Below are 457276 nucleotides of genomic sequence, written 5' to 3'. Positions count from 1 at the left end.
TCGTGGTGCTGGATGTGCGCGATGAGACCCTCAGCCCCCTGTACAGCTCCAGCCACCGGGTGCTGGTCCATATTCCGGGCGATCCCGCGACCCCATGGAGCGCGTTTCCCAACCTGCGCTACTTTGCCAATGACCTGGGCAAGCGCTTGCGGCTGCCCGGGTATCAGCGTTTCTTCAGCCGCTTCGTGTTGCGCCGCGATGCGCAGTCGTTCTTTTCTGCTGTGGCTTCGGGCTACCAGGGTGTGTCGGACCTGGCGAACATTGCGTTGGAAGAGCACATGCATCCTTGGGAGATCAGCGACCAGGCCACCGCCAGTACCTTGGAGGGCTCGCTGTTCATTGCGCTGGGTCGTGCGCGCATCGCGCAGGTCAAGGCCGATGCGGCGATGATCGCCGTGCCCTCGGCTGCTGTGGATGAACAGGTCCGGCGTGAGCATGATCAGCGCTTGTCCGCAGAGGGCTGGGCTTTGCTCAGCATAGCGGGGCTTTTCGTGCCGGCCCTGGGCGCGGTGTTGCTCGCGGTGAGCGCATGGCAACTGCTGGGTGAGGTCTACCACGGTGTCGAGGCCTGGCACGAGGGGGACAGCAGCGAGGCACTCGATCACCTGCTCAACGTCGCCGGCGATGTCGCCATGATTGCGGCTACGGCGGCAGGTGCGCAGCTGGCGCGAGCGGCCTGGAGCCGTTCGGCACTCGTCGATAGCCTATTGCCGGTGCGGCTGGAGGACGGCAGCACGCGGCTGTGGAAAGAAGACCTCACACCCTTTCGCAGTGCGCCGCCTGCGGGGGCCGTGCGTGACGACCTGGGTGTATACCGGGCAGGTGAAGGCTGCTGGGTTGAAATGGATGGCCAGCACTATCGCGTTGCGCAGGGCAGCGATCAGCGCTGGCGCCTGCAGGGTGACGACAAGCATGCGCCGGTGCTCAGACACAATGGCGCGGGTAGCTGGCGGCTGTGGTGGGAGCAACCGCTGGAGTGGGATGACCCTTGGCGCTCTTTCCGGCGCCTGGGCCATGACTTTGCCGAGCTGGATGACGACCAGATCGATGAGATCCTGCTCGCCCACGACATACAGGCTCAGCATCTGCGAGCGGTACATGTCGAGGGGCGCGTGGCCCATGGCGAATGGCAGGACAGTGTCGTTCGGTATCGGCTGGACCTGCGCATCCGTCGAGTGGTCAGGCAATTGCGCGGCGGGGTCATGCCCACCGAAGAGGCCGTGCTTGATCAGGCGCGGTTACTGCCCGGCGCCGCTGGTGCTTCGGACCAGGCATTGGCGGAGTTGATCTGGTCCGAACGAAGGCGTCTTTTCGAGCAGCTGTATGCGTTGGAGCAGCCACCGGGGGACGCAGGCGTCCAGCGTCTGTGTCGGCAGTTCGCTTCATTGCACGGTCGAGCGGCTGCGCAACTGATGCGCGAAGCCAGTGTTGTGGATCGCCAGCGCTTGCTGGATGACGGCCGGGTTGCGGTGGACCTTGCTTCAAAGGCGGGCGCTGCGGTGTGGCGTATCAGAGTGGCCCGAGTGTTCGAAGGGTTGTATCTGGACGCTAGCCAGAATGCCGACCTTGCCCGTGTTGCGCTGCAGGTGCTCGACACCCTGCCGGGTGCTTCGCGCAACGTGGCCTGGCGCTTGTGCGAGGGCTCTGCGAACGGCCCGGTGCTGCTGTCGATAGACCGCACACAGGCCGTTCGCACTCTGACACTGGTTCACACCGATGGGGACTTCCTACTGCTCGATGGGGCAACCGAGGCGGTGCTCGGGGAAGGGGAGTTGTTCGAGGTCCTGAGCAGTGCGATGGATGGCCCTCAGCGGGAGGCCCTGGGATTGGGCGAGCCCCTGGCCCACAACCTGCGTGTGACCCTGGCGCGCGCGACCGCGGCCCGTCGGGCGGACGTCCAGACGATGCTCGGCAGGCGGGCCTCCGCAGGCTGGTTCCGCGCGCCGCAACGTCTGGCGGATGGCCGGGTCGGTTACCCGTTGAGCGGTCGCGGAGGAGGACGGGGGCGAGACCGGCCGTTGTTCGCCAGGGTGCGTAACCTCTACCCGAACCTGAGCGACAACGATGTACGAGCCTGGCTGGTGACGCTTGGCAACAGCGGCGGGAACTTTCACACCGAGCTGAGTCGGCTTGAGGATGAGTTGGCAGTGCTGGAGACGGACCTGCAATTGTGGACCAATCAGCCCATGAGCCTGAGCGCCCGTGGCGAAAGAGTCTACATGCGTGACGCCTTGCTTGCGGCCTGGCGGCGCACGCTGCCCAGGGTGTACGACCAGAACGGGCGCGTGATCGGCCAACGCCTGAACCTGTGGACCGTGTCGCTGCAGTCGCTCCCGGAGCTTTCGCAACAGGTTCGCTTCGATCAGGTGGTGTCATTGTCGTTGCGCGGCATTGGCCTGACCGAGATTTCCAGCACATTCATGCGGGCGTTCAGTCGCCTGGAAGTCCTCGAGTTACCCAACAACAGGCTTACCCGCCTGCCGCCCCGGTTACGTCACCTGTCGCGACTGCGTGAGCTGGACCTGACCGGCAATCAGATCATGCTGGACGATCGCCAGGCGACCACGCTGCTGCAGCTGACGCACCTGAGGCTGCTGGATTTGTCGTACAACCCATTGGGGCGTAGTTTTTCCGTGGCGGGCATGCCGCATCTGAACTCCCTGCAGTTGGCGCATACCGGAATCAGCGAGTTGCCCGAGGGCTTGCTGAGTCGAGGCTCTTTGGTGGTCGCTGACCTGCGTCACAACGCAATTGTCGAACTTCCCGATCACTTCTTCAGTGCCCCCAGGTGGTACGCCCGCGCGGTGCTGTTGAGCGAGAACCCGCTGAGCGCCACGTCGACCCAGCGACTGCGCAGCTTCATGATTCGTCATCAACTGATAATTGAAGAGGAGCTGGAAGCCGAAAATGTCAGTGATCAAGCGGAGGAGGGTGCTGCTGCGTTCGACAGTGCCCGCAATACCTGGCAACGGGTGATCGAATCAGGCGCCACCGCACAGTTCGACGAGTACTGGAATGGGCTGGCCGAGGCGCCGGGCAGCGCCGACTTCATGGACTTGTTGCGCCGCCTGCTGGAGACACTGGATTTTCGCAACCATGGCGCGGATCTCGGGCGGCGAGTGACCAGCATGATGCTTGCGATGCGCGAGCATGCCGAGTTGCGCGAGGAACTGTTCACCCAGGCGATGTTGCCCAGGACCTGCCAGGACAGTGTCATCGGTAACTTCAGCCGACTGGAAGTGCGCATGCTGGTCTGGAAGGCGCTGGTCGACGCCAAGGCGGGTGCCCAAGATGCGGCATTGGTTCGCCTGGGCCGGCAGCTGTGGCGCCTGGATGAAATCGAACGGATTGCCGTCGATGACATTGCCGCTCGTGTGGTCGCGGGGCGTGATCCCGATGAAGTCGAGGTGGAACTGGCCTACCGTGTCATGCTGCGCGATGACTTCGATCTGCCTGCACAACCGGCAGACATCGCCTATCAGCAGACTGCCGGCTTGACTCCCGAGCGTCTGGCAGCCGCCCGCCAGCGGCTGCGCGAGGGGGAAACCGAGCAGGCCATGGTCGAGTCGTTGTTCATGCGTGAATTCTGGACCGAGCATCTCAAGAACAGCCATCAAGCGGAGTTCGACGCCATCAAGAAGCCGTTCTTCGAGCGTATCGAGGTGGTTCAGGAGATGGCTGGCGATGATTCATCAGGCGCTCGATCCTATGACGACACCTTGCAAGCCCTGCGTGACGAGGTGCAGCGGCTGCAGGCGCAGTCCGGCCAACTGAGCCTTCAAGCCGACGGCCTGAGCGGGGACGCCCTGGAGGACCATCAGCAGCGGCAGGCCGATATCGACCGGCAACTGCGCGAGCAGCGTGCCAGCCTTGAGATGCGCTTGGTCGATAGCGAATTCGCCGAGCGCATGCGCGCGCTTGGCACAGGCATGGATTCACAGACCTTTCGCCAGACGATGGACCTGCTGTCGACCGAGCACGATGCGGCGGTGCAGGCACGGATCATAGAACTGACCCGAGCCGCACTGGCGCAGAACCCATCCCAGCTGGAACCGGGTGCTTCCGAGCCGCAGCCTGGACCAAGCCGTGGCAGCGGCATGGGCTGAGCGGCGAAGGGGGCCGGCGTTCATTGTTGGGCTATGCTCTGCAGTGGGTGCCGGCCATTTCCGTACCTCCTGAGCGAAGGCCTGGACACCGGAAGTTACCTTTGCACAGCGCATGGTCCACCGCAGGTGGTTTAGGCTCCGTTTCGGATCTTTCTCTATGATCTGTAGTCATTGATATATCGAGAGAACAAGGAGATACACATGCTCGTCCGGTCACTGACCCTCGCCACCCTGCTTGCCGTCGCCGCCCCGCTGTTGGCGGCAGACAGCGATGCGCCCCTGGCCAAGGAGCTGGGCAAGGCACGGCCACTGGTCGTGATCGCCCCCAGCAGCGCCGACCCGACCTTGCGCGGGCTGGAAGAGGCCATGAAAGATCCAGCTACCCAGGCCGGGTTCAAGGAGCGCAACCTGGTGCTGTTCAGCGTTGCCCAGATGATGGGCAAACGCGAAGACAAGAACCTTGAGCAGCAGACCACCATGGCGCTGATCCGCGAGCTCAAGCTTGGCGCGAGCAAAGGCACCAAGGTGATCCTGATCGGCAAGGATGGCGAGCGGCACATGCTCAAGGATGATGAAAGCGGTGAGAAGATCGACCCGCAGGCGATTTTCAAGGCGGTTGACGAACTGCCCGCCGCTGAGAAAGCCATCGCGACACCCGAGCCGGTAGCCGCCGCCCCGGCCGCAGAGCCCAAAGCGAAAGAAACTGACAAGGCCACCAAACCGGCCAAGCCGGCAGCACCGCCCAAGCCACTGGACGACTGAACCCCCCGCGCCGGTCTTTGCAGACCGGCGTTTTTGTATCGCACTGTATCACCGGGCCCCGGTGACCGATTGCCATACAAATTCCGCCATTGCCCGATACACCAAGGACACACCATTGCGGCGAAATGAGCTGACCTTTCGACCGATGTGGAGCCTTGCCATGACCGCTATCTGCAATCTTCTCCCGCCGTTCTGCCGTTTCATTCGACAAATCTGACCTCTCGCCGGTTAGCGCGCGGGGCAAGCCATCTTCCATCGTTCAACGGAAGGCGGCTTGCCCCGCAGTCGTTTCCGGCCCCTGCGGAGACTTCTCTCATGCATTCCCAACCCTTGCTCACCGGCCTTGGTTTGCGACGCGGCCTGCTTGCCGAACTGCTGAAACTGGAGCCAGGCACCGTGGACTTTCTCGAGTGCGCCCCGGAAAACTGGATCAATGTCGGCGGCGCCTTTGGCCATGGCCTGGCGCAGCTCGCCGAACGTTTCGCAATCGCTTGCCATGGCCTGTCACTGTCGCTGGGCGGCCCCGAGGCGCTGGACCTGAAGCTGCTCGATAGCACCCGCCGTTTCATGGACCGATACCGGGTGAAGCTGTACAGCGAACACCTGAGTTATTGCAGCGATGATGGCCATCTCTACGACCTGATGCCTATTCCTTTCACCGACGAAGCTGTCCGCCATGTCTCTGCGCGTATCCGCCAGGCCCAGGATTGTCTGGGCCGGCGTATCGCGGTGGAAAACATCAGCTACTACGCCGCGCCTTACCAGGCGATGAGCGAGTTGTCGTTCATCTGCGCCGTGCTCGAGGAAGCCGACTGTGACCTGCTGCTGGACGTCAACAACGTCTTCGTCAATGCCTGCAACCATCGATACGACGCATTGGCCTTTCTCGAAGGGCTGCCGCGCGAACGGGTGGTTGGCATGCATGTGGCGGGGCACTACGACGAGGCGCCGGACTTGAAGGTCGATACCCACGGCGCTGCGGTGAAGGAAGACGTATGGACGCTGTTCTCGATCGCTTGCCAGCGTTTCGGCAACCAGCCGACAGTGCTGGAGCGCGATTTCAACTACCCGCCCATGGCCGAGCTGCTGGCCGAGACTGCACGCATCCGGGCGCTGCAGCAGGCTGCCGGAGGGTTGCGCCATGACTGAGCTGCGCGAGCAACAATTCACCCTGGCCCGTCACCTGCGCGACCCGCTGCGCCATCCGGCGCCACCCGGTATCGAGGCGCGGCGGTTGAGGGTCTACCGCGAGCTGTTCTACGGTGCCATCGAGGGCTTGCTGGCCGGCAGTTTCCCGGTGATGCGCAGGACCTTGGGCGATCAGGTCTGGCATGCCCGGGTGCGCGACTTCTACGCCAACTATCGCAGCCAGACCCCGTTGTTCACCGAAATCGCCGAGTGCTTCATCGATTACCTGCAGGGTGTCGAGCTGGATGCACCCTGGCAACTGGAACTGGCGCATTACGAGTGGATCGAGGCGTACCTGAGCCTCACTGATGCGCAGGACCCGGCACACGATCCAGACGGCGATCTGCTCGACGGCGAGCCGCTGCTCTCCTGTGTGGCCCAGGTGCTGGCTTACCAGTGGCCGGTGGAGCAAATCGGCCCGGGTTACCAGCCTGAACAGGCGCCAGAGATGCCGTCCCTGCTGCTGGTACACCGCGATGCAGGATTCAAGGTGCACTTTTCCCGCCTGGCGCCACTGGCGTGGCAGCTGTTGAACGCCTCGGGCAGCGGGCGTGAGCGCTTGCTGGCGCTGGGGGGCGAGGCGTCGCTCGAGGGTGGGAGAGCAATGCTCGAAGGGTTGCGCGCCCAGGGTGTGATCATTGGAACCCGGGCGCCCTGACGGGGCGCCTCAACAGGTGCCCGTATCAATCGTGCGGGCCCATCCACGGGTGTTTCCACTTCGCGAAAAACACAAAGCCCACACCTGGTAACAGGCGTGGGCTTTGTGTTCTGCAGACCCTTGGTCAGCCGTGCTGCCAGCGGCGAGTCAGCCAATAATCCAGGCTCAGACGACCCGATCCCTTGAGTATCAGGGGCAGCAACGCCACCAGGTAGATCAGCGGAAGCTTGAAGTTGCCGAAGCCGCGGTCGGTAATGGTATAGCCCTGGGCCAGCTCAGTCAGTGATGACCAATGTGCCGGCCAGTGCACGGAGGCGATCGCGACGACCGTCACCACGGCCAACACGACCGAGGCCAGGCGTGTACCGAAGCCCAGCAGCAGGAGCAACGGACAGATCAGCTCGGCCCACATCGACACCTGCCAGTTGAACTCAGCGGGCAGCATGTTGAACGGGAAGGGGAAGTTGGCCTGCAAGTCGACGAACCAGTTGTTGCCGTTGAACTTTTCAAGGCCCGACTCGAAGAACTCCCAGGCCAGGAACAGCCGCAGGGGCAGGTCCGCGCTCCAGTTGCCGGTGTTATCGATGCGTGCAAGGGTGCGATTGATCAGTGTTGTCATGGTGCAGGTCTCGCTTCAGCAGGAAAGGGCGGGTTTGGCGCGGCGCAGGTGTTGAGCGCGCTTTGCGGTGAGCTTGAGGACGATGGCGGCGAACATCAGGGCGAATGCCAGCGGGTACCAGCCGCCCATCGGGATGCGCTTGTAGAACGACAGGCAGAACACCCCGGCCAGCACCCAGGTGCCGGTGCTGTGCAGGCCTCGCCACAGGCGACCGCCTAGCAGGCGCATGGCGCCTTTGAACGATGTAAGGGTCAGCAGCAGGATGAACAGGTAGCCGACACTGCCAGGAATGTTGGCCACTGCGGTGCGGCCGGCCCAGAACAGTTCCGGGAAGCGTTGCGCATAGAGGTAGATCAGCACGCCATGAACCGTGTGGGAGAAGGCGAAGGCCAACCCGAGGAAGCGTCGCTCACGCAGCACCTGGCGGCTGAAGGCACCAGGCAACAGGGTCACCAGCGAGGAGGCCAGAAACGTCAGCAGGAACATCGCGAAGGAGCTTCGCGCGGTGGCGCGGATGGCGGTGCGCAGGGCATCGGCAGAGCCGACGGGGTGCATCCACAGTGCCAGCCCGGTCATCAGCAGGGTCAGGCCGGCAAGGGCAGCGAACAGCTTCCAGCCGGAGGGTAACGCGAGGTTTTTCATGAGCAGCTCCCAGGTCGTCGACGGCGAATGCCGTCGCGTTGTTGTGGCTGGGAGTGTGTTGGAAAGGGGTATCTGCAGTGTGTCGGCGAGGCGCGGGTTGTGTATCGGCGTGTACCGTTGGGCGGGTGTGCTACAGAACCGTACAAGACCCGAGGGTAGGAGGGGAGACCCCTCCTACAGACAGGGTTATTTCTACAGGTGCGAGGGTGGCAATTCTATCTGGGCGCACAGCCCACCACTTTCACGATTGCTCAGGCTCAGTCGCCCACCCATGGCCTGGGTCAGTTGATGGGCAATTGCCAGCCCTAGCCCGGTCCCACCGGTACTGCGATTGCGTGAACCTTCGACCCGATAGAAGGGTTTGAGCACCTCGCCCAACTCCTGCTCGGGAATCCCCGGACCTTCGTCGAGCACCCGGATCAGGGTGTCGCCGGTACTCCGGTGGCTGACTTCCAGGCGCGCAGAGCCGGCGAACTTCAAGGCGTTGTCCAGCAGGTTGACCAGGACTCGGCGCAGGGCATGGGGGCGGGTGTGCAGCACCGTGTCGGTGTCGCCGCAGCGTACGACCTGCGCACCGCTGTCCTGGTAATCGAATACCAGGCTGTCGAGAAACGCGTCGAGATTGACCTTGCATGGCTGTTCGGTGCTGCTGTCCATGCTGCGGGCGTAGGCTACCCCCTCGCGCACCAGATGCTCCATGGCGCTCAGGTCGCTCCACAGTTTGTCCTTCTCCAGTCCGTCGTCCATCACTTCCACGCGCAGCTTCATACGCGTGATCGGTGTCTGCAGGTCATGGGAGATGGCGGCCAACAATTGCATGCGCTCCTTGAGATAAGCGGCGATGCGTGCCTGCAGGGCGTTGAAGGCGACGGCCGCGTACTTCACCTCGCGCGGGCCGCTCTCATCCAGCTGTGGCCCCGGCTTGTCGGGGTCGAGGTGGTCGACGGCCTGGGCCAGGCGCGTCAGCGGGCCGATCGCCAGGCGTACCGCAAGCCAGGTGCACAGCAGCAGGATCGCCAGCTGGAACAACAGCACCACCGGTAGCCAGGTGGCCAGTGGCACCGGCGCCGGGGTGACGTCGATGGTCAGTGGTGCGCCGTCGGCGAACTTGAGGTGCGCCTGGAAGTGCGGGTTCGGCCCGGGGATATCCTGGAAGGTCAGGTGATAGTCCTTGCCGATCGCCTTGACGATCGACTCTGCCGCCATGGGCGGGTCGGCGCTGGGCATGCTCTGGCCGACAAGGCCTTGGTCGAGGCGGTAGCGGTAGTTGTGACGCTCCAGGCGCGCAAGCCACCCAGCACGTTCGGCGGCGGGCAGGCGGTCGAGGATGGCCACCGAGGTGGCGACGTCCATTTCCAGGTTGCTCAGCATCATCGAGCGGCTGCTGACATAGCGCTCGTAGAACTGAAGGCCGAACGAGGAGCCGTAGGCCAGCACCAGCCCCGTCAGGAAGATCAGCGCCAGGCGCGAAGCGAGGGTGCCCGGCCACTTCATGTCGGCGACTCGATCAGCGAGACCGGCAGCGAGAACACATAGCCCTCGCTGCGCACGGTCTTGATGCAGGTCGGCTCGCGCGCGTCGTCGCCCAGGCGCTGGCGCAACCGGCTGACCAGCAAGTCGATGGACCGGTCGAAGATGTCGGCTTCGCGGCCCTGGGTGAGGTTGAGCAGTTGCTCGCGGCTGAGCACCCGCTGCGGATGGTCGAGGAATACCCGTAAAAGGCGGTACTCGGCGCCGCTCAAGGCCACGAGGGTGCCTTCGTCGTCGAGCAGGTGACGGGCGGTGGTGTCCAGGCGCCATTGGCCGAAAGCGATCAGCCGGCTGCTTTCGCTGATGGTGAGGTTGGGCGGCAGCATGCGCGTGCGGCGCAGCACTGCATTGATCCGCGCCAGCAGCTCGCGGGCGGAGAACGGTTTGGTCAGATAGTCGTCGGCGCCCATTTCCAGGCCGATGATGCGGTCGGTTTCGTCGTTGCGTGCAGTGAGCATCAAGACTGGCGTGTTGCGGTGCTTGCCAGCGCGCAATTCGCGGCACAGCAACAGGCCGTCGTCGCCGGGCATCATGATGTCGAGCACGACCAGGTCGACGGAGTTGCCCTCGAGAAAGCTGCGCATCTGCCGACCGTCAGCGACGATGCTCGTGCGCAGACCGTTCTTCTTCAGGTAGTTGCCGACCAGCTCGCGAATTTCGCGGTCGTCGTCGACGATCAGGATGTGATCGACGTGTTCCATCATGGTGGTCCTGTAATGAATGCGATGGGCACAGTGTAACGAGGCTCGGCTCGCTTGCCTGCGGGTGTTTGTATTGCAGTGTATCTGTCGGCGACACAGATACAGAACGAAGCAGCACGCGCGTTTCTCGACACATGGCCGATACCTGGCGGGCTTCAAATGGCTCTCGACCGGGGAGTGAACTGCTCCCCACCTAAAGCCCCGCAGGAGATTCACCATGAACTTCAAGACCCTTGCCAGTGCCAGCCTGTTCGCCGTACTCAGCTTCGGCGCCATCGCCGCCCAGGCCAGCACCCAACCGATGCCCGACAGCCAGGCCATGCAGTACCGCTACGGTGATCACCTGGACGTCAAGCGCGTACTGTCGGTGAAGAACGATCGCAGCAACGCCTGTGGCGTGGTCAATACCCGCATGGATTACCTGGACTCGCAGGGTCAGGCACAGAGCGTCGAGTACCGTACCTACGCCACCGGCGGTTGCCATGACAACTGATCGTAGCCAGGCCGAGCCAGGCCGCCCCTGGCGACGTCGCTGGCTCAAGGTGGGCGGTGTGATCCTGGCGCTCGCAGGCCTGGGCCTGGCCGGGCACCTGCTGGCGCGCGACGACCTGGGGCCGATGCCTTCGCTGGCAGGTGCCCAGGCGTGGATCAACTCGCCGCCGCTGGATGCGCCTGCGCTCAAGGGCAAGGTCGTGCTGGTGGACTTCTGGACCTGGGACTGCATCAACTGCAAGCGCAGCATGCCGTACGTCAACCAGTGGGCCAAGCGCTATGCCGACCAGGGGCTGGTGGTGGTGGGCGTGCATACGCCGGAGTACGACTACGAGCATGATGTGGGCAATCTCAGGCAGAAGGTACGCTCGCTCGACATCGGTTATCCGGTGGCGGTCGACAACGACTACCGGATCTGGAATGCCTGGGGCAACCAGTTCTGGCCGGCGCATTACTTCGTCGATCGCAAGGGGCAGGTGCGCCATGTGCATTTCGGTGAAGGGGACTACGCTGGCCAGGAACAGGTGATCCGCGAGCTGCTGGCCGAGCCGTCGACGTAGGCGCCGGCTAGCGCCGCTGCAGCGAGCCACTCAGCGCAAACTGGCAAAGTGTTCCTGCATCCGTATCGGGTCGGCCTTGCGACCGCTGAACAGCTCGAATGCCTTGACCGCCTGGAACACGGCCATGGTGCCGCCGTCGAGTGTCTGGCAGCCCAGCGCCCGGGCGTGGCGCAACAGCTCGGTTTCGAGTGGGAAGTAGATGATCTCGGCCACCCACAAGCGCCTGTGCAGCAGTTCGACCGGCAACGGCGTACCCGGCAGCTTGGCCATGCCCACCGGCGTGGTATTGACCAGCCCGTCGGCTGTCGCCAGGGCGTGGGCCAGGTTTGCGCCCAACTGCGCGCGGCCGGCCCCGAAGCGTGCGCTGAGGTTGTCCACCAGCGCTTGCCCGCGTGCGCGGTCTACCTCGAACAGCACCAGGCTCTCGACTTCCTCGGCCAGCAACGCATGAGCCACCGCGGCCCCTGCGCCGCCAGCGCCCATTTGCACCACCTGGCGCCGAGCAACGCCGGGCAGGCCTCGGCGCAGGCCTTCGGCGAAACCCAGGCAGTCGGTGTTGTGGCCGATGCGCCTGCCGTCCTTGAACACCACGGTGTTGACGGCGCCGATGCCGCGCGCCTCGTCCGAGAGCTCATCGAGCAGCGGCAGGATCGCCTGCTTGAACGGGAAGGTGATGTTCAACCCGGTAAAACCGGTGTGCTGCGCCGCGTCGAGCAAGCGGGGCAGGGCGCTGTCGTCCACACCCAGCTGGTCGGCATCGATCAGCCGGTACAGGTAGCGCAAGGCCTGGGCGTCGCCTTCGTGCTCGTGCAGCGCGGGTGTGCGCGAGGCCTGGATGCCGCGCCCGATCAGGCCAGCGAGGATGCTGTGCGGCGTCATGCTGCGACCTCCTGCAGCAGTTGCTGGAAGTGGGCAAGCGCTGCGCGGTAGCCCTGGCTGCCCAAGCCGCAGATCACCCCCACGGCCACCGCCGATACGAACGAGAGGTGCCGGAACGGCTCGCGCTTGTAGACGTTGGACAGGTGCACCTCGATCACCGGCAGTTCACAGGCGACGAGCGCGTCACGGATGGCAACCGAGGTGTGGGTCCAGGCGCCGGGATTGATCAGGATGCCGGCGCAGCGGCCACGGGCGCCATGTATCCAGTCGATCAGTTCACCTTCGTGGTTGGTCTGGCGAAACTCGGTTTCCAGGCCCAGCTCACGGGCGCTGGCAGCGCACAGATTGGCAAGGTCGGCGAGGGTTTCCCGGCCGTAGTGATCAGGTTCGCGGGCGCCCAGCAGGTTGAGGTTGGGGCCGTTGAGTACGAGGATTGGGCATGGCATGGCGCAGCATCGCTTTTATTGTTGGTTGCAACAATTTTTGTACTATCCGGTTAGTTTTGTAAATCAGCTGCCGCCGCTCGGTATGAAAATCGGGGGCGATAATCGCCCACCGTTCCGGCTGGATTACAGAATCGTAATCTTCACGCCACCGCCACGATAACCGCCGCGTCCTAGAGTCCCTCGCCAGCAATCGCCAGCCGTCGAGGACCCCAGACCGTGCCGTTCAAACCCTCCCGCTTCCTCGCCCTGATTTGCCTGCTGTCGGCCAGTGCTGTCGCCCAGGCAGGACAGGGCCTGACCCTGAACCAGGCGCTCGATGCGGCGTTTGCCGATAATCCGGACCTGGCTGCCGTGCGCCAGGAGCTGGGCATTGCCGAAGGCGAACGGCGCCAGGCGGGTCTGATACCCAACCCGGAGCTTTCCTGGGAGCGTGAAGACACTCGCCGCGATACCAGCACCACCACGGTCATGCTCAGCCAGGCGCTCGAGTTGGGTGGCAAGCGTGGCGCGCGTGTCGAGGTGGCCAAGGCCGGGCAGGATATCGCCCGATTGGAGCTCGAGCGCCAGGGCAATGGCCTGCGTGCCGATGTGACCCAGGCTTTCCATGCTGCACTGCGGGCGCAGACTGCGGTGGAGCTGGCCGAGCAGTCCAAGGCCTTGACCGAACGGGGCCTGCGGGTGGTAAAGGCGCGGGTTGCGGCGGGCCAGTCATCGCCGGTCGAGGCCACTCGCGCCGACGTGCAGTTGGCCCAGGCTCTGGCGCAACTGCGCCGTGCCGAAGCGGATCGCACGGTGGCCTGGCAGGCGCTGTCGCGCTTGATTGGCAGCGCCGATGTGGCGTTCACGCAGCTTGATGGCAACGGCTTGTTGCCTGGCCCGGCGCCACAGGCCGAGGTCTTGCTGGGCAAGGTCGAGCAGACTGTCGAGTGGCGCCTTGCGGCCGCGCAGATCGAGCGTGGAGAAGCCGCGCTGGGTTCGGAAAAGGCCCAGCGGATCCCCAACCTCACGGTCAGCCTGGGCAGCCAGTACAGCCGCGAGGACCGTGAACGGGTCAACGTGGTCGGGCTGTCCATGCCGCTGCCGCTGTTCGACCGAAACCAGGGCAACGTGCTGGCGGCCTCGCGTCGCGCCGACCAGGCCCGCGACCTGCGCAACGCAGTGGAACTGCGCCTGCGCAGCGATACCCGCAGCGCACTGAGCCAGTGGGCCATGGCCATGGCCGAGGTCAACGCCTACGACCGCACCATCCTGCCCTCGGCACGCCAGGCAGTAGATACCGCTACGCGTGGCTTCGAGCGCGGCAAGTTCGCGTTCCTCGACGTTCTGGACGCCCAGCGCACGCTGATCGAGGCCCGCGCGCAGTACCTCGACGCCCTGGCGTCGGCAAGCGATGCCCGGGCACAGATCGAGCGGATCTATGGCCAGCTGGATACCGGGCGCTGAGGCGCGGATCGAGCGTTCTACCTTCTTCATTTGCAGCAGGAGCCCCCATGAACACCACACGCAAGTTCGCCATCCTTGCCACCCTGGTCGCCGTGATCGGCGTCGGTGGGCTGGCCTGGACCGGCAATCTCGCCCCCGCAAAGACCAGCGAATCAGGCCATGACGAGCATGGCGATGACGGCCACGACCACGGCAGCGCGCCTGCTGCGTCCGGCGAGGAAGGTCACGATGAAGAGGGCGAGCTGCATCTTTCTGCAGCGCAGATCGAGGCGGCCGGGGTCCAGTTGGTGACCGCCGGCCCGCGTGCCCTGGGTACGGCGATCAGTTTTCCTGGCGAGATTCGTTTCGATGAGGACCGTACCGCCCACGTGGTGCCGCGTGTTCCGGGTGTGGTCGAGTCGGTCCAGGCCGACCTCGGCCAGCCGGTCAAACGTGGCCAGGTGTTGGCGGTGATCGCCAGCCAACAGATCTCCGAGCTGCGCAGCGAGCAGCAGGCGGCGCAGCGGCGGGTCGAGCTGGCGCGGCTGACCTTCGAGCGTGAAAAGCAGTTGTGGCAGGAGCGCATCAGCGCCGAGCAGGATTACCTGCAGGCTCGCCAGGTTTTGCAGGAAGCTGAGATCGCCTTGGCCAATGCCGGGCAGAAGGTTGCGGCCGTGGCCCCGGCGGGGGTGGGTAATCGCTACGAGCTGCGTGCACCGTTCGATGCGGTGGTGGTGGAAAAACACCTGACCGTCGCCGAAGTGGTGAGTGAGGCCAGCAATGCCTTCACCCTGTCCGATTTGAACCGAGTCTGGGCCACGTTCGCCGTGACCCCGCGCGATCTGGACAAGGTCACCAGCGGCCGCGCCGTGACCGTGAGTTCGCCGGACCTCGATGCGCAAGTCGAGGGCACCATCAACTATGTCGGCAACCTGCTCGGCGAGCAGAACCGCGCTGCCACTGCCCGCGCCACGCTGGCCAACCCCAATGGGGCCTGGCGCCCCGGGTTGTTCGTCAATATCGCGGTGACCGTCGAGCAAGCAGAGGCGGCCGTGGTGGTCCCCCAGATTGCACTGCAGACCCTCGAAGAGCGCAGCGTGGTGTTCGCTCGCACCCCTGATGGCTTCCAGGCGCTGCCAGTCAAGACCGGCCGCCGCGATGGCGGCTTCGTCGAAATCACCGAAGGCCTGGCCCGCGGCACCCAGGTGGCGGCGGCAGGCAGCTTTGTCCTCAAGTCCGAGCTGGGCAAGGGCTCGGCCGAGCACAGTCACTGATCCGGGAAACCCTCATGTTCGAACGCCTGATTCAATTTGCCATCGAGCAACGCCTGGTGGTGATGCTCGCCGTGGTGCTGATGGCTGCGGTGGGCATCCACAGCTACCAGAAGCTGCCGATTGACGCGGTGCCCGATATCACCAACGTGCAGGTGCAGATCAATACCGCTGCACCAGGCTATTCGCCGCTGGAAACCGAGCAGCGCATCACCTACGCCATCGAAACGGCCATGGCCGGCCTGCCCGGGCTCAAGCAGACCCGTTCGCTGTCGCGTTCGGGTTTGTCGCAGGTGACCGTGATCTTCGATGACGCCACCGATATCTTCTTCGCCCGGCAGCTGGTCAACGAGCGCCTGCAAGTCGCCCGCGAGCAGTTGCCCGAGGGCATCGAAGCGGGCATGGGGCCCATCTCGACGGGCCTGGGGGAGATCTTCCTGTGGACGGTCGAGGCCCGGGACGGTGCACTCAAGGAGGACGGTACGCCCTACACCGCCACCGACCTGCGGGTGATCCAGGACTGGATCATCAAACCTCAACTGCGCAATGTGCCGGGGGTGGCCGAAGTCAACAGCATCGGTGGCCACGCCAAGCAGTACCTGATTGCACCGGATCCCAAGCGCCTGGCGGCCTACAAGCTCACGCTCGATGACCTGATCGCGGCGTTGCAGGGCAACAATGCCAACGTCGGCGCGGGTGCCATCGAGCGCAACGGCGAGCAGTTGCTGGTGCGTGCGCCGGGGCAGGTGGCGTCGATCGAGGACATTGCCAACATCGTCATCTCCAGTGCCGATGGTGCGCCGATTCGTGTCAGCCATGTGGCCCAGGTCGGCCTGGGCGAAGAACTGCGCTCGGGAGCGGCGACCGAAAATGGTCGCGAGGTGGTGTTGGGCACGGTGTTCATGCTGATTGGCGAGAACAGTCGCACGGTGTCCCAGGCCGTCGCGGCGAAGCTTGCCGAGATCAACCGCAGCCTGCCCGAGGGCGTGGTGGCGGTCACGGTGTACGACCGCACCAACCTGGTGGAAAAAGCCATCGCCACGGTGAAGAAGAACCTGGTCGAAGGCGCTATCCTGGTGGTCGCCGTGCTGTTCCTGTTCCTGGGCAACATCCGTGCAGCGTTGATCACGGCCATGGTCATTCCGCTGTCGATGCTGTTCACCTTCACCGGTATGTTCGCCAACAAGGTCAGCGCCAATCTGATGAGCCTGGGGGCGCTGGACTTCGGCATCATCGTCGACGGTGCGGTGGTGATCGTCGAGAACGCCATCCGTCGACTGGCCCATGCCCAGCACAAGCACGGGCGCATGCTGACCCGTGCCGAGCGGTTCCATGAAGTGTTTGCGGCTGCCCGCGAGGCACGCCGGCCCCTGATCTACGGGCAGTTGATCATCATGGTGGTGTACCTGCCGATCTTTGCCCTGACCGGTGTCGAAGGCAAGATGTTCCACCCCATGGCGTTCACCGTGGTCATGGCCTTGCTGGGGGCGATGATTCTTTCGGTGACCTTCGTGCCGGCAGCGATTGCGCTGTTCGTCACAGGCAAGGTCAAGGAGGAAGAGGGTGTGCTGATGCGCACGGCTCGCCAGCGTTACGCCCCGGTGCTCGCCTGGGTACTGCGTCGACGCGAGCTGGCCTTCGCCGCTGCCGCAAGCGTGGTCCTGCTGTCGGGTGTATTGGCCAGTCGCATGGGCAGTGAGTTCATTCCCAGCCTCAGCGAGGGCGACTTCGCTCTGCAATCGCTGCGCGTGCCGGGCACCAGCCTGAGCCAATCGGTGGACATGCAGCAACGCCTGGAACGGGCGATCATCGCCCAGGTACCCGAGGTCGAGCGGGTGTTCGCCCGCACCGGGACCGCCGAGATCGCCTCGGACCCGATGCCGCCGAACATCTCCGATGCCTACGTGATGCTCAAACCGCGTGAGCAGTGGCGTGATCCAGGCAAACCGCGCGACGCGTTGATTGCCGAGGTGCAGCAGGCTGCCGCCAGTGTGCCGGGCAGCAACCATGAACTGTCGCAACCCATCCAGCTGCGCTTCAACGAGCTGATTTCCGGGGTGCGCAGCGATGTGGCGGTGAAGGTCTTCGGCGACGACATGGACGTGCTCAACGCCACGGCGGCGAAAATTGCCACCACCTTGCAGCAGGTGCCGGGGGCATCGGAGGTGAAGGTCGAGCAGACCACCGGGCTGCCGGTACTGACCATCGATATCGACCGCGACAAGGCGGCACGCCACGGTCTGAACGTTGCCCAGGTGCAGGATGCGGTGGCCATCGCTGTCGGCGGGCGCAAGGCGGGGACGCTGTACGAAGGGGACCGGCGCTTCGACATGGTGGTGCGCCTGTCCGAGGCGCTGCGCACAGACGTCGACGGCCTGGCGAACCTGCTGATACCGGTGCCGGCCAGTGCTGGCGCCACTCAGATCGGCTTTATCCCGTTGTCGCAGGTGGCAAGCCTCAACCTGCAATTGGGGCCGAACCAGGTCAGCCGCGAGGATGGCAAGCGCGTGGTGGTGGTCAGTGCCAACGTGCGTGGCCGTGACCTGGGTTCGTTCGTCGAACAGGCCGAGCAGACCCTGATCGACCAGGTGCAGGTCCCGCCTGGGTACTGGACGCGCTGGGGTGGGCAGTTCGAGCAGTTGCAGTCGGCTGCCGAGCGGCTGCGGGTGGTGGTGCCGGTTTCACTGCTGCTGGTGATGGCGTTGCTGCTGATGATGTTCAACAACCTGCGTGACGGCTTGCTGGTGTTCACAGGCATTCCGTTTGCCCTGACCGGAGGGGTGCTGGCCCTGTGGCTGCGGGATATTCCATTGTCGATTTCGGCAGGGGTCGGGTTCATCGCGCTGTCGGGGGTGGCGGTGCTCAACGGCCTGGTGATGATCGCCTTCATTCGCAGCCTGCGAGAAGAGGGACGATCGCTGCGGGTGGCGGTCGAGGAGGGCGCGTTGACCCGTCTGCGGCCGGTACTGATGACCGCGCTGGTGGCGTCGCTGGGGTTCATCCCGATGGCGCTGGCCACCGGCACGGGCGCTGAGGTACAGCGGCCGCTGGCGACAGTGGTGATCGGTGGGATCCTGTCGTCGACGGCCTTGACCTTGCTGGTGTTGCCCGCACTCTATCGCTGGGCGTACCGGCGGGAGGAAGATTGAGATGGCTACCAGCCGGCTCCGGTGATGTCAGACCGAGGCTGGCTGGCTTCCCAGCGATTCCTCATGCAGGGAGATGCGTGAAGTCTCCGGTAGCGCCAGCCCGCCAACCAGCGCCACCAGGGCGATAACCACCAGGTAGAAGGCCGGCGCAAGGCTGCTGCCGGTCTGGCCGATAAGCCAGGTCGCCACCAGCGGCGCGGTGCCGCCGAAAAGTGTATAGGCGACGTTGTAGGTGATGGCCGAGGCGGTGTAGCGGGTGCGGGTCGGGAAGCTCTCCGACAGCAAGGCCGCGGTGACCACCCCGCTGGACAAAGCGCCTACCGCCAGCAGGATCACCCCCAGCAACGCGCCCGCCATCGAGCCGGAGCTTGCCAGCCAGTAAGCCGGGAACACGCAGACCATCACCCAGAGGCATGTGAAGCCAATGGTCCGGCGGCGTCCGATCCAGTCGGAAAAGGCACCTGCCAGCGGGCAGCCAGCCGCTGCGAACAGCAGCGCCACGGTGGTGACCAGTAGCGACTGGGCGCGGCTGAGGTTGCCGACCAGTTGCAGGTAGGTGGCGAAGTAGGTGGTGAACATGTAGAACGACAACGCCGTCAGTGAGATGAACGCGCCCAGGTTGCGGATCGCCCGGCCATGGTGGCGCAGCGTTTCCTTGAGTGGCGAATGTTCGTGCTCGCGGCCCTCGGCGATGGCTTCGCGGAAGGCCGGTGTTTCCTCCATGCGCCAGCGCAGGTAGAGCCCGACCAGACCCAGCGGCGCGGCGATCAGGAAGGGCACGCGCCAGCCCCAGGTGTTCATGGCGTCCGGCGTCAGGCTGGCTTCAAGGGCATAGGCGATGACCGCCGCGCAGGCGAATGCCGAGAAGGTCGAGACCGGCACGAAGCTACCGTAGAACGCACGTTTTTCCCGAGGCGCATGCTCCATCAGGTAAGCGCAGGCCCCGGCGTATTCGCCACCGGCGGAAAAACCTTGCAGGCAGCGCGCCAGGGTCAGCAGTACGGGCGCGGCGATGCCGATGCTGGCGTAGGTTGGCAGCAGCCCGATGAGCGTGGTGGAGCCCGCCATGAGCAGGATGGTCAACGACAGGATGCGCTTGCGTCCCAGGCGATCGCCCAGTGCGCCGAACACGATGCCGCCCAGCGGACGCAGGGCGAAGGCCACGGCGAAGACGGCGAAGGTCTTGAGCAGGGCGACGCTGGCGTCCTGGCTGGCGAAGAACTGGCTGGCGATCAGCGTGGCGAGAAAACCGTATACCGCGAAATCGAACCACTCGACGAAGTTGCCGATGGCCGAGGCGGCAATCACCCGACGCAGGGTGGCGGGGGATACCTCATGGGATACAGACATGCGAATGCTCTCCGGTTGTCATAGGCAGCCTGGCGGGGTTGGACACGGTCGAGCCGTGTCGTCTTGTTGTCAGGGCCAGTAGAGCGGAGGGCGGGGGGCGGTGCATCCTTGAGGGCGACACCGGGATATCTGTTTCAACCGGTAATCTGTCGCGAACCAGCGCACGGCAGTACTCGCTCAGACGGCGAATACCACCCCGGTACGCGAGGCAGCATTGCGGATATGCTCCTGCATCGCTCGCTGCGCCCCGGCTTGCGACCTGCGCTCGAGGGCCTTGAGGATCTTGCGATGTTCCTGCCAGGTCTCCATGGCCCGCTCAGGGCGAATGAACGGCAGCTTCTGGCTCTCCAGGAAAATTTCCTGGCTGGTGGTGATCACCTGCAGCATCGCCTGGTTGCCGCAGGCCTGCAGCAGCAACTGATGGAACTCGAAATCAAGCCGCGCCGCCTGCTCGAAGCGTCCGTTGCGCAGCTCCTGGCGCATGGCCTCGACGTTGGCCTGGAGCCTGTCGATGTGATCGGCGGTCAGTGCCAGCGCAGCCTGCCCGGCGGCGAAACCCTCCAGCGCATAGCGCAGTTGGAAGGTATCAGCCGCCGATACCTGTTCGGCATAGGGCCATGAGAACCCGCTGGGTGTCGGGCTCTGCACGAAGACGCCTTTGCCCGGCTGCACGCTCACCAGCCCCAGGGCACTGAGCGACGACAGCGCCTCGCGCAGTGAGGCGCGGCTGACGCCAAGCCGTTCGGCCAGATCGCGTTGCGAGGGCAGGGCATCACCCGGCTGGTAACCGCCTTCATCGATAAGCTTGCGGATGGCCTGCAGGGCCAGTTCCGGGACGGCGCGGGGGAGGGTGTCGAGCATGCTGTTCAGACCAGTCAGAGGGCAATGACGCTGACGTTTTACGGTGAACCGACCGTGCTGGCAAGCGTTGCGCCAACCTGGCGCAGCCCCTCAAGGCCCTGCACGAAAGCAGGGCGCATTGCGGGGCAGAGGACGACCATGCGCTGCAACTGTTCAGACCAGTAAGACCTTGCAGTCACGGGCCTGGCAGCGTTTCGCAACGGGGTGGGGCGCAGACTGGCATGCCCCCTGCAATGGCCAGGTCAGTCCCATCACCCGAGTTCCTGCGAGGCCTACCCATGACGTTCCGCTCCCTGCTCCTGGCAACCCTGTTCTGTGGCACCTCCTTGGCCCTGCCGTTGGCTCAGGCCGACGCGCTGGCCGATATCAGTGCCCGTGGCGTGCTCAAGGTGGCCGTGCCCCAGGACTTCCCGCCGTTCGGTTCGGTCGGCCCGGACATGAAGCCCCGTGGCCTGGATATCGATACCGCGCAACTGCTGGCTGACAAGCTCGGTGTGAAGCTGGCCCTGACCCCGGTCAACAGCACCAACCGTATCCCGTTCCTCACCACCGGCAAGGTCGACCTGGTGATCTCGAGCCTGGGCAAGAACCCTGAGCGTGAGGCAGTGATCGACTTCTCGCAGCCCTACGCGCCGTTCTACCTGGCCGTGTTCGGCCCAGCCGAGGCGAAGATCGATGACATTGGCGCGGTCGCCGGCAAGACCATCAGCGTCACCCGCGGCTCGATCGAAGACATGGCCCTGACCGCCGTGGCGCCCAAGGATGCGGTGATCAAGCGCTTCGAAGACAACAACTCGACCATCGCCGCCTACCTTTCCGGGCAGGTCCAGTTGATTGCCAGCGGCAGCGTGGTGATGTCGGCCATCGCCGAGAAGAACCCGGCCAAGGTGCCGGTGGTGAAGGTCAAGCTGAAGGACTCGCCGGTCTACGTAGGAGTGGCCAAGAACGAGGCGGCGCTGCTGGAGAAGGTCAACAGCAGCCTGGCCGCGGCGAAGGCCGACGGTAGCCTGAACCGCAATGCCGAGAAATGGCTCAAGCAACCTCTCCCTGCCGATCTTTGAGCGGCAGCGGATACCTCTAGCCATGGCTTATCAATTCGACTTCGCCCCCGTGCTCGCCCAGGGTGACCTGCTGCTCAAGGGGGCCCTGTTCACCCTGCAGCTGACCGCCATCGGCACCGTGCTCGGCCTTGCCATCGGCGTGATCGGCGCCGGTGTGCGGGCCTGGCGCCTGCGCCCGTTCGACCTGCTGTTCGGCCTGTACGTGGAACTGATCCGCAACACGCCGTTCATCGTGCAGCTGTTCTTCATCTTCTTCGGCCTGCCCGCGCTGGGCGTGCGCCTGAGCGAATGGGAGGCGGCAGTGCTGGCGATGGTGATCAACCTGGGGGCCTATTCCACCGAGATCATTCGCGCCGGCATCCAGGCGATTCCCAGGGGGCAACTGGAAGCCGCAGCGGCCCTGGCCATGAGCCGGTTCGAGGCGTTCCGCCACGTGGTCCTGCGGCCTGCGCTGGCCAAGGTCTGGCCGGCGCTGACCAGCCAGATCGTGATCGTCATGCTCGGCTCCGCAGTCTGCTCGCAGATTGCCACCGAGGAACTGTCGTTCGCCGCCAACTTCATCCAGTCGCGCAACTTCCGTGCGTTCGAGACCTACCTGCTGACCACCGTCCTGTACCTGCTGATGGCCATCCTCGTGCGCCAGTTGCTGAGCTGGATCGGGCAGCGCCTGCTGATGGGGAAACGCTGAATGGACTTCACCTTCTGGGACATCCTGCGCAACTTGCTGACGGGCCTTCAATGGACACTGGCCTTGTCGCTGGTGGCATTCGCCTGTGGCGGCCTGGCCGGGTTGCTGGTACTGATCGGGCGCATTTCCGAGCGGGCACTGCCAAGGCGCCTGGCCCGTGGCTACATCGAGCTGTTTCAGGGCACACCGCTATTGATGCAGTTGTTCATGGTGTTCTTTGGCATTGCGCTGTTTGGCATCGACGTCTCGGCATGGATGGCGGCGGCGATCTCCCTGACCTTGTTCACCAGTGCGTTTCTCGCCGAGATCTGGCGGGGTTGCGTGGAGTCGATTCCACGTGGCCAGTGGGAGGCCTCCGGCAGCCTGGCGCTCAGCCGTATGGAGCAGTTGCGCCACGTCATCCTGCCCCAGGCACTGCGCATCGCCATCGCGCCGACCGTGGGCTTTTCGGTGCAGGTGGTCAAGGGCACGGCGGTCACCTCGATCATCGGCTTCACCGAACTGACCAAGACCGGCGGCATGATCGCCAACGCCACCTTCGAACCCTTCATGGTCTATGGCCTGGTCGCGCTGGGCTATTTCATCCTCTGTTATCCGCTCTCGCTGAGCGCCCGTTATCTGGAAAGGAGGCTGCATGCCCCTGCTTAGAGTGTCCGCGCTGCACAAGTACTACGGCGACAATCACGTGCTCAAGGGCGTCGACCTGAGCATCGAAGAGGGCGAAGTGGTCGCGATCATCGGCCGCAGTGGCTCGGGCAAGAGTACCTTCCTGCGCACGCTGAACGGCCTTGAGTCGATCAGCGACGGGGTGATCGAGGTGGACGGTGAATACCTCGACGCCAGCCGTGCCGACTTGCGCGCCTTGCGGCAGAAGGTCGGGATGGTGTTCCAGCAGTTCAATCTGTTCCCGCACCTGACCGTGGGCGAGAACGTGATGCTGGCGCCGCAAGTGGTGAAGAACACCGGCAAGGCGCAGGCGCGTGAGTTGGCCGAGCGCATGCTGGCCAGGGTGGGGCTGGCGGAGAAATTCGACGCCTACCCGGATCGCCTCTCGGGCGGGCAGCAGCAGCGGGTGGCGATCGCCCGCGCGCTGGCGATGTCGCCCAAGGTCTTGCTGTGCGACGAGATCACCTCGGCGTTGGATCCGGAGCTGGTCAACGAGGTGTTGGCAGTGGTGCGCCAGTTGGCCAGCGAAGGCATGACCTTGATCATGGTCACCCACGAAATGCGCTTCGCCCGTGAGGTGGGCGACAAGCTAGTGTTCATGCATCAGGGCAAGGTGCATGAGGTGGGCGATCCCGGCGAGCTGTTCGCCGCTCCGCGTACCGCGGAGCTGGCGAACTTCATTGGCATGACGGTACCGACCTGAATGCCTCGGGACCAGACACAGCCTAATCACGGCCGACTTTCCAGGGCGCGTACTGGAGCAGCCCGTTACCGGCGAAATTGCCATGCGCGTCTGGCGCGAACCCTGGCATCTGCCCCAGGTCGAGGTTCAGGCACTGCCGGTTGAGCCGTGCCTGGAGGGCTCCGTCCATGCGAAACGCGTCCTTGCGCACCGGGTGCGGAGCAAGCTCAACCAGGCAGCCTGTTACCCGGCCTGCCGCATCTGCCTGGTAGCGGATCAGGGCCAGACCTACGCTGTCGACTGGTTCATCGCGCATCAGCGTCCGCCACAGAAACTGATTATCGGCATGCTGCTGGCGTCGTTGCTGCTCAAGTTCCGACACATAGGGCGGCCTGAGCAGGACCAACGGCGCGACCAGTTGCGCCTCTCCCTTGTCACCCTGCATCCCGGCGGGCACTTTGGGATAGACAGTTTTCCAGCACTGGCTCTGGACGGTACTGGCCAAGAGTTTGCGGTCGGTGGCGGTCATGTCTTGAGGGAACTGCATGGCCAGGCTCGTCTTGGCGCGATGGGTGCTGCAGGCGATCGGGCGGCCGTCGCGATCCAGGGTGACTTTCAGGTTGAGCACTCCAGCCATCTGGCCGCCGGTGGCAGCCAGCATGTCGTGGTGCAGCATGCCCATGGTCTGCTCGATGAAGGCCTGGCGAGCTTTGGGGTCGACAGGTGGCGCAGCGTCGGCCTTGGGCCCGCTCTGGCAGCCACCGAGCAGCAGGATAGTGGCAAGGCCGAGCAATGCAAGGGACAAGCGTGGATCTGGCACGAACACATCCTTGATAGCAGGACGGAACCGTCATGGTCCGTTTTGGAGGGGCAGCATATCGAACGGACGAGCTGAGGCAAAATTCAGGGCTGGCGAAGATTTTTCAGGGTGTTGCGGGCCCTTCCGAGCCCGCAGCCACGAGAATCATGGCACAACCATCAAGCTTTTGGGCTTTCAACGATCCTGCAAGTCGTGCAGCAGATCCTTCAGCACGCCACGACCCTGCTCATCCAGCCCGAACACTGGCCGCCGCGGCTCGCCCACTGGCAGGATCAGCTCAACCATGAAGTGGGGGAGCCGAACGCACTGTTCGCCGCTCCGCGCACGGCAGAGCTGGCGAACTTCATCGGGATGACGGCGTCGGTATGAAGCAAGTCCGGGACAGGCGAGGAACGATCAGTTCTGATCTTGTGCCCGGTATGTCGCGAACGCACCACCGCTTGGGGCTGCCAGATTGAGGCGGATCACGGGCTTCCACAGGCCGTTGGCAGTGGTCAGCAAGTCCTGTTGCATGCCCTTGGCCTGCTCAATGGCTGGTTTGGCGGTATTGTCATCCTTGTACTGATAGAAGAACGCCTCAAGCGGCAGCAGGTCAGGAATGTTTTGCGGCCAGGTCCCCACGATCAGCTCGTTATGGTGAAGTTGCTGCTGGGCATTGAGCATGGACTTGCGCGATACCGACGCGAGATTGAATTCAGTTAGGTTGATGGCAAGGCTGCATTGATGTTTGTTGCGCTCGTTGAAGTAGGCACCGTTGTCGGCTACCGAATGGAAGTGACGCTGAAGTTGTTCCAGGTTTGTAATATTCTGCGGTGCGCATTTGTCGCTGATCGCGCCATATTGACTATGAATGCCACAGCCATTCGCACCTCGATTCCAACTTGCGGCATCGGTGGGGTACATGCACAGCGGTGTGATCGGATACATGCGCGGTTGCTTGACGGCGTCGAGCTCGTTGAAGATCAGCCCTTGGTTCAGCGTGTTCCATGCAAGCGTCGTGATACCCAGATCCGTTCTCAGGTACGAGAACGACACTGCGCCGCTGTCTACGGATTTCTGGCTTGGATTCCATGCTCGGAAGTTGGGGGAGAATGTCGTGGTGCGCAGGATCACGCCGGCGCAGTAGAGTGGCGCCTTGAATTCGCAATCGTTTAGTGTGTTGGCATAACGCAGGTTCAGGCCATTGGCAGTTGCTATGCCTTGCTGATCGCGGCTGAGCGGTTTGAAAACTTGCTTGTCAGTGGCGCCAAGGTCCAGCCCTACGATGGGGACCAGGCGGAAGGTTTCCTTGTAGAAGGCATCGCGCAAGTTGAGGGAATTTTCGAAGGCTCCGCTTTTGGCGGTGTTGTAGAAAAACGCCTCGATCGGCAGCTGTTTTGAGTAATTTTCGTCCCATGTGGGAATCAGCAGTTCGTTGCCATAGGCCTTGGCAATGTCACTGTGAGACGCCCGCACCTTCAGGCTGGTGATCAGTTGTTCCGGTACCTGGACACTCAGAGAGCACTGTTTGCTGCGATCCAACCCGCCGCCTTTGAAATCGGCAGCCCAACCGTCTGGGTCGGTCGCGGGTGTGGCCTTGATCATGCAGGAACTTTCGTCCTTGTGTTGCCAGATCTCGGTTTTGGTCGGGCCGCACCCATGCAGCCATCGACCCGCGGCGGCCCCTTGGGTGCCAGCCATGAACGGGTAGATACAACGCGGCGTCTGCAGCGCATAGCCAGCAGCACGCGCGGTGCTGTTATCCATGAATATGAAACCGCTGGACAAGTCGTTGCTGTTGCTGGTGCCGTCGGCACGCAACCAGGAAAAAGTCACCGAACCGAGTGCTTTGGCCGCAGGGCTGTGAGTCCAGAAGCTGAAGTTGGGGTTGAAGGTGGAGCGGCGCAGGATGATACCGCTGCAGTGCAAGGCCGAAGCACCGTCATCGCAGTGCTCCACTACATTGTTGTAGCGCAGGTTGAGCCGGTCGATCAGCGATGGTTGCTCGGCGATCTGCAGCGTGGACTGGTCCAGGATCGTGGCGGGCGCCGCCTGGCTGGGTCCTTGCTCGCCCTGCTGTTCATTAGGGGGGGCGGCGGCGAAGGAGGGCAGTTGGCCAAATACGCCAAAAATGGCACAGCAATATACAAAGACTCGAGCCTTGCCTGGCATGTCGCGCCCCTTCATCTTGTTGGATGTTGGGCGGAATTTAAGCTCGGCTTTCTCGCCCCTACAACTGGCAAATTTGTCAGTTGTAGGGGGGAGTCACACCTATCAATCGTATGGCGTGCAGTGATCTCCAGGCCTTCAATGGCTGCGCAGGTCGTGCAGCAGGCGCTCCAAGGTGTCGCGAGTTTGCTCATCGAGCCCGAACACCGGTCGACGTGGTTCACCCACCGGCAGCCCGGTCATGGCCAATCCGGCCTTGATGGTCGCTGGCAAGCCGCCTTTGAGAATGAAGTCCAGCAATGGCAATTGGTGGTAGAACAACGCCTGTGCTTGCTTGAGGTCGGCGTCGAGTACCGCCTGGTACAGCTGCAGGTTCAGTTGTGGAATGAGATTGGCCGCTGCAGTGCACCAGCCTTTTGCTCCGGCCACGAAAGCCTCCAGCGCCAGCGGATTGCAGCCGTTGTAGAACGGCACCTGGCCTTCTCCGAGCAGCTGCAGCCTGTGCATGCGCTGGATGTCGCCAGTACTCTCCTTGACCATGGTGACGTTGTCCACCTCGCGGACAATGCGCAGGATCAGTTCCACCGGCATATCAGTGCCGCTGGTGGCGGGGTTGTTGTAGAGCATGATCGGCAGGTCGACCGCAGCGCCGATGCTGCGGTAGTGCGTGAGGATCTCGGCTGCACTGAGCTTCCAGTAGGCTGAAGGCAGCACCATCACCGCATCGGCACCGTGCTGCTGGGCGAAGCGGGCGCGGCGGATCGCGCCAGCGGTGGTCAGGTCGGAGACGCTGACGATGCTGGGCACGCGCTTGGCAATGCGTTCGAGGCTGTATTGAGCGACTTGATGCCATTCACTGTCGCTCAGGTAGGCGCCTTCACCGGTGCTGCCCAGCGGGGCGATCGCGTGTACGCCGCTGTCGATGAGGCGATCGATGGACTGGCCCAGGGCAGGCAGGTCGAGCTGTTCGCCGTCCTGGCTGAACGGAGTGATGGTGTAGCCGATGATACCGTGGAATTCTGTGGTCATGATGGATGGCTCCGCAAGCAAGGCATTCAGGGGTCAGTCAAGGCAGTTGGCGTGTTTGCGCAGGCTCTGCCGGGCGAAGTAGTTGAACGAGGCGCCGTGGCGCTTGGGGCGGTCGATCCAGTCGTGGGCTTCACGACCAAGCTGCGGGTCGATGGATTTGATGCTGCCGGCGGACATCGCCAGCAACTGAAGGCGCGCGGCGCGTTCGATCAATTGGGCATAGACGCAAGCCTGCTCGATACTGGTGCCGGTGGACAGCTGGCCGTGGTGCGAAAGCAGGATGGCGCGCTTGTCACCCAGGGCCTGGCTGATGATCTCGCCTTCTTCGTTGCCCACCGGTACGCCAGGCCAGGCGCCGAGGAACGCGCAATCGTCGTACAGCGGGCACAGGTCCATGTGTGAGACCTGCAGCGGCACCTCCAGCATCGACAGGGCGGCAACGTGGGTGGGGTGGGTGTGGATGATGCAGTTCACATCTGGCCGGGCGCGGTACACCCAGCTGTGAAAGCGGTTGGCGGGGTTGGGCATGCCTTGGCCTTCGAGCACCTCCAGGTCTTCGTTGACCAGCAGCAGGTTGCTGGCACTGATCTCGTCGAAGCCCAGGCCCAGTTGCTGGGTGTAGAACGTGCCGGGTTGCGGGCCACGGGCGCTGATCTGCCCGGCCAGGCCTGAATCATGGCCATGGTCGAAGAGAATTCGACAGGCCAGGGCCAGCTTTTCGCGTACAGTCCACGTATTATCGGCGAGTGAGCCTTGCATCTGTGCCAGCGCTTTGTGCACCAGTTGCTCTTTGCCGAGTGTCAGGGTGTTGGCCATGGGGATATCCTCTGTGGCGTGCTGATGATGCCAGTGCTTGCCCGCCCCGCTGCTTTGATCGGGAGAGGGGCGGTCAATCACATGACACAAAACAATCTACATGACACAAAGTGTCATTAGCAAGGCCGTTCACACGGGAAAACCGCGCCGCATGTCTATCCGCTTGAAACTGCTGAGAAAGAAACTGGGCATTACCCTGGAGGTGCTGGCTGAGAAATCCGGCATGACCAAGAGCTACCTGTCGAAGGTCGAGCGTGGGTTGAACACCCCTTCGATCGCGGCGGCGTTGAAGCTGGCCAGGGCATTGAACGTCAATGTCGAAGAATTGTTTGCCGAAGATCACAACCTCCAGGCGCGCTACAGCCTGGTGCGCAGCGGTGAGCGCCAGGCCCTGGTGGGTGATGGTGCTGGCCCGGGTTATACGGTGCTGACGTCACAGATCGGGCAGCGCAGCCTGTTACCCTTTCTTGTTCAGCCACCCCGCGATTTCAGTGATCCCACGTTCAAGGAGCACCAGGGCGAGGAATTTCTGTTCGTCCATGCGGGCCAGGTCGAGGTCGATTTCATGTCTGAGCGGGTGTTGCTGGAGCAGGGCGATGCCCTGCATTTCAACGCGCAGACACCGCATCGGCTGCGCTCGGTCGGTGAATGCCAGGCGCAGTTGCTGGTCGTGGTACAAGGCGGTGAGGCGTGAGGCGCGGACGATGATCGAGGTGTCGCGGTTCTGGCGCGATCCAGCGCTGCCCTTCGTCGAGGCGCGGCGGGTGGGAGATGGGCGCCAGGTCTGCTATGGCCCGCATTCGCATGAAGGTTTTTCCGTGGGTGTGGTGACGGGCGGGCGCAGCAGCTATCTGTCCGGCGATACCTGGCGCGAGCTTGCGGCCGGCGCTACGGTGCTGATGAACCCCGGTGTGGTACATGCGTGCAATCCGATCGAGGGTGAGGTCTGGTCGTACCTGATGTTGTACGTCGACCTGCCCTGGCTTGAGGCGCAGGGCTTCGTCCTGCCCCAGGCAACCTACAGCGAGTCGCCAGCGCTCTATGCGCGTCTGTTGCAGCTCTTCGCCGGGCTGTTCGATGGCGATACCGACGTCAGTGAAACGATGCTGAAGGCGTTCTTCAAGGCACTGCCGGGATACCTAGAGGCAGCGCCCGGCGTGCATTCGCAGGCACATCCGCGTCTGGAGACGGCAGCGGCCTTCATTCGTGCCCATCGCCTCGACCCTTTGAGCCTTGACGATATCTGCGCCGCCGCGGGATTGTCGCGGGCGTATCTGATTCGCGCGTTCCGTCGACGCTTTGGCTTGACGCCCCATGGGTATCTGGTCGACCAGCGGGTACAGCACGCCCGGGCGCAATTGCGTCGCGGACGCGGGATCGCCGAGGTGGCGCTGGAGGCGGGCTTTGCCGATCAGGCGCATCTGCAGCGGGCTTTCAAGCAGCATCTGGCCGCCACGCCAGGGCATTACCGCAGCGGCGGTTGAGCGCGTTAGCCCAGTACCAGGTACACCGCGCTGGCGACCAGCAGTACCGCCAACCCGCGATTGAACAGACGCATGCGACGTGGGTTACCCAGGTACTGACTGATCACGCTGCCAGCCCACGCCCAGCTGGCCACTGAGACGAAGCAGATGGGTGCATACAGCCAGGTGAACAGCCACAGCAGTTGCTGGTCGCCGCCGGTATAGGCGCCGATTCCGGCCACTGAAGCCAGCCAGGCCTTGGGGTTGAGCCACTGCATCACAGCACCGTGCCAGAACGAGGGCGCCTGCGTCTGATGGCTGGCGTTCAGCTGGCCGTTGTCGCTGGACAGCTTCCAGGCCATGTACAACAGGAACAGCACCCCACCCCAATGCAGCAGGCGGCTTAACACTGGCCAGCGCAGCAGCACTTCATGCAGCCCCAGGCCGATCAGTACCAGCAGCAGGCAGAACCCCAGGCTGGCGCCGGCAGCATGGCCCAGGCTGGCACGCAGCCCATGACGTGCACCACTGCCGAGGGCGACTATATTCACAGGGCCAGGAGAAATCGAGGCCGCCAAGGCGAAGGCGGCCATGGACAGTGACAGGCTCATGAAAGGCTTCCTTGATGTCGAATGAGGTCACGCATCCTGGCTCACCTTTGAGGCCCTGGTATTGAACGAAAGTGCTCAAACGGAGCTGTTACAGCTTTTGTAATAGTTTCACACTGTCAGGAAAACCTGCTTCGATTGTAGGATCACCTTCCCAAATTTCTATCAAGGTATTTATGAGCACCTTCGCGGAGCCCCCCAGTCTTCGGCCGTCCTGGCCATCCTTTCCGCGTCTTCGTGACGTTTCTCCCGAGAGTACCCGCTAATGGAATGGCTAGCTGACCCCACGGCCTGGCTAGGCCTGTTGACGCTTATCGTCCTCGAGCTGGTGCTGGGTATCGACAACCTGGTGTTCATCGCAATCCTCGCCGACAAGTTGCCGCCGCATCAGCGCGACCGTGCCCGGGTGATCGGGTTGACCTTGGCACTGCTGATGCGCCTGGGCTTGTTGGCCTCCATCTCGTGGATGGTGACCCTGACCGCGCCGTTGTTCGAGGTCTGGGGCAAGAGCTTCTCTGGCCGTGACCTGATCATGCTGTTCGGTGGTGTGTTCCTGTTGTTCAAGGCCACCATGGAGTTGCACGAGCGCCTGGAAGGGCATGTGGCCCAGAGCACCGGCGCTGTGCGTCACGCTGCCTTCTGGCCCATCGTCGCGCAGATCGTCGTACTCGATGCGGTGTTCTCGCTGGATGCGGTGATCACGGCCGTTGGCATGGTCGAGCAGCTCTCGGTGATGATGATCGCAGTGATCTTCTCCATCGGTATCATGATCGTTGCCAGCAAGCCGCTGACCCGTTTCGTCAACGCCCACCCGACGGTGATCATGCTGTGCCTGGGCTTCCTGATGATGATCGGTTTCAGCCTGACTGCCGAAGGCCTGGGCTTCCATATCCCTAAAGGCTATCTGTATGCGGCTATCGGTTTCTCGATCCTGATCGAGCTGTTCAACCAGGTGGCACGGGCCCGCCGCAAACGCAGCCTGCAGCAGCACAAGCCGCTGCGCGAGCGCACCGCGCATGCTGTACTGCGCTTGCTGGGTGGGCGACGCATCGAGGCCGATGAAGTGGGCGAGGAGATCGCCGACCTGGTCGAAGGGGGGGAAGAGCAGGTGCTGTTCGACCGCCGCGAGCGGGTGATGATCAGCGGTGTGCTGAACCTGGCCGAGCGACCGATACGCACCGTGATGACCGTCCGTGCCGAGGTGGATGCCATTGATCTGGCGCTGTCGGATGAAGCCATTACGCAGGTCTTGGTCAACTCGCCATACTCGCGACTGCCGTTGATTCGTGACGGTCGTATCGACGAGCCACTGGGCTTTGTGCACAAGAAGGAGTTGCTCAAGGAATTGCTCTCGGGCAATCAGCCAGACCTTGAAAGCATGGTGCGTACACCGCTGAACCTGCTGGAGAGTTTCAGTATTCTCAACGCGCTGGAGCAGATGCGTGGTCAGTCCACCCACATTGCCTTCGTGGTCAACGAATTTGGTGACTTCACCGGCGTACTGACCATGACCGACATCCTCGAGTCCATTGCTGGCGAATTACCAGACGCCAGTGAGGTGGAAGGACCGGGGATCGTCGAGGAGTCGGGCGGTTTCGTGGTCAGTGGTGCCCTGAACCTGAGCCAGGTTCAGGCGCGTACCGGCTTCGTCGCCCGCGCCACCGAGGATTACCAGACCCTGGCGGGCTTGGTGATGAGCCTGCTGGATCGCCTGCCGGTGGTAGGCGATCAACTGGCCTGGAACGGCTGGACCATGACGGTGGTGGCGGTGGAGGAGAGGCGGGTGCGCCAGGTGCGTCTTACACCGACCGACGACGCTGACGCAGCAGGTGCTTGATGCCTTCGAGCACCAGCACCAGCACCGCAGCCCAGATCGGCAGGTAGGTCAGCCACTGGTCAGGCGCGATGCTCTCGCCCAGTAGCAGGGCTACGCCGACCAGCAGCACCGGTTCGACGTAGCTGAGCAGGCCGAACAGACCGAACGGCAGCAGGCGACTGGCGAGCACGTAGACGATCAGCGCCGAAGCGCTGATCGCTCCCAGCAGCGGGATCAGGGCGTACAGGCCTGGATGTGCAGCCAGGTCGGCACTCGACAGCGGGCCTTGGATCACGAAGTACAAGGCCCATGGCAGCAACAGGCACATGTCGCACCACAAGCCGCCCAGGTGGTCGGTGCGGCAGCGTCGGCGCAGCACGAAATAGATCGGATAGCCGATCACAACCACCAGCGTCTCCCAGGCGAAACTGCCATGCTGGTACAGCTCGTGACCAACGCCAAGCGCGGCGCAGCCTACCGCCAGCTTCTGCAAGCGTGACAGGCGCTCGCCATAGGCCACTCTGCCGGTCAGGACCATGGCCAGCGGCAGCAGGAAATACCCCATCGACACCTCAAGGCTACGCCCGTGCAGCGGCGCCCAGAGGAACAGCCATAGCTGGACACCCAGCAGCCATGACGTGCCGACCATGCCCAGTAACAGGCGAGGGGTCTGGCGAACGCGCGCCAGCAGCTCGCCGACATGCTTCCAGTCCTTGCTGAGCAGCATGAACAGGGTGAGGCACGGGAGGGTCAGCAGGGTGCGCCAGCCGAAGATCTCCTCGCCGTCGAGCGGTGCGAGCATGGAGGTATAGAAGTACATCACGGCGAACAGACAGGATGCCATGACAGACGAGATGATGCCTTTTGACACGAAAGCCTCGGTTGCAGAAAGTAAACGGACGAATCAGCCGGGCATGATCTCAGGGGGGACGCCCTGGGGCAACCGCAAGCTGGCAGGCTGTGCAGCGAGCGCCTGAAGGAATTCTTCCAGTGGCATTGGCCGGGCGTAAAGGTAGCCTTGCTGGAAATCCACCTGTTGTCGCGCAAGGTAATCACGCTGAATGTCGGTTTCCACGCCCTCGGCGACAATGCCCAGCCCCAGCTTGGTCGACAGGTCGATGATGGTGTCGAGGATGTGCTGTGACAGTGCATCGCTGCCGATCATGGCGACGAAACTCTGGTCGATCTTCAGGTAATCGATCTTGAACTGCCGCAGGTAGTTGAGGCTGGACTGGCCGGTGCCGAAGTCGTCCAGGGCAATCATCACGCCCATCTGGTGAAGCTTTTCGAACAGCTCCAGGGTGATCGGCGTCGCTTCGATCAGTTTGCGTTCGGTCAACTCCAGGGTCAGGATCACTCGGCCAGGTGGAAAGTGCTGGAGAAAGGTGCGGCAATCGTCAAGCAGTCCCAGGTCGCGGCAGTGGTCGGCGGTGATGTTGATGCCGATGTGGAAGCCGTCCTCCATCAGCGCCGAATAGGGCGCCAGGCCTTGGGCGGTAAGCAGCATCAGAGCACGGGTCATGGGCACGATCTGCCCACTGTGCTCGGCGTAGGGGATGAACAGGTCGGGGCGCACCAATCCCTCGTGCGGGTGTTGCCAGCGCATCAGTATCTCGGCGCCGGCCCAGCGGTAGTCACCCTTGCGCACCACCGGCTGAAAGTATGGGATGAACTCGTTCGCCTCCAGCGCCCGGTTCAACTCGGCCCTTGACGACGAGGCACGTCGCAGTTGCCAACGACAGGCCAGACCGATCAACGCGCCAATGACCAATAGAAGGCCCAGCAGCGCCGGGTACTGGCTGCGCAGCACTTCCATCGGTTTGTCCGGACCATAGCCACCGTGGACGCTGAACGGGTAGCGTGCCGAGTATTGAGAGACGTGTGCGCTGGCGGCTGTCGGAGGGGTGCCGGTATGCACGAGGCCGTCGGCACCCAACCAGTGCCTGCCGATCTGAACCCCTAGCGTTTCGTCATCGGCAATCAAGCGCAGGGCCGTGAGCAGGTGGTCGCCATCGACCGTGGCGATGGCTCCGCGGCCCTCCTGACCGGTGCGATACACCAATAGGGGATGGCCGGGCGTGATCGAATTGCCATCCATCAGCCACAGCTGACCTTCGGTGTAGTCGAGGGGGTTGACCGGTTCGTCGTAATCGCCCAACAGCGAGGAGCAATACAGGGTGTCGTGGTCAAACAGGTTGGTGGAGCGTACGAACGCATTGCGCGTCACTTGCTCGCGCAAAGCCAGTGTGACTTCGCTACACGGGCGTCCGGCCAGAGGCAACAGCACTTGCGCCGCCTTGGAGACACCATCCAGGATACGCTCCACATGGTTGACGACCTGCTGGACGGTGGCCTGGCTGTTGTCTCGCAGATCGCGTTCGATCTGCCAGTGCATGATCGCCAGGCCGCACAGGATTGGCAGTGTGCCGACCGCCCAGGGCAGCAGGCGGCGCCAGCTCCAGCGAGCAGTGCGTTTAACCGTAAGAGGCATGCGGGTCTAGACTTGTATGACTGGTGGTTGCACAAGGATAGCTCGGACCTTCGGCGGAGTACCGAACTAATGCGCGACAAAGGAAATTACGCACTGTAGAATCAGTTTACGAATACAAGAATAAGGTCTTTCCCTTCTGGAAAGCCGACCCAGCCGAGACCAGGTCCATATGGCATATCACGGGTTCAAGCTTCTCTATGGCGATTTCCTCTCCCGCAGCGTGAGGGGTATTCCCTGCTCACCACCTCATCTGTCCGACATCCCAAGCGTTTGACACCGTTTTTTTTGCTGTAGATGAGGACACGAACATGGCTGATATCTTCGACAACCCGATGGGCCTGATGGGCTTTGAGTTCATCGAGTTCGCTTCGCCCACTCCTGGCGTGCTGGAACCGGTATTCCAGGCATTGGGCTTCACAAAGGTGGCCACTCACCGCTCCAAGGATGTCCACCTCTATCGCCAGGGTGGCATCAACCTGATCCTGAACAACGAGCCCAAGAGCATCGCTTCCTACTTTGCTGCCGAGCATGGTCCGTCCGTTTGCGGTATGGCATTCCGCGTGCGCAATGCGCATGAAGCCTATGCCCGCGCGCTGGAGTTGGGGGCTCAGCCGGTCGAAATCGAAACGGGCCCGATGGAGCTGCGGCTGCCAGCGATCAAGGGCATCGGCGGTGCGCCGCTGTACCTGATCGATCGTTTCGAGGAAGGCAGCTCGATCTATGACATCGACTTCAACTTTATCGAAGGCGTTGACCGCAATCCGGCAGGCGCGGGGCTGAAGATCATCGATCACCTCACGCACAACGTCTACCGTGGGCGAATGAGCTATTGGGCAGGCTTTTACGAGAAGTTGTTCAATTTCCGCGAGATCCGCTATTTCGACATCAAGGGCGAGTACACCGGGCTGACCTCGCGCGCCATGACTGCGCCGGACGGCATGATCCGTATTCCGCTGAACGAGGAATCGTCCAAGGGCTCGGGCCAGATCGAAGAGTTCCTGATGCAGTTCAATGGAGAAGGTATTCAGCACGTGGCCTTCCTGACCGACGACCTGCTCAAGACCTGGGATGCTCTCAAGGCCATCGGCACGCGTTTCATGACCCCGCCGCCACAGACCTACTACGAGATGCTCGAAGAGCGCCTGCCGGGGCATGGCGAGCCCGTCGATCAGCTACAGGCTCGGGGTATTCTGCTCGATGGTGCGTCCGCGCCTGGCGACAAACGCCTGTTGCTGCAGATCTTCTCGGAAACCCTGCTGGGGCCGGTATTCTTCGAGTTCATCCAGCGCAAGGGCGATGATGGCTTTGGCGAAGGTAATTTCAAGGCGCTGTTCGAGTCCATTGAGCGCGATCAGGTTCGGCGCGGCGTGCTTAACGTCGACTAGCCTTGTGAACAGGGTGTTACCGGTCAGTGACCGGCAACACCCCTTTGACAGGGTATCGTTTACGCAAGAGGCTCCAAAGTACGAGCACCGAGGTGAACAGGCCGATAAGTACGAGGGAGGGCATGATATTTGTCCTGATATAGTGTGACTCGCGAGCCGTAAAACCATCAGGATAACCCGCTCTGACGAGGTAACCGTACTTTTCCGATACGCCGCTCTGCGAGAACTCCGACAGCGAGGGGCGTACTTCGTTACGGCTGTCACCTTTGGCCGAGATGTAAAGGTCGCCAAACTCAAGTTCCAACACGACCCCGTCCTTGAAGCCGCGCAGTTCGTTGCGTAGCTCGAGCCCGTAGGTGCTGGCGATAACTGAATGGTTATCGGCGACCAAGCGGTACTCCACGAGAATACCGTTGGGGATGGTCGGTGAATTCATGTTGAGTTTCAGGTATTCGCCCTTTGCGAAGTGAGGCGTGTACAAAGGCTTTGTGCCCAGGCTACTGCAAAATCCGATGTCGTTGCGGGTCAACACCAACGAGTGAATCCGCGGGTTACGCCTGGCCTGGTTCTCCAGTTCTTGTTGAACTTCACTGCATGGCTGGGTACTCAGCGGCTGCGCCTGCAGTGCCGCGCTATGTAGGCTATCGAGTACACGATCGATAGCGAACACGGCTTCTTCGATGGAGACCTTCGATTTTTTCTCAAGCTGTCTGTGCATTTGGTAGTCCATGACCACCAATCCCGAGATCACGGGGGTTGTGCCGATCAATACGGAGAGCATGAGATTGGTCACGCGGTGGTTCAGATACCTGGAAATGCTCATTGACTTCTCCCTATCGTTTCGATGAATGAAGAAGCTTGCTCTTGTGTATCCAGTGACGCTGTAAGTCATGTCGTGAATGGGGGGAGACAAACCACCCCTTGCCTGTGCGATTGATTACGGTTGATGGAGTCGCTAGATCATTTGCTCCTTGACCCGTGCCTTGAAAAAGCCTGCTGGCCGATAAAGGTGCAGGCTGATCAGTGCAATCGTGTTCGGGCTGTTCTCTATAGCAATGTGCTAGCCTTCAGGTATTTCATGATCTTCAGGAGTTGCCATGGATTCGGAAACCCTGCCAGCCAACGTGCTCATGCCACTTGGTGCCTTTGCCGGGAGCATTGTTCTTGGCTGCCGATGAACAGGCGCGAAAGGGCGCCACACAAGTCATACATCTGGTTTCGCCGTCACCCTCGGTCGAGGTGCGCGCTGAACATATTCTCCACTTCGATTGGGGCAGCACTCCGCTGGGCCCATTGTCGCAGTGGCCTCCCTCGCTACGTATCGCGGTGGATATCATGCTTTTGTCGCCCTTTCCCTGCGCACTGGCCTGGGGCAAGGAACTGACTCTGATTCCCAGCCAGAGCTACCTGGCGTTGCTGGCTGACGACCAGCGCCAGGTAGGGGAACGTTTTGATCAGCTGTGGCATGTTGAATGGGAGCGAATGGGCCCACGGGTCTTCCAGGCGCTGGAGGGGAGGGCCAGTTTTGTCGACGAGTCGCCCATCCAGGTGCGTTATCGTGAGAGCGGTGAACATGCCTGGTTCGCGTTCGGTTACGCCCCCGTGCGCGATGAGGAAGGTACGGTTGCCGGGTTTTTGCACACCGCGATCGATACCACTGCCAGCTTGGAGCAAATCCGCCAGTGGCGTGAACTGGCGCAGAGCTTCGAGCAACAGGTCGGGTGTCATCTACCCAACAGTGATCCTCTCTGGCGCCTGTCACGGGATGCGATGATCATCGTCAGCCGCGATCTCGAACTGCTGGCCGCGAACGACGCATGGCATCGGGTGCTGGGATGGGAACAGCAGTCACTGAACGCGATTGCGCTCGTCGATCTTGTGCATCCCGCTGATCGTGCGGAGGTCCGCCTGGCGATCAATGATCTGCTGCTGGGCAAGGTGATCGAACAGGTGGAGTCGCGGCTCAGGCACAAGGATGGGTACTACCGTTGGATGAGTTGGAGTGCGCGGCCCGAGGGCGACGTGCTGATTGCAGTAGGGCGGGATATTACCGAGGAGCGCACCACGATCTTGCGCGAGGCCCAAAGCCTGCTGCGTGATAGGCAGCGAATGGAAACCGTTGGCCAATTGGCGGGCGGCATGGCGCATGAGATGAACAATCTATTGGCGGGCATTGGCGGTAGCCTCGAGTTGCTCCAGCGTCGCTTGGGCCAGGGACGCTTGGAGCGCATCGATGAGTACGTCCATGTGGCGCGCGAGTCGGTACAGCGTGCGATGGCGCTGACCCATCGGTTGCTGGCATTTTCCAGCAGCCAACCATTGCGACCGCGACTACTCGATGTGAACGGCCTGTTGCAAGATCTTGAGCCATTGATCCATCAGGCTCTCGGGCCAGAATTCGCATTGAACTGGCAACTGGACGTAGCGCCCTGGCCAGTGCAGGTCGATCCTGGGCAGTTGGAGGTTGCGATTCTCAACCTGTGCAGCAATGCCCAGGATGCGGTGGTTGAAAGGGGTTGCTTGACTATTCGGACGGCCAACGAACGATTTGAGAATGGGGTGGAGCACGATGAGAGCATCCCTGCCGGGGATTATGTCGCCATTCACGTCCAGGATGATGGGCAGGGCATGCCCGCAGACGCGGTGAGCCGTGCTTTCGAGCCGTTCTTCACCACCAAGCCCAAAGGTCGTGGCGCCGGGCTTGGGCTGCCGATGATCTACGGATTTGCTCGCCAGTCCGGGGGTTATGTGTGGATCGAGTCGACGCCAGGGAAGGGTACTCAGGTCACACTCCTGTTCCCGCGCCACCCAGGCGAGTTGCCTGTAGTCAATGAAGAGGGAGAGGTGCCTGCGTTGAAGCAGGGCAGGACTGAGCGAATACTGTTGGTCGACGACGAGGGGAATTTACGGTCATTGATGAAGGAGGTGCTGGTAGAGCATGGTTTTGACGTCATCGAAGCCAGTGATTCCGGTATGGCGCTGGAGCACTATCGTGAGAGTGGTGTATTCGATCTGGTGATCACCGATATCGGTTTGCCAGGTGGTATGAGCGGACGCCAGGTGGGCAAGACGATTCGCCAGGCCAAACCCCTTCAGAAAATCCTGTTCATTACCGGATACACCGCGCAGCCTCTCGAACGCAGCCTTCTCGACCAGCCAGGCACCGCACTCATGCTCAAGCCGTTCTCGCTGGAAAGCCTCGCGGTCCAGGTTCAGCGGATGCTCGAGCCCTGACGGCGATCATGCTTCGCCGAGCATCTGTGCCACGCGCTGGCTCAGCTGGTTCAGCTCGAAGGGTTTGCAGATCAGTTGCATGCCAGGGGCGAGGAAGCCTTCGCGGGACATGGCCGTTTCCGCGTAACCGGTAATGAACAGGACAGGCAGGTTCGGTCGTAGTGTGCGAGCAATCTCGGCCAGCTGTCGACCATTCATGCCTGGCAGTCCGACATCGCTGATAAGCAGTGCGATGGGCTGGGGGGAACGCAGAAGGTGCAGCGCCTGCGTAGCGTTGCAGGCGCTTTGGCAGGGGAAGCCGTCATCACACAGAGCCTGGCAGAGCAGCTCGCGCACTTCGCGATCGTCCTCGACGATCAACACCTCGCGGCAGTTCCCTGCCGTCGGCGTACTTGCAGCCCCCAAGGCCTGCGGCGGGATGCCCAGGCAGCGCGGCAGGTAGAGATCCACCCGCGTGCCCCGGCCAATCTGGCTGTCCACCGTGACATGGCCGTGGGACTGTTTGCTGAACCCATAGACCATCGACAAGCCCAGGCCTATGCCCTGGCCCACGGGCTTGGTACTGAAAAAGGGTTCGAAGGCATGTTCCAGGGTGCCTTGCGACATGCCCTGGCCAGTGTCGCTGATGGTCAGTTGCAGGTAGTCGCCGCTGCTCAAGCCAGCATCTTGGAACTGTGCAGCGTCGATGTGCTGGTTGCTGGCTTCGATAGACAGCCGCCCCCCGCTGGGCATGGCTTCCCGGGCGTTGAGCAGCAGGTTGTTCAACGATTCGCGTAACTGCTTGTCGTCTGCCTCGACTGGCCAGAGTTCATCCGACACGCGCAAGGACAGTTTCACCGAACTGCCCAATATAGCCTGCAACCGCGCAGGCTGGAGCAGGGCATGCAGGTCCACCGCCTGGCTCTGCAGCGATTGACGGGAAGAAAAGGCCAGCAGCCTGTGAGTCAGCGTCGCCCCGCGGGCTACGGCGTCTTGCCCCATGCGCAGGACTTTGTCGAGCCCTTCGGTGCGTCCTTGCTGCAGACGCCTGTCGATCAATTCGAAGCTACCGCCGATGCTGGTCAGCAGATTGTTGAAGTCATGGGCAACGCCGCCGGCCAACTGGCCAATAGCTTCCATCTTGCGAGTCTGGTGTCGGACCTGGTCGCCAGTCTGTAGGCTTTCCAGGCGCTGGTGCAGCGCGCTCAACGCGTTGCGCGCCATGTACTGTCGACGCCGAGCGCGCAGAGCTTGGTTCGTAGCGCCCAAAAGTTGCTGTTCGTCGAACGGGTAACTCAGGTACGACAGATTACCCAACCCTTGCAACATCGACACATTAACGGTCGTCGCATGGGTGTTGAGCAGCAATACCGGCAGGTCGGACCATTCGGGTTGACCCTCGATGAACAGGTGCAGGGGTGACTGCGGGTTGTCGGACAAAGCCTGCGAGTCGACGATTACCACGGCAACACCCTCTGCCAGCCATAGGCCAAAGCGCTGCTTGTCGCTTGTACACAGGCATGCGATACCGCTGCCAGACAACAGGTTGGCGACGGTCGCTGCAACCTGCTCGGGTGCGAGGATCAGGGTGCGTTCGTCCAACGACAACGAACCGGACAAGACGAATCTCCCAGGGCAGTGGCCTGGCCGGAAATGGCCGTGCGTTCAGCGTCCTACTACCCACTGGACCACCAGCGTTCCGCCGAGGTTCAAACCGGTTCTACAAACCTTGTTGCAAATAGGGATCGTCTGGGTTCTGTCGCTCAAGTTCGGCGAGCAAGACTTGTACATTCTGTATCTGCCCGGTTTCCTTCCAGTAGCGAATCAGCAGTACCCGAGCTCGACGATTGGCGGGCTGGCGGTCGAGCAGGGTTTCCAGCTGTTTTTGTGCTGCTTCGACCTGTTCAAGGTCATGCAGGGTGACGGCCAACGTGTAGCGGTAGTCGGCATTGTCCGGCTCGAGTTCCACGGCTCGGGAAAAAGCCAGCAAGGCGTATTCCTGTTGATCATGGCGGGTGAGCCACAGGCCCAGTTCATATTGCAGAAACGCAGAGTCCGGGCGCAGCGCCAGGGCTTTGCCCAGCACCTCGCGGGAGGCGTCGTGCTGGCCTTGGCGCTCCAGCAGGCGTACCCGCGTTGCAAGCGCTTGCAGATCCTGCGGTGCCAGAGCAAGGCTGCGCTGAAGCGCCGCTTCGGCCTGTGGGTAATCCTGTTCGTGAAGGTACAGCCGCGCCAGGTGGACTTGTGCCTCGGCATCGTCGGGTCGCTGTTCGAGTGCTTGTTGGTATTGCTCCAAGGCCGCCTGCAGCGGTCGGAAATACAGGCCGATGGCATCGGGGTCCAGGCCCAGCAATGCATCCACCACGGCGAACCGTACGTTCTGGTCGTCATCCTCGAGCAAAGGGCCGAGGACCAGACTGCGTTGGGCTGGTGGCAGCAGGCGCCGGATGCTGGTGATCGCCGCACGGCGTACAAGGGGATCACCGTGGTCGAGGTCCTGCTGGGCCAGTTTCAGCGCCTGGGGGGAGGGGTAGTGAGGGAGTTCGGCGTAGAGCGCAGCGCGCCGGATCGGCGGCAGGTCCTTGCGTTGCAACTGTTGGTAGAGCACCCGGGCTGCCCCCGGAAGACCTTCGTGCGCCTGGCGCAGTGCCTTGGCATAGCTCTGCGGCGGCAGGCTGGAGGGCACCGGTTTCGGCGCGCGCCACAAATAACCGATCACCCCTGGGATCGCCAGGATGAGCAGCAGTGCGATCAGGTAGCGGCTACGTTTGGGCATTAGTGGTACCGGGGTCAGGAAGGGCTGAGCTTGGGGCAGCCGGCGGCTAAATGCAACGGGGCCGGGCAAGCCTTCGGATTGGAAGGTGCAGGGAAGGATTGTCCTGCATATGAGACAAATAAAGCTATTTTGTCCGCCTAATGCATCATTGTGTTCATCGGTAGAATACTTGCCAGCCAAGAGAGGAGATATCTCGTGAAAAAGATTCTGGGTATTCACCGTAGTCCTCACGCCCATTGGGTTGGGGATGGTTTCCCCGTGCGCAGTCTGTTCACTTACGATCAACTGGCACGCCATATCAGCCCGTTCCTGATGCTGGACTACGCTGGCCCTCACACGTTCCCGCCGACCAACGCCCGTCGCGGAGTCGGCCAGCACCCGCATCGCGGCTTCGACACCGTGACCATTGTCTACCAGGGAGAACTCCAACACCGAGACTCCACCGGCGCCGGCGGCTTGATCGGCCCTGGCGACGTGCAGTGGATGACCGCAGCCAATGGCATCATCCATGAAGAATTCCATTCGCCGGCCTTTGCCCGCAGCGGTGGCGTGCTTGAGATGGTGCAGCTGTGGGTCAACTTGCCTGCCCGCGACAAACTGACTCCGGCGGGTTACCAGACGCTACTGGATGCTGAGATTCCCCGAGTAGCGCTAGGCGAGGGTATCGGCAGCCTGCGGGTGATCGCAGGCGATTACCGTGGACACCGGGGACCTGCCCGGACGTTCACGTCCATGGATGTGTGGGACGTGCGTTTGCAGGCTGGGGCAACGCTGCATTTGCCGATTGCGCTGGGGCGTAATGCCGCGCTGGTTGCACTGCGCGGGTCGATACGGGTTAACGACCAGCAGGACGTCAGCCCGGCCAGCCTGGTGTTGCTGGAGCGCAATGGCGAACATGCCAGCGTGACTGCACTGGAAGACGCCACCTTGTTGTTGCTCAGTGGCGAACCGATCGATGAGCCGATCGTTGGTTATGGCCCGTTCGTGATGAACTCCCAGGCTCAAATCGCCGAAGCATTCGACGACTTCCACGCAGGGCGTTTTGGGCAGATGGTGAAATCCTGAACGCACGTCATGAGGGGTATCTGGCGCTGCCACAAGCCAATTTCAGCCAGAGGCGCGCCAGCTCACCTCGCTGATGCCATAGCGCTCGGCCATGGGTCTACTGACTTTCTTGATCTTTTCTCGGCCATAGCGGCCGATTTTGCCGACGCCGGCATCGCAACTTGCCCAATGCCAGGCCTCGGCATTATCCATACGTTCGGCGCGAATGATGAACGACTTGTGCTCGCCGTGCAGCGCATAGTCGATCACGAACAGTTTTGCATCAATCATCGCTACCCGATTCCTCAGCGCAACGCGCAACACGACGGTCCATGGCTTGATGCTGTGAAATCGAGCCAGACGGTAAAGTTTGCAAAATCTTCGTTGCACACGACGAACGGTACTTTTGCTGCCGTTTGTCGCATCGCCCAGGCAACCAATCGAACGAGCCATCGCGCCATGGTTCCACTCACTAGAGTGGATAAGGCTTTTGCGCGTTGGACATTGCCAGGATGAATGGGCTGCCGGCGGGGACATGAGCACTATCAATTGGCGCTACACCTGCACAACGTGTAGTCCCATCAAAGGCAATCCATTGAAGAGAGGGTCATGACATGTCGTTGATCGGCGTTTCGATGCTGGAGATGCGTCAGTTGATCGAGCAGGCCTGTCTGCCCGATCGGTGCGAGGTGAGTAGCCCCGATGGCGTCAGCCTGACCATTCGCCTGGGACGGGGTGAGAGCCTGGAGGATGGCTACACTCTGACAGGCATACCGCTCGATAGCCTTAACAGTTGTCGTGACCTGGTCGGTTTGGTCGGGCAGTTGCGTGGCGCGCAACGAGTGGGGCATGCACCTGACCTCAAGGTGACTACCCAGAAGGCTCTTATATAGCCTGATCCCGGGCGGCCGATCGCTTCACTGCAGCTCAAGCAGCAGATTCAAACCGCCGTCGCCGCATTTGCCGCAGTCGCGCACTACCCCACGATAACGGCGTCCCTGCCAGACGAATGCAACACTATGAGCACGTTCAACCTTGTCCGGAAGTGGCGGGTGAATGTGCAAACGCAGCGCAGGGTACCCTTGCAAATTAAGCGCGGCCAGTTGGGCATGGCATTCGACACTCTGCGCCACTGGGCCGAACAGTGTGTCGCGAACATAGTCGAGCTGCAGGCAGGAGCTGGGCGCGCGGCCGGGCATCTTCATGGCTGTTGCCAGAACGGCCGGTGATGCCGGTGATCGTGCGTACTCAAGGGCAATGACATGGCTAAGTCTCCGAAGGACGTAGGCATGTTGAGGGCGCCAGCCGGACTATGTTCCATTGGAATTTTCTACCAACGTCGAGGTTCATCATCCGACTGCTGGCGCCAGGCTGACAGACGCCGCTCCAGCCTGGCGAGCAGGGCATCGAAGAGCAGGGCGCAGCAGGTGAGAACGATGATGCCCGCCAGCACGGTGTTGACGTCGAAGGTGGCCTCGGCTTGCAGGATGAGGTAGCCAATTCCGCGTGTCGATCCCAGGTATTCACCGACCACGACCCCGACGAATGCCAGGCCGATGACGGTGTTCAGGCTGGAAAACACCCAACCCAGGGCGGCAGGCAGATAGACGATACGAATGAGTTGCCAGCGGTTGGCGCCAAGCAATCTTACGTTGGCCAACAGCGCAGGACTTACCTCGCGCACGCCCTGGTAGACGTTGAAGAAGACCGCAAAGAATACCAATGTGATGCCCAGCGCGACCTTCGAGGCGATGCCCAGCCCCAGCCACATCACCAACAAGGGCGCCAGCACCACCCTGGGGACCGCATTGGCAGCCTTGATGAACGGCGACAATACCCGCGCCAGCGTGGGCGTGAGCCCTAACCAGAGACCGAGTGCCAGGCCTGAGGTGAGCCCTAGCAAAAAGGCCAGGAGCGTTTCGGTCAGTGTGACCAGCAAGTGAGGGTAGAGCGTGCCGGGAAAGTTCAGCGTAGTCAGCAGATGATCTTGCCAATACAGCTCCAGCGAACCGTTGCCCGTGCTCAGCCAGCGCCAGAGTTGCTGCAAGACTGCGTGTGGGTGACCGACAAAGAACGCCAGCTCTTCGTCGGCAGCCAGCCATGACCAGAAGGAGAACAGTGCGAGCAGGAGGGCGGCGCGTAGTAGCCAGAGGATGGTCCACGACATGTCAGTCTCGGGCGATTGTAGTGGCGGGAGGCAGGTGCCCCAGGGTGTGCCATAGACGCTGGTACAGAGCTGCGGACTCGGGATTCTTGCGTAGTGACATCGTGTCGCGTGGGCGTGGCAGGGGTATTCGAATGTCTTCGATGCACCGGGATGCAGGTCCGGCGTTGAAAACCAGTACGCGGTCGGCGAGGGTGATGGCTTCGTCGAGATCGTGGGTGACGAACAAGACCGACTTGCGTTGTTCGTCCCACAATTCGAGCAGCAATTGCTGCATCGCTTGACGCGTTTGGGCATCCAGCGCGGCGAAGGGCTCATCCATGAGCAGCAGCGAAGTGTCGTGGATCAGCGCCTGGGCAAGGGCGACACGTTTGCGCATGCCGCCAGACAATTGGTGAGGGTAGCGATCGGGAACGTCGGTCAGCCCGACTCGCCTCAACCAACACGCGGCGTGTTGGTTGGCGTGTTGCTTGTTCACACCACGCAGTTGCAGGGGAAGGCTCACATTGTCGAGCGCTGTGCGCCACGGCAACAGCGCATCGTGTTGAAACATGTAGGAAGCGTGGTGGTTCAACCCGACCAAGGGCTTGCCATGGCAGCGGATCTGCCCGCTGTAGGCCGGTTTGAGGCCTGCGGCGAGGTCGAGCAGGGTCGACTTGCCGCAACCGGTAGGGCCCAATACGCAGACGAATTCACCTTCACGTACAGTCAGGTCGACCCGTGCCAATGCCAGCAAGTGATCGTGACGCGCTTCCACGTCGAGCATTTCCAGAGCGAGTGTGGAGGTCATGGTTGCGTGGCTTGGTCAACGAACTGATTGGTCCATGTCGCCTGGAGGTTGATCTGGCGTTGGGCCATGACCGGGTCGAAACTCTGCAGCGCCTGCAAAGCGTTGCGTGCCCCCTCTGCAGGGAAGCGACCGTTCACGCTGAGGGATGGTTGGATGTTGCGAAACGCCTGGCGATAAAGCTCTGCATCACCCATCAGGTAGGGTGTCGGCACTAGGTCGGCGACTTCCGCATCCGTGGCGTCGTGCAGCCAGGTCAGCGCCTTGAGCATGGCATTGGTCAGGGCCTGAACGGTCTGTGGGTTGTTCTGGATATAGGTGCTTTTGGCATAGAGGGTGTTAGCCGGCATGGGGCCGCCGAACAGCGCCGCGGTGCCGGCGGGGGTGCGCGCATCTGCGATCAGGCGTATCGCCTGTTGTTGCTCCAGCAGGCTGATCAAGGGTTCGGCGTTGACCAGCGCATCGATCTTGCCGCTCAGCATCGCCTGTACTGCTGTCGCACCAGTGCCGACGGTGGCAAAGGCAACGTCCTCGGTGCTGAGCCCTCCTTGTGCCAGCACGCGGTTGGCGAGCATCTGGGTCGAGGAGCCGGGCGCGCTGATGCCGATGGTCTTGCCTCGCAAGTCTGCGATCGAGCTGTAGTTCGCCAGGGTTCTGGTGGAGATGCCCATGGCGAGCTGCGGGCTCTCGCTTGCCAGCACGAAGGCCTGAAGTGCCTGGCCGCGAGCCTGCAGACGCAAGGTGTGCTCGTAGGCGCCACTGACTACCTGCACGGCATCGGCCACCAGCGCCTGTGCCGCTTTGCCGCCACCAGTGAAGTCGATGACCTTCACATCGAGACCTTCATCGCGGAAATAGCCCTGTTCCAGTGCGACGGTCAGCGGCAGGTTGTAGATGACGGCCTGGCCACCGACGCCGAGGTGGACAGGGGTCAGATCAGGGGGTTGCTCTTTGGCCGTGGCAGGGGCTGCAACCAGCAGCATGAAGCAACTGAGAACAAATGCGCGCATGGCACCTCCTTGTTGGAAAGGTCCACAGGGTAGGGCATCAAGGATGGGTGAGGGGCGCAGACGCTCCGAAGTGCGTGTAGGAACGCTCCTAAACCGCTTTGGCCAGGAGCGTCAGGGTTGGCGCTCGGCCACCGCTCTGAGTGTTTTCAGCGTGACCATTGGCGCATCGACCACAAAACGATTGGCCAGCCAGCCCGGTACATCACCGGCAGGATCGGCCTGCAGCCGATAGGTGACCTCGGTATCACGTTCGGCCAGCGGGTGCATGATCCACTCACCTTGCAATTGGCGCACGCGAATGAAGCCGGGGGCCTCCGGCACCTTGTCCGGGTCAGCGCCGAGCCTGCGGATCAGTGAGCCGTCGTCGAGCCGCTCGGTACGTACGCGCAGGACCATGTCCCGGGGTTGCGCCGGCCAGGGCAGCTCGGTGGTGAGGTAGACCCAGGTGCTGTCGCCATCCACTTCCAGCAGGCGCATCTGTGCGCAGGCGTACAACCACTTGCAGGCGACACGCAGGTTTTCCTGAAGATCGCTCAGGGTGCGGACACTGGCCTTGATCCGGACAACGCCGCGAAATTGCTGGTAGGGCGAACCCTGGACGTCGCCAAGATAAATGTCGATGCCGCTTTCCTGGTGCGTGAGGCGCCAGTTGTCGGCAGACAACGCAAGCGTCGGCAGGACAAGTGCGCAGAGCATGGCGAGGCGAATTCGGGTCAGGAGCTGCGGCATGTTCAGGCTCCACGCAGAGGGTCACCCTAGTATGCGCGGGAACAGGCAGAACGATCATGAAGATGATGTTGCGCCGATCAGGGCCGTGGCCGACCCCGATCGGTTGATGCGGGTGGGCGCCTCAGCGCTGCGGATTGAGCGTCAGGTGCACGTGACGGTTCACGTCCTTGTACAGCAGGTAGCTGAACGGCCCTGGACCACCCGAGTAGCAGGCTTGTGGGCAGAACGCACGCAGCCACATGAAGTCACCGGCTTCCACTTCCACCCAGTCCTGGTTGAGGCGATATACCGCCTTGCCTTCGAGCACGTACAAGCCGTGTTCCATGACGTGGGTTTCAGCAAACGGAATCACGCCGCCTGGCTGGAAGGTCACAATGTTGACGTGCATGTCGTGACGCATGTCGGCCATGTCGACGAAGCGAGTGGTGACCCAGCGCCCTTCGGTGCCCGGCATCTCGATGACCGTGGCGTTATCGCGGTGCGTGACGAACGATTCGGGAACCGCCAGGCCTTCGACTTTCTGGTAGTGCTTGCGTAGCCAGTGGAAGGTGACGTTAGCCTTGCTGTTATTGCGCAGGCTCCACTCGGCCCCTGGTGCGAGGAAGGCGTAGCCACCGGGCACCAAGGTGTGGTGCTTGCCTTCGACGGTGATGTCGATCTCGCCTTCGACGACGAACACTACGGCTTCGGCATTCGGGTCCAGCTCAGGGCGTTCGCTGCCGCCTTCAGGGGCGACTTCGACGATGTACTGCGAGAAGGTTTCGGCAAAACCAGTCAGTGGGCGGGCGATGACCCACATGCGCATCTTGTCCCAGAACGGCAAGTGGCTGGTGACGATGTCACGCATCACGCCCTTGGGAATGACGGCATAGGCCTCGGTGAACATGGCACGGTCAGTCAGCAGCTCGGTTTGAGCCGGGTGCCCACCGTGGGGGGCGAAGTAGGAGTGATTCGACATGGACAGTCTCGACTTGTTGTTCTCTCCCCGTGCCGTGAACCGCACCGTCCGGTGCGGCGCAGGGGATGCACGGACAGCATAGGGGCGAGGCCCTGGCATCCACAAATTAAATGTTGGAATACCCGGTATTTGCCGACTGAATGCTCAGCGGTCGTACGGTCAGCGATTGCTGGTCAGCCGCTGCTGGGCCGCCGCGCAACCGTTGATCTCCACCGCCTTCTGCAGAAAAACCTGACGCCGTTGCGGGTCGAGCTCGCCGAGCAGGCGGTAGACCTCCGCCTGGTAGTCGCGCTGACGCCCCCATTGCAGTTCCAGGCCTTGCGGGCGACTGCGGTTGCAAGCCAGTCGAGTGGCCGGTTGCGGATAGTAGGCGGCGTAAAGGGTCGCCATGCTCGGAATGGCTTCCAGCGCCTCGCGGTAGGCGGGAGTATGGTTGTAGGACGGGCACCAGTTAGCAATTGCTGTCGCTGGCGGGGCGAAGCCCTGGCGCAGGCTGGCTTCGAGCAAGGGGCAGGCAGCGTCGGCAATTTTCCCGGCAGGCAGGTAAGTCATGTAATACAGCGCCAGGCGGTACTGCGCTACGGGATGGCCCAAGGCAACCGACTTTTCCAGTAGCGCTACCGCCGTTGGCAATGTGCGGGCCATGGCCTGGCCCTGGCGGCTGAGCTCCGGATCATTGGTCTCGGCTGTGCGCAGTGGGCTGGGGCTGTCATCCTCGGTGTCGGCCTGCTCGAGCAATGGCAATGCCTGGCGGTAGAGAAGATCGGCATGGGGATCGATGCGAACGTCGAGCGCCTGGGCGGCAAGCGGCGTCAGCGCTGCGAACAAGCCCGAAAGGAAGACGGCTGGACTCACGAGTGGGCCTCGCAGGCTGGCGCCCAAGTGGGACGAACCAGAAGCGTTTGGGCAGCAGGGGTGTTCATGACGAATTCGCGTTTGCCTCGGGCGACCGGGAGCGGTGAAGGGCTATTCTAGCCATCCCGAGGTGCTGTCGAAAGAGGCTTTGTCGACTGTCAGACGAGCTTGAAAGGCGTGACCTTGCGGTTGGCGTACTTTTCCTGGGCCAACCCCAGCTTCGCGGTGATTACCTTGGCCAGGGCATTGTTGCCCAGGTCGTTGAAATGCAGGCGATCGATGAACAGATGTTCGTTGAACACCGGTGAGCTGCTGAGCATACCGTTCATGTCATAGCAGGGTACGCTCTGCGCCTGGCTCTTGATGCGCCGGAAGAAGGTTGAATGCAGTTCGCTGTCGTAGACACCCTCCAGCAGCCGGTCGAAGTTGCCCGGCTGACGGTCCAGCGCCGAGAGCATGGCCTGCTCGCCGACGGGCAACTGCTCGCGGCACCAGGGCAGCAGTGGCTGCAGGATGAACGTCAGGGAGGTGTGGCTGTCGGCCAGTAATCGCTCCCATTGGCACAGGGTACGGCCGATGCAATCGGCGGCGCGAAGCAGGCGCTTTTCCGGCGCTGACAGCGGCCAGGCCCAGGGCGCTGGCGCCGAACGACGGGGCGCCAGGCTTTGCCCCAGACGCTGCCAGAACGAGGCCCGTCCGGGTTTGGCCAGTTGCACGCCCTCGTTGAAGCTGTTGAGAAAACGCTGGTATGGCCGGGCCGCTTCAGGTTCCTGGTCACCTGAAAGAATTTCGCCAAGCCCTTCCTGGGCCAAGGTGTTGAGGCCGCTGAGCACCACGACATGGCCGATCTGGCCAAGGCGATGTTGGTGGCTGAGGAACATCAGCAGCTCCTGGGTGGCGTTCAGGCCGCAGCCGGCCAGGTTCAACCAGATCTCGCCAGTGAGCATCGACAGGTAGGAGGCCACGGTGTGTTCATCGGAGCTGGCGCCGATACCCAGCGCAGTAGAGCCGCCCACCAGCAGGTTGATGCGCGCCGCGCCGCCGCGCTCGGCCAGTGAAAAGCGCTTGCCGGCGCAGTGGCTGTAGCGCAGGCCCAAGGCATCGGTATTGATGGTGTCGGAGCGGTAGCCGCGCTCGTGCACGTAAAGGGTATGCGGCGCGCGGCGTCCGCCGAGCAGCAGGAAGCGCTGGTAGTCTTCTCGCAGGGGAATGGCGCTGCCCACGTCCGGGGTGATGTCGATCGGTGTCATGGGCGCTCCTGGGAGTCGGGCGGGCTCAGGCGGCCAGCTCCTTGAGGTTGTAGAGCAGGCCGCCCGCGGCGATCAGCAGCAGGGCGACGCCAGAGGCCAGGCTGATCAGGCGGTTGCTGCGCTGCGAAGCGATCTTGCCGATGGCGAAGATGTAGAGGCTCAGCACCGCGAAGTCGATGGCGATCCACAGCAGCGACAGCACCACCATGCTCTTCTCGAAGGATTCAGTGACCTGGATGAACTGCGGGAAGAAGGCGATGAAGAAGATGATGTCCTTGGGGTTGGAAATGCCCACCATGAAACCTTGCAGCAGGCCGCCTCGGCCGGCGCTACGCGGCGTTTCGACGGTTTCGGCGGTGTGCTTCGGCGGTTGCGGCTGCAGTGCTTCGCGCAGCGTGCCCACGGCGATGTAGCCGATGAACAGGCAGCCCAGCAGGCTCATGCTGCTGAGCCAGGCTTTGTCGATGGCGGCGCTGGTCATGATGATCCAGGCGGCAGCACCAATCAGCACCAGTGACGCCCAGTTGGTGCCGACGGCGGTGAACAGGGCCTTGCGCGAACCGGAGGCGGCAGCGGTGTTGACGATCAGCGCCACTACCGGGCCTGGCGTGGCGATCAGCAGCAGGACGGTGAGGGCGTAGGTAGCAGTCAGTGCGGTATTCACATTCAGTTCTCGATCTGGTTTTCAGGCGTTGCAGCGGCATGGAAGGGGCAGCGCGACGGTTTGAGCGAGCCGGCTTCCTGGAGTTGGTACTGCTTCCATTCGAAGTTGTCGTCCTGGCCGAAGAACCCCAGGCTGTCGGGGATGACCCCGTCGTTGTACTGCGCAACCCGCTCACGTATCCGAGCGCGGATGCGCTGACCACTTTCGGTGCCTGCACTGGCCACCTCGTCGAAGCTTTCCCGTGGGTTGATGACGAAGGCGATGCTGTTGCCCAGGTTGCGGCTTTTCATCTGGCGATGGGCGGGAAAGCTCATGTTGATGAACAGTGGCATGCCGGCAAAGCAGAACGACCACTGAGTGTCATGCGGGTCGCGTGGCACATCCTGTGGCCAAGGCTGAGGATCGCGGGCGTGGACTTGCTGGAGGATCTTCCAGGCCAGGGCCTGCTGTTCGGCCAGCGTTGCGTCGGTGGTCGTTTCCAGAAACACCAGCAGCGGGTTGCCGATGCGCTGCTTGAGCGGGATCGGCGCGATGGTACTGACGTAGTCGGCGAGACCGCGGGCGATATCATTGGCCGGATCATCGGCGCGGGCGAAAATGATGTGGCAGGTGGCGGCAGCGACTGCCTTGCGTCCGAAGAGGCAGGGAAAGCCGGGGTTGCCGAGGATTTCCTTGAAGTGCTCTATGGTCTTGTACGTCCAATGCTGCCTGTTCCGAACATGTTCATCGGCCAGCTCTAGCGCATCCAGGCGATAGCAGTTTCCATAACCCGTAAACATGGTTTCCCCAGGAAGTTTCTATAAGGTGGTTTTTCTGCCTTATCGCGGCGTGTTGGTTAGCTGTAATTGTTATTTAACGGCATTTTCGAAGAACCTCCCAAGGTTGTAAAACGCCTGGAACTATGACCTACTATTAGTTTCACTCATGCTTTGGACGGCGACGATGTCAGAACGGATTCCAGCCCTGCACGCCTTGCGTGCCTTCGAAGTGGCTTCTCGTTACGGCTCTTTCACCCGCGCAGCGGAAGAACTGGCCCTGACCCAAGGGGCGGTAAGCCACCACATCAAGACCCTCGAAGCCATGTTCGGTTGCGACCTGTTCGAGCGCCGTGGCCCCAAGCTGCGCTTGACCGAGCACGGTCGGTTGCTGGCCCAGGAGCTCAAGGTCGGCTTCAAGATCATCGAGAATGCTTGCGCATTGTTGCGCCAGGACCGTTACGGCCTGCGCCTGAAAGCCGCCTCCACGCTCACCGTGCGCTGGCTGCTCAAGGCACTGGACGGTTTCAAGAAGATCGACGACAGCTGCAGCGTGCAACTGTCGAGCGTGTGGATGGACATCGACACGGTGGATTTCTATTCCGAGCCCTACGATTGCGCCATCCTGCTGGGCAGCGGCAATTTCCCTGCCGATGTGGAGAGCTTGAAGCTGTTCGATGAATGGCTGATTCCGGTCTGCCACCCCGACTACCTCAAGGATCCTGAGCCAGACCTGTCGGTGCTACGCGACTGTGAATTCCTGCATCCCTCGTCCGACCGCCGTGATTGGCGGCGCTGGTTGGCGCGGGTCGATGCCCTGGACATCAGCATCGATCAAGGGCAGGTGTTCGACACCCTTGACCAAGGGATTTCCGCGGCCCAGCAGGGGCTGGGCATTTCGGTGGTCGATCTGGCACTGGCCAGTGCCGACCTGGCCGCAGGCCGCCTGATCACACCCTTCAAGCAGGCCGTGGCGACTGGCGATGGCTATTACATGACCTGGCTCAAGGCCAGCCCCAAGGCCCGGCAGATGAGCAAGCTGCGCGACTACCTGCTTGGCCAGGTGCCACCGCTGGCGCTCAAGGACATCAACTACCTGTACGGTTGAATACCGTAAAAGCACTTCGCCCAGGCCTGTCACGACAGGCCTGGGCGAATGCGTCTGCAAGATCAGAAACCGAAGCTGCTCAGCCCCGGATGGTCATCCGGACGACGCCCCAGCGGCCAACGGAACTGGCGTTCTTCTTCCGTGATCGGCATCTCATTGATGCTGGCGTGACGGTTCTGCATCAAACCATCGGCGGCGAACTCCCAGTTCTCGTTGCCATAAGCGCGGTACCACTGGCCGCTGTCATCGCGGTACTCATAGGCATAGCGCACGGCGATGCGGTTTTCGGTGAAGGCCCAGAGCTCCTTGATCAGGCGGTATTCGTGCTCACGATTCCACTTGCGGGTCAGGAAGGCCTGTGCCTCGTCGCGGTTGGTGGCGAAGTCGACCCGGTTACGCCAGCGAGTGTCGAGGGTGTAGGCGAGGGCAACCTTGGCCGCATCGCGGCTGTTCCAGCCATCCTCGGCCAAGCGGACTTTCTCGATAGCGGTTTCGCGGGTGAACGGGGGCAATGGTGGGCGGGACATCGCGGGACTCCTCATGTGCAGGCCCGGAAGAAGTGGCCTGATGGATGAAGCGTAGGCTCAAGCGTGTTCGCTGGGAATCAGTGCAGGCGGCAGTTCATAATTGCGGCAAGTGGAATAATGCATGGACCAGCCTCAGGGTTCGACTTCGTCCACATAGGCCTCAAAGAACCAGTCCGGGATCTCCTCGGTGCGATACTCCAGCTGCGTGCCATCGGTGATCTCTGCGAGCCATAGCGCGCTCTGCTGCGAGTTGTCGAATACATAGGCCCGGTTGCTGGCGGCGATGGCCTCCGGTAACAGGTCGAGCGAACGTCCATAGCGACTGCGCACCAGGTCCGGCCTGACCGGATGCCCGCCCTGGCGGACACGGATGGCCACCCGGTCAATGTTGATTTCCGGGTTCTCCGTCGAGACGAAGTAGAGGTAGGTGCGGTAGCCACTGGCTTGTGCCTGGCGCATGAACTCGATCTTGCTGCCATGGGACATGACGGTCTCGAAGGTGAAGCTGGCCCTGGCTTCGAGCAGGCGCTGGCGGATGAAGTCGGCGATGACCGAGGCGAAGTAGGCATCCATGCGTACCGCACGGTAGTCGATCCGCTGCGCCTCGAGCCCCAGTCGCCCGACCTGCCCGGCAAGTCGCTTGCTGATGATCAAGGGGTGCTCGAGGTGGAACGCCAGCAAGTCAGGCAGCGTGGCCTGGATGCCGAAGAGGGAGAGGTCGATGAAGCCGCTGGCCTTGGCCTGGGTTTCCAGCTCGTCGGCATTGACGAACAGGCGGGTCAGTGCGGCGGGCAGGCTGGCCTTGATGGTGCTCTTGCCGGAGCCGTTCGGACCGGCAAAGACCCGCAGCCTAGGCACGCTCACCGGCGCTGCTGTCATCGACCTTGCGAACGGTGACAACCTCGCCGAGCTTGACCCTGCGCCGTGGGCCGGCCTTGGCCAGGACGGTCCGGGCGCCATCCGCGCTGACCCTGACCAGTTCGCCGTCGTCAGTGGTCAGCACCCCCTGCTGGCTCATCTGCAGGGCGCGCTGATAGGCGCTGAGTGTCGCCTCACGGGCATGCTCGGGCACGGTCTGCTCAAGAGCGTCGAGCTCAGGTTCGGAGACTTTCCTGGCTTTTGCGGTCATCGTGATGTACCTCCGGTCAGCCACGAAGGGGCTGTGTGCATGAGGAGCATCATAGCGCTGGCCGCGCAGGAAAACATCAGCAGGTGGCATGGCGAAGGTCCTGAAGAGGGGCCATTCGATACTGGCAGAAGACGCGGTTCAGCGTTTCCCCATTACCTGTAGTCCCCCTCCGAAGAGCCCTGTACCGCGCTTACAGCGCTTCGCTGATGGTGCTGTTCGCCACCTTGTTGCGTCCACCCAGCCATACCAGCAGCAGCGCGGCCGCCGACAGCAAACCGCCGGCCATCGGCACCGCGGCGTAGCCCAGGTCCAGGCTGATCACCGCGCCGCCCAGTGCGGCACCGACCGCATTGCCAAGGTTGAATGCACCCACGTTGATCGACGAGGCCAGGCCTGGGGCCTCGGCCGCCGCGATCATCACCCGCATCTGCAGCGGCGGCACCACGGCGAAGGTGAATACTCCCCAGACCAGCAGGGCCAGCGCAGCACCGACATGGCTACCCAGCACCAACGGCATCAGCAGCATGATCACCGCCAGGGTACCGAGGAAGATCCGTGCCGCGCCGTCCAGCGACCAGTCGGCCAGACGACCTCCAAGGCTGTTGCCGAGGGTGAAACCGACACCGATCAGTACCAGGCCCAGTGTGACGAACGCATTGGAGGCACCGGTCAATTCCGCAAGCACCGGGGCCACATAGGTGTACAGCGTGAACATGGCGCCTGCGCCGAGCACCGTGGTGGCCATCGCCAGCAGCACGCTTGGGCGGGCGATCACCGCCAGTTCCTTGCGCACATGCGGCACGCTGCCACGCTCGCCTTTGGGCAGGGCGTACCACAAGGCACTGATGGCGATCAGACCGAGCACGGCGGTGCCGGCGAAGGCCATGCGCCAGCCGATCTGCTGGCCGATCCAGGTGGCGGCCGGCACGCCGCCGATATTGGCGATGGTCAAGCCCATGAACATGGTGGCAATGGCACTGGCCTGCTTGTCCTTGGGCACCACGCTGGCCGCGACTACCGCGCCCAGGCCGAAGAATGCGCCGTGGTTGAGGCTGGTGATCAGGCGCGAGGCCAGCAGGGTGTAGTAGTCCGGCGACAGCGCCGACAGCAGGTTGCCGACGGTGAAGATGCTCATCAGCATCATCAGTGCAGCACGCTTGCCGAAGCGGCTGAACAGCAGGGTCATGATCGGTGCGCCGACCATCACGCCGATGGCGTAGGCGGTGACCAGCATGCCGGCAGTGGGGATGCTGGCGTTGACACCTTCGGCAATGACCGGCAGCAGGCCCATGGGGGCGAATTCGGTGGTGCCGATGCCGAAGGCGCCGATGGCCAGGGCAAACAGGACCCGTTTAGGGGAAAGCGCGCTCATCGGAAACTCCGGGTTATGGCGACTTCAGGAATGTCGGGTGTGGCGTCGACCGCAGTCGACGCCCAAGTGCGACGAGGCATCAGTCCCAGGCCGGCGCCAGGCCGTCCGGGCTGACTTCGCGGCCATTACGCTCCAGGTCTGCGATCTGCGCCATGTCCTCTTCGTCCAGGTGCAGGTCACGGGCAAGCAGGTTGCTGGCCAGGTTCTCGCGCTTGGTGGAGGAGGGGATGACGGCATAGCCCAGTTGCAGCGCCCACGCCAGGGCGACCTGGGCCACCGTGGCCTTGTGCTTGGCAGCGATCTTGGCCAGTACCGGGTCCTTGAGCACCTTGCCGTAGGCCAGGGTCATGTACGACGTGACGGCGATGCCCTGTTCCTTGAGGAAAGCAGTGAGCTTGCGGTTCTGCAGGTAGGGGCTGAGCTCGATCTGGTTGGTGGCGATCTCGCCCTTGCCAACCACATCGATGGCCTGGCGGGTCAGCTCGATGTTGAAGTTGGAGATGCCGATCTGGCGGGTCAGGCCGAGCTTCTTGGCTTCGGCCAGGGCGCCCATGAATTCGCGCAGCTCGACACCGTTGCCTGGGGCGGGCCAGTGGATCAGGGTCAGGTCGACATGATCGGTGCGCAGCTTGGCCAGGCTCTCGCGCAGGCTGGGGATCAGCTTGTCGGCAGCATAGCTGTCGGTCCAGATCTTGGTGGTGATGAACAGCTCCTCACGAGGCACACCGCTTTCGGCGATGGCCTGGCCGACGTCGGCCTCGTTCTTGTAGATCTGCGCAGTGTCGATGACCCGGTAGCCCAGCTCCAGCGCGGACTTGACCGAGTCGATGACGGCTTGGCCGGTGAGGCGGAAGGTGCCGAGGCCGAAGGATGGAATGCTCATGGATCTGCTCCTGCTATGGGGGAATTCGGGATCGATCGGGAGGCGCTGGCGCCTGGACACATCGACCATTCGAGTGGGGAGCAGTTTGAAGGTTGCAGCGGGGTTGATTAAGAGGGGCGGGGGGCAAGGTCTTTTGACTTGGAGTCATGAATGGCGGGTGATTGATTCGTGTGGTGGGCGTTTCGATCGCGCCAGAATGGATCGGGCCTGACTGGCAGGCCCGAGGGTGCAGAGGTTACAGCGTCCACCTCATGGTGACGGTGAAGTTGCGTGGATCGCCGAAGATGTTGGCCCCGGCCGGGTTGCTGATGTTCTGGTAGTAACGCTTGTCGAACACGTTGTTCAGGTTGCCTTGCACGGTGAAGTGCTTGTTGATCCGGTAGGCGGTCATCAGGTCGGTCACGCTGTAGCCGCCCTGTTGCACACCGAAGCTGGTATAGGCCCGGCTCTGGGTACGGAAGCCGCCACCGATGCTCCACTGGTTCAGGTCACCCGGCAATTGGTACACGGTGTTGACCTTGAACAGGTTGTAAGGGGTGTCGCTGTCGAAGCGGTCGCCCTTCTGTTGAGTACCGGTTTCCTTGGCGTACTTGGCGGCGGCATAGGTGTAGCCGACCGACGCCTGCCAGCCCTCGGCGAGCATGCCTTGCACTTCCAGCTCGACGCCCTTGGTTTCGACTTCGCCCGCCGCCTCGTAGCAGCCGTCGGAGAGGTCCGGGCAGGACGACTGTGGCAGGGCCTTGGCGAGGTTTTCCTGGTTCAACTGGAAGTAGGCCAGGCTCACGTTCAGGGCGCCGCCGAAGTATTCGCCCTTGATCCCGGTCTCGTAGTTGGTGCCGGTGACCGGATCGAGGATGGAACCGGTGGCCGAGCGGGATTCCTGTGGCTTGAAGATACGCGTCCAGCTGGCGTACACCGAGTAGGTGTCGTTCAGGTCGTAGACCACGCCGGCATAGGGCGTGAACTCGCGGGTGGCCTTGGAGCTGCCGCCAAAGGCGAAGTCGCCGGACTGGGTCTGCTGTTCGTATTCATACCAGTCCAGACGCGAGCCGAGGGTCAGCTTGAGGTCGTCCTGGATGTTGAAGCGAACGGTGGCGTAGGTGCTGGACTGCTCGACCTTGCCCTTGCGCGACCAGTTGAAGTCGATCTCGGGCTTGGGCACCGAGCCGAAATCGAACGACAGCGGATCGACCGGGTAATCGAAGGTGCCCAGTGGGCCGCCGCCAGGGCCGTCGTCGGTGCGGTCGTGGCGGTAGCTGCCACCGAGCACCAGTTCGTGGGTGCGACCGAACAGGCTGAACGGGCCACTGACATAGCCATCGACGCTCTTCTGGGTGTGCTCGTAGGTGTAGCGGCCTACGTTGAGCTGCAGGGTGTCGGCCGCCTGGTCGAGGCGATAGAAACTGGTGCCGAGCATGTCCATCTCACCGCGCAGCCAGGTGGTGTTCAGGCGCAGCTTCCAGTCATTGTCGAAGTGGTGCTCGATCTCGGCGAAGACGCTCTTGTTCTTCTTGTCCCAGTAGGTCCAGGACGGGCTCATGCGGTGTGAGCGGGAGATCGGCAGGAAGTTGCCGTTGGCGTAGGTCGGCAGCCCGGACCAATCGGCGCCAGGGTTGTCCTCGCGGTTGTAGTAGCCGCCCAGGGTGAGGGTGGTGTCCTCGGTCAGGTCGAATTCGGTGATGCCGTACATCAACTGGCGTTTGTTGCTGTAGTCGTCGACGAAGCTGTCCTTGTCCTGCAGCGCGACGACGGCGCGACCCCGTACGCTGCCGCTGTCGTTGAGCTTGCTGCTGGCGTCGAGTTCGGTACGAAAGTTGTTCCACGAGCCTGCGCTGGTGGTGATCGACATCTGCGGCTCGATGGTTGGTCGCTTGCGGATCAGGTTCAACGTCCCCGAGGGGTTGCCGGCACCGACCATCAGGCCGGAGGCGCCGCGCACCACTTCCACGCGATCGAACATCGACAGCATCGAGGTGCCGAGGGTGTCGGTATCGTAGGCCACTGGCAGGCCGTCGATCATGATGTTGTCGACCGAGGTGCCGCGCGAATAGAAGGTCGGACGTTCACCGCCGGTCTTGCGCAGGGTGAGGCCAGGGGTGTACAGCGAGACGTCTTCGAGGGTTTGCATGTTCTGGTCGTTCATGCGTTGGCGGGTCAGCACCGTGACCGACTGCGGCGTGTGGCGCAGCGACGTCGGCAACTTGGTCGCCGTGCTCATCGAGCCTGTGGTGTACGAGCCTGTGCCTTCGGTGGTCTCGCCCAGCACGCCAGCGTTGACGTTGGTCGCCCCCAGTTCCACCGCGCCGCCTTCCCTACGGCCGCTGATGGTCACTGTGGTGCCGTTGATGCTGTAGCCAAGGCCCGTGCCGCCGAGCAATTGGCGCAACGCGGCATCGGGCTCCAGCGAACCCTTGACTGCGGTGCTGCGCAGGCCGCTGATCTGGTCGGGAGAGTACAGCAGTTGCCACTGGCTCTGCTGCCCGAACGCAATCAACGCGCTACCAAGCGCCTGCTGGGGAATGTTGAAGGCCACTTGCTGGGCCTGGGCAACCATCGGCGCTGCCAGCATCATGCCGACAGCGGTGGCGGGCAAGCCGGACGCCATGAGGCGCCGGACAAGCATGGCCTTTGACAACGGGCGAAGGTTAGGGAAGACGTGCATTGGCAGACTCTATGATTATGTTGTAGATAATGATTTGCATTACATCTAGTGAGACGCACACACACAGCAGAACCGGAAAAATCCGGTTCTGTTTTTTTCAGGCGGGTGTCAGCTCCTCGACGACCTTGCCGGCTTCCAGCCTCACGAGCTGATCGGCCATGTCGAAGTAGCGGTCATCGTGGGAGATCACGATGATGGTCTTGCCCAGGCGCTTGAGGTCCGGGAGCAGCTCGGTATAGAAGATGCGGCGGAAGGTCGGATCCTGGTCGGCGGCCCATTCGTCGAAGACCAGCACCGGGCGTTGTTCGATCCAGGCATTGACCAGCGCCAGGCGCTTGCGTTGCCCGGTGGACAGGTCGGTGGTGCTGAACTGGCCGTCACTGACCTTGACCTTGTGGGCGATTTCCAGGCGCTCCAGGTACTGGTTGGCATCCTCGGGAATCGCCTGGTCGCCCTGAACCAGGTCGTCGAACAGGTAGTAGTCGGCGAAGACCGTAGTGAACAGCTGGCGGTAATCGTCCCGCGATTCGGCATCCACGGCCTTGCCATTGACCTTGATCTGGCCCTGCTGAGGGGCATAGAGCCCCAGCAGCAGCTTGATCAGAGTGGTCTTGCCGCAGCCGTTCTCGCCGACGATGAACACGATGTCGCCTTGGGCAATCTTCAGGTTGACCGGCCCGAGGGTGAAGGGGCGGGCACCGCCGACCGCCGGGAAGGCAAAGCCGACATCGCTCAGTTCCAGGCTGTGCACCTGTGGTGCGGCTTGACCGGAGTCGGCCAGCAACAGGTGAGGCTCCGGGGTGGCGAAACGCTCCGACAGCTCGGCAATACGCTGGAAGGCAATGCGCGCCCGGCCAATGATCGGCAGGGTGCTGATCAGGTGCTCCAGCGGCCCTTTCATGTACAGCAGCACCAGCACGAAGCCGCTCATGACGCTGGCATCGGCACTGGGCCAGAGCGATTGCAGTACCAGGGCCAGGCCGATGACCACGAAGAACAGCATCGAGCCCAGGCTCTTGGCGACCACGAAGGTGTTGATCGAGCGTGTCTGCAGATCGCGGATCCGTTCGGCCGTGTCGCTGATGCCATGCTGGAACATGCGCTGGCGGCGCGGGCGGTGGATACGCAGCTCCTTGGCACCGGCGGCAATTGCACTGTAGTGCTTCTGCAACTGGTCTTCGGCATCGCGCGCCGCCATGAACCCACGAATACCGCGGGACTGCGCCACCGACTGGATGGCGATGCCAATGGCCAGCGCAGCCAGCATCATCAGGAACATCGGCCAGGACAGCATCGCGAGGTAGCCCAGGCAGCCCAGGGTGACGGTCAGCGAAATCGCCAGTGGCGCGAAGGCGAAAGCGAAGTCGCTGATGGTGTCCACATCATGGGTCAGGACCGGGATCAGGCGGTGACTGCGAAAACGCTCGATCTGTTCGATCGGTGCCGCCAGCACCTTCTCGCCCAGCTCCTTGCGCAGCTTGGCGATGATGTGCTGGCCGACCTGGTTGGTGCCGATGTCGGAGAGGATGCTGCTGACCAACGCCAGGGCGCACAGCCCGACGAAGCCCAGCACCAGCCCCTGGCTCAGCCCGCCTTCGGTGTGCAGCCCGGTGTTGATGGTGGCCAACAGGGCGGTGACGCTCAGGCCACCGACCATGCCCAGGGCAATCGACAGGGCGACCACCGGCCAGAAGGGCCGCAGCAGCGTCAGCAGCTCACGCACGGCCCCACGGGGTTGTTTGCTCATCGGAAGGTTCCTGTCTTCAGGCGCTGGTCATGCGCAGCGCGGCCGGGGCGTTGCTGGCGTGCTTGCCCAGGTGCTGGTAAAGCGACTGACCGATTTCTGCGGCACGTGCCGGCAGCACCGACAGCAGGGTGTCGCTGAGCCCGTGCGAGGCTTCGCAGAAACCTTGCAGGTAGACGCTGGCGCCGAACTCGGGGCTGGCCAGGGCGCGGTAGTTGCGGTCGACCTCGAAGTCTTTCAGGTGCTGCTGCAGCGGAGCCAGCAGGTCGCGGTGGGAGCGACGCTCGTAGCCGGTGGCGAGGATCACCGCGTCGTAGCGGTGGGTCTGGCGAACGTCGGTGGCCAGGTCGCGCAGGGTCAGCTCGATACCTTCGGCGGTGTCGACCACCGTTTCGATGGTGCGCCGGCACAGCACGGCATGGCGATACTGGTGGGCGACCTTCTGGCGGTACAGGATGCCGTAGATGCGTTCGAGCAGGTCGACGTCGACCACCGAGTAGTTGGTGTTGTGGTACTCGCCGATCAGTTTCTCGCGTTCGGCGTGCGGCTGGTTGAACACCAGGTCGGTGTACTCGGGGGCGAAGATTTCATTGACGAACGGGCTGTCGTCGGCAGGCTTGAGTGCCGAGGCGCGCAGGATCATGTCGACCTTGACCGACGGGTAGCTGTCATTGAGGTCGATGAATGCCTCGGCAGCGCTCTGGCCCGACCCGATCACGGCGATGCGCATGGGCTTGCCGCTGTTGCACGGCAGCTGCTGCAGGGCGCTCAGGTATTGGGAGTGGTGGAACACGCGCGGGTCGTTCTTGAACGGGCGGAAAGCATCGGGAACCTTGGGCGTGCCGCCGCTGCCGACCACCACCGAGCGGGCCCGGCGCTGGTGCTCCTGGCCGTGCTGGTCGCGCGAGACCAGGCGCAGGTGATCGACCCGGCCATCACGCAGTTCCGGTTCGATGCGCAGCACTTCCTCGCCATACACCGCCTGGGTGGCGAAATGTTCGGCGGCCCAGCGCAGGTAGTCGTTGTACTCCAGGCGGCAAGGGTAGAAGGTGCCCAGGTTGATGAAGTCGGCCAGGCGCTGCTTCTGGTGCAGGTAATTGACGAAGCTGTAGGGGCTGGTGGGGTTGCGCAGCGAGACCAGGTCCTTGAGGAAGGAGATCTGCAGCTCGCTCTGGGTAGCCAGGGTATTGCCGTGCCAGCGGTAGTCGCTCTGCTTGTCGATGAACAGCGCGTCGAGGGCGTGGCCGTTGGTTTCGGCGAGCTCTTCCAGGGCAATGGCCAGTGCCAGGTTGGAAGGGCCGAAGCCGACGCCGATGAGGTCGTGGATTTTGTCGGGCGAAGAGGTCTGGCTCATGGTTGCGGTTCCTTGGATGGTCGAGTGGGGGCGCCGCGTGGGGCGCCCCGAGTCCTGCGCAAGTACACCGATAGGAACGAGCCGAGGGTGGGAGAATTTACCGCCGCGTAGCGCCTCAGAGCTCGCGGACTACCCGAAAACCGAGCCAGTCGCCACGGTCGTCGCGAACCGTGGTGTTGCGGTTGCCCGAACGCGAGAAGATCGGCGCTTCACCCCAGTCGTTGCCACGGATGGAGATTTGCGTGCAGCCCGCCTCGGTGCGCGCGCTGCCGTCGGCGGGGGCGCCGACATAGCTGTCGTGGTAGCAGTCGGCGACCCATTCGTAGACATTGCCGTGCATGTCGTAGACGCCGAAGGCGTTGGCCGGGAAGCTGCCGACCGGCGAGCTGAAGCTGTAGCCATCCTTGGGGCCGTAGACGTTGGCGTTCTTGCTGATCTCGAGGTTGGCGTCCGGCTCGAACGGGAACATGCCAGTGCTGCCGCCGCGTGCGGCGTATTCGCGCTGGGCTTCGCTGACCATGGCGTAGTGCCTGCCGGTCTTCTTCGACAGCCAGGCCACATAGCGCTCGATGTCGTCGTAGCTCATGCACACCGCCGGCTGGCGAGGGCCTTGCGGGTAGCTGGGCTTGCTATTGGTGCAGCGCCGTCCGGGGCGGTCGTCGCCGTCGGCGATGACGACGCCGGTGGCCTTCTGGTAGTCGGCCCATTCACCGGCGGTGATCTGGAAGCGGCTGATGGCGAACGGCTTGGCGAAGGTCACAGGGTGCTGCGGACCTTCGTCGTCCTGGCGGCCCATCTCGTCGGGCGGGGTGCCCATGGTGAAGGTGCCGGCGGGCAGCACGACCATTTCCGGGCAGGTCCTGGCGCAGTCGCGAAACACTGTGCCGGGCTTGTCCGACGGCTGCGCGGCCAGGGCCGGCAGGCTGCAGGCGGCCAGCACGGCGGCCAGGGTGAGGCGGTGCAGAGGTGTGCTCATGGGAGATGCCTTGTTCAAAGTTGCTGGGTAATCAGGTGCATGACCCGGTCGATCTGCTGTTCGTCGTTGAGCAAACCTGGCGCCAGGCGGATGACGGGGCCAACGTCGCGCTCCACGGCATCGCACATGACCTTGCCCGCGATCAGCTTGGCGGCGAAGGCATCCGGGTCCTTGCCGGGCACGCGGAAGAAGGTGAAGCCTGCCGAGAACTGCGCGCTGCGCGGCGTCACCAGTTCGATGCGGCGGTCTTCGAGCAGGCGCTCCTTGAGCAGGGCATTGAGCTGGTGGATGCGCGCCTGCACATCGGCCTTGCCCAGTTGCAGGTGCAGCTTGAACGCCTCGCCCAGTGACCAGCGGTGTTCGAAGGCGTGGTAGCCGCCGGGGGTCATGATGGTGGCGAAGTCTTCATCGCGGGAGAAGGTCGCCACGCTGGGCGTGAGGTGATCCATGCCGGTCGAGGCGGCGCAGATGATGCCGGTGCCGCGCGGGCCGAACATCCACTTATGGGTGCCGGCGATGAAGTAGTCGCAGTTGAAGTCGGCGAAGCGCTGGTTCTCCACGCCGAAGCCGTGCACGCCGTCGACCACATACAGGATGCGCTCGGCTTCACTGCGGTCGCGGTTGTGGCGGCGCACCAGTTCGCCGATCTCGCCGACCGGCAGCTTGACGCCGCTGCTCGAGTGCACCCAGGTCATGCCCAGCACGCGGGTCTCGGGGCGGATATTGCGCTCCACGGTGGTCAGCACCTGGTCAGTGGACACTTCCCATGGGTTGTCGAACAGGCGGATCTTGCGCACCTGCGTACCCTCGCGCTGGGTGCGGAAGGCCAGGGTCTTGTGGGTGGAGTAATGCTCGTGCTCGGTGGTCAGGATCTCCTGCTTCGCGCCGACCTGCAGGCCGCCATAGATCATGGCCAGGCCTTCGGTGGTGCTGCCGGTCAGGGCGATCTGCCGCGGACCGACCTCCAGATAGCGTGCGGCCCAGTCACGCACTTCGTCCTCGCGCTGCCATTCGTACTGGCTTTCCCAGTCCATCAGGGCGGCGGGGTTGCGGTCGAGGTCGGCGCGGTGGCGGTCGATCGCTTCCTGCACCGGCCGCGGGTGGGCGGTGACCAGGAAGTTGGCGAAGTGGGCGATGTCCGGGTCCAGCGGGAACAGCGTGCGCAGGTTGCGCCATTTGTCCGTGCCGGTGAGCGTTGCTGGCGACGAGGTTGCAGCCAGGGCGCCAGGCAGCAGCGGCAGGCTCGCGGCGACCAGGCCGGCCTGCTTGAGAAAGGTACGACGGTTGCTCATGCGGGCAGGCCTTGATCAGTGGTGGGTGGACGCGACAGGTTGACCGGCTTTTTGCACCTGGTCCCAGACCCGCAGGAAGTTGCCGGCCCAGAGCTTGGCGATATCGGTTTCGCTGTAGCCACGGCTGAGCAGCTCGGCGGTGACGTTGCGAATCTCGCTGACATCCTTCCAGCCATCGAGGCCGCCGCCGTCGTTGAAGTCCGAGCTGAGGCCGACGTGGTCGATACCCACCTTCTTCACCGTGTAGTCGATGGCGTCCGCGTACTGCTTGAGGGTCGCCTTGGGTTCTTCTTCAAGAATTCCGTACAGGCTGCTGGCGTACTCGCCGAAACGTGATTCAGGCCAGATGGCGATCACCGCATCGCCCGGCATCAGGGCATTGGCCAGGCCCTGCAGGGGTTGCAGGTCGAAGCGCGCACGCAGCGCCTCGAGTTTTTCCAGCACCGGCTTGCCCAGGGGCTTGAGGTATTGGCCGAAGCCCACCACCTGGATCACGCCGCCGCTGTCCTTGATCAGCTGCATTTCCTTGTCGGAGAGGTTGCGCGGAATGTCCACCAGCGCCCGCGGCGCCGAATGCGAGGCCACGATCGGCGCGCGGCTCAGGCGCACGACGTCTTCCAGTGCCAGGGTCGACATCTGCGAGACATCGATGATCACGCCCAGGTCGTTGAGGCGCTTGACCGCCTGTTCACCCAAGGGCGACAGGCCGCCCAGGGCGTCGGCGGTGTCGTTGAAGAACGGCAGCGGGCGCGAGGAGTCGGCCCAGTCGTTGTTGCCGGTGTAGCTGAAGCCGAACATGCGCATGCCGCGTGCTGCCCACAGGTCGAGCTGCGACAGGTCATGGCCCAGCGGGTAAGCGTTGAGCATGCTGATGAAGATGGCGAACTTGCCTTCGCCGTTCAGGCGCCGGAAGTCGTCGGGGTTATAGGCGATACCGACCTGGTTGGGGAAGTCGCGGACCATGCCGCTGATGATCTTGTAGCGCACTTCCTGCTGCTGGCGCGCCTCGTCGACGAAGCCTGGGGTAGGGCGGTGCGGGGCGTTCGGGCCGTTCCAGATTTCCGGCCAACCGAAGATTGTGAGGGCCGCACCGGAAAGACGACCGCGGTTGGCCTTGACCAGGTCGAACTGCCCCGGGCCGTCCTTGTCGATCTCGTTGCCGGTGCTGCCCAGGTCCAGCGGCACCGTGATGTGGCTGTCGAACGAGAGCATGTGCTCATGCAGGGCGTTGGCCTGTTCGACGATCTTGTGCGGATAGCCAGCATCCTGGCGTTGCCAGTAGAAATAGCCGGCGGCACTGCCCAGGGCGGCCACCAGGGCCAGAGGCAGGCCTATATACAGGGCTTTGCGGGAACGGGTCTTGGTCATTGCCATCTCGTTGCAGGGCTGATCGCAACCGCCTGGCGGGCGAAGGAGCCGCCGGGCAGGGTTCGGGTATCAGGTGGACGAATGGCATAGGGCGAGATTTACGTGCAGCAGCGGCTTTGCCCGCGAAAAGCGCGCCTGGGTGGGTGGCACAGGCCATGACGCGCTTAGATCGACAGGCGCACCATCCGGTTGTCCAACGGCTGCTCCGGTGCGCGGCGCTTGTTCACCACCAGCTCACCGATGGCGATCAGCCGCGTGCGCGTGACGTTGCGCGACAGCCCCAGCAACTGCGCGGTATGCACCTGGTTGTAATGGCAGAAGTGATAGGCCGAGCGCAGCAAGGCATTCTCCACCTTCTCGTACAGGTCTCCCGGCTGCTCCTCGTACAGCCGGCTGAACGCCTGCTGCAGCAGTTCATCGATGCCGCCGTCCTTGCTGGCAGAGGCCGGCGAAGGCAGATCGTCCTGACGTTCCAGGCGCAGGTTCGACAGGCGCAAGTCGCGGGCATGGATCAAGCCGTCGCCGCAGGTCAGCAGACTGTGATGAATCACGTTCTCCAGCTCGCGGATGTTGCCCGGCCAGCTGTAGGCCACAAGCTTGGCCTGGGCGTCGGCTGCCAGTTCCACCGGGCCGTAGCCCAGGCGCTCGCTGTAGCTGCGGATGAAGTGGCGCGCCAGCGGCAGGATATCGCCCGGCCGCTCGCGCAGCGGGTGCAGCGAGAGGGTGACGACGTTCAGGCGGTAGTACAGGTCTTCGCGAAAGTGCCCGGCGTTGATGGCCTTTTCAAGTTGCACGTTGGTGGCGGCCAGCACGCGCACATTGATCGGGATGCTCTTGCGTGACCCCAGGCGTACCACTTCGCGTTCCTGCAGCACACGCAGCAGCTTGACCTGGATGGGCAGCGGCAGGTCGCCGATTTCATCGAGGAACAACGTGCCGCCGTTCGCCTCCTCGAACCAGCCGGCCTTGGACGCAAGGGCGCCGGTGAAGGCGCCTTTCTCATGGCCGAACAGTTCGGCCTCGACCAGCGACTCGGAAAACGCGCCGCAGTTGACCGCAACGAACGGGCCGTCGCGGCGGGCACTGAGGTTGTGGATGTGGCGTGCGACCAACTCCTTGCCCGTGCCGGTCTCGCCAATGATCAGGACGCTGGCCTCGCTGGGAGCGACCTGTTGCAGGTGGGCGAGCAGCGCCTGCGACCTGGGGTCTTCGAAGACCTGTGCGGTCGCCCTGATCGAGGTAGCCAATGACGGTGAAGGGGGGAGGGTCAGCAATTGCATGGACGTGCCTTTAGGAATAGAAGGACGGGGCAGGGCGTTTGTCGTTCAGCGCCCACTCGCCCAGTTCATGGATGCGATAGTCCACCGGGTCGTGCAGGGTCTGGGTCCTGAGGTTGCGCCAGTGCCGGTCGAAGCGCAGTGAGGCATGGGTGGCGCGGGCGCCGGTGACTTCGAACAGACGGTTGCAGATGTCCAGCCCATGGCGCGTTGCGGCAACCTTGGCGGTGCCGATGGCCAGGGCCAGGTCGCCACGCGCCTCGGCGCTCAGGTCGTGCTCAAGGGCCCAGGCCGCATCGAGCTGGTCGCAGGCGCGGCGGATCAGCAGGCGCACGCTTTCCAGGCCGACCCAGAACTCACCATAGTGGCGCAGCACATAGGGGTCTTCGCGGCTCTCACTGGCGCTGGAACGGAACCAGGGGCGACTTTCCTTCAGCGTGTACTGGCGCGCTTCGTCGAAGGCGCCTTCGGCGATACCCAGGAACAGGTTGGCGAAGTGCAGTTGCGCGATCAGCGGACGCAAGGCGGCGAACGGCGTGCTCAGCGGGCCGGGATCGAGCAGCAGTTCGTTGTGCTCGACCCGCACCCGTTCGAAGGTGGCGCTGCCGCTGTCGGTCTGGCGTTGACCGATGTTGTCCCAGTCACCGTGCAGGCTGATGCCGGTACGACCACTGGGGATTGCGGCGATCAGCAATTTGCCGCCGGCGCGTTCGTCCACCGCCGAGGCGATGAGCATTTCCGAGTCGCTGGCGCCGGAGCAGAAGCTCTTCTTGCCGGAAAACTCGCACCACCCCTCGAAGTGCTTGACCTGGGTGCGCGTGTCCAGCGGGTTGAGGGCATTGCCCCAGAACCAATGCTTGCGCGCAGTCTGTTCGAACCAGGGTTGCCATTGGTCAGGGCGTGAGAACAGGCGCACGGTGGCCAGCATCAGGTGGTGGAAACCGAACACGTGAGCAATGGAGCTGTCGACCCGGGCGAACTCACGCACCACATCGAAGGTTTCACGCCAGGTCGCCCCTTGGCCACCGAAGGCCGTGGGGATGGCCAGTGACAGCAGGCCGCTGTCGCGCAGGGCATCACGCTCGGCCTTGGGGGTGCCGCCGCGTTCGTCGCGTTCGACAGCGGTGAGGGCGAATTGGGCGGCCAGGTCGTGGGCAATGGCCAGTGCCGGGCGCGTGGTGGGTGTCACGGGTGCATTCATGGTGGTCACTCAGGCACTCTTGCGCAGCTGATGGTGAGGGGCGAACAGCGGTACGGCACGTTCGGCGGCCAGACCGATGCGCGCAGCCAGAGCATCACTGGAAACGCGATAGTCCTGCAGCTCGGCCTGGCTGGCATAGACGCCGATGGGCAGGGTCAGTGCCTGCAGGAAACTGAACAACGGGCGCAACTGATGATCCAGCACCAGCGCATGGCGCTCGCTGCCGCCGGTGGCTGCCAGCAATACCGGGGTGTCCACCAGGGCGTCCTGGCCGATGAGGTCGAACAGGTGCTTGAAGTGCCCCGGGAAGCTGCCCCGGTAGACCGGAGTGGTCACCACCAGCAGGTCCGCCTGTTCGATGTGCTGCAGTTGCTGCTCGACGGTGTCGGGCAGTTCGCTACGCCACAGTGCAGCACCCAGTGGGCGGGCAATATCGCCCAGCTCGATGAGGTGCGGCCGGATGTGCAGATGCTGGCCAAGTTCGGCGAGGATGGCTTCGGTCAATGCCAGGGTGCGCGAAGGGCGGGAAGTACCACCGGAGAGGGCAACGACGTTCAAGGGGGTGCTCATGGCGAGTCTCCTGTTCGGGTGAGCGGGGGACTTTGCTTGAGCAATCGTCGTGCCGAAGTTTCGATTCCTTTTGAATCAACGGGTTGCCGCGATTTCTGCGACAACGGCCGTGTTGCCAGCGCAGCGGGGTGTTGATCAGGTGTTGCGCTGCAAACAGTTGGCCGGTGTTGGCTGCTGTACAGTTCGAAACGTTATAGAGGAAGTTTCAAACGCGTAAAAGAAATAAGAATTCATATTCTTATTCCTGTTTTGGCAGTCCGTGCTTTGTCCCCCCTTACCCTGTCACCCCTCGCACCCCCGATCCTTTAGCGTGGCGCCATTTCCGACTGGCAAAAGCAGGATGCTTACCCATGCGCTTCAGCGAACTGATGGCTGTGCTCTCCACCCGTGCGATCCGACTTCAGCGTGACGATCAGGACCTCGTCGTCCATGGTGACGACGATGCCCTGGAGGACGCCCTGTGGGACGCATTGGCCGCACACAAGCCGGCGTTGCTGGAGATGCTCGCCCGGCAGAACGACGACTGGCTGAGCCCGGCGTTCAAGATTACCCCGCAGATGCTGCCGCTGGTGAACCTGGACCAGCAGGCCATCGACCGCATTGTCGCCAGCATTCCCGGCGGCGCTGCCAACGTACAGGACATCTATCCCCTGGCGCCGCTGCAGGAGGGCATGCTCTACCACCACCTGTCCGCCGATGCGGGCGACCCCTATCTCTTGCAGGCACAACTGCGCTTTGCCGACCAGGCACACCTGGATGCCTTCGCCGATGCGCTGGACTGGGTGATCCAGCGCCACGACATCCTGCGCACCTCGATGTACTGGGAGCGCCTGGACGAGCCGGTGCAAGTGGTCTGGCGCGAAGCACCGCTGGTGCGCGAAGCACTGCAACTGCCTGGCCAGGACGAGCCGCTGGCGCAGTTGCGCCGGTTGCACGACACCCGCCACTATCGCCTCGACCTGCGCCAGGCACCGCTGCTGCGTCTGGTGCATGCCCGGGGCACAGGCGAGGAGGTCGTCGCCCTGTTGCTGTTCCACCACACGGTGATGGACCACACCGCACTCGACATCGTGCGCCGCGAGATCGGCGCCTGGCTGGCTGGCAATGCCGAGCAGGTTGGGCCGGCGGTGCCGTTTCGCAACCTTCTTGCGCAGGCGCGCCAGGCGCTGGACGTGCCGGCGCATGAAGCGTTCTTCACCGCGATGCTGGCCGATATCGACGAACCTACCCTGGCCTTCGGCGTGGCCGACGTCGAGGATCAGGCCGTGGAGGAAGCCCGCCTGACCCTCGAGCGCGGGCTGAGCCTGCGCCTGCGCGCCCAGGCACGCCGCTTGGGTGTGAGCCCTGCGGCCATCACTCACCTGGGCCTGGCCCGGGTCCTGGGCCAGTTGTCCGGGCGCGAGGCGGTGGTGTTCGGCACCGTGCTGCTCGGGCGCATGGAGGCCGGCGAGGGCGGCGAACAGGCGCTGGGCATGTTCATCAACACCTTGCCGCTGCGCATTGACGTTGGCGAGCACAGCGTGCGCCAAGGGCTGCAGGCGACTCACACGCGCTTGACCGGCGTGCTCGGCCATGAACAGGCGCCGCTGGCACTGGCCCAGCGCTGCAGTGCGGTGGCGGCGCCTGCGCCGCTGTTCAACACCGTCCTCAACTATCGCCATAGCGATGCCGCCGACGCTGCCAAAGTCATCGACATCGCCCCTGGTATCCAGGTGCTGGGCGCCGAAGAACGCACCAACTACCCGCTGACGATCAATATCGACGACCTTGGCGAAGACCTGCGCATCACCGCCCTGGTCGCTGGCGGGCTAGGCGCCCAGCGTATCGCGGGTTACCTGGCGCGGGCGCTCGAGCAGATCGTCGAGGCCCTGGACAGCGATCCAGACGCGCCGCTGAACGGCATCGATATCCTGCCCGCCGACGAGCGCGAGCAACTGATCCATGGCCAGAACCGCCCCTTGCTCGAATTCGCCCTGACGCCGTTGCTGCACCAGCGTTTCGAGGCCCACGCCCAGGCGCGTCCGCAGGATACGGCGCTGATCTTCGAGCAGCAGAGCCTGAGCTACGGCGAGCTCAACCAGCGTGCCAACCAGCTCGCTCACCGCCTGATCGCACTGGGCATCGGCCCGGATGACCGCGTGGCGATCTGCGTCGAGCGTGGCCTGGGCATGCTGGTCGGCCTGTTGGGCGTGCTCAAGGCCGGTGCGGGCTATGTGCCGATCGACCCGGCCTATCCTGCCGAGCGTATTGCCTTCACCCTGAGCGACAGTGCCCCGCGGGCCATCCTCACCCAGGCGGACAGCCTGGCGCTGTTGGGTGAGGTGACGGCGCCGGTGATCGACCTGGACGACCCGTCGCTGCAGCTACAACCCACCGGCAACCCGATGCTCGCCGGGCTGCTGCCCTCGCACCTGGCCTATGTGATCTACACCTCCGGCTCCACCGGCCTGCCCAAGGGCGTGATGGTCGAGCATGGCAATGTCTCGCGCCTGTTCTCGGCGACCCACGACTGGTTCGCCTTCAACCGCCAGGACACCTGGGCGCTGTTCCACTCCTTCGCCTTCGATTTCTCGGTCTGGGAAATCTGGGGCGCGCTGGCCTTCGGTGGCCAGTTGCTGATCGTGCCGCAACGCATCAGTCGCTCGCCGGACGAGTGCTACGCCTTGCTTTGCCGCACCGGCGTCAGCGTCCTCAACCAGACTCCCAGCGCCTTCCGCCAACTGATCGCGGCGCAGGAACGCAGCGAACTGCAGCATTCCCTGCGCCAGGTGATCTTCGGCGGTGAGGCGTTGGAGCCCGGGCTGCTCAAGCCCTGGTATGCACGCATCGGCAATGCCGGCACGCGCCTGGTGAACATGTACGGCATTACCGAAACTACCGTGCACGTCACCTACCGCCCGCTGCAGGCGGCCGATGCGCAACTGGTGGGGGTAAGCCCCATCGGTTCGCGTATTCCCGACTTGCAACTGTATGTGCTCGACCCCCGCCGTCAGCCTGTGCCGACCGGTGTCACCGGCGAGCTGTACGTGGGAGGTGCCGGTGTCGCTCGCGGCTATCTGAATCGCGAGGCGCTCAGTGCCGAGCGCTTTATCGCCGACCCGTTCAACCCTGGCGGGCGTCTGTACAAGACCGGCGACCTGGCGCGCTGGGCCGCCGATGGCAGCCTGGATTACCTGGGCCGCAACGACGACCAGGTGAAGATCCGCGGTTTTCGCATCGAGCTGGGCGAGATCGAGGCACGCCTGGCGGCCTGTGAAGGTGTGCGCGAGGCCGTGGTCATGGCGCGTCGCGACAGCGCCGGCGAGCAGCGCCTGGTCGCCTACTGGCTGGCCGCGGCAGGCGCCGAGCCCGATGCGGCGGCACTGCGTGACAGCCTGCTGTGCCACTTGGCCGAGTACATGGTACCGGCGGCCTTCGTGCGCCTGGAGAGCTTCCCGCTGACCGCCAATGGCAAGCTCGACCGCAAGGCCTTGCCCGAGCCCGATGGGGAGGCCTTTGCCCGTCGCGCCTTCGAAGCGCCGCACGGCGAGGTGGAGCAACGCATCGCGGCCATCTGGCAACAGTTGCTCGGCCTTGAGCAGGTCGGTCGGCACGACAACTTCTTCGAGCTGGGCGGCCACTCGCTGCTGGCGGTCAAGCTGGTGGAGCGCATGCGCCAGCAGGAACTGGCGGCCGATGTGCGCGTGCTGTTCGGCCAACCAACCTTGTCGGCACTGGCGGCTGCGGTGAGCGCCGATCTACCGGCGCAGGTGCCGATCAATCGCATTCCGGCGAACTGCCTGCGCATCGAACCGCAGATGCTGCCACTGGCCAACCTCAGCCAGGACGAGATCGACGCATTGACCGCCGGTATCCCGGGCGGTACTGCCAATGTCCAGGACATCTACGGCCTGGCACCACTGCAGCAGGGCATTCTCTACCACCACCTGGCCAGTTCCGGGGCCGACCCTTACGTGCTGCGGGCACGCTTCGCCTTTGCCGGTGAAGTGGAGCTGCAAGGCTTCGTCAAGGCGCTGGATGCGGTGATCGACCGCCACGATATCCTGCGCACCAGCCTGCACTGGGAGGGGCTGCAGGAAGCGGTGCAGGTGGTGCATCGCCACGCGCAGCTGCGCGTGGCAGAGCACGCCGACCTGCAGCGCCTGAACCTCACGTGCGCGCCGTTGCTGCAACTGGTGCGCCATGCCCAGGGTGAGCGCCTGGAGGCGACCTTGTTGCTGCACCATATCCTGCTCGACCATACCGCCGTCGAACGGCTGGTGGCCGAGGTGGGTGCTGCACTGCAGGGCCAGCCAGTGCACATCGACAGCGTGCCGTACCGCAACTATGTGGCGCGTGCGCGGCTCGATGCAGATCCTGCGGCCGATGAAGCGATGTTCCGCGAGATGCTGGCAGATATCGACGAGCCGACCGAGGTCTTCGGCCTGCGCGATGTGCAGGGCAATGGCGTGGAGGTGATCGACAGCCACCAGGCGCTGGACGGCACACTGGCAGGGCGCCTGCGCGTGCAGGCCCGCGCGCTGGGGGTGAGCGTCGCCAGCCTGGTGCACCAGGCCTGGGGGCAGGTATTGGCGCAACTGAGCGGGCGCAGCGAGGTGGTGTTCGGTACTGTGCTGCTGGGACGCCTGCAGGGTGGCGCCGGGGCAGATCGGGCGCTGGGCATGTTCATCAACACCTTGCCGCTGCGGGTCAGTGTCGATGCCGTTGGCGCCGCCGAGGGTGTGCGTCGTACCCATCAGCGCCTGGCACGCCTGCTCGGTCACGAGCAGGCATCGCTGGCGCAGGCCCAGCGTTGCAGCGGTGTGCCGGCGTCCCAGGCGCTGTTCACCAGTTTGCTCAACTTCCGCCACAGCAGCGCCAAAGGCGCAGGGGACGGCCTGGGTTGGTCGGGTATCGAACTGTTGGCCTCGCGTGAGCGCAGCAACTATCCGCTGGTGGTCAACGTCGACGATCTGGGGCAGGGCCTGGAACTGACCGTGCAGGCTGTGCCGCAGGTCGATGGCGCTCAGGTGTGCGCCATGCTCGGCAGCGCCCTGGCGAACTTGGCCGATGCCCTGGAGACTGTCCCGGAAACACCCCTGCACGCGGTGTCCTGCCTGTCGCCCGAGGCGCGCGAGCAGGTGCTGCACGGATTCAACGCCACCGGCCGCGCCTACCCACGCGAACACGCGGTGCAGACCTTGTTCGAGGCGCACGCCGCCCAGACCCCGGATGCGGTTGCCGTGGTGCACGGTCAGCGCCACTGGCGTTACGGCGAGCTCGATCAGCACGCCAACCGGCTGGCTCGTCACCTGCTGGAACTGGGCGTGCGCCCGGGGCACCGTGTGGCGCTGCTGCTGCCGCGCTCCTTCGACCTGCTGGCCAGCCAGTTGGCCGTGATCAAGTGCGGTGCGGTCTATGTGCCAATGGATGCCAATGCGCCCGCCGAGCGTCAGGCGTTCATGCTCGAAGACAGCCGCGCCATGCTGTTGCTGACCCAGGCCGATCAGCCGCAGGTCGGCGCAACGCGCCGGGTAGAGCTGGATACGCTGGAGCTCGCAGCCTATCCCGCCCATGGCCTGGACATTGCCGTGGATGCGCGGGCTGCGGCCTACATCATGTACACCTCCGGCTCTACCGGCCTGCCTAAGGGTGTGCTGGTGGCCCATCGCTCGATCGTGCGGCTGGTCATCAACAACGGCTTCGCCGACCTGCAAGGCGATGACCGCGTAGCCTTTGCTTCCAACCCGGCATTCGACGCCAGCACCCTGGAGGTCTGGGCGCCGTTGCTCAACGGCGGGCGCGTGGTGGTGATCGATCAACATCAGGTGCTGTCGCACGAGGCCCTGGGCCAGGCATTGCTGGAGCATCAAGTCACGGTGCTGTGGCTGACCGCCGGGTTGTTCCATCAGTACGCCGCGCACCTGCTGCCGGTGTTCCGCTCGCTGCGCTACCTGATGGTCGGAGGGGATGTGCTCGACCCCCAGGTGATCGCCCATGTACTGCGCGAAGGCGCTCCGGCGCACTTGCTCAACGGTTATGGCCCGACCGAAGCCACGACCTTCAGTACCACCCATGAAATCCTCGCAGTGGGCGAGGGGGCGATCCCGATTGGCCGGCCGATCGGCAACAGCCTTTGCTATGTGCTCGATGCCCGGCGCCAGCCAGTGCCGATCGGTGCCGTCGGTGAGCTGTATATCGGCGGAGATGGGGTGGCCCTGGGCTACCTGAACCAGCCGGCCTTGACCGCCGAACGCTTCTTCGAAGACCCGTTCAGCGAGACGCCGGGGGCACGCCTGTACCGCAGCGGCGACCTGGTCAGTTGGCAGGCTGATGGCACCTTGCGTTACCTGGGCCGTAACGACCAACAGGTCAAGCTGCGCGGCTTCCGTATCGAGCTGGGTGAGATCGAAGCGCGTCTCGCAGCGTGCGCCGGGGTACAGGAAGCCGTGGTACTGGTGCGTGAAGAAGCCCCGGGCGACAAGCGCCTGGTGGCCTGGTTCAGCACTGAAGGCCGCGTCCCGCCGATCACCGAGCTGCATGCGCAGTTGCAAGGCCAGTTGCCCGACTACATGCTGCCGTCGGCCTATGTCCATGTTGGCCAGTGGCCGTTGACCGCCAACGGCAAGCTCGATCGCCAGGCGTTGCCGCAACCAAGTCAGGCCGCGGTGGTGAGTCGTGCCTTCGCCGCGCCTGAGGGCGAGGTGGAGATCGCGCTGGCGGCGATCTGGGCCGATGTGCTCAAGGTCGAGCGTGTTGGCCGGCACGATCACTTCTTCGAGCTGGGTGGCCATTCGCTGCTGGCCGTCAGCCTGATCGAGCGCATGCGCAAGGTCGGCCTGGCCGCCGATGTGCGCGTGCTGTTCGCCCAGCCGACCCTCGCCGCACTGGCCGCTGCGGTGGGCAGCGGGCGCGAGGTGCGGGTGCCGGATAACCGCGTACCGGCCGGCGCCTCGCAGATCACCCCCGAGATGCTCAGCTTGGTCGAGCTGGACCAGGCCACCATCGAGCGCATCGTCGCCACGGTACCGGGCGGGGCTGCCAATGTGCAGGAAATCTACCCCCTTGCCCCGTTGCAGGAAGGCATTCTCTACCACCACCTGAGTGCCGGCCGGGGCGATCCCTACCTGCTGCAGTCACGCCTGGCCTTCGACACCCTCGAGCGCTTGCAGACCTGGGCTGATGCCTTGCAGCAGGTCATTGACCGGCACGACATCCTGCGCACCTCGCTGATCTGGGAGGGCCTGGCGCAGCCGGTGCAGGTGGTGTGGCGCCAGGCGAAGCTGGCCGTGGTGCCGGTCGAGCTGGAGGGCGAAGGCGAGGTCATTGACCAATTGCAGGCGCGCTTCGACGCCCGTCAGCATCGGATCGACCTGTCCCAGGCACCGTTGATGCGCCTGGTCTACAGCCAGGACCTGCGCAACGGCCAGGTCGTGGCAATCCTGTTGTTCCACCATCTGGCCCTCGACCACACTGCGATGGACGTGGTTGGCGCCGAAATGCACACCCTGCTGTTCGGCGATGTAGCCAAGCTGAATGCGCCGGTGCCGTACCGCAACTACGTGGCCCAGGCGCGCCTGGGCAGCGATGCGGCGGGCGCCGAGGCGTTCTTCCGCGACATGCTCGGTGATATCGACGAGCCGACCCTGCCATTTGCCCAGCAGGATGTGCAGGGCGAAGGGCACGGCATCGCCGAGGCGCACCAGGCCCTCGATGGCGCGCTCGCCCGACGCCTGCGCGACCAGGCGCGTACCCTGGGCGTGAGCGCCGCGAGCCTGATGCACCTGGCCTGGGCGCGCCTGCTCGGCGTGCTGGCCAATCGCAGCGAGGTGGTCTTCGGCACGGTGCTGATGGGCCGCCTGCAAGGCGGCGAGGGTGCCGACCGGGCACTGGGCGTGTTCATCAACACCTTGCCGCTGCGGGTCGACACCCAGGTGGCGGTGGCCGAAGCGGTGCGTGCCACCCATGCCCGTTTGTCTGCATTGCTGGGCCATGAGCATGCGTCGCTGGCCATGGCCCAGCGTTGCAGTGGCGTACCGGCCGGGCAACCGCTGTTCAGCGCCTTGCTCAACTACCGCCACAGCGCTGCCGATGCGCCACGCGATGGCGAGGGTATCTGGCAGGGCGTTCGCCTTCTGGGCGGCGAGGAGCGCAGCAACTATCCGCTGACCTTGAGCGTCGATGACCTGGGCGAGGGATTCACCCTGAGCGTGCTGGCTGTCGCGGACATCGGCGCCGAGCGTGTCGCGCAGTGGATGGCCAACAGCATCGCGCGACTGGTCGAGGCGCTGGAGCAGGCGCCGGGCACGCGGCTGGATGACCTGTCGGTGCTGGGCGCCGATGAACGTCGCCGCCTGTTGGTCGATTTCAACCCTCCTGCCCGTGATTATCCGCAGGGCCAGACCGTGCATGCGCTGGTCGAGGCCTGCGCGGCCCGCTCACCACAGGCTCAAGCGGTGGTGCAGGGCGACGAAAGGCTCAGCTATGGCGAGCTCAATCGTGCCGCCAACCGCCTGGCCCACCACCTGATCGGCCTGGGCGTGCGGCCTGGCGCCCGGGTTGCCTTGTGCCTGCCGCGCACGCCGCAGCGCCTGGTGGCACTGCTGGCGGTGCTCAAGGCGGGCGCCGCCTATGTGCCGGTCGACCCCGGCTACCCGGCCGAGCGTATTGCCTATCTGCTCGAGGACAGCGCCCCGGCACTGGTGCTCGCCGACACGCACCAGCACAGCTTGCCGCCGCACGTCGCACGCCTGGACCTGGACCAGGGCGCCTGGCAGTCCGCTGCCGAGCATGACCCGCAGGTGCCGGGCCTGGACGCCGATGCGCTTGCCTATGTGGTCTACACCTCCGGCTCTACCGGCCAGCCCAAGGGTGTGATGGTCGAGCACCGTACCCTGGCCAACCTGGTGCACTGGCACTGCGAGGCCTTTGCCCTGCGCGCCGGTAGCCACACCTCCAGCGTGGCCGGCTTCGGTTTCGACGCCATGGCCTGGGAAGTCTGGCCGGCCTTGTGCGCCGGCGCCGTGGTGCACCTGCCGCCCGCAACACTTGCCAACGAACAGGTCGATGCCTTGCTCGACTGGTGGTTGCAGCAACCGCTGCAGGTCAGCTTCCTGCCAACCCCGGTAGCCGAGCAGGCCCTGCGCCGCGAGCGTCAGCACGCCAGCCTGCGGACGCTGCTGATCGGCGGTGACCGTCTGCGCCAGTTCGAGCGTGATCCAGGCTTTGCCGTGATCAATAACTACGGCCCGACCGAAACGACCGTGGTCGCCACCTCGGGTCAGGTGCAGGTCGGTGGCGCACTGCACATCGGCAGCGCCATCGCCAATACCCAGGTCTATGTGCTCGATGAACGCCGCCAGCCAGTGCCGGTCGGCGCGGCGGGCGAGCTGTACATCGGTGGCGATGGGGTTGCCCGCGGCTACCTGAACCGACCCGAACTGACCGAGCAGCGTTTCGTCGCCGATCCATTCAGCGCGCGGGCTGAGGCGCGGATGTACCGCAGTGGCGACCTGGTGCGCTGGAACGCCGATGGCACCCTCGACTACCTCGGGCGTAACGACGATCAGGTAAAGATACGTGGTGTGCGCGTAGAACTTGGCGAGATCGAAGCGGCCGTGGCCGCCCAGCCTGGCGTACGTGACGCCGTGGTACTGGTGCGCGGCGAGCGGCTGCTGGCCTGGTACACCGCGAACGCACCGGTCGATGGCCTGCGCCAGGCCTTGCAGGCCAGCCTGCCGAGCCACCTGGTGCCGTTGGCGTTCATCCGCCTGCAGGCCTTGCCGCTGACCCGTCACGGCAAGCTCGACCGCAGGGCGCTGCCAGACCCGGATCCGGCCGATCTGCCGGTGGCGGCCTATGTAGCACCGCAGGGCGAGACCGAGCAGGTCATGGCGCAGGTCTGGGCCGAGCTGCTGGGCCTGGAGCGGGTAGGGCGATATGACAACTTCTTTGAACTGGGTGGACATTCGCTGCTCGCGGTCAGCCTGATCGAGCGCCTGCGCCAGCAAGGCCTGGAGGCCGATGTGCGCTTGCTGTTCAGCCAACCGAGCGTGGCGGCGCTGGCCGCAGCGCTTGGCCAGGGCCGTCAGGTACAGGTGCCGGCCAATCGCATTGCACCCGGCTGTACCCGTATCACCCCCGACCTGCTCAGCCTGATCGAACTGGACCAGGCCGCCATCGACCGTGTGGTGGCAAGCGTACCCGGCGGCGCGGCCAATGTGCAGGACATCTACCCCCTCGCGCCGCTGCAGGAAGGCATTCTCTACCATCACCTGAGCGCCGCCGGAGCCGACCCGTACCTGCTGCAATCGCAGCTGGTATTCGACAGCCCGGCGCGACTGCAGGCGTTTGCCGGCGCGCTGGAAAGCGTCATCGCCCGTCACGATATCCTGCGCACCGCAGTGCTGTGGGAAGGGCTGGCGCAGCCGTTGCAGGTGGTCTGGCGCCATGCCCAACTGCCGGTGATCGACATCGCCAACGAGCCTGCGCAGCGGTTCGACACCCTGGCGCTGAATCAGGCGCCGCTGGTGCGCCTGCTCTATCGCCGTGCAGGGGAGCGCATCGAGGCGACCTTGCAGTTCCATCACCTGGTGCTCGACCACACGGCGCTTGAGGTGGTGCGCGCAGAGATGCTCGGTTATCTCCACGGGCTGCCCGCGCCGAGCGAGCCGGCCGTGCCGTACCGCAACTACGTGGCCCAGGCGCGCCTCGGTGTCAGCGAGGCCGAGCACGAGGCCTTCTTCCGTGAACAACTGGCCGATATCGACGAGCCAACCCTGCCGTTCGGCCTGCGTGACACACAGGGTGACGTGCGCCGTATCGAGCAGGCCCAGGTGCATCTGGACCCTGACCTGAACCAGCGCCTGCGCAGCCAGGCACGCCAGCTCGGCGTGAGCACTGCCAGCCTGCTGCACCTGGCGTGGGCACGTCTGCTGGGCAGTGCCAGTGGTCGCGACAACGTGGTGTTCGGCACGGTGCTGCTGGGACGCATGCAAGGTGGTGCAGGCAGCGGGCACGGCCTGGGCATGTTCATCAACACCTTGCCACTGCGCGTTGACCTGGCGGGGCTCGGCGTACGTGAAGGCGTGCGTGCCACCCACGCACGGCTGAGCGCGCTGCTGACCCACGAGCATGCCTCGCTGGCCCTGGCCCAGCGTTGCAGTGGCGTGGTCGCACCCATGCCGCTGTTCAGCGCCATGCTCAACTACCGGCACAGCGCCGGCGCTGCGCAGACCGAAATCCAGCGTCAGGCCTGGCAGGGTATCGAGACACTGGCCAGCGAAGAACGCACCAACTACCCCTTGAGCCTGAACGTGGATGACCTGGGCGATGGCCTGCGCCTGACCGTGCAGGTACTGCCTGCGGTAGGGGCCGAGCGGGTCTGCGGGCAACTGCAGCAGGTGCTGACGGGCCTGGTGGATGCCCTCGAGCGTCAGCCCGACCTGGCGCTGAACCAACTGCCGGTGCTGGAGCACGAAGAGCGCCAGCGCCTGCTGGTTGGCTTCAACGACACGGCCGTAGGCTACGACCTGGAGCAGACGGTGCACGGGATGATCGAAGCCCAGGTCGAGCGCACGCCTGACCGCATCGCTCTGATCGCCGAGCAACACCAACTGAGCTACCGCACGTTGAACGCCGAGGCCAACCGTCTGGCCCATCACTTGATTGCACTCGGGGTGCAGCCGGACGATCGCGTGGCGATCTGCGTCGAGCGCAGCCCGGCGATGGTCATCGGCTTGCTGGCGATCCTCAAGGCGGGCGGCGCCTACGTGCCGGTCGATCCGGATTATCCGGCCGATCGTATCCGTCATATGCTCACCGACAGCGCGCCAGTGGCGGTGCTGGGGCATGCGGCGACTCGTGAGATGCTGGCGGCGTTCGAGGTGCCGCAGGTCGATCTGGATGTGCCGGTGTGGCAAGCGCTTTCCAGCGACAACCCCCAGGTTGCGGGCCTTACGCCGCAACACCTGGCCTACGTGATCTACACCTCCGGCTCCACCGGCCTGCCCAAAGGCGTGATGAACGAGCACGCCGGGGTGGTCAACCGCCTGCTCTGGACCCAGGACGCCTATGGCCTGGGCGCTGATGACGTAGTGCTGCAGAAAACCCCGTTCAGCTTCGACGTGTCGGTGTGGGAGTTCTTCTGGCCGCTGCAGACCGGCGCACAACTGGTGATGGCGTGCCCGGGCGGCCATCGCGATCCGCAGTACCTGGCCGACGTCATCGCCGAGCGTGGCATCACGACCCTGCACTTCGTGCCGTCGATGCTCGATGTCTTCCTCGCCCACGGCGACTTGCAGGCCGCACGCCTCAAGCGCGTGCTGTGCAGCGGTGAAGCGTTGCCCGGCAGCCTGGTGCGGCGCTTCAAGGCGCAGTTGCCGGGCGTCGAGTTGCACAACCTGTACGGCCCGACCGAAGCGGCAGTTGACGTCAGTGCCTGGCACTGCGCCGAGCCACTGGAGCAGACCCCGGACAACACCCCGATCGGCAAACCGATCGCCAACACCACGCTGTACGTGCTCGACGCCCAGGGCCAGCCAGTGCCGCAGGGCGTTGCCGGCGAGCTATATATCGGCGGCGTACAGGTTGCCCGTGGTTATCTGAACCGCGAGCAACTGAGTGCCGAGCGCTTCATCAAAGACCCGTTCAGCACCCGCCCTGGCGCACGCCTGTACCGCACCGGGGACCTGGCCCGGCACCTGGCCGACGGCACCCTGGAGTACCTGGGGCGCAACGACGACCAGGTGAAGATCCGCGGCCTGCGCATCGAACTGGGCGAAATCCAGTCCTGCCTGACCCGCATTGCAGGGATCAAGGAGGCGGTAGTGCTGGCGGTGGATCAGCGCCTGGTCGCCTATTACACCGGTGCCGTGCAGCCCGTCGAGGGCATGCGCCAGCAGCTGTCGGCGCAACTGCCGGAATTCATGGTTCCGGCGCTGTTCATGCACCTGGACGCCTTGCCGCTGAGCCCCAACGGCAAGCTCGACCGCAAAGCGCTGCCGACTGCCGCCGTGGCCGATGCGCGTCCCTACGAGGCCCCACAGGGCGACACCGAGCAGTTGCTGGCCGCGCTCTGGGGTGAGCTGCTGGGCGTGGAGCGGGTAGGGCGGCATGACAACTTCTTCGAACTGGGCGGCCACTCGCTGCTGGCGGTGACCCTGACCGCCCGCCTGCGCCAGGAGGGCCTGGAGGCCGATGTGCGCGCGCTGTTCGAACAACCGACCTTGGCAGGCTATGCCGCCATCACAGACAGAATGGAGATCGTCCTGTGAGCATCAACGACCTACTGGCGACATTGTCAGCCAACGATATCCAGCTGGCGCTCAAGGATGGCCAGCTGGTGGTCCAGGGCAACCGCCAGGCGCTGACCGATGCGAGCCTGGTGGCGCGCCTGCGTGAGCACAAACCGGCGCTGATCGCGCTGCTCGAGCGCGGTGAGTACGTGGCCAGGGCCGGCAATATCGGCGCCCCGGCCAACGCCATCCCGGCCGACTGCACGCGGATCACCCCGGCACTGCTCAACCTGGTCGAGCTCGACCAGGCGGCCATCGATGCGCTGGTCGGGCAGATTCCCGGCGGCCATGCCAACGTGCAGGACATCTACCCGCTGGCGCCCCTGCAGCAGGGCATTCTCTATCATCACGCCAGCGCAGAGGGCAGCGACCCTTACGTGATGCAGTCGCGCTTCGCCTTTGCCAGCCAGGCCCATCTGCAGGCGTTCGTCGAGGCGCTGCAGGCGGTGATCGACCGCCACGATATCCTGCGCACCTCGGTGCACTGGCAGGGGCTCGAGGCGCCGCTGCAGGTGGTCTGGCGCGAGGCCCGGCTGCAGGTGTCCCGCGGCCTGCCCCTGGACGAGCGTATCGACCTCGGCCAGGCACCGCTGATCCGCCTGCACTGCGAGCCTGCGGCCAGCGACGGTCGCGTGCAGGCCACGCTGCAGTTCCACCATATCGCCATGGACCACAGCGCCCTCGAGGTGGTGCGTCACGAAATGCAGGCCGTGTTGCGCGGCGATGGCCACCTGTTGGGCGCGGCAGTACCGTTTCGCAATTACGTCGGCCAGGCCCTGCTGGGCGTCAGCCAGGCGCAGCACGAGGCGTTTTTCCGCGAGCAACTGGGGGATATCGTCGAGCCGACGCTGGCCTACGGCCTGCAGGACGTGCAGGGTGACGGCAGCGCGCCGCACGAAGAAAGCCTGAGCCTGGCGCCGGCCCTGTGCGACGGCCTGCGCAGCCAGGCACGGGCGCTGGGCGTGAGCCTGGCAAGCCTGTTCCACCTGGCCTGGGCGCGGGTGCTGGGTGGCCTGACCGGGCGCGAGCAGGTGGTGTTCGGCACGGTTTTGATGGGCCGCCTGATGGGCGCGGAGGCCAACGACCGTGCACTGGGCATTTTCATCAATACCTTGCCACTGCGGGTGGACCTGGCTGGCCTGGACCTGATCACGGCAGTCAAGGCCACTCACCAGCGCCTGACCACCCTGATGCGCCACGAGCACGCGCCGCTGGCCCTGGCCCAGCGTTGCAGCGGCGTGGCCGCGCCGACGCCATTGTTCAACGCCTTGCTCAACTACCGGCACAGTGCGCCGGTTGCCGATGGCCAGGCCCGTGCGGCGTGGGAGGGCATCGACGTACTGACCAGCGAAGAGCGCACCAACTATCCGCTGACCCTGAGTGTCGACGACCTGGGCGATGCCCTGCGCCTGACCTTGCTGGCAGCGGCCGAGGTGCCGAAACAGCGGGTCTGCGCCTATCTCGAGAAAACCCTCGAAAGCCTGGTACAGGCCCTGGCACAGAACCCAGGGCTGAATGTCGATCGGCTCGCCATGCTGCCCGCTGTCGAGCGCGTTCGAGTGCTCGAGACCTTCAATGACCGCCCGGGTGACACCGAAACCGTGCTCACGGTGCACCAGCGCATCCAGCTCCAGGCCCGCCAGCAGCCCGATGCCGTAGCCGCCACCTGCGCAGGCATCGCGCTGAGCTACGGTGAGCTGGAACTGCGTGCCAATGCACTGGCTCAACGCCTGGTCATGCTCGGTGTGCAGCCTGAAGACCGCGTGGCGATTCTGGCCCGGCGAGGTCTGGACACCCTGGTCGGCCTGGTGGCGATCCTCAAGGCCGGCGCGGGTTACGTGCCGATCGACCCCGCGCATCCCGACGAGCGTATCGCCTACCTGCTCGATGACAGCGCCCCGAGGGTGGTGCTGACCCAGCACGATCTGCGCGCACGCCTGGGCCAATGCCCGGCACCGGTGGTCGAACTCGACCGCGCGGACTGGCCGTCGAGCGAGCACGCCCCGCAGGTCAATGGCCTGGCTGTTAGCAACCTTGCCTACGTGATCTACACCTCCGGTTCCACCGGTCTGCCCAAGGGCGTGATGGTCGAACATCGGACCCTCAACAACCTGATCGACTGGCATTGCCGCGCCTTCGACCTGTGCCAGGGGCGCCACACCTCGAGCCTGGCCGGCTTCGGCTTCGATGCCATGGCCTGGGAAGTCTGGCCGGCCCTGTGCGCCGGCGCGACCCTGCATATCGCGCCGCCAAGCGAACAGGGCGAGGACATCGACGCCTTGCTCGCCTGGTGGCGCGGCTGCCCGCTGGATGTCAGTTTCCTGCCGACGCCGGTGGCCGAATACGCCTTCAGCCACCAGATCGATCACCCGACCCTGCGCACCCTGCTGATCGGTGGTGACCGCCTGCGGCAGTTCACCCGTCACCCCGGATTTGCCGTGATCAACAATTACGGGCCCACCGAAGCCACGGTGGTCGCAAGCTCCGGGGCGATGGTGCCTGGCGGCGTGCTGCACATCGGCGCACCGGTCGATAACGCCCGGCTCTACGTGCTCGATGCGCACCACCAGCCGGTGGCGCAGGGGGTGGCCGGTGAGCTGTACATTGGTGGCGCCGGGGTTGCCCGGGGTTACCTGAACCGCGCGCAGATGACGGCCGAGCGTTTTCTCGATGACCCGTTCAGCGCGCAACCGGGCGCCCGCATGTACCGTACTGGCGACCTGGTGCGCTGGCTGGATGACGGCACCGTGGACTACCTCGGGCGCAACGACGACCAGGTGAAGATCCGTGGCGTGCGCATCGAGCTGGGTGAGATCGAAAGCCGCCTGGCAGCCCTGCCAGGCATCAATGAAGCCGTGGTGCTGGCCCGCGAGGACCAGCCGGGGCAGCCGCGGCTGGTGGCCTACTTCACTGGCCAGGACAGCGTCGAGGTGGCCGCGCCTGCACAACTGCGTACACAGCTGCAGGCGCACTTGCCCGATTACATGGTGCCGGTGGCCTTCGTGCGGCTCGAGTCGCTGCCGCTGACGGCCAACGGCAAGCTCGATCGCAGGGCGCTGCCGGCACCCACCCGCGCCGACCTGTTCGAGCGTCGCTTCGAGGCGCCCCAGGGCGAGCTGGAGCAGACCCTGGCGCAGATCTGGCAGGGGTTGCTGCAGGTCGAGCGGGTCGGGCGGCATGACCACTTCTTCGAGCTGGGCGGTCACTCGTTGCTGGCCATGCGCCTGGTTGCCCAGGTTCGTCAGCGACTCGGTGTGGAGCTCACGCTGGGGACACTGTTCGCCCAGGCCGAGCTGGCGGCGATGGCCGAGGTAGTGGCGGGGGCTGCGCGCAGTGAGCTGCCGCCGGTGCTGGCGGTGGCACGCGAGCAGGCGCTGCCGTTGTCGTTCGCCCAGCAGCGCCTGTGGTTCCTGGCACAGATGAACGGAGCCAGCCAGGCCTACAACATTCCCCTGGCACTGGAGCTGTGCGGCGAGCTGGATGCCGACGCCTTGGCGCAGGCCCTGGTGGCACTGGTCGAGCGTCACGAGGCGCTGCGCAGCGAGTTCTTCGAGGTCGATGGCGAGCCGCGGGTGCGGCTGTCGGCGCAGCGCCTGGTGGTGCAGCGCGAGCAGGTGCCGGGGGCCGATGAACAGCGCCTGCGTGCGCTGGTGCGTGAAGAAGCTGCACGGCCGTTCGCGCTCGGCGAGGCATTGCCGCTTCGCGCTCGCCTGCTGCAGGTGGCGCCACAGCACCATGTACTGCTGCTGACGCTGCACCATATCGTCGCCGATGGCTGGTCGATGGGCGTGCTGACCCGTGAACTGAGCGCGCTGTACCAGGCACTGCGTGAAGGCCGCGAGGCACGGCTTGCGCCGTTGCCGATCCAGTATGGCGATTACGCGATGTGGCAGCACCGTTGGCTGCAGGGCGAGGCGCTGCAGCGCCAAGGCGAGTTCTGGCGCAACAACCTGGCCGGTGCACCTGCGCTGCTGAGCCTGCCGACCGACCGACCGCGTCCGGTGCGCCAGGATTACGCAGGCGACAGCGTGCGTATACGCCTCGACGCCCGACTGGCAGACGATCTCAAGGCCCTGTGCAAGCGCCACCAGGTCACGCCGTTCATGCTGTTCATGGGCGCCTGGTCGGTGCTGCTGGCTCGTTTGTCGGGGCAGGGCGAGGTGGTGATCGGTACGCCGGTGGCCGGGCGTCGGCAGGCTGAGGTCGAAGGGGTGATCGGGCTGTTCGTGAACTCCCTGGCCATCCGCCTGGACCTGGCCGATGCGCCGGATGTCGGCACCTTGCTGGCGCGGGTCAAGGCCCAGGTACTGGCCGCACAGGAGCATCAGGACCTGCCGTTCGAGCAGGTGGTGGACCTGATCAAACCATCGCGCAGCCTGGCCCACACGCCGCTGTACCAGGTGTCGCTGGAGTGGGAGGGCGGTCATGATTTCGCCGCCGGGCTGGACGGCTTGAGCCTGCGCAACCTCGGCCAAGGGCAGGGCTTTGCCAAGTTCGACCTGAGCCTGAGCCTGGGCGAGACCGCAGATGGCTTCGGCGGCGCATTGAACTATGCCACCGCGTTGTTCGACCGGGCCACGGTAGAGCGCTACTGCGGGTATCTGGAGCAACTGCTGTGGGCCATGGCCGGCAGCGACGGCGCGGTGCTGGCAAGCGTTGCCCTGCCGGATGCGCAGGAGCGTCGTCGACTGTTGGTCGACTACAACGACACCGCCGTAGGCTACGACCTGGAGCAGACGGTGCACGGGATGATCGAGGCCCAGGTCGAACGCACGCCCGAGCGCATCGCCCTGCGTGCCGAAACCGGACAGTTGACCTATCGTGCACTGAACGCCGAGGCCAACCGTCTGGCCCATCACCTGATTGCACTCGGGGTGCAGCCGGACGATCGCGTGGCGATCTGCGTAGAGCGCAGCGCTTCGATGGTCATCGGCTTGCTGGCGATCCTCAAGGCGGGCGGCGCCTATGTGCCGGTCGACCCGGATTACCCGGCCGATCGTATCCGCCATATGCTCACCGACAGCGCGCCGGTGGCGGTGTTGGGGCATGCGGCCACTCGCGAGATGCTGGCGGCGTTCGACGTGCCGCAGGTCGATCTGGATGAGCCGGTGTGGCAAGCGCTTTCCAGCGACAACCCCCAGGTTGCGGGCCTTACCCCGCAACATCTGGCCTACGTGATCTACACCTCCGGCTCCACCGGCCTGCCCAAAGGCGTGATGAACGAGCACGCCGGGGTGGTCAATCGCCTGCTCTGGACCCAGGACGCCTATGGCCTGGGCGCTGATGACGTAGTGCTGCAGAAAACCCCGTTCAGCTTCGACGTGTCGGTATGGGAGTTCTTCTGGCCTTTGCAGACCGGTGCACAACTGATGATGGCCCGCCCAGGCGGGCACCGTGACCCGGGCTACCTGCGCCAGGTGATCGCAGCCGAATCGGTAACGACCCTGCATTTCGTCCCTTCGATGCTCGATGTGTTCCTCGCCTATGGTGATGCCGAGCCTGCAGCGCTACGCCGGGTGCTGTGCAGCGGCGAAGCGTTGCCCGGCAGCCTGGTGCGGCGCTTCAAGGCGCAGTTGCCCAGCGTCGAGCTGCACAACTTGTATGGCCCGACCGAAGCTGCAGTTGACGTCAGTGCCTGGCACTGCGCCGAGCCACTGGAACAGACCCCGGACAACACCCCGATCGGCAAACCGATCGCCAACACTACGCTGTACGTGCTCGACGCCCAGGGCCAGCCAGTGCCGCAGGGCGTTGCCGGCGAGCTGTACATCGGCGGCGTGCAGGTTGCTCGTGGCTATCTGAACCGCGAGCAGCTGAGTGCCGAGCGCTTCATCGAAGATCCGTTCAGCACCCGTCCCGGCGCACGCCTGTACCGCACCGGGGATCTGGCCCGGCACCTGGCCGACGGCACCCTGGAGTACCTGGGGCGCAACGACGACCAGGTGAAGATCCGCGGCCTGCGCATCGAACTGGGCGAGATCCAGGCCTGCCTGACCCGCATAGAAGGCATCAAGGAGGCCGCTGTGCTGGCCCTGGACTTGCCGCCCGCCGGCAAGCGCCTGGTGGCGTACTACACCGGAGCTGTGCACACGGCAGACACATTGAAGGGGCAGTTGCTGGCTCAACTACCTGAGTTCATGGTGCCTGCACAGTTCGTGCATCTGCCTGCACTGCCGCTGAGCCCCAACGGCAAGCTGGACCGCAAGGCCCTGCCGATTCCCGCCGTCGAAGCCTTGCAAGGCCAGGCCTACCAGGGCCCCGAAGGTGATAACGAGCGCCTGCTGGCCGAGTTGTGGGGCGAGTTGCTGGGTGTGGAGCGGGTAGGGCGTCACGACAACTTCTTCGAATTGGGTGGCCATTCGCTGCTGGCCGTGACCCTGGTCGCTCGCCTGCGCGCCCGCGGGTTGGCCTTGGATATCCAGGGGCTGTTCACCGAGCCGAACCTGGCGGCCCTGGCCGCGACGGTCGAGACCCTCGACCAGGTGCAGGTGCCTGCCAACCGCATCACCGCCGACTGCCCGCACATCACGCCTGAGCTGCTGCCGCTGGTGACGCTGACGCAAGAGGCGATCGATCATATCGTCGGCCAGGTGGCTGGCGGTACCGCCAATGTCCAGGACATCTATCCGCTCGGGCCGCTGCAGGCGGGCATGCTCTATCACCATCTGGCCAGTGAAGGTGAGGCGGCCTACGTGCTGGAGGTGCGTTTCCTGCTCGCCGATCGGGGTCGTTTGCAGGCGCTGCACCGCGCCTTGGACCAGGTGATCGCGCGCAACGATATCCTGCGTAGCGCCTTCCACTGGGACGGCCTGGCTGAGCCTGTGCAGGTGGTCTGGCGCCGTGCTCCGCTGGATGTCGTGCAGGAGGGGGATGCCATCGAGCCTCGCCGCTTCGACCTGGCCCGCGCACCGCTGTTGCGCCTGGTACATCGTACCGAGCCGAGCACCGGCCGAATCAGCGCCACGCTGCTGTTCCACCATCTGGTCATGGATCACGTGGCGCTCGAGGTGTTGCGCAGCGAACTGCAAGCCTGCCTGCTAGAGCAGGCCCATGCCTTGCCAGGGGCGGTGCCTTACCGCAACTACATCGCCCAACTGCAGCGCGGGGCGGGCGAGGCGGCCCATGAAGCCTTCTTCCGCGAGCAACTGGCCGACATCGACGAACCGACCCTGCCTTACGGCGGTTATGCAACGCCACACCAGGATGCCGTGGCGCAGCACCATCAGCGCCTCGACCATGCGCTGAACCTGCGGATCCGCGAACAGGCGCGACGCCATAACGTCAGCGCTGCCAGCCTGATGCACCTGGCCTGGGCCCAGGTGCTCGGGCAACTGAGCGGGCGCGACAGCGTGGTATTCGGCACCGTGCTGCTCGGTCGGCTGCAGGGTGGCGAGGGCGCCGAGCGCGCCTTGGGCGTCTACATCAATACCTTGCCACTGCGCCTGGACCTTGCCGGACAGCCCGTGTTGGCAGCCTTGCTGCAAGCCCACCAACGCCTGACCGGCCTGCTGGCCCATGAGCACGCTCGCCTGGCGCTAGCCCAGCGCTGCAGTGGCTTGCCTACGGGGGCTGCGCTGTTCAATGCATTGCTCAACTATCGCCATGGCTCGCTGGCCGGGCAGGGCGAGGCGGCGCGCCAGGCCTGGGAGGGCATCGAGCTGGTCGAGGCGCACGAGCGCAGCAATTACCCGCTGGCGTTGAGCGTCGATGACCTGGGCCTGGCGTTCGAGCTGACCGCGCAAACCGCACAGGGCATCGACGCCCGGCGGATCTGCAGCTACGTGGAGCATGCCCTGCACCTGCTGCTGCAGGCGCTTGAGACCGGCGCCTGCGAAGGGCTCGAGCGCCTGAGCGTGGTGCCGCTGGCCGAGGCTCGGCAGTTGCACGAGGCCTTCAACGCGACCACCCGCGACTACCCGCGCGACTTGCCAGTGCATCGCCTGTTCGAACAACAGGTAGCACGGCATCCATTGTCCATCGCCGCCCGTGACGGGGCGCACAGCCTGACCTACGGCGAGCTCAACGAGCAGGCCAACCGCCTGGCTCATTACCTGATCGAGCAAGGCGTGGCGCCGGGCGATCATGTGGCGATCCTGCTGCCGCGTTCGTTGGCACTGCTCCAGGCTCAGCTGGCCGTCGCCAAATGCGGTGCGGCCTACGTGCCGCTGGACATCCATGCGCCGGCCGAGCGACAGGGCTTCATGGTGCAGGACTGCCAGGCCGTAGCGCTGATCTGCGACAGCTCGGCGACCCTGAGCTACCGCGCGCGCCGCATCGACCTCGATCGCCTGGACCTGAACCGTCAGCCCGGTCATAACCCAGGGCTGGCCCAGGGTGGGGATACGGTCGCCTACGTGATGTACACCTCCGGCTCCACCGGCACGCCCAAGGGCGTGCGCGTGCCCCATCGTGGCATCGCTCGCCTGGTGTTCAACGATGGCTACGCCGACTTCAGCGCCCAGGACCGTATCGCTTTCGCCTCCAACCCCGCGTTCGACGCCAGCACCATGGATGTCTGGGGTGCGCTGCTCAATGGCGGCCAGGTGTTGGTGATCGACCATGACACCTTGCTCGACCCTGTGCGTCTGGGCGTGGCCCTGCGTGAGGGGGGCGCGACAGTGCTGTTCGTCACCACGGCGTTGTTCAACCAGTACGTGCAGATGATCCCTGACGTGCTGGCAGGGTTGCGCGTGCTGCTATGCGGTGGCGAGCGAGCCGATCCGGCGGCGTTCCGCAGCTTGCTGGCGCAGGCACCGGACTTGCGCCTGGTGCACTGCTATGGGCCGACCGAAACCACCACCTATGCCACCGCCGGGCAGGTTCGCCATGTGCCGGCCGACGCCGAGCTGGTGCCGATCGGGGGACCGGTCGGCAGTACCCAGGTGCATGTGCTGGACGCGCACCTGCGCCCGCTGCCGCTGGGGGCGGTAGGTGAGTTGTACATCGGTGGCGACGGCGTGGCGCTGGGCTACCTCAATCGCCCGGAACTCACCGCCGAGCGCTTTATCGACGACCCGTTCAGCCCGCAGCCTGGCGCACGCCTGTACCGTACCGGCGATCTGGGCCGCTGGCGCGACGACGGCCAGCTGGAGTGCCTGGGGCGCAACGACGACCAGGTGAAGATCCGCGGTTTCCGTATCGAGCTGGGCGAAGTCGAGCAGCACCTGGCGCTGTGCCCGGGCATTGGCGAAGTGGTGGTCATGGCGCTGACCCTGACGCAGGGGCCGGCTCGGCTGGTGGCCTGGTTCACCCGCACAGACCCGACCCTCGATGCCGTCGCTGTGCGGGGTTGGCTACAGGGACGGTTGCCACCGTACATGGTGCCGTCGGCCTGCATCGTGCTCGATGCGCTGCCGCTGACCAACAATGGCAAGATCGACCGCAAGGCGCTGCCGCGTCCGGCGATGCAGGACCTTGCCGAGAGCCGTTACGAGGCACCAGCCACCGCGCTGGAACAACAGCTCGCGGCGCTCTGGGCGCAGGTGCTGGAGATCGGGCAGGTGGGGCGGCATGACAGCTTTTTCGCCCTGGGCGGTCATTCGCTATTGGCCATTCGCCTGGTGGGCCTGTTGCGCGAACAGGGGCTGCAGGTCTCGCTCGCCGAGCTGTTCCAGCATGCCAGCGTGGCGGCATTGGCCGAGCATCTGCAGGCGGCGACACCGCAAACGGACCTGGTGTGCGTGCGCGCGGAGGGCGACGCACCGGCACTGTTCCTGATCCACGAGTTCAGCGGCATGGACTTCTACTTCCCGGTACTGGGCCAGCAACTGGAGGGTGACTTCCCGATCTATGGCGTGCCGGGCCTGGCCCTGGGCGAGGCGCAGCCGGACACCCTGGAGGCCCTGGCCCGGGCGCAACTGGAGCGCATCCGCCGGGTTCAGCCTCACGGGCCTTACCGGCTTGCCGGCTGGTCGTTCGGCGGCTTGCTGGCCTATGAGATCGCCGCGCAACTGCTGGGGGCGGACGAGCAGGTGGAGTTCCTGGGCTTGATCGACACCTGGCAGCCGCGTCTGGTCGACCAGGGCAAGGCACGCTGGCAAGGCGCGCGCCTGTTGCAACAGCAACTGCTGCTGCACTGTGCCGGACACTGGCAGGGGCTCGGCGCGGCAGGCGCGCAGCAACTGGCCAGGGTCAATGCCCTGGACGATGGCCAGGCCGACTTCACCACCTTGCTCGCGGCCTGCCGTGAACAGGGCTTGCTGTATGCGGAACTTGCCGCTGCAAGCGATGAGGAGCTGAAGCTGTTCTTCGAACGCGAAATTGCCCACGGCCATGCCATGGCCCATTACCGTCCCGAACCGCTGGGCATCGCCATCCACTTGTTGCGCGCCGAACAAGGCGCGCAGCGTCACGGTGATCAGCTATTGCTTGGTTGGGAGCGCACGGTGCCGGCCGGTCTGGTGCAGTGCATCGAGGTGCCGGGCGATCACCTGAGCATGATGCAGGCGCCGCACGTGCAGGTGCTGGGCCGCGCGCTCGGCACGGCGCTGCAGGCGGCCCGCGCGGGTATCGGCGAGAAACCGCAGGCGGCGTATCAGCCGCTGGTGGCGATCCAGAGCGGGCAAGGCGGTCATGCGCCGCTGTTCTGCGTGCCGGGGGCCGGCGATAGCGTGACCAGCTTCATCGGCCTGGCCGAGGCCCTGGGCACCGACTGGCCGGTGTACGGCCTGCAATCGCGTGGCCTGGATGGCACCGCCACACCACACAGCAGCATCGACGCCGCGGCGGCTTGCCATGTCCAGGCCATCGAAGCGCTGTACCCGCAGGGGCCGTTGAACCTGGTCGGGCATTCCTTTGGCGGCTGGGTGGCGCATGCCATGGCGGTGCGTTTGCAGGCACAGGGGCGGGAGGTGCGCTCACTGACCTTGATCGACAGCGAGTCACCCGGTGGCAACAGCGTCTGCGGTCGGCCCTACACCGCAGGAGCAGCGTTGGATCGGCTGATCGAATCGTTGCAGCTGGCCAGTGGGCGCTCGCTGGAAATCGACCGCCAGGCCTTTGCCGCACTGGACGATGAGCAGCAGCTGGAGCGCTTGCACCAGGCCATGGTTCGCGGCGGGCTGATGCCGGCGCGTTCGTCTGTCAGGGCGTTGCACGGAATCACCCGCACCTTCTCCAGCGCGCTGCGTACGCCGTACCCGGCGCAGGCCGGCTACAGCGGCCCGGCCAGCCTGGTACTGGTGGCCGACGCGACCCTGGATGCGGCCGGCAACCAGCGCGAACAGGCGGCGATGCTTGCCGGTTGGCAGCGCCTGCTGCCGCAACTGGCGGTGTGGCATGGGCCTGGCAACCACTTCAGCATCCTCAAGGTCCCGGATGTGTTCAGCCTTGCGGCCTGGTGGCACGACGGGCAGGCGCTGCAGCGGGTCACTCATTGATTTGGCGCGAACCTTGTGGGTGCGGGCTGGGCCCGCGAGTGCAGCACCGCAGTATCTGGCACCGGCTTGACTGGTGATTGCGAGGCCAGCCCGCCCCACAAGGGGCGGCGTGGCACGCAGGCCTTTGGAACGGATGAACGAGCATTTATGGACAAGAGCAGATTTCGCAAGATAAGCCTGGGCTGTGCCCTGGCACTGGTGGCCGGGATCACGTTGTACGCAGTACAGGCCCCGGCCACGCCGCCACGCTATATCACTGCCACGGTCGAGCGTGGTGACATCGAGAACGCGGTGCTGGCCACCGGCGTGCTCGAGGGTATCCGCCAGGTCGATGTCGGTGCCCAGGTTTCCGGCCAGTTGCGCTCGCTGAAGGTCAAGCTGGGCGACAAGGTGACCAAGGGCCAGTGGCTCGCCGAGATCGATCCACTGGTGCTGCGCAACACGCTGCGCCAGGCCCAGGTCGATGAAGAAAAGCTGCAGGCCGAGCGGCGCTCGACCCTGGCCCGGGTCAATCAGACCCGCCGGGTCTACGAGCGCTACAGTGCGTTGCAGGACGACGAGTCGATCTCGCGCCAGGACTTCGAGAACGCCGAGTCCGAGTACCAAGTGCAGCAGGCGACCCTGCACTCGCTGGACGCGCAGATCAAGAGCGCCCAGGTGCAGATCGACACGGCCAAGGTCAACCTCGACTACACGCGCATCAGTGCACCCATCGACGGCGATGTGGTGGGTATCGTCACCCAGGAAGGGCAAACCGTGATCGCCCAGCAACTGGCGCCGGTGATCCTCAAGCTCGCCGACCTGGATACCATGACGGTCAAGGCGCAGGTCTCCGAAGCCGACGTGATCCATATCAGCCCCGGCCAGCAGGTGTACTTCACCATCCTGGGCGAAGACAAACGCTACTACGCGACCTTGCGCGGCACGGAGCCTGCGCCGCAGAACTACCTGGAGAGCACCGACAAGAGCGGCGCTGCTGCGCCAAAGCAGAACACCGCGGTGTTCTACAACGCCTTGTTCGAGGTGCCCAACCCAGACCACCGCCTGCGCATTTCCATGACCGCTCAGGTACGCATCGTGCTGGCCACCGCCGAGGCGGTGCTCAGTGTGCCGGTGGCGGCGCTCGGGCCGCGCAGTGGCGACGGCAGCTTCCCGGTGCGGGTAGTCGACGCCAAGGGCTTTGCCCAGGTGCGCCAGGTGCAGGCCGGGATCAACAACAATGTCAGGGTCGAGATCAGGCAGGGGCTGGACGAGGGCGATCGGGTAGTGATCGGTGAGCCCATCGGCGATGCGGCGGGGGCATGAGCATGAACATGAACGTCGAACTGGCCTCGCAGCGCACCACCGCCGTCGAAGCCGGCCAGCCGCTGCTGCGCCTGGAGGGCGTGAGCCGCAGTTTCATGGCGGGAGACCGCGAGTTTCTCGCCCTGCGCCATATCGATCTGGAAATCGACGCGGGCGAGTTGGTGGCGATCATTGGCGCGTCGGGTTCGGGCAAGTCGACGCTGATGAACATCCTTGGCTGCCTGGACCACGCCAGCGCCGGTTCCTATCAGGTGGGCGGCCAGGAAACCCGCGACATGGACGATGAGGCGCTGGCAGCGCTGCGCCGTGACCATTTCGGCTTCATCTTCCAGCGCTATCACCTGCTGCCACACCTGGACGCCCTGCGCAATGTCGAGATCCCGGCGGTGTATGCGGGCACGCCCCAGGCCCAGCGCCACGAGCGGGCCCAGGAACTGCTCAAGCGCCTCGGCCTGGCCGGGCACCTGACGCATCGCCCCAGCCAACTGTCGGGCGGCCAGCAGCAGCGGGTGAGTATCTGCCGGGCCTTGATGAACGGCGGCGAGGTGATCCTCGCGGACGAGCCTACCGGCGCCCTCGACACGGCCAGCGGCAAGGAAGTGATGGCCATCCTGCTGGAGCTGCACGCCGCCGGGCACACCGTGATCCTGGTGACCCACGATCCCAAGGTCGCAGCCCATGCCGAGCGCATCATCGAGGTCAGCGACGGGCAGATCGTCAGCGATCAGCGCAACATGCCGCAGGCCGCGCCCGACGCAGCGATCCCCGAGCCGCAACGCAAGGCCCGGCCGCCACGGCGCCTGGTGGCCAGCCTGGGGTTGTTCCGTGAAGCGTTCAACATGGCCTGGATCGCGTTGATCTCGCACCGCATGCGCACATTGTTGACCATGCTCGGCATCGTCATCGGCATCACCTCGGTGGTGTCGATCTCGGCGATCGGCGAGGGCGCCAAAGGCTATGTGCTCAAGGATATTCAGGCGATCGGCAGCAACACCATCGACATCTATTCGGGCAGCAACTTCGGTGACAGCCGGGCCAAGGCCATCGAAACCCTGGTGCTGGCCGACGTCACTGCGCTCAACCAACTGTATTACGTCGACAGTGCAACGCCGGTGATCGGCCGCAGCATGCTGGTGCGCTACCGCAACCTGGACCTGGACGTACAGCTCAATGGCGTCAGCGAACGCTACTTCCAGGTACGCAACATCAACCTGGCCGCCGGCATCGCCTTCAGCGAAAGCGATGCCCGGCGCCAGGCGCAAGTGGTGGTGATCGACCACAACACGCGGTTGCGGCTGTTCGGCGAGGGGGTAGACCCGCTCGGGCAGGTGATCCTGATCGGCAATCTGCCGTGCACGGTGATCGGCGTGACCACCGAGAACAAGAACCTGTTCGCTGCCAGCAACGCGCTGAACGTCTGGGTGCCCTACGAAACCGCTGCCGGGCGCCTGCTGGGGCAGCGCCACCTGGACAGCATCAGCGTGCGGATCAAGGACGGCATGCCAAGCAAGCGGGTGGAGGAGGAGGTCAACACCTTGATGCTGCAGCGCCATGGCACCAAGGACTTCTTCACCAACAACCTCGACAGCATCATGCAGACGGTGCAGAAGACTAGTCGTTCGCTGACCCTGCTGCTGTCGTTGATTGCGGTGATTTCATTGGTGGTGGGGGGTATCGGGGTGATGAACATCATGCTGGTGTCGGTCACCGAACGTACCCGTGAGATCGGCATCCGCATGGCCGTCGGTGCCCGGCAGTCGGACATTCGCCAGCAGTTCCTGGTGGAGGCGGTGATGGTCTGCCTGTTCGGCGGGCTGGTGGGGATCGCGTTGTCGTACGGGATCGGCTATCTGTTCACACTGTTCGTCAAACAGTGGGAGATGGTGTTCTCGCCGGCCTCGATTGCCACCGCGTTCGCCTGTTCGACGTTGATCGGCATCGTGTTCGGCTTCGTGCCCGCACGAAACGCCGCGCGACTGGACCCGATCGAAGCCTTGGCGCGTGATTGAACTGAACGGCAGTCGCTGACGCGAGGGGGGCGTCAGCGACACGATCAATGCAGGACCTAACCGAGAACTTTGAACATAAAAGGCTTCTGGCTATCAAACCATCTGGCTACCCCACGGATTTCACTGCCGTTCAAAAACATATGTCTGAATTGCACCGCATTATGATGCACGAACCTGCCGGCGTCGCCAAACGACAGGTCCGCGTTGCCAGCCCCATCGAATCGATAGATCATGGCTGCAAAGGGCGCAGGGGACCTACCGAAAATCATGCTACTGGTGAAGCCGACGAGGATACGGCTCTTCGCATCGACGGCGATATGTGGCGAGGAAATAATCACCGAGTCTTTTACCACCTCGCTTTTACGCTGGAATGTACTGTCACGTTGTCCTGTCAAGAGATACGCCTCCAACGTCAACAGTGACTCAGCGTTCTCTACCAGCTCCGTAGAGGCAATCAGGATTCGACCTCGATGCACGTGCATGCAGCTGTTTTGATAATTAAGACCCGGTATTTCAACGTAGCCCGATTTGTTAAATGCCGTGTCAAGCATCCCCGTGTCAGTGAACTTCGTCAGGTAGCCTTGTTGTTCTCTGTAGGCCAACATAATAAACCCACCGTCCTTGAGGAAATGGACATCTGCCGGCTCCCATGTCGTGCTTCCAAGGGGCTCTAGTCGGTGAGCCGAGAGCAACTTTCCGGTGACTTCATCAAATTTTGAAATCCAACTTTCGAACGGCGGTTCTCTAAATTCGTGATAGCTGCTGGATACTGACCACATAGCGCCGTTAATGAGCTGGGCCTCTCCACTGGTCACTTGGTAGAGTCGTTTTGCTGGCGCCTCGGCATGGTCGGCGTCGAACGCTTCAAACTTGGGCGTCGTGTTGAGATTGGCGCTTTTCTCGCCCAAGTCTGCGGGTGTAATTGTCGCAATGCCATTTCACCGAACTCTGGCTGCGGTTTCAGACTCGGTAGGAAACAACCAACGGCCGAAGTGTATATGATGGGGTCGGCTTCATCTTCGGACGGCCAGAATACATTCGGCAAGTAACAGGCTACACGATCGAGCTGGCTGTATTTGATGCGGAAAGAAAGGGCTCGGTCCGGCAAAGTTTCATAGGGCAGGATGACCTGTTCCCGATGGATCAGTGCGCCGTGTTTGTCGAAGCTGACCAGGTAGTACTCTTCATCGTCGTAAGCCCGGACAACATGCACGCTCCGGCCATCTTGCAGGTCTGCGGAGTCGAAGATTTCGAATTCACGCCGATCACTGAATATCTTCAGATCTAGGACGCCCCCATCTCCGAAATCCGGGTCCAGTTGCCCTGCGTTACCAATATCTTCTGTCTTTTTCATGAGACTTACTCTCCTGGGGTGGTAAGCGGTAGGAACTATTTACCGTACTGGTAAGAATCTGCGGTACGCAGGTTGCTGCAGAAGCCGGTCAGCCGTGCAGCTTGAGTACCCTTTCCAGGAAGTACGCGCCGCTGGTAGGGAACAGCGTCAGGATGTGTATGCCGTGCTCACTGGCAAACACCTTGTTCGCCGTCCTGAAGTCAGGGCCGCCGTCAAAGAGGCCCTGGTTGCCGAAGGCGCTGTCGAGCTCTCCGGACCGTGTCAGGCGATACACATGCAAACGACCGACGTTGATGGCGGTCAGCAGGGCGCCACCGAGCACAATGCGATCCTGATCATCAATGTGAAGCTCGCCCAGGGCCAGGCCATGGCCATCGCTGCCGAGCATCAGGGGCTGGCCGCTATTGAAGTTCGTGTCGTTCGTCCCGGACTCGGTCAGCACGAACACTGTCGTGGCCTGTTGGAGCTGGAATTCCACGCCCCGGGAAACAGCGATCTGACCATTCCTTGCGAACATGCCGAGGCGCATGCTTGCTTGAACGGCGAACAGGTCCCGCTGGCCCTGGTCATCATTGAAGCGTTCATCGGCGATGGCGTGCCGGTCGTAACGCCTCACGATGACTCGCTGGCTGGCGTTTTCTGCCAGCACCAGGAAACTACCGTCGGCGAAGAAGTGCGCACGCAAGACCCGCAACGAAAAACCAGCCTTGTCGGTCAGTGGCAACATGCCGAGATCACGCGCCTCGCCGAGCTCAGGTGCCAGCTTGCCAGTCAGGGGGTTGAAGACCGCCAACCAGCTTTGAGTGTGCTCGTCGTTCCCGTCGCCGAGGGTGTAGGGGAAGATGGCTCGCAACAAGCCGTTCGCTAATACCAGTGGGCGCTCCTCGGACGACAGAAGCGCTTTCGTCGAGTGCTTCACTTGATGCTTCTTGGTGTCGCCTACGTCACCCTTCTGCCAACCTTCGCCCGGGTCTGGTAAAGCATGACCGTTTTCGCCAAAGGACGTTACCGGTTGGAAGCTTTCATCAAAACGGCTGATACCGACGAAGTTCAGATACCGTTCGAAGTCGGCATCGAAATAGGTGGGCACGCCAACGGCGAAGTAGGTCTGCTGGCCATCGATCGTGGCGCCGACAAGCCCTTTGAAGTCCAGTGCCTCATCGGGCAGATTCGCAGCGTCTACGACCACATGGCCGGTGCTTTCGTCCCACTGGCCATCGGCGTTGAGCCGGGTGAGCAATCCTGGGCTGGAGTCTGCGGGGTTACGGCCGAATACCACCAGCCGCCCTTTGGCGTCGAGGGTTGATGGCCCGACTTGGAGAGAGGCCACGTCCGGGTTATAGGGAGGTTCGGCCGGAATATTGGCCACTCCTTGCGTGCCGTAGGCATGGTCAGGCGTGCCGGAAGATTGCACGGACATGGTGGTGAGCTCCATCGTGTCAGGATGGCGTCGAAACTAGCGCAGTCGATGTGCTGCTCCAACTGGCAAAAATGATAGGCGGCACTGCGCCACATCGACTGCGGGGGTTGAATGCCCCGGTAGCGGGGCGCTCAGGGGTGTATCGAGGAATGGGCGCCATACATCCAGCGCATCAACGAATGCCGCCCGCTGATCCCCAGCTTGATCGCCGCGCGACGCAGGTAGCTTTCCACCGTATTGACCTTCAATTGCAGCAATTCGGCCTGCTGCGGTGCGGTGTGACCAGCCAGCAGGCCCAGGCAGACCTGCATTTCCCGTTCTGAAAGGGCAAGGCCGGTCTGGCTCAGGCGCTCGCGGAAACGCTCCTGCAGGCTGTCGCTCGGTCGCTCGCTGATGCTGGCCTGCAAGGCATCCAGGTGCTTTTGCAGCATGGGCAGCAACAGCGGCGAGATGTCCTGCAGGCAGTCGCGCTCGCGCGGCGAGAAACTTGCGCGATCAGCGCGCAGGACGTGCAGTTCGTAGTGATAATCGGCAGTGCGGCGCACCAGATGCAGACGGGCCGGGTCCAGAAGCTCGTCGCAGGCGGGTTCTCTGGCGCTGAACACGGTTTCACTGAGCAGGGTGGTGCTGCCGTGCAAACCGGGTGAGGCCAGGCGCACCTGGCGGATATGCGTGGCATCAATGCTCAGGTGGGTCTGGATCAGGTCATGCAGCAGGCGCGGGAATTGGCGGCTGCCGGTGCTGGCAATGACTTTGCCGATCTGCGGAAAGAGCAGGTGCGAATTCATCGTATCGTCCATGAGTAGCGGTCATCCGAAAGTCGCGATATGGCTTTTAGCCAGTATTTGGGCGCGACTGCTTGCTATCCTAGTACAACGATTCAGCTACCGCTTGATGAAATGGTCATAACCCCATGCCCGAAAGTGAGGTGCCTGTGCGCCTGCGACGCCGTGCTGGGGTATCATGGCCGCCTTTTCCCTACGAGGCCGGTCCCATGTCCCTGAACGCTGAGCAGATCGCAGAGTTTCGTGCTTTTGCCGAGCAATTGGCCGACGCCGCTGCGCTGGCGATCCAGCCGTATTTTCGCGCGAGCCTGGAGGTCGAGGACAAGGGCGGGCGCCTCTACGATCCGGTGACCGTGGCGGACAAAGCCGCAGAAGACGCCATGCGTGCGTTGATCCAGGCGCGATATCCGACGCATGGCATCCTGGGCGAGGAGCAGGGCGTGGCGAAAGGCAGCAGCCCGTTGACCTGGGTGCTGGACCCGATCGATGGCACCCGGGCCTTCATTACCGGCCTGCCGCTGTGGGGCACGCTGATTGCCCTGAATGATGGCCAGCAGCCAGTGGTGGGGGTGATGAACCAACCCTTTACCGGCGAGCGTTTCGTCGGTACGCCCGAGGGCGCCTGGCGTAGCGGTGCGCCGCTGAAGACCCGCACCTGTGGGTCGCTCGAGGCGGCCACGCTGATGTGTACCACACCGGACATGTTCGACACCCCGGCGCGCAAGGCGGCCTTCGAGCACGTGGCCGGGCGGGCGCGGCTGATGCGTTATGGCGGCGACTGCTACGCCTATTGCATGCTGGCGTCGGGGTTTGTCGATGTGATCGTCGAGGCGAGCCTGCAGCCCTACGACGTGCAGGCACTGATGCCGATCATCGAAGGAGCGGGCGGTGTGATCACCGCGTGGGATGGCAGCTCGGCGCAGAACGGTGGCTGCATCGTGGCCTGCGGCGACCCAGCGCTTCATGCCCAGGTGGTGGAGATGTTGCGCGCAGCGATGTAAAGCTCAGTCGCGGTAGAACACCTGCACCAGGTGATAACCGAACTTGGTCTTGATCGGCCCATGCACCACGCGCAGGGCCTTCTTGAAGATCACCTGGTCGATGGCCCCGACCAACTGGCCAGGACGCACCTCGCCCAGGTCACCACCGCGCTTGCCTGACGGGCAGGTCGAGAACTTCTTCGCCAGCACGTCGAACGCCTCGCCCTTGGCCAGGCGTTGCTTGAGTTGTTCGGCCTCATCGGCGGTCTTGACCAGGATATGGCGCGCTTGTGCTTTCATGTGACACCTGTGCTTCGGGCAAAAAAGGGCGCCATTATGCCTGATCCCGCAGCTCGGCGCGGTCACGGAAATGCGCCAGCGCCTCGGGGTTGGCCAGGGCATCGGTGTTCTTTACCGCCAGCCCGTGCACCACGTTGCGCACCGCCAGCTCCACCAGTTTGCCGCTGACGGTGCGTGGGATGTCTGGCACCTGGGCAATCACCGCTGGCACATGGCGCGGCGTGGTGTATTGGCGTATCACCTGGCGGATACGCTGGCACAGGTCGTCGTCCAGTTGCAGCCCCTCGCGCAGACGCACGAACAGCACCACACGCACGTCGCCTTGCCAGTCCTGGCCGATGGCGATGCTCTCGACCACCTCCTCGACCTTCTCCACCTGACGATAGATCTCTGCCGTACCGATGCGCACGCCGCCGGGGTTGAGCACTGCGTCGGAGCGCCCGTGGATCACCAGGCCGCCGCTGGCGGTCTCTTCGGCGTAGTCACCCTGCGCCCATACGCCAGGAAACAGGCTGAAGTAAGCCTCGTGATAGCGGCTGCCGTCGTTGTCGCCCCAGAACCCCAACGGCATCGACGGGAAATGACGGGTGCAGACCAGCTCACCTTTCTCACCCACCACCGCCTCGCGTCGTTCGTTCCACACCTGCACGGCCATGCCCAGGCCCCGGCATTGCATCTCCCCACGCCGTATTGGCAAGGTCGGGTTACCCAGCACGAAGCATGAAACGATGTCGGTACCGCCGGACATCGACACCAGGCGCACATCACGCTTGATCTGGTAGTAGACGTAGTCGTAGCTGTGCGGCGACAGCGGCGAACCGGTGGAAAGCAACAGGCGCAGGCTGTCGAGACGATGGCTGCGCATCGGCACCAGGCCTTGCTGTTCCAGGGTGGCCAGGTACTTGGCGCTGGTGCCGAATACCTGGATGCCTTCGGCGTCGATCAGGTCGAGCAGGCGTTCGGGGCCCGGGTGCAGCGGCGAGCCGTCGTACAGCACCAGGGTGGCACCGACCGCCAGGCCGCTGGCCAACCAGTTCCACATCATCCAGCCACAGGTGGTGTAGTAGAACATCACGTCATCGGCCTTCAGATCGTTGTGCAGGCCATGTTCTTTCAGATGCTGCAGCAGTACGCCTCCTGCACCGTGGACGATGCACTTGGGTACGCCTGTGGTGCCGCTGGAGTAGAGGATGTACAGCGGGTGGTCGAAAGGCAGGGCGGTGAACTCAGGTTCGCCGCCGGCCTGATAGACGTCCTGCCAGAGGCTGACCTCGAGGCCGACGAACTCATCGGTGCGCGTCTGCTCGCGGGTGTAGGGCACGACCAGCAGGTGCTCCAGCGCCGGCAACTGGGCGCAGACCTGGTTGATCTTCTCCACCTGGTCGATCACCTTGCCGGCATAGTGATAACCGGCACAAGCGATCAGCAGTTTGGGCGCGATCTGGCCAAAACGATCGATGATGCCGTGCAGCCCGAACTCGGGGGAGGCGTTGGACCAGACCGCCCCCAGGCTGGCGCTGGCAAGCATGGCCACCAGCGTTTGCCAGGTGTTGGGCATGATCGCGGCGATACGATCGCCTGGCTGGATGCCGAGGGCCTTGAAGGCGCGTTGCAGGCCGGCGACCTCGGCGGCCAGTTGACGGTGGCTGAGTACCTCGCGTGTGCCGTCCTCACGCACGGCGATCAGCGCCGGATGCGTGTCGCGCCGGCGCAACAAGTGTTCTGCATAGTTGAGCGTGCCACCTGCGAACCAGCGCGCGTCCGGCATCTGCGCGCCTTCGCTGAGCACCTGCGAGGGCAGACTGTGCCAGCGCACTTCGAAGAACGCGCAGAGGCTCTGCCAGAACGCTTCGCGCTGCTCGATGCTCCAGCGGTGCAGGTCTGCATAGTTGGCGAGCTGCAGCCCAAGGTCCTGGTTCACCTGGCGGCGGAAGTGGTCCATTCGGCTGGCCTGGACCTGCGCGAGGCTGGGGCGCCACAGTACGTCGCTCATGCGAACCTCCTCGGTCGGTGGGGCATCGACACGGCCTGCCAGGCGCCGTCTTGAAGGTACATTCAAGACGGTCCCTGATTGAACTCTAGACGTTACTGCGCCAACCAGCCGCCATCCACGTTCCAGGCGGCGCCACGTACCTGGCTGCCGGCCTCGCTGCACAGGAACAGCGCCAGCTCGCCCAGGTGCTCGGGGGTGACGAAGGCCAGCGAGGGCTGTTTCTCGGCCAGCAGGTCATGCTGGGCCTGCCGAGGGTCGCCGCCTGCCGCTGCGCGGTCGTCGATCTGCTTCTGCACCAGCGGGGTCAGCACCCAGCCGGGGCAGATGGCATTGCAGGTCACGTTGCTGGTCGCGGTTTCCAGCGCCACCACCTTGGTCAAGCCGATCACTCCGTGTTTTGCCGCCACGTAGGCGGCTTTGCCGGTGGAGCCCACCAGGCCGTGCACCGAGGCAATGTTGATGATGCGCCCCCAGCCGCGTTCGCGCATGCCCGGCAGGGCCAGGCGGGTGCCGTGGAACACGGCCGAGAGGTTCAAGGCGATGATCTTGTCCCAGCTCTGCACCGGGAAGGCTTCCACCGGCGCGACGTGCTGGATGCCGGCGTTGTTGACGAGGATGTCGACGCCGCCGAACTCGCGCTCGGCCAGGGCGAACAGGGCCTCGATCTGCGTCACCTCGGACAGGTCGGCTGGATGGTGGGCGACCTTCACGCTGTGGCGGGCGATCTCGGCGAGCGCCGGTTGTGGATCGCCAAAGCCGTTGAGCAGGATGTTGGCACCCGCCCGGGCCAGTACCTGGGCGATGCCCAGGCCGATACCGCTGGTGGATCCGGTGATGAGTGCCGTCTTGCCGTCTAGAGTCATGTGCCGCTCCTTACACGATGCCGATAGCGTTGAAACGATCAGTGTGTCTTTCAGTCGAGGGCCGAATCAGCGCCGCGGGTCGAACGCCTCCCGCAGCGCATCGCCGATGAATACCAGCAGCGACAGGATCACCGCCAGCGCGAAGAATGCGGTGAAGCCCAGCCAGGGGGCTTGCAGGTGCTGCTTGCCCTGGGTCACCAGCTCACCCAGCGACGCGGTGCCGGCCGGCATGCCGAAGCCGAGGAAGTCCAGCGCTGTCAGGGTGGTGATGGCACCGGTCAGCATGAACGGAATGTAGGTCAGTGTGGCGTTCATGGCATTGGGCAGGATATGCCGCAGCATCACCTGGGTGTCAGGCAGGCCCAGTGCACGGGCGGCCTTGACGTACTCCAGGTTGCGCCCGCGCAGGAACTCGGCGCGCACCACATCGACCAGGGTCAGCCAGGAGAACAGCGCCATGATCCCCAGCAACCACCAGAAATTCGGTTCGACGAAGCCGGACAGGATGATCAGCAGATACAGCACCGGCAACCCCGACCAAACCTCCAGCAGGCGCTGGCCGAGCAGGTCGACCCAGCCGCCGTGGTAGCCCTGCAGCGCGCCGGCGGCGACGCCGATCAGCACGCTGACCAGGGTCAGGGCGAAGGCGAACAGCAAGGAAATACGTGTGCCATACAGCACCCGCGCGAGCACGTCGCGGCCCTGATCGTCGGTGCCCAGCCAATTGCTCGCGCTGGGCGGGCTGGGGGTGGGCACCTGCAGGTCGTAGTTGGGCGTGTCGGCACTGAAGGGGATGGGGGCAAACAGCATCCAGCCGCCATGGCCTTCGATCAATTGGCGCACATAGGCGCTGCGGTAGTCGGGCTGGAAAGGCAGCTCACCGCCAAACTGCTGCTCGGTGTAGCGCTTGAGTGCGGGGGTGTACAGCTCGCCCTTGTACGACAGCAGCAGCGGCTTGTCGTTGGCCACCAGCTCTGCACCCAGGCTCAGCAGCAGGAGGGCGGCGAACAGCCACAGCGAAACCCAGCCCAGGCGGTTATGGCGAAAACGCTGCAGGCGGCGCCGGGCGACAGGCGAGAGCATCAGTGCGCCCTCGTGTCGAAGTCGATGCGCGGGTCGAGCAAGGTGTACGACAGGTCGCCGACCAGACGAATCAGCAAGCCTGCCAGGGTGAAGATGAACAGGGTGCCGAACACCACCGGGTAGTCCCGTGAGACGGCCGCCTCGTAGCTCATGCGCCCGAGGCCGTCGAGCGAGAAGATCACTTCGATCAGCAACGAACCAGCGAAGAACACCGTGATCAACGCCTGCGGCACCCCGGCCACCACCAGCAGCATGGCATTGCGCAGCACATGGCCGTACAGCACCCGGCGTTGGCTCAAGCCCTTGGCCCGGGCGGTGACCACATACTGGCGCGAGATCTCGTCGAGGAAGGCGTTCTTGGTCAGCAGGGTGAGGGTGGCGAACCCACCGATCACCAAGGCCCCGACCGGCAGCACCAGGTGCCAGAAATAATCGGCGACCTTGCCCAGCAGGCTCAGCTGGTCGAAGTCTTCCGAGACCAGCCCGCGCACCGGGAACCAGTTCAACGACGTGCCGCCGGCGAACAGTACGATCAGCAGCAGGGCGAAGAGGAACGAGGGCAGTGCGTAGCCAACCACGATCAGCGCGCTGCTCCAGGCATCGAAGCGGCTGCCGTGGCGCACAGCCTTGCGGATGCCCAACGGGATCGAGACCAGGTAGGTGATCAGCGTCGCCCAGAAGCCCAGTGACAGGGTGACGGGCAACTTGTCGAGAATCAGGTCGGTGACCTTGGCGCCACGGAAGAAACTCTGGCCAAAATCGAGCCGGGCATACTGGCCGAGCATCAGCCACAGGCGCTCCGGGGCGCTCTTGTCGAAGCCGTACTGGCGCTTGATCTCTTCGATCAGCTTGGGGTCGAGCCCGCGACTGGCGCGAGACTCGCCCTGCATCACCTCGACCCGCGCGCCGGGGGCGCCGCCGCCAATGCCTTGCAGGCGCGCCACGGCCTGCTCCACAGGGCCGCCGGGGGCCGCCTGGACGATGGCGAAGTTGACCAGCAGGATCGCCAGCAAGGTCGGAATGATCAGCAGCAGGCGCCGCAGGATATAGGCGGTCATGGGGCAACCTTCGTACGTTCAGCCATCTGCTGATTGGTCAGCGCCGTGGGGCTGAGCTCCCACCAGGTATCCAGGCCTTCGTCGTAGGCGGCCTGCACCTTGGGCAGGCCGAAGCGGTTCCACCAGACGGTCGAGCTGCCGGGCGGGTAATAGTTTGGAATCCAGTAGTAGTTCCACTGCAGCACCCGGTCCAGGGCGTGGGCGTGGCGCAGCATGTCGGCCTGGGTCGAGGCGCGTACCAGGCCATCGAGCAGGTGGTCGACCGCCGGGTCCTTGAGCACCATGAGGTTGTTCGAACCAGGGTCGTTGGCGGCGGCGGAACCAAAGTAGTTGTATTGCTCCGAGCCGGGTGACAGCGTCACCGGGTAGCCGGTCACGACCATGTCGTAGTCGCGCGCCATCAGCCGGTTGATGTATTGCGCCGAGTCGACGTTGCGGATATTCAGCTCGATGCCGATTTGCGCCAGGTTGCGCTTCCATGGCAAGAGCAGGCGCTCGAGGCCCGATTGCCCGTTGAGGAAGGTGAAGCTCAGCGCGGTGCCATCGGCGTTTACCAGCCGATCGCCTTCAGGGCGCCAGCCAGCAGCCTGGAGCAGTTCCAGTGCCTGCAACTGCTGTTTGCGGACGATGCCCGTGCCATCGGTCACCGGTGCCGTGAACACTTGGCTGAAGACCTCGTCGGGGATCTGGCCGCGTAGCGGTTCGAGCAGTTTGAGTTCCTCGGCGTCGGGCAGCTCGCGTGCTGCGAGCGGGGTGTTGGAGTACAGGCTTTGCTGGCGGATGTACAGGTTGCGCATCATCTGCCGGTTGCTCCACTCGAAGTCCCAGAGCATGGCCAGCGCCTGGCGTACACGGCGGTCGCGAAACACCGGCTTGTCGAGGTTGAACACGAAACCCTGGGCGTTCTGGGGCTTGGCAGGGCCCAGGTGGGCGCGCTGCAGGCGGCCGTCGTCGAGCTGGGCGCCGTTGTAGCCCAGGGTGTAGGCGGTGGCGGAGAACTCGCGGTTGTAATCGTAGCCGCCGCCCTTGAGTACCTGGCGGGCCACCTCGGTGTCGCCGAAGTACTCGACGCGCAAGCGCTGGAAGTTGAAGCGCCCGCGGTTGACTGGCAGGTCCTTGGCCCACCAGTCGGAGTCGCGCTCGAAGGTGATGCTGCGGCCGTTGTCGATCCGGCTGATGCGGTAGGGGCCACTGCCTACCGGTTTCTCGAACCCGGCGCCATTGGCAAAGTCGCGTGCCTGCCAGTCGTGTTCCGGCAGTACCGGCAGGCTTGCCAGGTCCAGCGGCAGGGTGCGGCCATGGGGTTGCTTGAAGTCGAAGCGAACGCTGCGCGGGCCTTCCACGGTGACCCCGGCAACCTCGGCGAACTGCGTGCGGTATTTGAGGCTGCCCTTGCTCATCAGCAGCTCGAAGGTGAAACGCACATCCTTGGCGCGCACTGGTGTGCCGTCGGCAAAGGTGGCACGCGGGTCGATTTCGAAACGCAACCAGGCGTCGTCCGGACCACGCTCCATCCGGCGGGCGATCAAGCCATAGACCGTGTACGGCTCATCGAACGAGCGGACTGCCAGCGGTGCATACAGCCAGCCATCGACCTCGCTGACGCCGGTGCCCTTGTCGATATACGGCAGGATATGGTCGAACTGACCAATCTCGATGGCCGAGCGCCGCAAGCTGCCGCCCTTGGGGGCGTGCGGGTCGACGTAGTCGAAGTGCGAGAAGTTGGCGGGGTAGCGCGGCGCTTCACCGTAGACGGTGAGGGCGTGGGAGGGCGCGGCCTGGGTGGTCAATGCCAGGCATGACAGCAAGCATCCGACCAACAGACGACTCAGCCCCCGGCAAGAGCGGGCTTGCCCCGCGATCGGGAGCTGCGAGACGCAGGAGGTGACGGTACTGGCCCTGTCGCGGGACAAACCCGCTCCTACAAGGGCGCTGCAGGGGCGGGCGGACAAGACCGAATCAGTCCTGGCGGCTGGTCACTTCCAGCAGGTGGTAGCCGAACTGGGTCTTGACCGGGCCCTGCACGGTGTTGACTGGCGCGCTGAACACCACGGTGTCGAATTCCTTGACCATCTGGCCTGGACCGAAGGAGCCCAGGTCACCGCCCTGGCGGCTGGACGGGCAGGTGGAGTTGGCCTTGGCGATTTCGCCGAAGTCGGCACCGGCTTCGATCTGAGCCTTGAGTTCGTTGCACTTCTCTTCGCTGCTGACGAGGATGTGGCGGGCGGTGGCACGTGCCATGGGAACTGCTCCTTGATGTGAAACGGCAAGCCTAGCGCAATTGGCGGCGAAATGTCTCGCAAGGCTTGCCGTTAGCCTCCTACAACTGATCTGCCGCCCGGCGCAGCAAGGCGTCGGTCGAATCCCAGCCCAGGCAACCATCGGTGATCGACACGCCGTATTTCAACGCGCCCTTGCCCAGCGCCTGGCAGCCGTCGAACAGGTGCCCCTCGAGCATCACGCCGACGATCGAGGTGTCACCGGCCAGGCGCTGGCTCAGCACATCCTCGAATACCGCGGGCTGACACGCCGGATCCTTGCCGCTGTTGGCGTGGCTGCAATCGACCATGATCCGCGCCGCAAGCCCGGCCTTGGCCAGCCCCTGGCGGGCCAGGGCGATGCTGTCGGCATCGTAGTTCGGGCCCTTGTGGCCGCCGCGCAGCACCAGGTGGGTATCCGGGTTGCCGAAGGTCTCGATGATCGCCGGGTAGCCTTGCGCATCCATGCCGAAGTGGCGGTGCGGCGCCGCGGCGCTGCGCATGGCGTCGGTAGCGATGGCAACCCCACCGTCGGTGCCGTTCTTGAAGCCGACCGGCAGTTCCAGGCCGCTGACCATCTCGCGGTGAATCTGTGATTCAGTCGTACGCGCACCGATGGCCGCCCAGCTCAGCAGGTCATCGAAATAGCCCGCTGCCATCGGTTGGAGCAGTTCGGTGGCGATCGGCAAGCCGCGTTCGAGCATGCCCAGCATCAGGCCTCGGGACAGGGCGATACCGGCATGCATGTCGTCGCTGCCGTCCAGGTGCGGGTCGTAGGCCAGGCCTTTCCAGCCGACGGTGGTGCGCGGTTTTTCCACGTAGGCCCGCATCACCAGCAGCAGCTTGTCATCGACTTCGCGGCTCAGGGCCGCCAGGCGGTCGGCGTACTCCAGGGCCGAGCGTGGGTCGTGGATCGAGCAGGGGCCGACGATCACCAGCAGCCGTGTGTCGCGGCCTTCGAGAATGGCGCGCACGGCCTGGCGATGGGCGTGGACTTGCTGGGCGAGTTCGCTGGAAAGCGGCATCTGCTGCTTGAGCAGGTGGGGGCTGGGCAGGCGCTGGCTGACGGAGGCGTTGGCAGCGGCAGGTTGGGTCAGGGGCAGAGCGAGATTCGAAGCTTGCATGGCGTTGTTTCCCTGGGCGGACGGCGGGTGCTTCCCGCGCGGTCGGCCCTATCGAGGTGTTCGACAGGTATTCGGATGATTACTGTGTGCAGCGTTGCCACCAGTGATGGACCGTACGGAGGCGGCAGGCTGGCCCGAACGGGATTGGCTAAATCGCCAGGCGTAGGTGTCTGCGTAGGGGTAGCTGGTGTAGTTCATGAATCTGTCCTCGGAACGAATGAATGTTTTTCAGGGCCTGGAAACGCAAAACCCCCGGTCGGGGAGCCGACCGGGGGTTTGAGTATTCTCATGTTCGGCGGCCCCTCGAAGGTGGGCGCCGTGTGGGTATCGGCGCCTAGTGGCTAAACCAATACCCAAAATAGGAGCAGGCGACGGTACGACCGGCAACGGCCAGCACAGGGCGCGAGGTGCGACCGGTGGTGTTGGCGTGATTGCAGGTATGTTTCGACATGTTGCTCTCCAGTGAATGGGGTCGAGCTTACTGCACCTGTAACGCTGTGTTCAATGGATAAATGCTATCGCGATGATAATCCGGGGCAGCGACGCGGCCCCGGCGGGGTGCGATCACAGCGGGTAGTGCTTGAGTTCGCGCGCGATCAGCATCCGCTGAATCTCGCTCGAGCCCTCGTAGATCTGTGTGATGCGCGCATCGCGGTAGTACTTCTCCACCGGATAGTCCTCAAGATACCCATAGCCGCCATGCACCTGGATGGCCATGGAGCACACCCGTTCGGCCATTTCCGAGGCGAACAGCTTGGCCTGCGAGGCTTCCGACAGGCATGGCTTGCCGGCCGTGCGCAGGCGCGCGGCGTGGAGGATCAGCAGGCGTGCGGCGTTGACCTGCACCTGCATGTCGGCCAGCAGGTTGGCGATGCTCTGGTGCTCGTTGATCGGTTTGCCGAACTGGATACGCTCGCGCGAATAGGTCAGCGCGGCCTCGAACGCGGCACGGGCAATGCCCAGGGCCTGGGCGGCGATGCCGATGCGTCCGCCTTCGAGGTTGGACAGGGCAATGGCCAGGCCCTTGCCGCGCTCACCCAGCAGATTGGCGGCCGGGATGCGGCAGTTGTCGAGGGTGACTGCGCAGGTGTCAGAGGCGCGGATGCCCATCTTGTGTTCGCTGCGATCGACCTTGAAGCCTGGGTTGTCGGTCTCTACCAGGAACGCCGACAGGCCCTTCTTGCCCAGCTCCGGATCGGTGACGGCAAAGACGATGGCCAGCCCCGCACGGCGGGCGTTGCTGACGAACTGCTTGGCGCCGCTGATGACCCAGTGGCCGTCCACCAGCTCGGCGCGTGTGCGCAGGTTATGGGCTTCGGAGCCGGCCTGCGGCTCGGTCAGGCAGAAGCAGCCAATCACTTCGCCACTGGCCAGGCGCGGCAGCCATTGCTGCTGTTGCTCAGCGCTGCCATAAGCCAGCAGAGGGCCGCAGCCGACCGAGTTGTGGATGCTCATCATCGCACCGGTCGCGCCGTCGCCAGCCGAGATTTCTTCTACTGCCAGGGCATAGGCGACATAGTCGGTGTAGCTGCCGCCGAAGGTGTCGGGCACGACCATGCCCAGCAGGCCCAGTTCGCCCATGGCGCGGACCACGTCATCGTCGATCCAGCCAGCCTTCTCCCAGGCCTGGGCATGGGGCGCGATCTCGCCACGGGCAAAGTCCCGGGCCATGTCGCGGATCATGATCTGTTCTTCGCTCAGTTCCAGGTCTTGCATGCTGTGTACTCCCGGGCTCACAGGCCTTCGAAGAATTGATCGACCCGCTGGCGCGACAGCGCGGCGAGTGTGGGCGGGTTCCAGCGGGGCTGCTTGTCCTTGTCGACGATCAGCGCACGCACGCCCTCGATGATATCGCCATGGGCGAACCACTGGCGGTCCAGGTGCAGTTCCATGGCGAAGCATTCTTCCAGGCTCAGGCGGCGACCGCGACGCAACATCTCCAGGGTAACCGCCATCGCCAGCGGTGAGCGGGTTTCCAGCTGATCGGCGGTGGCCAGTGCCCAGGGGCGGCTGTCGCCGATGCTCACGGCGCGCAGTTGCTCGATGATGCTGGCCAGGTCGGGCAGGGCGAAGAAGTGATCGATGGCCGGGCGCAGTTTGGCCAGTGGCGCGTCGTCCAGCCTCTGGGAGCCAAGTTTGGCAAGCAGACCTTGCAGATCCTTGAGTGGCTGGTCGCCGAAGTTCAGATGGTTCAGGCCTTCGTCCAGCGCGGCCAGCTTTGCGCTGTCCACGTACCAGTCCGCCAGCCCGCAGTACAGGGCATCGGCGGCCTGGATCTGCGCGCCGCTGACACCCAGGTAGATGCCCAGCTCGCCGGGGATGCGCGACAGGAAGTAGCTGCCGCCGACATCGGGGAAGTAGCCGATACCGACTTCGGGCATCCCTAGACGACTGCGTTCGGTGACGATGCGCAGGTCCGCGCCCTGGGCCAGGCCCATGCCGCCACCGAGGGTGAAGCCGTCCATCAGTACCAGGATGGGTTTGCGGTAATGATGGATGCACAGGTCGAGGGCATATTCCTCGACGAAGAAGCGTTCATGCAGGTCGCTGCCGGACTTGAAGCTGTCGTGCAGCGAGCGGATGTCGCCCCCTGCGCAGAAGCCCTTGGGGCCTTCGCCGCGCAGCACAACGGCCTTGACTTGCGGATCCTGCGCCCAGGCGTCGAGGTGATGCTGCAGGCTGCGCACCATGTCGAGGGTCAGGGCGTTGAGGCCGGAGGGACGGTTGAGTGTCAGGTGGCCGATGTGATTGCGGGTGTCGGCCAGAACATGATCCGTGGCCGTTGGTCGAGCGTGCGCGGTCATCGCGGTCTCCCTGCTTTGTTATTGATTTTCCAAGGTAAGTCTGGAAGTACGCTGGAGGATCAACGGATCCTGCCATGCGTATTTGCCTGACACAATTGGTAAATCTGCAGGGGAGGGGTGCATTTTTGTGGCAGATGATCAGGCATCTGCTGTGTGGGTGCTGCCCTTTTCGCGGGCAAGCCCGCTCCTACAAGGAGCGGGCTTGCCCGCGAAAAGAGCGACGCGCACTCGCCTCAGTTACGATCCAGCCACACCGTCTGCACGTTGCAGAACTCGCGCACCCCAAAGTGCGACAGCTCACGCCCGAAACCGCTCTTCTTGACGCCGCCGAACGCTACGCGGGGGTCGGAGGCGCAGTAGCCGTTGATGAACACACCGCCGGTGTCCAGCGCCGAGGTCATATGCTCTGCCTTTGCCAGGTCGGCGGTATAGATCGTCGCCGCCAGGCCGAACTCGCTGTCGTTGGCCAGTTCGACCGCGTGTTCGGCGTCACGGGCGCTGATGATCGCCGCCACCGGGCCGAACAGCTCCTGCTTGAAGGCAGTCATGTCGCGGGTCACGTTGGCGAACACGGTCGGCTCGTAGAAGTTGGCGCTGCCTTCGACTTTCTTGCCGCCCAGCAGCAACGTGGCGCCTTCGGCGAGGGTCGCCTGGACCTGGCCATCGAGCTCGTCGCGCAGGTCGAAGCGGGCCATCGGGCCGATGTACGTGTCGTCCTGCAGTGGGTTGCCGATTTTCAGGGCGCGGGTCGCTTCCACGAACTTCTGCGTGAAGGCCTCGACGATGCTGTCTTCCACGATGAAGCGTTTGGCCGCAGCGCAGACCTGGCCGGTGTTCTGGTAGCGGCCGATCACTGCAGCCTTGACGGCGGCATCGAGGTCGGCATCGGCCAGCACGATGAACGGATCGGAACCGCCCAGTTCGAGCACGCACTTCTTCAGCGCCGCGCCCGCTTGGGCACCGATGGCCATGCCGGCACGCACGCTGCCGGTGAGGGTAATGGCGGCGATGCGCGGGTCATTGATCGCGCGGGTGACGCCATCCGGAGTGACGTTGACCACCTCGAACACGCCTTGCGGCAGGCCAGCCTGCTTGAACAGCTCGGCCAGCAGGTAGGCGCTGCCCATCACGTTCGGCGCGTGCTTGAGCACATAGGTGTTGCCGGCCAGCAGGGCAGGGACGGCGCCACGCAGCACTTGCCAGATCGGGAAGTTCCACGGCATCACCGCGAGGATAGGGCCGAGCGGGCGGTATTCGATACGTGCTTTTTCGATCTGGGTGGCCTCGGGGGCGAGCATGGCCGGGCCGTGTTCGGCGTACCACTGGCACAGGCCGATGCACTTGGTCACTTCGCCACGGGCCTGGGCGATCGGCTTGCCGATTTCGCGGGTGATCATCACCGCGAAGGCCTCGTGGTTGGCCTGCAGTGCGTTGGCCAGAGCGATCAGGTATTCGCTGCGCTGACCCAGCGACACCTGGCGCCACTGGGCGTAGCCGGCCTTGGCGCGTTGCAGGGCTGCGTCCAGTGCGGCATCGGTGTCGTAGGGGTAGGCGCCAATCTGTTCGCCGCTGTACGGGTCGACGGAAATGGCATGGGTCAGGCTGCTGATCTCGCTCATGGCGGGTCCTCTTGTTGTCTTGGCGGTGTCGTATTCGACTGAAGGCCAGACTAGTGGCGTGCGCCTTTAATGAAAACTGAATAATAATGAGCGAAACATTCACGAATGGAGAAAGACTGTGGACCTCGTGCAACTGGAGATGTTCAAGGCCGTGGCCGAACACGGCAGCATCAGCGCTGCCGCCCAACACATCCATCGGGTGCCATCGAACCTGACCACCCGTATCAAGCAGCTCGAAGAAGACCTGGGGGTGGAGCTGTTCATCCGCGAAAAGAGCCGCCTGCGCCTGTCTCCGGCGGGCTGGAACTTTCTGGAGTACACCCGGCGCATCCTGGAGCTGGTGCAGGAGGCGCGCTCGACCGTGGCCGGCGAAGACCCGCAGGGCACCTTTGCCCTCGGCTCGCTGGAGAGCACCGCGGCGGTGCGCATTCCTACGGTGCTGGCGGCCTATAACCAGCGTTATCCGAAGGTCGACCTGGACCTCTCCACTGGCCCGTCGGGGACCATGCTCGAAGGGGTGCTGTCCGGGCGGCTGGTGGCAGCCTTCGTCGATGGCCCGGTGCTGCATCCGACACTTGAGGGCATGCCGGTGTTCGAGGAGGAGATGATGGTCATCGCACCCCTGAACCACGCCCCGGTCAGTCGCGCCCAGGATGTCAACGGCGAAAGCATCTACGCCTTCCGTGCCAACTGCTCGTACCGGCATCATTTCGAGAGCTGGTTCGTCAAGGACAAGGCCGTCCCGGGCAAGATCCACGAGATGGAGTCGTACCACGGCATGCTCGCCTGTGTCAGCGCTGGTGCAGGCCTGGCACTGATGCCCCGCAGCATGCTCGACAGCATGCCCGGCGCCAGTACGGTCAGCGCCTGGCCGTTGTCCGAGGACTTTCGTTACCTCAAGACCTGGCTGGTGTGGCGTCGCGGTACGGTGTCACGCAGCCTGACCATGTTCATCCGCCTGCTGGAGGAGCAGGCCGGCTGAGGGGGTCAAGGCGAAAAAACCGATACCTTGCTAACTTTTTTCCTATTCGATAGTGGCAAATGACTTTCATCTTTCATCGCGGCTGACGATAATCAGAAAAGTATTACTACTTGTGACCCCAGGTGGGATGGCCTGGGGCGCAAGCGAAGAACGAGAGGCCAAGCCTCCACTTGCTGCAGGCACGACCCACCAGGGCACCTGCCCGTGAAGACCTTCTGGAGTAGTCATTGATGAAAACCCGTCTTGCCACCTCGCTGGCCGCCGCAGTACTGGCTCTGGCCGGTGCCAACCTGGCCCAGGCCGCGCAAATCTCCGGTGCCGTGGGCGCCACCAGCCAGGGCGACATGACCTATCGCATCGGCCTGTCGTTCGACTGGGACAAGAAGTGGCTGCAGAGCAGCACCGGTCACCTGACCGGTTACTGGGATGGCGCCTACACCTACTGGGAGGGTGGCGACTACAGCGGCGCCCACTCCCTGTCGTTCAGCCCGGTATTCGTCTATGAGTTCGGCGATTCGGGCTATGTCCCGTTCATCGAGGCCGGTATCGGCCTGGCCGCCTTCTCCAAGACCGACGTCGGTGATCAGAAGCTGGGCTCGTCGGTCAACTTCGAAGACCGCATCGGCTTCGGCCTGAAGCTGCCGGGTCAGCAGAAGATCGGTATTCGCGCCACGCATTACTCCAACGCCGGCATCAAGCAGCCGAACGACGGCATCGAGTCGTACGCGCTGTTCTACAGCGCCGGCTTCTAAGCGCTGCCTGTGCACCGTCGGTATCGGTCCGACGGTGCATCACGCCGCGCCATGCGAGCCCTGGCTACCAGGTCAGGGCCGGCGAGCAGTACGCAGTTATCGTTCAACTCAGGCCTTGCGTCGCAGCAAGAGGATGAAGAACAGCCCGCCGATGGCTGCCGTGGCGATGCCGATCGGCAGATCCTGCGGGGCGATCAGCGTGCGTGCGCCAACATCGACCCAGATCATGAACAGCGCCCCGAGCAAGGCACAGGCCGGCAGCAGCCGGCGATGTTCGGCACCCACCAGGCGGCGAGCGACGTGGGGCAGCATCAGGCCGACGAAACCGATGGCGCCCGACAGCGACACCAGCACACCGGTCAGCAACGCCGTGCCGACGAACACCTTGGCCCGCACGCGCCGGGTGTCGAAGCCCAGGCTGACCGCGGTCTGCTCGCCACTCATCAGCGCGTTCAGCGCCCGCGCCAGGCTCATCAACAGCACGAAGCCCGCCAGCACGCAAACGGTCGGCAGCCACAACAGCGACCACTGTGCCAGGCCCAGGCCACCAAGCATCCAGAACATCACCGAGGCGGCAGCATGCGGGTCGCCGGTGTAGAGCAAGAGGTTGGCGGCGGCCATCACCACGAACGACACCGCCACCCCGGCCAGCAGCAGGCGATCGCTTTCCAGGCGCCCACCACGACTGGCCACGCCGAGCACCAGCAGCATGCTGCCCAACGCGCCGATGAACGCGGCCAGGGGCAGGCTGAAGGCCCCGGCGAACGGGCCGAGAAACAGCACCACCAGCACTGCGCCGAACACCGCCCCGGAGCTGACGCCCAGCAGGTGTGGATCAGCCAGGGGGTTGCGGGTCACTGCCTGCAAAGCGCCGCCGACCAGTGCCAACCCTGCACCGACCAGCGCCCCCAGCAGCACGCGCGGCGCGCGGATCTGCCAGATGATCTGCGCGTGGCCGCGGCTCCAGTCGCCGCTTTGCCCCAGCCCCACCTGCTGCAAAACAATGCCGACGACTTTGCCCAGTTCAACCTGTGCCGAACCGAACCCCAGTGACACCAGGCACGACAGCAGCAAGGCCAGCAGCAGCGAAACGATCAGCAGGCGATAGCCCGCAGGGCTGCGAATCGGCATCAGCGGCGGGCCTCGGCGAACTGCTGCGGATGCAAGGCCGTGGCCAGGGTCTCGATGGCCTGGGCGTTCTCCACCGACGGTGTCACCTCCAGGTACGACAGCACCACGAAACGCTGCTTGCGGATCGCCTCGACACTGCCCAGTGCCGGGTGCTGTAGAAGGAAGTCGCGTTTCTGCTGCCAGCTGGTGGGCCCGTAGTCGACGATGACGATCACCTGCGGATCGCGTTCCACCACGCTTTCCCAGTTCACCTGGGTCCAGCTGGCGGCGACATCGCTCATGACGTTATCGCCCCCCGCAGCGCTGATCAGCGCCTGGGGCATCCCCAGGCGCCCGGAGGTGGTGGGGCGGTCTTCGCCACTGTCGTAGAGGAATACGCGCGGCCGTTGCTTGACCTCGGCCATCTGCGCTGCGACGCGCTCGACGCGTTGGCGCAACTGGTTGACCAGCGCGGTAGCGCGCTCGCGCACATCGAAGATGCGGCCGAGGTTGTCCAGGTCGCGGTAGAGGTCGTCGAGGCTGGCCTGGCGTTGCGGCATGATCCAGGAACACGACTCGCTCAGTTCGTAGACCGGGATATCGAAGGGCGCGAGGGTCTGTGGGGTGACCGGCCCGCCGATTCGCATGCCGTAGCTCCAGCCGGCGAGGAAGAAGTCGGCGTTGGCATCGAGCAGGTTTTCCACCGACACGTAGCGCGGCGCCAGCTCTGGCAGCCCTTCGAGTGCTTCGCGCAGGCTTGGGTCGAGGGTTTTCCAGCCGCTGATACCGCTGTAGCCGGCCATGTGGTCGCGCAGGCCGAGCGCGAGGAGCATGCCGGTGAGATTGATATCGTGGCTGACGGCATGCTGCGGCGCATGGGTGAAGGTGACGTCGCGTTCGCAACTGCGCACGGTCAGTGGATAGTTGTCGGCCTCGGCGGCCAGCGGCAGGGCGGCCAGCAGGGCCAGGCTGGTGAGCAGCGATTTCATGCGGGGCTGATCCAGGTAATGCGTGGATGGGAGGCCAGCGGGTGACGGTCGACCAGGGCCTGCACGCCGAACACCTCCGCCAGGCACTGCTCGGTGAGCACCTGCCCTGGCGTGCCGTGGGCGACGATGCGCCCGGCATCGATCACGTACAGCCGATCGCAGAAGGCGGCGGCCAGGTTCAGATCGTGAAAGCTGGCCAGCAGGCTCAGGCCGGTGTTGCGCAATTGCTGAAGTAGCGCCAGCTGGAAGCGTGGGTCGAGGTGATTGGTCGGCTCGTCGAGGATCAGCAGCCGAGGTTGCTGGACCAGTGCCCGGGCCAGCAGCACGCGCTGTTTTTCACCGCCCGACAGGCAGGTAAAGGCATCGAAGGCGCGCGGCAGCAGGTCGAGCCTGGCCAGGGTATCGTCGATCAGACTCGCGTCGCCATCACCGTCGAACCAGCCCAGGTGCGGGGTACGGCCCATGGCAACGACGTCACGCACACTCAAGCCGAAGTCTTCGGGGAACTCCTGCAGCATCACCGCGATGCGCTGGGCGACCCAGCGTGGGCTGCGCTGCCAGATATCCTCGCCATCGAGGTGCACCTGCCCGGCGATGGGGCGATTGAAACGGTAGGCGCAGCGCAGCAGGCTGGTCTTGCCACTGCCGTTGGGGCCGATCAGGCCGACGAATTCACCGGCGCCGATCTGCAGGTCGATGCCCTCCAGCAGCGGCTGTCCACCGCTGTGCGGTGACCAGTGCAGGCCTTGGATATGCAGGGTAGGGCATGACATGGATGAACCAACCGTCGCAGGGTGAGTGATACCCGAACGGTGGAGGTGCGCGCAGCTGTCGCGGGCGCGCGGCTGCCGCGAGAACCGGCCTGCGCCCGCCCACCGCGGGAGTTGCCAACTGCTGTGACAGGCCGGTCTCCGGGCTTGCGAGGGGCATGAGGCATTCACCTTCCCATGCCGTTGGCACAGTGGTGTATCGAATGCTTCGCTCGCTTACCGTTGCGGGGGCAGCGCCGGACTGCTCGCAGGGGCGAGGCACCGGCTTCCCGTTTAATCCCCGGCTCGGCGGCAGGGGACACCTGAAACAAGGGGCGCATCTGAGCATTTATGGGGTGGGGAGTCAACCGGCCCTGTCGCGGGGCACGCCCGCGCCAGGGCCGACACGTTCAGGCCGGCAATGATCAGCTGCGCTTGAGCACCAGCGTCAGGATGTCGTAACTGGCCACCAGTTCACCGAGCTGGTTGGTCACCTCCACATCCCAGGCCACCACCCCTTGCGGCTGCCCCAACGGGCTGGTCTTGCCCTGGTCGATCTTGCGCTTGCAGGTCAGGCGCGCCTGGATCGTGTCACCGATCCCCACCGGGTTGATGAAGCGCAGGGTGTCCAGCCCGTAGTTGGCCAGTACCGGCCCTTCGCCTGGCGATACGAACAGCCCGGCCGCCGCTGACAGCACGAAGTAGCCATGGGCGATGCGCTTGCCGAACTGCGACTGCTTGGCGGCGATCTCGTCGAAGTGCATGTAGAAGTGGTCGCCCGACAGGCAGCCGAAGTTCACCAGGTCCGCTTCGGTGACGGTACGTCGGTGAGTCAGCAGCGATTCGCCGATGCGCAGTTCATCGAAGTAGCGACGGAACGGGTGCACCTCGGTCTCGATCACTTCGGCGCCGCGCACGTGCTCGCCGGTCACCGCCGCCAGCATGCTTGGCGAGCCCTGGATCGCGGCACGCTGCAGGTAGTGCTTGACCGCCCGCAGGCCGCCGAGCTCTTCGCCGCCCCCCGCACGCCCGGGGCCGCCGTGCTTGAGCTGTGGCAGCGGCGAGCCGTGCCCGGTGGACTCCGGCGCGGCTTCGCGATCGAGCACCAGCAGGCGGCCGTGCCAGGCGGCGGCCGCGGGAATGGCCTTGGCGGCGATGGCGCGGTCGCGGGTCACCAGGGTCGCCACCAGGCTGCCCTTGCCACGCGCGGCCAGGACCAGGGCTTCGTCCAGGTCCTCGTAGGCCATCAAAGTGCTGACCGGGCCGAACGCCTCGATATCGTGTGCGCCGCCTTCGGCGTGTGGGTCGCGTGCGTGCAGCAGGGTCGGGGCAAAGAACGCACCTTCGGTTACACCTTCGCCCACCGGCGAGAAGCCGTCGTCGGCGCCGAACAGCTGGTCGCAGCTTTGCAGCAGGCTGCGCACGCGCTCACCGACGTCACGCTGCTGGTCATGGGAGGCCAGCGCGCCCATGCGCACGCCTTCGACCGACGGATCGCCCACCACCACCTTGGCCAGGCGCTCGCGCAGGCGGCTGGCGACGGCATCCAGGTGCCTGGCCGGCACGATGGCGCGGCGAATGGCGGTGCATTTCTGGCCCGCCTTGGTGGTCATCTCGCGTACCACTTCCTTGACGTACAGGTCGAACTCCTCGTCGTCGGGGGTCACATCCGGCCCGAGGATGGCGCAGTTCAGCGAGTCGGCCTCAGCGGTGAAGGGCACCGAGTTGCGCACCAGGTTCGGTGTCATGCGCAGCTTGGCAGCGGTGTCGGCGGAGCCGGTGAAGGTCACCAGGTCCTGGCCTTGCAGGCGCTCGAGCAAATCGCCGGTGCTGCCGATCACCAGTTGCAGGCTGCCGGGCGGCAGCAGGCCGGATTCGTCGATCAGGCGCACTACCGCTTCGGTCAGGTAGCTGGTAGAGGTCGCGGGCTTGACGATGCACGGCATGCCGGCGAGGAAGGTCGGTGCGAACTTCTCCAGCATGCCCCAGATCGGGAAGTTGAAAGCGTTGATGTGCACCGCCACGCCTGCCCGTGGCACCAGGATATGGCTGCCGGCAAAGCGCCCTTGCTTGCCCAGTGGGATGGCCGGGCCTTCGTGCAGCAGGTTGCCCGAGGGCAACTCGCGGGTGCCGATGCCGGAGTAGGAAAACAGCGTGGCGTTGCCGCCTTCGATGTCGATCCAGCTGTCGGCACGGGTCGCGCCGCTGTGGTGGGAGAGGGCGTAGAGCTGCTCCTTGCGCTCGGCCAGGTACAGCGCCAGGGCCTTCAGGCGGGCGGCGCGCTGTTGAAAGTCCAGGGCCATGAGCCCGGCGAGGCCCTGGCGGCGGCCGAAATCCAGCGCTTCGGCGAAGTCCGGGCGTTCCTCATGGCTATAGGCGAGGACCTGCCCATCGAGGGCGCTGCGCAGGGCCTGGGCGCCGTGCTGGCCGATCCAGCGACCGGCGATGAAGCTCTGCAGGGTGTGGGCTTCAGACATGCTGTTCTCCTTTGAGGGGCGCGGTTACCACAGCGCCAGGGTGTAGCCGATGATCAGGCGGTTCTCGTCCACGGCGTTGGTCAGGCCATTGCCGGAACGGAAGGTGACGTTGCGCCAGCGCAGGCTGACGTCCTTGAACGGGCCGCTCTGGATGACATAGGTGATGTCGGTGTCGCGCTCGCGTTCGCGGCCATTGCTGAGGGTCGCGGTTTTGGCGTGGCGACCGTCGGTGTAGCGGGTCATGAAGCTCAGGCCCGGAATGCCCATCGCGACGAAGTCGTAGTCGTAGCGCACTTGCCAGGAGTCGAGACCTGCGCGGGTGAAGGTGTTGTAGGTGACCAGGTTGACGGTGTAGGGGTCGCCACCGTTGAGAAACGGAAACGCGCTGTCGCCGGACATCTGCTGCCAGGTGGCGCTGAACTTGTGGGCTTTCACGCCCAGGGTGAACATGGCGTTGAAGTTGCGGTTGTCGATGCTGCCTGCGCGTTCGGCGCCGTCGCCGCGGCTGTCGAAGTAGCGCAAGTCGCTGCGCAGGCTCATCCCTTCGCCCAGCGGCTGGGTGTGCAACAGACCCAGGTATTGCTGGCGATAGATCTCGTCGAGCTTGGCGTAGTAGTAGCTGACGCTGGTCTGCGGGGTGATCGCGTAACTGCCGCCGCCGAAGTCGAAGTGGTCGCTGCTGGCCGCGCCGTAGCCGATGTCGTCGCGTCCGGATGAGTCGCGCAGGTTGGCCTTGGTCAGACGTCCGGCGTTGACGGTCAGGCCCTTGAGCTCCTGGCTGGTCAGCAGGCCACCCTGGAAGGTCGATGACAGCAGGCGTGTGTCGTTGTACACCACCACGGGCAGAATCGGCTGTAGGGTGCCCAGGCGCAGGGTGCTCTTCGATACGCGCAGCTTGCCGGTCAGCCCCAGCTCGCTGTAGTCGTCCACCGGTTCCAGGCTGTGCGGGCCGAACGGCAGCAGGCCGGTGTTGCGCCGGTCGCGGCTGGAGTCGAGCTTGATCCCCAGTTGCCCCATGGCGTCCACGCCCAGGCCTATGGGGCCTTCGCTGAAGCCCGATTCGAAGCGCGCGGTGAAACCCTGGGCCCATTCCTCGGCCTTGGATTGCGGCGCATTGGACTGGCGGAAGTCGCGATTGAGGTAGTGGTTGCGCAGCTCGACGCGGGCGTGGCTGTCAGCGATGAAATCCGCCATGGCCGGCAAGGGCAGGGCGAGGGTGGCCAGCCAGGCGGCCGACTTGAGACGAGTGTGGTTCATTGTTGTTATATCCGACATTCGAGGTTCAAGGGTTCAGTGCTTGCTGGCGCCGGCAGCGCCGATCCCAGTCATGGAACGAATGAACTGGCCAAGGTAGCGACCACGCTCTTCGCTGGCCCGTTGCGAGCTGTCGGTGACCGAGAAGGCCCAGGCACCGAGAAAGGCCAGGCTCATGGAGAAGAGTGCCGGGTTGCTGTAGGGGAACAGCGCGCGCTCGTTGTGCAGCACGTTGACCCACACCGCCGGGCCCAGCACCACCAGCACGATGGCCGAGACCAGCCCGGCCATGCTGCCGGCTACCGCGCCGCGGGTGGTCAGGCCTTTCCAGAACATCGAGAGCAGCAGCACCGGGAAGTTGACCGAGGCGGCAATCGCCAGCACCAGACCCGAGAGGAAGGCGATGTTCTGCGATTCGAACAGCAACCCCAACAGCACCGCGAGCAGGCCGATCAGCAGGGTGGCGATGCGCGACATGCGCATTTCTTCCTGCTCGCTGGCCTGGCCCTTGCGCACGACGCAGGCATAGAGGTCGTGGGAGATCGCCGAGGCACCGGACAGCGCCAGGCCTGCGACCACGGCAAGAATCGTGGCGAAGGCCACTGCCGAGATGAAGCCCAGGAACAGGTTGCCCCCCACGGCCTGGGCCAGGTGCACGGCGACCATGTTGCCGCCGCCGATGATCGCGCCGCTGGCGTCGCGGTAGGCCGGCTCGGTCCCCACCATGACGATGGCGCCGAAACCGATGACGATCAGCAGCAGGTAGAAGTAGCCGATAAAACCCGTGGCGTAGAACACGCTCTTGCGGGCTTCCTTGGCGTCACTGACGGTGAAGAACCGCATGAGAATGTGCGGCAGCCCGGCGGTGCCGAACATCATGCCCAGCCCCAGCGAAATGGCGTCGATGGGATTGGACAGCAGTGCGCCGGGGGCCATGATCGCCTGGCCCTTGGCATGCACTGCCACGGCGCTGGCGAACATCGCCTCGGTGCTGAAGCCGAAATGCTTGAGCACCATGAACGCCATGAAGGTGGTGCCCGACAACAGCATCACCGCCTTGATGATCTGCACCCAGGTGGTGGCGAGCATGCCGCCGAAGGTCACGTACAGCACCATCAGTACGCCCACCAGGGTGACGGCGTAGAGGTAGCTGATGCCGAACAGCAACTCGATCAGCTTGCCGGCGCCGACCATCTGCGCCACCAGGTACAACAGCGCGACGGTCAGCGTGCCGAACGCGGCGCTCAGGCGTACCGGGGCCTGGGCCAGGCGGTAGGAAACCACGTCGGCGAAGGTGTACTTGCCCAGGTTGCGCAGGCGCTCGGCGATCAGGAACAGGATGATCGGCCAGCCAGCGAGTACGCCCAGGGCATAGAGCAGGCCGTCGTAGCCGTTCATGAACATCATCGCCGAGATGCCGAGGAAGGACGCGGCGCTGATCATGTCCCCGGCGATCGCCAGGCCATTCTGCATCCCAGTGAGGCCACCGCCTGCGGTGTAGAAGTCACTGGTCGAGCGGGTGCGGGCCGCGGCCCAGCGGGTCACCAGCAGGGTGAAGCAGACGAACACCATGAACATCGAGATGGCAGTCCAGTTCATTGCGCGCACTCCTGGCGAACCTTGTCGTTGAGTGGATCGATGACGCTGTTGGCGCGGTGCATGTAGATGCCGGTCAGGGCGAACGACAGCAGCACCATCAGCACACCCACCAGCATGCCGACGCTGGTGACGCCGCCATTGAGCGACTGGCCGAGCAGGCCGGGGGCGAAGGCCACCAGCAGCACGAAGCCGTAGTAGGCGGCAAGCATGGTCAGGGTGAGGCTGCCGTTGAGACGGCGCTTGCGGCGGATCAGTTGCTGGAAGTCGGGGTGCTTGCTGATGGAGTCGATGTGCTCGGGTGTCATGGGAAGCGGTCCTCTGTCTTGTAATTGTTTTTTCAGGTCACGCAGGGTGTTGCAGGGTTGCTGGCGGCCTCATCGCGGGACGAGCCCGCTCCCACAGGTACAGCGGTGACCATCGGTCTTGTGGGAGCAACGGTCTTGCTCAAAATTTGAAGTCCAGCCCAGTTCCTGCGGGAGCAGGCTTGTCCCTTTAAAGTCCAGCCCAGTCCCTGTTGGGGGCAGGCTTGTCCCTTTAAAGTCCAGCCCAGTCCCTGTTGGGGGCAGGCTTGTCCCTTTAAAGTCCAGCCCAATCCCTGTGGGAGCGGGCTTGTCCCGCGATGAGGGCGCCGCGGTCTCAAAGTTGATCGAAATCCAGCACCACGCGGTCGCTCAGCGGATACGTCTGGCACGACAGCACATACCCCGCCGCCACCTCGTAATCCTCCAGCGCATGGTTGCTGTCCATTTCCACCTCGCCCTCGATCACCCGGCACTTGCAGGTCGAGCACACGCCGGCCTTGCACGAATAGGGCAGCTCGGCGCCAATGGCGTTGCCGGCATCGAGAATGTTCTGACTGTTGCGCGGCAGGTCGAAGGCCAGGGCACGGCCATCGCTGATCACGGTGATATGGCTCAGCGCCGAGTCCAGTTGGTGCGCCGCCTCGCGGGCTTCGCGCCTAGCCTCGTTGCCAGCGGCGGCAAACAGTTCGAAATGGATGCGTTCGCGCGGCACGCCGTTGTCTTCGAGGCTGGCCCGCACGGTTTCGGTCATCGCCTGCGGCCCGCAGATAAAGGCGGCATCGAGGGCTTGCACGTCGAGCCAGCGAGAGAACAACTGGCCGCACTTGTCAGCATCGATTCGGCCGTTGTACAGGTCGACATCCTGCTGTTCGCGGCTGAACACGAAAATCAGGTTCAGGCGGTCCAGGTAACGGTTCTTCAGGTCTTCCAGGCGATCGCGAAACAGTGCGCTGTTGCTGGCGCGGTTGCCGTACAACAGGGTGAAGCGGCTGTTGGGCTCGCAGGCCAGGGTGGTGGCGATGATCGACAGGATCGGGGTGATACCGCTGCCGGCGGCGACCCCCAGGTAATGGCCATGGCGTTCGGCCTGCAGTGGAACGAAGAAGCTGCCGCTGGGCGGCATCACGTCCAGTTGCTGGCCGACCGCGAGCACATCGTTGGCGAATGCCGAGAAACGCCCGCCCGGCACGCGCTTGACCGCTACGCGCAGCTCGCCGTCCTGCACGGCACTGCAAATCGAGTAGGAGCGGCGCACTTCCTCATCGTCGAGAAAGGTGCGCATCACCAGGTACTGGCCCTGGGTGAAGCGGAACGCGTCCTGCAGATGGGCTGGCACGTCGAAGGCGATCGACACGGCGTCGCGTGTCTCGTGACGCACTTGCTTGATGGTCAGGCTGTGAAACTGGCTCATGGTCGTCTCCACGGCTCAAATGCATTTGAAATAGTCGAACGGCTCCAGGCACTTGCGGCAGCGATAAAGCGCCTTGCAGGCCGTGGAACCGAACTGGCTGAGCAGTTCGGTGTGGGCGCTGCCGCATTGCGGACAGCACACCTGGGGGGCTTCGCCGAGCAGGCTGCGCTTGCTGGCACTGCCCTGTGGCGGGGCGATGCCATAGACACGCAAGCGTTCGCGGCCCTGATCGCTGATCCAGTCGGTGCTCCAGGCCGGGGTCAGGCGGCGTTCCAGCGCTGGCTGGGCAAAACCGGCCTGTTCCAGGGCCTGGCGGATATCGCCCTCGATCACCTCGGTGGCCGGGCAGCCGGAGTAGGTAGGGGTCACCACCAGGTGCAGATGGCCGGCGCGCCAGTCCAGGTCGCGCACGATTCCCAGGTCGACCACGCTGACCACCGGCACTTCCGGGTCCATGACCTGCTCCAGCACCGCCCAGGCCCGCGCCAGGTCGCCCTCGCGCAGGCTGCGGGCGCCCCGGTCGCCAGCGATCAGCTCACCAGATCGCATCGGGGTAGGCCCGTGGCAGGAACTGCATCTCGGCCAGCAGCAGGCCCAGGTGTTCGGTGTGCAAGCCCTTGCGACCGCTCAGGTAGAAGTGACTGGCGGGCGTGGGTTGCGGGAGCTCGACCGAGGCGAAGATGGCGCTGACCTGGGCGAGCCAGGCTTGCCCAACTTGCCCCGGGTCGGCGGCAATACCCGCGGCGGCCAGGCGCGTCTCGCTTTCATTGCCCTGGCTCAGCTCCACGGTGAAGCGCCACAGTGCCGGGATTGCCGCGAGCATGCGGCGACGGCTTTCGTCGGTGCCGCCGCCCAGACGCTGCACCCACTCACCGGAGCGGCGCAGGTGGTAGGTGACCTCCTTGAGCGCTTTGGCCGCGATGCCGGCAATGCGCGGATCGCTGGAGGCGCACAGGCCTTCGAGCATCGCCAGGTGCCAGGCGTCGTAGAGGAATTGCTTGGCCATGGTCACGGCAAAGTCGCCGTTGGGTTGCTCGACCAACAGCAGGTTGTGGAAGGCGCGTTCGTCGCGGCGAAACGCCAGGGCGTCGGCATCGCGACCGTCGTCGAGCAGTTCGGCGGCGTACTCCAGCCAGTTGCGCGCCTGGCCGATCAGGTCGAGGCCGACATTCATCAGGGCCAGCTCTTCTTCCAGTGCCGGGGCGTGGCCACACCATTGGCACAGGCGCTGGCCCTGGATCAGGGCGCTGTCGCCGAGCAGCAAGAGGTAGGGGATCAGATCGTCGTTGTGCATGGCGGGCCTCACATGTGTCCGACTTCGTCAGGCAGCTCATAGAAGCTGGCATGGCGGTAGACCTTGTCGTCCGAAGGGGCGAACAGCGGGTCTTTTTCATCAGGCGAGGAGGCGGTGATCAGCGCCGAAGGCACCACCCACAGGCTCACGCCTTCGCTGCGCCGGGTGTACAGCTCACGGGCGTTCTCGATGGCCATGGCCGCGTCGGCGGCATGCACGCTGCCCACGTGCTTGTGGTTCAGGCCGTGCTTGCTGCGCACGAATACTTCGTAGAGGGTCCAGACAGACATGTTCGATCTCCGCATCGGTCGCCGCTTCAGGCGGCGTTCTTGTTCTGTTGCTTGCGCGCATAGGCCACGGCGGCCTCGCGTACCCAGGCCCCGTCTTCGATGGCCTGGCGACGGGTGGCGACCCGCTCCTGGTTGCAGGGGCCGTTGCCCTTGATCACTTCGTAGAATTCGTCCCACTGGATTTCACCGAAGTCGTAGTGACCGCGCTCGGCGTTCCACTTCAGTTCCGGGTCCGGGGCGGTGCAACCGAGCAGCTCGAGCTGCGGCACGGTCTGGTCGATGAAGCGCTGGCGCAGTTCGTCGTTGGTCTGGCGCTTGATCTTCCAGGCCATCGACTGGGCGCTGTTGGGGGAGTGTTCGTCACTGGGGCCGAACATCATCAGCGAGGGCCACCACAGGCGATTGATTGCGTCCTGGACCATGTCCTTCTGCGCCTGGGTGCCGTGGCGCATCATGGTCAGCAGCAGCTCGTAGCCCTGGCGCTGATGAAAACTCTCTTCCTTGCAGATACGGATCATCGCGCGCGAATAGGGGCCGTAGGAGGTGCGTTGCAGTACCACCTGGTTGACGATCGCCGCGCCGTCGACCAGCCAGCCCACCGCGCCCATGTCGGCCCAGCTCAGGGTCGGGTAGTTGAAGATGCTTGAGTACTTGGCCTTGCCGCTGTGCAGCTTGGCGATCTCTTCGTCGCGGTCGGCGCCGAGGGTTTCCATGGCGCTGTACAGGTACAGGCCATGGCCGGCTTCGTCCTGGATCTTGGCCATCAACTGCAGCTTGCGCTTGAGGCTCGGCGCGCGGGTGACCCAGTTGCCCTCGGGAAGCATGCCGACGATTTCCGAATGGGCGTGCTGGGAGATCTGGCGGATGAGGGTTTGGCGGTAGGCCTCGGGCATCCAGTTTTTCGGTTCGATCTTGATCTCGGCGTCGATCTTCTCCTGGAAGTGGCGCTCTTCGGGCGACATCTCTTCCAGTGACTTGACACGTTTGACGCCGGTTTCGACTAGCTGTGCGTACATGTTCGGGCTCCCGCCTCAGGGGTGGTTGGGGCATGGAGTCTTTTATAAGCGATACGTGATCCAACATCAAACACAAAATCATGTATCAGATAAAATTGTGTATCACATTACGCCTCATCGTGGGGCTGTGGGAGCGGGCTCGTCCCGCGATAGGGCCGGCAAATCCGGCGCAAAAAAAAAGCCCCGGACCAGGCCGGGGCCGAAAAAGGCAGCCGAATCGAAAGTCAGCTGGCCAACCGTTTGTCGTAGACGTGGCAAGCCTTGCCCTCTGAGCGCTTCAGCGTTCCGCAGGGCTGCAGGCGAATCTGCGTGCTGATGCCGATGTAGGTCTTGATCTGCTTGCTCAGCTCACCCACAAGCGCCTTGCGCGTAGCGTCGTCCAGGTACTGGCTGTCGGCGCGCAACTCCACGTGCACTTCCACGCTGTCGAGATTGCCATTGCGATACAGATGGATCTCGTAAAGCTCGGAAAGCTGTTTTATTTTCAGTACCTGCTCTTCGATCTGCGTAGGGAACACGTTGACCCCGCGGATGATCAGCATGTCGTCGCTACGGCCGGTGATCTTGCCAATGCGCCGCATCGGCCGTGCCGTGCCGGGCAGCAGACGGGTCAGGTCGCGGGTGCGGTAGCGCACCATCGGCAGCGCCTCCTTGCTCAGCGAGGTGAACACCAGCTCGCCCAGTTGCCCGTCCGGCAGGACCTCGCCGGACACCGGGTCGATGATCTCGGGGTAGAAATGGTCTTCCCAGATGGTCGGGCCGTCCTTGGTCTCGATGCACTCCATGGCCACGCCTGGCCCCATGATTTCCGACAGGCCATAGATGTCCAGGGCGTTGATGCCCAGGCGTTGCTCGATGGAGCGGCGCAGCTCGTCGGTCCAGGGCTCGGCACCGAAGATGCCCAGGCGCAGCTTGAGGTCGTTGGGGTCGATGCCCTGGCGCTCGATCTCATCGGCCAGGTTGAGCATGTACGAGGGCGTGACCATGATGATGTCGGGCTGGAAGTCGCGGATCAGTTGCACCTGCTTCTCGGTCTGACCGCCTGACATGGGGATCACCGTGCAGCCCAGGCGCTCGGCGCCATAGTGAGCGCCCAGGCCACCGGTGAACAGGCCGTAGCCATAGGAAACATGCACCTTGTCGCCCTTGCGTCCGCCTGCGGCGCGGATCGAGCGGGCGACCACGTTGGCCCAGGTGTCGATGTCGTTCTGGGTATACCCGACCACCGTTGGCTTGCCCGTGGTGCCGCTGGAGGCGTGCAGGCGTACCACTTCTTCCTGGGGGACGGCAAACATGCCGTAGGGGTAGTTGTCGCGCAGGTCGCTCTTGCCGGTGAAGGGGAAGCGCGACAGGTCCTCGAGCGACTTCAGGTCGTCCGGGTGGGCGCCGCAGGCGTCGAAGCGCTGACGGTACAGTGCCACCTTGTCGTAGGCGTGGCGCAGGCTCCAGCGCAGACGTTCGAGCTGGTGCTGGCGCAGCGCATCGACACTGGCAGTTTCCATGGGGTCAAGCAGGGCGCGTTCGGCATCGTGGTACATGTTCATGGCTTCACTCGAGTTGTTCTTGTACGCCGGCCCGTCGAGGGGCCGTGAGTGTCATGGTGGGCAGCATACTGCCCGTTGCAGCGTGGGTCGCGGTCCGTTGGTCGAAGTGCCTCAAAGGCGTTCGATCACCATGGCGATGCCCTGGCCGACGCCGATGCACATGGTGCACAGCGCGTAGCGGCCGCCGGTCAGTTCCAGCTCATGCAGCGCGGTGGTGACCAGCCGCGCGCCGCTCATGCCCAGCGGATGCCCCAGGGCGATGGCGCCACCGTTGGGGTTGACCCGTGGATCGTCGTCGGCAACACCCAGCTCGCGCAGCACTGCCAGCCCTTGGGCCGCGAAAGCTTCGTTGAGCTCGATCACGGCCATGTCGGCCAGGGCAAGACCGGTCAGCTCCAGCACCTTGCGCGTCGCAGGCACCGGGCCGATGCCCATGATGCGCGGCGCGACACCTGCTGCGGCCATGCCGACGATTCGCCCGCGGGCCTTCAGGCCGTGGCGGCGGGCTGCGCTGCTGCTGGCCAGCAACAGTGCGCACGCACCGTCGTTGACCCCCGACGCGTTGCCGGCAGTGACGCTGCCACCTTCGCGAAACGGCGTGCCAAGGCGCGCCAGCTGCTCCAGGGTGGTGTCGCCGCGCGGGTGTTCGTCTTGCTCGACCAGCTTGGGCGGGCCCTTGCGCTGGGCGATCTCGACCGGGACGATTTCCCGCGCCAGGCGGCCATTGGTCTGGGCGGCGGCGGCCTTGTGCTGGCTGCGCAAGGCAAAGGCATCCTGGTCGGCGCGCGAGATGCCGAACTGCTCGGCGACGTTCTCGGCGGTCTCGGGCATCGAGTCGATGCCGTATTGGGCTTTCATCAGGGGATTGACGAAGCGCCAGCCGATGGTGGTGTCGAACAGTTCCGCACTGCGGCCGAAGGCCTGTTCGGCCTTGCCCATGACGAAGGGCGCGCGGGACATGGATTCGACGCCGCCGGCCAGCATCAGCCCGGCCTCGCCACAGCGCAGGGCGCGGGCGGCGTTGCCGATGGCGTCCAGGCCGGAGCCGCACAGGCGGTTGAGGGTGGTGCCCGGCACCTCGACAGGTAGCCCGGCCAGCAGCGTGGCCATATGCGCAACGTTGCGATTGTCTTCGCCGGCCTGGTTGGCGCAGCCGAGGATCACATCGTCGATGGCGTGCCAGTCCAGTGTCGGGTGGCGGGCGATCAAGGCTTTGATCGGGATCGCCGCCAGGTCGTCGGCACGCACGCTGCTCAGGGCGCCGCCGTAGCGGCCGATGGGCGTGCGCACGGCGTCGATGATCAGGGCGTCGTTGAGGGTCGGTTCAGTCATCTTGCGTCTCCTGCGTCAGCACGCTGCCGCGCAACTTGTAGGACTTGCCATGGAACAGCGCCACCAGCTCGCCACGCTGGTTTTCCAGGCGCACGTCGTAGAGGCCGGTGCGGCTCTTGCGCACCAGCTCGTGGGCGGTGGCGGTCAACTGGTCGCCGAGCAGCGCCGGGGCCACATAATCGATGCTGCAGCCCAGGGCCACAGTGGCCTCGTCGTGGCTGTTGCAGGCAAAGGCGAACGCCGAATCGGCCAGGGCGAAGAGAAAGCCGCCGTGGCAGGTGCCGTGGCCCTGGATCATGTCGGCGCGTACGGTCATGCGCACGGCAGCGCTGCCGGGGCCGGCCTCGAGCAGTTCGATGCCCATGCCTTGAGTGGCCCGGTCACGGGCGTACACGGCGTCGGCACAGGCGCGGGCCAGCACTTCGGGCGTGCGAGGTGTGTCAGTCATGCAGGCGGCCTCCTTCGGCATGGGTGCGGCGCAGCAGCAGGGAAGGGCGATAGCGTTCTTCGCCGTAGGCCTGCTGCAGGTGTTCGAGGGTGCGCAACGTGTGGGCAAGGCCGATGCGTTCGGCCCAGGCCAGAGGCCCCAACGGATAATTGACCCCGGCGCACATGGCCAGGTCGATGTCGGCCGCCGAGGCGACACCTTGCAGCACGGCATCGGCGGCTTCGTTGGCGAGCATGGCCACCGTGCGCAGCACGGCCAGGCCCGGCAGGTCGGCCAGGGCGCTGACGTTGAAACCGGCACGCTGGAGCAGCGCGACAACCTGATCGCGGGCTTCGATCGTGGTGTTCCTGGCCCAGGTAATCGCGATGCGTGTCGCGCTGCTGTAATCCAGGGCAAGGTCGATCAGGACCAGGTTCTGCAGGCCGTCGTCGCGGGCGCGCTGGCTGGCCAGGCGACCGTCGGACAGGGCCAGGGTGGCATCGCCAATGCGCAACAGGCCCTGGCCGGCGCGTCGGGTCAGTTCGACACCGCTGGCGCTCAGGCGCTGCAGCAGCGGCTGCATGACACCGAGGTCGCCCTCGACCACGCAGCGTGTAACTTCGGCAGAGCTGCGCAATTCGGCAGGCTGCGGGCGTTCGGCGCCTTCGCGGTAGTCATAGAAACCTTGGCCGCTCTTGCGCCCCAGGCGCCCGGCGGCCACCAGTTCCTTTTGTACCTGCGAGGGCTGGAAGCGCAAATCCCCGTAATAGGCGTCGAACACCGAACAGGTGACGGCGTAGTTGACGTCATGGCCGATCAGGTCGGTGAGTTCGAACGCGCCCATGCGGAACCCGCCAGCCTCGCGCAACAGCGCGTCGAGGCTGGCGCAATCGGCGGCACCTTCCTGCAGCAGGCGCAGGCTCTCGGCATAGAACGGACGGGCCACGCGGTTGACGATGAAACCGGGGGTGGAGCGTGCATGCACGGGCTGCTTGCCCCAGGCCTTGGCGGTGTCGTACAGCGTATCGGCCACCGCCGGTTCGGTCGCAAGCCCCGACACGACCTCGACCAACGCCATCAAGGGGGCAGGATTGAAGAAATGCATGCCGATCACGCGCTCGGGTCGGGCCAGCCCCGCTGCCAGGCGGGTAATCGACAACGACGACGTATTGCTGGCGAGGATACAGGTTTCAGCGCAGAGGGCTTCAAGCTGGCGCAGCAGTTGCTGCTTGATATCGAGGTCTTCCACGATCGCCTCGATCACCAGCGCCGCATCGGCCAGGGCCTCGAGCGACTCGGCAGGCTGCAGGCGGGCTATGGTCGACTCGCGCTCGCAGGCGTTCAGCTTGCCTTTGTCCACCAGGCGCGCCAATTGCCGAGCAATGCCGTCGATGGCCTGCGCTGCGGCGCCCGGGCGATTGTCATAAAGCCGGACCGCATGCCCGGTCTGGGCTGCAACCTGGGCAATGCCGGCCCCCATGGCGCCAGCGCCGATCACCGCAACCTGAGCTTCAATGTGCAGGGCACTCATCTCAGCACCCCTTGAACACGGGCGTACGCTTTTCCATGAAGGCGCTGACGCCTTCGCGGTAGTCGTCGCTGCGCCCGGCCAGGCGTTGCAGGTCGCGCTCGAGCGTCAGTTGCTGGTCGAAACTGTTGTCGAAGCTTGCGTTGAGGCTGCGCTTGATCAGCGCCAGGCCGTAGGTGGGCTGAGCGGCCAGGTGCCGGGCCAGGCGCAGTGCTTCGTCGCGCAACTCGGTGTCGTCGACCACGCGGTGAATCAGCCCCCATTGCTCGGCCTGTTCGGCGCTCAGGCGCTCGCCCAGCATCACCAGGGCCTTCGCGCGGGCCATGCCGACCAGGCGCGGCAGCAGCCAGGTGCCGCCAGAGTCCGGGATCAGCCCGATGCGGCAGAACGCCTGGATGAAGCTGGCCGAGCGCGCGGCCAGCACCAGGTCGCAAGCCAGGGGAATATTGGCGCCGGCGCCGGCAGCCACGCCGTTGACCGCACAGATCACCGGCATCGGCAAGTCGCGCAGGCTACGGATCAGCGGGTTGTAGAACTGCTCGATCGACAGGCCCAGGTCGGGCCGCTCGGCACCGGGCGCGACGTTGCGGTCGGACAGGTCCTGGCCGGCGCAGAAACCGCGGCCTTCGCCGGTCAGCAGCAGGACCCGCGCCTGTTCGCTCTGGCGTACCTGCTTGAGAGCCTCGCGCACCTCCTGGTGCATGGCGGTATTGAAGCTGTTGAGTTGCTCGGGGCGGTTGAGCGAGAGGAGGGCGATGCCGTCCTCGATGGAAAACAGGATGTGCTGGAAGCTCATGGCAAGCGCGCTCCGTCAGTCGGTGGAATCGGGTGGGTCAGCGGCCGATGAAGCTGGCCGGGCGTTTTTCCTGGAAAGCGCGGATGCCCTCGGCGCGGTCGGCCGTGCCGGCCAGCAGGGTGAAGGCATGTCGCTCGAAGCGCAGGCCGCTGGCGAGGTCGGTATCCTGGGCCTTGAGTAGCGCCTCTTTGGCCAGGCGCACGGCCAGGGGCGCCTTTTGCGCGATGCTGCAAGCGACCTGCAGGGCGCGTTCAACGGTCAATTCGGGCTGGGTCATTTCGCTGATCAGCCCGGCTTGCAGGGCATGGCGGGCATCGAGGGTTTCGCCGGTAAGCACCAGCTGCATCGCCAGTGGCTTGCCGACTGCGCGAAGCAGGCGCTGGGTGCCACCGGCGCCGGGAATGATGCCGAGGTTGATCTCTGGCTGGCCGAAGCGTGCGTCGGACCCGGCGATAACGATATCGGCGCACATCACCAGCTCGCAGCCGCCGCCGAGGGCGAAACCGTTGACGGCGGCGATCAGAGGCTTGGGAAAAGCGGCGATGCGCTGCCAGTGGGCGACACGGGGATCGTTGAGGATGCCAACCAGGTCGCGCTCGGCCATCTCGTTGATGTCCGCGCCTGCAGCAAAGGCCTTGCGATTGCCGGTGATGACCACCGCACGGGTGTGCTCGTCATGGGCGGCAGCGTCGAGTTCGTCGGCGAGCTCTGCCAGCAGCTCGGTATTCAGGGCGTTGAGGGCTTGCGGGCGGTGCAGGGTGATCAGGCGGACACCGTCCGCCTGGGCCTGCACAACGAGGTTGCTTGGCATGGTGGTACCTCAGGCTGCACGTTTGGCGCCGGTCAGGGCCGGCCAGTTCTTGGAGTCGGTTGCAGTGGTGGCGCAAGTATAGGCGAAAAGCGATACGAAATATCAACATCAAAATTAACATGATGTATCTAAATCTTGACTGCTGATCGCCGGGATCGCTGAAACCCCTTGTGCGCATAGGTTCCGAGCAACCAGTTGATGAGAGGGACGATTCAAGAAAGCGATACAGCAATTTCGAAATTGACTGATCTATTTGAAGTGATACATGATCCTTGGCCTTCATGAATCACATTGAGTCGCTCCCATGCCCTGCTATCGCCTCGACGGCCTGACCCCAGTGGTCCATCCCACCGCCTACGTCCACCCCAGTGCCGTCCTGATCGGCGATGTGATCGTCGGCCCCGGCTGTTATGTCGGGCCTCTCGCGGCGTTGCGGGGCGACTTTGGGCGCATCGTCCTGGAGGAGGGCGCCAATCTGCAGGACACCTGCGTGATGCATGGCTTTCCGGGCGGCGACACGGTCATCGAGCGCAACGGTCATGTTGGGCATGGCGCGGTGCTGCACGGGTGCCGAGTAGGGGCGGATGCGCTTGTGGGCATGAATGCGGTGGTGATGGATGGTGCGCATATCGCGCCACGCTGCATCGTGGCGGCCACGGCATTCGTCAAGGCGGGGTTCACCTGCGAGGCGCAGAGCCTGGTGGTGGGCTCGCCGGCCCAGGCCAAGCGTACGCTGAGCGATGAGGAAGTCGCCTGGAAGCAGCGCGGCACGCAGGAGTACCAGGCGCTCGCCAGACGCTGCATGGCGTCGATGGTGGAGTGTTCACCGCTGAGTGCGGTCGAGCCCGCACGCCCGCGCATGGGCGATACCGGCCTGCGGCCGAAGACGGGGCATGGCGCATGAGCATTGCCGTGTCGCGCCATGGCCAGGCGGGGCGGGGTAAAGGTATAGTCGGGGCTTTCTCCGCGCCCAGTTCCCCCATGAGCAGCCTCGCACCCCTGAATCACCTGATCACCCGCTTCCAGGAGCAGACGCCAATCCGCGCCAGCTCGCTGATCATCACGCTGTATGGCGATGCCGTCGAGCCCCACGGTGGCACGGTGTGGCTGGGTAGCCTGATCGGTTTGCTGGAGCCCTTCGGCATTAACGAGCGACTGATTCGCACGTCGATCTTCCGCCTGACAAAAGAAGGCTGGCTGACCGCTGAAAAGGTTGGTCGCCGTAGCTACTACAGCCTGACCGGCACCGGCCGACGGCGTTTCGAGAAGGCATTCAAACGGGTCTACAGTGCCAGCCTGCCAGCCTGGGACGGCGCCTGGACGCTGGTGCTGCTCTCGCAGTTGGACGTAGCCAAGCGCAAGTCGGTACGTGAAGAGCTGGAGTGGCAAGGATTCGGAGCCATCGCCCCTAACGTGATGGGTTGCCCGCGTGCTGATCGTTCGGATCTGGCGGCGACCCTTCGCGAGCTGGAGGCCGAGGAAGACAGTATCGTCTTCGAGACCCATGCCCAGGAAATTCTCGCCTCCAAGGCCATGCGCGCGCAGGTCAGGGAGAGCTGGGGGATCGACGAGCTGGGCCATCATTACAGCGAGTTCATTCGCCTGTTCCGTCCGCTGTGGCAGGCACTGCGCGAACAGGAAACGCTGGAGGCGCAGGATTGCTTCCTGGCGCGCACCTTGCTGATCCACGAATACCGGCGTTTGCTGTTGCGCGATCCGCAGTTGCCCGATGAACTGCTGCCCGGTGACTGGGAGGGCCGTGCAGCGCGCCAGTTGTGCCGCAACCTCTATCGCCTGGTGTCGCCCAAGGCTGAAGCCTGGCTCAATGACATGCTGGAGACGGCGGACGGACCGCTGCCGGATGCCAGCGAGAGTTTCTACCGTCGATTTGGTGGTTTGAGCTGAAGCATACGTGGTACGTATCACGGTATTTTATGGCGACTGAGGTCGACCATACTTCTATGGCCACCCCTGAAAGCTGAAGCGCCCTGCAGGGCGCGCCAGCCAAAGAGTCGTGCTCAACTCCGCTCGACCAACCCCGCCAATACCGTCTGCAGATCGGTGCGCGCCTGGCGCGGCGTCCCTTCAAAGTCGATCCAGCCCGCATTGAAGCCATCGAGCATTTGCATGCGCGGTACCGGATTCTCCATCCCTTGCTCAAGGAATAGTGCCTCCCAGCTATCGCGCGGAACTGCTTGCGCCTTCACTTCACGCCCGAGCACCTGGCCAAGCGTGGCAGCGAGCTGCAGCGGGGAGATCGCTTGAGGGCCGGTCACCTCCACCACCCGCACGCCCTCCCAAGGCTCCTGCAGCAACTGCGCTGCAACGCGCCCGACATCGGCCGTGGCGACCATGTGCACCGGCTTGTCCAGCGGTTGCAGGAAGCTGTACAGGACGCCATGTTCCCGAGCAGGGGCAATGTCCCACAGGCTGTTCTCCATGAACCAGGCAGCGCGCAGAAACGTTATCGGCATGGGCAGCTGCCCCAGCACATGTTCCATTTCACCCAGCTGCGATAGCAGGTTAGGGTGGCTGGCCTGCGCGCCAACGGTGGAGAGGCACACTACGCGTTCCGGTTGGCTGGCCAGTAGTGCTGCGTGCAGGTTGGCGAGTATCGCGCGGGTTTCGGGGAAATCAGGGCGAGGGTCGAAGTTCGGCGGCAGCAGCACGAACACAGCGGTGGCGCCTTGGAACGCACGAGTCAGGGCGACACGGTCCTGCATGTCGGCTACCGCGACGCTGCACCCCTGGGCCTGCCAGGTTTCGCCCTTGGCGGCATCGCGCACCACAGCGCGCACCTCCTTGCCTGCGGCCAGCAGGTTGCGCGCCAGGGCGCTGGCGACTTGGCCGGTGATGCCAGTGATAACGTACATGGTATGTAACTCCTGAGTGGGAGGCGGCACAGCGCCGCGTTCGGGAGCCAGTCTGTGGTGCGTCGATTGATTAATCGATAACATGAAGCTCATTTCAATAATGACTGATTGGCATCAATATGAGTTTCGATGAGCGCAGCCTCGGTGGCATGAGTGTGTTCGTCGCCATCGTCGACAGTGGCAGCTTTGCCGCTGCAGGCGAGGTGATGGACATGTCCCAGCCGGGTGTCAGCCGGGCGTTGGCGCGCCTGGAGAAACGCCTGGGAATTCGCCTGTTTGACCGCACCACACGCTCGGTCACTCTGACCGACGAGGGGCGCCGCCTGTACGAACAGGTGGTGCCGTTGCTGGCAGCGCTGGACGAGGCGGCCAGCTCGGTGACCGAGGGGGCAAGGGTGGTCAGGGGGCGGCTGCGGGTCAATGTCGATCCGTTTTTCGCTCGCCTGATACTTGGGCCGCGCCTGGGCGGGTTTCTCGAGGCGCACCCACAACTGAACCTGGAACTGATCACTCGCGATCGCCTGGGCGACATGGTCGCCGAAGGTTTCGATCTGGCCGTGCGTTTCGGCGAGCCCCGTACGTCCAGCCTGGTGGCGCGCAAGCTGCTGGACACTCGCATCCTCACCGTGGCTGCACCGGCCTACCTCAAGCGTTTTGGCCGCCCGGCACAGCCGCAGGCCCTCAGCGAACATCGCTGCATCCAGTTCCGCGATCCGCAGAGTGGTCAGCCTTTTGCCTGGGAGTTTCACCGCGGTGCCGAGCGCCTGACCGTGGACACGCGCGGGCAATTGCTGGTCAACGATGTGGGCAGTCTGCACAGCACCTGCCTTGCCGGCTACGGAGTTGCGCAGGTGATGGCTTTGGGTAGCGAGCTGCTACTGGCCGAGGGCCGCCTGGTCGAGCTGTTCGACGACTGGCCGGACGAGCGTTTTCCGCTGTATGCACTGTACCCTTCGCGGCATCACCCGCCGGCCAAGGTGCGCGCATTTCTCGACTTCGTCCTGGAGTTGCTCAATGCACCTCAGGTGTGAGGGCAGGGCGTAGCTAAGTGCGCGTGAGCTTGTCGGCTTGCGTGCTGTCGGCGAGGGATCTGGGGGCGGACATAATGCGTGGTAATCATAACTCAACTAAATAACTATTTAGCGTAGCTATAATTTAGATGCCTATTAATCAGACAGGCGACGCCCAAGCCAAACCGTCTGGCCACCGCATTCCGCGTCCTCTGCGATGTGCTCCAGCAGCTCAAAGTCGTGGTTGGCAAGCAGTGCAGTGTATTCCTGAGGGTCGAGGCTCGCATGGTACAGCGTTTCACCCTCGAACACGCCCAAGGCTTCGCCATGAGAAGGCCCACTGGTGAACATCAGCAGCGCTCCAGGTGCGGCATGACGCTGAAATATCGGGAACATCTTGCGCTGATCGTCGGGCTTGAGATGAAAAAAGCTGTTCCAGGCGAGGATGGCCGCGAACTGGCGATCGAGCGCCAATGTGCGCATGTCCGCGTGAATCCATTCCTGCGTTGGAAATTGCGCGCTGCACAGTGCGAGCATCTGCTCAGACGAATCTACACCGATGACAGACGCGCCGGCGTCGATCAGATAACGTGCCACGGGTTGGCCGGAGCCGCAGCCCAGATCCAGAACGGTCGCAGACGGCGGTAGCAATGAACGGAAGCGTTCGATCCATTTGCGGTCGATGAAATGGTTGACGCGCAGATCGTTCCACGTAGCAGCATGGCGGTCGTAGAGACTGATGATCTGATCTGCGGATGGATGGTGAGACATGAACTGGAGCATCCTTGATCGGCTTTGAAGGGTGAAGGCTCATGAGGGGGTTGCTGAGCGTCGAATGTACCTTGGGTGTGGCTCGTATGGGAAATACAGGAATACGCATAATGTATATTATGTTAAATTTAGTATTGTGAGAGTTGACCTCGATCAGTGTCCAATCCCACATACCTCCGGTCAAATCCCCACACCCCTGTAAAGGTTAACCATTAGGGGTAATCCATCGGAAATTTGAGTGGAATTTCAAGCAGATCAAACCGCTAGCGGTTTTGTAGCTACTCATCCATGACGAGCCGCTAGGCCTCCTGCCGCTATTAACTGGATTTATACGAGTCATCCAGAGTTTCAGACGACACATTATTTTGTGGGTGGCGTGCTTTATGGCTTGGCAATTAAATGGAGGACTTCTGCAATCATAAATGATAATTAAGTGGAAGAATGGCGTAAGCGCGAGCAAGATTGACCTTTAAGTGGCGTGAGCTACGCTAAAGTTTTTAATTAGCGGCGCAGATTGAAATGACTGAAGAATCTCTTACACCTCACCCACTGTTCGGCGCAATATCAAATTTTGAAGACTTTCAGCCAAGCAACTCCAATGCAGAGTCCGACCTGATTAGGTCGCGCTTGAATTTGTTGAACGGTCAGCTAAACGCGATCTCAATTCTAGAGTCAGTTTGCCGATTCCTGTGGGGGATCCGTGACTTTTCTAACTCTAGAATTGATACGTACAAATATATCCTCGAAAAATTATTGTTATGGTGTTTTTACGTGCGCAAAAAAGATCTCGCGGAATTGGTCGATGCCGACGTTGTGGACTTCCAATTCTTTTGCCTATCTCCGCCTGAGGGCTGGATTAGGGATGCACGCCGCACGAAAAGATTTGAGCATTTCTCGGGCTGTGTTAGCTTTAACAAGTCTTGGCGGCCGTTTGTTGCAAGCTGGAAAGTAACGCGCATAGCCTTAAGGAAGGTATTAGTCAAGATTATCAGAGATCTCTTGCCGAACGTTACTGTTCGTTCCCTGTTGCCGAGTGAGGATGCGCCTGCAAAGAATGGTGAGCTTGCTTCGGCGGACAACATAATTGAAGCTGCTGAAGAATATTTAAATTATTTATACTGCATGCGATCGCCACGTGGGTCTCACGAGATAAAGCTTTTTTTGTTTGCATGCGCGTCATACCTTAAGCTTGACGTCAGAGCGTTCAATGAAATTCGGGGTCAACTATTTTTGAATAAATTACGCCCCACGCCCGATGGTGGCTTCTTTTGGTCTGTCGATATGCCGCAAGGCCAAATTAATTACATTCTCCCTGATGGGTTCCGAAAATTTTATGAGCGTTACATTAATACTATTCATTACAATGAAGAAGAGCTGCGCGCTAATGATACGCTTGCTTTTCAGCGCACCACACGAAGCTCTGTAATTAGCAATACAACGATAGCTTGTTGGATTCGAGAAATTCCTGCTCACCCCACTATCAAAATTCCACCTAACAAAATCCTAAAGCTGCTCTCAGCTAATTCTAAAGTAAAGTCAGAAATTCATGACGATCTAATTCTTATCGCGAGCAAGCTATGTGGAAAGAGGAAATACGCAAAATTCATTGCACGTCTAGATGGATTAAATATCAGTTCGTTCCTGTCAAAAGAAACCGCTGAAGGATCACTTGAGAGCGAATGCAGTCCTTTCCCTTTACTTTGGTGGACTGAGTCGAATGGCGAGCCTTATATAAGCTTTAACTATTTGATGGTGCGCAAGGTACTCGCTTGTTTCAGCCCCCACTTAACTAAGGGGTATATCGAGTCGCTGCGAGTATTACTTTGGTCTGCCTATAATGGCCCTGATGAAGGGCGGCTCAGCGATCATACTAAGGCATACGAAATTTTAATACTATGGACGCTGCTTGTTCGTAGAAAGCCTTTGAATATGCTAGCGGATGAAGATGCTGTAAGTTTCTTTTGGTTCTGCTGCTATCCACCTGCATCCTGGGTAGCCAGGCGCACGCGTTACGGCCAGAGAGGGTGCGACCCAGACCATTCAAATTACAATCAAAATTGGCGACCATTTCGACCTGCTCAATACTGTCCAAGGGGGCGTGGTGCAAGGATAATTACACGATGCAGCAATATTTTATGCAGGGCAATTAAACATAACTTTCAAGGTGCGAATGTTTTCGCTGGAGTATTGTCTAGACTTTTGAAATCTAGCCTTTTTCCTAATTAGCCTTTTGCTAGACAGTTGGCTGCAGGCCCATCTTCATCTAAGATTCGTCCCCGTTCAATTCACCCAAGGGGTGAGGTGCACAATGAATTTTCTGTTTCGTATCCGGGATTTCTGCTTTCCAGATCGCAGATCAGAGGCTGAGAAAAGGCGTGAGTGTGAATTTATCGAGGCGGTCAATCAGCTCAAAACCTTGAGGGTCACAGACGGCGGGAGGATGTCAATTGACCCTGAGGAGATCCGTGAGCAGGTTCTACAGAGCCGTGAAGCTGCGAAGCATCTAGTGGATCCGGCACACCGGAAGCGCTCAAAAACGGGGGCTGGGGACTGACAGCCTGTCTAGCACCCTCCCCTAATCACTCTTTCTAGCGTGCCCCTTAGGGGACGGCTGTTGTGAACCAAGCCACCGCAAAGCGGCTGTCTTGGCCCTTCGGGCTGCCATCCTCACGCCTTTGGCCGCAGGCCTGCGCGCTCCGCTTGCGGGGAGACATTATTGTCTTGTTGCGCTTTATCTCCATATCAACGAAAAATGAACGAGCATCCATCAAAGATGCACTGCCGGCTTAGCGGCTAGCAAAGATGTACTGTATATGGTACGCGAAGTTACTTCCCGTTCCGTATAAAGAACATTTCTTTGTTTTTGACTGTTTTGTAATGATCTCTATCCAGGCCAAGTTCTGCTCGCGTTGAATTTCGCCCAGCAATGTTTGTGTTATCTTGCCAAGCCTAAATTCGCGCCTTTACTTAAATGCCCCACGGTGTGCGCGCTGCTCGAAACTACACTTTGTTGAGATCTAATGGCCTCTAATCACTCAATATTCCAGATTTTCAACGGCGCCGACGACTCCAGCTGCATCCGCATGCCGCAAAACCAGCTTGATTCAACGCTCTACATGCACCAGGTACACACACTGGCGTCCAACCTCGAAAAATTTTTGGCCGACCCTGCCAAGGCACGCGCCCAATACCCATGGGCGACTCGATTCGCCATGGGTCATCCCCTAGCCCCCTGGCAGCGACCGGCTGTGTGGACGGATGAGCAGAAAGTCAGGTTCATCACCTCGATTTGGATGGGTGCAGACCTTGGTTCGTACTTGGTCAATGACTGGTATGCGTATGCCGATCGCACTGGAGCGTTTGCGATCAATAGTGAGGTGCTGCTGGACGGCCAACAACGCCTTACCGCACTCGAAGGTTACCTGCTTGGGGAGTTTGGCGTGCCTGATGCGTTAGGCCGGATTAGGTTCTGGTCTGAGTTGGGCAATGCAGAGCGCCGGCGATTCCTCAACATGCCCTTTGCCCAGGCCCGGGTGCACTCGGATGATGAAACGGCGCTCAGGCAGGCCTACGATCTTAGGGCGTTTGGTGGCACGCCTCACACCGAAGACCAGCGGGCATCTGCATAACTGGTCTCAGCTACACAGAGGGCTCCGGCTAGGTGCCCTCCTTCTTATCTCCAACGCCAGCTGGTTCCCGCGCGGCCAGAGATCATCAGCCACTCCGACAGGTCTAACCTAAAGCTGCCTCTTGGGACGCTGTGCCAACGAATCGACTTTCCGTTGACCTCCCACGTCCTGTGCTTCAGGCCGAAAGCTGCGCGTGCAAGCCCGAGATACAGCAGCTCTACTTGTGTCAGAGATAGTTGGTGACGCGATGCCCCCAGCTCGAGTTCAAATTCATCCCGCTGGCTGACCTTGATGAAGACCACGTTCTTTGGAAAATCAGGGTCTTCACCCTCACCCTCGTAAAGCCAACCCATCGCAAGAAACTTCACGTCTCTGAAATCGGCTGAGCTCACTTCACTCACACCGAATTTTTTGATTGAGGCACAGGTGTGGGGGTTACTGATTCAACCTGATACTCTGCCCAAGGGGTGACGGCGTCCGCTCCTGAACGCAAAGCGGCTTCGTAAAGGCCTGATGCAAGCGCGTCTGCTTGTACTGCGGATAGATCGTAGCTCTCGCCCTCGATCGTCAAGGAAATACGGTTCCCATCTGATGTGTGTACCACTGGCAGCGATGAGTCGTTGCACGATTCAATCGGTTGGGCAGGGTCGATTTTTGAATGTGATGCGGTGGTTTGGTCAGTCATGCTACCAGTCTCGATTTAGAGGTCTTCACTACAACAACGGTACAAAATCGCGAAAACTTTAGCCGGGCTGGCAACTTTTTTGATTGGATGGAGCGATTCAAGTGATCAGGGTTCCCAGACCGGCAGAGTCGACTTGCCCGGCTTGTCGATCACGATTGCAAGGCTCTGCTTTGCGCGTGTTGCAGCGACATAAAATGCGGCTGCAGAGGTGGCTTCGAGGCAGGCTCCCTTCTGAATGAAAGCCGTGATTGGCCCTGTGGGTACGACTAGCACACGCTCGAATGTCGCGCCCTTGGAGACCTTGAAGTTCATATAGTCGAGGGCAAACTCCTTGCCGGATGCTGCCATGGCACGAAGGCATTGCGGTCGGTACTGTTGAACGTATTGGTCAACGTGCTTCGAGTGCACCAGGAATACACCGTCATGGTCTGAGACCTCGTGGTTTTCTGAGGTGGTGCTCGGAAATTCCCAGGACGCATCAAAAATGGTGTCAGAGAACGTTGCAATCTCCGTCCGACAGCGATAAGTGACTGTCGCGTAATTGATGCTCAACAGCCCTCCTTGCTCGCGCTCCTGGAACCATTCAAGAGCGCCAGCGTAACCATACTGCTTATTCTTCTGGCCCCTCGGGTTGGTCGACAGAACGGCCTGGCGAACATCACCGACCATGCGAACGTCGATTCGAGATTGCAGCAGATCATGGATGATCTCCCAGTCGTAACCACTCAGATCCTGAACCTCGTCGATCAGAATCTCGTCATAGAGATGCTCCAGGCGGCGAAGCAACGCAGGTGTTGCAGCCATTAGCTCGCGCGCCAGGCGGCCGAGCTCGCAGCCGTAGATCTGGTTGCTTCCGTCCATGAATCTTTGTTTGCCCTTGGCGAACCTGAAGGGGCGCCCTTCGAAATTGAAACCCCCTACCCGTTCACCGGGAAATTTCACCGGCAGGAACGGCTTCGCAAAGTGGCGAAGTAAAAACGTGTACCAACCCAACACCTCAATGTTGTGGAGATCACCAGCCTGTGCTCGAAGCCGATGGGAAAGCTCTTGCTGATTTGTCTGGGTAAACGTGGCGACAAGGACGCGGCGATCACTCGGCAGACCTTTGCAGTGATCTACGAGGCCTTGGGTTTTTCTCCCGCCGGCGACCGCCAGGGTCAGATGGTTAGGCATTGTGAATGAACTCCGCCGCGGCCTTCATATAGGGAGGTGGGCTGAGGGCTTCGTCAGACTCGGCGATTCGAATCGCCCCCTCCGTTTTCTCACGTGTCATCCACGTCGCCAGGTTAGCTGCATCGGTGATGCCGAGGGTCTTGCGCAGTTGCGGTTCGCCATTGGCAGTAATAAGTTGAGGCTCAAGAGTCGCGCCGTCGGCTACCTCCCCAATGAAGAGATCTCTGCGCTTCGCTTCCAGCCACTGCTCAACTGGTTTACGGAGCTCAGTCGGGTCAATGCCATCGTTGTCGCGCATGACGGCTACCGGCTTGTTGATCGCAGCGCAAAGCTCAAGGCACCGCGCTAGTGCAAGGCCACGCATGCTGATGACATCAATGCCATGGGCCATTGGTCGAGCGCCAAAACAGTCTTCGTAGACACGTTCAAAAATGATCTCGTCAGATGGCCCCTCTACCAGGACGACCTTTTTCGCTAGCACGAGGCGGAGGGTGTCGTAGCCCGGAAGCTTTTGGAAGTAGCTAACCGTTGTCGGATCGAGCTCCGTGATCTTGGCCGCGCTGTTGCGGTGGAGTAGTAGCAGCGCATTGAGGCCGAGCCGGTTCAAAACGTAGGTGCTGTGGGTAGAGATGAAGAGCTGCTGCTCCTCCGTGGCCAGGTCTTCAATACGGTCGAGCAGTGTCGTTAGGCTGGTGTGTGAGAGGTGGTTCTCCGGCTCCTCGATCATCACGATTTTCACGCTTGAGGAATGCCGTTTCATCGCGAGGGAGATCTTGATTGCGGCTTGCTGCCCCTGGCCAGCCATCGCGAACGGAAGGCCGTCGACGTGAGGAGTGACCACGCTATCCCAGGATGTACGGGACGTTTGATCCATTGCTAGCGCCATAGGCTCTGACTGCAGTGCAGCGCCAAGACCCCCGAGGCGCTTGTTCACCGGCGCCAGCGCTCCTTCAGTCATGGAAGCTTTGACGCCTCGATAGTCCAGCGAGATTTGCGCCTTCTCGGCTGACTCCAGGTGATCGCTCAGGATTTGTCGAAGGTGGTAATCAACCCCAGCAGCGGATTTGACCGTCCGAGAATCGATCGTGGCTACCGAGAGTGCCCGCGGTCGCCGAGTGAGTTCGTTGTCAGCAAACGACCGCCATTCGTAGGTGTAATACTCAACGGGCAGCAAGGGTGAAGGATCCTTGAGCCACTGATCCAGCTCATCCTGGTATTCCTCGTTCGGGAAAATGGAGAGGAATACCCCCGGACACACGTTGGTCGGCACGTCCTCATTCACCGCACCGACTAGCACCTGCAAATCGGCTACATCTTGCAGATAAAGCTCAATCAGGATCTCCGGAAGCTTAGGTGTCTTCCCTGCTTTCCGGAGGGCCAGAAACTCAGCCACCATTGCAGTGTTGAACCAGTGTGGGTTCAGCTCTTCGAGTATCCCACGTCCACCTATTCGGCCGTTAAGCGCCAGCGAGATGGCCTCCATCAATGTGGACTTCCCTGCGTCATTGTCACCGACGAGGATGTTCACGCCCGGGTTGGGTTTAAGCTCAAAATCTTTGTAGATGCGGTACCCACGGATGCGGATTTTTGTGATCACAGTCGACGTTCCTTGGCGAAGTGCTTTTGTATGGCGCTTTGATAGCCGTGTGGCCTGATGCTATAAGCGAAGCGCTAACGTTGTCGACTCCGTCACGTTCCTTACGTCCCTCACCACTCCTTCCGGCACTCCACGCACAGGATCTGCGTATGACTACTCCTTACTACCCAAGCCGCAAAGCGTTCATAGAGTCCTTGGGGGCGACGTGTAACAACTGGACTTGGAGCTGGTCGTTTGTGAATCACCAAGAGCGCAAGATCATTTTCGGCGCATGGGATATCCATGTAACTGGCGGTCGTTCACTTCTCCTCAGCGAGGACTGGGAAATCGAGAATGGGCGTCGCAACCATGGCTACTCGCAGAGCGTCGAGCATCTCAGGTTGGTTGGAGAGGAAGGATACGAACTCTATACGTTCAAGATTACACACTCGGATGAGCGCCAGGATGAGGACGGTGCTGGCCCTGCAAAGATCAAAGATTTTGAGCGCTCCATCACGCGTAAATGGCTATTGAAGCAGGATGGCGACTGGTTTGCGTACGACGAGCTGCCCATGCCTGCACTACCTGAAGAGGTCAGTCAGCCCGAGCTGTACCTCGAGGGCGCTGTCCGAGAGGTAACGGTTAATGCCTATGAGCGTAGCGCTCAAGCTCGGGCAGCATGTATTGATCACTACAAAGCGGTTTGCTTTGCGTGCAAATTTGACTTCGGACTGGCTTATGGCGAGGTTGCTGAAGGGCTCATCCATGTCCACCACATCGTTCCTCTGAGTACGATCGGCGCAGAGTACAAGCTCGATCCAATAAAAGACTTGATCCCGCTGTGCCCAAATTGCCATGCGGTGGTGCATCGTGGATCGGAGGTTATGAGCATTGCGAAGCTTAAAGAGCATCTGGCTGAAGCAAAGAGGCGCTCCACCCCAGGGGCCTGACCTCATCGTTTGTAACGCGGTTTTTGGAATGTAACGTGGCCGATGTTACATTCCAGAAACTACGTTACAACCCCCTAACCTCGGGCTTCTGCACGAGAATCAGCCCCCTCTGCTTGGCAAGCCTATTCGTCAGCCATCGCTGCGAGTTGACGCTCCGCTTCGACTGAATCAGCCACTGTTACTCCCTTGCCGTGGCCGCTCTCTTAGTGACTTCTCGGAGCCGGCCCCCCAAGTGCACCTAGCTGATAGTCTGTCACCGCTTGGAACTGTTGCTCGGCAATCATCCGTAAACGCTCCAACTCCACACCAGTGACGCCGCCGGATTGAGCCTCGTGGTACCGCTTCAAGGCTTCGACGGCCTCGGTGTACATCGGGTCATCCGGCATCAAGACCTTGCTGAGATCCTTCGGCTTCATCTTCACTTCACTCACGTTGGGATAGGCAGACTGGAGTCGATGACGACAACCTGATGGTTTTCGAAGCCAGGGTCATCGGCCTCCCCCGGGAACCAGCTTAGAGACTCGTAACCCATGATTCGCCCTTCGCGCACGACGTCCGGGTAACACGCAATGGCGTCTTCCAATGCTGAGCAGTCAGATCGCGGAATCAAAACTGGTAGGTCAGGGTCGTACTTGCGGAGCTCTTCGATCAACTCGCCCACATTCACATTCTTGTCCTCAAGTAGCGGCCCAGTGGAGGCCGATGGCGACGTCATTCAATGTATACGCATGGACGCTCTCATTTTCCAGCCGTGGTAGGCTGGAAGCTGAATTCGTAGCCTCCTATCGAGATAGCCATCCGACGAGACTGAAGCATGACGCTCAAAGCCTCCTTCGCCAGCGTGCTTCGTGCGCTGCGTAGCAAGCGCAACATCACCCAGAGAGATTTCGCTGACACTACCAGCCGTACCTACCTTTCTAAGCTTGAGCTAGGCAAGTCGAGCATCACCTTGGACAAGCTCGATCAGGTCAGTCGGCGCCTGGAGCTCAGCCCGCTTACCCTCCTCACCCTGACACTCAGCGAAGATACTGGTAAGCCCCCTTCTGAGCTGATCTCCAAGCTGCAGTTAGAAATCGCAGATCTGCAGCGGGAAGATGGCTTGCCCGGCCTTCGAGTTATCCCAGAGATGGGCCACCAAGTGCGTCGCTTGCCCCGAAGAGCCAAGAGAGGTCATGAGTCGAACTTCATGCAGGCGGAGCTCGCCTTCGTGGATTGACCGTCCGTATCACGTGTACGTAGCGGTAGGCCAAGCATCGCCTTACCGTCATCACAAGATCAGGGTGAGAGCTGATGAACAGTAAAACGGCCATTTTCGATGCGTTCGGCACGGTTGTGCGGATAGGCCACAGAACGAACCCATACCGCCAACTGCTGCGGGAAGGAATCAAGCAGGGTCGTCGCCCTCAACCTGGCGATGCGCATCTCATCATGACGCTGAACCTGGATCTGCGCAGTGTCGCCGAGCATCTGGGCATCTATCCCTCACAGTCACGAATGGACGAGATCGAGACCGATCTGCAAGCTGAGCTCGACTCCATCGAGGCATACCCTGACGCGAACAACGCAGTCGCCATGCTCCAGGAGCGTGGTGTTGCTCTCGGGATCTGCAGCAACCTCGCCAAACCCTATGGCGCGGCGGTAAAGCGGCTTTTTCCGAGCATGGACGCCTATGCATTCAGCTTCGAGATCGGCGCCGCCAACCCGATCCTCGAATCTACGAGGCGCTGCTGGAGATGATTGATACCAGGCCGGGGCGATCTGCCGGAGCATCTGCACCTGGGGTGTGGATGGTAGGTGACTCAATCCGATGTGATCGAGACGGTGCCCGAGCAGTTGGCGTTGAGGGGCACTACCTAGATCGCTCGGGTGCTGCGCCCATCCAGAATCTTGAGCAGTTTGCAAAGCTCGTACTTGAGCGACTACTGCAATGATCGCGTCAGTGCTGGGTTTCACCCAACGTACCAGCTGTATGAAGCTGATAATCAATGACGGTTTGGTAAAGGTGATCAGCTTCTAGCCTCAGTCGCTCGACTTCAGCAGTGGGCCTACCTTCAGCCTGTGCTGCGTGATAGGCACGGATTGCTTGGAGAGCTTGCTGCAAAAGCGACTCGCCAGCCTCGGCCATTCCCAAGATTGTACGCTTCATCTGGTTTACCTCAGCACCTCTCTAGGCCAGATAAGCACGAGCCGAAAGTCCTTAATCTGCTGGGCCTCCATGACTTCATGCGTCTACACGAGAAAAGCGCTGTGCGTCGAGAGCTGGCACTGCCGAAAATCCGCCACTTTTCTTAAAACTCATATTGTGTACAAAATTCTTCATCGCGTCTGACGGATCAATAGCCTCAAGGTTCAGGCCATCGACTGTGGCCCGAGAGAACGCGACGCTGAGAATTGATTGATCCTCCATATGCCCTGTCGAACTGTTGAGCACGTTATCCATCGCTGTCACGATCACCAGGTCGTCCGGGAGGATGGCCAACAACTCTCTTCCTACACGCAAAGCGCAGCTACAGACGTAATCCTGATGGAGCTCATTGAAACGTCCAGCTGGCATCGCTTTGGTTGAGAGCTTGCCGCTCTTGAGCAGAGACTTGATTTCGGAGGGGATGACGTGTGAACCGTGGATGGCCAGCTTCGCTTCCAGAACTCCGCCCTCATGGACGATCATCTGGATAGATGAGCCTAGGTGGGAGATTTCCTCCAAAGACTCGAAAGCCTCAATAGCATCAAGCTTCGCTTGGCGGTCACCATCGAGGATACGTAGAGCAATATCACGCTCCTCAGCCCAATCGTCGTGTGCAGTCTTCCATCCATCAAACTCTGCCTGAAACAGTCTTTCGTCTTCGGCAGCGGCAACGCCGATTCTCACCAAAAGCGCTTCGCGCTGGCGACGCTCAAGCTTGAAAAGCCGTGCCCAGAAATTAGGGCGATAGGTAGCAGATGCATGATGTGCGGCTTGCTCGAGCGCTCCGGTCTTCAAGGGTTGCCTGGGCTCTGGCGTTGAGAGGATCTTCTTCCATTGCACCGGCTCAGCGCATTCTTTGTGCATGGAAAGCAGGAGATCGATGTGATTTTCATAGACCTCTACCTCGTACGCTGCTTGCTCCAGAGCCTCCATCTTGTCGAACTCTTTTTGCCTCTTCTCGAGCTCACGCTGCCGACGATGAGCGTTGCGCTCAGCGCGTCTGGCTGATGCCTGCAGCGATCTTACAGTCCCTTTCCAACCCATCACGATGCTCCATACCGAATGCGTGATGGCACATTAGCATATGGCATTGAACCGTCGGCACGTTGGACGGGCACAAAATTAAGACACTCAAAGGGATCCAGAATACTTGCGAACACCAGCGAAGCGCTTTATGTTGTGTCCTGCACAAAGAATAAACACCATATGATGTGTTTAAGCCTTTCTGCGTGGCTCACGATTTACTGAAAACCTCTTGTATCTCACATTGCTGGATGAAGGAGATTCCGTATGACAGATCGTCGCCCTCTCAACCCCAACGTGAACGTTCCAAAGCCTGGCGGTGGTGAACAACCACGGTCACGCAACAAGGACGGTCAAGTCCGCGATAAACGGAGTGATGCTGGTAAACCGCGCGGCAAATGACGGCTTGCAGGTCAGCAGCGTACGATCTCGCTGCTGACCTGTTCTGCCTCTACAAATTAGCCTTGGTGTATGCACAGAAGCAGCGCAATTCGAAGCATCAGTGCTACACCCTGACTCGAAAAGGGGCGCTGGTAATGCGCCCCTTTCGAGTATCACTCAGCAATCCGCTTTATCGCTTTTTCGATACGCTGACGGCCCGCGTGGGCAAGCTTACCGACCCCGGCTTCCTTGGCCACCGCGTAAACCAGCCCCTCTCCTACGTGACCATGTTTGGTCATTTCATCTACCAAGGCACGTAGTTCAGGCAAGCAGATTTCAGCGAGTGGGCGAATGGCATCGTCATCACCCGGCCTACGGAAGACAACGTTCATATCCGAGTCGAGATGAGTCGGCCAGAAGAATGTTCCTGCCTGTTCCTCTTCATGGGATCGGAATCGTGCCCGCGCTATTTGATCGACGCGGTCACGAATGCGCGAGCCCGTTCTAACCCAGCCATGAGCACGCGCTATACGCCGTGCAAGCGCCATATCGAGCACAGGCCCCTCCTCTGCTACCACATGGGCAATCATCTGCTCCAAGGTAGCTGTGTAGCCCGCTTCGAAGAATCGGTCTGGATCAACCGCTTCCACAGCCTCAGCAGGGTCTGCTTCCTTGTAAACCAGGTGCTCCACTGGCACATAAGGAATCACGGTATCTTCTGCTGCTTGAGCCGCGGCTGCTCTCGCGTACTTCAACTCTGGCATTGCGCCAGACGGATCATTGGCTTCGGCAACTGAAGTCGAAGCTACAACAGCCACCTGATCCACCACCTCAATGACTTCAGCCATAGCAGCATCGACTTTCAGGCGCTCCGCCTCATGCGCAGCATCAATGACGGCTTGCTTGGCTCTCGACTCAGCGAGTAGCTCCGTCAATTGCTGATGAACCTTTTCTGCAGTCCCTACGGCATCAACCCACCAGTCGGTCGACCAGATCCGCACGATCTCCCAGCCAAGTCCCCGCAATACAAATTCCCGCAGCTTGTCGCGATCACGCGCAGTCGCACTTCGGTGGTAGGTAGCACCATCGCATTCGACGCCGGCGAGGAAACGTCCTGGAGCATCAGGGTGCACAACACCCAAGTCTATTCGGAAGGAAGAGACACCAATCTGGGTATGAACCTGCCAGCCCTTCTTGGCCAAAGCAGCTGCGACCGCCTCTTCGAACGGGCTGTCGAATCCACCTACGCTGCCAAAGTTAGCCTCTGCCAACGCCTGCGGCCCACGCTCGGCGAACTCGAGGAAGTGTTTCAGGTCGCGCACCCCGACGGCTTGCGTCCGAGCAAGGTCAATGTGCTCTGGGCGCAGGGTCGAGAACAGCACCAATTCTTGGCGAGCACGCGTGATTGCAACGTTGAGTCGGCGTTCGCCACCTGGACGGTTCATCGGGCCGAAGTTCATTGACATCGCGCCAGCAGCGTCTTTCCCGTAGGTGGTCGAGAAGTAGATGATGTCTCGCTCATCGCCCTGGACACTCTCCAGGTTCTTCACGAACACAGGCTCGAGCTCAGACTCAGCGAAATACGAGTCGAGCGACGGATCCTTCCGGCATGCCTCATCGAGCATGTCCATGATGAGCTTCTGCTGCTCACCGTTGAACGTGACCACTCCCACGGTACGACGGCTCTCACGGAAGGCCGGCGACTGAAGGCGAGCGACAAGGTCAGCAACTAGGGCTCTTGCTTCGATGAGGTTGGTACGTGAGCCGCCCTTGTCGTAGACACCTGCCACTGGGCACAGTCGGACAGCCTTATCAGCCGTGAACGGCGATGGGAAGGTCACCAGCTTCGAGCCGTAGTAACGCTGGTTCGAGAAGGCAATCAAGCTCTCATGGCGGCTACGGTAGTGCCAGTTCAGGTTTCGCATCGGTAGGTTCGCGCTGATGCATTCATCCAGGATGCTCTCGAGATCAGCTTCGACATCCTCATCATCAGCCGTAGACTCAGCACGGTCGAAGAACGAGGTCGGCGGGAGCTGTTTCGGGTCGCCCACCATTACAACCTGCTTCCCTCGCGCCATCGCACCAATCGCATCCCAGACTGGGATCTGAGAGGCCTCATCGAAAATGACGAGGTCAAACGGGGTCGAAGCCGGCGGCAGATACTGAGCGATCGAAAGCGGGCTCATCAGCAAACAAGGTGTCAGCTTCGTCAGCGCTTCGGGTGCTCGGGTCATCAGCTCCCGTAATGGAATGTGCTTAGTCTTCTTGCCCATTTCATGACGCAGCAGGCCCCACTCAGAAGAGCGACTCACGCTGTCCTGGCTTGGCAGATCGGCGCACAACCGCGCCCGGAGCCAGTCCTTCGTCAGCTCGGTAAACTTGTCATCCAGCGCGCGGAAGTCGCGAATGCGTTGTTCGTGCTCGACGCTAACGAACGTCCGAATGACCTCCTCGTTGTCGACAGTGGTATTCAGCCACCAGCGAGCGTAATTCACCTCAAGGACGCGACGGACTTTCCCGGAGATGATTGCTCCACTTTCCATGGCCTGAACAATCGGCGAGAGGCCAACAGCAAATGCCTCATCGCGCACCTTTCTCCAGGAGCACCAAGCCTTGAGTCTCGCCTCAGAAGAAACCACGGTCTCGCAGTTTTTCTTGAGGTCATTCAATGGCAGGTGAGCGGTCTCATCAGTACCTGATTCGGTGAAGTGGCCTATCGACGTCAGGTGCGATGAACGCTCCTCCAGCAGCCCAAGCTTTTCACGCAGGGCAGCGCCAGCAAGTGCGATGGCACCTTCCGGCTCCAGCAGCGCGTTGCCATCGCCCAACAGTGTTTGCAGAGGTGCCTTGTAAGAAGCAATCTGCTCCGGGTTCAGCGCGAGCTTCGCGACAGCAGTCGCTATTTTCCCCTGGAATACCACGGCCTGACGAGCTATCTCCAGCTTGGTCTTCAGCTCGCTCCAGACAGGTACCAACTCTCGCAGGTCAGCCAGATCGGCCAAATCACGCTCAACCGCTGCCCGCTGCCTCAGCAGATCGAAGTCACCCTTTAGCAATGAACCGCAACGGCCCTCTCCCACTTCGGGGTGATCATCAACGAGGCGGCCGCGGTCTTCGATATCTCGACGCTCAGACTGGAAACGCAGTGCTGCGGTAAGGTGATCAATGTTAGTGCCCTGACCGCACCAAAGCTGTTGAGTGCTCGAGCCAAGGTCGGACAACGCGGCCATATCGCTATCAAGGCGAGTCAGTGTGCGAAGCCGTCGGAGCTCTTCCTTCAGTGCGTCTCCCAGCTGGCCCTGCTCGACCAACTGGAACCCCTCATCGATCCAGGCCGAGTCAGCTTGCTGAAGCCGAATGGCCTCTTGAAGCTTGATCGACGTCGAGAGCTGGTCAGCGTCGGACTTTGAACCTTGCCAAACGGCAACGCACTCGTGCCCAGGCTCGAGCTCATCAATAGCGCGGCGCAGGGCGCGGATCTCTGCCCAGGTGGCCAGATCTTTACCGTGATCGGCTTCGCCCGCAGTGGTTTGAGACGGAGTCAACAAACCTGCGATACGACGCTTTCCGAACCAGGATTTTGGCCAGAACGCTTCCTCAGCTTCTTTCCACTCACGCAGCAACAGATTGATGTCGAGCGACTCAATCGTATCGCCATAGGTCGCACTGAGCTGCTGCTTGAGCTCCACGATTTGGCCAAGCAGTGCCTCCGCCTGAGCAAGCACATCGGTGACACTCTCCGGCCAGGCTGGGCTGAGCTCACCGAAGGTAGTACGACGTTGCTGTAGTAACTCGATACCCTGCTTTGCATCTGCGATTACTCGTGAGGGCCAGATCGCGGATAGCTTGGCGTTGATCTGTCGATGCTGTTCAACCCACGCACAACCATCGCTCAACCTCTGGGAAATCGAACGAGCATCAGGACGCAGAGCGAATCGCCAATCTTGTCCGGCAGCCGCAGGGAGTGCCTGGGAAAGGACTGACAGCCCCTCCAGTGCAGTCGGGGTGTAATCCGTATGTGGGAGCCCGGCTAGCTCTACGAATCGATCTGCAGCACGCTGCACATCCAGCACGGCAGGCAGCACATCTCGAGCAGCCTGCACGAACTGTTGTTGCCAATGCGGTGACCACTCCGCCTGGCCTACAGCGGACAAAGCATTGCCAGCAAGCTGGCTGTACCCAACCGCCTGAGCATTCACTTCGAGGCGATCACCCAACTCACGCAGTTCAAGCATGGCTTTCTGGTCGTGTATGTCAGGTGAAGCCCAACCAACAGGCGCAACAGCTTCATCGCCACCCGAGGTGACTGTGCCAATCGCATCGTAGATGGTGTAACCGTTCCGATGGCGTCGGTGCAGGCGCTCGACGTAAATATTCAGGCTATCGCGCAGCGTGGCAAGGCGCTGCGCCTCAACCTCCCATGCCGCGGAATCCACTTGCCCCTTGGCTTCCCAGGCAGATTGCAGCTGGGCAAGGACGTCGGTCTTTCGAGCCTTGCTTGAGTGAAGCTCAAGACAGAACTCACCCAGGCCAATCTCACGCAGTCGGCGGTACACGACATCCAGCGCCGCGATTTTCTCCGAGACAAACAGCACGCGACGCCCTTGGGCAATCGACTGAGCGATCATGTTGGAGATCGTCTGGCTTTTGCCGGTACCAGGTGGGCCGATCAGCACGAAGTCTTTGCCCTTCGCTGCTGCCATCACTGCCGCAAGCTGAGACGAGTCAGAAGGAAGCGGGCAGAAAACATCGGTCGGGCCGTAATCACGATCCAGCGACTGCGCTTCTGGGAACGGGGTATCCGAAACGAACGAATCGCGCGGTGTATCAAGGAGATGCTGAACCACTGGGCTCTGCCGCAGGTGCTCGGCGTTCTCAGCCAAATCCTTCCACATGAGATACTTGGCAAAAGAGAACATCGACAGCACGACATCCTCGCTCAGCTCCCAGCCTGGGATGTCCTTGATGGCATGGCCAACTTTGTTCCAGATGCCGGCGATATCTAGACCTGAATCGTCCCGGGGCAGCTCGTGCTCCAAAGAACCCAATCCCAATTCGAAGTCTTGCCGGAGCATCTCAATCAGCGTCGGGTTGAAGCGAGGCTCATCGTCGTGGAGCACCATGGTGAACCCGGATCGAGCGCTCTTGCGCTCCAGCGTGACGGGAACCAGCACCAGAGGCGCCTTGTACTTTTGGCCTGCCCTGTCTTCACGCGTCCAGCTCAAGAAACCGATAGCCAGGAAGAGTGTGTTCGAACCACCTTCCTGCAAGGCTGTGCGAGCCCCGCGGTAAAGCTCAGTGAGTCGCACATCCATCTCATTGGATGTCAGAGCGACGAACACCTCCCGACGCTTAAGGGCATCTTCTGCATGGCGGCGACGAACATCTTCATGTTCACGCTGCTCATACAGAGCGCGCTCTCGTGGATCAGCACCATCCATGAGGTCTGGACGGGTGAGCAACTTCAGCGACTGACCACTGGCCAGTACGTCCTCAAGCGCTCCCGGGTCTGGGGACTCAAGCTTCAGTGCCCGTTTGCCCGTCTTGAAGTTCAGGAGGTTGTTTCGAAGCGAGAGATCCAGGAGCTTACGCTGCCAACGGCCAAGGCGATCGGCTGGGTCGAGCTTCGAAAGATCTTCGACGACCACCTCGTGTCTCTCGTCTGGGATACCCGCTCCGTCTTCGACCAGGAGGGCTGGAACATCGTCCGATATCTCATCAGCAATCCGCGCGATCTGAGTCTCTGCACTTGCTAGCGGCTTGATCCTCTGGAGTCGAGCCCGGCGAATGTCGAGCAGCATTTCAAACTCGCTATCCGCGTCTTCGGCAATCTGTTTTTCACCTCTCTCTACTGCGTAGGAGAAAGTTGGAACGAGATTCTGCGTACTGAGCGTAGTTTCGAATAGAACCAGCTCCCGCAGCTTCACCCGTTTGCGCACTGCCGTCACATCATCGACAAGGGCAGTGGTGAACTCTTCAGGCTTCATCCACAGGCCCGCGAAGGCGTGTCCACGGGTGAATACGATTACCGGATTGAGGCCGATTTGCTCCAAGGCGGCGCAGAACAGCAGGGTCAGATCCATACAGGTAGCCAAGCCGGTATCTGCAATCTGGCTGGGGCTACGCACCTTTTGACCTGACTGTTCGAAGCTTGCCGGCGGCAATGCATAGTCGAGCTTCATCCGTGCAACGGCGCTCCAGACTGCAGACGCCAATTGCCAAGCTCGCTTGGCGCCACCCTCATATCCGTCCAGTGACGAGGACAGTTCACTTTGACGAAGCAATTCAGCCGTCTGCTTCAGCAGGCGCTCGACAGCCGGATCATTCGGCTGAACGAAGGCGGCCGTCATGTCCGGAATATGCCGCAAACCACCCCACTGATTTCGGGGCAGAAGGTCTACGACCTGCTCGAAACGGGCAATCTCCTTCCTGCCGCCCTCTGCTTCTTTGTCATCGGCCTTGAGCACGAAAGAAAAAGTCGATAGCTCTGCTTCGGTCAGGCGGCTAAGTAACGGGCCGTCCAGCACCAAATCAAGCCCTGGAATGATTCGGAAGCTGTCTGCCGCAACCTCATCAATCCACCAGACCTTGGCCTTGAACACTTCAGGTTCCGAGGTCAACGTCAGGGTCGCATTGACGAAGCAGTCTTCTGTCTCGTTCGAGATGCGAAGCTCGCGAATCACGGGAATGGCGTTCTGGAAGTCAGCAAGGTTTAGCTTCGCCACCAAGGTGGCCAGGATCTTCACTTCTTTAGGAGGGGTTTCGTCTTGGTGCGTGAGGGGCTGAACGATGTCGTCCATGCGCAACCTTCCTTGTCGTTATGCCCAAGGGAGTGCCGGAATTGGCCGGCCAGAGGGCCCCTCTTGAGCTAATGGCGGGATGATAGCGCTTCCAGTAACAGTCGTAATGAGCCTTTGGTCGCGCCTAGACGATCGCTAACCATTGAAAGGTTTCAGCAATAAACAAAATGGCCTATCAGTGTGCCGTAGCGCTTACCTGAAGCTGATATCTCGCCTTGCTCAACTCTGCCTCAGCCTGGCGAAGCTCGTTCTTGATACTTGTCCACATCAACACCAACGTGGCGATCTTCTCGCGGGAGGCCGTCAGCTCTTCCCCCATCAGCGCCAGCTCGCTCTCGAGCAACAGGCACTGCTGCTCAAGCAGCTCCTCTCGGGAAAAAAAGGCAAATCGGTCGTCGGCGGCTTGTTCTGGGTTCGTCATAACGGTCGTCGCTTCTGAGGATACAAATGTTCTCCTGGCGAGCTTAGCCGTATATACTGTATGTATCAACAGTGTATCGGTGCAGGGTCGACCTCTGCGCCCGCGCTCCCACTGGCGAAGCAGCCGGTTTCGAATCTGTGGACGCGGGTGGATGCAGGTTGTCAGTTCAAGCGGAGGATCCGTACATGTCACTAAAGTCATCATTCGCCATTGTCCTTCGCGCGCTTCGCAGCAAGCGAAACATCTCGCAGCGAGATTTCGGTGATACGAGCCGGACATTCCTTTCCAAGCTGGAGGGGGCTCGAGCAAGCATCACGTTGGACAAGCTCGAGCAGGTGAGTCAACGCCTGGAGTTGAGTCCATTGACCATACTGACCCTCACCCTGAGCGAGCAGACCGGCAGTTCTCCAGTGGATCTCATTAACAGCCTGCGCTGCGAAATCGAGCACCTGCAAGGTCATGGCGGTGTACCTGGACTGGGCGTTGCTTCCCATGGGCACTTACGCTCTAGACTTCAGCCTTCCCTCGCTGCCAGGGCGAAGCAAGATGAGATCCGCTCCCCTGCCCTATAGCTGCGCGACAGTTCGTCTGTGCGGTGGATTACTCTGATGATTCAGGGCAAACGATCAGAGCAATCAGCTCCGGAACCAACGCGCGCGCATCCTGCTCGTACCCTTCCCTCCACCGGTGCGACCAATCTTGAGGGGATCCTTCCTGCTCCCACTCGGCCAAGGCAAGGGCATTGAGGATCTCCATCTCAAACCAGAGGGCCTGCCACCCTTCACCATCTGTTACCAAGGCGGGGTGTTGCCAGACGAACTCAGTCTGCTCCACGAAGCGCGACCAACTCATCAGATCTCGAGGTGCTTCCTGGGCCAGTACCCTTAGCGCCGAAACTGTCAGCACGAGTTTCCCCAGACAAAACGAACACACTACTCTGCATTCTGCCAGAGAGAGCTCTCTTTTCACGATCTCTCCCTTTCGCATGGCAATCCCATACGATGCCATGCCAGCATGGCGCAACCCAAGCAACGTAAGCCAAGGAAGGATAGTCAATGAAGAACGTCAGGCTGATACGCCACGGCGAGAGCGCCGCCAACGCTGGCGAGCCAACTAGGGATCACGCAAGCATTCCTTTGACGGCAAAAGGCCTGGAGCAAGCCCGCAACGTCGCGCATTCGATCACCAGCGCCCCAGGACTCATTCTCGCCTCACCGTTCCTTCGCGCCCAAGCAACCGCGCTGCACACCACGGCACTCTATCCCGATGCTGCTTTTGAAACTTGGCCGGTTCACGAATTCACCTACCTGGCGCCAGCACGCTGTGTAGATACGACGCTTGCACAGCGGCGGGGCTGGGTCGATTCCTACTGGCAGAGATCAGATCCTGCCTTTTCTGATGGTGAAGGTGCTGAGTCCTTCATCGACCTAGTGACCAGGGTTCGGGCATTTCTTAAGCGACTGGCAGAGCAGTCGGCCACTGACATCGTTGTGTTTTCGCATGGGCAGGTCATGAACACCGTGCGCTGGCTCCTAGAGAAAAGGCCCCAGGTAATCGACGGTGAAGCAATGCTGGATTGGCGTGAGTACGAGATAGCGAACCATATCCCGAATTGTCAGGGGTTCTCGCTCAGCAGGCATACGGACGGAAGGGGCTGGGCTCTCGGTCATTGAAAACCTCAACAACGAACGTCAGCATTTTGCTGACCTTATCTTCACGCGCTTTTCACATGCGATCCCCGAGACTCCAGCTATCCCTACGTGTGATAGACCTTGCCCGCCTAGCAGCGGGCTTTCTTTTGTCTGCAATCCCAAGCGGCTGGCTGTGTTGTCATAATCATCGCGCCGCATCACTTTGATTTGATGATGGCTCCTCGACTATCAAGTCACTCTCAAAAGCTACAACTCTCAGCGCAGCCCAAAGCCCATTCGCGCCAGCTTACCCAAAAACTCCTCGCGCCCATGCAGGCTCGAAACGTTACTTAGTCTGCTGACTACCTGTTCTGACCAGCTACCAGCCTTCATCCCCTCCCGATCATAGAAGGCACCAAGGCGCTCATCATATACAGTAATGACATTCTGCTCGCCCACAGCTGAGTAGACCTCATGGTAGAGCACTGCCTCCTGAGGCAGTCGCGGTTTTACCTTGGCAGGTCGTTCAGTGGATGGGTAGCCAACGCACAGTCCAGACACACAAAAGCGCATCCTGCATCCTGCGATTATTAGGGTGCACAGTCGTCCGTCACCCTATGACCGTGCTCCTTAGAGGGGCGTTGGCTCTGGCACTGTCTCCGGCTTGAATGGAAGTCGCCCAGAACTGCAGTACGGAGGAAGACTGCCACCATCCAACATAATGTTTGCATCAACCCTTAAGACCTTGATCGAGGTTACGATTGAGGATAGAGCGTCTGCTGCGGCTTTCCCCATAGGAGTGGACTCAGCACCGACTGAAGCAAGAGTGCCTGCTGGCGTCAAGCCGACCGAGAATTTTGATGTCTCCAGCAAGCCAGGATCATAGGTAATCAGACTTGGGAAACTGGAGGGTGACAATTTCGTCTCCACCATCTCAACTGCAGTGCAGCGTTCCTGGCCTATGCCGCCGGCGTGCCGAACGATCTTACCGTCTTTGTCGAGGATACGGTCGTACCAATAGCTATCTTGAGTCTCAACGAGACGATAGTAGATCACTCCCGAGCAGACTTTTTTTCCGCTTTTTGCCAGCTCTTCCTGCTGGTTTTTGGAGAGTTCTGAGATTGGATAACACGCCAATGGTAGGTCAGGTCTATTGACGATGTGGCCTGAGCATCCAGACAAACTGAATACGCAAATTGTTAGAGCTAAAGCTCGAAAGGTCATCGCAATGCTCCAAAGGATGATAGTGTCGGCGCAATCGACAATGCTGGCACAACGATGCTGTATTGCCAGCTTTTGAGAGGTGCGGGGTTTCAAATTGATCAGCCCCAAGAGCGCCTGATGATAATCACTTACGCGATTTCAGATTGCCATCTTCTGCGCTATAACCTTGGTACGTGCCTAAGCTACGAAGGGATTCGAGATGCGGATAATCTTGATGTGCGCTGGTTTTGTGGTGGCCCTACCCACCTGGGGAACCGAAATCTCCTGGTCGGTGCAGAACGGCTTCCCGGTATTCAAGGACGCCAAGGCTTTCCAAGAGTTGAAGAGGAACTGGCCCGCCGACGCAACAGCAGCTCAGTTCATAGCCAGCCGCAATGCACAGTGGCTGAGGGAAAACCTCCCGAAGACTAATGAGACCCTCTGGAACCCCGCCACGGGGCTCTACAACAAGCAGGCTCTCTTCAGTAAGCAGCATGTCATTGTGGCGGTAGCTTCAGGTACACCAGAAGGATCCACCTGCCGCTGGTACCTGAAGAAGGTACTGCAAAGCCCACCTCAATCGTGCAACTCTCCGAAAGAAATCACAGTCAGCAATGACAATGAGCACATTCCGCTACGTGTCGAAGTTAGTGAGGGTGAGCCTGCTGTTGTCGATGTGTTCGTGAAGACTTACAACATCCTGGCGCTGGGTGATTCGTTCGCAAGTGGAGAGGGCAACCCTGACCGTGCAGCAGTTGGTACTGGACGGCCTACGGATGACCTTAAGAAAGGCCGCAACATCCTCAGCGAAAAGCGCATGGCTGATGGCCTATTCTCCAAGGGAGCAGATTGGTGGGATACCACCTGTCACCGCTCTCTGCTTTCATGGCAGTCGATGTATGCATTGAAGCTAGCCGTGTCCGATCCACATCTGGTGGTGCGCTTTGCGTCCTTCAGTTGCTCGGGTGCTGAGACCTATGACGGCTTCTTCCGAGCGCAGCTCAAACCGCCTGTAAAAGACATTTCTAATCGCGTCGCGAGATGGAGGGAGCGCGACGGAGGGAATTACCTGGAGCTGACACCTGTTCACGCTGGCGACAAGCCTCAACAGGCTCGTACCGATACGGTCATGCTCAACAAGTCGCAGCTTAATGCGGCCATCCACCTGCTATGCCCGGAGAATCCGTACCAAAAGGGTGAGAAGGACTACGGGCGTGAGGTGACCACTCTCATAGGGCGTAAGTATTTTGGCAAAGTGAAGTATGACGGCTGCCGGAAGGACTTGATCGCTGTGGATGAAGTCTTGATGTCCTTCGGTGGTAACGACGAAGGCTTCAGTGGTGTGGTCAAGTGGGGGCTAGTTCCCCAAGGCATCTACGCTACTAGCCTCTCAGACTCGAAAAACCCCTTGCTCGCCGCCGTTGGCAAGGGCTTAAACATGAACAAGCAGTTCGGCATGAAAGCTATGAGAACCATCCTCGGGGTGATCAACCCCGACGATGCTGCGAAAGCATCCAACGCGTATCTGGGGAGGATTTATGATGATCTAAACGAGTCGCTGACTGAAAACCTTCATATCCCACCCCAGAAGGTGAAAATTCTACTTTATCCTAACCCACTCAAAACGCCGTTTCAGCCCTACTGCGGAGCTAGGCTAAACATGGGCAATGTCGCCATGACGGAAAAAGTCGTGTACTCCATTGGTGGCGCCTTCCCGAAAAACGCCAAGGCATTCATGTTCCTCATCAACGAGGCCAACGCTAAGAAAATCGAGAGGGTGTTCATCGACAAGCTGCGTGATGACCAAGAAAAAGCCATCAAACGCACCAAATGGGTAACGGTTGATTCCCAGGCGGCATTCGAAGGTCGTTCTCTTTGCGCAGTTTCGCCTGATTGTTCTGCAGGTGGCATGTGTGCTGAGTCTGAGCTTTTCGCATGGACTAAGGGTGGCGAGATGAAGGATGACCATCCATCCATGGCACCTATCACTAGCTTCGCTCGATGGGAGCCCTACGCCAGTGATAGGACTCGAGGCATTCGTACCGGAAACGACGCTTTTATGACCTTGGCGCGCTTTAGTTCGAGCGGAGATTTGATGGATGACTGGTTCCGTGGCGCCGTGCACCCAGACGCCAAGGCACACGCATCGATTGCTGACCTCATGGCCCTTCCAACTGTGGGGATTCGCGAAACAAAGTGATTAAGACGTGGGAAGGTTCGGCGGACGAATACGGATACTGCTTCTTGGAAAGTCCGAAGCGGCGGAGCGGAGACAAGCGCGCTCATCCTTGATGGTGATGCCGATCTTATGTGTTTTCTAAGGGGGCATTCCGCCACCTTAGAATTCGCAAGATATGCAGCTCCCTCCGTGCTCACTTATCCACCCCTGAGCAATGCATTGACGCTCAACGTCAATGCTTCGAGAGCGAAGGGTTTGGTCAGGATTGCTGTGTTGGGCTCTAGTTGGGCGTTGTCCAGGACATGCGGTTGCGCGTACCCAGTCATGAACAGGATCGGAAGACTAGGCCTAGTGCATCGTCCGGTATCGGCCATCTGCCTGCCATCGATTCCCCCGGGAAGGCCAATATCTGTGACAAGCAGATCGATGCGGGTGTCTGAACGTAGTAACTGAAGGCCGGCAAGGCTATCAGCGGCCTCAATGACAATGTATCCGCAGCTACCCAGGGCCTCACTCACAAACATGCGGACGGACGGCTCGTCATCTACGACCAGTACCGTCTCGCCTGACGAAGCCATTGCCGATTCAGTCAGTGGTTCGGAGAAAGCAACAGCGTCGATTTCGGCTTCGTGAGTGGGTAGTTGAAGGTACACCTGGGCACCACACCCCTCCTCCGATTTGATCCTGACCTGTCCTCCTGATTGTTTGGCGAATCCATAGATCATGGACAGACCAAGTCCGGTGCCTGCCCCGACAGGTTTTGTCGTGAAGAACGGTTCAAATGCTCGAGTAAGCGTCTCAGGAGACATGCCGACACCGTCGTCGGAAACACTGATAGTGAAGTAGATTCCGGGGGCTAGCTCCGGATCCAGCTCTGCCCCTATCGCCAGCTCCTCGTTATACGTCTTGATTGAGATAGAACCTCCGCCTTCCAGAGCGTCACGAGCATTGATGCACAGGTTCAGCAGCGAGTTCTCCACCTGGGCCGGATCGACCAGGCAGATGCTCGATTTCGCATTAAGCTCTACCTTGAGTTGAACTGTTGGCCCCACCGTCCGACTAATCAGCTCCTCCATATCCCTAATGAGAGTGTTCACATTGATGTGAACAGGCATCAAGGTCTGGCGACGAGAGAAAGCCAGGAGTCGGTGAGTCAAGGATGCAGCTCTTTGGGCCGCCCCGTGGGCCACCGTAAGGTAACGGTCAACATCGGAGACACGTCCCTGCTTCAACCGAAGCTTGATCAGATCCAGGCTTCCGGTGATGCCTGCCAGCAGATTGTTGAAGTCGTGAGCGATACCCCCGGTCAACTGCCCGACCGCTTCCATCTTCTGCGATTGACGGAGAGCTGCCTGGGCTGCTTCTCGCTCGGCTACGGCTTCTTCAATCCTCGCTTCTAAGGTGCGATTGAGCTCTAGAAGCTCCGACTCGGCATTTTTTCGCGCTGTAACATCAATGGATGAGCCGATGAGTCCCATGACGTCGCCCGCTTCATCGCAAAGAGGTGCTTTGATCGAAAGCCAGTAGGTCGCTGTGCCATCTGGCATGTCGACACGCTCTTCGATCTGAATAGCGTTCCCGCCATGCATGATGCGCTGATCGGTTTCCATTATCTGGCGAGCCTGAGCCTTGTCTTCCAGAACCTCCAGGTCAGTTTTGCCTAAATAGATCTCTGGCGGCTTGCCGATTAGTTGGGTGGCCCCGTCATTTGCAACGAGCAGCCGTCCCTCTAGGTCTTTGGCGTAGACAACACCTGGTACGGCAGCTGTGAATGTCCGAAGCAAGGCTGACATCCTGTCACGCTCAGCCTCCGCCGACCGGCGTGATTCAATGTCCATGAGAATCCCAGGGAAGCGAACAGCCCGCCCCTCTTCATTGAGCTCGGCTCGTCCATTGGCCTCAATCCACCTGAAGCTGCCATCGTGCTGGCGTACCCGGTATTCGCACCGGTAAGCGCCCCCGCGCTTCATCGCCTCCTGGATGTCGGCGGAGACGCGATCACGGTCACCAGGGTGAATTGACGAGAATGCTTCCTCGATCGGGATGCCTGCTAAGCACCTCTCCGTCGGCAGCCCGAATGAACGTGAAAAACGCTCATCGGCGGTGACCCGGTTTTCCGGAATGTCCCACACCCAGGTTCCGATGATGGCGCCAGCATCGAGCGCTAATTGCAGGCGCTCTGAAGCGGTCGTCGGAAACGCATGTTCATGATTGGGTGATGCCGGAGCATCAAAGGTACCTGGAGTACCAGGGCCTTCGCGATCCATAAATTACCTCTTCTCCTACGCGCATGAGCGACTAGCCACTGGATGCCTTACTAGAGGTTGATGACGAGCTTGGGCAGACTCTTGGCCTGACCCTGGTTTCCCTGCAAATTCCTCAGTGCCCAGTCAAATCAACGCCCTCCATAGTGATCCCTTTTGGGAACATTAACCCATAAAAATGCCCTTAATGTTCCCATATGGGATCATTACGCGAGGCGTTGCTGAAGGGGCCGTTTTTCTCGACGAATGAGCTCCAGCAGGGGAAAATAAGTGGGTTATCGACTTCTGGCAATTGCACCGGAGACTTACCCTGCCCCATGAATTCTAAGGTTCTCCAGCTACCCAAAAATCTCCACGGTCGTGACTTTGTAGTCGGAGACATCCACTTCAAAACCACAGACCTCCACCGCGGGCTGCACGCATTGGGCTTCGATAAAGCTAAGGATCGGCTGATCGCTGTGGGCGATCTGATTGATCGCGGGCCTGGTGTATTGGATGGGCTGAAGCTGCTCGGCGAGCCCTGGTTCTTCAGCGTCCAAGGCAACCACGAGCGAATGCTGATCGACGCTTATGAGGCTAATCCCAACGCTCGCTATTCTGCGCATGGCGCGGGCTGGTGGATGACGATTGCTGATGAGTCCAAAGCGATGATCATTGGGAAGCTCCGGAGCTTGCCGATCGCCATTGAGGTTCAGTCGGATCGGGGTGTTGTGGGGGTCGTGCATGCTGATGTGCCGAAGGGCATGGCCTGGTCGATCTTTCTGGAACAACTCAACAATTCCGCGATGGAGGAGATCGCTCTGTGGGGGCGAGATCGCATCGTTAAGCACCATCGTGAAGGTGTCCCGGGCGTATGGCGGGTCTGTACCGGACATACGTGGATTCCGCGGCCGTTGAGGTTAGGCAACGTGCTGGCGCTGGATGTCACCGGCGGCGCCGATGGTTCGCTGGCCATCTACAGCATTCAGGAAGACAAAATCTTCATTGATGGTGTTGCCACGTCGATCGACCAGGCTGAGTGCTTGAGTGAGCAGCTCGAGGAGCTTGAGCAGCGCGCAGAAGCTCTCAAGACGACGGTGAACAGTAACAAGCTCATCGAGACACAGGTTCAAGCTGTTGAACTGGAGTCATTGGTGAAGCTGGTCAGTTCGATGTGGCATGAGGTTCGCGAAGGCCTTGAGGAGCAGCAGCGGCTGCTTAACGCGCTGCATGGTTTGAGCCTTACGACTGTTGAGCGTCGGGGCGCCAAGCTCGACGAGCTATGCGCCAAGTATGAGAACACACAGGTCGAAGGGCTTCTTCGACGATTGTTAGGTTAAGAGGGTTTTATGGAATACGTGATGAGCATGAGTCAGGCACGTCGACGTTTTCGTCGAGTTATCAAGCTCGCAGAGAAAGGTCATACGTTCATTTTGACCCGATGTGGTAAGCCGGTATGTCGGTTGGAGCTCGACGAGTAGGCATAAAGGGCTTTCCAGGGCGTGCCCGTTGGGCCGGCTTTCGTGAACCAAGCCGCCCGCTTCGCATTCGTCTTGGCCCGGTGGGCTTCGATCCTCACACCTCGCGCGCTCCGCTTGCGAGCGATACCCGTGCCAGAGTCAGGTGGAGAAGTTTCGGAGATCATTCAGTGGCGACAAGGCTGCAGGCGCCAGCGATTGATCAAGGGTGCTGATTCTTGTCTCTTCGGCAGTAGGTCGCCCAGGAGCTCAAAGCTTGTTCAGAAAATCGGTAGGTAATCGTGCTCGGTATAGTCATCTGCTCTGCTGTAATTGCCGGTTCTTCTCGACACCCTGCTGTGTCCTGAGCGCAACTCCAAACATACGCTTCAGTCGTTCAATGATTCCAGGATACCCAGAGTGACGTACTGTCTCGAGCCTCTGGATCTTTGCGATCATCCTCGCGATGCTTTCCCTTGCGCGCTGCCGACTTCCTGTCCTTTTCATTGGTGCCTCTAGATGGGTTGGATGGTGTCTCGAGAGCTTCACCCTAGCATCTCGGAAAACGAACCGCCTACCCATCGGACGCAATGATTTGTCCGCGTGCAGCATGTGCTGTGTATACATACAGCATCTGTCTCCTGTCCGTAGATCTGATACTCACTGCACGCTGCCGTCTTGTAAGTGTCCAGAAAAGACAGTTCAGTTAGCCTGGGAGGCCCGTGTTCTGGGGCTTACGAGAAAATGACGGTCTGCGCGAGGATAGCCTGCTCCGTGCTGTTCAATCAGCGCCAGCGATGCAAAATACGCTCAATTAGTACGAGTTTCTCCGTAGCTAATAAATGTACTGCATGTATATACAGCTATATTTAATGTGAGCAGCACTCTCCCGTCCTCAACCTGCGCCGTAGCGCCAGCTTGGTTTTCTGGACAATTTTGCGACTCTTCGTGAGCGCTGCTGCTTGCCCCCTCACTGCTGCGCGATGACCAAACAGGCCGGCTCAGGTAACCTCCAGGAAACGAGTTTCCAGGATATCTCAATGCCCCTCAGTACCATCGTTAAGCTGTTGCAGGAAGCAAAGCACGTCGTGATTTTCACCGGCGCCGGCGTATCCGCTAAAAGTGGAATCCCAACGTTCAGAGATGCATTGACTGGTCTCTGGTCTCGATTCGACCCTGCCAAACTGGCAACTGCCGAAGCATTCCGAGAGGATCCTAGTCTGTGCTGGGGATGGTATGAGTCTCGTAGGCTGAAGGTGCTCCAGGCGCAGCCGAATGCAGCTCATCTCGCGATAGCAGAGCTAGCTAAGCACGTTCCTAAGCTGACAGTCCTGACCCAAAACGTGGATAACCTGCACGAGCGAGCTGGTAGCCGAGACGTGATCCACCTTCACGGCAGCCTTCACTCACCCAGATGCATTGACTGCGGCAATGCTCACATGGCTCCCCTATCTTCCGATGAATTACCAGTGGATGGTTGCCGTCTTGAGCCGCCGCGGTGCGAGGTATGTCACGGGTACATCAGACCCGGAGTCGTCTGGTTCGGAGAAATGCTTCCAGACGAAGCCTGGGACGCGGCTTTTGCTGCCTCAGGTGCTTGTGATCTGTTCTTCTCGATCGGTACGTCCGGTGTCGTGTATCCAGCCGCGGAGCTGCCCCTACGTGCGTTAGGAGCAGGCGCGAAGGTCATACACGTCAATCCTGCTCGTGTAGAGGTCTGCAGCCAGGAGCTTTGGCTCCAAGGTTCGGCCGCAGACATGATGAAAGCACTCGTTGAGCAAGCTTTTGGATGATGCGTGTTCGACGCTTATCCTCCGGTCTGCAGCGTAGGGTAAGTCTACAGAGACTCTATCGTTTCAGACGCCCAGGTCATCATCAATTCGCCTCCCCACCAGTTCACGAGGGAGGACGTCAGCGGGCACTAGCAGCAGGAGACGGTCTGCGAGGTAATCGCTGTAGCACGCCAGGATCGTAACGCTATTGGGCAAATCGTCCGGGCCTGGCGCTTCGATGCCCGCCTCCACCTGAGCGCTCTTAACTATCCTGAGAATGTCCTCGCCTAGCCATTGCCTTTCGAGATACTCCCTTTGGCTGCGGGTGGGTTTCGGCCCGAACGAACGCAGCAGATCAGCCACGGTTTCGAGAATTCCTTGGGGGCCCAGGTGTTCCAACGCAGCTTTCCAGAGCATTCCTTCTTGAGGCATCGTGAGTCGTTTACGAAGCATTGGTAGCACAGGATCCTTCTGATGAGACTTTTTCTAGATTGCGAATTCACGCATCTCAACGCCACAGCAAAACTGATTTCGCTGGCGCTGGTAGCAGAAGACGGCAGGGAATTTTATGTCGAATTGCTCGACACATGGCACCTGGACGACTGCAGCGATTTCGTAAAAGAGATCGTGCTCCCTCAGCTGTGGGGTGGCGGCTATAGCTGCCCCATGCTCGATGCCCGGGACAGGCTGTTGGCGTTTCTACGCTCATTCGATTGCATGACTACAGTGGTGACTGATGCCCCGGAGTACGATTGGGAGCTGTTCTGCGAACTCGCGTACTACGAAGGTAAGTGGCCGCAGAATGTTTATCCGGCGCCAACCAATGCACTCAGCCTTGAGCCACTTAACGATGGATCAGACCTTCCGCATCATGCGTTGCTCGATGCTCGGATCATCGCCGGGATGTTTGTCCCGAAAGCCAGTGGCTAGAGACTACCTGCTTGCGCTGACCTTGTGACTAAGCCAAATACCACCCCAGGATGGCGTGACAACTTGTGAATATCTAGCGAAGGGTATATTTGTACTCCTGCGCTCAGGGTGTGATCGAGATGTCAAATACCCACAAAAAAATCAGGCTTATTTGTATGCTATTTGGCTGCAAAAGCAAGCTGAGGGCCTTGCAGGCCCCAAAGAGGCGACAATCGTTCGTGCGGGCCTGGACACAGTCAATTTCCTCAAGATTTACCTTTGAAACCGTTCAAAAAGTCGCTTCGCAATAGATCAAGTGCAAAAAAGCCAAAGAACGACCGTGCAGGCCAGCTCTATCTGGCGGGTTGAGAGCTGGTAGGGACACCGCTGCTTTGCTTTTGGAGACAAACAAAAGAGCTCCGTTTTTAAATTTTGGATTCAAGGGTACCCCTTAAGAAATGTCGCTTTATTGAAAGAAAAGACGCATTTACGACATTTCCTGTTCGCAGGGCGAGGTCGTTGTTGCTAAGAAATCCTACCCTCGACATCTTCTCCGCGGCTAACGGAGCCGAAGATTCAAACTGGGGTGAGTGATCCGCGTACGAACCACTCACCTCATCCTGAGCGAGATTAGTCTCCGAGGAGTTTCTTCACAATCCAGGTCGCATATGGTAAGGCTGCCAGCCCCATGAGTTCGGTCTTGAACTCGCCCATTTGCTGCCAAGTGAACGCATCTACGGCAAGGCCGGAGACAATGATAATGGCCAAAAATGCAGGCCATGCTTTGGCGAACAAGCGAACCAGATCAATACCTGAGATCGAAGCCGCGATGAGGGGATACGCCTTACGGTAACCTTTGCCGATGCACGCTAGGTACAAGGCACAGGCTACAGCGACAGCTAAGAGCACCGACGCGCTCACATTGATTGTCGCGAATGCCCAGCACAGCGTCAGCAATTGGGTGCCCACCCACCCCAGTTGCTTGATGTACTTATTGGCAGTAGTCATTTCGGGAATGGGAAAACGAGGGTCGTATGATGATCCGAACATCTTTCTTCCTAACGTTCAGGCGAGCCCCATGCTCGCTCTCGCCCCCATCGTAATAGTGTTCGACGCGTTCGCCTAACCAAAACATAGCCTTGAAATTCTGCCTTAAAAGACAGAGCTTTGAGCAATGCCCTCCTTCTGCGGTTCCTCAGCGATGGATAGCATTGAGGTCAAGCTGACTTAACATGCCCTCCCCCGACCGAAGCTGCAGTGAGCTCAGCTAGGTCAATTGAACCAACGTGGGGAATGGCCATTCCATCGGTGGACTTAGGTTGCGTCAGTTTCATCAGACACTGGTGGTTTAGGGGCACGAATCTTGTGTTCCCGGAAATCGAAGAAATGGGCGAACAGGCGTTGACATGCACCGATCGAGGCAAGCTCAGTGTGGTCATAGCCCATGGAGCGCATAACCTCGTTGTGGCACATAGCATTTAGCACATGCAGCACAGGGGGCTCTGAAGCCTCGATCGTTAATCGATCTTGCCTGATCGAGAGCAGTTCTTCTTCGCTGGGAGGGCTAAGCAAGCGTTTTTCTAGATCGACGTACTGGCGTACGAAGTCAGCGTGAGCCCTCGCCCTCTGAGCGCTCGAAACCACTAGGTTGATCGTGGAGATGAAGGTGACCAGGGCTGACATGACCAGTGCCAATGATTCGGCTTTTTTACTTAGCACTCCATAAATGGCTGCAGAACCGAACATGACCGAAGCCATGTTAGTGACCTTGTCCAAGGCGTCGAAGTAGGCCGTTCGCCTCAGGTGGTAGCGGATTGATCTGCGAATTGCAAAAATCTGCCTATCCCAATCTATCTGAAGTGAATCTGCCAGATCGCTCATCAGTTCCCTCTACTTGGCCGTGGTCGAGGGGCTGGTGGTTCTAGAGTGTCAAACACGGTATTTTGATCCTTCTTCTCAAATGACTCGTCTCTGAGGGCTTTACCCTGGTCGACCTGCCCTCGTCTACGGGGTACCTGTTTATCGGTGTTACTTGGCTTTTCTGCCATTTTCCCTCCTATTTCGATTGCACTCTGTCCTGATCTGACACTCCGACGGTGGAGATACGTTAAATCTGGAGCATTCGAGCTTGCTAGTATTCGCTGCGCAGAACCAAAAGAATGGCACATAGAAATCGTGGCTGGCGATGATATGGCATTGCGGCTAACCTGCGCTAGCTGGTTCAGAAGCCCCTTTACTACGCCTGCGCGCTCTCCGGTATCTTGCTAGTGGTCTCGCCGTGAAGCACATAATTCACTAAGAACCAAGGCACCCGATCTGGAGTGATGAGTGCCGAACAGATTGCCCCAATCCGAGTGGCGCGCAGAGCGAGAGAGCTATCGCCCAGGAATTGGGGCTTGCAGGCTATGTCCCAGCGCTCTAAGAGCTCTTCAACCTTCCAGACCTTGTGACCAATTTGGAACACATGGTTGATTCCTGCGCGAACGACCGGGTGGTTGAACGCCAGATGACTATCCGGAATGAAAATATTGAGATGTGCATGGTCGAGGTCTACGAGATGCATATCGAGCTCTTCACGTAGGCCGAATTTACTGCAGATAAGCATTACTAGCGCGAGTGTTTCAGACGGTGAGCTGCTCAGTTGTTTCAGCCCTTCTGGGTTCTTCCGCGCCCGTGCCGACAGGTAGCTGTAGGCCTGGGGTGGTTCGAGCAGGGGGCGAGCTAGCCCACCCCCACAGTCAATGAGTGTGCTGATTAGTAGGCTAACAACAAGCTCGCCAAGGCCATTCATTTCGGTCGCACTGACGGCTGTCAGGAAAACTGCCCAGAATGGGGCCTCATCCTCACTCATACCCGCCAGCACGCTTGCATAGTGAGTAGTGAGGTAGCCGCTGATTTCTTCCATGCAACTGCGCACGGCAGAGTCGTCGTTACCCAGTTCATGAGCAAAGTGCAAGGCAGCAGCGCTCCAGCCAAGAATCCTGGATATTCGCTGAGGAAGGTAGAAAAGATCAGGTATGCCATGCCTACAGAGCGCTTTTTCGTTCGAGTGGAGTGACTTTACAATCTCAAGCAATGAACGCTCGCACTCATCGATTAGCCGCTGCGCTAGCACGGCGATACATGCAGCTGAGTTACTATCTTTTCCAGATGACTCTAGCAGCAGCGCAATACATGTAGCGCTCAGCTCGACTAACGCAAAAGAGTTTTGATGGCGACGAGCATTTTTCTCAAGTGAATGCCAGATGCCCTCAATGAAAACGGCTGGTGCATCTGGAAAGGCCTCAAGTCTAGTCATGAACTCAGACAGCACGGGTAGGAGCTTATCGGGCCCTAAATCCTGATCTTGGGCAAACAACAGACTGTAGAGTGCCGAGGAATGCTCACTGATAGCCTGCCCGGCTGGCGATGCTGGAGTGATGCCTGTCAGGCCGAGTAGCGAGGTCGCATGGGTATCACTGGCGTGAGGGTTGCCAAACAGCGGCATGTGACCATAAAGGTTCACCCCCCATACCGAGGGCATTTGCTCAGCATTGGTTTGTTCGGAAACGTGTTGAGCTGCGGGCCGCCCGATGTCAACCAGGTCGAGATATCTAGCTCGTGAGCCAGTGTCCAGTTTTCCCTGCAAGACTTCCAGTAAAGCTGCCGTAGCGTAGCCTCCACAGTCATCCTCATAGGCATATTGATTAGAGGCAGAAGAGACAAAGAATGAGACACCGAAGGTTTTCGACTTGCCGATGACCTCAGGCTTTAGTAGGACATTGAGGTTGGAAACCAAGCCGGCTGCGCTGCAGGCGTCAATGATGACGTTGCAGTGAGCGGCCTTCAATTCGTTGAAGAACTCAAATAGCCGGCTTATGGCATAACCGGTTGTTGATAGACGGTCAGGTCGAGTGTCTCGTAGGCATAGAAAATAGCTGTTGTTAGCCTCTTCGCCATGGCCTGCAAAATAGATCGTGAGGCTTTGGATCTCTCTGTATTTATCCTGGAGCTCAACGAATATGTTCTCAACGTCACCCCTATTTGGGTTGAGCAGGAGGTATGAGTCCTCTGCAGAAGTGCAGCTCAATTCTCCGGCGGTCAATGCAGTTTTGATAGCAGCCGCATCGCTCGCAGCGCCACGGAGCGTATCCATATGCTCGTAACCATCACATCCGATACACAGTAAGACTCGGGCAGCCATAACTACATTTTCCTGGTGAATTTTGCTTTACGCTCGGCCTCTCGTGCGATTGCCTCCCATACCTTGCGTCTCAGAATCTCTACCAATTTGGCCTGGAACTCTGGTGAGCGAGTGGAGGGATCATTTTCAATGAGCTTTGCAGTGGCTGGGCTGCCCCTGAGCTCCGGGCGCGATATCGTTCCATCCTTGTTTACTGAGAACTCAATGCTATTGATAGTTTCGAGCAGGTGCTCCCCTATGCTTTTTCCATTCCCGTCAATGACGTTTCCACTTTCTTCACAGGTGTCTGACAGCATCTGATAGAGAAACCGCTCAAAACTCTCAGCCATACTGTTAACAATTTCTTTCTTTGTACGTTCGATTACGTCTAGCCGCCCTATCATGACATCCTCCATATCGAGCCAGGTTTCATGAGAAAGCGTCTGTGCTTGAGCAACTCGATCTGGCGCATAGCTGTGGTGAGACTGCCAAGAGCCGCCATGGTTGAAGACAAGGGCGTTCTCGCCTCCCCCTACCTGCTTCTGGGCATTTCGAAGCTCCTCGCCAGTTTCTTTGACGAATGCTTTCATCACGCCCTCCGCCTGGGAGTCGAATGGAAATGGGTGATTCCTATCGCGCATCATTGCTCCTAACCCGTTGCCCTAGCTGAACCCGATAATGCCATAACGCCTTCACCAGAGACGCGAGAAAAGTGCCAAGCAAGAAGCTCCAGCGAAGCATGTCAGCACTGACTTACCTGCCCTATGCCAGGGGCGCGTCAGACCAGATTTTCAGCTTCTGCCTAGCCATTGATTCCTGGCTAAACCCGGTGCGAAGATCCTTGAGGAGGCACGCCAATGGATGACCTGACTTGAGCAAGCCATCCATCATGTGCGCCTGGGTCATGTAGTCATGAGGCTTATCCAGCTCCTTTGCTTTCAGCTCATGTAGCCCGTCAAGCGTGCAGCTTACAATCCCACAGCAACTGGCAGCGTTTAAGCTGTTGGCAAGCCCCTGAGGATCAGTGTCCGGGAAGTAGTAGACGCTCGGTGTCGCTTTAGCCAAGGCCGCAGCAGTTGCGATTGAAAATTGTGGTGACCCTCTAAATACCCACGGTGCACCCACCAGTTCTGCCGGCATTTGATAGAGGTGTGATTGCAAGAGAACCTCTAGGTTTTCGATCATGACGAAACAATCGAGGCCAGCTACGAGATCTGCAGGGATAGCCAGTGAGCCACCTTCAGGAATCTCATACTGGCGCTCAGCCAAGACCACCTTACCCTCTGGGCTGCTAACCAGTACCAGGTTTCGGCTGATGACCTCGTTAGATGCCTTCTCTACCCGAGAGCGGCCGGCGAGCTCTATCCTTGAACCCTCAACCTTCCTTGCCTCCATGGGATCCCACTTGGCTTTATCGATCAGCAGGTTCCTGAGTGCTTGGCGATCAGCAGGACTTAGCAATAGCTTGCTACCACTGATCTCACCGACTCCGTAGTGTTGATGAATCGTCTTCCATAGCTTGCCCAACCCAACACTGTCATGCCCCATGCGCACGAGGGTGCTGATCATCTCTATGCTTCGCTTGCTGCGTAAAACGCTGTGGTCACTCATTCGCCGCGTCTCTTGATGCGTAGGGTTAGGTCAGTCACTACCTGGTTCGCGATACCTCTCGGCATGGGTTCAGCTACAGGTTCAAGCACATATCGCAGTGGCTTTTCAGTCTTTTCCGCAACGACCACGAGGTTTCGATAGTAGGCGTCAAGTGCGTACAGCCACACGTTAACGCCATACTCCCGTTCGGCATTGTCGGCCCAATAACGGCTAGCGCTCTGCGGTGTCCGGCTCTCTTTTAAGGCCTCTAGCATTGCCTCCAGGTGCGGCTGGGCAAAAGGAATTGGAGCTTCTACGACCTCCACCTCAGTGGGTATAACGCGTGCCGGCGCCCTGGCCCTAGGATCTTCACTCGCCTTCCTTACCTTGGGAGCGGGCAGCGACTGAATAAGAAGCGCCATGTCGTCAATTGCTTGTGAGTCTTCCACTGGAGGATGAAGGTAGCCTCCAAGAGCTAACGGTGAAGCACTGACCCACTCCGCGGCGTCCGCCCGATCCAGAATGTCATCCAGGTCTGGCACATTCCCAGCTTGGAGCCAGCTCTCGACGGCGAGCACGACCTGGCGCATGCGATTGCGTTTTCTGACAGTAACTCCCAGCTGGTCGAGCCTTTTGATCAGATCAACCAGGCGAGTTCGCTCCCTCATAACTGCATTGTGAAGGGTAGTGATCAGCAGTCGGCGTAATGTCCTATCGCTGAAACACCAGCTTGAAAGCTTGTTGTACTCAAACGAATCGAGCTTGTTAGCCAAGCGCTCCAGTCGTTCGACAGCCTGCCGAATGTCACGCAGACGGTCTTCGAATCTAGGAGAAAAACCGTACCTACCCTCGATAAACTCAGTCGCTGCCCGATGCTCATCGCGCAGATGAGTCACCACCTGTCGAACGGCAAGCCAAATCGACCTTTGCTCCCTATCAGCGTCTGCGAGAGAGAAATCCTTAGCTGATTGGAAGCGCTCACAAGCCTGCTCAATCTTGACCAGCAACTCTTCAAGGTCGGGAGCCGAAAGCTCAAAGCGCTGCGAGCTGATCCTTACGCCCAAGTCGATCAAGAGCGATGAAGGATGAAGACTGCCCTCAAACTCGTCGACAAGGTGCTGTCTGATCAGCCACATAATGCCGTTGGTCATGATCTCTGGCTTGCTTGCGCCTTCTTCGTCCGCCTGGACAATCAATTCAAGGGTTGAGGCGTTGGCAATCAGGTGTTTTCCGAGTGTTGCCCAATCTTCTGCTCTCACAGGATGAACTCACTCTGCGCGTCACCAGCTGGCTCAATCTCGGCTTCGGGCAGCAATTTCTGGTGCTCAACGATCCAGGACATGGCTCTGTAGAGATAAGCCATTTTTCCAGTAGCTATGTAGATAGAGGATGCAGTCCCCTTTCTGATCAAATAGCCCTCCTCCTCCATCGTTTTGAGCACCACGGAGAGCTTGTCACTGTGGCTCTCGCCGCGCTTGGATTTACGGAAAAAGGTATGCCCAGCAAGATCACGCAGCAGATCAGCACAGATTGTGCTGCTCTCTACCTGGGTCAGTAACTCTGCAGTGAATACTTCCTCTCCGGGCGCTAGGCAGGCATCACCACGCCCGGCACGCGCGCATAGCTGAATAAACTCTACAACCGGCCAGATTGCATCTCGGATTCGCTTGAAATCTTCTGAGGCTGCAGCGCGGTCTTTAGGGTGGGACAGATTTACGAAGCGAGAGAAGAACGCACTTGGTTGCTCAAGGTCTCCCAAGCAACCGAGAGTCCTCCCCAGTGGCTGCAGAGCTTGCTCAATGGAGCGAGCATATGTCGCGTTGCATAGCTGGTTGTAGAGCTCTGGAGCAGAGTACCGGCAGATAAAGCGTCCTGCCAACAGGCTTTCGAGGGCATCTCTCATGCGATGATCTCCTGCTCTTCATCAAGCTCCAGCTCTTCATTCAGAGCAGCCAGCCTATCAGTCTCAGGTGCTTGGTACTGTTTGACGTAAACTGCGCCGGAAGGACGGCGATCAAGCGCATAGAGGTGGGTGAAGTGCCGGATAAGCTCAGGCGCACCGCCTGGGAAACCCAGCATGAGCTGAGAGTTACGAGCGTTGAAATACTTGAGCAACGTATATGCGTTGTTCACATCCAGCTCCAGGGCTTCATCGATCGGCAGCAGCAAATCGAAGTCAGCATCTCGTCGAATGAGTTCAAAAAGGGCCTGATAGATCATCCCTACGATGATTTTGAGCTGCCCCGTACTAAGCCCATCTCCCAAGTCTGCCGTGTTGAAGGCAACCTTCTGCACGCCGTTGACCATCCAGCTCAAAGAAACGTCGAAACAGTCAGCAAGCTTTGTTGAAAGCCAGCCCCCAGCCTTCATCCGTCGTTGCATGGAGATCAGGCGTTCATTGAGGGCGTCTGTGGGGATTTCACCAGCAGGCTTAACCCGCCAGCGGTTGTACTGATCGACGAGAGCATCAATATCATCCCATGCACTGATATCGTGGATCCTGGAAACCACTCGGAACTCAAAATTCGTGAACTGCGGAAACGCCGCAAGTACCTCGTTCACCTTCTTCGTTGCCTTGCGGCCTAGCTCCATGATCGACCGATGCAGGCCATTGAGCACGGACTGATTTTCGGCCACCTGGGTGCAAAGCGCTCGAGTACGAGTAATCAGCTTGCTGCGCTGCACGTCATGGCCTTCTGCGAGATAAATCAGCAGTTCAGGTGTGGCGTGGAACCACGCTCGCTCGCCAGTTGCGTCAGCGTGGCGTGATCGAGTAGCGATGTCTTGAATAGCATCGTACTCAGCAGTGTCCCGCGGGCCGCCCATGGCCTCCAGTTCGATTTTTCGGAAGAGATTGCGGCCTTCAGTCCGCTGGCTCTGGGCATCTCGCTGGAGGCGCCCCACCTCGCTCTCTATGTCGGCCGCTGTAAGTTTCCGCAAGCTGTCCAAATCAGAGTTCACGAAAGGGGTGAACTCCAAGCGCTTCAGGACGGAAGAGAGGATCAGCAGGCCCACCTCGATCTGTGAAAGCTGTTCGTTGAGCGCCGACTGGGCGGCCCTAAATGCACTTACTTGCTCGTTACGGGCTTGTACCAGCTCGCGAACCTCATCAAGAATGCGGCTCGTCATTTCGGCTGCCTGAAGGCGAGCTGCCTCAAGGGCCGGCAGTTTAGGAAGGTCATCCTTGAGCCAGAGCTGATAGTTGCGAAGCTCGGACTGATACTGGCTGAGTAAGGTGAGCTTCGCATTTATAGCTGCTATCTCTTCCTCAAGCTTTGAGATGATTGCGGCATCCACCCCAGCTTCGGAGAGCTCATTCAATCGCGCTTGATGGTAGGACTTGAGCTTTTCCTCCTTCTCCTGGTCGAGCTCGTCGCAGGCAGCTTTTTTTAAGCGATCGATCTCTCCCAGCTGAGCCGCTGTCTCCGCCTTAATCCTCTCCACGATAGCTTTAAGGTTCTCAACGTACCCTCGCTGAGTGTCCTTGAGCTCCTGGCGTTGGGTGCCGTGAAGGTTAAGTTGCTGCACAGCCTCAGCTACGGCGCTGGAACACAGTGACCGCTCGTGCGCAATTTGTTCTGCCCCATCCTGCTCTAACGTAGAGATCAACCCTTGCAGGGCCTTAATGTTTTCAAGATACTTGTTCTGGCGCCCAATAATCTCAGCCTGCCCTGCCTGATGAAGCCTCCGTTGCTCCGAAAGACCAGCAGCTTTGCGACTGAGATGTTGCTGTTCCTCCTCAATCTCCACCAGGTGCTGGTTCGCCAGTGCTAGGCTCGACTCGATGGCATCGCTGTTGGCCTGCGCTACAGGCTGAAGCCGATCCAGATCTAACTGAATTCCGTAAAAGCCTGATGTATCTAGCGCTCCAGTCGGTGACAGGTCAGACCGCAGCAGAATTTCAGGATTGATAACGCGAGCAATGGATTGCTCCCATGCAGGGCACTCAGCACGGAGAAACGCCAGCAACGTGTCATCACTCGGATTGAGCTGGCGACTCAACAAGTCCACTTCAGCACGCAGTTGTTCCCGGCGACTTACTAGGTGTTGCTGATCATCCGCTACGGCCTGTTGATCTTTAGCGAAGCGGCGTTGCTCTGCTTCATGCGCGGAGAGCTCAACCGATATCTTGTCCAGCTCGTCACGGATAGCCTGCACAGCTCTTTGCTCATTTTGGATTGCTTCCGCAGCCTCCGGAAGCAACCGTATTGATTCCAGGAACGCAGCCTGCTTCCTGTGCTCAGCAAGGGCTGTGGCTAGAATTGTATTTTTGCTATCGTGGGCTTCGAGCTCGGCAGCGTGCTTTTCACGAACCAATTCGGTCTGTTGCTCAAGCTGTTCTAGTTGCGCGAGCGACTGTGCCCTGAGATCTGCCTGCTTGGAATCGGCCTCTTGAGTACGCTTCGCCTTGCGCTCAAGAACCGAGCGAATGAGATCTCCCTCCAGCCTTTCATAACGGTGTTGGATTCCCTGGCCCTGATCAACGAGCACGGTGTGCTCCTCGTTCAAGACACGGAGGCCTTCCTCGATCGCTGTTCTTGAGAGGTAATCATTCATCAAAGATGGGATGATACTTTTCTCAAAATCAGCGCGTTGAGCGTTCAGCTTCTCAACATCAGCTACTGTTTCTCTCTCTGCCCGACGCGCACTCCCTAGGCGCTCCTGGACAGCTTCATTTTTGTCGTTGTAAACGTCCGTTGCAGTGCTTTCGCGCTTACGAGCCTCTTCAATTTGCTCCTGAAGGTTCACCTTTCCAGCCAAAGCCTTTTCGTGCTGATCTGACGCAATCCGTTTCAGTCGACCTTGCTGCCCCTCATTGGTTACTAAGCGCGGATGCAGCTCTGAGAGGCGATTGATTAACGGCCGGATGCGAGACTCCATGATCAGGTAGCTGGCACGGCTATCAACCGCGCCGGTGAATGCAGCTAAATCCATCCCTGAGAGATCCACGCTCTCGACTCCAGTCTCTTGCTGAAGGATCTCCTTCATAGCCGATTTCATGGAGTCAAACGTGCCTTTAGACTCCAAAAGCGAGAACATCAGGTTATCGATGCCACCAAAATGGTGCCTAAAAGGTGCGAGCGAATAGGTACGTCGAAGGGCTGCAATCAAGCGTTTGCGGTCGGAAGAATTGATGCCTTCAAGGTCAGCTACACCTGTGTTGTACTGGATGACCCTAAGGTAGTCGCGTGGAGTGAGCTCCGGAGTGCAGTCGATTCGCATATTCGCAGCACGACGCTGTAGACTGCTCGGCTCGACTAAAAGACCAATGGTTTGATCTACGTACAAAAGCTCGGCATCCCAAGGACTGCTTACCAGGCGATACGCGTACCCTGATGAGGAGCGATGAAGCACTGCACATCGCGGCACATTCTCATGATTCAGGTACTCAAAAACGATGTAGCTAGTGAAGCTAGGCAGATAGTGGTCGGCAAAGCTGGATGTGTTTGTCCCCGCCTTGACCATCCTGCCGGCACTGGCTCCGTAGAAAAGTGGAATGAGCTTCAGAAAGGTCGATTTACCAATGCCATTGGTACCTGTCAGGCAGGTATTGGCATCAACAAGCACTTCGGCCTTGTCGCCGGCACAAAGAGAGTCAATCAGAACGATGCGGAGCAAACGTGACATAGCAAACCTCTGAGGAAGGAGTCACGTGGCGTGCCCACAAGCGACCAGCTAAAATGAGCGCCACTAGAGATCATAATGATCTTGTGCCTGGACGATAACGATCCCGGTGCAAGCTTGCAACTGAGGTTTTATACAGTGAGTTCGACCGAAGAACTTCCGCAGCTGTCGCAGAAGCAGCGCGATCGACTGGCTTTCATCGAGCTCCAGGCGTGGTTTTGTGGGGCAGTCTCGCGCCAAGACATCGTTCAGCGTTTTGAGCTACAGACAGCTGCAGCCACTCGCGACCTGGCGCTTTATCGACGACTAGCTCCACAGAATCTGACTTTTGATAATCGTACGAAGGCCTATGAGCCGGCCGACGATTTCAAGCCGATTTTTGAGTTCACTTCTGAGCAGGTACTCACCTGGGTTAGTCGAGGGTTTGGTGATGCAGAGCCATCCACCTGGACTCCAGGTATCCCCTGCCTGGCTCAACCACAGCTTGCGAAGCCCCGGTTAGACACTCTTGCGTCTATTTGCCGAGGGATTAAGCGTGGGCACGCGGTGAGGATTGAATACGAGTCCCTGCGTGAGAAAAGCGAACGGGAGTTTGTTCCCTATGCGCTGTTCGACAATGGCCAGAGATGGCATGTGCGCGGATTTGATCGGAAGAGCGGTCAATTCAGGGATTTCGCGATCACTCGTATTACGGGTGTGAGCGCGGTTGAGGGAGCTGTACTCCCACACGAACAAATGGACGAGGATGATCAGTGGAATCACCGAGTAGAGTTGGAGCTTGTGCCTCATCCTCAGCTCGGGCGGCCAGAGACCGCGCTGCTCGACTTTGGTATGGATGAAAGCGCTACGCTGAAGATTCGGCTCCGCTCTGCTGTAGTCGGTTACGCCCTCCGTCAGTGGTCAGTTGACTGCAGTCCTGATCACTCTCTCAATCCACTTGAATTTCGTCTCTGGTTGAAAAATCCATTGGCGCTTTATGGGGTTCATAACCTCGAGTTGGCTCCCGGCTATCCGCGTATCGACGGGAAGTAATGCTGGGGTAGCGCAGCCCCATGGTTGCCCTGCGTATTGAGCTGCCGACCTCGACTCGGGGCCGTCCACCATCTATGAGCTGAAGGCAATGTAAGCAACGTTGCCTTGCAGCCCTATGGCCAGCCGGCCTGGCGCCGAGTGCTCATGCAGATGCAGGCGCCTTCCTGACCTCCTCAATTGGTGCATCACTCCAAGCAATCCCAGCATGGGATGAATTTTTGCTGCTCAGGGCGCTAGCGGCCAGGGTCGTCAACTTCCTTGGCGGTACGGTAGGTGCTGAGCTCCACTTCAGCTTTTTCAAGCCTTTTGACCAATTCGCTCTCTCGCTGCTGGCCTGCTGTAGCATCCGATCGTGCGTCGATTACATCCTTGGCCTTCGCCTCCAATTGCTGCGTCAAAAGCTCCTTGGCGCCTTCGCCTCGAGCAATTGCTGCGTTCGCGATGCCGAGATCTCCTTTCAAGCGCTCGAGAGCATCTCGCTGCTGCGAAATCTCTTTGGTCTGCTGGCGACTCTCGCCAATCAATCGCTCATTGTCACGAATGAGTCGACTGATCTCCTCTTGCTTAACCATTAGCGTCTGCTGGATGACTGTCAGCTCTTGCTGCATCTGATAGACCTGGGATTCATGGCGGCTCAGATCCTGGTCTCGCTGCTCCTTGACCGAAGCACGGTAGTGTTCGAGGGCCTCCCGGGCATGTGCATGCTTTTGCTCCAAGGATTGGATCTGCCCATCCTTCTCTTGAACCCGCACCTCTAGATCAGTGCAGCTCTGGCTAAGCCTGGCGTTGCGGGTAAGCTCAGTTTGCAGCGTGGAATGAGTCGTTTTGAGATCTTCATCCTGCGCTTGCATAGCTGACTGCAGAGTGGCTATCTCGTCTTTCGCTTGGTCTAGCTGACTTTGAAGTGTACCGACCTCCTGCTTCATCGCCTGGCGTTCAAGATCGAAGGAGGCGCGCTCATGCGCCAGCGCCTCGTTCCCTTCCTCCAGCAAGCGCTCCAGCATCTTGCCCACTAGCTCAGTCAGCTCATCGCTTAACCTCGAAGGGGAAGCTGATGGTCGAGGGTCATGAGCCTCGATTTCCTTCAAATAGCGTTGAATTGTCGTCTTTGAGCCGGTATTTCCAAGCTCTATGCGAATCGCGTCGATGCTCGGGTTCTGGCCTCGGGCTACCAGCGCTTCACGAGCTTTGCGCACCAGCGCCAGGTTAATGCCGCCTCTAGCCATGATCACTCCTACGATTTCGTACTGTTTTACGTTTCATGTAATTACATGGCACTTTACCATGCAAAAAGTGACTTTATACCAAGATTTCTGGTAAGCCATAATCGAGGTTTATCGCTTGTCAGCCTTATGAGCAGGGGTAAAATGGCCTGAAAGGCGGTACAAATGATGGAAGCGAGCCACCGCCGGCTCGAAACGGGTAAATTAGGTGGTAGAAGTGGTGAGCAAGGCAGACAGATACCTAGAAGCGAGCGTTCGTCAGAACACGTCGAAAAGCTATGCAGCCGCCCTCACCCATTTCGAAGTGACCTGGGGTGGATACCTACCCACAACCACAGAGTCAGTAGTGCGCTACATCGCTGAGTACGCTGACCAGCTGGCGCTTAGCACGCTCAAACAGCGTCTGGCTGCTCTTGCTAACTGGCATCAGAGCAACGGCTTCCCCGACCCCACCAAAGCACCCAAGGTTAGGCAGTTATTGAAGGGTATTCGGGCGCTACACCCAGTCCAGCAAAAGCAGGCAGCCCCTCTAGCGCTGTTGCATCTCGAAAAGGCAGTGGCGCACCTCGAAGATGAAGTTGCCCGGGCACGTGCTGTCGGCAACATGACCGCTTTGCTGAAGGCGACTCGTGATATCGCCCTCTTCACCATCGGTTTTTGGAGAGGGTTCCGCGGAGATGAGCTGGCCAGGCTCACGATCGAGAACACGCATGCCGAGCGCTACGTCGGGATCAGGTTCTATCTGGGTTCGACCAAAGGAGATCGGCAGAACATCGGTCGCGAGTACAAGACACCGTCGTTGAGCAAGCTCTGCCCAGTGGAGGCGTATTTGAATTGGATCGAAGCTGCCGGTCTAACACACGGTGGCGTGTTCAGGGGCATTGATCGCTGGGGTAATATCAGCGATCGCCCGCTTGCAGCCCACAGCCTGATCCCGCTCCTTCGAGACACTCTGGAACGGTGTGGGTTGCCGTCCGAGATCTACAGTGCCCACTCGATCCGGCGAGGATTTGCAACCTGGGCGGCAAGTTCAGGCTGGGACATAAAAACGCTTATGGAATACGTGGGATGGAGCGACATGAAATCTGCGCTTCGCTATGTAGAACCTGCACAGCAATTTGGCGGGCTCATCAGAAAGATAGACTGACTGCTAAAGTGCGCGCCGGTGAGCGCCGGCGCGAGAAGGCAGGGGTGAGGGATCGCCTCAAATCGACCCTACTCCTTCGACTTCCGGGGCTGTCGCCCCTTTGTGCCATCGTCTGTCGCAGCCTTTTTACGTCGAACTTGTTTGGGCTTCGGTTCCGCAACGTCAACTGCCCGACGCTTTGTAAGATCGATGCCTATGACCCGTACATCTTCGACGTGTGGGTAACGACTGGCAAGTACCGACCAGTGGCTCTGCAGCGCTTCAATGAGTTCCGAAAAGCCTACCGTCCGACCAGTGTCCGGTAACGTCCATTTAGAACCTGCCTTCTCGCCCTGATGGACGAGCAGGAAGATTCCTCGACTCGATCGCCTGTCCCGTAGATAGTCACCGCATAGCTGGGCATCTAGGCGCTCAAAGAGCTTTGGCCCTGTCCATTTTTCAGCAAGCTTCAGCTCGGCCGGTACCGGCCCAATACCGGCTCCCGCATGGAATCGAAGGTCTGGTCTTTTCGCATCAGCCAGCTCCTCTTCTTGGGGAATCATGTAGCGGGTGCCTGCGCGTTGCTGGCACCAATCACCGATGTAGTTTCGCATCTCTGTCTCAAGCGTTACTCGCTTCAGAACCTCTGCGATGCTGGAGTCGCCATCCTCAAGGTCTCGTTTAAGGTTTTCAAGCCGGTCAACGGCCAGATACCAGAGGTCACGATGATTGTTTGGCGTACGCTCGAGTTCTTTGTGGAAATCGACGACCTGGCCTGGCGACCATGCCGACATGTCCGCGTCTGCTGTAGCTTTTCCTTTTGCCCAAGACTCAGCCCAAGGCCTGTATTGTTGAGATGGGTGCTTTAGAGATATCTCCATGAGCGCAAGGTAGGCCTCCTTTCCCGGAATCGCCCGGATGTCAGAGAAAAGCGCCTCACGTGCATGCTGAGCATCATCTCGCAGACCTGGTGAAAAAACGCCGCCGCCACTGCGATCGATATCGTCTTCAACCTTGATGTGCTCGTGCATGAGCAAAAAAAGTGCTTTGAGGTGGTTGACGGTCTTGAAAGCTTGCCTTGAACCCTTGTCGCCGCGGAATGTTCCCATCAAAGCAATCAGGAAGCGCATTGCAAAGTCAGACTTGGCCGTTTCGCTCGTCTGAGCGAGACGCGAAGTCAGTGCGGGGACAGCTACGTCTGGATCAGTTCCCACCCAAAGTGCGTACCACTTTGCTGCTATATCGAGATCTTTAGCGGATAAGGCATTCTCGGCGGCTAAAGCGGCAAGGGCCACGTCCTCCAGAGAGGACTCCTTCAATACCGCAAGCAATTCACTTAGGCTTGCGGGATCAGAGATGGGCTTTTTGAGGCGCTCTAAAATCAATGGCGCCAGGCTGTTGAACATCCAGGGCGTATTCCATGCCACCTTGTGGAGCACCTCATTTTTTGGCATGTCAGAAGCGCTCGCTTCCAGCTCGTACGCAATCTCACCGAACACCAGATCAGTGACAGTCTCAGGCTGGAGGTCGTACAGCGCAGTGAGCCAGGACGGGAACCCATTGAGCTCTAGCAGAGCATATCGAGTGGCCAGTGCCACATCAGCTGGGCTCAACCGATTGAACGAATCGGTTTCTTCGGAGGACTCGATGATCAGACCTGCAAGCCCAAGTATGACCTCTGTACTCACAGAGTTCGGCGCGGCTCCCTCCGAGCGGAGTTGCGGGCGGTAACCGCGCCAAAAACCTATTGCGCCCTTTCGAAAAGCACGAGCCACCTCTTCGCCAAACATTGGAGTTAGCGCAGCCCAATTTCCGTCGCCCCAATGAAGAGAATCGGAGCTGGCGTTCTGCATGACTCTGAGGAGATAGGCTTGATCATTGGTCGCTTTCCCGGGGGTTGGCGGCTGTGCTAGCTCAGCCAAATGAGCAGTCAGATGCTCCTGCCATTTTCGCTCCCGATTCTCCCGCTCCTGCTCCCGCGCTTCCGCTTTCCGTTTGTTTTCGGCTTGCTCCTTTATCAATTTTGCACTGTAGTCAACGGCTGGCCGCTGATACTCTTGGAGCTTTGCCTCTAGCTCAGGCTGTCCGAGACTCAGGCTATGTAATTGGTGGAGTGAGTCTGCCGGGCTCTCCATCTGCTGGTGCCACGTATACGCCTTGGTAAGGGCGATCAGCTTGTCATCCAGCAACGGGCGTTGTGCAATGTCGGAGCAGAATGTGTCGAAATACTGGCTGTCGAAACTCCAGTAACTGGCATGCCCGTCCACTTGCCAATACTCGTTTAACCCTTCCCCCTTACTGGCCCGCTCAGCCCGAGACTCTGCCACGTCATGCCAGAAGAGCTGATGATTCAGCTCTGGCCATTGGGGCACGCGCTCTCTCAAGCTCTCGTCCACTGTCGAAGTATCACCTTCACCGTAGATTCTCGCCCTGGGGATTTTTCTCATGACTGAGAGTACCTCGGCATCGAAGGTGCTAGGGGCCCGGGCCTTGATCAAACGATCGACCATCAGGCCTGCAGCCTTCAACAACCAGCCGTAGCGCTTGGAGATGCGGCAGTAGCTTTTGTCTGTGAACGGAGGAACCTCCAGGAACTCGTTCAGTCGGGCCGTAAGGCTGCTGAGGCGCTCAAGCGGTACCTGGGAAAGATAGTCCGGGAGAGATCTAGTGAGCCGATCGGAGGAATATCGCGCGGGCTTGGCTGCTCGCTTAACAGCTTCGACAAGCCATTCAAGGGAGCAATCATCCACGGGCAGATCTTGGACAAGCTCGGCTAACCATTCCCGGTCAATGTTTTCGCTCTCTGATAGAACAGCAGTACGAACCTCTTGTCTCTCGGCAGAAGTACCAACTGCCGAAAGCGCTCGGAAGGCAGCGATTCGCGTGTATTTTTCTCGAGAGCTCAATGCAAAAGCCTTGGCTTCAGCCGCAGCTCCTCGAAGCTCGCCCTGCCAAACCATACGAAGTAGAAATCCGGCAATGTCACCATCTTCACCGTACTCAGCCAGAAGCGCTTTGATGTCAGGGGTCAGATCCTCGTTCGCAAAGCGTTGCACGGCAGAATATTCGGGAAAGGACAACGCGTTAGCGGGCCCACTCATCCGCTCACACAGCTGACGTAAAATTACACTACGCGTCGCAAGAGGCAGTTGGCTGGGGTCTCCCCCCTCCAAGAGCACCTCGGGTGCGAGACGAGTGACCCGCTCCAAGATGCGACCATCAAGAATCGCCAGCCAAGGCAAAATAGGCCGCATTGTTGGGACGATTACCTCGAGCCCGTACTGCGAGCGGAAAAATAGATTCTCGATCTGCATCCGCGAGGCATCACTAACAATCAGCTTGTGAAGCCACTCAGCCGTCAGGAATTCGCGTACAGAACGATGATGGAATCGGACAGTCCCGTAGATGCCTTGCTCGAAAATAGGTCGGCCAAGGAGAATCTCACATGCTGCATCATCCCACTTCGGTAGAACCTCTTTGACAGGGATCCCCTTTCGATTGTCCACGCCGTCTGGCACGCGGATCGCCGACTCCTGGCCAAGCGTGCAAGCGGCAGCGATTAACTGTGCCCCTTTTCTGAGCTTTTCCATAGATATCGGCTTCAGCGCGGATTGGTCGGGCTTCGCTTCCAGAAGACGGCGAGCAACGCTTGCCTTCATCAACTCGAGCCTCGAGCCCATTTTTTGATTGGCTTGCCAATACTCGATGAGCTCGGTGAGATCTTGCGGGCGAGTTGTTAGGTCTGCTGCATCTGCTCGCTCTACCGCGGTGAGAAACTCACGTATGTCCTCTACACCCTTGCCTGATAAGAACGACTCCATCTGCTTGCCCTGAATATCCTCAAGGCTGACGATCAGAAAGGATGACGCTCGCTGGCGAGGCTTCCTGATGACATTGAGATCCTGATCATCTTGCTCAAAATCGTTGTCAGTAACCTTGTGAGGCAAGTGTTGATGGCACAGAAGGTAATCGGACTTTGCTCGCCAGGCGGTGCTACGCCCCGTCAAGATCACATGCGCTGATTGAGCTATTGGAGCGATCAGACGGCCAATTTTTTTAATCGCGAGCTCAAAATCCTTGGGATCACGTAAGCGGGCTTCGTCAACAGAGTCGAGCAACAGCCAGCCCTCCTCCCCGGAGCCCACCCACGCCTTGAACTCTTCGTGGTCACCTTCCTCAAAGGCATCTTCGATATCCGACCTCACATGCTCCAAGCGGATAAAGAACGCGTGCTTACCTTCCTCCCGTAGCGTGCGGGCCACATGGCGAATCTCCTGAGTCTTCCCGGAACCTGCCTCAGACAGGATCACTACCCTATGGTGCGCCAAGAGATCTTGCCATTGCAGCTGCTGACCGTTGAGCGTACGTCGGCCGAGCGCAGTGTTATCGTCATCCCCGGGATCAACAGCTAACTCATGGAACGTGCGGTTGATTTGGATGTAGTCACTCGAGAAGGCAGCCATTGCAAAGGGTCTCCTGGGCGAAGGGAAGCGGCATCGAGCATACCCTACGGCAAGATAGGTTTGGTCGCCGGGCTTGCCTGTTTTTGTTGAAACTGACGATGAAAAAAGGGCCGTGGAATCAACTCCCGCGGCCCTTCACGACTACATCTGTTCCGCTAGCTTTTGCCTGCTAGAAACGCTGTTCAGGTACTCATCTGCATCGAGATCACAAGCAGGCGACATATCCTCCACGCTTGAGCCACCTTCCACCTTTTCCAGCCAATGAAGCACGGCTTTTTTCATGAACCAGTGTGGCGTTCTATCTAGCGAAGCAGCTGCTTTTCTGATCCGCTCCTTGGTCATGGAGTCAAGCTTGATGCCTGCCGTTGAAGAGTTCATCCCGCCTCCCTTTTTGGCCTACGAAGCAGCCACTGCCACTTGCCGCTCACGCTGTTTCACACGCCGCCCATACGCCAGCAGCAAGCCGATGTACCAGAGTGGCATGAAGTAAAGAGCTGTACGCGTCAGATCCGGAGCGAAGTGTAGATTGGCGTGAGGCCGGAAACTTGCGCGTGGCGACCTGCCCGGCGCAGGAGAAATCGTTGGCAGACTTCTTGAGCAAATGCCAAGGGCTCGGTGTTGAAAAGTACATTCAGCCACTCAATGCAAGGCAGGTCTCTGAGATCATCGGCAGCAAGGTCTTTGGCAACGGAATCTTTTTCCCTGAAGCCGGTAACGTGCACCCTGGAAAGATGGTGCTGGCGCTTAAACGCTCTGCAATTCAGGCAGGTGTAAGATATTTGAGAACACGCAAGTCGAACGGATCGATGAGGCTGAGGGTGGCCGCCAAAGGATCAAGGTGCAGGACGGCGTTTTGATCTCTCCTCAAGTGGTGCTGGCAACCAATGTTGGCCTTTCTCAGCTACCGGGCCTTGGCAAAAAGCTGAGTATTTTTTCTAGCTTCGCCACGATGTCGAACCCATGTGAGGACGCCCTGGAACAACTGAAATGGCATCAGCCCGTCGGAGTCAATGATGCAAGGATGTTCCTGCATTACTTCCGAAAGACTGCTGACAATCGTGTGCTCATGGGTTCTGGCTCAGGGCCTATTGGCTTCACCCAAGATGCGTCTAACGATCGTCTAAGAACCGACATGAACAGTCTGCTGCGAGCTCAGTCCGGAATGGCCAGGCTCCTTCCTGGCGCCAGCAAGGCAGGTTTTGCAAAGACCTGGGGGTGGCCAATCGACGTCTCCGCAGATCGCGTGCCTTTCTTTGGAACACTCCGACCAGGCGTGCATTACGGAGGTGGTTTCTCCGGACACGGGGTTCAAGCTACCTGGATTGCAGGGCAGTGCCTTTCGTCCCTGGTGACGGGCGTGAAGGACGAATGGAGCCAGTCCATCTTCTGCCAAAGAGCGGTACCTAACTTACCCCGGAACCAATTAAATACCTGGGGGCGAACGCCATTCGTTGGGGTGTACTGAACTGTGAGGAAGCGGAGCAGCTCCATCGTCGCGGCAATATTGGCGCTCAGGGGCTTGCTGCTTTGCCTACTCTTCTTGGGCTACGCATTGGGGTGCGTTGAGAAGCATTGTATGAATGAAAAGAGGCCGCCAGGCCTCTTTTTTCATGCTGAGGCTCATCAAGTCGAAGGTTTTACCTTCTGGAAGAAATCAGTGACGAACTTGCCGAAGGCTACTTTATGCTCACTTTCAAGCTTTGCCTTTTCGATTTCAACAGTTGTCTGATCCTTGGCAAGAATGTGATTCCTCTCAGTTCCGGATAGTTGTGCGACAATGACTTTCAGCATTGCATTATCCGCCGTACCGAGCGAAGCCTGAACAGCAATATGTCGAGCCTCAACATTGGTCAGCTCATTCTGAAAGTATTTGATCTCGGAAAGCCCAGCCTTGTATAGGCTCAAGAAAAAATAAGCGAACACCTCAATCAGCACGATTAGAGATAATCTTGGAAGGTAGTGTGAAATCAGACCGATTAAGTCGGTTGCCTTGTACGGCTCATAAAAAACAGTCACAGACAAAACAATCAGACCTAGAAGTGTAGTGGCCGCGCCAATCCCAAGATTTATACTACCTCTTCGACCGAGCGAGTCGATTTCCGCGAGCAGTCTTTTCCTGGAAATATCAAAGCTGTCATTAATCATGCCGGACTTGAAATTTGTGAAGGCCATGTCCCGCATGGTTTCTTGAAACTCTTGCGCTACTTCTTTTGAAGACTGATCCAGTAGTTTGGCCTTTAGAAGCTCTGCAGCTTTGTCCTTGGTAGACTGATCGAACTGAGAGCTCTGTGTCTTGAGCTTCTCTAGCTCACCGCGCAGGCTTAAAATCTCCCCCGAAACATCTGCATTTGAGGCTACTGACTCTGACTTTGAGTTGAGCTTCTCTAACTCGGCAGAAACTTCACTTTCAGACACCGGGCGAAATCCAGTTTGGAGATAATTGTACACGACTGAAAATACGGCCCAAGAGTAAAACAACCCACTCAGAAGCACTATTTGAAATCCACCATTTGCTTTCTGCTCTTCGTTCATGAAGAGAAGTCCCATCAGCACTATGGTTCCAAGGGAGCTAGGTAAGCCCATCATTATTTTTAGGAATCGACGCTTTCTTAGGGCAGACTCCACTGCATCTGAATACTTTTCGTCGAGAGTAATGGATTTCATTTTTCTAAGACTTTGCTCCGTGCTTTTTCTGTAATGGGTACTCAAACCATCGAATGATAGCCTATAGCCTCCATCGAGAACAGTAGGTGAGCCAGCACGACGCTGGAAGATTCACGCATGGGGGATAAGTCTGATAGCCAGTGCAGCTGAGGAGCAAAGCGCCGTATCGGATGAGGTCAGTCGAAACGTCGCAACCATCAGGGATGTGACTGAGCAACTGACCTTGCAATCAGACGAATCGGCACGTGTCAGTGGCTCACTCAATGAGCTAGCGAATCAACAGCAGCAACTGATGGCCAGCTTCAAGGTGTAATGAAGATGCCCGCATTAAGCGGGCATCAACATGATCCACGGGACATGATTTGCTGGCGCGTCAACTCATCCAATTTCCGCCGTCGACGTTGTAGCATTGCGCGACCACGTATTCGCTTGCAGACGTAGCAAGGAAGGTTGCCATTCCCACTACGCCCTCCGCTGTCGCTTACCTCTTGGCCAACCAGGCGCTTTTTGTCACCCATAGGCCCGTTCTTATAAGAGGTGGAAAAGCTGCTTGTTCCCCTAGGCGCAGGCTCAGCTATACCTCTAGCCTGCCCTTGCGAATGGAGTCCAAAATCTCAGGAATCTCATCGTAGCTTTCGTACCAAATTACATTGACACCAAGCTCCTTCAGCAATTCCTCATTGAGGCTGTGGTGTCTTTCAAGGAATCGGCTTAGAACTTCCCGGGATATCTTTAAAGTCTTCCCACGTTCCTCTTTGAGGAATTTTTCTTCGCTCAATCTGCGCATAAACGCAAAATGCTTCGGTCTCTCCAATGATTTCGCGCTTATTTCTAGGAGTCGGCGCAAATTTGGATCGGTCAATGAAAGTCCGATCAGCAGGCAAGACGTGTCCTTGAGGTTGCTCAGTTGCACGAGATTAGACCAGTGGTACGCTTCACCGTAAATGTGGTGATAGCCCTCTTCTGAGAATACCATCGTAGTGCGATCTAGGTTCACGTAGGCCGATCTGTCCTCTGGAAGAAAGCCATGTACATGGTACACCGGCAGCTCTTCTGCGCTTGGCGTCTCAAACTCTTCAAAAATGCTTCTAAAGCCAAGACCGCGATTGGTCAGGGCGCGCTCGATTAAGTCATCAAAGTTATAGGTGAGTATTGATCTGACTCTAGCGCCGGTGCGAGTAGGAGTGCAAAGCCCCGCAATGGAGCTAATCAAATTTGATTCAATATTACGACTCTCATCCCTAAGAGCATAGAGCTGCTTAGTAATTGCCTCTATGAAGCCATTCTGCTCCGAAGGAGAGCCCGATGCCATTCCCTTCCGGACATAGCGTGCTAACATAAGTGCAGATGGCCCATCTACGCTTCTTAGCCTCTGCACGATTAATGCAACCTGGTCTGTGTTGCTCTCACCTTCGCTTAAATTTTCGTCTGCAAGCATTGAAACAAAAAGAGAGTTCAGCAGCGTATCCCAGTCAGGTAAGCCCGCACTGCTTGAAACTCCAGCGCCCAACATCAAAGAAAAGCGCCCAGACTTATATTGCTCAGTTACAGCAGCAATGACAGACTTTCGCTCATCCTTCCAACCTTTGGAATCACGAGTGACCGCCATTTTGAATCTAATGGAGAGGAGGTTGTCAAGCAGCCTCTCAACTTCTATCTTGTGCTTATCGAGCAATTCCTGAATTTTCTCCATCCCCCAAAAATGTATTTGGTTGGGTAGAAAAATAAGATCCGCCGGCAAAGGTAGCGGCTTCTTACTCGACAATCTAGGCGCGACGATAAGCAGGTCGTAGTCGACTCTGGTTTTATGAACATCAAATATACTGATGATTTTCTTAAGCTTGCTTGAGTTTAACGAGTACGTAACCTCTATTCGCAGGGGGCGCGTAAGCTCACCGATGCCATTAGGGGCATACGCGTCCATAGGGGCGAACTTCTCGTCGGGCGTGACCACTGTTTGGCCATGACTGTCCGCCTCTAGCGCCAACAGCCTGATAAGAAATGTTTCAAGCAGATAGTATCCACCTGAGCCGTAAGAAGACAGCCGTTCCTCCAACCACTCCAAGTTCATAATCGCGCCCGCTAAGCCCTTGACCCTTCATTCTTCCTGATGACCTATCCATTCAGGAGTTCAGCAGGCATTTAGCCATTACTGGCGAAAAAAAACCACCCCACTGCATCCCATCCATACTGAATTCTGGATGCGACCTGCTGCGTCGTGTCTGGCTTCTCGAGCACCTGTCATGCCCAGAAAATGGGCTTCATCCAGTAGGTCAGGTGGCACGAATCGCCCCGCTCACAGAGCTTGCGAACTTACTTACCCTTGGTAGAGCACTAACCTCTGATTAGCATATGAGACTTTAAGGTAAGTAATTTACAAGACATCCCGAGCATCATAAATTACCTGCTTGGTTGCTTTGTTTAAGGAATACGCATGAACATTCTACTCATTAATGGTGCATCTAACTTTTCATCTTCCAAGGGTGAGCTAAATCGCTCGCTACACGCACTGGCAAGTGACTTGCTTGCAGAGCAGCATGCCAGCCTGGCTACATCGCCAACAAACAAATCGACCCGTTCGGCAAGCAGCATGCTGAGCAGGCTATCCACATCACCATGCTTGATGTTGACGAAGACCCCTGGAGTCGAACTCGTAAAATGGCTCAAAATCGGTCGCACTAACAACGCCGCGCCAGTAGGGCCCAGACCAACAGAAAGCTCTCCCGTGCCCTCCTCTTTCTGAGCTAGAGCGATATCTCTAACCAGCTCGTTCGCCTCAAAAACAATCCGCTTGGAACGCTCGACAAAGACCTTTCCGTAGGGGGTAAGAGCCACCTTGGCTCCACCGCGGTCAAAAAGGTTCACTCCCAGCTCAGCTTCAATCGATTGGATACTCCGGGACAAAGCGGGCTGACTCAGATGAACATCGGCACAGGCCCTGCTGAAATTCAGGTGCTCGGCCAAGGCCAACACATGCTGCATCTTCTTGATATTCATCCAGCCCGCTCATCCGCACTGCGATATTCGAGATGAACAAAATACTTCCGTTTGCATGCCTTCGGCTAGTATCGAGAGCAGAGCTGATGGCCTTGGAAAACAAAGCTCAATTGGGCTTTGCTTGTGGCGCTCACGTCACGGATGCAGATTCGTTCATACCCTTACTCCCCCCTAGATATTAATCTCGGTCAGGGACATCTAGGGTGACTACTAGGCCATCGCCATCGCTCGATCTCAGCTTCTCGTATTGGCCAATCGCATCCACGAGCATTTGGATAGCTGATCTAGCTACTCGAAGCGCCCTGAGCGCTTCGCCCCGGAATTCGTCGTAGCTATATCTCTCAATCTCATCCAGCTGCCTGGCCTTAGCAGGATCACCCAGACCGTGCAAAACCAAGAAGCGGTGCGTACCCGCATTTCTCAGCTCCTTCAACGGGCGCAACCTGCCGCTCAGAGCATCATAATCGTCCGCCAGTTCGGCCAAGCCATACAGAGAATGAACCCCTTTCTGAATCAACCGCTTTGTCTGATCTGCAAGGGGCCTACCATCCTTCGATGTTGAGCGCCAAAGCTTGCCAAAAGTAACGCTGCGAAAATTGTGGCCCAAATTGAAGTAGCTATTCGCAGTGACTGCAATCTTGTCCAAAAGGTCAAGGCTGGCCCTGTGTGCAAGGCTCAGCGCAGAGCTTGCTGGCCCGTAAACTGCTGAGTCTGACGTATCGGCGAAACGCCCTGTCGTAGGCCAATTACTGTCATCCATGGATCTCCATGCCAGATCTCGCGCAAGAATGAAGTCACTTTTCAGCTGATTGAACATTGAGAAAATTGGAGCTGGAGCAAGCGCACTGTTCGGCTCCTGCTCCCAAATTCCTGGTAGTACAAGCCAGTCAATCTTCTCTTGGTCGGGATCAATCAACGCAACCGATGGCGCTAGCGTCAGTCGTTCGCGCTCTACCCAAGACACAAACGGTTTGCTGTGCACCTGACGCGCGGGTGCTTCGGGCAGCGATCTAATCCAAGCCGCGATACTGTCTGCCGCCTGCAGCCCTGCATAGTCAATGATACGGTCTCGATTTGATTCAACAATGTTGGCGAGCGCTGACGCTTCGAACATAGCAAGGTCAGAGCACAATCCTTGACGGTAACAGCTCACGAGATAACGTATTGCACAAGCCGCCGCTACACCATTCCCAGGGTCTAGATGAAGAGCTGCCAATCTGGCGTCGTGGGCTTCACTGAGGCGGAAGCTTCCCTCCAGCTGATTAGCAAGATTTGCCCAACTCTGCGTGCGGATTGACTCGTCAGCCTCGGTGTTCTGAGCCACCTGCCAAAAATAGCCGCGAGCCTCGGCCCTTAACGCTTTGGTTGACTCCAAATGGTCGATCCAATGAGCATCATCACCGACGAATCCAACAGCGCTGATTATCGCGGTGGCCAAGTTGAATTTCACTGCCGGTGTCTCGTGCGATGCGTGAATCTCACGATACAGTGCGAGGCCCTCTTCAACAGCATCATGCGCTTTGCTTAGGACGCCTGCGTTTACCAGAACCGCAGCCTGGATAACCTTCAGATTTGGGCCTTGAGGCCCGTCAACGACAAGAATCCGTGCTTCTCTAATAGCTTCGCATGGGTTGTATTCCTCCAATCGGCTGAACCAAGCCGACAGCTCCTCGAACTCGATCCTTGTCACAGATGTAGACTCCAAAGCTTAGAGGTGACGGGGTAAAACCCGTTCGTGTTTAATTCAGGCTCGGCAGGAAAGCCGAGCTTCTGTCGCTCTGCATCTTGATATCTGAAGCACTCGCGTCTCCACGCACAGAAGGATATCGCAAGCAGATGCTACCTAAACTACAGAATCGATAGGCTAGTCACCTCACTGGCTCGCCGCCAACCAACGTAAGGCAGCCGGAGATTTGACTTGAGCAAAAACATTGCACCATTTGAATCACAACACCTTGAAGCTGCCTGTCGTGTCCTTGGGGATACGAATCGTGGTCTCACTGGCACACAGATTGGACATCTGCTCCAGGAGATAAAGGTGCCTGATGTCGATCCGCTTGGTAGCAAATGGAAGCGCCTGTTCAACGCGTTGGCCCTAAAGCAAAACGACGTGCAGGTAGGCAATCACCTGATCATGTTCATCAACCGAGCGATGAACCCTGTGAGCTATGCACGTGATCGCGACACGTTCGCCTGGCGCAAGGATGAATTAAACGTTGTGCTCGCTTTCTCCGGGTACTACATAAGGGAAGACGGTAAGGTCGGCAGCACTGAAAAAGCTGCCACTCTGGATGCTGCCCGTGCGCGTGTGGGTAGGCTGAAGGCTGCCCTGGAAGCACGGTGTGTCCATGAGTCAGTCATGACCTATTGCCGAGCTGAGCTACTCAACGAGAACTACTTTCATGCGGTATTTGAGGCAACGAAGGGAGTAGCAGACAGGATACGCGACCTGTCCGGCCTGGCAGGCGATGGTGCAGATCTGGTCACGAAAGCATTTATGGGCCCGGAGCCAAAGCTGATGCTAGGGCCGCTCACGACTGAGTCTGCCAAGAGTGAGCAGCGAGGATTTGCAAACCTGTTAATAGGGCTCTTTGGCGCAGTGCGTAACCCTCTCGCCCACGCCGCGAAGATCAACTGGCCTATGTCTGAGCAGGACGCACTAGACATCTTCAGTCTGGTCTCCTTGGTTCACCGCAAACTCGACAATGTCAGCAAGCCTTAACTGGCCTAGGAACACCCCGGTAGTTTGCTCACCTTAGACAGCGCAATGGGGCTCTACTCCTCCCCTGTGTGGAGTAAACTCTGAGGCTAGCAAAGCTGAGGTGGCCTGGATGCTGAAGGAAGAGCAAGTTAGAGAGCTGCTGGTCGAATGTGAGCGTCTCGTAGAGCAACCTCTGGTTCAGATTCGAGGAAATTTGACCAAATCGGAAAATCGCTCGGCCGCAATTTTCGAGCTACTTGCAATTCAGGCATTTGCTGCGCTTGGCAAGGTTGAGTACGAGCCGACCCACAACAGCCCTGACATCAGGCTAACCCTACCTGATGGAACCCAAGCCTGGGTTGAGGTTGCATTCCTTTATGACAAATTCTGGAAGCAAGAGCGTCAGTCACGCGAGTTGACCTTGGCGATGCGCAAACATGCCCAGACCCAAGATGTGGCCCCTGAAAAGATTTCTCTGAGATTTACCGGTGTGGCGACAGGTGCGGGCTATGAGCGTCGCCTGCCTGAGCAGCACGAGCTCAAGAAGTTTTTCAAGGGCGATTACATTAATGATTTTTTTGAACGAATCCAGAATGCGCCATTAGCACCCTTTACTGCCGAGCACCCCGATTTCAGTTTTCAAGCCTCCTATGTCCCATCAGCTACGTCCGCAAGCGGTGGCGGCGTGGTACAGGAAGCGCCTAAAGATCCGAGGCAGCACCAGCTGTACAAAATCATAAAGCGGAAAGCCAGCCAACACGCTGTTGAGGGCATGCGCATTGTTTGCGTAGGCTCTGATACCAGCAGAGCGCTGGCCCGCAGCTCCGCACCGGCAGTGGTTACCGCCGATCAGGCCGTACACCTAGCATTCAGCGAGACGAGCTCGGTGGGCTGTGTAATTACCGTGGAGATTAAGCACGTCTTCCAGACCTTCAGTCAGATGAAAAAACTCGCCCATCCCTGGCTGTACCTTAACTCCAGGGCTAAGGTGCCCATGAGCGCGGGTGTCGTAGGAGCTCTGCAGCAGCTTCATTTCAACCGCTGGAAATACTCATTTGAACTCAATCAATACCAGACACCTGACAAGGGTCTCGCAAGGAAGCTACTGGGGATTATCCGCATGACAACTGGAAACAATGGCATGAGCCTGGAAATTCCCTCTGCCTTGCTTGTTGAGGTTTTAGCTGGCCGGGAAAAGCTGCTGCAAGGAGAATCTGGCATGGATCCTATGCTCAAAAATTTTCTGTCCGGTGATTATCGCGTCGAAAATTGCTCTCTGATCCCTGCTGATGTACAGGCTGGTGAAGGCTCAAAGGTAAAGCTGGATTTTGTTCTCGACTTCGATGCTATTTTCGAGCGCTCGTCCAAATCAAAGTAAAACCCAAGAGCTCTCTAATCTGAGCGCTCTCTAAAGACAGGGCATCCTGTAGGACGCCCCTCGCACTCAGCTTTCCAACATCCAGTCGCCCCAGCAAGATTGGATACTTCCTTGGTGAGCGCTTGCAAAGCGTACCCAGCCTCCAGCTTTTATTCATCAGGAAGGCTCGCTTGCGCGAGACGATGTTGAAAGCTCTCGAGGAAAACAGACTCTGCCACGGTCATTTTTTGCTCGCGGTTCCAGAGCAAGTGCAAGTCCACATCGACGATTCCTTCATAGGGCGGCAGACGCCATAGCAAACCTTTCTCCATATCCTCATGGAGAAGGTGCTCAGGCATACAGCCAACCCCGTAGCCGGCGCACACCAGCCTCTGGACTTCCTCGACGCTAGGAGAGGAAGCAACGATGCGTCCGGTGAAACCATGTTGATCGCGGAACATTGCAAGCGGCGAAAGGTTACCCCCCAACTGGTCGCTTACAAAGCTCACAAAGTTTTCCCCACGCAGGGACTCGAGGGTCAAATCGCTACGCCCGAAAAGGCGATGTCGGACGCCGCAAAAGAACGCATAGCGCTGGTTGAGCAACAGACGCTGTTCTAGCCTGGGCTGGGGTATACGACACAGACCAACACCTGCAGTTGCGGTTTTCTGCAGCAACGAGCTGATGATGTCGGCGCTTCGCATGACATCAATCTCCAGCTCAACCCGTGGGTGAGTCTCGTGGAAATCACCGAGGAAATCGTCATAGACCCGCGACTGCACACGACTGACGCTCAGGATCCGCACCTTCCCGACGACCTCATCGCTCTCCTTTTCCACCGCCGCACCGATACGTGATACGTCGCCATAGATATCGATGGCGATACGCAGCACCTCTTCCCCCGCAGTCGTCAGGTCGAAGCGCGGGCCACCTCGCAGAATGAGGGCGCAGCCGAGCTGCTCCTCCAGACGTCTGAGCGCCTGGCTAACGGCTGACTGAGTCACGTGCAACCTTGCTGCAGCCCTGCTGATGCTGCCCTCTTGGCCAATCGCAAGATAGGTGCGCAGCAGGTTCCAGTCCAAGCGATCGTTCAGAAATCGACGGCCTTCCCATTTGTTGACCAATGCATCAGATCTTGATGTCGGTGGATTCATTTTCGACCCATTAGTAGCGCTGCTAATACGACGGATAAGAATTAGCAAATTGACTAATCATAGCCCCAAGGCGATAAATCTCGAAAGCGCCAAACAGAGCGCGACCGCTTAGCCAAACCTGCCCACCTGCCTATAACTCTAAGAAGGGCCTTGCATGCATACGTCAAACCAGCCGCGTCGTGCGGCGGCTGCCGCATTTGTCGGCACCACCATCGAGTTCTACGACTTCTACATCTACGCCACGGCGGCTGCACTCGTGCTGGGTCAGGTGTTCTTCCCAAGCAGCAACCCATTGCTCAGCACCTTGGCGGCATTCGGTACCTTCGCCGTGGGCTTTGTAGCCCGACCGATGGCAGGTATGGTCTTTGGCCATCTGGGCGACCGCCTGGGCCGTAAGAAAATGCTGCTGGTCACCATGGTTCTCATGGGCCTGGCCACTTCTGGCATCGGCCTGCTACCCAGCTACGCGAGTGCGGGTATCTGGGCCCCCATCGGACTGATTGCCCTGCGAATTGTCCAGGGGATCTCCGTCGGTGGTGAGTGGGGTGGTGCCGTCCTGATGGCCAGTGAGCATGCTCCGGCCAAGCGCAAAGTGTTCTACGCGTCATTCGCTCAGCTCGGTAGCCCAGCTGGCTTACTGCTTGCCCTTATTGCGTTTCGCCTGGTGTCCACCTTGGAGCCCGAGGAGTTTCTGAGCTGGGGTTGGCGCCTGCCTTTCCTGGCCAGTGGCGTGTTGATGCTGGTTGGTCTGGCGATCCGATTCGGCGTGGAAGAGAGCCCTGAGTTCCAAGCTGCCAAGGCTAAGCAAGAGGTTGTGAAATACCCGGTACTGGAAGTGGTGCGTGACTGCTGGAGGCAGATTCTCTTTTCCGCCCTTGCAGTAACCATCGGCTCCGCCGGCTTCTTCTTCACCAACACCTTCATGATCACCTACGTCACCACCTATCAGGGCATCCCTCGAGCAACCATCCTCGACTGCCTGTTCCTAGTCACCATTCTTCAGTTCCTGACCCAGCCACTCGCCGCGCTGCTCGCTGAGCGCATTGGCGAAGGCCGATTCCTCAAGCTAGTGGCATTGCTGTGCATGGCTGTGCCCTACCCGATGTTCATGCTGGTTGGCACGCAGAACCTGGTGCTGATGACAGCCGGTATCGCCATGGCAGTCGTAACCCTGTCGGCACTCTATGCGGTAATCGCCGGTTATATGACCCAGGCCTTCCCCGCTCACCTGCGTTACTCCGGGATCTCCCTGGCCTATCAGTTGATTTGCGCAATCGCTGGGGGCAGCACGCCGATCATCGGCACTTTGCTGGCCGACCGCTTCGCCGGCCAGTGGCTGCCACTCGCCGTGTTCTTTACCGCGCTCTCCACGCTTTCCTTGATCGGCGTCTGTGGTCTCTCTCGCCTGCGTGGCGAGCAGCAGCAACCCACTCCCGCCATCGCTCGTTAAATCAGGAGTTTTCATGAGCAAGCCGCACAACATAAGCGATGTCGAATGGCAGGCACGCTGCGAATTGGCCGCGCTTTACCGAATGGTGGCGCACTTCCGCATGACCGATTTGATCGACACCCACATCACCCTGCGTATTCCTGGGCCTGAGCATCACTTTCTGATCAACCAATACGGAGTTATCTTCGACCGGATGCGCGCCAGTGATCTGGTGCGGATCGACCAACATGGCGATGTGGTTGATCAGGCCTTTGGCGAACGTCGGGTGAACGCGGCTGGCTTCGTGATCCACTCGGCGATCCACATGGCACGTCCAGACATGCATTGTGTGATCCACACCCACACCGCAGCCGGCATCGCTGTATCGGCCCAGGAACATGGATTACTGCCGATCAGCCAGCATGCGCTGAAGTTCTACGGCAAGTTGGCCTATCACCAATACGAAGGCATCGCACTGTCCTTGGATGAACGTGAGCGCCTGATCGCCGACCTCGGCACCCACAAAGCGATGATCTTGCGGAACCACGGTCTGCTGGCCGGCGGCGCCAGTGTTGCCGAGGCCTTCCACGAGATTCACTTCCTGGAGCGCGCCTGCCAGGCGCAAGTACAGGCATTGGCCGGCGGCGGCAAGCTTATCTACCCCAGCGAAGAAGTTTGCCGCCACACCGCGGCCCAGTTCCAACGCGACGAGTCAGCGCAAATCATCAGCCTGAGCTGGAACGCCGCCCTGACCTTGATCGAACACCAACGCGAGTCGTACTGCTCATGAAGCCGCTGGTTTTGCTGTCAACCGACCAAGCACTCCTGGGCCAACTGCAGTCCGCCTTCGCTCGCAGCGCTCCCCAGCTACGCGTGGTGCTGGCCAACGATCCCGCTGCCCAGCAGGCACAGGTAGCCGCTTGCTGGTTCCCTCCCGTAGGCAGCCTCAGCGCATTACCCAACCTGAAGCTGATCCACTCGGTGGCTGCGGGTGTTGATCACCTGGCCAATGACCCGAGCCAGCCAGCATTGCCAGTGTGCAGAGTCGTAGACCCCGCTCACCGCCAAGGTATGGCGGAGTATGTCCGCTGGGCAGTCATCCACTACCACCGGGACTTCGACCGAGCAATTGCCCAACAGCAGCAACAGGTCTGGCAACGTCACCCTCAACGCCTCGCTGGTGAATACCGCGTCGGTGTCATGGGGCTAGGCTCCCTTGGAGGAGCCATTGCCGGCGAGTTGGCCGAGGCCGGATATGCAGTCCGAGGTTGGTCGCGGAGTGCCAGGCATCTGAACGGCGTGCGCACATTCGCGGGCCCTACGGAGTTCGATCAGTTCCTGGATGGTCTCGACCTGTTGATCAACCTGTTGCCATTGACCGATGCCACTCGCGGCATCCTCTGCCAGAAGACCTTTGAAGCCTTGGCGCCAAACGCGGCAGTGATCAACTGCGGGCGCGGGCAGCACCTGCAGGTGGATGACCTGGTCAACGCCGTCAACAGTGGCCGACTGCGCGGTGCGCTGCTCGATGTGTTCGAGAAAGAGCCGCTGCCATTGGACAGCCGCCTCTGGAGCACACCTGGAATCGTCGTCACACCCCACATGGCCTCATGCGCTTCCCACGACTGTATTGCCCAGCAAGTAGCCGAGAACGCTCGGCGTCTGGCCTGTGCTGAACCACTCCTGAACCAAGTAAACCCCGCGCTCGGATACTGATCCCACCGCCTGTTTGAGGATTCACATCATGCATACATGCAATGGCACACGGCTGTGGGACAGCCTCATGGATATGGCCAAGGTCGGCCCAACCGCCAAAGGCGGCAACTGTCGCTTGGCATTGTCGAATGAAGATCGAGATGGACGCGAGCTGTTTGCAAGCTGGTGCCGCAAGGCCGGCATGAGCATCCATGTCGATCCCATCGGCAACCTGTTCGCCCGCCTGCCGGGCCGCAATGACGCCCTGCCTCCTGTGGTCATGGGCAGCCATTTGGACACCCAACCAAAAGGCGGACGCTTCGACGGCATCTACGGCGTACTGGCCGGTCTGGAGGTGGTACGCAGCCTCCAGGACAAAGGCCTGCAGCTCGAGCGCCCACTGGAAATCGCGGTGTGGACTAACGAAGAAGGCGCTCGCTTCACTCCAGCCATGCTCGGCTCGGCCGTGTTCACGGGCGAGCTGTCCCTCGACCAAGCGCTGTCCAGCCGCGATGCTGAAGGCGTCAGCGTGGCCGAAGCGTTGGAACAAACCGGCTACGCAGGTGAGCTTCCGCTGGGCCGTGAGTTCGACGCGTACTTCGAAGCACACATTGAGCAAGGCCCAATCCTAGAGGACGCCGGCCTGCCTGTAGGGTTGGTCACGGGTGGGCAAGCGATCTGCTGGCTGGACATCGAGATCAGTGGCCAGGCCGCTCACGCAGGCACCACGCCAATGCCTCTGCGCCGCGACTCCTTGTTCGGCGTAGGGGAAATGATCACCGCACTGGAGCAACTGTCACGCGACTTCGCGCCCAAAGGTCTCGTTACCGTTGGCCAATTGCAGATCGCCCGCTCTTCCCGCAACACCATCCCTGGCCACGTGGCGTTTACCCTCGATCTTCGCCACCATGAAGATGCCGCCATCGCTGACATGGAAGCCAGCGCCCGGGCACTCATTGACCAGATCGCCACCAAGCGTGGCTTGGAAGTTCAGATCAACCGCCACTGGCTGAGCCCAGCCACGCCTTTCGACCCGGCCTGCATCGATACAGTACGCAAGGCCATCGAAGGCCTGGGCTATCCGTACCAGCCAATCGTCAGCGGCGCCGGCCATGACGCGATTCATCTCGCCCGCCACTGCCCGACCACCATGGTGTTCATCCCCTGCGTCGGCGGCCTGAGCCATAACGAAGCAGAAGACGCTTTGCCCAACGACGTGACCATGGGTTGTGACGTACTGCTCAACGCCGTGCTGACCCGCGCCGACAGACGATAACTAACCAGATAAACCCAGGCGCCCAGCCAATTCAAGAAAGCTGGGCCCACGGGAACGCTTTGCCCAAAAACAAGAAATAACCGCTCCGTCTTCAGCTGCCAAAAACAACGAGAACCCATCTTTCGGGAGAAAATGGCAATGACCAGTCCTGCGTACACCGAGGTTGCCAGCGCGCAACCACAACGCACCGCCGACATGAAAAAAGTCGCGGTTGCCAGTGTGATCGGCACCACTGTTGAGTGGTATGACCTATTCCTCTTCGCCACGGCCTCGGCCTTGGTATTCAACAAAATCTTCTTCCCAGGCTTTGATCCCCTGGTGGGCACGCTCCTCGCTTTCGGTACCTTTGCTTCAGCCTATGGCGCACGCATGATCGGGGCCGCGCTATTCGGCCACTTCGGCGACCGCCTGGGACGCAAATCGATGCTGCTCATCTCACTCCTGACCATGGGGGCAGCCACCTTCGCCATCGGCCTGTTGCCCAGCTACGAGTCGGTGGGCATCTGGGCGCCGATCATGTTGCTGACCCTACGCATCATCCAGGGCCTAGCTTTGGGTGGGGAATGGGGCGGTGCTGTGCTGATGGCCGTGGAGCACGCTCCTAAACATCAACGCGGCCTGTACGGATCGTGGGTTCAGATCGGCGTACCGGCGGGGACGATGCTGGCCAACCTCGTGTTCCTGATGTTCGCCACCACGCTGACCAACGAGCAGTTGCTGGATTGGGGCTGGCGTGTACCGTTCCTGCTCAGCGTTCTGCTGATCGCACTGGGCTTGTATATCCGCCTTAACATCCATGAAACGCCGTCGTTCAAAGCAGTAGAGAACAAGGGCACCCAGGTCAAAGTGCCGCTGTTCGAAGTGTTCCGCAAATATTGGAAGCAGGTTGTCCTGGGTGGCGTGGCGACCATGTCCACGGGCACCTCCTACAACCTGATCGTGGCCTTCGGCCTGACCTACGGCACTCAGACCTTGGGCTTCACACGTGGTGAAATGCTGACGGTGGTATTGGTTTCATGCACCGCCTGCATCGCCCTGCTGCCGTTTTTCGGAGCCCTGTCCGACAAGGTTGGCCGCAAGCCGATCATCATCGGCGGGATCATCGCTGAGGCACTTGTGGCCTTCCCGATGTTCTGGCTGATGGACACCAAAATCCTGGGCCTGGCGTTCGCCGGCTACCTGCTGATGATGACTGCATTCGCAGCTAACTACGGCCCGATTGCGACCTTCCTTGCCGAGCTGTTCGGCACCCGAGTGCGTTACTCAGGCCTGTCTATCAGCTACATGCTTTCAGGCCTGCTGGGTAGCGCCGCAACTCCCCTGGTGACTACCGCACTGCTGTCCTGGACGGGCAAAGGCTCTTCAATTGCCTGGTACATGGTCGCCTCAGCGGTTGTTTCTCTGATCGCGCTGCTGCTACTCACTGAGACCTTCAAACGGGATATCGACCAAGCACGGCAGTAATTCCGTGCTGTACCCCCAAGTTTCTCTCGCCAACCAGGCGAGTGTTTCCTACTTCCGTTTGAAGAGTTTCCAGATGAAAAAATACCTGATGAGTGCAGGCGTTTTCGCCTTGTCCCCCTTCGCTCAAGCCGATCTGGTGGGCGACAGCCATGCGAACCTTGGCCTGCGCAATTTTTACTTCAACAACGACTTTCGCGATCAGGCCGGCAGCCTCGGCCAGAGCAAAACCGAAGAGTGGGCACAGGCCTTCGTTCTCGACTTCAAATCCGGCTTCACCGATGGGCCAATTGGGGTCGGCCTAGATGCGTTGGGCTTAATGGGCGTGACGCTTGATAGCGGCGATGGTCGCCACCGGGGCAGCAGCATGATCCCCGACGACGGCAGTGGCGCGGCCCAACAGTGGAGTCGCCTGGGCCTGACACCAAAGCTGAAATTCGCCAACACCGAACTTCGATACGGCACTCTGATGCCCAAGCTGCCGGTGCTGACCTACAACGATGGTCGCCTGCTGCCCCAAACGTTCGAGGGGGCCCAGATCACCTCAACCGACCTCGATGGCCTGACCCTCACCGGCGGGCGCCTCAATCGAGCTACGGGCCGTGCCTCCAGTGATCGCACTGGATTGGCAGTAGCTGGCGGCACCCGTGAGAGCGACCAGTTCCTCTTCGCCGGTGGCGACTATCGGATCGGCAAACAACTCACGGCGCAATACTACGTTGCCAACCTTGAGGACTACTACACCCAGCACTTCGTAGGCCTCACCCACACGCTTCCACTCTCCGAAGGGCAATCGCTGCGGACTGATCTGCGCTTCTTCCGCACCTTCGCCGATGGAGCCAACGACTCTGCTGCAGGTCGCGCAAGTGGATACCGCGTGGGCGGGTACACCGAGGACGGTGACGGCAAAATCGATAACCACACCTGGAGCGCCGCACTGACCTACTCCATCCAGGGCCACGCGTTCATGGCCGGCTATCAAGAGGTGTCGGATGGAAGCAACTTCGTCCAGCCGAACCAGGGCTCCCTCAGCGGCAAGGGCGCAGGTGGTGCCAGTGTCTACCTCTACACCGACCGGATGCTCGCGAGCTTCAACCGAGCGGGCGAGCGTACCGCGTTCGCCCAGTACAGCTACGACTTCGCCGCTGCCGGCGTGCCTGGCCTGAAGTTCTCCCTGATGTACCTCAAGGGTGACGACATCCGCACCACCAGCGGAAATGACGCGAGTGAATGGGAGCGGGATATAGGCCTGGACTATGTCGTGCAGGACGGTGCGCTCAAAGGTCTCGGCCTGGCTTGGCGCCATGGGCTGCTGCACTCCGAGATCGACCCCAACCAGGAGCAGAACCGACTCATCGTCAGCTACACCCTGGCGCTTTTCTGATTTCTGACCAAGTGCTGCCGGCGAGCCGGCGGCACACCTTCGCCTCAAGGAGCTCTCAATGAAACGCATCCACAGTGCCCCTGGCACCATCAGCCCGGTAGGCCCGTATTCCCAAGCCGTGGTCAGCGGCCACCTGGTGTTCACCGCTGGCCAGATCCCATCGCTGGGTAGCCTGGAAGAACAACCCGAAAGCTTCAAAGATCAGGTCAGGCAGACGTTCGCCAACCTGGACGCGATCCTCGAAGCGGCGGGTTCCAGCCTTTCTCACATCGTCAAGGTCAACGCCTACCTGACAGACCCCGATCAACTGGTGCCCTTCAACGAGGTGTACAAGGAAATCCTCGGCCATGCACCACCTGCCCGTACTACCGTCTGCGTGCAGTTGTGGGGAGTGAGTTTGGAAATCGACTGTGTGGCCGAGCTGATCGACAAGGAACGCTCAAAATGAATGACCAGGAACTGACAGCAAAACTTCGCGAAGTGAGCTTCGCCACCCTTGGCCACTTTCTAGAGCTAGGCTTCGTTCATCACGCCGTAAGAGCCATGGTACCTGGTGGCCGAATCGTTGGACGCGCGGTTACCCTTCGCTTAGCTGAAGCAGATGCCTGCGCAGTCAACCGCGCCTTAGTCACACTCCAGCCAGGCGACGTATTAGTTATCGATATGGCTGCCGACGAATCCCATGCCTGCGTTGGTGCCATTACTCAGTATGCAGCACGGTGCGCCGGAGCCGCTGGCATTGTTGTGGATGGGGTAGTGACAGACCTCAACGAACTGCAGACCTGCCAGTTACCAGTGTTCGCACGCGGAACGAGCCAGTTGACTACAAAGCTAGTAGGCGGAAAGGCCAGTGCGTTGAATGTTCGCGTCAACTGCGGTGGTGTCGCAGTGAACCCTGGTGACATCGTGCTTGCTGACGACAATGGTGTGCTGATTGCACCGGCAGAGGAGCTGGCAAAGGTTACTGATCGAGCGCTGGAGTCGGATCGATCCGAACCGAAACTGATGGCCCGTTTACGCGCAGGGGAACCGCTTGAAGAGGTGTTGATACTCAGTAATGCACCTCAACAACCTAACTAGGTCTTAGCATCAAGGTCTCCACGCAGGAGGCCTTGATCGAGCTTACTGAAGCCAGCTTTCGACAGTATCCGAGCCGTATTCGCTCTTCCACGCTTTCAGAACGGTATGGTTCCCGCCTTTAGTCTGAACAATCTCGCCGTTATGAGGGTTTTTGTACGTCTTGACTTCGCGCGGCTTGCGAGTCACCGATGCTCCGGCAGGAGTGACCTGGCGGACACGAGCTTGAGGGTCGAGAATGTTGACGACATCACGGAGGGAGAAGCCGTATTCACCAAGCAAACCACGCAGCTTGGTCTCGAACTCCATTTCCTGCTTAAGGCCGTTATCCTCTTTCATAGCTTCAAGCTCAGCGAGCTGACTGGCGAGCTGCTGTTCGAGGCGGCGATATTCGGCTAGGCGAGACATTTGTTGGGAATCCTTGGGTTGTGTTCAGGCTAAAAGAGTACAGCGTCCCCCCACCTTGACGCCACAAAAAGCATCAAAAACGGCATACCGAGTACAACTGACGCACGAAGCCAGCCTGACAATGCCCAGCAAAATTGGTCTCGCTGATGAGCGCCTAGTCAGCATTGAAACGCTGCTACCCGAAACGATTTTGAAAACGCTTCCATACAGTTGCAAGGTAAGGCCACTCCTCCTCTAGCGATCCTTTCGATGCATTAAGGTCGTAATACTTTATTAGAGTTTCGAGTTGAAAGTGAGCCTGTTCGCACCGAGACTTGATGAGTTCAAGGATCAAATCCCTCAGTTTTTCCATTCCCGGCCGGCTAGCTGGGTCAATTGACAATGTACTTTCGATCAGTCTCTTTACGTCCTCACTGAGCTCGACCGGAGCCTTGAGTGGACAGTTACCAGATATCCATTTTTTCCAGCTCTCCGGGCGAGTCCACTTCGTGGAATGCCCAGGAGCGGCCAATGGCCACACCTCTTCGGTGCGAACGCCGGCAGGATGAAAGCCGTTGGTCATTAGCTCATGCAAAATGATCCCAAGTGCGAACACATCTGTTTTTTCGGAGAGTGGGGACTTGTTCCATTGCTCCGGAGCCATGTACGGTCTCGATCCGTCGAATACCGCTGGAACTTTTATACAAGCATTAGCAAGCCCAAAGTCGGCAATCAGAGTTATCTGGTAGACATCGAGAACCGGCAGTTCGCACATGTCTTTTCTGAGGTCACGTACAAAGATGTTGGCCGGTTTCAAATACTGATGTGCTACTAGCCCCCGAGCATAGCAATGGATCAATCCTGTGCAGCAGTACGCGATGAGGGATAGCTTGGTGATATCACTGCTGCCCGACATGTAGCTCCGTAGATCACCGTCCCAATATCGAAACATGGCCACTGGAGCGCCTAGGACTTCTCGCAGATCAAAGCACCAATGCACTAAGGAGTGTTGGGAGAAACGTAGCTGAAGAGCCAGCTCCTCAACAAAGCGCTTGTTCACTTCCTCGATAGAGGCCGTCCGATGCTTGCGGGGCACCTTAGCGCATACGTACCGAGGGACTACTCGTTCCCCTTGATCAAAGATGAAGATGTCTCCACACATCCCGTTCAGGCGACTTACGACCACACCGCGATTGCCGAGAGCCACCTCCAACATCAGTTTCTGCTTGTCGTCATCCAGGTCATAGAAAAACGGCGGTTGCATGGTTTTTTGTGCTCCATCCATAGAGAGAATTCAAGCCGGGATTGTAAATCCCATCGATCAGAGCGCAATGATACCGAAGATGGTTTGATTATCGCCAATACAAGGACAAGCTCCGCTTCACGATCAGCCTTCCTCCTTCGCTCAGCGGAGCCCGCGCAACCTCAGCTTCCGTGCATATTTGGCCGAACCTCATGCACAAATGATGAAGCAGGTCGATCGAGACGATTTCATAGCAGCTAGAGCCAAATTTCCTCCGCTGTCACCCTGAAAAACGGCATGTCCAGAGCTCAGTCCTTCAGTGAAGGTCGTGCTTCCAGTGATCCAAAGCCCTACGCGTGTAACTTCGACGCTAAGGTTTGATACGCTGCAACCTATTCCTGGGGCGTTGAGAAGGATGCAGATTTGAAAAAGAATTGGGTTTGGGTTTTGCCGTCGGAAGCAGTCATCGGCAATCTGGTGACTGGACGTCGTATCCTCAGCGTGACCAGTAAAAAGGAGATGCGATCAGACACCAGGTGCAAGATCACAGATCGAGCGATGTGGCCTGGCTACTATCAACTCGTCCTGATCGAGTAAATGGCAAGCGGAGCGCGCAGGCCGACGGCCGGAGACGTGCAGGATGGAAGCCCGGAGGGCCGAGCCCCGCAGAGCGGGACTCGGTTCACGACAGCCTGGCCGTGCAGCGGCACGCCCAAACGCATTGGATTTTACTTGTGAAGCTTACTGAATCGCTCAATGACCACACTCGGAGCAACGCTCGGCCAGGCTTCCAAATTCGCTGACTTGCGCCAAAAATCAATAGCGCACCACAGGAAGAACAATCCAGGAATTGCCCCGCCCATCATCGAATAGCTGTGCAGAACGGGTATAGCTCCATTCGTAGGATGCTCTGCGAGCACTGGTAGAAGCGCAAGAAGAAACACAGCTACGTAAGCCACGGCAAACCAAATTGCACCGTAAAACATTATGTATACCGGCGTCGCCAAGCGAAGCTTCGTCAAGCTGCGGATCCGACCACCCTCTTCTTTAAATGCATAGATGGCGCCTGAATTCTTAAGTTTGTTTCGAGACTTTTTGTACACACAATAAAAATCGTAGTGCTTGCCCGCTTCAATCTCTTCGTAGAGCTTAATCGGAATGTCAGTATTCGGAATGAGGACACCATCAATTTTCATGATCACTCGAACACTTCCTTCTTTATGTTCGAAGACTCGAATATCCTCTAGCTTTCCGGAGACCTTGATGTAATCAGCAATAGCCACGACTTGTAACTCCTGTCAAAAAAATCCCGGCACCTAGGAACAGGCTAAGGGAAACTGCTGGCAGCTCAGGTCTCGAGCCACCTTGTTCAAAAAATTGGGCCTTAGAGGCAGTCATGTAGCGAGAGGTGAGTTATCGCGACCCAGAACCTTCCCTCTTTTTGCAGTAGCTGGATGTCAGAGTCGCGCAGATGACATGGCAAGCGGAGCGCGCAGGCCGAGGGCCGGAGGCGTGCAGGATGGACGCCCGCAGGGCCGAGATACCGGAGGTGGCTCGGTTCACGACAGCCATCCGCGAAGCGGCACGCCCCAGCCAAAGGGTCAGCTAGCCTATCACCCGGTTTGAGGAACACTCCCATCATGTCCAGGACACAACGTGCGAACCCACCTTCCTGGCACTTGTTTTCCCGGCGCTCCGCAAACCTCGCAGGTGCTCAACGAAAGCTGAGAGGCAACACTCACCGCACCACGGCAGTAGTCATCGCCACCGTCATAGAAGAAATGGAGCTCCCCGTACTTTGACTTGATCTGCGCCACCGTCACCGGCACTACACCAGGGTGTCGGTCAGAGCGATCCTGCAACGTGTCGCAGAGCGCCAAGAGGATCCCTCTCCACCCGGGGCTGCAGTAAATTTCGTCAACCTCCGGATCAGAAAACAACCGAGGGTAACGAGACCGGAATTCATCAATCGAAATCTCTGGTAGCACAGAGACCGGCGTCACCATGAGTCTCACCTCGCTCAAATGGCTTACGCCTTAGCTTTCTGCAGGAAGTCTCGAAGAGAATTTCGACCACCTTCCCGGCGGAACGCAGCTATCACATAGCGGCTGCACTCGACCGTGGTCAGCACCCAAAACCGCCCTTCTTTGTCTACTCGATCGACCTTCGCCGTCTGGACGACACGACCATCAGCATTACGGCCTGCAGGGTCGTTACCTTCAAACCCAAACACCACACCTCCGCCGACACCAGACATGATGAAAGCTTCTGTCAGGTAGGCAGTGACCGGTTCAGCGAATCCCTGCTCCATTGCTCGGGCGATCCGCCGCAGATCGAAGTCAGAGTGACGCTTGCTGAGAAATTGGAGCTTGATGGATTTAGCCATTGAGTGTCCCTACAACCTGAATGCTTTGCACGTCGCTGTGTGAGGAGCACTCCAGACGCAGTGCTGCGACGCTTAAAAGAAAGAAAAGATGGTCTTGAGGCTGGCTTTCTGACGACGGCCAGGGCCTAGCAGCACGTAGACAGTGTTCCTCGTCGCTGCGAAAACCCCATCCACGAATGAGGCACACATCGTCGACCGAACCCAGCCACCAGGTGGGAAACGCCCCTCACTGTCGTCAACAACACAGTGGGCGAATACGATCAGAGGCACCAGGCCCACAGCCTTCACCTTGGCCAACTCATCCTCAGTTAGGTCAGGCTCGAACAGCGTCCAATCTTCGACGATGCAGTACGACCTACGTGGGAAGCGCTCAACAACCAAGGCGCGAGCTGCTTCAGCAGAAATCTCGAGGCCCGCGGCCGGAACATGATCCTCTGTGAGGAGCTCACTCTCGGCGGAGCTGCCCAGCTTGACATCACTCACTGCAAGTTCCTCTTAGCGCTGAGAGCGTCGTACAGAACCCGAATTTTGGCGAACGCCGTCACATCTAGATTCGAACGGTACGAGTCGTGATAGACAGTCCCACTATCGACTGTGACTACACACACCGCATCTCGATCCTGGTCATCGCCGATCGCCAATTTGGCAACCTTCTCCATCTGCCATGTCCCGCAACCGTTCATGTTCGCAGGGGTAACGACCTGGATGTCCTTGACGTAGACATCGTCGTCTTGAGCTTGGAGGACTTGCTGCAGTTTCAGCTCGTCATTAACCATGAGCTCAAACTCATGACCCTTGCCCTCCCCGCCCATCACCACCGAGAGGTGGTACCAGGAGCTGCCCAGCTTACCGTCATTCACTGCAAGCTCCTCTTAGCACTGAGAGCGTCGTACAAAACCCGCATGTTGGTGAGCGACGCCACATCTAGATTCGAACGGTACGAGTCGTGATAGACAGTCCCACTATCGACTGTGACTACACATACGGCATCACCAGCCTGGTCATTGCCGATCGCCAGTCTGGCAACCTTCTCCATCTGCCATGCCCCGCTACCGTTCATGTTCGAAGGCGTAACGACCTGGATCTCTTTGACGTAGACCTCGTCGTCCTGGGATTGGAGGACTTGCTGCAGTTTCAGCTCGTCATTAACCATGAGCTCAAACTCATGGCCCTTGCCCTCCCCGACCATCACCACTGAGAGGTGGAACCAGTGCTTCCTGAGCATCCGGGTCACGGCATGCCAGTGAGCGAGGCCATGGCCGAACATACCTGGTAGGCCTGCCAAATCATTGTCGTCTGTTCTGAACATCAATCGTCTCGGTGAAGCCATCGCCAAGGCGACGCATTGAAAATTCGGGTTTATGCCCTGCCGCGGCAATGCGTGCTGGCTCCGTCCATTCCTGATCGGGCTGAACGCGAGCGAGCACAAAACACATGGCCTTTTAAGGGCGTACCCCTGGGTGCTACAGCGCACGCATGACCGAACGGCCGGTCAAAAGATTTTCCATAAATTGGCGGCTGAGCGCTGAGCTCGAGATGAGACGTCCGGCTCCGCCGCGCTCGATCAACCGAGCGATCCGTGCAGAACAGGGAATATATTCCATGGATTGAATTTAATCAATGTGGCTCTATCCTCAGCTTTGGGGAGCCGTCATGCCAATGAGAGAGTCATTAGCCGCAGTCCTCCGGCTCGTGAGGGCTTCGCGCGGCCTCAGCAAGGATGACTTCCAAGGGCTCGTCGATCCCAAGCACGTGTACAACCTCGAGACCGCCAGAAGCGGCGTAACCCTCGAAATGCTCGAAGCATTGGCCTCAGTGCTTCAAGTCGATGCCCTCACCCTCCTCACTGTCGCAGCTAGCCTCGAGCGTGGCCAGTCTCACAGCGATCTACTCTCCCATCTCAAAAAAGGTGGCCAGGAACTGGCTGAACTTGGGGTGTTAGAGAGATGGCGAGGGGAATTTGAGGATGGGGCACTGGTAACGACCAAACCTGGTCGCAGGACACCTCGGGAGACGGTGGAGGCTATCTTGGAATGTCGCGAACAAGGACTGAGCCGAAAAAACACGGCAGATAAATTCGGAGTATCAACTACCACCGTGGGAAGGATTTGGAATTCGAACTTCAATCCAGATCAGAATTAAGTGGTCGAATACATCGACACTCCGGCTTGAACACCGTATATGCAACTTAACCTATCCCCTTGACCTATTAATGCGCCGAAGACAGCACGTCACGATTACTTCGAGATCCGACAAGGATGCGGTGTAGATATTAGCCTTGGATCCACTCGCCCAAAATGGCCAACTATAGAATTGATACCCAAACTCAGATTCCAGCCAATCACGATTGGCGGCATAGAATTTTTCCGCCAACCTTACATGCCCGCTCTCGATAGCAGAATCATCAATATTTGATGCGTTTGGCTCAACCAATGAAAGAACCTTTGAAAGCGGCGCGCAGCTATAGAGGTTCATGATCGGATTTTTAGGCCGCTCTGAAAGGAAAATTTTGTAACCATGGATCTTGTAGTCGAGCTTGCTAAATGCAAAATGTATTCGCGGCGAGCATGGATTAATACCATCCGCTCCTAAAACAATAACATCAAGCTTAACCTCCAGCCATTGTATAGATCTTAAAATGTTCATTGTTTATCCTTAATCGATCGTGAAACAAAACCAGAAATGAACTCTTCTATGGCTGGCGATTTGACTGTTGGCCGCAAGGAACTAAATAGCAAGGCGCTATATTTAAAAATCTTGTCGGGCAGGTAGCTTGAAGACACCCCCAAACGCCAAAAATCTATATTTTCATGTGCTAGCACAGCTCTACTACGCTCAGGCAGCAACCGGACGTCGGAGCCAGGAATCTCTAACACCCAGCCAAGAAGCAGGATCGCAGATTGCCGCTCAGTTACAGTCGCTAGAAAAGGCCCTAAGTGTAAATGTTGCCAAACGGGTGCCTCGACTGAAATGCCTCGTTTAGCGTTAGGAATACTGCAAACTCCAAACTTTGGAAACAGTAAAATCTTAAGGAATAATGTACAAAAATCTAAAAGCACAGAATCCACTAATCCCACCTTGGGCTCACTGGTAATCCTCCGCAAAAAACCCTGCACTTCCAAAGTTACCCGCTGCACCTCAGATGAGTACCGCATCGAGGACTTGCCAAGTCTATGTTCAGTATGGAACTGAAAAAAATCATGTGCGGCATTGGCTCTTTTTATAACATGGCATTCGGCATCATTAAGCGACACTTGATGAATTTCACAAGTACAATAGTAAGTATACCCCCAACGCTTTAGAACCGCAGGACTCCACGCCTGCTCAAGCTGATCACAAAGACATTCATAACAATAAGAGCGACGAAAATAACGCGGTATATTATACGGTGTAATAGGTGCAAAAAAATGTTGGATATTCTGACCTGGCCTGAATGAGGCTAGCGCCTTATGACATGCCGCAGCAAATTCGCCAGACAAGTCATAATCAGGATCAAAGGATGATGACAAAAGGCTTTGGCTATACAGCCGGTTTACAGAATCAGGCGTCAACGGGAATTCGTTGCACCAAAGTGCTAGTCGGAATACCCAACTGCTTAAAGACTCATCGTGAAATGCCTGATAGAAGTTCATAATTCATCTTTGGAATCTGGAAATAAACTCAACAATATCACCTTCTCCCCAACCGTTATTCTGAAAGGATTTGAGGTGACGCTTCATAACGTCGATCAAAAACAAAGCTCGCCCAATGCTGCCATTTGAGAACTCACTTATTGCATAAATTGCGCGTTCACTAAGTACAGGCCTCGCCAAGGCTTCAATATCCTTGTAGTACACCTCCTGAATAAATAGCAACAAATCCTCATGACTCATCGGACGCACGAATATTATGTCAAATAACTTTGAAAGCTCACTTTCATTATACTTTGCGCCAGACATTTCCGCCGCTTGAATTGTCATAAGTAATTTCATGCTTGAGACTTTATCCTTCAGCCTGGCGAACTCTTCTAGGATTTTATCCAATGCTCTAGCTCGGTGACCTGGAGAATTTACATCATGAGCATCCTCGAGCACCAGCAAGGAAATACCAATGATTTCAAGCATTTTTGTAAGTGCAGGCGAAACTCTCAAATTCATAGTGCATCTAACATCATCAAGCCCAAACGTATTCGACAACCACCCGCCCAAACCATGACCCGAATGTGAATCGATTGCATGAAGGTTTAGGTATTTACGTGTCGTGCAGTTTTTGATTTGCTCAATGCAAGTTGACATCCCGACACCTGGTTTACCCACCAGCAGAACACCTAATGTGTTTGTAGCACCTAAAGAGCTATCGAGGTAGCTCATAGCTGTTGCAATCACATATTGTTGGTGTGAAGTCAAAAGAATATGCATACCTACCCTCACTTACGCTTGAGCTTGACTTGCTTCTCTCCGGGACGACGCCTTAATGCCTCACCATATCGCATGCAAAGCATGTGTACGTCATTATTAACAAGATCGACATCCATGCGCTCCGAGCCATTAAGAACCCCCTCGTAAGCGAGGCACTTTACAATCTTCACGACATTATCCATAATCCCGAATGACTGTTTCATAATTCTACTACGCCCTAGAGAGCAACAGATATTCGATGGAAGTTTAAGGGGAAGATGGGACTCATAGGTGGCGAGAAAATTACAAAAATCTTGATCATTAGTCCATGGCGTAAGTGGCCAATGAACATAACGACGATATATTTGTTCATCTTTCATCAAAACCTCGGCCGCGGTCAGATCACCGAAGCAGATGATGGAGAGGAAGCACGGAGGGCCAGAAAGAAATTTCATCAACGACATTGAGTTTTTTTGCTGTGACAACGTTCTAAGGCCACTGTCATTCAGCTCATCCATCAGCAGCGCTACAATATTCTCAGCCCGAACGGTGTTAAAAACCCTTGTTGTTCTATCTAAGCTCTGTCTACCTGCGCCAGTAGAAATTCCGAATGAATTGCAAATCAAATCCACGAGCTGGCTGCTATCCAAGTTCATCCCTGCAGAAATGGAGTTAATTTTCATATCGCGAGTAGAATAAATATGCTTGATACGCTCGATAATTGCCGATTTTCCGCTGCCCCCCGCTCCCCAAACCAGCATAGATGGGTTAACAAGCCGTCCCTCGCTACCTACCATGAAATCAATAGTCGTGAACAGTTGATCTAATTTTTTAGTTGGTATCCAGATGTCGCGCTTGATAATAGCGATCCGAGCATTATTATCAAGATCAGCCTGATAGCGCTTTTCTGGGAGAATATGATTATAATCACTCACGCTTACACCTCAATAGTCTTCATGATCAATTAGGATTTGTGGTTTGAGGTCATCATCATCATCATCATCAATTTCAACTTCTACAGAGCTGCCTTGCAACATAGGCAGCGCGTAATCAGTAACTCTGTCTACCGGGGTGGACGGCAACTCTTCGATAGCGTCTTCATGAGGATTAAGATTGCTAGCGGTATTAGCGATGGCTTGTGCCACAATGGCATCACTTCGCTCTTCGCACGCAAGTCCAAACTCATCTGTATTTAGACCGATAGGTATCACTTTCCTATTGACATCATGCCGCAGAATAGAAATGTGCTTCGTATGGGATTCGTAGTTCATAGAATCCCCTTTCCGCATCCGATTACATCCAATATTAAAAAACACTGAATCCAGCAATACCCATATAGTTCGCAAATCGTTGGGGTCGTAGCGAATTTCGCATTTCTGACCTATTCTTCCCACAAGCACGTCCCCCCAGTACCGTCTTGAGGCGAAATTTATTCCGTAGTTGTGTACTTTCAGGTCGTATTCTGACGGCATAAAATCCAGAGCAAAGGATAGCTCCTCATCCCCGCCTATACCTGGCAACTCTCCTGGCGTGCCTTTCCCCCTTAGTTCACTCCAAGCAATGCGGGGTGAGCAATCTAGAGCGGCATGCCTTCTACTGTGGTATTTCGTCACCTCGCATGCAAACCATTCACAAAATTCGGTCATGCTCATAGTTGCATTAAGTTCACTTTCAAAGAACTGCCGCTCAACAGGGTTACTTCCTGTAGACCCAGGCAAAAAGTGAACAGAGCGCGTCATGAAGGTTCCAATTACGCGCTCGATAATCCCACCATACCACTTCTTGCCGATGGGACGATGTGACCAGTCCATCCCATAACGTGCGCACTTAAGAAGCAACTGCTGGCTAACAAACTCTGAGGCATTATCCGTGTAACACTCTGGAGGAAGACCACAGAAGGGATGCATATTTACATCAATCTTCAGCGGGTTGTACTTACTATTTTTTGGTAAAAATGCCGCCAGCAACGCTAACTGAACAGTTATTACACTGGGTGCTCGAAAGCTCAAATACCAACCCATTATAATTCGAGTCAACGTGCATATTATAACGGTCAGCCAAGGCCGTCCCACAATGCAACTCCTGTCCACCTCGTCAACTAGCAGAATATCGACGAGGGTGTGATCCATCTGTACGTTTGCCTCTTCAGGGCTTGGCTCTATAAATCCTGGACGATGATCAAACTTCTGAGCGGCAGCCTCTTCACCATATTTACGCGTATACAGCAACCGCTCGGACTTTGACTTAATGAATTTGGAAACTTGATACTTGGTTGGCCTGCCAAGATTTTTTTCATGGCACAGCTGTTGTGCCTTACGCAGAACTGCCATTATACTTGCTTTAGGCCCGCGATATTTATCGAAAGCCTCTTCCAGAACAGCTGTCATTTTTTCAGAAGTATACGTTGATCCAATCTTGGGACCCCGTTTCCCTCGTATCATCCCAGTATAGTCTTTAGATTGTCTAAACTGTTCATAGAGGGTATAAAACCTAGATTCTCCTACGTTCAACTCGGCGATTGCTTCGGTTCGGTTGATCTCCTCACGTTGTAACCTCTCGAAGATACACCGACGCTTAAAAGCGAGATGTTCTTCATCCTCGCTTACACCGTCGAATTTCATCTCTGCCTTTTCATTTGAGGCGTCAGTGACAACTCCCACCAAAAGCCGACTTCTGACGGGTGCGCCAGGCAAAAGCTTGTGAGGGGAAATGTCTTTTTCAACATCAGATTCATCAGCCATATAAGTGAGCCTTTAGACGTTTTGCGTCTAAGCCTCGAACACATCGACCAAACTGGCAAGTTGCAAAACTTTCTTAGTTGACAATTTTCATTAATTATAAAAATTCAACCAATATTGACACGCTTCAAATTCTTAAGGATATCAACGCCATAGCAAGACTGGTCAATTTATCGAAAATATATAGATCCTAGATGTTATAACCTGATGCACGCTTGACGACTGATACTATTTCAACATAGTCTAGATCGACGCCTATATCTCTACATGAAGTCAGGTTACTACACGACTATCTGGGCACATGATTTGGTCGCTCAACCACTCTGTACGGCAAGCTCAGCATCGGCCTTGCACCTGAAGCTCTGATCAGGATGCCCCTCGAATACTGGAGTCAAAAGAGCCCACTGACCTGAGGGCAGACGCGCCTCAGCGGATGACGTACTAGGCATAAGAAAACTTTCTTTGCAAAGCATCCGCGCAGACAAAGCGAACACGCGCGACTAAGTCCAGTCCCAGCTCCACTCCATTAACTTCATATAGAGCCTGGGCCACAGGTAGCGCGTAGCCGGTAACCCGGAGCATCGCCGGCTTCTGCGATTTTTAGACCAATAATTAAGTGGAAGAACATCATGATAATCAAAAAGTTAACTGGAAAAAATATTCAAACCTTGACTTAATTAACGCTCAACTTGTTTTTTTTCTTGATTTTCATCTAGCTACACCCGTCCATTCAATCCTCAGCCTTTACAACCCCCCGTTTCCCAGAACTCCAAAAGCTTGGGTTTCATTCATAAGTACCACAGCTGCATTATGGGTCTGGCGAAAATGCTCAATTGGAGCTTTGCTCATGGCCTGTCGCTCGTTGACTGGCGCCGCAAAGACTTTGGGAACTCATTGGGGCCTCCATGCCCTCCTAGCCGAGCTATATCAAAGCCAGGCTTTGATCTGAGCACATACGGCGTCGGTCGATATGCCGTACCGATCATGCAATGTCGGCAAGGCACCGGCATCGAGAAACGCATCGGGCAGCGCGATCTGGCGGAACGTCGGCGTAACACCGCTGCGCAACAACAACCCGGCAACCGCCTCGCCCAAACCGCCGATAATGCTGCTGTTTTCGGCGGTGACCACCAGCCGCCCGGACTGCTTCGCTTCGGCCAGGATGGTGTGTTCATCCAGAGGCTTGATGGTCGGCACGTGCAATACAGCAGCGTCGACACCATCGGCCTGGAGCTTGTTGGCCGCTTCGAGCGAGCGCATGGTCATCAGCCCGGTGGAGATGATGAGCACGTCCCTGCCGGTGCGCAGGGTCTTGGCCTTGCCGATTTCGAATTTGTACCCGTATTCGTCAAGCACTACCGGTACGTTGCCGCGCAGCAGGCGCATGTAGACTGGCCCCTGGTGAGCAGCGATTGCCGGCACTGCCTGTTCGATCTCCACGGCGTCGCAGGGATCGACGATCATCAGGTTTGGCATCGCTCGGAAGATGGCGAGATCGTCAGTCGCCTGGTGGCTTGGGCCATAACCGGTAGTGAGCCCGGGCAGCCCACAGACGATCTTCACGTTCAAATTCTCCTCGGCGATTGCCATACAGATAAAATCGTAGGCGCGCCGCGAGGCAAACACGGCGTAGGTGGTGGCGAAGGGTACGAACCCCTCCCTTGCCATGCCCGCAGCCGCGCTCATCAACAGTTGCTCGGCCATGCCCATCTGGTAGAAGCGGTCCGGGTGCGCCTTGGCAAAAATATGCAGGTCGGTGTATTTGGACAAGTCTGCGGACAGCCCGACAATTTCAGGGCGCTGCTCAGCCAGCGCAGCCAGGGCATGGCCAAAGGGCGCCGAGCGGGTCGCTTGGCCCTCAGCGGCGATCGAGGCGATCATGGCCGAGGTGGTCAGGCGCTTCTTGGTTGGCTCGGCAGTCGAAGTAGAACTATTCGGCTTGCTCATCACTGTTTTCCTTCTTCGAGATTGTTGAGCGCCAACGCCCATTCATGTTCTTCCACGCGTATGAAGTGGGTCTTTTCCCGCGTTTCGAGGAACGGTACCCCCTTGCCCATCTTCGTATCGCAAATGATCACGCGCGGTTGCGCGCCTGTGTGATTGCGCGCCGCATCGAACGCTGCGACCAGGGCTTCGATGTCATTGCCATCGACTCGCTGGGTGAACCACCCAAACGCCTGCCAACGATCGACGATCGGTTCAAAAGAAAGAATTTCGCTGGAATAACCATCGGCCTGCTGGTTGTTCACATCGACGATGGCGATGAGGTTGTCGAGCTTCCAGTGAGAGGCCGACATGACGGCCTCCCAAGTGGAGCCTTCATTGAGCTCACCATCTGACAAGAGGTTGTAAACGAAAGAAGTCGATTGCTTGCGTTTGAGGCCCAGGCAAGCACCAGCCGCAATACCCAACCCCTGCCCCAACGACCCGCCGGTGATTTCCATGCCCGGCGTATAAGCAGCCATGCCGGACATGGGCAGGCGGCTGTCGTCCGAACCATAGGTTTCCAACTCATCGAGCGGGACGATTCGGGCCTCGATCAAGGCGGCATACAGCGCAATGGCGTAATGACCGATGGACAGATAGAAGCGGTCGCGCGGTTCCCAGTCAGGATCATCGGACCGATAGCTCAGTGCATGGAAGTAAGAGACTGCCAGCAGGTCCGCAGCGCCCAGGGCCTGCCCCACATAACCTTGACCTTGCACCTGCCCCATGCGCAACGCATGGCGACGGATATTGTGCGCGCGCTCGGCCAGGCTCAAGGCGGGCTTCAGCATAGTGTTCGTATTCATTACGTAGCTCCATTAACTCAACGATTGACCGCTGCAGCGGGGATGCGCAGGACCAACGAGGCCCCCGCAAGCAGGACGGCTGTAATCAGATACATGCCGATGGCGCTGGACCCGGTCTGGGTAGTGATCCACCCAATCAGGTAGGGCGAGCAGAAGCCGGCCAGGTTGGCAAAGCTGTTGACGGCGGCGATGCCTGCGGCAGCGGACACACCGCCCAGAAGCGTGGTGGGCAGCATCCAGAACAGCGAGGTGGCCGAGAGGATTCCCGACGCAGCCAGGCACAAGCTGAGGATCGACAGTGTCACGTTGCCGCCCATCAATGCGGCCAGGCTGAGCCCGATGGCGCCGACAATCATCGGTATGATCAGATGCCAGCGGCGCTCGCGGTGCTTGTCGCCGCTTCGACCGACCAGCAGCATCGCGGCAATGGCGCACAGGTAAGGCAGGCTGGACAGCATGCCGATGTGCAGCGGGTCAGATACACCGGCATTGCGCACCAAGGTCGGTAGCCAGAAGGTAATGGCGTACTGGCCCATGACCACACAGAAGTAGATGCCAGCCAGCAACCACAACCGACGGTCGCGGATGAATTCCCCCACCGAACCATGGCTGACTTTCTGTTGGTTGTCCTCGGCCAGTTCGCGGGTAACCAGGGCCTTTTCTTCGTCGTTCAGCCACGTGGCCTGGTGCACGCCGTCCTTGAGGTAAGCCAGTACCAGCAGGCCAACCAGCACCGTCGGCACCGCTTCGAGCACAAACATCCACTGCCAACCGGCCCAACCGTGCACGCCGGCAAACTGGTTCATGATCCAACCGGAGAGAGGCCCGCCAACCATGCCCGACAGTGGGATGGCGATGAACCACAACACCGTCATTCGTGCCCGGCGATAGGAAGGGAACCAGTAGGTAAGGTACAGCAGCAGCCCTGGCGCAAGGCCTGCCTCGGCGATACCAAGGAGGAATCGAAGGGCGTAGAACTGCCACGCTGTTTCGACGAATGCGAACAGCGCGGAAATGATCCCCCAGGTGATCATGATGCGCGCGATCCATACCCGTGCGCCCACTTTGTGAAGGATGATGTTGCTGGGAACCTCGCAGAGAAAATAGCCAATGAAGAACATGCCCGCACCCAGGCCGTAGACTGTCTCGCTCAAGGCGAGATCGTTCATCATCTGCAGCTTGGCGAAACCGACATTGACCCGATCCAGATAGGCGCAGAGGTAGCACAGCATCAGGAACGGCATCAGGCGCCAGGCGGTCTTGCGGTAGGCGGAGGTACGCACGGTCGAAACCGCTTCGAGCGATAAGGTAGTCATGCTGGTCTGATCTCTTGTTGTTATTGGCAGCCAGGCCTGAAACTTGGCTGTCATTGATCCAGAACCGCGCGGGCCGGGGGCCGGCCCGCCCACGTGTACTCAGTGAATCAGCATCCCGCCGTTGACATCCAGGGTAATGCCGGTCAGGTAGGTAGAGAGGTCGCTGGCGAGGAACAGTGCAGCGTTGGCGACATCCTGGGCTTGGCCAAGGCGGCCCAGGGGGATGCCTTCGATGATCGCGTGGCGGCGCTCATCCTGCATCAGCCCACCGGTGATGTCCGTGTGGATCAAACCCGGTGCGATGGAGTTGACCCGCACGTTGTCCGGCCCCAGTTCACGCGCCATCGCCTTGGCAAGGCCCAGCACGCCGGCCTTTGCGGCACTGTAGTGCGGGCCGCCAAAAATGCCCCCGCCGCGCTGTGCAGAAACAGAGGACATGCATACGATGCTGCCGCTGCCTTGCTCACGCATTTGCGGGATCACCGCCTGCGACATCAGCAGCGTGCCCCGCAGGCTGACATCCAGCACCTTGTCATAATCAGCGCCACGGATATCCAAGGTCTTCAGCGGCTGGGTAATGCCGGCGTTATTGATCAACACGTCGATGCGGCCGAAATGTTCGACAACCGTGGCAACAGCGCGCTGAACCTGGGCTTCGTCAGCGACGTTCGCCGCCAGGCCCAGATGGCTTTCGCCCAGTGAGGCGGCAGCATCGCGGGCGGCAGATTCGTCAAGATCGAGGATTACCACGCGGGCACCTCGCTGAGCGAACGTTGCGGCCGTGGCACGGCCAATGCCTCGTGCGGACGCTGCGCCGGTGATGATTGCGACTTTACCTTGGAGAAGCATGTGTGAACCCTCTGTTTGTTGTTATGGGCCGATTCAGGAATCGTGGGTTCAGCTTGTGGCCCGCGAGCTACGTGAGCAATAACGTGAAAATCATCCGATGCTGAAAAAAATTCAGCCCTTCTGCGCTATCCTACGGGTTTCCCGGAATAAAAATAACGCTTAGGAGAATCTGTATGCGCTCGGTAAACGACGCGGCATCGCCACTGCCACCGCTCAAAACCATCCAGGCTTTCGAGCAGGCCGCCCGGTTCGGCAACGTTGCCCGAGCTGCCGAGGTGCTGGACTTGACCCCCTCGGCGGTCAGTCATCAGCTTGCGAAACTCGAGGCCATGATCGGCAGACAGCTGTTCGTGCGTGGCGCACGTGGCGTAGCCCTTACCTCAGTTGGCCAGCAGTACTTGAAAGACGTCTCGGGTATCCTGCACAGCCTTGCCATCGCCACCGAACGTGCCAGCAGCGATGTCAGCCTTGACTGCCTGCGCCTGCACTCTTCACCGAGTTTCGGCCTGCTCTGGCTGATGCCGCGTCTCGAGGCGTTTCGCGAGGAGTTCCCGTCCATTCAGATCAATTTGTCATGCTCCTACGAGGCGCTGCATTTCAGCCGTGACAAGATCGACGTGGACATTCGCCATGGCGATCCGAACTGGCCCAGTTACGAAGTCCGCACGGTAAGTAACGAGACCTTCGAGGTGCTGGCGGCACCCAAGCTCCTCTCCCGCCACCCGGTGCATGATGCCAGCGACCTGCTCGATTGCGACCTGATCCTGTCCGAGGCGACCTTGTTGAGGTGGCCGGCGTGGTTTGCCCAGCACGGGCTGGCACGGCCCGAAAAACCCTATGCGCTGAGCTTCGACCGTTCCTATATGAGCCTGGAGGCCGCCAGCCACGGCCTGGGCTTCGCTTTGGAAAGTGGCTTGCTGGCCCAGAAATACCTGGAAGCCGGGACCTTGGTGAAAGTGGCGCCCGAGGCCCTGGGTGCACCGGTCGCTGCGCACCATCTGGTGTTTCCCAAGGCCCACGCAGCCTTTCCCAGGGTGCGGTGTTTTCTGCATTGGGTAGAGAAGGAACTGGGGCACCAGTTCGTTTTCTGATGCTTAAATATCCAAGTTTGAACGACACGCCGTCAGGCCATGGGGCACAGCGCACACTGATGCCCCCTCCCCCTGCTCCGCCAGCTGCGCTTGATACTGCTGCGGACTGACCCCGTGATATCGCGGGAACACGTTGGCAAGGCGACTCGCCGCCGGATGTGAAGCGACTGTCGGCATTCGTCTAGAGGCTGCGCTGCCACTGCGTTTGCTCATGAAGCGAGCTCGGTGTTTGCATGAGCACCTCCGGCCCAGACGCATAGCACCTGCTCACCAGCCTCTACGACGCCCGCATGGCCCACCAGCCGGTGCTGCCTGGCAAGAAGTGACCGCCACCTCGGCGACCCGGCTGAACGTTTAGTCAGCCGGGCCTGTCGCACGACAGAGACGCAGCACACTGCGCGTACCCTGACCGTGAGGACCTCACCATGAGCGCGATCTCTTCCAATGGGGCTGAAACGCACCCCATCTGTCTGACCCTCAATGGTCAGTCCCGAACACTGCAGGTGCATCCTTGGGTCACCTTGCTCGACCTGCTGCGTGAGCAATTGGACCTGGTCGGTACCAAGAAAGGTTGCGACCATGGCCAGTGCGGCGCCTGCACGGTGCTGCGCGATGGCAAGCGCGTCAATGCCTGCCTGACCTTGGCCATCATGTGCGACGGGGCCGACTTGGTGACCATCGAAGGGCTGGCCAGCGGCGACGTCCTGCACCCCATGCAGCGCGCCTTCATTACCCACGATGCGTTCCAGTGCGGTTACTGCACTCCGGGGCAGATCTGCTCGGCAGTCGGGTTGGCTCACGAGGGCCGAGCCGACAATCGGGAGGCCATTCGCGAGCAGATGAGCGGCAATCTTTGCCGCTGTGGTGCCTATAGCAACATCGTCGCGGCGGTGGAAGAAGCCCTGCCGTTGATGAGGGATGGGAACCAGCCACAACGAGGGCAGAATCCATGACACCCTTCAGCTACCACAAGCCAAACTCGGTCAGCGAAGCGGTAAACCTGGCTGACGCCTGCTCGCACTTCATCGCGGGTGGTACCAACCTCGTCGACCTGATGAAGGAAAACGTGGTCCGCCCCAAGCGCCTGATCGACATCTCCGGACTCGGGCTGAACGATATCCACCCTACTCCCGGCGGCGGCGTGCTGATCGGTGCACGGGTGAGCAATGCCGACCTGGCCTGGCACCCGATGATCGAGCAGCATTATCCACTGTTGTCCGACGCGATCCTGGCTGGGGCATCGCCGCAGTTGAGGAATATGGCCAGTACCGGTGGCAACTTGCTGCAACGTACCCGCTGCTACTACTTCTACGACACCGGCACCCCCTGCAACAAGCGCGAACCGGGCAGCGGATGCCCTGCGCGTACGGGCATGAACCGCATCCATGCCATTCTCGGCGCCAGCGATGCCTGTGTCGCGACCCATCCCTCGGACATGTGCGTGGCATTGGCAGCGCTCGAAGCCGTGGTGCACGTACAGGGGCCGTCCGGTGAACGGCAGATACCCTTCGCGGATTTCCATCGCCTGCCCGAGGACACCCCCGAGCGCGACAATCAACTGGCAATCGATGAACTGGTGACAGGCATCGAACTGCCGCCCCCAATGTTCGAACACCATTACTGTTACCTGAAAATACGCGACCGCGCCTCCTACGCGTTCGCGCTGGTATCAGTCGCTGCAGCCTTGAGCTTCGATGGCGAAGTGATCCAACAGGCCCGCCTGGCGTTGGGCGGCGTTGCCCACAAGCCCTGGCGGGACCTGGCTGTCGAGCGCATGTTGGTCGGCCAGGTGCCTTCTGAAGCCCTCTTCACCCGCGCCGCGCAAACGTTGCTGCAAGGTGCACAACCCCTGAGCCACAACGGTTTCAAAGTAACGCTCGCTCAGCGAGCAATCGTGCGTGCCTTGGATGACGCGGCGCGCGGCGCCGCTAACGGGGGAGCACGACCATGATCAAAAGCACACCAGTAGTCGGCACGCCAATGGACCGGGTGGACGGTGTGGCGAAGGTCACCGGGCAGGCCCGCTATGCGGGCGAATACCCCGAGGCGGGCCTGCTACACGGCAGCGTCGTGTCCAGTACCATCGCCCGCGGTCGGGTACTCGACATCGACAGCACGCAGGCCTTGCGCGTACCCGGGGTAATCGCCGTGCTCGACCATGGCCATCGTCCGCATATATCGAGTTATGACGACGACTATAGCGATGCCGACTCTGCCGAGGGCTCGCCGTTTCGGCCCTTGTTCAATGATCGAGTGCTCTACAGCGGGCAACCGGTAGCGCTGGTGGTTGCTCAAACCCTCGAACTGGCCCGGTATGCAGGCTCGCTGCTCAAGATCGACTATGCCGAAGAGGCTCACCAGACAGACCTGGGCGCATGCCAGCAGTCGCATCCGGCACCCGCCCAAACGCCGGCGCCACGTGGCGATTTCGCCGGGCAGTTTGCCGGTGCGCCGGTGCAGGTGGATGCGACCTACCTGACGGCCAACGAGCACCACAACCCGATGGAGCCCCATGCGTCGACCGTGCACTACAAGGCCGACGGCACGCTGGAAATCCACGACAAGACCCAAGGCACGCAGAACTGCCAGGACTACCTGCACAAGGTGTTCGGCCTGCCCAAGGCCAATATTCGTGTGCGCGCGGCATTCGTCGGCGGAGCCTTCGGCTCGGGCCTGCGCCCGCAGTACCAGTTGCCGCTGGCCGTGATGGCGGCGTTGCACCTGAAGCGCTCGGTGCGCGTGACCCTGACCCGCCAGCAGATGTTCACCTTTGGCTACCGGCCCCGCACCGAGCAACGCTTGCGCCTGGGGGCAGACGCAAACGGGCGCTTGCTGGCAATCGCTCACGATGCGCTTGGCCAGACCTCCCGATTCGAGGACTTCACCGAGCACCTGGTGGAATGGAGCGGCATGCTTTACCAGTGCGACAACGTCGCACTCAGCTATCGCTTGGCCTCGCTCGACGTGTACACCCCGCTGGACATGCGGGCACCTGGGGCCGGGTCCGGGATGATTGCGCTGGAATGCGCCATGGATGAGCTCGCTTGTGCAGCGAAGATCGACCCGGTAGAGCTGCGCCGACGCAATTTCGCCGCCAACAATGGCAACGAGGGCAAGCCCTACTCCAGCAAGGAGTTGCTGGCCTGCTACCAGCAAGGCGCCGAGCGTTTTGGCTGGCACGAGCGCACCCCCCAACCGCGCAGCATGCGCAATGGCAACCAATTGATCGGCTGGGGGATGGCCGGTGGCGTCTGGGAAGCCATGCAGATGAAGGCCAGCGCCAAGGCGCGCATCAATGCCAAGGGCCACCTCACCGTCAGCAGTGCCACCACCGATATCGGCACCGGCACCTATACCGTCATGACACAGATCGCAGCCGACGCTGCCGGCACCAGGGTGGAGGATGTCACCTTCGTGCTGGGTGACTCTTCACTGCCCACCGCACCGCTTCAAGGCGGATCGTTCACGGTGTCGTCAGTGGGCTCGGCCGTGCGCCAGGCCTGCCAGGTCCTGCGCACCAAGGTGCTGGAGCATGCGCGCAACCTGTACCCCCAAGTGGCCAGCACCCCCTGGGAGCAGATCGTTTTTGCCAATGGCTACTTGCACGCTGGTAGCCAGCGTTGGGCCTTGGCGGACATCGTGGCGAGCGCCCCCGACGGTGAGTTCGAAGTGCAGATCGACGCCGAGCCCGGCGCCCGGCGCCAACCGTTCTCCACCGCCACGCATTCGGCGGTATTCGTGGAAGTCCACGTCGACGAAGACCTTGGCACGATCAAGGTGGTACGTGTGGTCAGCGCTGTGGCCGCTGGGCGCGTGGTCAACCCGAAAACCGCGCGTAGTCAGATCCTGGGAGGCGTGGTGTGGGGGGTGGGAATGGCTCTGCATGAAGCAGCGCTGACCGACCATCGGTTGGGCCGCATCGTCAATCACAACCTGGCGGAGTACCACATCCCGGTGAACGCAGACATCGAGGATATCGACGTGATCTTCGTTGAAGAGCACGACGAGATTGTCAATGAGCTCGGGTCCAAGGGCGTGGGCGAAATTGGAGTGGTCGGGGTGGCCGCTGCGGTGGCCAACGCGGTCTACCATGCCACGGGCAAGCGTGTGAGGGAGTTTCCCATCACGCTCGATAAAGTGCTCTGATCGGGTGGGGCCAAGTCCCCACCCGCCTTGCGCTGTCGGCAGCGCGCTCGGTCTCCTGCTTGACCGCTTCGATCTTGAATTCAGCGTAATCCGCGACTGGCCATCAACGTAAGGTCCCCACCCAGTCGCGGCTCACGAAATGGTCCGGCAGCATGCATCATGTCGAACAATTCGGGATGGCGCGTGCGCAAACGGTAGAACTCCACCCAACCACTGGACCCTCTGGGTTTTGCTTGCGCTTGCTTGACCCCAGTCTCTCGCTCGAACCCGCTTGGGTTCGCATAACCCTCAGCCACTCGGTCGGCAAGCCGCTCAATGGCCCGGTCGTTGTAGGCGTACCAGTCCTCGCCCTGCATCCGTGCCAACTCGGCCATGAGCACCAACGGCGCGATGGCATAGTCGTGATAATGCAATGCCAAGCGCTTGCGGGCCATTTCCATGGGCAGGCTGCCGTCCGGTTGAATGGCATTGATGCCGGTGCGATAGATCCCCTTCGCTTTTTGCATCAGGTCAGGGTCATGGGTTGCCACGGCCGTCGCCATTACACCGATGCCGGTCCAGTAGTAATGATTGTTGCGCTTGTGCTTCGGGTTTTCCCAATAGGCCAGATTGAGCGCCGTTAACCTTCGCAGCCAATTGGTTATCACCCTGCGTTGCTCGACCGTCGCAAGCGCCTCTGTCTTCAAGTAAGCCAGCGCAGCGGTGCCGTGAGTCCATTGCCGGGTGTAGTCGGGCTGGTCATTGTTCGTATGTACCATGTCCCCAAGCATCGCGCCTGCGCTCGCCCAAGCATTCAGCCAGGCCAATGCGCAGCGCCCTGCCCCTTGATCGTTCTTGCCCAGGTAGTCGTCGGTCATGACCGTCAACCGGTCGGAGAAGTCATGAAAGGGTTTGAGCTCTGCGTCGCTTTCGGCCTTGAGGCGTGGATCGACCTTGGAATGCGCGGCATCGGTGTAGTAGCCGATGCCGCCGATTGAAGTCTCGGCGGGTGGCGGTGCGCTGCATGCGAACTCCTGCGCCAACGCCATCGAGGATGCCCCCGACAGCAGGCCTGAAGACAGCAGATACATCAAAGCCAAGCGATTGATCATGCTGCGCACACCCAGATTGATAAGGGAATGTCGAGTCGTATCGGTGAACAAGGCTCTGCTGCTTCGGCAGCGGCGTCAATGCTGCTGCACATTAAACTTTCAGCCCCCACGCGCGCGGGGTTTGCCCACCTTCTTCTGACGATAACTGTTTACGTAGATGGAATTCTAATAACGAATTCTCGGTGATTATTCATGCCCATGCATCCCGTACTGTAGGGGTCATATCCCACTCGGTAGCGCGGTGCATACCCACGACAGCGCGATGAGATCCGGATAACTCGTCCCTTTCTTGTCTCCCAGGAGTGACATGACATGCCCCAGATCATCCTCGTTACCGGCGCGTCATCTGGCTTCGGCCTGATGACCGCCAAGGCCCTGGCCCACGCCGGTCATACCGTTTACGCCTCGATGCGCGAAACCCAGGGCCGTAATGCACCGCGAGTGCTGGAACTCGCCCAATGGTCTAGGGATAACGCTTCGGACCTGCGCACCGTCGAGCTGGACGTGCAATCGGATGCGTCCTCCGTGGCGGCCATCGCACACATCATGAAGGACGCCGGGCGCCTCGATGTGCTCGTGCACAATGCCGGCCATATGGTGTTCGGCCCGGCGGAGGCGTTCACCCCGGAACAACTGATGCAGCAATACGACGTCAACGTGCTGGGCACGCAACGTGTGAACCGCGCTGCCCTGCCGCACCTGCGCAAGCAGGGCAAGGGGTTGCTGGTCTGGGTCGGGTCCTCATCCACGCGCGGCGGCACACCACCGTTCCTGGCGCCCTACTTCGCGGCGAAAGCTGCGATGGATGCATTGGCCGTGGCCTATTCGACCGAGCTGACGCGTTGGGGCATCGAGACCACCATAATGGTGCCAGGCGCGTTCACCAAAGGGACCAATCACTTCGCCCATTCGGGCAAGCCGGCCGACACCGCCATTGCCGCGGAATATGAGAACGGCCCCTATGCCGATGTGCCGGGCAAGGCGCTAGACGGGTTGAAGCATCTGGAGCCTGACGACGCCGACCCTGCCGAAGTGGCGCGCGAGATCGTGCGGGTGGTTGGCCTGCCTTTGGGCAAGCGCCCGTTCCGTGTGCACATCGATCCTTCGCAGGACGGTGCAGAGGTGGTCAATGCCGTCGCCGACCGGATACGTCGTGAGATGTACCGTGCCATCGATCTGCAGGACTTGTTGTCGCCGACCATCAATGGCTGACCATGGAAAAGGGGACGCACAGGCGTGCGTCCTTGCTTTCAGGCTGTCCGCTGGCCTGTTTTTTCTGGCTCACCCGATGGCGCATTGGAGGGCGTTCGAGCAAAGTACTCTGCTGCTGCAACCCCCAGCAGCGCCACCCCTCCCCCCACCAGGTGGTATCCGCGCACCGCTTCCCCCAGCACGATCACTGCGATGACGGCCGTCAACACCGGCAGCAGGTTCATGAATGCGGCGCAGCGCCCCGGCCCCAATAACTGCACGCCACGTACCCAGAAGAACGGCAACGCCACCGATGCCAGTCCTCCGGCATACAGAATCAGCGGTACGGTATCGACATTCAGTTGACGCTGCGCTGCCGGGGTGACCATGTAGGCCGGCAGCATGATCACCAATGCGCAGATCGACTGCATGTAGGTCGATTGCCAACTGCTCAGCCCAAGCTCCCAGCGCTTGAGCAGCACGCCGTACAGCGCATAACCCAGTGCGGCGATGAAGATCAGCAGGTCACCGACATGGGCGCCCCCGCTGAACAGGCTCGCAGGTTCGCCCTTGCTCACCAGGTAGATGAGCCCGAGGAATGACACGACACCACAACCCACCGTGGCCGGTGTGGGCGAGTGCTTGAGCACGATCGCACCGAGCATGAGCGTCAGCAGCGGTGTGAGCGCGGTGAACACGGCAAGGTTGGTCGCGGTGGTAGAGGCGGCAGCGGTGTAGGACATCACTTGGAAGAAGCACAGCGCCAGGAAGCCCAGGATCGCCAGCTTGCCGAGGTGCGGCCAGATCAACGCGCGGTTCTTCCACGCCGGAACCGCAACGAAAAGGCTCATGATGAGTACCGCCAGCAACAGTCGGTAGAAGGTGATCGCGCCTGGGCCGATGCTGTGGGCGGACAGCCGGGAAACGATGACGTTGCCTGACCAGATCAGGATGGCGAGAAAAGGAAAGAGATAGGCAGCTCTGCTTCGCATGGGTAGACCCTCGGAATGTCGAGTTGCGAGGCTAAGCGTTCTTCAGGCGTCCTTCCTGCTCTATAGTGGCCTGAACTGTAGGGATTGGGACATGCATCAGGATATCTCGACCAAATACCTCCTCTACCACGACACACGTGCGCCCATGGCGGCGATGGAGGCTGACTGGCCGGACGGCGCCTCGACCGGTTGGCACAGCCATCCCAGGACGCAACTGCTCTACGCCATCGAAGGGGTGATGGTGGTCAGCTCGCGCGATGGCTGTTGGGTAGTGCCCCCTGACCGGGCGCTATGGTTGGTGGCCGGGCTCGAGCATGAAGTGAAAATGACCGGCGATGTGCGGATGCGGACGATGTTCATCGACACGGGTGCAATCGACGGGCTGCCCGCCAGCACTTGCGTCCTCGGGGTGTCCGGGTTGCTGCGCGAGCTGGTGATTGCCGCGGTCGATATGCCCGGTGATTACGCCGAGCACTCCAGGGCGGACCTGTTGATGAAGCTGTTGGCCGAGGAACTGCGCCTGTCCGAAGCGCTGCCTTTGCACTTGCCTTTGCCAAGGGATGAACGGATCAGGTTCATCTGTGAGCATCTGCTCAGCAACCCGGACAACACCTTCACGGTCGCTGAGTGGGCTGAGCGGGTCGAGGTGACCAGCAAGACGGTTCATCGGTTGTTCACGCGGGAAACCGGCATGTCGTTCGTGCAGTGGCGTGACCAGGCCAGGTTGCTGTTTGCACTGCGCCAGATCGCCAATGGCCGGAAGATCATCGATATCGCCTTCGAGTGTGGCTATGCAAGCCCGAGTGCATTCACCGCGATGTTCAGGCGGCATTTCGGGGTGCCGCCCTCGAGCTTTTACGACTGAGGGAAACCTCAACGTTGCTGGATAAACGCCAAGATGCTCCGCGCATCGCTGACCTCGAACTTGCCGGGCGCCTCGACCGCGAGGTGCCTGACCACGCCATCTTCGACCAGCATCGCGTAACGCTGGGAACGATGGCCCATGCCGCGAGCCGACAGATCCTGGCTCAAGCCCAGGGCCTTGGCGAACTCACCATTGCCGTCGCCGATCATCTTCACCGCATCACCCACTTGCAGGCTGCTACCCCAGGCATTCATGACGAAGGCATCGTTGACGGAAACGCAGAGGATTTCGTCGATACCCGCCGCGGAAAACGCGTCGGCCGCAGCGACATAGCCGGGGACGTGACGTTCGGAACAGGTAGGTGTGAAGGCGCCGGGCAAGGCGAAAATCACCAGTTTGCGCTGCTGGCAGCGCTCGCGGATGGAAAACGCGTTCGGGCCGATCGCGCAGGCGCCCTCCCCGTTGCTGTAGGCGTACAGCGTGATATCAGGCAGTGAATCGCCGGTCTTGATCATGACCCTCTCCTAGGGTGGGTGGGCTGCGCGTGGCGCGCGGCGGCCAGTTTTAGCAGGTTTGCGAGGACGATGCAGGGTTACGTGGTTTCTGAAAAAACTTTCATGTCTTGCAACCCTGAAAAACGGGATCAGCTAGTCGTCTATATGAATCCATCCGGTATATTCCTTCAAGAGACGTAACAAGACATTACAAGAAGGGGTTTCCGTTGGATATTTCACATGCCGCGTGGCTTGCCCACGACACCCGCCTGGTGCTCTGTTGCCTGGCGGCCATTACCACCATCATCGTGTTGATCAGCGTCACCAAGTTGCCACCCTTCCTTTCGATCCTGATCGGTACCTTCGTGGCCGGCCTGGGCGCTACCCTGCCGCCAGAGGAGGTGGCCAAGGCTTTCGGCAAAGGCGCTGGCAGTCTGCTGGGCGAGGCCGGGATCATCATTGCCCTGGGCGCGATGCTCGGCGCGCTGATGGCCGAATCCGGGGCTGCTGATCGTATTGCCTCTACCTTGTTGCGCCATGCCCGCGGCAAGGCGCTGCCCTGGGTGATGGCGCTGGTGGCGATGGTCATTGGCTTGCCGCTGTTCTTCGAAGTCGGCCTGGTGCTGATGGTGCCGGTGATCTTCGTCATCGCCCGTCAGTCTGGGCAGCCGCTGCTCAAGGTGGCGATCCCGGCGCTCGCCGGGATGACCACCCTGCACGCGTTGATGCCTCCCCACCCTGGGCCGTTGATCGCAGTCAGCGCCCTGCATGCAGACCTGGGGATGACCATGTTGCTGGGCCTGTGCATCGCCGTGCCGGCAGTGATCCTCGCCGGCCCGCTTTATGGTATCTGGCTGTCGAAACGCCTGGATGTGCAGGAACCCGCGGAACTGGGTGCGCTGTTCACCGCCAAGGTCGAGACCCGGCGCAAGCCAAGCTTCGCCGTATCGCTGCTGATCATCCTGCTGCCAGTGCTGCTGATGCTGGGCAGTACGCTGGCCAAGGTCGCCATGGCGCCGCAAAGCACCCTGGCGCTGACCCTCAAGTTTCTCGGTGAGCCGCTGATTGCCCTGGGGCTGGCGGTGATCGCTGCGGTGATCTGCCTGGGCTGGTCGATCGGTATGGCCCGTGACCAGGTCGGCAGCGTACTGCGCAAGAGCCTGGCGCCGATCGCCGTGCTGTTGTTGACCATCGGAGCCGGTGGTGGCCTGAAACAGACCCTGCTCGAAGCCGGCATCAGCGACACGATCAGCAAGGTGGCCAGTGGCGCGCACCTGTCGTACGTGCTGTTGGCCTGGCTGATCGCGGTGGCGCTGCGCCAGGCGACAGGCTCGGCCACCGTTGCGACCACCACCACTGCCGGTATTCTCGCGCCATTGATGGCGGGCCTGGCGACCACCCAGAGTTCGCTGGTGGCACTGGCCATCGGTGCCGGCTCGGTGTTCTTCTGCCATGTCAACGATGCCGGGTTCTGGATGGTCCGCGAGTACTTCGGGTTGCAACTCAAGCAGACGATCTGGGTGTGGTCGGTGCTGCAGACCATCGTCTCGGTGGTTGGGCTGGTCGGCACCCTGCTGCTGTGGCAATGGTTTCAGTAAGCGGCTAGTGACAGCGCAGCTACAGTGGCTGCGCTGTCGCCTCGGCGATCAGAGCGCTGGTGCCCTGCGGCGCTGCAACCTGATCCAGCAGGCCTGTACCGCTGCGCCTACCACGAAAATCCCCAACCATCCGGCCAACGCGGCGCGCACCAGCGGCGACTCGGGGCCGTCCGCCAATGGCTGGCCGCTTGGCAGTCGCGTCAGGGTTTCGTTGATCCCCGGTACCAGCAACAGGAAGAAGCTGAATGCGAACGCCAACTGCGCCAGGTAAGGCCGCGCACGCCCCAGCAGCCTGAGCTTGGGGATGACCAGCGCCGCTCCGACCGCCAGCAGCGCGAGGATGCCGAGCGCATGCCCGACGTTGAATCCGCCGGTACTGGAAAGGCCGAACGCGGTCAGTACCGACACCAGTATCCCGAACAGGTAACCGCGTGCAACTGGCTCCCGGGGCTCGATCTGATGATGGCGCGCATAGCTGTAGAGCCCGGCGACGAAGGTCGCCACGCTGACGGCGGTATGGATGGCGCCGAGGGTGGATACAGGGTGTGGCATGGCTGTGACTCCGTCTTTATGAATGGCCTGCTACCGACTAGTAGGTAGGCATATAGCTGCAAAAAAAACCGCTGCGCCCGCACAGCGGCTTTTCACCGTGAAAACCTCAGGGCTGCCCATCACCCGCGAAATGCCGCGCGATCCAGCGCTCGCAGAGCGCCCAGAGCTCGGGTGCGCCGCGCTGGATGACCGGCCCGTAGCGCTCGATGACCTGCTGGCGCGATACACCGCTTTCGGACCAGGTGCCACCGCCGGTGAAGATGTTGATCAGCAGTGGCTGAAAACGGTCGAGCGCCTTGGCGAAACGCGCATCAGCAGTCTCGGCCTGCTCGAACTCCTGCCACAGTTCCAGCATCTGTGTGGCCTGTGGTTGCGGCAGCAGGCCAAACAGCCGCTGAGCTGCCTCGGCTTCCTGCTCGGCCTGCAACTGGCTGGACGAGCCTCCATGAATTGGGAAGTCGCCGACGTCGATCTCCACGATGTCGTGCAACAGCAGCATGCGGATGACGCGGTTGCTGTCCACTGCCCCGCTGGCATGCTCATTGAGGATCAACGCATACATGGCCAAGTGCCACGAGTGTTCGGCGGAGTTTTCCTTGCGGCTCTGGTCCAGCAACGGTGATTGGCGACGCACGCTTTTCAACTGGTCGATCTGGCGCAGGAATTCCAGTTGCTGTTCCAGAGGGCTTGGCAGCATGGCTCAGGCTCCGGGTGCCGGAATCGGTGTGACAAGCCTGTCGATCAGCGGCTGCGTGATGAGCCCGAATACGCCAGGCTCGCCATAGGCGCGGGCAGACAACATCGCGCCATGCACGGCAGCTATGAAACGCTCAGCCTCAGCCTGAGGGGTATCGGACAGGGTCAGACTGCCCGCCTGCGCGCCGCGCTCGAGCACTGTGGTAATCCAGGCCGAGAGGCTGCGGAAATGCGCCCTCACCTCAGTGGCGACTTCGGCAGGCAATACCGGTATCTGAGTGGCGAGCAAGGCACACACGCAATAGCCCTTGCTGGCCTCGCCGACGCATTCCAGCCAATAGCCTATATAGGCCTTGAGCTGGTCGACGGGGGCGGGAAAGTAACGCTCCAGGGCAGCCATGCCGGCCTTGGCTTCTTCGCGGTATTGCGCGACCAGAACGCGCACCAGGTCCGCCTTGGTGGGGAAATGGTGATGGATGCTGGCTTTGCGTATACCGACGCTCTCGGCGATGTCGGCGTAGCTGAAGCTGTTGTACCCGCCCGTGATGATCAGGGTGCGGGCGCACTGGAGAATGTCGGAGTAGGTCGTGGATTGAGTGCTCATGAACGGCACCCTACCTCCTGGTAGGGACATGGTCAACCGCCGTGAGCGTTCTTTCAATCAGCCCGGTAATCGCAGCAGAGCACATTTGTACTCCACCGTCGCAAAGCCCATTTTTCCGGGACTGGCGAGGGTGGAAATGGCAGAAGTTAAAATATTATTCACATGCGCTAATGATTCTCATTGAAGTAGATTTCCCGGCGACCTCGCCATGGGGTCGATGCCTTCAGCCATCCCGGGAGAATCATGCTAGTCCCCTTCCTCATCATGCTCCGCGAGGGCATCGAAGCCGCGCTGATTGTCGGCATCATCGCCAGCTACCTGCGCCAGACCGGCCGTGGCCAGTGGATGCCGGCCGTGTGGATCGGCGTGTTTCTCGCCGCAGCCCTTTCCCTCTTCGTCGGCGCCGGCCTTGAGCTGATGAGCAGCGAGTTCCCGCAGAAACAGCAGGAACTCTTCGAAGCGCTGGTCGGGCTGGTCGCGGTGGTGATCCTCAGCTCCATGGTGTTGTGGATGCGCAAAGTGGCACGTTCGATCAAGCACGAGTTGCACGTCTCGCTCGATGCCGCGCTCGCGGGTTCGAAGCATCAGGCCTGGGCGCTGATCGCCATGGTGTTCTTCGCCGTCGCTCGCGAGGGCCTGGAGACGGTGTTCTTCCTGTTGGCGGTGTTCCAGCAGAGCGAGGGTCCGGCAGCACCGCTGGGCGCCCTGCTTGGGCTGGTGGTGGCGATCCTGGTCGGGTTGGCGCTGTACTCCGGCAGCCTGCGCCTGAATCTGGCGCAGTTCTTCCGCTGGACAGGCCTGTTCATCCTCGTGGTGGCGGCGGGCATCCTCGCCAACTCGGTGCAGGCGCTGCACGAGGCCGGGGTCTGGAATGCGCTGCAGGGGGTGGTCTTCGATATCAGCCACAGCCTGCCGAAGGATGGCCCGACCGGATCGGTGCTGGCGGGGATGTTCGGTTACCAGGACACCCCGACCGTGAGCACCCTCGGGGCCTACCTGCTCTATCTGGTCGGTGCGCTGGTGCTGTTCTTCTGGCCGGCACCGGCCAAGCCCTCCTCTTCTCACGCTGCACAGAAACAAGGGTAAGCATGACCAGTCACGAGACCGGCGCCGCCGGCAAGCCCCCCTCCCCCCGTGTACTGCGCCTGGCGGTTGCCGGCAGTGCCCTGTTGATGGTCGGTGCGGGCCTGGTGTTCTTCTATGCCTCGCACCAGGCCCAGGCCAGGCGTGCGGCCAACGCCGGACATGAAACGCTGATCACCATCCGCGATCACGCCTGCGAGCCGAACGACCTGAGCGTCCCGGCTGGGCCGAACAGTTTCCGCATCGTCAACCAGTCGCAACGCGCCGTCGAGTGGGAGATTCTCGATGGCGTGCTGGTGATCGAGGAGCGCGAGAACATCGCGCCGGGCTTGTCACAGGTGATCAACGCCACACTGCAGCCGGGACGCTACGCGATCACCTGCGGCTTGCTCAGCAACCCCCGTGGCAGCTTGACCGTCACCCCGACCGCCGCCTCCGAAGCGGCCGCCAAGGCGCGCCCCGCACTGACTGCCTTTATCGGGCCGCTGTCCGAATACCGCGTCTACCTGGCCAGCCAGGGCAGCGCCCTGGTGCGGGCAGGCCAAGCGCTCAAGGACGCGATCCAGGCCGGCGACCTGCAGCAGGCGCAAGCTGCCTATGGCGCAGCGCGGATGATCTACCAGCGCATCGCCCCGGCCAGCCAGCGTCTGGCTGAGCTGGACAATCGGATCAATGCTCGCGCCGATTACTTCGAACAGCGTGAGCAGGACCTGGCGTTCACGGGCTTGCATCGCATCGAGTACGGCCTGTTCCAACAGCGCACCACCGCAGGGTTGGCGCCGGTGGCAGAGACGCTGCTGCTCGACCTGGGCGAACTCAAGACGCAACTGCTTGCCCAGTCCATCGCGCCGCAGCAATTCACCGAGGCGGTGGTGCGCAGCCTGCACAACCTTGCGCAGATCCGCAGCAGTGGCGAAGAGGAACGCTACAGCCACCTCGACCTGCCGGGTTTTGCCGCCAACCTCGAAGGTGTGCGCAAAGTGATCGATCTGTTGCGCCCCTTGCTGGCCAGGAACGGCTCTGAGCCGTTGGCGACAATCGATAGCGCCATGGCTCTCTTCGAGCAGCACCTGCAAGCCCTGCGCGCCGCCGAGGGCTATCTGCCCTACGACCAGGTACCGCAGGCGCAAAAACAGCAGATCGCAGCCGATGCCGACGCACTGGCCAGCGCGATCGCGGCCATCGATCAGGCCCTGGGCCTGGCCGACCAGTAAAGACAAGCGAGCCTCAGATGACAGACCGCGATACCCGTAACGCCCCGCAATCCCAAGAGCGCCGCCGCCTGCTGGCGGGCCTTGGTGTCGCAGGCGTCGCCATGGCCACCGGCAACGCGCTGGCTGCTCCCTCACCGGCCAAGGTCACCGAAGCCCCGCACAGCGACCGCACGCAAGAGCGCAACGCCTGGATCGGCGAACATCAACCGGGGGTGGTGACGCCGCGTCCTACCGCCGGGATGTTCGTCTCCTTCGATGTTCTGGCGCAGGACAAGCAGGACCTCGAGCGCCTGTTCCGCACGCTGGACCAGCGCATTCGCTTCCTGATGGCCGGCGGCCCGGTCCCCCAGGTCGACCCGAAGCTTCCGCCAGCGGACTCGGGCATCCTTGGCCCGGTCGTCACGCCGGACAACCTGACCATCACGGTGTCGGTCGGCGAATCGCTGTTCGACGAGCGATTCGGCCTCACCGGCGCCAAGCCCAAGCGCCTGAGCCGCATGCTCGGCTTCCCCAACGACGCGCTGGAGGCCGAGCGCTGCCATGGCGACCTGGGGTTGCAGTTCTGCTCCAACGCGCCGGACACCAACATCCACGCCCTGCGCGACATCATCAAGAACCTGCCTGACCTGCTCTACGTACGCTGGAAACAGGAAGGCTCGGTGCCGCCGCAGGCACCGCGCAAGTCGGCGGAGCCCGAGCAGAGTGCCCGCAACTTCCTCGGTTTTCGTGACGGCTCGGCCAACCCCGACTCCAGCGACGCGGCACTGATGAACCAGCTGGTCTGGGTACAGCATGGCGACGAACCTGCCTGGGCGGTCGATGGCACCTACCAGGTGGTGCGGATCATCCGCAATCTGGTCGAGCGTTGGGACCGCACGCCATTGCAGGAGCAGGAGTCGATCTTCGGCCGCAAGAAAGCCAGCGGCGCGCCCATGGACGGCCAGCGCGAAACCGACGTACCTGATTACACCAAGGACCCGGAAGGCAAGCTGACCCGCCTCGACGCCCATATTCGCCTGGCCAATCCGCGCACCGCGGCTAGCCAGCCCAACCTGATCCTGCGCCGGCCGTTCAACTACTCCAGCGGCGTGAACAAGAACGGGCAACTGGATATGGGGCTGCTGTTCATCTGCTACCAGGCCGACTTGGAAAAGGGCTTCATCACCGTCCAGAACCGCCTCAACGGCGAGCCGCTGGAGGAATACATCAAGCCGGTCGGGGGCGGGTACTTCTTCGCCCTCCCCGGCGTAAAGAACGATCACGACTTCATTGGTCGTTCGCTGCTCGACGCTGCCACCCCCATAAAAACCGCATGACACGACACAGAAACGGATCAGGACATCGCCATGAACAAGACCCGCCTCGCCCTGTTGCTCACGCTTGCCCCGCTGTTCGCCAATGCTGCGGTTGACCCGCTGACCCTGGTGCAGCCGGTGTCGGACTACAAGATCTATGTCACCGAGAAGGTCGACCAGTTGGTGAGCGACACCGAGCAGTTCACCAATGCAGTGAAGAAGGGAGACCTGGCCAAGGCCAAGGCGCTGTATGCCACGACCCGGGTCAACTATGAAGCCGTCGAGCCGATCGCCGAGCTGTTCAGCGACCTGGACGCGGCCATCGACTCGCGGGTGGACGATCACGAAAAAGGTGTCGAGGCCGATGACTTCACCGGCTTCCATCGCCTGGAGTACGCGCTGTTCGACAAGAACACCACCGACGGCCAAGGCCCGATTGCCGACAAGCTGATCGCTGACGTGAAAGACCTGCAGGGCCGTATTGCCACCCTGACCTTCCCGCCAGAAAAAGTCGTCGGCGGTGCGGCAGCGTTGCTCGAAGAAGTGGCCGCGACCAAGGTTTCGGGTGAGGAGGATCGCTACAGTCACACCGACCTGTACGACTTCCAGGGCAACATCGACGGGGCACAGAAGATCTTCGAGCTGTTCCGCACCCACCTGGAATCCCAGGACAAGGCGTTCGTCGCCAAGGTCGACAAGAACTTCGCCACCGTCAACAAGCTGCTGGCCAAGTACAAGACCCAGGACGGCGGGTTCCAGTCCTACGACAAGGTGGCCGAGCGTGATCGCAAGGCCATGGTCGGGCCGGTCAATACCCTGGCCGAAGACTTGTCGACCTTGCGCGGGAAGTTGGGTTTGAACTGATCTTCAATAACAGTGTTGTTCTTTTCGCAGGCACGCCCGCGAACAGAACAACACCCTCACCTCCACCCTAACTACCGCGCGAATGAAATATATTTAAAACTCCCCACGGCCAACCCCTTTTCTAAACTTTGTTTCATCGAAAACCCGGCCAATCTCCCCTTCTATTCATCGTCCCCCAGGCATAAAGCGTGGAGAATGGCGCGCCGCTCGCCATGCCCGCTACCGGACCTGCGCCGCAACGAGTGGCGGCCGGCGCCGCGCTGCATGGCTGCGCCACTTTCAGCTTTGAACGGATAGGCGCTGCGCTAAACAGAGATTGTCTATCCGGGCAAGTTCTCAAGGCGAACAAGTCAGTCCCAACGAATGTCGCGAACCTACTGATGACTTTAAGTTCATTTCAACGTTTCGATGTCGCCACTTAACATTGAACTGCGGATGACTTACCCGTCTTGAGGAAATGTATGAACACGCACGCACCGATCACCTTTACCGCTACCCCCGAACGCATCCTGATTACCGGCGCCACGGGCTTCCTCGGCGGGTCGGTCGTCGCCCAGCTGATCGCCAACGGCCAAGGCCCGCAACTGGTGTTCCTGGTCCGCGCCGAAAACGCCGGGCAAGGGCTGGAGCGCCTGCGCGGCAACCTGCAACAGCATGGCGTCAGCCATGCCGAATGCCTGGCGCTGAACGCAGAGCAGATCATTTGCGGCGACTTCCTCGACACCTCCTGGCTGGCGCGCGAAACGCCGCGCCTGCTGGACGTCGATCGGGTCATCAACTGCGCTGCCGTGGCGTCGTTCTCGAAGAACCCGACCATCTGGCCAGTCAACGTCGAGGGCACCTTCGCCTTCGCCGAGGTGATGAGCCGCTCCAAACGCCTCAAGCGTTTCCTCCATGTGGGCACAGCCATGTGCTGCGGCCCTGAGCGTGAATCGCCGATCAGCGAGTCCTGGGAGTTCCCGGACGCCGAACAGCAACTGGTGGACTACACCGCTTCCAAGGCCGAGATCGAACGACGCATGCGCGAGGAACTGCCGGCCCTGCCGCTGGTGGTGGCACGCCCCTCGATCGTGGTCGGTCACCGCAGCCTGGGTTGCCAGGCCTCTGGCAGCATCTTCTGGGTGTTCCGCATGGGCTTCGCCCTGGAAAGCTTCACCTGTGGCCTCGACGAACAGATCGACGTGATTCCGGTGGACTACTGCGCCGAGGCGCTGATCGGCCTGACCCTCAAGCCGCGCCTGAGCCACGACCTCTACCACATCTCCGCCGGGCATGATTCGGCGTGTACCTTCGCCGAGATCGACAAGGCGTTCGCCCTGGCCAATGGTGCCGCGCCGGTGGGCGAGCGCTACCGCAAGATCGATGTCGACAACCTCAAGGAGCTGGCCGCCAGCTTCGAGTCGCGCATCGGCCCGGCCAACCCGCGCCTGGTGCTGCGGGCCCTGCGCCTGTACAGCGGTTTTGCCGACCTGAACTACCTGTTCGACAACCGCCGCCTGCTCGATGAGGGCATTGCCGTGCCGCCGCGCTTCACTGACTACCTGGATGTGTGCGTACGCTCTTCCAGCGGCGTGAGCATCGCGACCCAGATGCAGTGGGACTTCAAGTAAGCCGGCGCTTCGCGGGTGAGCCCTTCGCGGGCAAGCCCGCTCCCACGATCGAGCGGGAAAGCCAGTCGCTGCCCGCAAAACCTGAGCGGTGCAGTTCTGTAGGAGCGGGCTTGCCCGCGAAAAGCACACTGCGGTGGATGGCATCGGCTTTGCCGCAGAGCCATAGTCCTGGGGCAGCGCTGCCTCAGAGCGTCACCAACCCGTGCTCCAGCGCGTACTTCACCAGTGCCGCCGGAGTATCGATATTCAGCTTGCGCCGGATGCTCAGCCTGAAGGTCTCCACCGTGCGCACGCTGATGCCCAGCTCCCGGGCCATCTCCTTGTTGTTGCTACCCCTGGCGATCATCGCCAGCACCTGCAGCTCACGCGGGGTCAGGTCGTTCTCGTCGCGCCCGCTGCTGACCAGCTTGCGGGCGATTTCCGGGCTGTAGAAACTGCCGCCGGCAGCAATTGCCTCGATCGCGGCTATCAGCTCGGTGGAGGGTGCGTTCTTCAGCACGTAGCCCCTCGCCCCCGCCGTGATCGAGGTGCGCACATACTCCTGGTTGTCGTACATGCTCAGCATCAGCACCCGGATGCCGGGGTACAAACCACACAGGCGGCGGGTCAGCTCCAGGCCGTTCATGTCCTGCAGGCCAACATCCACCAGCAGGATGTCCAGCTCCAGCGACGCTACCAGCTCAAGCGCCTGGGCGCCGGATTCGGCCTGGCCGACCACCTGGAAATGGGCAATTGCGCCCAGCAGTGCCTTGACGCCGTCACGTACCAGCACATGGTCGTCGACCAGGGCAATGCGGATCGGTGTGGTCTCGCTCATGCAAGCCTCGGATTGTTCATGGGTATCTGGACCTGCAGCTCGGTGCGCCCGGCAGACGACGCAATGCTGAAACTGCCCCGGTGATGTTCGACCCGCTCGCGCAGGTTGCGCAGGCCAATGCCGTGGCTTTCGTACGCCGCACTCGGGTCGAAGCCCATGCCATTGTCCTCCACGCGCAGTACCAGCAACCCGTCGTGGGCAGAGATGGAAATGATCGCGACACTGGCCTTGGCGTGGCGGTCAACATTGGCCAGCGCCTCCTGGATGATACGGAACAGCGTCAGCGAAAGCTCGGCATCCACCTCGATGTCCGTCAGCCCGCACTCGTACTGGGTACGAATGCCAGTGCGCTGCTCGAAGTCGCGCACATGCTGGTCGATGGCCGGCGAAAGGCCCAGGGTGTCGAGCAGCGAGGGACGCAGGTCGTGGGAGATCCGCCGCACTTCACCGATCGCCGAAGCCAGGCGAGTGGTGCCGTTGCGCAGGTTGTCCAGGCCGCCGGCGCGGCCGTTGTCCAGCTCCATCGCGGCGAGCTCGAACTGGAACTTGATCGACACCAGTTCCTGGCTGATGCCGTCGTGCAGTTCGCGCGCCACCCGCGAACGCTCCTCCTCCTGCAGATCGACGATACGCTGGTTGAGCGCCGACAGCTTGCGGTCGGCCAGGCGGTGCTCGCTGACATTGAGCATCAACCCGCCGGCAAAGATGACCAGTACCGCCAGCAACGAGAAGGACGCGATCGCCAGCACCGTGGTCAGCACGCCGGAGGCCACCTCCTGACGCGACTTGAGCGTGGCCACCTCGACATCGTCGATGTAGATACCGGTGCCGAGCATCCAGCCCCAGCGTTCGAGCATCACCACATAGGCCAGTTTGCCGGTGGACTGCCCGGTGGAGGGCTTCTGCCAGTCATAAAGCTGGTAGCCGTCACCGCGTTCGGCGCTCTTGAGCAGCGCCTGGATCACCAGCAGGCCCTTGTTGTCGGTCATGCCGATGAGGTCCTTGCCCACCAGTTCGGCCTGGCGCGGGTGCATCAGGCTCTTGCCGTGGCGATCGTAGACGAAGAAGTAGCCGTCCAGGCCGAAACTGGCCCGCGACAGGATCTGCAAGGCACGCTGGCGGGTGTCGTCATCGTCGGCGCCGCTGTCGTACAACGGCGCGATCAAGCTCATGGCCAGGCCCAGGTAGTTCTTCAGCTCGGCCTTCTTCGCCGCCATGATGCTGCTTTCGACCAGGCGCGCCTGGTCCTCCTCGAGCTTGCGGCTCTGGGCGAACACCAGGATGCAGATGAACAGCACCGACACGATCAGCGGCAAGACACTGAGCGTGACGATCTTGTGCTTGAGTTGCATGGTCACTCCGGTTGCGGGGGCGGCGCGGCATAAGCTTCGCCAGTGGCCCCACAAATGACAAGGGCGCCACGACAAGCGTGGCGCCCCTTTTACACGGCAATCAACTCAGCAGCAACGCGTCGGACGTCCGCTGGCACCGTTGTAGCGGGCGTCCTGGCGCTCGCGGAAGAACGCCTTGCGGCTCATCACCGGCTCGCCGGGGTGCTGGGCCTGCATATGCTCGAGGTAGGTGTCGTAGTCGGGCATGCCGACCAGCATGCGCGCGGCCTGCCCCATGCATTTGCCCATCTTGCTCAGTTTGTTGAACATCGCAGCTTTCCTCAGGCGTCGGGGATCGGCTGGAACGGCGACTCCTTGTCGCTGCGCTCAGGCTTGACCCAGGCTCGCCGGCCGACCTTCACGGCAAAGCACAGGATGCTCAGCACCACGAACAGGAACAACCCGGTCAGCACGGCGTTGGTGTAGGCGTTGAAGATCACATGCTGCATCTGCGCCAGGTCCTTGGCCGGTGCCAGCACCTGCCCGGCTGCGGCGGCATCGCTGTACTTGCGCGCCAGCGCCAGGAAGCCCATGCCTGGGTTGGGGTCGAACAGCTTGATCAGGCCCGCGGTGGTGGTGCAGATCAACAGCCATACGGCCGGCAGCAAGGTGACCCAGACATATTGCTGGCGCTTCATGCGGATCAGCACCACCGAGGCGAGCATCAGGGCGATGCCGGCCAGCATCTGGTTGGAGATGCCGAACAGCGGCCACAGGGTGTTGATGCCGCCCAGTGGATCGATCACCCCCTGGTACAGCAACCAGCCCCACATCGCCACGCAGCCAGCGGTGGCCACCACGTTGGCGGTCCAGGAGTCGGTCTTTTTCAAGGCAGGCACGAAGTTGCCCAGCAGGTCCTGCAGCATGAAGCGCCCGGCACGCGTACCGGCATCCACGGCGGTCAGGATGAATAGCGCCTCGAACAGGATCGCGAAGTGGTACCAGAAGGCCATGGTGTTCTCACCCGGCAGCGCCTGGTGCAGGATCTGCGCGATCCCCACCGCCAGCGTCGGCGCACCACCGGCACGGGCCAGGATCGAGTGCTCGCCGATGTCGGTCGCGGTCTGCTGGAGGATTTCCGGAGTGATGGTGAAACCCCAGTTGCTGACCGTCTGCGCTACGGTGACCACATCGCCACCGACCACGGCGGCCGGGCTGTTCATGGCGAAGTACACACCTGGCTCGATCACCGAGGCGGCGACCATGGCCATGATCGCCACGAACGATTCCATCAGCATCGCGCCGTAGCCGATATAGCGCGCATGGCTTTCGTTGGCCAGCAATTTGGGCGTGGTGCCGGAGCTGATCAGCGCATGGAAGCCAGACACCGCGCCGCAGGCGATGGTGATGAACAGGAACGGGAACAGCGCCCCCTTCCACACGGGGCCTGTGCCGTCGACGAACTGGGTGATGGCCGGCATCTTCAGCTCAGGCGCGATCACCAGGATGCCGATGGCCAGCGCGACGATGGTGCCGATCTTGAGGAAGGTCGAGAGGTAGTCGCGTGGTGCCAGGATCAGCCAGATCGGCAGCACGGCGGCGACGAAACCATAGCCGATCAGCATCCAGGTGATCTGCACACCGGTGAAGGTGAACGCAGGGCCCCACACCGGATCTGCGGCAACCAGACCGCCGCCCCAGATCGATGCAAGCATCAGCAGCACGCCGATCACCGAGATCTCGCCGATGCGCCCTGGGCGCAGGTAGCGCAGGTACACCCCCATGAACATGGCGATCGGGATGGTCGCCATCACCGTGAACATGCCCCAGGGGCTCTCGGCCAGGGCCTTGACCACGATCAGCGACAGCACCGCAAGGATGATGATCATGATCAGGAAAGTGCCGAACAGCGCGATGGTTCCGGGGATCGAGCCCATTTCCTCGCGTACCAGGTCGCCCAGGGAGCGGCCATTGCGGCGGGTGGAGATGAACAGGACCATGAAGTCCTGCACGGCCCCTGCCAGTACCACACCGGCAATCAGCCAGAGCGTGCCGGGCAGGTAGCCCATCTGCGCGGCGAGCACCGGGCCGACCAGCGGGCCGGCGCCAGCGATGGCGGCGAAGTGATGGCCGAAGAGGATGTGCTTGTTGGTCGGTACGTAGTCCAGCCCGTCGTTGTGCAGCATGGCCGGGGTGGCGCGGGTGGAGTCCAGTTGCATCACCTTGTTGGCGATGAACAGGCTGTAGTAGCGGTAGGCAACGAGGTAGATGGCGACTGCTGCGGTGACGATCCACAGGGCGCTGATGGCTTCGCCCCTGCGCAACGCCACGGTGCCCAGCGCGAATGCGCCCAGCAAGGCAATGGCGAACCAGGCAATTCGGGTAGCCAGTTTGGTCATCGGGATTTCTCCTGTCGCGACGGGTGTGCCGGCGACGGTTTTTGTTTTTGTGAGTGCCCGGGTAGGGACGACGACACTCTCGGCGTACTGGGTCCACAAGAACATTCGCAGTACTACGCGTAAGTGCTACGTAGAACTACGTAGATGGGTGTCAGTGAGGGCTGCGGTGCGCTTTTCACGGGCAAGTCGCCGCGGCGAACCGCCGCTCACCTGTGGGAGCGGGCTTGCCCGCGAAGCAGGCGCTGCAGATAGGCGCGGGCAGTACCCCAATCCCCAACGGCATTCTTGGCAGGTGTTGGCACGAGTATTGATAAATGATTCCACAACGATTGTTGAACAATCATAAGTGGAGCGTCCCTCATGTCCCGAGCAACAGCCCTCACCCTCGCCCTGACCCTCAGTGCCGCCGCACAGGCCGCCGACGGCACCTTGCAGTCCGATCGCCTGTCCATCGGCTCGGACCTCACCTACCCGCCCTACACCTACCTCGACCAGGGCAAGCCTGCCGGCTTCGATCCCGAGTTCATGACCCTGCTCGGCCAGCACCTCAAGCTCGCTCCCCAGTTTCAGGACACCCGCTTTGCCAACCTGGTGATGGGCGTCAACGCTCGACGCTTCGATGTGGTCGCCTCGGCCCTTTACGTCACCCCGGAGCGCGCAGCGCAGGTCGATTTCCTGCCCTACCTCAAAAGCGGTGCCTCGCTGATGGTGCGTGCTGATGACAGTTTCCGCCCGCAAGCGCCCCAGGACCTGTGCGGCAAGCGCATTGGCTCGATCAAGGGTGGGTCGTGGATTCCCAAGCTGATGGCGCTATCCAAAAGCCACTGCGAGGCCAACGGCCAGGCGCCGATCGACTCGCGTGAATTCCCCACTTCCCCGGAGGCGGCCCAGGCCTTGCTGGCCAAGGCGGTCGACGTGCAGTTCGAAGACGCCGCGGTGGCGGCCATTACCGCCGACAAGCTCAAGGGTCGGGTGGTGATCAGCTCGCATGAGCTGATCTACCCCGTAGTCATCGGCCTCGCCGTGCGCAAAGGCAACGATGCGCTGCTTGGTGAACTGCGCCAGGGCTTCGAGGCCATGAAGCACAGTGGCGAATACCAGACGCTGTTGAGCCGCTACAACCTTGGCGAGCCCAGCCCAGCCGAAGTGGCCCAGGCCCTGGGCCAGAATCCTCAAGCGCCAGTGCAGTAAGCAGGAGCCTCGAGCATGCAATTCGATTGGGATTATGCCGCCGGCCTGCTGGTCAACGGCGACTTCTGGAAGGCGGTCGGCACCGTGGTGGAGTTGAGCGTCGAGACCTGGCTGCTGGGCATCGTCTTCGGCTTTGTCCTGGCGCTGGCGCGGCAGTCGAGCAACCGCGCCCTGAACCGTGGCGCGGCACTGTACATCTGGTTCTTCCGCAGCCTGCCGCTGCTGGTGCTGCTGATCTTCGTCTACAACCTGCCACAGGTATTCCCGGGTACCAGCGTGCTGCTGTCCAACCCCTATGCCGCCGGCCTGATCGCCCTGGTGCTGAGCGAATCGGCCTATATCGCCGAGATTCATCGCGGTGGCCTGCTCGCTGTGGCCAAGGGGCAACTCGAGGCCGGCAAGGCGTTGGGTATCCGCTACACCGGTGTGCAGCGCCTGATCGTGATTCCACAGGCGTTGCGAGTGGCATTGCCGACCCTGGCCAACGAGTACATCACCATCGTCAAACTGACCTCGCTGGTGTCGGTGATCTCGCTGTCGGAGATCCTGCTGGTCGGCCAGCAGCTGTACACGCAGAACTTCCTGGTGATGGAGACCATGCTCGCGGTCGCCTTTTACTATGTGCTGATCGTCACGGTGTTCAGTTACCTGTTGCGTCGGCTGGAGCAGCACCTTGACGTCACCCGGCGTCAGCCCAAGTCCATCGCCGATGGCCCGGCGCAACCGGTGTCGGGCCAACGCCAGGCCGCACCCAGGCAAGGCGACTTCGCCCTGCGGGTGCTCGGCGCACGCAAGCACTATGGCCAGCTGGAAGTGCTCAAGGGTATCGACCTGGACATCCGCTTCGGCGAAGTGGTGTCGATCATCGGGCCTTCGGGGTCGGGCAAGACTACGCTGATCCGTACCCTCAACGGCCTGGAGGGCCTGGATCGTGGCCAGGTCGAACTGTGTGGCGCCCCCTTCCTGCGCGGGCGTGACGAAGACGGCGGCAGCCTTGGCAGTCGCGTGCACATGGAGGGCATCGTCCAGGTGGGCATGGTTTTCCAGGGCTTCAACCTGTTCCCGCACAAGACCGTGCTGGAGAACGTGATGCTCGCCCCGCGTCACCATGGCCATGCCAGCGACTCCGAACTACGCGCCTTGGGCTTGGCACTGCTGAGCAAGGTCGGCCTACGCGAGCACGCCGGCAAGTACCCGCACCAACTCTCCGGCGGGCAACAGCAAAGGGTGGCGATTGCCCGGGCACTGGCGATGCGCCCGCAGGTGATGCTGTTCGACGAGCCGACCTCGGCGCTTGATCCGGAACTGGTCGGTGATGTGCTCAAGGTAATCGAAGACCTCGCGCGCGAGGGCATGACCATGGTCATCGTCACCCATGAAATGAAGTTCGCCTTCCAGGTCTCCGACCGCGTGGTGTTCATGGAACGCGGGGAGATCATCCAGGCCGGTGCGCCGCGCGAGTTGCTCGACAACCGCAGCGAGCGCATGGGCCGCTTCCTCAAGGACGTGCAACTGGCATGAGCAGCAAATCCCCGGAAAATGCCGGCGAAAGCCTGCCCCTGGCCGACCAGGTGGCCCTCGAACTGCGCGAGGACATCATCGGCGGCCGCCTGGTCTCAGGCATGCCGCTGGTCGAGGCCGAGCTCACCGGTCGCTACAACGCTTCGCGCAACACCGTACGCGAGGCCCTGCACCAGTTGGGCCATGAAGGCCTGACCACCTATGTGCGCAACAAGGGCGTGATGGTGCGCAGGCTGGGTGTCGCCGAGGTGCGCGATATCTTCCTGGTGCGCCGCACACTCGAGGTGCAGGCGATCCATGGCAGCAAGCCGCTGCGCGAATACCAGTCCGACCGCATGCTCGACGCCATCGAGGCCGCCGAACTTGCCCGTGATCGCGAAGACTGGCAGGCCTTCGGCACCCACAGCCTGCGCTTTCACCAGCACATCGTCGGCTTGCTGCGCAGCCCGCTGCTGGATGCCTTCTTCACCAATATCGCTGCGCAGATGCGTCTGGTGTTCGCCGTTGCGCCCGATGAAAAGAACTTCCAGAGCCCGTGGCTGGAACGCGACCGGGAGATCCACGACCTGCTCGCCGACGGCTTGCGCCACGACGCCGCCGAAGCCATGACCCGTTACCTGGACGACTCCGAGCACGCCCTGCTCGACCTGTTCAGCCATCCACCCCGTTCCTGAAACCGGAGACCTACCCATGTACAAGGATTACCCCGCCGCCTACCAGGTCAGCAAAGGCGCTGCCCTGCAGGTCGACAAGCCTTTCTATGACCGCGTGCGCGAGCGCAAGGACGCCCGCACCCTGATCGAGACATTTGAAGTGCCGATCCGCACAGGCCGCGCCTGGAAGGTGCCGGCCGGCCATGTGTTCCGCGTCACCACCCCGGTCGGCCCGCAGGTCGGCGACTTCAACATCTGGAACGCCAACGACCCGCGTGAGCGCCTGTGGGCGGCGCGCACCCGCCAGTTGCAGGGTGCCCACGTCACCACCTACGACCGACTGTGGTCAAATCTGCCGTTCCTGCGCCCGCTGGTGACCATCACCGACGACAGCCTGGCCGACTATGGAATCGACGAGCACGGCGGGCGCCTGCATGACCTGCTCGGCACCCGTTGCGACCCCTACGTGAACAAGATGCTCACGGGCGAGGACTTCCATCACCACTGCCACTCCAACCTCACCCGCGCCGTGCTGCCCCATGGGCTGACCGAGTTCGACGTGCACGATGTGCTGAACATCTTCCAGTGCACCGGCTTGAACCATGACGATATGTATTTCATGAAGGCTTGCCCGGCCAAGCAGGGTGATTACCTGGAGTTCTTCGCCGAAATCGATGTGCTGTGCGCGCTGTCGACCTGCCCGGGTGGCGACCTGTCACTGCCGATGTGGGGGCCTGAGGCACAGGACCCGCTGTCGGTCTGCCGGCCGCTGGGAGTAGAAATCTACAAGCTCGACGACAGCCTGCTGGAAGGCTGGACGCAGCCCAAGCGCGCCAGCTACAACGGCATGCACGGGCTGGCAATCGGCAAGGCCGAGTGGGAATGATCGGCTGAGCTGGAGGGCGGCGGTTCGCCGCCCCGACTTGCCCGCGAAAAGAACACCGCGGTGGAAGGCACCGGCTTCGCCGGTGATCGCGGGACTAGTCGCAGCGGCGAACCGTCGCTCCCACAGATAACACCGCAGTATTCAGAAGTTGCGGAGCTCTTGTAGGGGCAACTTTCTTGTTCAGAATCTAAAGGTCACCCCAGTCCCTGTGGGAGCGGGCTTGTCCCGCGAACACGGGCGTAGCCCGTGCCAGGCACCGCGGTGTCTTTTTCAGCGATCGGAAACCTGCTCCAGAAAGATCAAGCGCAGCGGCTCACCCAGCAGCATTTCGCTCTGCGCCGCAAACCGCTGGAAATACGGCGCGGCGAAATGCGCATCGAGCGCGGCCTGATCGACGAACGCCTCGCGCATGTAGAACGTCCCCGGCTCATCCTTGCCCTCGAACAGCACATAGTCCAGGTTGCCCGGCTCCGCGCGGGTCGGTTCGATCAGTTCCAGCAACGCCTGCTTCAATGCCAGCGCCCTGCCCTCGCGGGCCTTGAGCACTGCAATCGAGACCAGCGGGTTGTTCGTTACCTGCGCACCCATCGACACATCTCCAACACGTTTGAGTTGCGTACAGTGTTACCGAGGCGATGGCCGGGAAACAGCCGCATAGCCCGATAACACTTTCAGCACGATGCGGAAAATCGCTCAGGCCAGCGCTTGCTGTACCTGGCCAACGGTGGTCGTCAGGCTGCCCAGGTGCAACCCCAGCACCCGCTCCACCGGTGCCTGGTCCAACGGCCAGTGCAGGGCGATGCTCCCGACCAGTCGCCCTTGCGTGTGAACCGGCAAGGCGATGGCGCGGATCAGGAACGGCAGGCGCACCGGATATTCCCAATGACCCTCGGTGCGCCGGGCAAAGCCGCGCTGGGTTTCGTCCTCGATGGCCCGCAACATCGCGTCATCACCAACATGCGCATGCTCGGCCAGGCGCTGCACTTCATGGGGGGCCAGTTCGCCCAGGCAGGCGCGGCCCATCGCCGAGTGGAACAGGCTGGCGTGGTGGCCGACGATCTGGCAGTTGTTCGGATAACGCTTGCGCAGCACCTGGGGAATCGCGCTTTCCATCACTTCCAGGCGCTGGCCGTCGAAGCATGACAAGTCGGCGACCAGCCCGGTGCGCTCGCTGAGCTCCAGCAACAGGGGCGCTGCGCTTTCGACCAGCTGCCGCTTGAAGCGCAACTGGCCGTCGCCGAACAGGCGCCGGGCGCACAGGCGGTAGCGCCGATCGCTGAGGCCGCGGTAGGTCCAGCCCTGTTCCTGCAGGGTGGCGAGCATGCGCGACACCGTGGCCTTGGGTAACGCCGTCAGGTAGTGCAGCTCCTCCAGCCCCAGGGCCTGGTGCTCACCCAGCAATTCGATGATCGTCAACGCCCGCTCGACCGATCGCACGCCACCGCCGTCCCCATTGCCGCTCATGTTCGCCTCCGTTTCTGCACCAAGGTCGTCACATTGCCCAGCAAGATACGCGCCTGCAAGGGCTTCAGCGCGCCAGCAGGCTCGGCGGCGGACAGCGCTCGACCCAGCGGGTCAGTTGCTCGTGGGCATAGGCCAGGCGCAACACTTCGCGGTCCGCCTGGGCCGGGCCGATGATCTGCAGCCCCATCGGCAGGCCCTGGGCATTGAAGCCGACCGGTACGCTGATACTCGGCAGGCCGGCCAGGGTCGGGCCGATCACCACCTCCATCCAGCGGTGATAGGTGTCCATCGTCCGCCCGCCCACGACCTGCGGCCAAGGTAGCTGTGCATCGAAAGGAAACACCTGGGCCGAGGGCAGCAGCAGGAAGTCGTAACGCTCGAACAACCCTGCCATCGCCCGATACCAGTCGCTGCGCGCCAGCGATGCCTCATAGAGCGCGGCGGCGCTCAGTTGCAGGCCGCCCTCGACTTCCCATTGCGCCTCGGGTTTGAGCAGTGCGCGTCGACGTGGGTCGGCGTAGGCGGCTGCGAGGTTACCGTGCACCAGGAAGTGGCGATGGGTCAGCCAGCATTGCCACAGGCGCTCCAGCGGATAGTCCGGCTGACAGGTCTCGACCTTGCACCCCAGGCTCTCGAATTCGCTCAGTGCGCTTTCGCACAGGCTCAGCACGCCATCGTCCATGGGCAGGTAACCGTTGTAGTCACCCAGCCAGCCGATCCGCACATCGTTGAAGTCCTGCTGCAAATCGGCGGCGAAGTCCTGAGCACCTTCGTTGATCGACAACGGTGCCCGCGCGTCGTAACCCGCCTGTACCGCCAGCAATCGCGCGAGGTCGGCAACGCTGCGCCCCATCGGGCCTTCGGTGGCAAGTTGCTGGACGAACACCTCAGGCGCCAGGCCATGGGGCACGCGGCCCTGGGACGGGCGCAAGCCGAACACATTGTTGAACGCCGCCGGGTTGCGCAACGAGCCCATCATGTCGCTGCCGTCAGCCACTGGCAGCAAGCGCATGGCCAATGCGGCCGCCGCCCCGCCGCTGCTGCCGCCGGCCACCCGGCTGGGGTCGTAGGCGTTGGTGGTGGTGCCGAACAGCGTGTTGTAGGTCTGCGAACCGAGGCCGAACTCCGGCACGTTGCTCTTGCCGAGGATGATCGCGCCGCTGCGCCGAACCCGCTCCACGCTGATGGCGTCCTGCTGCGGCACCTGCTCGGCGAACAGCGGCGAGCCCAAGGTGGTGCGCAGGCCAGCAGTGGCGGCCAGGTCCTTGATTGCATGGGGCATGCCATGCATCCAGCCGCGGGACTGGCCACGGTCGAGCTCGCGGTCGCGCGCGTCGGCCTCCTCGAGCAGTTGCTGTGCCGGCCGCAATGAAACCAGGGCGTTGACCTGCGGATTGAACCGCTCGATGTGCGCAAGGTAGGCCTGCATCACCTCACGGCAGGAAACCTGGCGAGCATGGATCGCCCGGGACAGCTCGCTGGCATCCAGCGCAACGACAGGGTCGAGATCTAGCGGTTTCACGGTTTTACTCCAAGTTCAATGACGGCCGGTGCGCGTGGCCGCACGGCTTCTTTCAGACAATAGGTGCCCAGCAGTGTCAGCACGCAGGCGAACAGTACGTAGAACGACGGCGCCACAGGCGTGTTCAAGACTTTGGTCAGCCAGGTGACGATCAGCGGCGCGAAACCGCCGAACAGCATTACTGCCACGTTATACGCCACCGACACTCCCGTTGAGCGGACGGCGACGGGGAATTGCTCGGCCAGCGCCGTGGGTGCCGGCCCGTAGAAACCGCCGATCATGCTGCACAGGGCCAGTTGCATCACCAGCAGGCGCTCTACCGAAGGTGCCGCGGCGACCCACAGGTGCAACGGGTAGACCATCAGGAAAAAGCCCAAGGTGGAGGCCATCAGCACCGGTCGGCGGCCAATACGGTCGGACAGCGCGCCGGAGAACGGAATCACCACCGTCATCAGGCCCACCGCGAGCATCTGCACCAACAGCACCTGGTCCAGTGGCAACCCCAGGCTCTTGTGGGCGAAAGTCGGCATGTTCACCAGCACCACATAGAAGGAAACGGTCGCGCCACTGGCCAGGCCCATGGACACCAACAGCGCCCGACGATGCGTGCGCAGCACCTGCCACAGGCTCGGGGCCTGGTCCTTGGCTTGCTTGCGCGCCTCGAGAAACTCCTCGGGCTCCTGCATGTGCTTGCGAATCCACAACCCCACCGGGCCGATCAGCAACCCGAACACGAAGGGAATTCGCCAGCCCCAGGCGTCCAGCGCCTCGGGTGAACACACGTGGGTGACCAGCGCGACCATCGACGCCCCGGAGAACACCGCCAGGCATTGCCCGACCAGTTGCCAGGAGCCATAGAGCCCTTTGCGGTGCGCCGGCGCGCTCTCCACCAGAAATGCCGTGGCGCTGGCGTATTCGCCCCCCGTGGCAAAGCCCTGCAACATGCGCGCGACCACGATCAGCAAAGGAGCGCCCATGCCGATGGCCAGGTAGTTGGGGGCGAAGGCGATCATCGCAATGGACAGGGTCATCAGGCGAATGATCAGTTGCATGGCGGCCTTGCGCCCTTTGCGGTCGGCATACATGCCCAGCAACACGCCACCCACCGGGCGCATGAAGAAACCGACGCCGAAGGTCGCCAGGGCCATCAGCAGCGAGGCGTAGTCATCGTCGGAGGGAAAGAACTGACGAGCGACGATGCTGGCCAGAAAGCCGTACACGATGAAGTCATACCATTCCAGCGCATTGCCGATGACGGCCGCGACCACTTGCCGGGTGCGTGATGCGCCTGCGTTCGTAGCGTGCATGGGAAGTTCTCCAGAAACCAGATGTGAGGAACGCCCGCAGGGATGCGGGCTCCAGCGGCAGTCAATGAAGAAGCGCTCAGGCCGGGGCGAGCCAGCGCTCGGTGAGCGCGCTCCAGTAGGCGGCCCCGGTCAGCAGGATGTCGTCGTTGAAGTCGTAGGCGGGGTTGTGCACCATCGGCCGATCCGCGCCGTTGCCGATGAACAGGTAGGCACCGGGGCAGCGTTGCAGCATCCAGGCAAAGTCTTCGCTGCCCATCAGCTTGCGGGTATTGCCATCGACGGCGGCTTCTCCGAGCAGCTCGATACCGACCTGGCGGGCGAAGGCGTTTTCCGCGGCATGGTTGATCAGCACCGGGTAGGCAGGCCGGTGTTCGATGCTCACGTGGCAGCCGAAGCTCTTGGCCTGGGCGTGGATGATCGCCTGTACGCGCTCCAGGGTCAGGCGCCTGACCTCGCCATCGAGCGCACGCAGGCTCAGGCGCAACAAGGCCTGCTGCGGAATGACGTTGGCCGCCTCGCCAGCCTGCAGCGCACCGACGGTAACCACTGCCGCCTCCTGGGCATCGATGTTGCGCGCCACCACGGTCTGCAGCGCCATCACCACACTGGCGGCCGCAACCAGTGGGTCGACGGTCAGGTGCGGCATCGAACCATGACCACCGACGCCCTCCAGGGTGACGGTCAGCAGGTCCTGGGAAGCCATCATCGCTCCTTCGCGAAACCCCAGGTGCCCGGCGGCCAGCCCCGGCATGTTGTGCATGCCGAACAGCGCATCGCAGGGGAAACGCTCGAGCAGGCCATCGGCGAGCATCGCCTCGGCGCCGCCCTGCCCCTCCTCGGCCGGCTGAAAGATCAGTGTCAGGGTGCCGTCGAAACGCCGGGTCGCCGCCAGGTAGCGAGCAGCGCCGAGCAGCATCACGGTATGACCGTCGTGTCCGCAGGCATGCATGCAACCCGGGTGTCGGCTGCTGTAGGCCGCGCCCGTGGCCTCGACGATCGGCAACGCATCCATGTCGGCGCGCAGCCCCAGGCGGCGCGTGCTGCTGCCGTTGCGCAGCACACCGACCACGCCGGTGCGGCCAATCCCGGTGTGGACCTCGTAGCCCCAATCGCGCAGGGTCTGGGCGACCAGCGACGAAGTGCGATTCTCCTCGAAGCCCAGTTCAGGGTGGGCATGGATATCCTGGCGCAGTGCCTGAAGCTCGCCGGCAACGTCAGCGAGCCAGGCCAGGATGTGCGGGTGTTTGGATGTGGTCATCGGGCATCTCCTCGCGCGGGTTGCAGTCCCGCTTTTGTTATTCGCTCGGGGATTGCGGCACGAGAGGCAGGCCGCAGGTGCTGCCAGATAAACCTGACCGCGCGGCGGCGACAATCGAATGTGGTTCCGCTGTGCGGAACCCGGCGTGCAGGCCGGGCTTGAAGCGGGGTCGTCCCTCCATCACTACTCGCTATATATTTTTGTAAATGGCGATAGTGATTTCAGGATTGAAGTGGGCCGCTGTAGCTTCTCTGCCCCTGCACTACACTTTCCAGGCTTCGAAAACACTCGCCAAGCCCCTGGAGGTGTCCCATGAGCAACCCCACCCAAAGCACATTTACCGGCTGGGCCGCGACGGCAGCCGGTGCGCCACTGCAGCGGTACAGCTACGATCCCGGCCCGCTGGCTGACGACGAGGTGCAGGTCGTGGTCGAGTACTGCGGTGTCTGCCACTCCGACCAGTCGATGATCGACAACGAATGGGGGCTGACCCGGTACCCGTTCATTCCTGGCCACGAGGTAGTCGGGCGCATCGAACAGGTTGGTGATCGGGTGAAGGGGCTGCAAGTTGGACAGCGGGTCGGGATCGGTTGGTACAAAGGCAGTTGCATGCACTGCGCGCCGTGCATGGAAGGCTCGCACAACCTTTGTGGTTCGGCCCGGCCGACGATCATCGGCAGCAACGGCGGTTTCGCCGACCGCCTGCGAGCGCACTGGGCCTGGGCCATCCCACTGCCGGACGGCCTCGACCCTGCCCTTGTCGGCCCCTTGTTCTGTGCCGGTTCGACGGTGTTCAACCCGCTGCTGTCATTCGGTGTCAAACCCACCGATCGCGTCGGGGTGGTCGGCATCGGCGGGCTGGGGCACCTGGCGCTGAAGTTTCTCAATGCCTGGGGCTGCGAAGTGACCGCGCTCACCTCATCCTTGAACAAGCAGGATGAAGCGAGGCGCCTGGGCGCGCACAAGGTGGTGGCCTCCACCGACAGCCGGGCGCTCAAGGGTATCGCCGGCACCCTCGACTTCCTCCTGGTGACGGCCAATGCCGACCTGGACTGGACCGCCATGATCGGTACCCTCGGTACCCGCGGTCGGGTGAACTTCGTCGGTGTGGTGCCCGGGGCGATCCCGGTGCATGTGTTCAACCTCATGCTCCAGCAGAAAAGCCTGTCCGCCTCGCCGGTCGGCTCCCCGGCGGCGATGACGAAAATGCTCGAGTTCTGCGCCCGCCACCAGATCGTTCCCCAGGTCGAGCAGTTTGCGATGAGCCAGGTCAACGCGGCGATCGACCACCTGCGCAGCGGCAAGGCGCGCTACCGGGTAGTGCTCGACGCCAGTCGCTGAAACAAAGCAGTGTCATTGGCGCAGAGGATGATCGACAATGTCGCGGCCGCAGGCTCAGCCCTGCGGCCAGACAAGAACAACCGGACCGCCTGCCGTCATGACGCTCTTCTACCTCAAGCTCGTTGTCACTCCCCTTCTGATGTGGGCCGTCTCCCTCGCATCGCGGCGCTGGGGAGGATTGCTCGGCGGCTTGCTCTCTGGCATGCCGATCACCTCGGCGCTGGTCATGATCTTCCTGTGCCTGGAACAAGGCTCTGCCTTCTCCCTGAACGCCATACCGGGCGCACTCGGCGGGCTGGCGGCGGTCCAGGCCAGCTATGCCTGCTACCTGTTCGCCAGCCGCAAGCTTGGCGTGGCCCTCACGGCAGTGGTGTCGCTCGCGCTGTACGGCGTGGCAGCCTATGTACTGACCCATTGGGGCAATCTGCCGATATCGATCGTTGTCGCCTTGTGCCTGGTGGTGCTGCTGGTCTGGGCCACGGCCCGCGAGCCGCGCCCGGCGCAGCTTGCGCAGATCAAGGCGCGCTGGTGGGAAATCCCCATGCGCATGGTCGCCGCCACCGGCCTGCTGATGCTCACCACAGGCGCGGCGAGCTGGCTGGGGCCTGCCGTCAGCGGCATGCTCGCGCCGATTCCGGTGATCGCCTGGCCGCTGGTGGTGTTCTCCCATGTACAGGGCGGGCGCTTCTCCATGGCCGGGATGATCCGTGGCAACGCCATCGGCGCCGTCGGGGTGATTGCCTTCTACCTGAGCCTTGGCGCGCTGCTGCCGCACCTGGGTATCGCCCTGACCTTCCTGCTCGCCGTGGGGCTGGCGGTGGTGCTGACCGTGGGGCTGGCGACGCTGCTGCGCTCGCGCACGGCTTCAGCGGGCAAGTAAGGGCGCCTGACCATGCAATTGAACAACCTCATCCGTCGTCTTGACCTGGTGACCTTGCAGTTGTTCGTCGCCATCCACGAGGAAGGTAGCCTGACCCGTGCCGCCGCGCGCGAGGCGATCGCATTGTCGGCGGCAAGCAAGCGCCTCAACGAGCTGGAAGCAGCGCTCGGCTCGCCGCTGTTCGCCCGCCAGGCCCGTGGCATGAGCCTGACCCCGGCCGGGGAAACCCTGCTGCACCACGCCCGGCGCATGCTGTTCAACCTCGAGAAGATAGGCCTGGAACTGGGCGAGCACTTGCAGGGGGTGCGCGGCTACGTGCGCATGCTTGCCAACCTGTCGGCGATCATCCAGTTTCTGCCCGAGGACCTGGCGCTGTTCGCCGCAGAACACGAACGGATCAAGGTGGACCTGGAGGAGCGCCCCAGCAATGGCGTGATCCAGGGGTTGCTCGATGGCGTGGCGGACCTGGGTATCTGCTCCAGCGACAGCGACACCCGCGAGCTGCTCAAGGTGCGCTACAGACGCGACCAGTTGGTGCTGGTGGTGCGTGAAGGGCATCCATTGGCAGACCAGGCGCAGGTGGACTTCGCCGAAACCCTGGACAACGACTTTGTCGGCCTGCACTCGGCGAGCTCCATCAACATGCGTACCCACGAGGCCGCTCGCCGCGCCGGGCGGGTTTTGCGCCTGCGTATTCATGTCCCCAGTTTCGATGCAGTGTGCCGCATGGTGCAGGCTGACATGGGCGTGGGGATCCTGCCACGCAAGGCCTTCGAGCTGTTTGGCGGTGCGCTGGGGTTGCGTGCGGTGGCGCTGAGCGACGACTGGGCCGAGCGTGAGTTGCTGCTGGTGGCGCGGGACCTTGAGTCGCTGTCGCCGGTGAGCCGCTTGCTGTTCGAGCATTTGCGCGGGGCTGAGCCTGGCAACTGAGGCGTGTTGCCCCTACCCTTCGCATTTGGCGAACGGTTGTTGCCGACACAGGATTGGTGCGTTCCCGGCGCCAGTCGTAGCCTCTACCTCAAAGTCCAAGAACAATGAGGTACGCACCATGCCTGCCCCGCTACAAGGCATCAGGGTCCTGGAAATAGGCACGCTGATCGCCGCCCCCTTCGCCGCTCGCCTGCTCGGTGAGTTCGGCGCCGAAGTCATCAAGATCGAGGCCCTGGGCCAGGGCGACCCGCTTCGCAAGTGGCGAAAGCTGCACGACGGCACCTCACTGTGGTGGTACCTGCAGTCACGCAACAAGAAGTCGCTGGCCCTCGATCTGAAGGCCGCTGAAGGCCTTTCCATCGTCAAGCGCCTGCTGGCCGACACCGACGTGCTGATCGAGAACCTGCGCCCCGGCGCGCTGGAAAAGCTCGGCCTGGGCTGGGACGTACTGCATGCGCTCAATCCACGCCTGACCCTGGTGCGGATCTCCGGCTATGGTCAGAGCGGCCCGTATCGCGACCGGCCAGGCTTCGGTGCGATCGGCGAGGCCATGGGCGGTATTCGCTACACCACCGGCGAACAGGGTTCGGCACCGGCGCGGGCAGGCGTCAGCCTGGGCGATTCGCTGGCCTCGTTGCACGCGGTGATGGGTGCCCTGCTCTCGCTGTTCAACGTGCGTGCCAATGGCGGTGTCGGTCAGGTGGTCGATGTATCGCTGGTGGAAAGCGTGTTCAACCTGATGGAAAGCCTGGTGCCGGAGTACGACCTGCTGGGGCATGTCCGCGAACGCAGCGGCGGTGCCCTGCCCGGCATCGCGCCGTCGAACACCTATCGCACCGCCGACGGTGCGTTCGTGGTGATCGCCGGCAACAGCGACCCGATCTTCCGCCGCCTGATGCAGGCCATCGGCCGACCAGACCTGGGCGAGGCCGAGGCCTTTGCCCATAACGATGGTCGCGCCGCGCAATCGGCACAGCTCGACGACGCGATCGAGGCCTGGACTCGCCGCCACCCGATCGACCAGGTACTGGCCACGCTGGAAGCCGCCGAGGTCCCGGCCGGGCGCATCTATTCGGTTGCCGACATCGTCAACGACCCGCACTACCAGGCCCGCGACATGCTGCTGGACAGCCAGCTGCCCGACGGTACGCCGGTGCGCATGCCGGGTATCGTGCCGAAGCTTTCGGATACGCCCGGTCGCGTCGACTGGCAAGGCCCGGCGCTGGGCGAACACACCGATGCACTGTTGGCTGGGCTGGGCTTGGGCCCCGATGAGATCATCGGCCTGCGGGCCAAGGGGGTGGTGCAATGATCGACCACAACGCAGACCTGCTGGTGGTGCAGGAGGTTGCCCCGCGTGACGGCCTGCAGATCGAACCGACCTGGGTGCCGACCGAAGACAAGGTCCGCCTGATCGATGGCTTGTCGATGCTGGGTTTCAGCCGCATCGAAGCGGGTTCGTTCGTTTCGCCCAAGGCCATTCCGGCACTGCGCGATGGTGATGAAGTCTTCCGTGGCATCCAGCGTCAGCCGGGTGTGATCTACGTCGCCCTGATCCCCAACCTCAAAGGCGCCGAGCGCGCACTGGCTGCCGGCGCCGACGAGCTGAACCTGGTGCTGTCGGCCAGCCAGTCGCACAACCTGGCCAACATGCGCATGCGCCGCGAACAGTCGCTGGCAGGCTTTGGCGATATCGTCCAGGCCGTGCAAGGTCGGACGGTGAGTCTCAACGCCAGTGTCGCCACTGCGTTCGGTTGCCCGTTCGAAGGCGCCGTCGAGGAAGACCTGGTGCTGCGCCTGCTCGACGCCTACCTGGAGCTGGGTGTGCAGGGTGTGACCCTGGCCGATACCACCGGCATGGCCAATCCGCGTCAGGTCGCGCGCCTGGTGCGGCGCAGCCTGGAGCGCCTGCCGGCATCGATGCTCACGTTGCACTTTCACAACACCCGTGGGCTGGGCCTGTGCAATGTGCTGGCCGCCTACGAAGCCGGTGCGCGGCGCTTCGATGCCGCGCTCGGCGGGCTGGGCGGCTGCCCGTTCGCGCCGGGGGCATCGGGCAACATCTGCAGCGAGGACCTGGTCAACCTGTGCATCGAGACGGGCATCCCTACCAGCATCGACCTCGACGGCCTGCTGAAGATGTCGCGCACCCTGCCTGCGCTGCTCGGCCACGAGGTGCCGGGGCAACTGGTCAAAGCCGGACGCAATTGCGACCTGCACCCGCTGCCGGCCGGCCTGCCCGCCTGATTCTTCGCTTCCCCCAAGGGGCCGTGCCCCGCCAGACAACAAGAACAACAAGGCCGCCCACAGGGCGGCCCGACTGGAGAACATCAATGAGTCTTTCCGCCCTGCCGCTGGGTGCCACCGATGGCGCCGACAGCGAAAAAGCCCTGGTCCGCAAGGTCGCCTGGCGCCTCATGCCGTTGATCATGGTGTGTTATCTGTTCGCCTTCTTCGACCGCATCAACATCAGTTTCGCCAAGTTCCAGTTGCAGACCGATCTTGGTTTCAGCGACACCGCCTACGGCCTGGGGGCGAGCCTGTTCGTGGTGGGCTATGTATTGTTCGAGGTGCCGAGCAACCTGATGCTGTACAAGGTCGGTGCGCGCCGCTGGATCGCGCGGATCATGATTTCGTGGGGCCTGGCCACCGCCGCCATGGTGTTCGTCACCAGCGAATGGCAGTTCTATGCCCTGCGCTTCATCATCGGCGCCATGGAAGCCGGTTTCGCACCCGGCGTGCTGTACTACTTGACGCTGTGGTTCCCGCAGCATTTCCGTGGCCGCATCACCTCGCTGCTGTTCCTGGCGTCGGCCTTCGCGGGGCTGTTCGGCGCGCCGTTCTCGGGCCTGGTGCTCGGTCATCTCGACGGCGTCATGCAGATGCGTGGCTGGCACTGGCTGTTTCTGCTGGGCGGCCTGCCCTGCGTAGCGCTTGGGTTGCTGGTGCTGACCCAGCTCAAGGACCGCATCGAGGACGCCGGCTGGCTCAGCGACAAGGAAAAACAGTTGCTGCGCTCACGCATCGAGCCGGCACAGGCCGCCCATGGAAAGGGTTCGTTGCTGCAGGCGATCCGCATCCCCGGTTTCCTGATGCTCGGGTTGATCTACTTCCTGATTCAGATCGCCTCCTACGGCCTGAACTTCTGGGCACCTCAGCTGATTCGCAGCGCAGGGACGGAGAACCCGTCGATGATTGGCCTGCTGACGGCTGTGCCCTATGTCTGCGGGGCAATCACCATGGTGGTGTGTGGCCGGTGGTCGGATGCGACCGGCGAGCGGCGCTGGTTTACCGCCGGGTTGATCAGCCTCGGTGCCGTGGGCTTCCTGTGCGCCGGACTGTTCGATGACCACACGCCGTTGTTGATCATCTCCCTCGGTTTGCTGGGTGCCGGTGTGGTGGCGGCCATACCGAGCTTCTGGGCGCTGCCGCCGAAGTTGCTGGCTGGCGCAGGCGCCGGGGCTGCCGGTGGCATCGCGCTGATCAATACACTCGGGCAGTTGGGCGGGATCGTCAGCCCGGTACTGGTGGGGCGTATTCGCGATCTGTCGGGCAGCACCACGCCTGCGCTTTATCTCATCGCTGCCACAAGCCTGGTGACAGCGGTGCTGTTGTTGTTCGCCTTGCCGGAAAAACTGCGCACGCGGGACTTGCCGAAACACTGAGGCCATTCGGTTGCCAGGTTCGCGGCCATCGCCTGCCTGGCAACCGAAGAAACCGCAAAACCAAGGCGACCAACGGTCGAACATCTGATTGTTGTTAATCCTGAGAAAATCCTGGCGCTCCATGCTCTCTCCATCGGCCGCTCTTGCAAGGCCCTTGAAAAATCAAACTACGATGGAGAGTCAAACCATGAAATCCCTGCGCTATGCCCTGGCCCTGCTGGCCGCCACCGCCGTAACCTCCGCCTTCGCCGAAGGCGGCGCCGAGCGCCTGCAGGAACACCATGCCCGCTGGGCCCTGCAACAGCAGCAGAGCAAAGACATGGTGGCCAAGCGCGAAGCCGCCAAGGCCGCCCAACAAGACGCCCAGGTCAACAGCAACAGCGGCCAGGACACAGCGGCGAAACCTTCGTCCTGATTCAGCAGAGGGTGCGGCCTCCTGTCGCACCTCAAGGGCTTTGGCAAGTGATGGGGCGCGGGCGTAGAATGCCGCGCCTTTTCGCCCAGTCGCCTCGTACGGTGGCTACCGGCAGCAATGACAACGTCCGTGCCTCAGCCACATCGCGCATGTGCAACAGGCTCAACCGACCCCGCCCGATCTCGTGCCCCGAGTCTGCGGTTGAGTCTTGCCCTGGTCGCATCCCCGCCCTGGCACTTACGTGCAGCCCCACTCCTTCGAGGTCTGGTCAGACGCGTGTGGTCGAAGAGGTTCATTCGCTGATCGATCACTTGAGGTACGTATGTCTCCGCGTTTGCTGGCGATGGCGCTGGCACCCCTGCTCGGGCTGTTCATCATTGCCCTGGGCAATGGCCTGCTGTATTCCCTGACCACCCTGCGCCTCGGCGAAGCCGGCGAATCGGCAACGATGATCGGTATCGTCTCGTCGGGCTTCTTCATCGGGCTCACCCTCGGCGCCATCTTCAACGACCGGCTGATCCTGCGCATTGGCCACATCCGCGCCTACAGCAGTTTCGCTTCGCTGATTGCCGCAACCATTCTGTTGCAGGGCCTGTTCGTCGACACCTGGGGCTGGTTCGCCCTGCGCCTGCTCAACGGCTGGGCGACGGTCGGCGTGTTCCTGGTGATCGAAAGCTGGCTGCTGCTGGCCGGTGACGCGAAGATTCGTGGACGCCTGCTGGCCCTGTACATGATCGCGCTCTACGGCGCGGGCGTGCTGGGCCAGGCGATGCTCGGCGAGCTGGTGAGCCTGGGCGCCAGTGCGCCGTTCACCGTTGCGGGCATGCTGGCGGCACTGTCGGTGCTGCCGATCGTGATCCTGCCGCGTGTATCGCCGTTGCTGGAGCAGGTCGAGCCGCTCAAGCCGCGACAATTGCTGGGCGTGACGCCGAGCGGCCTGGTCGGCTGCTTTGGTTCGGGTGTGGCGATTGCTGCGGTATATGCGCTGCTGCCGCTGTACCTGCAGCGTATTGGCCTGGATGTCGGTGAAGTCGGGCGCATGATGGCCTGGGTGATCCTGGGCGCCATGCTGCTGCAGTACCCGGTCGGGCGCTGGTCCGACCGCAAGGATCGCCAGGATGTGTTGATCGCCCTGGGTACGCTGTGCGTCGTGCTGTCGTTGGTCATCCTGCTGTTGCCCTCCACCTCGGCGTGGCTGCCAGCGGTATTGTTCCTGCTGGGCGGTGGCGTGTTCGCGGTGTATCCGGTGGCGGTCAGCCATGCCGCCGACCGCGCGCCGATGGATGCGCTGGTGCCGATGATCCAGGGCCTGCTGCTGATCAACTCGCTGGGGTCGGCGATGAGCCCGCTGGCGATCTCGCCGGTGATGACCTCCTATGGCGAAGCCGGGCTGTTCTGGGCCTTCGCCGTGATCAACCTGGCAATGGTCAGCTTCTTCGTCTGGCGGCGTGGCAAGCGCCCGGCGCCCGAGCATCCGGCCCCCTTCGCGCCTACCGCGACCTTCTCGCCAACCGGCGCCGAGTTGCGCATGACCGAGGAACTGATCCACGCCGCGCAGGATCATCCGCCGATCGTCGATGCCGTTACGGGTGAAAGCGCCGCGCTCGCGCGCTCCGAGCCTGCCTGATCCAAGTGCGCACGTGGGGCTGCAGGGCATCCCCACGACCGCCCGTCGCTCGACGGGCACCCTGCCCTCTGCGCGCAGCCGAACGAAGGACGATCATCCTCGTAGGAGATTCACCATGGCTCACATGCGCCCGCTGTTTTTCTTCCTCGCCCTGGGGCTGGCTTCCAGTGCCAGCTTCGCCGCAACCGACACCAATCACTCCGACCACAAGGCCCCCGCCACACAGGGCGAGACCGCCGGCGACGGCAGCAGCGTCAACAGCCCTGGCGGCAGCAAGGGTAACGACAGCAGTGATACCGGCAGCAACGCCGACGCGGCCGACGGCAGCACCGGTGGCTCGAGCAGCACTGGCGAGGCTACCGGCAGCGGCGCAGGGGCAACCGGTGGCAGTGCCGAGGATCAGGACAGCCGGTAAGCCCTAGCGCCAGCAGCGTGGGTCATCCACCAGCCGCTCATGCGCCTGGAACAGCACCGGCAACTGCTCCTTGAGAAAGTCCAGCCAGGTACGCACCTTGGCATCGAGATAGTGCCGCGACGGGTAGATCGCATAGATCTCCCGTTGCCGCAACCGATGCGGGGCTAGCAGTCGGCAAAGGCGCCCGTCCTCCAGTGCCTGGCTGGCCGAGTAATAGGGCAACAGGCCAATGCCCATGCCGAGCTCGGTCGCCTTGACCATCGCATCGGCCACATTGGTGAGAAAGGTGTCCTGGGGGGAAATCACGCAGCTGTCCGGCGCGTCACCGAAGGGCCAGTCCTCCTCGAACAGCGGATCGACCGTGCGCAGGCAGACATGCTCGTGCAGGTCCTCAGGACGCTTGGGGACGCCGTGGCGAGCCAGGTAGTCGGGGGATGCACACAGCACGCTGTAGATGCTGCCCAGCGGGATGGCGATCAGTTGCGAGTCCGGCAGGCCCTGGCCGATGGCAATGACCACGTCGTGCCCTTCGGCGAGCAGGTCGGGATTGCGCTGGGACAGGGTAAGCTCCATCACCACCTCACGGCACGAGGCATTGTAGCGTGCCACCAACGGCATCATCAGCAGACCCAGACCATGACTGCAATGCACGCGCAGGCGTCCGCGGGGCGTGAGGTGGGCGCCGCGTGCTTCGTCGAAGGCCTCTTCGGTCAACAGCATGATCTGGCGCGAGCGTTCGAGAAAGCGCTCCCCCGCCTCGCTCATGCGCAGCCGCCGGGTGGTGCGATGCAGCAGGCGAGTCTGCAACTGGTTTTCCAGTTCGGCGACGATCCGCGACACCTGCGCCGCCGAAATGTCCAGCGCATTGGCGGCTGCGGCGAAGCTGCCGCACTCCACGACTCGGGCGAAAGTGCGCATTGCGTGCAGCATGTCCATGAAGTGACGCTCCAGCGTGATTCATACCTTGAAGGCATGAATCTATCACGGCCTAGCCCATTTATTGTGAAACACCAATGAATGGATCATGAGGGAAACCTCATCTGGAGTTCATCATGAAACGCTCGATCGCCGTACTTGCGCTGTGTAGCGCCCTCCTGCCCATTGCCGCCTTCGCCGAGCAGCCTCGCACGCCGTCTGCCGAGGGGCAGGTTTACGAATACGGTATGCCGCTGGATGTCGCCAAGGTGGTGTCGATCACCCCGGCCAGTAACGCTGCCGATTGCCAGGTCGGCACGGCGCACATGGTCTACGTTGACCACCAGGGCCAGACTCACAAGATCGCCTACCGCGAAATGGGCAACTGCTCGCAGCAATGAGCCTCAAGCCAGCAACTGGTCGATCCAGTCGATGTGCATCGCAAAAGCCCGGGCCTTGTCCTGAGGCACTTCCCTGGCCCGTTCGAAGTTGGCCAATGCCTGTTGACGCTGGCGCCGCATGCGCTGCCACTTGTTGACGAACGCCGCGCTTTTCTCGCGCATGAGCAAGGGGCCGAACAATAGCTCCTGCGGGCTGTAGCGCACCGAGTCGGCCTGCTCGGCGACGATGATCTCGTAGTCGAAGCGGTTTTCTCGCAGCACCTCTTCGCTGACAATCCGATAGCCGTTGTCCATCAACCACTGGCGCAGCGGTTGTTCGCCGCCATTGGGTTGCAGCACCAGGCGCTGCCCATCCTGCAACCTCGCCTTGCCTGCCTCGAGGATCTCGACGATGGTTTCCCCGCCCATGCCCGAGAGGCTGATGGTGTCGATGCGATCATCGCTTTCGATGGCGGCCAGACCGTTGGCCAGGCGCACGCTGATGCGCGCGTCCAGCCCGTTGCGGCGCACATTGCGCCGGGCTGACTCGCAAGGCCCTGCCGCCGCCTCGCCCGCGACTGCGGCCTCGATGGCGCCACGCAATACCAGGACCACCGGGAGGAAGCCGTGGTCGGAACCGATATCGGCCAGGCGCGCCCCTGGCGGGATGTGAGCCGCCACGCGTTCCAGCCGCTGCGACAATGTCTGTTCGTTCAACGCCAACCCCTTGCATGAGAATCGGCGCGATTCTGAAGGCCGGGGCGCGTCATTTCAATGCATTTGCGACCGGGGCCGCGGCTCGCGTAGGCTTGCGCTTTCACTTCCAAAGCAAGGCAGAGTCGTTCATGGCCCAGACTGGTATCACCTTCACCCCCGATGCGGACGCCGCGTCCATCTCCTCCGATGTCGCCGAATACAACGGTATCCTGGTCACCACCCAGGTCCCGGTGCGCGCCGATGGCGAGCTTGAGCTGGGCGATATCGTCACCCAGAGCGAATGCACCCTGCAGGCACTCAAGGACGCGCTGGAGCGTGCGGGCAGCTCGATGGACCGCGTGCTGCACCTGACCATCTACCTGACCGACATGGCCGATCGTGCGGCATTCAACGAGGTGTACCAGCGCTTCTTCGCCAAGCCATGGCCAGTGCGGGCGGCGGTGGGCGTGGCCTCGCTGGCGTTCGAAGGGATGAAGGTCGAAGTGACGGCGATGGCGGCCAAGGGCTGATAGCAGAGCTAGACCTCCATCGCCAACAACGCCGCCCCCAGGCACTTGCCATGGGCATCCAGCGCTAACGAGCGGGTCACGCCACCACGCAATAAACCCGGCAGCACGAAGTTCAGGGCCTTGAGTTGCGGCAAGTCATAGCGACGTACAGGCCCTGCGCTTTCATCGCGAAGATGGGCGAACCACGCTGCCACCCGTTCAGCTGTCAGCTCCCGCTCAAGCAGCGGGTAGTCCTCGTCCCGATACGCGATCAGCGAGATGTTCGAGGTGTCGCCCTTGTCCCCGGTACGGGTGTGGGCAAGTTCGTGCAGTCGGCGGGTCATGGGCATTGCTCCAGGTGGACTTGAGGTTGCGCGAGTTCACGCGGCAGGTAGAGGCTGGCGACGGCCAATACTTCGCGGACCTGGCGAGTGGCCCCGCCACCGCCAGCCGGGCCATTGGTGTAGAGGGTCTCGACCTCGTTGGCGACCGCCTGCGCCGCTTCCCGGCTCGGGCAACGCGCCGCAACCCGCAGGCGTACCTCCCAGGGTTCGCCGCCCGTGCCGAAGTCGCTGGCGTGCAGCGAATCAACCCCCATCAGCTCGCAGCGCAGTTCTTCGACGGCGACGCCCGTCAATGCCAGGCGTTCCTCGACGATCCGCCCGGCCAAACGCGCCCGCGCCACGGCGTTCGGGCCGCCGTAGGACATCTGCCCTTCGCCGATCCAGCCATCCCGATAGCCCACGGTAACCTTGAGGTGCTGCGGGCGAGCCGTGCCTTCGCCACCAGTGACGCGCACCCGATCCTTGCCGCAGGCCTGCAAGTGCACGCCCGAAAAGTCGGCCGTTACATCCGGCGTCAGATACCGACGTGGATCGTGTACCTCGTAAAGCAGTTGCTCGGTGCACGTCGCGACATCGATGCGACCGCCACTGCCGGCCACCTTGCCGAGCGTTGCCAGGCCTTCGCTGTCGATATCGGCGAAGGGGAAACCCAGCCGTGCCAGGTCGGCCACATCCTTCATGCCGGGGTCGGCAAAGTAGCCGCCACTGACCTGCCCCGCGCATTCGAGCAGGTGCCCGGTCAGCGTCCCTCGGCCACGGCGGCGCCAATCGACGGCAGGCCAGCCAAAGTGATGCACTTGGGGGGCAAGGAACAGCGACGGATCGGCGACACGACCGGTAATCACCACATCGGCGTCCAGGGCCAGCGCCTGAACGATCCCTTCGACCCCCAGATAGGCATTGGCCGAGACCAGCCGATCACCCAACCCGGCCACCGTCAGGCCATTGTCGAGCGTCCACTCCGGGTGCTGGCGCAGCACGTCGAGCACATCGTCACCTTCCACGGCCGCGACCTTCAGCCCCTGCAACCCGAGTTCAGCCGCGATGACCGACACTTGTCGCGCGGCGCCACGCGGGTTGGCTGCGCCCATGTTGGTGATGATCCGCAGTCGCTGCCCGCCGCGGCGTACGTAGGGCAGCACCGCCCGCATGCGCTCGGCCAGCAACGGATCGAAGCCGGCACGAGGGTCAGCCAGTCGGGCTTGCTGGGCCAGGGCAATGGTGCGTTCGGCCAGGCACTCGAAGACCAGGTAGTCCAGCTGCCCATCCCGGGCCAGTTCCACCGCAGGCTCCAGGCGATCACCGGAATAACCGGCACCGGCGCCGATTCGCAAAGTGTTCATGTTCAGAAGACTCCAAGTGCCAGCGCGGTCAGGGTCATCAGCACCGACGCGGCGAACAGAAATGGCAGGGTGAAACGCTGGTGATCGGCAAGGTCAAGCTTGCACAGCCCCACCAGCAGGAAAGTCGCCGGAGTCAGCGGGCTGACCGGGAAGCCGGTGGTATGGACCCCGAGCAGCGACGCCTGGGCCACCTGCACCGGATCCACGCCCAGCGAGCGGCCGACTTCGGCAATCACCGGCATGACACCGAAGTAGAACGAATCCGGGTCGAACAGCAAGCTGAGCGGCATCGACACGAAGCCCACAAGGGCAGGAATCAGTCGCCCGTGCCCCGGCGGAATCTGTTGCACCGCCACCTCGGCCATGGCCTTGAGCATGCCCGTGCCCTGCATGATGCCGGTGAACACACCTGCGGCAAGCAGGATGCTGGCCATGGTCAGGGCCGTCTTGGCGTGTGCATCGATGCGTTCGCGCTGCTGGTCGACACGCGGGTAATTCAGGCAAAGCGCCGCGACAGTGCCGAGCATGAACATCACCACCGGGTCGACCCAGCCGGCGATCATCACCGCCATCACCAGCACGGTGAGCAGCAGGTTCGGCCAGAACATGTGGGTACGGCGCAGGGCCTGTTCATCGGCACTCAGGATGCGCTGCGGCGCCGCGCCGGCATCGGCACCGGCCATGAGCCCCAGGCGCTTCTCTTCACGCCGGCCCAGCCAGTAGGCACAGCCGAAGACGAACAACAGCCCCACAACCTGCACCGGAATCAACGGCTGGAACAGTTCGGCCACCGGCACGTGCAGCGCGGCGGATGAGCGCAGTACCGGGCCGGTCCAGGGCAGGAAGTTCACCCCCGCCGCCATCGCTGCAACGCAGGCCAGAACCCGCCGGTCGATGCCTAGGCGCGTATACAGCGGCAGCATCGCGGGCACCGTGACGAGGAACGTCACCGCCCCCGAGCCGTCCAGGTGCACCAGCAACGCCAGCAGCGCGGTGCCGCAGACGATACGGGTCGGGCGGGTGCCGACGGCGCGCAGGATGCGGTCGATGATCGGGTCGAGCATGCCGGCATCGGTCATCACCCCGAAGAACAGGATGGCGAAGATGAACATGCCGACCACCGGGGCGACATTCTTGATACCGGTGAGAATGAAGCCGCTGGTCTGCAGGCCGAAGCCCGCGAGCAAGGCAGCCACGACGGGAAAGGCGATCAGCGCGACCAGGGGCGAGATGCGCTTGCTCATCACCGCGATCAGCAGGGACAGAATGGTAATGACGCCATAGAGGGCGAGCATGGGGTTACTCCGGCTTGTTTTTGTTGTTGCCCCGAGTATCAGGAGAGGTCCGGTAGCGTGTAAATTGCAATTTAAAGCCACGCACATTCGAAAAAACAAAATGAAGAATGCCCTGCAGCATATTCGTGCCTTCATCACCGTTGCCCAACGCGGCAACTTCGCCCGCGCCGCCGACGACCTGCACCTGTCGCCCTCGGCCCTGACCGTACAGATCCGCCAACTCGAAACCTGGCTGGGCGTCGCCCTGCTCGAACGCAGCCCTCGGCACGTCACCCTCACGGGCGCAGGGCGCGAGGCGCTGCCGGCGATGGAGAAGCTGCTGCTCGATCTTTCCAACATCGTCAGCGCCAGCCAGGGCTTGGCGGCGGTGCGTCGCGGGGTGGTCACCGTGGCTGCCCTGCCCTCGTTGTGCGCCGGGGCGCTTGCCGAGCGGCTGGCAGTGTTCCGCCAGTCGCATCCCGGTGTCGAAGTGCGCCTGCGCGACCTGGTCGCCGAGCGCATCGTCGAGCGCGTGCGCGAAGGCGATGTGGATTTTGGGGTGGGTGTGCGCAGCCAGTTCGGCCATGGGCTGGACTTCACACCGCTGCTGCGCGATCGACTGTGCCTGTTTGTGCCCGCCGGGCACCCGCTGGCCACCGGCCCCGTCAGTCTGCAAGCCCTGGACGGCCTGCCGATGATCCTCACCGGGCGCGACAGCAGCGTGCGGGCGCAGATCGAACAGGTGTTCCGCGCGCGCGGGCTGGTGTTGCAAGCGGCCATGGAAGCCAACTACATGTCGACGGTATTGGCGCTGGTGCGCAATGGGTTGGGCGTTACGCTGCTGCCGGAGTCGGCGGACGACGGCGAAGGACGGTTGGTTCGTCGGCAACTGGACGAAGCAGGGTTGGAGCGCGAGCTGGGGGTCATTACCCGCAGCGAGTGCAGCCTGTCCCCGGCGGCACTGCGTTTGGTGGAATGCCTGAAGGCGATGAGGCTCTGATTGTTGCTCACTGGTGAGACCTGTGGGCGCCCAAAGATGCCACCAGCGCATTTCATCGCTACAATGCCGCCCTAAACCGTGACAGCCCGAACCTATAACGACATGTCCCTTCCAAAGAATCACCTGGAACTGCTCAGCCCTGCCCGCGATGTGGCCATCGCCCGCGAGGCCATCCTGCATGGCGCCGACGCCATCTACATCGGCGGCCCAAGCTTCGGCGCGCGGCACAACGCGTGCAACGAGGTCGGCGATATCGCCGAGTTGGTGGAGTTCGCCCGGCGCTATCACGCGCGGGTCTTCACCACGATCAATACCATTCTCCATGACAATGAGCTGGAGCCTGCACGCAAGCTGATCCACCAGCTGTACGACGCCGGTGTCGATGCATTGATCGTCCAGGACCTGGGGGTGATGGAGCTGGACATCCCGCCGATCGAGCTGCATGCCAGCACTCAGACCGACATCCGTACGCTCGAGCGGGCCCGGTTTCTCGACCAGGCCGGTTTCTCCCAACTGGTGCTGGCGCGTGAACTGAACCTGCAGCAGATCCGCGCCATCGCCGCCGAGACCGATGCTGCCATCGAGTTCTTCATCCACGGCGCCTTGTGCGTGGCCTTCTCCGGCCAATGCAACATCTCCCACGCCCAGACCGGTCGCAGCGCCAACCGCGGCGATTGCTCGCAGGCCTGTCGCCTGCCCTACACCCTCAAGGACGACCAGGGCCGGGTGGTCGCTTTCGAAAAGCACCTGCTGTCGATGAAGGACAACAACCAGACCGCCAACCTTCGCGACCTGGTCGACGCCGGCGTGCGCTCGTTCAAGATCGAAGGGCGCTACAAGGACATGGGTTATGTGAAGAACATCACCGCCCACTACCGCAAGGAGCTGGATGCGATTCTCGAAGATCGCCCGGACCTGGCCCGCGCGTCGAGCGGTCGTACCCAGCACTTCTTCGTACCCGATCCAGACAAGACCTTCCACCGCGGCAGCACCGACTACTTCGTCAGCGACCGCAAGATCGACATCGGTGCCTTCGATTCGCCCACTTTCACCGGCTTGCCGGTAGGTGTGGTGGAAAAGGTCGGCAAGCGTGACCTGATGGTGGTGACCGAGGTGCCGCTGACCAACGGCGACGGTTTGAACGTGCTGGTCAAGCGCGAAGTGGTGGGCTTCCGGGCCAACATCGCCGAGCCGCGTGGCGAGTTCGAGGAAGACGGCCAGACACGCTACCGTTATCGCGTCGAGCCCAACGAGATGCCCGAAGGTTTGCACAAGCTGCGACCGAACCACCCCCTGTCACGCAACCTCGACCATAACTGGCAACAGGCGCTGCAACGCACCTCCTCCGAGCGTCGCGTCGCGGTTCAGTGGCAGGCCGTGCTGACCGAGCAACGCCTGGCGCTGTGCGTCACCAGCGAGGAAGGCATCACCGTGCAGGTTGCCCTGGACGGCCCGTTCGGCGCAGCCAACAAGCCGCAGCAGGCGCTGGATCAGTTGCACGACCTGCTGGGCCAACTGGGTACCACCCAGTACCACGCCGAGGCCATTGAGCTCGATGCCCCGCAGGCGTATTTCATCCCCAACTCTCAGCTCAAGGCCCTGCGCCGTGAGGCTATCGAGGCGCTCACCGAGGCGCGGGTCAAGGCGCACCCGCGCGGCAGCCGCAAGGCCGAGACCAGTCCGCCACCGGTCTATCCCGAAGCGCACCTGTCGTTCCTGGCCAACGTCTACAACCAGAAAGCCCGTGACTTCTATCATCGCCATGGGGTGAAGTTGATCGATGCTGCGTTCGAGGCTCATGAGGAACACGGGGACGTGCCGGTGATGATCACCAAGCACTGCCTGCGCTTCTCCTTCAACCTGTGCCCCAAGCAGGCCAAGGGCGTTACCGGTGTACGAACCAAGGTCGCGCCAATGCAGCTGATTCATGGCGACGAAGTGCTGACCCTGAAATTCGACTGCAAGCCGTGCGAAATGCACGTGGTCGGTCGGATGAAAGGCCACATCATCGACCTGCCTACCCCCGGCAGCGCGGTGAGCCAGGTGGTTGGGCACATCAGCCCGGAAGACCTGCTCAAGACCATCGTGCGCGCGCCGCACTAGCCTGGACCCGGGCTTTTTCAATCGCTCGAGCCAGAAAAGTCTCACATGAGGCATTTTCATCTCGAAAACATTGAACAGCCCGGTATTTTCTGCACAATGGGTTCCATGCGATCCACGCGAGGAACCCAGATGCAACCCACCCCCCACGACGAACGCCTGCTCAAGGCACTTGCCCACGCCATCGTCGTCCAGCCGCGCGCCACGCTCAAGGAGCTGGCCGAGACCGCCGGCATCAGCAAGGCCACCCTGCACCGCTTCTGCGGTACCCGCGACAATCTCGTGGACATGCTCGAGAAGCACGGCGAGCGCGTGCTGAACCAGGTCATCGAAGAAGCCGACCTGGCCAACGCCGAGCCACTGCAGGCGATACGCTACCTGATCACCGAGCATCTCAAGCACCGCGAGATGCTGGTCTTCCTGATGTTCCAGTACCGCCCCGACACCTTGCTCGGCGACGGCGACGACCGTCGTTGGGACACCTACACCCAGGCCATGGATGCATTCTTCCTGCGCGCCCAGCAGATGGGTACGCTGCGCATCGACATCAGCGCCGCGGTATTCACCGAGATGTTCCTGACCATGATCTTCGGCATGGTCGACGCCGAACGGCGCGGCCGTGCAGCCAGCGCCAATTCGGCGCAGGCACTGGAGCAGTTGTTCCTGCAAGGGGCCAGGGTCCAGTCCTGAGGACTGGCAAAAAAAAGGCCCCAGGACACAAGGTCCAGGGGCCGAACGGTTGGATCGTCCAACCAAAGGAGCCCTTCAGCCCTTGGGCGCAGGCCACCCCCCACCCAGCGCACGGAACAGGTCGACCAGGGCAATCTGGCGCTGGGTGCTGGCGTCGATCAGCGTTGACTCGTTCACATAGCTGCTGCGCTGCGCATCCAGGTAGCGCAGGTGATTGTCTATCCCGCCCTGATAGCGCGCCCTTGCCAGCTCCAGGGTTGCCCGGCTGGTCTCGACCAGCGCGCTGCGCGCCGCTTCCTCTCGGCGCAGCGTGTCGCTGGCTGCAAGCGCATCGGCCACTTCGCGAAATGCCGTCTGTACTGTGCCCTCGTAGGCCGCCACTGCCGAGTCCTTGCGTACCTGCGCAAGATCCAGCCCGGCACGGTTGCGCCCGCCATCGAACAGCGGCAACGACAGTTGTGGCATGAAGCTCCAGCTACGCGAGCCACCGTCGAACAGCCCCGACATCTGTGCGCTCGAGGTACCGTAGCTGCCGGTGAGGCTGATCCTCGGGAAGAACGCCGCGCGGGCCGCGCCGATATCGGCGTTGCGGGCTCGCAGCCGGTGCTCGGCAGCGAGAATGTCAGGGCGCCGTTCGAGCAGCGCCGAAGGTGCACCCGGTGCGATGTCCTGCAGCACTTGGGGGGCTTCGCCGGCAGATACCGGTATGTCCCTGGCCGCATCGGCACTGCCGACCAGCAGCACCAGCGCATTGAAGGCCTGGCGCTGCTGGCGCTGGGTGCTCTCAAGCTCCGCGCGGGATTGTTCGACCAAGCCCAGCGCTTCCTGATGGTCCAGTGCCGTGGCGGTACCGGCCGCGCGACGTTGGCCGACCAGAGCCAGTGAGTCCTCGCGGCTGGCCAGCGTCTGGCGGGTCAGGGTCAGGCGGCGCTGCGCGCCATCCAGGGTGAGGTAGGCCTGGCTGACCTCGGCGATCAGCGCCAGGCGCGCGGCTCGACCGGCCTCCTCCGTGGCCAGGTACTGCTCCAGTGCCGCATCGCTCAGGCTCTTGACCCGACCGAACAGGTCCAGCTCGTATTCAGGCAAGGCAAGACCGACCTGGTAGGTGCTGGCCACACCGCTGCGTCCGTCGGCCGCCAGGCTCGCCGGCTGATGCTGGCGATTGCCCGACGCGCCGGCATTCAAGCCCGGTACACGATCGGCGCGCTGGATCCGGTACTGGGCACGGGCCTGCTCGATATCGAGCAAGGTCTGGCGCAGCGAGCGGTTGTTGTCCAGAGCGCTGCTGATCAGCTGGCGCAGGCCCGGGTCGACCACGAACGCCTGCCAGTCCAGTTGCTCCACGCTCTGCCCTTGAGCTGCCGCGCCGTCGTGCCATTGCGCCGGGATCGGCGCCTCGGGGCGTTGGTACTGCGGCGCCATCGAACAACCTGCCAGCATCAACGCCATCGCCAAGGGGGCGATTCCTTTACCCATGACCATCACTCCACCACCTCGACAGGACGTTGCGCAGCAGCCTTGCCGGCCCTGCGCTTGAGCAGCGACAACACCCAGACGAAACAGATCGGCACGAACACCACCCCCAGCAACGTCGCGCTGAGCATGCCGCCGATCACCCCGGTGCCGATCGCCCGCTGACTCGCAGCCCCGGCGCCGGACGCGATAGCCAGCGGTACCACGCCGAGGATGAAGGCCATCGACGTCATCACGATCGGTCGAAAACGCAGGCGCGCAGCTTCGATGGCCGCTTCACGCAGGCTGTGGCCCTTCTCCACCAGATCCTTGGCGAACTCGACGATCAGGATCGCGTTCTTCGCTGCCAGGCCAATGATGGTGATCAGGCCGACCTTGAAGTAGACATCGTTGGGCAGGCCGACCACCATCACCGCCAATACCGCGCCCAAGGCACCGATCGGCACGATCAGCATCACGGTCAGCGGGATCGACCAGCTCTCGTACAACGCCACCAGCAGCAGGAACACCACCAGGATGGCCAGCGCGAACAGGCTGCTGGCCTGGCCGCTGGAGACTTTTTCCTGATACGAGAGCCCGGTCCAGGCATACCCGATGCCGGGTGGCAGGTCGCTGACCAGATGCTCCATCTCGGCCATCGCTTGACCGGTGCTGTAGCCTGGGGCCGCGTCCCCTGCAATACGGATCGAGGGGTAGCCGTTGTAGCGCACGATCTGCACCGGGCCTTCTTCCCAGCGCGTGGTGACGAAGGCGCTGAACGGCACCTGCTGCCCTTCGTTGTTCGGCGCATACAGGCGCAGCACCGCTTCCGGGGTCATCCGCTCGCCTTGCTCGGCCTGGACCACCACGCGCTGCTGACGTCCGGCGTTGGTAAAGTCGTTGATCACCTGCGAACCGAACGCCGCCGACAGGGTGCTGTTGATGCTCTCGAAGGTCACGCCCAGGGCGCGGGCCTTCTCACGGTCGATATCGACCCGCAATTGCGGCGCCTCGGCCAGGCCTTCCATCATCGCGTAGAGGATCGCCGGGTTGCCGTTGGCCTGTTGCAAGATCTTGTCACGCGCGGCCAGCAACGCTTCGCGCCCCAGGTTGCCGCGGTCGAGCAGCCGCAGGGCGAACCCGCCAGAGTTGCCCAGGCCATCGATCGGTGGCGGGTTCACTGCCATGATGCTGCCGTCACCGTGCGCCGCGAACTGCGCGTTGATGACCTGGGTTTCGGCATCCACCGACTGTTGCGAGCTGCGCTCGGACCAGTCCTTGAACGTCGGGAATGCCAGCGCCGCGTTCTCGCCCATGCCCGAGAAGCTGAAGCCGCTGACCAGAAACGCCGAAGCAATGGCCTCGCGTGACATCAGGAACTGCTCCAGCGCCTGGCCCGTGGCATCGGTGCGCACCCGGCTGGCGCCTGGCGGCAGTTGCACATCGACAATGGCGTAGCCCTGGTCTTCCACGGGCACGAACGATTCGGGCAGGCGCAGGTAGAAGTACCCCAGCACCACAAGAATCCCCGCATACACCAGCATGAAGCGGCCGGCGCGCGCCACGAAGGCGCTGTTGAGTGAAGAGTAGCGTGCGGTCAGGCGGGCAAAGCCGCGGTTGAATGCGCCAAAGAAACCGCGTTTCTCATGATGCCCCTGGGGCACCGGCTTGAGCAGCGTGGCGCACAGCGCCGGGGTGAACGTCAGCGCCAGGAAACCCGAGAACAGGATCGACACGGCCAGCGACAGCGAGAACTGCTGGTAGATCACCCCCACCGAGCCGGACATGAACGCCAGCGGCAGAAACACCGCTGACAGTACCAGCGTGATACCGATGATCGCGCCGGACACCTGACCCATGGCCTTGACCGTCGCCTCCCTGGGCCCAAGGCCCTCCTCGGCCATGATCCGCTCGACGTTCTCCACCACGACGATGGCATCGTCGACCAGGATGCCGATGGCCAGGACCATGCCGAACATGGTCATCATGTTCACCGAGAAACCGAGCAGCTTCATCACCAGCAAGGTGCCGAGCAGGCAAACCGGCACGACGATCGACGGGATCAAGGTGTAGCGGATGTTCTGCAGGAACAGGAACATCACCAGGAACACCAGTACCATCGCCTCGATCAGGGTATGGATGACTTTCTCGATGGCCACGTCGACGAAACGCGAGGTGTCGTAGGGCACAGAGTATTCGACACCTTCGGGGAAGAACTCGGACAGCTCGGCCAGGCGCGCCTTGACTCGTGCCGCGGTCTGCAGGGCGTTGGCCCCGGGGGCCAATTGCACCGCCCCGGCCACCGCCGGCTTGCCATCGAGGCGCGAGGAGAAGTTGTAGCTTTCGCTGCCGACCTCCAGCCGTGCGACATCGGCCAGGCGCACCATCGAGCCATCGGGATTGGCGCGCAGCACTACACGGCCGAAGGCCTGCGGATCGTCCAGGGTGCCATGCACCGCCAGGGTCGCGGTCAGCTCTTGCTGGCTGCTACCCGGCGCACTGCCGAAGGCACCGGCCGGCACCTGCACGTTCTGACCGCGGATGGCATTGCCGACATCGTCGATCGACAGCCCGTAGCCAACCAGCTTCTGCGGATCGATCCACACGCGCATGGCCGCTTCCGAGGAGAAGAACTGCAATTTGCCCACCCCCGGGATGCGTCGCAGCTCGTTGTTGATGTTGCGCGCGGCATAATCGCCCAGTTGGGTGGTGTCGCCATGGCTGGCCGCGTCGGTGTAGCTCAGGGCGTAGATCAGCAAGAAGCCAGCGCTGGTCTGTTCGACTTCGACACCTTGGGTGGTCACCGCCTGCGGCAGCCGCGCCTCGGCTTTCTTCAGGCGGTTCTGCACGTCGACCTGGGCCAGCTCAGGTTCGGTGCCCGGCTCGAAGGTGACGACGATCTCGGCGATGCCGTTGGAGTTGTTGGTCGACTCGAAGTACAGCAGGTTCTTGGCGCCGTTGAGCGACTCTTCGATGACACTGGTGACCGACTCCACCAGCACCTTGGCCGAAGCCCCCGGATAGGTGGCGGTAATGGTGATCTGCGGCGGTGCGACGCTGGGGTATTGCGCAACCGGCAATGACGGAATCACCAGCAGGCCGGCCAGTGAGATGAACAGCGCCACGACCCAGGCGAAGTTCGGACGATTGATGAAGAACGTGGACATCGTGCTTTCCTCGCCTTATCGCGCCGCGGCTTGCTGGGTTGCCGACACTGCCACCGGCATGCCTGGCGCCAGACCCGCCGGGCTGCCGACGATGACCTGATCACCCGGCTGCAAACCCTCGGTGATCAGCCAGCGCGAACCATGCATGGTGCCGGTCTGCACGCCCCGGGCCTCGGCCATGCCGTCTGCACCCACCAACATCACCCGTGCCTGGCCATCAGCGCCGCGCTGCACCGCACGTTGCGGCACGAGAATGGCGCGGTTGTCGGTGCCTTGTGGGGTGTGTACGCGCACGTACATGCCTGGCAGCAGGATGCCGTCAGCGTTGTCGAAGCGTCCGCGCAGGGTGACCTGGCCGGTGCCGCGATCGACCGAGACATCGGTGAAGACCAGTTGCCCGGAGCGCTCGTAATCGGTGCCTTCGACCCGTGCCGTGAGGTGCTGATCGCTGCCGCTGGCCAGTGCGCCGTCCTTCAGGGCCTGGCGCAAACGCAGGGCATCGGCGGCGGACTGGGTGAAGTCGACATAGATCGGATCGAGCTGCTGGACACGCGCCATCAGTGTCGCGTCGCCCTGCCCGACCAGCGCACCTTCGGTCACCAGGGCGCGGCCGATACGACCGGAGATCGGCGCCTTGACCGTGGCGTAGCCGAGGTTGAGACGTGCCGTTTCTACATCGGCCTGGGCCGAACGAATCGCCGCTTCCGCGCTACGCAGGTCGGCGCTGGCGGTGTCGAAGTCCTGCTGGCTGACCGCTTCGATCTTCACCAGCGGTGCGTAGCGCTTGACCCGTGCCTGCGCTTCCTGACGCACCGCCTGGGCACGTGCCAGGTCACCCTCGGCACGCGACAGCGAAGCCTTGAAGGGCGCCGGGTCGATCTGGAAAAGCACATCGCCGGCTTTGACGTCGGCGCCTTCTTCGAAGCGCTTGTGCAGGACGATACCGGCCACCCGGGCGCGCACTTCAGCGACACGCATCGGCTCCACCCGGCCGGGCAACGTGGAACTCAAGGTCAGCGCCTCGCTGGCGACGGTCAGGGTTTGTACGGGTAAGGCGCTCTGGGCGCCGGCCTGAGGTTCTTCAGCCCCCCCACAGCCCGCCAGTACCAAGGTGGCTGCCAGGCAGCTGGCCAATGCTGTTGCACGCAAATTGCTCATTTATGCTCACCGAGCCTTTGATAAAAACGGCTCGAATGGTACTAACCGACCATTAATGAGTCAATTTAGTCTCATTTGATATTTGTGTTAAAGATTGTAAGCTGGGTGGTTTCAGGCCGCCGCCTGGTCTGCCTCTGTTGCGGTGCCGAGTTACCCCGGCACCGCGCAGCATCACTTACGAACGGCCGCCCTTGCGGCCCATGTCGTCGGTCTGCTTGTTGCCACCGGACTGCTGGCCACCTTTGCGACCGGCTTCAGACGCTTTTTCCCGGTCGTTGGCGAAGTTGCCAGGATTTTTGGTACCACCCTGACTGCCAGTCTTGTTCTGGTTATTGGCCATGGTCTTGCACCTCTTGTGGCTGTGGGATATGTACGGGCGTTTGCCGTACATAAGTTCGGAGCTCAGCGGCAACAGGGGATTCGGTTTATTACCGAGCCGCCAGACCGGCGGCGCTAAAGGTGCAGGGCGGTGTATTTGGCGCGAGGTGCATTGCGCTCAGGGGGCGTTTTCGAGGCTGCGCTGGCGACGGCCCAACCAGGCGCCTGTAATCCCCCAGCCAAGCGCAAGGATGGCGCCGATCGACATCGCCAGCTGCGGATGCTCGCCAAGCAGGTCCAGGCCACGCTTGACCCAACCGCTCAAGGCATCGCCACCCCGGTAGACCACGGTGTCGATGAAGTTCTTGGCTTTGTATTTCTCTTCGGCGGGCAACACGGTAAAGAGCATCTCCCGCCCCGGGCGAACCAGGGCGTACTCACCCGCACGACGCATGACCATCACGAAGACGAACACTGCAAATACCGGCGCCAGCGCCAGCCATAGGAAACCGACCGCCATCACCAGGGGCACGCCGACCAGTAGCACGCCGACACCCAGGCGCCGGGCCAGGCGTCCGGTGAGAAAGACCTGGGTGAGTATCGCCAGGGTTTGCACGACCGTATCGATCAGGCCGAAGACCTGTGTCTGGCGTGTCCGGTCGCTGAACGTCTCGCTGACGATACGGGCCTGCTCGAAATACAGGAACGTGCTGACGCTGGCCAGCAGTACGACGAACAACGCGATACCCAACAGGTAAGGCGACCGCAGCACGGCGGTGGCGCCGGAAAACGGATTGCCGCCCAGCGGCCGCGAGGCCGGATGCGCGGTGCTGGTCGGCAGCGGATTCAGCTCACGCCAGTGTTGCAGGTACAGCGCAGCGCCTATGCTGCCAAGCAGGCAGACGCCCGCCAGCACCAACAAACCAGCGTGCCCGAGGGGAGAAACCAGCAGCGTGCCAAGAATCGGCCCGCTCAGGCCGCCAAGGCTTGCACCCGCCGCGAGCAGGCCGAACAGGCGCTTGCCCTGCTCGCTGGAAAACAGGTCTGCCAGTACGCTCCAGGCCAGGGAGATGGCCAGCAGGTTGAAAACCGACAGCCAGATATAAAAAGCGCGCGCATTCCAGAGGTCGTCCGGGTCGCGGGCAAAGAGCACAGCAAACAACAGCAGGTTGCTGGTGAAGAAGGCGTAGGTCCACGGCAGGATGCGTCGCCTCTTCACCCGTGAAGCAAGCCATCCGAATAGCGGCAGGCAGGCCAGGGTGGCAACGAAGGTACCGGTGAACAGCCATTGCAGATTGTCCACGCCACCGGCCACTCCCATGGTCTCGCGGACCGGGCGCAGCATGAAATAACCGGTGAACAGCAGGTAGAAAAGCGCAAGACCCGCGACCACCGCCGGGCCTTCGCCGGGCTGGATGTTGAGGCTCTGGTCCAGGCGCCGCCGCCAGCCATTCATGGCGTCAGGCAAATTGCTTGATCAGCGCCTGGCGCTGGGCTTCGCTCAGCAGCGGCCCGCTGCCAGCCTTGAGCTGGTCGAGCTGACGGTCCGGTCGGCCGGTCGCAGGAATTACCGTGGTCACCGCCGGATGACTGATGGCGAACTTCAGGAACATCTGCGCCCAGCTGCCGATACCCGCCTCGGCCGCCCACTCCGGCAATGCCTGACCTTTGACCCGGGCGAACAGTCGGCCGTCGTCGAAAGCACGGTTGACCAGCACCGCGACGCCTTTGTCCTGGCACAGCGGCAGCAGCTCGCGCGCGGCATCCGGGGCGTTCACCGAGTAGTTGATCTGGATGAAATCCAGCGGCTCGCTGCGCACGATGCGCGCCACCTCATCCTGGCCGCTGTTGAGATAGTGAGTGATGCCCACATAGCGCGTCTTGCCTTGCTGCTTCAACTCCCGGGCATAGGGGAGCTGGGTCTGCCAATCGCGCAGGTTGTGGATCTGCAGCAAGTCGACCTTGTCGGTGCGCAGGCTGGACAGGCTTTGCGCCCATTGCCGTTCGGCGGCGTCGCGGCTGTCGGCGGCGATCTTGGTGGCGATGAAGCACTGACGGCGCCAGCCGCCCTCCTCCAGCAACTGACCGAGAATGGCGTCGGCACCGCCGTAGTTGGGCGAGGTGTCGATGACCTTGCCGCCGCCTTTGAAGAACGCCTCGAGCACAGCCTTGAGCTGTTGGTACTGGGCAGAGCCGGCCTGGACCTCGAAACTGCCGGAAGTGCCGGCACCGATGACCGGCAAGGCCTCCCCGGTGGAGGGGATCTTGCGGGTCAGCAGGCCGCTGGCGGACTCGGCGCGCAGCCAAGGGCTCAGGGCCAGCGCGCCAAGCGCGGCGCTGGCGCGCAGGACATCGCGACGTGCGTACATGAAGGAGGCTCCCGGTTACAGGGGGAAACCTTCAAGGCTAGTCGCTCTACCCCGCGATGCGCAGCGATTCTGTATCGGGATATTTAACCGAGCAACAGGCGCAGGTCCAGGCCTTCAGCTCCCATTGGCGGGCACCAGTAGTAGCCGCCGGTCAGTGGTCGGCTGAAGCGGTACAAGGCATCGACCACGCCATCTTCCAGGCCACTCATGCGCCGCAGCTGGATTTCGAAGGCATCGAACGAACGGCCCAGAGCAACGAAAGCCAGCCCTGCGCCACGGTTGTCGGCCCAGGCCACCGAACGGCGCACCATGAAGGCCGCGGGGTCATAGCTTTCCTGCGCGGTACGCTTGACGTGGGCCGACTCCGGCGCGTCTTCCAGTTCCTCGTTGTCGCTCAGGCGACGGCCAATGATGTCGTCCTGCTCTGGCTGAGGCAGCGACTTGAAGTAGTTGAGGTCGTGTTTCCACAGCTGGAACGCAGCGAAACTGGAACCTGCCAGGCCCGCTTGCTCGCCCGCCACGATGGCTGCGTCGACAGCATCGTTGTCCCGCGGGTTTTCGGTGCCGTCTTCATAGCCGGTCAGGTCGTGTCCTCCGTGGTGCAGAAAACCATCGACACTGTCGACCAGCGTGAATGCCGGCGCCAGGGCCTGCTCCAGGGCTTGAGCACGCAGGAACAGATCACCACGCGCGTCATCACGCAACCAGAGCCACAGGGCATGCTGGGTGGCCGGGTTTTCGACCGCTGCGTCCAACTGCGGGAAGCTGCGCAAGCCCGGGACATCGCGCCCCAGTGCCTTGGCCAGCGGCGCGCCGACGGCCAGGATCAGGCTGTGGCCGTCGACTTGCTGCAACAAGGCATCCAGAACGGCAGGCAGCGCCTCCCCCGTATGCAGGGCAAAGAACAGGTGACGGGCGTGGGCCGGCACCGGAGTGGCGAGCAGACCTTGCTGGAACGACATGACGAGCTAATCCTTCGGCAAAAGCGCGAATCCTACTGTGCTCGGCAGTCCATCGCAACGCGTCAGGTCGCGGCGAGGTGCGGCTCATCCGGAAATAATCAGTTACCAAAGGCTGGCACTTTGCGATTAGCTGATCGACGGAGCCTGCCTACACTCTCCGGAATCCCTCGCCCACGAGCATGCCGATGACCGCCTCCCCCTTGCTGACTGCCTTCCTGCCCATCGCCCTGGGCATCATCATGCTGGGCCTGGGGTTGTCGCTGACCCTCGCCGACTTCGCCCGAGTGGTGAAGTATCCCAAGCCCGTGCTGGTCGGCCTGGCCTGTCAGATCCTGTTGCTGCCGTTCATCTGCTTCCTGATCGCCAACGGGTTTGGCCTGGAGGCCGCGCTGGCAGTGGGCCTGATGCTCTTGGCCGCATCGCCGGGCGGGACCACCGCGAACCTGTTCAGCCACCTGGCACATGGCGACGTGGCACTGAACATCACGCTGACGGCAGTCAACTCGCTGATCGCCATCCTCACCATGCCACTGCTGGTCAACCTGTCGCTGATCTACTTCATGGAGTCGGACCAGGCCATCCCGCTGCAATTCGCCAAGGTCATGCAGGTCTTCGCCATCGTCTTGCTGCCTGTGGGCCTGGGCATGCTGATCCGCCGCTACGCACCGAGCTTTGCCGCGCGGATGGAGAAGCCGATGAAGCTGGTAGCGGCGTTGTTCCTGGCCTTCACCATCGTCCTGGCACTGGCCAAGGACTGGCAGACGGTGGTGGAGTACGCGCCGGTGGTGGGGGTCGCCGCGCTGCTGTTCAACGTGATCAGCCTGGGGTTGGGGTATTGGGTGCCGCGCCTGTTGCGCATCCCGAAACGCCAGGCAATTGCCATCGGCATGGAAATCGGCATTCACAATGGCACCTTGGCCATCGCGCTGGCGCTGAGCCCCAGCCTGCTGAACAACGCCACCATGGCCGTGCCGGCAGCGATCTACAGCCTGATCATGTTCTTCACGGCCGCCGCCTTTGGTTGGTGGGTGAGTCGGGGACACAAAGAAGCCATTGCCGCGCAGGAAACCGCGAATTGAATCCTGCGCGACTCAATCACCTCGCCGCGCGCGCAACTGGCGCTTGAGCTCGCGCAGCGGTGGCGCGTAGAAAAAGCCGAACGACACGCTACCCTCGCGCCCTTTCACCGCGTGATGAAGCCGGTGCGCCCGGTACAGGCGTTTGAGGTAGCGCTGCATGGGTTTGGGTTTACGCGGCCAGTGCCGGTGGAAGAAGCCGTCGTGGGCCAGCACGTACAGCACTCCATAGCCCGCCACACCTGCGCCGACCCACTGCAGGGGCGCGTAGCCGGCCTTGCCCAGCGCTATCAGGCCAGCAGCGATCAGGGCCAGCGCCACCAGGTAGAGGTCATTGGTCTCGAGTACACCCAGGTGCGGCTCATGGTGCGAGCGATGCAGCCACCAGCCCCAGCCGTGCATGACGTACTTGTGGGCCAGCGTACCGACACCCTCCATGGCCACCAACGTGGCGAGCAGCACGGCGATGTTGAACAGCATGGGACAGTCCGGCGTGGATGGTGAAAGTCGCCAAGGTTACCACCGCTGACGAACGCATCGGAAACGGTAGGAGGTTTCGGCAATGAAGCAATTGTCATGAATTCGGCCTTGATTCTGCGCAACTGCAGGCGTAAGGTCCGCGTCGCACTTATGCATCCCCTACAGGAGTCCTGCATTGGACAGTAGCCCCAGTCGATTGCGACAGGTCCACACGGCAAGCTAGTCCGGCAGCATTCCTGCCGCTGTCTTGCCGAATACGGTAGACGGCGGTCCATCTCGCCTGCAAAGGCAGATCTCCCCTCTTCTTTCTTGCTCAGCCAGCTCGTGCCGGCAAGTGTCGTGGTCCTGCGCGCTCATTCATTTCATCGGCGTCACGCTTGCCAGTGGCGTATGCGCGGGCCATTGCCCGTGGAAAGAGGTTTGCTATGGATTGGAAAGTATTTCTGCTGCGCGTCAGCGTGGCCCTCGTACTCGGTGCCCTGATCGGCGCCGAACGTCAACTACGCCAGCGTCTGACCGGCCTTCGCACCAATGCGCTGGTCAGCACCGGTGCCTGCCTGTTCGTACTGATGACCCAGGCGGTACCCGGCATGGAACCCAGCGACGCCTCGCGCATCGCCGCGTATGTGGTGTCCGGGATCGGCTTTCTCGGTGGTGGCGTGATCATGCGTGATGGTTTCAACGTGCGCGGCCTGAACACTGCCGCCACGCTCTGGTGCACCGCGGCCATTGGCGTGCTGTGCAGCCTGGGGCTGTTGCTGGAAGCAACCCTGGGCAGCCTGGTGGTGCTGTGTGCCAATATCCTGTTGCGCGACATCGCCCAGCGCCTGGACCGTCAGGACGTGGTGCCCGCCAGTGAAGTCGAGCAACGCTTCGAGGTGCGCATCGTCTGCCGGGCCGAAGACGAGATCCAGGTGCGCAGCCTGATGCTGCACAGCCTCAGTGACCCAGGCCTGCGCCTGCAGTCGCTGCACAGCGAAGACCTTCACGACCCGCTGCGCCTGGAAGTACGCGCCGAACTGCTGGGTACCCCACAGGCGCCCGCACAACTCGAGCGCCTGGTCAGCCGAGTGAGCCTGGAGAAAGGCGTCAGCTCGGTGCGCTGGCAGCTCCATGCCCAGGCGGTAGAGGTCGATTAAGCATCGTCGCGCAAATGCCGCTCTCTGAGCTCCTGCCGCTCCTTGGCCTCGATGCACAGGGTCGCGGTGGGACGCAGCAGCAGGCGGCGCAGGCCGATCGGCTCACCGGTCTCTTCGCACCAGCCGTAATCCCCCTTGGCCAGGCGCTCCAGCGCCTGGTCGATCTTGTCCAGCAGGCGCTTTTCCCGCTCAAGGGTGCGCAACTGCCAGTGTCGTTCCTCTTCGGCACTGCCCAGGTCGGCCGGATCGCTGTGCACTTCCTGCTCGCGCAGCGCCTGGAAATCCTGCTCTATACGCTCCTGCAACTCCACCCGCTGCCCCAGCAACAGGTTACGAAAGTACTGGCGCTGGGGTTCGTTCATGTAGGCCTCGGCCGGCTGGCCGAGCAAGTCTTCTTCAGTCATGGGGCACACTCGTGCAATAAAGGGTCATCGATCGAACATCAGCGGCAGGCCCTGGCAGCGTGGCTGCACCTGGCCCTGATGCCAGGCGAGCTGGCCGGATACCACGGTAGTGCGCACCACATGCCGCAGGTGTCGATGCTGAAAGGGTGTCCAGCCACAGCGGGACAGGATCGGGTCGTCGGCGACCGGGCGCGGTTGCGCCAGGCGCTCGACCAGCGCCAGATCGGCCCAGTAGCCTTCTCGCAGAAAACCGCGCTCGCGGATGGCGAACAGGCGGGCCACGGCGTGGCTGGTCTTGTCGACTACCTGGGTCAGGCTCAGCACGCCCTCGCCGACCAGCTCCAGCGCAGCTGGCAAGGCATGCTGAACCAGTGGCAGGCCCGAGGGCGCGCGGCCATAGACTCGGCGTTTTTCCTCAAGCGTGTGCGGCGCATGATCGGTGCCGATCACGTCGATCACGTCGCCGGCCAGCGCCTGGCGCAGTGCATCGCGGTCGGCACGGGTCTTGATGGCCGGGTTGCACTTGATCAGATGGCCGAGTTGCGCGTAGTCGCTGTCGTCGAACAGCAGGTGATGTACGCAGACCTCGGCGGTAATGTGCTTGTTGTGTACGGGACCTGGGGCGAACAGTGCCAGTTCTCGCGCGGTGGTCAGATGCAGCACATGCAGGCGCGTGCCGAAACGCCTGGCCATGTCCACGGCCAGTGACGAGGAGCGATAGCAGGCATCGGCATCGCGAATCAGCGGATGAGCGGCCGCAGGAATGAATTCGCCATGGCGCTCCCGCCACAGCGTCTCGTTGGCCAGGATGCTCGGGGTGTGTTCGCAGTGGGCCAGCAGGATGGTCGGGCAATAGATGAACAGCCGCTCGAGCACCTGCGGGTCGTCCACCAGCATGTTGCCGGTGGACGCGCCCATGAACACCTTGACCCCGGCGACTTCACGCGGGTCGAGCGCGGCGATGGTGTCCAGGTTGTCGCGACTGACGCCGAAGTGAAAGCCGTAGTTGGCCTGCGAGCTGGCCGCCGCGCGACGTTTCTTGTCGGCCAGCGCCGCAGTGGTGAGGGTTGGCGGGTCGGTGTTGGGCATGTCCATGAAACTGGTGATGCCGCCCGCCACCGCAGCCCGCGACTCACTGGCAATGTTCCCCTTGTGCTCTGCCCCGGGTTCACGAAAGTGCACCTGGTCATCGATCATTCCCGGCACCAACCACTGCCCTTGCGCATCGATCTCGACTTTAGCGCGCACGCCTTCGATGCTCGCGGCGATCTTGTCGATACGCCCGCGGGCGACCAGCAGGTCAGCCTCGAACTCGCGCCCTTCGTTGACCAGCCGTGCGTTGCGTATCAGCAAGTCGGCCATGCTCAGAACTCGTTCTGCAGGGCTTTGTAGCCCTGGACCAGGTCGATGTTGGTGCGAGCGACATCCTCGGAAAATTCCGAGGCCGACACACTGACCGGTGGGTAACGGTCAAGATCGGTGTGTGGGCCGATATGTTCGGTGGGCGGTACGTAAAAGCGCTCCGGCAGGTCGCGACCATCGACCACCGAGTTGTGACGCACGACGCTGCCATCACCCACGCGGCAATTGAACAGCACGCTGTTGAAACCGATGAACACCCGATCGCCGACCACGCAGGGGCCGTGCACGATGGAGCGGTGGGCGATGGAGGTGTATTCACCGATACTCACCGCCGCGCCGGATTTGGAGTGGATGACCACGCCATCCTGAATGTTGGAGTTGGCACCAATGACGATCGGCTCCATGTCACCGGTGCCGTCCACCTCGTCGGCGCGAATGACCGCGTAGGGGCCGACGAACACATTGTCCTTGATGATGACCTTGCCGCAGATGATCGCGGTCTTGTCGATGTAGGCCGATTCGGCGATTTGCGGGAGGTGGCCGGAAGGGTTTCTGCGGATCACGGTACGTTTCCTGAGGCAAGCTGATTCTCGCAAATGTTACGTTATAACAATTTAGTTGTAACCCCCTTCCCCTCCCGCCGAGCATGACGCCGGTGAGAAATTTCAAACTTTCGCTGCCGATCGACGCTCAACCGTCTGCGACACCGATGTCGCGACCACGGACAAGGAGAGACACATGAATACTCTGTTCCTCAAGCGAGCCGGTCTGTGCATGGCCATGGGCCTTGCCTCGATGCAGGTGATGGCCGCTTCCTCCGACGATTTCGTCGAGGCCGCGACCGAAGCCGGTATCGCTGAAGTCGTAACCGGCAACCTGGCGCTGGAAAAGAGCAAGGACGCCGAGATCAAGACCTTCGCCCAGCAGATGGTCACCGATCACACCCAGGCCAACCAGAAACTCGGTGATATCGCCCGCAAGCTGGATATCAGCGTGCCTGACGAGGCTGCGCTCACCGACAAGGTCAAGAAGATGATCCTGGAATGGCGCGACGAGTCGTTCGACAAGTCCTATGTCAACAATCAGGTCGATGCCCACGAGAAAGCCGTGGAGCTGTTCAAGAAGGAAGCCGAATCGTCCGACAAGCCGGAGCTCAAGGCCTTCGCCAGCGAAACCCTGCCCACCCTCGAGAAGCACCTGGAGCACGCCAAACAGCTTCAGGCCAAGCACGGCAAGTGATCCACAGGTAATCAGAGAGGCTTGATATGAGTAATGATGCTCTGCGCGCCGAAGTACTGACTCGGCTACTGCATGCCCACCCTCAAGGTCTGGGTAAGGAAGTACTGGACAACTACCGCGGCGAAAAGGCCGTGGCCGGCATGCTCAAGACGCTTCAGGAGGCCGGCTTGATCCATGATGGCAGCGTCAATGTCGATGCCGATCACCAGATCAGCGTGCGTTATCCAATCAAGTTGTCCAGTGCCGGCGTAGACGCGGCGCGTCAGCTCGACAGCTGAACCCTCGGGCTGCGGGCGCGGCACTTGCTGCCGCGTGCGCACGCCCGGGGGATCATGCCTCGGTTACTTACCTTTCTTTTCGTGATCGCGAGGTGGCTTTGCCGGACCTTGCGGGTCGACTTGCGGATCCTCCAGGTCAGGGGAGTCCGGATCAAAACCCAGGTCTTGCTTGCTGGACGCCTTGTCGGAGGAGTGAGGCCCTTGCGCAGGGTGGGGACGTTTCTGTTCGCTCATGGTGCATTCTCCGTAACGGTGTCTACAGAAGAAAGCGCGGGTCTGGCGAAGTTTGATTTATCTACGCGCCCTTTGCCTGGAAGGTCTCGAGCTGCGCACAGCGCGCCTCGCTAAGTGTCAGACGATCCTGCAGGCGCTCGATCAGGCGCATCTGTTCGGCGCAGATGTCACGCTGACTCACCAGCGCCTGACGCTCGCTGTCCAACTGCCGACGTACCTCCTCGCTCGCCCCCTGCGCCTGGGCCAGGATCGAGCGCAGCCCTTGAACCTGGGCATCGCGCTGCTCCAATTGTTCGTCGAGTTGTTTGTGCTGGGCGCTGGCCTGTCGGCTTTCGGTCAGCAGGCGCTCATTCTCACGGTGCAGGTGTGTCAGTTCTTCCTGGCGGGCGATCGCGTCCTGCTGCAACTGACGCAATTCCCCTTGCGACTGCTGCAACTGCTCGTCCTTGTCGGTCAGCCTGAGCCGCAGTTCGCGCAGGGACTGGTTGAGGCTGGCGCTGCGCAGTTGCTCGGCCTGCAGAGTGCTCAGCGCTGTCTCGAGCTTTTCCGACTCGGCCGAAAGGGCGCTGGCCTGAATCTGTTGTTGCTGGTGAGCAGCCGCGAGTGCTTGCTGGGCAAGTTGCAACTGCACCTGCAATTGGCCGCGCTGTTCATCGAACACCGCCTGCGCGTCGCGAATACGTGCCTCCCCTTCCTCGCGCAACTGCTCTGCCAGTTGGCCAACGAAACGCCCCAACGTGTCGCTGAGGGCCGGTGAACGCTTGTCAGCCAGCGGTTGCAGCGCTTCGAGCTCACGCATGTAGCGATGAATGGTGGTTTTCGAACCGGTATTACCCAACTCGATACGTACTGCATCGATACTCGGATGCTCGCCCCGGGCGATCAGCGCCTGTCGCGCCTGCTGCACTGCCGCCTTGTCTATGCCGCCGCGGGCCATGTTCGCTCCTGGATTTCGTAACGTGGTATGTAGCCCGTAATTACATACTAAAAACTTAGCTTTTCCCAGTGGATTCTTAGGCTCTGTAAGAAATGTGTTGAGAAGTAGATCGAGCTCGCAGGAATCAGGAGCTCAGGCTGGCCCTAGCCCTGGCGCAGCCAGTCGATGAAGCGCGCAAACAGCTCCGATTGCGAATTGATGCCCAGCTTCAGATAGAGATTCTTGCGATGCATGCGTACGGTTTCCGGCGAAATGCCGAGGTCCTGCGCCGTGGACTTCACCGAATGCCCACGCAGGATCATGTGCGCGACTTCCCGCTCGCGATCAGTCAGTACCTGGCAACCGAAGCTGTCGAACGCAGCTTGCAGACTTGCATGCTCCAGCGGCGCGGAACCGGGCTCGAGAATGTGCCGTGCATAGCGGCCCAGCAGTTCGCGCACCATCGGTTCGACCGCACGCAACAGGTCGATCTGTTGCGCGCTCAGTCGTGTACCGCTGCAACCTTGGAACAGGCTGAGGGAGAGTTTGCGGCCATCGCTGAGGTCGACGATGTAGTAGCTGTCTTCGCTGCAGCCAGTGCCCAGGTAGTAAGCCTTGTAGTAGTCACTGTCGAAGAAGTTGTCTGGTGCGATGTCCTGCAGGTGATAGAAACCTTCGGCCAGCCCGCTCTGTACCGCAAGGCAGAAAGGATCGAGCAGGTAGCCGGCTGCAAAATAGCGGTTGAGCACCGCGTCGCGATGGGCATCGGGAATACCCTGCTGGTACAACAGGCGTGGCGCCTGCCCCTGGCTCTCGACACTGATCATCATCGACTCGACCGCCACCAGTTGGCCCAGCGCCTTGGCCAGATGCTGCAGGGCCTGCGGTGATTCACTATGGGCCAACGCACTTTGTAGCGCCGCATGCCACTGTTGCAGCGCGCCGAGAGTGAGGGTAAGCGGTGTGTCGGGAGAGGCCTGGGTCATGCCCGGCAGTCTAGCCTGCCGGACATGCCCACGCACAGCCCGCTGCAGGCTGCTCATCGCCCCTGGTACAACCCTTGCGCCGTGAGCTCGCGCGCGGTTTCGAGGATGCACTGGCGCAGGATCTCGACGATCTCGTCGACCTGGGCGCGGGTGACGATCAGCGGCGGCGACATCACGTTCAGGTGCATGATCGGCCGCACCAGCAACCCCCTGGCCTGGGCCTTGCTGTGGATGCGCTCACCGATGTTGATCGCATCGTCGAACAGTGCCTTGCTCGCCTTGTCGGCGACGAACTCGACGCAGGCCATCAGCTTCATGCAGCGCACATCGCCCACCAGCGGTAGCTCGCGCAGGCTCTGCAGGCGTTGTTCCAGGTAGCCGCCAACATCCTTGACGTGTTCCAGCAAGCTTTCCCGCTCGATGATCTCGATGTTCTTCAGCGCCGCAGTACAGCACACCGGATGGCCGCTGTAGGTGAACCCGTGGGTGAAGCAACGCCCCTTGCCCGGCTCGGCGATCACCTGCCAGATACGCTCGGAGAAGATGCACGCACCCAGCGGCAGGTAGGCGGACGTCAGGCCCTTGGCCGTGGTGATGATATCCGGGGTGACACCGAACAGCTCTTCGCTGGCGAAGAACGTGCCCAGGCGTCCGAACGAGGTCACTACTTCGTCGGCGACGAACAGGATGTCGTAGGTCTGGCACAGCTGCCACATGCGCGCGAAGTACCCCTTGGGCGGGATGATCACCCCGCCCGAGCCCATGATGGGTTCGGCGAAGAAGGCTGCGACGTTGTCGGCCCCCAAGGAGAGAATCTTGTCTTCGAACTCGGCGACCAGAAAGTCGAGGAATTCGGCTTCGTCCATGTTGTCCGGGGCGCGGTACGGGTTGGGGTTGGAGATGTGGTGGATCAGGTCGTGGGCATAGTCGAACTCAGGCACCCGGTCGGCAGCCTTGTTGCCGATCTGCATGGTCAGGGTGGTCGAGCCGTGGTAGGCGTTGTAGCGGGCGATGATGTGTTTCTTGCCAGGCTTGCCGCGGCAGTTCTGGTAGTACTGGATCAGTCGGTAGGCGGTGTCCACGGCAGTGGACCCACCTGTGGTGAGGAAGACATGGTCCAGGTCGCCCGGCGCCAGTTGCGCGAGCTTGCGGCACAGCTCGATGGCCACATCGTTGGCCATGTCCGAGAACGGGTTCGAATAGGCCAGCTTGCGCACCTGGTCGGCAATGGCCAAGGCCATTTCCTCGCGCCCCAGGCCAATGTTGGTGCACCACATGCCGCCAACGGCATCGAGGAAGCGGTTGCCTTGGGTGTCGCGGATATAGGCGCCTTCGCCTTCGATGATGTTCAGCGCGCCCTGTTCGCGATGATCGTCGAACATGTGGTAACCGTGCATGTAATGGGCTTTGTCGGCTTCCACCAATGGATCGTGGGCGATAGCGAATGCGTTGCTTGAAGTGGCCATGGGCAGCTCCTTGGCGAGGATCGTTCGAAAGTGTTCAGAAACCGGTCTTGACCGTGCTCCAGACCCGCGTGATCGCACGCATGTCCTTGGGCGTCTGGGTCTTTTGCGCGAACAGCCGTTCGCGGGTCTGGGCATCCGGGTAGATCGCCGGGTCCTGGCGGATATCGGCCTGTACCAGAGCGGTGGCCGCAGCATTGCTGTTGGCGTAGTGGATAAAGTTGGTCACCTTGGCCATGGTCTGTGGCTGCAGCAGGAACTCGATGAAGCGATGGGCGTTGCTGACGTGCGGCGCATCCTTGGGGATGTAGAGGTTGTCGAACCAGATCAGCGAGCCTTCCTTGGGAATGAAGAACGCCAGCTTGATAGCCTTCTTCGCCTCCACCGCACGCGCCTGGGCAGTGGCGTAGTCACCCGACCAGGTCAGGGCCAGGCACACGTCGCCGTTGGGCAGGCTGGTCAGGTAGTTGACCGAGTCGAACTTGCGGATATAGGGGCGGATGCCCAGCAACAGCTGTTCGGCGGCCTTGAGATCCGCCGGTGCGGCGCTGCGTGGGTCCTTGCCCAGGTACTGCAGGGCCAGCGGAATCACTTCGGTGGGGGCGTCCATCAGGGTCACGCCGCAATCGGCGAAGCGCGAAACGATGGCCGGGTCGAACAGCATGGCCAGCGAGCCGATCGGAGCATCGGGCATGCGCGCCTTGATCTTGTCGACGTTGTAGGTAACGCCGGAACTGCCCCAGGTGTAGGGCGCCGAGTACTTCAGGCCAGGGTCGTAACCTTGCAGGTTGCTGACCACCTGCTCGTCGAGGTTATGCCAGCTGGGCAGTTGCTGTTTATCCAGGGCCTGGAACACACCCGCCTGGATCAGCGGTGGCACCAGCGACGCATTGAGCATGACCAGGTCGTAGCCGGAGCGGCCGGTGAGCAGTTTGGTCTGGACCGTTTCATAGCCATCGAAGGTGTCGTACACCACTTTGATACCGGTGGCCTTTTCGAAGTCGGCCAAGGTGGTTTCACCGATGTAGTCAGTCCAGTTGTACAGCCTGAGCGTGTTGCTGCTGTCCCCCTCTGCCGCTGCCTGCACCAGTGCCGTCGAGGACACCAGCAGCAGACCGCCAATCACCTTCAGTGCCTTGCGCATAGCAACTCCATCGTGTGACTGCTCCGGATTGAGCCGATGGGGTCACTATGGGAGGTCTGGCTGGCTGCAGACATACCCCGAATGTGTGGGTGGTCGTTTTTGGGAAGGTCGCAGATGTGTCACTCGTTGATCAGCGTCAGCGTTCCGATGTCCAGCAGGCTGAAAAAACCGCTGCTCCAGCCACCGGTATCCAGGTGCCACACGTTGCCCAATACCTTGTGCGTGAGCACCGGGGTGTGGCCGACCAGCAGCGCACGCAGCCCTTGGATGGGTTGGCTATCGCCGCTCTTCAGGCGCCGGCGCGACCATTGGCAGACCTCGCGCACGGCAGGGTCGTCCCTCGTCTGCAGGCAGGCGCGCAGCTCAGCCCAGTCGGCGAACGGACTGTCTGCATGCAGCATGCCGACCAACCCGTGGGCAGTCTGTACTTCGAGCGCGACCGGCAGACGTTCGAACTGCTCGACGAAGCGCGCCTGCTCAGCCTTGGGCAAATCGAGAAACCAGCCGCCGCCAGCCGCACGGTACATGTCCAGATCAACACGGCCACCGCGATAGTGGCTGATGGCCAATGCTTCATGATTGCCCTGCACGGCATGAAACCAGGGTTGTGCCAGCCAGTTCAGGGCCTCTTCGCTGGCCGGGCCCCGGTCGACCAGGTCACCGACACTGAACAGCCGATCGACCTCCGGATCGAATGCCGCCTGCTCGAGCGCGGCCTGCAGGCGTTGGAAGTGCCCGTGGATATCGCCGACCGCCAAGTCCCGCCCTTTGTCGTTGGCGGCTAGCTGCCGAAAACGCGCCATTACATCATTCCTCTGCTGTGTCGCCGGCGCCAGGCGTAGAATGGAGAGCCAACGAGCCCGTCGCGGAGGTGCATCATGCGCTCTACCCTAGCCTGTGCTGCACTGATGGTGCTGGCATACGACAGCATGGCACAAGGCATCCCGCCCGCGCAGGTCCAGGTCAGCTTCGATCACCCGGAAAAATTCCGCGATGCCAGCCTGAACAGCCCCGGCTATGAGCGCGGCGCCGCCCCAGAAGTGATGAAGGCACTCACCCGGCACCTGGAAAAACTTGGCCAGCGCTACCTTCAGCCCGGTCAGCGAGTACACATCGACATCCGCGACATCGACCTGGCCGGCCGCTACGAACCCTGGAACAGTCAGGCCTACAACGTACGTTTCATGCGCGAAATCACCTGGCCGACCATCGACCTCAGCTACACCCTCGTTCAACCCGGTCAGCCCGAGCGCAAGGCCGAGGAACGCGTCAGCGACAAGATGTACCTGAGCCGCCCAGGCCGCGTGGGCAGCAGCGATCGCCTGTATGCCGAGAAGGCCATGCTCGATGATTGGTTCCGCCAGCGCTTCGCTGCACGGCCGGCGTCCTGAGTTTCGCTGGTTAACGGCGGGCGGCTGAGGGTATCCTCTCCCTTTGTGTCACCCAAGGAAGGATCCCCGTGAAGTACCTGCTGCTGGCATTCGCCAGCTATGCCTCCTGCTACTACCTGGTTGGTTTGCTGATTCGCGGCAGGCTGGCAGACATCGCCGAAGGGTTGCGCCATCGCCCGGATGCGCCGACACCCGGCCAGTACCTGCGTGAGGTCGAACGCCATGCCCGACGGGCGCAGCGGCACTACGGCCTGTTCGCAGGCTCGGTGCTCGCACTGGTGCTGTGCGCATTGGCGTGGTGGTTGAGCTGAGCGCTCAGAACAGCGACAGGCTCTGCCTGCCCTCGAGCGCCAGCAGATACTGCTTTGCCGGCAACCCGCCAGCAAAGCCAGTCAGGCTGCCCGAGGCACCGATCACCCGATGGCAGGGTGCGATGATCGAGATCGGGTTGCGCCCATTGGCTGCCCCTACCGCACGCACTGCCGTGGGGTTGCCGATCTGTTGGGCGATATCGCTGTAGCTGCGAGTCTGGCCGAAAGGAATGGTCAGCAGCGCCGCCCAGACCTGGCGCTGGAATTCAGTGCCATCGAAGTCCAGCGGTAGCTCGAAGCGCTGCCGCTGGCCGGCGAAATACTCGCCTAACTGACGGGCAGCTTCCCGCAGTACGGGCGCCTGGTCATCACGGTGCAGTTCGCCAAGGCGCACCCGGTTGGCACGCTCCTCTTCCCATAGCACGGCGGCCAGGCACTCGCCACGGGCGACCAGTGTCAGGGTGCCGACTGGCGATGACATGAGGGTGAAAGCGCTGGACACAGGCAACTCCTGATGCTGGCTGGCGACCCCCGGCACTCTACCTATCGCGCGATCGTGCTGCATCCGCTTTCTTGACGTGCAATGCTCACACCACGGCCGTCGCTCGCGCCGCGAGGGCGCGGGCCTGCTGCAGGTCGATCCTGGGGATCAATGCCGGGGGGATGCGTGAGCGGGTCGAGAGGTTATGAACGCGGAAGCGCTCACCCACCACTTGGTGCGCCATCAGAGTCAGTGACGGCAGGATACGACTTTCCCAATGCTGGTCGAGGCCGCAGGGCGAGCGCTTGCCGCCGTTGGTCTCATAAAAGCGCCCTGCCGACTGGTTCAGATCCACGCCGACCAGTAGCACATCATCGAAGCCCAGGTGGTAGGCCAGTTGCAGGGCCACAAAAGCCACGGTCCGGGCATCGAAGAACCCGTACGACAGGTTCCTGCTGAAACCGATCGAACGCGCCCGCTTGCTCCACAGCGTGCGGTTGCGCGCATAGCGTCCATCGCCGAGCCCCAGCCATTCGCTGAACGTCGGGTCCAGGGCCTTGAGCAGCGGGTAGCGCTCGGTGTCCTCAGGCAGGTCGAACAGATCGAACTGCTCCGGCCACAGCGCCAGTCGCGGACTGGTGTGCAATGCCGTGGCAAAAAGCTCGGGTTGCTGGTTGCAGAAATCCTTGTCGGTGCAAATGTAGAAGAACGGACGCACATCCGTGCCCACCAGCATCGAAATGGAGCCATTCATGGCGATGATCGGGACGCTGGCAAAATCTTCGAGCGGAAAATCTTTCGCTGACGCACCTGACGCCAGGATCACCACAGGGCCTTTCTGGGTATTGCGACACGCCTCAAAGCTGGAGAACGCCCCGCGTGCAGCCTCTGACTGCGACGGAAGTTGGTTCATGGGTCTGGCCAATGGTGTAGGTCTTTTCAGAATACAGTTGTTCACAATTCTTAAACGGTTTTTTACATAACCCTTACACAGACCCGAGGGGATGGATGTTGTAGGCAAGCGAGGCTGCAACGCGGGTCGGCATGTACGGCGACATGTTTCCCTGGCAACTGTCTGACCAGCAACACCTGGCCAACAGTTGATTGCCCAAAGGGCGACACCTCCCGCATAAAACAATTTCAAGCCATTGATTTTATTCAAATAAAGTCGCTGGCACGGTTTCTGCTCCGGTGAGCTGTGTACACGCACAGTTTCCCGAGGAACCCATGTCCACGCCTGCCGTCTCAGCCTCCTACGACATCCGCCAGCCGGATGCCCATGTCATCCGCGACGATGCCGAAGCCATCGCCGTTGCCCACCAGATCGCCGCGCTGCTGCGCGAAGGCGCTGCCGAGCGTGACCGACGCCGAGAAGTCCCTGCCGATGTGGTCGATGCCTATTCCAACAGCGGTCTGTGGGGCATCACCGTGCCACGTGCCTACGGAGGTGCCGAAGTGTCCTTCGCCACCCTGGCGCAGGTGATCGCCATCGTCTCGGCCGCCGACCCTTCGCTTGGCCAGATTCCACAAAACCACTACTGCCTGCTCGAAGACATCCGCCTGCAAGGCACCGAAGAGCAGCGGCGCTTCTTCTTCGACTTGGTGCTCAAAGGCCATCGTTTTGCCAATGCACTGTCGGAAACCGGTGGCAAGACCGTCCAGGACATCCGGACCCGCCTGGTTGCCGAAGCCGACGGCTACCGCATCGACGGCCGCAAGGGCTACTGCACCGGCTCGCTCTATGCCCACTGGATCGGCGTCCTGGCCCTGGACGAACTGGACCGGGCGCAACTGGCCTTTGTGCCACGTGGCACTCCTGGGCTGGTGGTCGTCGACGACTGGAACAGCATGGGCCAGCGCACCACCTCCAGCGGCACCGTGCTGCTGGACGGATTGCGCGTGCCCGCATTCAACCTGTTCCCCAGCTACCGCTCCTACGAGCACCCTACCCTCGCCGGACCCTTCGCCCAACTGACCACTGCGGCGATTGACGCCGGTATCGGCCGCGCGGCGCTGGACGACACCATTGCCTTCGTACGCGACCATGCCCGTCCGTGGATCGATGCCGGTGTTGAAAAGGCCAGCGAGGATCCGCTCACCATCATTCAGATCGGCTCCCTGGAGATCCGCCAGGAGGCCGCCGAGGCCCTGCTCGAGCGCGCCGGCAAGGTGCTGGATGCCGCCAAGCCTGCGCCGAACGAAGACAACGTCGCCGCTGCCTCGGTGGCGGTGGCCAAGGCCAAGGTGCTGACCACGGAGGTGTCGATCGAGGCCAGCAATCGCCTGTTCGAACTGGGCGGGACCCGCTCCTCGTTGCTGCAGCACAACTTTGACCGGCACTGGCGCAATGCCCGGGTGCATACCCTGCACGATCCCGTGCGCTGGAAGTACCACTTGGTCGGCAACTGGGCCCTGAACGGTATCCGTCCCACGCGCCACGACTGGAACTGAGGCCGCGCCATGACCAAGCAGATCCGTCTCAATGCCTTCGCCATGAACACGGTCGGGCATCTGTCGCCTGGGCTGTGGCGCCATCCGCGCGACCAGGCGACGCGTTACACCGATATCCACTACTGGATCGAACTGGCCCAGACCCTCGAGCGTGGCTGTATCGACGGCCTGTTCCTCGCCGATGTGCTGGGTGTCTATGACGTCTACGGCGGCAATGCCGACGAAGCGCTGCGCAGCGGCGCCCAGGTACCGTTGAACGACCCGCTGCAATTGGTACCGGCGATGGCCGCAGCCACGCGCCACCTGGGGTTTGGCGTCACCGCCTCGGTGTCGTTCGAGCATCCCTTTCCCTTCGCCCGGCGCATGAGCACCCTCGATCACCTGACCCAGGGCCGTGCCGGCTGGAATATCGTGACCTCCTACCTGTCCAGCGGGGCACGCAACCTTGGCCAGCCTGAACAGCTGAGCCATGACCAGCGCTACGCGCTGGCCGAGGAATACCTGCAGGTCTGCTACAAGCTTTGGGAAACCAGCTGGGAAGAGGATGCCGTGCGCGCCGATCGTACCAGCGGAGTCTACACCGACCCGAGCAAAGTCCACGGCATCGAGCATGACGGCACCTACTTCAAGGTCCCTGGTTTTCACCTCAGCGCCCCGTCGCCACAGCGCACACCCGTGCTCTACCAGGCAGGAGCATCCAGCCGAGGGAGAGCCTTTGCCGCAGCCAACGCCGAATGCGTGTTCGTTGCCGCACCGAGCAAGACCGTGCTGAAGAAGCAGGTGGCCGATCTACGTGCCGCAGCGGTCGCCGCCGGGCGCAAGGGCTGCGACATCCTGATCCTCGAACAGCTCACGGTGATCGTCGCTGAAACCGACGAGGCCGCGCAGGCCCGTCTGCGCGAGTACCGCGAGTACGCCAGTGCCAGCGGCTCGCTCTCGCTGATGTCGGGCTGGACCGGCATCGACTTCGCTGCCTACAGCCCCGACCAGATTCTTCGCGAGGTGCCCAGCGAAGCCATCCAGTCGGTGGTCGAGGGCTTCACCCGCGCCGACCCGACGCGGACCTGGACCGTTGCCGAGATCGCCGAATACTGCTGCCTGGGTGGCGACGGCCCGCTGCTGGTCGGATCGCCCTCGACCGTCGCCGATCAGTTGCAGGGCTGGGTCGAAGACACTGACGTGGACGGCTTCAACCTGTCCAGCGTGGTCGTGCCGGAAACCTTCGTTGCCGTGGTCGATCTGTTGGTTCCGGAACTGCAGGCTCGCGGCCTGTTCAAGCGCGAGTACGCCGATGGCAGCTTGCGCAACAAGCTGTTCGGCCAAGGTGATCGCCTGCGTGCGCCCCATCCGGTGGCCGCGTTGCGCCAGGAGCGTGGGCGATGAATGCACTTTTGGCCAACCTGGACTGGAGTGAAATCGGCCTCGCCTGCCTCGAGACCCTGAGCATGCTTGGCGCCGCGCTGGGCTTCACCGTAGCGCTGGGGCTGCCGTTGGGGGTGCTGCTGTTTCTCACCGGGCAACGCCAGCTGCTGGCCAATGCGCCGGCCTATCGGGCCATGTCGGCCGTGGTCAACGTGCTGCGCTCGCTGCCGTTCATCATTCTGCTGATCGTGCTGATCCCCCTGACCACCTTGGTTGTCGGCACCTCACTCGGTGTGCGCGGCACCATTCCACCACTGGTGGTGGGCTGTACGCCGTTCTTCGCGCGCCTGGTGGAGACCGCCCTGCGCGAAGTCGACCGTGGCGTGGTCGAGGCCACCCAGGCCATGGGTGGCAGCACCTGGCAGATCATCCGCCATACCTTGCTGCCCGAAGCCCGTACCGGGCTGATCGCCGCCGTCACCGTCACCGCCATCGTGCTGGTCGACTACACGGCGATGGCCGGTGTGATCGGTGGCGGCGGCCTGGGCGACCTGGCCATCCGTTTTGGTTACCAGCGCTTCCAGACCGATGTGATGGTCGTCACCGTACTGCTGTTGATCCTGCTGGTGCAGGCCTTGCAGATGAGTGGCGATCGCCTCGTCAGACATTTCACCCGCCGTTGATTCCCGACCTTTTTCGGAGCATTCCCATGAAAAAAATCCTCGCCACCCTGGCCGCGGTCATCGCCCTCAACGTGCAGGCCAACGAGCACCTGGTCGTCGGTGCCACCCCCGTTCCCCACGCCGAGATCCTCGAGTTTGTAAAACCGGTACTGGCCAAGGAAGGTGTCGACCTGGACATCAAGGTGTTCAATGACTTCATCCAGCCCAACCTGCAGCTTGCGCAGAAGAACCTGGACGCCAACTACTACCAGTACCGTCCCTTCCTCGACGACTTCAACAAGACTCGACACACCGACCTGGTCCCGGTGGTCGGTGTGCACATCGAGCCGTTCGGTGCCTATTCGGCCAAGTACAAGAGCCTCGCGGAGCTGCCGGACGGTGCCAGCGTGGCCATTCCCAATGACCCGGTTAACACCGGTCGTGCCCTGGTACTGCTGGCCGAGGCCGGGCTGATTGAACTCAAGGACCCCAGCAACCCACAGTCGACCCAGCGCGACATCGTCGCCAACCCGCACAAGTTGAAGATCCGTGAGCTGGAAGGGGCAATGCTGGCGCGCTCGGTGAAACAGGTGGACCTGGCATTCGTGTTCGCCAACTACGCGCTGGAGGCAGGTATCGATACCAGCAGCGCGCTGATCGTCGAAAAAGGCAAGGATCTGTACGTGGAATACCTTGTGGCGCGTCCGGACAATCTGCAGGATCCCGGCATCCAGAAACTGGCCAAGGCGCTGAACTCCCCTGAAGTGCGTCAATTCATCCTGACCCGCTACAAAGGGCAGATCGCGCCTGGCTTCTGACAGCGCAACGTGGGTGCAGGGCATGCGACCTTCCCTGCACCCCGCCCAATCTCCCCTTATTGAAGGGCAACGAGCTCGGCGCGTTGCGCGGGATCAAGGTCATTGATCGAGACGATCCGAAGCGCGTCCTGCATCGCCTCCGCCACCGGCTGCCCAAGGTCGGCTGAGACCTCGTCCGGCAACTTGTACATGGCACCGGTCAGCGGATCGACGATCAGCATGCCGATAACACCGCCAAACAAGATGTTCGCCCAGTACCAACCGTCCACACTCGAGTCGAGTTCCACCTGTCGATCTGGGTACCCCTCCCGCATGAAACGCAACGTGTAGGTTTGGCCGCGAAAATAGCCCTCCCCCGACATCAGTGTCACGACCCCAGGGGTGCTGCCGCGATGAACGACCACCCCTGATTTGTTGATGACCTCGAAATTCGCACCCGCCGGGCTGCTCGTGACAGTCACCGGATACTTGGAGTCACTGATGATACTGGCGCAACCCTGCAGCGCCAGGAGCGCAAGAAGCGCAAGAAGCGCCCCCATGGTTCTGGTTTTGTGAAAGCACACGGAATCGTTCCTCTAGACGTTGATCGACATTGACCGAGAAAGGATTCTCCAGGGACGCTTTAGCGATGCATGCCATCCAAATAGCCATTTGCAGTAGGGGCTTTCCCAAAACTGGTTTCTGCCCGTTGTACGTATTTTTTGACACCCCGTTCACGACATTTTCACGTCGCGGCTGGCACAGTCACCCTACATCCGTGAAATACTTCGCCCGCCCTCCCCAGCGGGCTTTTCTTTGCCTGCAGCATCCCTCGCAGGATGACCACGCTCGCTTCTGATAGAAATAGGCAAGGTTTCAAGAGCCCCCGGCATAGGGACGATCAGCCAATCCACCTAGCATGCTCGCGTACTCCACACACAGGATCGCGATCATGAGTGATAGCAAGACTCTCTTTATTACCGGCGTCAGCAGTGGTTTTGGCAGTGCCTTGGCCCAGGCGGCGCTCGCTGCCGGCCATCGCGTCATCGGCACTGTGCGCAACGACAGCGCGCTGACGGCATTTCAGACCCTGGACAGCGAACGCGCCCACGCGGTGATCCTCGATGTCACCGACTTCGCCCGCATAGACGCGGTGGTTGCACAGGTGCAGGCGCTTCACGGCCCCATCGATGTGTTGGTGAACAACGCAGGCTACGGCCACGAAGGCATCTTCGAGGAATCGCCACTGGAGGAGATGCGCCGCCAGTTCGAGGTCAACGTGTTTGGCGCCGTGGCCATCACCAAGGCCTTCGTGCCGTATTTTCGCGAGCACCGGGCCGGGCACATCATCAACATCACCTCCATGGGCGGCATCATCACGATGCCGGGCATCGCCTACTATTGCTCCAGCAAGTTCGCACTGGAAGGCATTTCCGATACCCTGAGCCAGGAACTTCGCCCGTTTGGCATCGCCGTTACCGCAGTGGCGCCGGGCTCGTTCCGTACCGACTGGGCCGGTCGCTCCATGCAGCGTTCGCCGCGCAGCATCGCCGACTATGACCAGAGCTTCGACCCGATTCGCAAGGCGCGCCAGGACAAGAGCGGCAAGCAGCTGGGCGATCCGCGCAAGGCCGCCCAGGCGATCCTGCAGGTCATCGCCAGCCCCAGCCCGCCCGACCACCTGTTGCTGGGCAGCGACGCACTGGGCCTGGTGCGCGACAAGCTGCAGCGCATGAGCAAGGAGATCGATCAATGGCAAGACCTGACCTGCTCGACCGATGGTTGAGCGCCAGGCAGAGGACCGGGCAGTGACACGGACCGACACCCGCAGCGCGCGCATGGTGCAGTTGCTCACGCAGCTCGCGCCGGTGGAAGGCTATAACCTCAGCGCGCTGCAAGACGTGCGCTTCCTGCGCTCGAACCGGCCGCTGAGCCATGTGCCGGTGCTCTACGAACCCGGCATCGTCATCCTCTGCCAAGGCTGCAAGCGCGGCTACCTGGGTGACGAGGTTTATGTCTACGACGCTCGGCACTACCTGGTGGTGTCGGTGCCCGTGCCCTTCACCATGGAAACCGATGCCAGCGAACGCGAGCCGATGCTGGCCATCTACATACGCCTGGACCTGCAGCTGGCCAGCGAGCTGACCCTGCAAGTGGATGAACTGCTGGGCAGCAGCAGCGAACCGCCGCAGGGCATGTACGCCTCTCCCATGGACGATGCGCTGCAGGTCACCACACTGCGCTTTCTTGAAGCCATGACCGTCGCCAGCGACGCACAGATCCTCGGCCCGGCGCTGGTGCGTGAAATCTACTACCGCATCCTCTCTGGCGCGCAGGGCGGCTCGCTGCGGGCGGCGTTGGGTCGGCACGGCCATTTCGCCAAGGTGACCCGCGCCCTGCGCACCATTCACAGCCGCTACCGGGAGCATCTGGACGTAGAGTCGTTGGCCCGCGAGGCCAGCATGAGCGTGCCCAGTTTCCATCGGCACTTTCGTAGCGTGACCAACACTTCGCCCATGCAGTACCTGAAGTCGGCCCGCCTGCACCAAGCACGCCTGCTGATGTTGCACGACGCCCTGAGCGCATCGGCAGCCGCCTTCAGCGTCGGCTACGAGAGCCCCTCGCAGTTCAGCCGCGAGTTCAAGCGCTTCTTCGGCCGTACGCCCCAGGCCGAGATCGACTGGATGAAGGCAACCTATGCACTGCCCGCCCCCTCTGGCTCACCCGTGTATGTTTCATCCCATTAGCAAGGCGCGACGATCGCCCCCTGTCCCGCGTGCGTGACTGCAATGGCTGCTTCCCCAGGAGCGCTGAGGGTCTCAGCCTTGGCCTGACTGTTCGCAGCCTCACGCAGCCGCGCCATGGCATCCGGCGCCATGGGCGCGGTCATCATCGATCTGTAGGTCCTGCATGCATCGCTCTGCTGGCGCTCAGGGCGCAGCTGCGAGGGGCTGCTGGAGCAACCCGCGAGGGTGGCCAGCAGGGCCAGCGCGAACCAGGGCTTCATATCATTGCTCCACTGTCTGGTGTCGGACGGATGATAAGCCATGTTTCAGGGATGCACGGGTGTCCATGATTCGGATCAGCGTGTCCCGGCTCAGGTGCTATTCCCCTCCCGCCGCCCCCACCAGAATATCGGCTCCTTCCTGTTCGGATTCATCCCACATGCCTATGTTTCTGACCTCGGACGCAGTTTCCCTGCACTACAACGACTGGGGCCATGGCCGCCCTGTGGTGTTGATCCATGGCTGGCCGATGTCGTCTGCCAGCTGGGATTACCATGCCACCCGCCTGGCCGAGTCCGGTTACCGCGTAATCAGTTACGACCGCCGCGGTTTCGGGCGCTCCGACCAGCCCTGGAGCGGCTATGACTACGACACCCTCAGCGACGACCTCGCGCAACTGATCGAGCACCTGAACCTGCACGATGTGACGCTGGTGGGGTATTCGATGGGTAGCGGCGAAGTGGCGCGTTACCTGACCCGCCACGGCGACCGTCGAATCGCAGCGGCCGTGCTGCTGGCCGGAGTGACTCCGCAGCTGGCAAGCTCGCCAGGCAACCCCGACGGTATGACGCTGGCAGCCTTCGACGGCTTGATGCAGGCGTTGCGTCAGGATCGACAGCGCTTCTTTGGCGACTATGCGCAGGCCTCGTTCTCGGAGCCGGGGCTGCGTGACTGGTATCTGGCCCAGACCTACCAGTCCTCTGAGCGTGCTATCGCAGCCTGCGCCCAAGCCTGGTACGCCACCGATTTTCGCAAGGACCTGGCTGGAATCAAGGTGCCGACCTTGATCCTGCATGGCGCCCGCGATGACAGCGCCCCAGCCGCGACCACCGGCCGGCTGGCAGCGCAGATGATCGGGCATTCGCAATACCTCGAATATCCCGAAGCCGGCCATTACCTGCTGATCGAGCAAAAGGACGCCGTGCTCCACGATCTGCTGGCGTTCCTTGCGGGCGACAGGTCAATCGGCTGAGAACCCGTGGCTGAGTATCTGATCGGGGAAGGCTTCGCACAGGTAGTCGGTGAACGCCGTAACTTTGCGACTAACCAGCCGACGCGAGGCATGCAGGGCCCATAGCTCGATAGGCCTGTCAGGCATGCGTCCCCAGATCGACAGCTTCGCCAGTTGCTCGTCGCGCTGCAGCAAGGATCGGGGGATCAACGCAGCCCCCGCGCCGGCGAGCACTGCATCACGGATCATGATCAACGATGACAGACGCAGGCGCACGTCCGGCATCACCGTGCCCAGGGTGTCACCGTCCTGGTAGTGCCAGGGACCGTTATCGAACCGGTTGGCCAGCGCCACGGCAGGTACTTCGGCGATCTCGCCGTCGCAGCTTGCGCTAGGCCGAGGCAAGGCTGCCGGCGCTACCAGCAGCATGTCATCGCGGGCAAAACAGCGCCCCACCAGCAGTGCGTCCGCTTTTGGATTGACGCGAATCACCACGTCGTAACCATCCTCGACCAAGTCGACATTGCGATCCTCGGCAGTGATATCGAGACGTACCTGCGGGTATCGCCGGGCGAAACCTGCCGCGAGGCGGCCGAGCAGCGTGTGGGAGAACAGTACCGGCGCACTGACCCGCAAGTGGCCGCGCGGGTTGGTCTGCCCTGCCGAGACCAACTCGCCCGCCTCGAGGATATCGCCCAGCAAGCCATGGGTACGCTCGTGCAACACCTGCCCTTCCTCGGTCAGACGCAACGACCGTGCCCCGCGCTCCAGAAGCCGAACGCCCAAACTTTGCTCGAGGTCCATGACACGCCGCGAAAGCGTGGCCTTGGGACGTCCACTGAAGCGACTGGCCTTGCCGAAGCCGCCATGGGCTGCCACAAGATTGAAGTCCGCCAAGGCTGAAAGGTCCATGATCGATCCATTTATGAGACATTAAGTCCAAATATTAGAATCTATTTAACAAATACGGAACACAATAAGCTGTGTCTCACGCGAACGCACCTCAACTCATCCGCAGGAGACACCTGATGACCTCGCTCTGGGACCCTATCCAGCTCGGCAAACTCCAACTGACACATCGCCTGGCCATGTCGCCCCTGACCCGCAGCCGTGCGCTGCCCGACGGCACACCAGGCCCGCTGGCCGCAGAATACTATGGCCAGCGCGCCTCACTGGGGCTGTTGATCAGCGAAGGCACGCAACCCAGTGCCGACGGCCAAGGCTTTCTCGACTCCCCAGGGTTGCACAGCGATGCCCACGTGGCTGGCTGGCGTCGGGTCAGCGATGCGGTGCATGCCGGCGGCGGCCACCTGTTCATTCAGCTGATGCACGCCGGACGCATGTCACATCCATCCAATACCACCCATGGCCGTCAGGCTCTGGCGCCATCGGCTATCGCTCCAGACGCGCAGATCTTTACACCTCAGGGCATGCAGCAAGTGCCGACGCCACGCGCCATGAGCGAGCAGGACATTCGGACTACCGTGGACGATTTCCGTCAGGCTGCAGCCCGTGCCATCGAAGCGGGTGCTGACGGCGTGGAGATCCACGGCGCCAACGGTTACCTGATCCAGCAGTTCCTGGCTGTCAATGCCAACCAGCGGGACGACGCCTATGGCGGCTCCATCCAGCGACGACTGCGCTTCGCACTCGAAGTGGTCGATGCCGTGGTGGCCGAGATCGGCGCCGAGCGTACGGGTATTCGCCTGTCGCCAGGCTCCGCGCTGGGTGGCATCGCAGAAGGCCCGGAGCATACCGAGCTGTACCGCATGCTGGTTACCGAGCTGGCACAACGCAACCTGGCTTACCTGCACCTGGCCCACAACGGTAACGATGCCCTGCTCAAGACACTGCGCCAGGCATGGCCAGGCGTACTGCTGGTCAACCGGGTGAACCGCGCCCGCGAACACCTGGCAGCTGACATCGAGGCCGGGCTTGCCGATATGGCACCCGTCGGGCGCTGGGCGCTGGCCAACCCGGATCTGGTGCAGCGCCTGCGTGACGAGCTACCGCTGAACGAAGCCGACCCGCAAACTTTCTATGGAGGCGGCGCCAAGGGATATACGGATTATCCGGTACTGACGGTCTGATCAAATAACCCAGAAAACCCGCCCATCACTGAATGGGCGGGTTTGTATGTTCACCCTAGGATTCAGCCCAACAGCTCATCGGCCACTTGATCAACGGCACCCTTGGTGATGTTCACAATCAAGTCCGCCTCAGCCTCGGTGAGAATCAATGGCGGGGCGAAGCCGAGGATGTCGCCATGGGGCATAGCCCGGGCGATCATGCCGTGCTCAAGGCAGGCCGCCGAGACTTTCGGGCCGACCTTCAAGGCCGCATCGAAGGGCGTGCGCTGTTCACGGTCGGCCATGAATTCGACGGCCGCAAGCATGCCTTCGCCGCGCACTTCACCCACCAACGGATGACCTTCCAGGGTTTCGCGCATCCGGCGGTTGAGATAGGCACCCACTTTGTCGGCATTTGCCGTGAGGTTTTCCCGCTCCAGGATGTCGAGGTTGGCCAGGGCCGCCGCCGCACAAATCGGATGCCCGGAGTAGGTCCAGCCATGCCCCATCGGGCCGTGGGACTCGGAGGCTTTCTCGATCACATCCCAGACTTTTTCGCCGACGATCACCGCCGAAAGCGGCGCATAGGCGCTGGTCAGGCCTTTGGCCGCGGTGATCAGGTCCGGACGCATGCCATAACGCTGGCTGCCCATCTTCGCCCCCAGGCGACCGAAGGCGCAGACCACTTCGTCGGCGATCAGCAGCACGTCGTATTTGTTCAGCACCGCCTGAATGGCCGCCCAATAGCCAGCCGGAGGAACGATGATGCCACCGGTGCCCATCAATGGCTCGCCGATGAACGCGGCCACAGTGTCCGGGCCTTCGGCCAGAATCATCTTTTCCAGCTCGTCGGCGCAATAACGCACGAAGGCCGCTTCATCCATGCCGGTGGGTGCCTTGCGATACCAGTGTGGGCACACGGTGTGCTTGATGCCCTCGGCCGGCAGGTCGAAATGCTGATGAAAGCTAGGCAGGCCGGTCAGGCTGCCGGTCATGATGCCCGAGCCGTGATAACCACGGTCACGAGAGATGATTTTCTTCTTCTGCGGCCGACCTCGCACGTTGTTGTAGTAACGCACCAGTTTGATCTGGGTTTCGTTGGCGTCGGAACCGGAGAGGCCGTAATAGACTTTTTTCATCCCTTCCGGCGCCCAGTCGATGATGCGGCTCGACAGTTCGATGATCGCCTCGGTCGAGTGGCCGACATAGGTGTGGTAGTACGCCAACTCCTTGGCCTGCTTGTAGATGGCGTCCGCCACTTCGGTGCGGCCGTAGCCGATGTTGACGCAATACAGGCCGGCAAAGGCGTCGATCAATTCGCGACCTTCGTGGTCGCGGATGCGGATACCCGAAGCGCCCGTGATGATGCGCCCCTTGAGCGCACCGCTGGCATGGTCGTGGGCGTGGGTAGAGGGGTGCATGAAGTGGGCACGGTCTTGTTCGAACAGCGGGTCGAATTCTTGGTTCATGGCGATCTCCTGGGAACGGGCCTTAGAACTGGCCTTGATGGTGCAAGCAAAAGTATTTGGTTTCGACAAAGGCTTCGAAGCCCTCGGTGCCGCCTTCACGGCCCAGCCCCGAGGCTTTCATGCCACCGAACGGGATCGGATGGCCGGTGAACTTGACGCCGTTGACCGCGACCATGGCGTGGTCGAGTCGACGGATCAGCGGGTAGATCAGATCCAGGCGATTCGAGCAAATGTAGGCCGCCAGACCGTACTCGGTGTCGTTGGCCATCTCGATGGCCTGGTCGAGGGTGTCGAACGGCATCACCCCGGCAATCGGCGCGAAGTTCTCTTCACGGTAAATGCGCATTTGCGGCGTGACGTCGGCCAGCACCGTGGGCTGGTAGAACAGGCCGCCGAGGGCATGGGCTTCGCCGCCCACCAGCCGTTGCGCACCCTGTTGCAACGCATCGGCCACGCGCTCGGCAGTCACATCGAAGGCGGCCTGGTGCATCAACGGACCCACCTCCACCTGTTGCTCCCGCTCGCCGATCATCGCCGGACCGACCCGTAGCTCACGCACGGCCTCGGCAAAGCGCTCGAGAAACGCCGGGTAGACCGAACGCTCGACCATGATCCGGTTGGCGGCGCAGCAATCCTGGCCGGAAGTCTGGAACTTGGCGGCCACCGCGACTTTCACCGCCCGTTGCAGATCGGCATCGGCGCAGACAATGAACGGCGCGTTGCCCCCCAGTTCCAGCGAGACTTTCTTCACGTCATGAGCAGCCGCTTGCAGGACCAACTTGCCGACGCGGGTGGAACCGGTGAAGCTCACCGAGCGCACGCGGGTGTCCTGCACCAGGGTTTGCATGGCCATCTGTGGTTCACCCAGCACCACGTTGAAGACCCCGGCGGGGAACCCGGCCTCTTCCGCGAGTTGCGCCAGGGCGAATGCCGAGTAAGGGGTTTCGTGGGCCGGCTTGACGACCACGGTGCAACCGGCGGCCAATGCGGCAGCGGCTTTTCGGGTGATCATGGCCGAGGGGAAATTCCATGGTGTCAGCAGTGCACAAACGCCGACCGGTTCCTTGACCGTACCCAGATGAGCGCCGGGAATGTGGCTGGGAATGTTCTGTCCATAGAGGCGTCGGGCTTCTTCGGCGAACCACGGAATGAAGCTCGCGGCGTAGGCGATTTCACCCCGGGATTCGGCCAGGGACTTGCCCTGCTCCAGGCTGAGAATCCGCGCCAGGTCTTCCTGATGTTCCAGGATCAACGCCGCCCAGCGCCGAAGAATCGTCCCGCGAGTCTCCAGGCTCTGCTCACGCCAGTCGGCAAATGCCCGGTGCGCGGCATCCACGGCGGCGACGATCTGCGGTTGATCGAGCATCGGCACATGGCCGATCAGTTTCTGATCAGCCGGGTTGTGCACGGCGATGCTGTTGCCACTGTCGCTGTGCAACCAATGGCCATCGACATAGCAGAGGGCTTTGAACAGCAGGGGATGTTTGTAGGTCATGGCATTCACTCCGAACCGTGTGCGTGGAGTTCATGCTAGGGCAGCGAGGCGTCGGGGAGTTGCGGTTTGGAGGGGGTCGTGCAGGTGGTTTTTTCTGATTGAGCAGGGTGTTTCGGAGGTTTTTGCGGCGGGGCTACCCCCATCCTGCAGGCCCGCTCGCACAGCTTGATCGGGGGTGTTGCAGGCTTCAGTAGTCCTGAGACAACTCCGCAGGCAAGGCGCCGGCCGTCTTGATGGTCTTGGTGACGATGTAGGTGAAGTACCGCTCGATCCCCAGGTCATCGAGCAGCAACTGATCGATGAATCGCTGGTAGTGATCAATGTCAGGCGCCTGGATCATCGCCATGTAATCCACACCGCCACCGGTGGCGTAACAGAACGCCACTTCCGGCGCGTCGTTCATCCGCTGTTCGAAGCGCCGCATGTCCTGCGCGGTGTGTCGGGCCAGGGTGATTTCCACCAGCACTTGCTGGCTCTTGAACACCGCGCCCCAATCGATCTGCGCGCGGTAGCCCTTGATCAGGCCTAGGGTTTCGAGCTTGCGCACGCGCTCCCAGGCCGGGGTAACCGACAGGTTGATCGCCTCGGCCAGGCTCGACTTGGTGATACGCCCGTCGCCAGCGAGGATCCGCAGGATTTTCAGGTCATAGCGATCGAGTTTGTGCATGGGCCAAGAAGCTCCTGAGTGAATGGCAACCCCTGAGGAAATCAACCCAGTGGCAGCGAGGCTGCCACTGGGCGGGGACAGTGTATTACTCCAGTATGTCCGCGATCACGGCAAGGGTATCGCCACACTGCACCAACCCCGGAAAATGCCGCGCCGCCAGCAGGCCGCCGCGTGCAGCACGATACTCCACCGGGGCCACGCCGCTGCGGGTGGCGTCGTGGACCCGGGCGATGACTTCGCCCTTGTCCACGCTGTCGCCCAGGTCGCGACACATTTCCAGCAGGCCGTCATGTTCGCTGGCGATGAAGCAATCACCGTCCGGCATGTCGAGCATGACCGACGGCCCCCTCTGCACCTCGCCCTGAAGAATACCCGCATGCACCAGCAAGTTACGCACGCCGCGCTCGGCAATCGCCACACTGCGCGCGGTGGAGGAACCGCCACCGCCCAGTTCCGTGGTGACGAAGACCTTGCCCTGAGACTCGGCAGCCGTGTCGTACATCGCCCCGGCATCCAGCTCCAGCATCCGCATGCTGTATGGCGCATTGAACGCGCGCATGCCCGCCTCACATCGCGCCTGCTGCTGTTTGTCCGGCAGCACATGGCAGGCGGCGAATGGCAGGAAATCCAGGGTGCGCCCGCCGGAATGAATGTCCAGCACGAAGTCCGCCAGAGGCAGCAAAGTTCGGGTGAAATAGTCGGCGATTTTCTCGGTCACCGTGCCGTCCGGCTTGCCGGGAAAACTGCGGTTGAGGTTGCCCCTGTCGATGGGCGACGTGCGTCGCCCGGCACGGAACGCGGGTGTGTTCATGAACGGAATGATGATGACCCGCCCGCTGACCTCGGCGGCCGCCAGGCCCTGAGCCAGCTTGCTCAGGGCCACCGGACCTTCGTATTCGTCACCGTGGTTGCCACCGGTGAGCAGCGCCGTCGGCCCCTCACCCCGCGCGATCACCGTGATCGGAATCATTACCGCGCCCCAGGCAGAATCATCCCGCGAATACGGCAACTTGAGAAACCCGTGCTGCACGCCTTCACGGCACAAATCCACCGTGGCGCTGATCGGGTTGGCAGGCAGATCGCTCATTGGCTCAATCCTTCACGAACAGTTGGCGTGGCACGTTGCACAGGGTTTCGACACCGGTGTCGGTGATCAGAATACTTTCGGTGATTTCCAGGCCCCAATCGTCCATCCACAGGCCCGGCATGAAGTGGAAGGTCATGCCCGGTTGCAACACGCTGGTGTCGCCAGGACGCAGGCTCATGGTGCGCTCGCCCCAATCCGGCGGATAACTGATACCGATCGGGTAGCCACAACGGCTGTCCTTGTGGATGCCGAATTTCTCCAGCACCTTGAAGAACGCTACGGCGATGTCACCGGTGGTGTTGCCCGGCTTGGCCGCTTCCAGGCCGGCGGCGATGCCTTCGACCACGGCTTTCTCGCCCTCGAGGAAATGCTGCGGCGGCTTGCCCAGGAATACCGTGCGCGACAGCGGGCAGTGGTAACGCTTGTAGCAACCGGCAATCTCGAAGAAGGTCCCCGCGCCCTTTTCGAACGGCGAATCATCCCAGGTCAGGTGCGGCGCACTGGCGTCGGCACCGGTGGGCAACAAGGGCACGATGGCTGGATAATCACCGCCATGGCCATCGGCACCCTGGATGCCGCTGCTGTAGATTTCGGCCACCAATTCGTTCTTGCGCAGGCCCGGTTCGATCCGTTCAAGGATCCGCCCGTGCATGTTTTCCACGATGCGTGCGGCAATGCGCATGTAGGCGATTTCCTGCGGCGACTTGACTGCCCGCTGCCAGTTCACCAACCCGGCCGCATCGATCAGCCGGGCCTTGGGCAGATGTTTCTGCAACGACAGGAAGGCTGCGGCGCTGAAATAGTAGTTATCCATTTCGACACCGATGGTCAGCGCGTCCCAACCACGGGCAGCGATCACTTCCCGCGACAGGTAGTCCATGGGATGCCGCTCCCGGGACTGCACGTAGATGTCCGGGTAACCGACGATGTTGTCCTGCTGCATGAACACCGTGCGCCTGGCGCCGTTGGCGTCCTGGCCGCGGCCGAACCAGACCGGCTCGCCATCCATCGCCAGCAGCACGCACTGGTGAACATAAAACGACCAACCGTCGTAGCCGGTCAGCCACGCCATGTTCGACGGATCGGTGACCAGCAACAGCTCGATGCCCTGGGCCTGCATGGCCACTCGCACCTTGGCCAGCCGCTGGGCGTATTCCTCCCGGCTGAACGGGAGATTGACGACTATCTGAGACATGCACCTGCCCTCTTGTAGATGAAGCGGGGTAAATGACGCGCGGACAAAAAAACCCTTAGCTGCCGAACTGGACGCCCGCGCCCGCCGAGCGCGCTCGCTCGAACGCGAGATTGGCCATGGCGGTATCCTGGGCGCCGGTACCGGTGAGGTCGCACAGGGTGACCTGCGAGGCGTCAGTGCGACCGGGGCGTTGACCGGCCAGCACCTGGCCCAATTCGGCGAAGTTCGATTCGTCGCTGACGACGCCCGCCGCGAGGGCGTGATGCAACTCGCCGAGGATGCGGGTCTGGCTCAGTCGATCGGCCACGTAGCGGTCGACCTGTGCCAGCGCCTGTGGGGAGATTTCGTTCTTGTGCTCGGCATCCGAGCCCATGGCGGTGATGTGCAGACCGGGATGCAGATGGCGCACATCGATCAACGGCTCGCGACTTGGCGTGCAGGTGATGGCGATATCCACCTCGACCATGGCTTCTTCGAGGGTGGCGCAGGGCTTGACCGCCAGGCCGGTGTCACGGGTCAATTCCACGCTGAAGGCCTGCGCCTTGGCCAAGTCCCGCGCCCACACCCGCACGTTGTCGATGGGGCGCACCAGGCGCAGGGCCTGCAACTGCAACGCGGCTTGCTCGCCAGCGCCGATCAGCGCCACGCTGCGGCTGTCGGACCGCGACAATGCCCGCGCCGCCACCGCCCCGGCAGCGGCCGTACGCACCGCCGTCAGGTAACCGTTATCCAGCAACAAGGCATCCAGCAGACCGGTGCGCGCCGACAACAGCATCATCATGCCGTTGAGGCTGGGCAGGCCGAGTTTCGGGTTGTCGAAAAAGCCCGGGCTGACCTTGATCGCAAAGCGCTCCAACCCCGGCAGGTAGGCGGTCTTCACGTCCACCTCGCCGTTGTGCTCGGGGATGTCCAGACGCAGGATCGGTGGCATCGCCACGGCGGCGGTGGCCAGCAGCACGAAGGCCTGCTCGACGGCTTCGATACTGGGCAGATCAAGCGCCACACAGGCGCGCAGATCGGCTTCGCTCAACAGGGTGATTTCACTCATCAACGGGCGCTCCCATGACGTCGTTATTGTTCGGTTTCATGCCTCGGCTCCGGCAAGTACCCGCAGGTGCTGATCGGTGTCGACGTTGCGTCCGCTGATCACCACCACGACAGGGCCACGAGGCTCGATCCGGCCTTCGAGCAACGCGGCGATTCCCACAGCAGCCGCGCCTTCCAGCACCTGGCGCTCTTCGCGATAGGCGTGGCGGATGGCGTTGGCGATGGAGGTTTCGCTGAGCAAATGCAGGTGATCGCAGGTGTCGCGGGTCATGCTGAAGGTGTATTGGTTGTCCAGACCGATACCGCCGCCGAGGGAATCGGCCAGCGTCGGCAGCTCTTCGACTTCCAGCGGATGGCCGGCTGCGAGGCTGGCGTGCATCGCCGCGCCACGCTGCATGCTGATGCCGTGGGCGACGATCTGCGGGTTGGCGGTTTTCAGCGCCAGCGCCACGCCGGCGAACAGACCACCGCCGGACAACGGCACCAGGACCTGGGCGACGTCCGGTCGCTGCTCGAGGATCTCCAGCCCCAACGTGCCCTGGCCGGCGATGATCGCCGGATGATCGAACGGCGGCAGCAGGATCGCACCCTGCTCGGCGGCAAGGCGCTCGGCTTCGCGCTGGGCGTCATCCTGGGAGTTGCCGACGATGCATACGTGGGCCCCAAGATCGCGAATCGCCCGCACCTTGTTTGCCGGTACCCGTTGCGACAGGCAGATCGTCGCCTTCACGCCCTGGCGGGAAGCCGCGTAAGCCAATGCGCGACCGTGATTACCGGTCGACGCCGCCACAACACCTCGTTGTTTTTCTTCAGCACTGAGTTGCGCCACGGCATTGCTCGCACCGCGCAACTTGAAGCTGCCGGTGATCTGCTGGGACTCGAGCTTGAGGTAGACCGGCACGCCCAACAGCCGAGACAGGCTGGGCGAATGCTCCATGGGCGTGCGTCGCACCAGCGCTTCGATACGCTGGCGGGCGAGGTAGATATCGTTGAGCTGTGGCGTTGGCATGACCGCGTCCCGATAAGATATTGGGCGCAGTCTAAGAGGCCAGGATTGTCGCGCTGAATGTACTAGGTCAATTCAGGACAATTTTTTCGGCGTGTTTTTTTTCCCGCTCAAAAGTCATGGATACGTGGGTACTGACCAAAGATTTCACGCATGTTGATCAAGGCTTCGCGCGCGTCCTCGTCGCTGCATTCGGCACCCACACACACCCTCACCGCCCGTGCCCTGGGCGTGCCACGCACGGTGAACGGGTCAGGCGGCGTGACGGCAATATGCCGATGGCGCAGGGCCCGCACGAGGCTGTCGACCTCCCAATGCGGCGGGATACCGACCCAGGCATTCAAGGCATGGGGATGTTGGCCCAGCACGAACTCCCCCAGGTATTCGCTGACCATCGCCTGGCGCACCGAAAGCAACTGGCGCTGCAAGCGCAGCAGCGTGTCGGCGCGACCATCGCGAATCCAGCGCGTGGCAATCTCCGAGACCATCGGCGTGCCCATCCAGCTGTTGACCCGCAGGATGCTCTCGGTACGCAGTGCCAGGCGCTTGGGCATGACCAGATAACCCACGCGCAAACCGGTCAGCACCGACTTGGTCATGCTGGTGCAGTAGAAGGACAGCTCCGGCAGGTAATGACTGATCGGCGGAGCGTGGCGCTCTTCGAGCAACGGGCCGTACACATCGTCCTCGATGATGTGCACGCCGAAGCGCCGGGCAATCTCGGCGATCTCCCGGCGGCGACTGTCCGGCATCAGCGTGGTGGTGGGGTTGTTCAGGTTCGGCGTGCACACCAGCGCAGTAATGCGCTCATTGCTGCACATGTCTTCGAAGTGCTCGGGATCGATGCCGTGGCGGTCCATTTCGAGCCCCTTGAGGGTGAACCCCAGTACTTGGGAATTGCCGATGACGCCGTGATCGGTTCTGCCTTCGCACAACACCACATCGTCGGGCCCGGCCAGTGAGGCCAGGGCGAGGAAGATCGCATGGGCCGCGCCGTTGGTGATCAGGATGTCGTCACGTTCGACCCGCAGGCCCAGGCGGCCGATCCATTGCATGGCCGCCTCGCGGTGGGATTCGAACCCGGCGATGGGGCGAAAGGCGTGAATCCACGGCTGATCTTCCTCGGTGCTGAGCTCCCGGCAGGTATCGCGCCAGACCTGGTCGTGCTCGCGGGTATGAAGGATGCGTGCTATGGAAAAATCCACCAGCGCTCGCTCGGGGCTGTCGAGAATGTAAGTCGCGACCCGGTCGCTCATGCGCCGCGAAACGAAGCTGCCGCGCCCTACTTCACAACGCACTAGGCCCTGGCGCTCAAGCTCCTTGTAGGCATTGGTCACGGTCTGCACGCTGATGCCCATGGCATCGGCCACATTACGCTGCGCAGGCAGGCGTTGATCGTTGGCCAACAAGCCCTGTTCGATGTCGTCGGCAATCGCCTGAACCAGAATCTTGTATTTCGACTCGCCGCTGCGGGCGATTTCCAGTGCTGCTTTCCACTTGTCCATCGGCGTAGAACCCGCGTGTTTCCCAGTGCCGACAGCATCCCGCGAGAATCCGTGCAAAGCAATTGTCCTAGTGCAATGCAATGTCGTGTAGGGCTTTTGTATGCTCGGTCCCAGGTCGATGCCCGGACTTCTCGGCAAGCCCGAACAATAAAACCAATCGATCTGTACGGCTGCAGTGCCCAATCCCTGGTATCAGCTTTCGTGCGCTTTGCTCTTGTCACACTGCCTCCTAACACAGAGCCGTCATCGACGGGTCCACAAGAAACAGGAGATTTTATCGATGAGCAATTCCTTCCCCCGCAAGTCTTATGGTTTACGCCACCTGTTCGTGGCGTGCGCAATGTTCGGCCTCGCCGCCAGCGCCCACGCCGCCACGACGCTGGAAACCATCACCAAAAACAGCAAAATCCGGATCGGCTACGCCAACGAAACCCCGTTCGCCTTCACCGAAACCGACGGCCGGGTCACCGGTGAATCGCCGGAAATTGCCAAGGCCATCTTCGCCAGGATGGGCATCAAACAGGTCGACGGCGTGTTGACCGAATGGGGCTCCCTGATCCCGGGCCTGCGTGCCGGGCGTTTCGATGTGATTGCCGCCGGTATGTACATCACTCCGGAACGCTGCAAACAGGTGATTTTCACCGACCCGCAATACCAACTGCCCGATGCGCTTCTGACCGCCAAAGGCAACCCGAAGAATCTGCACAGCTATGAAGACATCGTGAAGAATCCGGAGGTGAAACTGGCGATCATGGCCGGTACCGTGAACCTGAAATATGCCCGGGACTCCGGCGTGAAAGAGGCTCAGATCCTCCAGGTACCGGACACCACTGCCCAGTTGCAAGCCGTGCGCGCCGGTCGCGCCGATGCCGCCGTGGGCACCCAACTGACCATGAAGGGCCTGGCCGCCAAGGGCGGTGAAAAGGTCGAAGCGGTCACCGAGTTCAAGGACGATCCGTCGCACACCGGCTACGGCGCCCTCGCCTTCCGCCCGGAAGACAAGGACCTGCGCGATGCGGTCAACGCCGAACTGAAAAAGTGGCTGGGCTCCGAAGAGCACCTCAAGACGGTCGCGCCGTTCGGTTTCGACAAATCCAACGTGACAAGCAAAACGGCTGCAGAGCTCTGCGCTCAATAGTCGAAACAGGCATGGCGCTGCCATGGCGCGATGCCTATTTCCCTGCTTAATCGGGATGCTGAACCATGGGTGAGTTACTTCCGCTGTTGATACAGGGCGCCTGGGTCACTATCCAGGTGACGTTCTTCGGTTCGCTGCTCGCGATTGTCGCGGCCATTCTTGCGGCGCTCGGGCGCATGTCGCCGTGGCGGCTGGTGAGCTGGTTCTCTGTCACTTACATCGAAGTGTTTCGCGGTACTTCGTTGCTGGTGCAACTGTTCTGGCTGTTTTTCGTGTTGCCGCTGCCGCCGTTCAACCTGGAGCTGAGCCCCTACGCCGTGGCGATTGTCGGACTTGGTCTGCACATCGGCGCTTACGGTGCGGAGGTGATGCGCGGTGCGATCAGCTCCGTGGCCAAGGGTCAATACGAAGCGGCGACCGCGTTGAACTTCAGTGCCTACAAGCGCTTTCGCCGGATCATTCTGCCCCAGGCACTGCTGGCCGCGATTCCCCCCGGCACCAACCTGCTGATCGAGCTGCTGAAAAACACCTCGCTGGTGTCGCTGATTACCCTGTCCGACCTGAGTTTCCGCGCTCGGCAACTGGATCAGGCTACCTTCCAGACCCTGGAAATTTTCAGCCTGGCACTGGTGATGTATTTCATCCTCGCCCAGGCGATAAACCTCGGCATGCGCGCAATTGAGCGTCGCCTGGCTCGCGGCCGGATGCGTGGAGGCTTGTCATGAATCTGTTCGACTGGACGTATGCCTGGCAGATCCTGCCCGATCTGCTGCGCGCCTCGCTCAACACCGTGGGCATTACCCTGATCGGCTTCCTGATCGCTATCGTGCTGGGGCTGTTTCTCGCCATCGGCCGGCGCAGCCGCCTGTACTGGCTGTCGTGGCCGATCGCCGGGACGATCGAGTTCATCCGCAGCACGCCGCTGCTGATCCAGGTGTATTTCCTCTACTACGTGCTGCCCAACTACGGGGTGAGCATGACCGCCATGCAAGTAGGGATCATCGGCATCGGCGTGCATTACGCCTGCTACATCGCAGAGGTTTACCGCGGTGGGCTGGACGCGGTGCCACGGGCGCAATGGGAAGCCGTCACCGCACTGAACATCGCGCCGTACAGCGCCTACCGCAACATCATCCTGCCCCAGGCCCTGCGGCCGATTCTGCCGCCACTGGGCAACTATCTGGTGGCGATGCTCAAGGACACACCGGTGCTGTCGGCCATTACCGTGGTGGAAATCATGCAGCAGGCCAAGAACATCGGCTCCGAGAACTTCCGATACCTGGAACCGATCACCATGGTCGGCCTGTTTTTCCTCGCCCTGAGCATCGCCCTGGCTTATCTGGTACGGCGCCTCGAACTGCGCCTGGAGCTACGCTAATGACTTCTCCACTCTCGACTTCCCACGACCTTTCCCGGCACGGCAATCTGACACCGCTGCATTTGCAGGAGGCCACGGCCATGCATCAACCGAAGGCAGTCCAGCCGATCGTCAGCTTCCAGGACGTCACCAAGAGTTATGGCAACTTCACGGTGCTCGACCACTTGAACCTGGATGTCACGCCGGGCGAGAAAGTCGCGATCATCGGCCCCAGCGGCTCGGGAAAGTCCACGTTGTTGCGGGTGCTGATGACCCTGGAAGGCATCGATGACGGGGTGATCCGCATCGAAGACGACCTGCTGACCCACATGCCCAACCGCAATGGCGTGTTGGTGCCAGCCAATGACCGGCATATCCGTCGCGTGCGCGGCAAGATCGGCATGGTGTTCCAGAGTTTCAACCTGTTCCCGCACATGACCGCGTTGCAGAACGTCATCGAGGCGCCGGTGCAGGTGCTGGGCATGAAGCCTGCCGAAGCCCGTGAGCGAGCAGCGGATCTGCTGGAGCTGGTGGGGCTGGGCAGCAAGCTGGGGCACTACCCTTCGCAGTTGTCCGGTGGACAGCAGCAGCGGGTGGCGATTGCGCGGGCTTTGGCGATGCGGCCGAAGGTCATGCTGTTCGACGAAGTGACTTCGGCGCTCGATCCTGAGTTGTGCGGTGAAGTGCTCAACGTGATCCGCAAGCTCGGCGCCGAGCACAACCTGACGATGCTGATGGTCACTCACCAGATGGGCTTCGCCCGGGAGTTCGCTGATCGCGTGTGCTTCTTCTACAAGGGGCAGATCCACGAACAGGGCACACCAGCGCAGGTCTTCGAGCATCCGCAACAGGAGCGTACGCGTGCGTTTCTCAGTGCAGTGAAAGAAGCTAACTAGGGCCTGTAAGGTTCTAGTCCATTTCCACGGACGGTTTGAAATCCGGCACTGACGGTCTGATCAGATAAACCCAGAACATGGCAAGCCCGTATATATCTGCCCTGCAGACGAACTTGCCATGCACTGTCAATTAAATTCACATGAAACCCTAAACTGCAAAGTGCGACAGGGGTCACAACTATCCAACCCATAAAAAATTCCGAAAACTTCCCGACACTAACATGCGGCGCCCGCCCTTCGGCAACCCAATGATTTAGCACTATTAATACAATTGAAAGCTTATATTGGTGCGCTTTCTGCGCAGCGATTCATCATTTTGATTCCAATCAAAAAAAGAAGGATCGTTGTATGCGTCATTCACGCTTGAGACTTCCCCTGTGCCTGTTATTTACCAGTTTGAGTGTCAGTGCATTCGCGGCCAATGAATTCACTCGCGATTCGGGTGCACCGGTAGGCGATAACCAGAACTCTCAGACAGCGGGTGCCGATGGCCCGGTACTTTTGCAAGATGCCCACCTGATCGAAAAACTTCAGCGTTTCGATCGCGAGCGAATCCCCGAACGCGTGGTTCATGCACGCGGCACAGGTGCCTACGGCACGTTCGAACCCACCGCAGACATCACCGACCTGACCCGCGCCGAAGTGTTCAAGAGCGGCACGAGTACCCCGGTCTTCGTGCGGTTCAGCACCGTGATGGGGTATCGCGGCTCACCCGAGCAAGCCCGTGATCCGCGGGGCTTTGCCGTCAAGTTCTATACCACCCAGGGCAACTGGGACATGGTTGGCATCAACGTGCCGGTGTTCTTCATCCGTGACGCCATCAAGTTCCCGGACTTCGTTCATGCCAACAAGCCCAGCGCTGTTACCGGTGTGCAGGATCCCAACCTGGCCTTCGACTTCTTCGCCCACAGCCCCGAAGCGACCAACATGCTGACCCACATGTACTCGCTCGAAGGCATGCCGGACTCCTACCGGCACATGAACGGCTCGGCGGTGCATGCCTTCAAGTTCGTCAACGCCCAAGGCGAGGTGCACTACGTCAAGTTCGCCTGGAAGACCCAGCAAGGTCTGCACAGCCTGGAGCCTGGGCAGATCAGCGAGTCCATCGGCAAGGACCCGAACATGATGACCAACGACCTGTACGGCGCGATCAACAAAGGCGACTTCCCCAAGTGGGACCTGTACGTCCAGGTGCTCAAGCCCTCGGAACTTGGCCAGTTCGCGTTCAATGCACTGGATGACACCAAGGTCTGGACCGGCGTGGCCGAGCGCAAGGTCGGCACCATGACCTTGAACAAGGTTCCGGACAACTACTTCGAGTCCACTGAAGAGTCCGCGTTTGCCCCCTCCCGCCTGGTGCCAGGTATCGAGGCCTCCGAGGACCGCATGCTGCAAGGCCGCCTGTTCGCCTACGCCGACACCCAGATGTACCGCCTGGGCGCCAACTACCAGCAGATTCCGGTCAACCAGCCGCGTAACAAGGTGAGCAACAACTCGCAGGACGGCGCGATGAACAGCAGCGGTCGCAAGGGCGAGGTCAACTACGAGCCTTCCGGTATCGCCGAAATCCCGCAGGACCCGCAATACAAGTACGCCAGCACCCCGGTCAGTGGCGTCACGCAGCAGTTGGCAATCAAGAAACAGGCGAACTACCTGCAGGCTGGCGAGTACTACCGCGCCCTCTCCTCCAAGGAAAAGGGGCTGCTGATCGAAGCCCTCAGTGGCGACCTGAACCATGTGACAAACGAAAGCAACAAGTACGCGATGCTCTCGTACTTCTACAAGGCCGACCCGGACTACGGCACTCGCCTGGCCAAGGCCACCCATGCCGATATCAAGCGCGTGGACACCGCCGCCAAGGCATTGGCGAACTGATCAGCCTGTGAGTGGCAAGCCTGCGCTGCGTGATGGCGCAGGCTTGCGGGAGAGTCCCGATGAGCATTGCACGAATCAAGACCAGCCTCGCCGCCGCCGCGGTGCTGCTGCTTCTGGTGATTGGATACCGGCTCTTGCATCTGTTCGTCCCCGGCCTGTGGCTACCTGCCGATACCGAACAGTTCCAGGCGCAGGCTGGAGTCCAGCGCGTCGATCCGCACCTGTACGACAGCCAGTGGTTCGATGCCGCGCGCGCCGGGCGCAGCGACATCACCGATGCGCTGCTCCAGGCCGGATATCCGGTCGACAGCCAGACCAGCCGAGGCCATACCGCGCTGATCCTGGCGACTTATCACGGCGACCTCGACGAAGTGAACGCCCTGTTGCGGGCCCATGCTGACCCCTGCCTTGCCGACAACAATGGCAACACCGCGCTAATGGGGGCGCTGTTCAAAGGTGAAATGGCCATTGCCCGGCGCTTGATCGACCTGTGCCCCATCGATGCAAGCAACAACGATGGCCAGACCGCACTTTCGTTCGCAGCCCTGTTCGGCCGCCTCGACATCCTTGCCGAGCTGGTACGGCACGGTGCCGACCTGCAGCACAGGGATGCCAGGGGCAATACCGCGCTGATGATCAGCGAGTCCCAGGGTAACGATGCGGCGGTTGCGGCGTTGAAGGCCATTGCAGGTCATTGATGGCTATGCCGTTTGAGGTCGTTCCACATTTCCCGCAGCCCGTCCTTTTGTTTGCCAGCAGAGCAAAGATGGGCTGTGGATCAACGAGCCAAGTGTTACACTGCGCCGCTTCAAATCAGCGCTCGATGCGCTGAACATCCGTGACCGCCGCCAGCGCGATACCCGCCTCAGCTTCGCAACCCTGTGCCTGAGGGCTGCGCCATACATTCCCGCAGGACAAGTACTTGATTTCTACAGCCAATATCACGATGCAGTTCGGCTCCAAGCCGCTCTTCGAGAACGTCTCGGTCAAATTCAACAACGGCAACCGCTACGGCCTGATCGGGGCCAACGGCTGCGGCAAGTCGACCTTCATGAAGATCCTCGGTGGCGACCTGGAGCCGTCCGCCGGCCAGGTCATGCTCGAGCCCAACACCCGCCTGGGCAAGCTGCGCCAGGACCAGTTCGCCTACGAGCAGTTCAGCGTCATCGACACGGTGATCATGGGCCACGGCCAACTGTGGAAGGTCAAGGCCGAACGCGACCGCATCTACTCGCTGCCGGAAATGACCGAAGAAGACGGCATGGCCGTCGCCGAGCTTGAAACCGAATTCGCCGAGATGGACGGCTACACCGCCGAATCGCGCGCCGGCGAGCTGCTGCTGGGCCTGGGCATTCCGCTGGAGCAACACTTCGGGCCGATGAGCGAAGTGGCGCCAGGCTGGAAACTGCGGGTGCTGCTGGCACAGGCGCTGTTCTCCGATCCGGACGTGCTGCTGCTCGACGAACCGACCAACCACCTGGACATCAACACCATCCGCTGGCTGGAAAACGTGCTCACCGCACGCAACAGCACCATGGTGATCATTTCCCACGACCGTCACTTCCTCAACAGCGTCTGCACCCACATGGCCGACCTGGACTACGGCGAACTGCGCCTGTTCCCGGGCAACTATGACGAGTACATGACCGCCGCCACCCAGGCGCGCGAGCAGTTGCTGTCGGACAACGCCAAGAAGAAAGCCCAGATCGCCGAGCTGCAGACCTTCGTCAGCCGCTTCTCGGCCAACGCCTCCAAGGCCAAGCAGGCCACTTCGCGCGCCAAGCAGATCGACAAGATCCAGCTGGCCGAGGTCAAGCCGTCGAGCCGGGTCAGCCCGTTCATCCGCTTCGAGCAGACCAAGAAGCTGCACCGCCAGGCCGTGGTCGTGGAAAAGATGGCCAAGGCCTTCGACGACAAGGTGCTGTTCAAGAACTTCGACATTACCGTCGAAGCCGGCGAGCGCGTAGCGATCATCGGCCCCAACGGCATCGGCAAGACCACCTTGCTGCGCACCCTGGTCGGCGAGCTGCAGCCCGATGCAGGCTCGGTCAAGTGGACCGACAGCGCCGAGGTCGGCTACTACGCCCAGGACCACGCCCACGACTTCGAAGACGACGTCACCCTGTTCGACTGGATGGGCCAGTGGACCAGCGGCGAGCAGGTGATTCGCGGCACGCTGGGGCGCATGCTGTTCTCCAACGACGAGATCCTCAAGTCGGTGAAGGTGATTTCCGGGGGTGAACAGGGCCGCATGCTGTTCGGCAAGCTGACCCTGCAAAAGCCCAACGTGCTGGTGATGGACGAACCGACCAACCACCTGGACATGGAGTCGATCGAAGCGCTGAACCTGGCGCTGGAGAACTATCCGGGCACCCTGCTGTTCGTCAGCCATGACCGTGAGTTCGTGTCGTCGCTGGCCACGCGGATCATCGAGCTGTCGGCCGATGGCGTGGTCGACTTCAGCGGCACCTATGACGACTACCTGCGTAGCCAGGGTGTGGTGATCTAAAGCGGCAAGCCTCATCGGGGCACCGTGCAATGCGGTGCCCGTGAGGCAGCGGGGGAATTGCGGTGAGAGCGGTTCCGCTGGTTACGGCCGGTCGCGGGACGATCCCTTACCTTTGATCATCCCGCCGGCAGACGAATCCTGAACTGCGCCCCACCCAATGACGACTGCGCCACGGTCAGCGTCCCGCCCTGCCCTTCGATCGCCCTGCGGCTGATTGCAAGCCCCAAGCCAAAACCACCGGTACTGCGGTCCCGACTGCGGTCCAGGCGGTAGAACGGCTGGAAGATCCGCTCGCGCTCCTCAGGCGGAATACCGATCCCGTCATCCTCTACCGTCAGCAGGCAAGCGCCATCCGCCTCGAGCTTGAGTCGCAGCAGCAGGCTTTCGTCGCAATAGCGCATGGCATTGCGTACCAGGTTCTGCACCGCCCGCGCGGTCAAGCGAGGATCGAGGACGAAACGTGGCAGCCTGTCGTCAGCGCGCACCTCCCATCTGATCCCGCGACCATCGAGTTCTTCGGCAAAGCTGCCCAGCACACTGTCGACCAGTTCCAGCAACGACACCTCGACCCGCTCGCGGACCTGGTCGGCGTTCTCCAGGCGGCTGTACGACAGCAGCTCAAGCACCAGCTCGTCCAGCTCCCGCACATGCCCCACCAGTTCCAACAAACGCTTGCGGCTGGCCGGCGGCACTTCATCGAACAGCAGCACCAGGCCGAAGTCCAGGCGCGTCAGGGGGGTACGCAGCTCATGCGAGACCGCATTGAGCAGCTCGCGTTGCTGGTTGACCTGGCGCTCCAGGTCGCCTGCCATGGTGTCGAACACTCCGGCCAGCTCGCCGATGTTCGAGCGCGGCGAGATCTGCGTACGCTCCGCCATCTCCCCGCGCCCCAGGCGCCGCGCGGTTTCCTTGAGCCGTTCCAGGTCGCGCCAGTGCGGCCAGACCCACAGCAGCAGGCAACCCAGCATGGCGGCACCGATCAGTACCGTGACGCCCCACGACAACACGTTGATGTCGAGCGGATCCGGCGGCGAGTGCAGGCGCACCAGCCAGTCCTTGTCCAGCGGCGCCAGCACGGTTTCGTAATAGCCCCAGTCGGCGATGCGCACTGCATACAGCCCGTGCTCCAGCCTCGCCCGCTCCTGCGGCGCAAGGTCGGCGGCGTCCATGCGCAGCAGTTGCACCTGCAGGGGCGCAAAGGCCGAGGCCAGGTCCTGCTCCACCGAAGGCCATTGCTCGCGCGGGGCCTGATGGAACTGGCGGACGATCAACGACTGCACGCCCTTGGCCTGATCGAGGTTGTACGCCATGAAGCGTTCATGGAACGCGCCGACGATAGCGTCGGGGATCAGCAGCAAGGCACCGGCATAGGCGACGATGATCACCAGGTACAGGCGCACCAGGATCTTGAGCATGGCGCGTCAGTACTCCCACTCGACCCGGCTGAACAGATAGCCCTTGCCCCACACGGTCTTGATCTTGCGGGCTTCGCCGGCATTGTCGTCGAATTTGCGCCGCAGCTTGGAGATGGCCACGTCTACCGAACGGTCGGTACCGTTGAACTCGATGCCGCGCAGTTGCTGGAGGATGCGGTCGCGGCTGAGCACTTCACCGGCATTGCGTGCCAGCACCACCAACAGGTTGTATTCGCCGCTGGACAGCTCCACCTCGCAGCCGCGCCAGCTCACGCTGCGCTCGGCCAGATTGATGCTCAGGCCACCGACCTGGATCAGCTCGCTATCGAGCCGTGGTTCATTGACATTGCTACGGCGCAGCAAGGTGCGGACCCGGGCCAGCAGTACGCGGGGCTCGCATGGCTTGGTGACGTAGTCGTCGGCGCCCATTTCCAGGCCCAGTACATGGTCATGGCTGTCGTCACGGGCGGTCAGCATCAGGATTGGCAGGCTTTGCGACTCCTGGCGCAGCAGGCGGCACACCTGCAGGCCGTCAAGGCCGGGCAGCATCAGATCGAGCACCACCAGGTCGGGGCGCTGACGACGAAACTCGTCGAGCACATGATCGCCACGGGCGATGACCCGGACGTGGAAGTCGTTGCGCTGCAGGTAGCTGGCAATCAGTTCGGACAGCGCGCTGTCGTCTTCGACCAGAAGGATGTTTGGCATGTGGGTCGTCATGAACAGATAGGCTTGAGACCTTACCGTCGTCATTGCCGGACAAGCCCGCGCCTACAGAGGCTGCGAACACCTGTGGAAGCGGGCTTGTCCGGCGATGGGGCCAGTGCAGTCAGTTGCTCGCAGGATATAGAATCCTACGCTCCACACGGCACGAGCCTTACACTTTTTCACACACGGCCTACACAGCTTAACAGCCCATGCGCGAGCGCCTGCCTTAGCATAGGGGCGATCCTATCCGGAAGATCCGTATGTCCATTCCCTTCTCCAAGCGCCCTTTGGCGATTCTCGCCTTGCTCACACTGGCCCTGACCGGCTGCAACGACGCCCCCGAACAGGACGCGCAGGCACCCGCCCCCCAGGTGCGGGTCGAAATCGTACAGTTGCAAGCCATGGCGATCAGCACCGAACTCAGCGGGCGGATTCTCGCGCCACGCACCGCCGAAGTCCGCGCCCGGGTTGCCGGCGTGGTGCTCAAGCGGGTGTATCGCGAGGGCAGCGACGTCAAGCGGGGCGATGTGCTGTTCCTCATCGACCCGGCGCCGTTCAAGGCGGACCATGACAGTGCCCGCGCCGCGCTGGCCAAGGCCGAAGCCACCTTGTACCAGGCGCGCCTGCAGGAACAACGCTACCGCGAGCTGGTCGACGACAAGGCCGTGAGCCGCCAGGAATATGACAATGCCCGTGCCGCCTTCCTCCAGGCGGACGCCCAGGTTGCCGAAGCCCGGGCCGCACTTGAACGCGCGCGACTCAACCTGGGCTATGCCACGGTCACCGCACCGATCTCCGGACGGGTTGGCCGCGCGCTGGTCACCGAAGGGGCGCTGGTCGGACAGAACGAAACCACCGCGTTGGCCGTCATCCAGCAACTGGACCCGATCCACGCCGACGTCACCCAGTCGACCCGCGACCTCAACGCCCTGCGCCGCGCCATGCGCGCTGGCGAGCTGCAGCAGGTCGGCCAGGACCAGGCCCGCGCCACCCTGATTCAGGACGACGGCAGTGCCTATCCGCTGCCGGGCAAGCTGCTGTTCTCCGATATCAGCGTCGACCCGAGCACCAACCAGATCACCCTGCGCAGCGAATTCCCCAACCCCGACCTCGATCTGTTGCCTGGCAGCTACGTGCGTGTGCGCCTCGAACAGGCCCTGCAGCCCAAGGGCATCAGCGTGCCGCAGCGGGCGATCCTGCGTGACAGCGCAGGCGTGCCCAAGGTCCTGGTGGTCGACGCCCAGCAGCGCATCGAGGAACGCCAGGTGGTACTGGGCAATGCCCAGGGCGACCGCTGGATCGTCAGCGAAGGCCTGGCCCCCGGCGAACGGGTGGTGATCGAGGGGCTGCAGCACGTCAAGGTCGGCGATCAGGTCCGGGTCGATGCCGACAAGGCCGCCAACCCCATCGTCCAGCGCAACGGCCAGTGAGGGCCTGATCCATGCCGCAATTCTTCATCGACCGCCCGATCTTCGCTTGGGTGGTTGCGTTGTTCATCCTGCTCGCCGGTGCCTTGGCCATCCCGCAATTGCCCGTGGCGCAGTACCCCGATGTCGCGCCGCCGCAAGTGGAGGTGTACGCCGTCTACCCCGGTGCCTCGGCGCAGACCATGGACGAAAGCGTGGTCAGCGTGATCGAGCAGGAGCTCAATGGTGCGGACAACCTGCTGTACTTCGAGTCCCAGAGCAGCCTGGGCAGCGCGACCATCACCGCCACCTTCGAGCCGGGCACCATCCCTGACCTGGCCCAGGTCGATGTACAGAACCGCCTCAAGGTGGTCGAGTCGCGCCTGCCGCGGCCCGTCACGCAGCAAGGCCTGCAGGTGGAAAAAGTCTCCACCGGCTTTTTGCTGCTGGGCACCCTCACCTCCGAGGACGGCAGTTACGACGAGATCGCCCTCAGCGATCTGTTGGCGCGCAACGTGATGAACGAGATTCGCCGCCTCAAAGGTGTCGGCAAGGCACAGTTGTATGGTTCGGAGCGGGCCATGCGCATCTGGATCGACCCGGCGAAGCTGGTCGGCTTCAAGCTCACGCCCCAGGACGTCGCCGACGCCATCGCCGCGCAGAACGCCCAGGTTGCGCCAGGCAGCATCGGAGACCTGCCCGCCCGTGCGACCCAGGAAATCACCGCCAGCGTGGTGGTCAAGGGCCAACTGAGCACGCCAGAGGAGTTCGCGGCCATCGTGCTGCGGGCCAACCCGGATGGCTCGGTGGTCACCGTGGGTGACGTGGCGCGGGTCGAGATCGGTGCCCAGGAATACCAGTACGGCACACGCCTGAACGGCAAGCCCACCAGTGCCTTCAGCGTCAAGCTGTCGCCGGGGGCCAACGCCATGGAAACCGCGACCCTGGTACGCCAGAAGATGGATGAGCTGGCACGCTACTTCCCGGCCGGCGTGAAGTACGACATCCCCTACGACACCTCGCCGTTCGTCAAGGTCTCGATCCAGCAGGTCATCAGCACGCTGTTCGAAGCCATGCTGCTGGTGTTTGCGGTGATGTTCCTGTTCCTGCAGAACATCCGCTACACGCTGATCCCTACGCTGGTGGTTCCGGTGGCGCTGATGGGCACCTTCGCGGTGATGCTGGCGTTGGGTTTCTCGATCAACGTGCTGACCCTGTTTGGCATGGTGCTGGCCATCGGCATCCTGGTGGACGACGCCATCGTCGTGGTGGAGAACGTCGAACGGATCATGGCCGAGGAAGGCCTGTCGCCGAAGGCCGCGACGCGCAAGGCCATGGGCCAGATCAGCGGGGCTATCGTCGGCATCACGCTGGTGCTGGTCGCGGTGTTCCTGCCGATGGCCTTCATGAAAGGCTCGGTGGGCGTCATCTACCAGCAGTTCTCGTTGTCGATGGCGGTGTCGATCCTGTTCTCGGCCTTCCTCGCCCTGAGCCTCACCCCGGCACTGTGCGCCACGCTGCTCAAGCCAGTGGCCAAGGGCGAGCATCACGTACGCAAAGGCTTCTTCGGCTGGTTCAACCGCCGCTTCGAGGGCATGAGCAATGGCTACCAACGCTGGGTTGCCCACGCCTTGGCACGTAGCGGGCGCTACCTGTTGCTCTACGGGTTGCTGGTGGCGGTGCTGGCCTATGGCTTCAGCCAGTTGCCCAGCGCTTTCCTGCCGACCGAAGACCAAGGCTATACCATCACCGATATCCAGCTTCCGCCAGGCGCCAGTCGGATGCGTACCGAGCAGGTGGCGGCGCAGATCGAGGCGCACAATGCCGCAGAACCCGGGGTGGGTAACACCACGCTGATTCTCGGTTTCAGCTTCTCAGGCAGCGGGCAGAACGCCGCGCTGGCGTTCACCACGCTGAAGGACTGGTCAGAACGCGGCGCCGACGACAGCGCACAATCGATCGCCGACCGTGCCACGATGGCCTTCGCCGCGCTGAAGGATGCCGTGGCCTATGCCGTGCTGCCGCCGCCAGTCGATGGCCTGGGCGAGTCCACGGGTTTCGAGTTCCGTCTGCAGGATCGCGGCGGCCTGGGTCATGCCGGGCTGATGGCAGCCCGTGACGAACTACTGGCCAACGCACGCACGAGCAAGGTGCTGGCCAACGTGCGCGAGGCATCGTTGGCCGAAAGCCCGCAGGTGCAACTGGAAATCGACCGACGCCAGGCCAACGCCCTCGGGGTTTCCTTTGCCGACATCGGCGCCGTGCTCAACACCGCGGTGGGCTCGAACTATGTCAACGACTTCCCCAACCTGGGCCGCATGCAGCGCGTGGTGGTGCAGGCCGAGGGTGACCAGCGCAGCCAGGTCGAGGACTTGTTGAAGATCCACGTGCGCAACAGCAGCGGCAAGATGGTGCCACTGGGGGCGTTCGTCCAGGCCCGCTGGCTCAGCGGCCCGGTGCAACTGACCCGCTACAACGGCTACCCGGCAGTGTCTATTTCCGGGGAACCGGCAAGCGGCTACAGCTCCGGCGAGGCGATGGCGGAAATCCAGCGCCTGGTCGATCGACTGCCGACCGGCAGCGCACTGGAATGGACCGGTCTGTCGTTGCAGGAGCGTCTTTCGGGTAGCCAGGCGCCCTTGCTACTGGCCCTGTCGCTGCTGGTGGTGTTCCTGTGCCTGGCAGCGCTCTACGAGAGTTGGTCGATCCCTACCGCAGTGTTGCTGGTGGTTCCGCTGGGTGTGCTCGGCGCCGTGCTTGCGGTAACCCTGCGCGGCATGCCCAACGACGTGTTCTTCAAGGTCGGCCTGATCACCCTGATTGGCCTGTCGGCAAAGAACGCGATCCTGATCATCGAATTCGCCAAGAGCCTGGTGGATCAGGGGGTCGACGCTGCGGATGCGGCGATGCAGGCCGCCCGCCTGCGCCTGCGCCCGATCGTCATGACATCGTTGGCGTTCATCCTCGGCGTCGTGCCGCTGGCCATCGCACGCGGCGCAAGCTCAGCCAGCCAGCAGGCGATCGGCACCGGCGTGATCGGCGGGATGCTCAGCGCGACACTGGCGGTGGTGTTCGTACCGGTGTTCTTCGTGGTGGTGATGCGGTTGGCCGGCAAGCGCCGCGCTGACCCGGATCATGCAGTACCCCACGACGCCTGACTGGACAAGCCAGGCGTTGAATGAGAGGGTTCCGGGCATCGACTGCCCGGGACCCTTTTTCATGCCTGCCGCCCTGCCCCCCTGCTCCATCCTCATCCTCGCCGGTGGCCGTGGCCAACGCATGGGCGGGCGCGACAAGGGCCTGGTGCCATGGCGGGGCGAACCACTGATCGCACACATCCATCGGGTGGTGCGGGGGTTGAGCGACGACCTGGTGATTTCCTGCAACCGCAACCAGGACGCCTATGCCGCCTATGCCGACCAATGCGTCGGCGATGCCGAGGCGGATTATCCCGGGCCTCTGGCTGGTGTCATCGCCGGGCTCAAGGTGGCCAGACACCCGTGGGTGGTGGTGCTGGCCTGCGATTCACCGCGGGTCGACCAGGCGCTGATCGATGGGCTGCGCGGTTTGGCTGCCCGCCATGACAGCGCTGCGATGGTGCGCCAGGGAGGCTATTGGCAGCCGATGTTCAGCGTATTGCCGACGCGCCTGTTGCCACGGCTGGAACAGGCCTGGCAGGCCGGTGAGCGGAGCCTGCAGCGGGCCTTGTCGCGTGAATCGCTGCAGGGGCTGGAATGTGCCGTCGACGATGAGCGGCTCGGCAACTTCAACAGCCCGGAGTGGTTACGCTAACCGGCTGACACCCCACTCAGTTCTTCGATACTGATCTCGCGCATCCGAAACTTCTGCACCTTGCCGGTCACCGTCATCGGAAACTCGTCGACGAAACGGAAATGCCGCGGCACCTTGAAGTGCGCGATACGCGCCTTCGCCCATTCGCGCAACGTCTCGGCGCTGGCGCTGTGCCCCGGATGCAGTCGCACCCAGGCGACGATCTCTTCGCCGTACTTGCTGCACGGAATGCCGATCACCTGCACGTCGGCCACCGCCGGGTGGGTGAAGAAGAACTCCTCCAGCTCACGCGGATAGATGTTCTCCCCGCCGCGAATGATCATGTCCTTGCTCCGCCCGACGATACGCACGAACCCGGCCTCGTCCATCTGCGCCAGGTCGCCGGTGTGCATCCAGCCCTCCTCGTCGATACTCTCGGCGGTAGCCTTCGGGTTGTTCCAGTAGCCGAGCATGACGCTGTAGCCACGCGTGCACAGCTCGCCGATCTCGCCGCGCGGCAGGGTGTTGCCCTCGGCGTCGATGACCTTGCTTTCCAGGCGCGGCTGGGTACGACCCACGCTGGTCACGCGCACTTCCAGTTCGTCCTCCGGGCCGGTCTGCAACGACACCGGACTGGTCTCGGTCATGCCATAGGCGATCTGTATCTCGGCCATGTGCATCTCGTCGATCACCCTTCGCATCACCTCGATCGGGCAGGTGGCGCCAGCCATGATCCCGGTGCGCAGGCTGGAGAGGTCGAATTCGCTGCGACGCGGGTGGTCCAGTTCGGCAATGAACATGGTCGGTACGCCATACAGCGCAGTGGCGCGTTCCTCGGCCACGGCTTGCAGGGTGAGCAAGGGGTCGAAGGCATCGTTGGGGTAGATCAGCGTGCTGCCATGGGTCATGCAGCCGAGGTTGGCCATGACCATGCCGAAGCAGTGGTAGAGCGGCACCGGCACCACCAGGCGGTCATGCTCTGTCAGGCGCAGGCTCTCGCCGACCATGTAACCGTTGTTGAGGATATTGTGGTGGCTGAGCGTCGCACCCTTGGGGAAGCCGGTGGTGCCGGAGGTGTACTGGATATTGATCGGCTCTGACGGGCGCAGGCTCGCCTGACGGCGACCAAGGGCCTCGACACTGACCTCACCGGCGCGAGCCTGCAGGTCGCACCAGGCGAGAAAGCCTGGCGGCGGCTTTACCGCCAGGCTGATCACCCCGCGCAGCTCCGGCAGGCGCTCGCAGTGCACAGCCCCGGGCTTGCAGGCCGACAATCCGGGCACCAGGTCGCAGAGCATGGCGTGATAGTCGCTGGTCTTGAACGCATCTGCGCAGATCACCCAGCGGCAGCCCGACTGGCTCAGGGCGTAGTCCAGCTCACTGCTGCGGTAGGCCGGGTTGATGTTGACCAGGATTGCACCGATCTTGGCGCTGGCGAACTGGGTGATGCACCACTCGGCGCAATTGGGAGCCCAGATGCCCAGGCGATCGCCCGCTTGTACGCCAAGTGCCATCAGCGCGCGGGCATGCTGGTCGACGGCATCGGCCAACTGGCGCCAGGTGTAGCGCAGTTGCTGGTGACGCACCACCAGGGCCTCGCGGTCGGGGAAACGGGCCACGGTGGCGTCGAAGGCGTCACCGATGCAGTGGTCGAGCAAGGGCTTGTCCGGGTTGCCCTGGGTGTGACTGGGGTGGGTCATAGAGGGGCCTGATATTTATTGTGTTGTTTAGGCGGGCCCTATCGCGGGGCAGGCCCACTCCCACAGTTACCCCTCAGCCTACAGGGGATACCTGTGGGAGCGGGCCTGCCCCGCGATAGGGCCGTCACAGACGACCGATTACCTGACAAACACCTGCGGCGTAGTGGTCGACATGTCACCCCCTGGCAGCTTGATGTTCTTCACCTTCTCCAGCGTGTTCGGGTCGAACACCGCCAGGTCGTTGAAGGTCCCGCCCAGGTACAGCTTGTCGCCCGCCTTGTCGAAGGTCACGCAGTAGTAGGTATGGTCCAGGTTCGCCGCCTTGACCAGCTTGCGCTGCTTGATGTCGTAGCGGGCCAGGCGGTTGAGCACACCATAGATCTGGTTCGGATCCTTGGGCGAACGCAACCCGGTGAAGTACAGCTCGGTCAGGTCGGCGAACTCCTGGGTGTGGGTCTTGCCGGTCTTGAGGTCCACGCTCAGGTAGCCGTACAGCAGCTCGGCGGTCGCCGGGTCCTGTTTTTCATCCTTGAACCGGGCGATGGTATACAGCATCGAGAACTCGTGGCGCGGGCTCTGGTGCGGCCAGAAGTACAGCACGTCCGGTGCGCTGTAGCCCTTGCGGTTCCAGTTGCGCAGCGGCAGCGCCACTTTGTATTGGCCGGTCTTGACGTCCATCTTGTAGATATCCGGCCCGGCGACGAACAGGCTGCCATCGTCGGCGGCACGCATCAGGTAGACCTGGCGCGGCATGGGGAAGGTGCGCACCGGCTTGGCCCCTACCCCGTCGGCCGTGTTGAACACCTCCAGGCGTGGCGGCTTGACCACGTAGTGGTCGTTCAACCGCTGGGTCGGGTTGACCGTGGCATAGACCTCCTTGCCGTCGGGGCTGATGGCAAAGGAGTACATCGACTTGCCCACCTCGCCCGGCACATTCGACAGGTTGGCGTGGAAGGTGGTCTTGCAGGTGTCCAGGTCGATGCCATAGATATCGGCATAGTGATTGTTGAGGATGTAGGCGGTGCGGTTGTCCGGCGCCATCATCGCCGTGCCCGGACCGAAGGCGTCCGGCAGGCGACAGCTCTTGAACAGCGTATCGCTGGCCACATCCACCACGTGCAGGTTGTTCGGGTAGTTGGTGGCGATCAGGTACTCATGGCCAGGCTTGAGTGCCGGACCGGCGTCGCCGTCAGTGGCGTGCACGGCCAGTGTCGCGGCGCAGGTGGCGACGCTCAGCGCCAGTTGCGCGCAGAATCCAGGTTTCATGCGGTTTCCCCTTGTCGTTCTTGTCGGGCCGGTCACTTGTCTTTCGGGAATACGGTGCCGAGGTTGCGCCAATCGTCCTGCGAATTGCTCGCCTGGGCGTTCCAGTCCTGGTAGGTGCTCATCATGTCGGGCACCTGGGCCGGCCACCAGCAAGGGTCGGAGCAGCCGTACAGGTCAGCCTCCATGGGCTGGCACAGCGAGCTGACGCCACCAAAGGCGTCCACTTCCCAGCCTGGGTCGGTGGTGGCGGTACAACCGGCCACTGCGCTCATGGCCATGACTTCTTCGACGCGGTCTTCGGCGGCAGCCTGTTCAAGAATGCGCGCCTTGTTGTTCAGGGGCTTCAAGTGCTTCATGTCAGTGCGCCTTGCGAGGAGTGATGTAGCGATCGATGAAGGCCGGGTTGGCGGCCATGATGCGGCTGTAGACCTCGATGCCGAAGTCGACCCAGTCGCGCATCAGTTCGCAGTAGTGGTAGGTCGGGTGCTGCGGGTCGCCGTAGCGCGCATAGCTCTCGTGATAGCAGCCACCGGAGCACAGGTTGCGAATGCGGCAGCTGTCGCAGCCGGTGCCGCTGCGGTCCAGGCGCTGGGACAGGAAGTCGTTGAGCTCGACCTGCTTGACCGCCGTGTGCACATTGCCAAAGGTCGGCAGGCTGGAGCCGGTGAAACGGTGGCACAGGTTCAGCTCACCCTCGTGGTCGACCGCCAGCATTTTCAGGCCCGCGCCGCATGGCAGCGCCTTCTTGTGCCCCTCGTGGATGTCGGTGATCAGTTGGTGCAGGTTGGAGAAACCGATGTTGCGGTGCTGCAACGCCGCCTCCAGGTACTGGCGCCCCAACGCCTTCATGTTGGCGAACACCTGCACCAGCTCTTCGCCAGTGAGGTTGAAGTCGGCCATGTCGCCCGATGTCACCGGGGCGAAGCCCACTTCGGCAAAGCCCAGCTCGTTGAACAAGTGGTTCCAGATGGTCTCGACATCGGTGATGCCCCGGGTAAGGGTCACCCTGGCGCCGACCGGGCGGCTGTCATAGCGCGACAGCAGCATCTCGGCCTTGCGCCGAACCACATCGTAGGTGCCCTGCCCGCCCACGGTGATGCGATTGCGGTCGTGCACGGTCTTCGGCCCGTCGATGCTCACCGACAGCCCGAAGCGATGGGCATTGAGCCAATCGACGATCTCCTCGGTGAGCAGCGTGGCGTTGGTGGTCATGATGAACTCCACCTGCTTGCCGGCCTCGGCGAAACGCCGCTCGCAATAGCCGACCATGTGCTCGATCAGCGGCCGGTTGGACAGCGGCTCGCCGCCGAAGAACACCACGCTGTAGCGGGTTTCGTCGGGTGACTCCTTGAGCAGCATCTCCACCGAAGCCTCGGCGGTGGCGGCGCTCATCTTGCGCCCTGCCGAAGGTTTGTCGAGGTCTTCCTTGTAGCAATAGGTACAACTCAGGTTGCAGCCCGTGTTGACGTTGAGCACCACCGTATTGAGTGCGGTGCGCTCGACCTGCTTGAGGGCGATTTCCGGGGTCAGCGGCGAACCGTCGCTGACCAGCTCCAGCGCGATCAGCTCGCGCAGGGTTTCCTGGATATCGTCGCCCGCGAACTGCTGGCCGAGGCGCTGCATCAGCTCTTCGGCCGAGCAGCCCTGCTGGCGCAGGGTGTCGATGATGCCGCCAGTCACCGCGTCGGCGGTGAACAGTGAACTGCTGGGGATATGGAACAGCATGCGGTCGGCATCGACCTGCACTTCATGCAGATTGCGTTCGACCAGATTCAGTAGTGCGCCCATGGTGATCTCCCGATAATCGATCCGTTGGAAAAACCGTGCCTGCCACCCTCAGGGCAGCGGCGGGTTGTTCCAGCGCTGGACGGTGACGATCATGTGGCCTTCACCGGTCTGTCCGCCGTCAGCCAGCGTGGCGATGACTTTCAGGTTGCCGGCGTTGTTGGTCATCATCTTGCGCGCCGGGTTCGGACCGGCACCGCCGGGTACGAACACGCCGTCGGCCTGCATCTGCCCGGCGAACTTGACGTCTTCGTCCTCGACGGCGCGCTCGTTGAACGGCTCGACCTTCCAGGTGGCCGGCAGATAACCAATGCGCAACGGTTGGCCATTGACGTCCTTGCCCCAGGCCTCGGCCTCGAAGCGCCCCTGGACCTTGGGTACCGAAGCACCGTTCTCGCCGATGCGGGCAATGGAGAACGCCGGCACCACCTTGACCTCCTCGACCTTGTCGTAGACCGCAAGATTCACGCCCTTGAGCGTGCCCAGCGTCACCTCGCGCTGGCCAGGTGCTGCATCGGCTGCGGCGCGGGCCTTGAGCCGAACCAGGTTTGGGGTCTGCTCCAGAATCTCGGTCACCTGCACACCGGCACCCAGCTCGGGCTTGCCGGACAAGCCGTTGCCCACCAAGGTGATCTCGCGCTCGTCCCCGGCCTTGATGAAGGCCGGCTGCACCGCCAGCAGGCGAGCCTTGCCCTCCTTCGCTGCGGTGAAATCGAGGCCGCGCTCGTCGTGCTCGGCCTCGAACATGCGCCCTTTCATCTCGCCATCGAGGGCCGCGAAGACCTGGCGCATCGTGCTGTCGCCGATCTTCACGTTACCGCGCCACTCATAGCCGTTGTAGAGGATCGCCGAGCCGCTGCCGTTGAACGGCGTGCCGTCGGCGTACTGCCCCTTGACCTCGACCTTGAAACTGTCGCCCTGGTCGGCACTGACCGTCATCACGCCCCGGACATCGCCTTTGGCAAGCATATGACCACTGAACGCCCACTGCCCCGGCAACGCGTCAGCCTTGGGCTTGGCCTTCTGCCACGCGCTCCAGGCGGGGCTATCGAGCGGGAAGCGCTTGGCCAGGGCCGGCACCACCTGCTTGAGGGCGATTTCCAGCCAGTCACGGTCACGTGCCTGGGCCTGGTATTCGAGGGACGGCCACTGGCCGAGGTGGAAGTTGACCAGGTGCTCCCATTCCTGCGCAGGGCGCCGCTGCAATGCGACACGGGCACCGGAATGGCAGCGGCCGCAGGTTTCGGCCAGTTGCGTATCGAAGTGTTCGACGGTATTGAGCCGACGTTCCATGGCATAGCGCACGCGATCAGTCTCGCTCGGCGCCAGACCCTGCTTGTCGGCCAGGTACTTGACCAGGGTGCGGCGCTCGTCGTCGCTGATCTGCAGGCCGTGCATCACCTGCATGCGGGCGATGCTCATCAGCCAGCCTTCAGGGGTCTTGCGCTGGTGGCTGATGCGACTGTAGGCATCGTTGCCCTCGGGGATGTGGCACCCCATGCACTTGTTCTGCAAAATCGCCGGGCCCGGTTCGGCCGCCATGGCCTGGGCGCTCAGCAGGGCGGCGGCGACCAGCGCCCATGTGCCCGCCTGCTGCCGGAGTCGAGTCGTCTTCAAGATCAGACCTCCACGGTGTTGTTCTTATCGTTATCGCACGCTTGGGTACCGCCGGTGCATGTGACAGTGGCAATACAGGAAGCGTGCCAGGTGTTTGAAAGTGGCGTTTTTTCAGTGACTTGAGCTGCTTTGAGCGGTCTGCTCCGGTCAGTGGCGGCGGGTCGGAACGTCCCAATTCGCGACAGGTTGTTTCAGGTTGAGACAGGGGTATCGGTGATGGTCTTTTCGCGGGCAAGCCCGCTCCCACTGGTTGGTGCAGGATTCAATACCTGTTGGAGCGGGCTTGCCCGTGAAAAGGCCGCTTCGGCCTACCTGTTTCACCACCGTCTCACACCGTCTCAATGTGCAACAGCACAGCGCCGCAACCCACCCTGTGCGTCAGAACAAAAATCAGCCTGATCAACGAGTTAAGCCCGCCAAGCCACCTTGGCACGGCCATTGCGCCGCCCTTGCCACACTCCAATGACAAGAGGCACCGCCCCATGCTTTCCGACCTGCCCATCCTGCCCGCCACCCAGGCGTTCCTCGCGCGCAAGCTGAAGATGCGCATCGGCGCCGACTGGCAGGACGCTGCCAGTGGCCGCACCTTGAGCTTTCGCAACCCGGCCACCGGCGAGATACTCGGCGAGGTCCCCTCGGCCGACAGCGAGGACGTCGACCGTGCCGTGCGCGCAGCCCGCCAGGCCTTCGACGACTCGCCCTGGAGCCGGATGCGCCCTCGCGAACGGCAGAACCTGCTGTGGCGCCTGGCCGACCTGATGGCCCGTGATGCCCGCGAACTGGCCGAGCTCGAATGCCTGAACAACGGCAAGAGCGCCAACGTCGCCCAGGTCATGGACGTGCAACTGGCCATCGACTTCCTGCGCTACATGGCCGGCTGGGCCACCAAGATCGAGGGCAGCACCGTCGAAGCGTCGATGCCGCTGATGCCCGACGAACAGTTCCACGGTTTCATCCGCCGCGAAGCAGTAGGCGTAGTCGGTGCGATCGTCGCCTGGAACTTCCCGCTGCTGCTGGCCTGCTGGAAACTCGGGCCGGCGCTGGCCACCGGCTGCACCATGGTGCTCAAGCCTGCCGACGAAACCCCGCTGACGGCGCTCAAGCTCGCCGAGTTGGTCGATGAAGCCGGTTACCCGGCTGGCGTGTTCAACGTGGTCACAGGCACCGGGCTCAACGCTGGCGCCGCCCTCAGCCGCCACCCTGGCGTAGACAAGCTCACCTTCACCGGCTCCACCGAAGTCGGCAAGCTGATCGGCAAGGCCGCGATGGACAACATGACCCGCGTCACCCTGGAGCTGGGCGGCAAGTCGCCGACCATCGTCATGCCCGACGCCAACCTGCAGGAAGCCGCCGCCGGCGCGGCGACGGCGATCTTCTTCAACCAGGGGCAGGTGTGCTGTGCAGGGTCGCGCCTGTATGTGCACCGCAAGCATTTCGACAATGTGGTAGCCGACATCGCCGGCATCGCCAACGGCATGAAGCTCGGCAGCGGCCTGGACCCGGCGGTGCAGATGGGGCCGCTGATTTCCGCCAAGCAGCAGGATCGGGTCAGCAGCTACATCGCCTTGGGACGCGAGCTCGGCGCGACCATCGCCTGCGGCGGTGAGCGCTACGGGCCGGGCTACTTCGTCAAGCCGACCGTGATCGTCGATGTCGACCAGCGCCATCGCCTGGTCCAGGAAGAAATCTTCGGCCCGGTGTTGGTGGCGATGCCCTTCGACGATATCGACGAGGTCGTGCGCATGGCCAATGACAACCCTTACGGGCTGGGCGCGAGCATCTGGTCGAACGACCTGGGCGCCGTGCACCGCATGATTCCCCGCATCAAGTCCGGTTCGGTCTGGGTCAACTGCCACAGTGCGCTGGACCCGGCCCTGCCCTTCGGCGGTTACAAGCAATCGGGCGTCGGCCGGGAGATGGGTGCCGCGGCGATCGACTACTACACCGAGCTCAAGTCGGTACTGATCAAGCTCTGAACCTGAGCTGCCCCGGCCTCTTCGCAGCTTTGCCGGCAAAGAGGCCGACTTCCTGAAAACAACAAGAAAACATGGAGCACACCATGAGGCATCCGCTCGTCTGCACGCTGGCCCTTCTGCTGGCCACTCCCCTCACCCAGGCCCAGGAGCTCTACAACCAGGATGGCACTGTCCTCAACGCCAACCTCGAGGCCTTGTTCGGCATCTTTCACAGTGACGAAAGCTTCAATCAGGCCGGCAACCGCTCGCCTGGCAGCAACAACTGGCGCGAGGGCTACGTCAAATATGGCCTGAGCGCGAGCCAGACCTTGGCCGACACCGGCTCACTGTACGGCGCCTTCAGCCTGCTCAGCTCCGCCACCTGGGGTGACGGCGATGCCGCGGGCCTGACCCTGGGGGACGAACGCCGCACGGCCGTCGAGGATGCCTACCTGGGCTGGCGCTCGGGCACGCTGTTCCCGCTGCTAGGTGAAGACGGCATCGATATTTCCGGCGGCCGCCAGGTGGTCACTTTGGGGGACGGCTTCCTGATCCAGGGCGATCCCGTCAACCTTGGCAAGGTCGACCTGGGTGCCAATTTCAATCGCGGCGGCGCCTACTACCTGGCGGCGCGCAAGGCCTTCGACCGTACCGCCGTGCTGCGCCTGGGCGGCAGCCAGGGCTGGCGTGGCGACCTGATGTGGCTCAAGTCCGATAACCACTATCAAGCCGACAGTTCCATGGCTGTCGCCAACCTGGAGCACGTCGGCGAGGCAGGTACCGTTGGCCTGAGCTGGATTCACGGTCTGGATGTGGACCGTCGCTATGCCCAGATCATGGGCCTGGAGCACCGCGATGGCATGGACACCGTCAGTCTGCGCGGGCGCGGCAGCCTTGGGGTCCAGGACCTGGAAGTCGCGGGCGAATATGTCACCCAGGACCAACGAGGCACCCGTGAGAACGCCTGGTACCTGGAAGGCAGCTGGACCTTCTCGCAGCTGCCATGGACACCCACCGCCACCTATCGCTACAGCCGCTTCTCCAAGGACTTCGACCCATTGTTCTACGGGCTCAGCCGGGGTTACGGGACCTGGTTCCAGGGTGAAGTCGCCGCCAACTATGCCGGCCCGTTCAACACCAACACCCAGGTCCGTCATGTGGGCTTGAAGGCCAAGCCGCGCGACAACCTGACCCTTGGCGCGCTGTACTTCGATTTCGACACGCTGGACACCGACCAGGGCAATGTCGGCGGGCGGGAACTGGACCTGTATGTGGAATGGATGGTCAACGATCACCTGCTGGTCAGCCCGGTGCTGGGCTTCTACAAGCCTGAGCGCAATGCCGACGATGGCGGCATGCAGCTGGGTAGTCGGGATACCGGGACCTATCTGCAACTGGTGATCGGGACTTTCTTCTGAGCCTTCGCCAAGCGTCGTGCAGGCGCTTGGTTACTCGCAAAAGCATACCCGCCCCTCAGCGATAACCCTGCTCCAGCAACCAGCGCCGCACCATGGCTTGTGCCTGTTCAGGCTTGTCTGCCAGCGCCTCGAGCAGACCCGAACCCGCCTGCAGGGCCCGTACAACCGGCGCCAGTTCGATGCCCTGCAGGTGCCATACCCCCAGCGGCTGGTCGGCCGTCACCACCACCTCGGCCTCGTCCACCCAGCCTTCGCGCAACACTGGCCTGCGTTCAACTCGAACCGCCTGCCAGTTTGCGGCCTGGTGCATGCCCTGGTCATCAGGCCATCTCTGGCGCGGTACCCAGAACCCCGCGTCGGCATGTCTTTGTTCCAGTCGATAGAAATCCCGCCCTGTGCGGGCAAAACGCAGGAACAACTGCTCGACCCGTTGCTGGTGGAAGCGTTGCGCCAACGCCGACCGCTCCGGTCGCCTCAACAAGGTGTTGATCACCACCGGCGCCTGCAAGGCCGACGACAGTGACTGGAAGATCCCGTTGCCCGACAGAGGATCGACGGCCATCGCCGCATCCCCCACCCGCAGCCAGTCCGCGCCGGCACACGCGCCGGCAAGAATCGCCGTGCTGCTGCGTGCATGCACCTGAGCGGGCTCCAACGCTTGGGTATCGAACAACTGTGCGACCCCTGCCGACTGCCGCCGCCGGGCCGCGCAATACTCCCCCAGTGCCGCCCTGCCCGGCAGCGAGGCCGCGCTGGCATCGAGGGTGATCTGCCAGTAGCAACGCCCGTCTGCCAGGCGCGCCATCCATGCCCAGCCATCATCGAGGCTTTCCACTGCAGAAGCTGGCGGGCCGCCTGCTGTCGATTGCCAGAGGTTGAGCAGGCTGACGGTTTCCGGGCCGCGCAGGCGGCTGGCAGGCAGGGGCGCCTGGCGACCACGGGCTTCGACCAGAAAATCGCCGTGCAGCACCTGGCCGTCGTCGAGCTGCACCCGGTGTCGCCCGTCCTGCGTCAGCTCGCGGACACGCCCGTGAATGACATGCACCCCGGCGCGCAGCAGATCCTCGCGCAACGCTCGATCGAAGCGCGCACGATCGAGCAGGAACTCCTGATTCATCTGCATCCGTTCGCCGTTCCATTGCACCTGACGCGCGGCAGCGATCGTCGCCACCCCCAACGCCAGGCCAAGCCCTGCGTGGCGCAGGCCGTCCAACACCCGCTGCGATACCCCTTCGACGGCATCGAAACGGCGCCACTCCGAAACCAGCCTGACCGCATAGCCCATGCGCCGCAGGCCTATGGCGGTTGCGGCCCCGGCAGGGCCTGCACCAAGCACGAGGATCTGCGGGTCACGGCTCATCGACACCTCGACGCTCAGGCCCGACGAAAGCCGCATGCGCCTGCAGCCAGGCACGTAGCTGTGCAGGTTGCAGCTCGGGATGCTCGCGTAACAGTGCGCACATTCGCCCGGTCAAGGCCGCGCACGCCAGGCTGGCCCCTGCCTGGGCATTCCCCCCCACCGGCGCGCCGAAGTCGGCCTGCGCCGTGCCCAGCCATGACCACTGGCCTGCGCGGCAACGGGCGTCGCCCGTGATGCGCAGCACGTTCGGGTAGCTGGCCGGATACACCGCAGCGCCACGGGCCGGGCTGGCCGCGCACAACACGACGCCGGCAGCCTGGGCGGCGGCGCAGGCCTGGCGCAGCACGGGACGGTCCTGCTGCAGCCCCAGGCTCAGATTGACCAGAGTGGCACCCTGCTCCACCAGCCACAGCAATGCTGCAGCCACCTGCAAGGCGCTGGTCCGTCCTTGGTCACTGAACACCTGGGCTACCAGCACCGGTACATCACCGGCCCCCTCGCGCAGGCACTCCAGGACCGCACGGCCATGGCCAAGGGCATCAGGCTGCGCCTCGCCCTCCTGAAGCAGTCCGTCTTGCAGCCAGAAGCGCCGCGCGGCCGCCACCACCGACATCTGCGACGACGTGCAACCGCTATCGATCACCCCCAAACGCAGTTCAGTGGCCATGATCGACATGTACCTGCTGCAGAACCCGCAGTTGGCCGTCCTGCAGCTGCAGATGCAGGTCCGCATCGGCCAGGGTCGACGGCCTGTGGCTGATGAGAATGCGCGTGCGCCCGGCAAACAGCTGGTCGATAGCGGAAATCACCTCGCGCTCGGTCGCCTCGTCCACGGCCGACGTCGCTTCGTCCAGTACCAGGATCGCCGGATCCTGTAGCAAGGCGCGGGCGATGGCGATACGTTGTTTCTGCCCGCCGGACAGCTGCTGGCCGCGCTCGCCGAGGGCGCCATCGAGCCCCATCGGCAGGCTGTGCACCAGGCCCTCCAGGCGGGTCAGGCGCACCACCTGCTCCATTGCGCTGCGGCTGGCGTCAGGTGTGCTGTAGGCCAGGTTCTGAGCCAGGGTGCCACGAAACAGTACGATGTCCTGGCTGACCACCGCGATGCGACGGCGCAGTGCAGCCAGGTCGAGTTGGCGCAGGTCGACACCGTCGAGCAGGATACGCCCACGATCCGGGTCGTAAAAACGCTGCAGCAGGTCGATCAGGGTCGACTTGCCCACCCCTGACGCACCGCTGATGGCCACCTTCAGCCCACCCGCGACGGTGATATCGACCTGATCGAGCACTGCCCCTTGGCGGCCCTCATGAGCGAAGCCAACGCCTTCCAGGCGCAATTCACCCGGCCCGTCGGGCATCGGCCTGGGCACCTGCGGCTCGGTGACCGCCACCGGTTCGCGCTTGAGTTCCATGACCCGCCCCAGGCTCACCGCCATCCGTTGCACCGCGACATACAGGCCAAGCAAGCTCTGCACCGGCCCCACCGCCATGCCCAGGTAGGTCGAGAAGGCGATCAGCGCACCCAGTTGCCAGGTGCCCTGGATTACCCACCAGCCGCCTACCAGAAAGGCACAGGCGCGACACCATGAAGTCAGGGTGCCGGGCACGGCCTGGGTGAAGAATTCGGTGATCTGTACCTTGAGCAGTTGCTTCATGTAGCCCTGCCCCAGCTGGTCCAGGCGCCCCGCTTCACGCCCCTGCTGCCCGGCGGCCTGGATGAACTTCATCGCAGGCAGCGTCTCGACCAGGAACGACGACACGTCCGCCGAGCGCTCACGCAGGCTGCGCACTTCGCGTTCGACCTTGCGCCGCATCCAACGCAACCACAGCACCTCGATCGGTACGAGCAAGGCCAGCAACAACGACAGTCGCCACGACAACATCAGCATCAAGGCCACCGCGCCAAGTAGGCCGATGACGCTGGAGACGGCCGCGAACAGCGAATCCACGGCAAAACGCTGGATCTCGGCGACATCGCCGTCCAGGCGCGAAAGGATATCGCCCGTACGGCGTCGCCCATAGAACGTCGGCGACAGTTGCTGCAAGTGTCGATAGAGGTCGTCGCGCAAGGCGAACAGGATGCGCCCCGACAAGCGCGTATGCAGGTAGCGGTTGACCCCCGACAGCACGGTACCCAGCACCCCGGCACCGATCATCAACGCCGCCATGTGCCAGAGCGTCTGGTAATCGCGTGCCAGCAGGCCCTCGTCGATCAAGGTCTTGACCAGCCAGGGCTGGGCCAGGGCCAGCAGCGAAGCGACCAGCGACAACCCCAGCAACACGGCGATGGCCCGGCGCTGGGGCCGCACGAAACCGTACAGCCAGGCCAGGGCCTGGCGCATGAGCACGGGGTCGCCAGACTCGATCAGGCGCGAGAACACTCCGCCCATGGTCTATCCGCGCAACTGCTTGAGCTTGCGGTACAGCGTCGCGCGACTGATGCCCAGCGCCTCGGCGGCGGCCGAGACATTGCCCTGGTGGCGCGCCAGGGCGCCACGGATCAATTCCAGTTCATTCTCGCGCAGGCTACCGGCAGCAGTAGTACCACTGGACAACTCGTCGAGCAGGCAATCGGTCAGGTGATCGAGCCCGAGCACCTGCTCACCCGCCTCGCGCATGGCCAGCGCGGTGCGCAATACCATCTCCAGTTGGCGGATATTGCCCGGCCAGTCGAAGCCTTCAAGCAGGGAGGTCAATGCCGGATCCAGGGTGACGCCGCGGGCGCCGAGCTTGTCCAGCACCCCTTCGATCAGGGCGCCGAGGTCATCACGCTCGCGCAGGGCCGGCAGGCGCAGGGACACGCCGTTGACGCGGTAGTACAGGTCCTCGCGAAAGCGCTGTTCGGCTACCTGCCGCTTGAGATCACGGTGCGTGGCGCAGATGATCGCCACGTCGATGTCCTGCTCCTCGCCGGCCCCCAGCGGTGCCACACGGCGCTCCTGCAGCACACGCAGCAGCCGGGCCTGCAGGGCCAGTGGCATGTCGCCGATTTCGTCGAGGAACAAGGTACCACCATGGGCCTGCATCAGCCGACCGACCATGCCGCCGCGGCGCGAGCCGGTAAACGCGCCATCGCGGTAGCCGAACAGCTCGGACTCGATCAGCCCTTCGGGAATCGCTGCGCAGTTGACTGCAACGAACGGCTTGTCCGCGCGCGGGCTGGCTTGGTGCAGGGCACGCGCCACCACTTCCTTGCCTGTCCCGGTTTCGCCCAGCAGCAGCACCGGCAGCCCGTTGACCAGGCCCTGGCGAGCCATGCGCAAACCCCGCGCCAGACGGCTGTCGCCACCGCCCAGTGCATCGAGCGCCGACCACTTGACCGCCGCAACAGGCTTTGTCGCGACGGTCGCGCCCAGGTTGCCATGGCGCGGCAGTTGCAGCACCCGAACGAAGAATTCCCCTTTGGCGGTCTGCACACTGCTCATCCCGCCCTGCAACAGGCGGTTGAGAAAGGCCGGCGAACGTTCGCCGAGCAAGTCGCTGCAACGTCGGCCGATCAAGCCAGGGCGTGGTAGCCCGAGCAACTGGCAGGCATTTTCGTTGGCTGCCATCACCTCACCATCAAGGCTCAGGGCCAGTAGCCCATGCCAGGCACTGCCCAGGTACTGCGGGCGACTGTGGAACGCCAGCACCAACTGCTCGGGGTGGTACAGGCCGAACAGCCGACTCTCGATGTTGCCGGCGGCAAGCATCAGGGTCGAAAGGCTGTCCTGCGGTTGGCTCATCACCCCTTCGCGGGTGATGTCGAGCACGCCGATCACTTCGCCGCGTGGATCGCGCAGGGGCACGGAGGTGCAGGAGAACGGGCTGAGGCGATCGAGGTAGTGTTCACCGCAGTTGATCAAGGTGGGCCGCCCTTCGACCACGGCGGTGCCGATGGCATTGGTGCCGCGCAGCGCCTCGCTCCAGCAACTGCCGGGGTGCAGGTCGCGCAGGCCATTGCGATTGAGCACGTGGGTCTGCCCTTCGATGGCCAGCACATTGGCCTGGGCATCGCCGAGAATGATGATTCCGCCCTTGCCCTGGCGCTCGACCAGGTAGTCGAGCTCGGGGGTGACGGCGTCAATCAGCGTGCGGTTGAGTTCGAGCAGCGTCTGCAGGTTCTGCCCGTGCTCGACGCCAAGGCCGACCTGTTCGCCTTGCAGGCAGTCCAGGCCATGGCCGTGGCTGCGCCGCCATGAGGCATCGATCTCTTCGCGCAGCATGCCGGAAGGCAGCTCGCCCTCGTTGGCCAGGTGCAGGCGGACCTGGCGGGATTGCTGCATCGGGTCGTGGGCGTCTGTTATGGGTGATTGTCGCGCCATCGTTTACTCCAGCTGTACCCCGGAACTCTGCGCAGTGTGCGTCAGCCTGACGCATACGTAAAGCGGGCTGCGGCTGTGGGTGGCGCAGGCTGTGCCGGTGTCTGCGGGCAAGCCCGCTCGCACGACGAAAGCGCCCGGCCACCGCGTCTTTTTCGATCCGCGGGTGCACAGGGTCGCTTGCTCGGACCGACCGAACCTGCGCTCAGGGCGCCCTCCGACCATTTGCCATGGGCTGGACGAACCAACAGCGATACAATCCAGACTTACCCACGCCAGTGCCCGCCATGATCCAGTCAGACCTCGACCTCTTCGGTTCTCAGCCGCAATCGCTGGCCAGCCAGGTCATGCTGTTGCCAGGCTTTGCCCTGCCCGAGGTCGAAGCCCTGCTCGATGCCCTGCGCCCAGTGTTGCGCGCGGCACCCTTTCGACACATGCAGACGCCCGGCGGGCTGCACATGGCCGTCGCGCTGAGCAATTGCGGCAGCCTGGGCTGGGTCAGCGACGCGCGTGGCTACCGCTACAGCCCGCTGGATCCGCTGAGCGGAAAACCCTGGCCGGCGCTGCCCGAGATGCTGCTGACGCTGGCTGCGCGGGCCGCTTCCCAAGCCGGCTTCGACGGGTTCGTGCCGGATGCGTGCCTGGTCAACCACTACCTGCCCGGTACACGCCTGAGCCTCCACCAGGATCGCAACGAGCAGGATTTCAGCCAGCCTATCGTGTCGATCTCACTGGGGCTGCCCGCCGTCTTTCTGCTCGGCGGCATGCAACGCAGCGACCGGCCGCAGCATGTGCCGCTCAGTCATGGCGATGTCATGGTATGGGGTGGCGAGGATCGCCTGCGCTTTCATGGCGTGCTGCCGATCAAGCCGGGCAAGCATGAGCGGATGGGGGAACGACGGATCAACCTGACCCTGCGCAAGGCAGGTTGAGTGACCGTACCGAATGAGATTCGGCACGATCACTCAAGGAGCATCAGCGACTGGCCTCCAGCACCTGGTTCAATGCCGCCCCGTCGATACTCAAGGTCGCCGAATCGAACATGCCGTTGACGTAATTGCGCACCAGTTGCTCCTGGCGTTGTGCCCTGAGCAGTTGGGTCAGTTGCGGTGTCACCTCCTCCAGGGTTGCCGCCCGCGCCGGTTGCTGTTCGACCAACTTGATGATGTGCAGGCCCGCCGCCGTGCGCACCGGTTCACTCACTCCGTCGACCTTGAGCCGCGTCACCACCTCACGCACTTCAGGTAGCAACTGGTCGAGCGCCTGCAGCCCGCTGTCGCCGCCTTGGGCGGCAGTGCCGGTGTCCTGGGAGTGCTCGCGGGCGAGCGTGGCGAAATTGCCGTCGCGTGCTTGCTTGGCCAGGGCCTGGGCCTGCTTGACCACTGCCTCGTCGTCCTTGGGATTTTCAACCCGCAGGAAAATCTGGCTCAAGCGATAGCGTACCGGCAGGCGCAGTTCGTCCTTGGTGGCTTGGTACGCCTGCTCAAGCTCTGCCTGGCTCGGGTAATCGTCAGGCACTCGGGTGACCGAAGCGAGGTAGTCGCGCAATACGATCTGTTCGCTCACTGCACGGGTCTGCGCCTCGACATCTGGACGCTGTGGCCAGCCCTTGGCTTCGGCCTGGCGATACAGCGCCTTTTCTGCCAGGCGTGCGCGAATCCATGCCTCCAATGCCGGACGATCGCCACGCAGGTGCTCGCGGGTCGGCTCCGGTAACTGCGCCAGCAGCGTCTTCAGCTCGTCGCTGCCGACCTTCTGTTCGCCCAGGCTGGCCAACACCGGCCCTTTGACCTCGGTCGCCGCCGGGTGCGCTGCGGCGACCGGCTCCTCCCCCGGACGTAGAACAAGGGCGACAGCCACGACAATGACGGCCAGCGCACCCGCGCCGGCCCAGAAGGTACGGGAAGTCACGAAGCAGTCGCCGCGCCAGCCACCTGTTCGGTCTGGTCGGCGACATTGCGGCTGTAGTCGCGCAGGTAGACGATGAACTCCTGCAGCAGGCGATCCCACAGCACCAGGCTACCCAGCAGATGCGCATCGCTGACGCCATCGGCCACCACCACGTCCTTTTCCATCACCAGGAACTCGCCCTGCACCGACAGCCGGGCGAAACGACGGCTGGCGTTCCAGCGCTCGGCCAGCCCGGCCGGCAGCTCGCCCTGGATGCGCAACACGCAACTGAAGGTAAAGTCGAGGAACTCACCCTCCTGGTCCTTGGCTCGATTGCCGAACCGTACTGCGTAACCCACGCCCTGGCTGGCGCTGAGCAGCTGCACGACGGCATTCTGCTCGCTACGATTGACCCGGTAGCCGGCATCCTGCAGCAGCTTGGTCAGGGAATCGGCGCTCACGGTTTCGATCAGGGTGACTTCGGTCATGTGTAGCCTTCCTTGTGGTGATGAAACAGCTCGGATTCATTCACGCGCAGCAGGAAGACGGCTATAGCGGGGGCTGGCAAGACATCAGCGCTGGCGAATTCCCTGCCTCTGCGACCGTCCATCTGCAATCGCGCGTGTCGATATCAAGTAGTAGCACAAGGATTGCGCTCGGCCAGAAATTCTCTTTGCCCTGGCACCGGCACAGCGTAGCGAACCCTATCCTCCGCCCTTTCAAAGCCCGGTGCTTGTGTGTAAAACGGTCCAATCATCTTCTTCGACGCAAGGACCTCCAGCATGCGCTACCGCCCTCTCGGCCGCTCCGGCCTGCAAGTCTCAGCCCTGACCCTGGGCAGCATGATGTTCGGCGAACAGACCGATACCGAGGCTTCGCTGCGCATCATCGACCGCGCCTGGGACCAGGGCATCAACTTCATCGACACCGCCGATGTCTACAACGCCGGGCGCTCCGAGGAGATCGTCGGCGAAGCGGTGGCACGCCATCGCCAGGACTGGATCGTTGCCTCCAAGGCCGGCTACGGTCCGGCAGACGGCCTGCCCAACCGCAGCGGGCTCTCACGCAAGCACCTGTTCAATGCGCTGGAGGCAACACTGACGCGCATGGACACCGACTACCTGGACATCTACTACCTGCACCGCGAAGACCACAAGGTACCGCTGGAAGAGACCGTGCGAGCCATCGGTGATCTGCTGCAGCAAGGCAAGATTCGCTATTGGGGCGTGTCCAACTTCCGCGGCTGGCGCATCGCCGAGATCTGCAACCTGGCCGAACGCCTCGGGGTGCCCAAGCCTGTGGTGAGCCAGCCGCTGTACAACATCGTCAACCGCCAGGCCGAGCCCGAGCAACTGACCGCCGCGGCCTACCACGGGCTGGGCGTGGTGCCGTTCAGCCCCCTGGCCCGTGGCGTGCTCAGCGGCAAGTACGCGCCAGGCTCGACCCCTGACGCCGGCAGCCGCGCCGGGCGCCAGGACAAGCGGATCATGGAGGTGGAGTGGCGTCAGGAGTCGCTGGCCATCGCCCAGAAGATCCACGCCTACACCGACGCCAAGGGCGTAGGTATCGTCGAGTTCGCCATCGCCTGGGTGCTCAACAACCAACTGGTCAGTTCGGCCATCGTCGGGCCGCGTACCGAGGCGCAGTGGGAAACCTACGCCGGAGCGCTGGAGGTCAACATCACCGCCGAGGACGAAGCCTTCATCGACTCGCTGGTAACCCCTGGGCATGCCTCGACGCCGGGGTTCAATGACGTCGCACACTTTGTCAGCGGACGCTTGGCGCGCTGAAGTGCGCCGCCGTTCCTCCCGAACGAAATCGATGATCGCCCGTGACGCCGTCGACACTCGTCGGCGGCTCAGGTACTACAGATAGCCTCCCGGATAGGCGACTTCTGCTACTGGATACGCCGTAAACGCTCTATTGCAGGCCATTGGGGAGCGACAAGCGGGGATACCGGTCCCCCCTTTCCCCAATGGGACAGGTATGGTGCAGCCCATCGTATTACTGCACCCAGAGGCTTCAATGACACTCGAGCACCTGTTCCGCCCCGTTCAAGTCGGCCCCCTCACCCTGCCAAACCGCGTCTTCATGGCGCCCCTGACACGCCTGCGCAGCCTGGAACCGGGCGATGTACCCACGCCGCTGATGGCCGAGTACTACAGCCAGCGTGCCAGTGCCGGGTTGATCATCAGCGAAGCGACACAGATTTCCTTCCAGGCCAAAGGCTATTCGGGATCACCCGGTATCCACACCGACGAGCAGATCGCCGGTTGGCGCCTGGTCAACGAACGCATCCATGCAGCAGGTGGGCACAGCGCGGTACAGGTCTGGCACACCGGGCGTATTTCCCACACCTCGCTACAGCCCGGCCAGGCCGCGCCGGTTGCGCCGTCGGCATTGCCCGCCGATGCCCGCACCTCGCTGCGCGACGCACAGGGCAATGTAATTCGCGTCGAAACCTCCGCGCCGCGGGCGTTGAGCGAAGCCGAAATCGCCGACATCGTCGCTGACTTCGGCCAGGCGGCCCACAATGCGCAGCACGCAGGCTTCGACCTGATCGAACTGCACGCCGCCCATGGCTACCTGCTGCACCAGTTCCTCTCGCCCAGCGCCAACGTGCGTGAAGACCGCTACGGTGGCAGCGTCGAGAATCGCGCACGGATCGTGCTGGAAGCGGTGGACGCCGCCATCGCCGCCTGGAGCGCCGACCGCGTGGCGATCCGCATCTTCCCGCTGGGGCCGTTCAATGGGGTCGACAACGGTGAGGATCAGGAAGCCGCAGCGCTGTACCTGATCGAAGAACTGGCCAAGCGCAACCTGGCTTATCTGCATCTCTCGGAGCCGGATTGGGCCGGTGGAAAGCCGCTGCGTGACGAATTCCGCGAGGCGATTCGCGCCGTGTATCCGGGGGTGATCGTAGCGGCTGGCGGCTACACCCCGGAAAAAGCCGAGGCGCTGATTGCGCGTGGGCTGATCGATGCGGTGGCCTTTGGGCGCAGCTATATCGCCAACCCGGACCTGGTGGAACGCCTGCAGCAGCAAGCGCCTTTGAACGAGCACCGCGCACAGTTCGATTACGCCAATGGCGCCGAAGGCTACACGGACTACCCCGCGTTGCGCCGGGCTTGATACCGGAGCTATGCAGGCGCGGACTTGACCGCGCCTGCAGGCGATAGCTCTGTGAAAGCAGGTTCAGCTGCGAAGCCGTTATCCCGCTGCGTGATCGGGTTTGCGTTCGCTTTGAGCAGGTGCAGGCTTGCTCCCAGACAACCGCCAGCTCACCCCGGTCACCCCATAACGCTCGGCCATGGGGCGACTCACCTTCTTGATCTTCTCTCGTCCGAACTTCGGAATGATCCCGACCCCTGCATCACAACTGGCCCAATGCCAAGCCTCGGCATTGTCCATTCGCTCCGATCGAATGATGAAGCTGCGCGCCTCGTCGTGCAGCGTGTATTCGATGATGTACAACTGTGGGGCTGGCATCACGGGCCTCCTCTTCTCCATGGATGACTACTGATTGATCAGGGTTTTCCGTGAAGATTCAAAAGATTATCGAACCCGCTGAAAAACCCTGCCAAGGCTGCACCGTCTGCAGCTGAGCAGCCGCTTGCTCATTGACTGCGACCACCGCCGTGGCTGTTCTGGCCACCCCGGCGCCCGGCTTCGGAAGCACGAGCTCGATCATTGGCGAAGTTGCCCCCCGAATTCTTGCCGCCCTTCTGGCCTGCACGGGAAGCCCGCTCGCGGTCGTTGGCAAAGTTGCCAGGGTTGGTTTCCTTGGTGCCACCACGTTGGCTTGGGCGATCCTGGTCGTGTGCCATGTCATTTCTCCTTTACGGGTCTGTGGCGTAAGGCACGAATACGCGCCCCACAAGAGTTCCGAGCGGATGTGCGACGATCTGCTCCATCATATTGCAGGCGGACTGACCGGCGGCGCTAAAAGGCGGCGATAGCGAACGCTTGCGCACCAACCTCTAGGCCGCCCTCCAGCGCAGGCTTCAGGCATGCACGCTCCACTGCACCACATCGGCCGCGACCGGCAGTTCATCGATGGCATGGATCATTCCGCTGGCCAGGGCCTCACGAGGCCCGAGGATGCGTGGATAGGCCATCAGGTAGCGCACCACATCCAGGTCCTCGGCCGAGCCTTGCGTACGTTCGGCGACGATCTCGGCATACAGACGCAGGTCGTAGTCCAGGCTCATGGCGTACTCGGCCATGCGCGAGTGGTCCACCGAGCCGTGCAGGGTCCAGTGGAACGGGTGAAAGAGGAACTTGCTGTACTGGCAAGCCGTACGATGGCTGCCGGCAAGAAACAGGATATTGCCCATCGACTCGACGGTGCCGAGGTTATGGGTGTGCACCGGCACCGGCTGGCCAAGCAGGAAGTTGTACAGCGTGAAGCCATAGCTGCACTCGCCGCCCATGGTGGCGATGTTGATCTGCAACACCTCGGCGCCCTGCTGCACGGCACGTGAACAGGTACTGATCAGGTTGCCACAGGTCGAGGAATTGATCGGGCCGGTGAAGTGAATGATATGTCGGGCCATGCATACCTCCAGGGTCGTCCATCGAAGACGATGGTTCAGTCGGTCGGGCTGGCGATACCGGAGGCAGCGTGCAGCCGCTGCAGAAGGTCCGGCATTCGGTGGAATCGTCTGGCCCGGCAAAGTTCCCCCGCAACTCCCAGCCCCGCGCTTGCCGGTGACCACCGACGGCGGCGCGCCCCTGCGCAAGGCTGCCTGGGCCGCGCCGTGCTGTGGCATCATCGACGCTCCGACCGCCCGCGAGCGCCTGTGCATGCTGATCGACGAAGAACTGACCCTGAAGAAGCTCGAGACCTTCCTCGCCTTCATGCGCAGCGGCAACCTGGGCCGTGCCGCCAGCGAACTGTCGACCAGCGCGGTCAGCGTGCACCGGGCGATCCACTCGCTGGAAAACGCCCTGCGCTGCCCGCTGTTCAAGCACGAAGGCCGCCAGCTGATCCCGCTGGAAAGCGCCTATGTGCTGGAGAAAAAGGCCCGACAACTGTTGCAGGACGCCGAGCAGATGGTGCGCCAGACCCGCGAGGCCGCAGGTTTCTATGCCGAACGCTTTCGCCTCGGGGCGCTGTACTCGCTCACGGTCAAGACCGTGCCCAAGCTGGTCATGGGCCTGAAGCTGCGCCGCAGCGAGCTGAACATCGACCTCACGCTCGGCTCGAACGTCGACTTGCTGCACCGTCTCAAGAACCATGAACTGGACGCCATCCTGGTCTCGCTCGACGACAGCATCAACGATCCGGCCTGCGAACACCTGGCGCTGTTTTCCGACGATATCTTCCTGGCCGTACCGACCGACTCGCCGTTCGCCGAGCAGGCCGAAGTCGACCTGGCGGACCTGGCCGACTCCACCTTCATCACCCTCACCCAGGGTTTCGCCACCCACCGGGACGGCGCGCGGGTGTTCGAGCAGGCCGGCTTCGAACCGAAAGTGGCGATGCAGGTCAACGATATCTTCACCCTGCTGAGCATGGTCAGTTCCGGGGTGGGCTATGCCCTGCTGCCGGGACGTATCGCCGCGGTGTACGAGAACCGCGTGCGCTTGATCGCGCTGCAACCGCGCTACCGGTTGCAGCAGCACATCGGTGCGGTGTTTCTCAAGGCCCGCGAGCGCGAGCCGAACCTGCTGGCGCTACTGGCTGAATGCCGGATGTACAGTCGCGAAGGGTGACAGCCCAGGCCGACTGTCCTCCTCATCCAACCAGGCCGCGTACACAGAAATACAGGATCGACGGCCCCATCAGGCACCCCAGCCCGGTATGGAAGGTGGCGGTCAGCGCACCATAAGGCACCAATCGCCGATCCGTTGCAGCCAGCCCGGCCGTCACACCGGAAACGGTCCCGGCCAGGCCGCCGAACACCATCGCCGAGCGCGGGTTGTCCAGGGCCAGCATACGTGCCGACACTGGCGTGAACACCATCACCAGGATCGCCTTGATCAGGCCTGTGGCAATCGACAAGGCCATCACATCGGAGCTTGCACCCAGCGCCGCCCCGGTCACCGGTCCGACGATATAGGTCACCGCGCCCGCGCCGATGGTGGTGATACTGACCGCATCGCGATAACCAAAGGCCCAGGCCACCGCCGCGCCGACGATGAACGGCAGCACAGTGCCCAGCAACAGCGCCACCGCGCCAATCATCCCGGCCTTGCGCGCTTCGGTGGCCTGCACTTCGAAGGCGGTGGCGACGATGGCGAAATCGCGCAGCATCGCTCCCCCCATCAGCCCAATCCCGGAAAACAGCGTCACGTCCGCCAGGCCTTTCTGGCCGCCGGTCAGGTTGCCGCCGATCCAGGCCAGCACCAGGCCGATGACGATGGCGATGGCCGAGCCGTGCACGCGGCCGAAGGTGAGGTATCTGGAGAGCATCACCGATACCCACATCACCGCACCGACGACGGCGAAAGCGGTGATCAGGTCATTGTGTTCCAGGGCTTTCTCAATGAGCGGCCACATATCAGCGACCTCCCGCAGGTGCAGGCTGCACCGAGGCTGGCGGTGTCGCATCGAGCGCCGGCAGCGGCTCGCCGCGGTGACTGCGGCTGATCAGCGCAATGGTCGCGCCGCACACCAGCACCGCACCGACCGCGGCCACCACGGCCACAGGCCCGCCGTGCAGGGCAGTGACCACATTCTGCTGGGCCGCCATGGCCACCACCACCGGGATGTACATCGCGCCCCAGAAACCGACGCCGAACTCGCACTCTTTGCTCATGCCACCCTTGCGGTGCATGTACAGCCGCGCACAGATCAGCAGGATCATGGCGATGCCGACCCCGCCCACATTGGATTTGACGCCCAACAGCACGCCCAGGAAGTCGCCGACGATAACGCCGGCCAGCGTGCACACCGCCAGCAGAGCCACACCATAGATGATCATTGTTGTTGTCCTCAGGTTGTATCGAAGTTGTTTGTTGTTGTCCTTCGAGCTACAGCGCGGTCATCGGTTGTCGGCCACCTCCTGACGCAACAGTGCATCGATGCTGTCGGCACGGGTGGACTCCACGCTCAGCACCTTTCCAGGCTCGAAGACTCGCCTGGCAAGACCCGTGAGTACGCTGCCCGGCGGCAATTCGAGGTGCAGGCGCACACCGCGCTCCCAGGCGCCACGCAGGGTCGCGCGCCAGTCGACAATGCGAGCCATGTTGCCGGCCAGGTCGTCGCGCAGGCGTGCCGGATCGAAAATCGGTCGTGCCGTGCTGCCGCTGAGGTAGGTGATGCGTGGGCGACGCAGTTCGACCTCGCAGAACGCTGCGGCCAGGGTAGCCGCAGGCGCCGCCAACAGAGGGCAATGCGACGGCACGCTGACCGCCAGGCGCCGGGCCACGCCCTGCCCCAGGCTGCGTGCGCGCGCGGCGACCGCTGTCATCGCTGCATCGCTGCCAGCGATGACGATCTGGTTGTCGCTGTTGAGGTTGGCGAGGTACACCTCACCCCCGACCGCTTCCAGCAAACGCTCGACACTGGGCAGGTCCAGGCCGCTCAAGGCCGTCATGCCGTAGCCTGTCGGATAAGCCTGCTGCATCAGCTCGCCGCGCAGCGATACCAGGCGTACGGCGTCCTCCAGTGCCAGCGCATCGGCGGTGACCGCCGCGGCATAGGCACCGATCGACAACCCGGCCACATACTCCGGCGCCGGGCTGCGTCGCATCAGCCAGCGCGCCCATGCCACGCCGGTCAACAGCAGGCACAGCTGCACGGCGCGGGTATGGCGCAACGCCTCGGCGCTGTCGAGCGTGAGCACCTGCTCGCCCAGCGCCTCGCTGGCCGCTTCGAGCAGATCCGAACTGCCCTCAGGCAGGCAATGAAGCATCCCCACCTGCTGGGCGCCCTGCCCCGGGAACGCGAACAGGCTGCTCATGCCGCATCCTCCTGCAGTTGCCATGGATCACTCACCAGACGCACGCCAGCCGCCGACTTGAGCAGCACCCGACGCGCCCCGCTGGCCCATTCGCGCAAGGCAACCGCGCCCTGGGGCGTTTCCAGTTGCGCATCGACGCGACAGGCCGCGCCTTCCAACTGTTTCAGCAGTCGAGCGGCCTGCTCACGAGGTATCGACACAGGGGCGCGCAGCAGCAGATCAAGATCGCTGCCAGCGTGCAGCACCTCGATTCCCGTCGCGAGCTGGAAACCCGTGCTGCCGGTAGGTCCCCACAGCCACTCGCGATCGTTCAACCAAGCGCTGACCTGCGATAGCGCACGCAAGGCTGGCGACGACAACTCGCCCTCCCCGCGCAGCGCTTCGGGGCTGACCCAGCGCTCGATGTCCAGCAGGCGCATCTGCCAGGCAAAACGCTGCTCGCGCCCTCTCCCGCGTACCCCGACCGCCACCTGGTCCGGTGCCACCAGCGCCCGGCGCACTACCACCGGCTCGCCGGCTGCCAGCACCGAGTGCACCCAGGCAGGCGCATCGGCAGGCAGCATGGCCGGAGTCATGCCCCAGAGCAGGTCGTGTGGGCGCGGGGCGTACATCTCAGGCCTCCTGCCATTGGCTGCGCAGGCGCTGACGCACCTCGCGGGAGGCGCTGCGATGCTCGCCGTTCAGGCGGCTACGCAGGTCGGTGGTATCGCCAATGTCGCGCACGGCATCGATCAGGCTGGCACGGACCTGTGCCAGATCCCGGGCGGTCGGCGCCTGCGCGTTATCCACGGCAAGACGCGTGTGCAGCAGCCCCAGTGAGGCGTAGCTTTTCAGGTCGTAGGCCATCGGCGGCACTTCGGCGGCCAAGGCTTCCAGGTCCTCGACACTGCGCAGGGTGATACGCGCCGCTGCCGCCTTGCCCATCGCATGCACCATGACGCCACTGTCATCCAGCGCGATCAATCGTTGCGCCTGGTAGCCGTGGGCAAGAAACGCCCCGGACATCGCCTTGCCCACCAGCAGCCCGATCACCGGATGCCCGGCCAGGCGCGCCTGGGCATACGCTTCCACCGCACCGGCCAGGGCCTGGTGGATGCCCAGCGCTTCCTCACGCCGCCCGTAGGCCTGGCTGGGTACATCGATCAGCGCAACCAGCACGCGCTTCTCACTGTCGCGGTCGGCCTCCACCGCCTCGGCGACCGCCTTGGCCAGGCCCCAGCCTTCAAGCAGGCCAACCTCGCCGCTACGGGCGCGTACAAAGGGATTGCGCGCATCGGGCACCACGGCGATAAAGCGCGCCAGGCGATTGTCCAGCTCGCCATCGACCACCTGCACCGAGGCGGGGAAGCCTGGCAGCGACTCGCCGCTGGCAAGGCCCTGCAACCAGTTCTGGGCACGGTTCATCAGGCATCTCCTTGATACAGGGCACGCACGGCGGCGGCATCGAGTTGCGGGCAGTCATCACCCAGTTGCGCCAGGCGCTCGAGAAACCACTGATGGCGGCTGGCACGCTGCGCAGAAGGTGCGTCCAGCAACGCCAGCAACTGGCTGCGAACAGCCTCGACGTCATCGGCGACGTAGCCGTCCGCCAAACCGCTGGCGTGGCGCTGCTCGCCACCGGTAAGGCTCCAGATGAAAGGCCGGTCACGCGAGTCGTACTCACCGATCCCCGCTTCCTGCTCGATCACCTGTGGGCCATTGAGGCCCAGGCGTGCTTCGCGGGTTACCAGCAGATGGCTGCACAGCCCGGCGGCAATGGACATGCCGCCGAAGCAGCCGACTGAGCCTGCGATCACGCCGATGACCGGTTGGTAGGCACGCAGTTCGACGATCGCGGCCTGGATCTCGGCAATCGCCGCCAGGCCCAGGTTGGCCTCCTGCAGACGCACGCCCCCGGTCTCCAGCAACAGCACGGCGCAGGTGGGGATGCCGTTACGGTTGTCTTCGGCGGCCAGTTCCAAGGCGCCGGCGATCTTCGCGCCCCCCACCTCGCCCATGCTGCCGCCCTGGAACCCGCCTTCGATGGCTGCGACCACGGCGGGACGGCCGTCGAGCGTGCCCTTGGCGATGACCACGCCGTCATCGGCCTGCGGCACGATGCCTTGGCGTGGCAGCCAGGGCGACATCAGGCGGTCGAAGGGGCCAAGCAACTCGCGGAAACTGCCCGCATCGAGCAAGGCCCTGGCACGTTGGCGGGCCCCCAGTTCGACGAAACTGCGGCTGTGCAACAGGCGTTCGTTATCAGTCATGGCCGATCTCCTCGAAGCCTTGTTCCAGGCGCAGGCGCACCACGCCGGGCGTGGCGCCGAAATCATGGATGTCGATCTTCAGCGCGGGCAAGCTGCGGCCGTCGAACAGGCGCTGGAACAACTGGTTCCAGCGTGCCTGGCTGCCGTTGACCGAGGTCACGACCTGGATATCGAGGCTGCCGGCCTGGCCGGGCTCGATCAGCACCTCCAGGTCGCCGGAGCTGACGCAGCCGACCAGGGCACGGCCATGGCCGGGTTGCGCAGCGGGGAATTGAAAGTTCAGGGTTTCCATGTCACAGGCTCCCGGCTTTGTCGAGGAACAGGCAGGCGGCCAGCAGATCGGCAGCACCGCCTGGAGAGGCATTGAGTTGCAGCAGGCGCGCATCCAGGGCGCGCAGTTGACGGCGACCCGCCAAGCTCGCGCTGCCGCCTGCATCGAGCACCGCACGGGCCCCTTGCTGCAGGGCATCCAGGCCTTGCTGACCGGCACGCCACAGCACGCAGGTGTCGCTCAGCGAAGCCATGATCGCCAGCAGCGCGTCCAGGCGTGCATGGGTCTCGCTGGCGCCAGCGGCGCGGCTGCGCCAGAGTTGCGGCAGAGCGTGACCGGTGATCGCCGGAAAGCCTTGCTGGGCCTGCTCGCGCGCGCCACCCGCGCCATAGCGGCGGCGCACCTGGATGCCGTGACTGTCCTGTGCGGGGGCGGCCGGATCATCGATCAGCGCAAGGCGCCCGGCACGTGCGGCAAGGGTACGCGGGTCGCTGCTAAGAGGGCTCAGCGCCCGCGCCGCAACCAGCAGCCCCAGCGCCCAGATAGCACCACGGTGGGTATTCACCCCGGCCGTGGTGGCGAGCATCGCCGCCTCGCCTTCGCGCCCAAGGCGTCCCAGCTCGGCGCGCAGCGGCGCAGCGATCTCGCCATGGCGTTGCGCAGCTTCGGCCATCTGTCGCAGGCAAGGCCACAGCGACAGCGCCGAGGCGTGCATCAAGGCCAGGTTCATGTCGCCATGGGCGCCGCTGCCGCGCCGGTCCACCAGCCCAGGCTTGGGCGAGAGGTCGGCCTCATCGATCAGGGCTTCGACGGCCAGGTCCGCCAATTGGTCGGGCAAGGCCAGGGGCTGTAGGCAAAGTGCTTTCATCACCAGCTCCTGAAGCGTGCGGGCGGGTTATACAGGCCACCGGACCACTCCACGAGGTCGGCGATGCTGCGTGCGGCGAGCAACTCACGGGTGGCGTCGGTACGGCGAATGCCCAGGTCTTCGGGCAAGGCCACCAACCCTTCGCGGCGCAGGCGCTCGGTATCCTTGGGGTCATGGCGCAGGCCAATGGCGGTGACCCCGGCCACCGCCGCGATCATCTGCTGGCGTTCCTGCAGGCTGCGCGCCTTGTACAGGTAGGCGATGCCCTCTTCGGTGAGCAGGTGGGTGACGTCATCGCCGTAGATCATCACGGGTGCCAGCGGCATGCCGGCCTTCTTCGCCACCTCGACCGCATCCAGGGTTTCGACGAAGGTCGGTTTACCGCCCTCCTGGTAAGTCTCGACCATCTGCACCACCAGCTTGCGCCCGCGCTCGAGCAGGGTTTCGGGCACGGTCATGTCCAGCCAGGCCGGTGTCGCGTGGCGTCGCCCGCGTGGGTCGTGGCCCATGTTTGGTGCCCCGCCGAAACCGGCCAGGCGGCCACGGGTGACCGTCGAAGAATGCCCGTCGCCATCGACCTGCAAGGTGGCGCCGATGAAGAGGTCCACCGCGTACTGCCCTGCCAGCTGGCACATCAACCGGTTGGAGCGCATCGAACCGTCGCGCCCGGTGAAGAACACGTCCGGACGCTGGGCAATGTAGTCTTCCATGCCCAGCTCGGTGCCGAAGCAGTGCACGCTTTGTACCCAGCCGGTTTCGATGGCCGGGATCAGCGTCGGGTGAGGATTGAGGGTCCAGTTGCGGCAGATCTTGCCCTTGAGCCCCAGCGACTCGCCATAGGTCGGCAGGATCAGCTCGATGGCGGCGGTATTGAAACCGATGCCGTGGTTGAGCGACTGCACCTGGTGTTTTTCATAGATACCGCGGATCGCCATCATCGCCATCAGCACATGGACCGGCTTGATATGACGCGGGTCGCGGGTGAACAGCGGTTCGATGTAGAACGGCTGGTCGGCGACCACCACGAAGTCGATCCACGAGGCAGGGATGTCCACCCTGGGCAGGTCGTCGACACGGTCAACCAACTGGTTGACCTGGGCGATGACGATGCCATCGCTGAACGCGGTGGGCTCGACCAGCGCCGGAGTGTCCTCGGTGCTGGGGCCGGTGTAGAGGTTGCCATCGCGGTCGGCAGTGAAGCCTGCAACCAGCGTGACGTTGGGGATCAGGTCCACCAGCAGGCGCGAGTAGAGCTCGATGTAGGTGTGGATGGCGCCGACTTCGAGCAGACCGTCTTCGAGCAACTGGCCGATGCGCTGGCTCTGGGGGCCGGCGAAGGAGAAGTCGAGCTTGCGGGCGATGCCACGTTCGAACAGGTCCAGGTGCTCGGCGCGGCTGACGCTGGGCATGATCAGGTGGAGGTCGTGGAGACGGCCAGGGTCGGCCTTGGCCAGCGAGCGCGAAAGAAAGTCCGCCTGTTTCTGGTTGTTGCCTTCGAGCACCACACGATCACCCGGGGCGATCAGCAGTTCGAGGGCCTCGACGATCCGCTCGGTGGGCAGTACCACGCCATCGGCGAGGTGACTCACCCGCTCGAGACGGCGCTGCTTTTCGGCGCGCCTTCTCGACCATTGCGGCGGTGGATTCTTCGTTGTGGTCATTGGTGACTCCACGGGTTCGCTGTCGTGGGGTCACCTTAGGCCTGGGGGGTGGGAGGCATCAATCAAGCACGGTGGTTGATCGTTACGGTGAGCGTAATGTTTTTGATGTAAGGACTTGAGCCGTTGTCTTTCGCAGCAATGTCTTGTCGCGGCTAAATCCACTCCCCCGTCCTCGCCAGCTTTTTTGAACTCTCCCCTCACCCACTCCCTCAATTCTTCAGAGACCCGGGAGTCGTCCCGAAACCCACCATGACCAAAGCCGCCGCAGAGGTATCTGCGACAGGATTGGTTTGAGTTCGACTGACAGCAGGAGCTTGGCAACGATGAACGAGCACATGATCCAGGCTGCCGCGGGAACCCCTTGGAGCGAATGGCAGAAATCCGCGCACCTGGCCCGGGCCGCCTGGATCACCCCCGAACAACTGTGCCCGCCGGGTCGGCGCCTGGTGTTGGTAGCGCCGCATCCGGATGACGAGGTGCTCATGGCGGGCGGATTACTGAGTGACTTCCATGGCCGCGAGCAGGATCTCGTGCTGATCTCCGCCACCAATGGCGAAGGCAGCCACCCAGGCTCGGCACAGTGGAGCGAACGACGCCTGCGCCACCAGCGCCCACTGGAGAGCCACCATGCCTTGCAGCAGCTCAATCTGCGGGTCGGCGATCTGGATTGGCGACGGCTGAACCTCAAGGACGGCGCCTTGCCCCGGGACGAGGCCTTTCTGGTCAATTACCTGAACCAGTTACTGCAACCCGGCGATCTGTTGATGTGTCCCTGGCGCCACGATGGCCATTGCGACCATGACGCGGTGGGCCGTGCCTGCGCACAGGCCGCCCAGGCGCGCGGGGCAACGCTGGCCGAAGCGCCGATATGGGCGTGGCGCTGGTCGACGCCGGACGATCCTCGGCTACCTTGGCAACGCGCGCGTCGTATCCAGCTCGACGAAGCGAGCCTCGCGCGCAAGCGCCAGGCCATCGCTGCCCATGTCAGTCAGATGGAGGCGGATGCGGACACGCCGCCCGTGGTGCCGCAACAGCTGCTGGAATGCCTGCTGCAGCCTTTTGAACTGGTCTTTATCTGACAGCCAACCCCTCGCAGATGCCCCTTCAGCGCCCGCGCTTGAGGGTCTCGCTCGGCAATTCGCGGAACAACTGGCGATAGCTCTCGGAAAACCGCCCCAGGTGCCAGAACGACCAACGCATCGCCACTTCCGCTACCGTCACGTCGCTGGCGCGGCGCAGCAGGTCGCGGCGCGCACCGTTGAGTCGGCGCAGACGCAACCAATGCGCCGGGGGCATGCCGGTAAAGGCCTTGAAGGCCTCCTGCAATTGACGCAACGACACCCCGGCCACCTGCGCCAGCTCCATGAGATTGAGCGTCTCTTCCGGGCAGTCCGCCGCCCATTCGCTGACCCGCTGCATGATCGCCCGCTCTTCACCGCGCTTGCCCAGTGCCTGGCCTTGCAGGCGCTGGCAGGCGTTGTCGAGGATGAACAGGCAGTCATCGAGCAGTTGCTCGGCCAAGGCCTGCCCTTCGAGTGGGCAGTCAGCCTGCGCCAGACGTGTCAGGGTCGCGCTCAGCCAGCTGCCGAACAGCGCATTCTGGCCGCTGCCCAGCGGCACCATGAACAGCCCCTGCAAACGCTCCAGATCCAGGCCGTGCCGCTGCAGGAACGGCTGGTCGAACACCACCGCCACTTCCTGGTAGTTCTCCGGGGTTATCCAGATGTTGCGGCTTTGTTCGTTGAGCAGGTACAGGCTGTTCTCGACCTGGTCGAAGCAAAAGGTCAGCGAGCCGCTCGGGGCGCGGAAGAACTGCTCGACTCGGGTATTCAGGCGCTCTTCGTACACCTCGACGCCATCGAGCCCCAGGCAGCGCAGCTGGCCGCTGAAATGCCCGGGTGACATCTGCCGGTACTGCTGCTGCCAGCCAGGGGTGGCACGCACCTGCTCGGTGACATCGGTGGTGTTGAAAGCCTGGACCTGCAAGGCGGTTTGCGTATTCACGCGACGTCCTATATGCACTCTTTTGGTGCATTGATTGACGGAGAAAACGGATAGATCACCCCGAGGGGCAGCGCCCAAGATAGTCCTCAGCGTGACCTGTGGGAAGTGGCGCCGTGAAAAGGTTTGTAATACCTCCTGGAGGTCGACGGCCTTCACGCGCTGCACATGCCCACCACCAAAACCCAACCAAGAGGTCTGTATGAACGCCCCCTTCGATCAGCTGTCCGCCTGGCTGAAAGAACACCGGATCACCGAAGTCGAATGCGTGGTCAGTGACCTGACCGGCATTGCCCGCGGCAAGATCGCCCCGACCAACAAGTTCCTCAACGAGCGTGGCATGCGCCTGCCCGAGAGTGTGCTGCTGCAGACCGTCACCGGCGACTTCGTCGATGACGACATCTACTACGGCCTGCTCGATCCGGCCGACATCGACATGATCTGCCGCCCTGACCCGGCGGCGGTGTACCAGATCCCTTGGGCGATCGAACCGACCGCCATCGTCATCCACGACACCTTCGACAAGCACGGCAACCCTATCGAGCTGTCGCCACGCAACGTCCTGAAGAAAGTCCTCAAGCTTTACGCCGACAAGGGCTGGCAGCCGATCGTTGCGCCCGAAATGGAGTTCTACCTCACCCAGCGCTGCGAAGATCCGGACCTGCCGCTGCAGGCGCCATTGGGCCGTTCGGGCCGTGCCGAGAGCGGCCGGCAGTCGTTCTCCATCGATGCCGCGAACGAATTCGACCCGCTGTTCGAGGACGTCTACGACTGGTGCGAAATCCAGTGCCTTGACCTGGACACGCTGATCCACGAAGACGGCCCGGCGCAGATGGAGATCAACTTCCGTCACGGCGACGCCCTGGACCTGGCCGACCAGATCACCGTATTCAAGCGCACCATGCGCGAGGCGGCGCTCAAGCACAATGTCACCGCCACCTTCATGGCCAAGCCGATCACCGACGAGCCGGGCAGTGCCATGCACCTGCACCAGAGCGTGGTCGACATCGCCACCGGCAAGCCGGTGTTCGCCAATGAAGACGGCAGCATGAGCGAGCTGTTCCTGCACCACATCGGCGGCCTGCAGAAGTACATCCCCAAGGTACTGCCGATGTTCGCGCCGAACGTCAACTCGTTCCGCCGCTTCCTGCCGGACACCTCGGCGCCGGTGAACGTGGAATGGGGCGAGGAAAACCGCACCGCCGGCCTGCGCGTTCCGACCTCCAGCCCCGAGGCGATGCGCGTGGAGAACCGCCTGCCGGGCGCCGATGCCAACCCTTACCTGGCGATCGCCGCGAGCCTGCTGTGCGGTTACCTGGGCATGATCGAGAAGATCGAGCCGAGCGCGCCTGTACAGGGCCGCGCCTACGAGCGCCGCAACCTGCGTCTGCCGATCACCATCGAGGATGCGCTGCAGCACATGGAAGACTGCAAGGTCCTGGAAGACTACCTGGGGCGCCAGTTCGTCCAGGGCTACGTCGCGGTCAAACGCGCCGAGCATGAAAACTTCAAGCGGGTGATCAGCTCCTGGGAGCGCGAGTTCCTGCTGCTGAGCGTGTGACCCCATGGAGGGTTTCTGCGGGAGCGGGTCGATCCGCTCCCACAGGCAACGCGCTGCCCCTGCTTCCGTTTCGAACCCGAAGAACAAGTCCAACGAGGTGCCGACATGCGTCATTTGCAAACCCTGATTCCCGCAGCCTTCGCCCTGATGTTCGGCGCGGCCGCCCAGGCCGAGCCCACGGTCAGCGTGTACAACTGGACCGACTACATTGGCGAGACCACCCTGGCCGACTTCCAGGCCAGTACCGGGATCAAGGTGGTCTATGACGTCTTCGACTCCAACGAAACCCTCGAGGGCAAGCTGCTCGCCGGCCGCACCGGCTACGATGTGGTGGTGCCCTCGAACCACTTCCTCGCCCGCCAGGCCAAGGCCGGCGCGTTCCTGCCACTGGATCGCAGCAAGTTGCCGAACTGGCAGCACCTGGACCCGAAACTGCTCAAGCAACTGGAGCAGAACGATCCGGGCAACAAGTACGCTGTGCCGTACCTGTGGGGTACCAATGGCATTGGCTATAACGTCGAGAAGGTCAAGGCCGCGCTGGGCATCGACAAGGTCGACTCCTGGGCCGTGCTGTTCGAGCCAGAGAACCTGAAGAAACTCAAGCAATGCGGCGTGGCCTTCATGGACTCGCCCGACGAGCTGTTCCCGGCCATGCTCAACTACCTGGGCATGAACCCACGCAGCGAAGACCCGAAAGACTACGCCAAGGCCGAAGCACGGCTGATGGAGCTGCGCCCGTACATCACCTACTTCCACTCCTCCAAGTACGTCTCTGACCTGGCCAACGGTGACGTGTGCGTGGCCTTCGGCTACTCCGGCGACGTGTTCCAGGCGGCCAACCGCGCCGTGGAAGCCAAGAACGGCGTGAAGATCGCCTACAGCATTCCCAAGGAAGGCAGCAACCTGTGGTTCGACCTGCTGGCCATCCCGAAAGACGCCAGCAATCCAGACCAGGCCCTGGCCTTCATCAACTACCTGCTCGACCCGAAAGTGATCGCCAAGGTCAGCGCCACGGTCGGCTATGCCAATGCCAACCCTGATGCCAAGGCGTTCATGGACAAGTCGCTGGTGGAGAATCCCGAGATCTATCCGCCCCAGGAGGTTCTGGACAAGCTCTACGTCTCCAGTACCCCCAGCCCGCAGATCATGCGGGTGATGACCCGCTCCTGGAGCAAGATCAAGTCCAACCGCTGATTCGAGTGTTTCCGATGCCTCATCAAACCGAACACACCACCTCCTACTACGCCGCCACGGCCCGTGCCACGGCGCCCTACCCCGAACTCGAAGGCGAGCTGAGCGCCGACGTGTGCGTGGTCGGCGGCGGCCTGACTGGCGTCAACACCGCGCTGGAGCTGGCCGAGCGTGGCCTGTCGGTGATTCTGCTGGAGGCCCGCCGCATCGGCTGGGGCGCCAGTGGGCGCAATGGCGGACAGCTGATCCGTGGTATCGGCCATGACGTTTCGGGCTTTGCTCGCTACGTGGGCCAGGACGGCGTGCGTTACCTCAAGCAGGCAGGCCTGGACTCGGTCGAGCTGGTGGCCAGGCGCATCGAGCAATACGGCATCGAGTGCGACCTGCGCTGGGGCTTCTGCGAGCTGGCCAACACCCCGGCGCAGTTCGCGGCGTTCAACGACGAACTGCAGGACCTGGCCGAACTGGGCTATCGCCATGAAACCCGGCTGATCGCCCCAGCGCGCATCTACGACATCGTCGCCAGCGACCAGTACGCCGGCGGCCTGGTGGACATGGGCTCCGGCCACCTGCACCCACTGGACCTGGTGCAGGGCGAAGCCCGCGCCGCCAGCAGCCTTGGCGTGCGAATCTTCGAGCAGACCGCTGTGCAACGCATCGAACACGGGCCCACCGTCACCCTGCACTGCGCACGCGGCAAGGTACGGGCCAAGAGCCTGGTGCTGGGGTGCAATGCGCACCTGGACGAGCTGGAGCCGCGCTTGACCGGCAAGGTGCTGCCCGCCGGCAGCTACGTGGTGGCGACCGAACCGTTGCCCGAGGCTCTGGCGCGCAGCCTGATTCCGCAGAACATGGCGCTGTGCGACCAGAAGGTCGGCCTTGACTACTACCGCCTGACCGCCGACCGCCGCCTGCTGTTCGGTGGCGCCTGCCACTACTCCGGCCGCGACCCGAAGGACATCGCCGCCTACATGCGCCCGAAAGTGCTGAAGGTGTTCCCGCAACTGGCCGATGTGCGCATCGACTTCCAGTGGGGCGGCATGATCGGCATCACCGCCAACCGCTTCCCCCAGGTCGGCCGCCTGAGCCAGCATCCAAACGTGTATTACGCCCAGGGTTACTCCGGGCATGGCCTGAACGTGACCCACTGGACCGCCAAGCTGTTGGCCGAGGCCATCGCCGTCGGCCACAGCCAGGGCCTGGATATCTTCAGTGCCGTGCCGCACCTGACCTTCCCCGGCGGCAAGGCCCTGCGCTCGCCGCTGCTGGCCCTGGGGATGTTGTGGTATCGCGTGAGGGAGGTGCTGGGGTGATTGAAGGATGGTTTGCAGGCCCTGATTTCATGTGGGAATTCACATCACAGAACCAAGGGCGCACACCAAACCACCTGCAAACTGGCCAATCGCCAAGCACCTGCTAGCGTTGATCTGGCCTCCCCCTCAATGGACGCTACCCATCATGAAACCGCTGCCTCGCGCTACCCTGCTGTGCGCTGCCGTGCTTGCCCTGGCCGCCTGTTCCAGCAACCGCGTCGATCCGAGCCAGTATTCCGGGTTTCTCAAGGACTACAGCCGGCTCAAGCCGGCGGAAAGTGTTTCCGGGGCACCGGTAATGCGCTGGATCGACCCCGGGATCAAGGCCAGCCAGTATCGACAGGTCTATATCGAGCCCAGCCAGTTCTACCCCAGACCACAACCCACAGCGGTGATCTCGGCGCAGACCCTGCAAGCGATCACCCGCTACTTCGACGACGCCATGCGCCGGGAACTGGGCAGCGTGCTGACGGTGGTCAGCGCTCCAGGCCCGGGAACGATCGTGGTACGCCCGGCGATCACCGCGGTGTCGACCAAGACCGAGGGGCTCAAGCCCTATGAAGTGGTGCCCATCGCCCTGGTGGCCGCGGCTGTGAACACTGCGGCCGGTGGTCGTGACCAGGAAGTGGACATCGCTGTAGAAGCGGCCTTCCTCGACGGTGCCAACCAGAAAGTGTTGGCCCAGGTGGTGCGCAAGGGCACCGGCGAGGCGCTGGAGAACGACACCGCGCAGCTCAAGCTGGAGAACGTCAAGCCGGTGCTCGATGGCTGGGCCAGCGACATGCGTCGTAGCGTCGTGGAACTGCGCAAGAAGGGCCAGTAAACGGCGTCGGATCAGTCTTTCGCCGCAGGCATGCCCGAGGTTTCAGGCGTGGTCTGGGCGCTGGCAACCGCGCCCGGGCTGCGGCTGATTACCGCCAGCCGGTCCCTGTCGAGTTCGCCCTCCCAGACTGCAACAGCCAGGGTCGCGACCGCATTGCCGATGATGTTGGTCAGCGACCGGCATTCGGCCAGGAAGCAGTCGACGCCCAGGATCAGCACCATCGCCGCGACCGGTACGGTCGGCACCACCGCAAGGCTTGCGGCCAGCGCAACGAAACCCGCGCCGACAGGCCGTATCAGGCGTGCAGCAGGAACGGCAGGGCGTGCTCGAGCAAGGCTTGCGGGGCTTCTTCAGGAATGTAGTGACCGCAGGGCAACTCGCTGCCGCGCACGTCCTCGGCACAGGCGCGCCATTCCTTGAGCGGTTCGAAGCACTTGCCGATGACGCCGTCACGGCCCCACATCACCAGTAGCGGGGTCCTGACCGTGTTCCCGGCATCGAGATCGGCCTGGTCATGCTCCAGGTCAATGCCTGCAGCCGCCCGATAGTCTTCGCACACGCCACGCGCTGCGCCCGGTAGCGACAGGCAACGACGGTACTCGGCGAACGCCTCGTCGGTGAACGGCGCAAGGCCGGCACTGCGCCCCCCCATGACGCTGCGCAGGTAGCCTTCCGGGTTGGCTTCGATCAGGGTTTCAGGCAGTGGCGCCGGGCGAATGAGGAAGAACCAGTGCCAGTAGGCACGGGCGAAGGCTTCGTTGGTCTGGCGATACATTGTCAGGGTTGGCGCGATGTCCAGCAGCACCAGGCGGGTCAGGCGCTGGGGATGGTCGAGCGCCAGGCGGTGCGCGACCCGCGCGCCGCGGTCGTGGGCCATCAGGGCGAATTGCTCGAACCCCAGGGCATGCATGAGCCCGACCATATCTGCGGCCATGCGGCGCTTGGAATACGCCTCATGCCGGTCGTCGGCCTCAGGCTTGGCCGAATCGCCGTAACCGCGCAGGTCGGCAGCGACCACAGTGAACTGCTCGGCCAGCTTTTCGGCCACCTTGTGCCAGATAACATGGGTCTGCGGGTGGCCGTGCAACAGCAGCAACGCCGGCCCCTTGCCGCCGATACGGTAGGCGATCTCGATACCTTCGACGTGCTGGAAGGCTTTCTTGAAACCCTGGAACATGCCAATCACTCCGTTCGTGTGCTTTCAGGCCGTAAGACGACCCTTCAGGTGCCGAGCATAGCTGCGGCACCGAAGGCATCAAGAACACAAATGCAGAGCGAAGCAACACGAATCGTGAAGCATGGCCTCAGGCAAAGAAGCCGTAGAAAATCGCAGACAAGGTGATCAACCCCACCAGCACGACGAACACGTTCGACAGCGCGCCCGAGTACTTGCGCAGCGAAGGCACCTTGCGCACGGCATACATCGGCATCAGGAACAGCAGGCACGCCAGCACTGGGCCACCGAGGCTTTCGATCAGTCCGAGGATGCTCGGATTGAGGGTCGCCACGATCCAGCAGCCCAGCACCATGAACAGCGCGGTCACCCGCTCCAGGCGCTTGGCCGACCAGCTTTTACCGCGGCTGCGCAGGCTCTTGACGATCATGCCCTGGAAGCCTTCGCTGGCACCGATGTAGTGACCCAGGAAAGACTTGGTGATCGCCACCAGGGCAATCAGGGGGGCGACGAAGGCGATGACCGGCGTCTGGAAGTGGTTGGCCAGGTACGACAGGATCGAGATGTTCTGCACCTTGGCCGCTGCCAGGTCGGCAGGGCTCAGGGCCAGTACGCAACTGAAGCAGAAGAACATCACCGTCAGCACCATCATCACGTGGGCGGTGGCCAGGGTACGGCCGCTCTTGCGGTCGGCGTCGGCGCCGTAGCGATGCTTCTGGTCGACGGCGAAGGCCGAGATGATCGGCGAGTGGTTGAACGAGAACACCATCACCGGGATCGCCAGCCACAGGGTCAGCAGCAGCTTGGAGGTGCTCAGGCCTTCGCTGGCCTGGGCGAAGAAGGCACCGTTCCAGTTGGGGATCAGGCTCAGGGCCAGCAGCAGGAGCGAGGCGACGAAGGGATAGACCAGCACGCTCATGACCTTGACGATGATCTGCTGGCCGCAACGCACCACCACCATCAGACCGGCGATCAACAGCAGCGACAACAGTGCACGCGGCGGCGCGGTCACGTGCAGTTGGTGCTCGAGGAAGCTGGTCAGGGTGTTGGTCAGGGCCACGCTGTAGACCAGCAGGATGGGGAAGATCGCCAGGAAGTAGAGCAAGGTGATGAGCTTGCCGGCACCCACGCCGAAATGCTCCTCGACCACCTCGGTGATGTCTTCGTTGCCGCCACGGCGCCCGGAAAGCACGAAGCGGGTCAGCGCACGGTGCGCATAGAAGGTCATCGGGAAGGCCAGCAGCGCGAGGATCAGCAGCGGCCAGAAGCCCCCTACCCCGGCGTTGATCGGCAGGAACAGGGTACCGGCACCGATGGCAGTGCCGTACAGGCCCAGGGCCCAGGTGGTGTCGTGGCGGTTCCAGCTGCGCGTGGCTGTGGTCGAAGCCGGCGCAGCCGAATCCGCACGAACGGTCGTGGTGTTGTGTACATCAGTCATGGGTTTCGCCTTTGTAGTTGTTTTTGTTGCTCGGTGCAGCGGGTGTTGCAAATGGGTTCAGGCTTGTTGAGTCGAACGCCTACAGGAGCGGGTTTGAACCAGCGAACTCAGCACTCGACAAAGGCAACGGCCAGGCCGCCGCGGGAGGTTTCCTTGTAGTTGGCGTGCATGTCCGCGCCGGTGTCGCGCATGGTGCGGATCACCCGGTCGAGGGAGATGAAATGCTCGCCATCACCCCGCAAGGCCATCTGCACGGCATTGATCGCCTTCACGGCGGCGATGGCGTTGCGCTCGATGCACGGCACTTGGACCAGACCGCCGACCGGATCGCAGGTCAGGCCAAGGTTGTGCTCCAGGGCGATTTCAGCGGCGTTTTCCAGTTGCGGCGGGGTGGCGCCGAGCACTTCGGCAAGGCCTGCAGCGGCCATGGAGCAGGCCGAACCGACCTCACCCTGGCAACCCACTTCGGCGCCGGAGATCGATGCGTTTTTCTTGCACAGGATGCCGACCGCCGCAGCGGCCAGCAGGAACGCCACCACGTCGTCGTCGCAGGCCGCGGGGTTGAACTTCATGTAGTAGTGCAACACCGCCGGGATGATGCCGGCCGCGCCATTGGTCGGTGCCGTGACCATGCGCCCGCCAGCGGCGTTTTCTTCGTTGACCGCCAGCGCGAACAGGTTGACCCACTCCATCGCGCTCAGGGTCGAGCCGATCACGTTGGGCTTGCCCAACTCCTGCAAGCTGCGGTGCAGGCGCGCAGCGCGGCGCTTGACCTTGAGCCCGCCCGGCAGGATGCCTTCGTTGCGCAGGCCGTTTTCGACGCATTCGCGCATGGCGGCCCAGATGCCCAGCAGGCCGCTGCGGATCTCGTGTTCGCTGCGCCAGGCGCGCTCGTTGGCCATCATCAACTGGCCAACGGTCAAGCCATGGGTCTTGCACAGCGCCAGCAGCTCGGCGCCTGAGGAAAACTCGTACGGCAGCTCGACGTGCGCGTCGGTACTGGCCGGAGCATCGATTTCGGCCTGCTCGATGATGAAGCCGCCGCCAACGGAGTAGTAGGTCTGGGTCAGCAGGCTGCCCTGCCCGCCCAGTGCTTCCAGGCTCATGGCGTTGGGGTGGTAGTCCAGGCTCTCGTCGAGCAGGCGCATGTCGCGGCTGTACTGGAACGTCACCGGATGCGAGCCATCGAGCATCAGGCACTGCTCCTGCATCAACTGGTCGATGCGCGGCTCGATGCTGTGCGGGTCGATGCGGTCCGGCCACTCGCCCATCAGGCCCAGCAGGCAGGCGCGGTCGGTGGCGTGACCGACGCCGGTGGCCGACAGCGAGCCATACAGGCGCACCTCGACCCGCTGCACCTGGGCCAGCAGGCCATGTTCGCGCAGCCGCTGGGCAAAGGTGGCGGCGGCACGCATGGGCCCCACGGTGTGGGAGCTGGACGGCCCGATGCCGATCTTGAAGAGGTCGAAAACACTGATAGCCATGCTAATGCCTGACCGCTGCGACGTTGTTTGCCGCTGCGCGGCCCTCCGGAAAAATTGATGGGTACTGCGAATTTGCGCGATACTGCCGCGCTCGCCTGGCAATGACCAACGAAAATTCCTAAGCAAGCCTTTAGCAGGACTAAACAATGAAAGGGCAACTCAACGGCCAGGTATTCGTCTGGCTGCATGTGTTCTCCTGTGCGGCGCGGCATCTGTCGTTTACCCGCTGTGCCGAAGAACTGCACATCACCCCCGGGGCGGTCAGCCAGCAGATGCGCCAGCTTGAAGAGCGCCTGGGCTTTGCCTTGTTCCTGCGCCGCGCCCGTGGTGTGGAGCTGACCGCCGAGGGGCAGCGCCTGGCGCAGACTGTCGCCGAGGCCTATGGCAGCATCGAAGCCGAATTGCTGCGCCTGGATGCGGGTGAAATTCGCGGCACCTTGCGCCTGCGCTCGATCCCTTCGTTCCTCGCCAAATGGCTGACCCCGCGCCTGCCACGCTTCCAGCAGCGCTACCCGGACATCGAGCTGCGCCTGGTGGCCGAAGACAGCAAGCAGGCGCTGCACGACGGCGACTTCGACCTGGCGATCGACCTCAATGACGGCAGCTATCCCGGAATGCTCTCGACGCCGCTGCTGGACGAGCAGATCTTTCCGGTCTGCTCCCCCGCCCTGCTACGCGGTCGCCCGCCGCTGCACGGGCCGGCCGATCTGGTCCACTATCCGCTGCTGCACGACATCACGGCCTGGCGCGGCAGTTCGGAATACGCGGAGTGGGAGTTCTACCTGGAGGGCATCGGCGCGGGTGGCCTGAACGTGCGCCGCGGCCACACCTTCAATCGCAACCACCTGACCATCGAGGCGGCGATTGCCGGTATCGGCGTCGCGATTGCGCGCCGTACCTTGCTCAACGACGAGCTCGAGCGCGGCACTCTGATCGTTCCGTTCGGGGTACCGATCCCCAATCACAAGCGTTATGTGCTGCTCTATCCGCCCGGCGGCCTGACCCAACCCGGCGCCCGCGCAGTGCACGATTGGTTGGTGGAGGAAGCGCAGACCTTCCGGGCCCTGCATCCGCTGATGTGATACCACTCCCGGCAAGAGCGTGGCCGCGTTACCACCCACGCCCCAAATGCCCGTCAGGGCCACGCTGGCGCACAACCGACACCTAGCATTTCTGTCAGTTTCGGGCGATTTCAATCCGGGCAATACTGCTGCCGGGATCACAAGCACCAGGGAACAGCCATGACATCGTCGATAACTGCGGCACCCAGAAAGTCCGAGCCTTTGCGCTTCAAAGTGGGCGGGGCGTTGTACCTCGGTGAAAACCATAGCCAGGCTCTGGGGACCGATTACATCATCGTTCAGGGGCGTCCCCCGTTAGTGCCTGCGCCCCACTTCAATGCTTCTTTCCTGCGTGCAGCTACAGGTGGCAAAGCCCCCTATCGCTATTATTCGAGCAACACAAACATCGCCATAGTGGGCCCTAGCAACGGAAACGTGGTGGCCACAGGGATCGGGACTGCACGCATCGTGGTGACTGACAGCACTGGCGCCCGAGCCGGTTACGACATAACGTTTACCGGTACCGTACGCCTGGTAGAACGACGTGATGATCAACTCTGGACAGCCCCCTCAACAAACCCAACACGTCCCGAATTCCATGCGTTGACTCGAACTCAAATGAGGGCGTTCTGGCAGGTTTATAGGGAGGAAGACCTGTCAAGATCAGTACCACAGATTCTTGGGTGGCCTGATTCCTTCTACTGGACAGGGGATAACTACTTGGGTGACTCCACCTCTTGGACGGTGGATCTCAGGCCACTCTCGCCTGATTTCGACGGTGTTCGACAATGGGGGGGAATCATCTTGCCAACCGTTAGCCGAATAGGCTGGTAATCCCATCGCTAGGCCACAGCATCTATGGCCTGGCTGCCTTTGAGCGCCCTCCATCATGTGCCGCCCTAATGTGCTGCGGCAGTGGTCGGCGGCGGCCCGCTGGTCATTGGCCATCAGGCTGAGCTGGCACTGCACGGTCAACGTGAATGACGTCAGGATGGCGCCTTTGGGCGGAGTCTTCATGCTACATCTCCGGGACACAGGGAGACTCTGCGAGGTGCCGGAGCAAGGGGCATACCATGGAAAAATAGAGAGCGTTTTCAGTACCTTGGCAGTTCACAGGGATCGCAGCGGGGGGGGGGATTCCCCACTGCCATTCCCCTTTATCGGGGTCACCTGCGCCGCGAGTACTGATTCACCGCCCTGGGCAGACCAAGGTGCTCGCGCAGCGTGCTGCCCTGGTATTCGCGCCGAAACAATCCCCGCTGCTGCAGCAACGGCACCACTTCCTCGACGAACACCTGCGCGCCTGATGGAAACATGTCAGGCATGATGTTGAAGCCATCTCCCGCCCCGGCCAGGAACCACTCGGCCAGGGTGTCGGCGACTTGCTCGGGCGTACCGACCGCCAGCCGGTGGCCTACCAGGATGCGTCGCGACAACTGGCGAATGGTCAGGTTTTCGCGCCGGGCCAGGTTCAGTTGCGCCTCGAGAAAGCCATGGGAACCCTGCTCGAACGCAGCCACCGGGCCGATCCTGGCCCAGGGCAAGGGCGCATCCGGGTCCAGCTCGCGGGCATCGATACCGATGCGTCCGGCCACTTGCTGCAACAGGCCATGCTCGCCATGCCAGGCGTTGAGCTCGTCGAAACGCGCATGGGCCTCGGCCTCGGTGCTGCCGATCACCGTCGACAGGCCGGGCATGATCTTCAGGTGCCTCGGGTCTCGCCCCCAGGCCTTGGCGCGGGCTTTCATCTCCCGGTAGAAGGCCTGCCCGTCAGGCAAGGTGGTCTGGGTGGTGAAGATCGCATCGGCATAGCGCGACCCCAGCGCCTTGCCGCCTTCGGAAGAACCGGCCTGGACCAGGACCGGACGCCCCTGGGGCGAGCGCGGCAGGTTCAACGGGCCTTTGACCTGAAAGTGCCGGCCCTTGAAGTCGACGGTATGGACCTTGTCCGGGTCAGCGAAGCGCCCCCCTGCCCGGTCCCCGATCACTGCATCCTCTTCCCAGCTGTCCCACAGCTTGAGCGTCACCTCGAGAAATTCCTCGGCGCGGCCATAGCGATCGACATGCAGCGGCGCACCCGCCAGGCCGAAATTCTGCGCGGCAGCGTCGCCGGCGTTGGTGACCACGTTCCATGCGGCGCGCCCACCGCTGATGTGGTCCAGCGAGGCGATGCGCCGGGCCAGGTTGAACGGTTCGTTGTAGGTGCTCGAACAGGTGGCGATCACACCAATGCGCTCGGTGGCAGCGGCCACGGCGGTCAGCAGCAGGGTCGGCTCCAGCCGCCCGCCCGGCTGGCTGGCGACATCACCGGGCAGTGCCGGCCCATCAGCCAGAAAGATCGCATCCAGGCAGCCCTTTTCCGAAAGCCGGGCGATATCGCGGTAGTAGGCGACATCGACATACGCGTCGATGGCCGCCTCGCCCTGGCGCCAGGCCGCAGCATGGGCGCCGAACCCGAGGATGTTCATGCCCAGGCTCATCTGCGCTTGATCTGTGCTCATGAGGCTCTCCCCGCACTCAGAATCGGAAGGCAACGCCAGTGGTCACGTTGAACGCGTCCCCTGGGTAGAAGTTCGCAGAGTCGCGCCCGCCCGCGTCATAGGCGGTGTTGGTGGCGCTGGCATAGTGCTGGTTGGTGAGGTTGCGCAGGTCGGCGAACACCTCCCACTTGCGGCTCGGCGCCTGGTAGCCGAACTGGGCGCCCCACAGCAGGTACGAGGGCGTCTGCCAGGTGTTGGCGTAGTCGATGTAGTAGCTGGACGCGGCACGCAGGTTGAGCGAGGCGTAGAACCCGCTGGCCTGGCGATAGGCGAGCTCGGCCTGGTAGACCTGGCGCGGCAGGCCGGGCAGCTGGTTGTCGCCGAAGCGGTCGTCGTGACGGTACTTGAAGTCGTTGAGGGTGTAGGCCTGGCGCAGGTCGAGGGTGTCGCCGTTGGCACCGGTCCACAGCAACGCATTGAGCCCCGCTTCGATGCCTTGATGAAGGGTCGGGCTGGCGTTGGAGGTGGCCGTGAGCTGGTCCTGGGTGGCGGTTGCCTGTTGCACGACCACGGTCAACAGCTCTTTCTGCACCCAGGAGCGGTACAGGGTCAGGCTGCCATCGAAGATCCCATGGCTGCCGCGTACCCCCACCTCGAAGGTCGTGGCCTTCTGCGGCCGGACATCGTAGAGGAAAGGATTGCTGGTGCTGCCCAATTGCCAGGTCACCGGCGGGTCGATGCTGCGGCTGACGTTGCTGAACAGCTGGAATTCGGGATTGATCTGGTAGCGCAGTCCCAGCCGCGGCGCCAGGTCGTTCTCGACGTATTCGACGCTGGTGGGGAAGTTGCTGGGGTTGGCCGCGGTCAGGGTACTCGCCTCGATCTCGCCCTTGCGACGGATGTTGACGAACGACAGCCCCGACGACACCCACAGGTCATCGGCCAGTTGCAGCTCGTTGGCCAGTGTCAGCACGGTATCGCGCGAGCCGGTGTAGTTGGTTTCCTGGGTCCTGAGCCCGGTGGCGCGGCTGTGCGCCTTGACATCGGCCAGGTAGGCGCGGGTGTTGCTGAAGATCACGCTGCTGTCACTGGGCAGGCCGAGGAAGGTGTCGCCGGTACGCAGGTAGCGCAGGGTCAGGTTGATATCCTTCGAGCGCCAATCCTGCGGCGCCACGGCATAGCGCCAGCCATTGAGCAGCGGGTAGTTGTTGTACGACGCGCCGACTTCGAGCCTGGCGCCATCGTCGAAGGTGTAGGTGGTCTTGTTGCCGATGAAGGTGGTGCCGTCCTTGCGCCGCCCGGTGGGCACCAGGTTGCTGCGCGGGTCATGCTTGAGCTGTGCGCGGGTCAGGGTGTTGCCGTTGATCAACTGCTCTTCGCGGTACTTGAAGAACATGCGGGTCTGCAGCTTGGGGCTGAACACGTGGCCGAAGTTGGCGGCTATGCCGCGACCTTCGTTACTGGCGTGATCCTGGTAACCGTCGCGCTCGTTGTGCAGCACGTTGATGTAGTAGTCGCTGTCGCCCACCACACCGCCCGTGCTCAGCTGCTGCTTGCGGTAGCCATAGCTGCCGACCTCGAAGCGTGCATAGTTGCCAGGGTCGGTACGGCCGGTCTTGCTGACCATGTTGATCGCCCCGCCCAGTGCCAACGCGCCGTACTCGTAAGCGTTGGCGCCGTAGAGCACCTCGGTGTGATCCACCGCCTGCATGTCGAGGAAGTCTTCCTGGGTGCCACCGGGGCCGGTGATCGGCAGGCCGTCGAAGAGAAACTTGGTGCCCAGTACATAGCCTTGGTAGAAGGTGTTGAGCCCCGAGCCGCGGATCGAGATCTTGTTCGCAGCCGTGCCGCTGGTGCCCTGGGCGAACACACCGGGCTGCAGCGCCAGTACGTCCTCGGCGTTGGCCGCACGGCCCTGCTCGACTTTGCGGTTGTCGACCACCGCCGTATTGCCAGCAACCTTCTGCAGGCGCTTCTGGTCCTGCTGGGCGCCGGTTGCCGCGGCGCCGGTGACCGTCACCGTGCCCAAGGTGGATTCCTCGGCGGCCAACGTTGCCGGGCTGAAGGCAGCCAGTAACAACGGCAGGCTGGCGGCGGTCACCAGACTGAAACGCGGCTGAGTGGAAAATCGAACTTTCGCACGCACTACTGATACTCCCCATTTATATATAAGGCCGTGTTTCGCTGTTGTTCACGAAGTACGGTCGGGCATTCAAATGGGGTTATTGCAGTTGTTGTGCCAAGGCACTGAATACACTATTTCAGCGATTCGCGTGTTGGAGGACGGGCTATTTGTGCAACCCGCTGTTCGATAAACAACAGTTCAAGACCACACTAGGAGATTCAGCTTTGATTCGGGTATTTCGATATAACGACCGCTGTTCGAAACTCAACAACCGGTCAACAGAATTTCTCTGGAAACACACAACTTTCAATCCTTCGCGCGCAGTATTTGGCGTTCCGGCGCTTTCGCGGACAGTCGAGCCGCCGAACCGCCGCCCCTGCAGCAGGTGGTGACCTGTCTGCAGGGGCAGGTTCATCAATCAACGCTGCTCGAACACCGGATACGACGCCTGCTCGATCGCTGCCATGGCCTGCGCCTCGGTCATCACACCGGACTCGGCCAGGATCGCCAGCAGCGAGCGCCCTTCAAGCACCGACTGACGCGCCAGCTTGCTGACCTGGGCATAACCCAGGCGCGGCACCAGGGCCGTCGCCACCGCCATCGAATCGGTCAAATGCGCCAGGTTGCGGGCTTCGTCAGCCTGGATGCCGGCCACGCACTTCTCACGAAAACGCTGGATGCCCTGAGTGAGCAAGGTGATGCTGTCGAACACTCGCGAGGCCACCACCGGCTCGAAATGGTTGATCTCGAGCTCGCCGTACTGCACTGCCTGAGCCACTGCCACATCGTTGCCAATGATCGCGAAGCTCAGCTGGATCATCGCCATCGGCAGCACCGGATTGACCTTGCCGGGCATGATCGAGGAGCCGGCCTGGGCTTCTGGCAACTTGAGCTCGCCCATGCCGCCCACCGGCCCCGACGACAGCTTGGTCAGGTCGGCGGCAATCTTCGCCAGCGAGGTGGCGCAGGTACGCAGCTCGCCAGATACGCGGCCGAACACATCCATGTTCTGCATCGCATCGAAGGGGTTGGCCGGCGCCTGGTAGGCGACACCGGTGATCGTCACCAGATGCCGGTAGACCGCCGCGCGGTAAGCCTTCGGCGCGCCGAACCCGGTGCCGATGGCGGTGCCGCCCAAAGGCAGTGTGTGCAGCTTTTCACGCACGGCGACCAGTTCGTCGGCCAGGCGGTGAGTCAGCGCGGCGTACCCTCCGAACAACTGTCCCAGGCGCATGGGCTGGGCGTCCTGCAGGCAGGTGCGGCCCAAGTGAAGGGTATCGGCGAACTGCAGCGCCTTGGCATCGAACACCTGGGCCAGCAGGCGCACCTGCTCGATCAGCCCGGCAAGCATGGCGTGGGTGGCGATCTTCAACGCCGCCGGGTACACGTCGTTAGTGGACTGCGAGATGTTGACGTGGTCGTTGGGGTGCACCACCTCGTAGCTGCCCGGCGCATGGCCGAGGAACTGTTGGGCGCGGTTGGCGATGACTTCGTTCAAGTTCATGTTGGTCGAGGTGCCGCCTGATCCTTCCAGCAGATCGACGATCAGCGAGTCGTCACATGCACCGGCGATAACCGCCTGGCAGGCTTGGGCAATGGCGTCGGCCTGGGCCTGGGCGATCACCCCGCATTCATGGTTGGCCAGCGCTGCGGCCCACTTGCACTGGGCAAAGGCATCGCGAAAGGCCGGGTAATGGGCGATGCTCAGCGGCGACACGCTCAGGTTGTCGAAGCCGCGCAGCGAATTCACGCCATAGAGCTTGTCGGCAGCAATCCGCACTTCGCCCACATAATCCTGCTCGACGCGTGCATCGAGGCGATCAAAAGTACTCACGGGTATTTCCCTCATCGAATTTGACTAATGCCTCGACGCCCTTGCCCAGCGCCGCCAGGCGCGGCAGGAAGCCATCGAGGATGACAGCACGCGCCGACTCGCAGGCATCTGCGAAGAAGGCGCCGTATTCGTTGCGCCGCGCCACCAGATAGAGCGAGCGCTCCAGGCTCAGCTCAGGGGTCAGGTGCGCGGTGACGTTGTCGACCCAGGGCATGGCCTGCAGAAAGCACATCGGGCTGGTCACCGCCCAGCCGATGCCTTCGGCGACCATCGCGGTCAGGGCGTCGGCATTGTCCAGCTCCAGGCGGTTGGGCACCCGCACATTGAGGCCGCGCAGGTGCCGCTCGATCTGCAGGCCGACCTGCGACAGGCGATTGAAACGCACCACCGGCAGCACATTGGCCAGCGCCCGCACATCGTCGAGGCTGTGCAGCGCTCGCCCCAGCGCCTTGGGCGTAATCACGAAATAGCGCTCGGTGAACAAGCGATAGCGGATGACGTCGTTGGCATCCATCAGCGGATCGCTGGTGACGATCAGGTCCAGGTCGCGGCGCAGCAACGACTCGCCCTGCTGCGGGCTGAGGCCGGTACGCACCGACAACTGCGTGACCTGGCCAAGCATCTGCCGGGTGAACATCGAGCCACAGGTAGCGGCGAAGGAGTCGACCAGGCCAATGCGCAGGTCGGGTTTGACCCCGCGCCCGGCATCGAGCACCTGCGCCTTGAGGTTGGACAACTCCTCGCTGAGCTGCGCGCCTCGGTTGCGCAGGGCCAGGCCGAACGTAGTCAGGGTCAGCGGCCGCGTGGTGCGGTCCACCAGCACCACGCCAAGATCGTCCTCCAGCTGGCGTACCAGCTGCGATACCCCGGATTGGGAGATGCCCATGCGACTGGCCGCACCGGACATGCTGCCCTCCTCGGCCACGGCGATGAACACCTGTACCGCGTACATGTCGATGAGTCTGTTGCCAGGCATGCTCAAGCTCCCGTGTGGGTGATCAATGGGCGTTCAACGGCCGTTCTTCAGGTTTGCCGTCGCCCTCCTCCGGCGTGACCGCCGCCAGGCGCTCCTGGCTGGTTTCCGGGGCGAACAGGTGGCAGAACACACCGCCAAACAGCAGCACCCCGACGCACACGCCCAGCGCCGTATGCACCCCCAGATGCTGCACGGCGATCGGCAACAGGAAGGTGGCGAACGCCGAGCCGAAGCGGCTGGCGGCCACGGCCAGGCCGATACCCGAAGCACGCAGGTGGGTGGGGAACAGCTCCGGCGGATAGACGAACTCCAGGTTGACCGCTGCCGCCAGCACGCACGCGAAGAAGCCGAACGCAATGATGGTGCCCAGCGCCCCGAAGTTGGCCCAGGCCAGTACGGCCAGGCCCACGGCGCTCAGGTAGAAGGTGCCGATAAGGAAGCTGCGACGCGAAATGCGGTCGATGATCAGCAGGCCGAACAGTGCGCCCACCATCAGCAACACGTTGTAGACCAGCCCGCCAACGAACTTGTCCTGCACGTTCAATGCTTCGAGCACACGCGGCGAGAAGGTGCCCAGGGCGAAGAAGGGAATCACCTGGCAGGTGTAGAACACGCAACCGACCAGGGTGTTCTTGCGCCAGCGGCGGCTGAACAGCTCGCTGAAGCTGCCGCGTTGCTGCGCCGCTGCCGGTGGCGCGACGGGCAAGGTCACGTGCGCACCGAACTTGGCCTGGACGATGGCCAGCGCCTCGGCACTGCGACCGCGCGCCATCAGCCAGATCGGCGATTCCGGCACACCCAGGCGCAACGGCAGTATCAACAAGGCCGGCACACCGCTCAAGGCCAGCATCAGGCGCCAGGCGTCCGGGCCGATATCACGGATGGCGAAGCCCACCAGGTACGCGGCGACGTAACCTGCGGCCCAGGCGGCGGCCAGTACACTCAGTAAACGCCCGCGATAACGGCGTGGGGCGAACTCGGTGACCAGCGACTTGCTCACCACATAGTCGAACCCCAGCACCAGCCCGAGCAGCAGGCGCAGGGCCAGAAGTTGCTCGGGAGAAGTAACGAAGAACTGCGAAGCTGAAATAACCGCGAACAGCAACATGTCCCAGGCAAAGATCCGGCGCCTGCCGAACTTATCGGCCAAGGGCCCTGCAAACAAACTGCCGAGAAACAGACCGGCCAGTGACGCCGCGCCGAGCAAACCCATCCATAGCGCATTCAATTGCAACGGCCCCGCTGCCATGCTGACCGCGATGCCGATAATCCCTAGCACGAATCCGTCACTGAATTGACCGCCTGTACCACTGAACACCGTCTTGATATGAAAACGGCTGAGTGGGAGGTCTTCGAACGAAACTTGGCTACTCATTCGTGTCTCCACTTGCTTCTTGTAGTTGTGAGCCGGCGCGGAGGGCCGGTTACGAATAAGTCTACGGTCACAACTTCAGCAAAACAGCAGGTGCGCTGACAGTATCAAGAATGCTGATAGTGTAAGCCGCAATTGCTGATGAAGTCGGGCGTCCGATATGCGGTCGCTCGTCTGGCAATTGCTCGCTCGGGGAACTCTGGCCAATGGCCGCACCTCTTAATTGCATGCACGAGATCCCTTGGGCTGTGATGCTTCTGGAGGACTGATCATGCGTTATTCACTGCTTGTTCCGGCACTGCTGCTGTGCATTCCCGCGGGGTCCGCCCTGGCCCGTGTCGACGCGGGCGATGTGGCCACCTCGGCAGGGGTTTCTGCTTCGCTCTACTCCACATTCAAGGATGACAAACGGATCATTCCGGCGCGCGACGAGCTGTCTGCGTTCGTGGCCAGCGGCGGTGCGATTCGCGGGGCGTATGTGGAGTCGGCGCTGGAGCAGGTACGCCAGAGCCATCCTGGGTTACAGGCCAGTGATGAAGAGCTGGCCAAGGCGCTGCTGTCGCAGGATGAGGTTGTCGCGGATCATTGATGACTGTGGTGTTCTTTTCGCGGGCAAGTCGCAGCGGCGATTCACAGCTGCGACGTGCCCGCGAAAAGAATACCCGTGATCTCAGGCTTCTCCACGCCACTGCGAAGGGCTCACCCCGGTCTTGCGCCTGAACACTCTCGCAAACGCCGAAGGGCTCTGGTACCCCACCTCATCCGCCACCAGCGCCAGCGGCCTGCCCTCGCGGATACGCTTCTGCGCAAGCCCGATGCGCCAATCCGCCAGGTAGTCCCCCGGGGTACTGCCCACCACCGCGCGAAAGTGCGCGGCAAAGCTCGCCCGCGACATCCCCGCCAACGATGCCAGCGCATCCACGCTCCAGTTGTGCGCAGGGGCGTCATGCATCGCCACCAACGCCCGCGACAGGCGCTTGTCGGCCAGCCCGGCCAACATGCCTGAAGCCATCTGGCCATCGCCGAGCAACTGTCGCAACAGCTGGATCACCATCAGCTCGAACAACCGGTTGAGCACCAGTTCGCGTCCGCAATCATCGCCGAAGGCTTCGGTGAACAGCCAGTCGCTGCTGGCCTGCAACCCGGTCAGGGCGCTCAGCGGGCTGACCAGCGCGTCCGGCAATGCACGGGTCAGCGGATTGTCCGGGCCACCGGTGAACGCCAAGGTGGCGCAGACCAGTTCGGCATTGTCCGACTCGCTGGCCAGCAGTTGGTGGGTCTGCGGACGTATCAGCAAAATCAGGCTGGGTTCTTCCAGCACCTGCTCGTGCCCGTCCGGGCCTCTGAAGCGCAGGCGCCCGGCGCGCAGCAGATGCACATGACCACTGCGCTGCTCGCCATCGAAACGCGAGAGGCCGCAGAAGCCGCCCTGATGGAACGTGGAGGCGTTGAAGTCGAAATGGTTGAGCAGCGTGGCGAGGCGGTCCATAGCAGATCCATATTTAGACGATCAGTCGCATAAGCTGGACGATCTGAACCCGAAAGGCAATTCCTGCTGGGTAATCTGTACCCAAGCTTGAACAACAAGCTCCCACTCAGACAGGAGATTCACCATGACTCGCATTGCCGCCCTGACCATCGAACAAGCCCCTGAAGCCGCCCGCCCAGCCCTGCAAGGCGTGGAAAAAGGCCTGGGCTTCCTGCCCAACGCCTTCGCCACCATGGCCCACTCCCCAGCCGCACTCAACGGCTACATGGCCTTGGCCCAGGCCATGGGCAAGAACAGCCTGACCCCGGCCGAACGCGAGGTCGTGGCCCTGGCGGCATCCCAGGTCAATGGTTGTGAGTACTGCGTGGCTGCGCACAGCTTCTTCGGCGGTAAGTCGGGGCTGAGCGAGGCTGATATCCAGGCAGCACGCGCCGGCACCCTGAATCCGGTAGCCGTGCTTGCCCGCGCGGTGACGCTGAATCGCGGCCAGGTGCCAGACGGTGTGCTGGCCGAGGTACGCGCCGGTGGGTTGGACAATGCGCGGATCGTCGATGTGATTGCCCAGGTGACGCTGCTGACCTTGACCAACTACCTGAACAATGTGGCGCGGACCGAAGTGGACTTCCCACCACGCGGGGCGTGATCGGCCAACAGCAGCAGCCCTCTCGCGGGACAATCCGCGAGAGGGCTGCCCTGTCAGCGCACACTTTCAAAGAAAAGCCGAAAGTCTAACTTCCATAACGATGTTTTTCAGCCAAACCACGTTAGCTAAGGTATCCCCATCGCCCATTGATACCCAAGGAACCCCCATGAAAGCCATCGTCTTCACCGAACACGGTCTGCCCATCGACAGCGCCCAAGCCCTGTTCGACAGCGAACTGCCCCGCCCCACCCCAGGCCCACGCGACCTGCTGGTCGAGGTCCAGGCCATTTCAGTCAACCCGGTCGACACCAAGATCCGCGCCGGCGCCGGCAAGACGGCTCCTCGGGTGCTGGGTTGGGATGCGGTCGGCACCGTCCGTGAAATCGGCACCGAAGTCACCCTGTTCCAGCCCGGTGACCAGGTCTATTACGCCGGAGCCATCGATCGCCCCGGCAGCAACAGCCAATTGCACCTGGTCGACGAACGCATCGTCGGCCACAAGCCCCGCAGCCTGGACAACGCCAGCGCCGCAGCATTGCCGCTGACCTCGATTACCGCCTGGGAATTGCTGTTCGACCGATTGGGTGTCGTTGAAAACGCAGGCCACGGCCAGAGCTTGCTGATCATCGGCGCGGCCGGTGGCGTGGGTTCGATCCTGCTTCAATTGGCACGCCAGCTCACCGGCCTCACCGTGATCGGCACCGCCTCTCGCCCGGAAACCCGTCAGTGGGTGGGCGAGCTGGGCGCACACCACGTGATCGATCACAGCCAGCCGCTGGTCGAGCAACTGAATGCCATCGGCTACCCCGAGGTTGACCTGGTGATCAGCCTGACCCACACCGACAGTCACTTTGCGCAACTGGTCGCGGCGCTGCGCCCGCAGGGCAAGCTGGCGCTGATCGACGATCCGGCCAGCCTCGACGTGGTGCCGCTCAAGCGCAAGTCGCTGTCGCTGCACTGGGAACTGATGTTCACCCGTTCGCTCTATCAGACCAGCGACATGATCAAGCAGCACGAGTTGCTGGAGCGGGTGGCGAAACTGATCGACGATGGTGTGCTCAAGACCACGCTGGGTGAGCATTTCGGCACCATCAATGCCGCCAACCTGCGTCGGGCCCACGCGCTGATCGAAAGTGGCCGGGCCAAGGGCAAGATCGTGCTGGAGGGGTTCGGGGACTGATTTCAGTCATGCGGTGAGGGGGTCGCGAGCACGTCGCAAGGCCGCTGCCCCTCACTGCCACATGTGTCGCCATCGATAAACAGGCTCGACATATCATTCCGCGTGATAATGACCTTCGCGCCATTCGATTCGTTCCTGTAACGCAACACACTCATGATCCGCCCACTATCAATACAGTGGCGGAGTTCTCCATGGAATATTCATTCAAGGCCCTGCGCTATCCCCTCGCTGCCCTGGCAGTGGCGGTGATCAGCGCTTGCGGTAAAACCCCCGACGCCATGCAGGCTCCCGCCGCCCCCAAGGTGAGCGTGGCCAAGGTGATCGAGCAGCCGATCAACGAATGGGATGAGTTCACCGGACGCCTGGAAGCCCCGGAAACCGTGGAAGTCCGCCCGCGCGTCTCCGGCCAGATCGACCTGGTGGCCTTCACCGAAGGCGCTCAGGTCAAGAAAGGCGACCTGCTGTTCCAGATCGACCCGCGCCCGTTCCAGGCTGAAGTCCGTCGCCTCGAAGCCCAATTGCAACAGGCCAAGGCCACCGCCATCCGCAGCGCCAACGAAGCCCGTCGTGGCGAGCGCCTGCGCGACAGCAACGCCATCTCCGCCGAGCTTGCCGAATCGCGCACCAGCGCCGCCGCCGAGGCCCGCGCCGGGGTGGATGCGATCCAGGCCCAGCTCGACCTGGCCCGCCTGAACCTGAGCTTCACCCGCGTCACCTCGCCGATCAGTGGCCGCGTCAGCCGTGCCGACTTCACCGCTGGCAACATCGTCACCGCCGACGTCACCCCGCTGACCAGCGTGGTCTCCACCGACAAGGTCTACGCCTACTTCGACGCCGACGAGCGCGTGTACCTCAAGTACACCCAGCTTGCCCGCCAGGGCCAGCGCGGCCAGACCACCCCGGTGTACCTGGGCCTGACCAACGAGACCGGCAACCCGCACCTGGGCCAGATGAACTTCGTCGACAACCAGGTCAACCCGCGCACCGGCACCATCCGTGGTCGCGCCGTGTTCGACAACCGCGATGGCCAGTTCACCCCAGGTCTCTACGCCCGCCTCAAGCTGGTCGGCAGCGCCAAGTACGACGCCGTGCTGATCAATGACGAAGCGGTCGGCACCGACCTTGGCAAGAAGTTCGTGCTGGTCATGGACAAGGACAACAAGGCCGCCTACCGCGCGGTGGAACTGGGTCCGAAGCTCGAAGGCCTGCGTATCGTGCGCAGCGGCCTGAGCAAGGACGACCGCATCGTGGTCAAGGGCCTGCAGCGTGTGCGCCCAGGCTCGCCGGTCACCCCGGAGGAAACCCCGATGGCCAGTGAAGAAACCCTCGCCACCCTCGCCCGTCAGCGCCAGGCGCTGGAAGCCAGCAATCCGGCACCGGCGGTGGCAGGTTCGAATGTGAAAGTCGCCAGTGCCCAGGCACCGCGCGGTTAAGGGACAACATCGATGAACTTCTCGAAATTCTTCATCACCCGCCCGATCTTCGCCGCCGTGCTCTCGCTCGTGCTGCTGATCGCCGGTGGCATCTCGCTGTTCCAGTTGCCGATCAGCGAATACCCTGAAGTGGTGCCACCGACCGTGGTCGTGCGCGCCAACTTCCCGGGCGCCAACCCCAAGGTGATCGGCGAAACCGTCGCCGCACCGCTTGAACAAGCCATTACCGGTGTCGAGAACATGCTCTACATGTCCTCGCAGTCCACCGCCGATGGCAAGCTGACCCTGACCATCACCTTCGCCCTGGGCACCGACCTGGACAACGCGCAGGTGCAGGTACAGAACCGCGTGACCCGGACCCAGCCCAAGCTGCCCGAGGAAGTGACGCGCATCGGTATCACCGTCGACAAGGCCTCGCCCGACCTGACCATGGTCGTGCACCTGACCTCGCCGGACCAGCGCTACGACATGCTCTACCTGTCCAACTACGCCATCCTCAACATCAAGGATGAGCTGGCGCGCCTGGGCGGTGTCGGTGACGTGCAACTGTTCGGCATGGGCGACTACTCCCTGCGTGTGTGGCTGGACCCGAACAAGACCGCTTCGCGCAACCTGACTGCCAGTGACGTGGTCGCGGCGATCCGCGAACAGAACCGCCAGGTCGCTGCCGGTCAGCTGGGCGCACCGCCCGCCCCCGGCTCGACCAGCTTCCAGTTGTCGATCAACACCCAGGGCCGTCTGGTCAGTGAGGAAGAGTTCGAGAACATCATCATCCGCGCCGGCGCCGACGGCGAGATCACCCGCCTGAAAGACATCGCACGCGTCGAGCTGGGCTCCAGCCAGTACGCCCTGCGTTCGCTGCTGAACAACCAGCCGGCGGTAGCGATCCCGATCTTCCAGCGCCCTGGCTCCAACGCCATCGAGATCTCCGACGAAGTACGGGCGAAGATGGCCGAGCTGAAGAAGGACTTCCCGGAAGGGATGGACTACAGCATCGTCTATGACCCGACCGTGTTCGTCCGCGGCTCGATCGAAGCGGTGGTGCACACCCTGTTCGAAGCCCTGGTGCTGGTCGTGCTGGTCGTGATCCTGTTCCTGCAGACCTGGCGCGCCTCGATCATCCCGCTGATGGCCGTACCGGTCTCGCTGATCGGTACCTTCGCGGTGATGCATCTGTTCGGCTTCTCGCTCAACGCCTTGTCGCTATTCGGCCTGGTCCTGGCGATCGGGATCGTGGTGGACGACGCCATCGTCGTGGTGGAGAACGTCGAGCGCAACATCGGCCTGGGCCTGCAGCCCATGGAGGCCACGCAAAAAGCCATGAGCGAGGTGACCGGCCCGATCATCGCCACCGCCCTGGTACTGTGCGCGGTATTCGTACCGGCGGCGTTCATTTCCGGCCTTACCGGGCAGTTCTACAAGCAGTTCGCCCTGACCATCGCCATCTCCACCGTGATCTCGGCGTTCAACTCGCTGACCCTGTCGCCGGCCCTGGCCGCGGTGCTGCTCAAGGACCACCACGCGCCCAAGGACCGTTTCTCGCGGTTCCTGGAAAAACTGCTGGGCAGCTGGCTGTTCGCGCCGTTCAACCGCTTCTTCGACCGTGCCAGCAACAGCTACGTCGGTGGCGTACGCCGGGTCATTCGTTCCAGCGGCATCGCCCTGTTCGTGTATGCCGGCCTGATGGGCCTGACCTACCTGGGCTTCTCGTCCACGCCGACCGGCTTCGTCCCGGCGCAGGACAAGCAATACCTGGTGGCCTTCGCCCAGTTGCCTGACGCCGCCAGCCTCGACCGCACGGAGGCAGTGATCAAGCGCATGAGCGAAATCGCCCTCAAGCAACCAGGCGTTGCCGACTCGGTGGCCTTCCCGGGCCTGTCGATCAACGGCTTCACCAACAGCCCCAACAGCGGCATCGTGTTCACCCCGCTCAAGCCGTTCGATGAGCGCAAGGACCCGAGCCAGTCGGCACAAGCCATCGCCGCAGCGCTGAACGCGCAGTTCGCCGATATCCAGGACGCCTACATCGCGATCTTCCCACCGCCGCCGGTACAGGGCCTGGGCACCATTGGCGGCTTCCGCCTGCAGATCGAGGACCGCGGCAACCTGGGCTACGAGGCGCTGTACAAGGAAACCCAGAACGTCATCGCCAAGAGCCGCAGCGTGCCTGAGCTCGCCGGGTTGTTCACCAGCTACCAGGTCAACGTGCCGCAGGTCGATGCTGCCATCGACCGGGAAAAGGCCAAGACCCATGGCGTGGCGATCACCGACATCTTCGACACCCTGCAGGTCTACCTGGGCTCGCTGTACACCAACGACTTCAACCGCTTTGGCCGGACCTACCAGGTCAACGTCCAGGCTGAACAGCAGTTCCGTCTCGACGCCGAGCAGATTGGCCAGTTGAAGGTGCGCAACAACCTGGGCGAGATGATCCCGCTGGCGACCTTCCTCAAGGTCAGCGACACCTCCGGTCCCGACCGCGTGATGCACTACAACGGCTTCATCACCGCCGAAATCAACGGTGCCGCAGCCCCAGGCTACAGCTCCGGCCAGGCCGAGGCGGCGATCGAGAAACTGCTGAAGGAAGAACTGCCCAACGGCATGACCTACGAGTGGACCGACCTGACCTACCAGCAGATCCTCTCGGGCAACACCGCGCTGTTCGTGTTCCCGCTCTGCGTACTGCTGGCCTTCCTGGTGCTGGCTGCCCAGTACGAAAGCTGGAGCCTGCCACTGGCGGTGATCCTGATCGTACCGATGACCCTGCTGTCGGCCATCACTGGCGTGATCATTTCCGGGGGTGACAACAACATCTTCACCCAGATCGGCCTGATCGTACTGGTGGGCCTGGCGTGCAAGAACGCGATCCTCATCGTCGAGTTCGCCAAGGACAAGCAGGCCGAGGGCCTGGATCCGCTGGCCGCCGTGCTGGAAGCCTGCCGCCTGCGTCTGCGTCCGATCCTGATGACCTCGATCGCCTTCATCATGGGTGTGGTGCCGCTGGTGTTCTCCTCCGGTGCCGGTGCCGAGATGCGTCATGCCATGGGCGTGGCGGTGTTCTCGGGGATGATCGGGGTGACCGTGTTCGGCCTGTTCCTGACGCCGGTGTTCTTCAACCTGATCCGCCGTCACGTCGAACGTCGCCAGGCCCGCAAGGCCGAGCGAGTGCAAGCGCTGGAGAATCATGCATGAACCTGCTCAAACCCCTGACTCCTAGCCTTCTGGCGCTGGCCCTGGCGGCCTGCGCGGTGGGCCCGGACTACAAGACCCCAGACACCCAGCCTGCGCGTTTCGATACCGAAACGCCGGCCAAGACCCTGGACCGCAGCCGCTTCGAAAGCAGTTGGTGGAAGCAGTTCGACGACCCGACCCTGAACCAGCTGGTGCAGGCATCGCTGCAGGGCAACCGTGACCTGCGCGTGGCCTTCGCCCGCCTCAAGGCCGCGCGCTCGATCCGCGAGGACGTCTCCAACGACGACCTGCCGGTGGTCACCAGCCGCGCCAGCAGCGACATCGGCAAGGGCCAGGTACCCGGCCAGACCGATCGCCGAGTCAACACCGAGCGCTACGACCTGGGCCTGGACATGGCCTGGGAGGTCGACCTGTTCGGCCGCATCCAGCGTCAGATCGAGGCCAGCAAGGCTCAGGAAGACGCCGCCGAAGCCGACCTGCAACAACTGCAGGTCAGCCTGATCGCCGAGCTGGTGGATGCCTACGGCCAGCTGCGTGGCGCTCAGTTGCGCGAAAAGATCGCCCTGGCCAACCTCAAGACCCAGCAAGACTCGCGCAGCATCACCGTGACCCTGCGCGACACCGGGGTCGGCAACGAGCTGGATGTGGTGCGTGCCGATGCCCGCCTGGCGGCAGTCGAGGCCACCGTGCCGCAACTGCAGGCCGAGCAGGTGCGGGCACGCAACCGTATCGCCACCCTGCTGGGTGAGCGCCCGGACGCACTGAGCGTGGACCTGTCGCCCAAGCAACTGCCTGCAATCGCCAAGGCGCTGCCGGTGGGTGATCCGGGTGAACTGCTGCGCCGCCGTCCGGACATCCGCAGCGCCGAGCGTCAACTCGCCGCCGCCACCGCCAATGTGGGCGTCGCCACCGCCGACCTGTTCCCACGGGTCAGCCTGAGCGGCTTCCTGGGCTTCACCGCTGGGCGTGGCTCGCAGATCGGTTCGTCCGCTGCCAATGCCTGGGCACTGGGCCCGACCATCAGCTGGGCCGCCTTCGACCTGGGCAGCGTGCGTGCCCGCTTGCGCGGCGCCAAGGCCGACGCCGAAGGCGCGCTGGCGACCTATGAGCAACAGGTACTGCTGGCACTGGAAGAGTCCTCCAATGCGTTCAGCGATTACGGCAAGCGCCAGCAGCGCCTGCTGTCGCTGATCCGCCAGAGCGATGCCAGCGGCAAGGCGGCAGAACTGGCCTCGGTGCGCTACCGCGAAGGCACGGTGGATTACCTGGTGTTGCTCGATGCCGAGCGCGAAAAGCTTGCCGCCGAAGATGCCCAGGCCCAGGGCGAAGTCGAGCTGTATCGCGGCATCGTCTCGATCTACAAGGCCTTGGGTGGCGGCTGGCAGCCAGACACCGTGGCCAGCGTGAAGTAACCCTCACGCGATCCGTTGCAACGACTCCTTTGGTTGGTCCCTCCCCCAACCCTTTGCCCCGCCGACCTTGGTCCGCGGGGCTTTTTTTTGCAGCCCTGGCCGTGCGCACCGGCGTCAGGCTCATGACACCGCGCGGATCAATGCCAGGATGTCGTCCCGGCTTACCACCGTGCGGCTCAGCGCATTGTGAATGGTGAAGCCTTCGATCAGCGCATCCAGCGCCCGCGCGGTCTTCTCGTCGAAATGCACCTGCAACGCCGCCCGCGAGCGGGCCATCCAGTCATCCATGATGTAAGTGTAGTCGGGGTGGCGCGAGACGAAGGCATAGAGTTCGAAGATCAGCAGCATCTGCCCCGAAGCTTTCCACAACTCGCCACAGATCAGGTCGGCCAGCAGTTCGCGGGCATGCTCGGCATCACGCGCATCGCCCAGACGGGTGAAGTACTGATCGGCGATGCGGTTGGTCATCTTGACGAAGGCTGCCGCGACGATCTCCTGGATGGTGCTGAAGTGGTAGGTCATGGTCCCTGGCGAAATCCCGGCCTCGCTGGCGATGCGCCGGTAGGTGGCGCACACCGAACCGTCGCGCTGGATCACCCGCAATGCGGCATCGATGATCTGTGCCTTGACGTCGCTGTCGCTGCTGTCCTGTTTTCGCGGCCTTGCCATGGTGGTCTCTTGAGGTGGGTTCGCTGCAGAGCATACCAGCCAGGACGCTCGCCCGGCATGCTGCACGATTCGTGCAGCACAGCATTACGTTGGCTGCGTTGTTCCACGATCCGAACGGAATAAGCTGGACCCAGGCGCTTACCGTGACGCCTACGCCCATGACCATTCGATCGCGAGTGACAGCCATGCATCGCCCCAGAACGCTCTACGACAAGCACCTCGACGCCCACACCGTCTGCACCCTGGACGACCAGGGCCATGTGCTGCTGTACATCGACCGCCAGGTCGCCAACGAATACACCAGCCCCCAGGCCTTCAGCGGCCTGCGCGAAGCCGGGCGGCAGGTCTGGCGCCCGGCCTGTACGCTGGCGGTGGTCGACCACGTCAACCCCACCGCCCCCGAGCGCATCGCCACCATGCCTGACGCTGGGGGCGCACTGCAGGTCTCCTACTTCGAGCAGAACTGCCGCGACTTCGGCATCGAACTGTTCGATGTGCTGGACAAGCGCCAAGGCATCGAGCACGTGGTGGCGCCCGAGCAAGGTTTCATCCTGCCCGGCATGGTGGTCGCTGCCGGCGACAGCCACACCACCACCTACGGCGCGCTGGGCGCCTTCGGTTTCGGCATCGGCACCTCGGAGATCGAGCACCTGCTGGCCACCCAGACCCTGGTCTACAAGCGCCTGAAGACCCTGCGCGTCACGGTGACCGGCGAGCTGGGCGCAGGCCTGGTCTCCAAGGACATCATCATGCAACTGATCCGCCGCATCGGTGCCTCCGGTGCGACCGGCTATGCCATCGAGTTCACCGGCCCGACCATCAGCGCCCTGAGCGTCGAGGCGCGCATGACCATCTGCAACATGGCCGTGGAAGCCGGTGCCCGAGGTGCCTTCATGGCGCCCGACCAGAAGGTTTACGACTACCTTGCCGACAAGCCCCGCGCGCCCAAGGGCGAACTCTGGGAGCAGGCAGTGCAGAACTGGCGCGGCACGCTGTTCAGCGACCAGGGCGCGCAGTTCGACCTTGAAGTCGCCCTCGATGTCGGCGAGCTGGCGCCCATGGTGACTTGGGGCACCAGCCCCGACCAGGCCGCCCCTATCGACCAGCAGGTGCCTGACCCGCTGCACGAACCTGACCTGATCCGCCGCCAGGACCTGCAACGCGCCTTGCGCTACATGGACCTGACACCCGGCATGCAGCTCGACCAGATCCCCATCAGCCATGCCTTCATCGGCTCGTGCACCAACGCCCGCATCGAAGATCTGCGCGATGCCGCCCGCGTGGTGCGCGGACGCCAGGTCGCGGCAGGGGTGCGCGCAATGATCGTGCCCGGCTCCACCCAGGTGCGTGAACAGGCCGAGCGCGAGGGCCTGGCGCAGCTGTTCGTCGATGCCGGTTTCGAATGGCGGCAGTCGGGCTGCTCCATGTGCCTGGCAATGAATGACGACGTACTCAGCCCCGGTGACCGCTGCGCGTCGAGCACCAACCGCAACTTCGAGGGCCGCCAGGGCGCCGGTGCACGTACGCACCTGATGAGCCCAGCGATGGTCGCCGCCGCAGCCGTCAGCGGCCACCTGATCGATGTCCGCACTTTTCCCCTGGAGGCCTGAGCCATGCAACCCTTCCTCACCGAAACGGGTATCGCCGCCCCATTCCTGGCCGCCAACGTCGACACCGACGTGATCATGCCCAAGCAGTTTCTCAAGGGCATCGATCGCAATGGCCTGGACCGTGGGGTGTTCTTCGACCTGCGCTTTGCCGCAGGCGGCGCGCCGAACCCTGAGTTCGTGCTCAACCAGGCACCCTGGCAGGACGCGCGCTTTCTGGTGGTCGGCCCCAACTTCGGCTGCGGCTCGAGCCGCGAACACGCGGTATGGGGCCTCAAGCAACTGGGGATCCGCGCGTTGATCGGCAGCAGCTTTGCCGGGATTTTCTTCGACAACTGCCAGCGCAACGGCGTGCTGCTGATCCAGCTCGAGGAGGCCCAAGTCAAAGAGATCGGGCAATGGGTCAGCGAACCCGGCAGCGCTGAACTGAGCATCGACCTGGAGCGACAACGGATCGCGCTGCACGACGGTCGCAGCATCGACTTTGAGATCGATCAGTTGCGCAAGCAGGCGTTGCTGCTGGGGCTCGATGCCATCGGCAGCACGCTGCAACGTACCGAACAGATCCGCGCCTTCGAAGCACGGCATCTGCAGGCCCATCCGTGGCTGGCCTGAGCCGCCAGGGACGACACAAGCCCGCCCGGACACGGGCGGCGCTTCACGGCTCCTCGTACAACAACAAATAGAGGACATGCACATGAACAAGACCCTGGCGCCCAGCGCCGAACACACGCCCGTCCAGCGCCGGCTCAACGCGCTGCTCACCTACCCGATCGGTGTGATTCCCCTGCCCTATTTCATCGGCATCGCCCTGATCGTGTTCTGCTCGGCACACTTCGGTTACCTGCCCAAGACCATGATCGGCGGCCTGGCGGTGATCATGACCATGGGCGTGTTCTTCGGCCAGCTCGGCCAGCGCCTGCCACTGCTCAAGGAAATTGGTGGCGGTGCGATCCTCTGCCTGCTGTTGCCCTCGGTGCTGGTGTTCCATGGCTTCTTCGGCAGTGCCACGCTGGATGCGACGAAGATGCTGATGAAGGATGCCAACTTCCTTTATTTCGTCATCGCAAGCCTGGTGGTGGGCAGCATCCTGGGCATGAACCGCTTCATCCTGGTCCAGGGCATGATGCGCATGTTCGTGCCGCTGGTGGCCGGCACCCTGGCGGCGATCGCGGCGGGAATACTGGTGGGCGTGCTGTTCGGCTATTCGGTCCACCACACCTTCTTCTACATCATCGTGCCGATCATCGGCGGCGGCATCGGCGAAGGCATCCTGCCCTTGTCGCTGGCCTATGCACACATTCTCGGCGGCAGCCCCGAGCAGTACGTGGCGCAACTGGTACCAGCAGCCGTGGTGGGCAACATCGTCGCGATCATCTGCGCCGGCGCCCTCGCACGCCTGGCCGGTAAGCGCCCGCAGCTCAGCGGTGACGGCATGCTGATCCGCGCTCGCGAAGAAAACGACAAGTTCAAGGAGCAGGCCGACGACGAGGCCATCGACTTCCGCTACATGGGTGCTGGTGTGCTGCTGATCTGTACCTTCTTCGTCCTCGGCGGCCTGCTGGAGAAGCTGGTGCACATCCCGGGGCCGGTGATGATGATCGTGGTCGCGGTCCTGTTCAAATACCTGCGCGTACTGCCCACGCACCTGGAAAAAGGCAGCAAGCAGTTCTACAAACTAGTGTCGACAGCCTTCATCTGGCCAGTGATGATCGGCCTGGGCATGCTCTATGTACCCCTGGAAAGCGTGATGGGCGTGTTCTCCATCGGCTATGTACTGGTCTGTGCCTCGGTGGTACTGGCCATGACCCTGGCGGGATTTCTGATCGGCAATCTGCTGAAGATGTATCCGGTCGAGTCGGCCATCGTCACCTGCTGCCACAGTGGGTTGGGCGGCACCGGCGATGTGGCGATTCTTTCGGCGTGCAACCGCATGGGCCTGATGCCCTTCGCGCAGATCTCCACGCGCCTGGGCGGCGCCGCGACGGTGATCGGCGCAACCCTGCTGCTGGGCCTGTTCAACTGAACGCAACAGGGGCCACCCCGTGGCCCCTGGCTTCACCCCAGCAACACCTTGAAGTGCCGCTCGAGAAACTCCACGCACACGCGCAGTTTCGCCGAGTCCGCCAGGCGCGTCGGGTATACCGCCCAGACGTTGGCACTCTGGGTGTAGTCGTGCAGCACCTGCACCAGCCGACCGCTCTCCAGCAGTGGCCGTACATCCCAGTAAGAACGCAGCAGGATGCCCCGCCCGCCCAGCGCCCACTGCAGAACGATCTCACCATTGTTCGACGACAGCGGCCCGCTGACGCGCACCGTTTCGTCGCGACCGGCATGCTGCAACTGCCACACACCGAACGGGTTGTTGCGCTCCTTGAGCACCAGGCAGTCGTGATTGTCGAGATCCTTGAGGTTCAGCGGCGTACCACGCTGGGCAAGGTATTCGGGCGTGGCGCACAGCACCCGCTGGTTGCTCGCAAGCTTGCGCCCGATGTGCTGCGCCGGCAGGTCGTCGCCGATACGGATTTCAAGGTCGAAGCCTTCGGCGACGATATCCACCACGCGGTCGAACACGTCCAGGCGAATCTCCAGGGCCGGATACGCCGCCGACAACTGCGCCACAGCAGGTGCGACATGGTTGCGGCCGAAGCCGAAGCTGCTGCACAGGTGCAGCACGCCGCGCGGCTCCTGGCGCACCTGTTTCATCTCGCCGACGAAGTCGTCCATGTCACCGAGAATGCGGATGGCCCAGCGCTGGGCACGCTCTCCGGCGTCGGTGAGGGCAATGCTGCGGGCGTTACGGTGCAGCAGCCGCGTGCCCAGCGCCACCTCCAGCAAGCGGATGCGCTTGCTGACATAGGCTGGTGACAAGCCCAGTTCGTCCGCTGCCGCTGCAAAACCTGACTTGCGGATCACCGTGAGGAAGACCCGCAGGTCTTCCGGCAGCGGCGATTCGGCACGAGGTGTGTTCATTGGAGGTACTCCCGATGCGATTGATTCACGCTTCGGGCATGATGCCAGCCCTGCCGGTTAGCGACAATCGATCCGATCGGGCCTAAAGCACCATCGCCGCTACCCAGCCAAACGCCAGCAGCGGCAGGTTGTAATGAATGAAGGTCGGCACCACCGTGTCCCAGATATGGTGATGCTGGCCATCGACGTTCAGGCCCGAGGTCGGCCCCAAGGTCGAGTCCGAGGCAGGCGAGCCAGCGTCGCCCAACGCACCGGCCGTGCCGACGATGCACACCGTGGCCAGCGGGTCGAAGCCCAACTGCACACACAGCGGCACGAAGATCGCGGCAAGAATCGGCACGGTGGAGAAGGACGAGCCGATGCCCATGGTCACCAGCAACCCCACCAGCAGCATCAGCAAGGCACCAATACCCTTGCTGTGGTCGATCCACTGCGCCGAGGTCTCGACCAGGCTCTTCACCTCGCCGGTGGCCTTCATCACTTCGGCAAAGCCCGAGGCCGCGATCATGATGAAGCCGATCATGGCCATCATCTTCATGCCCTCGGTGAACAGATCGTCGGTCTCGCGCCAGCGCACGATGCCCGACAGCGAGAAGATCAGGAAACCGACCATCGCACCGATGATCATCGAATCCAGCCACAACTGGATGATGAACGCCGCAGCGATGGCTGCGCCGGCCACCAGCAACGTCAGTGGGTTGTACTGCACACTGACCTGCTCGACCTCTTCGATGCGCGCCAGGTCGTAGTCACGTTTGCGCCGGTAGCTGATGAACACCGCCACCAGCAGGCCAACGAGCATGCCCGCCGCCGGGATGGCCATGGCGTGGGTGACGTTGACGCCGCTGATGTCCACGCCCGCGCGGCTGACGTTGGCCAGCAGGATCTGGTTGAGGAAGATGTTGCCAAAACCCACGGGCAGGAAGATGTACGGGGTAATCAGGCCGAAGGTGATCACGCAGGCGATCAGGCGCCGGTCGATGCGCAGGCGTGTCAGCACGTACAAGAGCGGCGGCACCAACAGCGGGATGAAGGCGATGTGAATCGGCAGAACGTTCTGCGACGACACCGCAACCACCAGCATCAGGCCGATCAACAGCCACTTGAGCTTACCGCTCTGTGCCTGCCCCTGGCGGTCGATCATCGCCAGGGCGCGGTCAGCCAGGGCGTGAGCCAGGCCCGATTTGGCGATGGCCACGGCGAAGGCGCCGAGCAACGCGTACGACAACGCCACCGTCGCGCCGCCGCCCAGGCCGCCATTGAAGGCCGCGAGCGTGCCCTCGATCCCCAGGCCACCGACCAGGCCTCCGGTCAGGGCGCCAACGATCAGGGCGATGACCACATGCACGCGGGACAGGCTCAGTACCAGCATGATACCGACCGCGGCGATCACTGCATTCATGGTGTGCAATACCTCATTACGACAGACAAAAAGCGGGCGCTCCGGCGACAAGCTGCGCTGGGCAGCGGCCGGACCAGGGGTGTTGTTATGGAGGGCGCACACTCTGAAGCACTGGGGGGAGGATGTCAAAACTGCCGAGGGATGGCGTTTGTATAGGCGCTTTTATCTTTATTGAACGTTCATATAAAGAAAAGCCCGGTCCCGCCGAAACAGTCGTCAGCCCCAGCTCTACTATTACAAGGGATGTACACCATGCCGTTGCGTCAACTTTCCATCCAATGGAAGATCACCCTGCTCGCCGGGTTGTGCCTGGCCAGCATCGTCACATTGCTCGTCGGCCTCTCGTTGTATCGCATGGACCACAGCTCGGATCTGGTCAAAGCCAGCAGCTCGCAGATGCTCACCGAATCCGCCCAGGCCCGTATCGAATCTCAAGGCGAGGTCCAGGCCCTGAGCATTCGCCGTCAGTTCATGGACGCCTACCAGTACGGTGCCGGCTTCGCCCGTCAGGTCCTGTTCCTGCGCGAACAGGCCGAAAAGCGCTTCATCGACGCCCACGACCTGCGCCAGGACATGACCGCCCAAGTCCGCGCCGCCCTGCAGGCCAACCCCGAGCTGCTCGGCCTTTCGCTGGTATTCGAAGCCAACGCCCTGGACGGCAAGGACAAACTGTTCAGCGGCCTCGCCGAGCTTGGCAGCAACGAAACCGGGCGCTTCGCCCTGTACTGGTCGCAGCCGCGCGCGGGCCAACTGACCGCCATGGCGTTGCCCGAGCGTGATATGGCCAACACCCAGATCGGCCCCAGCGGCGAGGCGGCCAATACCTGGTGGGCCTGCCCGCGCAGCACCGGCAAGGTCTGCGTGATCGAGCCCTACTTCTATGAGATCGCTGGCCAGCAAGTGCTGATGACCAGCATCGTCTTCCCGCTGATGGTGGACGGCAAGGTGATCGGTACCCTGTCCATCGACACCAACCTGAACAGCTTGCAGGCCCTGAGCGAAGACGCCAGCCGCAGCCTCTACGAAGGTCGCACCAAGGTCGGCATCCTCAGCCCCGCGGGCCTGCTGGCCGGCTACAGCCCGGACGCCGGCAAGCTGGCCGAGCGCTTCGACCAGGTCGATACCCGCCAGGGCGCCGAGCTGGTGCGCAAGCTGACCGCCGGCAAGCTGCAGGTACTTCACGACCAGCAACGCCTCAAGGTACTGGCCGCGTTCGCACCGATTCCCGGCGGCAAGCCTTGGGGTGTGCTGCTCGACGTACCGGAAAGCGCCCTGACCGGCCCTGCCGACGCGCTAAAGCGCGAACTCGACGTGCTCAACACCAGCGGCACCCTGCTCGAGCTGGGCCTGGGCCTGGCTGCGGCGATCGCCGGCCTGCTGGCGGTGTGGCTGATGGCGCGCGGGGTAACCCGGCCGATCCTCGGCGTGGCAGCGATGCTCAAGGATATCGCCAGCGGCGAAGGTGACCTGACCCGTCGCCTGAACTACGACAAGCGCGACGAACTGGGTGAGCTGGCCGGCTGGTTCAACCGCTTCCTCGACAAACTGCAACCCACCATCGCCGAGGTCAAACGCTCAGTGCAGGCAGCACGCGGCACGGCCGACCAGTCTGCTGCCATCGCCAGCGAAACCAGTGCGGGCATGGAGCAGCAGTACCGCCAGGTCGACCAGGTCGCGACCGCCTCCCACGAAATGAGCGCCACCGCCCAGGACGTCGCCCGCAGCGCGGCCCAGGCAGCGCAAGCCGCGCGCGAGGCCGACCAGGCCACCCGCGAAGGCCTGGCCGTGATCGATCGGACCACCGACAGCATCGATGCGCTGGCCGCCGACATGAGCAGCGCCATGGCCCAGGTCGAGGGGCTGGCGCAAAACAGCGAGAAGATTGGTTCGGTGCTGGAGGTGATTCGCTCCATCGCCGAGCAGACCAACCTGTTGGCTCTCAATGCGGCCATCGAGGCCGCGCGCGCCGGGGAAGCCGGGCGTGGTTTCGCAGTGGTCGCCGACGAAGTCCGCAACCTCGCGCGGCGTACCCAGGAGTCGGTGGAAGAGACCCGCCAGGTGATCGAGTCGCTGCAGGCCGGCACCCGTGAGGTGGTTGGCGCCATGGACAGCAGTCATCGTCAGGCCCAGGGCGGCGTGGAGCAGGTCGGCCAAGCGGTCACCGCGCTGCAGCGCATCGGCCAGGCGGTCACCGTGATCAGCGACATGAACCTGCAGATCGCCTCGGCCGCCGAGGAACAGAGCGCGGTGGCCGAAGAGATCAACAGTAACGTGGCCACCATCCGCGACGTGACCGAATCGCTGTCAGGTCAGGCCAATGAGTCGGCGCGGGTCAGCCAGTCGCTGAACAGCCTGGCCAACCAGCAGCAGGGGCTGATGGACCAGTTCCGGGTCTGAACACGCCTGCGCGGTGCCAGCCTGGCATCGCGCAGGGATCGCCGCCAGCCGCCGAACCAGGCCGCTGCCCTCGTCGTCTACACTTTGCCCGACCCCACGAATTGGCAATCGACGAGGCCATCATGAAGAAAATTCCAACCTTGCTGGCCGGCCTGCTGCTCGCGCTGGGCCTGGCCAGTACCGACAGCGCCGCACGCGCCGAGTCAGCCAAACCCATCCAGTTCGGCGCCATTGGCTGGGAAAGCGGCGCCCTGACCACCGAAATCCTGCGCCTGATCGTCGAGAACGGTTACGGCTACCCCACCGATACCCTCCCCGGCAGCACCGTCAGCATGGAAGTCGCGCTGGCGAAAAACGACCTGCAAGTGATCGCCGAAGAATGGGCCGGGCGCAGCCCGGCCTGGGTCGACGCCGAGAAAAAGGGCGAGGTGTTCGCCTTGGGCGACACCGTGAAGAACGCAGTCGAAGGCTGGTATGTGCCGGCATACGTAATCGAGGGCGACCCGGCGCGCAACCTGAAGCCGCTGGCGCCAGAACTCAAGAGCGTCGCCGACCTCAAGCGCTATGCGCAGGTATTCAAAGATCCCGAGGCGCCGACCAAGGGTCGCTTCCTCAACAGCCCAAGCGGCTGGACTTCAGAGATCGTCAACAGCCAGAAGCTCAAGGCCTACGGGCTCGATGGGCTCTACAGCAATTTCCGCACCGGCTCAGGCGCCGCCCTCGACGCTGAAGTCAGCTCGGCTGTTCGCCGTGGCCAACCGGTGCTGTTCTATTACTGGAGCCCGACACCGCTGATGGGCCGCTTCGATTTCGTGCGCCTGGAAGAGCCCGCTTATGACGCCCAGGCCTGGGCCACCTTGACCGACCCGGCCAACCCCGCCCCACGTGGCAGCAGTTCGCTGCCCGCCAAACTGTCGATTGGTGTATCGAAGGCCTTCAAGATCCAATACCCGGACCTGGTGGCCTTGTTCGAAAAGGTCGACTTGCCGATCGACACCCTCAACCAGGCCCTGGCCATCATGAGCGAGAAACGCCAGGACCCGCGAGAGGCGGCCAAGGTATTCCTGCGCGAGCATCCACAGGTCTGGAAAGCCTGGATGCCACCTGCAGTGGCGCAGAAAGTCGGCGACGCGCTCGGGAAACCGTGATCAGGCAAAGAAATGTAACACCCCTCCCCCTTGGCCCCGGCACTCCATGGACTAGGCTTACACCCATGTGATGCCGGGCCCCTCTGACGGTTTGCGCCGCCATGTCGGAATCACTGTTGCCATGCAACGTCGACAATCAAGGAGGGGCTCATGACAGCTCTGCAGACATTCCTCACAACACCCCTGCTCGGCACCAGCACCTGGCTGTGGCTGGTATTCGTCACCATCGTCATCGCCCTGCTGGTCCTCGACCTGGGCGTGCTGCACCGCCAGGAACGCGAAATCGAAATGCGCGAAAGCCTGCTGCTGTACTCGGGCTACTTCAGCGTGGGCGTACTGTTCGGGGTATGGGTGTGGTACGAGCTTGGCGCCCAGTCGGCATTGGAGTTCTACACGGGCTTCCTGGTCGAGCAGTCGCTGTCGATGGACAACGTGTTCGTCATGGCGATGATCTTCAGCTTCTTCGCCATCCCTCGCCGTTACCAGCACCGCGTGCTGTTCTGGGGCATCCTCGGCGTGGTAGTCCTGCGTGCGATCATGATTGGCGTGGGCGCCGCGCTGGTACAGAACTTCGCCTGGGTGCTCTACCTGTTCGGTGCGTTCCTGCTGTTCACCGGGGTGAAGATGGCGCTTTCCAGGGAAGATAGCCATCCGGACCTGGCCAACAACCCGGTGCTGCGCTTCGTGCGCAGGCACATGCGGGTCACTGACCAGATCCACGGCAAGCACTTCTTCGTCCGTCTCACACCACCCGGCCAGAGCAAGGCGTTACGTTACGCCACCCCACTTTTCCTCGCCCTGGTGCTGATCGAACTGGCCGACCTGGTATTTGCCGTCGACAGCGTGCCGGCGATCTTCGCCATCACCCAGGACCCGTTCATCGTCTACACCTCGAACATCTTCGCCATCCTCGGCCTGCGCTCGCTGTACTTCGCCCTGTCAGCCTTGATGCACCGCTTCGTCTACCTCAAGTACGCCCTGGCGTTGGTGCTGATCTTCATCGGTTGCAAGATCTTCTACCACGGGTTGGTGGGCAAGGTGCCGGCGCTGCTGTCGCTGGGCGTGACATTCGGGTTGCTGCTGGGCGGCGTGGTGCTGTCGCTGTTCAAGACCCGAGGCAGCGAAGGGCAAGAACCTGCCCTGGCCCAGGACAGCCCGAGCAAGGCCGAAGCGACCGCTGGCGACACCGCGCCAGGATCATCCAAGGCCCCTACCACGAACCACACCGGCCCTTGACGGCAAGGACCTGCCCAGCGGGCTTACTGCCCGCTGCGCAGCATCTCCTTGGGCACATACTTGCCGATCTCGTACTTGCCGATCGCCGCCCGATGCACTTCGTCGGGCCCGTCGGCCAGGCGCAGGGTGCGCTGCATGGCATACATGTAGGCCAGCGGGAAGTCGCCGCTGACACCGGCACCACCATGAATCTGGATAGCGCGGTCGATCACCTTGAGCGCGACGTTCGGCGCCACCACCTTGATCTGGGCGATCTCGCTACGCGCCACCTTGTTGCCGGCGGTGTCCATCATGCACGCCGCCTTGAGGGTCAGCAGGCGCGCCATATCGATTTCCATCCGCGAGTCGGCGATCTTGTCGACGTTGCCGCCCAGCCGGGCCAGCGGCCGACCGAACGCGGTGCGGCTTACCGCACGCTTGCACATCAGCTCCAGGGCACGTTCGGCCATGCCGATCGAACGCATGCAATGGTGGATACGTCCCGGCCCCAGGCGCCCCTGGGCAATCTCGAAACCACGCCCTTCGCCAAGGATGACGTTCTCGTAAGGCACGCGCACGTTATCGAACAGCACCTCGGCATGACCATGGGGCGCGTCGTCGTAACCGAACACCGGCAGCGGGCGAACGATCTTCACCCCGGGCGCATCGGTAGGCACCAGCACCATCGAATGCTGCTGGTGGCGCGGGCCATCGGGGTTGGACAGCCCCATGAAGATCATCACCTTGCAGCGCGGGTCGCAGGCGCCGGAGGTCCACCACTTGCGCCCGTTGATCACCCACTCGTCACCATCACGCACGGCGGTGGCAGCCATGTTGGTGGCATCGGAGGAAGCCACATCAGGTTCGGTCATGGCAAAGGCCGAGCGGATCTCGCCACGCAGCAGCGGTTCCAGCCACTGCTGCTTCTGCGCCTCGCTGCCATAGCGCACCAGCACTTCCATGTTGCCGGTATCCGGCGCCGAGCAGTTGAACGGCTCTGGCCCCAGGAGCGAGCGCCCCATGATCTCGGCCAGCGGTGCGTACTCCAGGTTGGTCAGCCCCGCGCCGTACTCGGACTCAGGCAGAAACAGGTTCCACAGCCCTTCGGCCCGGGCCTTGGCCTTGAGCTCCTCCATGATCGCGGTGGGCTGCCAGCGGTCACCCTCGGCAACCTGGCGCTCGAACACCGCTTCGGCGGGATAGACATAGGTGTCCATGAACGCAGTGACGCGCTCGCGCAGAGCCTGGACCTTGGGCGTATAGGCGAAATCCATCTGGGCTACCTTTGCGGAATGAAGAACATGCAGCAGAGCCTAGAGCAGTGCAGGTCAATCCACCTAGTCTATTTTCGGCGTGTATTAACATTCATAACCGATATATGATCGGCGAATAACATCAACAACACGTGGCGCCCTTATGAACCTCAGCAAGGTCGATCTCAACCTGTTCATCGTCTTCGACGCCATCTACACCGAAGCCAACCTGACCCGTGCCGGGCAGATCGTCGGCATCACTCAGCCTGCCGTATCCAATGCCCTGTCACGCCTGCGCGAAACCTTCAACGACCCGCTGTTCGTGCGCACCGCCCAAGGCATGGTGCCGACACCGATGGCACAGAACATCATCGGCCCGGTGCGTAATGCCCTGGCCCTGCTGCGTACCTCGGTGCAGGAAAGCCGGATCTTCAATCCGCAGCAGGCCAGCAAGACCTTCCGCATCAGCATGACCGACCTCACCGAAGCGGTGGTCTTGCCGCTGCTGTTCCAGCGTTTGCGCCGCCTGGCGCCGGGCGTGGTGATCGAGAGCTTCCTGTGCAAGCGGCGCGAGACTACCAAGGAGCTGGCCGCAGGTCGCCTGGACTTCGCTGTCGATGCCCCGCTGAACACCGATCCACAGGTGCGCCACGTCAAGCTGATGCAGGACCGCTATGTCTGTGCCCTGCGCCAAGGCCACCCCTTGGGCGAGGCCAAGCTGACCCTCGACAGCTACCTGGGCATGACCCATATCCATATTTCCAGCCGTCGCAACGGCCTGGGCTACGTCGATCTGGCACTGGGCAAGATGGGCGTGCAGCGCAAGATCGCGCTGCGCTCCCAGCACTACCTGATGGCCTCGCAGGTGCTGCAGCAGACCGACATGGTGATGACCGTCCCTGAGCGTTTCGCACGCCGCCATCAGTTGCGCTACCTGACGCTGCCGGTAGAAGTCCCGCCACTGGAAACGCACCTGTACTGGCATGAAAGCACTGATCAGGACCCGGCCAACCGCTGGATGCGCGAGCAGATCATCGAACTGTGCCAGCAGGTGGTGGCGCAGGATGAGCGAGAGATTGCCGCGCAGGCCGCTGCCGACTGAGCGAAGGCGGTGCATACGATGATGGCACACTGGACGAACGGTGCCATCACCTCTAGCATCTGCGCCGCCCTCACCCAACGCTCAAGGACGATCATGCTCGCCACCGCAGCACGCTCCATCACTCTGGTTGCCGCTTGCGCACTGCTCGGCGCCTGCAGCTTCAACGGCACCTACCAGGACAGCAGCCGCACTGACGCGGCAAAACTGCGCTACGTCTCCAACACCTCCAACTCGACGCTGGATGTCTACCGGGGTCCCCGATGCGAGGGCAGCACCACCGGCCTGCTCAACAACTTCCTGGCCAGAGACACTCGCCGTCGCGCCGACATGCGCGTGCCACCCACCGCCGACACCCGTGGCTACCTGGAGATCCGCCTGGAGCCCGACCAGCCACTCTATCTGTTTGCCAACACCTTGAGCACCGGTGGCGCGCCCTGCTCGATCGGGGTCACCTTCACCCCCGCCGCCGGTTCGGAGTACGAAGTGAGCGTCGACCGCAGCGACGGTTACTGCATGCTTCAACTCACCCGCCTGCAACGCATCGACGGCAAGGATTTACGCATCCCCTACCCGCTGAACGATGAGCCCCTGGCAAGCTGTAGCGGCACCTCGCCGCTGTTCCCGCTACCGCCCACTCCGCTGCCTGCCTCCGTGCAACGTAGCGCGATGATCGAAAGCCTCATCAATGACAGCCTGGCCTCGTCCGGCGCAGTGATCGACATACTGCAAGCCGGCAACCTGCAGCAACCTCCGGCCGATCAGCAGATCGCCGAACGTCGCAAGGCCTTGGGCAATGCCACGCTGCCCGATGCCTACTGGGACCAGTACCGCGCCAATCTGCAGCATTTCGAGCAAGCCCTTGGCCAGGTCAAGCCCCTCGCCCAGGCCAGATTCCGCGACAATAACCGCAAGTACCTCAACAGCGTGCAGGACCAGCAGTTGCAGATCTGGGCGGGTCTGGAGTTGGGTAACCGCTACAATAGCCGCGAGGTTCGCATGCGCGACATGAGCCGTTACTACGCGCGGGTCTACCGCCAGATCACCGCTGAAGCGAAGCTCGAACACCTGCGGGCCATGGCGCAGCTTGACCGGCAATACGGCGTTTGCGAACGCTTCGAAGGGTGCTGGAGGCTTTGATGCAACGGCCAGCCAGAATAGTTTTCTTCTGGCTGGCTTAAAGGAGAAAAATATTTCTACGGAACACTGAGAAAGGCGAAAACAAGAAAAACTTCTTCCCTCGCGACTCCCCTAGCATGCTCACATCATTCTTCAGCCTCTGCTCGCACGGTCCCACCTATGCACAACTCACCGCTGTACCTCGACTACGCCGCCACCACCCCAGTCGATGACCGGGTCATCGAAAGCATGCTGGCCTGCATGGGCCGCCAGGCGCATTTCGGCAATCCTGCGTCCAGCGGTCACGCCTTCGGCCAGGCCGCCCGCGAGTTGGTGGAACAGGCCCGTCGCCAGGTCGCCGAACAGGTCGGCGCGGCGCCCGAATCGCTGGTATGGACGTCCGGTGCCACCGAGTCGAACAACCTCGCCCTCAAGGGCATTGCCCAGGGCGCCGGCCAGCCCGGTCACTTGATCACCAGCCAGCTGGAACACAAGGCCGTGCTCGACACGGCCGCCGAACTGGAGCGCCAGGGCTGGGCGGTCACAAGGCTGGCGCCGGATGCACAGGGGCTGATACAGCCCGAAGCCGTCCAGGCCGCCCTGCGTGCCGACACCCGCCTGGTATCGCTGATGGCGGTCAACAACGAGCTGGGCACCACCACCGACTTCGGCCGGATCGGCGAATGCGTCCGCGCACATGGCGCACTGTTACATGTGGATGCCGCCCAGTCCGTGGGCAAGGTCAGCATCGACCTGGCGCGCCAAGCCGTCGACCTGATGTCGTTTTCCGCACACAAGGTCTATGGCCCCAAGGGGATTGGCGCACTGTATGTCGGCAGCCGCGCGCGCCCCTGCCTGCAGGCGCAGATGCATGGTGGCGGCCATGAAGGCGGGCTGCGCTCCGGAACGCTGCCGGGGCATCAGATCGTCGGCATGGGAAGTGCCTTCGCGTTGGCTGGCGCCCTGGCCGCAAGCGAGCACGAGCGGATCAAGGCACTGTCGCAACGCCTGCGTGACGGCCTGCTGGCCTTGCCCGGTGTGAGCCTCAACGGTTGTCCCGAACAACGCATCCCGCACACCTTGAACCTGTGTATCGAGGCCAAGGGCTTCAGCAGTGCGGCATTGGCGAGCGAACTGGCCATTTCCACGACCTCGGCGTGCAACTCGGCCAGTAACGCTGCATCCCACGTGCTGCTGGCCCTGGGGCTGAGCGAGCAGCAGGCACGCAGCAGCGTACGCATCAGCCTGGGGCGCTACAGCACCGAGGCTGATGTGGACAAGGCGCTCGAGGTGTTCGGGCGGGTCATTGCAGCGGGCGCCGTGGCGCTCTGGTAGCGACGCCTTCTGTCAGGTACGGACAGTGAAGTAAAACCCATTGCCATGGCATCCGGCGCCGATTACTGACATCTTGGGGCTTTCCCCTGCGAAGGAACGCGTTCCATGGCATTGCATCTCTGGCTGACGTTTTCCCTGGCCTATCTGATCACCTCGCTCACCCCGGGCCCCAACGTCCTGCTGACCGTACGCAACGCTCTGCGTTACGGCCCGTCCGGCATGGGCATGACGCTGCTGGGCAACCTCAGTGCGCAGTTGCTGCTGATCAGCGGTGTGGCGATGGGCGTCGGTGCGTTGTTGATCTCGCTGCCGGCGGCATTTCTGGCGTTGAAGCTGGTGGGTGCGGGGTATCTGATCTATCTGGGCCTGCGTCAGTTGCTGTCACGGGACAAGCCCAAGCTGCCCGCAGGCGAGATCACCCCGGTAGCGCCACGCGCGAAATGGCGGATCGGTGTCGAAGCCTTCCTGGTGTCGGCGAGCAACCCCAAGACCTTGGTGTTCTTCTGCGCCTTCCTGCCACAATTCCTTGAACCTGGCCGGCCGATCTTCGGCCAGTTCGCAGCAATGTTCATCAGTATCGCGGCCATCGTCGGGCTGGTGCATTCGTTCTACTGCTTCACCGCCTACCGCTTCGGCCAGCGCCTGAAGGCCTCGCGCCTGGCAGCCTGGTTCAAACGCGCCACCGGTGCGCTGTTCATCGGGCTGGGTGTGCGATTGCTCAGCACCAAGGCGGTGTAAGGCGCGTTATCTGAGCAATGCCTGGATCTGTTCATGCAGGGTGTCGAGGTCGAACGGTTTGGCCAGGATCGGCGCCTTGCGCGCGATCGGGCTGCCAGACTCGAGGATCTCCGCGGGATAGCCGCTGATGAAGATCACCTTGAGGTCCGGGCGCAGCTTGACCGCAGGCTCGGCGATATCAACCCCGGAAATCCCGCCTGGCAGGCGAAAGTCCGTGACCATCAGGTCCAGGTGCGGCTTGCTCGCCAGAATCGCGAACGCCTGCTCACCATTCTCGGCCACCAGCACGTGATAGCCCTCGCCCGCCAGGTAGTCGCGCAGGATCATCCGGATGACCGGTTCGTCCTCGACCACCAGCACCACATCTTGTGCATCTTCGCTCATGACAACGCCTTGAATTTCAAATAGTTGGCCATCTGACCACCAGGTCACACAGAGGTTGCCTGCGCCTGGTCACTTTGTTGATCGGCCGTCGCCAGCGGCAGCAGGATGCTGAACGTCGCACCCTGCCCCTCTTGGCTCTCGACCTGGATTCGTCCACCGTGGGCCTGCACGATCTGCTCGGAAATATACAAGCCAAGCCCCAATCCACCACTGGCCTGGTGCGCCGCAACCCGCTCGAACTGCTGGAAGATCCGCTGCTGGTTGGCGGCACTGATGCCGATGCCGTGATCCTGGACCTGCACACAGGCCATGCCGGTTTGCTCGAACACCCGCACCTGGACCGGGCGTCGCTCGCCATAGCGCAAGGCATTGGACAGCAAGTTGGCGAGCACCTGCTCGATACGGAACTCGTCCCACTCCCCCTGCAGCGCGTCGCAGCGTTGCAGCTCGATGTGGGTGTCCAACGCCGTTGCCTGGGCCGAGAAGTTCTCCACCAGGCCGCGCACCAACTGCGACAAGTCGAACAGCCGCGGGCGGATCGACAGCTTGCCGGTGCGGATGCGCGACACGTCGAGCATGTCCTCGATCAGCCGGATCAAGCTGTTGATCTGCCGTTCGTCACGCTCGACCATCGCATGCAGGTGGGTTTCGCTGAACGCCGCGAGGTTGCCCCGCGACAAATGCATCTTGCGCAGCTGGGTCTCCAGGATCAGGCCGTTGAGCGGCGTGCGCACTTCGTGGGAAACGATCGACATGAAGTCATCGCGCATGCGCACCGCACGCTCCAGCTCGCTGCGTGCCACCTGCAGCTGGGCAAGCAGTTGCTCCTGCTCCTGCCGGCTGCGCTCGAGCGCTTCCAACTGACGCCCGAGCACCTGGCGCTGGCGATAAAGGTCGACGAACACCGACACCTTGCTCTTGACCGCCTGGGTGTCCAACGGCTTGTGCAGGAAGTCCACCGCGCCGCTCTCGTAGCCCTTGAAGGCGTAGTTCATCTCGCGGCCAGCAGCGCTGACGAAGACGATCGGAATATTCTTGGTCTTCTCCATGCCGCGCATCAGCTCGGCCAGCTCGAAACCATTCATGCCCGGCATCTGTACATCGAGGATGGCCAGGGCGAACTCGTGCTCGAGCAGCAGCGACAAGGCCTGCTCGGCCGACTGGGCGCGGTGCACCTCACGGTCCTCACCCTGGATCAGGGCATCGAGGGCCAGCAGGTTTTCCGGCAGATCGTCGACGATCAGCAGTTTGGCGATGATGTGGCTTAGCATGCGCTGGGTTCCAGGGTGGCGAGCAACTGCCCGATACCGCTCAGAGAAAGAATATGGTCGGGGCGATGCAGGGCCAGTGCGGCCTCCGGCATCAGCGCAACCTGTGCGTCGCGGGGGTCCTGGACCACGGTCCGGCCTCCGCACTTCTTGATGCAGGCAAGGCCCTCGGCGCCGTCTTCGTTGGCACCGGTGAGCAGCACGCCGAGCAGCCCTTCGCCATAGGCATCGGCAGCCGAGGCGAAAAGGAAGTCGATCGCCGGGCGCGAAAAGTGTACCGGTGCCTCCTGGCTCAGCGACAGGCTCAGGTCGCGCTCCACCGACAGGTGATAACCGGGCGCTGCAACATAGATCTGCCCGGCCTCGATCCGTTCCTTGTCACGAGCCTCGCGCACCGGGCGATGCAACCGGCGATGCAGCACCTCGGCCAGTTGGCTGTGGCGGTCATCCGGCAGGTGCAGCACACACAGCACCGGCTGGGCGAAGCCCTCTGGCAAGCCGCCAAGCACCTCGAACAAGGCCGCGACGCCGCCGGCCGAGGCGCCGATGACCACTGCGCGCACGCCGTTCATGTCTTGCGGTAGATCCGCTCGGGCCTGACCAAAGGCTCGAAGCGGTCGCTATAGGCCGAAAAATCCACCGACTCCTTGCTGCCCAGGAACAGGAAGCCGCGATGGCACAGCGACTCGTGGAACAGTCCCAGGGCACGGTCCTGCAAGTCTTTGTTGAAATAGATCAGCACATTGCGGCATGACACCAACTGGGTTTCGGAAAACACGCTGTCGGTGGCCAGGCTGTGGTCGGCGAAGGTCACGTTGTCGCGCAGGCTGCTGTCCATGATGGCGTTACCGTAGGCGGCAGTGTAGTACTCGGAGAAGTCGCGCCGCCCTCCGGCCTTGCGGTAGTTCTCCTCGTACTCGCGCAGGCTTTGCATCGAGTAGATGCCCTGCTTGGCCTTCTCCAGCGAGCTGGGGTTGATGTCGGTGGCGTAGATGATGGTGCGCTCCAGCAACCCTTCCTCGCGCAGCAGGATGGCCATGGAGTACACCTCCTCTCCCGTGCTGCAACCGGCGATCCAGATTTTCAGTGAGGGCCAGGTGCGCAACAGCGGCACCACCTCCTCGCGCAAGGCGAGGAAGTGGTCAGGGTCGCGGAACATCTCGCTGACCGGGATCGTCAGGTATTGCAGCAACTGCATGAACATGCCCGGGTCGTGCAGTACCCGCTCCTGCAGCGCAGTCACGGTACGGCAGTCGAACTGTCGCAGGGCATGGAGGATCCGGCGCTTGATCGACGCGCCTGAGTAGTCACGGAAGTCGTAGCTGTACTTGAGGTAGATCGCCTCGATCAGCAGCCGGATCTCGATATCGGTGTTGCGTTCGCTAGTCAAATTCGCTCCAGTTGCGGCAGCCAGACGCGGATCAGGGAGAACAGGCGATCAAGGTCGATCGGCTTGGCCAGGTAATCGTTGGCACCCGCCTGCAGGCAACGCTGCTGGTCATCCTTCATGGCCTTGGCCGTCACGGCGATGATCGGCAGCTTGCGCCAGCGGGGCTGCTGGCGGATCAGCCGGGTCGCTTCATAGCCGTCCATTTCCGGCATCATCACGTCCATCAGTACCAGGTCGACATCATCGTGCTGCTCAAGACGCTCCAGCGCTTCACGGCCGTTGCGCCCGATCTCGACGATAGCGCCCTTGTGCTCCAGGGCACTGGTCAGGGCGAAGATGTTACGCACATCGTCGTCCACCAGCAGGATCTTGCGCCCCTCGAACACCTTGTCGCGGCTGCGCGCGGTCTTGAGCATGCGCTGGCGCTCGTGGGACAGTTGCGACTCGACCTTGTGCAGGAACAGCGTCACTTCGTCGAGCAGGCGCTCCGGCGAGCGCGCGCCCTTGATGATGATCGAACGCGAGTACTTGAGCAGATCGGCTTCTTCTTCGCGGGTCAGGTTCCGCCCGGTGTAGACGATCACTGGCGGGAAGCTGCGGATGTCTTCGGCCGTCATGCGCTTGAGCAGCTCGTTGCCGAGCATGTCGGGCAGCTTGAGATCGATGATCATGCAGTCGTAGATGTTTTCGCGCAGCAGCTCCAGGGCCTCCTGGGCCATGGCCACGGCGGTGATCTCGATGTCGTCGTCGCCGATCAGGCGGGCGATGCTCTCGCGCTGCAGGTCGTCGTCCTCCACCAACAGGATGTGCTTGAGCTTCTGCGTCAGCTTGGCTTCCAGGCGGCTGAACACCTCCTTGAGCTCCTCGCGGCTGGCCGGCTTGACCGCGTAGCCCACCGCGCCCATGTGCATGGCGGCCTCGACGCGGTCTTCTACCGAGATGATGTGCACGGGGATATGCCGGGTGTTGGCCTGTTCCTTGAGGCGCTGTAGCACAGTGAGCCCGGAATGGTCGGGCAGACGCATGTCCAGCAGCACCGCATCAGGCACGTACTGTGCCGCCAGGGCGAAGCCTTCGTCGGCGCCATGGGCGACCAGGCAGTTGTAGCCCAGTTCATGGGCCAGGTCGTAGAGGATCCGGGCGAAATTCGGCTCGTCCTCGATCACCAGGATGCAGCGATTGGCGAACGGCGCCTGCTCGCGATCGTCGGCAAATGCGGGAATCGGCAGCGGCTGCTGAGGTGCAGCCAGCGCGCGCGGTGCCGGCGGCAACTGATCGAGGGTCGGGCGCAGGCTGTGGGCCTCTTCCTGTCCATCCACCGATTCGTAGCGCTCGGGAATGATCAGGCTGAACACGCTGCCCTGGCCGGGACTGCTGTCGACGCTGATCTGGCCACCGAGCAAGTGCGCCAGGTCGCGTGAGATCGACAGGCCCAGACCGGTGCCACCATAGCGGCGGTTGCTGGTGCCGTCGACCTGATGGAAAGCACCGAAGATTGCCTGTTGCTGGTCGGCGGCGATACCGATGCCGCTGTCACGCACGGCAAAGACGATGCCCATGCCGACCTGATGACTGATGTTCAGGCTTACCTGACCACGCTCGGTGAACTTGATGGCGTTGGACAGCAGGTTCTTGAGGATCTGCTCCAGACGCTGTCGGTCGGTGAACAGGGTCGCCGGCACCTGCGACTCCAGCTTCACCTCGAAACTCAGACCCTTGTCATCGGCCAGCGGCTGGAACATGCCGCGCAGTCCTTCGACCAGGCGCACCACCTGGGTGGTCTCAGGACGCACTTCGAGCTTGCCCGCCTCGACCTTGGCGATGTCAAGAATATCGTTGATCAGGTTGAGCAGATCGTTGCCAGCCGAATAGATCGACTCGGCAAACTTGACCTGTTCCTGGCTGAGGTTGCCCTCGCCATTCTCGGCCAGCAGCTTGGCCAGGATCAGCGAACTGTTGAGCGGCGTGCGCAGCTCGTGGGACATATTGGCGAGGAATTCGGACTTGTACTTGCTGGAACGCTGCAAGTCCTCGGCACGCGCCTGCAGTTCCACTTGCGCAGCATTGAGCTCGCTGTTCTTGCGGTCCAGGGCGACGGTGCGCTCGGCCAGTTGCTCGTTGGTCTGCTCGAGCTCGGCTTGCTGGGTCTCCAGGTGGGCCTGGGACTCCTTGAGCACCCGCGACTGCTCTTCGAGCTCCTCGTTGGCGGTCTTGAGCTCCTCTTGCTGGACCTGCAGTTCTTCATTCAATTGTTGAGTTTCGGCAAGCACTTCCTGCAGGCGCTGGCGATAGCGCGCGCTCTCCAGGGAGATGCCGAGGTTTTCGCTGATCCGTTCCAGCAACTCGACATCACGCTCCTGCAGCGGCCGCAGGAAGCCCAGTTCGAGTACGCCATTGACCTGGTTGTTGTCACTGGCCGGCGCCAGCAAGGCACTGCGCGGCAGCCCGCTGCCCAGGCCGGAGCTCAGCCGGTAGTAATCCTGCGGCAGGTCATCCAGACGCAGCACGCGACGCTCGCGCACCACCTGGGCCAGCAGGCCATCGTGCTCGGCCATTACCTGCTCGCGCCCTTGCTGTTCGGCATCGAGCCCATAGCTGGCCACGCGCACCAGGCGCCCATGACTGTCACGGATATACAGTGCACCGACCACACTACCCAAGTAGCCGGCGAAGAAGCGCAAGATGTTGTCCCCCAGCATGGTCAGCGTCAGTTGCCCGATGACCTCCTGCCCCAACTGGGTCTGCCCGTTGCGCAACCAGGCCTGGTGTTCCAGACGCTCGGCCGAACGCTGCTGAGCCTGCAGGTTGCTGACATAGCTTTCGGACAGCGCCAACAGGTCACGCCGCCCCAGGTAGGCCAGCAGCGCACTGAGGCCGACGATGAACAGCACGAATGCGCTGATCGCAGTGACGGTGACCGTGCTGACCTTCTCGTTGCGCGCCATGCGCAGCTGCTGCTCGGTGGCAACGAAGTCGTCGAATTCCTTGCGGATCTCGTCAGTGATGCGCTTGCCGCGACCACTGCCGATCACGCCGCGAAAATCGCCCTGGTCGCGGCGCACCTTGATCAGTTCGCTACCGAACTCGTTCCAGGCACGCTGAAGGGCCACCAGGCGGTCGATACGATCGACCTGCGGAGGGTTGTCCAGGACCATGCCACGCAGGCTGTCCAGACTGCTGAAGATTCTCGGCTTGGCCACCTCGTAGGGGTCGAGGAAGCGCTCGTCGCCGGTGATCAGGAAACCGCGCATGCCGGTTTCCATGTCGATCGACAGCTTGACCGTTTCGTTGGCATTGCCAATCACCCGATCGGTGTGCTCGACCCACTGCATGGCCGAGAGCAAATAGTTGATCACCGCAACGAAGGCGACGGCGCCCAGCAGGCCGACACCCAACGGGAGGCCTACGTTACGGCTCAGCAGCTTGCGAAAACTGCGTTGATCCATGGAGGCTGCTTGAATCATCTGATAACGCCCGAGCGAAATAAGTCCATTGAACAGTGTGTGGCCACTACATTCAGTCATTGTTGTATGCCGCTGCCACGCCCACACCTGGTGCGAGTCTAACCAGCTTTGCCTGATCTGGCAGGGCATTTAGCCAGTATTTGAAGCTATCCGCAGCCAATCGTTCCATCCGATTGCAGGGGCCGCTATCCTGACGGAACTTCTGCCTGTGCGACAGGCACAGAGTAAAGACATTTCCCTTACGCGACAGGATTCAAACCATGCACCTTCTGGTAGTCGAAGACGACGACATCGTTCGTATGCTGATGGTCGACGTGCTCGACGAATTGGGCTACACCACCATCGAGGCGCAGGACGCCACCACAGCCTTGAGGATTCTCGAAGATACCGCGCAACCCCTGTCGCTGCTGATGACCGATGTCGGCCTGCCCGACATGCGCGGCGAAGCGCTGGCCGCCAGAGCCCGGGAAATCCGACCGCTGCTGCCGGTGCTGTTCGCCAGTGGCTACGCCGAGAACGTCAATGTCCCCGAGGGCATGCACTTGATCGGCAAGCCATTCAGCATCGACCAACTGCGCGACAAGGTCGTGGGAATCCTCGGCGCACCCTGACGCGGACCTCACCTTTCACGGCGCAACAGGTAGGTATCCATGATCCAGCCCTTGCGCCGCCGCGCGTCTTCGCGCACTTGCACGATCTGTGTCTTGACCTCCACCAGCTTGCCCGCCACCAGGATCTCGTCTGCCGTTCCCAGATAAGCCCCCCAATAGATCGTCAGGCCCGGGTCGTCCAGCGCGGTGAACGCGCACTGCCCATCGAGCATCACCACGACGTTGTCGATCACCGCCTGGTCGGCCAGGCGCCGCGACGGCAGTACGATCAGGGGTTCGCCAATGCGGTTCAGCGCGATCCGGTGCCGCGCGGCCAAGGCCTGGACACTGCTGATCCCGGGGATGATTTCAAGCTGCAGCGCCACCCCGCGCTCGCGCACCAGGTCGAGAATGCGCAAGGTGCTGTCATACAGCCCCGGCTCGCCCCACAACAGGAAGGCGCCGATATCGTCGGCCGCCAGCTCATCCTCGAGCATGCGGGCGTACAGGGCTGCGCGCGCGCGGTGCCAGTCCTGCACCGCACCGACATAGTCCTGGTGCTGCCCGTCCCGTCGCGGATCCTCCAGTTGCACCAGGCGATACCCACCCTCGGGGACATAGCGCTCAAGCATGAGTTTGCGCAGTTGCAACAGCTCATGCTTGTCGCCACCTTTATCGAGCACGAAGAACACCGTCGCGCGGCGCAACGCGTCGACGGCCTCGAAAGTGACCTGACGGGGGTCGCCCGGGCCTATACCGATCAACAGAAGTTGCTTCATGGCATTGCCTCGCTGCCCGTACCGCCGATCATTGTTCATCGCCCAGGGGTATTTGGCAAAGTGCTTCAGAACACCGAGAAGTTGTAACTGACGATGACCCGTGTCTCGTCCATGTCACGCGCCCATCGTTCGTAGTTGCTGCGATACGTGGAGTTGCGCAGACGCACGCTGAGATCTTTGAAGGTGCCGCTCTGGACCTGGTACTTGAGTTCGCTGTCACGCTCCCATTCCTTGCCTTGGGCGCTGCTGCCCGGCACCTGGATATGATCACCGTTGATATAGCGAGTGAAGAAGCTCAAGCCAGGAATGCCCAACGCCTTGAAATCGTAGTCATACCGCAATTGCCAGGAACGCTCATCGGCGGCTGCGAAGTCGTTGACCTGAGCGTAATTGACCAGATAAGGGTTGCTGCCATCCAGATAAGGCATGGCGCTGTCGCCATACATGCGTTGCCAGCCGGCACTGAACTTGTGCCCGCCCAGGCTGTAGCCGAGCATGCCGCTTAACGCCCGATGCTCGATCTCACCGGCGCGTGCGTTGCCGATATCGTCGCTCTTGATCAGGCGCACGTCCGCAGAAAGCGCGCCCACCGCCAAAGGTTGCGTGGCGACCAGGCCGAGGAAGTGCTGGCGGTAGATGTTCTCGAGCTTCGACACCTGGTACTGGGCACTGAGGCGATCATTGACGCGGTAATCGACGCCCGCCAGATCGAAGTGGTCGGCCTGGATATCGCAGGCGTAACGCTTGTTCTTGCAGTGCACGCGAATATCCTGGCGATCACTGGAGTCTCGCGCGGTGTAGTTGTCCAGACGGGCCACGGTGAACTTCAGGTCGCGCAACTCTTCGGACGTCAGCATTGCACCGTGGAACATGGTGGGCAGCAGACGACCATCGTTGTACTTGAGCAGCGGCACGTCCGGCATCATCGCGCCATAACGCAGTACCGTCCGGGACACCTTCATCTTTGCCGCCACGCCCAGCTTGGCGTATTGATCGGCAGAATGGCGAGGGTCATGCCCACTTGAGGGCAACAGACCACTGTTGCTGTCGGCGGGGCTGGAATCGAGCTTGAAACCTAGCATGCCCAGCGCATCGACACCGAACCCGAGCGTGCCGTCGGTGTAGCCGGAACGGGCATCGAGAATGAAACCCTGCGCCCATTCCTCGCGCTTGGAAGCACCCTGGGCGGAACTGCTGTGGCCGTCACGAAAGTCCCGGTTGAAATAGACATTGCGCGCCTCGACCTTGGCGTGACTGTCTTCGAAAAAACCATCGGCCTGCGCACCGGCTGCCGCGCACAACAACGACAGGCCGGCAATACTGCGGCCAGGGGCGAGAGGAAAGGGAGAGAACATGCAGGGGAACATCCAGAAGAGGCGAGAAACATGCCGATGCACTATCGGGCACACGTGCCGCGAGGCACTCGACATTAAACGAAGACGACGCGCCATTTTCACGCAGGCGCTCTAGTCTGGCCATTGGACCATGGTATGAAAGCTGTTGCAGAGGCTTGGAAAGCGCACTGAGTTTACGGTTCGTGACGCGCAGAAAGTTCCTTACTTGCCGCTAAAAGTTTGAGGTTTACCGAACACTGGGCCACGTCTACACTCTTGTTCAGCGAACAGTTTGACCCATCCGCGTGGCCGGCGTTTATTACTGTTGCATGTTCGTCACGCCATGCCACGGCCGACTGACAGGAGTGATGAAAGTGTCCAGACTTGCAGAGTTTCGTGCGGCCGAAAAAGCACTTCAGGAGCAAATCGCGCAACTGGAGACAATGAAAAAGGACGCCAGCCTTAAACGCGAGATCGAATTCGAGCAGAAACTACTTGGGCTGATGAAAAGCTATGACAAGGGCTTGCGTGACATTGTCGCGATCCTCGACCCCAAGGGCGTGAAAGCCAGCGCGAAAACCTCGACCAGCCCCGTCAAGCAGCAACGCCGTCCGCGCGTGGTCAAGGTCTACGAGAATCCGCACACCGGCGAGCTGATCGAGACCAAGGGTGGCAACCACCGAGGCCTGAAAGCGTGGAAGGAACAGTACGGCGCGGCCACGGTGGAATCCTGGGTACGCTGATGAAACATCCACGCCTGCTTCACAGTTTTTTCACATCGCCTGGGCGAGTATCGAACCAGCTAAAGGACTAGCGACCCCATCACGCGCCCGCACATGCGGGCCTCTAATTCCAGCGCCCTGCCTTCGTGCAGGGCGCTTTCATTTGCGCAATCGCTTCACTGCCGTATCATGGCCGTCCTGTTTTCACCGTCGGCGCGGTCTGCGCCGGCCTTGTCTCTGGAGCCCCCATGAGCCTGAACGATCTGCAAACCCTGCCCGGCGTCACCGCCCAGCCCGACACCGCCACCGCAAAATTCGTCTTCAATCACACCATGCTGCGGGTCAAGGATATCGAGAAGTCGCTGGACTTCTACACCCGCGTGCTGGGCTTTCGCCTGGTAGACAAGCGCGATTTCCCCGAAGCGAAGTTCAGCCTGTACTTCCTGGCCCTGGTCGACCCGACGCAGATTCCTGCCGATGACGCCGCGCGTCACCAGTGGATGAAATCCATTCCGGGCGTGCTGGAGCTGACCCACAACCACGGCACCGAGAGCGATGCCGAGTTCGCCTACCACAACGGCAACACCGATCCGCGCGGCTTTGGTCACATCTGCATCTCGGTGCCGGACGTACGTGAGGCCTGTGCACGCTTCGAAGCGCTGGAGGTGCCCTTCCAGAAACGCCTGCAGGATGGCCGCATGAACCACCTGGCGTTCGTCAAGGACCCGGATGGCTACTGGGTCGAAGTCATCCAGCCGACCGAACTGAAGGGCTGACCGACGCAGGTCACGCTCGTCGGGGCCGGGAACTTCCGGCCCCTCGCTGTGGTACATAGAGGTGAGCGCTTCCAAACCAGCACAGCGAGGTAAGGACGATGCAAACCCTTCACTGTGAGTACCGTGAGCACACCATCACCGCCAGTGTGATGCCCCACCCCGATTCTCCCCTGCCCTACGCCGCCGGCTGCCTGATCACCGATCCCGAAGGCCATACCAGCAGGCGCCTGTCGATGCCCATGAAGTTCTTCTCCGACCTGGAAAACGCCCAGCACGTATCCCTGGCGCACGGCCGCGCCCTGGTGGACGAGCGACTGGACAAAGGGCAGAAGGTGTTCTGAGCGCACTCAAGCCATCACGGGGATTCCCGTGATGGCGACCGTTCAGGCTTCACGGGCGTAAGCGACCGCTGCCTCCACCTGCTCCACGGTCGGTCTGATGCCGGTGTACAGCACGAACTGCTCCAGCGCCTGCAGCGCAATCACGTCGAGCCCGGTGATCACCGGCTTGCCCAGTTCCTGGGCGAGAACAATCAGCGGCGTCATGGCCGGCATGGCCACTACGTCAAATACGAGTTGCGCAACCTCGACCGCCTCACGTGGGAAAGCCAGCTCCTGCGCCTGCGGCCCGCCGGCCATGCCAATGGGGGTCACGTTGACCAGCATCGGCGGACACAGGTCGCCCAGCTCGCGCTGCCAGCGATACCCACAGGTATCTGCCAGTTGCCGCCCGGCCTGCTCGTTGCGGGCAATGATCAGGCCCTCGCTGAAACCGGCGTCACGCAGCGCACTGGCCACCGCTTTGGCCATGCCGCCACTGCCGCGCAAGGCAAAGGCGGTGGCCGGATCGACCTGGTGCAACTCCAGCAGTTGGCGCACCGCCAGGTAATCGGTGTTGTAGGCCTTCAAGTGACCGTTGGTGTTGACCAGCGTGTTCACCGACTCGATGGCTGCCGCGGAGGGATCGATCTCGTCCACCAGGGCCATGCACGCCTCTTTGTAGGGCATGGACACACCGCATCCGCGGATACCCAGGGCGCGGATGCCACCCACTGCCGCAGGCAGGTCCTGGGTGGTCATGGCCTTGTAGTAGTAGTCCAGCCCCAACTGTTGATAGAGGTGGTTGTGGAAACGCACGCCGAAAGTCCCCGGACGTCCGGCAAGGGAAATGCACAGTGTCGTGTCCCTGCTGGGTGCAATCGCCATATCTGCTCCTGTCGTTGATGACTGAATCGTTTCTGCAAGCGTACCAGACCTGACCGTCAATCGCCCCTTACACAACCTTTACCTTGCACCTGTGCTCTCTTTACCGATTTCGCGGTCTTATTGATAAGCCCCAAGCGTGGGGTTATCGCGAGGATTCATTCATGAACCGTCTCATCCCCGGAATCGCCCTGCTGGTCGGAGCACTGGCCGTCAGCGGGCAAGCAGCCGCCCATGGCGGCGGTTGGGGCCCAGGCCCTGTACTCGGTGCAGCCGTGGTCGGTGCCGTGGTCGGGGCAGCAGTATCCGGCGGCCATGACCGTACCGTCTATGTGGAGCGTCAACCGGCCTATTATCCGCCGCCTCCGGTCTATGTGCAGGCGCCACCGCCGCCGGTGTATTACCAGCCCTATGTCGTCGAGCGCTATGTACCCGCGCCGCCGCCAGTGTATCGCCGCTACTACGGCCCGCCGCCGGTGTACTACGGCCCGCCGCGCTGGTGACCTGCACTTGTCGTTGAAAAAAGTAATGACCACTATCGAGCAAGTTGATTTCAAACAGCGTCGGCTGCTGCGTAAGGTAGGGCCATGTTTCACAGGAGGTCCAACATGGCCACTATCCACATCATGTCTGTCGTCGGCAGTGCTGTCCCTGCTCCCTTGCGCGCTCAAGGCCTGCTGGCCTGCTGGTACCTGATGCGCAACGGCGAGCCCGTCAGCGGCCCTCTGGATTCCCGCGCCAAGGCCCAGGCCATGGTCGAACAGCTGCAGGCCGGCACCCTTACCGCCTGACCACCGTTTTTATTATCCGTTTCATGTGTTGTGCGTTGCTCCTTACGCTTCTTTCTGCCCGCCTCTGGCGGGCTTTTTTTCGCCTGTGCGAAAGCGCGGGGACCATTTGTCGCAACAGGCGGGAAAAACCGATACAGCATGAAGGTTTTTTCATTTCGACGCTGGGCCTGGACGAGCAATCGACAGCCGCTGAGCCATACTCCACAATGCAGCGGTTTTCGGGGGAAACCCTTGCACAGCCAACGACATACCAACTATTAGTGAGCCTCAACGTGAAAACTTCCCTGTCCATCCTCAGCCTGCTGCTGGCGCTCACAGGAACCGCGATCCTTCCGTCGACCGCTGCTGCACAATCCCCGGCCCAGGCCCAACGCGATCCTTCCAAACTGCACCTGGCTTCCGGCAGCGCCTTGCTGATCGACCTGAATACCAACAAAGAGCTGTACTCCAGCCACGCCGACCGCGTGGTGCCCATCGCCTCGGTCACCAAGCTGATGACCGCCATGGTAGTGCTCGACGCCAAGCTGCCAATGGACGAGATGCTCACCATGACCATCGCCAACAACCCTGACCTCAAGGGTGTCTTTTCCCGCGTACGCCCCGGCAGCGAGCTGAACCGCCGCGAGACCCTGCTGATTACCCTGATGTCGTCGGAGAACCGCGCGGCCAACACCCTGGCCAACCACTATCCCGGCGGCTATGGCGCGTTCATCAAGGCGATGAACGCCAAGGCCCGCAGCCTGGGCATGACCCAGACCCGCTACGTCGAGCCGACCGGCCTGTCGACGCACAACGTCTCCACTGCCCATGACCTGGCCAAGCTGCTGATCGCCTCGCGCAACTACCCGATGCTCAGCGAGCTCTCGACCACCCGCGAGAAGACCGTAGCCTTCCGCAAACCCAATTACACCTTGGGCTTTCGCAACACCGATCATCTGGTGAACAAGAGCAACTGGGACATCAAGCTGACCAAGACCGGCTTCACCAACGAGGCGGGGCACTGCCTGGTACTGCTGACCAGGATGGACAACCGCCCGGTGGCGATGGTGATTCTCGACGCCTACGGCAAGTTCACCCACTTCGCCGATGCCGGGCGCCTGCGCCAATGGCTGGAAACCGGCTCGGCCAAGGCGGCGCCGGCGGTGGCGATGCAGTACAAGTCAGACCGCCAGAACCGCTCGCGCGTGGCGTCCGAGTAAGTCACCACGTTCAGGGCGGCCCGTTGCGGGTCCGCCCTGCCCTCACCCTCAGGCAATGGTGCTGATCAAGTTGCCGGAGCTACTGCTGTTCAGCTTGCTCAAGGCCTGCAGCAACTGCGCGGTCGCTTGCTGGATCTGACCGCTGATGGTCGCGATCTGCGCCTGGACACCTGCCACCGCAGCCAGCTTGGCCTTCTCGTCCATCGGTTGCGCCTGAACCTCGGACAGCCGCTTCTGGGCGTCGGCCAGTTGCTTCTGCATTTGCTTGATCAGCTCACGCAACTGGCGGATGTGTGACGGCTCGCTGCTGTTGTCGCTGCTCTTGGCCTTGTCGGCCTTGTCAGACTGTGCCGGCATGGCGACCTGGGCGCCGCCAGCCGCGCTGCTGCTCTTTTCAGTGTCGCTAGCCTGGGCGGCCGTCTGCAGCGCAGACGATTGCCCATTCACGCCGGTGACATTGACACTTGTGATCCCTACCATTTCCCTTCTCCGCAAGGATTTTGACCTGACCGCTGTATCGGCCGCCAAACGCCATGCTTGAGCCTTCATGCTTCCGGCAACAGGCTGCGCTCGAACAGAAAGGGGCCCACGCCTTGCGGCAGGTGCTCGTAAAGCTGTTGCGGCCGGCCCAGTCGCGGCTGATTGCGCTCGCCTGTATCACGCACCCAGCCTGCCTCCCTCAGACGCTCCAGGCGCTTGCGCAACGACGTGTTGTTCACCGGCCGCCCCAGGCACGCCTGCGCCGCACTCAACGCATCGAGCACCGTGAAACGCGTCGGCAGCAAGTACAGCGGCAGGCTGCTGTACAGGCTCTTGGCCGCCAGCCGCTCGCAGGTGCGCTGCACCAGCAGCCCATGATCGAACGGCAACAGCACTTTGCGGGTCGACAGACTGTCGAGGTCGAAAAAGGCCAATTGCTCTGCCTCGATGGACTGCGCCGGGTCGAGCAATGCCAGGTAGTAGGTACTCAACGACCACCCACGCGGATCACGAAAAGCGTTGCCTTCTGTACCGACCTGCTCCATGTGCCGAGGCAGAACCTGTGCCTTCTCTCGCAGCGCCCGCTCGGCCGCCGCATCCAGGCTATTGTCCGGCGTGCTGCCGTTGACGATGACACCCGGCAAGGCCCACTGGCCGCGATGCGGCTCTCGCTCGCGGCGGTGCAACAACACCTGCAATCCCTGCAAGTCCGGGGCAAGGCGCAATGCAACGATGTCCACGCTGGCCAAGACTTCAACTGCGCTCATGTCGACTCCTTGTTCAATACGCCATATTCCACCAGGTGTTTTTTGTGATGCAAGCACTAATCCCGAAAAAAGGCTGCTTGACACACTTATGATACCAGGTGAAATATATAGGCATTCCAGTGGAGGAACCTCCTGATGAAGATCGCCAGTTTCGACGTCGATGCCCAGAACGGCTTTACCGCTAACGCCCCGCAGGAGCTGCCGGTACCCGGCGGCCACCTGATTGCACCGGCGCTCAATGCCATGGCCCGTCGTGCCGACCTGCGCCTGGGCAGCAAGGATGCTCACCCTGCCAATGCCGCCTGGGTGGTGAGCGATACCGCACAGATGCTTCAGCCACTGGCATTGACCAACGCCGACCTCACCTGGGTCAGCCACTGCGTGCCCGGCACACCCGGTTTCGAACTGCTGCCCGGCCTGCCTGCCCCGATCGATTACGACTATTTCGTCTGGAAAGGCGTGGAGCCTGACCTGCACCCCTACGGCGCCTGCTACCACGACCTGGCCGAGCACCGCTCCACCGGGGTCATCGAGTACCTCAAGGTTCACGCCGTCGAGGTCGTGCTGGTCGGCGGCCTGGCTTTGGATTACTGCGTGCGCACCACCGCGCTGCAACTGAACCGCGCCGGATTCCAGGTGCTGCTCTACCTGCCCGCCTGCCGGGCACTGAGCGACGCCGGCGCCCAAGCTGCCTGCAGCGAACTGGCTGCCGCCGGGGTAGTACTGTGCGCCAATGAGGAAGAGCTGGACCGCCAGCTCGCATTGTTCAAGGAGCCCCGCCCATGAGCGACGACGTTTTTGCCCCACGGATCATCCAGAACCTGCTGGATACCGACTTCTACAAGATCACCATGATGCAGGCGGTGCTGCACAACTACCCCAACGCCGAGGTGGAATGGGAGCTGCGCTGCCGCAACGACGAAGACCTGTCGCCCTACCTTGCCGAAATCCGCTACCAGATCGAGCAGTTGGCCGAGGTGTCGGTGACCAACGACCAGCTCGCCTACCTGGAAAAAATCCCCTTCATCAAGCCGGACTTCATCCGTTTCCTCAGCCTGTTTCGCTTCAACCTGCGTTATGTCCAGGTCGGATTGGACGATGCCGGGCAACTGGCGATCCGTATTCGCGGCCCCTGGCTGCACGTGATCCTGTATGAAATTCCGCTACTGGCAATCATTTGCGAGGTGCGTAATCGCTACCGCTATCGCGAAGTGACGATGGCACAGGTGGGCGAGCGCCTGTACCAGAAACTCGACTGGCTCAAGGCACACGCCAGCAGCGACGAGCTGGCGGGGTTCCAGCTCGCTGACTTCGGTACCCGCCGACGCTTCTCCTATCCCGTACAGGATCAGGTGGTGCATATCCTCAAACGCGACTTCCCCGGGCGTTTCGTCGGCACCAGCAATGTCCACCTGGCCCGAGAATACGAACTCAAACCCATCGGTACCATGGCGCACGAATGGTTCATGGCCCACCAGCAGCTCGGCCCGCGCCTGGTCGATAGCCAGGTCGCAGCGCTGGAGTGCTGGGTGCGTGAATACCGAGGGTTGCTCGGCATCGCCCTGACCGACTGCATCGGCATGGACGCCTTCGTGAAGGACTTCGACCTGTATTTCGGCAAGCTCTTCGATGGCCTTCGCCACGACTCCGGCGATCCACTGGCCTGGGCGGAAAAAGCCATCGCCCACTATGAGCGCCTGGGCATCGACCCACTGAGCAAGACCCTGATCTTCTCCGACGGCCTGGATTTCGCCAAGGCACTGCAGCTCTACCGCGCGCTGCACGGGCGGATCAACGTCAGCTTCGGCATCGGCACCAACCTGACCTGTGACATTCCTGGCGTGAAGCCGATGAACGTGGTGATCAAGATGACCGCCTGCAACGGAGCCCCTGTCGCGAAGATCTCCGACAGCCCTGGCAAGACGCAGTGTCGGGACGAAAATTTCGTCGCCTACCTGCGCCATGTGTTCAAGGTGCCCGCCTGAGCCATCGTGCACTGGCAATTGCCCAAGCGCCGAATCTTTGCCTCTCCCCCTCGTTGCCGCGTGCAATTGTCGGTATGGTGTTGTCAAAGAAGGATGTTTTACCCGCACAGGAAAGACTTAGATGCCCCAACGCAATGTCATCAACGCCTCCGTCAGCCCCAAAGGCAGCCTGGAGACGCTGTCGCAACGTGAAGTCCAGCAACTGAGCGAAGTCGGTACCGGCAGTCTCTACACCCTGTTCCGCCAGTGCGCCCTGGCAATCCTCAACACCGGCGCCCATGTCGACAATGCCAAGACCATCCTCGAGGCCTACAAGGACTTCGAGGTCCGCATCCACCAGCAAGATCGCGGCGTGCGCCTGGAATTGCTCAATGCCCCGGCCGATGCCTTCGTCGATGGCGAGATGATCGCCAGCACCCGCGAAATGCTGTTCAGCGCCCTGCGTGACATCGTCTACACCGAAAGCGAGCTGGCCAGCCAACGCATCGACCTGGAAAGCTCCCAGGGCATCACCGACTACGTATTCCACCTGCTGCGCAACGCACGCACCCTGCGTCCGGGCGTGGAGCCGAAGATGGTGGTGTGCTGGGGCGGTCACTCGATCAGCAGCGAGGAATACCAGTACACCAAGAAAGTCGGCCATGAACTGGGCCTGCGCAAGCTGGACGTCTGCACCGGTTGCGGCCCGGGCGTCATGAAGGGCCCGATGAAGGGCGCCACCATCGCCCACGCCAAGCAGCGCATGCACGGCAGCCGCTACCTGGGCCTGACCGAACCGGGCATCATCGCTGCCGAGGCGCCGAACCCCATCGTCAACGAGCTGGTGATCCTGCCGGATATCGAGAAACGTCTGGAGGCCTTTGTCCGCGTCGGCCACGGCATCATCATCTTCCCCGGAGGCGCAGGCACGGCCGAGGAATTCCTGTACCTGCTCGGCATCCTCATGCACCCGGACAACCATGACCTGCCCTTCCCGGTCATTCTCACCGGCCCGCGCAGCGCCGAGCCGTTCCTGCAGCAACTGCATGCCTTTGTCGGTGCCACCCTTGGCGAAGCGGCGCAGCGCCACTACCAGATCATCATCGACGACCCGGCCGAAGTGGCCCGGCATATGGTCGAGGGTCTCAAGACGGTCAAGCAGTTCCGTCGCGAGCGCAACGACGCCTTCCACTTCAACTGGCTGCTGAAGATCGACGGTGGCTTCCAGCACCCGTTCGACCCGACTCACCAGAACATGGCCGATCTTGCCTTGCGTCGCGACCTGCCGCCCCATGAGCTGGCCGCCAACCTGCGTCGGGCGTTCTCGGGAATCGTCGCCGGCAACGTCAAGGACAAGGGCATTCGCCTGATCGAGGAGCATGGCCCGTACCAGATCCGCGGCGACCAGGCGATCCTCGACCCGTTGGGCAGGCTGTTGCAGGCCTTTGTCGACCAGCACCGGATGAAACTGCCCGGCGGCGCGGCCTACGTGCCGTGCTACCAGGTCGTGACCTGACTGCGGGTGCGGCTCCAGCGCCAATCTGCGCGGATCAATCGCAGCGGTGAACTGCCACTGCGATTGATCCGCGCACGCGTCACCCCATGAGCAAACCTGCTATCTGCAATATCTTGCAGACAATTCCCACCCAAAGCAGTGAACCTGCCTACAAAAAAACGGTCTTTCGCTGACGGTCAATCCACCGACCGCTTCACGGCCCAGTCACCGGGCCTCCAACCGTACTGTTTCAGCGAAGACCACCATGCCCGAATTCCGCCGCGCCACCCTCGCCCTCGCCGCCCTGCTCGCCACTGCCCCGTCCATCCACGCCGAAGAATCCTCCAGCGACGCACGCTGGGTCAGCGACAGCCTGAGCACGTATGTGCGCAGTGGTCCGACCGATGGCCATCGCATCGTCGGCACGCTCAAGTCCGGGCAGAAAGTGTCGCTGATCGGCACCCAGGGCAACTACAGCCAGGTTCGCGGCCAAAGTGGCGATCTGGTGTGGATTCTTACGAGCGACCTGCAGACGGTCCCTGGCCAGAACGAACGCCTGCCGCAGCTCGATGCCCAGGTCGCAGACCTGTCCGGCCAGCTCAAGACCATCGACGACAGCTGGAAGACGCGCGTGCAAGGCATGCAGGAAACCCTGGATTCGCGCAAGGCGCTGATCGATGAACTGGAGTCGCGCAACAAGGCCCTCAACGAACAGCTCGAGCAGTCGCAGTCGAGCCTGCGCGACACCCAGGCACGCCTGGGCGACGAGAACAAGCAGGTGATGATGCGGTACATGGTCTACGGCGGCAGCATCGCCGGCGCCGGCTTGCTGGCCGGTCTGATCCTGCCGGCGCTGACCCGCGGGCGCAAACGCAACGACCGCTGGTTCTGAAGCCCTCAGCTGGCGGGTAACTGCCCGCCCGCCACCAGAAAGTCGATGAACAGCCGCACCCGCAGCGGCATGTGCCGCGCCTGCGGATAGATCAAGGTGAATGGCCGGGCCGTGCCACCGAAGGCCGGTAGCACTTCGACCAGCTCACCGCTGTCCAGGGCGTCCTGCACGGTGAAGCGGTACGCCTGCATCAGGCCGGCGCCATGTCGCGCGAGGGTGGCGGTGGCGAGAAAGTCGCCCAGGCAGGTGATCGAACCGCCGACCTCGATCTCCACCAGGCCACCGTCACGGCGAAAGGTCCAGGGCGCACTGCGTCCGCTGCTGGGGATCTCGAACAGGATGCACTCATGCCGCGCCAAGTCTTCCGGCACCTGCGGATGGCCTGCTCGCGCCAGGTAGCCCGGGGTGCCCACCACTACCAGCTCGGCGTTTTCCAGGCGCCGTGCCACCAGCCGCGAATCGGCAGGCTCGCGTCCGCGAATGGCCAGGTCGAACTGCTCCTCGGCGAAATCGACATTGCGATTGCTGACATGCACGTCCACCTGCACTTGCGGATAGCGCTCGCGAAAACGCGGCAACCAGGGCAACAGACGGTGATGGGCGTAAGGCGTCGGCGCACTGACCCGCAGTCGCCCACGCGGCTCAATCTGGCCACCAGAAACTTCGCGCTCGGCCTCCACCAATTGCCCAAGTGCCAGGCGGCACTGTTGGTAGTACACCTGCCCGGCATCGGACAAGCGCATCTGCCGCGTAGTACGCACGAACAACCGTACACCCAGGCGTTCTTCCAGGCGTGCCACCGAGCGGCTGACCGCCGCGGGCGTGACCCCGGCCTCGGTGGCAGCGGCAGTGAAGCTGCCAGTATCGGCAGCCAGGCAGAACAGCTCGAGGCTGCCCAGTTGAAGATCATCGAAATGGCGGGTCATGATGGCTCTATTGATTACATGAGGTATCGATTGAAATACCATCCGCCTTATTTTTCAACTCCAGATGAGGTCTTAGAGTGGCTTCACCCACGAACCAGCCGGTTCGCTTATCTGGAGACCCACCATGAGCACTGCTAGAACCATCGTTATCACCGGCGCATCCAGCGGCTTGGGCTTTGCCCTCGCCAAGGCCTTTATCGAACGGGGCGACAACGTGGTCGGAAACGCCCGCACCCAGGCCCGTCTCGATCAGGCCGCCATCGAGCTGGGCAACCCGGCAGCCTTCGTCGGCGTCGCTGGCGACATCGCCGACGCCAGTACCGCACAACGCCTGTTCGATACGGCGCTGCAAGTGTTCGGCCGCGTCGATATTCTGGTCAACAATGCCGGGATCTTCATTCCCAAACCGTTCACCGACTACACCGAGCAGGACATCGACGCGCTGTTTGCCACCAACCTCAAGGGCTTCATCTACCCCTCCCAGGCCGCAGCGAAGATCATGAGCGCCCAAGGCCATGGACACATCGTCGCGATCACCGCCTCGGTCGCCATGCAGCCCAACGTGCGAGTGCCCGCAGCGCTGCCGATCCTCGTCAAGGGTGGCCTGAACCAGGCGGTCAGGGGCCTGGCGCTGGAACTGGCCGGTAGCGGCGTACAGGTCAACGCCGTGGCTCCGGGGATCATCGAGACGCCCCTGCACAACAACGACGTCGCAGGCCTGGGTGTCTTGTCGCCGAGTGGGCGCACCGGCAAGCCGCAGGACATCGTCGATGCCGTGCTATACCTGACCGACGCACGTTTCGTCAGCGGCGTCGTACTTCCAGTAGACGGCGGCAGCACCGCCGGTACCTGGCACTGAAAACCCAAGGAGCCTGCCATGCCATACGTTCATATCCGTGTGACCGAAGAAGGGGTCACTGCCGAGCACAAGCGTCTGTTGATCGAAGGCACCACCGAACTGCTGCAACGGGTGCTGAACAAGCCGCCAGCGAGTACCTTCGTGGTGATCGAGGAAGTGCCCACCGACAATTGGGGAGTGGGTGGTGAGACGATAACGGCGGTGCGCAAGCGCGAGCGGGGTTGACCCACATCATCGCAGTGGTCTTTTGGCGGACACGCCTGCCAAGGACCACGGCGGTGTATGCGCTTGATCGCAGCCGACACAGACGGTCATTGCCGCAACCGTTCCAAAGCCTCCAGCACATGCCCCGTGGCCCGCTCCACCTCACCTTCGCGGCAAGCGATCCCCAGCGCCCGCCACAACCCCGGTCGCAACGGGCGTCGAGCGATGCGTCGGTCCAGTTCAGGCGCCTCCCCCTCCTGGGGCAGCAACGTCGCGCCATACCCCGCAGCCACCAGGCTCTTGATCGCATCGTTGTAGTTCAACTCGATGCGCGCCTCCGGATACAGCCCGGCCGCCGCGAACCAATCGCTGGTCACCCGCGAAAGCTGCGTGCTGCTGTCGTTGAGAATCAGCGCGCGCTGCCCGAGCCAGGCCGGTGTGACCCGCGCCGGAGGCTGCCAGTCGGCAGGCAGGTAGGCCATGATCGGGTCGCGTCGCCAGGGGGTGAGTTTCACCCCCTTCACTGCCACCTGCGGCAGCGCCACCAGGCCGATGTCCAGGCTCCCCTCACGCACACGCGCCAGTGATGCTTGCGACGTGAGCACCTGAACCTGCACATCGATCCCCGGATGCTCACTGCGCAGGGCCGCCAATGCACTGGGCAACAGATGAGCGATGGCGCCAGTGGAGGCGCCCAGGCGCACCCGCCCGGTCAGCCCGGCCACCTGGCGTTGCACTTCATCCAGCGCCTGGTCGGCATCGGCCAGCAGCCGACGGGCACGCGCCAGCAGGGTTTCTCCGACCACCGTGGGCCGAACCTGCCCGCGGGTACGGGTAAGCAGCGCAGCCCCCACCCTCGCTTCAAGCTCGGCGACATGCAGGCTGATGGTCGGTGGTGCCAGGTTCAACTGGCGAGCGGCCTCGGCGAAAGAGCCAAGGTCGGCGATCACCACCAGTGTGCGCAGGCGGTCGAGGCTGATTTCTCGCAGGGTGCTGCTCCTTGTCCTGTTGGACGTCGTGATTCATTTAATCTGAACATCGTCGTCATGATATTCAAATTTTCTTCAGATCAAACAACAGCGAGGATACACCCACCTCCTTCCTGAACGGATCCCCACCATGCACCAGCCCCTGATATTCATCGACGGCGACCAGGGCACCACCGGCCTGCAGATCCACGCCCGCCTGCACGGTCGCAGCGACCTTCGCCTGCTGACCCTGCCCGAGACCGAGCGCAAGGACCCGCAGCGCCGCCGCGAGGCCATCAACAGCGCCGATATCGCCCTGCTCTGCCTGCCCGACGCGGCCGCACGCGAGGCCGTGGCGACGATTCACAACCCGGCAGTACGGGTGATCGACGCCAGCTCCGCGCACCGCACCACCCCAGGATGGGTCTACGGCTTGCCGGAGCTGGACGAGCAGCAGGCCGAACGCATCGCCCAGGCCACACGGGTCAGCAACCCTGGTTGCTACCCGACCGGTGCCATCGCCCTGCTGCGGCCGCTGGTGCGCGCCGGCCTGTTGCCTGCGGACTACCCGCTGAGCGTGCATGCCATTTCCGGCTACTCCGGTGGTGGTCGTGCTGCGGTCGAGCGTCATGAGCAGTCGGGTGGCGATCCTGCCCCGGCGCTGCAGCTCTATGGCCTTGAGTTGGCGCACAAGCATGTCCCGGAGATCCAGGCCCATGCTGGCCTGAGCGCACGCCCGGTGTTCCTGCCGGGCTATGGCGACTATCGCCAGGGCATCGTGCTGAGCATCCCGCTGCAGTTGCGCCTACTGTCGCCGGGCGTCACCGCCGAGCATCTGCAGGCCTGTCTCGAACAGCATTACCAGGGCGCGCGCCATGTCCAGGTAATGCCCCTGCACCAGCAAGGCCCAGCGACACCCTTGGACCCGCAGGCGCTGAACGACAGCAACGACCTGCGCCTGGCACTGTATGCAAACCCCGAGCACGGGCAGGTCCTGCTGACGGCCGTGTTCGACAACCTGGGCAAGGGCGCTTCGGGTGCCGCAGTGCAGAACCTCGACCTGATGCTTGCAGCGATGCGCCAGTGAGGCCAGGCCGGTAAAAGCGGTTAGACTGTGAACCCCGCGTCATTCAGGCGCGGGGTGAGTTCAACCGCCGGAGCCTGTCCCCCGATGTTCATCCTGAGCCGCCTCGACGGCGTGCCGCCCGAGTCCTTCCAGAACCAGATCCGCCAGCTGGTGATCGAACATGTCGGCGCGCTGAGCAGCGTCGCCATCACCGCAGACAACCCGCTGTATCCGCTGTACCAGTACGGTGTCGGACTGGAAGTCCACCAATACCTGCAGGCCCTGGACGGCACTCGTGGCCTGGCCGTGGAGCTGGTCCTGGCACTGGACGCCGACGCCCCGGACCAACTGCTGGGTTTCGCCCTCGCCTTGCCCGCCCAGGATGACGCACACGCCTGTGTTCTGGCGTTTCTCGCCGTATCCCCTGCCCATCGTCGCGAGGGCATCGCCCGCGGACTGCTGACAGACCTGCGGGCACGCTACCGTTGCGTGGAGATGAGCGCGTTCGCCCACGCCGTGCCCTGGTTCGAGGCCATGGGCCTGCAGGTCGTGAGCGCCACCGGGCCGCAAGTGCTGATGAGCAGCACCGGCAAGGCCAGCGGCGCGCTGGTCGGGCGCCTGGACATCGCGCCCATCTACCAGACCCTGGAAGTGCGTCAGATCCACGCCTACCTGCTCAAGCAGCATGGCGAAGAGGCGATGATCGACGCCGAACGCCAGCGCGATGAGCACCTTGACGAACTGGCGTTGCACGCCCAGGCCTGCGTGGCGATGCGCAAGCGCGTGCATTGAGCCGAAATCGGTCGCCGCTCGCGGAAATGGCCTGTGATGCCATCGCCGCAGCGGCGGCAATCAATCAGCGAAGCGCGGAATGGCCAGCCCCAGGCTCTCCCTCAGGGTCGTCCCTTCGTACGCCGTGCGATAGACCCCACGCTCCTGCAGCAACGGCACCACCTCCTGAGTGAAGCGTCGGAACTGCCCCGGATGCCCGATGTAGATATTGAAGCCATCCAGAGCCCGCGCTTCGAACCAGTCGGCCATCTTCGCCGCCACCGTCTGCGCCGAGCCCACGAAGGCACCCGGGCGCAGCTGGCGGCCGAACTCCACCGCCTGGCGCAGGCTGAAGCCCTTGTCCCGGGCCTGGTCGGCGATGCGCTTGGCATTGGTGAAGAAGCTGCTGCGGGCAAACTCAAGGCTCTGCTGCGGAAACGGCGCATCGAGGTCGTACTGGCTGAAATCGTGCCAACCGAAGTTACGCCCGAACTCCTTCAACGCCAGCTCGAAGCTGTGATCGGCCTGATGATAGTGACGCTCGATCTCACGGGCATGCTCGTCGGTATCACCCACGTAGATCTCGGCGCCCGGCAGCACCAGCACCTGCTCAGGGTCACGCCCCAGGCGTGCGGCGCGAGCCTTCACGTCGCGGTAGAACGCCTGGCCCTGCTCGACGCTTGCAGCGTGGGTGAAGATCACGTCCGCCGTGGCCGCCCCCAGGTCACGCCCCTGCTCGGAGTCCCCGGCCTGGAAGATCACCGGCTGCCCCTGGGGTGAGCGCTGGATGTTCAACGGGCCGACCACCGAGAAGTGCTCACCCTTGTGGTTGAGGGTGTGCAGCTTGGCGGGGTCGAGAAAGCGCCCGCTCTGGCGATCCCGCGGGAAGGCATCGTCTTCATAGGAATGCCAGAGTTTCTGCACCACCTCGACATGCTCATGGGCGCGACTGTAGCGGGTGTCGTAGTCGTAATGCTCGTCCAGCCCATAGTTGCCAGCGGTACCGGCATCGCCGCTGGTGACCACGTTCCAACCGGCACGCCCCTTGCTGATCAGGTCCAGCGAGGCCAGGCGCCGAGCGACGTTGAACGGTGCGTTGTAAGAGGTGGTCAGGGTGCCGACCAGGCCGATATGACGGGTGCTGACGGCCAACGCCGAGAGCAATGTCAGGGGCTCGAGGCGATTGAGGTAATGGGACGGCGAACCTGGCGTGATGAACTGGCTGTCGACGATGAAGATCAAGTCGAACAGCGCAGCTTCTGCCTGGCGGGCAATATCGATGTACCAGTCGATGTTGACGCTGGCGTCGGCAGGCAACGCCGGGTCCAGCCACAGGTTGTGTCGCCCTGGGCCGCCGCAGCCCATGGTAAGGGCACCCAGTTTGATCTGTCGTTTGCTCATGCCGGGGCCTCAGTGCTGGGTAACGGCGCTGTCCTGCAGCGCCGCCGAGAAGGAGGTGTCGAACAGACTTGCGGCCGGATAGCCCTTGATCAGGCCGATTCCGGCAAAGAAGTCCACGGTCTTCTGTGCATCGGTGATCACCTGTGCGTTGAGTGGTGCCAGGTCAGTGCGGGCGCGGGCGAACCAGGCGCGGGCGATGTCGCCGTCGGCACGGGTACGCTTGGCCCAGGCGTCGGCGTACGCTTCGGTGTGCGCCGGATCGCTCAGGGTCCATTGACGCGCCGTTTTCAGGCGCTGGAGGAAGTCGGCGATCTGCGCACGTTTTTCCTGCACGGCCTTGGCATTGGCGACCACGAAACTCTGCGCTGGGATGATGCCTTCGGCGGTGGCCAGCACCCGTGCCCCCTGGCGCTCCTGCTGGGTGACATAGGGCTCCCAGGTGGCGATCACGTCGACCGATCCGCCATCCAGCGCGTGGGAGGCGTCCAGGGCGCTGAGGTAGCGCAGCTCCAATGCGTCGCGGGGGACGCCGGCCTTGTCGAGGGCGCTGAACAGCAGTTGCTGGCTCCAGGAACCTTTCCAGATCGCCGCGCGCTTGCCCTTGAGGTCGGCCAGGCTGTGGATGTCGGAATCCTTGCGCGCGAGGATCGCCACGCCCTCGAGGTTCTGCCGCGACACCGCCACCACCTTGATCGGCGCACCGAGTGCGCCAAGGAACAACGGTGGCGCATCCCCCAACAGGCCCAGATCGAGACTGCCGACATTGAGTGCCTCGGCTACTGGAGAGCCGGCAGTGAACTGCTTCCATTCCAGGGTGTAGGGCAAATCTTCAAGCACACCGGCCGCTTCCATCACGGCACGGGCGTTGTAGCTCTGGTCGCCGACCACCAGGGTCTGCGCAGCCGCCGCAAGGCTGATCGAGGTGGCCAGCACACCGGCGGCCAGTTGTTTGAGATAACGCACGTTCGTCTCCAGATGCCACATCGGGCAAGTCAGGGCGATCCGCGCGTGCGGTCTCGTCGCGTGTAACAGTGAATATCAGGCGTTGCGCGCTGCCACCTTGGCGCGGGTCAACGGGATCAGTTCGCGGCCATAGTCTTCGGCGTCGGCCAAAGGGTCGAAGCCGCGAATGAGGAAGCTGGTCACGCCCAGGTCGTAATAGGCCAGCAAGGCATCGGCGACCTGCTCGGCGGTCCCCACCAGCGCCGTGGAGTTGTGACCGCCGCCCACCAGCGCAGCGATGCCGGTCCACAGGCGTTCGTCGACCCGCTCCCCCTTGGCCACGGTGTCGCGCAGGCGCTGGGCGCCCACGCTCTGCGGCTTGTTGGCGATCACCGGCCCTGCCTGCTCGAGGCGCTGGCGAGCCTGGCCCAGAATGCCCTCGGCCTTGGCCCAGGCCGCCTCCTCGGTGGCGGCGATGATCGGCCGGAAGGACACACTGAACTGCACCTGGCGGCCATGACGCGCAGCCTGCTCGCGCACGGCGGCGATGGTTTCGGCGGTTTGCTCCAGCGATTCGCCCCACAAGGCGTATACATCGGCGTGCTTGCCCGCCACCGCCAGGGCCGCAGGCGAGGAGCCGCCAAAATAGATGGGCAGATGCGGCTGCTGCAGCGGCTTGATCGCCGAAAACGCCCCCGCGGCCTGGTAATGGTTGCCGTCATGGTCGAACGGCGTGTCGTGGGTCCAGACCTTGCGCACCACGTCGAGGAATTCATCGGTGCGGGCATAGCGCTGGTCATGGGCCAGGTGGTCGCCGTCCTTGCGCTGCTCGATGTCGCTGCCGCCACTGATGATGTGCACCGCCAGACGCCCGTCGAGCAGGTGTTCGAGGGTCGCCAGCTTGCGTGCGGCCAGGGTCGGTGCGACGAAACCCGGACGGTGCGCCAGCAGGAAATGAATACGCGAGGTGGCAAGCCCTGCCAGGGCAGTCACCAGGAAACCGTCAGGCTGGTCCGACCAATAACCGACCAGGATGCGATCGAACCCGGCCTGCTCATGGGCCTGGGCAAAACGGGTGATGTAGTCCTTGTCGAAGACGGGCCCGCTGGGGGCCAGGATCTCCGATGACAGGCGATGGCCGATCATGCCGATGAATTGAACGCTCATTGCAGGTGCCCCAAGGTCAGAAAGGGTTTTTATAGCGTTTGAATCTAAATGCCGACTGACTTATACGCTAACCACTAGATCACACCCTGTGAAATTCGTTTTAGGCATAACCTAATGCATTCAAAATGCAGAACTTGCAGATAATACCTCATCATCAGTAAATGCTGAATTTGCATATTAGCTTATGAATAATTTGAATTTTGAGAATATTCAGGCAGTTGCTAGGGTTTGCCCATGACCGTCAGCCCGAGCCTGAACCATGAGCCAGACACCGCGCCTCGAGCGCCTGCGCCACTTCATTGGCGAACTCTCCGACCTGCTGGACCGCCACCCCGACGAAGCCACCCTGCTCGATCAGGGCCACACCCTGCTGCACAGCCTGGTCGCCCATGACGACTGGTTACCCGAAGCCCTTGCCCAGCCGGACCCCGCCCGCTACCAGCAATACCTGCTGCATTGCGATTCGCGCCAGCGCTTCTCGGTGGTCAGCTTCGTCTGGGGCCCAGGCCAGAGCACGCCGATCCATGACCACCGTGTCTGGGGGTTGATCGGCATGTTGCGCGGTGCCGAGTACGCCCAAGGCTTCACCCGCGACGCCCATGGCGCCCTGGTGGCGCAGGGCGAGCGGCTGCGGATCGACCCTGGCCACGTGGAAGCGGTGTCACCGCGCATCGGCGATATCCATCAGGTCAGCAACGCCTTCGACGACCGGGTCTCGATCAGCATCCATGTCTACGGCGCCAACATCGGTGCGGTCAGCCGCGCCGTCTACCTGCCCGACGGTAGCGAGAAGCCATTCATCTCCGGTTATTCCAACTCCAGCCTGCCCAACATCTGGGACCTGTCCAAAGAGAACCCTGCCCCATGACCCGCCTCAGCACACGCAGTTTCCATGACATTCGCTCCGCCCTGCTGGCCCAGGAAGAAGTCGCCCTGATCGACCTGCGCGAAGAAGACCCCTTCGCCCAGGCGCATCCGCTGTTCGCGGCCAACATCCCGCTCTCGAAGCTGGAACTGGAAATCTTCGCCCGCGTGCCACGCCGGGACACCGCCATCACCGTCTATGACGATGGCGAGGGGCTGTCGGCCATCGCTGTCGAGCGTCTGCAGGCGCTGGGCTATAGCGATGTGGCAGTGCTCGAGGGTGGACTTGGCGGCTGGCGCGATGCTGGCGGCGAGCTGTTTCGCGACGTCAACGTACCCAGCAAAGCGTTCGGCGAGCTGGTGGAGAGTGTGCGCCACACGCCCTCGCTGGCCGCCGAAGAGGTCCAGGCCCTGCTCGACAGCCAGGCCGACGTGGTGGTGCTCGACGCCCGGCGCTTCGACGAATACCAGACCATGAGCATTCCTGGAGGCATCAGCGTGCCTGGCGCCGAACTGGTGCTGCGCGTCGCCGAACTGGCACCCGATCCGGCGACCCGGGTGATCGTCAACTGCGCAGGGCGCACCCGCAGCATCATCGGCACACAATCGCTGGTCAACGCCGGCATCCCCAACCCGGTGGCAGCGCTGCGCAACGGCACCATCGGCTGGACACTGGCCGGTCAACAACTGGCCCACGGCCAGGCGCAGCGCTTCGCCGAGGTCGGCGACAGCACCCGCAGCAGCGCTGCCGAGCGCGCCCGCGCCGTTGCCGACCGGGCGGGAGTGCAGCGCCTGGACCGTCAAGGTCTGGCCAGCTGGCAGGCAGAGACTGCGCGCACCACCTATCTGTTCGACGTGCGCACACCCGAGGAATACGTTGCCGGTCACCTGCCCAACAGCCGCTCCACGCCCGGTGGCCAGCTGGTGCAGGAAACCGATCACAACGCCAGCGTACGCGGCGCCCGCATCGTGCTGGTCGATGACGACGGCGTGCGTGCCAACATGAGCGCTTCGTGGCTCGCGCAGATGGGCTGGGAAGTGGCGGTGCTCGACGGCCTGAGCAAGGCCGACTTCAGCGAAACCGGCGAGTGGCAGGCACCCCGCCCGGCACTTGCGCGCAATACCGAGATCGACGTCGAGCAATTGCAGGCCTGGCTGGCCGAGGAAGGCACCGTCTTGCTGGACTTCACCGCCAGCGCCAATTACGTCAAGCGCCACATCCCGGGCGCTTATTGGGCGATCCGCGCGCAGTTGCCCGAGGCCCTGGAGCGCCTGCCCAAGGCCGAGCGCTACGTGCTGACCTGCGGCAGCAGCCTGCTGGCAAGCTTTGCCGCCACCGACCTGCAAGCCCTGACGCGCACACCGGTCTATCTGCTGGCAGGCGGCACGGCAAGCTGGATCGCCGCCGGCAACCCCCTGGAATCAGGTGAAACGCGCCTGGCAGCGGAGCGTACCGACCGCTATCGCCGGCCATACGAAGGGACCGACAACCCGCGCGAAGCCATGCAAGGCTACCTCGACTGGGAGTTTGGTCTGATCGCGCAACTCGAGCGCGATGGCACCCACGGCTTCAAGGTGCTGTGACCTGAAGCGCAACGGCTGCAGGCGTATCCGCTCACGCGAGATAGGCCTGCAGCCGTTGCGCCAGAAACCCATGCAAGCGCCGCACTGCCGGGCTCAGCGACTGTCGGTGTGCGCACACCAGTTGCAGCGGCGCCGCCTGCCCTGCATGATCCGACAGCAACTCCACCAGCCTTCCGGCGCGGATGTCCTCGAGCACATCCAGGCGCGACTTGTAGACCACACCGAGCCCCGCCACCGCCCAGCGTCGCACGATATCGGCATCGTCGCTGCAGCGATCGCCACTGACCAGCACCGTGCTCGTTTCCCCAGCATCCTCAAAACTCCAGCGATCGTGGGTCTGCTCCCCCATCACATAACGCAGGCAGTTGTGCCCGGCCAGCGCCTGCGGAGTCTGCGGCGCGCCATGCCGAGCGATGTAGGACGGTGCCGCGCACAACGTGCGGCGGTTATCGGCGGCCAGCGGCAAGGCCACCAGGCTGGAATCCCCAAGCAGCCCGTAGCGGATGCTGGCATCCAGTTGCTCGCCAAACAGGTCGGCCACCTGGTCGCTGACTCGCAGGCGCATGTCGAGTCGTGGATATTCGGCCTGAAACTCCGTCAGCCAGGGCAACAGCAGGTTGCGCCCCAGGTCCGACGGCATCGACAGACGCAATGGCCCCGCCAGTTCGGCGCGTGCCTGCTCCAGCGCCATTTCGCCATCGACCAGCGCGTCCAGGGCCTGACGCGCGTGGGGCAGATAGCGCTCGCCATCGTCCGACAGGCGCAGTCGGCGTGTCGAACGCACCAACAGACGAATCCCCAGGCTGTGCTCCAGGCGCTGCAACGCGGCACTGGCCAGGGCTGGCGAGATGTCCAGTTGTCGCGCTGCAGCTGAAAGCCCACCGGCCTCGACAGTGGTGACAAACACCTGCAGGTCGTCCATGCGCACCCGTTTCTTCATGCCACGACTCCTTCACGCCCCACGCGCCGCGCATCACGACGTATCGCCTGGGGCGGAATGCCGAACCCGCGTACAAAGGCCTCGCGCAAATGCCGACGGTCGCGAAATCCTGTCTCGCGCGCCACCACATCCAGGCTGTGCCGACTTTGTTCGATCATCAGCCGCGCTGCCTCCAGGCGCAGGCCCTCGATGGCCCGCGCCGGGGATTGCCCGGTTTCGGCACTGAACACGCGGCTGAACTGGCGCGGGCTCAGGTGCGCAACCTCGGCCAGTTCCTCGACGCTCAGCGGCCGCTGCAGGTGCTGGCGAGCGTAGTCGAGCACACTCTGCATGCGGTCGGTGCGCGGTGCCAGGTCGAGCAGCTGCGAATGTTGCGACTGGCCTCCCGAGCGGCGCTGGTGCATCACCAGCCGATGCGCAACGGCTCGTGCGAGCTCATGGCCGTGATCCTGCTCGAGCATGCCCAGGGCCATGTCGATACAGGCGGTCATGCCGGCGGACGTCCAGATGTTGCCATCGGCAATGAAGATGCGGTCGTCCTCTACCTGGATCGCTGGGTGCATCTGCCGCAGCTCCCGGGCGTAGGCCCAATGCGTGGTCGCCCGACGCCCGTCGAGCAGGCCGGCTGCCGCCAAGGTGAAGGCCCCCGTACAGATCCCGGCGGTACGCCGCGCCTGCTCGCCCAGCCGACGCACCAGGTCCACGCTGGCCGGATCGGCAGGTGAGGCGATCGGCGACAACGTGCCCGCCACCAGCCAGGTGTCGGCATGCCCCGGCGTATTAACAGCCTGGGTCTGCAACTGCATGCCCAGCGACGACATCAGCGCACCGCCGGCCACGCTGTAGTTGCCCAAGGCGTAAAGACGCTTGCCCGTCAGCACATTGGCGAACTCGAACACCGACTGCGACGCCAGCGCCATGACCTGGAACCCTTCACACAACAGATAGCCGACCCGATGCATGGCCCACCTCGCTTGATGTCCTGAAAACGTACTATATGCGTCATTTGCGCCACAATCAAAGGCGCGCATCATCGCTGCAACGCAACCCACGGAGCAGCAACCATGACTCGTACAGCCCTCATCACTGGCGCCTCTACCGGCATTGGCGCACTCTACGCCGAACACCTGGCCCGCCGCGGCCACGACCTGATCCTGGTCGCCCGCAACCGCGAACGCCTAAATCAACTGGCCTCTCGCCTGAGCAGCCAGACTGGACGCAGCGTCGAAGTCCTGCCGGCAGACCTGGCCGACAGCCAGGACCTGGCGCGCATCGAAACCCGTCTGCGCGAAGATGCCAGCATCGGCCTGCTGGTCAACAACGCGGGTATCGGTACCCACACTGCACTGCTGGAAAGCGACGTCGAACAGATGACCCGCATGATCGCGCTGAACATCACCGCCCTCACCCGCCTGACCTATGCCGCGGTGCCTGGCTTCGTCGAGCGCGGCGAGGGTGCGCTGATCAACATCTCCTCAGTGGTCAGCCTGCTGCCGGAACTGCTCAATGGCGTGTATGGCGGCAGCAAGGCATACGTCACCGCCTTCACTCAGAGCCTGCACAAGGAGCTGGCCGACAAGGGCGTGCAGGTCCAGGCCGTACTGCCAGGCGCCACCGCCACCGACTTCTGGAGCATCGGCGGCCTGCCGGTGGAGCACCTGGATCCGGCGATCGTCATGACCGCGCAGGATCTGGTGGAAGCGGCACTGGCCGATTTCGACGCCAAGCGCCTGATCTCGATTCCGTCGCTGCACGAAATCGAACGCTTCGAGGCGTTCGAGGCCAGCCGCCAGGCGTTGAACGGGCACCTGTCGAATCAACAGTTGGCGCCACGTTATCGTCAGGGTTGATCTGGGTGTGCGTGGGCAGGCCTTGTGACAGCGGCGGTTCGGCGCTCCGACTTGCCCGCGAAGCGCCGCGCGGGCGGCGCTCGATCTCACAGGCGCTGAAGAACTCCCGCCGAGCAACAAAACTTGCGAGCCGTCCTCCAAAATCGCAAGCTAGGCCGTCCCCCATCCGGATAGCCCCATGGAACTACACATTCGCCTGGAGGGCCGCAAGGGCCTGGCCGAGCAGCTCTACCAGCAGCTGCGCAGCGCCATCGACAGCGGCCACCTGGCCGCCGGCACCCAGTTGCCCCCCACGCGCCTGCTGGCCGAGCAGTTGGGGATATCGCGCAAGACCGTGGCCGAAGCGTACTCGCGGCTGACCTACGACAACCTGCTCAGCGGCGTGGTCGGGCGTGGCACCTTCGTCAGCCCACGGCGGGCCCTGCAGGCCAGCGACGTCGAGCCGATTGCCTTGGCCGCCGCCAGCAACCTCGAACGCTGGCAGCAACGCGCCACCGTGCTCGGCCGCTCCGCGCTCGAGGCGCCCTCGCGTTACGACTTCGTCGGCGGCGTATCGGCCAAGAGCCAGTTTCCCTTCGACCAATGGCGCGCCTGCATGCAGTACGCCCTGCGCTGCAGCCAGCGCCACAGCGAGCGCCAGTTCCCGGCCCAGGGTCTGCCCGAGCTGCGCGAAGCCATCGCCCATCACATTGCCTTCGCCCGCGGCGTGCACTGCAGCGCCGCCGATGTGCTGGTGTGCAACGGCGCCCAGCAGGCGCTCGACCTGATCGCTCGGGTGCTGGTCGAACCCGGTACACGCGTAGCCATGGAGGATCCCGGCTATCCACCGGCACGCCAGCTGTTTCTGGCGATGGGCGCTGATTTGCAGTCGGTGCCGGTGGACGATGAAGGGCTGTGCGTCGAGCAGATCGCAGACGGCACCCAGCTGATCTATGTGACGCCGTCGCACCAGTTCCCGCTCGGCATGCCGATGAGCGAACGGCGCCGACACGCCCTGCTCGCCCGCGCCGCTGAACTCGGAGCGCTGATCATCGAGGACGACTACGACTGCGAATTTCGCTATCAGGGCCCGGCCAGCGATGCGTTGCAACGCCTGGATCGACACGGGTTGGTGGCCTATGTCGGTACCTTTTCCAAGACCTTGCTGTCGGAGCTGCGCCTGGGCTATGCCGTACTGCCTCCCAGCGTCCTGCGCGCCGCCTGCGTGGCCAAGCACCTGAGCGACTGGCACAGCCCGAGCCTGCAGCAATGGGCGCTGGCGCGCTTCATCGGCGAAGGCCATCTGAACCGCCATATTCGTCGTTGCCACGACATCTATGCCGCACGGCGCGAGCGCATCCTCGCACGCCTGGAAAGCGACCTGGCGCCCTGGCTGAGCGCCGTACCGGCCAGCGCCGGCTTTCACCTCAGCGCCCTGGCCGCACCGGGAGTCGATGTGGAGCTGCTGGTCAGGCTGACTCGCCGGGTCGAAGTCGGCGTCTATTCACTGGCGCCGTTCTTCAACGACGTGCCAGTGCGTCCAGGGCTGCTGATGGGCTTCGGTGCCATCGAGCGGCTGGACATCGACCCGGCGCTGGACCGCGTGCGCGATGCCCTGCAGCAGCTCAGTTGAGCGTCGTCGCCTGCATCGATCGCCCCCGCCGCGCCATGGCAGCGGCGTAGCCTCGGGGGGCAAAGCGTGCGGTCACCAGCAGCATCGCCACCACGGTCAACGTCAGCAGCGTCCAGGCAGCCTGGAAATCACCGGTGAACGCACGCAGCCAGCCCGTCACATAAGGCACGGTACCGGTGACGATGAAGCCGACACCCTGCACGAAAGCAGCCAGGCTCCCCGCCTCGCCCGGTGTTTTCAGATGCTCGAGGGTCAGGGTAAGGCTGAGGCTGAAGCACGCACCCAGCCCCAGGCCGATCATCGCCACCCAAAGCCCCATGGCCTGGGTAGGCGCCAGCAGCAAACCGAGAAAGCCACCCAACTGGATCGCCAGCGCCAACCACAGACCAGGCCGCCGGTCATGCAGGCGCCTCAGCAGCAATGGCAGCCCCAGCGCGCCACTGACCTGGAAGATGGTCATCAGCCCCACCAGTTCGCCACCGCCCTGAGCTGTACCGCCGTGCTCCAGGTGATAGGCCGGCAGCCAGGCGACCATGCTGGTGTAGCCGCCGTTGATCAGGCCGAAATACAGCGCCAACAACCAGGCACGGCGATTACCGAACCAGTGACCGCCGCTGGCCGCGGCCAGGTGAGGCGTGTCGTGGCGCGGGCGTAGCCAGGCCCAGCCGCACAGCGCAAGCAGCGCGGGCACTGCCCAGATGCCAAGCCCCGCCTGCCAGCGCCCCGCCACCTCGCTGACAGTCGGCCCGAGCACCGCAGCCAGGCCGCCGCCGCTCATCAACGCTGCCGAGTACAGCCCCATCGATGCAGCCAGGCGGCTCGGGAACCAGCGATTGACCAACCCCGGCATCATGCCCTGCACCACCGCCACGCCAAGGCCGGCGACCACGGCGCTGGCGATCAGCGCCCAGGCGCTGTCCAGTTGCAGCCGCCACAGGCACGCCAGGGCGATGGCCGAAAGTCCGGCGAGCATCCCGCCATGCTCACTGATCCAACGCCGCAGCCAAGGCTGCAGCAAAGGCACCAACCCCATGCACAGCACCGGTAGCGCCGTGAGCAACGCCGCTTGCTGGTAGCCAAGCCCAGTGCTGCTGCGCATGGGTTCGAGCAAGGGGCCGATGCTGGTCAGGATCGGCCGCAGGTTCAGGGCCAGCAGGATCACCAGTAGCAGGTTCAACGCGCCTCTCATACCGGGTTCGCCTGCCCCCACTGCTGGTAGAGGCCGGCCTCGCCCTCAGGCTTGAGCATGCGCAGTGGCAGGCTCTGCTGCTGCGGTGCACGTGCCATCTGCGCGTAGACCGCCGCCGTGGACAGCCCGTAAGGCTCGCCCTCGTCGTTGTCATAGGCGAACCATGCCCGCTCGATGCCGCACAGGTGCATGGCGGCCAGGCACATCGGGCACGGGTGGCCGCTGGCATAGATTTCGGCACCGTCCAGACGCGACCTGCCCAAGGCCTGGGCGGCCTTGCGGATCGCCTGCAATTCGGCATGGGCAGTCGGGTCCTGAGTGCTGTGGATCTCGTTGACCGCACGGGCGACGATCTGGCCCTGGTGCACCAGCACCGCACCGAACGGGCGACCACCCGCTTCGATATTGGCGCGGGCCAGTGCCAGTGCTTCACGCATGAAGGTTTCGTTGGACATGAATCGATACTCCTCGAACAACAGGCGGCCATTATCCCGACTGCTGGCGCGCGGCAGAAATGAAGAGATTGGATGCAGGTCAGTGGCCGCACGAATGCCGGCATTGGTCTCCCGGCAAATAGCGGGATTGGCTATCGGGCCCTGCAGGCAACGGCGCTACGCTGGCACCACGAATCACCCCTGACTTGAACTGACTGGAGAATCACCATGCACGATCGAATCGAATGGGCCAGGCACGCCCCTGAAGCCTACAAGGCCATGGTCGGCCTGGAGCAGGTCCTGGCCAAGTGCGGCCTGGAGCATTCACTGCTCGAACTGGTGCGCCTGCGCGCCTCGCAGATCAATGGCTGCGCCTATTGCGTGAACCTGCACGCCAACGATGCGCGCAAGGCGGGCGAAAGCGAGGCACGCTTGCAGACCCTGAGCGTGTGGCAGGAAACCCGTTTCTTCACCCCGCGTGAACGCGCCGCACTGGCCTGGCTGGAAAGCCTCACCCGCTTGCCTGAGCGCGGTGCACCGCAGGTCGAGTACGAAGCGCTGCTGGAGCATTTCGAAGCAGGTGAAGTTGCCAACCTGACCCTGGCGATCGCTACCATCAATGCCTGGAACCGCTTTGGTGTCGGCTTTGCCATGGTGCCGGCTTGAGGTGGAGCCTTTGGGGCCGCTATGCGGCCCCGGCGGTCTGCGGGTTCACACCCAGCCGGGTCCGATAACTCCCCGGACTCTGCCCCGTCCACTTCTTGAACGCCCGGTGAAAGGCGCTGGGCTCCTGGAACCCGGTCTGCTCGGCGATCTCGGCAATGCTCAGTTGCCCCTCGCGCAAACGCTCGAACGCCATGGCCCGGCGCACTTCATCCTTGATCTGCTGGTACGAGCGCCCCTCGCGCTCCAGTTGCCGGCGAAAGGTACTGGCGCTCAGGCCCTGGCGCTCGGCCATGGCCGTCAGGGTCGGCCACTGTCCGTAGCCACGGCTGCGCAGATGGCGATAAACCTCCGCCACCAGGTCGCCCTGGTTGCGAAAACGGATCACCAGGCCCTGCGGCGCGCTGCGCAGGAAGGTCTTGAGCGCCGCCAGGTCCTGCACCACCGGCAGGCGCAGCCAGGCGCTGTCGAACTCCACTTCGGTACGCCCACTGCCCAGGCGCAGGTCCGGCCCCCACAGCAGCGTGTCGTCGTCCTGCGCCGGGCGCGCCACGGCAAGCTCGGTGCGGTCGATGCTGATGCGCCGTCCGGCCAGCCAGCACAGCAGGCCGACCACCAGCACCAGGAAGGTTTCCTCGGCATAGACCCGTGTCAGCGGATCGTCGATATTCGACTGCACGCTGATCACCGCACGCCCGCCGCGCACCGCGAAACTGCCGCGCAAATCGCGCAGGAACAACGCAAAGTTACTCAAGCACTGACGCAGCGCCTTTTCCAGGGTCGGCTCCTGGATCAAGCCACGGCAGATCAGGGCAAAGCTGCCCATCGGCATGCCATGGCTGTCGAGACGGAAGAACTCGTCGTCCAGGTCTTCGATCAGCGCCAGCCACAGCCGGGCGAACGCCTTGGCCGGTACCCGCGCCTGGGGGCGGGCGAGCAGCGCCGGGTCGATGCCGACCGCACGCAGTTGCGCATCGCGCTCATCGGGGCGATCGCGCAGGGCGTGGAGCATGGCATTGAGAAAGTACACCGCGACCGAATCGCTTTCGCGCATGACGGATATCCGCTGTCTATGCTGAGTGGCAAAAAATGCCAGGTTGACTGAGCAGTTTCGGCATAGGCCCGTTCCCGGCCTTTGCCTAGACTCGGACCCCATCCGCAACGGTCGCCATTCTCGCAGAGCCCGGCACCGTCCCGCCACGCCTTCGCAATCGGAGCTATATATGAGCAGCGCAGAAATCTATGTCGTCAGTGCGGTGCGTTCGGCCATCGGTGGTTTTGGTGGCTCACTCAAGGACCTGCCGCTGGCCGACCTCGCCACCGCCGTGACCCGCGCTGCCATCGAGCGCTCGGGCGTGGCCGCTGAGCAGATCGGCCATGTGGTGATGGGCAACGTGATCCCGACCGAACCACGCGACGCCTACCTGGGCCGAGTGGCGGCGATGAACGCCGGCATTCCCAAGGAAACCCCGGCATTCAACGTCAACCGCCTGTGCGGGTCGGGTCTGCAAGCGATCGTATCCGCCGCCCAGGGCCTGCTGCTGGGCGATACCGACATTGCCCTGGCTGCTGGCGCCGAGTCCATGAGCCGCGGCCCTTACCTGCTGCCGCAAGCCCGTTGGGGGGCACGCATGGGTGACCTGCAGGGCATCGACTACATGGTCGGCATCCTCCAGGATCCGTTCGAAGGCTTCCACATGGGTATCACCGCCGAGAACGTCGCGGCCAAGCACGGCATCACCCGTGAAATGCAGGACGAACTGGCGTTGACCAGCCAGCGTCGCGCCGCCCGCGCCATCGCCGAAGGTCGTTTCGACAGCCAGATCGTGCCGATCGAACTGAAGACCCGCAAAGGCAGTGTGCAGTTCGCCATCGATGAGCACGTGCGCGGCGATGTCAGTGCCGAGCAGTTGGCGGGCATGCGCACCGCCTTCAAGAAAGACGGCAGCGTCACCGCCGGCAATGCCAGCGGCATCAACGACGGCGCCGCCGGCCTGGTCCTGGCGACCGGCGATGCGGTGCGCCGCCTTGGCCTCAAGCCGCTGGCAAGGCTGGTGGCCTACGCCCATGCCGGTGTCGAACCCGAGCTGATGGGCCTGGGCCCGATCCCGGCCACGCGCAAGGTGCTTGAAAAAGCCGGCCTGTCGGTCAAGGACCTGGACGTGATCGAATCCAACGAAGCCTTCGCCGCCCAGGCCTGCGCCGTGGCCCAGGCGTTGGGCTTCGATCCGGAAAAGGTCAACCCCAATGGCTCGGGCATCTCGCTCGGCCACCCGGTCGGCGCCACTGGCGCGATCATCGCCACCAAGGCCATTCACGAATTGCAGCGCATTCAGGGTCGCTATGCGCTGGCGACCATGTGCATCGGTGGCGGCCAAGGCATCGCCGTGGTCTTCGAGCGCGTGTGACGGGAGCATCGACATGACCATCCAGCAGATCGCCGTGATCGGCGCCGGTACCATGGGCAACGGCATCGCCCAGGTGTGCGCGATAGCCGGCTTCCAGGTGTTGCTCATCGATGTCAGTGACGCAGCGCTTGAGCGCGGTGTCGCCACACTGAGCAAGAACCTGGAACGCCAGGTCAGCAAGGGCACCCTCGAGGCGGACAAGGCCCAAGCCGCCAGGACGCGCATCCGCACCAGTACCGACTACGCGCAGCTGTCGAGCGCGCAACTGGTGATCGAGGCCGCGACCGAAAACCTGGCGCTCAAGCAGCGCATCCTCCAGCAGGTGGCCGCCAGTGTCGATGCACAGTGCCTGATCGCCACCAATACCTCATCGCTGTCGGTCACTCAGCTAGCCGCCAGCATCGAGCATCCTGAGCGGTTCATCGGTGTGCACTTCTTCAACCCAGTGCCGATGATGGCCCTGGTCGAGGTCATCCGTGGCCTTCAGACCAGCGACACGACCTACGCCCAGGCGCTGCTGGTCACCGAGAAGTTGGGCAAGACACCGATCACTGCGGGCAACCGCCCCGGCTTCGTGGTCAACCGCATCCTGGTGCCGATGATCAATGAAGCGATCTTCGTGCGTCAGGAGGGCCTGGCCAGCGCCGAGGATATCGACACGGGCATGCGTCTGGGCTGCAACCAACCGATCGGCCCGCTGGCACTGGCCGACCTGATCGGCCTGGACACCCTGCTGGCGATCATGGAGGCCTTCCACGAGGGCTTCAACGACAGCAAGTACCGCCCTGCACCGCTGCTCAAGGAGATGGTTGCCGCCGGCTACCTCGGGCGCAAGAGCGGCCGTGGTTTCTTCACCTACTGAGGAGCGCGCGTCATGCCGGTCACCGCTGCCCTGCGCTGCGCCAATTTCGAGGAACGCCGCGACAGGGCCATGGCGCTGTTCGCCGAAAAAGGCTTCGGCCAGGTCAGCATGCGCGAGCTGGCCGCGCATGTCGGGCTGACGGCGGGCTCGCTGTACCACCATTTCCCGAGCAAGCAGGACCTGTTGTTCGACCTGATCGAGGAGCTGTACGAAGAACTGCTGGCCACGCTCGACCAAGGTCGACGCGCGCTGGCCAGAGGCAAGCCGGCATTGCCTGGCCTGATTGCCGCGCACTGGCAGTTGCACAGCGAGCGGCCCTTGCAGTTTCGTCTGGCAGAGCGGGATTTCTGCTGCCTGAGCGAGGCTCAGCAGGCACGCCTGGGCGAGCTGCGCCACGACTACGAAACCGGGTTGTTGCAATTGGTTGCGCCCAAGGCGCGCCATGGCGGCGAGGTGCTGGCAGCGGCCGGGCACGTGCTGGGCAGCTTGCTGAACCAGCTGCCGGGCGTGCTGCAAGCGCGTGGTGTGCCCGAGCTGCAAGGCGTCGGGCTGATGGAGAGCCTGGTGGCGGGCGGGATAGAGCGAGCGTTGGTGTGAACGGTAGGCACTTCGCGTCCCGCTCACACTATCCTCTGCGTCAGGACGCCGCCGAAGCTTCCTCGCCCACCACTTCCCGCGCTGCGTAGCGCTGCGCCAGCACCGCACACACCATCAGCTGGATCTGGTGGAACAGCATCAGCGGCAGGATCATCGCGCCGATCCCGCTCCCCACGAACAATACCTGAGCCATCGGCACCCCGGTGGCCAGGCTCTTCTTCGAGCCGGCGAACAGGATGGTGATACGGTCTTCGACGCTGAAGCCCAGCACGCGCCCCAGCAAGCGGGTACCGAGCAGCACCACCGCCAGCAACACGCCGCAGGCGACGAACAGGCCCAGCAAGTGCTGCGGCGAGACGGTATTCCACAAGCCCGTCACGACCGCTTCACTGAACGCGGTATAGACCACCAGCAGGATCGAACCCTGGTCGACGATCTTCAGCCAGCGTGCATTCTTCTTGACCCAGGCGCCGATCCAGCGACGGGCGATTTGCCCGGCCACGAAGGGCACCAGCAGTTGCAGGGTGATCTTAAGTACCGCATCGAGCCCCGAACCGGTATCGCCGTCAGCACCCAGCAACAGCATCACCAGCAGTGGCGTGAGGAAGATGCCCAGCAGGCTGGAGGCCGCCGCACTGCAGATCGCTGCCGGGACGTTGCCGCGTGCCAGCGAGGTGAAGGCGATGGCCGACTGCACGGTCGCAGGCAAGGCGCACAGGTAGAGCAGGCCCAGGTACAGCTCGTTGCCCACCAGCGGCACGAACAGTGGCTTGAACGCCAGGCCCAGCAATGGAAAGAGTACGAAGGTGCAGGAGAACACCAGGATGTGCAGGCGCCAGTGGCCGGCACCGGCGATGATCGCCTCGCGTGACAGCTTGGCGCCGTGCAGGAAGAACAACAGGCCAATCGCCAGGTTGGTCAGCCAGCCGAAGGCCACTGCGCCGTCACCCGAGCAGGGCAGCAAGGTCGCCAGCAGGACCACCGAGAGCAGGGTCAGGGTGAATTTATCGAAAAGCATGCGCAGGTACTTCATGAAGTGTCCGTCTTGTCATGGTGCAAGGCCTGACGATAAGGTCTGCGCTCTCTCGGCGCTAACGCCGGAACCCCCGCCAGTGTCGCTGAACGGACATTGGCCCTCTTCCAGGCAAGGAAACCTACCGATGTACAACCTCCGCCCCGCCCTGCTCACCCTGGCCCTGGCGATGACCGCAACCCCGGCGCTGGCAGACGACCTGCAACACCAGGTCGACGCCATCGTCCAGCCACTGATGCAGGCACAACGCATTCCCGGCATGGCCGTGGCGGTCTACGCCAATGGCCAGGCGCACTACTTCAGCTACGGCGTGGCCGACAAGGCCGACAATCGCCCCGTGACCCGCGACACGCTGTTCGAAGTCGGCTCGGTGAGCAAGACCTACACCGCGACCCTCGTCGCACTGGCCAGCGCCCAAGGCAAGCTCGACCTCGATGCCCCGGCCAGCCGCTACCAACCGGCACTGGAAAAGTCCGCGCTGGGCTCGGCGAGCGTCCTGGAACTGGGCGCCTACAGTGCTGACTGCCTGCCGTTGCAGTTTCCCGACGAGGTAAGCAACGACGCGCAGGCGCTGGTGTTCCTCCAGCAGTGGCAACAGAAAACCGAGCGCGGCACCCGCCGTTGCTATTCCAATCCGAGCCTGGGACTGTTCGGTAACCTCGCGGCGCAGGCGCAGAAGCGCCCGTTCGCCGAACTGATGCGCCAGGACCTGCTCCCAGGCCTGGGCCTGAAGCACACCTACCTGCAGGTCCCGTCAGCAGAGCGCAGCCACTATGCCCAGGGCTACGATGCCAATGAGCGCCCGATTCGCGTCAGCCCGGGGCCCTTCGCCGACGAAGCCTACGGCATCAAGACCAGCGCCACCGACATGCTCGCCTACCTGCGCGCGCAGCTCGACCCGCAGGGATTGTCGGCGGATATGGCCAAGGCGATCGCCATCACCCACGGCGGCTACTTCCAGGTGGGCGACATGACCCAGGGCCTGGGCTGGGAGCGCTACCCCTATCCGGTCGCACTCGACACTCTGGTCAAGGGCAATGGTGTGCAGATGATCCGCGAAGCACAGGCCACCAAACGCCTACAGCCGGCGCAGCCGGACGCTCCTGGGTACTGGTACAACAAGACCGGTGCCACCACAGGGTTCGGCGCCTACGTGGTGTTCGTGCCGAGCAAGGGCATGGCCATTGCGTTGCTTGCCAATCGCAATTACCCCAACGATGAACGGGTTCGTGCAGCCTACGCGATCCTGTCTGCCGTGGCGCTTTGAGTGGCATGCCTTTCAAGGTGGTTGCGTAGAGGCTGGGAGGTGCTTGCCGAAAGATTTTTAGTGCCTATGAGATCGAGCGCCGCGCGGGCGGCGCTCGATCTCATAGGCACTAAAAATCTTTCGGCAAGCACCTGCCAGCCCTCACACAATCACCTGCGAACTCCTTGAAAGCAATGACCTCAAGTACACGCTATTCCCCTGACAAAGCAGGATTGTCCGACAAGATGTAGTGAGAAAAAATTTTCACTACAAAACCATTGACGCCCTTCCCCAGCCTTGTGCATGATGAGGCCGTCTCCCTGATCGGGAGCGGTGGCAAGGGTATTCCAGACGGCCTGCGCGGTAACGCAGGCCGTTCGTGGAGAGGGAAACTGTCCAAAAGGCAGCGTGAGAAAGCCCCTGTTGCGATGCTGCTGTAGCAGCCTTGGTAGAGCGCTACACCGCTGTGGCGCCAACTGTGAAAATCACCAACGAATGGGTAATGGGGGCTTTATGATGAACTTGAACAACAATCCTACGATCGACCAATTGGCCCAGCTGTTCGCCGCGCGCAAGGACAGCCTCGACGACCACCTGCTGTGGGTCAGCCAGACCGGCGAGGTCCGCCTCGACCGCCTGCCGGCCAACACCGTCGAAGACGAATCCGACCTGCATATGCCCGACAGCATGTGCGCCCGTTTCAAGGTCTACCGCCGTGGCCAGGGCTACGTCGGCAAGAAGGCCGCCGCCG

396 protein-coding genes, 8 pseudogenes and 1 riboswitch (2 of these 405 running past the window's edge) are annotated in these 457276 nt (G+C 62.2%); of the genes and pseudogenes, 168 read left to right on the top strand and 236 right to left on the bottom strand.

The genetic code is table 11. From position 1 onward, the window contains the following. The 4 genes from ACTYOL_RS13880 to ACTYOL_RS13865 all read left to right on the top strand — a co-directional run. Positions 1–4106, top strand: the 3' portion of a protein-coding gene (locus tag ACTYOL_RS13880; RefSeq protein WP_444756440.1) for an NEL-type E3 ubiquitin ligase domain-containing protein. The gene continues 781 nt to the left of window position 1, outside the view; the window shows 4106 of its 4887 coding nt (coding positions 782–4887); the start codon falls outside the window, past its left edge; its stop codon occupies positions 4104–4106. Between the two features lie 201 nt (positions 4107–4307). After that, positions 4308–4868, top strand: a complete 561-nt coding sequence (locus tag ACTYOL_RS13875; RefSeq protein WP_444756439.1) for a DUF4174 domain-containing protein — start codon at positions 4308–4310, stop codon at positions 4866–4868. Positions 4869–5183: 315 nt separating this feature from the next. Next, positions 5184–6017: an HvfB family MNIO-type RiPP peptide maturase gene (locus tag ACTYOL_RS13870; RefSeq protein ID WP_197890798.1), complete on the top strand. Its 834-nt coding sequence runs from the start codon at positions 5184–5186 to the stop codon at positions 6015–6017. Continuing rightward, positions 6010–6714 carry an HvfC family RiPP maturation protein gene (locus ACTYOL_RS13865; protein WP_197890801.1) on the top strand — a complete coding sequence of 235 codons (705 nt, stop codon included), beginning with the start codon at positions 6010–6012 and terminating at the stop codon, positions 6712–6714. The genes ACTYOL_RS13870 and ACTYOL_RS13865 overlap by 8 nt, the downstream gene beginning before the upstream one ends. 124 nt (positions 6715–6838) lie before the next feature. Here the strand turns inward: ACTYOL_RS13865 and ACTYOL_RS13860 are convergent, their stop codons facing one another. The 4 genes from ACTYOL_RS13860 to ACTYOL_RS13845 form a co-directional block, all read right to left on the bottom strand. Further along, the gene (locus ACTYOL_RS13860) at positions 6839–7333 is read right to left on the bottom strand and encodes an HvfX family Cu-binding RiPP maturation protein (protein WP_153773731.1); all 495 of its coding nucleotides are present in this window, start codon (positions 7331–7333) and stop codon (positions 6839–6841) included. A gap of 15 nt (positions 7334–7348) precedes the next feature. Beyond that, complete coding sequence (locus tag ACTYOL_RS13855) at positions 7349–7975, bottom strand: ferric reductase-like transmembrane domain-containing protein (RefSeq protein WP_444756438.1); 627 nt, start codon at positions 7973–7975, stop codon at positions 7349–7351. Between the two features lie 192 nt (positions 7976–8167). After that, positions 8168–9469, bottom strand: coding sequence for a sensor histidine kinase (locus ACTYOL_RS13850; RefSeq protein ID WP_063545009.1), 1302 nt, complete (start codon positions 9467–9469; stop codon positions 8168–8170). Further along, entirely contained in the window at positions 9466–10206 is a 741-nt protein-coding gene (locus tag ACTYOL_RS13845; protein WP_054890710.1) for a response regulator, read from the bottom strand. The genes ACTYOL_RS13850 and ACTYOL_RS13845 overlap by 4 nt, the downstream gene beginning before the upstream one ends. Positions 10207–10423: 217 nt before the next feature. Between ACTYOL_RS13845 and ACTYOL_RS13840 the strand changes: the two genes are divergently transcribed. Beyond that, a complete protein-coding gene (locus ACTYOL_RS13840; RefSeq protein WP_063545007.1) occupies positions 10424–10699 on the top strand; it encodes a DUF2790 domain-containing protein in 276 nt (91 codons plus the stop codon). Continuing rightward, the gene (locus ACTYOL_RS13835; protein ID WP_125929988.1) at positions 10689–11258 is read left to right on the top strand and encodes a thioredoxin family protein; all 570 of its coding nucleotides are present in this window, start codon (positions 10689–10691) and stop codon (positions 11256–11258) included. The genes ACTYOL_RS13840 and ACTYOL_RS13835 overlap by 11 nt, the downstream gene beginning before the upstream one ends. 30 nt (positions 11259–11288) lie before the next feature. On the opposite strand, the gene ACTYOL_RS13830 is transcribed toward ACTYOL_RS13835, so the two are convergent. After that, positions 11289–12137 (bottom strand): shikimate dehydrogenase, encoded by an 849-nt coding sequence (locus tag ACTYOL_RS13830; RefSeq protein ID WP_414155522.1) that lies wholly within the window; start codon positions 12135–12137, stop codon positions 11289–11291. Further along, a complete protein-coding gene (gene aroQ, locus ACTYOL_RS13825; RefSeq protein ID WP_444756437.1) occupies positions 12134–12583 on the bottom strand; it encodes a type II 3-dehydroquinate dehydratase in 450 nt (149 codons plus the stop codon). The genes ACTYOL_RS13830 and aroQ overlap by 4 nt, the downstream gene beginning before the upstream one ends. A gap of 216 nt (positions 12584–12799) precedes the next feature. Between aroQ and ACTYOL_RS13820 the strand changes: the two genes are divergently transcribed. The 3 genes from ACTYOL_RS13820 to ACTYOL_RS13810 are packed head-to-tail and all read left to right on the top strand — an operon-like array spanning position 12800 to position 18425. Further along, a complete protein-coding gene (locus ACTYOL_RS13820; protein WP_444756436.1) occupies positions 12800–14026 on the top strand; it encodes a TolC family protein in 1227 nt (408 codons plus the stop codon). A 47-nt stretch (positions 14027–14073) separates the two neighbouring features. Beyond that, positions 14074–15279 (top strand): efflux RND transporter periplasmic adaptor subunit, encoded by a 1206-nt coding sequence (locus ACTYOL_RS13815; RefSeq protein ID WP_444756435.1) that lies wholly within the window; start codon positions 14074–14076, stop codon positions 15277–15279. A gap of 14 nt (positions 15280–15293) precedes the next feature. Further along, entirely contained in the window at positions 15294–18425 is a 3132-nt protein-coding gene (locus ACTYOL_RS13810) for an efflux RND transporter permease subunit (RefSeq protein ID WP_444756434.1), read from the top strand. Positions 18426–18452: 27 nt separating this feature from the next. On the opposite strand, the gene ACTYOL_RS13805 is transcribed toward ACTYOL_RS13810, so the two are convergent. Both ACTYOL_RS13805 and ACTYOL_RS13800 read right to left on the bottom strand, forming a co-directional pair. Next, positions 18453–19775, bottom strand: a complete 1323-nt coding sequence (locus tag ACTYOL_RS13805) for an MFS transporter (protein ID WP_063545000.1) — start codon at positions 19773–19775, stop codon at positions 18453–18455. Between the two features lie 177 nt (positions 19776–19952). Then, positions 19953–20636, bottom strand: coding sequence for a FadR/GntR family transcriptional regulator (locus ACTYOL_RS13800; protein WP_054890701.1), 684 nt, complete (start codon positions 20634–20636; stop codon positions 19953–19955). Positions 20637–20914: 278 nt separating this feature from the next. On the opposite strand from ACTYOL_RS13800, the gene ACTYOL_RS13795 reads away from it, so the two are divergent. The 4 genes from ACTYOL_RS13795 to ACTYOL_RS13780 are packed head-to-tail and all read left to right on the top strand — an operon-like array spanning position 20915 to position 23754. Next, positions 20915–21697 (top strand): transporter substrate-binding domain-containing protein, encoded by a 783-nt coding sequence (locus tag ACTYOL_RS13795; RefSeq protein ID WP_054890700.1) that lies wholly within the window; start codon positions 20915–20917, stop codon positions 21695–21697. A gap of 22 nt (positions 21698–21719) precedes the next feature. Beyond that, positions 21720–22385, top strand: a complete 666-nt coding sequence (locus tag ACTYOL_RS13790) for an amino acid ABC transporter permease (RefSeq protein WP_054890699.1) — start codon at positions 21720–21722, stop codon at positions 22383–22385. Next, a complete protein-coding gene (locus ACTYOL_RS13785) occupies positions 22386–23033 on the top strand; it encodes an amino acid ABC transporter permease (protein ID WP_054890698.1) in 648 nt (215 codons plus the stop codon). Continuing rightward, a complete protein-coding gene (locus ACTYOL_RS13780) occupies positions 23020–23754 on the top strand; it encodes an amino acid ABC transporter ATP-binding protein (protein WP_197890810.1) in 735 nt (244 codons plus the stop codon). The genes ACTYOL_RS13785 and ACTYOL_RS13780 overlap by 14 nt, the downstream gene beginning before the upstream one ends. Positions 23755–23776: 22 nt before the next feature. On the opposite strand, the gene ACTYOL_RS13775 is transcribed toward ACTYOL_RS13780, so the two are convergent. After that, positions 23777–24553 (bottom strand): hypothetical protein, encoded by a 777-nt coding sequence (locus ACTYOL_RS13775; protein WP_153773722.1) that lies wholly within the window; start codon positions 24551–24553, stop codon positions 23777–23779. Positions 24554–24745: 192 nt separating this feature from the next. Between ACTYOL_RS13775 and ACTYOL_RS13770 the strand changes: the two genes are divergently transcribed. Next, the gene (locus ACTYOL_RS13770; RefSeq protein WP_153773721.1) at positions 24746–24922 is read left to right on the top strand and encodes a hypothetical protein; all 177 of its coding nucleotides are present in this window, start codon (positions 24746–24748) and stop codon (positions 24920–24922) included. 27 nt (positions 24923–24949) lie between these two features. Here the strand turns inward: ACTYOL_RS13770 and ACTYOL_RS13765 are convergent, their stop codons facing one another. The 3 genes from ACTYOL_RS13765 to ACTYOL_RS13755 all read right to left on the bottom strand — a co-directional run bounded on the left by ACTYOL_RS13765 (position 24950) and on the right by ACTYOL_RS13755 (position 28546). Continuing rightward, positions 24950–26704, bottom strand: coding sequence for a hypothetical protein (locus ACTYOL_RS13765; protein ID WP_197890811.1), 1755 nt, complete (start codon positions 26702–26704; stop codon positions 24950–24952). A 135-nt stretch (positions 26705–26839) separates the two neighbouring features. Continuing rightward, positions 26840–27730, bottom strand: coding sequence for a dihydrodipicolinate synthase family protein (locus ACTYOL_RS13760; RefSeq protein WP_197890812.1), 891 nt, complete (start codon positions 27728–27730; stop codon positions 26840–26842). Positions 27731–27763: 33 nt separating this feature from the next. Then, positions 27764–28546: an aldolase gene (locus ACTYOL_RS13755; protein ID WP_153773718.1), complete on the bottom strand. Its 783-nt coding sequence runs from the start codon at positions 28544–28546 to the stop codon at positions 27764–27766. 151 nt (positions 28547–28697) lie between these two features. On the opposite strand from ACTYOL_RS13755, the gene ACTYOL_RS13750 reads away from it, so the two are divergent. Both ACTYOL_RS13750 and ACTYOL_RS13745 read left to right on the top strand, forming a co-directional pair. Continuing rightward, positions 28698–29240, top strand: a complete 543-nt coding sequence (locus tag ACTYOL_RS13750) for a helix-turn-helix domain-containing protein (RefSeq protein ID WP_065863688.1) — start codon at positions 28698–28700, stop codon at positions 29238–29240. Positions 29241–29250: 10 nt separating this feature from the next. Further along, positions 29251–30030: an AraC family transcriptional regulator gene (locus ACTYOL_RS13745; protein ID WP_197890813.1), complete on the top strand. Its 780-nt coding sequence runs from the start codon at positions 29251–29253 to the stop codon at positions 30028–30030. 5 nt (positions 30031–30035) lie between these two features. Here the strand turns inward: ACTYOL_RS13745 and ACTYOL_RS13740 are convergent, their stop codons facing one another. After that, entirely contained in the window at positions 30036–30620 is a 585-nt protein-coding gene (locus ACTYOL_RS13740; protein WP_153773716.1) for a LysE family translocator, read from the bottom strand. Positions 30621–30882: 262 nt separating this feature from the next. Between ACTYOL_RS13740 and ACTYOL_RS13735 the strand changes: the two genes are divergently transcribed. Further along, complete coding sequence (locus ACTYOL_RS13735; protein WP_197890815.1) at positions 30883–32454, top strand: TerC family protein; 1572 nt, start codon at positions 30883–30885, stop codon at positions 32452–32454. Here ACTYOL_RS13735 and rarD read toward each other — a convergent pair. Continuing rightward, positions 32417–33304 carry an EamA family transporter RarD gene (gene rarD / locus ACTYOL_RS13730; RefSeq protein WP_197890817.1) on the bottom strand — a complete coding sequence of 296 codons (888 nt, stop codon included), beginning with the start codon at positions 33302–33304 and terminating at the stop codon, positions 32417–32419. The genes ACTYOL_RS13735 and rarD overlap by 38 nt on opposite strands. A 33-nt stretch (positions 33305–33337) precedes the next feature. Continuing rightward, complete coding sequence (locus tag ACTYOL_RS13725; protein ID WP_444756433.1) at positions 33338–34924, bottom strand: EAL domain-containing protein; 1587 nt, start codon at positions 34922–34924, stop codon at positions 33338–33340. A 308-nt stretch (positions 34925–35232) separates the two neighbouring features. Between ACTYOL_RS13725 and hppD the strand changes: the two genes are divergently transcribed. Next, positions 35233–36309, top strand: coding sequence for a 4-hydroxyphenylpyruvate dioxygenase (hppD, locus tag ACTYOL_RS13720; RefSeq protein ID WP_063544992.1), 1077 nt, complete (start codon positions 35233–35235; stop codon positions 36307–36309). 16 nt (positions 36310–36325) lie between these two features. On the opposite strand, the gene ACTYOL_RS13715 is transcribed toward hppD, so the two are convergent. Next, positions 36326–37132 carry a CSS-motif domain-containing protein gene (locus ACTYOL_RS13715; RefSeq protein ID WP_444756432.1) on the bottom strand — a complete coding sequence of 269 codons (807 nt, stop codon included), beginning with the start codon at positions 37130–37132 and terminating at the stop codon, positions 36326–36328. A 341-nt stretch (positions 37133–37473) separates the two neighbouring features. On the opposite strand from ACTYOL_RS13715, the gene ACTYOL_RS13710 reads away from it, so the two are divergent. Continuing rightward, positions 37474–39543 (top strand): hybrid sensor histidine kinase/response regulator, encoded by a 2070-nt coding sequence (locus ACTYOL_RS13710; protein WP_200602382.1) that lies wholly within the window; start codon positions 37474–37476, stop codon positions 39541–39543. A gap of 6 nt (positions 39544–39549) precedes the next feature. On the opposite strand, the gene ACTYOL_RS13705 is transcribed toward ACTYOL_RS13710, so the two are convergent. After that, positions 39550–41142 carry a response regulator gene (locus tag ACTYOL_RS13705; protein WP_444756431.1) on the bottom strand — a complete coding sequence of 531 codons (1593 nt, stop codon included), beginning with the start codon at positions 41140–41142 and terminating at the stop codon, positions 39550–39552. 100 nt (positions 41143–41242) lie between these two features. Further along, positions 41243–42298, bottom strand: a complete 1056-nt coding sequence (locus ACTYOL_RS13700; protein ID WP_197890823.1) for a HEAT repeat domain-containing protein — start codon at positions 42296–42298, stop codon at positions 41243–41245. 195 nt (positions 42299–42493) lie between these two features. On the opposite strand from ACTYOL_RS13700, the gene ACTYOL_RS13695 reads away from it, so the two are divergent. After that, entirely contained in the window at positions 42494–43363 is an 870-nt protein-coding gene (locus tag ACTYOL_RS13695; protein ID WP_444756430.1) for a pirin family protein, read from the top strand. A 42-nt stretch (positions 43364–43405) separates the two neighbouring features. Here the strand turns inward: ACTYOL_RS13695 and ACTYOL_RS13690 are convergent, their stop codons facing one another. Then, positions 43406–43633 carry a DUF6555 family protein gene (locus tag ACTYOL_RS13690; protein WP_054890681.1) on the bottom strand — a complete coding sequence of 76 codons (228 nt, stop codon included), beginning with the start codon at positions 43631–43633 and terminating at the stop codon, positions 43406–43408. A 323-nt stretch (positions 43634–43956) separates the two neighbouring features. On the opposite strand from ACTYOL_RS13690, the gene ACTYOL_RS13685 reads away from it, so the two are divergent. Then, a complete protein-coding gene (locus tag ACTYOL_RS13685; RefSeq protein ID WP_081311661.1) occupies positions 43957–44235 on the top strand; it encodes a DUF1652 domain-containing protein in 279 nt (92 codons plus the stop codon). A gap of 24 nt (positions 44236–44259) precedes the next feature. Here the strand turns inward: ACTYOL_RS13685 and ACTYOL_RS13680 are convergent, their stop codons facing one another. The 10 genes from ACTYOL_RS13680 to ACTYOL_RS13635 form a co-directional block, all read right to left on the bottom strand. Beyond that, on the bottom strand, positions 44260–44547 hold the full coding sequence (locus ACTYOL_RS13680; protein WP_444756429.1) for a hypothetical protein: 288 nt from the start codon (positions 44545–44547) through the stop codon (positions 44260–44262). 125 nt (positions 44548–44672) lie between these two features. Beyond that, a complete protein-coding gene (locus ACTYOL_RS13675; protein ID WP_197890829.1) occupies positions 44673–45509 on the bottom strand; it encodes an ABC transporter permease in 837 nt (278 codons plus the stop codon). 1 nt (position 45510) lies between these two features. Next, the gene (locus ACTYOL_RS13670; protein WP_197890831.1) at positions 45511–46296 is read right to left on the bottom strand and encodes an ABC transporter ATP-binding protein; all 786 of its coding nucleotides are present in this window, start codon (positions 46294–46296) and stop codon (positions 45511–45513) included. Further along, positions 46293–47303 (bottom strand): ABC transporter substrate-binding protein, encoded by a 1011-nt coding sequence (locus tag ACTYOL_RS13665; protein ID WP_197890833.1) that lies wholly within the window; start codon positions 47301–47303, stop codon positions 46293–46295. The genes ACTYOL_RS13670 and ACTYOL_RS13665 overlap by 4 nt, the downstream gene beginning before the upstream one ends. A gap of 111 nt (positions 47304–47414) precedes the next feature. Further along, a complete protein-coding gene (locus ACTYOL_RS13660) occupies positions 47415–48032 on the bottom strand; it encodes an START domain-containing protein (RefSeq protein ID WP_200602385.1) in 618 nt (205 codons plus the stop codon). Positions 48033–48153: 121 nt separating this feature from the next. Next, entirely contained in the window at positions 48154–48990 is an 837-nt protein-coding gene (locus ACTYOL_RS13655; protein WP_054890674.1) for a bifunctional allantoicase/(S)-ureidoglycine aminohydrolase, read from the bottom strand. Positions 48991–49149: 159 nt separating this feature from the next. Beyond that, positions 49150–49845 (bottom strand): sel1 repeat family protein, encoded by a 696-nt coding sequence (locus ACTYOL_RS13650; RefSeq protein ID WP_153773703.1) that lies wholly within the window; start codon positions 49843–49845, stop codon positions 49150–49152. Between the two features lie 158 nt (positions 49846–50003). Continuing rightward, entirely contained in the window at positions 50004–51095 is a 1092-nt protein-coding gene (locus tag ACTYOL_RS13645; protein ID WP_054890673.1) for a hypothetical protein, read from the bottom strand. A 25-nt stretch (positions 51096–51120) separates the two neighbouring features. Beyond that, positions 51121–51759 (bottom strand): LysE family translocator, encoded by a 639-nt coding sequence (locus ACTYOL_RS13640; protein WP_197890839.1) that lies wholly within the window; start codon positions 51757–51759, stop codon positions 51121–51123. 2 nt (positions 51760–51761) lie between these two features. After that, positions 51762–52538 (bottom strand): YqcI/YcgG family protein, encoded by a 777-nt coding sequence (locus ACTYOL_RS13635; RefSeq protein WP_197890841.1) that lies wholly within the window; start codon positions 52536–52538, stop codon positions 51762–51764. Positions 52539–52701: 163 nt separating this feature from the next. Between ACTYOL_RS13635 and ACTYOL_RS13630 the strand changes: the two genes are divergently transcribed. After that, positions 52702–53622 (top strand): LysR substrate-binding domain-containing protein, encoded by a 921-nt coding sequence (locus ACTYOL_RS13630; RefSeq protein ID WP_063544980.1) that lies wholly within the window; start codon positions 52702–52704, stop codon positions 53620–53622. A gap of 62 nt (positions 53623–53684) precedes the next feature. Here the strand turns inward: ACTYOL_RS13630 and ACTYOL_RS13625 are convergent, their stop codons facing one another. From ACTYOL_RS13625 to msuE, 14 genes are all read right to left on the bottom strand, one after another. Next, positions 53685–54149: a nuclear transport factor 2 family protein gene (locus ACTYOL_RS13625; protein WP_063544979.1), complete on the bottom strand. Its 465-nt coding sequence runs from the start codon at positions 54147–54149 to the stop codon at positions 53685–53687. A 132-nt stretch (positions 54150–54281) separates the two neighbouring features. Continuing rightward, complete coding sequence (locus ACTYOL_RS13620) at positions 54282–55013, bottom strand: zeta toxin family protein (RefSeq protein ID WP_444756428.1); 732 nt, start codon at positions 55011–55013, stop codon at positions 54282–54284. Next, positions 55000–55278, bottom strand: coding sequence for a hypothetical protein (locus ACTYOL_RS13615; protein WP_153773700.1), 279 nt, complete (start codon positions 55276–55278; stop codon positions 55000–55002). The genes ACTYOL_RS13620 and ACTYOL_RS13615 overlap by 14 nt, the downstream gene beginning before the upstream one ends. 190 nt (positions 55279–55468) lie before the next feature. After that, the gene (locus tag ACTYOL_RS13610; RefSeq protein ID WP_151924633.1) at positions 55469–56650 is read right to left on the bottom strand and encodes an MFS transporter; all 1182 of its coding nucleotides are present in this window, start codon (positions 56648–56650) and stop codon (positions 55469–55471) included. A gap of 79 nt (positions 56651–56729) precedes the next feature. Then, positions 56730–57533: a 2,5-didehydrogluconate reductase DkgB gene (dkgB, locus tag ACTYOL_RS13605; RefSeq protein ID WP_153773699.1), complete on the bottom strand. Its 804-nt coding sequence runs from the start codon at positions 57531–57533 to the stop codon at positions 56730–56732. A 235-nt stretch (positions 57534–57768) separates the two neighbouring features. Continuing rightward, the gene (locus ACTYOL_RS13600; protein WP_234465012.1) at positions 57769–60126 is read right to left on the bottom strand and encodes a TonB-dependent siderophore receptor; all 2358 of its coding nucleotides are present in this window, start codon (positions 60124–60126) and stop codon (positions 57769–57771) included. Positions 60127–60292: 166 nt separating this feature from the next. Next, positions 60293–61942, bottom strand: coding sequence for a cyclic peptide export ABC transporter (locus ACTYOL_RS13595; RefSeq protein ID WP_444758123.1), 1650 nt, complete (start codon positions 61940–61942; stop codon positions 60293–60295). A gap of 16 nt (positions 61943–61958) precedes the next feature. Further along, positions 61959–63293, bottom strand: a complete 1335-nt coding sequence (locus tag ACTYOL_RS13590) for a lysine N(6)-hydroxylase/L-ornithine N(5)-oxygenase family protein (protein ID WP_444758122.1) — start codon at positions 63291–63293, stop codon at positions 61959–61961. A 115-nt stretch (positions 63294–63408) separates the two neighbouring features. Beyond that, positions 63409–64269, bottom strand: a complete 861-nt coding sequence (locus tag ACTYOL_RS13585) for a formylglycine-generating enzyme family protein (protein WP_444758121.1) — start codon at positions 64267–64269, stop codon at positions 63409–63411. 14 nt (positions 64270–64283) lie between these two features. Next, complete coding sequence (gene pvdN / locus ACTYOL_RS13580; RefSeq protein WP_444758120.1) at positions 64284–65561, bottom strand: pyoverdine-tailoring periplasmic protein PvdN; 1278 nt, start codon at positions 65559–65561, stop codon at positions 64284–64286. Between the two features lie 15 nt (positions 65562–65576). Then, on the bottom strand, positions 65577–66929 hold the full coding sequence (gene pvdM / locus ACTYOL_RS13575) for a pyoverdine-tailoring dipeptidase-like protein PvdM (protein WP_444758119.1): 1353 nt from the start codon (positions 66927–66929) through the stop codon (positions 65577–65579). Between the two features lie 164 nt (positions 66930–67093). Continuing rightward, positions 67094–68209, bottom strand: a complete 1116-nt coding sequence (locus ACTYOL_RS13570; RefSeq protein WP_054890660.1) for a sigma-54 interaction domain-containing protein — start codon at positions 68207–68209, stop codon at positions 67094–67096. A 10-nt stretch (positions 68210–68219) separates the two neighbouring features. After that, positions 68220–69407 (bottom strand): acyl-CoA dehydrogenase family protein, encoded by a 1188-nt coding sequence (locus tag ACTYOL_RS13565; protein WP_444758118.1) that lies wholly within the window; start codon positions 69405–69407, stop codon positions 68220–68222. A 9-nt stretch (positions 69408–69416) separates the two neighbouring features. Beyond that, positions 69417–69977, bottom strand: coding sequence for an FMN reductase (msuE, locus tag ACTYOL_RS13560; RefSeq protein WP_054890659.1), 561 nt, complete (start codon positions 69975–69977; stop codon positions 69417–69419). A gap of 350 nt (positions 69978–70327) precedes the next feature. Here msuE and ACTYOL_RS13555 point away from each other — a divergent pair, with 350 nt between their 5' ends. From ACTYOL_RS13555 to ACTYOL_RS13540, 4 genes are all read left to right on the top strand, one after another. Further along, positions 70328–83230 (top strand): amino acid adenylation domain-containing protein, encoded by a 12903-nt coding sequence (locus tag ACTYOL_RS13555; RefSeq protein ID WP_444758117.1) that lies wholly within the window; start codon positions 70328–70330, stop codon positions 83228–83230. After that, the gene (locus ACTYOL_RS13550; protein WP_444758116.1) at positions 83227–94629 is read left to right on the top strand and encodes an amino acid adenylation domain-containing protein; all 11403 of its coding nucleotides are present in this window, start codon (positions 83227–83229) and stop codon (positions 94627–94629) included. The genes ACTYOL_RS13555 and ACTYOL_RS13550 overlap by 4 nt, the downstream gene beginning before the upstream one ends. Before the next feature lie 147 nt (positions 94630–94776). Further along, complete coding sequence (gene macA, locus ACTYOL_RS13545; protein WP_063544969.1) at positions 94777–95934, top strand: macrolide transporter subunit MacA; 1158 nt, start codon at positions 94777–94779, stop codon at positions 95932–95934. A gap of 2 nt (positions 95935–95936) precedes the next feature. Then, on the top strand, positions 95937–97943 hold the full coding sequence (locus ACTYOL_RS13540; protein ID WP_153773689.1) for a MacB family efflux pump subunit: 2007 nt from the start codon (positions 95937–95939) through the stop codon (positions 97941–97943). Between the two features lie 56 nt (positions 97944–97999). Here ACTYOL_RS13540 and ACTYOL_RS13535 read toward each other — a convergent pair whose 3' ends face one another. The 4 genes from ACTYOL_RS13535 to ACTYOL_RS13520 all read right to left on the bottom strand — a co-directional run bounded on the left by ACTYOL_RS13535 (position 98000) and on the right by ACTYOL_RS13520 (position 101505). After that, positions 98000–98758: a hypothetical protein gene (locus ACTYOL_RS13535; protein WP_444758115.1), complete on the bottom strand. Its 759-nt coding sequence runs from the start codon at positions 98756–98758 to the stop codon at positions 98000–98002. After that, on the bottom strand, positions 98755–99297 hold the full coding sequence (locus ACTYOL_RS13530; protein ID WP_444758114.1) for a hypothetical protein: 543 nt from the start codon (positions 99295–99297) through the stop codon (positions 98755–98757). The genes ACTYOL_RS13535 and ACTYOL_RS13530 overlap by 4 nt, the downstream gene beginning before the upstream one ends. Positions 99298–99385: 88 nt before the next feature. Beyond that, entirely contained in the window at positions 99386–100717 is a 1332-nt protein-coding gene (locus ACTYOL_RS13525; protein ID WP_153773687.1) for a hypothetical protein, read from the bottom strand. Between the two features lie 131 nt (positions 100718–100848). Continuing rightward, complete coding sequence (locus ACTYOL_RS13520) at positions 100849–101505, bottom strand: helix-turn-helix transcriptional regulator (protein WP_153773686.1); 657 nt, start codon at positions 101503–101505, stop codon at positions 100849–100851. 206 nt (positions 101506–101711) lie between these two features. On the opposite strand from ACTYOL_RS13520, the gene hisN reads away from it, so the two are divergent. Then, on the top strand, positions 101712–102503 hold the full coding sequence (hisN, locus tag ACTYOL_RS13515) for a histidinol-phosphatase (RefSeq protein ID WP_153773685.1): 792 nt from the start codon (positions 101712–101714) through the stop codon (positions 102501–102503). 3 nt (positions 102504–102506) lie between these two features. Here hisN and ACTYOL_RS13510 read toward each other — a convergent pair whose 3' ends face one another. The 11 genes from ACTYOL_RS13510 to ACTYOL_RS13460 form a co-directional block, all read right to left on the bottom strand. Next, positions 102507–102782, bottom strand: a complete 276-nt coding sequence (locus tag ACTYOL_RS13510) for a peptidylprolyl isomerase (protein ID WP_054890650.1) — start codon at positions 102780–102782, stop codon at positions 102507–102509. Positions 102783–102816: 34 nt separating this feature from the next. Next, entirely contained in the window at positions 102817–104775 is a 1959-nt protein-coding gene (locus tag ACTYOL_RS13505; protein WP_444758113.1) for an acetoacetate--CoA ligase, read from the bottom strand. Between the two features lie 92 nt (positions 104776–104867). Further along, positions 104868–105638, bottom strand: a complete 771-nt coding sequence (gene hbdH / locus ACTYOL_RS13500) for a 3-hydroxybutyrate dehydrogenase (RefSeq protein WP_444758112.1) — start codon at positions 105636–105638, stop codon at positions 104868–104870. A gap of 66 nt (positions 105639–105704) precedes the next feature. Then, positions 105705–106721, bottom strand: a complete 1017-nt coding sequence (locus ACTYOL_RS13495) for an ABC transporter permease (RefSeq protein ID WP_444758111.1) — start codon at positions 106719–106721, stop codon at positions 105705–105707. After that, positions 106721–107779 (bottom strand): microcin C ABC transporter permease YejB, encoded by a 1059-nt coding sequence (locus ACTYOL_RS13490; protein ID WP_054890646.1) that lies wholly within the window; start codon positions 107777–107779, stop codon positions 106721–106723. Before ACTYOL_RS13490 ends, ACTYOL_RS13495 begins: the two co-directional genes overlap by 1 nt. After that, the gene (locus tag ACTYOL_RS13485) at positions 107776–109731 is read right to left on the bottom strand and encodes an extracellular solute-binding protein (RefSeq protein WP_444758110.1); all 1956 of its coding nucleotides are present in this window, start codon (positions 109729–109731) and stop codon (positions 107776–107778) included. The genes ACTYOL_RS13490 and ACTYOL_RS13485 overlap by 4 nt, the downstream gene beginning before the upstream one ends. A gap of 7 nt (positions 109732–109738) precedes the next feature. Further along, positions 109739–110020, bottom strand: coding sequence for a peptidylprolyl isomerase (locus tag ACTYOL_RS13480; RefSeq protein WP_054890645.1), 282 nt, complete (start codon positions 110018–110020; stop codon positions 109739–109741). Positions 110021–110099: 79 nt separating this feature from the next. Beyond that, entirely contained in the window at positions 110100–111161 is a 1062-nt protein-coding gene (locus ACTYOL_RS13475; RefSeq protein ID WP_197890859.1) for a 3-deoxy-7-phosphoheptulonate synthase, read from the bottom strand. A 564-nt stretch (positions 111162–111725) separates the two neighbouring features. Next, a complete protein-coding gene (locus ACTYOL_RS13470) occupies positions 111726–112877 on the bottom strand; it encodes an acyl-CoA dehydrogenase family protein (RefSeq protein WP_125929948.1) in 1152 nt (383 codons plus the stop codon). Between the two features lie 17 nt (positions 112878–112894). Next, positions 112895–113965 (bottom strand): enoyl-CoA hydratase/isomerase family protein, encoded by a 1071-nt coding sequence (locus ACTYOL_RS13465; protein WP_200602401.1) that lies wholly within the window; start codon positions 113963–113965, stop codon positions 112895–112897. A 233-nt stretch (positions 113966–114198) separates the two neighbouring features. Then, entirely contained in the window at positions 114199–115584 is a 1386-nt protein-coding gene (locus ACTYOL_RS13460; RefSeq protein WP_153773678.1) for an aldehyde dehydrogenase family protein, read from the bottom strand. Between the two features lie 118 nt (positions 115585–115702). Between ACTYOL_RS13460 and ptrR the strand changes: the two genes are divergently transcribed. Beyond that, positions 115703–116566 carry a putrescine utilization regulator PtrR gene (ptrR, locus tag ACTYOL_RS13455; RefSeq protein ID WP_197890863.1) on the top strand — a complete coding sequence of 288 codons (864 nt, stop codon included), beginning with the start codon at positions 115703–115705 and terminating at the stop codon, positions 116564–116566. A gap of 230 nt (positions 116567–116796) precedes the next feature. After that, entirely contained in the window at positions 116797–117318 is a 522-nt protein-coding gene (locus tag ACTYOL_RS13450; protein WP_054890639.1) for an acyloxyacyl hydrolase, read from the top strand. 108 nt (positions 117319–117426) lie between these two features. Here ACTYOL_RS13450 and ACTYOL_RS13445 read toward each other — a convergent pair whose 3' ends face one another. The 18 genes and pseudogenes from ACTYOL_RS13445 to paaF form a co-directional block, all read right to left on the bottom strand. Continuing rightward, positions 117427–118449 carry a FecCD family ABC transporter permease gene (locus ACTYOL_RS13445; protein ID WP_197890865.1) on the bottom strand — a complete coding sequence of 341 codons (1023 nt, stop codon included), beginning with the start codon at positions 118447–118449 and terminating at the stop codon, positions 117427–117429. Next, positions 118449–119417: an ABC transporter substrate-binding protein gene (locus ACTYOL_RS13440; RefSeq protein WP_444758109.1), complete on the bottom strand. Its 969-nt coding sequence runs from the start codon at positions 119415–119417 to the stop codon at positions 118449–118451. The genes ACTYOL_RS13445 and ACTYOL_RS13440 overlap by 1 nt, the downstream gene beginning before the upstream one ends. Beyond that, a complete protein-coding gene (locus tag ACTYOL_RS13435) occupies positions 119414–120190 on the bottom strand; it encodes an ABC transporter ATP-binding protein (protein ID WP_444758108.1) in 777 nt (258 codons plus the stop codon). Before ACTYOL_RS13435 ends, ACTYOL_RS13440 begins: the two co-directional genes overlap by 4 nt. A gap of 112 nt (positions 120191–120302) precedes the next feature. After that, a riboswitch (cobalamin riboswitch) is annotated at positions 120303–120508 on the bottom strand. Positions 120509–120591: 83 nt separating this feature from the next. Continuing rightward, the gene (gene paaZ / locus ACTYOL_RS13430) at positions 120592–122643 is read right to left on the bottom strand and encodes a phenylacetic acid degradation bifunctional protein PaaZ (protein WP_444758107.1); all 2052 of its coding nucleotides are present in this window, start codon (positions 122641–122643) and stop codon (positions 120592–120594) included. Between the two features lie 24 nt (positions 122644–122667). After that, the gene (locus ACTYOL_RS13425; protein WP_444758106.1) at positions 122668–123900 is read right to left on the bottom strand and encodes an OprD family porin; all 1233 of its coding nucleotides are present in this window, start codon (positions 123898–123900) and stop codon (positions 122668–122670) included. Positions 123901–123933: 33 nt separating this feature from the next. Beyond that, a pseudogene (locus tag ACTYOL_RS13420) lies at positions 123934–125502 on the bottom strand (cation acetate symporter); the annotation flags it as partial. Then, positions 125493–125801, bottom strand: coding sequence for a DUF485 domain-containing protein (locus tag ACTYOL_RS13415; RefSeq protein ID WP_200602409.1), 309 nt, complete (start codon positions 125799–125801; stop codon positions 125493–125495). The gene ACTYOL_RS13415 and the pseudogene ACTYOL_RS13420, both read right to left, overlap by 10 nt. A gap of 331 nt (positions 125802–126132) precedes the next feature. Further along, positions 126133–127209, bottom strand: a complete 1077-nt coding sequence (paaE, locus tag ACTYOL_RS13410) for a 1,2-phenylacetyl-CoA epoxidase subunit PaaE (RefSeq protein ID WP_153773670.1) — start codon at positions 127207–127209, stop codon at positions 126133–126135. 15 nt (positions 127210–127224) lie between these two features. Further along, positions 127225–127758 (bottom strand): 1,2-phenylacetyl-CoA epoxidase subunit PaaD, encoded by a 534-nt coding sequence (gene paaD, locus ACTYOL_RS13405; RefSeq protein WP_444758105.1) that lies wholly within the window; start codon positions 127756–127758, stop codon positions 127225–127227. Beyond that, positions 127745–128503, bottom strand: coding sequence for a 1,2-phenylacetyl-CoA epoxidase subunit PaaC (paaC, locus tag ACTYOL_RS13400; RefSeq protein ID WP_444758104.1), 759 nt, complete (start codon positions 128501–128503; stop codon positions 127745–127747). The genes paaD and paaC overlap by 14 nt, the downstream gene beginning before the upstream one ends. 8 nt (positions 128504–128511) lie before the next feature. Beyond that, positions 128512–128793 (bottom strand): 1,2-phenylacetyl-CoA epoxidase subunit PaaB, encoded by a 282-nt coding sequence (gene paaB, locus ACTYOL_RS13395; RefSeq protein WP_004374528.1) that lies wholly within the window; start codon positions 128791–128793, stop codon positions 128512–128514. 26 nt (positions 128794–128819) lie between these two features. Next, positions 128820–129809 carry a 1,2-phenylacetyl-CoA epoxidase subunit PaaA gene (paaA, locus tag ACTYOL_RS13390; protein ID WP_065863738.1) on the bottom strand — a complete coding sequence of 330 codons (990 nt, stop codon included), beginning with the start codon at positions 129807–129809 and terminating at the stop codon, positions 128820–128822. 224 nt (positions 129810–130033) lie between these two features. Further along, positions 130034–131353 carry a phenylacetate--CoA ligase PaaK gene (paaK, locus tag ACTYOL_RS13385; RefSeq protein WP_112898306.1) on the bottom strand — a complete coding sequence of 440 codons (1320 nt, stop codon included), beginning with the start codon at positions 131351–131353 and terminating at the stop codon, positions 130034–130036. Between the two features lie 111 nt (positions 131354–131464). Then, positions 131465–132685 (bottom strand): 3-oxoadipyl-CoA thiolase, encoded by a 1221-nt coding sequence (gene pcaF, locus ACTYOL_RS13380; RefSeq protein ID WP_444758103.1) that lies wholly within the window; start codon positions 132683–132685, stop codon positions 131465–131467. Continuing rightward, positions 132678–133133 carry a hydroxyphenylacetyl-CoA thioesterase PaaI gene (gene paaI / locus ACTYOL_RS13375; protein ID WP_444758102.1) on the bottom strand — a complete coding sequence of 152 codons (456 nt, stop codon included), beginning with the start codon at positions 133131–133133 and terminating at the stop codon, positions 132678–132680. The genes pcaF and paaI overlap by 8 nt, the downstream gene beginning before the upstream one ends. Next, the gene (gene paaH, locus ACTYOL_RS13370; protein WP_197890884.1) at positions 133126–134643 is read right to left on the bottom strand and encodes a 3-hydroxyacyl-CoA dehydrogenase PaaH; all 1518 of its coding nucleotides are present in this window, start codon (positions 134641–134643) and stop codon (positions 133126–133128) included. Before paaH ends, paaI begins: the two co-directional genes overlap by 8 nt. Position 134644: 1 nt before the next feature. Then, the gene (gene paaG, locus ACTYOL_RS13365; RefSeq protein WP_197890886.1) at positions 134645–135436 is read right to left on the bottom strand and encodes a 2-(1,2-epoxy-1,2-dihydrophenyl)acetyl-CoA isomerase PaaG; all 792 of its coding nucleotides are present in this window, start codon (positions 135434–135436) and stop codon (positions 134645–134647) included. A 37-nt stretch (positions 135437–135473) separates the two neighbouring features. Further along, a complete protein-coding gene (paaF, locus tag ACTYOL_RS13360; protein WP_444758101.1) occupies positions 135474–136247 on the bottom strand; it encodes a 2,3-dehydroadipyl-CoA hydratase PaaF in 774 nt (257 codons plus the stop codon). Between the two features lie 304 nt (positions 136248–136551). Here paaF and paaY point away from each other — a divergent pair, with 304 nt between their 5' ends. Continuing rightward, positions 136552–137151 carry a phenylacetic acid degradation protein PaaY gene (gene paaY / locus ACTYOL_RS13355; RefSeq protein WP_063544942.1) on the top strand — a complete coding sequence of 200 codons (600 nt, stop codon included), beginning with the start codon at positions 136552–136554 and terminating at the stop codon, positions 137149–137151. Between the two features lie 77 nt (positions 137152–137228). Continuing rightward, entirely contained in the window at positions 137229–138152 is a 924-nt protein-coding gene (paaX, locus tag ACTYOL_RS13350) for a phenylacetic acid degradation operon negative regulatory protein PaaX (protein ID WP_444758100.1), read from the top strand. 113 nt (positions 138153–138265) lie between these two features. Here paaX and ACTYOL_RS13345 read toward each other — a convergent pair whose 3' ends face one another. Further along, positions 138266–139120, bottom strand: a complete 855-nt coding sequence (locus ACTYOL_RS13345) for an NmrA family NAD(P)-binding protein (protein WP_444758099.1) — start codon at positions 139118–139120, stop codon at positions 138266–138268. Between the two features lie 119 nt (positions 139121–139239). Here ACTYOL_RS13345 and ACTYOL_RS13340 point away from each other — a divergent pair, with 119 nt between their 5' ends. Beyond that, complete coding sequence (locus ACTYOL_RS13340) at positions 139240–140151, top strand: LysR family transcriptional regulator (RefSeq protein ID WP_444758098.1); 912 nt, start codon at positions 139240–139242, stop codon at positions 140149–140151. Positions 140152–140286: 135 nt separating this feature from the next. Here ACTYOL_RS13340 and ACTYOL_RS13335 read toward each other — a convergent pair whose 3' ends face one another. Beyond that, the gene (locus ACTYOL_RS13335; protein WP_065863746.1) at positions 140287–140901 is read right to left on the bottom strand and encodes a class I SAM-dependent DNA methyltransferase; all 615 of its coding nucleotides are present in this window, start codon (positions 140899–140901) and stop codon (positions 140287–140289) included. A 519-nt stretch (positions 140902–141420) separates the two neighbouring features. Between ACTYOL_RS13335 and ACTYOL_RS13330 the strand changes: the two genes are divergently transcribed. Next, complete coding sequence (locus ACTYOL_RS13330; protein WP_444758097.1) at positions 141421–143127, top strand: hypothetical protein; 1707 nt, start codon at positions 141421–141423, stop codon at positions 143125–143127. 794 nt (positions 143128–143921) lie between these two features. Beyond that, positions 143922–144530, top strand: a complete 609-nt coding sequence (locus tag ACTYOL_RS13325; protein WP_444758096.1) for a DUF262 domain-containing protein — start codon at positions 143922–143924, stop codon at positions 144528–144530. Between the two features lie 44 nt (positions 144531–144574). On the opposite strand, the gene ACTYOL_RS13320 is transcribed toward ACTYOL_RS13325, so the two are convergent. The 4 genes from ACTYOL_RS13320 to ACTYOL_RS13305 form a co-directional block, all read right to left on the bottom strand. Continuing rightward, positions 144575–144931, bottom strand: coding sequence for a hypothetical protein (locus ACTYOL_RS13320; protein WP_444758095.1), 357 nt, complete (start codon positions 144929–144931; stop codon positions 144575–144577). After that, entirely contained in the window at positions 144928–145215 is a 288-nt protein-coding gene (locus tag ACTYOL_RS13315; RefSeq protein ID WP_444758094.1) for a hypothetical protein, read from the bottom strand. Before ACTYOL_RS13315 ends, ACTYOL_RS13320 begins: the two co-directional genes overlap by 4 nt. Positions 145216–145320: 105 nt before the next feature. After that, a complete protein-coding gene (locus ACTYOL_RS13310; RefSeq protein WP_444758093.1) occupies positions 145321–146388 on the bottom strand; it encodes a UvrD-helicase domain-containing protein in 1068 nt (355 codons plus the stop codon). Further along, complete coding sequence (locus ACTYOL_RS13305; RefSeq protein WP_444758092.1) at positions 146381–147985, bottom strand: ATP-dependent nuclease; 1605 nt, start codon at positions 147983–147985, stop codon at positions 146381–146383. Before ACTYOL_RS13305 ends, ACTYOL_RS13310 begins: the two co-directional genes overlap by 8 nt. A gap of 149 nt (positions 147986–148134) precedes the next feature. Between ACTYOL_RS13305 and ACTYOL_RS13300 the strand changes: the two genes are divergently transcribed. Then, the gene (locus ACTYOL_RS13300) at positions 148135–148914 is read left to right on the top strand and encodes an HNH endonuclease (RefSeq protein WP_182389807.1); all 780 of its coding nucleotides are present in this window, start codon (positions 148135–148137) and stop codon (positions 148912–148914) included. 203 nt (positions 148915–149117) lie between these two features. Here ACTYOL_RS13300 and ACTYOL_RS13295 read toward each other — a convergent pair whose 3' ends face one another. Further along, the gene (locus ACTYOL_RS13295) at positions 149118–149330 is read right to left on the bottom strand and encodes a hypothetical protein (protein WP_444758091.1); all 213 of its coding nucleotides are present in this window, start codon (positions 149328–149330) and stop codon (positions 149118–149120) included. Between the two features lie 398 nt (positions 149331–149728). Between ACTYOL_RS13295 and ACTYOL_RS13290 the strand changes: the two genes are divergently transcribed. The 3 genes from ACTYOL_RS13290 to ACTYOL_RS13280 all read left to right on the top strand — a co-directional run bounded on the left by ACTYOL_RS13290 (position 149729) and on the right by ACTYOL_RS13280 (position 150845). Then, on the top strand, positions 149729–150130 hold the full coding sequence (locus ACTYOL_RS13290; protein ID WP_444758090.1) for a helix-turn-helix domain-containing protein: 402 nt from the start codon (positions 149729–149731) through the stop codon (positions 150128–150130). 74 nt (positions 150131–150204) lie between these two features. Further along, complete coding sequence (locus ACTYOL_RS13285; protein WP_444758089.1) at positions 150205–150651, top strand: hypothetical protein; 447 nt, start codon at positions 150205–150207, stop codon at positions 150649–150651. Further along, positions 150648–150845, top strand: a complete 198-nt coding sequence (locus ACTYOL_RS13280; RefSeq protein WP_444758088.1) for a hypothetical protein — start codon at positions 150648–150650, stop codon at positions 150843–150845. Before ACTYOL_RS13285 ends, ACTYOL_RS13280 begins: the two co-directional genes overlap by 4 nt. A gap of 5 nt (positions 150846–150850) precedes the next feature. Here ACTYOL_RS13280 and ACTYOL_RS13275 read toward each other — a convergent pair whose 3' ends face one another. The 6 genes from ACTYOL_RS13275 to ACTYOL_RS13250 all read right to left on the bottom strand — a co-directional run bounded on the left by ACTYOL_RS13275 (position 150851) and on the right by ACTYOL_RS13250 (position 160693). Further along, positions 150851–151060: a hypothetical protein gene (locus ACTYOL_RS13275; RefSeq protein ID WP_444758087.1), complete on the bottom strand. Its 210-nt coding sequence runs from the start codon at positions 151058–151060 to the stop codon at positions 150851–150853. Between the two features lie 75 nt (positions 151061–151135). Next, entirely contained in the window at positions 151136–152143 is a 1008-nt protein-coding gene (locus ACTYOL_RS13270; RefSeq protein ID WP_444758086.1) for a hypothetical protein, read from the bottom strand. Between the two features lie 533 nt (positions 152144–152676). Further along, a complete protein-coding gene (locus tag ACTYOL_RS13265; protein ID WP_444758085.1) occupies positions 152677–159303 on the bottom strand; it encodes a DUF3320 domain-containing protein in 6627 nt (2208 codons plus the stop codon). Between the two features lie 175 nt (positions 159304–159478). Then, entirely contained in the window at positions 159479–159724 is a 246-nt protein-coding gene (locus ACTYOL_RS13260) for a hypothetical protein (RefSeq protein WP_444758084.1), read from the bottom strand. Positions 159725–159924: 200 nt separating this feature from the next. After that, positions 159925–160185, bottom strand: a complete 261-nt coding sequence (locus tag ACTYOL_RS13255; RefSeq protein ID WP_444758083.1) for a hypothetical protein — start codon at positions 160183–160185, stop codon at positions 159925–159927. Positions 160186–160324: 139 nt separating this feature from the next. Continuing rightward, positions 160325–160693: a hypothetical protein gene (locus tag ACTYOL_RS13250; RefSeq protein ID WP_444758082.1), complete on the bottom strand. Its 369-nt coding sequence runs from the start codon at positions 160691–160693 to the stop codon at positions 160325–160327. 86 nt (positions 160694–160779) lie between these two features. Here ACTYOL_RS13250 and ACTYOL_RS13245 point away from each other — a divergent pair, with 86 nt between their 5' ends. Continuing rightward, positions 160780–161397, top strand: coding sequence for a histidine phosphatase family protein (locus ACTYOL_RS13245; RefSeq protein WP_444758081.1), 618 nt, complete (start codon positions 160780–160782; stop codon positions 161395–161397). 588 nt (positions 161398–161985) lie between these two features. On the opposite strand, the gene ACTYOL_RS13240 is transcribed toward ACTYOL_RS13245, so the two are convergent. Beyond that, a complete protein-coding gene (locus ACTYOL_RS13240) occupies positions 161986–162687 on the bottom strand; it encodes a hypothetical protein (RefSeq protein ID WP_444758080.1) in 702 nt (233 codons plus the stop codon). A 91-nt stretch (positions 162688–162778) separates the two neighbouring features. Here ACTYOL_RS13240 and ACTYOL_RS13235 point away from each other — a divergent pair, with 91 nt between their 5' ends. Next, complete coding sequence (locus tag ACTYOL_RS13235; protein ID WP_444758079.1) at positions 162779–164758, top strand: hypothetical protein; 1980 nt, start codon at positions 162779–162781, stop codon at positions 164756–164758. 176 nt (positions 164759–164934) lie between these two features. Here ACTYOL_RS13235 and ACTYOL_RS13230 read toward each other — a convergent pair whose 3' ends face one another. After that, positions 164935–167004: a PAS domain-containing protein gene (locus ACTYOL_RS13230; RefSeq protein ID WP_444758078.1), complete on the bottom strand. Its 2070-nt coding sequence runs from the start codon at positions 167002–167004 to the stop codon at positions 164935–164937. Positions 167005–167318: 314 nt separating this feature from the next. On the opposite strand from ACTYOL_RS13230, the gene ACTYOL_RS13225 reads away from it, so the two are divergent. Next, positions 167319–168320, top strand: a complete 1002-nt coding sequence (locus ACTYOL_RS13225) for a metallophosphoesterase (protein WP_444758077.1) — start codon at positions 167319–167321, stop codon at positions 168318–168320. Between the two features lie 1157 nt (positions 168321–169477). Further along, complete coding sequence (locus tag ACTYOL_RS13220) at positions 169478–170230, top strand: SIR2 family NAD-dependent protein deacylase (protein ID WP_444758076.1); 753 nt, start codon at positions 169478–169480, stop codon at positions 170228–170230. 63 nt (positions 170231–170293) lie between these two features. Here the strand turns inward: ACTYOL_RS13220 and ACTYOL_RS13215 are convergent, their stop codons facing one another. After that, complete coding sequence (locus tag ACTYOL_RS13215; protein ID WP_444758075.1) at positions 170294–170572, bottom strand: hypothetical protein; 279 nt, start codon at positions 170570–170572, stop codon at positions 170294–170296. Positions 170573–170683: 111 nt separating this feature from the next. Here ACTYOL_RS13215 and ACTYOL_RS13210 point away from each other — a divergent pair, with 111 nt between their 5' ends. Beyond that, the gene (locus ACTYOL_RS13210; RefSeq protein WP_444758074.1) at positions 170684–171139 is read left to right on the top strand and encodes a hypothetical protein; all 456 of its coding nucleotides are present in this window, start codon (positions 170684–170686) and stop codon (positions 171137–171139) included. A 609-nt stretch (positions 171140–171748) separates the two neighbouring features. On the opposite strand, the gene ACTYOL_RS13205 is transcribed toward ACTYOL_RS13210, so the two are convergent. The 8 genes from ACTYOL_RS13205 to ACTYOL_RS13170 all read right to left on the bottom strand — a co-directional run bounded on the left by ACTYOL_RS13205 (position 171749) and on the right by ACTYOL_RS13170 (position 182498). Then, positions 171749–172168, bottom strand: a complete 420-nt coding sequence (locus tag ACTYOL_RS13205) for a hypothetical protein (RefSeq protein ID WP_286099873.1) — start codon at positions 172166–172168, stop codon at positions 171749–171751. Between the two features lie 264 nt (positions 172169–172432). Continuing rightward, the gene (locus ACTYOL_RS13200) at positions 172433–172999 is read right to left on the bottom strand and encodes a hypothetical protein (protein WP_286099874.1); all 567 of its coding nucleotides are present in this window, start codon (positions 172997–172999) and stop codon (positions 172433–172435) included. Between the two features lie 355 nt (positions 173000–173354). Then, positions 173355–175301 carry a caspase family protein gene (locus tag ACTYOL_RS13195; RefSeq protein ID WP_444758073.1) on the bottom strand — a complete coding sequence of 649 codons (1947 nt, stop codon included), beginning with the start codon at positions 175299–175301 and terminating at the stop codon, positions 173355–173357. A gap of 2 nt (positions 175302–175303) precedes the next feature. Further along, positions 175304–175870, bottom strand: a complete 567-nt coding sequence (locus ACTYOL_RS13190) for a hypothetical protein (protein ID WP_444758072.1) — start codon at positions 175868–175870, stop codon at positions 175304–175306. Positions 175871–176042: 172 nt separating this feature from the next. Continuing rightward, positions 176043–176891: a DUF7281 domain-containing protein gene (locus tag ACTYOL_RS13185; RefSeq protein ID WP_286099877.1), complete on the bottom strand. Its 849-nt coding sequence runs from the start codon at positions 176889–176891 to the stop codon at positions 176043–176045. Then, complete coding sequence (locus ACTYOL_RS13180; protein ID WP_286099878.1) at positions 176888–178129, bottom strand: hypothetical protein; 1242 nt, start codon at positions 178127–178129, stop codon at positions 176888–176890. The genes ACTYOL_RS13185 and ACTYOL_RS13180 overlap by 4 nt, the downstream gene beginning before the upstream one ends. Beyond that, positions 178126–178773: a hypothetical protein gene (locus tag ACTYOL_RS13175; RefSeq protein ID WP_286099879.1), complete on the bottom strand. Its 648-nt coding sequence runs from the start codon at positions 178771–178773 to the stop codon at positions 178126–178128. The genes ACTYOL_RS13180 and ACTYOL_RS13175 overlap by 4 nt, the downstream gene beginning before the upstream one ends. Then, positions 178770–182498, bottom strand: a complete 3729-nt coding sequence (locus ACTYOL_RS13170; RefSeq protein ID WP_444758071.1) for an ATP-binding protein — start codon at positions 182496–182498, stop codon at positions 178770–178772. The genes ACTYOL_RS13175 and ACTYOL_RS13170 overlap by 4 nt, the downstream gene beginning before the upstream one ends. Before the next feature lie 75 nt (positions 182499–182573). On the opposite strand from ACTYOL_RS13170, the gene ACTYOL_RS13165 reads away from it, so the two are divergent. Next, positions 182574–183527 carry a helix-turn-helix transcriptional regulator gene (locus ACTYOL_RS13165; RefSeq protein WP_286099881.1) on the top strand — a complete coding sequence of 318 codons (954 nt, stop codon included), beginning with the start codon at positions 182574–182576 and terminating at the stop codon, positions 183525–183527. A gap of 233 nt (positions 183528–183760) precedes the next feature. On the opposite strand, the gene ACTYOL_RS13160 is transcribed toward ACTYOL_RS13165, so the two are convergent. Beyond that, entirely contained in the window at positions 183761–184753 is a 993-nt protein-coding gene (locus tag ACTYOL_RS13160; protein WP_444758070.1) for a DNA-binding protein, read from the bottom strand. 217 nt (positions 184754–184970) lie between these two features. On the opposite strand from ACTYOL_RS13160, the gene ACTYOL_RS13155 reads away from it, so the two are divergent. After that, on the top strand, positions 184971–185897 hold the full coding sequence (locus tag ACTYOL_RS13155; RefSeq protein WP_444758069.1) for a tyrosine-type recombinase/integrase: 927 nt from the start codon (positions 184971–184973) through the stop codon (positions 185895–185897). A gap of 68 nt (positions 185898–185965) precedes the next feature. On the opposite strand, the gene ACTYOL_RS13150 is transcribed toward ACTYOL_RS13155, so the two are convergent. Together ACTYOL_RS13150 and ACTYOL_RS13145 are read right to left on the bottom strand one after the other, a co-directional pair. After that, positions 185966–190339: an NACHT domain-containing protein gene (locus ACTYOL_RS13150; protein ID WP_286099884.1), complete on the bottom strand. Its 4374-nt coding sequence runs from the start codon at positions 190337–190339 to the stop codon at positions 185966–185968. 141 nt (positions 190340–190480) lie between these two features. Then, a complete protein-coding gene (locus ACTYOL_RS13145; protein ID WP_444758068.1) occupies positions 190481–190717 on the bottom strand; it encodes a ribbon-helix-helix protein, CopG family in 237 nt (78 codons plus the stop codon). Between the two features lie 173 nt (positions 190718–190890). On the opposite strand from ACTYOL_RS13145, the gene ACTYOL_RS13140 reads away from it, so the two are divergent. Both ACTYOL_RS13140 and ACTYOL_RS13135 read left to right on the top strand, forming a co-directional pair. Next, complete coding sequence (locus tag ACTYOL_RS13140; RefSeq protein ID WP_444758067.1) at positions 190891–191196, top strand: FAD-dependent oxidoreductase; 306 nt, start codon at positions 190891–190893, stop codon at positions 191194–191196. Continuing rightward, positions 191178–191804 (top strand): NAD(P)/FAD-dependent oxidoreductase, encoded by a 627-nt coding sequence (locus ACTYOL_RS13135; protein WP_444758066.1) that lies wholly within the window; start codon positions 191178–191180, stop codon positions 191802–191804. The genes ACTYOL_RS13140 and ACTYOL_RS13135 overlap by 19 nt, the downstream gene beginning before the upstream one ends. Positions 191805–191962: 158 nt before the next feature. Here ACTYOL_RS13135 and ACTYOL_RS13130 read toward each other — a convergent pair whose 3' ends face one another. Further along, positions 191963–193003, bottom strand: coding sequence for a hypothetical protein (locus tag ACTYOL_RS13130; RefSeq protein ID WP_444758065.1), 1041 nt, complete (start codon positions 193001–193003; stop codon positions 191963–191965). 133 nt (positions 193004–193136) lie between these two features. Between ACTYOL_RS13130 and ACTYOL_RS13125 the strand changes: the two are divergent. Continuing rightward, positions 193137–193316, top strand: a pseudogene (locus tag ACTYOL_RS13125) (hypothetical protein); the annotation flags it as partial. Between the two features lie 261 nt (positions 193317–193577). Here ACTYOL_RS13125 and ACTYOL_RS13120 read toward each other — a convergent pair. From ACTYOL_RS13120 to ACTYOL_RS13110, 3 genes are all read right to left on the bottom strand, one after another. Next, positions 193578–195074 (bottom strand): SIR2 family protein, encoded by a 1497-nt coding sequence (locus ACTYOL_RS13120; protein WP_286099887.1) that lies wholly within the window; start codon positions 195072–195074, stop codon positions 193578–193580. Positions 195075–195424: 350 nt separating this feature from the next. Then, positions 195425–196000, bottom strand: coding sequence for a LysR family transcriptional regulator (locus tag ACTYOL_RS13115; protein WP_444758064.1), 576 nt, complete (start codon positions 195998–196000; stop codon positions 195425–195427). 178 nt (positions 196001–196178) lie between these two features. Then, on the bottom strand, positions 196179–197450 hold the full coding sequence (locus ACTYOL_RS13110; protein WP_444758063.1) for an LA2681 family HEPN domain-containing protein: 1272 nt from the start codon (positions 197448–197450) through the stop codon (positions 196179–196181). Positions 197451–197918: 468 nt separating this feature from the next. On the opposite strand from ACTYOL_RS13110, the gene ACTYOL_RS13105 reads away from it, so the two are divergent. Next, entirely contained in the window at positions 197919–198722 is an 804-nt protein-coding gene (locus tag ACTYOL_RS13105; RefSeq protein WP_444758062.1) for a TIGR02391 family protein, read from the top strand. Positions 198723–198831: 109 nt separating this feature from the next. Then, on the top strand, positions 198832–200079 hold the full coding sequence (locus ACTYOL_RS13100; protein ID WP_286099891.1) for a hypothetical protein: 1248 nt from the start codon (positions 198832–198834) through the stop codon (positions 200077–200079). Positions 200080–200228: 149 nt separating this feature from the next. On the opposite strand, the gene ACTYOL_RS13095 is transcribed toward ACTYOL_RS13100, so the two are convergent. Continuing rightward, positions 200229–201212, bottom strand: coding sequence for a LysR family transcriptional regulator (locus ACTYOL_RS13095; RefSeq protein ID WP_444758061.1), 984 nt, complete (start codon positions 201210–201212; stop codon positions 200229–200231). Positions 201213–201366: 154 nt separating this feature from the next. Here ACTYOL_RS13095 and ACTYOL_RS13090 point away from each other — a divergent pair, with 154 nt between their 5' ends. The 8 genes from ACTYOL_RS13090 to ACTYOL_RS13055 all read left to right on the top strand — a co-directional run bounded on the left by ACTYOL_RS13090 (position 201367) and on the right by ACTYOL_RS13055 (position 209537). Further along, positions 201367–202662, top strand: coding sequence for an MFS transporter (locus tag ACTYOL_RS13090; RefSeq protein WP_286099893.1), 1296 nt, complete (start codon positions 201367–201369; stop codon positions 202660–202662). 13 nt (positions 202663–202675) lie between these two features. Next, on the top strand, positions 202676–203431 hold the full coding sequence (locus tag ACTYOL_RS13085; RefSeq protein WP_444758060.1) for a class II aldolase/adducin family protein: 756 nt from the start codon (positions 202676–202678) through the stop codon (positions 203429–203431). Continuing rightward, on the top strand, positions 203428–204357 hold the full coding sequence (locus ACTYOL_RS13080) for a 2-hydroxyacid dehydrogenase (RefSeq protein WP_286099895.1): 930 nt from the start codon (positions 203428–203430) through the stop codon (positions 204355–204357). Before ACTYOL_RS13085 ends, ACTYOL_RS13080 begins: the two co-directional genes overlap by 4 nt. Positions 204358–204385: 28 nt before the next feature. After that, complete coding sequence (locus tag ACTYOL_RS13075) at positions 204386–205612, top strand: Zn-dependent hydrolase (protein WP_286099896.1); 1227 nt, start codon at positions 204386–204388, stop codon at positions 205610–205612. A 138-nt stretch (positions 205613–205750) separates the two neighbouring features. Next, positions 205751–207076, top strand: coding sequence for an MFS transporter (locus tag ACTYOL_RS13070; protein ID WP_444758059.1), 1326 nt, complete (start codon positions 205751–205753; stop codon positions 207074–207076). A 73-nt stretch (positions 207077–207149) separates the two neighbouring features. Continuing rightward, complete coding sequence (locus ACTYOL_RS13065) at positions 207150–208457, top strand: OprD family porin (RefSeq protein WP_444758058.1); 1308 nt, start codon at positions 207150–207152, stop codon at positions 208455–208457. Between the two features lie 58 nt (positions 208458–208515). Beyond that, positions 208516–208905, top strand: coding sequence for a RidA family protein (locus ACTYOL_RS13060; protein ID WP_444758057.1), 390 nt, complete (start codon positions 208516–208518; stop codon positions 208903–208905). Beyond that, a complete protein-coding gene (locus ACTYOL_RS13055) occupies positions 208902–209537 on the top strand; it encodes an RraA family protein (protein WP_444758056.1) in 636 nt (211 codons plus the stop codon). The genes ACTYOL_RS13060 and ACTYOL_RS13055 overlap by 4 nt, the downstream gene beginning before the upstream one ends. Before the next feature lie 42 nt (positions 209538–209579). Here the strand turns inward: ACTYOL_RS13055 and ACTYOL_RS13050 are convergent, their stop codons facing one another. From ACTYOL_RS13050 to ACTYOL_RS13020, 7 genes are all read right to left on the bottom strand, one after another. Beyond that, positions 209580–209942, bottom strand: coding sequence for a histone-like nucleoid-structuring protein, MvaT/MvaU family (locus tag ACTYOL_RS13050; RefSeq protein WP_444758055.1), 363 nt, complete (start codon positions 209940–209942; stop codon positions 209580–209582). A gap of 175 nt (positions 209943–210117) precedes the next feature. Next, positions 210118–211185: a protein kinase domain-containing protein gene (locus tag ACTYOL_RS13045; protein WP_444758054.1), complete on the bottom strand. Its 1068-nt coding sequence runs from the start codon at positions 211183–211185 to the stop codon at positions 210118–210120. A 707-nt stretch (positions 211186–211892) separates the two neighbouring features. Continuing rightward, positions 211893–212447, bottom strand: a complete 555-nt coding sequence (locus ACTYOL_RS13040) for a hypothetical protein (protein WP_444758053.1) — start codon at positions 212445–212447, stop codon at positions 211893–211895. 746 nt (positions 212448–213193) lie between these two features. Beyond that, a complete protein-coding gene (locus ACTYOL_RS13035) occupies positions 213194–213550 on the bottom strand; it encodes a hypothetical protein (protein ID WP_444758052.1) in 357 nt (118 codons plus the stop codon). 72 nt (positions 213551–213622) lie between these two features. Next, positions 213623–214033: a DUF6957 family protein gene (locus tag ACTYOL_RS13030; protein ID WP_444758051.1), complete on the bottom strand. Its 411-nt coding sequence runs from the start codon at positions 214031–214033 to the stop codon at positions 213623–213625. Next, on the bottom strand, positions 214030–214410 hold the full coding sequence (locus ACTYOL_RS13025; protein WP_444758050.1) for a hypothetical protein: 381 nt from the start codon (positions 214408–214410) through the stop codon (positions 214030–214032). The genes ACTYOL_RS13030 and ACTYOL_RS13025 overlap by 4 nt, the downstream gene beginning before the upstream one ends. Next, on the bottom strand, positions 214407–214859 hold the full coding sequence (locus tag ACTYOL_RS13020; protein ID WP_444758049.1) for a hypothetical protein: 453 nt from the start codon (positions 214857–214859) through the stop codon (positions 214407–214409). Before ACTYOL_RS13020 ends, ACTYOL_RS13025 begins: the two co-directional genes overlap by 4 nt. A gap of 311 nt (positions 214860–215170) precedes the next feature. On the opposite strand from ACTYOL_RS13020, the gene ACTYOL_RS13015 reads away from it, so the two are divergent. Further along, complete coding sequence (locus tag ACTYOL_RS13015; protein ID WP_444758048.1) at positions 215171–215692, top strand: helix-turn-helix domain-containing protein; 522 nt, start codon at positions 215171–215173, stop codon at positions 215690–215692. Positions 215693–215743: 51 nt separating this feature from the next. Here ACTYOL_RS13015 and ACTYOL_RS13010 read toward each other — a convergent pair whose 3' ends face one another. The 9 genes from ACTYOL_RS13010 to ACTYOL_RS12970 form a co-directional block, all read right to left on the bottom strand. Further along, positions 215744–216196 carry a hypothetical protein gene (locus ACTYOL_RS13010; RefSeq protein ID WP_444758047.1) on the bottom strand — a complete coding sequence of 151 codons (453 nt, stop codon included), beginning with the start codon at positions 216194–216196 and terminating at the stop codon, positions 215744–215746. Further along, on the bottom strand, positions 216193–217182 hold the full coding sequence (locus ACTYOL_RS13005; protein WP_444758046.1) for a hypothetical protein: 990 nt from the start codon (positions 217180–217182) through the stop codon (positions 216193–216195). Before ACTYOL_RS13005 ends, ACTYOL_RS13010 begins: the two co-directional genes overlap by 4 nt. Positions 217183–217185: 3 nt before the next feature. Then, positions 217186–217947, bottom strand: coding sequence for a hypothetical protein (locus tag ACTYOL_RS13000; protein WP_444758045.1), 762 nt, complete (start codon positions 217945–217947; stop codon positions 217186–217188). Between the two features lie 8 nt (positions 217948–217955). Further along, complete coding sequence (locus tag ACTYOL_RS12995; protein WP_444758044.1) at positions 217956–218861, bottom strand: TniB family NTP-binding protein; 906 nt, start codon at positions 218859–218861, stop codon at positions 217956–217958. A 9-nt stretch (positions 218862–218870) separates the two neighbouring features. Continuing rightward, positions 218871–220667 (bottom strand): transposase, encoded by a 1797-nt coding sequence (locus ACTYOL_RS12990; RefSeq protein WP_444758043.1) that lies wholly within the window; start codon positions 220665–220667, stop codon positions 218871–218873. A 924-nt stretch (positions 220668–221591) separates the two neighbouring features. Continuing rightward, positions 221592–222611 (bottom strand): transketolase family protein, encoded by a 1020-nt coding sequence (locus ACTYOL_RS12985; RefSeq protein WP_153773658.1) that lies wholly within the window; start codon positions 222609–222611, stop codon positions 221592–221594. Further along, on the bottom strand, positions 222611–223456 hold the full coding sequence (locus tag ACTYOL_RS12980) for a transketolase (RefSeq protein ID WP_444758042.1): 846 nt from the start codon (positions 223454–223456) through the stop codon (positions 222611–222613). Before ACTYOL_RS12980 ends, ACTYOL_RS12985 begins: the two co-directional genes overlap by 1 nt. A 17-nt stretch (positions 223457–223473) precedes the next feature. Beyond that, positions 223474–224772 carry an MFS transporter gene (locus ACTYOL_RS12975; RefSeq protein WP_444758041.1) on the bottom strand — a complete coding sequence of 433 codons (1299 nt, stop codon included), beginning with the start codon at positions 224770–224772 and terminating at the stop codon, positions 223474–223476. Between the two features lie 99 nt (positions 224773–224871). Next, positions 224872–225621, bottom strand: a complete 750-nt coding sequence (locus ACTYOL_RS12970) for an SDR family NAD(P)-dependent oxidoreductase (protein WP_200602460.1) — start codon at positions 225619–225621, stop codon at positions 224872–224874. Positions 225622–225794: 173 nt separating this feature from the next. Here ACTYOL_RS12970 and ACTYOL_RS12965 point away from each other — a divergent pair, with 173 nt between their 5' ends. The 4 genes from ACTYOL_RS12965 (at position 225795) to ACTYOL_RS12950 (ending at position 230858) form a co-directional block, all read left to right on the top strand. Next, positions 225795–226712 (top strand): LysR substrate-binding domain-containing protein, encoded by a 918-nt coding sequence (locus ACTYOL_RS12965; protein WP_112898264.1) that lies wholly within the window; start codon positions 225795–225797, stop codon positions 226710–226712. 425 nt (positions 226713–227137) lie between these two features. After that, complete coding sequence (locus tag ACTYOL_RS12960; protein WP_444758040.1) at positions 227138–227665, top strand: (2Fe-2S)-binding protein; 528 nt, start codon at positions 227138–227140, stop codon at positions 227663–227665. Beyond that, entirely contained in the window at positions 227662–228663 is a 1002-nt protein-coding gene (locus ACTYOL_RS12955; RefSeq protein ID WP_200602461.1) for an FAD binding domain-containing protein, read from the top strand. Before ACTYOL_RS12960 ends, ACTYOL_RS12955 begins: the two co-directional genes overlap by 4 nt. Further along, on the top strand, positions 228660–230858 hold the full coding sequence (locus ACTYOL_RS12950; protein WP_444758039.1) for a xanthine dehydrogenase family protein molybdopterin-binding subunit: 2199 nt from the start codon (positions 228660–228662) through the stop codon (positions 230856–230858). Before ACTYOL_RS12955 ends, ACTYOL_RS12950 begins: the two co-directional genes overlap by 4 nt. Positions 230859–230938: 80 nt before the next feature. On the opposite strand, the gene ACTYOL_RS12945 is transcribed toward ACTYOL_RS12950, so the two are convergent. Further along, positions 230939–232000 (bottom strand): alginate lyase family protein, encoded by a 1062-nt coding sequence (locus tag ACTYOL_RS12945; RefSeq protein WP_444758038.1) that lies wholly within the window; start codon positions 231998–232000, stop codon positions 230939–230941. A gap of 261 nt (positions 232001–232261) precedes the next feature. Between ACTYOL_RS12945 and ACTYOL_RS12940 the strand changes: the two genes are divergently transcribed. Beyond that, positions 232262–233161, top strand: coding sequence for an SDR family oxidoreductase (locus ACTYOL_RS12940; RefSeq protein ID WP_444758037.1), 900 nt, complete (start codon positions 232262–232264; stop codon positions 233159–233161). A 38-nt stretch (positions 233162–233199) separates the two neighbouring features. Here the strand turns inward: ACTYOL_RS12940 and ACTYOL_RS12935 are convergent, their stop codons facing one another. Next, positions 233200–234132: a DMT family transporter gene (locus ACTYOL_RS12935; RefSeq protein WP_444758036.1), complete on the bottom strand. Its 933-nt coding sequence runs from the start codon at positions 234130–234132 to the stop codon at positions 233200–233202. Positions 234133–234223: 91 nt separating this feature from the next. On the opposite strand from ACTYOL_RS12935, the gene ACTYOL_RS12930 reads away from it, so the two are divergent. Beyond that, on the top strand, positions 234224–234997 hold the full coding sequence (locus ACTYOL_RS12930; protein ID WP_444758035.1) for an AraC family transcriptional regulator: 774 nt from the start codon (positions 234224–234226) through the stop codon (positions 234995–234997). An 8-nt stretch (positions 234998–235005) separates the two neighbouring features. Here the strand turns inward: ACTYOL_RS12930 and ACTYOL_RS12925 are convergent, their stop codons facing one another. Beyond that, complete coding sequence (locus ACTYOL_RS12925) at positions 235006–235512, bottom strand: peroxiredoxin (RefSeq protein ID WP_444758034.1); 507 nt, start codon at positions 235510–235512, stop codon at positions 235006–235008. A gap of 206 nt (positions 235513–235718) precedes the next feature. On the opposite strand from ACTYOL_RS12925, the gene ACTYOL_RS12920 reads away from it, so the two are divergent. After that, entirely contained in the window at positions 235719–237089 is a 1371-nt protein-coding gene (locus ACTYOL_RS12920; RefSeq protein WP_153773650.1) for a GntT/GntP/DsdX family permease, read from the top strand. Positions 237090–237137: 48 nt separating this feature from the next. Here ACTYOL_RS12920 and ACTYOL_RS12915 read toward each other — a convergent pair whose 3' ends face one another. From ACTYOL_RS12915 to ACTYOL_RS12905, 3 genes are all read right to left on the bottom strand, one after another. After that, positions 237138–237641 carry a hypothetical protein gene (locus ACTYOL_RS12915; RefSeq protein WP_197889711.1) on the bottom strand — a complete coding sequence of 168 codons (504 nt, stop codon included), beginning with the start codon at positions 237639–237641 and terminating at the stop codon, positions 237138–237140. Positions 237642–237747: 106 nt separating this feature from the next. Further along, on the bottom strand, positions 237748–238338 hold the full coding sequence (locus tag ACTYOL_RS12910; RefSeq protein WP_197889710.1) for an HD domain-containing protein: 591 nt from the start codon (positions 238336–238338) through the stop codon (positions 237748–237750). A 3-nt stretch (positions 238339–238341) separates the two neighbouring features. Next, positions 238342–238941 carry a TetR/AcrR family transcriptional regulator gene (locus ACTYOL_RS12905; protein WP_197889709.1) on the bottom strand — a complete coding sequence of 200 codons (600 nt, stop codon included), beginning with the start codon at positions 238939–238941 and terminating at the stop codon, positions 238342–238344. A 243-nt stretch (positions 238942–239184) separates the two neighbouring features. On the opposite strand from ACTYOL_RS12905, the gene efeU reads away from it, so the two are divergent. The 5 genes from efeU to cprA all read left to right on the top strand — a co-directional run bounded on the left by efeU (position 239185) and on the right by cprA (position 245007). Then, complete coding sequence (gene efeU, locus ACTYOL_RS12900) at positions 239185–240027, top strand: iron uptake transporter permease EfeU (protein WP_200602466.1); 843 nt, start codon at positions 239185–239187, stop codon at positions 240025–240027. A 2-nt stretch (positions 240028–240029) separates the two neighbouring features. Next, positions 240030–241238 (top strand): iron uptake system protein EfeO, encoded by a 1209-nt coding sequence (efeO, locus tag ACTYOL_RS12895; RefSeq protein ID WP_444758033.1) that lies wholly within the window; start codon positions 240030–240032, stop codon positions 241236–241238. 17 nt (positions 241239–241255) lie between these two features. Then, positions 241256–242554 carry an iron uptake transporter deferrochelatase/peroxidase subunit gene (gene efeB, locus ACTYOL_RS12890; RefSeq protein WP_444758032.1) on the top strand — a complete coding sequence of 433 codons (1299 nt, stop codon included), beginning with the start codon at positions 241256–241258 and terminating at the stop codon, positions 242552–242554. Between the two features lie 30 nt (positions 242555–242584). Next, the gene (gene efeO, locus ACTYOL_RS12885) at positions 242585–243397 is read left to right on the top strand and encodes an iron uptake system protein EfeO (RefSeq protein WP_054893471.1); all 813 of its coding nucleotides are present in this window, start codon (positions 242585–242587) and stop codon (positions 243395–243397) included. 461 nt (positions 243398–243858) lie between these two features. After that, positions 243859–245007 carry a cationic peptide resistance protein CprA gene (gene cprA / locus ACTYOL_RS12880; RefSeq protein WP_153773644.1) on the top strand — a complete coding sequence of 383 codons (1149 nt, stop codon included), beginning with the start codon at positions 243859–243861 and terminating at the stop codon, positions 245005–245007. A 184-nt stretch (positions 245008–245191) separates the two neighbouring features. Here cprA and ACTYOL_RS12875 read toward each other — a convergent pair whose 3' ends face one another. The 4 genes from ACTYOL_RS12875 to ACTYOL_RS12860 all read right to left on the bottom strand — a co-directional run bounded on the left by ACTYOL_RS12875 (position 245192) and on the right by ACTYOL_RS12860 (position 249554). Further along, the gene (locus ACTYOL_RS12875) at positions 245192–245824 is read right to left on the bottom strand and encodes a response regulator (RefSeq protein ID WP_063544901.1); all 633 of its coding nucleotides are present in this window, start codon (positions 245822–245824) and stop codon (positions 245192–245194) included. After that, positions 245821–247176: a cache domain-containing protein gene (locus tag ACTYOL_RS12870; RefSeq protein WP_197889708.1), complete on the bottom strand. Its 1356-nt coding sequence runs from the start codon at positions 247174–247176 to the stop codon at positions 245821–245823. The genes ACTYOL_RS12875 and ACTYOL_RS12870 overlap by 4 nt, the downstream gene beginning before the upstream one ends. Before the next feature lie 105 nt (positions 247177–247281). Further along, positions 247282–247485: a YbdD/YjiX family protein gene (locus ACTYOL_RS12865; RefSeq protein ID WP_065862909.1), complete on the bottom strand. Its 204-nt coding sequence runs from the start codon at positions 247483–247485 to the stop codon at positions 247282–247284. 11 nt (positions 247486–247496) lie between these two features. Beyond that, positions 247497–249554 carry a carbon starvation CstA family protein gene (locus tag ACTYOL_RS12860; protein WP_200602468.1) on the bottom strand — a complete coding sequence of 686 codons (2058 nt, stop codon included), beginning with the start codon at positions 249552–249554 and terminating at the stop codon, positions 247497–247499. Positions 249555–249914: 360 nt separating this feature from the next. Between ACTYOL_RS12860 and ACTYOL_RS12855 the strand changes: the two genes are divergently transcribed. From ACTYOL_RS12855 to ACTYOL_RS12840, 4 genes are read left to right on the top strand one after another with little or no spacing between them, the layout of a single operon-like run. Then, the gene (locus ACTYOL_RS12855) at positions 249915–250745 is read left to right on the top strand and encodes an ABC transporter substrate-binding protein (RefSeq protein ID WP_444758031.1); all 831 of its coding nucleotides are present in this window, start codon (positions 249915–249917) and stop codon (positions 250743–250745) included. A gap of 15 nt (positions 250746–250760) precedes the next feature. Further along, a complete protein-coding gene (locus ACTYOL_RS12850) occupies positions 250761–252266 on the top strand; it encodes an amino acid ABC transporter permease/ATP-binding protein (RefSeq protein WP_153773640.1) in 1506 nt (501 codons plus the stop codon). After that, positions 252263–252940: a GntR family transcriptional regulator gene (locus ACTYOL_RS12845; protein WP_444758030.1), complete on the top strand. Its 678-nt coding sequence runs from the start codon at positions 252263–252265 to the stop codon at positions 252938–252940. Before ACTYOL_RS12850 ends, ACTYOL_RS12845 begins: the two co-directional genes overlap by 4 nt. Positions 252941–252956: 16 nt before the next feature. Beyond that, positions 252957–253805 carry an urea carboxylase-associated family protein gene (locus ACTYOL_RS12840; protein ID WP_054891419.1) on the top strand — a complete coding sequence of 283 codons (849 nt, stop codon included), beginning with the start codon at positions 252957–252959 and terminating at the stop codon, positions 253803–253805. A 270-nt stretch (positions 253806–254075) separates the two neighbouring features. Here ACTYOL_RS12840 and ACTYOL_RS12835 read toward each other — a convergent pair whose 3' ends face one another. The 5 genes from ACTYOL_RS12835 to ACTYOL_RS12815 all read right to left on the bottom strand — a co-directional run bounded on the left by ACTYOL_RS12835 (position 254076) and on the right by ACTYOL_RS12815 (position 259356). Then, positions 254076–254393 (bottom strand): putative quinol monooxygenase, encoded by a 318-nt coding sequence (locus tag ACTYOL_RS12835; protein WP_054891418.1) that lies wholly within the window; start codon positions 254391–254393, stop codon positions 254076–254078. Between the two features lie 105 nt (positions 254394–254498). Continuing rightward, positions 254499–255269 carry an IclR family transcriptional regulator gene (locus ACTYOL_RS12830; RefSeq protein WP_125929892.1) on the bottom strand — a complete coding sequence of 257 codons (771 nt, stop codon included), beginning with the start codon at positions 255267–255269 and terminating at the stop codon, positions 254499–254501. A 64-nt stretch (positions 255270–255333) separates the two neighbouring features. Continuing rightward, positions 255334–256791: an amidase gene (locus ACTYOL_RS12825; RefSeq protein ID WP_444758029.1), complete on the bottom strand. Its 1458-nt coding sequence runs from the start codon at positions 256789–256791 to the stop codon at positions 255334–255336. Continuing rightward, entirely contained in the window at positions 256788–258098 is a 1311-nt protein-coding gene (locus ACTYOL_RS12820) for a citrate-proton symporter (protein WP_444758028.1), read from the bottom strand. Before ACTYOL_RS12820 ends, ACTYOL_RS12825 begins: the two co-directional genes overlap by 4 nt. 76 nt (positions 258099–258174) lie before the next feature. Beyond that, positions 258175–259356, bottom strand: coding sequence for a M20 aminoacylase family protein (locus tag ACTYOL_RS12815; protein ID WP_444758027.1), 1182 nt, complete (start codon positions 259354–259356; stop codon positions 258175–258177). Positions 259357–259668: 312 nt separating this feature from the next. Here ACTYOL_RS12815 and ahr point away from each other — a divergent pair, with 312 nt between their 5' ends. The 9 genes from ahr (at position 259669) to ACTYOL_RS12770 (ending at position 268629) form a co-directional block, all read left to right on the top strand. Further along, the gene (gene ahr, locus ACTYOL_RS12810) at positions 259669–260697 is read left to right on the top strand and encodes an NADPH-dependent aldehyde reductase Ahr (RefSeq protein WP_444758026.1); all 1029 of its coding nucleotides are present in this window, start codon (positions 259669–259671) and stop codon (positions 260695–260697) included. Between the two features lie 97 nt (positions 260698–260794). Further along, the gene (locus tag ACTYOL_RS12805) at positions 260795–261577 is read left to right on the top strand and encodes a hypothetical protein (RefSeq protein WP_444758025.1); all 783 of its coding nucleotides are present in this window, start codon (positions 260795–260797) and stop codon (positions 261575–261577) included. Between the two features lie 12 nt (positions 261578–261589). Further along, positions 261590–262507 (top strand): LysR family transcriptional regulator, encoded by a 918-nt coding sequence (locus ACTYOL_RS12800; RefSeq protein ID WP_444758024.1) that lies wholly within the window; start codon positions 261590–261592, stop codon positions 262505–262507. A 118-nt stretch (positions 262508–262625) separates the two neighbouring features. Then, a complete protein-coding gene (locus ACTYOL_RS12795) occupies positions 262626–263819 on the top strand; it encodes a CaiB/BaiF CoA transferase family protein (protein WP_200602476.1) in 1194 nt (397 codons plus the stop codon). Then, the gene (locus tag ACTYOL_RS12790) at positions 263816–264754 is read left to right on the top strand and encodes a hydroxymethylglutaryl-CoA lyase (RefSeq protein ID WP_444758023.1); all 939 of its coding nucleotides are present in this window, start codon (positions 263816–263818) and stop codon (positions 264752–264754) included. Before ACTYOL_RS12795 ends, ACTYOL_RS12790 begins: the two co-directional genes overlap by 4 nt. An 86-nt stretch (positions 264755–264840) precedes the next feature. Next, positions 264841–266172: an MFS transporter gene (locus ACTYOL_RS12785; protein WP_197889697.1), complete on the top strand. Its 1332-nt coding sequence runs from the start codon at positions 264841–264843 to the stop codon at positions 266170–266172. Between the two features lie 187 nt (positions 266173–266359). Further along, entirely contained in the window at positions 266360–266587 is a 228-nt protein-coding gene (locus ACTYOL_RS12780) for a hypothetical protein (RefSeq protein WP_054891407.1), read from the top strand. Positions 266588–266909: 322 nt separating this feature from the next. Then, on the top strand, positions 266910–268214 hold the full coding sequence (locus ACTYOL_RS12775) for an MFS transporter (RefSeq protein WP_153773630.1): 1305 nt from the start codon (positions 266910–266912) through the stop codon (positions 268212–268214). A gap of 115 nt (positions 268215–268329) precedes the next feature. After that, entirely contained in the window at positions 268330–268629 is a 300-nt protein-coding gene (locus ACTYOL_RS12770) for a hypothetical protein (RefSeq protein ID WP_054891405.1), read from the top strand. Between the two features lie 3 nt (positions 268630–268632). Here ACTYOL_RS12770 and ACTYOL_RS12765 read toward each other — a convergent pair whose 3' ends face one another. Next, positions 268633–269565 carry a LysR family transcriptional regulator gene (locus tag ACTYOL_RS12765; protein ID WP_054891404.1) on the bottom strand — a complete coding sequence of 311 codons (933 nt, stop codon included), beginning with the start codon at positions 269563–269565 and terminating at the stop codon, positions 268633–268635. Positions 269566–269681: 116 nt separating this feature from the next. Here ACTYOL_RS12765 and ACTYOL_RS12760 point away from each other — a divergent pair, with 116 nt between their 5' ends. After that, positions 269682–269945 (top strand): DUF2790 domain-containing protein, encoded by a 264-nt coding sequence (locus ACTYOL_RS12760; RefSeq protein WP_153773629.1) that lies wholly within the window; start codon positions 269682–269684, stop codon positions 269943–269945. A gap of 3 nt (positions 269946–269948) precedes the next feature. Here ACTYOL_RS12760 and ACTYOL_RS12755 read toward each other — a convergent pair whose 3' ends face one another. Continuing rightward, a complete protein-coding gene (locus tag ACTYOL_RS12755; RefSeq protein ID WP_112898240.1) occupies positions 269949–270641 on the bottom strand; it encodes a tRNA (adenine(22)-N(1))-methyltransferase in 693 nt (230 codons plus the stop codon). Between the two features lie 128 nt (positions 270642–270769). Here ACTYOL_RS12755 and ACTYOL_RS12750 point away from each other — a divergent pair, with 128 nt between their 5' ends. Next, positions 270770–271150, top strand: coding sequence for a RidA family protein (locus ACTYOL_RS12750; RefSeq protein ID WP_054891401.1), 381 nt, complete (start codon positions 270770–270772; stop codon positions 271148–271150). Between the two features lie 8 nt (positions 271151–271158). On the opposite strand, the gene ACTYOL_RS12745 is transcribed toward ACTYOL_RS12750, so the two are convergent. The 3 genes from ACTYOL_RS12745 to ACTYOL_RS12735 are packed head-to-tail and all read right to left on the bottom strand — an operon-like array spanning position 271159 to position 274111. Beyond that, positions 271159–271473, bottom strand: coding sequence for an AtuA-related protein (locus ACTYOL_RS12745; protein WP_054891400.1), 315 nt, complete (start codon positions 271471–271473; stop codon positions 271159–271161). Beyond that, entirely contained in the window at positions 271470–272816 is a 1347-nt protein-coding gene (locus tag ACTYOL_RS12740; protein WP_200602478.1) for an acyclic terpene utilization AtuA family protein, read from the bottom strand. The genes ACTYOL_RS12745 and ACTYOL_RS12740 overlap by 4 nt, the downstream gene beginning before the upstream one ends. Positions 272817–272818: 2 nt before the next feature. Further along, on the bottom strand, positions 272819–274111 hold the full coding sequence (locus ACTYOL_RS12735) for a CitMHS family transporter (protein WP_063544877.1): 1293 nt from the start codon (positions 274109–274111) through the stop codon (positions 272819–272821). A 100-nt stretch (positions 274112–274211) separates the two neighbouring features. Here ACTYOL_RS12735 and ACTYOL_RS12730 point away from each other — a divergent pair, with 100 nt between their 5' ends. The 3 genes from ACTYOL_RS12730 to ACTYOL_RS12720 all read left to right on the top strand — a co-directional run bounded on the left by ACTYOL_RS12730 (position 274212) and on the right by ACTYOL_RS12720 (position 277880). Beyond that, on the top strand, positions 274212–275090 hold the full coding sequence (locus tag ACTYOL_RS12730; RefSeq protein ID WP_444758022.1) for a LysR family transcriptional regulator: 879 nt from the start codon (positions 274212–274214) through the stop codon (positions 275088–275090). Between the two features lie 102 nt (positions 275091–275192). After that, entirely contained in the window at positions 275193–277193 is a 2001-nt protein-coding gene (locus ACTYOL_RS12725) for a peptidase U32 family protein (RefSeq protein ID WP_444758021.1), read from the top strand. Between the two features lie 129 nt (positions 277194–277322). Next, on the top strand, positions 277323–277880 hold the full coding sequence (locus ACTYOL_RS12720; protein WP_444758020.1) for a TetR/AcrR family transcriptional regulator: 558 nt from the start codon (positions 277323–277325) through the stop codon (positions 277878–277880). Positions 277881–277955: 75 nt separating this feature from the next. On the opposite strand, the gene ACTYOL_RS12715 is transcribed toward ACTYOL_RS12720, so the two are convergent. The 7 genes from ACTYOL_RS12715 to ACTYOL_RS12685 form a co-directional block, all read right to left on the bottom strand. Next, positions 277956–279362 carry an efflux transporter outer membrane subunit gene (locus tag ACTYOL_RS12715; protein ID WP_444758019.1) on the bottom strand — a complete coding sequence of 469 codons (1407 nt, stop codon included), beginning with the start codon at positions 279360–279362 and terminating at the stop codon, positions 277956–277958. Continuing rightward, positions 279362–282499, bottom strand: a complete 3138-nt coding sequence (locus ACTYOL_RS12710; RefSeq protein WP_153773619.1) for an efflux RND transporter permease subunit — start codon at positions 282497–282499, stop codon at positions 279362–279364. Before ACTYOL_RS12710 ends, ACTYOL_RS12715 begins: the two co-directional genes overlap by 1 nt. Before the next feature lie 15 nt (positions 282500–282514). Continuing rightward, on the bottom strand, positions 282515–283657 hold the full coding sequence (locus ACTYOL_RS12705) for a MexC family multidrug efflux RND transporter periplasmic adaptor subunit (protein ID WP_153773618.1): 1143 nt from the start codon (positions 283655–283657) through the stop codon (positions 282515–282517). Between the two features lie 175 nt (positions 283658–283832). Then, positions 283833–283997, bottom strand: a complete 165-nt coding sequence (locus ACTYOL_RS12700) for a general stress protein (protein ID WP_153773617.1) — start codon at positions 283995–283997, stop codon at positions 283833–283835. A gap of 156 nt (positions 283998–284153) precedes the next feature. Next, positions 284154–285431, bottom strand: coding sequence for an NTP/NDP exchange transporter (locus ACTYOL_RS12695; RefSeq protein ID WP_444758018.1), 1278 nt, complete (start codon positions 285429–285431; stop codon positions 284154–284156). A 4-nt stretch (positions 285432–285435) separates the two neighbouring features. After that, a complete protein-coding gene (locus tag ACTYOL_RS12690) occupies positions 285436–286344 on the bottom strand; it encodes an aldo/keto reductase (protein ID WP_444758017.1) in 909 nt (302 codons plus the stop codon). An 83-nt stretch (positions 286345–286427) separates the two neighbouring features. Further along, positions 286428–287306, bottom strand: coding sequence for a Dyp-type peroxidase (locus tag ACTYOL_RS12685; RefSeq protein ID WP_063544871.1), 879 nt, complete (start codon positions 287304–287306; stop codon positions 286428–286430). Positions 287307–287491: 185 nt separating this feature from the next. Between ACTYOL_RS12685 and ACTYOL_RS12680 the strand changes: the two genes are divergently transcribed. Further along, on the top strand, positions 287492–288385 hold the full coding sequence (locus ACTYOL_RS12680) for a bile acid:sodium symporter family protein (protein ID WP_063544870.1): 894 nt from the start codon (positions 287492–287494) through the stop codon (positions 288383–288385). 12 nt (positions 288386–288397) lie between these two features. Here ACTYOL_RS12680 and ACTYOL_RS12675 read toward each other — a convergent pair whose 3' ends face one another. After that, positions 288398–288862: a sterol desaturase family protein gene (locus ACTYOL_RS12675; protein ID WP_054891387.1), complete on the bottom strand. Its 465-nt coding sequence runs from the start codon at positions 288860–288862 to the stop codon at positions 288398–288400. Positions 288863–289287: 425 nt separating this feature from the next. On the opposite strand from ACTYOL_RS12675, the gene ACTYOL_RS12670 reads away from it, so the two are divergent. Beyond that, a complete protein-coding gene (locus ACTYOL_RS12670) occupies positions 289288–290001 on the top strand; it encodes an MgtC/SapB family protein (RefSeq protein WP_063544868.1) in 714 nt (237 codons plus the stop codon). Here the strand turns inward: ACTYOL_RS12670 and dksA are convergent. The 3 genes from dksA to ACTYOL_RS12655 are packed head-to-tail and all read right to left on the bottom strand — an operon-like array spanning position 289998 to position 292330. Continuing rightward, positions 289998–290405: an RNA polymerase-binding protein DksA gene (dksA, locus tag ACTYOL_RS12665; RefSeq protein WP_054891385.1), complete on the bottom strand. Its 408-nt coding sequence runs from the start codon at positions 290403–290405 to the stop codon at positions 289998–290000. The two genes, ACTYOL_RS12670 and dksA, sit on opposite strands and share 4 nt — an antisense overlap. 24 nt (positions 290406–290429) lie before the next feature. Next, complete coding sequence (locus tag ACTYOL_RS12660; RefSeq protein WP_444758016.1) at positions 290430–291767, bottom strand: dihydroorotase; 1338 nt, start codon at positions 291765–291767, stop codon at positions 290430–290432. A gap of 2 nt (positions 291768–291769) precedes the next feature. Beyond that, complete coding sequence (locus tag ACTYOL_RS12655; RefSeq protein ID WP_153773612.1) at positions 291770–292330, bottom strand: gamma carbonic anhydrase family protein; 561 nt, start codon at positions 292328–292330, stop codon at positions 291770–291772. A 175-nt stretch (positions 292331–292505) separates the two neighbouring features. On the opposite strand from ACTYOL_RS12655, the gene ACTYOL_RS12650 reads away from it, so the two are divergent. Both ACTYOL_RS12650 and ACTYOL_RS12645 read left to right on the top strand, forming a co-directional pair. Next, entirely contained in the window at positions 292506–293006 is a 501-nt protein-coding gene (locus ACTYOL_RS12650) for a DUF4142 domain-containing protein (protein WP_444758015.1), read from the top strand. A 26-nt stretch (positions 293007–293032) separates the two neighbouring features. Further along, on the top strand, positions 293033–293284 hold the full coding sequence (locus ACTYOL_RS12645) for a hypothetical protein (RefSeq protein WP_444758014.1): 252 nt from the start codon (positions 293033–293035) through the stop codon (positions 293282–293284). Between the two features lie 63 nt (positions 293285–293347). Here ACTYOL_RS12645 and ACTYOL_RS12640 read toward each other — a convergent pair whose 3' ends face one another. The 6 genes from ACTYOL_RS12640 to ACTYOL_RS12615 all read right to left on the bottom strand — a co-directional run bounded on the left by ACTYOL_RS12640 (position 293348) and on the right by ACTYOL_RS12615 (position 298830). Then, positions 293348–293518, bottom strand: coding sequence for a DUF6021 family protein (locus tag ACTYOL_RS12640; protein WP_177339335.1), 171 nt, complete (start codon positions 293516–293518; stop codon positions 293348–293350). Positions 293519–293579: 61 nt separating this feature from the next. Then, positions 293580–294455, bottom strand: a complete 876-nt coding sequence (locus ACTYOL_RS12635) for a DNA-binding protein (RefSeq protein WP_444758013.1) — start codon at positions 294453–294455, stop codon at positions 293580–293582. A gap of 143 nt (positions 294456–294598) precedes the next feature. Next, entirely contained in the window at positions 294599–295477 is an 879-nt protein-coding gene (locus ACTYOL_RS12630) for a helix-turn-helix transcriptional regulator (RefSeq protein ID WP_153773610.1), read from the bottom strand. Then, positions 295474–296886: an aminotransferase gene (locus tag ACTYOL_RS12625; RefSeq protein WP_197889685.1), complete on the bottom strand. Its 1413-nt coding sequence runs from the start codon at positions 296884–296886 to the stop codon at positions 295474–295476. The genes ACTYOL_RS12630 and ACTYOL_RS12625 overlap by 4 nt, the downstream gene beginning before the upstream one ends. Positions 296887–296920: 34 nt before the next feature. Next, on the bottom strand, positions 296921–298027 hold the full coding sequence (locus tag ACTYOL_RS12620) for a polyamine ABC transporter substrate-binding protein (RefSeq protein WP_125929863.1): 1107 nt from the start codon (positions 298025–298027) through the stop codon (positions 296921–296923). 119 nt (positions 298028–298146) lie between these two features. Continuing rightward, positions 298147–298830, bottom strand: coding sequence for a metallophosphoesterase (locus ACTYOL_RS12615; RefSeq protein WP_323454270.1), 684 nt, complete (start codon positions 298828–298830; stop codon positions 298147–298149). Between the two features lie 75 nt (positions 298831–298905). On the opposite strand from ACTYOL_RS12615, the gene ACTYOL_RS12610 reads away from it, so the two are divergent. Both ACTYOL_RS12610 and ACTYOL_RS12605 read left to right on the top strand, forming a co-directional pair. Beyond that, positions 298906–299418 (top strand): DUF3016 domain-containing protein, encoded by a 513-nt coding sequence (locus ACTYOL_RS12610; protein ID WP_444758012.1) that lies wholly within the window; start codon positions 298906–298908, stop codon positions 299416–299418. Between the two features lie 68 nt (positions 299419–299486). Next, positions 299487–299729 (top strand): hypothetical protein, encoded by a 243-nt coding sequence (locus tag ACTYOL_RS12605; protein WP_197889682.1) that lies wholly within the window; start codon positions 299487–299489, stop codon positions 299727–299729. Between the two features lie 4 nt (positions 299730–299733). Here ACTYOL_RS12605 and ACTYOL_RS12600 read toward each other — a convergent pair whose 3' ends face one another. Then, on the bottom strand, positions 299734–300231 hold the full coding sequence (locus tag ACTYOL_RS12600; protein WP_153773606.1) for a methylated-DNA--[protein]-cysteine S-methyltransferase: 498 nt from the start codon (positions 300229–300231) through the stop codon (positions 299734–299736). Between the two features lie 85 nt (positions 300232–300316). After that, a complete protein-coding gene (locus ACTYOL_RS12595; RefSeq protein WP_153773605.1) occupies positions 300317–301123 on the bottom strand; it encodes a lipopolysaccharide biosynthesis protein in 807 nt (268 codons plus the stop codon). Positions 301124–301437: 314 nt separating this feature from the next. Here ACTYOL_RS12595 and ACTYOL_RS12590 point away from each other — a divergent pair, with 314 nt between their 5' ends. Genes ACTYOL_RS12590 through ACTYOL_RS12575 form a run of 4 tightly spaced genes read left to right on the top strand, consistent with a single transcriptional unit; the run spans position 301438 to position 305503 of the window. Continuing rightward, positions 301438–302661 carry an SfnB family sulfur acquisition oxidoreductase gene (locus ACTYOL_RS12590; RefSeq protein WP_054891371.1) on the top strand — a complete coding sequence of 408 codons (1224 nt, stop codon included), beginning with the start codon at positions 301438–301440 and terminating at the stop codon, positions 302659–302661. 9 nt (positions 302662–302670) lie between these two features. Then, a complete protein-coding gene (locus ACTYOL_RS12585) occupies positions 302671–304044 on the top strand; it encodes an LLM class flavin-dependent oxidoreductase (protein ID WP_197889681.1) in 1374 nt (457 codons plus the stop codon). Beyond that, a complete protein-coding gene (locus tag ACTYOL_RS12580; protein ID WP_054891369.1) occupies positions 304041–304706 on the top strand; it encodes a methionine ABC transporter permease in 666 nt (221 codons plus the stop codon). The genes ACTYOL_RS12585 and ACTYOL_RS12580 overlap by 4 nt, the downstream gene beginning before the upstream one ends. Before the next feature lie 26 nt (positions 304707–304732). Beyond that, on the top strand, positions 304733–305503 hold the full coding sequence (locus ACTYOL_RS12575; protein ID WP_112898218.1) for a MetQ/NlpA family ABC transporter substrate-binding protein: 771 nt from the start codon (positions 304733–304735) through the stop codon (positions 305501–305503). A 56-nt stretch (positions 305504–305559) separates the two neighbouring features. On the opposite strand, the gene ACTYOL_RS12570 is transcribed toward ACTYOL_RS12575, so the two are convergent. Further along, on the bottom strand, positions 305560–306066 hold the full coding sequence (locus ACTYOL_RS12570; protein WP_444758011.1) for a hypothetical protein: 507 nt from the start codon (positions 306064–306066) through the stop codon (positions 305560–305562). Positions 306067–306434: 368 nt separating this feature from the next. Between ACTYOL_RS12570 and ACTYOL_RS12565 the strand changes: the two genes are divergently transcribed. Together ACTYOL_RS12565 and ACTYOL_RS12560 are read left to right on the top strand one after the other, a co-directional pair. Continuing rightward, positions 306435–307268 (top strand): oxidoreductase, encoded by an 834-nt coding sequence (locus tag ACTYOL_RS12565; RefSeq protein ID WP_444758010.1) that lies wholly within the window; start codon positions 306435–306437, stop codon positions 307266–307268. Positions 307269–307320: 52 nt separating this feature from the next. After that, positions 307321–308229, top strand: coding sequence for an AraC family transcriptional regulator (locus ACTYOL_RS12560; RefSeq protein ID WP_323454312.1), 909 nt, complete (start codon positions 307321–307323; stop codon positions 308227–308229). On the opposite strand, the gene ACTYOL_RS12555 is transcribed toward ACTYOL_RS12560, so the two are convergent. Then, a complete protein-coding gene (locus ACTYOL_RS12555; RefSeq protein ID WP_444758009.1) occupies positions 308226–308489 on the bottom strand; it encodes a hypothetical protein in 264 nt (87 codons plus the stop codon). The genes ACTYOL_RS12560 and ACTYOL_RS12555 overlap by 4 nt on opposite strands. A 158-nt stretch (positions 308490–308647) precedes the next feature. Here ACTYOL_RS12555 and ACTYOL_RS12550 point away from each other — a divergent pair, with 158 nt between their 5' ends. Then, on the top strand, positions 308648–309460 hold the full coding sequence (locus tag ACTYOL_RS12550; protein WP_112898214.1) for an alpha/beta fold hydrolase: 813 nt from the start codon (positions 308648–308650) through the stop codon (positions 309458–309460). Here ACTYOL_RS12550 and ACTYOL_RS12545 read toward each other — a convergent pair. Then, positions 309449–310351 (bottom strand): LysR family transcriptional regulator, encoded by a 903-nt coding sequence (locus ACTYOL_RS12545; protein ID WP_112898213.1) that lies wholly within the window; start codon positions 310349–310351, stop codon positions 309449–309451. The genes ACTYOL_RS12550 and ACTYOL_RS12545 overlap by 12 nt on opposite strands. Positions 310352–310467: 116 nt before the next feature. On the opposite strand from ACTYOL_RS12545, the gene ACTYOL_RS12540 reads away from it, so the two are divergent. After that, a complete protein-coding gene (locus ACTYOL_RS12540) occupies positions 310468–311529 on the top strand; it encodes an alkene reductase (protein WP_197889676.1) in 1062 nt (353 codons plus the stop codon). 62 nt (positions 311530–311591) lie between these two features. Here ACTYOL_RS12540 and ACTYOL_RS12535 read toward each other — a convergent pair whose 3' ends face one another. From ACTYOL_RS12535 to ehuR, 8 genes are all read right to left on the bottom strand, one after another. Next, a complete protein-coding gene (locus ACTYOL_RS12535; RefSeq protein WP_200602493.1) occupies positions 311592–312977 on the bottom strand; it encodes an aspartate aminotransferase family protein in 1386 nt (461 codons plus the stop codon). A gap of 22 nt (positions 312978–312999) precedes the next feature. Next, complete coding sequence (locus tag ACTYOL_RS12530) at positions 313000–314472, bottom strand: NAD-dependent succinate-semialdehyde dehydrogenase (protein WP_444758008.1); 1473 nt, start codon at positions 314470–314472, stop codon at positions 313000–313002. Positions 314473–314659: 187 nt separating this feature from the next. After that, positions 314660–315139 (bottom strand): Lrp/AsnC family transcriptional regulator, encoded by a 480-nt coding sequence (locus ACTYOL_RS12525; RefSeq protein WP_065862861.1) that lies wholly within the window; start codon positions 315137–315139, stop codon positions 314660–314662. 85 nt (positions 315140–315224) lie between these two features. Then, positions 315225–316226, bottom strand: coding sequence for a N(2)-acetyl-L-2,4-diaminobutanoate deacetylase DoeB (gene doeB, locus ACTYOL_RS12520; RefSeq protein WP_054891359.1), 1002 nt, complete (start codon positions 316224–316226; stop codon positions 315225–315227). A 4-nt stretch (positions 316227–316230) separates the two neighbouring features. Further along, positions 316231–317421 (bottom strand): ectoine hydrolase DoeA, encoded by a 1191-nt coding sequence (doeA, locus tag ACTYOL_RS12515; protein WP_151924730.1) that lies wholly within the window; start codon positions 317419–317421, stop codon positions 316231–316233. A gap of 55 nt (positions 317422–317476) precedes the next feature. Continuing rightward, the gene (eutC, locus tag ACTYOL_RS12510) at positions 317477–318469 is read right to left on the bottom strand and encodes an ectoine utilization protein EutC (protein ID WP_197889672.1); all 993 of its coding nucleotides are present in this window, start codon (positions 318467–318469) and stop codon (positions 317477–317479) included. A 36-nt stretch (positions 318470–318505) separates the two neighbouring features. Continuing rightward, on the bottom strand, positions 318506–319477 hold the full coding sequence (gene eutB, locus ACTYOL_RS12505; protein WP_197889671.1) for a hydroxyectoine utilization dehydratase EutB: 972 nt from the start codon (positions 319475–319477) through the stop codon (positions 318506–318508). Positions 319478–319584: 107 nt separating this feature from the next. Then, positions 319585–320979 (bottom strand): MocR-like ectoine utilization transcription factor EhuR, encoded by a 1395-nt coding sequence (gene ehuR, locus ACTYOL_RS12500; protein ID WP_112898206.1) that lies wholly within the window; start codon positions 320977–320979, stop codon positions 319585–319587. A 280-nt stretch (positions 320980–321259) separates the two neighbouring features. Here ehuR and ehuB point away from each other — a divergent pair, with 280 nt between their 5' ends. The 8 genes and pseudogenes from ehuB to ACTYOL_RS12460 all read left to right on the top strand — a co-directional run bounded on the left by ehuB (position 321260) and on the right by ACTYOL_RS12460 (position 328754). After that, entirely contained in the window at positions 321260–322117 is an 858-nt protein-coding gene (ehuB, locus tag ACTYOL_RS12495; RefSeq protein ID WP_444758007.1) for an ectoine/hydroxyectoine ABC transporter substrate-binding protein EhuB, read from the top strand. A gap of 65 nt (positions 322118–322182) precedes the next feature. Next, complete coding sequence (gene ehuC / locus ACTYOL_RS12490; RefSeq protein ID WP_063544843.1) at positions 322183–322842, top strand: ectoine/hydroxyectoine ABC transporter permease subunit EhuC; 660 nt, start codon at positions 322183–322185, stop codon at positions 322840–322842. Then, positions 322839–323495 carry an ectoine/hydroxyectoine ABC transporter permease subunit EhuD gene (gene ehuD / locus ACTYOL_RS12485; RefSeq protein ID WP_065862854.1) on the top strand — a complete coding sequence of 219 codons (657 nt, stop codon included), beginning with the start codon at positions 322839–322841 and terminating at the stop codon, positions 323493–323495. Before ehuC ends, ehuD begins: the two co-directional genes overlap by 4 nt. Before the next feature lie 80 nt (positions 323496–323575). After that, positions 323576–324370 carry an ectoine/hydroxyectoine ABC transporter ATP-binding protein EhuA gene (ehuA, locus tag ACTYOL_RS12480; protein ID WP_153773592.1) on the top strand — a complete coding sequence of 265 codons (795 nt, stop codon included), beginning with the start codon at positions 323576–323578 and terminating at the stop codon, positions 324368–324370. A 348-nt stretch (positions 324371–324718) separates the two neighbouring features. Then, positions 324719–326245 (top strand): catalase, encoded by a 1527-nt coding sequence (locus ACTYOL_RS12475; protein WP_444758006.1) that lies wholly within the window; start codon positions 324719–324721, stop codon positions 326243–326245. Positions 326246–326304: 59 nt separating this feature from the next. Continuing rightward, the gene (locus ACTYOL_RS12470; protein WP_200602500.1) at positions 326305–326943 is read left to right on the top strand and encodes an ankyrin repeat domain-containing protein; all 639 of its coding nucleotides are present in this window, start codon (positions 326305–326307) and stop codon (positions 326941–326943) included. 73 nt (positions 326944–327016) lie between these two features. Further along, positions 327017–327133: pseudogene (locus ACTYOL_RS12465) on the top strand (integrase); the annotation flags it as partial. A gap of 34 nt (positions 327134–327167) precedes the next feature. Then, entirely contained in the window at positions 327168–328754 is a 1587-nt protein-coding gene (locus tag ACTYOL_RS12460; RefSeq protein ID WP_054891347.1) for an ABC-F family ATPase, read from the top strand. Positions 328755–328870: 116 nt separating this feature from the next. Here the strand turns inward: ACTYOL_RS12460 and ACTYOL_RS12455 are convergent, their stop codons facing one another. Next, entirely contained in the window at positions 328871–330169 is a 1299-nt protein-coding gene (locus ACTYOL_RS12455; RefSeq protein ID WP_063544840.1) for an ATP-binding protein, read from the bottom strand. A gap of 6 nt (positions 330170–330175) precedes the next feature. Continuing rightward, complete coding sequence (locus tag ACTYOL_RS12450) at positions 330176–330877, bottom strand: response regulator transcription factor (protein WP_125929842.1); 702 nt, start codon at positions 330875–330877, stop codon at positions 330176–330178. Between the two features lie 260 nt (positions 330878–331137). Here ACTYOL_RS12450 and ACTYOL_RS12445 point away from each other — a divergent pair, with 260 nt between their 5' ends. The 3 genes from ACTYOL_RS12445 to mobA all read left to right on the top strand — a co-directional run bounded on the left by ACTYOL_RS12445 (position 331138) and on the right by mobA (position 336075). Next, positions 331138–332307 carry an efflux RND transporter periplasmic adaptor subunit gene (locus tag ACTYOL_RS12445; protein WP_444758005.1) on the top strand — a complete coding sequence of 390 codons (1170 nt, stop codon included), beginning with the start codon at positions 331138–331140 and terminating at the stop codon, positions 332305–332307. Between the two features lie 11 nt (positions 332308–332318). Continuing rightward, the gene (locus ACTYOL_RS12440) at positions 332319–335441 is read left to right on the top strand and encodes a multidrug efflux RND transporter permease subunit (protein ID WP_444758004.1); all 3123 of its coding nucleotides are present in this window, start codon (positions 332319–332321) and stop codon (positions 335439–335441) included. Between the two features lie 61 nt (positions 335442–335502). Beyond that, on the top strand, positions 335503–336075 hold the full coding sequence (gene mobA / locus ACTYOL_RS12435; protein ID WP_444758003.1) for a molybdenum cofactor guanylyltransferase MobA: 573 nt from the start codon (positions 335503–335505) through the stop codon (positions 336073–336075). On the opposite strand, the gene ACTYOL_RS12430 is transcribed toward mobA, so the two are convergent. The 5 genes from ACTYOL_RS12430 to peaA all read right to left on the bottom strand — a co-directional run bounded on the left by ACTYOL_RS12430 (position 336072) and on the right by peaA (position 342422). Further along, complete coding sequence (locus ACTYOL_RS12430; RefSeq protein WP_444758002.1) at positions 336072–337754, bottom strand: AMP-binding protein; 1683 nt, start codon at positions 337752–337754, stop codon at positions 336072–336074. The genes mobA and ACTYOL_RS12430 overlap by 4 nt on opposite strands. Positions 337755–337892: 138 nt before the next feature. Continuing rightward, positions 337893–339020 carry a quinohemoprotein amine dehydrogenase subunit beta gene (gene peaD, locus ACTYOL_RS12425; RefSeq protein WP_444758001.1) on the bottom strand — a complete coding sequence of 376 codons (1128 nt, stop codon included), beginning with the start codon at positions 339018–339020 and terminating at the stop codon, positions 337893–337895. Positions 339021–339052: 32 nt separating this feature from the next. Beyond that, entirely contained in the window at positions 339053–339376 is a 324-nt protein-coding gene (gene qhpC / locus ACTYOL_RS12420; RefSeq protein ID WP_054891339.1) for a quinohemoprotein amine dehydrogenase subunit gamma, read from the bottom strand. 1 nt (position 339377) lies between these two features. After that, complete coding sequence (gene peaB / locus ACTYOL_RS12415) at positions 339378–340808, bottom strand: quinohemoprotein amine dehydrogenase maturation protein (protein WP_444758000.1); 1431 nt, start codon at positions 340806–340808, stop codon at positions 339378–339380. A 48-nt stretch (positions 340809–340856) separates the two neighbouring features. After that, on the bottom strand, positions 340857–342422 hold the full coding sequence (gene peaA / locus ACTYOL_RS12410) for a quinohemoprotein amine dehydrogenase subunit alpha (protein WP_444757999.1): 1566 nt from the start codon (positions 342420–342422) through the stop codon (positions 340857–340859). Positions 342423–342904: 482 nt separating this feature from the next. Between peaA and ACTYOL_RS12405 the strand changes: the two genes are divergently transcribed. Then, positions 342905–344398 (top strand): aldehyde dehydrogenase family protein, encoded by a 1494-nt coding sequence (locus tag ACTYOL_RS12405; protein ID WP_444757998.1) that lies wholly within the window; start codon positions 342905–342907, stop codon positions 344396–344398. Between the two features lie 83 nt (positions 344399–344481). Continuing rightward, positions 344482–345795, top strand: coding sequence for a hypothetical protein (locus tag ACTYOL_RS12400; protein ID WP_444757997.1), 1314 nt, complete (start codon positions 344482–344484; stop codon positions 345793–345795). Between the two features lie 55 nt (positions 345796–345850). Here the strand turns inward: ACTYOL_RS12400 and qhpG are convergent, their stop codons facing one another. The 4 genes from qhpG to ACTYOL_RS12380 are packed head-to-tail and all read right to left on the bottom strand — an operon-like array spanning position 345851 to position 351459. Then, positions 345851–347191: a flavin-dependent monooxygenase QhpG gene (gene qhpG / locus ACTYOL_RS12395; protein WP_444757996.1), complete on the bottom strand. Its 1341-nt coding sequence runs from the start codon at positions 347189–347191 to the stop codon at positions 345851–345853. Then, positions 347145–347822 (bottom strand): subtilisin-like serine protease QhpE, encoded by a 678-nt coding sequence (gene qhpE, locus ACTYOL_RS12390; RefSeq protein ID WP_444757995.1) that lies wholly within the window; start codon positions 347820–347822, stop codon positions 347145–347147. The genes qhpG and qhpE overlap by 47 nt, the downstream gene beginning before the upstream one ends. Then, positions 347812–349545, bottom strand: a complete 1734-nt coding sequence (locus ACTYOL_RS12385; protein WP_197889658.1) for an ABC transporter ATP-binding protein — start codon at positions 349543–349545, stop codon at positions 347812–347814. Before ACTYOL_RS12385 ends, qhpE begins: the two co-directional genes overlap by 11 nt. A gap of 3 nt (positions 349546–349548) precedes the next feature. Next, positions 349549–351459, bottom strand: a complete 1911-nt coding sequence (locus tag ACTYOL_RS12380; RefSeq protein ID WP_444757994.1) for a sigma-54-dependent Fis family transcriptional regulator — start codon at positions 351457–351459, stop codon at positions 349549–349551. A gap of 284 nt (positions 351460–351743) precedes the next feature. Here ACTYOL_RS12380 and alkB point away from each other — a divergent pair, with 284 nt between their 5' ends. Then, positions 351744–352388 (top strand): DNA oxidative demethylase AlkB, encoded by a 645-nt coding sequence (gene alkB, locus ACTYOL_RS12375; RefSeq protein WP_197889656.1) that lies wholly within the window; start codon positions 351744–351746, stop codon positions 352386–352388. Between the two features lie 43 nt (positions 352389–352431). Here alkB and ACTYOL_RS12370 read toward each other — a convergent pair whose 3' ends face one another. Beyond that, positions 352432–353367, bottom strand: coding sequence for a peptidylprolyl isomerase (locus tag ACTYOL_RS12370; protein ID WP_153773574.1), 936 nt, complete (start codon positions 353365–353367; stop codon positions 352432–352434). Next, complete coding sequence (locus ACTYOL_RS12365; protein WP_197889655.1) at positions 353364–353834, bottom strand: YbjN domain-containing protein; 471 nt, start codon at positions 353832–353834, stop codon at positions 353364–353366. The genes ACTYOL_RS12370 and ACTYOL_RS12365 overlap by 4 nt, the downstream gene beginning before the upstream one ends. A 294-nt stretch (positions 353835–354128) precedes the next feature. Between ACTYOL_RS12365 and ACTYOL_RS12360 the strand changes: the two genes are divergently transcribed. Then, positions 354129–355136: an aldo/keto reductase gene (locus tag ACTYOL_RS12360; protein WP_054891328.1), complete on the top strand. Its 1008-nt coding sequence runs from the start codon at positions 354129–354131 to the stop codon at positions 355134–355136. Between the two features lie 235 nt (positions 355137–355371). Next, positions 355372–356478: an alkene reductase gene (locus tag ACTYOL_RS12355; protein ID WP_151924743.1), complete on the top strand. Its 1107-nt coding sequence runs from the start codon at positions 355372–355374 to the stop codon at positions 356476–356478. 78 nt (positions 356479–356556) lie between these two features. Here ACTYOL_RS12355 and ACTYOL_RS12350 read toward each other — a convergent pair whose 3' ends face one another. The 3 genes and pseudogenes from ACTYOL_RS12350 to ACTYOL_RS12340 form a co-directional block, all read right to left on the bottom strand. Further along, on the bottom strand, positions 356557–356835 hold the full coding sequence (locus tag ACTYOL_RS12350; protein WP_153773571.1) for a DUF6555 family protein: 279 nt from the start codon (positions 356833–356835) through the stop codon (positions 356557–356559). A 128-nt stretch (positions 356836–356963) separates the two neighbouring features. Continuing rightward, positions 356964–357119 (bottom strand): annotated as a pseudogene (locus ACTYOL_RS12345) (general stress protein); the annotation flags it as partial. A gap of 231 nt (positions 357120–357350) precedes the next feature. After that, complete coding sequence (locus tag ACTYOL_RS12340) at positions 357351–357902, bottom strand: ATP-dependent Clp protease proteolytic subunit (RefSeq protein ID WP_054891324.1); 552 nt, start codon at positions 357900–357902, stop codon at positions 357351–357353. A gap of 250 nt (positions 357903–358152) precedes the next feature. Between ACTYOL_RS12340 and ACTYOL_RS12335 the strand changes: the two genes are divergently transcribed. Then, complete coding sequence (locus ACTYOL_RS12335) at positions 358153–359064, top strand: LysR family transcriptional regulator (protein WP_054891430.1); 912 nt, start codon at positions 358153–358155, stop codon at positions 359062–359064. A 22-nt stretch (positions 359065–359086) separates the two neighbouring features. Here ACTYOL_RS12335 and madM read toward each other — a convergent pair whose 3' ends face one another. The 9 genes from madM to mdcA are packed head-to-tail and all read right to left on the bottom strand — an operon-like array spanning position 359087 to position 366305. After that, positions 359087–359851, bottom strand: a complete 765-nt coding sequence (madM, locus tag ACTYOL_RS12330; RefSeq protein WP_151924746.1) for a malonate transporter subunit MadM — start codon at positions 359849–359851, stop codon at positions 359087–359089. Between the two features lies 1 nt (position 359852). Next, positions 359853–360275: a malonate transporter subunit MadL gene (gene madL, locus ACTYOL_RS12325; protein ID WP_063544829.1), complete on the bottom strand. Its 423-nt coding sequence runs from the start codon at positions 360273–360275 to the stop codon at positions 359853–359855. Positions 360276–360335: 60 nt separating this feature from the next. Continuing rightward, on the bottom strand, positions 360336–361256 hold the full coding sequence (gene mdcH, locus ACTYOL_RS12320; protein ID WP_200602510.1) for a malonate decarboxylase subunit epsilon: 921 nt from the start codon (positions 361254–361256) through the stop codon (positions 360336–360338). Further along, a complete protein-coding gene (locus ACTYOL_RS12315; RefSeq protein WP_197889653.1) occupies positions 361253–361867 on the bottom strand; it encodes a malonate decarboxylase holo-ACP synthase in 615 nt (204 codons plus the stop codon). Before ACTYOL_RS12315 ends, mdcH begins: the two co-directional genes overlap by 4 nt. A 1-nt stretch (position 361868) precedes the next feature. After that, positions 361869–362660 (bottom strand): biotin-independent malonate decarboxylase subunit gamma, encoded by a 792-nt coding sequence (mdcE, locus tag ACTYOL_RS12310; RefSeq protein ID WP_125929821.1) that lies wholly within the window; start codon positions 362658–362660, stop codon positions 361869–361871. Beyond that, a complete protein-coding gene (locus ACTYOL_RS12305; protein WP_054891318.1) occupies positions 362660–363505 on the bottom strand; it encodes a biotin-independent malonate decarboxylase subunit beta in 846 nt (281 codons plus the stop codon). Before ACTYOL_RS12305 ends, mdcE begins: the two co-directional genes overlap by 1 nt. Beyond that, the gene (locus ACTYOL_RS12300) at positions 363498–363797 is read right to left on the bottom strand and encodes a malonate decarboxylase subunit delta (RefSeq protein WP_444757993.1); all 300 of its coding nucleotides are present in this window, start codon (positions 363795–363797) and stop codon (positions 363498–363500) included. The genes ACTYOL_RS12305 and ACTYOL_RS12300 overlap by 8 nt, the downstream gene beginning before the upstream one ends. Position 363798: 1 nt before the next feature. Then, complete coding sequence (locus tag ACTYOL_RS12295; RefSeq protein WP_444757992.1) at positions 363799–364644, bottom strand: triphosphoribosyl-dephospho-CoA synthase; 846 nt, start codon at positions 364642–364644, stop codon at positions 363799–363801. Beyond that, positions 364644–366305 (bottom strand): malonate decarboxylase subunit alpha, encoded by a 1662-nt coding sequence (gene mdcA, locus ACTYOL_RS12290; protein ID WP_153773566.1) that lies wholly within the window; start codon positions 366303–366305, stop codon positions 364644–364646. The genes ACTYOL_RS12295 and mdcA overlap by 1 nt, the downstream gene beginning before the upstream one ends. A gap of 323 nt (positions 366306–366628) precedes the next feature. Between mdcA and ACTYOL_RS12285 the strand changes: the two genes are divergently transcribed. Beyond that, a complete protein-coding gene (locus ACTYOL_RS12285) occupies positions 366629–367384 on the top strand; it encodes a PIG-L deacetylase family protein (protein WP_444757991.1) in 756 nt (251 codons plus the stop codon). A gap of 25 nt (positions 367385–367409) precedes the next feature. On the opposite strand, the gene ACTYOL_RS12280 is transcribed toward ACTYOL_RS12285, so the two are convergent. Then, entirely contained in the window at positions 367410–368309 is a 900-nt protein-coding gene (locus ACTYOL_RS12280) for a helix-turn-helix domain-containing protein (RefSeq protein ID WP_054891313.1), read from the bottom strand. 199 nt (positions 368310–368508) lie between these two features. Between ACTYOL_RS12280 and ACTYOL_RS12275 the strand changes: the two genes are divergently transcribed. From ACTYOL_RS12275 to ACTYOL_RS12260, 4 genes are all read left to right on the top strand, one after another. Then, positions 368509–369867 carry a glutamine synthetase family protein gene (locus tag ACTYOL_RS12275; protein WP_054891312.1) on the top strand — a complete coding sequence of 453 codons (1359 nt, stop codon included), beginning with the start codon at positions 368509–368511 and terminating at the stop codon, positions 369865–369867. 105 nt (positions 369868–369972) lie between these two features. Then, on the top strand, positions 369973–371061 hold the full coding sequence (locus ACTYOL_RS12270) for a polyamine ABC transporter substrate-binding protein (RefSeq protein WP_444757990.1): 1089 nt from the start codon (positions 369973–369975) through the stop codon (positions 371059–371061). Positions 371062–371075: 14 nt separating this feature from the next. Next, positions 371076–372371 (top strand): NAD(P)/FAD-dependent oxidoreductase, encoded by a 1296-nt coding sequence (locus ACTYOL_RS12265; protein ID WP_444757989.1) that lies wholly within the window; start codon positions 371076–371078, stop codon positions 372369–372371. Between the two features lie 145 nt (positions 372372–372516). Further along, positions 372517–373194: a DUF3313 domain-containing protein gene (locus ACTYOL_RS12260; RefSeq protein WP_151924755.1), complete on the top strand. Its 678-nt coding sequence runs from the start codon at positions 372517–372519 to the stop codon at positions 373192–373194. Between the two features lie 11 nt (positions 373195–373205). On the opposite strand, the pseudogene ACTYOL_RS12255 reads toward ACTYOL_RS12260, so the two are convergent. The 4 genes and pseudogenes from ACTYOL_RS12255 to ACTYOL_RS12240 form a co-directional block, all read right to left on the bottom strand. Further along, positions 373206–373481 (bottom strand): annotated as a pseudogene (locus ACTYOL_RS12255) (C4-dicarboxylate transporter DctA); the annotation flags it as partial. Between the two features lie 8 nt (positions 373482–373489). Then, positions 373490–374371 carry an alpha/beta fold hydrolase gene (locus tag ACTYOL_RS12250; protein WP_197889648.1) on the bottom strand — a complete coding sequence of 294 codons (882 nt, stop codon included), beginning with the start codon at positions 374369–374371 and terminating at the stop codon, positions 373490–373492. 127 nt (positions 374372–374498) lie between these two features. Further along, entirely contained in the window at positions 374499–375806 is a 1308-nt protein-coding gene (locus tag ACTYOL_RS12245) for a serine/threonine transporter (protein ID WP_063544815.1), read from the bottom strand. 107 nt (positions 375807–375913) lie between these two features. Continuing rightward, positions 375914–377290, bottom strand: coding sequence for an L-serine ammonia-lyase (locus ACTYOL_RS12240; RefSeq protein WP_444757988.1), 1377 nt, complete (start codon positions 377288–377290; stop codon positions 375914–375916). Positions 377291–377436: 146 nt separating this feature from the next. On the opposite strand from ACTYOL_RS12240, the gene ACTYOL_RS12235 reads away from it, so the two are divergent. After that, complete coding sequence (locus ACTYOL_RS12235) at positions 377437–378372, top strand: LysR substrate-binding domain-containing protein (RefSeq protein ID WP_151924758.1); 936 nt, start codon at positions 377437–377439, stop codon at positions 378370–378372. Positions 378373–379517: 1145 nt separating this feature from the next. Here the strand turns inward: ACTYOL_RS12235 and ACTYOL_RS12230 are convergent. The 5 genes from ACTYOL_RS12230 to ACTYOL_RS12210 form a co-directional block, all read right to left on the bottom strand. Continuing rightward, the gene (locus ACTYOL_RS12230) at positions 379518–380852 is read right to left on the bottom strand and encodes an LLM class flavin-dependent oxidoreductase (RefSeq protein ID WP_444757987.1); all 1335 of its coding nucleotides are present in this window, start codon (positions 380850–380852) and stop codon (positions 379518–379520) included. A gap of 16 nt (positions 380853–380868) precedes the next feature. Continuing rightward, positions 380869–382977, bottom strand: a complete 2109-nt coding sequence (locus ACTYOL_RS12225; protein WP_444757986.1) for a TonB-dependent receptor family protein — start codon at positions 382975–382977, stop codon at positions 380869–380871. A 397-nt stretch (positions 382978–383374) separates the two neighbouring features. Then, positions 383375–384790, bottom strand: a complete 1416-nt coding sequence (locus ACTYOL_RS12220; protein ID WP_444757985.1) for an aspartate ammonia-lyase — start codon at positions 384788–384790, stop codon at positions 383375–383377. Then, a complete protein-coding gene (locus tag ACTYOL_RS12215; protein WP_197889643.1) occupies positions 384777–385766 on the bottom strand; it encodes a LysR family transcriptional regulator in 990 nt (329 codons plus the stop codon). The genes ACTYOL_RS12220 and ACTYOL_RS12215 overlap by 14 nt, the downstream gene beginning before the upstream one ends. A 22-nt stretch (positions 385767–385788) precedes the next feature. Beyond that, positions 385789–387141: an MFS transporter gene (locus ACTYOL_RS12210; RefSeq protein WP_444757984.1), complete on the bottom strand. Its 1353-nt coding sequence runs from the start codon at positions 387139–387141 to the stop codon at positions 385789–385791. A 268-nt stretch (positions 387142–387409) separates the two neighbouring features. On the opposite strand from ACTYOL_RS12210, the gene ACTYOL_RS12205 reads away from it, so the two are divergent. After that, entirely contained in the window at positions 387410–387727 is a 318-nt protein-coding gene (locus ACTYOL_RS12205; protein ID WP_054891299.1) for a DUF2388 domain-containing protein, read from the top strand. Between the two features lie 81 nt (positions 387728–387808). Here ACTYOL_RS12205 and ACTYOL_RS12200 read toward each other — a convergent pair whose 3' ends face one another. After that, positions 387809–388627 carry a cupin domain-containing protein gene (locus tag ACTYOL_RS12200; protein ID WP_444757983.1) on the bottom strand — a complete coding sequence of 273 codons (819 nt, stop codon included), beginning with the start codon at positions 388625–388627 and terminating at the stop codon, positions 387809–387811. A gap of 124 nt (positions 388628–388751) precedes the next feature. Here ACTYOL_RS12200 and ACTYOL_RS12195 point away from each other — a divergent pair, with 124 nt between their 5' ends. The 5 genes from ACTYOL_RS12195 to ACTYOL_RS12175 all read left to right on the top strand — a co-directional run bounded on the left by ACTYOL_RS12195 (position 388752) and on the right by ACTYOL_RS12175 (position 396487). Beyond that, the gene (locus ACTYOL_RS12195; protein ID WP_054891297.1) at positions 388752–389270 is read left to right on the top strand and encodes a carboxymuconolactone decarboxylase family protein; all 519 of its coding nucleotides are present in this window, start codon (positions 388752–388754) and stop codon (positions 389268–389270) included. Positions 389271–389436: 166 nt separating this feature from the next. After that, the gene (locus ACTYOL_RS12190; RefSeq protein ID WP_444757982.1) at positions 389437–390450 is read left to right on the top strand and encodes a zinc-binding alcohol dehydrogenase family protein; all 1014 of its coding nucleotides are present in this window, start codon (positions 389437–389439) and stop codon (positions 390448–390450) included. Between the two features lie 191 nt (positions 390451–390641). Next, entirely contained in the window at positions 390642–391883 is a 1242-nt protein-coding gene (gene mexE / locus ACTYOL_RS12185; protein ID WP_065862810.1) for a multidrug efflux RND transporter periplasmic adaptor subunit MexE, read from the top strand. Positions 391884–391895: 12 nt separating this feature from the next. Then, complete coding sequence (locus ACTYOL_RS12180) at positions 391896–395075, top strand: efflux RND transporter permease subunit (protein ID WP_054891294.1); 3180 nt, start codon at positions 391896–391898, stop codon at positions 395073–395075. Continuing rightward, entirely contained in the window at positions 395072–396487 is a 1416-nt protein-coding gene (locus ACTYOL_RS12175; RefSeq protein WP_200602525.1) for an efflux transporter outer membrane subunit, read from the top strand. The genes ACTYOL_RS12180 and ACTYOL_RS12175 overlap by 4 nt, the downstream gene beginning before the upstream one ends. Positions 396488–396607: 120 nt before the next feature. Here the strand turns inward: ACTYOL_RS12175 and ACTYOL_RS12170 are convergent, their stop codons facing one another. Next, a complete protein-coding gene (locus ACTYOL_RS12170) occupies positions 396608–397156 on the bottom strand; it encodes a TetR/AcrR family transcriptional regulator (protein ID WP_197889638.1) in 549 nt (182 codons plus the stop codon). A 185-nt stretch (positions 397157–397341) separates the two neighbouring features. On the opposite strand from ACTYOL_RS12170, the gene leuC reads away from it, so the two are divergent. From leuC to ACTYOL_RS12155, 3 genes are all read left to right on the top strand, one after another. Further along, positions 397342–398766 carry a 3-isopropylmalate dehydratase large subunit gene (gene leuC, locus ACTYOL_RS12165; protein WP_200602526.1) on the top strand — a complete coding sequence of 475 codons (1425 nt, stop codon included), beginning with the start codon at positions 397342–397344 and terminating at the stop codon, positions 398764–398766. A 3-nt stretch (positions 398767–398769) separates the two neighbouring features. Further along, entirely contained in the window at positions 398770–399378 is a 609-nt protein-coding gene (leuD, locus tag ACTYOL_RS12160; protein ID WP_197889636.1) for a 3-isopropylmalate dehydratase small subunit, read from the top strand. Positions 399379–399460: 82 nt separating this feature from the next. Beyond that, complete coding sequence (locus tag ACTYOL_RS12155; RefSeq protein ID WP_063544802.1) at positions 399461–400789, top strand: 2-hydroxycarboxylate transporter family protein; 1329 nt, start codon at positions 399461–399463, stop codon at positions 400787–400789. Between the two features lie 32 nt (positions 400790–400821). Here ACTYOL_RS12155 and ACTYOL_RS12150 read toward each other — a convergent pair whose 3' ends face one another. Further along, the gene (locus ACTYOL_RS12150; RefSeq protein WP_323454225.1) at positions 400822–401736 is read right to left on the bottom strand and encodes a LysR substrate-binding domain-containing protein; all 915 of its coding nucleotides are present in this window, start codon (positions 401734–401736) and stop codon (positions 400822–400824) included. 82 nt (positions 401737–401818) lie between these two features. Then, a complete protein-coding gene (locus ACTYOL_RS12145; protein WP_151924765.1) occupies positions 401819–403138 on the bottom strand; it encodes a Na+/H+ antiporter family protein in 1320 nt (439 codons plus the stop codon). Between the two features lie 243 nt (positions 403139–403381). On the opposite strand from ACTYOL_RS12145, the pseudogene ACTYOL_RS12140 reads away from it, so the two are divergent. From ACTYOL_RS12140 to ACTYOL_RS12125, 4 genes and pseudogenes are all read left to right on the top strand, one after another. After that, positions 403382–404677: pseudogene (locus ACTYOL_RS12140) on the top strand (HAMP domain-containing protein); the annotation flags it as partial. Between the two features lie 102 nt (positions 404678–404779). Continuing rightward, positions 404780–405535: a methyl-accepting chemotaxis protein gene (locus tag ACTYOL_RS12135; protein WP_371926297.1), complete on the top strand. Its 756-nt coding sequence runs from the start codon at positions 404780–404782 to the stop codon at positions 405533–405535. A gap of 122 nt (positions 405536–405657) precedes the next feature. Further along, on the top strand, positions 405658–406683 hold the full coding sequence (locus tag ACTYOL_RS12130; RefSeq protein ID WP_197889632.1) for an ABC transporter substrate-binding protein: 1026 nt from the start codon (positions 405658–405660) through the stop codon (positions 406681–406683). Positions 406684–406833: 150 nt separating this feature from the next. Then, positions 406834–407919, top strand: coding sequence for a TerC family protein (locus tag ACTYOL_RS12125; protein ID WP_232233037.1), 1086 nt, complete (start codon positions 406834–406836; stop codon positions 407917–407919). A 23-nt stretch (positions 407920–407942) separates the two neighbouring features. Here the strand turns inward: ACTYOL_RS12125 and ACTYOL_RS12120 are convergent, their stop codons facing one another. Next, complete coding sequence (locus tag ACTYOL_RS12120) at positions 407943–409172, bottom strand: acyl-CoA dehydrogenase (protein WP_444757981.1); 1230 nt, start codon at positions 409170–409172, stop codon at positions 407943–407945. A 142-nt stretch (positions 409173–409314) separates the two neighbouring features. On the opposite strand from ACTYOL_RS12120, the gene ACTYOL_RS12115 reads away from it, so the two are divergent. From ACTYOL_RS12115 to ACTYOL_RS12100, 4 genes are all read left to right on the top strand, one after another. Further along, entirely contained in the window at positions 409315–410253 is a 939-nt protein-coding gene (locus ACTYOL_RS12115; RefSeq protein WP_054891282.1) for a LysR family transcriptional regulator, read from the top strand. Between the two features lie 93 nt (positions 410254–410346). Continuing rightward, positions 410347–411390, top strand: coding sequence for a hypothetical protein (locus ACTYOL_RS12110; RefSeq protein WP_200602530.1), 1044 nt, complete (start codon positions 410347–410349; stop codon positions 411388–411390). 159 nt (positions 411391–411549) lie between these two features. Further along, on the top strand, positions 411550–412704 hold the full coding sequence (locus tag ACTYOL_RS12105) for a cysteine desulfurase family protein (protein WP_444757980.1): 1155 nt from the start codon (positions 411550–411552) through the stop codon (positions 412702–412704). A gap of 105 nt (positions 412705–412809) precedes the next feature. Next, complete coding sequence (locus tag ACTYOL_RS12100) at positions 412810–413442, top strand: LysE family translocator (RefSeq protein WP_153773542.1); 633 nt, start codon at positions 412810–412812, stop codon at positions 413440–413442. Positions 413443–413448: 6 nt separating this feature from the next. Here ACTYOL_RS12100 and ACTYOL_RS12095 read toward each other — a convergent pair whose 3' ends face one another. The 6 genes and pseudogenes from ACTYOL_RS12095 to ACTYOL_RS12070 form a co-directional block, all read right to left on the bottom strand. Then, positions 413449–413826, bottom strand: a complete 378-nt coding sequence (locus ACTYOL_RS12095; RefSeq protein ID WP_054891278.1) for a response regulator — start codon at positions 413824–413826, stop codon at positions 413449–413451. A 44-nt stretch (positions 413827–413870) separates the two neighbouring features. Then, the gene (locus ACTYOL_RS12090) at positions 413871–415097 is read right to left on the bottom strand and encodes a hybrid sensor histidine kinase/response regulator (protein WP_063544794.1); all 1227 of its coding nucleotides are present in this window, start codon (positions 415095–415097) and stop codon (positions 413871–413873) included. Next, positions 415091–415666 carry a chemotaxis protein CheB gene (locus ACTYOL_RS12085; protein ID WP_153773541.1) on the bottom strand — a complete coding sequence of 192 codons (576 nt, stop codon included), beginning with the start codon at positions 415664–415666 and terminating at the stop codon, positions 415091–415093. The genes ACTYOL_RS12090 and ACTYOL_RS12085 overlap by 7 nt, the downstream gene beginning before the upstream one ends. Beyond that, on the bottom strand, positions 415663–416484 hold the full coding sequence (locus ACTYOL_RS12080) for a CheR family methyltransferase (protein ID WP_063544792.1): 822 nt from the start codon (positions 416482–416484) through the stop codon (positions 415663–415665). The genes ACTYOL_RS12085 and ACTYOL_RS12080 overlap by 4 nt, the downstream gene beginning before the upstream one ends. Further along, positions 416481–417707 (bottom strand): annotated as a pseudogene (locus ACTYOL_RS12075) (response regulator); the annotation flags it as partial. The pseudogene ACTYOL_RS12075 and the gene ACTYOL_RS12080, both read right to left, overlap by 4 nt. A 102-nt stretch (positions 417708–417809) precedes the next feature. Continuing rightward, positions 417810–419948: pseudogene (locus ACTYOL_RS12070) on the bottom strand (CHASE3 domain-containing protein); the annotation flags it as partial. A 260-nt stretch (positions 419949–420208) separates the two neighbouring features. Between ACTYOL_RS12070 and ACTYOL_RS12065 the strand changes: the two are divergent. Next, positions 420209–420559, top strand: coding sequence for a response regulator (locus tag ACTYOL_RS12065; RefSeq protein WP_197889628.1), 351 nt, complete (start codon positions 420209–420211; stop codon positions 420557–420559). A gap of 8 nt (positions 420560–420567) precedes the next feature. Here the strand turns inward: ACTYOL_RS12065 and cobF are convergent, their stop codons facing one another. Further along, the gene (cobF, locus tag ACTYOL_RS12060; RefSeq protein WP_444757979.1) at positions 420568–421317 is read right to left on the bottom strand and encodes a precorrin-6A synthase (deacetylating); all 750 of its coding nucleotides are present in this window, start codon (positions 421315–421317) and stop codon (positions 420568–420570) included. 65 nt (positions 421318–421382) lie between these two features. Next, a complete protein-coding gene (locus ACTYOL_RS12055; protein WP_197889626.1) occupies positions 421383–422672 on the bottom strand; it encodes an OprD family porin in 1290 nt (429 codons plus the stop codon). A gap of 353 nt (positions 422673–423025) precedes the next feature. Here ACTYOL_RS12055 and ACTYOL_RS12050 point away from each other — a divergent pair, with 353 nt between their 5' ends. The 3 genes from ACTYOL_RS12050 to ACTYOL_RS12040 all read left to right on the top strand — a co-directional run bounded on the left by ACTYOL_RS12050 (position 423026) and on the right by ACTYOL_RS12040 (position 424490). Beyond that, positions 423026–423394 carry a histone-like nucleoid-structuring protein, MvaT/MvaU family gene (locus tag ACTYOL_RS12050; RefSeq protein ID WP_197889625.1) on the top strand — a complete coding sequence of 123 codons (369 nt, stop codon included), beginning with the start codon at positions 423026–423028 and terminating at the stop codon, positions 423392–423394. Between the two features lie 227 nt (positions 423395–423621). Then, the gene (gene gloA / locus ACTYOL_RS12045) at positions 423622–424149 is read left to right on the top strand and encodes a lactoylglutathione lyase (RefSeq protein WP_153773538.1); all 528 of its coding nucleotides are present in this window, start codon (positions 423622–423624) and stop codon (positions 424147–424149) included. A 98-nt stretch (positions 424150–424247) separates the two neighbouring features. Then, the gene (locus ACTYOL_RS12040; protein ID WP_054891269.1) at positions 424248–424490 is read left to right on the top strand and encodes a hypothetical protein; all 243 of its coding nucleotides are present in this window, start codon (positions 424248–424250) and stop codon (positions 424488–424490) included. A 42-nt stretch (positions 424491–424532) separates the two neighbouring features. On the opposite strand, the gene ACTYOL_RS12035 is transcribed toward ACTYOL_RS12040, so the two are convergent. Then, complete coding sequence (locus tag ACTYOL_RS12035; protein WP_197889624.1) at positions 424533–425354, bottom strand: shikimate 5-dehydrogenase; 822 nt, start codon at positions 425352–425354, stop codon at positions 424533–424535. A 161-nt stretch (positions 425355–425515) separates the two neighbouring features. Between ACTYOL_RS12035 and ACTYOL_RS12030 the strand changes: the two genes are divergently transcribed. From ACTYOL_RS12030 to pbpG, 3 genes are all read left to right on the top strand, one after another. Then, complete coding sequence (locus ACTYOL_RS12030; protein WP_054891267.1) at positions 425516–425854, top strand: hypothetical protein; 339 nt, start codon at positions 425516–425518, stop codon at positions 425852–425854. 105 nt (positions 425855–425959) lie between these two features. Next, on the top strand, positions 425960–426142 hold the full coding sequence (locus ACTYOL_RS12025; RefSeq protein WP_153773535.1) for a hypothetical protein: 183 nt from the start codon (positions 425960–425962) through the stop codon (positions 426140–426142). 272 nt (positions 426143–426414) lie between these two features. Then, positions 426415–427341 carry a D-alanyl-D-alanine endopeptidase gene (gene pbpG, locus ACTYOL_RS12020; RefSeq protein ID WP_153773534.1) on the top strand — a complete coding sequence of 309 codons (927 nt, stop codon included), beginning with the start codon at positions 426415–426417 and terminating at the stop codon, positions 427339–427341. A 48-nt stretch (positions 427342–427389) separates the two neighbouring features. Here pbpG and ACTYOL_RS12015 read toward each other — a convergent pair whose 3' ends face one another. Continuing rightward, on the bottom strand, positions 427390–427821 hold the full coding sequence (locus ACTYOL_RS12015; protein WP_063544784.1) for a hypothetical protein: 432 nt from the start codon (positions 427819–427821) through the stop codon (positions 427390–427392). Positions 427822–427886: 65 nt separating this feature from the next. Continuing rightward, the gene (locus tag ACTYOL_RS12010) at positions 427887–428588 is read right to left on the bottom strand and encodes an NrtR DNA-binding winged helix domain-containing protein (protein ID WP_063544783.1); all 702 of its coding nucleotides are present in this window, start codon (positions 428586–428588) and stop codon (positions 427887–427889) included. 135 nt (positions 428589–428723) lie between these two features. On the opposite strand from ACTYOL_RS12010, the gene ACTYOL_RS12005 reads away from it, so the two are divergent. From ACTYOL_RS12005 to ACTYOL_RS11990, 4 genes are all read left to right on the top strand, one after another. After that, positions 428724–429374 carry a nicotinamidase gene (locus tag ACTYOL_RS12005; RefSeq protein ID WP_444757978.1) on the top strand — a complete coding sequence of 217 codons (651 nt, stop codon included), beginning with the start codon at positions 428724–428726 and terminating at the stop codon, positions 429372–429374. After that, on the top strand, positions 429371–430573 hold the full coding sequence (pncB, locus tag ACTYOL_RS12000; RefSeq protein ID WP_444757977.1) for a nicotinate phosphoribosyltransferase: 1203 nt from the start codon (positions 429371–429373) through the stop codon (positions 430571–430573). Before ACTYOL_RS12005 ends, pncB begins: the two co-directional genes overlap by 4 nt. A 121-nt stretch (positions 430574–430694) precedes the next feature. After that, entirely contained in the window at positions 430695–432068 is a 1374-nt protein-coding gene (gene ppnN, locus ACTYOL_RS11995; RefSeq protein WP_054925383.1) for a nucleotide 5'-monophosphate nucleosidase PpnN, read from the top strand. Positions 432069–432312: 244 nt separating this feature from the next. After that, positions 432313–432939, top strand: coding sequence for a TIGR04211 family SH3 domain-containing protein (locus ACTYOL_RS11990; protein WP_054895397.1), 627 nt, complete (start codon positions 432313–432315; stop codon positions 432937–432939). A gap of 5 nt (positions 432940–432944) precedes the next feature. On the opposite strand, the gene ACTYOL_RS11985 is transcribed toward ACTYOL_RS11990, so the two are convergent. Then, positions 432945–433865 (bottom strand): LysR family transcriptional regulator, encoded by a 921-nt coding sequence (locus tag ACTYOL_RS11985; RefSeq protein WP_125929789.1) that lies wholly within the window; start codon positions 433863–433865, stop codon positions 432945–432947. Positions 433866–433989: 124 nt separating this feature from the next. On the opposite strand from ACTYOL_RS11985, the gene ACTYOL_RS11980 reads away from it, so the two are divergent. Further along, complete coding sequence (locus ACTYOL_RS11980; RefSeq protein ID WP_444757976.1) at positions 433990–434724, top strand: SDR family NAD(P)-dependent oxidoreductase; 735 nt, start codon at positions 433990–433992, stop codon at positions 434722–434724. A gap of 18 nt (positions 434725–434742) precedes the next feature. Beyond that, complete coding sequence (locus ACTYOL_RS11975; protein ID WP_054895394.1) at positions 434743–434949, top strand: tautomerase family protein; 207 nt, start codon at positions 434743–434745, stop codon at positions 434947–434949. 86 nt (positions 434950–435035) lie between these two features. On the opposite strand, the gene ACTYOL_RS11970 is transcribed toward ACTYOL_RS11975, so the two are convergent. Continuing rightward, a complete protein-coding gene (locus ACTYOL_RS11970; RefSeq protein WP_063544776.1) occupies positions 435036–435917 on the bottom strand; it encodes a LysR family transcriptional regulator in 882 nt (293 codons plus the stop codon). 130 nt (positions 435918–436047) lie between these two features. Between ACTYOL_RS11970 and argC the strand changes: the two genes are divergently transcribed. Next, entirely contained in the window at positions 436048–436983 is a 936-nt protein-coding gene (gene argC, locus ACTYOL_RS11965) for an N-acetyl-gamma-glutamyl-phosphate reductase (protein ID WP_063544774.1), read from the top strand. 84 nt (positions 436984–437067) lie between these two features. Further along, the gene (locus ACTYOL_RS11960) at positions 437068–437754 is read left to right on the top strand and encodes a GNAT family N-acetyltransferase (RefSeq protein WP_200602538.1); all 687 of its coding nucleotides are present in this window, start codon (positions 437068–437070) and stop codon (positions 437752–437754) included. Between the two features lie 60 nt (positions 437755–437814). Here ACTYOL_RS11960 and ACTYOL_RS11955 read toward each other — a convergent pair whose 3' ends face one another. The 3 genes from ACTYOL_RS11955 to ACTYOL_RS11945 form a co-directional block, all read right to left on the bottom strand. Beyond that, a complete protein-coding gene (locus tag ACTYOL_RS11955; protein ID WP_153773528.1) occupies positions 437815–439134 on the bottom strand; it encodes an LLM class flavin-dependent oxidoreductase in 1320 nt (439 codons plus the stop codon). Positions 439135–439143: 9 nt separating this feature from the next. Continuing rightward, on the bottom strand, positions 439144–440097 hold the full coding sequence (locus ACTYOL_RS11950) for an ABC transporter substrate-binding protein (RefSeq protein ID WP_197889621.1): 954 nt from the start codon (positions 440095–440097) through the stop codon (positions 439144–439146). A 75-nt stretch (positions 440098–440172) separates the two neighbouring features. Next, positions 440173–441243 carry an LLM class flavin-dependent oxidoreductase gene (locus ACTYOL_RS11945; protein ID WP_054895388.1) on the bottom strand — a complete coding sequence of 357 codons (1071 nt, stop codon included), beginning with the start codon at positions 441241–441243 and terminating at the stop codon, positions 440173–440175. A 259-nt stretch (positions 441244–441502) separates the two neighbouring features. Here ACTYOL_RS11945 and ACTYOL_RS11940 point away from each other — a divergent pair, with 259 nt between their 5' ends. Then, a complete protein-coding gene (locus ACTYOL_RS11940) occupies positions 441503–442111 on the top strand; it encodes a cysteine dioxygenase (protein ID WP_054895387.1) in 609 nt (202 codons plus the stop codon). After that, a complete protein-coding gene (locus ACTYOL_RS11935; RefSeq protein ID WP_200602539.1) occupies positions 442108–443691 on the top strand; it encodes a rhodanese-related sulfurtransferase in 1584 nt (527 codons plus the stop codon). The genes ACTYOL_RS11940 and ACTYOL_RS11935 overlap by 4 nt, the downstream gene beginning before the upstream one ends. A 31-nt stretch (positions 443692–443722) precedes the next feature. Here ACTYOL_RS11935 and ACTYOL_RS11930 read toward each other — a convergent pair whose 3' ends face one another. Next, positions 443723–444631, bottom strand: coding sequence for a LysR family transcriptional regulator (locus ACTYOL_RS11930; RefSeq protein ID WP_444757975.1), 909 nt, complete (start codon positions 444629–444631; stop codon positions 443723–443725). Beyond that, positions 444628–445593 carry a GlxA family transcriptional regulator gene (locus ACTYOL_RS11925; protein WP_153773522.1) on the bottom strand — a complete coding sequence of 322 codons (966 nt, stop codon included), beginning with the start codon at positions 445591–445593 and terminating at the stop codon, positions 444628–444630. The genes ACTYOL_RS11930 and ACTYOL_RS11925 overlap by 4 nt, the downstream gene beginning before the upstream one ends. Positions 445594–445695: 102 nt before the next feature. On the opposite strand from ACTYOL_RS11925, the gene ACTYOL_RS11920 reads away from it, so the two are divergent. Both ACTYOL_RS11920 and pdxR read left to right on the top strand, forming a co-directional pair. Beyond that, positions 445696–446481 (top strand): SDR family NAD(P)-dependent oxidoreductase, encoded by a 786-nt coding sequence (locus ACTYOL_RS11920; protein WP_125929782.1) that lies wholly within the window; start codon positions 445696–445698, stop codon positions 446479–446481. Positions 446482–446659: 178 nt separating this feature from the next. Further along, positions 446660–448093 (top strand): MocR-like pyridoxine biosynthesis transcription factor PdxR, encoded by a 1434-nt coding sequence (gene pdxR, locus ACTYOL_RS11915; RefSeq protein WP_197889619.1) that lies wholly within the window; start codon positions 446660–446662, stop codon positions 448091–448093. On the opposite strand, the gene ACTYOL_RS11910 is transcribed toward pdxR, so the two are convergent. Both ACTYOL_RS11910 and ACTYOL_RS11905 read right to left on the bottom strand, forming a co-directional pair. After that, positions 448086–449282: a cyanate transporter gene (locus ACTYOL_RS11910; protein ID WP_197889618.1), complete on the bottom strand. Its 1197-nt coding sequence runs from the start codon at positions 449280–449282 to the stop codon at positions 448086–448088. The genes pdxR and ACTYOL_RS11910 overlap by 8 nt on opposite strands. Continuing rightward, on the bottom strand, positions 449279–449737 hold the full coding sequence (locus tag ACTYOL_RS11905) for a nucleoside deaminase (RefSeq protein WP_444757974.1): 459 nt from the start codon (positions 449735–449737) through the stop codon (positions 449279–449281). Before ACTYOL_RS11905 ends, ACTYOL_RS11910 begins: the two co-directional genes overlap by 4 nt. A gap of 207 nt (positions 449738–449944) precedes the next feature. Here ACTYOL_RS11905 and ACTYOL_RS11900 point away from each other — a divergent pair, with 207 nt between their 5' ends. Next, positions 449945–450382, top strand: a complete 438-nt coding sequence (locus ACTYOL_RS11900) for a carboxymuconolactone decarboxylase family protein (protein ID WP_197889616.1) — start codon at positions 449945–449947, stop codon at positions 450380–450382. 19 nt (positions 450383–450401) lie between these two features. On the opposite strand, the gene ACTYOL_RS11895 is transcribed toward ACTYOL_RS11900, so the two are convergent. Next, a complete protein-coding gene (locus tag ACTYOL_RS11895) occupies positions 450402–451433 on the bottom strand; it encodes an AraC family transcriptional regulator (protein ID WP_197889615.1) in 1032 nt (343 codons plus the stop codon). 169 nt (positions 451434–451602) lie between these two features. Between ACTYOL_RS11895 and ACTYOL_RS11890 the strand changes: the two genes are divergently transcribed. The 3 genes from ACTYOL_RS11890 to ACTYOL_RS11880 are packed head-to-tail and all read left to right on the top strand — an operon-like array spanning position 451603 to position 454246. Continuing rightward, positions 451603–452787 (top strand): acetyl-CoA C-acyltransferase family protein, encoded by a 1185-nt coding sequence (locus ACTYOL_RS11890; protein WP_197889614.1) that lies wholly within the window; start codon positions 451603–451605, stop codon positions 452785–452787. A 13-nt stretch (positions 452788–452800) separates the two neighbouring features. After that, positions 452801–453649, top strand: coding sequence for a 3-hydroxybutyryl-CoA dehydrogenase (locus ACTYOL_RS11885; RefSeq protein ID WP_444757973.1), 849 nt, complete (start codon positions 452801–452803; stop codon positions 453647–453649). A 12-nt stretch (positions 453650–453661) separates the two neighbouring features. After that, positions 453662–454246: a TetR/AcrR family transcriptional regulator gene (locus ACTYOL_RS11880; RefSeq protein WP_063544744.1), complete on the top strand. Its 585-nt coding sequence runs from the start codon at positions 453662–453664 to the stop codon at positions 454244–454246. A gap of 40 nt (positions 454247–454286) precedes the next feature. On the opposite strand, the gene ACTYOL_RS11875 is transcribed toward ACTYOL_RS11880, so the two are convergent. Then, positions 454287–455279, bottom strand: coding sequence for a bile acid:sodium symporter family protein (locus ACTYOL_RS11875; protein ID WP_054895374.1), 993 nt, complete (start codon positions 455277–455279; stop codon positions 454287–454289). Between the two features lie 127 nt (positions 455280–455406). Here ACTYOL_RS11875 and ampC point away from each other — a divergent pair, with 127 nt between their 5' ends. Both ampC and ACTYOL_RS11865 read left to right on the top strand, forming a co-directional pair. Then, complete coding sequence (gene ampC, locus ACTYOL_RS11870; protein ID WP_197889612.1) at positions 455407–456546, top strand: class C beta-lactamase; 1140 nt, start codon at positions 455407–455409, stop codon at positions 456544–456546. 492 nt (positions 456547–457038) lie between these two features. Further along, on the top strand, positions 457039–457276 hold the 5' portion of the coding sequence (locus ACTYOL_RS11865; RefSeq protein ID WP_054893774.1) for a hypothetical protein. Its footprint extends 98 nt past the window's final position; the window shows 238 of its 336 coding nt (coding positions 1–238); the start codon lies at positions 457039–457041; its stop codon lies beyond the right edge, outside the window.

Source organism: Pseudomonas sp. A014 (assembly GCF_052378495.1).
Lineage (GTDB): Bacteria > Pseudomonadota > Gammaproteobacteria > Pseudomonadales > Pseudomonadaceae > Aquipseudomonas > Aquipseudomonas machongensis.
The sequence above is the reverse complement of the archived record's forward strand: the minus strand, read 5'-3'. Positions and strand labels throughout refer to the sequence as shown.

Excerpts from the sequence above, each read along its gene's own strand:
- dkgB (WP_153773699.1), bottom strand. The coding sequence starts at position 57,533 with ATGAGCATTCCATCCTTCGGCCTCGGCACCTTCCGCCTCACCGGCCAA.
- ACTYOL_RS12980 (WP_444758042.1), bottom strand. The coding sequence starts at position 223,456 with ATGAATACGAACACTATGCTGAAGCCCGCCTTGAGCCTGGCCGAGCGC.
- ACTYOL_RS13190 (WP_444758072.1), bottom strand. The coding sequence starts at position 175,870 with ATGAAAGCATTCGTCAAAGAAACTGGCGAGGAGCTTCGAAATGCCCAG.
- pvdM (WP_444758119.1), bottom strand. The coding sequence starts at position 66,929 with ATGACCAAGACCCGTTCCCGCAAAGCCCTGTATATAGGCCTGCCTCTG.
- ACTYOL_RS12635 (WP_444758013.1), bottom strand. The coding sequence starts at position 294,455 with ATGGCCCGCGGCGGCATAGACAAGGCGGCAGTGCAGCAGGCGCGACAG.
- ACTYOL_RS12440 (WP_444758004.1), top strand. The coding sequence starts at position 332,319 with ATGCCGCAATTCTTCATCGACCGCCCGATCTTCGCTTGGGTGGTTGCG.
- ACTYOL_RS13230 (WP_444758078.1), bottom strand. The coding sequence starts at position 167,004 with ATGGATCGCGAAGGCCCTGGTACTCCAGGTACCTTTGATGCTCCGGCA.
- paaG (WP_197890886.1), bottom strand. The coding sequence starts at position 135,436 with ATGAGCTTCCAGCACATCCTGTTTTCCATCGAGGACGGCATCGCCCTC.
- ACTYOL_RS13815 (WP_444756435.1), top strand. The coding sequence starts at position 14,074 with ATGAACACCACACGCAAGTTCGCCATCCTTGCCACCCTGGTCGCCGTG.
- ACTYOL_RS12860 (WP_200602468.1), bottom strand. The coding sequence starts at position 249,554 with ATGACCAAACTGGCTACCCGAATTGCCTGGTTCGCCATTGCCTTGCTG.
- ACTYOL_RS12360 (WP_054891328.1), top strand. The coding sequence starts at position 354,129 with ATGCGCTACCGCCCTCTCGGCCGCTCCGGCCTGCAAGTCTCAGCCCTG.
- ACTYOL_RS11885 (WP_444757973.1), top strand. The coding sequence starts at position 452,801 with ATGACCATCCAGCAGATCGCCGTGATCGGCGCCGGTACCATGGGCAAC.
- ACTYOL_RS12175 (WP_200602525.1), top strand. The coding sequence starts at position 395,072 with ATGAACCTGCTCAAACCCCTGACTCCTAGCCTTCTGGCGCTGGCCCTG.
- ampC (WP_197889612.1), top strand. The coding sequence starts at position 455,407 with ATGTACAACCTCCGCCCCGCCCTGCTCACCCTGGCCCTGGCGATGACC.
- ACTYOL_RS11875 (WP_054895374.1), bottom strand. The coding sequence starts at position 455,279 with ATGAAGTACCTGCGCATGCTTTTCGATAAATTCACCCTGACCCTGCTC.
- ACTYOL_RS12730 (WP_444758022.1), top strand. The coding sequence starts at position 274,212 with ATGAAGAATGCCCTGCAGCATATTCGTGCCTTCATCACCGTTGCCCAA.
- ACTYOL_RS12800 (WP_444758024.1), top strand. The coding sequence starts at position 261,590 with ATGCAATTGAACAACCTCATCCGTCGTCTTGACCTGGTGACCTTGCAG.
- ACTYOL_RS13275 (WP_444758087.1), bottom strand. The coding sequence starts at position 151,060 with ATGAAGCGTACAATCTTGGGAATGGCCGAGGCTGGCGAGTCGCTTTTG.
- ACTYOL_RS12295 (WP_444757992.1), bottom strand. The coding sequence starts at position 364,644 with ATGAAAGCACTTTGCCTACAGCCCCTGGCCTTGCCCGACCAATTGGCG.
- efeO (WP_054893471.1), top strand. The coding sequence starts at position 242,585 with ATGAACAAGACCCGCCTCGCCCTGTTGCTCACGCTTGCCCCGCTGTTC.
- ehuR (WP_112898206.1), bottom strand. The coding sequence starts at position 320,979 with ATGGACAAGTGGAAAGCAGCACTGGAAATCGCCCGCAGCGGCGAGTCG.
- ACTYOL_RS13175 (WP_286099879.1), bottom strand. The coding sequence starts at position 178,773 with ATGAGAGATGCCCTCGAAAGCCTGTTGGCAGGACGCTTTATCTGCCGG.
- ACTYOL_RS13805 (WP_063545000.1), bottom strand. The coding sequence starts at position 19,775 with ATGTCTGTATCCCATGAGGTATCCCCCGCCACCCTGCGTCGGGTGATT.
- ACTYOL_RS13845 (WP_054890710.1), bottom strand. The coding sequence starts at position 10,206 with ATGGAACACGTCGATCACATCCTGATCGTCGACGACGACCGCGAAATT.
- ACTYOL_RS13165 (WP_286099881.1), top strand. The coding sequence starts at position 182,574 with ATGATCTTGTGCCTGGACGATAACGATCCCGGTGCAAGCTTGCAACTG.
- ACTYOL_RS13525 (WP_153773687.1), bottom strand. The coding sequence starts at position 100,717 with ATGTCCGTGCAATCTTCCGGCACGCCTGACCATGCCTACGGCACGCAA.
- ACTYOL_RS12355 (WP_151924743.1), top strand. The coding sequence starts at position 355,372 with ATGACACTCGAGCACCTGTTCCGCCCCGTTCAAGTCGGCCCCCTCACC.
- ACTYOL_RS13150 (WP_286099884.1), bottom strand. The coding sequence starts at position 190,339 with ATGGCTGCCTTCTCGAGTGACTACATCCAAATCAACCGCACGTTCCAT.
- ACTYOL_RS12940 (WP_444758037.1), top strand. The coding sequence starts at position 232,262 with ATGCCCCAGATCATCCTCGTTACCGGCGCGTCATCTGGCTTCGGCCTG.
- ACTYOL_RS12930 (WP_444758035.1), top strand. The coding sequence starts at position 234,224 with ATGCATCAGGATATCTCGACCAAATACCTCCTCTACCACGACACACGT.
- paaZ (WP_444758107.1), bottom strand. The coding sequence starts at position 122,643 with ATGTCTGAAGCCCACACCCTGCAGAGCTTCATCGCCGGTCGCTGGATC.
- paaA (WP_065863738.1), bottom strand. The coding sequence starts at position 129,809 with ATGTACGCACAGCTAGTCGAAACCGGCGTCAAACGTGTCAAGTCACTG.
- ACTYOL_RS12565 (WP_444758010.1), top strand. The coding sequence starts at position 306,435 with ATGAGTGATAGCAAGACTCTCTTTATTACCGGCGTCAGCAGTGGTTTT.
- ACTYOL_RS13280 (WP_444758088.1), top strand. The coding sequence starts at position 150,648 with ATGATTGATACCAGGCCGGGGCGATCTGCCGGAGCATCTGCACCTGGG.
- macA (WP_063544969.1), top strand. The coding sequence starts at position 94,777 with ATGGACAAGAGCAGATTTCGCAAGATAAGCCTGGGCTGTGCCCTGGCA.
- ACTYOL_RS12040 (WP_054891269.1), top strand. The coding sequence starts at position 424,248 with ATGCAAACCCTTCACTGTGAGTACCGTGAGCACACCATCACCGCCAGT.
- ACTYOL_RS13530 (WP_444758114.1), bottom strand. The coding sequence starts at position 99,297 with ATGAAAAAGACAGAAGATATTGGTAACGCAGGGCAACTGGACCCGGAT.
- ACTYOL_RS12740 (WP_200602478.1), bottom strand. The coding sequence starts at position 272,816 with ATGAACACTTTGCGAATCGGCGCCGGTGCCGGTTATTCCGGTGATCGC.
- paaC (WP_444758104.1), bottom strand. The coding sequence starts at position 128,503 with ATGCACAACGACGATCTGATCCCCTACCTCTTGCTGCTCGGCGACAGC.
- ACTYOL_RS12005 (WP_444757978.1), top strand. The coding sequence starts at position 428,724 with ATGAAGATCGCCAGTTTCGACGTCGATGCCCAGAACGGCTTTACCGCT.
- ACTYOL_RS12135 (WP_371926297.1), top strand. The coding sequence starts at position 404,780 with ATGGAGCAGCAGTACCGCCAGGTCGACCAGGTCGCGACCGCCTCCCAC.
- ACTYOL_RS12475 (WP_444758006.1), top strand. The coding sequence starts at position 324,719 with ATGCGTCATTCACGCTTGAGACTTCCCCTGTGCCTGTTATTTACCAGT.
- ACTYOL_RS13015 (WP_444758048.1), top strand. The coding sequence starts at position 215,171 with ATGTGGCTCTATCCTCAGCTTTGGGGAGCCGTCATGCCAATGAGAGAG.
- eutB (WP_197889671.1), bottom strand. The coding sequence starts at position 319,477 with ATGCCAACGCCACAGCTCAACGATATCTACCTCGCCCGCCAGCGTATC.
- ACTYOL_RS13675 (WP_197890829.1), bottom strand. The coding sequence starts at position 45,509 with ATGTCGTGGACCATCCTCTGGCTACTACGCGCCGCCCTCCTGCTCGCA.
- ACTYOL_RS12595 (WP_153773605.1), bottom strand. The coding sequence starts at position 301,123 with ATGAACCAACTTCCGTCGCAGTCAGAGGCTGCACGCGGGGCGTTCTCC.
- ACTYOL_RS13830 (WP_414155522.1), bottom strand. The coding sequence starts at position 12,137 with ATGACGCCGCACAGCATCCTCGCTGGCCTGATCGGGCGCGGCATCCAG.
- ACTYOL_RS12205 (WP_054891299.1), top strand. The coding sequence starts at position 387,410 with ATGCGTTATTCACTGCTTGTTCCGGCACTGCTGCTGTGCATTCCCGCG.
- pncB (WP_444757977.1), top strand. The coding sequence starts at position 429,371 with ATGAGCGACGACGTTTTTGCCCCACGGATCATCCAGAACCTGCTGGAT.
- ACTYOL_RS12710 (WP_153773619.1), bottom strand. The coding sequence starts at position 282,499 with ATGTCCACGTTCTTCATCAATCGTCCGAACTTCGCCTGGGTCGTGGCG.
- ACTYOL_RS12550 (WP_112898214.1), top strand. The coding sequence starts at position 308,648 with ATGCCTATGTTTCTGACCTCGGACGCAGTTTCCCTGCACTACAACGAC.
- ACTYOL_RS11990 (WP_054895397.1), top strand. The coding sequence starts at position 432,313 with ATGCCCGAATTCCGCCGCGCCACCCTCGCCCTCGCCGCCCTGCTCGCC.
- ACTYOL_RS12775 (WP_153773630.1), top strand. The coding sequence starts at position 266,910 with ATGTCTCCGCGTTTGCTGGCGATGGCGCTGGCACCCCTGCTCGGGCTG.
- ACTYOL_RS12675 (WP_054891387.1), bottom strand. The coding sequence starts at position 288,862 with ATGCTGTTCAACATCGCCGTGCTGCTCGCCACGTTGGTGGCCATGGAG.
- ACTYOL_RS12815 (WP_444758027.1), bottom strand. The coding sequence starts at position 259,356 with ATGACCACATCCAAACACCCGCACATCCTGGCCTGGCTCGCTGACGTT.
- ACTYOL_RS13265 (WP_444758085.1), bottom strand. The coding sequence starts at position 159,303 with ATGGACGACATCGTTCAGCCCCTCACGCACCAAGACGAAACCCCTCCT.
- ACTYOL_RS13465 (WP_200602401.1), bottom strand. The coding sequence starts at position 113,965 with ATGACCGCGCACGCTCGACCAACGGCCACGGATCATGTTCTGGCCGAC.
- ACTYOL_RS12630 (WP_153773610.1), bottom strand. The coding sequence starts at position 295,477 with ATGAGCAGCCTGCAGCGGGCTGTGCGTGGGCATGTCCGGCAGGCTAGA.
- ACTYOL_RS13840 (WP_063545007.1), top strand. The coding sequence starts at position 10,424 with ATGAACTTCAAGACCCTTGCCAGTGCCAGCCTGTTCGCCGTACTCAGC.
- ACTYOL_RS12120 (WP_444757981.1), bottom strand. The coding sequence starts at position 409,172 with ATGGATTTCGCCTATACGCCCAAGGTCCAGGCTCTGCGCGAGCGCGTC.
- ACTYOL_RS12195 (WP_054891297.1), top strand. The coding sequence starts at position 388,752 with ATGACTCGCATTGCCGCCCTGACCATCGAACAAGCCCCTGAAGCCGCC.
- ACTYOL_RS13460 (WP_153773678.1), bottom strand. The coding sequence starts at position 115,584 with ATGAGCGAGATCAGCAGCCTGACCCATGCCATTTCCGTCGACCCGTAC.
- ACTYOL_RS13630 (WP_063544980.1), top strand. The coding sequence starts at position 52,702 with ATGTCAGAACGGATTCCAGCCCTGCACGCCTTGCGTGCCTTCGAAGTG.
- ACTYOL_RS13745 (WP_197890813.1), top strand. The coding sequence starts at position 29,251 with ATGATCGAGGTGTCGCGGTTCTGGCGCGATCCAGCGCTGCCCTTCGTC.
- peaD (WP_444758001.1), bottom strand. The coding sequence starts at position 339,020 with ATGAAACCTGGATTCTGCGCGCAACTGGCGCTGAGCGTCGCCACCTGC.
- ACTYOL_RS13780 (WP_197890810.1), top strand. The coding sequence starts at position 23,020 with ATGCCCCTGCTTAGAGTGTCCGCGCTGCACAAGTACTACGGCGACAAT.
- ACTYOL_RS13615 (WP_153773700.1), bottom strand. The coding sequence starts at position 55,278 with ATGACCGCAAAAGCCAGGAAAGTCTCCGAACCTGAGCTCGACGCTCTT.
- ehuA (WP_153773592.1), top strand. The coding sequence starts at position 323,576 with ATGCATCAACCGAAGGCAGTCCAGCCGATCGTCAGCTTCCAGGACGTC.
- ACTYOL_RS13260 (WP_444758084.1), bottom strand. The coding sequence starts at position 159,724 with ATGACGAACCCAGAACAAGCCGCCGACGACCGATTTGCCTTTTTTTCC.
- ACTYOL_RS11930 (WP_444757975.1), bottom strand. The coding sequence starts at position 444,631 with ATGAAGAAACGGGTGCGCATGGACGACCTGCAGGTGTTTGTCACCACT.
- ACTYOL_RS12145 (WP_151924765.1), bottom strand. The coding sequence starts at position 403,138 with ATGAATGCAGTGATCGCCGCGGTCGGTATCATGCTGGTACTGAGCCTG.
- ACTYOL_RS12065 (WP_197889628.1), top strand. The coding sequence starts at position 420,209 with ATGCACCTTCTGGTAGTCGAAGACGACGACATCGTTCGTATGCTGATG.
- ACTYOL_RS12200 (WP_444757983.1), bottom strand. The coding sequence starts at position 388,627 with ATGGACCGCCTCGCCACGCTGCTCAACCATTTCGACTTCAACGCCTCC.
- ACTYOL_RS12985 (WP_153773658.1), bottom strand. The coding sequence starts at position 222,611 with ATGAGCAAGCCGAATAGTTCTACTTCGACTGCCGAGCCAACCAAGAAG.
- ACTYOL_RS13440 (WP_444758109.1), bottom strand. The coding sequence starts at position 119,417 with ATGAAATCGCTGCTCACCAGCCTGGCCCTGCTGGCCGCCCTGCCGCTG.
- ACTYOL_RS13480 (WP_054890645.1), bottom strand. The coding sequence starts at position 110,020 with ATGGCACGTGCCACCGCCCGCCACATCCTCGTCAGCAGCGAAGAGAAG.
- mdcH (WP_200602510.1), bottom strand. The coding sequence starts at position 361,256 with ATGAGCAGCCTGTTCGCGTTCCCGGGGCAGGGCGCCCAGCAGGTGGGG.
- ACTYOL_RS12190 (WP_444757982.1), top strand. The coding sequence starts at position 389,437 with ATGAAAGCCATCGTCTTCACCGAACACGGTCTGCCCATCGACAGCGCC.
- ACTYOL_RS13835 (WP_125929988.1), top strand. The coding sequence starts at position 10,689 with ATGACAACTGATCGTAGCCAGGCCGAGCCAGGCCGCCCCTGGCGACGT.
- ACTYOL_RS13290 (WP_444758090.1), top strand. The coding sequence starts at position 149,729 with ATGACGCTCAAAGCCTCCTTCGCCAGCGTGCTTCGTGCGCTGCGTAGC.
- ACTYOL_RS13785 (WP_054890698.1), top strand. The coding sequence starts at position 22,386 with ATGGACTTCACCTTCTGGGACATCCTGCGCAACTTGCTGACGGGCCTT.
- ACTYOL_RS11960 (WP_200602538.1), top strand. The coding sequence starts at position 437,068 with ATGTTCATCCTGAGCCGCCTCGACGGCGTGCCGCCCGAGTCCTTCCAG.
- mobA (WP_444758003.1), top strand. The coding sequence starts at position 335,503 with ATGCCTGCCGCCCTGCCCCCCTGCTCCATCCTCATCCTCGCCGGTGGC.
- ACTYOL_RS12525 (WP_065862861.1), bottom strand. The coding sequence starts at position 315,139 with ATGCACAAACTCGATCGCTATGACCTGAAAATCCTGCGGATCCTCGCT.
- ACTYOL_RS12215 (WP_197889643.1), bottom strand. The coding sequence starts at position 385,766 with ATGCCTGGCAACAGACTCATCGACATGTACGCGGTACAGGTGTTCATC.
- ACTYOL_RS12690 (WP_444758017.1), bottom strand. The coding sequence starts at position 286,344 with ATGTACGCACGTCGCGATGTCCTGCGCGCCAGCGCCGCGCTTGGCGCG.
- ACTYOL_RS13565 (WP_444758118.1), bottom strand. The coding sequence starts at position 69,407 with ATGAATGCACCCGTGACACCCACCACGCGCCCGGCACTGGCCATTGCC.
- paaX (WP_444758100.1), top strand. The coding sequence starts at position 137,229 with ATGAGCAGCCTCGCACCCCTGAATCACCTGATCACCCGCTTCCAGGAG.
- ACTYOL_RS12830 (WP_125929892.1), bottom strand. The coding sequence starts at position 255,269 with ATGAGCGGCAATGGGGACGGCGGTGGCGTGCGATCGGTCGAGCGGGCG.
- ACTYOL_RS12010 (WP_063544783.1), bottom strand. The coding sequence starts at position 428,588 with ATGAGCGCAGTTGAAGTCTTGGCCAGCGTGGACATCGTTGCATTGCGC.
- ACTYOL_RS13005 (WP_444758046.1), bottom strand. The coding sequence starts at position 217,182 with ATGAACTTCTATCAGGCATTTCACGATGAGTCTTTAAGCAGTTGGGTA.
- ACTYOL_RS13445 (WP_197890865.1), bottom strand. The coding sequence starts at position 118,449 with ATGCCGATTCGCAGCCCTGCGGGCTATCGCCTGCTGATCGTTTCGCTG.
- ACTYOL_RS11890 (WP_197889614.1), top strand. The coding sequence starts at position 451,603 with ATGAGCAGCGCAGAAATCTATGTCGTCAGTGCGGTGCGTTCGGCCATC.
- ACTYOL_RS12090 (WP_063544794.1), bottom strand. The coding sequence starts at position 415,097 with ATGCTAAGCCACATCATCGCCAAACTGCTGATCGTCGACGATCTGCCG.
- ACTYOL_RS13085 (WP_444758060.1), top strand. The coding sequence starts at position 202,676 with ATGAGCAAGCCGCACAACATAAGCGATGTCGAATGGCAGGCACGCTGC.
- ACTYOL_RS12840 (WP_054891419.1), top strand. The coding sequence starts at position 252,957 with ATGTACAAGGATTACCCCGCCGCCTACCAGGTCAGCAAAGGCGCTGCC.
- ACTYOL_RS13760 (WP_197890812.1), bottom strand. The coding sequence starts at position 27,730 with ATGACCACAGAATTCCACGGTATCATCGGCTACACCATCACTCCGTTC.
- ACTYOL_RS12785 (WP_197889697.1), top strand. The coding sequence starts at position 264,841 with ATGAGTCTTTCCGCCCTGCCGCTGGGTGCCACCGATGGCGCCGACAGC.
- leuD (WP_197889636.1), top strand. The coding sequence starts at position 398,770 with ATGCAACCCTTCCTCACCGAAACGGGTATCGCCGCCCCATTCCTGGCC.
- ACTYOL_RS13220 (WP_444758076.1), top strand. The coding sequence starts at position 169,478 with ATGCCCCTCAGTACCATCGTTAAGCTGTTGCAGGAAGCAAAGCACGTC.
- ACTYOL_RS12530 (WP_444758008.1), bottom strand. The coding sequence starts at position 314,472 with ATGACCTACAAACATCCCCTGCTGTTCAAAGCCCTCTGCTATGTCGAT.
- paaH (WP_197890884.1), bottom strand. The coding sequence starts at position 134,643 with ATGAGTGCCCTGCACATTGAAGCTCAGGTTGCGGTGATCGGCGCTGGC.
- ACTYOL_RS12455 (WP_063544840.1), bottom strand. The coding sequence starts at position 330,169 with ATGCTCAAGATCCTGGTGCGCCTGTACCTGGTGATCATCGTCGCCTAT.
- ACTYOL_RS13635 (WP_197890841.1), bottom strand. The coding sequence starts at position 52,538 with ATGTTTACGGGTTATGGAAACTGCTATCGCCTGGATGCGCTAGAGCTG.
- ACTYOL_RS12095 (WP_054891278.1), bottom strand. The coding sequence starts at position 413,826 with ATGAGCGAAGATGCACAAGATGTGGTGCTGGTGGTCGAGGACGAACCG.
- ehuD (WP_065862854.1), top strand. The coding sequence starts at position 322,839 with ATGAATCTGTTCGACTGGACGTATGCCTGGCAGATCCTGCCCGATCTG.
- ACTYOL_RS12805 (WP_444758025.1), top strand. The coding sequence starts at position 260,795 with ATGACGCTCTTCTACCTCAAGCTCGTTGTCACTCCCCTTCTGATGTGG.
- ACTYOL_RS12265 (WP_444757989.1), top strand. The coding sequence starts at position 371,076 with ATGCCTCATCAAACCGAACACACCACCTCCTACTACGCCGCCACGGCC.
- ACTYOL_RS11895 (WP_197889615.1), bottom strand. The coding sequence starts at position 451,433 with ATGCGCGAAAGCGATTCGGTCGCGGTGTACTTTCTCAATGCCATGCTC.
- ACTYOL_RS12150 (WP_323454225.1), bottom strand. The coding sequence starts at position 401,736 with ATGAACACACCTCGTGCCGAATCGCCGCTGCCGGAAGACCTGCGGGTC.
- hisN (WP_153773685.1), top strand. The coding sequence starts at position 101,712 with ATGTCCCTGAACGCTGAGCAGATCGCAGAGTTTCGTGCTTTTGCCGAG.
- ACTYOL_RS11910 (WP_197889618.1), bottom strand. The coding sequence starts at position 449,282 with ATGAGAGGCGCGTTGAACCTGCTACTGGTGATCCTGCTGGCCCTGAAC.
- ACTYOL_RS13595 (WP_444758123.1), bottom strand. The coding sequence starts at position 61,942 with ATGAGCAAACAACCCCGTGGGGCCGTGCGTGAGCTGCTGACGCTGCTG.
- ACTYOL_RS13345 (WP_444758099.1), bottom strand. The coding sequence starts at position 139,120 with ATGTACGTTATCACTGGCATCACCGGCCAAGTCGCCAGCGCCCTGGCG.
- peaB (WP_444758000.1), bottom strand. The coding sequence starts at position 340,808 with ATGGGCGCACTACTGAATCTGGTCGAACGCAATCTGCATGAAGTGCAG.
- ACTYOL_RS11980 (WP_444757976.1), top strand. The coding sequence starts at position 433,990 with ATGAGCACTGCTAGAACCATCGTTATCACCGGCGCATCCAGCGGCTTG.
- mdcA (WP_153773566.1), bottom strand. The coding sequence starts at position 366,305 with ATGACCACAACGAAGAATCCACCGCCGCAATGGTCGAGAAGGCGCGCC.
- ACTYOL_RS12850 (WP_153773640.1), top strand. The coding sequence starts at position 250,761 with ATGCAATTCGATTGGGATTATGCCGCCGGCCTGCTGGTCAACGGCGAC.
- ACTYOL_RS11905 (WP_444757974.1), bottom strand. The coding sequence starts at position 449,737 with ATGTCCAACGAAACCTTCATGCGTGAAGCACTGGCACTGGCCCGCGCC.
- ACTYOL_RS12905 (WP_197889709.1), bottom strand. The coding sequence starts at position 238,941 with ATGAGCACTCAATCCACGACCTACTCCGACATTCTCCAGTGCGCCCGC.
- ACTYOL_RS12870 (WP_197889708.1), bottom strand. The coding sequence starts at position 247,176 with ATGCAACTCAAGCACAAGATCGTCACGCTCAGTGTCTTGCCGCTGATC.
- ACTYOL_RS13715 (WP_444756432.1), bottom strand. The coding sequence starts at position 37,132 with ATGAGCATTTCCAGGTATCTGAACCACCGCGTGACCAATCTCATGCTC.
- ACTYOL_RS12935 (WP_444758036.1), bottom strand. The coding sequence starts at position 234,132 with ATGCGAAGCAGAGCTGCCTATCTCTTTCCTTTTCTCGCCATCCTGATC.
- ACTYOL_RS13010 (WP_444758047.1), bottom strand. The coding sequence starts at position 216,196 with ATGAACATTTTAAGATCTATACAATGGCTGGAGGTTAAGCTTGATGTT.
- ACTYOL_RS12285 (WP_444757991.1), top strand. The coding sequence starts at position 366,629 with ATGAACGAGCACATGATCCAGGCTGCCGCGGGAACCCCTTGGAGCGAA.
- msuE (WP_054890659.1), bottom strand. The coding sequence starts at position 69,977 with ATGAGCACCCCCTTGAACGTCGTTGCCCTCTCCGGTGGTACTTCCCGC.
- ACTYOL_RS12240 (WP_444757988.1), bottom strand. The coding sequence starts at position 377,290 with ATGGCTATCAGTGTTTTCGACCTCTTCAAGATCGGCATCGGGCCGTCC.
- ACTYOL_RS12865 (WP_065862909.1), bottom strand. The coding sequence starts at position 247,485 with ATGTTCAACAAACTGAGCAAGATGGGCAAATGCATGGGGCAGGCCGCG.
- ACTYOL_RS12645 (WP_444758014.1), top strand. The coding sequence starts at position 293,033 with ATGAGTAATGATGCTCTGCGCGCCGAAGTACTGACTCGGCTACTGCAT.
- ACTYOL_RS12715 (WP_444758019.1), bottom strand. The coding sequence starts at position 279,362 with ATGGTCATGGGTAAAGGAATCGCCCCCTTGGCGATGGCGTTGATGCTG.
- ACTYOL_RS12960 (WP_444758040.1), top strand. The coding sequence starts at position 227,138 with ATGAGCGCGATCTCTTCCAATGGGGCTGAAACGCACCCCATCTGTCTG.
- ACTYOL_RS12555 (WP_444758009.1), bottom strand. The coding sequence starts at position 308,489 with ATGAAGCCCTGGTTCGCGCTGGCCCTGCTGGCCACCCTCGCGGGTTGC.
- ACTYOL_RS13205 (WP_286099873.1), bottom strand. The coding sequence starts at position 172,168 with ATGTTCGGATCATCATACGACCCTCGTTTTCCCATTCCCGAAATGACT.
- madM (WP_151924746.1), bottom strand. The coding sequence starts at position 359,851 with ATGTGGCCGCTCATTGAGAAAGCCCTGGAACACAATGACCTGATCACC.
- ACTYOL_RS12110 (WP_200602530.1), top strand. The coding sequence starts at position 410,347 with ATGCTCGCCACCGCAGCACGCTCCATCACTCTGGTTGCCGCTTGCGCA.
- ACTYOL_RS12910 (WP_197889710.1), bottom strand. The coding sequence starts at position 238,338 with ATGCTGCCAAGCCCTCTGGAACAGCAACTGGAATTCCTGCGCCAGATC.
- ACTYOL_RS13680 (WP_444756429.1), bottom strand. The coding sequence starts at position 44,547 with ATGAAGATGCCCGGCCGCGCGCCCAGCTCCTGCCTGCAGCTCGACTAT.
- ACTYOL_RS13060 (WP_444758057.1), top strand. The coding sequence starts at position 208,516 with ATGAAACGCATCCACAGTGCCCCTGGCACCATCAGCCCGGTAGGCCCG.
- ACTYOL_RS13235 (WP_444758079.1), top strand. The coding sequence starts at position 162,779 with ATGCGGATAATCTTGATGTGCGCTGGTTTTGTGGTGGCCCTACCCACC.
- ACTYOL_RS13590 (WP_444758122.1), bottom strand. The coding sequence starts at position 63,293 with ATGAGCCAGACCTCTTCGCCCGACAAAATCCACGACCTCATCGGCGTC.
- ACTYOL_RS12875 (WP_063544901.1), bottom strand. The coding sequence starts at position 245,824 with ATGAGCGAGACCACACCGATCCGCATTGCCCTGGTCGACGACCATGTG.
- ACTYOL_RS12305 (WP_054891318.1), bottom strand. The coding sequence starts at position 363,505 with ATGACTGATAACGAACGCCTGTTGCACAGCCGCAGTTTCGTCGAACTG.
- ACTYOL_RS12035 (WP_197889624.1), bottom strand. The coding sequence starts at position 425,354 with ATGGCGATTGCACCCAGCAGGGACACGACACTGTGCATTTCCCTTGCC.
- ACTYOL_RS11945 (WP_054895388.1), bottom strand. The coding sequence starts at position 441,243 with ATGAGCGTTCAATTCATCGGCATGATCGGCCATCGCCTGTCATCGGAG.
- hbdH (WP_444758112.1), bottom strand. The coding sequence starts at position 105,638 with ATGACTCTAGACGGCAAGACGGCACTCATCACCGGATCCACCAGCGGT.
- ACTYOL_RS13080 (WP_286099895.1), top strand. The coding sequence starts at position 203,428 with ATGAAGCCGCTGGTTTTGCTGTCAACCGACCAAGCACTCCTGGGCCAA.
- ACTYOL_RS12560 (WP_323454312.1), top strand. The coding sequence starts at position 307,321 with ATGGTGCAGTTGCTCACGCAGCTCGCGCCGGTGGAAGGCTATAACCTC.
- mdcE (WP_125929821.1), bottom strand. The coding sequence starts at position 362,660 with ATGAACCGTGCCCAGAACTGGTTGCAGGGCCTTGCCAGCGGCGAGTCG.
- ahr (WP_444758026.1), top strand. The coding sequence starts at position 259,669 with ATGAGCAACCCCACCCAAAGCACATTTACCGGCTGGGCCGCGACGGCA.
- ACTYOL_RS13540 (WP_153773689.1), top strand. The coding sequence starts at position 95,937 with ATGAACATGAACGTCGAACTGGCCTCGCAGCGCACCACCGCCGTCGAA.
- ACTYOL_RS12125 (WP_232233037.1), top strand. The coding sequence starts at position 406,834 with ATGACAGCTCTGCAGACATTCCTCACAACACCCCTGCTCGGCACCAGC.
- ACTYOL_RS13690 (WP_054890681.1), bottom strand. The coding sequence starts at position 43,633 with ATGATTGATGCAAAACTGTTCGTGATCGACTATGCGCTGCACGGCGAG.
- ACTYOL_RS13510 (WP_054890650.1), bottom strand. The coding sequence starts at position 102,782 with ATGAAAGCACAAGCGCGCCATATCCTGGTCAAGACCGCCGATGAGGCC.
- ACTYOL_RS12970 (WP_200602460.1), bottom strand. The coding sequence starts at position 225,621 with ATGCTTCTCCAAGGTAAAGTCGCAATCATCACCGGCGCAGCGTCCGCA.
- ACTYOL_RS12580 (WP_054891369.1), top strand. The coding sequence starts at position 304,041 with ATGAATGCACTTTTGGCCAACCTGGACTGGAGTGAAATCGGCCTCGCC.
- ACTYOL_RS13625 (WP_063544979.1), bottom strand. The coding sequence starts at position 54,149 with ATGTCCCGCCCACCATTGCCCCCGTTCACCCGCGAAACCGCTATCGAG.
- ACTYOL_RS12670 (WP_063544868.1), top strand. The coding sequence starts at position 289,288 with ATGGATTGGAAAGTATTTCTGCTGCGCGTCAGCGTGGCCCTCGTACTC.
- ACTYOL_RS13750 (WP_065863688.1), top strand. The coding sequence starts at position 28,698 with ATGTCTATCCGCTTGAAACTGCTGAGAAAGAAACTGGGCATTACCCTG.
- ACTYOL_RS11940 (WP_054895387.1), top strand. The coding sequence starts at position 441,503 with ATGAGCCAGACACCGCGCCTCGAGCGCCTGCGCCACTTCATTGGCGAA.
- ACTYOL_RS13065 (WP_444758058.1), top strand. The coding sequence starts at position 207,150 with ATGAAAAAATACCTGATGAGTGCAGGCGTTTTCGCCTTGTCCCCCTTC.
- ACTYOL_RS12915 (WP_197889711.1), bottom strand. The coding sequence starts at position 237,641 with ATGCCACACCCTGTATCCACCCTCGGCGCCATCCATACCGCCGTCAGC.
- ACTYOL_RS12210 (WP_444757984.1), bottom strand. The coding sequence starts at position 387,141 with ATGAGTAGCCAAGTTTCGTTCGAAGACCTCCCACTCAGCCGTTTTCAT.
- ACTYOL_RS13570 (WP_054890660.1), bottom strand. The coding sequence starts at position 68,209 with ATGCAATTGCTGACCCTCCCCCCTTCACCGTCATTGGCTACCTCGATC.
- ACTYOL_RS13055 (WP_444758056.1), top strand. The coding sequence starts at position 208,902 with ATGAATGACCAGGAACTGACAGCAAAACTTCGCGAAGTGAGCTTCGCC.
- ACTYOL_RS12790 (WP_444758023.1), top strand. The coding sequence starts at position 263,816 with ATGATCGACCACAACGCAGACCTGCTGGTGGTGCAGGAGGTTGCCCCG.
- ACTYOL_RS12615 (WP_323454270.1), bottom strand. The coding sequence starts at position 298,830 with ATGGCGCGTTTTCGGCAGCTAGCCGCCAACGACAAAGGGCGGGACTTG.
- ACTYOL_RS11955 (WP_153773528.1), bottom strand. The coding sequence starts at position 439,134 with ATGAGCAAACGACAGATCAAACTGGGTGCCCTTACCATGGGCTGCGGC.
- ACTYOL_RS12105 (WP_444757980.1), top strand. The coding sequence starts at position 411,550 with ATGCACAACTCACCGCTGTACCTCGACTACGCCGCCACCACCCCAGTC.
- ACTYOL_RS11880 (WP_063544744.1), top strand. The coding sequence starts at position 453,662 with ATGCCGGTCACCGCTGCCCTGCGCTGCGCCAATTTCGAGGAACGCCGC.
- qhpE (WP_444757995.1), bottom strand. The coding sequence starts at position 347,822 with ATGGCCACTGAACTGCGTTTGGGGGTGATCGATAGCGGTTGCACGTCG.
- ACTYOL_RS13070 (WP_444758059.1), top strand. The coding sequence starts at position 205,751 with ATGACCAGTCCTGCGTACACCGAGGTTGCCAGCGCGCAACCACAACGC.
- ACTYOL_RS12720 (WP_444758020.1), top strand. The coding sequence starts at position 277,323 with ATGCAACCCACCCCCCACGACGAACGCCTGCTCAAGGCACTTGCCCAC.
- argC (WP_063544774.1), top strand. The coding sequence starts at position 436,048 with ATGCACCAGCCCCTGATATTCATCGACGGCGACCAGGGCACCACCGGC.
- ACTYOL_RS13870 (WP_197890798.1), top strand. The coding sequence starts at position 5,184 with ATGCATTCCCAACCCTTGCTCACCGGCCTTGGTTTGCGACGCGGCCTG.
- ACTYOL_RS12300 (WP_444757993.1), bottom strand. The coding sequence starts at position 363,797 with ATGGAAACCCTGAACTTTCAATTCCCCGCTGCGCAACCCGGCCATGGC.
- ACTYOL_RS11975 (WP_054895394.1), top strand. The coding sequence starts at position 434,743 with ATGCCATACGTTCATATCCGTGTGACCGAAGAAGGGGTCACTGCCGAG.
- doeB (WP_054891359.1), bottom strand. The coding sequence starts at position 316,226 with ATGAGCGATCTGCCTGCCAACCCGATCAGCGCCACGGTGGATTTGTGC.
- ACTYOL_RS11925 (WP_153773522.1), bottom strand. The coding sequence starts at position 445,593 with ATGCATCGGGTCGGCTATCTGTTGTGTGAAGGGTTCCAGGTCATGGCG.
- alkB (WP_197889656.1), top strand. The coding sequence starts at position 351,744 with ATGATCCAGTCAGACCTCGACCTCTTCGGTTCTCAGCCGCAATCGCTG.
- ACTYOL_RS13865 (WP_197890801.1), top strand. The coding sequence starts at position 6,010 with ATGACTGAGCTGCGCGAGCAACAATTCACCCTGGCCCGTCACCTGCGC.
- cprA (WP_153773644.1), top strand. The coding sequence starts at position 243,859 with ATGAACACGCACGCACCGATCACCTTTACCGCTACCCCCGAACGCATC.
- ACTYOL_RS11900 (WP_197889616.1), top strand. The coding sequence starts at position 449,945 with ATGCACGATCGAATCGAATGGGCCAGGCACGCCCCTGAAGCCTACAAG.
- ACTYOL_RS13245 (WP_444758081.1), top strand. The coding sequence starts at position 160,780 with ATGAAGAACGTCAGGCTGATACGCCACGGCGAGAGCGCCGCCAACGCT.
- ACTYOL_RS12780 (WP_054891407.1), top strand. The coding sequence starts at position 266,360 with ATGAAATCCCTGCGCTATGCCCTGGCCCTGCTGGCCGCCACCGCCGTA.
- ACTYOL_RS13035 (WP_444758052.1), bottom strand. The coding sequence starts at position 213,550 with ATGGCTAAATCCATCAAGCTCCAATTTCTCAGCAAGCGTCACTCTGAC.
- ACTYOL_RS13490 (WP_054890646.1), bottom strand. The coding sequence starts at position 107,779 with ATGACCGCCTATATCCTGCGGCGCCTGCTGCTGATCATTCCGACCTTG.
- gloA (WP_153773538.1), top strand. The coding sequence starts at position 423,622 with ATGAGCCTGAACGATCTGCAAACCCTGCCCGGCGTCACCGCCCAGCCC.
- ACTYOL_RS13330 (WP_444758097.1), top strand. The coding sequence starts at position 141,421 with ATGACTGAAGAATCTCTTACACCTCACCCACTGTTCGGCGCAATATCA.
- ACTYOL_RS13765 (WP_197890811.1), bottom strand. The coding sequence starts at position 26,704 with ATGCCAGGCAAGGCTCGAGTCTTTGTATATTGCTGTGCCATTTTTGGC.
- paaF (WP_444758101.1), bottom strand. The coding sequence starts at position 136,247 with ATGCCAAGCAACCTCGTTGTGCAGGCCCAGGCGGACGGTGTCCGCCTG.
- ACTYOL_RS12955 (WP_200602461.1), top strand. The coding sequence starts at position 227,662 with ATGACACCCTTCAGCTACCACAAGCCAAACTCGGTCAGCGAAGCGGTA.
- ACTYOL_RS12365 (WP_197889655.1), bottom strand. The coding sequence starts at position 353,834 with ATGACCGAAGTCACCCTGATCGAAACCGTGAGCGCCGATTCCCTGACC.
- ACTYOL_RS12685 (WP_063544871.1), bottom strand. The coding sequence starts at position 287,306 with ATGTCGTTCCAGCAAGGTCTGCTCGCCACTCCGGTGCCGGCCCACGCC.
- ACTYOL_RS13735 (WP_197890815.1), top strand. The coding sequence starts at position 30,883 with ATGGAATGGCTAGCTGACCCCACGGCCTGGCTAGGCCTGTTGACGCTT.
- ACTYOL_RS13120 (WP_286099887.1), bottom strand. The coding sequence starts at position 195,074 with ATGAACTTGGAGTGGTTGGAGGAACGGCTGTCTTCTTACGGCTCAGGT.
- ACTYOL_RS12350 (WP_153773571.1), bottom strand. The coding sequence starts at position 356,835 with ATGCCAGCCCCACAGTTGTACATCATCGAATACACGCTGCACGACGAG.
- paaE (WP_153773670.1), bottom strand. The coding sequence starts at position 127,209 with ATGAGCCAGTTTCACAGCCTGACCATCAAGCAAGTGCGTCACGAGACA.
- ACTYOL_RS12250 (WP_197889648.1), bottom strand. The coding sequence starts at position 374,371 with ATGTTCCAGGGTTTCAAGAAAGCCTTCCAGCACGTCGAAGGTATCGAG.
- efeB (WP_444758032.1), top strand. The coding sequence starts at position 241,256 with ATGACAGACCGCGATACCCGTAACGCCCCGCAATCCCAAGAGCGCCGC.
- ACTYOL_RS12975 (WP_444758041.1), bottom strand. The coding sequence starts at position 224,772 with ATGACTACCTTATCGCTCGAAGCGGTTTCGACCGTGCGTACCTCCGCC.
- ACTYOL_RS13475 (WP_197890859.1), bottom strand. The coding sequence starts at position 111,161 with ATGCAAGCTTCGAATCTCGCTCTGCCCCTGACCCAACCTGCCGCTGCC.
- ACTYOL_RS13285 (WP_444758089.1), top strand. The coding sequence starts at position 150,205 with ATGAACAGTAAAACGGCCATTTTCGATGCGTTCGGCACGGTTGTGCGG.
- pvdN (WP_444758120.1), bottom strand. The coding sequence starts at position 65,561 with ATGAGCAACCGTCGTACCTTTCTCAAGCAGGCCGGCCTGGTCGCCGCG.
- ACTYOL_RS13450 (WP_054890639.1), top strand. The coding sequence starts at position 116,797 with ATGAAAACCCGTCTTGCCACCTCGCTGGCCGCCGCAGTACTGGCTCTG.
- ACTYOL_RS12270 (WP_444757990.1), top strand. The coding sequence starts at position 369,973 with ATGCGTCATTTGCAAACCCTGATTCCCGCAGCCTTCGCCCTGATGTTC.
- ACTYOL_RS12640 (WP_177339335.1), bottom strand. The coding sequence starts at position 293,518 with ATGAGCGAACAGAAACGTCCCCACCCTGCGCAAGGGCCTCACTCCTCC.
- ACTYOL_RS12575 (WP_112898218.1), top strand. The coding sequence starts at position 304,733 with ATGAAAAAAATCCTCGCCACCCTGGCCGCGGTCATCGCCCTCAACGTG.
- ACTYOL_RS12660 (WP_444758016.1), bottom strand. The coding sequence starts at position 291,767 with ATGGCCGACTTGCTGATACGCAACGCACGGCTGGTCAACGAAGGGCGC.
- ACTYOL_RS13300 (WP_182389807.1), top strand. The coding sequence starts at position 148,135 with ATGACTACTCCTTACTACCCAAGCCGCAAAGCGTTCATAGAGTCCTTG.
- ACTYOL_RS12845 (WP_444758030.1), top strand. The coding sequence starts at position 252,263 with ATGAGCAGCAAATCCCCGGAAAATGCCGGCGAAAGCCTGCCCCTGGCC.
- ACTYOL_RS11935 (WP_200602539.1), top strand. The coding sequence starts at position 442,108 with ATGACCCGCCTCAGCACACGCAGTTTCCATGACATTCGCTCCGCCCTG.
- ACTYOL_RS13660 (WP_200602385.1), bottom strand. The coding sequence starts at position 48,032 with ATGCCGCAGCTCCTGACCCGAATTCGCCTCGCCATGCTCTGCGCACTT.
- ACTYOL_RS13685 (WP_081311661.1), top strand. The coding sequence starts at position 43,957 with ATGTCGTTGATCGGCGTTTCGATGCTGGAGATGCGTCAGTTGATCGAG.
- ACTYOL_RS12590 (WP_054891371.1), top strand. The coding sequence starts at position 301,438 with ATGTCCACGCCTGCCGTCTCAGCCTCCTACGACATCCGCCAGCCGGAT.
- dksA (WP_054891385.1), bottom strand. The coding sequence starts at position 290,405 with ATGACTGAAGAAGACTTGCTCGGCCAGCCGGCCGAGGCCTACATGAAC.
- ACTYOL_RS12085 (WP_153773541.1), bottom strand. The coding sequence starts at position 415,666 with ATGAACGGCGTGCGCGCAGTGGTCATCGGCGCCTCGGCCGGCGGCGTC.
- ACTYOL_RS13255 (WP_444758083.1), bottom strand. The coding sequence starts at position 160,185 with ATGACCTTGCAGGTGCTCGATTTCGCAGCGCAGGCTGTTAATGAGATC.
- paaK (WP_112898306.1), bottom strand. The coding sequence starts at position 131,353 with ATGAACATGTACCACGATGCCGAACGCGCCCTGCTTGACCCCATGGAA.
- ppnN (WP_054925383.1), top strand. The coding sequence starts at position 430,695 with ATGCCCCAACGCAATGTCATCAACGCCTCCGTCAGCCCCAAAGGCAGC.
- ACTYOL_RS12925 (WP_444758034.1), bottom strand. The coding sequence starts at position 235,512 with ATGATCAAGACCGGCGATTCACTGCCTGATATCACGCTGTACGCCTAC.
- ACTYOL_RS13850 (WP_063545009.1), bottom strand. The coding sequence starts at position 9,469 with ATGAAGTGGCCGGGCACCCTCGCTTCGCGCCTGGCGCTGATCTTCCTG.
- ACTYOL_RS13050 (WP_444758055.1), bottom strand. The coding sequence starts at position 209,942 with ATGTCTCGCCTAGCCGAATATCGCCGCCTCGAACAGCAGCTCGCCAGT.
- ACTYOL_RS12015 (WP_063544784.1), bottom strand. The coding sequence starts at position 427,821 with ATGGTAGGGATCACAAGTGTCAATGTCACCGGCGTGAATGGGCAATCG.
- ACTYOL_RS13425 (WP_444758106.1), bottom strand. The coding sequence starts at position 123,900 with ATGAACCACACTCGTCTCAAGTCGGCCGCCTGGCTGGCCACCCTCGCC.
- ACTYOL_RS13800 (WP_054890701.1), bottom strand. The coding sequence starts at position 20,636 with ATGCTCGACACCCTCCCCCGCGCCGTCCCGGAACTGGCCCTGCAGGCC.
- ACTYOL_RS13755 (WP_153773718.1), bottom strand. The coding sequence starts at position 28,546 with ATGGCCAACACCCTGACACTCGGCAAAGAGCAACTGGTGCACAAAGCG.
- ACTYOL_RS13585 (WP_444758121.1), bottom strand. The coding sequence starts at position 64,269 with ATGAGCACACCTCTGCACCGCCTCACCCTGGCCGCCGTGCTGGCCGCC.
- ACTYOL_RS12835 (WP_054891418.1), bottom strand. The coding sequence starts at position 254,393 with ATGGGTGCGCAGGTAACGAACAACCCGCTGGTCTCGATTGCAGTGCTC.
- ACTYOL_RS12030 (WP_054891267.1), top strand. The coding sequence starts at position 425,516 with ATGAACCGTCTCATCCCCGGAATCGCCCTGCTGGTCGGAGCACTGGCC.
- ACTYOL_RS12340 (WP_054891324.1), bottom strand. The coding sequence starts at position 357,902 with ATGGCCCGACATATCATTCACTTCACCGGCCCGATCAATTCCTCGACC.
- ACTYOL_RS12750 (WP_054891401.1), top strand. The coding sequence starts at position 270,770 with ATGGCCCAGACTGGTATCACCTTCACCCCCGATGCGGACGCCGCGTCC.
- ACTYOL_RS13270 (WP_444758086.1), bottom strand. The coding sequence starts at position 152,143 with ATGGGTTGGAAAGGGACTGTAAGATCGCTGCAGGCATCAGCCAGACGC.
- ACTYOL_RS12700 (WP_153773617.1), bottom strand. The coding sequence starts at position 283,997 with ATGGCCAATAACCAGAACAAGACTGGCAGTCAGGGTGGTACCAAAAAT.
- ACTYOL_RS13740 (WP_153773716.1), bottom strand. The coding sequence starts at position 30,620 with ATGAGCCTGTCACTGTCCATGGCCGCCTTCGCCTTGGCGGCCTCGATT.
- ACTYOL_RS12765 (WP_054891404.1), bottom strand. The coding sequence starts at position 269,565 with ATGGACATGCTGCACGCAATGCGCACTTTCGCCCGAGTCGTGGAGTGC.
- ACTYOL_RS12585 (WP_197889681.1), top strand. The coding sequence starts at position 302,671 with ATGACCAAGCAGATCCGTCTCAATGCCTTCGCCATGAACACGGTCGGG.
- ACTYOL_RS12260 (WP_151924755.1), top strand. The coding sequence starts at position 372,517 with ATGAAACCGCTGCCTCGCGCTACCCTGCTGTGCGCTGCCGTGCTTGCC.
- ACTYOL_RS12445 (WP_444758005.1), top strand. The coding sequence starts at position 331,138 with ATGTCCATTCCCTTCTCCAAGCGCCCTTTGGCGATTCTCGCCTTGCTC.
- ACTYOL_RS13045 (WP_444758054.1), bottom strand. The coding sequence starts at position 211,185 with ATGCAACCGCCGTTTTTCTATGACCTGGATGACGACAAGCAGAAACTG.
- ACTYOL_RS12545 (WP_112898213.1), bottom strand. The coding sequence starts at position 310,351 with ATGGACCTTTCAGCCTTGGCGGACTTCAATCTTGTGGCAGCCCATGGC.
- ACTYOL_RS12055 (WP_197889626.1), bottom strand. The coding sequence starts at position 422,672 with ATGTTCTCTCCCTTTCCTCTCGCCCCTGGCCGCAGTATTGCCGGCCTG.
- ACTYOL_RS12100 (WP_153773542.1), top strand. The coding sequence starts at position 412,810 with ATGGCATTGCATCTCTGGCTGACGTTTTCCCTGGCCTATCTGATCACC.
- ACTYOL_RS13185 (WP_286099877.1), bottom strand. The coding sequence starts at position 176,891 with ATGAGTGACCACAGCGTTTTACGCAGCAAGCGAAGCATAGAGATGATC.
- ACTYOL_RS12770 (WP_054891405.1), top strand. The coding sequence starts at position 268,330 with ATGGCTCACATGCGCCCGCTGTTTTTCTTCCTCGCCCTGGGGCTGGCT.
- ACTYOL_RS13665 (WP_197890833.1), bottom strand. The coding sequence starts at position 47,303 with ATGCGCGCATTTGTTCTCAGTTGCTTCATGCTGCTGGTTGCAGCCCCT.
- doeA (WP_151924730.1), bottom strand. The coding sequence starts at position 317,421 with ATGTCTCAGATAGTCGTCAATCTCCCGTTCAGCCGGGAGGAATACGCC.
- ACTYOL_RS12820 (WP_444758028.1), bottom strand. The coding sequence starts at position 258,098 with ATGCACGCTACGAACGCAGGCGCATCACGCACCCGGCAAGTGGTCGCG.
- ACTYOL_RS13225 (WP_444758077.1), top strand. The coding sequence starts at position 167,319 with ATGAATTCTAAGGTTCTCCAGCTACCCAAAAATCTCCACGGTCGTGAC.
- paaY (WP_063544942.1), top strand. The coding sequence starts at position 136,552 with ATGCCCTGCTATCGCCTCGACGGCCTGACCCCAGTGGTCCATCCCACC.
- ACTYOL_RS13655 (WP_054890674.1), bottom strand. The coding sequence starts at position 48,990 with ATGTCGAATCACTCCTACTTCGCCCCCCACGGTGGGCACCCGGCTCAA.
- ACTYOL_RS12115 (WP_054891282.1), top strand. The coding sequence starts at position 409,315 with ATGAACCTCAGCAAGGTCGATCTCAACCTGTTCATCGTCTTCGACGCC.
- cobF (WP_444757979.1), bottom strand. The coding sequence starts at position 421,317 with ATGAAGCAACTTCTGTTGATCGGTATAGGCCCGGGCGACCCCCGTCAG.
- ACTYOL_RS12620 (WP_125929863.1), bottom strand. The coding sequence starts at position 298,027 with ATGCGCAAGGCACTGAAGGTGATTGGCGGTCTGCTGCTGGTGTCCTCG.
- ACTYOL_RS13435 (WP_444758108.1), bottom strand. The coding sequence starts at position 120,190 with ATGTCATGCCCTACCCTGCATATCCAAGGCCTGCACTGGTCACCGCAC.
- ACTYOL_RS12155 (WP_063544802.1), top strand. The coding sequence starts at position 399,461 with ATGAACAAGACCCTGGCGCCCAGCGCCGAACACACGCCCGTCCAGCGC.
- ACTYOL_RS13790 (WP_054890699.1), top strand. The coding sequence starts at position 21,720 with ATGGCTTATCAATTCGACTTCGCCCCCGTGCTCGCCCAGGGTGACCTG.
- paaI (WP_444758102.1), bottom strand. The coding sequence starts at position 133,133 with ATGACTGACACACCTCGCACGCCCGAAGTGCTGGCCCGCGCCTGTGCC.
- ACTYOL_RS12170 (WP_197889638.1), bottom strand. The coding sequence starts at position 397,156 with ATGGCAAGGCCGCGAAAACAGGACAGCAGCGACAGCGACGTCAAGGCA.
- ACTYOL_RS12535 (WP_200602493.1), bottom strand. The coding sequence starts at position 312,977 with ATGAACCAAGAATTCGACCCGCTGTTCGAACAAGACCGTGCCCACTTC.
- ACTYOL_RS13310 (WP_444758093.1), bottom strand. The coding sequence starts at position 146,388 with ATGCCTAACCATCTGACCCTGGCGGTCGCCGGCGGGAGAAAAACCCAA.
- ACTYOL_RS13210 (WP_444758074.1), top strand. The coding sequence starts at position 170,684 with ATGAGACTTTTTCTAGATTGCGAATTCACGCATCTCAACGCCACAGCA.
- hppD (WP_063544992.1), top strand. The coding sequence starts at position 35,233 with ATGGCTGATATCTTCGACAACCCGATGGGCCTGATGGGCTTTGAGTTC.
- ACTYOL_RS13860 (WP_153773731.1), bottom strand. The coding sequence starts at position 7,333 with ATGACAACACTGATCAATCGCACCCTTGCACGCATCGATAACACCGGC.
- eutC (WP_197889672.1), bottom strand. The coding sequence starts at position 318,469 with ATGAGTGAAATCACCCTGTTGAGCGAAGCCGATCTGCGCGCCTGTGTG.
- ACTYOL_RS12725 (WP_444758021.1), top strand. The coding sequence starts at position 275,193 with ATGTCCCTTCCAAAGAATCACCTGGAACTGCTCAGCCCTGCCCGCGAT.
- ACTYOL_RS13115 (WP_444758064.1), bottom strand. The coding sequence starts at position 196,000 with ATGAATATCAAGAAGATGCAGCATGTGTTGGCCTTGGCCGAGCACCTG.
- ACTYOL_RS13095 (WP_444758061.1), bottom strand. The coding sequence starts at position 201,212 with ATGAATCCACCGACATCAAGATCTGATGCATTGGTCAACAAATGGGAA.
- madL (WP_063544829.1), bottom strand. The coding sequence starts at position 360,275 with ATGATCATCTATGGTGTGGCTCTGCTGGCGGTGTGCACGCTGGCCGGC.
- pdxR (WP_197889619.1), top strand. The coding sequence starts at position 446,660 with ATGGAACTACACATTCGCCTGGAGGGCCGCAAGGGCCTGGCCGAGCAG.
- ACTYOL_RS12650 (WP_444758015.1), top strand. The coding sequence starts at position 292,506 with ATGAATACTCTGTTCCTCAAGCGAGCCGGTCTGTGCATGGCCATGGGC.
- ACTYOL_RS12705 (WP_153773618.1), bottom strand. The coding sequence starts at position 283,657 with ATGAGCAATTTGCGTGCAACAGCATTGGCCAGCTGCCTGGCAGCCACC.
- ACTYOL_RS12745 (WP_054891400.1), bottom strand. The coding sequence starts at position 271,473 with ATGACCCGCCGACTGCACGAACTTGCCCACACCCGTACCGGGGACAAG.
- ACTYOL_RS13340 (WP_444758098.1), top strand. The coding sequence starts at position 139,240 with ATGAGTTTCGATGAGCGCAGCCTCGGTGGCATGAGTGTGTTCGTCGCC.
- ACTYOL_RS12315 (WP_197889653.1), bottom strand. The coding sequence starts at position 361,867 with ATGTACGCCCCGCGCCCACACGACCTGCTCTGGGGCATGACTCCGGCC.
- ACTYOL_RS13875 (WP_444756439.1), top strand. The coding sequence starts at position 4,308 with ATGCTCGTCCGGTCACTGACCCTCGCCACCCTGCTTGCCGTCGCCGCC.
- ACTYOL_RS13470 (WP_125929948.1), bottom strand. The coding sequence starts at position 112,877 with ATGCAAGACCTGGAACTGAGCGAAGAACAGATCATGATCCGCGACATG.
- ACTYOL_RS12335 (WP_054891430.1), top strand. The coding sequence starts at position 358,153 with ATGCTGATCGACGAAGAACTGACCCTGAAGAAGCTCGAGACCTTCCTC.
- ACTYOL_RS12180 (WP_054891294.1), top strand. The coding sequence starts at position 391,896 with ATGAACTTCTCGAAATTCTTCATCACCCGCCCGATCTTCGCCGCCGTG.
- ACTYOL_RS13195 (WP_444758073.1), bottom strand. The coding sequence starts at position 175,301 with ATGGCTGCCCGAGTCTTACTGTGTATCGGATGTGATGGTTACGAGCAT.
- ACTYOL_RS13020 (WP_444758049.1), bottom strand. The coding sequence starts at position 214,859 with ATGTTCAGAACAGACGACAATGATTTGGCAGGCCTACCAGGTATGTTC.
- ACTYOL_RS13100 (WP_286099891.1), top strand. The coding sequence starts at position 198,832 with ATGCTGAAGGAAGAGCAAGTTAGAGAGCTGCTGGTCGAATGTGAGCGT.
- ACTYOL_RS12275 (WP_054891312.1), top strand. The coding sequence starts at position 368,509 with ATGAACGCCCCCTTCGATCAGCTGTCCGCCTGGCTGAAAGAACACCGG.
- ehuB (WP_444758007.1), top strand. The coding sequence starts at position 321,260 with ATGAGCAATTCCTTCCCCCGCAAGTCTTATGGTTTACGCCACCTGTTC.
- ACTYOL_RS12610 (WP_444758012.1), top strand. The coding sequence starts at position 298,906 with ATGCGCTCTACCCTAGCCTGTGCTGCACTGATGGTGCTGGCATACGAC.
- ACTYOL_RS12760 (WP_153773629.1), top strand. The coding sequence starts at position 269,682 with ATGAAACGCTCGATCGCCGTACTTGCGCTGTGTAGCGCCCTCCTGCCC.
- ACTYOL_RS13170 (WP_444758071.1), bottom strand. The coding sequence starts at position 182,498 with ATGTCACGTTTGCTCCGCATCGTTCTGATTGACTCTCTTTGTGCCGGC.
- ACTYOL_RS12965 (WP_112898264.1), top strand. The coding sequence starts at position 225,795 with ATGCGCTCGGTAAACGACGCGGCATCGCCACTGCCACCGCTCAAAACC.
- ACTYOL_RS12400 (WP_444757997.1), top strand. The coding sequence starts at position 344,482 with ATGAGGCATCCGCTCGTCTGCACGCTGGCCCTTCTGCTGGCCACTCCC.
- ACTYOL_RS13520 (WP_153773686.1), bottom strand. The coding sequence starts at position 101,505 with ATGAATTCGCACCTGCTCTTTCCGCAGATCGGCAAAGTCATTGCCAGC.
- ACTYOL_RS13000 (WP_444758045.1), bottom strand. The coding sequence starts at position 217,947 with ATGCATATTCTTTTGACTTCACACCAACAATATGTGATTGCAACAGCT.
- ACTYOL_RS12540 (WP_197889676.1), top strand. The coding sequence starts at position 310,468 with ATGACCTCGCTCTGGGACCCTATCCAGCTCGGCAAACTCCAACTGACA.
- ACTYOL_RS13335 (WP_065863746.1), bottom strand. The coding sequence starts at position 140,901 with ATGTCTCACCATCCATCCGCAGATCAGATCATCAGTCTCTACGACCGC.
- ACTYOL_RS12855 (WP_444758031.1), top strand. The coding sequence starts at position 249,915 with ATGTCCCGAGCAACAGCCCTCACCCTCGCCCTGACCCTCAGTGCCGCC.
- ACTYOL_RS13415 (WP_200602409.1), bottom strand. The coding sequence starts at position 125,801 with ATGACACCCGAGCACATCGACTCCATCAGCAAGCACCCCGACTTCCAG.
- ACTYOL_RS12470 (WP_200602500.1), top strand. The coding sequence starts at position 326,305 with ATGAGCATTGCACGAATCAAGACCAGCCTCGCCGCCGCCGCGGTGCTG.
- qhpG (WP_444757996.1), bottom strand. The coding sequence starts at position 347,191 with ATGCGGCTTTCGTCGGGCCTGAGCGTCGAGGTGTCGATGAGCCGTGAC.
- ACTYOL_RS13610 (WP_151924633.1), bottom strand. The coding sequence starts at position 56,650 with ATGAGCGCGCTTTCCCCTAAACGGGTCCTGTTTGCCCTGGCCATCGGC.
- ACTYOL_RS12795 (WP_200602476.1), top strand. The coding sequence starts at position 262,626 with ATGCCTGCCCCGCTACAAGGCATCAGGGTCCTGGAAATAGGCACGCTG.
- ACTYOL_RS12735 (WP_063544877.1), bottom strand. The coding sequence starts at position 274,111 with ATGCTCGCCCTCTATGGCGTCATTACCATTCTGTCCCTGCTGATCGCG.
- ACTYOL_RS13725 (WP_444756433.1), bottom strand. The coding sequence starts at position 34,924 with ATGCCTCTTACGGTTAAACGCACTGCTCGCTGGAGCTGGCGCCGCCTG.
- ACTYOL_RS13130 (WP_444758065.1), bottom strand. The coding sequence starts at position 193,003 with ATGAAATCCATTACTCTCGACGAAAAGTATTCAGATGCAGTGGAGTCT.
- ACTYOL_RS12950 (WP_444758039.1), top strand. The coding sequence starts at position 228,660 with ATGATCAAAAGCACACCAGTAGTCGGCACGCCAATGGACCGGGTGGAC.
- ACTYOL_RS12990 (WP_444758043.1), bottom strand. The coding sequence starts at position 220,667 with ATGGCTGATGAATCTGATGTTGAAAAAGACATTTCCCCTCACAAGCTT.
- ACTYOL_RS11920 (WP_125929782.1), top strand. The coding sequence starts at position 445,696 with ATGACTCGTACAGCCCTCATCACTGGCGCCTCTACCGGCATTGGCGCA.
- ACTYOL_RS13795 (WP_054890700.1), top strand. The coding sequence starts at position 20,915 with ATGACGTTCCGCTCCCTGCTCCTGGCAACCCTGTTCTGTGGCACCTCC.
- ACTYOL_RS13295 (WP_444758091.1), bottom strand. The coding sequence starts at position 149,330 with ATGAAGCCGAAGGATCTCAGCAAGGTCTTGATGCCGGATGACCCGATG.
- ACTYOL_RS12025 (WP_153773535.1), top strand. The coding sequence starts at position 425,960 with ATGGCCACTATCCACATCATGTCTGTCGTCGGCAGTGCTGTCCCTGCT.
- ACTYOL_RS13810 (WP_444756434.1), top strand. The coding sequence starts at position 15,294 with ATGTTCGAACGCCTGATTCAATTTGCCATCGAGCAACGCCTGGTGGTG.
- ACTYOL_RS13075 (WP_286099896.1), top strand. The coding sequence starts at position 204,386 with ATGCATACATGCAATGGCACACGGCTGTGGGACAGCCTCATGGATATG.
- efeU (WP_200602466.1), top strand. The coding sequence starts at position 239,185 with ATGCTAGTCCCCTTCCTCATCATGCTCCGCGAGGGCATCGAAGCCGCG.
- ACTYOL_RS13555 (WP_444758117.1), top strand. The coding sequence starts at position 70,328 with ATGCGCTTCAGCGAACTGATGGCTGTGCTCTCCACCCGTGCGATCCGA.
- ACTYOL_RS12235 (WP_151924758.1), top strand. The coding sequence starts at position 377,437 with ATGAAAGGGCAACTCAACGGCCAGGTATTCGTCTGGCTGCATGTGTTC.
- ehuC (WP_063544843.1), top strand. The coding sequence starts at position 322,183 with ATGGGTGAGTTACTTCCGCTGTTGATACAGGGCGCCTGGGTCACTATC.
- ACTYOL_RS13145 (WP_444758068.1), bottom strand. The coding sequence starts at position 190,717 with ATGAACTCTTCAACGGCAGGCATCAAGCTTGACTCCATGACCAAGGAG.
- ACTYOL_RS13200 (WP_286099874.1), bottom strand. The coding sequence starts at position 172,999 with ATGAGCGATCTGGCAGATTCACTTCAGATAGATTGGGATAGGCAGATT.
- efeO (WP_444758033.1), top strand. The coding sequence starts at position 240,030 with ATGACCAGTCACGAGACCGGCGCCGCCGGCAAGCCCCCCTCCCCCCGT.
- ACTYOL_RS13315 (WP_444758094.1), bottom strand. The coding sequence starts at position 145,215 with ATGACTGACCAAACCACCGCATCACATTCAAAAATCGACCCTGCCCAA.
- ACTYOL_RS12430 (WP_444758002.1), bottom strand. The coding sequence starts at position 337,754 with ATGACCCACCCCAGTCACACCCAGGGCAACCCGGACAAGCCCTTGCTC.
- mexE (WP_065862810.1), top strand. The coding sequence starts at position 390,642 with ATGGAATATTCATTCAAGGCCCTGCGCTATCCCCTCGCTGCCCTGGCA.
- ACTYOL_RS11985 (WP_125929789.1), bottom strand. The coding sequence starts at position 433,865 with ATGACCCGCCATTTCGATGATCTTCAACTGGGCAGCCTCGAGCTGTTC.
- ACTYOL_RS13090 (WP_286099893.1), top strand. The coding sequence starts at position 201,367 with ATGCATACGTCAAACCAGCCGCGTCGTGCGGCGGCTGCCGCATTTGTC.
- ACTYOL_RS13670 (WP_197890831.1), bottom strand. The coding sequence starts at position 46,296 with ATGACCTCCACACTCGCTCTGGAAATGCTCGACGTGGAAGCGCGTCAC.
- ACTYOL_RS13160 (WP_444758070.1), bottom strand. The coding sequence starts at position 184,753 with ATGGCTAGAGGCGGCATTAACCTGGCGCTGGTGCGCAAAGCTCGTGAA.
- ACTYOL_RS13855 (WP_444756438.1), bottom strand. The coding sequence starts at position 7,975 with ATGAAAAACCTCGCGTTACCCTCCGGCTGGAAGCTGTTCGCTGCCCTT.
- ACTYOL_RS12245 (WP_063544815.1), bottom strand. The coding sequence starts at position 375,806 with ATGACTGATGTACACAACACCACGACCGTTCGTGCGGATTCGGCTGCG.
- ACTYOL_RS12380 (WP_444757994.1), bottom strand. The coding sequence starts at position 351,459 with ATGGCGCGACAATCACCCATAACAGACGCCCACGACCCGATGCAGCAA.
- paaD (WP_444758105.1), bottom strand. The coding sequence starts at position 127,758 with ATGCGATCTGGTGAGCTGATCGCTGGCGACCGGGGCGCCCGCAGCCTG.
- ACTYOL_RS13495 (WP_444758111.1), bottom strand. The coding sequence starts at position 106,721 with ATGCTCTCGCCTGTCGCCCGGCGCCGCCTGCAGCGTTTTCGCCATAAC.
- ACTYOL_RS12625 (WP_197889685.1), bottom strand. The coding sequence starts at position 296,886 with ATGGCCACTTCAAGCAACGCATTCGCTATCGCCCACGATCCATTGGTG.
- leuC (WP_200602526.1), top strand. The coding sequence starts at position 397,342 with ATGCATCGCCCCAGAACGCTCTACGACAAGCACCTCGACGCCCACACC.
- ACTYOL_RS12695 (WP_444758018.1), bottom strand. The coding sequence starts at position 285,431 with ATGAATGGCTGGCGGCGGCGCCTGGACCAGAGCCTCAACATCCAGCCC.
- aroQ (WP_444756437.1), bottom strand. The coding sequence starts at position 12,583 with ATGCCATGCCCAATCCTCGTACTCAACGGCCCCAACCTCAACCTGCTG.
- ACTYOL_RS12450 (WP_125929842.1), bottom strand. The coding sequence starts at position 330,877 with ATGCCAAACATCCTTCTGGTCGAAGACGACAGCGCGCTGTCCGAACTG.
- paaB (WP_004374528.1), bottom strand. The coding sequence starts at position 128,793 with ATGTCTGTCTGGACCCTCTACGAAGTATTCGTGCGCAGCAAGCACGGC.
- pcaF (WP_444758103.1), bottom strand. The coding sequence starts at position 132,685 with ATGACTGAACCGACCCTCAACGACGCCCTGATCATCGACGCCGTGCGC.
- ACTYOL_RS13645 (WP_054890673.1), bottom strand. The coding sequence starts at position 51,095 with ATGACACCGATCGACATCACCCCGGACGTGGGCAGCGCCATTCCCCTG.
- qhpC (WP_054891339.1), bottom strand. The coding sequence starts at position 339,376 with ATGAAGCACTTGAAGCCCCTGAACAACAAGGCGCGCATTCTTGAACAG.
- ACTYOL_RS12385 (WP_197889658.1), bottom strand. The coding sequence starts at position 349,545 with ATGGGCGGAGTGTTCTCGCGCCTGATCGAGTCTGGCGACCCCGTGCTC.
- ACTYOL_RS12230 (WP_444757987.1), bottom strand. The coding sequence starts at position 380,852 with ATGAGCACAGATCAAGCGCAGATGAGCCTGGGCATGAACATCCTCGGG.
- ACTYOL_RS13700 (WP_197890823.1), bottom strand. The coding sequence starts at position 42,298 with ATGCCCAAACGTAGCCGCTACCTGATCGCACTGCTGCTCATCCTGGCG.
- ACTYOL_RS12680 (WP_063544870.1), top strand. The coding sequence starts at position 287,492 with ATGACCGCCTCCCCCTTGCTGACTGCCTTCCTGCCCATCGCCCTGGGC.
- ACTYOL_RS13325 (WP_444758096.1), top strand. The coding sequence starts at position 143,922 with ATGGCCTCTAATCACTCAATATTCCAGATTTTCAACGGCGCCGACGAC.
- ACTYOL_RS12130 (WP_197889632.1), top strand. The coding sequence starts at position 405,658 with ATGAAGAAAATTCCAACCTTGCTGGCCGGCCTGCTGCTCGCGCTGGGC.
- ACTYOL_RS13505 (WP_444758113.1), bottom strand. The coding sequence starts at position 104,775 with ATGAGCGACGTACTGTGGCGCCCCAGCCTCGCGCAGGTCCAGGCCAGC.
- ACTYOL_RS12405 (WP_444757998.1), top strand. The coding sequence starts at position 342,905 with ATGCTTTCCGACCTGCCCATCCTGCCCGCCACCCAGGCGTTCCTCGCG.